This window comes from Streptomyces sp. TLI_185, from assembly GCF_003814765.1.
Taxonomy (GTDB): Bacteria; Actinomycetota; Actinomycetes; order Streptomycetales; family Streptomycetaceae; genus Streptomyces.
Genome location: NZ_RKRB01000001.1, coordinates 1,255,629 through 1,717,001, shown reverse-complemented (window position 1 = coordinate 1,717,001; position 461,373 = coordinate 1,255,629). Strand labels below are relative to the sequence as shown.

Sequence of the window (461,373 nt, the reverse complement as noted above, 5' to 3'; positions counted from 1 at the left end):
AGGGCGAGGACGGGGAGCCCGAGCCGTGGGCTCCCCCCGAGGAGGTGGTGCTCAGCACGATGCCGAGCAGCACGGCCGCCGCGGCACTGCCGGCCGCGAACCCCCACAGCCGCAGCTGCTTGGCGCCCCTGCCGGGGCGGGAGCCGTCCTTCCCGCGTGCGGACGGCAGGGGTGACTGTGGCATCCCCGACTCCGCCTGCGGGCTCTGCGCCCCCTCCGCCGCCCCCGCGAGCCGGGTGACGATCTGGGCGGCGGTGGGCCGCTGCGCTGGGTCCTTGCGCAGACAGTCGGCGATGACCGAACGGACCGGCTCCGGCACCGCCGCGAGATCCGCGTCGCGCTCGCACACGGCGACGAGCACCTCGTAGTCGCTCTCCCCCTCGAAGGGATGCCGCCCCGTGGCGGCGAAGTGCAACGTGCCGCCGAGGGAGAACACGTCGGTGGCGGCGCTGACCCTGAGCGACTTGACCTGCTCGGGCGACATGTACGCGGGCGAGCCGAGCACACTGCCCGGTGTGGTCAGCGCCGACTCGAGCAGCCGGTCGTCGCGGGCGATACCGAAGTCGATGATCCGCGGTCCGTCCGGGGAGAGCAGGATGTTGGACGGTTTGATGTCCCGGTGCACGACACCCACCCGGTGCACCTGCGCCAACGCGTGCGCGACGGCCAGCGCCACGGACTGCAGCCGCCCGGGGGCCAGCGGACCGCCCGCGGCCACATGCTGGAGGAGCGTGGGCCCCGGGACGAACTCGCTGACTATGTACGGATTCCGTCCGGACAGGTCGGCATCGAGGACCCGCGCCGTGGCCAGCTCGCCGACCCGGCTCGCCGCACCGAACTCCCGCCGTACGCGGGCGAGCGCGACCTCGTCGTACTCCTTGCCCGGCAGCAGGAACTTCACCACGACCTGCCGCCCCGCCCGGTCCCGGGCGAGCCACACCACCCCTTGCCCGCCCCGGCCCAGCTCGCGTTCGCAGACGTACCCGCCCACCGACAACTGCATCCGTGGATCCATGCCCCCGCCCCCAGCCCCGCCCCCGGTTCATGGCCGTTCTCCAGCGTATCGGCCCACTTGGGCTGCGACAGGGCTCTTGTCCGGGTTCCGTACCTCTAGCCCGAGCAGGGATCCACATGGATCTTGGGGCCGGGGCCGGCGCCGGGCGGGCGCTCGCCGGCGAGTACGGGGCCTGCCTCGTCGAGGGGCACGGTGGCGGCGACGAGTGGCCTCGGGTCGACCGAGCCGGTGGCGTAGGCGCGGATGGCGGCGTCGAGGCCGGGGGAGGCGGACAGGATGCCCACCGCGGTGACGTCCTTGAGGGCGAGGGTACGGGTGTCGATCCTGCTGGGTTCCCCGGCCAGCCCGATGTACACGACACGGCCGGACGGCTCGACCAACTCCAGTGCTCTGTCCGGCAGATGGGCGGCGTTGGAGGCGTCGACGACCGCGTCGAAGGGCAGGTCCGGCAGGGAGTCCTCCGCCCAGACGTGCTCGAAGCCCAGCTCGCGGGCGAAGGCGAGGGAGCTGTCGGTGTTGCCCATGAGGTGGACCTCCGCACCGGTCGTACGGAGGAACATCGCGGCCAGCAGCCCGATGGTCCCCGGTCCCAGGACCAGGGTCCGGTCCCCGGGGCGCGGGGCGGCGGCCTGTGCGGCGCGCAGGGCGTTGCCGCCCGGCTCCACCAGCGCGCCGAGCACGGCGTCGACGGAGTCGGGCAGGGCGTGCAACGAGGAGGCAGGGACGGCGAGTTGCTCGGCCAGGGCGCCGGGCCGGTCCCCGCGCACGCCGACCTCCTGCCGCTTCTCGCACACGTGCTGGTGGCCGCGCAGGCAACGGCGGCACGCACCGCAGCCGAGCATGGTGTCGCCCATGACGCGGCGTCCGAGCCAGCCGGGGTCGACACCGTCGCCGACAGCTGCCACACGCCCCGCCCACTCATGACCGAGCCGCATCGGGTAGGCGGCGTGGCCGTGGTGGAGATAGGCCATCGCGCCGGTGAAGAACTCCACGTCGGTGCCGCAGACGCCCACCCGCTCGACGTCGACGACGACTTCGCCGGGACCGGCCACCGGCGCCGCGACCTCCTGCACGGCGTACTTGCCCGGGCCGGTCAGGACGAAGGCGCGCATCAGGCGACGGCTCACCGGGGCCCGAGCACGTGCTGACGCTGTACGCCCAGTTGCTGGATGCCGAGTTCCATCACGTCGCCCGGCTGGAGATACACGGGCGGGGTGAGGCCCATGCCGACGCCGGGCGGGGTGCCGGTGTTGATCAGGTCGCCGGGCTCGAGGACGAGGAACTGGCTGAGGTAGTGCACGACGAAGTACGGGTCGAAGATCATCGTCTTGGTGTTGCCGGTCTGCCGGCGCACCCCGTTGACGTCCAGCCACATGTCGAGCGCGAGGACGTCCTCGATCTCGTCGGTGGTGGCAAGCCAGGGGCCCGCCGGGTTGAAGGTCTCCGCGGACTTGCCCTTGGCCCACTGCCCGCCCCGCTCCAGCTGGAAGGCGCGCTCGCTGACGTCGTTGACGACCACATAGCCGGCGATGGCCTCGCGCGCCTCTTCGACCGAGTCCAGGTAGCCGGTGCGCCGGCCGATGACGATGCCGAGCTCCACCTCCCAGTCGGTTTTGGCGGACCCGCGCGGGATCCGTACGTCGTCGTTGGGCCCGACCAGAGTGTTGGGCGACTTGGTGAACAGGATCGGTTCGTCGGGCACGGCCATGCCGCTCTCGGCCGCGTGGTCGCGGTAGTTGAGGCCGATGCACAGGATCTGGTGCGGGCGGGCGACGGGGGCGCCGATGCGCTCCCCGGCGAAGCGGGACACCTGCCCGGCCGCCGCCCGCTCCGTCACGACGGGGCGGACGCGGTCGAGGCCGCCGGTGCCGAAGAACGCCTCGTCGAAGTCCGTGACGACGTCCGACAGGTCCACGTAGGTCTCGTCGTCGATACGGGCGACGGGCTTTTCGGCGCCGACGGCGCCGATGCGCATGAGGTACACGAGCTCGGTCTCCAGGGTGGGTTCGGGGGCGTGAGAGAGAGGGGCGGTCCTGCGGGGTCTTCAGCGGTGGGGCTCGCCGAGGGGGCCGAGCAGCGCACGGATCTCGGCGGCCGCTTCGACCAGGGTGCTCAGCGGTGTCCGGTAGGTCAGCGCACTGACGCTGACGGCTCCGGACGGCGCCCTCGGTGAGGTCGCGTACACGGGCAGGGCGAGGCAGTTGACGCCCGGCTCGTTCTCCTGGTCGTCGAGGGAGTAGCCCCGCTCACGAATGGTCTGCAGCTCCCGGTGAAGGCCGTCGGCGGTGCACAGGGTTCGCGGGGTGCGGCGCTCCAGGGCAGAGCCGCCGATCCATGCCTCGACGTCCTCCTGGGTCTCCAAGTGGCGGGCCAGCAGCAGCTTTCCGACTCCGGTGGCGTGCGCGGGGTTGCGGCCGCCCACCGTCGAGGTGAGCCGGACGGCACCGCTGGGCGGATCGACCTTGGCGCGGTAGACGACCTCGCGGCCTTCGAGGACCGCGTAGTGCGCGGTCTCGCCGAACCGCTGCGCCAGCGCATCGAGGATCGGGCGGACGCGGACATGGTCGGGCCGGGCCTCGTGGTGGGCGAAGGCCATCCGCAGGAACTCGTCCCCGAGCGCGTAGTGGCCGCGGGTGTCCTGGCCGGCGAGACCCGCCCGGCGCAGGGCCGCGAGGGCCCGGTGCACGGTCGGCTTCGGACTGCCGATCACCTGGGTCAACTCCTCCAGACCCACGCCCTCGGGATACCGGGCAAGCTCCTTGAGTACGGCGAGCACCCGGTCCGACCCCACCAGCCGGCTGCTGTCGGCGCCGGTCGGGCCGTCCGTGCCGGGGTCTGTCGGAGCCTCGTACGTCTGCGTACGCTTCATGATGTTCCGGACTCTAGAGCGCCGTACCGACTATTGGAAGAGGCTCCATGGGGACGCTCCGCAGTGCGCAGTGGTACGAGGGCCAGGACCGCAACGCCTACATCCACCGGGCCTGGATGCGGCGGGGCGCTCCGGACGACGCCTTCACGGACCGCCCGCAGATCGCCATCGCCAACACGGCCTCCGATCTGACCCCCTGTAACGCCCATCTGAACGAGGTGGCGGCCTCCGTCCGAAACGGCGTGTACGAGGCCGGCGGGATCCCGCTGGACCTGCCCGTGGTGTCGCTGGGGGAGACCCAGGTGCGGCCCACCGCCATGCTCTGGCGCAACATGGCCGCGATGGCCACGGAGGAGATGCTCCGGGCCAACCCCATCGACGGTGTCGTCCTGCTGGGCGGCTGCGACAAGACGATCCCGTCGCTGCTGATGGCCGCCGCCTCGGTGGACCTGCCCGCCGTCGTCGTGCCAGGCGGACCCATGCTCACCGGAACCTTCCGTGGCACGCCCCTGGGCTGCGGCACCGATGTGTGGCGGCTGTCCGAGGAGGTCCGCGGCGGCACCCTCTCCCAGGACGAGTTCACCCGCTCCGAGTCGTCGATGATCCGCAGCCGGGGCCACTGCAACACCATGGGCACCGCCTCGACGATGGCGCTGGTGGCCGAGGCCCTGGGCACGGTCGTGCCGGGTACGGCCGGAACTCCCGCCCCCGACAGCCGCCTTCTGGAGGCCGCGCACCGCACCGGCCGACTGGCGGTGGACATGGTGGGCGCCGACCGGCGGCCCGGATCCTTCCTCACCAAGGCGTCCTTCCACAACGCGATCGTCGCGCTCGCCGCCGTCGGAGGCTCCACCAACGCGGTCGTCCACCTCCTCGCCATCGCGGGCCGCCTCGGCGTCGACCTGACCCTCGACGACTTCGACCGCATCGGCTCCCGCGTACCGGTCCTCGTCGACCTCCAGCCGGCCGGCCGCTTCCTCATGGAGGACTTCCACCGCGCCGGCGGCCTGCTCGCCGTCCTGCGCGAAGTCCGCGACCTGCTCGACCCGGACGCCCTGACCGTCACGGGCAGCCCCCTGGTCGACTTCCTCGACGACGCCCCGATCTGGGACGAGGAGGTCATCCGCCCCCGGGCCCAACCGCTCGTCGCCGAGGGCGGAATCGCCGTCCTGCGCGGCAACCTCGCCCCCGACGGCGCTCTCGTCAAACCGGCCGCCGCCTCCCCGCGCCTGCTGCGTCACCGCGGCCGGGCGGTCGTCTTCGACTCGATCGAGGACTTCCACGCCCGTATCGACGACCCGGACCTCGACGTCGACCCCGACAGCGTGCTGGTCCTGCGCGGCTGCGGCCCCAAGGGCTACCCCGGCATGCCCGAGGTCTCGAACATGCCGCTTCCGAAGAAGCTCCTCGAACAGGGTGTCCGGGACATGGTCCGCGTCTGCGACGGCCGTATGAGCGGCACCGCGTACGGCACCGTCGTCCTGCACGTGGCCCCGGAGGCCGCGGCCGGCGGCCCGCTCGCGCTGGTGCGCACCGGGGACGTCATCGCCCTCGACGTCGAAGCCCGCCGTATCGACGTCGAGGTACCCGCCGACGAACTCGCCCGCCGAACCCCCGACAAGGCCACCGTCACCGGTTTCGCCAGCCCCCGCCGCGGCTGGGAACGCCTCTACGTCGACCACGTCCTGCAAGCCGACACGGGCGCCGACCTGGACTTCCTCGTCGGCTCCAGCGGCTCGGAGGTGAGCCGCGAGTCGCACTGAGCAAGGCGCTCGTGATCGTGCGGGCGCGCGGATGACGCAGGAAGCCCGCACCGCCGGGATCAGAGCATCGGATGCTGCGGCGTGGGCCGCCTCGGTCCAGCCCCCCGAGTAGTGGTGCGAGGCGGTCGGCGCCCGACCGCTCGGTCTTGATCGCGCCTGGCGGGCACCGCGGCCCAGCATCGGGATCGGGCGGTGCCCGGTCGGGTCATGCTCGGGTGAGCACGATCTTCTTGCCGCCGGCCCGCCCGATGACCACCCGGGCGAACGCAGCCGGTCCCTCGCTCAGCGGCAGGGGTTCCGGTGCGAGTTTCAAGGTTCCCGCGGCTGCCTGCTCCGCCAGCCGGCCAAGCTGCGCGGCGTTGGGTTCGACGTAGAGGTCCCCACTCGTGATGCCTCGTTCCTCCGGAGGCGCGTCCGAGGTCAGGGAGCACAGTCGGCCGCCGTCCCGCACCAAAGGCAAGGCGGCGTCCGCCGTGCCGGTGGCGATGATGAGGGCGGCGTCGAACCCGCCGCGTACCTTGGCCGACCAGTTGGGGTCGTGGTAGTCGACGATTTCCGTCGCTCCCAGACCGAGCAGTCGCTCTGCTGCGACAGCAGAGGCGGTCGCGGTCACCTCGATGCCCTTGGCCGCGGCGAGCTGGAGGGCCAGGGCTCCGGTGGCCCCGCCTCCGTTGGTGATCAGGAGCCGCTGTCCTCGGCCGAGGTCCAGCTTCTCCAGGGCCTGCACCGCGGTGAGTCCGTTGACCGGCAGTGCCGCCGCGTGCACGGCGTCCAGCCCGGGTGGGCAGGCTGCCGTGTGATCCGCGTTGATCAGAACGCGTTCGGCCCAGAACCCGCTTCCCCCGGGCAGCGGGGCCTCGTGTGCGAGCACTCGGTCGCCTACATCAAACCCGGTGACACCCGCGCCGACGGCCAGCACCGTGCCCGCGCCCTCCACTCCCAGCGCCGCCGGTGGGCGCAACGCCACGTCCCAGCCGGCGCCGTTCAGCAGTTGGTCCCACGGGCCGACCCCGGCCGCCTCGACCGCCACCAGGATCTGACCGGGCCCGGGAGATGGCGGTTCGGGCAATTCCAGCAGGGCGACTTCCTGCCCGGCCCCGGACACTCCGCACGCCTTCACAGCAGATCTTTGTCCTCTCACTCAGCCCGGCCGACCGGGAGGTACGGGTCGGAAACCCAAAGCAGGCACCAGTGTCGACCTCGGGTTCCAGGTCCGCCACTGCGAGGAACCCCGCCGCCCGCGCCACTCCCTCGACCCCGACACCGCCCCGGACCAGCTCCCGACCTGCGTGTCCTGGGACCTGCTGCTCCGGTGTCCGGAGGCGTCGGCCGTGGCCCTCGACGATTCCCCGATCGCGGTCATCTGGCACTTCCAACTCGAAGGCACCGCGAAGAACTGAGCATCGATCCGCACAGGGCCGAGCAGCCGCGCCGGGAACAGCCGGCCCGGCCGGCACGGTTGCATGGACCGAGGGACCGGCACCGCACGGGCGGGGAACACGGAGACCACAAGGATGTCCGCCTCACCAGGATCCGGGCCCCAAGATCGCGGTACGCCCGCCGCACACTAGGACCAAGACGTATTTCTGCAGGAGGACTGCTTCATGACTGACCGGCCCTTGACGCTCATGGCCGTACACGCCCACCCCGACGACGAGGCCACCGGAACCGGAGGAGTCCTTGCGCGGTACGCGGCGGAAGGCATCCGCACGGTTCTCGTGACCTGTACCGACGGCAGTTGCGGTGACGGACCGGGGGGTGTCAAGCCGGGCGATCCCGGGCACGATCCGGCGGCGGTCGCCTCGATGCGCCGTCAAGAGCTCGAGGAGAGCTGTGACGTCCTGAAGGTCAGCGATCTGGAGATGCTGGCCTATGCCGACTCCGGAATGATGGGCTGGCCGAGCAACGACGCCCCCGGATCCTTCTGGCAGACCCCTGTGCAGGAAGGCGCGGCCCGACTCGCGGAACTCATGCGGCACTACCGACCTGATGTGGTCGTCACCTACGACGAGAACGGCTTCTACGGCCACCCCGACCACATCCAGGCCCACCGCATCACGATGGCGGCGCTGGAGATGACCGATCTGGCACCGAAGGTGTACTGGACCACGGTGCCCCGCTCGGGGATGCAGCGGTTCGGCGAGATCATGCGCGAGTTCCAGGAGGACATGCCGGAGCCCGATCCTGCCGAGACCGCCGCGTTGGCCGACATCGGCCTCCCCGACGACGAGATCACCACGTGGGTGGACACCACTGCGTTCAGCGGCCAGAAGTTCGACGCGCTGGCCGCGCACGCCAGTCAGGGCGAGAACATCTTCTTCCTCAAGATGGGCAAGGAGAGGTTCGGCGAGCTGATGGGCATGGAGACCTTCGTACGTGTCCAGGACACGACCGGCGCGGCCGTACCCGAGAACGATCTCTTCGCTGGACTGCGCTGATCCGCCCGTCCCAGGTCGGGCGATCCCGTCCGAGTCGGCGATTCCTGCGTGAAGCCCGGGCGGTCTCTGGGCCGGCGGCCCGCTGTTCAGGCTCGGTGGCCCGTTCGTAGTCCTTCGCCGACCCGGTGGGTCATGGCGCGGTGCTGGGTGGCGGCCTGGGGCACGCCCGCCGTCACGGGGACCGGGCGACGCGTGGCGAGCGCCCGGTCGAGGTCGGCCATCAGATCGTCGGCGTCCTCGAGCCCGATGGACAGCCTGACCAGGCCGGCGGCCGGGCGGGCCTCCGGGGCGACGGGCCGGTGCGTCAGCGATGCCGGGTGCTGGATCAGTGAGTCGACGCCGCCCAGGGACACCGCGTGGGTGAACAGGCTGACCGCCGAGGTGGCGTGCGCGGCCTGTTCGAAGCCACCGCGCAGGTCGATGGAGATCATCGCCCCGGTGCCCTTGAGCTGTCGGCCGAGCAGTCCCTGCGGGTCGCCCTCGATCCCGGGGTAGTGGACGCGGGCGACGCTCGGGTGGGTCGTCAGCCACGCGGCGATGCGCCGGGCGTTCGCCTGCTGGGCGCGTACCCGGACCGGAAGCGTGGCGAGTCCCCGGTGCAGGAGATAGGCGCCCAGCGGGTGCAGCAGACCGCCGGTGACCGCGCGGACCCGGCGCAGCGCGGCTGCCTGCTCCTGGCCGCAGGCGATGACACCGGCGATGACGTCACCGTGCCCGCCCAGGTACTTGGTCGCGCTGTGCAGGACCATCGCGGCACCGAGGTCGACGGGATTCTGCAGGACCGGCGTCGCGAACGTGTTGTCGACGAGAACCGGAACGCCCTGCGCGGCCTCGACGACGGCACGGATGTCGACCAGTTCGAGCGTCGGATTGGCGGGCGTCTCCAGCACGATCATCGCCGTGTCGGGACGGATGGCGGCGGCGACGTCCGGTGCGGAGCAGTAGGTCACCTCGGCGCCGAGGAGGCCCGAGGCCAGCAGATGGTCGGTACCGCCGTAGAGGGGGCGGACGGCGAGGACATGGCGGCGGCCGGTCTCCTTCATGGTCGCCAGGATTGCCGCGGTCATCGCCGCCATGCCCGAGGAGAACGCCACGGCGGCCCGGGCGTGTTCCATCTGGGCCAGCGCCGACTCGAACCGTGCCACGGTCGGGTTCCAGAGCCGCGCATAGACGGCTCCGCCGTCCGCGGTCGGCGTCCCTCCGCCCGCCATGGCCTCGTAGGACAGCCCGCCGGCGTCGATGTCCGGCAGCGGGTTGGTCGACGACAGGTCGATGGGAAGCGCGTGGACGCCGAGCTCTGTCAGGTCCTCACGGCCCGCGTGGACGGCCAGGGAGTCGAGTTGCAGATACGACGAGGTCATGCCCCAGAGAGTGAGGCGATCCACAACACTCTGCAAGAGTCATTGCGGAAGCCGTGGTCGATCACCGATATTGGTGCGGATTCAGCAAGAGGAGGGCTCATGGCGGACCAGCAGCTGAAGAAAACACAACCCGCTGCGGCGGGACTCGACGGCACCGATCTGGCCATCCTCGTCGCACTCGTGGAGGACGGCCGGATGACCAACGCGGCGCTCGCGGCCCGGGTGGGCGTCGCCGAGTCGACCTGCGCATACCGGGTCCGTGCGCTGCGGGAGTCCGGTGTCATCGCCGGCATCAACGCCCGGCTCGACCTCGGCGCACTCGGCCACCCGATCCACGCGATCATCAAGGTCCGCCTGGGCAGCCACAGCCGCGAACATGTCCGCAACCTCTACGACCGGCTGGTCAAGGTGCCGGGAGCCCTGACCGTTTGGCACGTGGGTGGCGACGACGACTTTCTCCTGCATGTCGCCGTGGCCAGCCCGGAAGAGCTGCGAGACCTCATCCTGGAGCACGTGACCGTCCACCCGATGGTGCGGCAGACCGAGACCCAGCTGGTGTTCGAGGTCCGCGAGGGCCGCGGCGTGCTGCCGGGGTGAACCGGGCTGCCGGGAGTCTTGTCCGTGTGAAGTGTTTCCTCATGAGCAAGCGACCGCTTAGTATGCGATGAACCCCGGTCAGACAGAGCAGTCCCTGGAGGCACCGCATGCAGGCATGGCAAGTGCACGAGAACGGCGAGCCGAGCGAGGTGATGCGGCTCGAGGAGGTGGAGCGGCCCACGCCCGGCGAGGGCCAGGTACTGCTGAAGGTGCGAGCCGCGAACATCAACTTCCCGGATGTGCTGATGTGCCGGGGCCACTACCAGGTGCGCCCGCCGCTGCCGTTCACGCCGGGCGTGGAGATCTGCGGCGAGACCGAGGACGGGCGGCGGGTCATCGCCAACCCCGCCCTGCCCCACGGCGGTTTCGCCGAGTACGCCGTCGCGGACGCCGCAGCCCTGCTGCCCGCGCCCGAGTCGCTGGACGACGCCGAGGCCGCCGCCCTGCACATCGGCTACCAGACCGGCTGGTTCGGTCTGCACCGTCGTGCTCACCTGGAAACAGGCGAGACGCTGCTCGTCCACGCTGCCGCAGGAGGGGTCGGCAGCGCGGCCGTGCAGCTCGGCAAGGCGGCCGGGGCCAGGGTCATCGGCGTCGTCGGCGGTGCCGACAAGGTGGCCGCGGCCACGGAGTCGGGATGCGACGTCGTCATCGACCGCAAGAGCGAGGACGTCATCGCTGCCGTCAAGGAGGCCACGGGCGGCCGGGGCGCCGACGTCATCTACGACCCGGTCGGCGGCGAGGCTTACGCCCAGTCGACCAAGGCCGTCGCCTTCGAGGGCCGGATCGTGGTCGTCGGCTTCGCCAGCGGGGTCATCCCCAGCCCGGGGCTCAACCACGCCCTGGTGAAGAACTACTCGATCCTCGGCCTGCACTGGGGCCTGTACGGCACCAAGAACCCGAAGCTGATCGCGCACTGCCACGAGCAGCTCACCGAACTGGCCGCCCGGGGCGCCATCAAGCCCCTGGTCAGCGAGCGGGTACCGCTGGCCGGTGCCGCGGCCGCCGTCCAGCGCGTCGCCGACGGCGTGACCACCGGCCGGGTGGCCGTCCTGCCGTCCCTGGAGAACGGAGCCGCCGCATGACCGACGCAGCCGAACTGCGCAGCCGCACGCAGGAGTTGCTGGCTGCCCACCCGCCCGCGACCACCGACCGCCTGGACTTCCTCAAGGCCCGTTTCGACGCGGGTCTGGCCTGGGTGCACTACCCGGAGGGTCTGGGCGGGCTCGGCGTGCCCCGCTCCCTCCAGGCCGTGGTGGATGCCGAGCTGGAGGCGGCCGGCGCTCCCGACAACGACTCGCGCCGCAACGGCATCGGGCTCGGCATGGCCGCCCCGACGATCCTCAAGTACGGCACCGAGGAGCAGAAGCAGCGCTATCTGCGGCCGCTGTGGATCGGCGAGGAGGTCTGGTGCCAGCTGTTCAGCGAGCCCGGCGCCGGCTCCGACCTGGCCGCGCTCGGTACCCGGGCCGTCCGGGAGGGCGACGACTGGGTGGTCAACGGGCAGAAGGTGTGGACGTCCGGTGCGCACAACGCCCGCTGGGCCATCCTCATCGCCCGCACCGACCCGAACGTGCCCAAGCACGCGGGCATCACGTACTTCATCTGCGACATGACCGACCCCGGTGTCGACGTGCGTCCGCTGCGGCAGATCACCGGTGAGGCCGAGTTCAACGAGGTGTTCCTCACCGACGTCCGCATCCCCGACTCCCGCCGCCTCGGCGAGATCGGCGACGGCTGGCGCGTCGCGCAGACCACCCTGAACAACGAACGCGTCGCGATCGGCGGCATGCGGCTGCCCCGCGAGGGCGGCATGATCGCCCCGGTCGTCAAGACCTGGCGTGAACGCCCCGAACTGCGCACCCACGACCTGCACCAGCGGCTGCTGAAGCTGTGGGTGGAGTCCGAGGTGGCCCGGCTCACCGCCGAGCGGCTGCGCCAGCAGCTCGTCGCCGGGCAGCCCGGCCCCGAGGGCGCCGGCATGAAGCTCGCCTTCGCCCGCCTCAACCAGGAGCTCAGCGGCCTGGAGGTCGAACTCCTCGGCGAGGAGGGCCTGTTGTACGACGACTGGACCATGCGCCGCCCCGAACTGGTGGACTTCACCGGCCGCGAGGCCGGCTACCGCTACCTCCGCTCCAAGGGCAACAGCATCGAGGGCGGGACCAGCGAGGTCCTGCTGAACATCGTCGCCGAACGCGTCCTGGGCCTCCCGTCCGAGCCGCGCACCGACAAGGACGTCGCCTGGAAGGACCTCGCCCGATGAGCGCACAGCCGGATCTTCTCTACTCCGAGGAGGAAGAGGCCCTGCGGTCCGCCGTACGGGACCTCCTCGCCGACCACTGCGACGCACCCGGCGTCATCGCACGCACCGAGTCCGACGCCCCGCACGACCTCGCGGCCTGGAAGGCCCTCGCCGACGGCATGGGCCTGGCGGGTCTGCTGGTGCCCGAGGCGCAGGGCGGCCAGGGCGCCACGCATCGCGAAGTCGCCGTCGTACTGGAGGAGCTGGGACGCGCGGTCGCCCCCGTGCCCTACCTCACGAGCGCCGTCGTCGCCACCGAGGCCCTGCTGGAGTGCGGGGACGAGGAGTTGCTCGGGCAGCTGGCCTCCGGGCGGGCCATCGGCGCGCTCGCGGTGGCGCTGCACCGCGCCCCCGGCACCGCCTTTCCCGCCGTACGACTGGAGAACGGCACCCTGCACGGGGAGCTGACCGGCATCGCGGACGCGGTGGCCGCGGACGTGCTGCTCGTACCGGCCGAGGACGGCGGGCTGTACGCGGTGAACGCGTCCGACGCCACCGTCACCCCGCAGGTCTCCCTCGACCTCACCCGGCCGCTCGCGACCGTCACCCTGAACGGGGCGCGGGCGCGCAGGCTCGGTGACGCCGAACCCGCCGTACGACGGGCCCTGCGGGCCGGAGCCGGGCTGCTCGCGTCCGAGCAGTTCGGGCTCGCCGACTGGGCGTTGACGGAGACCGTGCGCTATCTGAAGGAGCGCAAGCAGTTCAACCGGCCCGTCGGCGGTTTCCAGGCGCTCAAGCACCGTCTCGCCCAGCTGTGGCTGGAGGTCGTCAACCTCCGCGCCGCCGCCCGTAACGCGGCCGACGCGCTCGCCACCGGGGAGGACGTCGAGGTGGCGGTCGCCGTGGCGCAGGCCTACGCGGCGCCGGTCGCGGTGCACGCCGCCGAGGAGGCGCTCCAGCTGCACGCCGGCATCGGCATGACCTGGGAGCACCCGATCCATCTGAACCTCAAGCGGGCCAAGGCCGACTCGATCGCCTACGGCACGGCAGGCGCCCACCGGTCCGCCGTGGCCGAACTCGTCGACCTCCAGGCACCCTGACGCCCCCTGACGGTCACCCGGTGAAGCCCGCCCCACCTGGGGCGGGCTTTTCCATGCCGCCGTGCGGAAGGAGTGAACGGACAACGGCAGTCCGGCCAACTCCTGGCATGTGCAGGTCCATTGGGGCCCTTTCCGCCCGATACTCCCTGTGGTTCAGACCCGCCCCACAGGGAGGCAGAACATGGCCCTCGTCACCCGTCGCAGAGCCCTCACCGCGTTCGGCGCCACGCTCGCGGCAGTGCTCGCCCCGCCCGCCGGCAGCGCGTTCGCCGACGAACACAAGCACCGTGCCCCGTTGTGGCGCGCCCACGCCCACAACGACTACGAGCATCCGCGCCCCCTCTTCGACGCCCTCGACCACCGCTTCGGCAGCGTCGAGGCCGACATCTTCCTCGTCGGCGACCAGCTCCTCGTCGGCCACACCGAGAGCGACCTCGACCCGACGCGGACCCTGGAGTCCCTCTACCTCGACCCGCTGGCCGCCCTCGTCAAGGCCAACCACGGTTCCGTGTACCGCGGATACCGCAGGCCGCTCCAGCTGCTCATCGACATCAAGACCGAGGGCTCCTCGACGTACCTCGAACTCGACCGCCATCTCCAGCGCTACAAGCACCTGTTCACCACCTGCGCCCACGGCCGCGTGCACCCCGGCGCGGTCACCAACGTGATCTCCGGCGACCGTGCCGCCCGTACGCCCATGGAGGCCCAGACCGTACGGCGGGCCTTCTACGACGGCCGGCTCACCGACCTCGGCACCCCGGCGCCCGCCTCCTTCGTACCGCTGATCAGCGACAACTGGCAGCTCAACTTCACCTGGCTCGGCGAGGGCACGTTCCCCGACGCCGAGCGGCAGAAACTGCGCGGCATCATCGGCCAGGCGCATGCGCGCGGGCAGAAGGTGCGCTTCTGGAACACCCCCGACCTGGCCGGTCCCGCCCGGGACGCCCTGTGGACCGAACTGCTCGCCGCCGGCGTCGACTACTTCAACACCGACGACCTCGCCGGGCTGGAAGCATTCCTGGACGCCCACCGGTCGGCGTAGACACCACACGTTCGGCGGACAGGTCAGCCGCCCGGACGAACCCTCCGCTACGCCACACTTGCGGCCGAACGTCGCGAACCGGAAGTGGCGGCGCAGCGGAGGAGGTTGGCAATGGCGATTTCCATCTCAGTGGTGGTACTGCTGCTGGTCCTGGCGGTGATCTTCACCCGCAACGGCGGACTGAAGATCTCCCACGCCCTGGTGTGCACGCTGCTCGGCTTCTACCTGGCCGGCACGCACATCGCGCCCACCATTCACAGCGGCGTGACGGCGACGGCAGGCATCGTCAGCAGCCTCAGGCCCTGAGGTTCACGACGCCGTTCATGACGTCGAGAACACCCCGATGCCGTTCGGGACCGGCCGTTCCGCATCGCCGGACGGATGATTCCGTACGGAGACGGTGGCAGCCCCGGGCACGCGGGCGACCAGGGTGGTCGATCCGCCGCCGTCCAGACTGAAGGCGTCGGTCGAGCCCAACGCCCGCATGGTGTCGGCCACTTCGGCGATCGTCAGGCCCTTGCGGTAGGCGGGTGCACCGTCCAGCGCGAAGAGCAGCAGCCGCTTCCCGCCGCCCGCGATGCCGACGGCCGTGCGCACGGCCCCGGTCGCGTCGTCGAGGTCCGCGAGGGGCTGGCCGCCCTTGAGAACCGGGTAGCCGCCGAGCGCGAAGCTGTACGCCTTCCGGGAGGTGGCGGAGACCAGCCGGTGCGTCACCGTCACCGGCTCGCCCTTGAAGAACTTCCGTAGCCGCTGCGCGCCCGCCTCCCGGCCGACGAGCACCGTGGTCCCCGCGGCGATGGCGCCCTTGCCGGGCGCGTCGGACGTGGAGACGACGCGGCCCTTGCGGACCGTCACCTCGTAGGTGTCCGTGCTGCAGGCGGCCGCCCGGTCGGTGTCCGTGCCGCAGGTGGCACGGACCCGGGAGACGCTGCCCCAGTCGGAGGTGAAGGCGCCGACCGAATCCTCCGGCAGCGCGTACTGGTTGAGGCCGCCCAGCGGCACCCGTCCCGCCGGAGTGCGGACCGACCCGGCCAGCGTCAGACGGTCCAGCCGGGCCCTGCGGTCGACGCCCACGCCGAGCACGTCCCGGGTGGTGGTGCCCGGAGGCAGGGCCGGCCCGAAGCGCTGTCCGTCCGGCACCGACGCCTTGAGCACATGCCCGTTCGCGATCGCCGGCCCGTCGGTCGAACCCGTCACTTCCACACCCGGATGCTGGGTCTCGGAGATGTTGAAGAAGTCGCCGTTGATGCCCGCGACGGCCCCTTGTGCGTCGGCCATCCGGGAGACGGCCGCACGTGCGGCCACGGCTCCCGGATACAGCAGGCCGAGGCGTACGTGCTTGTTGCGCAGGTCGACGGTGAGCAGATGGGCGTGGGTCACGCCCTTGGCGCCCTGGACGTCGAACTGCTTGTAGGTGACTCCCGGCGCGAGCGCGGTGCCGCTCTCCACACCGCTGGCCGGTGCCGCCCCCACCAGGGCCGCACCGGCCAGCGCGCCGAATGCCGTGAGAAACGCCAGTGCCGATCTGACCGACGTCCGGACCGTTGCCTCGGATCTGCCTGCTGCGGAACGCCTTTGACGATGCGTCACAGTTCCCCCTGAGGGATCGTCAACTTTCTCAGGTCTCAGGGGAAGTGCATCAGATCGCGGTGGCCCGCGGCATGGCTATGCGCCGACTACGCGAGAACGGGTGAGAAAACGCACCCCCTCGGGTGCTTCCAGCGAGAAACCGCTGCCACGGCCTGCTACGACGTCCACGATCAGCCGGGTGTGGCTCCAGACCTCGTACTGGCTGCGCGACATCCAGAACGTCACCGGCTCCGGCACCCCGTCGACCTGCAGCTCCGCGAGCAGCACGTCCGAGCCGCCGGTGCGGAACTCGCCCTCCGGGTAGCACATGGGCGCGCTGCCGTCGCAGCAGCCGCCGGACTGGTGGAACATCAGCGGGCCGTGCGTGGCGCGCAGCCGACGCAGCAGGTCGGCGGCGGCGGGGGTGAGTTCGACGCGCGGGGTCTCCTCATACATGGGTTCAGGGCAGCACGGCGGAGGTTGCGAGAGGGTTGCAACGCCCCTCGGCCTCACGCGCGGCGTCGAGCCGCCACGAACACACTGAGCCGGTAGGTGGTCGGCTGCCTCAGCCGTCCGCAGAGCGTGTCTACGCGAGCCGTCGACCAGTCGATCCGCGGGTCTGTGGCCCGCAGCTGCCGCAGATGCGTCCGCCATTCGGCCTCGTCCTGAGTCTCGAAGACGACCTTCCAGTGGCCGGCCTCGGGAGCGAGACGTTCGGCGGCATGCCGCCGCTCTTCGCGTTGCCGGTGTTTTCGCTTTCGCTGCGCTGGCACCGGACCAGCATCGTGGGCGCACCTCACCGCAGCAAGGCGATTACGGCTGCCCGGGCGCCGCATAGCAACGCAGCGACACCACCTGCTCCGGTGCCCAGCGCTGCTCGACGACATCGAGCAACTCCCAGCCCAGGCGCTCGTACAGGGCCGTCGCCGCGGTATCGGAGTCGACGACGTCGAGCACGGGGTGCAGTCCCAGCGCCCGGGCCTCCTCGACGGCCCGTGCCATCAGCGCGGCGCCCAGCCCGTGCCCGCGTGCGGCCGGTGACACGAACAACCGGCCGACCACAGTGGTGACGTCGACGCCGGCTCCCGCGCGGGCAGCCCACACCCCGGGCGCGGCGTCCCCCTCGGCGGCCCGGGACAGGCCGAGATGGCCGACCACACGGCCGTCGAGTTCGGCCACCCACGCCGTCAGCAGAGAACGCGGGGTCAGCCAATCGGCCGGGCGGTCGGGCCAGTTGACCGGATAGCCGCTGTGTCGGTGCACGGCGGCGAGAACCTCGACGCAGGCGGCGAGGTCATGGTCGGTCCGCGGCCGGACGAGACCGGAGGGGCTTTTCTGCGGAAGGTACGGCTCGTTGGTCCTCATGATCAGCCAGTATCAGGTGTGGGCATGGGCAGGCTGCGGCGTCAGCCGCTGGTGCCCCTTGCGGTCGTAGTACCGCGTCATCGCGAAGCCGAAGAGCAGGCCCAGGGCCGCCCCGATCGCGATCATGATCCAGGAGCGGGTCAGGCCGGCGTCCCCGCGGGCCTCGAAGTAGAGGATGGCGCGGACACCGTCGCTGAGCTGGCGCATGGGCTCGAAGTGGGACAGGAAGCGGTAGAAGCCGGGGATGGCCTGGAGGGGGACGGTGGCGCCCGAGGAGGGCAGGCCCAGGACGATGAACACGAACATGGACACCAGTTGGCCGATGCCGCCGAAGGCCGCGTTGATGGCCTGCACGCCCAGGCCGACGGCGAGGGAGGCACAGTAGGAGTAGATCCACAGCAGCGGGATGTGGCTGGCGTCCATACCCAGGAGGCTGATGGTGGCGAGCATGACCAGGGAGACGCTGATGACGGTGATTCCGGCGGTCATGGCCATCTTCAGCAGCAGGGTCTGGGTGCGGTTGATCGGGACGGTGGGACGCCGGGTGTGCCAGGGGCCGATCTCGTTGTCGGCGTAGCCGAGGGCGGTGTCGACGGCGTTGCTGATGACGTTGCCGCCGAGGAAGCCGGCCAGGACGAGCAGCAGCGTGTAGTAGAAGGCGCTGAGCCCGAGGCCGCTGTGGCTGCCGATCGGGTGGCCGACCTGGGTGACGACGTTCACCGGGTCGGCCAGCAGCAGCTTGGTCGTGGAGTTCGCCCGGGTGTCCACGGCCGCCGTCAGTTGCCTGCCGATGGTCTGCGAGGCCTGGTGCGCCGCGGCCTGGGTGATCTGACTGGCGAGCGACGAACCCAGGCTGCCCTTGCCGGGGTTGGTGAGCACCGTCATCGTCGGCCGGGCGGTGGCGCCGGGCGTGGTCAGTGCGGTGATGGACGTGGTGAAGTCGGAGGGGATGACCAGGGCGCCGTAGACCTTCCCGGAGTCGAGGTCGTCCTGGGCCTGGGCGAGGCTGCGCGTGCGCCACTGGGCCTTGTTGTTCGACTTGTCGGCGGTGATGGCCGCGGCGATCTGCGTGCCCGCGTTCTGCTTCTGCCCGGCCGGTGGTTTGCCGGTGTCGGCGTTGACCAGGGCGATGGGCAGGTGGTGCAGATCGCGCTGCGGGTTGACGATGCCGCCCATGTAGAGCAGGGCCAGCAGGAAGGCGAGCAGTCCGGTCAGGACGGTGGGCATGAGCCACAGCTTGGGGCGGCCCAGCAGTGTGACGGCACGGGCCTGGGGGCTGGCGTCGGCCATGGTTCTCCGTAGGTCGGGTGTCGGAGCGTCCTAGCGGGGCGGGCAGCGCCCCGAGGGGCAGCAAGCAGAGCCTACGGAGGAGCGGGCGCGGAGGGAGCCAGGCCGCGCGCGACAGGCCGGAACTGGACAGCGGTGTGAGGGCTCTCAGGCAACCCACGGCCCAACTGGAACCTCATACCTGTTGACCCATCAGTCGGACGACCCGCGAGGAGTGTCTGTTGGAAGGCATCGAGTCCTCCGCCGCACCCACCGGCCCGGCCGGGGACGCAGGCGCCCCACGGCATGCGGTGTCCCGCCGCCGGTTCATGGTGTACTCCCTGTCCGCGGCCACGCTCACCATCGCCGCCCCGCTCGCATGCGACACCTCCCCGGCCCAGGGCTCCGAGCCCGCCCGCGCACCCTCCGACGTCCTGGTGACCGGCGCCGACGACGAGATGCTCGTCCTGGAGGTCACCCCCGCCAACAAGATCGTCGTACGGCTGCCGAGGGTCGAGGTCGGCCAGGGCATCACGACCGCCGTCGCCATGATGATCGCCGAGGAGCTGGACGCCCGCCTCGTCGACGTCGACATCCCCCTGGCAGACGCCCGGACCAAGGGCAACCAGTACACCGGCGGGTCGAACTCGGTCGTCTCCCTGTACGGACCGGCCCGCCAACTGGCCGCCACCGCACGGGCCAGACTGGTGACCGCCGCCGCCAGACGCTGGCATCTGCCGGCCTGGAGCCTGCGCACCGGGAACACGACGGTGATCGCACCGGACGGCCGTACCGCCACCTTCGGCTCGCTGAGCGCGAGCGCCGCCCGGATCCGCCGTACGTCCGTGTCCGCCAAGCCCAAACCGGCCTCCCGGCACAAGCTGATCGGCCGGCCCACGACCCGTATCGACGCCCGGGACATCGTCACCGGCAAGGCGAAGTACACCGGGGACCTGTCCGTGGCCGGGGCGAAGCCGACCGTGGTGGCCCGGCCGCCGACGCTCGGCGGAAAGCTCGTCTCCGTCGACGACCGTGCCGCCCGCGCCCTGCCCGGTGTGCACGCCGTCGTCAAGGTCCCCGGCGGGGTCGCCGTGGTGGCCGAGTCCTTCCACCACGCCTTCCAGGCCCGCGACGCCCTGAAGACCAAGTGGGCGCCGGGCCCGCTGGCCTCACTCTCCGACGCGCAGATCCGCTCCCGGCTCAAGGCCGCGGTCCCGCACCTGGGCTCCCCGCCGCGCGGATCGACGCAGGTCGAGGCCGAGTTCGAGTTCGCCTTCGTCAGCCACGCCCCGATGGAGGTGCTGACCGCGATCGCGGACGTACGCGCCCACAAGGCCGAGATCTGGTTCTCCTCCCAGACGCCCACGGACGCCCGGGACAGCATCGCCTCGGCGACCGGACTGCCGGCGTCTGCGGTCACCGTGCATGTGCTGCGCGGCGGCGGCTCCTTCGGACGGCGGCTGAACTTCGACGCGGCCATCGAGGCGGCCCTGATCTCGAAGGCGGCCCACCGGCCGGTCAAGCTGATGTGGAGTCGGGGCGACGACATCCGCCACGGCCGGATGCGCCCCGCCAGCCACCACCGCTTCCGCGTCAGCCACTCCGGCGGCAGAGTGGTCGCCTTCGCCCATGCGATGGCCGAGGTGGGCGAGTCGTCCGGCAAGAAGGGAACAGCGAACCAGGCGGCCTTCGTACGGCCTGGGCGCGCGCAGGCGGCCGGTCCGCTGCCCAAGCGCTCCGCTGGGAATGCGGTGTCACAGCTTGCGAGTGCGTCGTTGCAGGTCGCTCCCCCACTCTCGACTTCGCTCGAGCGGGGGGACCCCCATCGCGACGCAGCCGCAGATCGCTACAGCTCCGCGCCCCTTGAGGGCGCCGCCGGTCTGCCCAGCGACTCCGGGCTGTACAACTTCGGTCGCCTCTCCGGGGACTCCGGCGGCATCGGACTCGCGATGCCGCTCGGCGCCTGGCGGTCGGTGGACTCCGGGATGGTGCGCACCGCCGAGGAGATCGTCGTGGACGAGGTGGCCAGGAGCCTTAGCAAGGATCCCGTCGCCTTCCGCCGTACGGCGCTGCGGAGCAAGGCCGTCAAAGCGGTGCTCGACAAGGTGGCCGCCGCCGGGAGCTGGGGGCGGGCCATGCCGGACGGACATGCGCAGGGCGTGGCCGTCCACGAGGAGTACGGCTCCTGCGTCGCCTGTCTGGCCGAGATCGACGCCACCGATCCGAAGCACCCCCGGGTGACCAAGGTGGTCATGGCGGCCGACGTCGGCACCGCCGTCAACCCGCGGGGCCTTCAGGCCCAGCTCATGGGCACCGCCGTGGACGGGATCTCCACCGTGCTGCAGGCCGGCCTGCACATCGACCGCGGCGCCGTGCGCGAGGGCAGCTTCGCCGACTTCCGGTGGGCCCGCCAGCGGCACGCCCCGCTGCACTTCGAGGCGCACATCATGCCGTCCAAGGGGGAGCCCGGCGGCGCCGGCGAACTCGGTGTCCCGGCCGCCTCCGGAGCCGTCGCCAACGCCTACGCCCGGGCCACCGGCACCAAGCCCCGCCGCTTCCCGCTCAACTTCTGACCGTTGCCGGATCAGCCTTCGAGAAGGTACCGATGCCCTCCTACTCCTTCACCCTCAACGGCGAGAAGGTCACCGTCGAGGCCCCCGCCGACATGCCGCTGCTGTGGGTGCTGCGCGACCTGCTGCACGTCACCGGCCCCAAATACGGCTGCGGGGTCGGCGTCTGCCGCGCCTGCACCAGCCATCTCGACGGGGAGGAGATCCAGCCCTGTGTCGTCAAGGTCAAGGACTGCGTGGACCGCAAGGTCACCACCATCGAGGGTCTGGCCGACGGCGACACCCTGCACCCCGTGCAACAGGCCTGGATCGACTGCGACGTCTCGCAGTGCGGCTTCTGCCAGCCCGGTCAGATCATGGCCGCCGCGGCCCTGCTGAAGAGGACCCCCGAGCCGACCGACGCCGACATCGACGCCATCGAGAACGTCTGCCGCTGCGGCACCTACGCCCGTATCCGCGAGGCCGTCAAAAAGGCGGCAGCCGACCGGGGGAGTGCCTGAAGCTTCCTGACAGGTTCCCAGGTCTGCACGACGACACGCGGTGCGAGTGGCCCGGCTCACATGGCCAGAAGGGCATGTCACCGACACCATGGGGGACGTCATCCGCAGGCTGAAGGGAGCGGCGATGTTCCGCAAGGTGCTGGTAGCCAACCGTGGTGAGATCGCGATCAGGGCGTTCCGCGCAGGCTACGAGCTGGGCGCAAGGACCGTCGCCGTCTTCCCGCACGAGGACCGAAATTCGCTGCACCGGCTCAAGGCCGACGAAGCGTACGAGATCGGCCAGCCGGGTCACCCGGTCCGCGCGTACCTGTCCGTCGAGGAAATCGTGCGTGCGGCGCGGCAGGCGGGCGCCGACGCCGTCTACCCCGGCTACGGCTTCCTGTCCGAGAACCCCGAGCTGGCGAAGGCCTGCGAGGAGGCGGGCATCACCTTCGTCGGGCCGAGCGCGCAGACCCTCGAGCTGACCGGCAACAAGGCCCGCGCGGTGGCCGCCGCCCGCGCGGCCGGTGTCCCGGTGCTCGGCTCCTCCGCACCCTCGAACGACATCGACGAACTCGTCCGCGCGGCCGACGAGATCGGCTTCCCGGTGTTCGTGAAGGCGGTCGCGGGCGGCGGCGGGCGCGGTATGCGCCGCGTCGAGGACCCGGCCCAGCTGCGCGAGTCCATCGAGGCGGCGTCCCGCGAGGCGGCCTCCGCGTTCGGCGACTCCACCGTCTTCCTGGAGAAGGCCGTCGTCGACCCCCGCCACATCGAGGTGCAGATCCTCGCCGACGGCGAGGGCAACGTCATCCACCTCTTCGAGCGCGACTGTTCCGTCCAGCGCCGCCACCAGAAGGTCATCGAACTCGCCCCCGCACCCAACCTCGACCCGGACCTGCGCGACCGTATCTGCGCCGACGCGGTCCGCTTCGCCCGCGAGATCGGCTACCGCAACGCGGGCACCGTCGAGTTCCTGCTGGACCGCGACGACAACCACGTCTTCATCGAGATGAACCCGCGCATCCAGGTCGAGCACACGGTCACCGAGGAGGTCACCGACGTCGACCTCGTCCAGTCCCAGCTGCGCATCGCCTCCGGCGAGACCCTCGCCGACCTCGGCCTGTCCCAGGAGACGGTGAAGCTGCACGGCGCGGCCCTGCAGTGCCGTATCACCACCGAGGACCCGGCCAACGGCTTCCGCCCGGACACCGGCCGCATCAGCGCCTACCGCTCGCCCGGCGGCTCCGGCATCCGCCTCGACGGCGGAACCACCCACGCCGGTACGGAGATCAGCGCCCACTTCGACTCGATGCTGGTCAAGCTCACCTGCCGCGGCCGGGACTTCAGGGCCGCGATCGGCCGGGCCCGGCGCGCCGTGGCCGAGTTCCGCATCCGCGGTGTGGCCACCAACATTCCCTTCCTGCAGGCGGTCCTCGACGACCCGGACTTCCAGGCCGGGCGGGTGACGACGTCGTTCATCGAGCAGCGCCCGCACCTGCTCACCTCCCGCTCCTCCGCCGACCGCGGCACCAAGCTGCTCACCTACCTCGCCGACGTGACGGTGAACAAGCCGAACGGCGAGCGTCCCGAGCTGATCGAACCCGTCAGCAAGCTCCCGGCGCTGCCCGCCGGGGAGCCGCCCGCCGGCTCGCGTCAGCGGCTGGTCGAGCTCGGCCCGGAGGGATTCGCCCGCGCGCTGCGCGAGTCGCCGACCATCGGCGTCACCGACACCACCTTCCGCGACGCCCACCAGTCCCTGCTCGCCACCCGCGTCCGCACCAAGGACCTCCTCGCGGTCGCCCCGGTGGTCGCACGGACCCTGCCGGAACTGCTGTCCCTGGAGTGCTGGGGCGGAGCGACGTACGACGTCGCGCTGCGCTTCCTCGCCGAGGACCCGTGGGAGCGCCTCGCCGCCCTCCGGGAGGCCGTCCCCAACATCTGCCTGCAGATGCTGCTGCGCGGCCGCAACACCGTCGGCTACACCCCGTACCCGACCGAAGTGACCGACGCCTTCGTCCAGGAGGCCGCCGCCACCGGCATCGACATCTTCCGCATCTTCGACGCCCTCAACGACGTAGGCCAGATGCGCCCCGCCATCGACGCCGTACGCGAGACGGGCACGGCGATCGCCGAGGTGGCCCTCTGCTACACCTCGGACCTGTCCGACCCGAACGAGCGCCTGTACACCCTCGACTACTACCTCCGCCTGGCCGAGCAGATCGTCGAGGCGGGCGCGCACGTCCTGGCCGTCAAGGACATGGCGGGCCTGCTGCGCGCCCCGGCCGCCGCAAAGCTCGTCTCCGCGCTGCGCCGCGAATTCGACCTCCCGGTCCATCTGCACACCCACGACACGGCGGGCGGCCAGCTCGGCACCTACCTCGCGGCCATCCAGGCGGGCGCGGACGCGGTGGACGGCGCGGTGGCGTCGATGGCGGGCACGACGTCGCAGCCCTCCCTGTCGGCGATCGTCGCCGCCACGGACCACTCGAACCGCCCGACCGGCCTCGACCTCCAGGCGGTCGGCGACCTGGAGCCGTACTGGGAGAGCGTCCGCAGGGTCTACGCCCCCTTCGAGGCGGGCCTCGCCTCCCCGACGGGCCGCGTCTACCACCACGAGATCCCCGGCGGCCAGCTCTCCAACCTGCGCACCCAGGCCGTGGCGCTCGGCCTCGGCGACCGCTTCGAGGAGATCGAGGACCTCTACGCCTCCGCCGACCGGATGCTGGGCCGCCTGGTCAAGGTCACCCCGTCCTCCAAGGTGGTCGGCGACCTCGCCCTGCACCTGGTGGGCGCCGGGGTGGACCCGGCCGACTTCGAGGCGACCCCGAACCGGTACGACATCCCCGACTCCGTCATCGGCTTCCTGCGCGGCGAGCTGGGCACCCCGCCCGGCGGCTGGCCGGAGCCCTTCCGCACCAAGGCACTCGAGGGCCGCGCCGAACCCAGGCCCGTCCAGGAGCTCAGCACGGAGGACCGCGAGGGCCTGGCGAAGGACCCCCGCACCACCCTCAACCGTCTTCTCTTCCCCGGCCCGACCCGCGACTACGAGACCCACCGTCAGGCCTACGGCGACACCAGCGTGCTGGACAGCAAGGACTTCTTCTACGGGCTGCGCCCGGGCAAGGAGTACTCCGTCGACCTCGAACCCGGCGTCCGGCTGCTGATCGAGCTGGAGGCGGTCGGCGAGGCCGACGAGCGCGGCATGCGCACCGTGATGTCCACCCTGAACGGCCAGCTCCGTCCGATCCAGGTGCGTGACAAGGCGGCCGCCTCCGACGTCCCGGCGACCGAGAAGGCCGACCGCACCAACCCGGGCCACGTCGCTGCCCCGTTCGCCGGCGTGGTCACCCTCGCGGTCGCCGAGGGCGACGAGGTGGACGCCGGTGCGACCGTGGCCACCATCGAGGCGATGAAGATGGAGGCCGCGATCACCGCCCCCAAGGCGGGCACCGTCGGCCGGCTGGCCATCAACAAGATCCAGCAGGTGGAGGGCGGCGACCTGCTCGTCGAGATCGGCTGAGCCGGGTCACTCCGTGGCGCAGGGTGGGGTCAATGCCGTCGGCGTCGGCCCCACCCTGCTGCGTGATCGTGTCATTTGCCGGCGACGGCTGTGCTCACGCTGGACTGCGGATCGGGAGTGCACGCTGCTTCCTGGGCGGCCATGACCTCATCGCCGTACTCGAAGGCCCATGCGCCGACGGCATCGATGGGCGGACCCGAGTTCCCGATGTGTCTCGTTCGACAATGGGCCGGCGCCGCCGGGAAAATCGATTGTGAATCGCAGTCGCATATTGAGCGGGTCATCTGCTCGCCTCGATGCGGGCTTGTTGGATGGCTCTTCATGGGACTCCCGCATCCGTAGGGTTGTCGTCGAGTTATTTACTTTGGCGAATTTCGGGCGCCTATTTCCGCCTCTGACCCGTCCGGCGGGGCGGGTAAGATCTGTGGGATGCCGAGAGTCAAGGTCAGCGTCGTCGTGCCCGTGTACAACACCGGGAAGTACGTCGACGAGTGTGCGCCGTCGCTGCTGGGGCAGTCGCTGCCCGCCGACGAGTACGAGGTCATCTACGTCGACGACGGTTCGACGGACGACACCCTGGCCCGGCTGGAGAAGATCGCGGCGAAGCACCCGAACGTGCAGGTGCACACCCGCCCCAACTCGGGCTGGCCGGGCGCACCGCGCAACCTGGGCATGAGTCACGCCCGGGGCGAGTACATCCAGTTCGTCGACCACGACGACACCCTCGGCCCCGAGGCGCTGGAGCGGCTGTACGAGTTCGCCAGGCGCAACGACGCCGACGTGGTGCTCGGCAAGATGTCCAGCACCATGGTCCGGCCCCGGCGGCTGTTCCGGCACACGGTGGACGCCTGCACCATCGAGAACGACGAGCTCATGCAGAGCATGTCGCCGCACAAGATGTTCCGGCGCGCCTTCGTCGAGGAGCACGGCCTGCGCTTCCCCGAGGGCCCCTGGATCCTGGAGGACCTGCTCTTCGTCAGCGCCGCCTACCTCAAGGCGGAGCGGATCTCGATCCTCGCCGACTACCCCTGCTACTACTGGATGAAGCGGGACGACGGCGGCAACAACACCCAGCACCGGTTCAGCTCCCGGCACGGCTTCTGGCGCAACTGCCGCACCATCGTCCGCCAGATCAAGGACGGCACCGAGGCCTCCGACGACATCGACGCTCTGCAGAACCGCCTCCTGCACCGCCTCTACCACGTCGAGATCCTCTCCCGCACCCGCGAGCCCGAGATCCTCCGCGAGGACCCGGGCGAGCAGAAGCAGCGCTTCGAGGCCGCGCGCGAACTGGCGCTGACGGAGTTCCCGGCGGCCGTCCGCGAAGGCCTGCCCGCCGTGTCCCGGCTACGCGCCGAACTCCTCGAACGTGGCGACTTCGACGGCGCGCTGGTTCTCGCCGAGCGCGTCCGCGAGGTGACGGCCCGCAGCGAGGTCGGCGGAGTGCGCTGGGAGGACGGCCGGCTGGTGGCCGACGTCACCCTCGACCTGCTGCGCGGGGACGGCGAACCGCTGGCCCTCGTCGAGCGGGACGGCAAGCGCCTGCTGGACCCCGAGCTGCTGACCGGCGTGCCCGGTGTGGAGGACGGCTGGGAGGTCCGCGACCCGTTCCGGCTGGCGTACGCGGAAGTGGTGGTCAAGGACCGGGACCGTGAGGACTGGTGGTACCCCGAGGGCGACCTGGAGGTGCGCCTGGAGCCGCTCGGCGAGGGCCGCTCCCGGCTGGTTGCCTCCGGGCGGCTGATCCTGGATCCCGAGCGGCTGGCCGGCGGCCGTCCGCTGGAGCGCGGGGTGCACGACGTGTGGGCGTACGTCCAACTCCTCGGCGTGGACCGAATGGTCCGCGTCACCGGCCACGGCACCCCGGGCACCCCGGCCACGGACCCGGCGTTGACCGGCGGTCGCCTCGCGCTCCCGTACTGGACGGCCGGCCGCCAGCTCGCCCTCGACGTGGACCAGCGCCAGCGCAAACTCGGCCCCGACACGGCCGGTACCGCCGCGGCGAACACCGCACGCGGTGGACGTTCGCTCCCGCTGCCGTACATGGCGGCGGGGGCAGGCGGAGCACCGGCGCGCATCAAGGTCACGGTCTCTGCCCTGACACTGGACGCCGAACTGATCCCCGCCCCCGACGGCACAACGGTCCAACTGCACCTCCCGCCCCGTCTCAAACTCCCGGACGGCCGCCACCCGGTCACCTTCCCGAAGACGGACACCCCGGTCGCCCACGCCGTCGTCCGCGACGGCGCCCTGCTCCGCCTGGAGGGCCCGGCGTACGAGCCCGGCACCGGGCGCCGACTCCTCGACTCGGTCGCGGACAACGGGCAAGTACGGCGGATACGGCGGCGGTTGGGCCGCTAGACGCTCCCCGGCGCTGACCACGACCACGCCGGGCGGACGGACGAAGGGTGACACTGCGATCGGACGCCCGGCGAGGGCTCATGTCCATGCCGTTACGGGTCTCACCGGGCGCCCGGTTGGACGAGTCTGAAGAAGATCCGCGCCCCGGCCCGTTGGGCGGACTGGCGCAGGCGGAGGGCGGGGGACTGGGCCGCACCCGGGACCCGGGCGCCGCCCAGGCGGGGGAACAGGGCTTCGGCGTTGGTGCGGCTGACGGCCCTCAACGTGCCGGGATCGACGCCGGTGTCCAGGCCGCTGGCGAAGTACTGGCATGCCGCGGTGGGGGCGAAGGGCCAGTCGCTGCCGAAGAGGACGTGTCCGGGGCGGGCGAAGGCGAGCAGGGTGGGCAGGGCGGCGGGGCCGGAGGACAGCGCGGTGTCGAAGTAGAAGCTGCGCAGGTCGTCCAGGGTGTCCAGCGGGCTGCGTCCCGTGTCGCTGCGATCGCGACGGCCATCCGGTGCGAGGCGTACGGCACGAAGCCGCCCGCGTGGCTGAGGATGAGCTGGATCGACACCATCGGCATGCACCACGACCCGGTCTCCCGCGCCCTGATGTGCTTCCGCCTCGACGAGCAGGAGTGCCGCTTCCTGATCCAGCGCGGCCCGGCCGAGGACGTCGTGGCCACCGAGCCGGCCCAGCTGCGCGGTTACTGCACCACCGCCTTCGACGCCCGCCACACCGACTGCATCGACGAGAGCATCAGCGGAGTCGAGCTCAAGATCCGCTTCCTGCGGGTGAACGAACGCCATCACTCCCTCGCGATCGCCGCCGTCCGCGGCCTGCCGATCGACCCGGTCCGCACCCGCATCCAGCACCTCAACATCCAGACGGCCACTCTCGACGACGTCGCCCAGAGCTGCCGGCGCGTGTGCGAACTCGGCTTCGACATGGCCCAGTCGGTGGGACAGCACACCAACGACAAGGAGCTGTCCTACTACGCCCGCACCCCCTCGGGCTTCGAGCGGGAGGTCGGCTGGAACCCCGTCGTCATCGACGAGACCACCCGGCAGCCCACCACCCACCACGGCATCAGCATCTGGGGCCACACCCCCGTCGGCCGGACCGTCGTCGACAAACTCGACCAGTTCCGCCTCGGCGCCCGCTCCCTCACCCGGCCCGAGGACACGGTCCCGGCTCTCAGCGGCGCCGGCATCCCGGACGACTGACCCCGCGCGGTCGAGCCGGACTACCCGAGCCAGGCCTTGACCTTGTCGGGGTTCGCCTCGATCCACTTCTTCGCCGCCGCCGTCGGCGTCATCTTGTCCACGGCGATGTACTTGGCCACGGTGTTCTGGTCGGCGTTGGTCCACTTGAAGTTCTTCACCAGGTCATAGGCCGGGCTGCCGGACTTGGCGAACCTCGTGCTGACGATCTTGTCGAGGTCGAACACGGGGTAGTCGCAGGCGACCTTCGCCGGATCGGCGTCACAACCCGCCGTGTGCTCGGGCAGCTTGACGTGGACCAGCGGCACCTCCGAGAAGAACCACTGCGGCTCGTAGAAGTAGCCGATCACCCACTGCTTGTTCTTCTCGGCGGTGCGGAAGGCCTGGATGAGCGCGGTCTCGCTGCCCGCGTACACCACCTTGAAGTTCAGCTTCAGGTTCGTCACCAGCGCCGCGTCGTTGGTCTGGTACGAGGCGTCGCCGTCCAGCAGCTGGCCCTTGCCGCCCGACTCGGAGGTCTTGAAGTGGGCCGCGTACTTGTTGAGGTTCTTCCAGTCGACGATGTCCGGGTGCGCCCTGGCCAGCCATGGCGGGATGTACCAGCCGATGATGCCCTTGTTGCCGGTCGGGCCGAGGTCGACGGCGGTCTTCTGCTGGGTGATGTACTTCTTCTCCAGGTCCGGGTGACCCCAGTTCTCCAGGATGGCGTCGACCTCACCCGTCTCGAACCCCTGCCAGCCGATCTCCGCCTTGAGGTCCTTCTTCTCGACCTTGCAGCCCAGATTGTGCTCGGCCACATAGCCGACGACAGCCGCATCGGCCTCGTAGCCCACCCAGGGGTTGACCGCGAGGTTGAAGGTGCCGCACCTGCCCGAGCTGCTGCCCGCGCCGGCCGCGCTGTCACCGACCTTCGCGCCGCCGCAAGCAGTGAGGGTGAGGCCGAGTACTGCCATGCCCGCCGGGCCGGCGCGCCAGTGTCCTGTTCTCTTTGCCATGGTCCTGCTCCTTGTACGGCTTGTACGGCGATGCGCCGCGCCGTTGTCCGAGGGATGAAGTCGACGAGTGGTCAGGCCATGTCCAGAGCGCACCGGAAGCCCACGTTGCCGGTCGCCGAGTCCGGGGGAAGGCCCTGCCGCGCGGCGACGCGGTAGCGGCGGCAGTAGGAGGCGTGGCACAGATAGGAGCCGCCCTTGGTCACCCGCAGCTGTCCGTCGCGGGAGGGGGAGAACGGGTCCTCGCACCACTCCCATACGTTGCCCGTGGCGTTGTACAGGCCGAAGCCGTTGGGTTCGAAGGCGTTGACCGGGCAGCTGCCGTACCAGCCGTCGGCTGTCGGATGCCGCTCGGGAAAGGCGCCGTGCCAGACGTTCATCCGGGGGCGACCGCCCGGTTCGAGCTCGTCGCCCCAGGGGAACACCTTGCCGTGCAGGCCGCCCCGGGCGGCGCGCTCCCACTCCGCCTCGGTGGGCAGGCGCTTGCCGGCCCAGGTGCAGTAGGCGCGGGCGTCGTCCCAGTCGACGTGCACGACCGGATGATCCGCCCGGTCCTCCCAGGTGGAGTGCGGCCCGTCGGGATGCCGCCAGTCGGCACCCTCGACCTGCCGCCACCAGGGCGCGCCCACCACTGCCCGGGTCGGCGGGAAGACGTCGGGCAGCAGACCTGCGAACACGAAGGACCAGCCGATCCGCTCCGCGCCGGAGTGGTACCCGGTGTCGGCGGCGAAGCGCGCGAACTGCGCGTTCGACACCGTGCAGGCGTCCATCCGGAAGGCGTCGACGTGCACCGTGCGCACCGGGCCCTCGCCGTCGGCGGGGTAGGCGAGCGCGTCCTCGCTGCCCATGAGGAACTCGCCGGCGGGAACGGCCACCATGCCCTCGGTGCTCGCCAGGTGCAGGGCGGCCGGCCGGGGCGAGGGCCGGTCCGCCGCGCGGCCGCCGGACGGCGTACAGCAGCTCACTGGGCCCCCATGACCCGGCGGTGCAGCCCGCCGTCGTAGTCGGACGACTCGGCGGTGGCGCCGTCCAGGTCGATGCGGACGGTGTGGATGGTCCCGGTGAATTCGTTGTCCAGGGCGGGGTAGTCGTCTGTCACCGGTGTGCTGAGATCCACCCCGACATCCAGGGTCTCGTCGAAGGAGAAGTAGTACGGGATGGTGCGCTCGACCCGCCCGGTCGCCTGCTTCGCGCCGTCGACCATGAGGACGGCGGTGCCGCCCTTGCCGAGTCCTCCGCCGTCGTAGTCGAACTCGAGCCGGACCTCGTGCCGCCCCGGCGCCAGGGGCTCGGCGGCGCGCACGGTGTACACGCTCATCCCGAAGTAGTTGTAGGCGTACGCCGGCTTTCCGTCCGTGACGTACAGGGTCCAGCCACCGAACCGGCCGCCCTGTGCGACGAGCACGCCCTCGGCCGTCGTGTCGTCCGGTATGCCGACGTCCGCGGTGATGCTGTGCGAGCGGTTCTTGATGTTGGGGGTGGTCTCCTCGGTGAACCGGCGCATTCCGGCGCGGTAGGTGACGGACGTCCGGTGGCCGAGCAGATCGATGCGGCCGGCCACGGCGGGGTTCTCCCGCTCGGTGACCCGGTCGTCCAGCGGGAAGACCTGGTACTTCGCCGCTTCGATCAGGAACAGGTCCTGGAGCCGGCGCAGCTTGTCGGGGTGTTCGGCGGCGAGGTCGTGTGCCTGGCTCCAGTCGTGGTCGAGGTCGTAGAGCTCCCAGACGTCGTCGGCGAACCGCTTGCCCCCGTCCGGCACCATCTCCCAGGGGATGCCGTGCCGGGTGACCGCCATCCAGCCCTCGTGGTAGATGCCCCGGTTGCCGCACATCTCGAAGTACTGCGTACGGCGATGCTCCGGCGCCCGGGGATCGGCGAGCGTACGCCACATGCTCGTGCCCTCCATGGGCTGCTGTGGCACCCCGTCGACGCTGAAGGGCGCCGGAATCCCCGCGCAGTCCAGGATCGTCGGCAGCACGTCGATGACGTGCGAGAACTGGTGGCGCAGCCCGCCGCGTTCGGGGACCCCGCCGGGCCAGTGCAGGATCATGCCGTCGCGGGTGCCGCCGAAGTGCGAGGCGACCTGCTTGGTCCACTGGTAGGGGGTGTTGAGGGCCAGGGCCCAGCCCGCCGGGGCGATCGGATAGCTGCGGGGGCCGCCGATCTCGTCGAGGTGTTCGATCATCTCGTCCGGGTCGTCCACCACGCCGTGCCCGAGCCGGTGCTCGACGATGGTTCCCTCGATGCCGCCTTCGCCCGAGGCGCCGTTGTCCCCGAGGATGTAGAGGACAAGGGTGTTGTCCAGCTCGCCGAGTTCCTCCAGCGCGTCGATGAACCTGCCGACCTGTACGTCGGCGTGTTCGGTGAAGGCGGCGAACGTCTCCATGAACCGTGCCGCCAACCGGCGCTGGTTGGCGGTGAGTTCGTCCCAGTGGGGAACGCCCTCGGCCCAGGGGGCGAGCTCCGCGTCCTCCGGTACGACGCCGAGTTCCTTCTGCCGCCGCAGGGTCACTTCGCGCTGGTGGTCCCAACCGTGGTCGAAGTGCCCGCGGTATTTCTCCTGCCATTCCCGGCCGACGTGCAACGGAGCATGTGCGGCGCCGAGCGCGAGGTAGGTGAAGAACGGACGGTCCGGAGTGAGCGTGCGCTGGGTGCGGACCCAGTCGATGGCGTGGTCGACGAGGTCCTCGGAGAGGTGGTAGCCGTCCTCGGGGCGGCGCTCCGGCTCGACCGGGGTGGTGCCCTGGTACAGCAGCGGGTACCAGTGGTTCATCTCGGCGCCCATGAAGCCGTAGAAGGTGTCGAACCCTTCGCCGGTGGGCCAGCGGTCGAACGGGCCGACCGCGCTGATCTCCCGCGGCGGGGTCTGGTGCCACTTGCCGAACGCGGCCGTGCTGTACCCGTTGCGCTGCAGGATCTGGGCCATGGTCGCCGCGCTGCGCGGCCGGAAGCCGTTGTAGCCGGGGGCCGCGGTGGTCATCTCGGTGGTGCCGCCCATGCCGACCGAGTGATGGTTGCGTCCGGTCAGCAGGGCCTGCCGGGTCGGTGAGCACAGGGCCGTGACATGGAACCGGGTGTAGCGCAGCCCGCCGTCGGCGAGTCGTTCGGCGGCCGGCATCTCGCACGGTCCGCCGAAGGCGCTGGAGGTGCCGAAGCCGAGGTCGTCCACGAGCACGATCACCACGTTCGGTGCGCCCTGAGGTGGAGGGACCGGGCCGATGGGGGTGAAGGCGGTCTCCTGGTCGTGGACGTCCATCGCGGTCGTCAGGGGCCGGCGGGCGTCGGGCCGGGGGAGTATGTGCCGTCCGGCGTCGAACTCGGTCATGTATTTCTCCGTTGGGATACGCCGCGGAAATGTCACACGCTTTTTTCCTCGCCGAATTCTCGGCGTGATGGGGCTGGACTTCCGGCCGGTCTGCCAGCGGTGGAGTAAAAATGGCATTCGCCGTCGAAGCCGGTCAACAAAAGAGCGTGAATCCGGCTGGACCGGTTTTGAATGAAGGCGGTAGAAAGTTTCTATACCTGGAGCTTCGCTGCCTGCTCGGGTGGCGGGACGGGCGCGGATGCCAGGTCCACGAACGCCTGGGCCGCGGGCGACAGGGGGCCCGGGCGCCAGACCAGTCGGCCGTGGCGCAGCAGCCGCGGACGGTTGGAGAGCATCCGGGCCCCGCGGAGTGCTGCGTCCTGGGCCATGGAGGCGGGCAGCAGGGACGCGCCGACGCCGGAGAGGACGAGCGGCACGATCATCGCGCGGTGCGCGGTCTCCACCACGATCCGCGGCGCGACGCCGAGCGCGGTGCACACATCGTCCAGCGCCGCGCGGGTTTCGGTGCCCGGCGGGGTCACGATCAGGTCCAGCGCGGCGAGTTCGCGCGAGGTGATGGTGGGGCCGGCCGGATGCGGGTGGTCGGGGGGCAGGACGACATGCATCTCCTGCGCCGGCAGGTCGATGCTGCTCAGGTCCGCCGTGGGCACCGAGGCGTCCACCAGACCGAGCTCGCACTGGCCGGCCGCGACCATGTGCGCCACGGCGGCTCCCCGCTCCGGATCGACCACGCGCACGGAGACCTTGGGATGCGCGCGGTGAAAGCGTCCCAGCATGCCGGCGAGCGGATCGACCGACAGGGTCGTCTGCGAAACGATGTCGAGCCGGCCGCCGCTGAGTCCGAGGACCTCGCGGACCAGGGCGCCGGCCGTGGACAGATCCCGCAGCACTTGTTGGGCCGGTTGAACCAGTGCCTCACCCGCCGCGGTGAGTACGACGCCGTGCGGCAGCCGGTGAAACAGACTGCCGCCGAATTCGCGCTCCAGCGCCCGGATCGCATGCGACAGGGAGGGCTGTGCGACATGGAGTGCAATGGCCGCGGCTGTGAATCCGCCGTGCTCGGCAACGGCGATGAAGTATTCCAGCTGGCGTCGTTCCATCGGCTCTCCGTAAATTCCGGGCAACGCTATCACCGGTCGGGCGGCGACGACGCCGGTCGAACGGCGCATCCGAGACCTTGACCCCCGGTCGGCGCTCCACGATGCTGTGTTGCGGCACATGAGATGTGTGCCGCATTGAGCAACATCAGACTCAGGTCTCGTACCAGCCGAGGAGTGGCCATGACGCACCAGGTCCGTGGAGTCGTCGCGCGGGGCAAGGGCGCCCCCGTCAGCCTGGAGACGATCATCGTGCCCGACCCCGGACCGGGTGAGGCGCTGGTGAAGGTCGAGGCCTGCGGGGTCTGCCACACCGATCTGCACTACCGCGAGGGCGGCATCAACGACGACTTCCCCTTCCTGCTCGGCCACGAGGCCGCGGGTGTGGTGGAGGCGGTGGGGGAGGGCGTCACCGATGTCGCCCCCGGCGACTTCGTGATCCTCAACTGGCGTGCCGTGTGCGGGCAGTGCCGGGCCTGTCTGCGCGGACGGCCCTGGTACTGCTTCAACACCCACAACGCCAAGCAGAAGATGACCCTTGAGGACGGCACCGAGCTGTCCCCGGCGCTGGGCATCGGCGCGTTCGCGGAGAAGACGCTGGTCGCGGCGGGGCAGTGCACCAAGGTCGACCGCGCCGCCTCCGCGGCCGCCGCCGGTCTGCTGGGCTGCGGCGTGATGGCGGGCATCGGCGCCGCGATCAACACCGGCGACGTCGGCCGCGGCGACAGCGTGGCGGTCATCGGCTGCGGTGGCGTCGGCGACGCCGCGATCGTCGGGTCGAATCTGGCCGGCGCCGCGAAGATCATCGCGGTGGACCTGGACGACCGGAAGCTGGAGACCGCCCGCAAGCTGGGCGCGACCCACACCGTCAACTCCAAGGAGTCCGACCCCGTCGAGGCGATCCGCGAGCTGACCGGCGGCCACGGCGCCGACGTCGTCATCGAGGCGGTCGGCCGCCCGGAGACGTACAAGCAGGCCTTCTACGCCCGCGACCTCGCCGGCACGGTCGTCCTGGTGGGTGTGCCGACCCCGGAGATGAAGCTGGAGCTGCCGCTGCTGGACGTGTTCGGCCGTGGCGGCGCGCTCAAGTCGAGTTGGTACGGCGACTGCCTGCCCTCCCGCGACTTCCCGATGCTCATCGACCTCTATCTGCAGGGCCGCCTGAACCTGGACGCCTTCGTCACCGAGACCATCGCTCTCGACGAGGTGGAGAAGGCCTTCGAGCGGATGCACGGCGGCGACGTGCTGCGCTCGGTGGTGGTGCTCTGATGGCGGCACGCATCGAACACCTCGTCACCTCGGGCACGTTCTCGCTGGACGGCGGCACCTGGGACGTCGACAACAACGTGTGGATCATCGGCGACGACCACGAGGTGATCGTCATCGACGCGGCCCATGACGCCGAGGCCATCGCCGAGGCCGTCGGGGGCCGGACCCTGCGGGCGATCGTGTGCACCCACGCCCACAACGACCACATCGACGCCGCGCCCGGCCTCGCGGCGCGCACCGGCGGCCCGGTCCTCCTCCATCCGGACGACCTGCCGCTGTGGAAGCAGACCCACCCGGAGCGGGCGCCCGACGCCGAACTGGCCGACGGCCAGGCCCTGACGGTGGCGGGCGTCGAGCTGACCGTGCTGCACACGCCCGGCCACGCCCCCGGAGCGGTCTGTCTGTACGCGCCGGCGCTCGGCGCACTCTTCAGCGGTGACACGCTCTTCGCGGGCGGCCCAGGGGCCACGGGAAGGTCGTACAGCCACTTCCCGACCATCATCGAGTCCATCCGCGAGCGGCTGCTGGCCCTGCCCGGCGACACCGTCGTGCACACCGGTCACGGGGACACGACGACCATCGGCGCGGAGGCCCCGCACCTGCAGGACTGGATCGCACGCGGTCACTGACCTGCTGACCTGCTCGAAGGTACTGATCCCAGTGCCGACCCCTGCCCCAACGGTGTTGCTCATAGTGCGCCAAGTTGCATGAAGAGCAACAATCGGCAGGGGTCAACAGGGCCCCTGAACTCCTTGACAAGGGTTCAGGGCGACCTCAGACTGATGTTGCGCTTACCGCAATCCGTTTCGTTATACGCACCGAGGTGTCATGATGATTCCCGTGTGCCGTCTCGCGGATCTCCCGCGAGGTGAGGCCTTCCGGCTCGACATCGATCCGCCGGTCTCGGTGTTCCATACCGACGACGGCGAGGTCTTCGCCATCGACGACACCTGCACCCACCAGGACGCCTCGCTCGCCGACGGCTGGCTGGAGGGCTGCGAGGTGGAATGCCCGCTGCACGCTTCGAAGTTCGACCTGCGCACCGGCGCCGTCGACGCCCCGCCGGCCAAGCTGCCGGTGCGGACGCACGAGGTGGTCGTCGAGGACGGCATGATCTACGTCCAGGTGTCGACCGACGCTCCCAACCTGCCGCCCTGCATCGCCTCCCGTCTCGCCGGGGGTCCCGCGTGAGGACGGTCGCCGTGGTCGGCGCCTCGCTGGCCGGCCTGTCGGCGGCGCGCTCACTGCGCAAGCAGGGCTACGACGGACGGCTCGTCGTCATCGGCGACGAGACCCACCGCCCGTACGACAGGCCCCCGCTGTCCAAGGAGTTCCTGGCCGGCACGATCGGCGAAGCCGACCTCGTACTGGAGACGGACGACGAGGACCTGCGGGCCGAGTGGCTGCTCGGCGCCCGCGCCACCGGACTCGACCGGACAGAGCGCGCCCTACGGCTCGCCGACGGCAGCCGGCTCCGGGCGGACGGCATCGTCATCGCGACCGGTGCCGCCGCGCGCAGGCTGCCGGGCGCCGAGGGCCTTTCCGGAGTGCACACCCTGCGCACCCTGGACGACGCCCGCGCCCTGCGGGACGAACTGGCCCGCGGCGGACGACTGGTGGTGATCGGCGGCGGCTTCATCGGCGCCGAGGTCGCCTCCACCGCGTACGCCCTCGGGCTCGACGTGACGGTGATCGAGGCGGCCCCGACGCCGCTTGCGGGCCCGCTCGGCGAGACCATGGGCGCCGTCGTCTCCGGCCTCCACACCGACCATGGCGTACGGCTGTTGTGCGGTGTGGGCGTCAAGGGGCTGAGCGGGGAGCGGCAGGTGGATGCCGTCCTGCTCGAGGACGGCCGCAGCGTCCCCGCCGACATCGTCGTCGTCGGCGTGGGTGCCCGCCCGTGCGTCGAGTGGCTGGAAGGCTCCGGCGTCGCCCTCGACAACGGGGTGAAGTGCGGCGCGGACGGCCGCACCAGCCTCGCCGGCGTGGTCGCGGTCGGCGACTGTGCCAACTGGTACGACCCTCGTGCGGGCGCCCATCGCCGCGTCGAGCACTGGACCGGTGCGCGCGAGCGCCCCGACGCCGCCATTGCCACGCTGCTGGCGGGCGGCGCGGTGGAGCCGGGTGTGCCCCGGCCGCCGTACTTCTGGTCCGACCAGTACGGTGTGAAGATCCAGTTCGCCGGTCATGCGGCCGGCGCCGACAGTGTGACGGTCGAGGAGGGCGCCGCGGACGACCGCAACGTCCTGGCCGTCTACCGGCGTGCCGGACAGCCGGTCGCCGTGCTCGGGATGAACCAGCCGCGGCTGTTCACCCGCTGGCGCAAGCAGCTCAGCGCTCCGCTATGAGCACCGAAATGGGTTGTTGTTCTTCCGCGGCGCCGTTGTGGCTGGTCGCTCCCCCGCTCTCGACTTCGCTCGAGCGGGGGGACCCTCATCGCGGCGAAGCCGCATATCAATACAGCCCCGCGCCCCTACGGGGCGCTTCCCCAAGCCTGCTGCTCACGGCTGCGGCCCGCAGCGTAGCCCCTCTCCCACGTGTCCCGAGGAGTGCACCGTGACCTCGACCAGCCTGCCGGACAGCCTGATCGCCACCCTTCCCGGCTCCTCCTACACGGATCCGGCGATCTTCGCCCAGGAGCAGGAGCGCATATTCGAGACCATGTGGTTCTGCGCCGCACGCTCCTCCGAGCTGGCCAGGCCCGGCGCCTTCCGCACCGTCGACGTGGGCCGCGAGAGCATCCTCGTCACCCGCGCCCGGGACAACTCGATCCGCGCGTACTTCAACGTGTGCCGGCACCGCGGCGCCAAGCTCTGCACCGAGGAGACCGGCGAGGTCAAGCGGGCCTTCCAGTGTCCCTACCACGCCTGGACGTACGACCTGAACGGCAAGCTGGTCGCGGCGCCCAACCTCACCAAGATGCCCGACGTCGGCCGCACCGAGTACGGCCTGGTCAGCGTCGCCGTGCGCGAATGGCTCGGCTACGTCTGGGTGTGCCTGGCGGAGAACCCGCCCTCCTTCGAGGAGGACGTCATCGGTGAGGTCGTCGCACGCCTCGGTGACGTGGAGTCGATCGAGCACTACGACATCGACAACCTGTCCGTCGGCAAGCGGATCGTCTACGACGTCAAGGCGAACTGGAAGCTCATCATCGAGAACTTCATGGAGTGCTACCACTGCGCCACGATCCACCCCGAACTCACCGAGGTGCTCCCGGAGTTCGCCGACGGCTACGCCGCCCAGTACTACGTCGGACACGGCGCCGAGTTCGGTGAGGAGGTGCAGGGCTTCACCGTCGACGGCTCGGAGGGCCTGGACCGCATCCCGGGGGTCGCCGACGACCAGGACCGCCGCTACTACGCGATCACGGTCAAGCCGCAGGTCTTCATCAACCTCGTCCCCGACCACGTGATCTTCCACCGGATGTACCCGGTGGCCGTCGACCGCACGATCGTCGAGTGCGACTGGCTCTACCTCCCGCACGTCGTCGAGAGCGGCAAGGACGTCAGCCGGTCCGTGGAACTCTTCGACCGCGTCAACCGCCAGGACTTCGACGCGTGCGAGCGCACACAGCCCGGCATGAGCTCCCGGATGTACGCCAAGGGCGGCGTGCTGGTGCCCAGCGAGCACCACATCGGAGCCTTCCACGACTGGGTGAACGAGCGTTTGGGCGCGGCAGCGCCCTAAGGGGCGCGGGCGGGGAACTGCGCGACCAGCCACGACGGCGCCGCAGACGATTCGCAGCAGTGTGCGGCACCTCCTGCGGGCGGCTCAGCCCAAGTACCCCATCCGGTGACTGATCTCCTCCGCACCCTTGATCAGCACCGGGGCGAGCTCGCGCATCCGCTCCTCCGTGAAGCGGTACGAGGGCCCGGAAGCGGTGACCGCCGCGATGACCTCGCCGTCCCGGTCCAGAACCGGGGCGGCCATGGCGTGCAGACCGATCTCCAGCTCCTCCTTGGTCCAGGCGTAGCCGGCCTCCCGCACCTCGGCGAGATTCTTCTCGAGCTTCGCCTTCGAGGTGATGGTGTGCGGCGTGACCTTCTTCAGGCCGGACTCGGCCAGCAGCGCGGCGCGCTCCTTGGCGGGCAGAAATGCGAGCAGGACCTTGCCGCTCGACGTCGCGTGCAGCGGCGTCAGCTGACCGACCCAGTTGTGCGCGGTGACCGCTCCGGGGCCGCGCACCTGGTACAGGTTGATCGCGTAGTGCTCCTGCAGCACCGCGATGTTGACCGTCTCGCCGATCTCCTCGGCGAGCCGCTCGCAGACCGGGCGGCCCTGCTGCGTGATGTCGATGCGTCCCGTCACCGCGCCGGCCAGGCGTACGATGCCGAAGCCGAGCCGGTACTTGCCGCGCTCGCCCGCCTGCTCCACCAGACCGCGCGCCTCCAGGGCGCCGAGAAGTCGGAAGGCGGTGGACTTGTGAACATCGATCTCGGCGGCCACCTCGCTGACCCCTGCCTCGCCGCGCTGCGCGAGGATCTCGAGGACGCTGATGGCCCGGTCGACCGACTGCACTCCGCCGGCCTGCGAATTTGACGTTTCGGTGTCTTGGCTGTGGTTGCTCACTCCGAAACTATACGCGCAGTAAACAACGCCACTGCAAGTAACCGTGGCGAAATCAACAGCTCGTAAGTTGCGTGGCTCGCAACCTAGTGCGTATAGCGCTACTGGTACTAGCATGCCTCGCGTATCTACGGCGCGAGCGAGACGAGGCACCATGGCTCCCCAATACGACTTCGTCATCGTCGGCGGCGGTTCGGCCGGCAGTGCACTGGCGAACAGACTCTCAGCTGATCCGGCGAACAAGGTGCTGGTCCTGGAGGCAGGCCGCTCCGACTACCCCTGGGACGTCTTCATCCACATGCCCGCGGCACTGACGTACCCGATCGGCAGCCGCTTCTACGACTGGAAGTACGAGTCCGAGCCCGAGCCCCACATGGGCGGCCGGCGCATCTACCACGCGCGCGGCAAGGTGCTCGGCGGCTCCAGCAGCATCAACGGCATGATCTTCCAGCGCGGCAACCCCATGGACTACGAGCGCTGGGCGGCCGACCCCGGCATGGAGACCTGGGACTACGCGCACTGTCTGCCCTACTTCCGGCGGATGGAGAACTGCCTGGCCGCCGACCCGGCCGACGAGTTCCGCGGCCACGACGGCCCCCTCGTCCTGGAGCGCGGCCCGGCCGACAACCCTCTCTTCGGCGCCTTCCTCAAGGCCACCCAGGAGGCCGGCTACGCCCCGACGGACGACGTCAACGGCTACCGGCAGGAGGGCTTCGCCAAGTTCGACCGCAACGTCCACCGCGGACGCCGGCTGTCGGCCTCGAAGGCGTACCTCAAGCCCGCCAAAAAGCGGCCCAACCTCACCGTCACGACCCGTGCCCTGGTCACCCGCGTCCTCTTCGAGGGCAAGAAGGCCGTCGGTGTCGAGTACCAGCGCGGCAAGGGCGCCCTGAAGCAGGTCCGCGCCAAGGAAGTCATCCTGTGCGGCGGCGCGATCAACTCCCCGCAGCTGCTGCAGCTGTCCGGCGTCGGCAACGCGGAGGAGCTGCGCGCCCTCGGCATCGACGTCGTCCACGACCTGCCGGGCGTCGGCGAGAACATGCAGGACCACCTGGAGGTGTACATCCAGTACGCCTGCAAGCAGCCCGTCTCCATGCAGCCGTATCTGGCCAAGTGGCGGGCCCCCTTCATCGGCCTGCAGTGGCTGTTCCGGAAGGGCCCCGCGGCCACGAACCACTTCGAGGCCGGCGGCTTCGCCCGTAGCAACGACGACGTGGACTACCCCAACCTGATGTTCCACTTCCTGCCCATCGCGGTCCGCTACGACGGCTCCGTGCCCGCGGGCGGACACGGCTATCAGGTCCACGTGGGCCCCATGTACTCCGACGCCATCGGCTCCGTGAAGATCAAGAGCAAGGACCCGCGCGAGCACCCGGCGCTGCGCTTCAACTACCTCTCCACCGAGCAGGACCGGAGGGAGTGGGTCGAGGCGATCCGCGTCGCCCGCAAGCTCCTCAACCAGCCCGCGCTCGCCCCCTTCAACAACGGCGAGGTGTCGCCCGGCCCGTCCGTGGAGACGGACGAGGAGATCCTCGACTGGGTCGCCAAGGACGGCGAGACCGCCCTGCACCCGTCCTGCACCTGCAAGATGGGCACCGACGAGATGTCCGTCGTCGACCCCACCAGCATGCGCGTGCACGGCGTGGAGGGCCTGCGGGTCGTCGACGCGTCGGTGATGCCGTACGTCACCAACGGCAACATCTACGCGCCGGTGATGATGGTCGCCGAGAAGGCCGCCGACCTGATCCTCGGCAAGGAGCCCCTTGCACCGTCGAAGGCCGCGTACTACCGCCACCGCGACGCCCAGAAGCAGGCCGGGTAGGCCTTGGGTGCCGCCGGCCTGAGGGCGCTGCTGGACAGCGTCCGCTACGAGGTGCTGCCCGCCAGGGCCACCGAGGACAAGGTCCTCGCCCATGTCCCGCGCGACGTCGTGGTCACGGTCACGGCGTCGCCGGTCAAGGGCCTGGAGCCGACCCTCGAGCTGACGGGCCGGCTCGCCGCGCACGGCTACCGCGTCGTGCCGCACGTGCCGGCGCGGCTGCTGCGGGACGAGGTGCATCTGAAGGAGGTCGTCGAGCGGCTGCGCGAGGCGGGCGTGGACGACGTCTTCGTGCCGGCGGGCGACGCGGAACCGCCGGCCGGGGCCTACGACGGGGCCCTGCCGGTGCTGCGCAGGCTCACCGAGCTGGGCGACCCCTTCGCCCGCGTGGGCATCACGGGCTATCCCGAGAGCCACCCCCTCATCCACGACGACATCACCATCCAGGCGATGTGGGACAAGCGCGCGCACGCCACGTACATCGTCAGCAACCTCTGCTTCGATCCGCGCGTGCTGGGGGAGTGGATCGCCCGGATACGGCGGCGGGACGTCGACCTGCCCGTGTACGTGGGTGTCGCCGGGCCCGTGCAGCGGACCAAGCTGCTGGCGATGGCGACGAAGATCGGGGTGGGGGAGTCGACGCGCTTCCTGACGAAGCACGCGTCGTGGTTCCTGCGGTTCGCGGCCCCGGGGGGCTATTCACCGCAGCGGCTGCTGGAGCGCAGTGAGGGGGCCCTCACGGCGCCCTCGGCGGGGGTGGCCGGGCTGCACCTGTTCACCTTCAACCAGATCGCGGAGACCGAGGCGTGGCGCTGCGCTGTGCTTGAGCGGCTCGGCGGCTGAGGGCGGTGCAGCGGGCCTGCTGGGGGCTGCCGCCCCCAGGCCCCCGCTTTCGGCCTGAACGGCCTCGTCCTCAAACGCCGGACGGGCTGAGAGTGCTGACCGGCGGCTGTATACGACTGCGGGGCGGGTCCGGATTCGGACCCGCCCCGCAGTCGTTGTTCGCTCAGCGGAAGACCACCGTGCGGTTGCCGTCCACCATCACCCGGCTCTCGCTGTGCCACTTCACCGCGTGCGCCAGCACCTGGGCCTCCACGTCCCGGCCGACCGTGACCAGCTCGCCGGGGTCCAGGGAGTGGTCCACGCGGACCACGTCCTGCTCGATGATCTGGCCCTCGTCCAGGTCCGAGGTCACGTAGTGCGCCGTCGCGCCGACGAGCTTCACTCCTCGGTCATAGGCCTGGACGTACGGTCGCGCGCCCTTGAAGCTGGGCAGGAAGGAGTGGTGGATGTTGATGGCGCGGCCTTCCAGCTGCTTGCACAGGTCGTCGGAGAGGACCTGCATGTAGCGGGCGAGCACCACGAGGTCGACGTCCAGCTCGCGCACCAGCTCCAGCAGCCGCGCCTCGGCCTCCGGCTTGGTCTCCTTGGTCACCGGGACGTGGTGGAAGGGGATGCCGTAGGTCTCCGCCAGGCCCTCGAAGTCCCGGTGGTTGGAGACGATCGCGGGGATCTCGATGTTGAGGGCGCCGGTGCGGCGGCGGAAGAGCAGGTCGTTGAGGCAGTGGCCGAACTTGGACACCATGATCAGCGTCCGGGTCGGGGTCGAGGCGTCCCAGAGCTTCCAGGAGATGCGGTAGGCCTCGGCGACGGGACCGAACCGGTAACGCAGAGTTTCCAGATCCGCGTTTGGATCGGAAACGTCGAAGTGCACCCTCATGAAGAAGCGGCCCTGGAGTCGATCATCGAACTGCTGGCTCTCCAGGATGTTGCCGGAGTTCCTGACGAGGAAGCCGCTCACGGCGTGGACCAGTCCCGCGCTGTCGGGACACGAGAGGGTGAGGACGTACTCACGGCCAGGTTGCGGGCGAGGGGACATGTGCGGCCTCCGTCGGTGCGTATTGCACAACAAGGTGAGCGATACGCAACATGGTCGGGCCGGTGGGCCCCCCGGTCAAGAGAGGAAGGGGCATTGGGCCTCTTGCGAAATCGTCATCCGTCAACCCCTTGACGTCTGTCTGGACATTCGTCAGGGTGTTCCACCACAAGCAATTGAATGCACGATGCGCAACGAATTTCGCTTGAAAGGCTTGGCGCGTGGCAGATCTGTACGTGGACGGAGAGTGGCGCGAGCCGGTGGCCGGCGGGCGCCGCGAAATCCGCTGCCCCGCTGACGGCACCCTCTCGGCGACCGTGGCGGAAGGGACGCGTCCCGACACGGAGGCGGCGATCGCCGCGGCCCGCCGAGCCTTCGACGAGGGCCCCTGGCCCCGCACCCCCGAGCGCGAGCGCGGCGCCCTGCTGCTGCGCACCGCCGACATCCTCGAGCGCGACGCCAAGGAGTTCGCCCGCGCCGAGTCTCTCGACACCGGCAAGCGGCTGGTGGAGAGCGAGTACGACATCGCCGACGTCGTCTCCTGCTTCCGCTTCTACGGCGGGATCGGCGGCACCGACGCCGGACGGGTGATCGACACCGGCCGCGACGACGCCGTCAGCCGCGTCGTGTACGAGCCGGTCGGCGTGTGCGGACTGATCACCCCCTGGAACTACCCGCTGCTGCAGGCCAGTTGGAAGGTCGCCCCGGCGCTGCTCGCCGGCAACACGATCGTCCTGAAGCCCAGCGAGCTCACCCCCTCCACCTCCATCCTGCTGATGAAGGCACTGGAGGAGGCCGGACTCCCGGCCGGCGCCGCCAACCTCGTCCTGGGCACCGGCCCGGAGGTCGGCGCACCGCTGTCCGAGGACCCGCGCGTCGACATGGTCTCCTTCACCGGAGGCCTGGAGACCGGCAAGCGGATCATGGCCACCGCCTCCGCCACCGTGAAGAAGGTGGCGCTGGAACTCGGCGGCAAGAACCCCAACGTCGTCTTCGCCGACGCCGACTTCGAGACGGCCGTCGACTTCGCCCTCACCGCTGTCTTCCTGCACTCCGGGCAGGTCTGCTCGGCCGGTGCCCGGCTGATCGTCGAGGACTCGCTGCACGACCGCTTCGTCGACGAGGTCGTCCGCCGCGCCCGGCAGATCCGCCTGGGCGGGCCCTTCGACGCCGACGCCGAGACCGGAGCGCTGATCTCCGCCCAGCACCTGGCGAAGGTCGAGGCGTACGTCGCCGCGGGCATCGCCGAGGGCGCCGTACTGCGCTGCGGCGGGGAGCGACCCACCGACCCCGCCCTCGAAGGCGGCCACTACTACCCGCCGACCGTGCTCGACGCGTGCACGCAGGACATGCGGGTGGTGCACGAGGAGTCGTTCGGCCCCGTGCTGACCATCGAACGCTTCACCGACGAGGACGATGCCGTACGCATCGCCAACGACACCGAGTACGGCCTCGCCGGTGCCGTCTGGACGCAGGACGCCGGCAAGGCCCAGCGGGTCGCCCGGCGGCTGCGCCACGGCACGGTGTGGATCAACGACTACCACCCCTATGTGCCGCAAGCGGAATGGGGTGGCTTCGGGCACTCGGGCGTAGGTAGGGAGCTGGGACCGACCGGCCTGGACGAGTACCGAGAGCCCAAGCACATCTGGCAGAACATCCAACCCCGGCCGCAGCGCTGGTTCCGCGGCTGAACGCCGAAGAGAGGTCGATCGTGACCCCAACACAGACCGAGGTGGCGCAGCGGCGCGGCACCCCCCAGGACTCGGACGGCACGCCCGTCATATCCGTGCGTAATCTGTGGAAGGTGTTCGGGCCGAAGGCCGACCGGGTACCGGACTCCGAGGAGCTGTGCGGGCTGAGCCGTCGTGAGCTCATGGACCGCACCGGCTGCACTGCCGCCGTACGCGACGTGAACTTCGACGTCTCGCCGGGCGAGGTCTTCGTCGTCATGGGCCTGTCCGGCTCCGGCAAGTCCACCCTGGTGCGATGTCTGACCCGGCTGATCGAACCCACCGCAGGTGAGGTCGTCTTCGAGGGCGAGGACATCCGCGAGGCGGACGGGGCCCGGCTGCGCGACCTGCGCCGCCGCAAGTTCTCCATGGTCTTCCAGCACTTCGGGCTGCTGCCCCACCGCCGGGTCGTGGACAACGTGTCGTTCGGCCTGGAGATCCGCGGCATGAGCAGGGCGGAGCGCACCAAGCGGGCCATGGAAGTGGTCGAGCTGGTAGGCCTGGCCGGCTACGAGAACTCCTACCCCGACCAGCTCTCCGGCGGTATGCAGCAGCGCGTCGGCCTGGCCCGGGCGCTCGCCGGAGACCCGGACGTGCTCTTCTTCGACGAGCCCTTCTCCGCACTCGACCCGCTGATCCGCCGCGACATGCAGAACGAGGTCATCCGCCTGCACCACGAGGTCGGCAAGACCATGGTGTTCATCACCCACGACCTCTCCGAGGCGCTGAAGCTGGGCGACCGCATCCTGATCATGCGCGACGGCAAGATGGTCCAGTGCGGCACCGGCGACGAACTCGTGGGTGCCCCGGCCGACGACTACGTCCGCGAGTTCGTCAAGGACGTGCCCCGCGGCGACGTCCTCACCCTGCGCTGGATCATGCGGGCGCCGGAGGACGGCGACGAGCTGGACGGCCCCGAGTTGGGCCCGGACGTCGTGGTGAAGGAGGCCACCCGGGCGGTGCTCGCGGCCGACAAGCCGATCAAGGTCGTCGAGAACGGCAAGCTGCTCGGCATCGTCGGCGACGAGGAGATCCTCGCGGTGGTCGCCGGGCAGGAAGGCGGCGCGTGATGACCGTCGCCATAGAGAAACCCGAGAAAGAAACAGAGGCCGCAGAGCCTGTTGCGCCCGTCAAGGCGGCGCGCAGGATCAGCCGGCCCATGGTGCTCGCCGCGATCGTGGTCGTCTGGCTGGTGCTGTTCGCCGTACTGCGCGGAAAGCAGACGCTGTCGCTGGCGGCGGCCGACCTGACCGATCTGCACCGGTGGATCAACGACTTCAACGACTCCATCGGCGACAACCGCAACTCCAACCCGCTCTTCCTGTACTTCTTCAACGAGATCCGGCTGGTCATCGACAACCTGGTGACCTTCATCCAGCATCTGATCTCGCAGCCCTCCGGGGCCCGCCCGCTCCCGGAGATCGGCTGGCTCGGTGTCGTCGGCATCGCCGGCTACGTCTCCTGGGCCGTGGGCAACTGGCGGGTGGCGCTGCTGGCCGTGGCCGGGTTCACCTTCTTCGGGCTGCAGGGGCTGTGGCAGGAGAGCATGGACACCCTCTCCCTCACCCTCTCCGCGGTGTTCGTGGCGCTGCTGTTCGCGATCCCGCTCGGGGTGTGGGCCGGGCTGTCGGACCGGTTCAACCGGATCGCCACGCCCTTCCTGGACTTCATGCAGACGATGCCGACCTTCGTCTACCTGGCACCGCTGACCCTGTTCTTCCTCATCGGCGGTGCCTCCGCCACCATCGCCACCGTGATCTACGCGGCCCCGCCGACGATCCGCATCACCGCGCACGCCATCCGCAACGTCTCCAAGACGACGGTCGAGGCAGCCGACTCCCTCGGCGCCACCCGCCGCCAGTCGCTGCTGAAGGTCCTGCTGCCGATGTCCAAGCGGACCGTGGTGATGGGCGTCAACCAGACCATCATGGCCGCCCTGGCCATGGTGACCATCGCGGCCCTGATCAACGCGCCCGGGCTCGGCCCGGTCGTCCTCCAGTCGCTGCAGTCGCTCGACGTCGGCACGGCCTTCAACGCGGGCCTCGCCATCGTCGTCATGGCGATCGTCCTGGACCGGGTCACCACCGCGGCCGCCGCCCGCGAGGAGAACGCGCGCAACGCCAAGCACGACTTCGCGAAGTGGCGGCGGCCGCTGCTGGGCGCCGGTGCCGCCGTCACGGCGGTCCTGATCTATCTGTCGCACACCTATCTGTGGGCGGCCGAGTTCCCCGGTGACGGCACGGTCGGCAGCCACATCGCGAGTGCGGCGGACAGTGCGACCAACTGGGCGCAGGACAGCCTGTCGGGCCTGACCAACGCCATCCGTGACGTCATCACCAACGGCCTGCTCAATCCGTTCCAGACGCTGGTCACCGACTCCCCGTGGTGGCTCGTCGGCGCGGTGCTGGTCGCGCTGGGCGTGGTGCTCGGCGGCTGGAAGTCCGGGGCCACCACGGCCGTGTGCGTGGCCCTGCTGGTCGGCACCGGTCTGTGGTCGGACGCCATGACCACGCTGGCCTCGACGCTCGTCGCGACGGTGCTGGTGATGGTGCTCGGCATCGTCTTCGGGGTGTGGATGGGGCGCAGCATGATGGTGGACCGGCTGATCCGGCCCACCCTGGACGCCGCCCAGGTCATGCCGCCCTTCGTCTACCTCGTGCCGTTCCTCGCGCTGTTCGGCCCCACGCGCTTCACGGCCATCGTCGCCGCGATCGTCTACGGGGCCCCCGTCGCCATGAAGATCATCGCGGACGGGATCCGGGCCGTGCCCGAGACCACCGTGGAGGCGGCCACCTCCGCCGGGTGCAACACCTGGCAGATCATCACCAAGGTTCAACTGCCGATGTCACGCAGTGCCCTGACGCTTGCGACCAACCAGGGCCTGATCTACGTGCTGTCGATGGTTGTTGTGGGCGGCCTGGTAGGTGCGGGCGCCCTCGGCTACGACGTCGTGGCCGGATTCTCACGGGGGGAGCTGTACGGGAAGGGGCTTGCCGCGGGTCTGGCCATCGTCCTTCTCGGAGTCATGTTCGACCGGATCACTCAGGCCGCGGCGCGCCGCGCCAGCGCTTAAGGAGCACGACACCATGGCAAGACACTGGCGAGCCGGCGCGGCCGGCCTGGCCGTCCTCGGCCTCACCCTCACCGCGTGCGGCGGGGCGAAGGTCGGAGACAGCTCCTCCGCGGGCTCGGGAAGCTCGGGCAAGTGCGGCACCTTCAACCTGGCCGTCAACCCGTGGGTGGGCTACGAGGCGGACGCGGCGGTCGTCGCGTACGTCGCCCAGCACAACCTCGGCTGTACGGTCACCAAGAAGAACCTCAAGGAAGAGATCGCCTGGCAGGGCTTCGGCTCCGGCGAGGTCGACGCGGTCCTGGAGAACTGGGGCCACCCCGACCTGGTGAAGAAGTACATCGACCAGCAGAAGACCGCCGTGGACGCCGGCCCGACCGGCAACAAAGGCCTCATCGGCTGGTACGTGCCGCCGTGGCTGGCCAAGGCGCACCCCGACATCCTCGACTACAAGAACCTCAACAAGTACGCGTCGAAGTTCAAGACGTCCGAGTCGGGCGGCAAGGGCCAGCTCCTCGACGGCGACCCGTCGTACGTCACCCACGACGAGGCGCTGGTGAAGAACCTGAAGCTGGACTTCAAGGTGGTGTACGCGGGCAGTGAGACGGCGCTGATCCAGGCCTTCCGCACCGCCGAGAAGAACAAGCAGTGGGTGATCGGCTACTTCTACGAGCCGCAGTGGTTCCTGTCCGAGGTCCCGCTGAAGAAGGTCTCCCTGCCCGCCTACAAGACGGGCTGCGACACCGACGCGGCGAAGGTCGCCTGCGACTATCCCGTCTACAACCTCAACAAGATCGTCAGCGCGAAGTTCGCCAAGGCCGGCAGCCCCGCCTACAACCTGGTGAAGAACTTCACCTGGACGAACGACGACCAGAACGAGGTCGCCAAGTACATCGCCCAGGACAAGATGACGGACGACGCGGCGGCCAAGAAGTGGGTCGAGGCCAACAAGGACAAGGTGGACGCCTGGATCAAGTAGCCCGGCCCTGACAGCCGGACTCGGCGGACGGTCGAACATGCCCGGCGGGCGGCGTGCACTGGTGTGCGCCGCCCGCCGGGCATCGCCGTGTCCGGGGCGGTGTTCCGCCCCGTTTTCCGACGTCACGGACCCCTTGACACCCCCTTCCGGGAACAGGCACGCTGAGTTGCGCAACCTGAAGCACGTTGCGCAGAAAGCAACTCAACGGTTTTGAAATTTCGGAGGTGCGGCGATGGCGGGACCCCGAGTGGTGATCATCGGAGCGGGCGTCGTGGGAGCGGCCCTCGCTGACGAGATCTCCGCGCGAGGCTGGACCGAAGTGACCGTGGTCGACCAGGGCCCGCTGCCCGCCACGGGAGGCTCCACCTCACACGCGCCGGGCCTGGTCTTCCAGACCAACTCCTCCAAGACCATGACCGAGCTGGCCCGCTACACCGTCGAGAAGTTCTGCTCCCTCGACGTCGACGGCAAGCCCTGCTTCCTGCAGGTCGGCGGCCTCGAAGTGGCGACCACCCCGGAGCGCCTCGCGGAACTGCACCGCCGCCACGGCTGGATCACCGCCTGGGGCATCGAGGCGAAACTGCTGAGCGCCGACGAGTGCGTGGAGCAGCACCCGCTGGTCAACCGCGACAAGGTCCTCGGCGGCCTGCTGGTCCCCACCGACGGCCTCGCCAAGGCAGTCCTCGCCGTCGAGGCGCAGATCCGCCGCGCCACCGAGCGCGGCGTGACGTTCCTGGCCCGCCACGAGGTCCTGGACGTCCAGCAGGCCGACGGCCGCGTCACCGGCGTTCTCACCGACCAGGGCGAGATCGCGGCCGACATCGTCGTGTGCTGCGCCGGCATCTGGGGCCCCAAGATCGCCCGCATGGCCGGCATGAACCTCCCGCTGACCCCGCTCGCCCACCAGCTCGCCTGGACCGGCCCCGTTCCGGCGCTCGCCGGCCAGACCGAGGAGGCGGTCCGTCCGATCCTGCGCCACCAGGACGCCGACCTCTACTACCGCGACCGCTTCGACGGCATCGGCATCGGCTACTACGGCCACCGCCCGATGCCCATCACTGCCGACGAGATCCTCTCCGTCGACGAGGCCGCCGACATGCCGTCGGTCCTGAAGTTCACCGAGGAGGACTTCGAGCCCGCCTGGACCGAGACCCAGTCCCTGCTCCCCGCCACGCAGGAGGCCAAGGTCGAGGAGGGCATCAACGGCCTGTTCTCCTTCACCACCGACAACTTCCCGCTGCTCGGCGAGTCGACGGACGTCAAGGGCTTCTGGGTCGCCGAGGCCGTCTGGGTCACCCACTCCGCGGGCGTCGGCCGGGCCATGGCCGAATGGCTGGTCGACGGCTACTGCTCCTCCTTCGACCTGCACGAGTGCGACGTCAACCGCTTCGAGCCGCACCAGCTGTCCCCGGAGTACGTCCTGGCCCGCGACTGCCAGAACTTCGTCGAGGTCTACGACATCCTCCACCCCCTCCAGCCGTCCGGGAAGCCGCGCCCGATCCGTACCAGCCCCTTCCACGCCCGCCAGCAGGAGCACGGAGCCTTCTTCCTGGAGGCGAACGGCTGGGAGCGCCCGCAGTGGTACGAGGCCAACGCGTCCCTCGTCGAGGGCCGCAACATCCCGACCCCCAACGACTGGGCGGCGCAGTTCTGGTCGCCCATCGTCGGAGCCGAGGCGCAGGCCACCCGCGAGACCGTCGCGATGTACGACATGACGGCCCTCAAGCGCCTCGAGGTCAGCGGCCCCGGCGCCGCCGACTTCCTGGAGAAGCTGGTCACCGGCAAGGTCGCCAAGTCCGTCGGCTCGGTGACGTACACCCTCCTGCTCGACCACGACGGCGGCATCCGCAGCGACGTCACCGTCGCCCGCCTGGCCCGCGACCTGTTCCAGGTCGGCGCCAACGGCAACCTGGACCTGGACTGGTTCACCCGCCACCTCCCCGCCGACGGCACCGTCCAGGTCCGCGACACCACCCCCGGCACCTGCTGCATCGGCCTGTGGGGCCCGCTGGCCCGCAAGGTCCTGCAGCCGCTGACGGACGAGGACTTCTCCAACGACGGCCTCAAGTACTTCCGCGCCAAGCGCGCCTACATCGGCTCGGTGCCGGTGACCGCGATGCGCCTGTCGTACGTCGGTGAGCTCGGCTGGGAGCTGTACACCACCGCCGACCAGGGCCAGAAGCTGTGGGACACCCTGTGGCAGGCGGCCAAGCCGCTCGGCGGCGTCATCGCGGGCCGCGGCGCCTTCAACAGCCTCCGCCTGGAAAAGGGGTATCGGTCCTTCGGCACCGACATGACCTATGAGCACGACCCCTACGAGGCCGGCGTCGGGTTCGCCGTGAAGCTCGACAAGGGTGAGTTCATCGGCAAGGCGGCGCTTGAGCGGCGCAAGGCCGAGGTGCGGCGCAGGTTGACCTGCCTCACGATCGATGACCCGCAGTCGGTCGTCCTCGGCAAGGAGCCGGTGTACGACGGTGAGCGGGCCGTCGGGTACGTCACCAGTGCGGCGTATGGCTACACCGTCGGCAAGGGGATTGCTTACGCGTGGCTACCGGCCGAGGTTGCCGTGCCCGGCAACGCGCTGCACATCGGCTACTTCGATCAGCGCATCGAAGCGGTCGTCGCCGAGGAGCCGTTGTTCGACCCGACGATGTCCCGTCTCCGTGGGTGAGTCGTTCGTAGGGGGTGCCTCGATGGGTCGTCATTCGTCTGTAGGCGCGTCGTGGCTGGTCGCGCCCCGCGGCGGAGCCGCAAATGGACACAGCCCCGCGCCCCTACGGAAGCTGCAGTTCCCCTATGCGAAGGAGTGCCCTCGGTGACCGCAGAACTGCTCGACGGCAAAGCGACCGCTGCCGCCATCCGCCGCGAACTGGCCGAGCGTGTCGCCAAGTTGACCGCGACCGGTGGGCGGCCGCCGGGCCTTGGCACCGTCCTCGTCGGGGACGATCCCGGCAGTCATGCCTACGTCGGCGGGAAGCACCGGGACTGTGCGCAGGTCGGGATCGCCTCCATCCGCCGTGATCTGCCCGCGGACGCGACCCAGGAGCAGGTCGAGGACGTCATCGACGAACTCAACGCCGATCCGGCCTGCACCGGCTACATCGTCCAGCTCCCGCTGCCGGGGCACCTGGACGCCAACGCCGTGCTGGCCCGTATGGACCCGGCCAAGGACGCCGACGGACTGCATCCCGTCAACCTCGGCCGGCTCGTCCTGGGCACCGAGGCGCCGCTGCCCTGCACCCCGCGCGGCATCGTCGAACTGCTCCGCCGCTACGAGGTGCCCCTCGCGGGCGCCCGGGTGTGCGTGATCGGACGCGGGATCACGGTCGGACGGCCCATCGGCCTGCTCCTCACCCGCCGTTCCGAGAACGCCACCGTCACCCTTTGCCACACCGGCACCAAGGGCCTGTCCTGGCATGTGCGCGAGGCGGACATCGTCATCGCTGCGGCCGGGTCGCCCGGACTGATCACCAAGGACATGCTGCGCCCCGGCGCGGCCGTCCTGGACGTCGGCATCACCCGCACCGAGAACGGGCTGGTCGGCGACATCCACCCGGAGGCCGCCGAGGTCGCCGGCTGGCTCGCGCCGATGCCCGGGGGAGTGGGCCCCATGACCCGCGCGATGTTGCTGGCCAACGTCGTCGAGGCCGCCGAGAGGAACGCGAACGCCGTATGAACGCGCTGAACACCCCGCTGGCGGAGCTGGACCCCGAGGTCCACGAAGCCCTCGCCGCCGAACTGCACCGCCAGCAGTCCACCCTCGAGATGATCGCCTCCGAGAACTTCGCCCCCACCGCCGTGATGGAGGCCCAGGGCTCGGTCGCCACCAACAAGTACGCCGAGGGCTACCCCGGCCGCCGCTACTACGGCGGCTGCGAACACGTCGACGTCACCGAGCGGCTGGCGATCGAGCGGATCAAGTCCCTCTTCGGGGCCGGTTACGCCAACGTCCAGCCGCACTCCGGCGCCCAGGCCAACACCGCGGTGTTCTTCGCGCTGCTGCAGCCCGGCGACACGATCCTCGGCCTGGACCTCGCGCACGGCGGCCACCTCACGCACGGCATGCGCATCAACTACAGCGGCAAGATGCTGAACGTGGTGCCGTACCACGTGTCCGAGACCGACAACCTGATCGACATGGACGAGGTCGAGCAGCTCGCCAAGGAACACCGCCCCAAGATGATCATCGCGGGCTGGTCGGCCTACCCCAGGCAGCTGGACTTCGCGGCGTTCCGCCGGATCGCTGACGAGGTCGGCGCGCTGCTGATGGTCGACATGGCGCACTTCGCCGGACTGGTGGCGGCCGGACTGCACCCGAACCCGGTCCCGCACGCCCACGTCACCACCACGACCACCCACAAGACGCTCGGCGGCCCGCGCGGCGGAGTCATCCTCACCAACGAGGCCGACCTCGCCAAGAAGATCAACTCGGCGGTGTTCCCCGGCATGCAGGGCGGCCCCCTGGAGCACGTCATCGCCGCGAAGGCGGTGTCCTTCAAGGTTGCCGCGTCCCCGGAGTTCGCCGAACGCCAGGCCCGCACGCTGGCCGGCTCCCGCATCCTGGCCGAGCGTCTCACGCAGGCGGATGCGGCGGCAGCCGGGGTGAAGGTCCTGACGGGCGGCACGGACGTCCACCTGGTCCTGGTGGACCTGCGGGAATCGTCGCTGGACGGCCGCCAGGCGGAGGACCTCCTCCACGAGATCGGCATCACCGTCAACCGCAACGCCGTCCCCTTCGACCCCCGCCCGCCGATGGTCACCTCGGGCCTGCGCATCGGCACCCCGGCGCTGGCCACCCGCGGCTTCACGGAGGAGGACTTCACAGAGGTCGCCGACGTGATAGCCCTGGCCCTCCAGCCGGAGCCCGACATCGCGGCCCTGCGCGCCCGCACCGAGGCCCTGGCCGCCAAGCACCCGCTCTACCCGCACCTTTCCGGTACTTCAGGAGACGCCCGATGAGCCCCACCACCCCCGGCGCCGACCTCCCCGACCACCCGGACTTCCTCTGGCGCAACCCCGCGCCGAAGCCGTCGTACGACGTCGTGATCGTGGGCGGCGGCGGCCACGGCCTGGCCACCGCCCACTACCTGGCCAAGAACCACGGCATCACCAACGTCGCCGTGCTGGAGAAGGGCTGGCTGGCGGGCGGCAACATGGCCCGCAACACCACGATCATCCGCTCCAACTACCTGTGGGACGAGAGCGCCGGCATCTACGAGCACGCCCTCAAACTGTGGGAGGGCCTCGACGAGGAGCTGGACTACCCGATCCTCTTCTCCCAGCGCGGTGTCCTCAACCTCGCCCACAGCCTCCAGGACGTCCGCGACAGCGTCCGCCGCGTCGAGGCGAACCGCCTCAACGGCGTCGACGCGGAGTGGCTCGACGCCGAGCAGGTCAAAGAGGTCTGCCCGATCGTCAACATCTCACCCGAGGTGCGTTACCCGGTCCTCGGCGGCACCTACCAGCCTCGCGCCGGCATCGCCAAGCACGACTACGTGGCCTGGGGCTTCGCCCGCTCCGCGGACGCGGCCGGTATCGACATCATCCAGAACTGCGAGGTCACCGGCCTGGACGTGGTCGGCGGCCGAGTGGTCGGGGTCCAGACCAACCTGGGCCCGATCGCGGCCGGCAAGGTGGCCCTCTGCTCGGCGGGCCACACCTCGGTCCTCGCCGCCATGGCCGGCATCGACCTCCCGGTCCAGAGCCATCCACTCCAGGCTCTGGTCTCGGAGCTCCTGGAGCCGGTGCACCCCACCGTCGTCATGTCCAACGCCGTCCACGTGTACGTCAGCCAGGCGCACAAGGGCGAGCTGGTGATGGGCGCGGGCATCGACGCGTACAACTCCTACACCCAGCGCGGCGCCTTCCACATCATCGAGGACCAGATGGCGGCGGCCCTGGAGCTCTTCCCGGTCTTCGCCCGCGCCCACGTCCTGCGCACCTGGGGAGGCATCGTCGACGTCAGCCCCGACGCCTCGCCGATCGTCGGCCTCAGCCCCGTCGACAACCTTTACCTCAACTGCGGCTGGGGAACCGGCGGGTTCAAGGCCACCCCGGGCGTCGGCTGGGTCTACGCCCACACCATCGCCCACGACACGCCTCACCACCTCAACGCCCCCTTCTCGCTCGACCGTTTCACCACCGGCGCGCTCGTCGACGAGCACGGCGCTGCCGCGGTGGCCCACTAGGGAGCCCGAACCATGCTTTTGATCCCATGCCCGTGGTGCGGGCCCCGCGACGAGGCCGAGTTCCACTACGGCGGCCAGGCCCACGTCCCTTACCCGGAGGACCCGTCGTCCCTGACCGACGACGAGTGGGCCAAGTACCTCTTCTTCCGCGACAACCCCAAGGGCCCCTTCGCCGAACGCTGGAGCCACTCGGCGGGCTGCCGCCGCTGGTTCAACGCGGTCCGGGACACGTCGACGAACGAGATCCTGGCGGTGTACCGGGCGGGGGAGGAACGTCCGGCGACTGTCGAGCCCCGGCCGGCGCATCCAGCCCGTCCGGCGTTTGAGGACGAGGCCGTTCAGACCGAAGGGGGGCCTGGGGGCGCAGCCCCCAGCGGGGTCGAAGGGGCGGAGCCCCTTCAGGACGGGACGGGTAGGGGCGGCGGGGGCGAGACTCTCCCGTTCCGCCACCCCACCCGCGGCCGAATCGACCGCGACATCCCCCTCACCTTCACCTTCGACGGCATCGAATACCAGGGCCACCGAGGCGACACCCTCGCCTCCGCCCTCCTGGCCAACGGCGTGATCCAGGCGTCGACCAGCATCAAACTCGGCCGCCCCCGCGGCATCTTCTCGGCAGGCGTCGAAGAACCCAACGCCGTCATCCAGATCGAGGAGCCCTTCCCCGAGCCGATGCTCCCGGCCACCACCGTCGAGCTCTACGACGGCCTGGTAGCCACCAGCCTCCCCGGCCAGGGCCGCCTCGCCACCCAACCGGACCCCGCCCGCTACGACGCCGTACACACCCACTGCGACCTGCTGATCGTCGGCGCCGGCCCGGCCGGCCTCGCGGCGGCAGCGGCCGCGGCGAGAAGCGGCGCCCGCGTCATCCTCGCCGACGACCGGCCCGAGCTCGGCGGCAGCCTCCTCGGCACCGGCGAACTACTCGACTGGGCAGCCGAGTCGGGCGCCCAGCTGGAGGCCGCCCCCGAGGTCCGCGTGCTGCGCCGTACCACCGTCTTCGGGTACTACGACGACAACCACCTCCTCGCCGTGGAGCGCCGCACCAACCACCTCGGCGCCCAGGCCCCTCAGAACGTCTCCCGTGAGCGCGTCCACCGCATCCGCGCCCGCCGCGTCGTCCTCGCCACCGGCGCCCACGAGCGCTCGCTGGCCTTCGCGGACAACGACCGGCCCGGCATCATGCTGGCCACCTCGGCCCGCACCCACCTGCACCGCCACGGCGTCCTGCCCGGCCGTCACGCGGTCGTGTTCACCACCAACGACAGCGCCTACGCGGCCGCACTGGACCTCGCCGCGGCGGGCGTCCGGATCGCGGCGATCGTCGACACCCGCCCCGCACCGGGCGAGTGGGCGGACCGCGCCCGCGCGGCGGGCATCGAGGTGCTCGCCGGGTACGCGGTGACCGGCACGGAGGGCGAGGCGCGGCTGACCGCCGTGAGCGTGGCGCCGTTCGGAGAGACCGCGGCACGGCGGGAGTTCGCCGCCGACCTGCTGCTGGTCTCCGGCGGCTGGAACCCGGTGGCGCACCTGTTCAGCCAGGCGGGCGGCAAGCTCCGCTACGACGAGGCGCTGGGCACCTTCGTGCCCGACGTCGTCCGTCAGGCCGTCGAGGTCGCGGGCAGCGCGAACGGCATCTTCGACCTGGCCGCCGTGCTCGCCCAGGGTGCCGCCGCCGGTGCCCGCGCGATCGAGGCCGAGGGCTACACCCCGGACGTCCCGGAGCTCCCGGCCGTGCCCGCCCAGCCGCAGCCCACGCCTCCCATGCAGGTCTTCACCGTCCCCGGCCGCGAGGGCGCCCCCCGCTTCGTGGACCTCCAGCGGGACGTCACCATCGACGACCTGGCCCGCGCCACCGGCGCCGGTATGCACTCGGTCGAGCACACCAAGCGCTACACCACGGCCGGCACCGCCAACGACCAGGGCAAGACCTCCGGCGTCCTGGCCAGCGGCGTGGTCGCCGACCTGCTCGGTGTGGACATCTCCGCGCTCGGCACGACCACCTTCCGGCCGCCCTACACGCCCGTCTCCTTCGCGGCCCTCGCCGGCCGGGACCGGGGGGTGCTGAGCGACCCGGTCCGCACCACCGCCCTGCACGGATGGCACGTCGAACACGGCGCGCTGTTCGAGAACGTCGGCCAGTGGAAGCGCCCCTGGTACTACCCGCAGGACGGCGAGGACATGGAAGTGGCCGTGCTGCGCGAGTGCGCCGCCGCCCGCGAGAGCGTCGCCTTCATGGACGCCTCCACCCTCGGCAAGATCGACGTACAGGGCCCGGACGCCGGCGTCTTCCTCGACCTGCTCTACACCAACATGATGAGCACCCTGAAGGTCGGCATGATCCGCTACGGCGTGATGTGCAAGCCCGACGGCATGGTCTTCGACGACGGCACGGTCATCCGCCTCGCCCCCGACCGCTTCCTGGTCACCACGACCACGGGCAACGCGGCGACCGTACTGGACTGGATGGAGGAGTGGCTGCAGACCGAGTGGCCGGAGCTGAAGGTCCACTGCACGTCGGTCACCGAGCAGTGGGCCACGGTCGCCCTGGTCGGCCCGAAGTCGCGCGCGGTCCTCGGCTCGCTCGCTCCCCAACTGGCCGTCTCCAACGACGACTTCCCGTTCATGGCCTGGCGGGAGACGACCGTCGCGGGCATCGAGGCGCGCGTCTGCCGGATCAGCTTCTCCGGTGAACTCGCCTACGAGATCAATGTGTCGCCGTGGGAGGCGCTCGCTCTGTGGGAGGCGCTGTACGAGACCGGTGCCCCGTACGGCATCACCCCGTACGGCACCGAGACCATGCACGTCCTGCGCGCCGAGAAGGGCTACCCGATCATCGGCCAGGACACCGACGGCACGATCACTCCGCACGACCTCGGCATGAGCTGGGCGGTGTCGAAGAAGAAGCCGGACTTCATCGGCAAGCGCTCCTTCGCCCGCGCCGACACCGTCCGCCCCGACCGCAAGCACCTGGTCGGCCTGCTCCCGGAGGACCCCGGCACCTTCCTCCCGGAGGGCACCCAGCTGGTCGCCGACAGCGAACTGCCCGCGCCACCCGTCCCGATGCTCGGCCACGTCACCTCCAGCTACCGCAGCGCCGCCCTCGGCCGCACCTTCGCGCTGGCCCTGATCAAGGGCGGCCGGGAGCGCATCGGCGAGCGGCTGTACGCCCCCGTGGGCAACCGGCTGGTCCCGGTGACCGTCGCCGGCCCCGTCCTCTACGACCCCGAGGGAGCCCGCCGCGATGGCTGACACCGCAATCACCGCCCCGCCCCGCAGCCCCCTGGCGCAGTACGCCGATCGCCTGGCCGCCGCGACCCGCACCTCCCAGGGGGCGGTCCGGCTCGCCGAACTCCCCTTCCTGGCCCAGGTGAACGTCCGCCTCGACGCCAAGGGAGGCGCGGCCGACGCCGTCGGGCTCGCCCTGGGGGTGCAGCTGCCGCTCGAACCCAACACGGCCATTCACGCGGGCGAGTTGACCGCACTGTGGCTCGGCCCGGACGAATGGCTGGTGGTGGGCCCGCCGGGCAGCGAGCGGGACCTGGAGAGCCGGATCCGGGCGGCCGTCGGGGAGGAGCCCGTCTCCGTCACCGACGTCTCCGCCCAGCGCACCACCCTCCTCGTCTCCGGCCCCAGCGCCCGCGACCTGCTGGCCCACGGCTGCGCGCTGGACCTGCACCCGCGTGCCTTCGGCGCCGGCCGCTGCGCCCAGACGACGCTGGGCCGCACGCAGGTCGTCCTGGTCGCCAGGGACGAACCCGGGGCCGGATTCTGGGTACTGGTCCGTTCGTCCTTCGCCGGCTACCTGACGGACTGGCTGCTGGACGCGGCGACCGAATACATCTGAATACGCCGCAGGTGTTGACGGGCGCGGTGCGTCACCGCTCGCTCGATGTGGCCTCCGCCCTCCGCGGCGGAGGCCACGCCCGAGTGTCCTGCACCGGCCCCGAGGCAGGCCTCCCGCCGGGCGGCCTTCGGTGACATGACGACCCCGCCGGGGTCCAACGTCTGTACCAGCTGTGCGAGTTGATCGGGCTCGGTGTCCTTGAGCAGGAAGTCGGCCGCGCCGGTCCGCAGCGCGGTGACGATGTACTCGTCGGCGTCGAACGCGCGGGGCCTCCGGATGTCGAGCAGGACGACGCCCGGGCGCTCCCGCCGGGATGTGCTGCTCGGCTTCATCGTCGCCGTGACCGTGTTCGCGATGCTGTGGGCCCGGTTGTTCCGGCGCGGCCCGCTGGAGTGGCTGCTGGGCAAGGCGACCAGGGCCGCGGAACTCGTCCGCTGAGCGGGCGGTGCGGGGGCCGCGCCCCCGCACCGGGGCCCTTACCCGCTACACCCGCTGCCACAGGGCCGGAGTGCCCTCCGGCGACCAGGCACCCTGCGCCTGGTGGGTCTGCAGGCACTGGTAGCGCACGCCCGCAACGGTCACCGTGGCGCCGACCTCGTAGACCCGGCCGGCGGCCCATGCGGTCGCCGTGCCGGCGCCCTGCGGGGCGGGCGGACCGGTCTGCACGGACGCGGTCTTCAGGGTGAGGCCGAAGGTGCTGAGGATCGGGTTGACCGGCTGGTAGAAGGTGGTTCCGCCGGTCGTGCAGTCGCCGGAGCCGCCGGAGGTGACGCCCTGCGCCTGGGCGCCGGAGAGGAACGGGCCGCCGGAGTCACCCGGTTCGCTGCACACCGTGGTCCGGGTGAGGCCGTCGACGGTGCCCTGGGCGTAGTCGACCGACGTGTTGTGCTGCTGGATGGTGCCGCAGTGCCATCCGCTGGTGGAGCCGGAGCGGCAGACCGACGCCCCGACGAGCCCCTGGACCGACCCGGCGACCTGCGTGTTCCTGCCGCCCGACCCCTTGACCTCGGCCGTCGCGGTCCAGCTGCTGTTGACGGCCACCCAGGACATGTCCTTGCCCGGGAACGTGGACCCCTGGAACGTGCCCTGGTCTGCCTTGTTGTAGCCGGTGGTCTTGTCACCTGCCTTGCCGCAGTGGCCCGCGCTGACGAAGCCCTGCTGCTGGCTCTTGGTGATGGAGAAGCCGATGGAGCAGCGGGCGGCGTTGTTGATGTAGTAGGCCTCGCCGCCTACGAGGTCCGCCATCAGCCGAGGCCGGTCCTTCGTGATCCGGACCGCCACGCCCCGGTCCTCCACCCCGGCGGCCTTGAGGAAGGCGGCGGCCGCCGACTGCCTCGTCGCCTCGACGACGACCCGGTTCGCCGGCACGTCGACGTACCAGACCGGGGTGTCGTGCGTCTTCACGCGGACGGCGGCCGCGTCCAGCTTCGCCTTGACGGCCTCGAGGGCGCTGAGCGGCGCCTTGACGACCACGGCCTTGGCGCCCTGCGCCTTGATGGCGGGCACGTCCTCCGCATGGGTGGTCGCGACGGTGAGCTCGGCGGAGGTCTTCCCGCTCACCCAGGCTCCGGCGAAGTGCCCGCCGAGGGCGTTGTGCAGCCGGCCCGCACGGGTGCCCGCCTCCTCCTCGTTGACCAGCCGGGTGGCCGCCTGCGCCCGCGTCAGATGCAGGTCGCGCGCCATCGCGCTCAGGATCTGCGCGGACGGTTTGTCGGCGCCGAGGGTCCGGGCCGCGGAGGGCAGGGGCCCCGGCGCGGGCGGCGGGGCGGCCGCCGCGACCGCGGGGATCCCGGTGAGGACGAGGGTGCCGAGTGTGGCCAGGGCGGCGCGGTGCCTGCCCGCTGCATGTCTGCCGACCATGCGGTGTACCTCCTGCTGAGTACGGGGGAGACTGAGGCGAATCCGTAGGCGGCCTTGCCGCAATGGCCCGGAACGATGTCAAAGGCGAGGGTCTTTCGCGCTTTGGGGGACGCCTGGGGTGCCATGTGCAGTACGACGGGCATGGGTGAGCGCCGGTCGGCGTCAGTGCGAAAGCGACCGTCTCGGCAGGAACGCTTCGTGGCGGGCGGGCCCGTCGGCTACAGGCCGACGACGACCAGCGCCGTGTCGTCGGTGTTGCCCGTGGCGGGGAGAAGGTCGGCCAGCAGGGCGTCGGCCAGGGCCTCGGGAGCGGTCCGCCGGTGGCGGGCCAGGCAGTCGGCGAGGCGGCCCAGGCCGGTGTCGATGTCCTCGCTACGGCGCTCGATCAGACCGTCGGTGTACAGCACGAGGGTGTCGCCCGCCGCGAAGGCCACACGGGCTTGCGGCCGGGCGACGCGGCCGGGGCGCGCGTCGATCGGCGGGTCGGTGGCCTGGTCCAGGAAGGACACGGTGCCGTCGGGGTGCAGTACGGCGGGCGGCGGATGGCCGGCACAGCTGTAGGTGATGCTGCGCCCGCCCCAGTCGATGAAGGTCGTCGCCACCGTGGCGGACTCGGCTCCGTCGACGGAGCACGCGTACATGTCGAGGGCCTCCAGGGCCTGCGCCGGTCCGTCGGCGACCTGGGTGGCCGCGCTCAGCGCGCTGTGCAGCTGCCCCATGGCGCAGGCCGCCGCCAGACCGTGGCCGACGACATCGCCGACCGCGACCGCCATACGGTCGTCCGGCAGGTCCACCAGGTCGTACCAGTCGCCGCACACGTTCAGGTCACCGATGGCGGGCCGGTAGCGCACCGCCGCCCGATGAGGACCGAGATGTCTCGGGGTGGGCATCATCGCCGTCTGCAGGGCCAGAGCGACCTCACGCTCGTGGGCGTGGGCCCTGCGCAGCCGTTCGTTGACCTCCTGCAGCTCCCGGGCGCGGGTGTAGAGCTCGGCCTCCAGCACGCTTGCCCGGTCGCTGTCGGTCAGGCTGCCGCGGGCGCGCAGAAGTTCCGTGACCTCCTCCACCCGGTGCACGACCAGCACCACCTTCCCGTCCGGGCCGAGGACGGGCGCGTTGACCGGGCTCCAGAAGTGCTCCTGCCAGTGGCCGGGCCGCTGGGCGTCCTCGATGTCGTAGCGGAGCACCGCCATGGTGTCCCGCTCGCCCGTGGCCACCACGCGCAACATCGACTCCCGGGTCTCCCGCATGCCGGCCGCGGCCGGATCGTTCGGGTTCTCCGGAAAGACATCGAAGATGTAGCGGCCCAGCAGCTGCTCACGAGTGCGTCCGGCCAGCTGCGCGAAGTCGTCGTTGACGTCGACGTACACCAGCTCGGGCGTCAGCAGCGCCACCATGCCGGGCAGGGCCTGGAAGACCGCCGCGTAGTCGATCGGTTGCGGTTTCCTCATGTGCTGCCTGCCTTGGCGCCAACCATCAGTGTGTTCCCACGATAGAAGCGAATACGGCGGGCGGCCTGGGCTTGTGGTTCCTCGGACGTCAGTGCTGGTTCACAGCCGACCGTCAGCTGGGGGCTGTGTCCCGGTCTTCGTCCTCGCCGTCATGCGGGTCGCCGCGTCGTGGAGCAGCCGCGCGTGCAGCTCGAACATCGCCACCAGGTCGACGGCCTCACCGTTGATCTCCCGGTGCACGAACAGGTCGTCGGCGCCGGCGAGGGCGTAGCTGGTCAGGGTCTGTACGTCGGCCTCGGCCAGGTCCGGGAACAGTTCCCTGACCACATCGGCCGTCCTCTGCTGGGCGTCGCGGACCTGGAGGAACACCGTCCGGCCTCGTGGCTCCGTGGGGCGGCGCTCCAGGGCGAGCATCAGGCCGAGACGCAGGAAGTCGGGGACGTCGACCAGCGCCTTCGCGACGTTCGCCGCCATCGCAGTGACCCGCTCCAGCGTTTGGGCGGCACGTTCATCGGCCCGCTGGCGGGGAAGCTCGGGATCCGGCCCGCGACGCTGCGCAAGTGGGAGCATGCCGGGCTGGTGCGCCCGCGCCGCGACCCGCTGACCGGGTACCGCGTCTACGACGAGTCCGACGTGCGGGACGCCCGGCTGGCCCACCAGCTCAGACGGGGCGGCCATCTGCTGGAGCAGATCGCCCCGTTGATCGCCCAGGTGAGGGCGGCCGGCGGGCTGGAGCCACTGGAGGCCGCGCTGTCCGACTGGCGCAGCCGGCTGGCCGCCCGTGGGCGGGCGATGCTGACGGGTGCCGCCGAGTTGGAGGCGTACCTCCGCAAACGTGGCTGAGACTCCCGCGCCGCCGGGGGCACCGCTGGAATTGACGAGCGGTCGCCGCCAAGGTGGTGCCATGTGCTGGAGTGCGACAGCCGATCTCGTGGCGGGCGCCGGGATCACCTGCGTCGGTGTGGCCTGCGTGGCACGCGTGCACCGGACCGGCGATCTCCCTCTTGCGGCGCTGCCGTTGCTGCTCGGCGTCCATCAGCTGGTCGAGGCGCGGGTCTGGCAGGTGGGGGGCGGCACCGGACCGGCCACCGTCGCCTGGGCCGTGATCGCCCTGCCCCTGCTTGCGGTGTGGGTGCCGGCGGCCGTCCTGTGCGCCGTTCCGCGGGATGCCACAGCCCGGCTGTCGATTTCCGTGGCGTCCGGCGTCGCGACCGCGGGCGTGCTGGCGTACGCCATCGCCACCCGTCCCGTGCGGGCCGAGATCCGCGGGCACACCGTCGGCTACGTCATCGGGCTGCCGCATGCGGGCGTGCTCATCGCGGGCTATCTGCTGGCCACGGTCGGCGCGTTGCTGCTGTCCGGCGACCGCTGGCTGGTGGCGCTCGGCGTGCTGGCCGGGGTGGGCGCGCTGGTGTGCTGGGCGCTGTGGCGGCTGGAGTTCGTCTCGACCTGGTGCGCGTTCGCGGCGGCGTGCTCGGTGGTGGTGTTCGGGTGGGTGGGAGCCCGGCGGACGAAGTCTCGCGGCGCCGTTCGGCAGGCCTCCGACACGGTGTGAACCGCGCGCCGAGGGCGCTTCCGGGGCCGGGGAGACGCAGGTCACATTCGGCCATGTCACAGGGGTGGGGGCCGCCCCGTCTCAGAGGGTGTGGCCACTGACGACGGCAGAGGGGCACATCATGGACACGACATGGGAGCACGGGGGAAGGGGATCGGCGTGAGCAAGGTCGAGGAGTTCGAGGAGCTGCGGCCGCTGCTGTTCTCGATCGCCTACCGGATCCTGGGCAGCGTGAGTGAGGCCGAGGACGCGGTGCAGGAGGCATGGCTGCGGTTCGACGGCACGGCAACCCGGCCCGCGTCGACCAAGGCGTATCTGTCGGCCGTCGTGACCCGGATCTCGATCGATGTGCTGCGTTCCGCGCGGGTGCGGCGGGAGGAGTATGTCGGGCCGTGGTTTCCCGAGCCGCTGCTCAGCGATCCGTATCAGGATCCGGAGCGGTCGGTGGAGCTGGCCGACTCGGTGTCGATGGCGGCGCTGGTGCTGCTGGAGCGGCTGAGCCCGCTGGAGCGGGCGGTGTTCGTGCTGCGCGAGGTGTTCGCGTTCGGGTTCGACGACATCGCGGCGGCGGTGGGGCGTTCGGAGGCGGCATGCCGGCAGCTGCTGGTACGGGCGCGGCGGCACATGCAGGCCGGACGGCCCCGGTTCGCGGCGGACCGTGAGGACCGCGAGGAGCTGGCGACACGGTTCTTCGACGCGCTGAAGAACGGCGATGTCGGCGGGCTGCAGAACCTGCTGGCCGCCGACGTTCAGCTGGTCGGGGACGGCGGCGGCAAGGCCCCGCAGCTGGCCAGGGCGGTCATGGGCGCCGAGAACGTGGCCCGGCTGCTCGGCACGGTCTTCCCCTGGCTGATCCGGATCGACGTGACGTTCGAGCTGCACGAGGTCAACGGCCAGCCCGGCGCGATCTTCCGCGACCGGGACGGCAGGGTCCTGCAGACCATGGCCCTCGAGCTGCTCGACGGCCGGATCCAGACCATCCGCGCGGTGATCAACCCCGACAAGCTCGGCCACCTCGGCCCGGTCGGCGACGCCTGGGCCGTCGACCGCGAGGTGAAACAGGCCCGACGGCAGAGCAACTGACCTCGGCCGGGCGGCGCGTCGCTCCCGCTCGGCGGAGAGGCGGCCTGCCCGCTGATGACCTGGCCGTCTGCCGAAGCTGCGCCTGCCGGTGTCAGTGCCAGCCGAAGCGGCGGTCCACCAGGGCCGCGAACTCCTCCAGGGTCAGTACGGCGTCCCCGTTCTGGTCGGCGGCGTCGAAGAGGGCGGAGGAGGCGTCGGCGTCCCCCAGGGCCCAGAACGGCAGGTCTCCCGACGCGGCCAGGGTCGGACCCTTGGTCCGCAGGGCGATGATCACCTCATCGCGGGTCAGTGTTCCGCTGTGGTCGAGGTCGAGCGCCTCGAACAGCTTCCGTGCCTTGTCACTCATCTTGTCGCCCCCGTTCCTTTCACCCATGAGAACGCCTCTCCCGCCACCCGCGTTCCCCGCCGCGCCCGCCTAGAGGGCCCGGGCGACGAGCAGGGCGACGTCGTCGTGGTCGTCGGGGTGACGCAGGCCGTAGAGCAGGAGGTCGCAGGTTTCCTCCAGGGGGCGGTTGGGTTCGTCGAGGAAGCCGAGCAGGACGTCGAGACGGTCGTCGATGGAGTGGTGGCGGGTCTCGACGAGACCGTCGGTGTACAGGACCAGCAGGTCACCGGCGTCGAGCCGGGCGGTCGTTGTCTCGAAGGAGATGCCGCCGACGCCGAGCGGGGCGCCGGCGGGCAGGTGGAGCAGCTCGGGGGCGCGGCCGGGGCCGGCCAGGGCGGGCGGCATGTGGCCGGCGTTGGCGAACTGGCACTGCCGTGTGCGGGGGTCGTACACGGCGTAGAGACAGGTGACGATGTAGTGCTCCAGATCGCAGGTGATCTTGTCGAGGTGCTGGAGCACGGCGTCGGGGGCGAGGTCGAGGTCCGCGTAGGCGCAGGTGGCGGTGCGCAGCCGGCCCATGGTGGCGGCGGCGTCGATGCCGTTGCCCATGACGTCGCCGACGACCAGGGCGGTCCGGTCGTCGTCGAGGGGGATGACGTCGTACCAGTCGCCGCCGACCTCGCTGGTGGCCTGGGCCGGCTGGTAGCGGGAGGCGAGTTCGAGCCCCGCGTGCTCGGGCGGGTGGTCGGGCAGCAGGCTTCGCTGGAGGGTGAGCGCGGTGTTGCGCACGCTCTGGAACCAGCGCGCGTTGTCGATGGCCACGGCGGCGCGCCCGGCCAGCTCGCTCGCGAGGACGACGTCGTCCTCGTCGAAGGGGAGCGGGTTGGTGGTGCGCTTGAGGTCCAGGGCGCCGAGTATCTCGCCGTGCGCGATCAGCGGAACCGCGAGGTAGGAGTGGACGCCGGCCCGGGCCAGCAGCGAGCCGGCCTCGGCGTCCCGGGCGATGCGCGGTAGATCGCGGTCGCCGACGTGCCGCACCAGGACGGGCCGGCCGGTGTGCACGCACAGGGTGACCAGGCGGTCCCCCTCGTAGGCCGCGAGGCCGCCGGGCGGGTCGGCGGCGCGCAGCGCCACGGTCGGCTGGGCCGCCTTGAGCGCGAGGGCGCGGAAGAGCTCCGGGCCGTCGTCGGGTCTGCGTGAGCGGCGGCAGGCCAGCGCGGAGTCGAGGACGTCCACGGCGACCACGTCGGCGAGCTGCGGCACGGCGATCTCGGCCAGCTCGCGGGCGGTCTCCTCCACCTCCAGCGTGGTGCCCACGCGTACCGAGGCGTCGGCGATGAGGGCGAGGCGGCGCCGGGCCCGGTCGGCCTCGGCGGCCGCCCGGTGCCGTTCGGTGACGTCGACGACCGAGGCGGCCGCACCCAGCACCCGCCCGCCCGGGTCCTCCAGTCGGTAGAAGGACAGCGACCAGGCGTGTTCGTGGTCGGGGTCGGTCGGCGGGCGGCCGACGTGGTACTGGTCGAGCAGCGGGGTCCCGGTGGTGAGCACCTGCAGCAGCGCGCTCTCGATGGTGCCGACGTCGGGCAGCGGCATCGTCTCCCTCAGACGGCGGCCCACATGGTCCTCGGCGGGGATGCCGTCGATGCGCTCCAGCGCCGGGTTGACCAGGAGGTACCGCAGATCGGGGTCCAGCAGGGCGAGGCCGATCGGGGACTGGTTGATCAGCCGCTCGCACAGGGCCAGATCGGTCTCGACGCGCTGCAGCAGATTGTGGTCGGCGGCGATACCGAGGGCGTACACGTCCCCGAGATCGTCCTGGAGCCGCATGTTGCGGAACTCCATCACGCGGGTGCTGCCGTCCTTGTGCCGGATGGGGAAGGCACCCGCCCAGCTCCGGCCGGTCTCCAGCACCTCCGTGAACAGCTTGACCACCGACTTCAGATGCTCGGGGTGGATGAACAGCCGGGCCGCGTACTTGCCGAGCGCCTCCTGTGCGCTGTATCCGAACAGCTCCTCGGCCTGCGGGGTCCAGAACACGATGCGTCCGTCGGCGTCGACGACCGTCGCGGCCACGCTCAGGACATCCAGCAGTCCGGTCGGCGCGGGCGGCTCGAAATCGTGCGCAGCACTGTCGGACCGGAAGGATTCGGCTGTCATCCCGCAACCACCTCCACCGTTCGGCGGGATCCGCGGACCCCGGCCGGCATCACCGCCACCCGGGTTCCGACCAGCGGCACTTCCATGCTCCCTCCGGTCCGGGAAGGGCGGAAGCGCTGCGGGCAGGGCGGGGGCGCCCGCCAGGGCCGTGCACATCGGGCGGACTAGCAGGAACATGGTCCTGTAGAGGACGGCACCCGGATGGCACCCATGGATCCTGCGCGAGAAACATCCGAAGGGCCGGCGCCCTCGGGGCCGCGCGAACTCCTCGACGCGTCCACCGACGCGGCGGCGGTCGTGTCCGCGGCGGGCGTCGTGCTCGGCTGGACCCGGGGCGCCGAAGCACTGCTCGGCCACCCCGCGTCCGAGGTGGTCGGCGGCTCCGCCGCGCGCCTGGTGGCGATGCCCGCCGACCCGGTACGGGTGGCCCGTGTGGCGGAGCGGTGTCGTGGCGGTATGGGATGGAGCGGTCTCATCTCCGTACGCCACCGCGACGGCCGGACCCTCGATGCCGACCTGCGGGTCTCCGCGTCCTTCCGTATCGGCGAGGACGAGTGCTTCCTGATGTCGGCGCGGGAGCGGCGGGAGCAGTGGTCGATCGGCCAGTCCGTCCTCGACGGGTTCCTGACCCGTTCCCCGATCGGCATGGCGGTGATGGACCAGGAACTGCGCTATGTCTGGCTCAACGACACCCTGGAACGCTTCGGCGGAGTGCCCCGCGAGCAGCGGCTGGGACGCCGGCTGAGCGAACTGCTGCCCGGGCTGCAGGCGGCCGCCATCGAGGGGCTGATGCGCAAGGTCCTGGACACCGGAGTCCCGGTCACCGACTACGAGTACCTGGGCTGGAGCTGGGCCGACCCCCACCGCCAGCACGCCTACTCCACGTCCTTCTTCCCCCTGGTGGACGCCGACGACTCCGTCACCGGCGTCTGCTACATGGTCCAGGACGTCACCGAGCGGTGGACGGCCCGCCGGCTGCTGACGCTGGTCAACGAGGCAGGAACCTGCGTCGGCACGACGCTGGACGTGATGCGGACGGCTCAGGAGCTCGCCGACTTCGCCGTACCCCGCTTCGCGGACTTCGCCGTCGTGGACCTTCTGGAGCCCGTGCTCAGCACCGAAGGGCATGGCGCGTGGCTGACGGACGCCGGGCCGGCCTCCGTCGGACCGGTGATGCGCCGCGCCGGAATGAGCTCGGTGCGCGAGGGCTGCCCGGAGGCCGTGGCACGGGTCGGGGACAGGGCGGGCTTCCTGCCCCCCGCGCACGATGTGAACCTGCTCGTCGACGGCGAGCCGATCCTGGTGCCCGTCCTCGATCCGTCCGACGAGCGGTGGGTCGCCGAACAGCCCGAACGCGCGGAAAAGATAAGGGAGTTCGGGCTGCACTCCTTCATCGCCGTGCCGATGCGCGCACGGAACACCATCCTGGGCCTCACCACGTTCATGCGGTCGCTCAATCCCGTGCCGTTCCAGCCCGACGACGTGCTGCTGGCCCGGGAGCTGGTGGCGCGGGCGGCGCTGTGTGTCGACAACGCCCGCCGCTACACCCGGGAACACACCGCGGCGGTCACCCTGCAGCGCAGTCTGCTGCCGCAGGCCCTGACGGGCGGAACCGCGCTGGAGGTGGCCTCCGCCTATCTGCCGGCGGACCCGGCGGACGGCGTGGGCGGCGACTGGTTCGACGTGATCCAGCTGTCCGGGGGGCGGGTCGGCCTCGTGGTCGGCGACGTGGTGGGGCACGGCATCACCGCCGCGGCGACCATGGGACGGCTGCGCACCGCGGTGCAGACCCTCGCCGACATGGAACTGCCGCCCGACGAACTGCTCGCCCACCTCGACGACCTCGTGCTGCGGCTGAGCGCCGAGCGGACCGACGACGAGACGGCCCACCGCAGCAGCACCGCCTTCCTCGGGGCGACCTGCCTGTACGCCGTCTACGACCCGGTGACCCGGCGGTGCACGATGGCCCGCGCCGGGCACCCGCCGCCGGTTGTCGTGGCCCCCGACGGGCAGGTGTCCTTCCCGGAGCCGCCGGCCGGGCCGCCGCTCGGACTGGGCGGGATGGCGTTCGAAGCCGCCGAGATCGAACTCGCCGAGAACAGCCTGATCGGCCTCTACACCGACGGCCTCATCGAGGGCGCCGACGGCGACATGGAGCTGGGCATGTCCCGGCTCGGCGAGCTGCTGGCCCGCTCCGACACCGACCTCGACGTGCTGTGCACCTCCGCGGTACGGCGACTCGTGCCCGTGCCGCAGCCCGACGACATCGCCCTCCTCCTGGCGCGCACCCATGGCCTCGGCGCCGACCACGTCGTCTCGTGGCAGGTGCCGGTGGACCCGGCCGCCGTCGCCGACGTCCGCGCCAGCGCCACCCGCCAGGTGGCGGCCTGGGGGCTGGAGGACCTGGCCATGACGACGGAACTCGTCGTGAGCGAACTGGTCACCAACGCGATCCGCTACGCCGAACCCCCCATCCGGCTACGACTCATCCGTGACTCCCGCCTGACCTGTGAGGTCGCCGACGCCAGCAGCACGGCCCCCCGGCTGCGGCATGCCCGCAGCACGGACGAGGGCGGCCGCGGCCTCTTCCTGGTCGCCCAGCTGACCGATCGCTGGGGCGCCAGGTACACGCCCGACGGAAAGATCATCTGGGCCGAGCAGGAGATTTCCTGACGCGTGCGGCGGGACCTGCCGGCACGGGCGACTCCATGACAGCCGCGGGACGGCTCCTTGACGGCTGCCACCGGGCGACTCCTTGACAAGGGGTGAGGGCGACCCGAAACTGGCGTTGCGCGTCGCGCATCCAGTTTCGCAATACGCACCGAGGTGGTCATGAAGCTTCCCGCGTGCCGTCTCGCCGATCTGCCGCGAGGCGAGGCGTTCCGGCTCGAGTCCGACCCGGCGGTCGCCGTGTTCCACACCGAGGACGGCGAGCTCTACGCGATCGACGACACCTGCACCCACCAGGACGCCTCGCTCTCCGAGGGCTGGCTGGAGGGCTGCGAGGTGGAATGCCCGCTGCACGCCTCGAAGTTCGACCTGCGCACCGGCGCCGTCGACGCCCCACCGGCCCGGCTGCCCGTCCGCACCCACCAGGTCCTCGTCGAGGACGGCACGATCTACATCGAGCTGTCCGACGCTCCGCCGAATCTCCCACCCACGTGCGTCGCCGCCCGCCTCCGAGCGGCCGAGCCCGCGGGTGGGGCCGCGTGAGGACCGTGGCGACCGCCGTCGACGAGCCCTGTCGCTCCGGCGACAGGCGGCCGGACGTCGGGGCCGCCAAGCGCCCCGCGGGCTGGGCCGATGTGCGGCTCCGCCGCACGGCCGCGATCGGCCGTCGATCGTCCGCGGGACCGCGGCGGAGCCGCGTATCGACACAGCCCCGCGCCTTTGAGGGAGCTGTCGTATCGCTGTCGGCTTCGTTCGCTGTCGAGGAGTCCTGGCTGGCTGCGTCGGCGCGGTGGAGCCGCAGATCGATACAGGCCTGCGCCTTTCAGGGTGCTGCCGTAGCGCAGTCGGCGTTCCCGCGCCCGCGCGGGCCGGTGGCCGCCGAGGCGGCGCGGAAGGCCGGCTCCTCGTGACCGCCACGTTCCAGGCGACCGCCCCGCCGCGGCCGGGGACGCCGGAACTGCATCCGCAGGGGCTGCCGCGGCCCGGCCGGACGCTGGTCATGGGCGTTGTGAACGTCACCCCGGACTCGTTCTCCGACGGCGGGCTGTCGTTCGCCCCGGAGGCGGCCGTCGCGCACGGACTTGCGCTGCTCGATGAGGGGGCGGACATCGTCGACGTGGGCGGGGAGTCGACCCGTCCCGGCGCACAGCGGCCGACGCTCGAGGAGGAGCTGCGGCGCGTCCTGCCCGTCGTCGCAGAACTCGCCGCGGCGGGCGCCGTCGTCAGCGTCGACACCATGCGGGCCGAGGTCGCCGCCCGCGCGCTCGACGCGGGCGCACGGCTGATCAACGACGTCTCGGGCGGCCTGGCCGACCCCGCGATGCTGCCGACGATGGCCCGGGCCGACGCGCCGTACGTGCTGATGCACTGGCGCGGCCACGCCGCCGCAATGCAGGCGAACGCGGTCTACGGCGACGTCGTCACCGATGTGGTCGACGAACTGCGCCGGAGGATCCAGGCCGCACTGCAGGCGGGCATCCGGCCCGGCAGCCTGATAGTCGACCCCGGCCTGGGCTTCGCCAAGGAGGCGGAGCACAACTGGCAGCTGCTGGGCCGCCTCGGGGAAGTCCACGCGCTGGGGCACCCCGTCCTGGTGGGCGCATCACGCAAGTCGTTCCTGGGCCGTCTGCTGGCGGATCCGGCGACCGGTCAGCCCCGCCCGGCACAACTGCGCGACGCCGCAACCACCGCCGTGTCAGTACTCGCCGCCGCACAGGGCGCCTGGTGCCTACGGGTACACGACGTGACGTCGACACTCGACGCGGTAAGGGTGACGGCGCGCTGGGGCGCCGAGACGCCTGCCTTTTAGGGGCGCGGGGCCGTGTCGATTTGCGGCTCCGCTGCGTGGGCGCGACCAGTCACGACGATGCCGCAGACGACCGACGGCACTTCGCGGCACACCCGCGGAGCGAAGCCTCAGCCCAGGTACCCCATCCGATGGCTGATCTCCTCCGCCCCCTTGAGCAGTACCGGCGCCGACTCGTGCATGCGCTCCTCGGTGAACCGGTACGCAGGGCCGGAGGCGCTGAGCGCGGCGATGACCTCGCCGTCGCGGGAGCGGATCGGCGCCGCCATGGCGTGCAGTCCGATCTCGAGCTCCTCCAGCGTCACCGCGTATCCGCGCTCACGGGCCGCGGTGAGGTCCTTCTCCAGCTTCGCCCTCGCCGTCAGCGTGTGGGGCGTGAGCTTCTGCAGCCCGGATGTCGCGAGCACGTCGGCGCGCTCCTGAGGCGACAGATGGGCCAGCAGGATCTTGCCGCTGGACGTGGCGTGCACCGGGGTGAGCTGCCCGACCCAGTTGTGCGTGCCGACGGCGCCCGGCCCGCGGACCTGGTAGAGGTTGACGGCGTAATGCTCCTGCAGGACCGCGATGTTGACGGTCTCGCCGATCTCCTCGCTGAGCCGCTCGCACACCGGCCGGCCCTGCTGGGTGATGTCGAGCCGGCCGGTGACCGCGCCGGCCAGCCGCACGATCCCGAAGCCGAGCCGGTACTTGCCGCGCTCGGCCGTCTGCTCCACCAGACCGCGCGCCTCCAGCGCGCCGAGCAGGCGGAACGCGGTCGACTTGTGGACGTCGATCTCGCCGGCCACCTCGCTGACGCCCGCCTCGCCGCGCTGGGCGAGGATCTCCAGGACGCTGACGGCACGGTCGACGGACTGAACCCCGTTCACCGCTGGAGCTGCTGTTTCGCCGTCTGCCGTGAAGTTGCTCATGGCGCAACTATACGCATTTCGTGGCGGGCGTCAGCGGAAGACGACGGTGCAGTGCCCGTTGACCAGGACGCGGCTCTCGCTGTGCCACTGCACGGCCCGGGCGAGCACCTGCGCCTCGACGTCGCGGCCGATGGTGACGAGGTCGTCCGGGTCGCGCGAGTGGTCCACTCGGACCACGTCCTGCTCGATGATCGGGCCTTCGTCGAGGTCGGAGGTGACGTAGTGAGCCGTGGCCCCGACGAGCTTGACGCCCCGCCGGTACGCCTGGACGTAGGGTCGCGCGCCCTTGAAGCTCGGCAGGAAGGAGTGATGGATGTTGATGGCCCGTCCGTCGAGCTGCTTGCACAGGTCGTCGGAGAGGATCTGCATGTAGCGGGCGAGGACCACGAGGTCGATGTCGAGTTCGTCGACGAGGTGCAGCAGTTGTGCCTCCGCCTCCGCCTTGGTCTCCTTCGTCACCGGGATGTGGTGGAAGGGGATGCCGTAGCTCTGTGCCAGCGGCTCGAACTCGCGGTGGTTGGAGACGATCGCCGGGATCTCGATGTTGAGCGCGCCCGTGGACTTGCGGAAGAGCAGGTCGTTCAGGCAGTGGCCGAACTTCGACACCATGATCAGGGTGCGGGTCGGGGTGGCGGCGTCGTGCAGCTGCCAGCTGATCCGGTACGCCTCGGCGACCGGGCCGAAGCCGGCGCGCAGTACTTCCAGTGAGACGTCCGGGTCGGAGACGTCGAAGTGCACCCGCATGAAGAAGCGGTCCTGCAGCCGGTCGTCGAACTGCCGGCTCTCCAGGATGTTGCCGGAGTGGCTCACGAGAAACGTCGTCACGGCGTGGACCAGGCCGGCCTGGTCGGGGCAGGAGAGGGTGAGGACGAACTCGTGGCCGGGCTGCGGTCGAGGAGACATTGACATCCTCCGTTGGTGCATATTGCGCAACATGGTGAGTGATACGCAACATGGTCGGGTGGGGGTGGTGGGCTGGTCAAGACGTTGGTGTGTATGTGTGCGGCCCGGTTCTGGGGTCGCCGGGCGCCTGCGGGTCTCAGGACCGGCGCAGATGGCCGAGCCGGGCCGAGATCCGGTCGGCCGCGGCCCGGACCGTGGCGGCGATCTCCGGCAGCCGCTGCTCGGTCAGCCGGTAGGACGGTCCCGAGGCGCTGAGTGCGGCCACCACCTGTCCGTCGAAGGTGAAGACCGGCGCGGCCACCGCGTTCAGGCCCGTCTCCAGCTCCTCGATGCTGTAGGCGCAACCGTCCGAGCGGATGTCCCTCAACTGCGCCCGGAGAGCGCCGGGTTCGGTGACGGTGTGCGGGGTGTAGCTCTCCAGCGGCGCCCCCAGCCTGCGGTCGAGCTCGGGCCCGGTCAGATGCGCCAGCAGGACCTTGCCGCTGGAGGTGGCGTGCAACGGCGTACGCCGCCCCAGCCAGTTGTGCGTGGTAATGGCCGAAGGGCCCAGCACCTGGTCGACGTTGATGGCGGCGCCGCCGTCGAGGATGGCCAGATTGATGGTCTCCGCGACCTGCGCGGCCAGTTGCTCGCACACCGGGCGGCTCTGCTGGGAGAGGTCCAGCCGGACCGTGGCCGCGCCGGCCAGACGGACCAGGGCGAGACCGAGGCGGTACTTGCCCCGCTCCTCCGTGTGCTCGATGAGCCCGCGCAACTCCAGGGCGGTGGCCAGCCGTGACGCGGTCGACTTGTGCACCCCCAGCTCGGCGGCGATCTCCGTGACGCCCGCCTCTTCCTGGCGGCCCAGGAATTCGAGGATGCTCACGGCCCGGTCGACCGACTGCACCGGGGACTCCGGCTGGTGCGGGTACGGCGGCTGACAGGAGGAGTCCGTCATCGCGCGGCCTCCTGCATGGCTGTCCCCCGTGGATCCATGACTGCCCCCCGTGGATGGCTACTTGTAGATGACGAAGACCTTGCGCAGCGTCTCGTGGACGGTCCACGTGCCCTGCCAGCCGATCGGGAACACCGCGGTGGTTCCGGGGCCGACCTCGGTCTTCTCCCCGCCCTTCTCCTCGCAGGTCATACGCCCGGACAGCACGTGAATGACCTCCCCGCGATCGCAGAAGTCCCAGGCCGACTCGCCGGGTTCGCACTCCCAGGTCCCGCTGACGATCCTGTCGTCGTCCGAGGTGAAGATGCGCCGGCTGCGGGTCTGCATGGGATCGCCGAGCGGTGTGGCCGTGGGCGGGGCCAGGTCCTTCTTGTCCTCGAGCTCCTCGGAGGCCAGTGATCCGGCGTTGAGGCTGATGGTCACGGTCTTCCCCTTGCGCTGTCGCGAGACTGGCGTTGTCTCTCTATATAAAACACGCTTCGCTATGTGCAACATCTTGAGTGCGGACCGAGGTGCCGTCAAGAGTCGGCAAGAGCTTCTGCGACTTGTCTTGACGTCGACACGCTATCGATGTTCCGTTGCGTAGAAAGAAACGCGTTCTTGTGAGCGCAACAGCTGCGACAGTCCCCCGTCCCCGATTCCGGGAGTTCAGATGACCATCCGTGCCGTCGACGAGGCGCCACTGAACAAGTTCCATCGCAAACTCACCTGGGCCTGCGCCGGCGGCCCGTTCCTGGACGGCTATCTGCTCAGCATCATCGGTGTCGCGCTCGTCGGTATGAGCAGGGAGCTGAACCTGAGCACGGGAGACGAGAGCCTCATCGGCGCCGCCGCCCTGGTCGGCATCTTCGTCGGCGGCCTGTTCTTCGGCGCCGTCACCGACAAGCTCGGCCGCGAGGCCATGTACACCATCGACCTGGCGGTCCTGGTCGGCGGATCAATCCTGTCGGTGTTCGCCAACGAGACCTGGCAGTTGGTGGTCCTGCGCTTCGTGCTCGGCATGGCCATCGGCGCCGACTACCCGATCGCCACGTCCCTGCTGGCCGAATGGGTGCCGAACAAACACCGCGGCCGGCTGCTCGGCATCCTCATCCTCGCCTGGTACGTCGGCGCGGCGGCCGCCTATGTGATCGGCTATGCGATGGCCGAGATCGGCGGCACCGGCACCTGGCGGTGGATGCTCGCCTCGGGCGCCGTGCTCAGCGCCGTGATCCTGCTGCTGCGCATCGGTACACCGGAGTCGCCGCTGTGGCTGGTGAACAAGGGGCGTACCGCCGACGCGCAGAAGGCGATCAAGAAGGCCCTCGACCGCACCGTTTCGATCGACGACCTGCTCGCCGCCTCGGCCGACGAGCAGGCGGTGGAGCAGAGCGGGTTCCGTGACCTCTTCCAGGGTGCCTATCTGCGCCGCACGCTGTTCTGTGGCCTGTTCTACATGTGCCAGATCACGCCGATGTTCGCCCTGTACACCTTCGGCCCCACCATCCTGGGCTCGTTCGGCCTCGGCGAGGGCAACGCCGGCAACCTGGGCTCCGCGCTGATCAGCGTCGTGTTCGTGCTGGGCTGCATCCCCGCCCTGCGTCTCGTGGACCGGGTGGGGCGCCGCCCCGTCATCGTGTGGTCCTTCGCCCTGATGGTGGTGCCGCTCGCCGTGCTCGGCGGCGGCTCCGCGCTCCCCGTCGCCGTGGTGATCGCGTGCTTCTGCGCCTACGCCCTCTTCTCCGGCGGTCCCACGGTGCTGGAGTGGACGTACCCCAACGAGCTGTTCCCCACGAGCATCCGGGCCACCGCGGGTGGTGTGGCGACCTCGATCAGCCGCATCGGAGCCGCCGCGGGCACCTATCTGCTGCCCATCTCCCTGGACAGGCTGGGCATCGGCACGACCATGCTGATCGGTGCCGGCATCACCGTACTGGGCTGGCTGGTCTCCTTCGCCTGGGCCGAGGAGACGCGCGGACGCACGCTGGCGGAGACCAGTGCCCTGCCCGGCTCCGGGCGGTCCGTGGCGGCCGGCGGGGAGCGCAGCGCCGCCCTGCGCAAGAGCGGGCTCTGATCGTTCCGGCGGTGTGACGACGCCGAATCCGGCGACATGCGGCGGCCGGCCCCGGAGGGCCGGCCGCCGCATGTCGCCGCCCGTCGTCGGGTGTCCAAAGGCTGTCGAAATTGTGCGAAGTCCGCGCCTGGTGACCCCTTGACAGTGGTTGCCCGCGCGGAACACAGTTTCATCGTTGCTTATAGCGATGTCTGATGCGTAATACGCAACAGAGACCGAGGTCTCGGAGCCGTCGAGCACATCTCGCTCCGCGGGAGCGATCGACCCGGCCCCGCCCTACGAGCCCCGCCATCCAGAACACCCGGCCGAAGGCTGCATTCGGCCCTCCCCCTCACGAGGAGATCGACCGTGACACACGAGGTACGCGCCGTCGTCGCCCTGGAAAAGGGCGCCCCGGTCTCCGTGGAGACCGTCCTGGTGCCGGACCCCGGCCCGGGTGAGGTGCTGGTGCAGGTGCAGGCCTGCGGCGTCTGCCACACCGACCTGCACTACCGGGAGGGCGGGATCAGCGACGAGTTCCCCTTCCTGCTCGGCCACGAGGCCGCGGGCGTGGTCGAGGCGGTCGGCGAGGGCGTCACCGACGTCGCTCCCGGCGACTTCGTCGTCCTCAACTGGCGTGCGGTGTGCGGCACTTGCCGGGCCTGCAGCAAGGGCGAGCCGTGGTACTGCTTCGCCACCCACAACGCCACACAGCCGATGACCCTCGCCGACGGAACCCCACTCTCCGCGGCCCTGGGCGTCGGCGCCTTCGCCGAGAAGACCCTGGTCGCCGCCGGCCAGTGCACCAAGGTCGATCCGACCGCCCCGGCCACCGCGGCGGGCCTGCTCGGCTGTGGCGTGATGGCGGGCTTCGGTGCCGCGGTCAACACCGGCGGCGTCGGCCGCGGCGACTCGGTCGCGGTCATCGGCTGCGGCGGCGTCGGCATGGCCGCCGTCGCGGGCGCCAAGGTGGCCGGCGCGCGCCGCATCATCGCCGTCGACGTCGACGAGCGGAAGCTGAAGTGGGCCGAGCAGTTCGGCGCCACCGACACCGTCGACTCCTCCAGGACCGACGCGGTCGAGGCGATCCGCGCCCTCACCGGCGGCTTCGGCGCCGACGTCGTCGTGGACGCGGTGGGCCGCCCCGAGACCTTCAAGCAGGCCTTCTACGCCCGCGACCTGGCCGGCACCGCCGTCCTGGTGGGCGTCCCCACCCCAGGTCTCACCCTCGACCTGCCCCTGCTGGACGTCTTCGGCCGCGGCGGGGCCCTGAAGTCCTCCTGGTACGGCGACTGCCTGCCCTCCCGCGACTTCCCCGCCCTGATCGACCTCTACCTCCAGGGCCGCTTCGACCTCGGCGGATTCGTCAGCGAGGTGATCGCCCTGGACGAGGTCGAGGAGGCCTTCGCCAAGATGCACCACGGCGAGGTCCTGCGCTCGGTGGTGGCCCTGTGACCGCGCGGATCGAGCACCTGGTCACCTCCGGCACCTTCCGACTGGACGGCGGCAGCTGGGAGGTGGACAACAACGTCTGGCTGATCGGCGACGACCGCGAGGTCCTGGTCATCGACGCCGCGCACGATGCCGAGGCGATCGCGGCCGCCGTCGGCGACCGGCGCCTGGTCGCCATCGTCTGCACCCACGCCCACAACGACCACGTGGGCGCCGCCCCGGCCCTGGCCACCCGCACCGGCGCGCCCATCCTGCTCCACCCGGCCGACGAGGTGCTCTGGAAGGCGGCGCACGCCCCGCGGGTGCCCGGCTACTGGGAGCTCATCGACGGCGAGGAGCTGACCGTCGCCGGCATCCGGCTGCACGTGCTGCACACCCCCGGCCACTCGCCCGGCGCGGTCTGCCTGTACGCGCCCGAGCTGGACGCCTTGTTCTCCGGCGACACCCTCTTCCAGGGCGGTCCCGGAGCCACCGGGCGCTCCTACTCCGACTTCGACACCATCATCGGCTCCATCCGCACCCGGCTGCTGACCCTCCCCGCGGACACCACCGTGCACACCGGTCACGGCCCCACCACCTCGATCGGGGCGGAGGCGCTCCGCGATGGGCCGTCGTCCGTCTGCGGCGCCGTCGTGGCTGGTCGCTCCCCCTCTCTCGACTTCGCTCGAGCGGGGGGACCCCCATCGCGGCGGAGCCGCAGATCGATACAGCCCCGCGCCCCTTTGGGCGGCTGCTGAACCGCCGCGGATCCGCCCGCCCCGCATAGGCCTGGCAGGCCCCCAACCGCCGTCACAGCAAACGAATCTGGAGGAAGGCCATGGCGACACAGCCGAAGGTGGTCATCATCGGCGCCGGCATCGTCGGGTGCGCGCTCAGCGACGAACTGACCGCACGCGGCTGGACGGACGTCACCGTCCTGGAGCAGGGTCCGCTCTTCGCCACGGGCGGCTCCACCTCGCACGCCCCCGGTCTGGTCTTCCAGACCAACGGCTCCAAGACGATGACCGAGTTCGCCCGCTACACGGTCGAGAAGTACAACGCGCTGACCCTGGACGGACAGCGGTGCTTCAACCAGGTCGGCGGCCTGGAGGTCGCCACCAGCCCCGAGCGCCTCGCGGAGATCCAGCGCCGGCACGGCTGGCTGACCTCCTGGGGAGTGGACAGCCGCCTGCTGAGCCCCGAGGAGTCCGCCGCTCTGCACCCGCTGCTGGACGTCGAGAAGATCCTGGGCGGCTTCCACATCCCCAGCGACGGCCTGGCCAACGCACTGCGCGCCGGCGAGGCGCAGGCCCGTCGCGCGATCGCCCGCGGGGCCCGCTTCCACGCCCACCACACCGTCACCGGCATCGAGACGACCGGCGACCGGGTCAGCGCGGTCGTCACCGACCAGGGCACCTTCCGGGCGGACATCGTGGTCTCCTGCGCCGGCTTCTGGGGCCCGAGGATCGGCCGCATGGCCGGGCAGCCGGTGCCGCTCGTGCCCCTGGCCCACCAGTACGCCCGCACCACACCACTGCCCGTCCTCGCCGGGCGCAACGACGAGCACACCCAGGCATCCCTGCCGATCCTGCGCAACCAGGACGCCGGCCTCTACTACCGCGAACTCGTCGACCGGATCGGCATCGGCTCCTACGCCCACCGTCCCATGCCCGTCTCCCTGGACGACGTCGCACACCCGCGGGACGCCGTCATGCCGTCCTCGCTCCGCTTCACCGAGGCCGACTTCGAGGGCGCCTGGACCGACTCCGTCTCCCTGCTGCCGTCCCTGTCGGACGCGAAGGTCGAGGAGGGCTTCAACGGCATCTTCTCCTTCACCTCCGACGGCATGCCGCTGATGGGCGAGTCGGCGAAGGTGCAGGGCTTCTGGCTGGCCGAAGCCGTCTGGGTCACCCACTCCGCCGGCGTGGCCAGGGCCATGGCCGAATGGCTGGTGGACGGCAGGCCCGGCACCGACGTCCACGAGTGCGACATCAACCGCTTCGAGGAGGTCCAGCTCACCCCCTCGTACGTGCACGAGCGCAGCTGCCAGAACTTCGTCGAGGTCTACGACATCCTGCACCCCCTGCAGCCGGCCGAATCCCCGCGCCCGCTGCGCATCAGCCCCTTCCACTCCCGTCAGGAGGCGCTCGGCGCGGTCTTCCTGGAGGGCGGCGGCTGGGAGCGCCCGCACTGGTACGAGGCCAACGCCTCCCTGCCCGAGGTGGCTCGCATCCCCGGCCGCAACCCCTGGGCATCACGCTACTGGTCGCCGATCGCCGGAGCCGAAGCACTCGTCACCCGTGAGCGCGTGGCCCTGTACGACATGACCCCGCTCAAACGGCTGGAGGTCACCGGCCCCGAAGCACTCGCCTTCCTGCAGGAGTTGACGACCAATCAGCTCGACAAGCCGGTCGGGTCCGTCACCTACACCCTCCTGCTCGACAGCGCAGGCGGCGTCCGCAGCGACCTGACCATCGCCCGCCTGGAGGCCGAGCGCTTCCAGCTCGGCGCCAACGGCAACCTCGACCTGGACTGGCTGCGCCGGCGACTGCCCGGCGACGGCTCCGTGCAGGTGCGCGACATCACCGCCGGGACCTGCTGTCTGGGCGTGTGGGGCCCGCGCGCCCGCGACCTCGTGCAGCCGCTCACCGACACCGACTTCTCGCACAAGGGCTTCGGCTACTTCAAGGCCAGGCAGGCCCACCTCGGCGACGTCCCGGTCACCGCCATGCGGCTCAGTTACGTCGGCGAGCTCGGCTGGGAGATCTACACCACCGCCGACCTCGGCGCCCGGCTGTGGGACACCCTGTGGCAGGCCGGCCAGGAACTGGGCATCATCGCCGCCGGCCGCAGCGCCTTCAACAGCCTGCGCCTGGAGAAGGGCTACCGCTCCTGGGGCCATGACATGACCACCGAGCACAACCCCTACGAGGCGGGCCTCGGCTTCGCCGTACGCCCCGGCAAGCAGCACTTCACCGGCAAGTCCGCCATCGAGGGGATCAGCGAGGACACGGTTGCCCGCAAGCTCGTCCCCCTTGTCATCGAGGACCAGCAGGCCGTGGTGCTGGGCCACGAACCGGTCCATGTGAACGGCCGCCCCGTCGGCTACGTCACCAGCGCCGCCTACGGCTACACCATCGGCGCCCCGATCGCGTACGCCTGGCTGCCCGCCGAGCACACCGCCCCCGGGACCGGGGTGGAGATCGAGTACTTCGGCGCGAGGGTCGCGGCCGTCACTGCAACCGAGCCGCTGTTCGACCCGGAGATGTCCCGCATCCGCCGCTGAACGGGCCACCAGGCGGCACGAGCCGCGCCCTATGGGGGCGCGGGGCTGTATCGATTTGCGGCTCCGCCGCGTGGGCGCGACCAGCCCCACCAACCCGCACTTAGCCACCGACGCAACATCCCCAAGGAACTCCAGGAGATGGACACATGGCCCCTTCGTACGACGTGATCGTCGTAGGCCTGGGCGGAATGGGCAGCGCAGCGGCGTATCACCTCGCCAAACGCGGCCAACGAGTACTGGGCATCGAGCGCTTCGGCCCGGCCCACAACCTCGGCTCCAGCCACGGCGGTTCCCGTATCTACCGGCAGGCCTACTTCGAGGACCCGGCCTACGTTCCGCTGCTGCTGCGCGCCCACGAACTGTGGGAGAAGCTCGCCGCCGACTCCGGCCACGAGGTCTTCACCGAGACCGGCGGCCTGATGATCGGCCGTGAGGACAGCGAGGCCTTCGCCGGCACCCTGCGCAGTGCGCACGAGTGGGGCCTGGACCACGAGGTCCTGGGCGCCGCCGATATCCGGCGCCGCTTCCCCACCTTCAACCCGGCCGCCGAGGACGTCGCTTTCTACGAGCGCAGGGCCGGCATCGCCCGGCCGGAGGCGACCGTCACCGCCCATCTGGATCTCGCCCGGGCCCACGGCGCGGAGCTGCACTTCGCCGAGATGGTCCTCGGCTGGGAGGCCGACGGCCCGGGCGGCAAGGCCTGGGTGGTCACCGACCGCGGCGCCTACACCGCCGAACGGCTGGTCATCGCCCCCGGCGCCTGGGCGCCGAAGCTGCTCTCCGACCTCGGTGTGCGCGTGACGGTGGAGCGGCAGGTCATGTACTGGTTCCAGCCCGAGGGCGGCACCGGCCCCTTCACCGCCGACCGGCACCCCGTCTACATCTGGGAGGACCCGGACGGCACCCAGATCTACGGCTTCCCCTCCCTCGACGGCCCCGAGGGCGGCGCCAAGGTCGCCTTCTTCCGCAAGGGCGTCCCCAGCGACCCCGACACCCTCGACCGGCGGATCCACCCGGACGAGATCGAGGCCATGGCGGCCCATCTGCGCTCCCGCATCCCCACCCTGCCCGGCAGCTTCCTCAAGGCCGCGGCCTGCATGTACGCCAACACCCCGGACGAGCACTTCGTCCTCTCCCACCATCCCGACCATCCGCAGGTGACGGTGGCCTGCGGATTCTCCGGCCACGGGTTCAAGTTCGTGCCCGTGATCGGCGAGATCCTCGCCGACCTTGCCACCGAAGGCACCACCGAGCACCCCATCGCCCTGTTCGACCCTCGCCGCGTGCGCGTCTGACATCTCCGCGTCCGACAATTTCCGAAGGTGACCTGATGACCATGATGGACCTGCCCCCCAGCCTGATCTCCACGCTGCCCGGGGAGTACTACACCGACCCTGAGGTCTTCGCCCTGGAGCAGGAGCGCGTCTTCGAGGCCATGTGGTTCTGCGTGGCCCGCGCCCCGGAGCTGGCCAGGCCGGGCCAGTTCCGCACCCTCCAGGTGGGCCGGGAGAGCGTGCTGGTCTCGCGCTCCCGGGACGGCTCGGTCAAGGTGTTCCTGAACATCTGCCGCCACCGTGGCGCGAAGCTCTGCACGGAGGAGTCCGGCGAGGTCAAACGGGCCTTCCAGTGCCCCTACCACGCCTGGACCTACGGCCTGGACGGCAAGCTGGTGGCCGCGCCGAACCTGACGTCGATGCCGGACATCGACCGCACCGCGTACGGCCTGGTCAACGTCCATGTCCGGGAGTGGCTCGGGTATGTGTGGGTGTGCCTGGCCGAGACCCCTCCGTCCTTCGAACAGGACGTGATGGGTGCGGTCGTCGAGCGGCTCGGCGACGTCGAGTCGATCGAGCGCTACGGCATCGAGAACCTCCAGGTGGGCCGCCGAATCACCTACGACGTGAAGGCCAACTGGAAGCTCATCATCGAGAACTTCATGGAGTGCTACCACTGCGCGACCATCCACCCCGAACTCACCGAGGTGCTCCCGGAGTTCGCGGACGGATACGCGGCGCAGTACTACGTCGGCCACGGCGCGGAGTTCGGGGCGGAGGTCGAGGGCTTCACCGTCGACGGCTCCGCGGGCCTGGACCGTATCCCGGGTGTCGCCGAGGACCAGGACCGCCGCTACTACGCGATCACCGTACGGCCGCAGGTGTTCATCAACCTCGTCCCCGACCACGTGATCTTCCACCGGATGTACCCGATGTCGGCCGACCGCACGGTCGTGGAGTGCGACTGGCTGTATCTCCCGCACGTGGTGGAGAGCGGCAAGGACGTGGAGCGTTCCGTGGAGCTGTTCCACCGCGTGAACCAGCAGGACTTCGACGCGTGTGAGCGCACCCAGCCGGCGATGAGTTCGCGGGCGTACGCCAAGGGCGGCGTCCTGGTGCCCAGTGAGCACCACATCGGCGAGTTCCACACCTGGCTGCAGGGCAGGCTCGACGCCCGGCCCGCCGGCTGATTTCCGCCCCACCCCATACCGCCCGTCCACCTGCCGTTCGGCGGCCCCCTCCGGCAGGTGGACGGGCTATCCCTGTTGGACCGGGCCATCCCTGTTGGACAGGGGGCAGCGCAGCCGCAGCGACCAATACTTGGGGTATGGCCAAGTCCAGATCCCAGCGGTCCGCGACCCGGTTGCCCTCGGTGCTGAACGTGCACAGCGTCGCCGGCCAGGTCTTCGTCCTGCAGGTGGGCGTGGTCCTCCTGCTGGTCGTCGCCGCGCTGGTGGCGCTGGTGCTGCAGGCCCGCAGCGCGAGCCTGCAGGAGGCCAACGAGCGCTCGCTCGTCGGCGCCGAGACCTTCGCCCACGCCCCGGGCACGCTGGCCGCGATGAAGTCCGCCGATCCCAGCGCACTGCTGCAGCCGCGGGCCGAGGAGGCCCGCAAGGGATCCGGCGTCGCCTACGTCATCGCGTTCAGTCCGGCCGGCTTCCGCTGGACCCATCCCGACCCGAAGCTGATCGGCAAGCACGTCGTCGGCTCCTACTCCGACGCATTGGCCGGCAGGGTGCACCAGGCCACGTACGACACGCCCGGCATCGGCCGTGCCGTCGACTCGATGGTTCCGGTCTTCGACACCGACGGCAAGGTCGTCGGCCTGGTGTCCGTCGGGGTCACCGTCAAGGCCATCAACCACCGGGTGGCGGAGCAGCTGCCGCTGCTGTTCGGTTCCGCCGCCGTCGGGCTGGCACTGGTCACGGGCGGCTCGGCTTTGGTGAGCCGGCGGCTGCGGAGGCAGACGCACGGTCTGGAACCGGCCGAGATGACCCGGATGTACGAGCACCACGACGCGGTCCTGCACTCGGTGCGGGAAGGCGTGCTCGTCGTCAGCGACGAAGGGCGGCTGCTGCTCGCCAACGACGAGGCGTCCCGGCTCCTCGACCTGCCCGACGACGTGGTGGGCCGGCCCGTCACCGACCTCGGCCTCGCCCCGCGCACCGCCACCCTGCTGACCTCGGGCCGCACCGCCTCCGACGTGGTGCTGCTGGCGGGGGAGCGGCTGCTGGCGGTCAACGTACGGCCCACCGCCCCGCACGGCGGGTCCACCGGAAGCGTGGCGACCCTGCGCGACACCACCGAGCTGCGCGCCCTGGCGGGCCGGGCGCAGGTGGCGCGGGCCCGGCTGCAGCTGCTCTACGACGCCGGGGTGCGGATCGGCACCACCCTCGACGTGGTGCGCACCGCCGAGGAACTGGCCGAGATCGCGGTTCCGCGGTTCGCCGACTTCGTCACGGTCGAGCTGCTGGACGCGGTCCGGCGGGGCGAGGAACCCAACGGGGCGGGCCCGGCCATGCACCGGGTCGCCGTGCGCGGCATCCGGGACGACCACCCGCTTTACCCGGCGGACGAGGCGATCACCTTCCTGCCGACGACACCGCAGGCGCAGGGCCTGCACAGCGGTCACGGCGTGCTGGAGCCCGACCTGAGCGCCGCGCCGGGCTGGCAGGCGCAGGATCCCGAGCGGACCCGACGGGTCCTGGACTTCGGCATCCACTCCCTGATCACCGTGCCGCTGCAGGCCCGCGGCATGGTGCTGGGGCTGGTGGACTTCTGGCGCTCCGACCAGGACACCTTCACGGAGGAGGACCTGGCCTTCGCCGAGGAACTGGCCGCCCGCGCGGCCGTCGCGGTCGACAACGCGCGCCGCTTCACCCGCGAACACACCATGGCGGTCACCCTGCAGCGCAGCCTGCTGCCCCGCACCCTGCCCGAGCAGTCGGCCCTGGAGGTGGCCCACCGCTATCTGCCCGCCCAGGCCGGAGTGGGCGGGGACTGGTTCGACGTCATCCCGCTGCCCGGCACCCGCGTCGCCCTGGTCGTCGGCGACGTCGTCGGCCATGGCCTGCACGCCGCCGCGACCATGGGCCGGCTGCGCACCGTCGTCCACAACTTCTGCGCCCTCGACCTGGCCGCAGACGAACTCCTCGGCCATCTGGACGAGTTGGTCGCCCACATCGACGAGACCGAGACCGCCGACGAAGAGAGCGAAGGCATCACCGGCGCCACCTGCCTGTTCGCGATCTACGACCCGGTCTCCGGTCGGTGCAGCATCGCCCGGGCCGGCCATCCCGGCCCCGCCCTCGTCCACCCCGACGGCGTCGTCACCTTCCCCGAGGTCCCCGTCTCACCACCGCTGGGCCTGGGCTCCGGCCTGCCGGTCGAGACGGCCGAACTGCACCTGTCCGAGGGCTCCCGGCTCGCCCTGTACACCGATGGGCTCATCGAGGCCCGCGACCGCGACATCGACACCGGACTCGGGCTCCTGCGCACCGCCCTGGCGCACCCCGGCCAGACGCCGGAGCAGGCCTGCCAGGCGGTGCTCGACGCCCTGCTGCCCGACCGACCGGGCGACGACATCGCCCTCCTGGTGGCGCAGACCCGGCTGCTGGACCCGGACCGCGTCGCCTACTGGGACGTACCCGCCGATCCCGCCGCCCTCGGCCCCATCCGCGCCGCCTGCGCCCGCCGGCTGGAGACCTGGGGCCTGGACGAGATCGCCTTCAACACCGAACTCATCCTCAGCGAACTGGTCACCAACGCCATCCGCTACGGCAGCGATCCCATCCGGCTGCGGCTGCTGCACGACCGGGACAGCCTGATCTGCGAGGTCGCCGACGGCAGCAGCACCTCCCCGCACCTGCGCCGCGCGGCCACCACCGACGAGGGCGGCCGGGGCCTCTTCCTGGTCGCCCACTACGCCCGGCGCTGGGGCACCCGCTACACCCCGCGCGGCAAGGTCATCTGGAGCGAACAGTCCCTGGACGCCGCACCGGCAGAGCTCGACGCGACCATGGCCGACCTGCTGCTCGACCAGTGGGACGAGCCCATGCTGTAACCGTGTTCCAGCCCTCCTGATAGTTGCACATCGCGCAACCTTGTGCGCTATTGCGCACTGATGCCGTACGTCTCTTGACAAGCCCCCGACCTCACCCCAAGCATGTTGCGTATAGCGAGCTTTGTTGTGTAATTCGAGACACCCGGTCGGGCACCCGCAACCCGGAGGTTCCCCATGAGCATCACCGTCGTCGGCGCGTCGCTGGCAGGCCTCAGCACGGTCCGCGCGCTGCGCGCAGAGGGCTACGACGGCGAGATCGTCGTCGTGGGGGAGGAGCGCCACACCCCCTACGACCGGCCGCCGCTCTCCAAGGACTTCCTCAAGGGGGACATCGACGCCGAGGCGCTCGCGCTCGGCGACGCCGACGAGTACGAGGCCCTCCGGGCCACGTGGCTGCTCGGCGAGCGCGCCGTGCGGCTGGACCCCGCGGACCGGTCCGTCATCCTGGCCGGTGGACGGCGGCTGCGCAGCGACGGGGTCGTCGTCGCGACGGGCGCCGGCCCCCGGCTGCTGCCCGGCATGGACGGCTTGGCCGGTGTCCACACCCTGCGCACCCTCGACGACGCCGAGGCCCTGCGCGCCGAACTCCTCGACGGACTGCCCCGGGTCGTCATCATCGGCGCCGGCTTCATCGGCGCCGAGGTGGCCTCCACCGCGCACCGGCTCGGCCTGCACGTCACCGTCGTAGAGGCCGTCGACGTCCCGTTGGAACGCCAACTGGGCCGCGAGATGGGCCTGGTGGTCTCCTCGCTGCACACCGACCACGGGGTGCGCCTGCTGTGCGGAACCGGCGTGGCGGGACTCACCGGCGAGGACCGGGTCACCGGGGTACGGCTGGCGGACGGGCGCCTGCTGCCCGCCGACATCGTCGTGGTCGGAGTGGGCGTACGGCCCGCCACCGACTGGCTCGCCGGCTCCGGAGTACAGGTGGACGACGGCGTGGTGTGCGATGCGGGCGGCGCGAGCAGCGTCCCGGGTGTGGTCGCCGTCGGCGACGTCGCCCGCTGGCCCGACCCGTTCACCGGACGGCACGCCCGCATCGAGCACTGGAGCAACGCCACCGAGCAGGCGAAGACCGCCGCCCGCACGCTCCTCAGCGGTGAGTCCACCGCCCCCGCCCGGGTCACCGCACCGTACTTCTGGTCCGACCAGTACCAGGTGCGCATCCAGCTCGCCGGACACGTCGCGCCCGGCGACCGCCCCGAACTCGTCGAGGGCAGCCTCGACAGCCGCTCCTTCGTCTCCGTCTACCTGCGCGAGGGCGTCCCCGTCGCCGTGCTCTCCCTGAACCAGCCGAAGCTGTTCAACCGGCTCCGCCGCACCCTCGCCCCTGCCACCGCGGCCGCCGTGTCATGAGCCCAGCACCTCAACCGCCCCTGCGGGACGCGCAGCCGACCACGAGCATCCCGCGGCACCTGCGCTACACCTGGGACCACGAGTGGCTGGTCGTGGACGAGGGCAACGCCACCGTCGGCATCACCGCCTTCGCGGCCGAGGCCCTCGGCGACGTCGTCCACCTGCGGCTGCCTGAAGTCGGCAGCCGCGTCGAGGCGGGCGAGAGCTGCGGAGAGATCAGGTCACTGACGGCCGTCAGCGGCCTGTACGCCCCCGCATCGGGCGAGGTCCTGGAAGTCAACACCGCGCTGGCCGACGAGCCGGGCGTCGTCAACACCGCCCCCTACACCGTCGGCTGGCTGTTCCGGCTGCGGGTCGAGAACATCGCCGGCGCCCTGTCCGCCGACGCGTACGCAGCCCACTGCGCCCACACCCAAGGAGACCGCCGATGACCCTGTTCAACCAGTCGCTGCGCACGCTGGACCCGGACATCGCCGCCGCGGTCGACGCCGAGCTGCACCGTCAGCAGTCCACCCTCGAGATGATCGCCTCGGAGAACTTCGCCCCGGCCGCCGTCATGGAGGCGCAGGGCTCGGTGCTGACCAACAAGTACGCCGAGGGCTACCCGGGCCGGCGCTACTACGGCGGCTGCGAGCACGTCGATGTCGCCGAGCAGATCGCCATCGACCGGCTCAAGGAGCTGTTCGGCGCCGAGTACGCCAACGTGCAGCCGCACTCGGGTGCCTCCGCCAACCAGGCCGCGCTGTTCGCGCTGGCCCAGCCCGGCGACACCATCCTGGGCCTGGACCTGGCGCACGGCGGCCATCTCACCCACGGGATGCGGCTGAACTTCTCCGGCAAGCAGTTCAATGTGGTCGCCTACCACGTGGACGACTCCGGCCTGGTCGACATGGCCGAGCTGGAGCAGCTGGCCAAGGAGCACCGCCCCAAGGTGATCATCGCGGGCTGGTCGGCCTACCCCCGCCATCTCGACTTCGCCGCCTTCCGGCGGATCGCGGACGAGGTCGGCGCCTACCTGTGGGTCGACATGGCGCACTTCGCCGGGCTGGTCGCCGCCGGGCTGCACCCCAACCCGGTCGAGCACGCGGACGTGGTCACCTCCACCACCCACAAGACGCTCGGCGGTCCGCGCGGCGGCATCATCCTCGCCCGCAGCAAGGAGTTCGCCAAGAAGCTCAACTCCTCGGTCTTCCCCGGCTTCCAGGGCGGTCCGCTGGAGCATGTGATCGCGGCGAAGGCGGTCTCCTTCAAGGTCGCCGCCTCCGAGGAGTTCAAGGAGCGCCAGCGGCGTACGGTTCAGGGTGCGCGCATCCTCGCCGAGCGGCTGACCGCGGCCGACGCCCGCGAGGCCGGGGTGAACGTCCTGTCCGGCGGCACCGACGTGCACCTGATCCTGGTCGACCTGCGCCACTCCGAACTGGACGGGCAGCAGGCCGAGGACCGTCTCCACGAGGTCGGCATCACGGTCAACCGCAACGCCGTCCCCAACGACCCGCGTCCGCCCATGGTGACGTCGGGTCTGCGGATCGGCACCCCGGCCCTGGCCACCCGCGGCTTCACCGCCGAGGACTTCGCCGAGGTCGCGGACGTCATCGCCGAAGCACTCAAGCCGTCCTACGAGGCCGAGGCGCTGAAGACCCGGGTCAAGGCCCTCGCCGACAAGCACCCGCTGTACCCCGGTCTGTAACCGACAACCCTCCCGCAGGGGCGTGCCCGTGACCCGCGTCGGCACGCCCCGCCAATCCCCCGGAGTATGGCGTGGCAATCAGCGTCTTCGACCTGTTCTCCATCGGCATCGGCCCGTCCAGTTCGCACACCGTCGGCCCGATGCGCGCCGCCGCGATGTTCGCCGCCCGGCTCAAGCAGGACGGCCTGCTCGCCCAGACCACGGCGGTACGGGCGGAGCTGTTCGGCTCCCTCGGCGCGACGGGCCACGGCCACGGCACCCCCAAGGCGGTGCTGCTCGGCCTGGAGGGCAACGAGCCGCACACGGTCGACGTCGCCCAGGCCGACCTGGACGTCGAGCGCATCCGCGCCACCGGGCGCATCCGCCTCCTCGGCGCCCAGATCGGCCCGGCCCACGAGATCGGCTTCGACGTCTCGACCCAGCTGGTCCTGCACCGCCGTCGCTCGCTGCCGTACCACGCCAACGGCATGATCCTCTTCGCCTACGACGCCGACGGTGTGCCGCTGCTGGAGAAGACGTACTACTCGGTGGGCGGCGGCTTCGTCGTCGACGAGGACGCCGTGGGGGCCGACCGGATCAAGCTCGATGACACGGAGCTTGCACACCCCTTCAGCACGGGCGACGAACTGCTCCGGCTGGCGAGGGAGACCGGCCTGTCGATCTCCGCGCTGATGCTGGAGAACGAGAAGGCCTGGCGCACCGAGGAGGAGATCCGCACGGGCCTGCTGGAGATCTGGCGGGTCATGGAGGGCTGTGTGTCGCGCGGCCTGGCCTTGGAGGGCATCCTTCCCGGCGGTCTGAAGGTACGGCGCCGGGCCGCGGCCGCGGCCCGCCAACTGCGCAGCGAGGGCGACCCGTTGGCCCGTGCGATGGAGTGGGTCACGCTCTACGCGATGGCGGTGAACGAGGAGAACGCGGCGGGCGGCCGGGTCGTCACCGCCCCCACGAACGGTGCGGCGGGCATCATCCCGGCCGTTCTGCACTACTACCTCAACTTCGTGCCGGGCGCCGACGAGGACGGCATCGTCCGCTTCCTCCTCGCGGCGGGCGCCATCGGCATGCTCTTCAAGGAGAACGCCTCGATCTCCGGCGCCGAGGTCGGCTGCCAGGGCGAGGTCGGCTCGGCCTGCTCGATGGCGGCGGGCGGCCTCGCCGAGGTCCTGGGCGGCAGTCCCGAACAGGTGGAGAACGCCGCGGAGATCGGCATGGAGCACAACCTCGGCCTCACCTGCGACCCCGTCGGCGGCCTGGTCCAGATTCCGTGCATCGAGCGCAACGGCATGGCCGCGGTCAAGGCCGTGACCGCCGCCCGCATGGCGCTGCGCGGCGACGGCCGCCACCACGTCTCCCTCGACAAGGTCATCAAGACCATGAAGGAGACCGGCGCCGACATGAAGGTCAAGTACAAGGAGACCGCCCGCGGCGGCCTTGCCGTCAACGTCATCGAGTGCTGAGGAGGCGCCCCGAAGGGGCGCGGGGCTGTGTCGACTTGCGGCTCCGCCGCGATGGGGGGTCCCCCGCTCGAGCGAAGCCGAGAGTGGGGGAGCGACCAGCCACGACGCAGCCGCAGACGAAGGACGGCACATCGCGCCCCCGCGGAGCGCCCCGTACGGAACCAGGAGTTGAAGCCATGGGACGTGTCACCGAACGACGACGCGTACTGCGCATCCGCGACGCAGTGACCAGCACGCGCCCCGACACGCTGGTGGCGGAGGAACCGCTGGAGATCCGTCTCAACGGCAGACCCCTGGCGATCACCATGCGCACACCCGGTGACGACTTCGCACTGGCCGCGGGCTTCCTGGTGAGCGAGGGAGTCCTGACCCGGGCCGAGGAGGTCGCGAACATCGTCTACTGCGCGGGCGCCACCGCGGACGGCTCGAACACGTACAACGTCGTCGACGTACAGCTGGCCCCCGGCGTGCCCGTGCCCGACATCTCGCTCGAACGTAACGTCTACACCACGTCCTCCTGCGGGCTGTGCGGCAAGGCGAGCCTGGACGCCGTACGGACGACCGCGCGATGGCCGATCGCCGACACACTCTCCATCCGCGTCACGCCCGCCCTGCTGTCCGCTCTGCCCGACCAACTACGCGCCGCTCAACGGGTGTTCGACCGCACAGGCGGACTGCACGCCGCCGCACTGTTCTCGCCCGAGGGCGAACTGCTGGACCTGCGCGAGGACGTCGGCCGGCACAACGCCGTCGACAAGTTGATCGGCCGCGCACTCCAATCCGGCCGACTCCCGCTGTCCCAGAGCATTCTGCTGGTGTCCGGACGGGCCTCCTTCGAATTGGCGCAGAAGGCGGTCATGGCGGGCATCCCGCTGCTGGCGGCGGTCTCGGCACCGTCCTCCCTGGCGGTGGACCTGGCGGCGGAGACCGGGCTCACGCTCGTGGGCTTTCTGCGCGGCGCCTCCATGAACGTGTACACGGGCGAGCAGCGCATCGACCTCACCGCCGAGGCCGTCGCGTGACCCGGCGCGCCCCGCTGCACGGCGGCACCCTCCTCGCCCCGCCCCGGCAGCGACCGCCCGGCGCCCGCAGCCGCCCCCGCCGCGTCGCCATGCTCAGCGTGCACACCTCACCCCTGCACCAGCCCGGCACGGGCGACGCGGGCGGTATGAACGTCTACATCGTCGAGCTCGCCAAGCGCCTCGCCGCCATCGACATCGAGGTGGAGATCTTCACCCGGGCCACCTCCGCGGCCCTCCCGCCCAGCGTCGAACTCGCGCCCGGCGTCCTGGTGCGGCACGTGGCCGCCGGACCCTACGAGGGCCTGGCCAAGGAGGACCTGCCCGCGCAGCTGTGCGCCTTCACCCACGGAGTGACCCAGGCCTGGGCCGGCCAACACCCCGGCCACTACGACCTGGTCCACTCCCACTACTGGCTCTCCGGCCAGGTCGGCCGGCTCACCGCCGAGCGCTGGGGCGTCCCGCTCGTCCATGCCATGCACACCATGGCCAAGGTCAAGAACGCCTCCCTCGCAGACGGCGACACCCCCGAACCCGCGCACCGCGTGCTCGGCGAGACCCAAGTCGCCCGCGCCGCAGACCGGTTGATAGCGAACACCGACAAGGAGGCGGAGGAACTCCTCCACCACTACGACGCCGACACCGACCGTGTGTCGGTCGTCCACCCCGGCGTCAACCTGGAACGCTTCCGGCCCGAGGCGAACGGAGTGGAAGCCGGCCGGGCCGCGGCCCGCACCCGCCTCGGACTGCCGGCGCACGCCCTCATCCCCCTGTTCGCGGGCCGCATCCAGCCGCTGAAGGCGCCGGACGTCCTGCTGCGCGCGGTGGCCCGGCTGCTGGAGGAGCGGCCGCAGCTGCGGGAGCGGATCGTGGTGCCCGTCGTGGGAGGGCCGAGCGGCAGCGGCCTGGCCAAGCCGGAGGGTCTGCAGAAACTGGCAGCCGGCCTCGGCATCTCCGACGTCGTACTGTTCCGGCCACCGGTCGGCCAGGACCAGCTCGCCGACTGGTACCGGGCGGCATCCGTCCTGGTCATGCCCTCCCACAGCGAGTCCTTCGGCCTGGTCGCCGTCGAGGCACAGGCCTGCGGCACCCCGGTGATCGCCGCCGAGGTCGGCGGTCTGCCGGTGGCGGTACGGGACGGCGTGAGCGGCGTACTCGTACCCGGGCACGACCCGGCCGACTACGCGCAGGCGCTGCGCCGCTTCGCCGACGAACCTGCGCTCTCCGCCCGCATGGGCGAGGCCGCGGCCCGCCACGCCCGCTCCTTCGGCTGGGACACGGCCGCGGCGGCGACGGCGACGGTGTACACGGCGGCAATGCGCGAGGCGTGCCGCTGAGGTTGGTCATCACCTCGCCGGTTTGCTGCTCGGTCATCGCCGTGCACACTGCCGGACGGCACACAGGTCTTCGCCGCCGGTCCCGGCGCCCGCGTCCTCGCGCTCAGCACGGGCACCGCGCTGCGCCTGTGGGACACGGCGCGAGGCCACTGGACCGGAGCCCCCCCTGCCCCGCAAGACGTCCGAGATCGCCTTCGGCGGCAGCGGCCACAACTACCTGGCGGCCGACCTGACGCACGAGCGCGTCCAACTGCGCTCCGTGGCCGACGGACGGCTGCTGTACGAGACCCCGGCGTCCGACGAGCGCCGAGTCGTCCCAAGCGCCGACGACCGCCGGCTCGCCGTCTGCCACACCGGCAAGGCCCCGCAGGTGTGGGCGTGCGCGGCCACCGCAGCCTCCCCGGCGCCTGGCAGCACGCCGACGGCCTGTGCGCCCGCACGGTGCAAGCGAGGTGGCCGCTCTCCAGGACCCGGGGGTGACGTCCGCCGCATTCAGTGCGAACGGGCCGTTCCTGGCGACCGCCGACGGCACGGAGATCAAGGTGTGGCGGCTCGCGGCCCCCGACACCCCCGTCTTCCGCCGCCTCTCGACGAGCAGCAGTTCTACGGCACCCTGGCCTGGGACCCCGGCCACCCCACCCTCCGTTACTTGGAGGGCCGCACGGTCCACTCCTTCGACGCAACGACGGCCACTACGCCGGCCTGGCGCGCCCACGCCTTGTCGGGGCACTGCCGGCGGATACGACCCCCTTATGACGCGATCAACACGAACCGCACGCCTGTTGTGCGAAAACGTCGGTTAGTGTGCATGGCTAAGTGACGCAAAGGGGGCAGAGCAGGCGGAGGGCGAAGCTGTGTCGGACGAAGGGCGGCTCGTCGCCGGGCGCTACCGGCTGGTCGAGCGCATCGGTCGCGGCGGTATGGGCACCGTGTGGCGCGCCGAGGACGAGGAACTCACCCGGCACGTCGCACTCAAACGGCTCCACACACCGCCGCACCTGTCCGACGCCGAGATCGACACGCTGTACGAGCGCGTCCGCCGCGAGGCCCGCAGTGCCGCCCGGGTCGTGCACCCCAACGTGGTCGTCGTCCATGACGTCGTCGACGACGACGGGCAGCCGTGCATCGTCATGGAGTACGTCCCCGCCGGCACCCTCGCCGACGTCCTCGACGGCGGCCGGACGCTGCCGCCCGAGGAGGCGGCACGCATCGGCCTCGGCGTGATCTCCGCGGTACGGGCCGCGCACACGGCCGACGTGCTGCACCGCGACATCAAGCCCGGCAACGTCCTGCTCGGTCCCGGCGGCCGGGTCGTGCTGACCGACTTCGGTATCGCGCAGACCGCCGGGACCTCGACGCTCACCCAGACCGGGGAGATGATCGGCTCCATCGACTTCATGGCCCCCGAGCGGATCCGCGGCCACAAGCCCGGCCCGGCCTCGGACCTGTGGTCGCTGGGCGCGACGTTGTACCAGGCGGTGGAGGGGCGTCCGCCGTACCGCCGCGAGACCCCCATGGAGACCGCGTACGCCATCGCCGTGGACCCGCTGGAACCGATGCGCAAGGCCGGTTCGCTGGAACCGCTGATCGAGGCCCTGCTGTCGAAGGAGCCCGAGGACCGGCCCACGGCGGAGCAGACGGAACGGGCGCTGCGGGCCACCTGGTCCACCGGCCCGCCGACGGAGTGGTCCTCCGCCGTTCCGGTCGGCCCGGGGGACGACGACTCGACCACGCACCACAGCACCGCGGCGCCGTCGGCCCCACCGGCGCCGACGGGCAGGAGCGCACGCCGTCGTCGTCGCGGCCGGAGGCGCCGTGTGCTCGTGCCGGTCCTGGTCGTCCTGGTCGCGGCCGTCACCGCCGCCACGCTCTACGTCTCGTCCCACCGATCCGACCGGGGCGGAGCCGACCACCGGACCACGCCCACCCCCTCCGCGTCGCCCTCGCCCGTCCCCGACGGCTACCACCAGGTCCACGCCGACCGGCTCGGCGTCTCCTTCCCCGTGCCGGACGGCTGGAAGCCGAAGAAGCAGTCGAGCGACGACGAGGTCACCTACACCGACCCGACCGGCCTGGCCGGCATCACCATCGGCATGGTGGACCCCGCGGGTTCCCACCCCGTCGGCCACTTCAAGGACATCGAGGCGAACACCAAGGCCAACTACTCCGTGTACCGCAGGCTGCGCCTGCAGGAGACCACCTTCCGGGGCAAGCCGGCGGCGGTGTGGGAGTTCACCTTCCAGGGCCGGGCCCGCGCCTTCCGCGCCATCGACCTCGGCTACGGCACCGCGGGCGGCCGGGAGTACGACATCTATCTGTCGGCCCCGGAGACCGAGTGGAGCACCTACCGTCCGGTCTTCGACAACGTCAGGGACGGGTTCACCGAACAGCAGCGGTGAGCCCGATGGGCTGATGAGCCCTATGTGCTCGGGAACAGGGCGCGGTCGGGGTCCGGGGAGACGAAGACGGCGGCCAGGTCGCGCTGGACGGTCTTGCGGCCCTCCTCGGTCAGCGAACCGGACGGGACGGTGAGCCGGATCATCGGCATGACGAGATCCTCTCTGCTGCTCAGCACGTTCCATGACAGTCGTTATAAGCGAGGGTCACGCTAGACTATGGCGGGCGTTATAGCCAGTGAGGTTCGGAGAGGGAGCACGGCGTGGCCAAATCCAGCGCACCGTCGCGTGAGCGCATCGTGGCCGGTGCGGCCGACCTGATCAGCAGGCGCGGCCTGAACGCCGCCAGCATCCGCGAGCTGGCCAAACACGCCAAGGCGCCGCTCGGCTCGACGTACCACTTCTTCCCCGAGGGCAAGGGGCAGTTGGCCACCGAGGCGGTGCAGTACGCCGGGGGAGCGGTGTCACGCATCCTGCGCAAGGAACTGGACGAGGGCCCGATCGCCGGCCTCCGTGCGTTCCTGTCCCTGTGGCGCGGCATCGTCGTCGAGAGCGACTTCCGGGCCGGCTGCCCGGTGCTGGCCGTCTCCGTGGAGGAGCCGCCGGCCGGCGAGACGCCACCGGCCCTCACCGCCGCAGCCGAGGCGTTCGAGGACTGGGAACAACTCCTCGCCGAGGCCCTCCGCAAGCACGGCGCCGACAGCGAGCAGGCTCCGGGACTTGCGGCCCTCGTCGTGGCCTCCGTCGAGGGCGCCATCGCCATGTGCCGCGCCAAGCGAAGCATGCAGCCGCTGGACCAGGTGGCACAGCAGCTCGAGACGCTGATCGCGGGCGCGCTCGACGGCTAGCGCTCAGGCGCCCATGGCCGCGCGGATCGCCTTGGCCTTCTCCTCGGTGAACACGCCGCTCTCCAGGAGGGAGAGGATGGAGAGGACCGTCCCGCCGGAGCCCCAACTGCCCTCGTCGATGACCCGGAAGTTGACCCACCAGGTGGGCGACGGCTCCGGCAGGCCGCAGGCTTGCGCCAGTGCGGCGAGGATGCGCTCGATGACCTCGGCTCTGACCTCCCGGCGCCAGTCCCCGTCCATGGCGGCGACGTCGATCACCATCACGTCGAGCTCCTGACCGGCGTCCGCCAGCAGCCGGCCCCCGATGGCCATCATGTCCGGCGCGCGCTCCGCGAAGTGCACCTGGAATCCGACCCGGGCGGCCTGCGCGAAGCGGCCGACCTCGGGCACGAGCACCGCGTCCGTCAGTGTCTCGGCCGGCGTGCGGCGCTGTTCGAGGCTCAGGCGGCCCTGCGGGGCGTTCACGGTGATGACGGTCACTGCATACCTTCTATGACGATCGTTATAAGGCGAACTTACAGCAGGTCTATAACGGGCGTCATGGGGGTGAGTTTGGTCGTCGGCTCGCTTCAAAATACCCCCGGGGGTACTCGTGCTACTGTCGAATACATACCCCAGGGGGTATTTCTTCGGGATGGAAGGGAGTGCCTCGTGTTCTTCGTCGACACGATCGAAGTGGCCGGCCTCGGCAACCGGAGCTATCTGGCGGGTGGCAAGGTCACGGCCGTCGCGGTGGATCCGCCGCGCGACATCGACCAGGTGATCGCGGCGGCGGCGCGGCGGGGGGTGCGGATATCGCATGTGGTCGAGACCCACGTGCACAACGACTACGTCACCGGCGGCCTGGAGCTGGCCCGCCTCACGGGCGCCGCCTATCTCGTCCCGGCCGGCGCCACGGTCGCCTTCGAGCGGGTGCCCGTCGGCGACGGGGACCGCACGGACGTGGACACCGGCGACGGGCTGGCTCTGCGCGCGTTGGCGACGCCCGGCCACACCCCGCACCACACCTCCTACGTACTGGAGGAGGACGGCACCGCGGTCGCGGTGTTCACCGGCGGCTCGCTGCTCATCGGCACGGTCGGACGGCCCGACCTGGTCGAACCGCGGCTGACCGAGCGCCTCGCCCGCGCCCAGCACGCCTCAGCACGCCGCCTCGCGGCCGAACTGCCCGACGAGACCCCGGTGCTGCCCACCCACGGCTTCGGCAGCTTCTGCTCCTCGGCCCGGGCGGAGGGCGGGGACACGACCATCGGCAAGGAGAAGGCGTCCAACGAGGCGCTCACCCGGGATGTGGACACCTTCGTGGCCGACCTGCTGGCCGGCCTGGACGACGTCCCCGCCTACTACGTGCACATGGGCCCCGCCAATGCCGCGGGACCCGCGCCCCTCGACCTCACCCCGCCCGCCGTCGCCGACGCCGACGAGATCGCTGCCCGGCTCGCGGCGGGGGAGTGGGTGGTGGACCTGCGCAACCGAGTGGCCTTCGCCGAAGGGCATGTCGCCGGCTCCGTCAACTTCGAGGCCGAGGGACAGCTCGCCACCTATCTGGCCTGGCTGATCCCTTGGGGCAGGCCGCTGACCCTGCTGGCCGAGTCGGCTGGACAACTCCTCGCTGCACAGCGCGAGTTGGCCCGGGTGGGCATCGACCGCCCGGCCGCTGCGGCGACCGGTGATCCGTCGGGATGGGTGCGCGCGGACGAGGCCCCGGTGTCCTTCCCGCGCGCCAAGTTCGCCGACCTCGCGGACCGCCGGCGCGACGGGCACGGCCGCGTGGTGGTGCTCGACGTCCGGCGGGAGAGCGAACGCACCGGCGGCTCCGTGGAGGGAGCCGTCCACATCCCTGTCCATGCGCTGCACCGACGGCTCGGCGAGGTCCCCGACGGCCAGGTGTGGGTGCACTGCGCCGGCGGTATGCGCGCCGCCATCGCCGCATCCCTGCTGCATGCCGCCGGCCGGGACGTCGTCGCCGTCGACGACGCCTTCGACGCCGCAGCGAAGGCCGGACTGACCGTGAGGAGCGGACCGTGTCGTTGAGCCTGGTCAGGCGCGGACCCGGCAGGGTCGATGCGCGGCGGGCCGCGGAGTGCACCGGACACGTGGACGGTGTCCCGGCGGAGCGCGACGCCGTACTGCTGGACGTCCGTGAGTCGTACGAGTGGCAGGCGGGCCACGCCCCGGGCGCGGTTCACGTCCCCCTGTCCGCCCTGGCGGCGGGTGCGGCACTGCCCGAACGGGTGGCGGGCCGGCCCTTGGTGGTCATCTGCCGCTCGGGCAACCGGTCCCGGCAGGCGGCCGAACTCCTGGCCGCACGCGGCGCCGACGCCGTGGACGTCATCGGCGGGATGCTCGACTGGGCCGGGCTGGGGCTGCCCATGGTGGACCGGCGGGGCGAGAGCGGAACGGTGACGTGAGCGTTCTCGTACTCGCTCTGGTGTCCGGTGCCGTCATCGGTGTGGCGCTGGGCGCGCTCGGGGGAGGCGGCAGCGTCCTGGCCGTCCCCGCCCTGATCTACCTGCTCGGTTTCACCCCCGTCGAGGCCACCACCGCCAGCCTGGTCATCGTGGCCGTCACCACGGCCGCCGCGCTGCCCGCGCACGCCCGGGAAGGCCATGTCCGCTGGCGCACGGGACTGCTGTTCGCGGCCGCGGGCATCGGGCCCGCCATGCTCGGCGGGCTCGTGGCGGCGCGGTTGCCGGCAGCCGGTCTCACCGCGGCCTTCGCCCTGGTGGCGCTGGTCGCCGCGGTGCGCATGCTGCGCCCGCGGCCCGGCCCGCCCGATGCCGTCCGTGCGGTCCGGCCCGGCCGGGCGGCCGCGGCGGGGGCCGGGCTCGGGGCGGTCACCGGAGTCCTCGGGGTCGGCGGCGGCTTCCTCGCCGTACCGGCCCTGGTGGGTGTCCTCGGGCTGCGCATGCGGGCGGCGGTGGGGACGAGCCTGCTGGTCATCACCCTCAACTCGGTCGCCGCCCTCGCGCTGCGCGCGGGCACCGCCGACGGACTCGACTGGGCGGTCGTCGGACCGTTCGCCGGGGCCGCCGTTCTCGGCGCCTGGGACGGCAAACGCCTCGCAACGAAGCTGTCGGGGCAGGCGCTTCAGCGGATCTTCGCCCTGGTGCTGCTGGGGGTGGCCGGCTTCATGCTGATCGGCTCGGCCGTGTGACGGCCGCCGACGCGTGCGGCCTCCTCACGCCAGCGACAGGAACAGCTTCTCCAGGCGGGCACGCATCTGCTCGACGTCCTCGCCGTTCCTGCGGCCGGACTCGACGTCGGTCAGGCACTGCTGCAGGCCGGTGGCGATGATGGCGAAACCCGCACGGTCCAGGGCCCGGGAGGCCGCGGCGAGCTGGGTGATGACGTCCTCGCAGTCACGCCCCTCCTCGATCATCCGGATCACACCGGCGATCTGGCCCTGAGCGCGACGCAGCCGGTTCAGCACTGCCTTCAGTTCCGCACCCGCGAGCTCCATGTCCACGACGACTCCTCCGTCAACGTATACCCCTAGGGGTACTGTACGTCCCGGTTCGGGACGGCGTCGAACCCCGACGGAATCAGAGCGAATCACAAAGGATCACAACTGCCGTGACTGCTTCCCCTCTTCCCTCCGCCCTCGCCGCCGACCAGGTCCATGGCCTGCTCCACCAGCTGACGGTCATCGATGTGCGCACCCCCGGCGAGTACGCCTACGGGCACCTGCCCGGCGCACTCAACATTCCCCTGGACCAGATCCGCCGCGCCCTGACCGACATCCGCCACGCTGCCGAACGCGGCGACGTCCTGGTCGTGTGTGCCTCCGGGGCCCGCTCGCAGAACGCCTGCAAGCTCCTTGCCGAGCAGGGCATCCCGTCGGTGACGCTGACCGGCGGCACCGGCGCCTGGGCCGCCGCAGGACACGACCTGCACCGGCCGGCGGCCCACACGGGGCGGGCCGCCTGGGGCATGGAGCGCCAGGTGCGTCTCACCGCGGGCACGCTGGTACTCCTGGGGCTGGCACTCGGCCTTCTCGTGCACCCGGCCTTCCAGCTCGTCTCGGCGGCCATAGCGGGTGGCCTGGTCTTCTCCGCGCTCACCGACACCTGCGGCATGGCGGCTCTGCTCGGCAGGCTCCCGCACAACCGGCCCCGGCCGACGGACCTCGACGCCACGCTGACGGCGCTCCGCAGCGGCTGACATCCCCAGGGCGAGCCCACTCCCTCCGTGCTGCCGGTCTCCGGGCGCCAGGCCCCCGGAGATCGGGACCACTCCGCTAGGCTGACAGCGGAGGTGGTCAAGTGGCCGACAGCGCAAGGGAGTTGGCGGATTCTCCGGAATCCACGACCGTCGTCGTGATCGGCGCGGGACCGGCCGGTCTGACGGTCGCCAACCTGCTGCGACGCAGCGGCATCGACTGCATTGTCCTGGAACGCCGCAGCCGCGAGTACGTGGCGCAGCGCCAGCGGGCCGGCATCGTCGAAACCCGCGCCGTGCGGATGTTCGACTCCTGGGGGCTGGCCGACCGCGTCCTGGGCGGCATCCCGTACGACGGCATCCTGGAGCTCCGGGTGGACGGCGAGAGCCACCTGGTCTCCGACAACGACGGCTCCGAAGGCCCCCGGGCCCGCCTGTGCCCCCAGCAGGTGCTGGTCCAGAAGCTGACCGCCGCATACCTCGCCGACGGCGGCGATCTGCGCTTCGAGGCCGCCGACGTCTCCCTGCACGACCTGACCGGCGACCGCCCGGTCGTCCGCTACCGCACCGCCGACGGCACCCTCCGCACCATCACCTGCGCCTTCGTGGCCGGCTGCGACGGCGACCACGGCATCAGCCGCACCGCCGTCCCGGAAGGTGCCCTCACCGCGTACGCGATCGACCACGGCATCGGCTGGCTCACCGTCCTCGCCGACGCCCCGCCCCCGGCTCACCCGCTCCTCGCCGTCAGCCCGCAGGGCTTTGCCGCCCACTTCCCCCGCGGCCCGCACACCAGCCGCTACTACGTCCAGTGCCCGCCCGACGACCACCCCGACGCCTGGCCCGACACCCGCGTCTGGGAAGCCCTGCGCACCCGGCTCGCCGACCCCGGCCTCACCGCCGGCCCGATCACCGACCGCGAGACCTTCCGCCTCCGCAGCCTCGTCCACGACCCCATGCAGTACGGCCGCCTCCATCTCGTCGGCGACGCCGCCCACATCGTCTCGCCCATGGGCGGCAAGGGCATGAACCTCGCCCTCTACGACGCCGACGTCTTCGCCCGAGCCGTCCGGGACTCCGTCCGCGACCACGACGACACCGCCCTGCGCAGCTACTCCCAGCGCTGTCTGCGCCGCGTCTGGAACGACCAGGAATTCTCCCACTGGCTCACCCGCACCCTCCACGACGCCGGCGACGACACCGCCTCCGGCCCCTTCCACCGCAACCTGGCCCGCGCCCGCCTCGACCGCCTCCTCACCTCGCCCACGGCGGCCCGCGCCTTTGCGGAGCTGATGACGGGGCTGGACCTGGCTTAGGGCCGGCTCAGGGCCTGTCCGCCGGGTCAGGCCCTGCTCGCCAGGCACGCGGGCACCCGGACGTTCCATCCGCCCCACGCGGTGGGGTTCTGGCAGCGGCGCCGCGCTCTGGAGGCGCTCGTGCACCGGTTGGGTACCGAGCACGCGCTGGGGAGGGTGCGACTGCTCGGCCGGACCGGCAGGCCGGCCCGGCCCTCCTGGCCGGCACTTTGACGCCCTGAGCCGGCCCCGCGACCCGTCGGACAGGCCAGGCCCTGGTGAGCGCCGGCCTCGGGGGCCGCTCGGTAATGGATCGCGTCGGACGACTGCGAACTGGCACGCTGCTTCCCATGGATCACGCGGAGGTGCTGCTCATCGGAGGGCGGGCCGGAGTCGGCAAGACGACGGTCGGGTGGGAGGTGTCGGCGCTGCTGCGGGCCGCGGCGGTTGCCCACGCGATCATCGACGGTGACTTCATGGGGCAGGTGCACCCGGCCCCGGAAGGGGATCCGCATCGCGCCGAGATCACCGAGAGCAACCTGACCGCGGTATGGGCGAACTTCGCCCGGCGCGGCTATCGCCGGCTGATCTACACGAACACGATGAGTGTGCTCCCTGAGGCGGCGGGCATGTTCGAGCGCGCCATGGGGGCCGAGGTGCGGGCCGTACGGGTTCTCCTCACCGCCTCCGATACCACCGCCCGAGAGCGGCTGGTCCGCCGGGAACTCGGCTCGGAGCTGGAACAGGAGCTGGAGGGCAGCGCCCGCAAGGCCCGGATCCTGGACCGGCGGGCCCCGGCGGAGGCGGTGCGTGTCATGACGGACGGACGCGCCGTCGGGGACATCGCGCGCGAGGTCGTCGCCCTCACCGGCTGGGCGGGGCAACGGAGTTGAGTCCGCCCCCGGAGCGCCGACAGCCGTCGAGCCGCGCCGTAGGGTGGCGCACATGAGCATCGACGGTGTTGCGCTGCGTCCGGTGGCCGAGCCCGACCTGCCTGTCATGGAACGCTTCCTCATCGATCCGGACACCGTTGTGCCCTTCCAGTGGTGGGGCTGGTCGGACACCGGGCGCTGGCGGCGCCAGTGGGCGGAGAACGGTCTGCTCGGCGACGACGGAGGGCATCTGATGGTCGTGCGCGGCGCGCAGCCGCTCGGGTTCGTCGCCTGGCGGCAGGTCAGGCCCACCCGGACCACTACGTACTGGAACATGGGCATCAACCTGCTGCCGGAGGCTCGCGGACAGGGCATCGGAACCGAGGCGCAACGGCAGTTGGTCCACTACCTCTTCGCGAACACAACAGTCGTACGCATCGAGGCGGACACCGAAGCGGGCAACATCCCCGAACAACGCGCCCTGGAAAAGGTCGGGTTCACCCGCGAGGGCGTCCTGCGCAGCATCGCCTTCCGCGACGGACAGTGGCGCGACGGGGTGCGCTACAGCATCCTGCGCGGCGAACTGGCCTGAGACCTGGCTCAAGGAAGGCAGAAAAAACAAAGGCAAGGAGGTCACTCACTCCTTGCCACTCTCAACTTATAGCGCACTGGGGGGCTTGCGGCAAGGCCCCGGTCGTGCCGCACAATCGCACGCCGAGGCCACAAGCTGCGGAAATGGGAGTTTCACGAAGTGCATGTTCTGTCTGGTGACCTGACCCCCTCGACCACCCGTGCGTTCGACCTTCCCGACCGGCTCGCCCACAAGGCCGCCCCGACCCTGATCGCCGGCGACGAACAGCACTTCGCGGCGATCGCGGAGAGCCTCGAGCAGACGATCGCCGAACTGTCCGCCCGTATCGACGCCGAGCTCAAGGGACCCGGCGGCATCGGCCGGCAGGCGATGGACCGGGACATCGAGGTGCACCGGCTGACCGGTCGCCTGCGCGCCCTGCGCCGCTTCGGCCTGGACCTGTGTCTCGGACACATCGTCGCCGCGGACGACCCCGAGCCCGTCTACATCGGACGACTCGGCCTGACCGACAGCACAGGTCGTCGCCTGCTGCTCGACTGGCGCTCTCCCGCGGCCGAGCCGTTCTTCGCGGCAACCCACGCCAACCCGATGGGCCTGGCCAGCCGCCGCAGGTATCGCTGGACCCGCGGTCGTATCAGCGACTACTGGGACGAGGTGTTCACCGCCGACGGGCTCGAAGGGCGCGCCGCGCTCGACGACCAGTCCGCGTTCATCGCCAGCCTGGGCAGTAACCGTTCCTCCCGCATGCGGGACGTGCTCGCCACCATCCAGGCCGACCAGGACGCCATCATCCGGGCGGGATCCCGCGGCGCTCTCGTCGTCGACGGTGGTCCCGGTACGGGCAAGACCGTTGTCGCTCTGCACCGTTCCGCCCACCTCCTCTACTCCGACCCCCGCCTCGGTCACCGTCGGGGCGGTGTGCTGTTCGTCGGTCCGCACCGGCCCTACCTGGACTATGTCGCCGACGTCCTGCCGAGCCTCGGCGAGGAGGGCGTGCAGACCTGCATCCTGCGGGACCTCGTCGACGAGGGAGCCGACGCGAGCGTCGAGACCGACCCCGACGTGGCCCGTCTGAAGTCGTCCGCGGAGATGGTGAAGGCAGTCGAGAAAGCCGTCCGCTTCTACGAGGAGCCGCCCGCCGAAGGGATGACGGTCACCGTCGACTGGACCGACATCCGGCTGACCGCCGACGACTGGGCCGAGGCGTTCGACGCGCCGGAACCCGGCACCCCGCACAACGAGGCGCGTGATCAGATCTGGGAGAAGCTGGTCACGATTCTGGAGGACGGATACGACGGCGGCGACCTGCCGCCGGAGCAGTTCCGCAGGGCGCTGCGGCGGGACAAGGATCTGGTGGGCACCCTCAACCGGGCATGGCCGCTGCTCGAAGCGGCCGACCTGGTCGGAGACCTGTGGTCGGTGCCCGCCTATCTGCGGATGTGCGCGCCCTGGCTGAGTCGCGAGGACGTCCGCAAGCTGCAGCGGGCGGATGCCCAGGCCTGGACGGTGTCCGATCTGCCGCTCCTGGACGCCGCTCGGCAGCGGCTCGGCGATCCGGAGACGGCTCTGCGCAAGCGCCGGCATGCGGCCGTCATCGCCGCCCAGCGCGAGCGCATGGCGCAGGTCGTGGACAACCTCATCGACGCGGTGGCCGATTCCGGTGCCGACGGCGATGACGGCGAAGGCCTGGTGAGGATGTTGCGGGGCCAGGACGCCAAGGTCAGCCTGGTCGACGAAGCCGAACTGACCCCCGTCGAACCGGATCTGCTCGCCGGCCCGTTCGCGCACATCGTCGTGGACGAGGCCCAGGAACTGACCGACGCGGAATGGCAGATGCTGCTGCTGCGCTGCCCGTCCCGGAGCTTCACCATCGTCGGTGACCGCGCTCAGGCCAGGCACGGGTTCACGGAGTCGTGGCAGGAACGGCTCGGACGGATCGGTCTGGACCGGGTCAGTGTGGCCTCCCTGAGCATCAACTACCGCACGCCGGAAGAGGTCATGACGGAGGCCGAGCCGGTCATCCGGGCGGTACTCCCGGACGCCAACGTGCCGACCTCCATCCGCAGCAGTGGCATCCCTGTCGTACACGGCTCCGTCGCGGAGCTGGACTCCATCCTGGACACCTGGCTCGCCGCGCATGCCGAGGGGATCGCCTGCGTCATCGGCGATCCCGCCTTCCCGGCCACGTCCCGGGTCCGGTCGCTGACCCCGGCGCTGTCGAAGGGGCTCGAGTTCGACCTGGTCGTCCTCGTCGACCCCGAGGCCTTCGGCACGGACGTCGAAGGAGCGGTCGACCGATACGTCGCCATGACCCGGGCGACGCAGCAACTCGTCATCCTCACCAGCTGAAAACCTTTGACAGGCCGTCGGCGATCCATAGTAGGTTTCCTTTAGGAACTCAGTGCATATCGAGGGGGAACCTGCCGTGACTCAGCAGACCTGGACCGCCGTCGACGACTACTTCAACGGCCTGCTGGTCGAGGAGGACGAAGCGCTGCTCGCGGCCGCCGTGGGCAGCGAGGCGGCAGGGCTGCCGCCGCACCAGGTCGCCCCCAACCAGGGCAAGCTGCTGAACCTGCTGGCGACGATCCAGGGCGCCCGTTCGATCCTTGAGATCGGCACCCTCGGCGGCTACAGCACGATCTGGCTCGCCCGGGCTCTGCCGGCCGACGGACGCCTGGTCACTCTGGAGGCCGACGAGCACCATGCCGCCGTAGCCGCGGCCAACGTCTCCAGCGCAGGGCTCGACCACATCGTCGACCTACGCGTCGGCAAGGCCCTGGATGCTCTGCCCCGGCTGGCGGACGAGGGGGCAGGGCCGTTCGACCTGGTCTTCATCGACGCCGACAAGCCTTCCAATCCCGCCTACTTGGAGTGGGCGCTCAAGCTCACCCGGCCAGGCAGCGTCATCGTCGGCGACAACGTCGTCCGTGACGGCGCGGTCACCGACCCGGCCGACGCCGATCCGCGCGTCCAGGGCGTCCGCCGCTTCACAGAGCTGATTGCGCAGCACCCCCGGCTCACCGCCACCACCATCCAGACCGTCGGCGCCAAGGGCTACGACGGCTTCACTCTCGCCCTCGTCACCGCCTAGCAGAGCCGGAGGCAGCGGCGTGGCCCGCGTCGTCGAGTTGTCGTACTACCCCGTCAAAGGGTGTGCCGCGGTGTCGGCCCGCGAGGCGCTGCTGACGCCCGCCGGTCTCGCGCACGACCGGAGCTTTATGGTCGTCAGCGAAGCGGGCGTGTACCGCACGCAGCGCCGGGATCCCCGACTGGCCCTGATCCGCCCCACCATCAGTGACGACGGCGGACGGCTCGGGCTCCGCGCGCCGGACGCGGAGCCGCTGGACCTCCCGGTGGACACCTCGGGTGCGCGCCGGCCGGTGGACCTGTTCGGGACCGCCTATCAGGGCATCGACCAGGGCGACACCGTCGCCGAATGGCTCTCGGACGTACTGGGCACACGCAGCCGCCTGGTCCGTGTGCCGCCGGACCACCACCGGGTGACCGACGGCCGGACCCCGGGCACCTCCGGCTACGCCGACAGCTGTGCCCTGCACGTCCTCTCCCGCTCCACCCTCGACCTGCTCAACCAGAAGCTCGCCGAACGCGGTGCCGCACCGCTGCCGGTGAACCGTTTCCGCCCGAACATGGTGATCGACGGCTGGGACGAGCCACACACCGAGGACCGCGCCCGCGGCCTCAGCGTGGGCACGGCCGAGCTGGGCTATGCGAAGCTCGCCATCCGCTGCGCCGTCACCCTGGTCGAGCAGGAGTCGGCGAAGAGGGCCGGCCCCGAACCCCTGCGCACCCTCGCCGCCTACCGACGGGCCGCCGAGGGCGGAGTCGCCTTCGGCACGAAACTCTCCGTGCTGCGGCCCGGCAGAATCCGCGTCGACGACGAGGTGACCGTCACCGCCTGGGGCGAATCCGAACTCCGCACGCCGGACCGCCGGGCCCGGCACCCTGGGTGACATGACCACCATCGCCCCGACCACCGACGGCAGATGGCCGCTCACCTACGAGTACCGGGGCCGCGGAGCGAACGTCCGCCACCGGCTCACGGACGCCCCGCCTGAGTTCTACCCGACCAGCGTGACGGACCTTCCCGTCACCAGCCTGCCCGTGCCCTCCCGCGGCCGGACGCTGTCAGCGGTCGGCAGCCCGGTGTTCGATCCGCTGCCGGACGGACGCATCCCTACAACGCGGTCGGCAGCAGCAGCGCCTGGGTGAACTGGTCCGGAGCGCATCGTCACCGAGCCGCGGTGTCCCTGCACGCTCGCGGCCCTCGCCGGCCTCGTGCTGCCCCGTGCCGCTGCCACCCTTGGCGTAGCAGCTGAAACCAGGGCAAAATCGGGCGGGAGGTGCGAGGCTCCCAGTCGCTGGGGCCGCCGAGGCGCCTCACGGAACAGGCCCGTGGGAGACGTGGATGGAGTGGCTGGTCTCGCTGGTCGGCGTGGGACTGGTCCTGGCTGTCCTGCGGGATCTGTTCCACACGCTCTGGCACCCCACCCGCCACGGAGGCGTCAGCCGACTCGTCATGACGAGCATGTGGCGACTGGCCCGGCGCTCCCGGATCCGTCGCCGCGTGGCCGGTCTCGTCGGGCCGCTGGCCATGGTGACGGTGGTGGGACTCTGGGCCGTCATCATCATCCTGGGGTGGGCGATCATCTACTGGCCCCACATGCCGGGCGCGTTCACACTCACGCCTGGTTCCCGGGCGGCGCAGGAGCCCGCACTGCTCGACTCGGTCTACCTGTCCCTGGTCACCGTCGCCACCCTCGGGCTGGGGGACATCACGCCAGGCGAAGGCTGGCTCCGCCTGGTCTCGCCGTTGGAGGCCCTCGTCGGTTTCGCCCTCCTGACGGCCACGGTCTCCTGGGTGCTGGAGATCTACCCCGCGTTGACCCGTAGGCGGGTCTTGGCCATCCGGTTGGCGCTGCTGCACCGCTCGGCGCCGACGACCGAACACATCGACAGCGTGGCCGGAGCGGCACTGCTGGACAGCCTGGCCACCGAGGTCGTACGAGTGCGCATCGACTTCACCCAGTACGCCGAGGCCTACTACTTCCACGACGGCGAGGACCACTCCTCCCTGGCGGCCATCCTCGGCTACGCCGTCGCCCTTGCCCGGCGAGGGCAGGCAGCCCGACGGCCGGACGTGCGACTGACCGGGGACCTGCTCGCGGGCGCGCTGGACGACCTCGCCACCATTCTCGACCAGCGCTTTCTGCACACGGGCGGCACGACGACGGAGGTCTTCGCCGCGTACGCCGCCGACCACGACCGCAACGTGCCACAGTCCTGAGCACATCCCATGGCGAAGGCAGGACCGCGACGGCTACATTTGTATCGCTACAAGAAAGCGGTTGCCGTATGGCACTCGCCCCGATTTCCCCGGCACCGTTTGCGCCCCACCAGATCCCACCCACGTCATCGACTCGACCCAGGAGTATGTCCGTGTCCCACGCCACCGCGGTCATCAACCTCGACATCGAGGGCCCGAGGATCAGCCGTCACCTCTACGGTCACTTCGCCGAGCATCTCGGCCGCTGCATCTACGGCGGCTTCTGGGTCGGGGAGGACTCGCCGATACCCAACGAGGGCGGAATCCGCCTCGACGTCGTCCAGGCGCTGCGTGCCCTGGACATCCCCAATCTGCGCTGGCCGGGCGGCTGTTTCGCCGACGAGTACCACTGGCGTGACGGCATCGGCCCGCGCGAGCAGCGGCCGAGCATGGTCAACACGCACTGGGGCAACGTCGAGGAGAACAACCACTTCGGCACCCACGAGTTCATGGCGTTGTGCGAGCTGCTGGGCGCCGAGCCGTACATCAGCGGCAACGTCGGCTCCGGCACGGTGCGGGAGATGAGCGAGTGGGTCGAGTACCTCACCCGTGACGGCGACAGCCCGATGGTGCGGCTGCGCAAGGCCAACGGCCGCGAGGAGCCGTGGCGCGTGAAGTTCTGGGGCATCGGCAACGAGACCTGGGGCTGCGGCGGCAACATGCGCGCCGAGTACTCCGCCGACCTGGCCCGTCAGTACGCCACCTACTGCCGTGACCACGGTGACAACAAGCTCTACCGCATTGCCTCCGGCGCATCCGGCGACGACTACAAGTGGACCGAGACGCTGATGCAGCAGATCAGCTGCTTCGGCTGCGAGGCCACGCCGAAGAACTTCTTCCAGGGTCTGTCCGTCCACTACTACACGCTGGCCGGCCCCTGGGACGCGAAGGGCAGCGCGACCGTCTTCGACACCGCCGACCACTACCGCACGATGGTCGCGGCCCGCCGCCTCGACCGCATCCTGACCGGCCACTCCACCGTGATGGACGTCTACGACCCGGGCCGCACGGTCGGGCTGGTCCTGGACGAGTGGGGCACCTGGTGGGATGTCGAACCGGGCACCAACCCGGGCTTCCTGTTCCAGCAGAACACCCTGCGGGACGCGCTGGTGGCCTCCACCCACTTCGACATCTTCCACCGCCACGCGGCGCGCCTGTACATGGCCAACATCGCGCAGACCGTCAACGTCCTGCAGGCCATGCTCCTCACCGACGGCGACAGCCTGGTCCTGACCCCCACCTACCACGTCTTCGAGATGAACAAGGGCCACCAGGACGCCACTTCGCTCGCCGTCCATCTGCGCGGCGACGCCCTGCGGCGCACGGTCGGCGACACGGAGCTGGAGACTCTGTCCGCCTCCGCCAGCGTCAAGGACGGGGCGGTGCTGATCTCGCTGTCCAACCTGGATGCGGAGGAGCCCGCGCAGGTGACGCTCGACCTGCGCGGCCGCTCGGTCGGCGAGCCGAGCGCCCGCATCCTGACGGCCGACCGGCTGCAGGACCACAACACGCCCGGCACGCCGGAGACGGTCGCCCCGCGCCCCTTCGACGCCCTCAAGGCCACCGACCAGGGGCTCACGCTCACGCTGCCGCCGCACTCGTTCGTCACGGTGAGCGCTCCGCTCGTCTGACACGACCCGACCGCGAGTACGACCCCGCCGCACTCCGTCACCGCCCTGCGCACCCGGGGTGCGGCTTAGCATGCGAGTGGGTTCCGGGACGGCAGGCCAGGGGTGAGGGTGACAACGATCCAGGACGTGGCGAAGGCGGCCGGGGTCTCACCGATGACCGTCTCGAACGTCATCAACGACCATCCGAACGTCCGCCCCGCGACGCGCGAGAAGGTGCTCGAGGCCATGGCGCGGCTCGACTACCGGGTCAACGTCGCGGCCCGCAATCTGCGCAAGGGCCGTACCGGAACCATCGGCCTCGCCGTTCCGGAGGTGGACAGCGCCTACTACGGACTGCTGGCCGCCGCCATCATCGCCGCGGCCTCTCGACGCGGCCTCAGGGTGAGCATCGAGCAGACCGCCTCTCGGGACAACGAGCTGGACGCCCTGTCCCTGTCCCGCAACCGGCTCTACGACGGGCTCATCCTGAGCGCCGCGGGCATGGGGCAGGGCGATGCCGAGCGGCTCAGGGTGGACCACCCGGTGGTCATCCTCGGCGACCGGATCTTCGGCGCCCCCGTGGACCACGTCGCCATGCCCAACTTCGACGCGTCCCACGCTGCCACCCGGCATCTGATCGAGCGGGGCTGCCGGCGTATCGCGATCGTGTGCGGGGCGGTCGAGGAAGTGGACACCTCCAGCCTCCGCATCACGGGCTACCGGAAGGCCTTGGAGGACGCGGGCCTGTCCGCGGACCGCGCCCTGGTGCAGCAGGTGGACCGGCTCGGCATGCGCGAAGGTGCCGAACGGGCCCGGAAGATGGCGAAGAGCGGGCTCGACTTCGACGGTGTGTTCTGCGTGACCGACGCCCTCGCCATGGGCGTGCTTCGGGGCCTGGCCGACGTCGGGACGCGCGTACCCGACCAGGTGAAGGTGATCGGCTTCGACAACGTGTCGGAGAGCGAGTTCTTCATCCCGTCGCTCTCCAGCGTCGATCCGGACCACGACGGTATGGCAGAGCGGGCGGTCGACCTCCTGATCAGGCGCATCGAGCAGACCCAGCCGCCGGCCCGGCACCAGGACGTCGTCGGCGGCTTCTCCCTGGTGATCCGGGAGTCGACGGGCGGCTGAGACCCCTGCATGCCCGCACCCGGCGCCCCCTCTTCCGCGATCCCGTGTACGACGGCGCCGCCGACCCGGCCGCCGTCCGGAACCGGCAGGCTGCGGTGCGACCGCGACCAAACCCTCCAGTGGATCATGCTCTCCTCCAGCGCGGCGAGCGCCGGGGCGACCGAGGCCAGGCCGCCGCAGCGGTTGACGGCAGGCTTGTAGAACTCGGCGAGCGCGGCCGAGTACAGACCGCTGCCCGGGACGCTGCCGGAGAACCCGCTCGACCCGGCGTGGCGGTACTGGACCCGATGGGGACGGCCGTAGCACGGTTCAGCCGGCGTAGACCCTGCCCTGCTTCACGACATAGTGCGCCGGCTCGGAGCAGCCGATGGACGGGGTGATCGTCAGGCTGACGGCGACCGGCGCGGGCTCTGTGCTCGCGGTCGTGAACTCGCAGACGGCGTGGCTGCCGGTCAGCGGGTACCAGTACCATCCGTCGACATCGCCCACCGTGACCCGGTCGGACTCCTTCCACCTGCCGCTGTCGTGCGTGTAGACCTGCAGCCGCACCGAGGCGGCGTACTCGTCCTGAGCCGATCGCAGCGCAGTGAGCGTGATCTTGTAGTCGCTGCCCAGGACGGACGAGGCGATCTGCTGTGTCTGGGGCGCCGCGGTCTCGGCGTTGGAGGCCGAGGCTCCGGCGGTCCCGAGGACGCCCGCCATCACAAGGGTGACGGCCGCGGTTGCGGCGCGACGGCTACGGTGATTGCGGAGCAGGTTCATGTTCCCCCCGTTGGGTCGAGTGGTGCGGTTCGTGCGGTCGCCGCGGTGCTTAGCGGCCACGCCCCGCCGCCGATGTTCGCCCCTGCGCCGGGTGGGTGAGAAGCATTTCGAACCTGCTCGAATTACGGGCAGCTTGCGGACAGTTGCGCCGGTGGCGGCACCACTGTGCACGGCGGCTGTGCGGGAGCCGCCGCCACAGCCGCCACTCCCGCTACGGGGTGCCGCCGACGGTCTGCCCCATCTGCTGCAACTCTCCTTCCTCGCCGTCCAGGAGCCGGTGGCCCATGATCGTCACCGAGTGCCGCACGTACTGCCCCTCGCGCCGGCTTGCCACCAGCCCTCCGTCCCGGAGGACGGTGAGCTGGTAAGTCGCGCTGGGCAGGGCGATGCCGACAGCCGTCGCCACTTCGGAGGTGGTCCGGGGACCGCCGCGGGCCACCTCGGCGAGGACCGAGGCCCTGGTGCGGCCCAGCAGACGGTCGAGTCCGTTGTCGTTGAGGGTGATCGAGTCGAGCGGCCGTGCGGTGACCGGGTAGACGAGAACCGGGCCGAGGGCCGGATCGGCAAGAGCGGTGGGCCTGCGCCAGCAGAAGTAGGACGGGACCAGAAGCAGCCCGCGGCCCTCCAGATACAGGTCGCGGTGGGTCGGATACTCCACTTCCAGGACGGGCGCCCGCCACCGGGCGAGCGGACGCAGGCTCTCCAACAGAGCCAGGACACCGCCGTCGAGGAGGACACGAGAACGCAGGTCGACCTCGTCACGGATGGCTCTGCGGGCGTGGGCCCAGCGCGGTTCGAGCAACGTCGTGGCGGAGATTTCCAGGGCCTTCGCCAGAGACCGCAGGCCGCGGTCTCCCGGTCGGCCCAGCGCCGTGGTCCACCCGGGCAGGGGACGCGCGGCGGCGAGCCTGCCCAACTCGTGCCGCAGTCGGCCGGGAGGAGTGGCCTGTATCTCCTCCAGGGCCGCGGGCAGACCCCCTTCCAGGACGGTCGGGGTGAGGAAGTCGGGGATGTACCCGACGGGCGGGACGAGTGTCTGCAGCGTGTGCAGGGCACGGCCGGCCACCGGGTCCGTGGCGAGGCGTTCGCGGACGGAGCGACGCCATGCCCCGAACTCGAGCGGGCCCTGGTGTGTGACCAACCGGCAGGTGGCGCAGACGAGTTCCCACAGCGGGTCGGGCCGGCGTGAGATTCGGATGTTCTGTAAGTCGTGGGTGGTGAAATGGATACGGAGCATGCGGCCTCATTCGCGGACAGTGGGGGGTTGGCCGAGGGTGGAGAGCGGTGAGCGTCATCATGAGTGACGACTGACAAGCACGGTGGTTGGTTGCCGCGTTGAGACAGACGCCCGGGGCAGATCGGTTGGATGCCGCCGTATTCGGCCCGCTCGTCGCAGACGTCTGCTGCGGGGCGGGTGAGCACCAGGAGATGCCGGACCCTTCGGGTGGAGAAGCGGGCTTGCCCGCGGCCGGCCGCGTTCGGTCACCACGCCCGGTAGGACGAGCCGTTGGACGGCGGGGTGCATGGCGTCGCACCGTGAAGCGCCCGTGAAAACCCTGTGGAAGCGGTGTCAGTGGTGCCGTTTATGCTGCACCGGACGATCACGCGGGACCAGGGGAGGGTGCGGCATGTTGGGGAGGCTGTTCGGCAGGGGTGCGGAGAGACCGGCGGCGGATCCGCACGCCCTTCCCGTTCCGCGCCGGCTCAAGAACGGGATGTACACGCTGCACGCGCTGGGGGACGCGCGGGTGCTGGCGCTGGTGGAGGCTGCAAAGGCGGGTGACTGGGAGGCGGTCAAGGCGGCGCTGGCCCCCTTCGATCTCGGCCGTGACCACCAGGTCCTGGGCGAGCTCGCCGACTTGGACGGCGTGCAGGACTGGATCGGCCGGGCCGTCGAGCAGGACAAGGAGCACCGGGCGACGGCCCTGCTGATATCAGGAGCGCGCCACATCATCTGGGGCTGGGAGGCAAGAACCTCCGCCCGTGCCGTGAACGTGAGCCAGGAGCAGTGGCGGGTCTTCCACGAGCGGCTGCACATCGCCGAGGAACAGCTGCTGGAGGCCGCCGAGTTGAGGCCGGAATGGGTCACGCCGTGGCGCCGCCTGCTCACCTCCGGCCGTGGCATGTCACTGGGCCGTGCCGTCAACGAGACCCGGCTCGACGCCGCCCTGCGCCGCGCCCCTCTTGACCTGGAGACCCACATCGAGTGGGTGTCGCAGCTCCAGCCCCGGTGGAGCGGCGAGGCGGGCGAGGCACTCGCGTTCGCCCGTGAGGCGTTCGCCGGCGCGCCCGAGGGTCATCGCATCGGCTGTGTCATCGCGATGGCGCACATCGAGGACTGGGTCGAGTCCGACAACAAGAACTGCCTCGTCACTCCGGAGATCCAGGACGAGTTGCTGGAGGCGGCCGAGCACAGCATCCTCCATCCCGCCTACGAGCGACGCCCGGGCTGGCAGGAGGACTTCAACATCTTCGCCATGGCCTTGTCGCTCGCCTCCGAGCGCATCGCGCTGCCGCGCGTCTTCCACGAGCTGGGCGGCGCCTACACCTCATGGCCCTGGAAGTACATGGCGAAGCCGGAAGAGATGTACGCCCGCGCCCGGCGCAATGCCTGAACCCGCCACCCCAACCGTCGCCTGTCGCTCACCTCACCCCGGACTGCCCGATGACTCTGCCTGACACCACCGTCAACCCCGCCGGCGCCGACCGCACCTTCCAGGTGGACCTGCGCGGCCTCGTCGATCTCCTCTCCCATCACCTCTACTCCAGCCCTCGCGTCTACCTGCGCGAACTCCTGCAGAACGCGGTGGACGCGCTGACCGCGCGGCACGGCCTCGAACCGAGCACTCCCGCCGGCGCCTTCGGCATCCGCCTGTACGCGGACGGTTCGGTGGTACGGGTCGAGGACGACGGCGTCGGTCTCACCGAGGCCGACGTGCACACCTTCCTCGCCACGATCGGCCGCAGCAGCAAGCGCGCCGATCGGATCGCCGAGCAACGCGCTGATTTCATCGGCCAGTTCGGCATCGGCCTGCTCTCCTGCTTCCTGGTCGCGGACGAGATCCATGTCCTGAGCCGGTCCGCCCGCACCCCCGACGCGCCCGCCGTGGAGTGGCGGGGTCGCGGTGACGGCAGCTACACCGTCCGCACCCTGCCCGCCTCGGCCCGTCCCCGGCCCGGCACCACCGTCACACTGACGCCGCGCGCCGACGCGGGCGAGTGGACCCGCCCGGCCCAGGTGCACGCGCTGGCCCGGCACTTCGGCTCGCTGCTGCGCCACCCGGTGACCTTCGACGACGGCACGGGCGGCCCGGGCGCACCCGTCAACCCCGAGGCCGCACCCTGGTCGCGTACCTACCCCACACCGGGAGCCCGCTCGCGTGCGCTGGCCGCGTACGGCGAGGAGGTCTTCGGGTTCAAGCCGCTGGACACCATCGAGCTGGACCTGCCGGCCGTGGGGCTGAAGGGCATCGCGTGCATCCTGCCCGAGGCGGTGCCGGCCGGACGCCGCCACGGCCACCGCGTGCACGTCAAGGGGATGCTGCTGTCCGAGCAGGCCGAGGAGATCCTGCCCGAGTGGGCGTTCTTCGTCCGCTGCGTCGTCGACGCCGAGAGCCTGCGCCCGACGGCGTCCCGCGAGTCCCTGTACGAGGACGACACCCTCGCCGCGGTCCGAGACGCCCTCGCCGAGCGGCTGCGCGCGTGGATCGCACGGGCCGCCGCCAGCGACCCGGACCTGCTCGGCCGCTTCCTTCAGGCCCACCACCTGGCAGTGAAGTCGCTCGCTGTGCACGACGACGAGATCCTGCGGATGCTGCTGCTCTGGCTGCCGTTCGAAACCACCGACGGACACGCCACACTGGACGAGTTCGCGCGCAGCCACCGCACCGTGCTCGTGACGTCGAGCGTGGAGGAGTTCCGGCAGGTCGCGGCGATCGCCTCGGCCGCCGGGCTCGGCGTCGTCAACGGCGGCTACACCTACGACCGCGAACTGGTCCACCGGCTGCCGGAGATCAGGCCCGAGGTCAGCGTCGCCGACCTCGACCCGGCGACCCTGACCGCCCATCTCGACCCCGTCGACCGGGAGACCGAACTGGCCGCCGCGGCCTACCTCGCCCAGGCCCGCGACGCCCTCGCCGTCTTCGACTGCGACGTCGCGCTGCGCACCTTCCAGCCCGCCTCCGCGCCCGCCCTCCTCCTCGACAGCCGCGAGGCCCGTCACGAGCGCACCCGCTCCCAGCTCGCCCGCGAGCAGCAGGGCGGCGTGTGGGGCGACATCCTCGGCGCTCTGCGCCAGGAGGCACCGCGGGCCCAGCTGATCCTCAACCAGCTCAACCCGCTGGTGCGCACCGCTGTCACCATCGACGAGCCCGAGCTGGCCCGCACCAGCGCCGAAGCCCTCTACGGGCAGGCCGCGATGCTGTCCCGGCGCCCGCTCAGGCCCGCCGAGTCGAGCCTCATCAACCGCTCCTTCCTCGACCTTCTCGCCCACGCCCTCCGCAAGGACAGCTGACGATGCCGACCGCACCCCAGAACACCGACGAGCTGTACCAGGCGCTCCAGGAGAACGACCGGCGCCCCTACGGCCGCACCCGCACCGTCATCGCCGAGGAACTCGTCGACGCCGCCGAGCAGTTCGCGGAGCCCCTCCCGCTGGTCCACGCACTCCTCGAACTCCAGGAGGCGTACACCTACGGCGCCGAACCCCGGAAGTCGCCCGTAGTCTTCGCCCGCCTGCTCACCCTCTTCGACGAGCAGCCCGACGTCTTCGACGACCGCCTGCGCCACCAGCTGTTCTGGCGGTTCAAGTGGGTGGCCCACGCACTGCTTCAGCTGCCCGAGATACCGCTGGCCAGCCTGCGCCAGTGGCTGACGGAGATGCGCGACCGGTACGAGAAGGCCGACCTCGGCCTGCAGCCCTACTACGGCCAGGCCTACCAGCTCGCCGCCCACGTGGGCGAGGACACCACCCTCGCCTACGAGCTGTGGGCGGGCCGCACCCGCACCAGGCTCAGCGACTGCGAGGCCTGCGAGATCTGCGAGCGTGCGCTGTACCACCTCGATGCAGGCGACGACGAGCGGGCCCTGCGCACCTGGGAGCCGGTCCTGGCCGGGAAGGAATCCTGTCACGAGGAGCCGGCCCGCTCCATCTCGTACGCACTGCTGCCCCTGCTGCGCACCGGCCGCACCGACCAGGCCCGCGAACTGCACCTCGCCGGCTACCGCGGCTGCCGCCGCAACCCCTCCATGGCCCAGGAGGTCGCCCGGCACCTGGAGTTCTGCGCGCTGACCGGCAACGAGGCACGCGGCCTGGAACTGCTCGCCGAGAACCGCAGCCTGTTCGACGAGGTCGACTCGCCGCTGGACCAGCTCGGCTTCCTCACCGGCGTGGAAGTCCTCCTCCAGCGCGTCGAGCTCCTCGGCCACGGCGAACAGCCCGCCGCCGGCTACGCGGGCCGCACCTGGACGGTGGCCGGCCTGCGCGCCGAGGTGCGCGGCAGCGCCGACGACCTCGCCGCCCGCTTCGACGCCCGCAACGGCACCACGGCCCACGCCGACCGCCGCCGGGCCCGCCTCGACCGTGCCCCGCTCCTGGACGCACTGGAACTGACCCTGCGTCCCCGCAGCCTCGACGACATGGCCCCGGCCGCGCCGGTCGCCGCGCCCGCCGCCCGTACGGCCGCCGTCGTCCCCGACTCGCTGCCCGAACTCATCCTCCGGGCAAGGACCTTGGACGAGCAGGGACACCCCGACGCACACGCCTGCTGGGCGCGGCTGCGCACCCTCGTCGCCGGCCGCGACTACACCCACCCCGACGACCCGGCCGTGGGTCCGCTCGTACGACTGCGCGCCGACCTGCTGGCCGACGAGGCGAACCGGGCGGGCAACAAGGACGAGTTCGCCGTCGCCGCCGACCTCCACGAGGAGGCCGCGGCCTTGTACGACGCTGCCGGACAGCCGGGTGACGCGGCTCTCGCCCGTGCCTGCGCTCTGCTCGCCACGGCAGAGATCCCCGCGGAGAGCCCCACGGAAGGAGCCGACGAAGCCGAGGCGAAGGCTGCCGCTCTGACCGCCGCCCACACGTCCATGGTCCGTCTGCACGAGGAGACGCCCGGCCTCGCCCCGTACCAGGAGGCCCGCCTGCTGCGGCTGCGGGCGACCGCGCTCGCCCTGCGCCTGCAGACGTCGCGGAGCGACGAGGACGTCGCACCGGTCCTCGCCGAGGTGGACCTGCTGCACGCGTTCGCCAACCGGCACGACATCGCCGGGCAGATCTCCGGCGCCCTGCAGCTGCGGGCCAGCACCTACGCCATCTCCGGCGACCTGCCCGCCGCGGTCACCGAGACCGACGCGCTCCTCGACCGGCTGAAGGCTCACGGACCCGCCTGGCACCTGCCCCGCACACTCGGCCTGCGCGGCCGCCTCCACCTCGGCCTGCGGGACGCGAAGACCGCGCACGCGGACCTCACCGAGGGCCTGCGACTGGCGGCCGACTGGCCGGCCGACTCCGTCGACACCACCCGCCTCCACGGTGATCTGGCCGAGGCCTGCATGCACCTGGGCCGCCCCGACGAGGCCCTGCGGCATCTGACGCGCTCCGCGGAGCTGGACCTTCGCCACGGCAGCCGGACGGACGCCTACTGCACCTACAGCAACGCAGCCCGACTCAGCCTCGACCTGGACCGCGTCGAGGACTGCATCGCCCTGCTCGACTCCCTGCTGGCCGAACCGGACATCGCCGCCGGAGAGGTGGACGACCGGCTCGTCGCCCAGCTGCGCCTGACCCGCGCCCGCGCCCTGCACGCGGGGGAGGACCTCAAGGCCGCCACCGCGGAGTTCGTCGCCCTCGCGGCCGAGTCGGCCGACTGGGACGACGACCCGGGAAGCCATGCCATGATCGCCGCCGAGACGGCCGTACTCCTCGGCGAGGCCGGCGAGTTCGGCCGCGCCCGCGAGGCCGCGGACCAGGCCCTCGCCGCCCACGCCCGGGCCCCGCGCTACGAGCAGCTCAGCAACTGCCTGCGCGAACTCGCCCGCCTCCAGGCCCAACAGCAGGGCCCCGACGGCCTGGCCGACGCCCTCGCCTTCCTCGCCGACGCCGGCCGGATCGCCGACGAGGCCCGCACCGCCGGATACGAGGCGCACGGCCGCTCCCTGGACACCGCCCTTGCTTACGAGCACGGACGGGTCAACGCCTACGCCGGCGAGTACGAGGACGCCCTGGCCGCCCTGGACAAGGCCCTCGCACTGCTCGGCGAACCGGGAACGGACGACGGCCGCGCAGGCGAGTGGGCCGAGTGCATCCGCCTCGCGGGTGCCGTCGAGGGCCTCTACCTGGAACGCCCCGCCCCCGCCCTCACCCGCCTCGACGCGGCGATCTCCCACCTGACCGCCCTGGGCCACACCGAGGAGAGCGAGCCGCTGACCTCCCTGGCGGCCCGGCTGCGCGACGAGGAGTGACGCGACGGTGCCGGGGCGACGGCCTGCCCCGGCACCGGGGCCATTTCGGCTTGCGCGCAGAACTTCCTTTCAGAGCAGGGCCTTTGCCGTGCCGGCGTTGGCTGCACCCTCGTCCGTGCGCGGACCGTCAGCGCCCCGCAACAGGAGATCGGTCCTGGTTACGAGAGCGGTCCCAGGATCTCCTGGGACTCGATGAGCCCCTGGTCGCTGGGTGCCTTGCCGTCGTCGAAGACGCGCGCGGCCTGCCGGGCCCGGAATTCGAGGTGGGCTTCGGCGGGTTTGGCGTAGCCGTAGCGGGCGCGGGCCTCCGCGGGCGCCAGCACTTCCTCCTTGCGGGGAGGGATGCCGAGCTTGATCGGCGCGATCACCGGAACCGTGGAGGGCGAGAGCCGTGCCAGCAGGCGCAGTTCGGCCTTGGGGCTGAGGTGGGCGAGCGCGAAGGCCGTTTTCATGACGGGCACGATGAGCAGATCGAGGAGGCGTGACTGCCGGATCCCCGCCATCTCGCGCATCCAGCGCGGCATGGTGGCGATCGTGGCGATCCGCTGTGCCCTCGCGACAGCCAGGCTCGCCGGTTTCGCCCACCATGGTGTCGGCGGCAGTACGAGCTCACTCCGAAGCAGGTGGTGCATCGCCTGCCGGGCGATCGGGCTGGCGGACAGCCGCGGGCGCATGTGATCGAAGTACGCCCGGACGCCCTCCCGGCTGCGGGGGATGTCGTCGGGGGAGCAGGTCTGCAGTTCGGCGGCGACCGCGCACGCCTCCCAGTACTCCTTCTCCTCCTGCGCGGTGAGCTTCCCGGGGCCGTACTTCTCGTACGCGTAGAGGATCGAGTGCCAGCCGGTGAGCTGGATCCACAGCTGCGAGGCAGGGTCGTTGGCGTCGTAGGTCCCGCCGCCGTAGGGCAGTTCGCCGATCGCCTTGGAGTGGACCTTCACGAGGACGTCCGCGGCCTTGCACACCTCCCGGGAGCCGGCGAAGGCCACCATCGCGAAGTAGCGCAGGGTGCGGTCGTAGCGGGTGCGGGAGCGCCGGTAGATGCCCTGGGTCGCGTGGACGGCGGCCACCAGTGGTGGGTCGAGTTCCTCCACCACCACGGCCCGCTGAAAACCGACCGTCGGCGCCGTCGGATGGCTCCAGACCTTCCACACCACCGAACCCGGGCCGAAGAAGCCGTAGTCCTCGTGCGGTTCGACCTCACTCCGCTTCGACTTCGCCATGGAGCCGCTCCTCATGCGTCCGGGCGCATGCCGCCCTCGATTACGACACTACTGTCTTAAAATAAGACACGCATGTCGTAAGATGCCAAGGTGTCAGCACCCGCACCTTCGGAAGACAGGCCACGCAAGCGACGCCCCTACGCCCCGCGCGTCCCGATCGCGGAACGCCGAGAGCAGTTGCTCGACGCGGCCCTCGCCGTGATCGTGAGCGACGGCTACGACCGGGTCTCCATCGATGCCATCGCGAAGAGGGCCGATGTCGCCCGGTCTGTGGTCTACGGCGCCTTCGAGAACCTCGACGCCCTCCTGACCGCGCTGCTCGACCGGCAGCAGGCACGGGCCTTCGGACGCCTGCTTGAGACCATCCCCAGCGCGCATGATCTGCGCGACCCCGCTGCGTTCGTCTCCGAGGCCGTGCGTCGGATGTCCGCGATGCTCCGCGAGGACCCGGACACCTGGCGGCTGATCCTGCTGACTCCGGGCAACATGCCCACGGTCGTCCGCGACCGCATCGAGGCGGACCGAGAGCGGTTTCGGCTCCAGGTCGAGGAATGGATCTCCATCGTCCTGGCCGACAGGAGCGGCCCGGCGCTCGACCCGCAGGTCCTCGCCCACGCCCTCGTCGCCTGCGCAGAACACTTCGGCCGCATCGCACTCACCGATCCCGGCAGATTCGATCCGTCGCACCTGGTCGACCAAGTGCAGGTGATCCTCGGTGTCATCTGGCCGCCGACGCGTTGACGGCGCGTCGGCGACATCAAGCCGTCACGTGGAGAACAGCCCATCTGGTGGTCGTCTCGTAATGACGGAACATTCCGTGTCGGGTGGAGAGGGTCGTGACGATGCCTGTCCCGCGACCGTTTTCGTGGTGCTCGGCGATGTGGGGGCCGCCGGGCGACGGACGTCGTCGACGTACCGGCCCCGCGTCGGTCACCTCGATGCGGAGCCCGCGGCAGTTGCCGTCCTCCGGCATGGACAAGCGCAGCACTGCCGGCGGCAGCGCGTGGACGATCGCGTTGGTGGTCAACTCCGAGATCACCAGGAGGGCGTCGTCGGCCGTCGACGCGGGCACCCGCCATTGGGCGAGAACGGTGCGTGCCCGTCGGCGTACGGCGGAGACGGCCTCGGGGATGTGCGGCACCCGAAGATCCTCGACCCGCGAGGCCGGCTCTGTCTCGGCGTCGGGCATGTGCGTGGCCGGGGTGCTCACCTCGGTCACCTCCACTGGTCTCTGCTTCGCATGTCGCCGGCCGGCAGCCGGGTCCGTGCCGCTGGTGGCGGTCGGGTCACTCGGCGGCGGCGAGGATCTGGGCCAGTGTCGCGACGGCCTGTTCGGCGTCCGGGCCTTGGGCGCGGACGGTCACGGTGCTTCCGAGAGTGGCTCCCAGGCCCATGACGGCCAGCACACCGGTCGGATTGACCGTCCGGTCGCCGTACTCCAGCTGTATCGCACTGGTGAAGGTCGCTGCGGCCCGGGCGAGTTGACCCGCCGGGCGGGCATGGAGATCGGCGGGCAGGACGACAGCCCTCTCATGCCTGGACACGGTCGTCGCGGTCGTGGTGGTGGGCTCAGAGCTTGTGGACATGACGGGCCTCCTTGGCGGCGTCGGCGACGGTCTTCAGGTCGGCGCCGGATGCGGCGGTGACGACGGCTGCGACGGCCCCTTCGACGAAGGGCGCGTCGACGATCAGCGCGTCGGGGTGGGGATGGTCTTCCAGGACGGTGCGGGCGGTCAGGACGGAGCTGCCGAGGTCGGGCAGGACGACGACGCCCTGGCCGCGGTCGACGCTGCGGATGGCGGCGAGGACGAGGTCGTAACTGGTGCCGATCCGGCCGTCGTCGGTGCCTCCGGCCGTGGCGAGGGGGACCGCGTCGGAGCCGATCTGCTCCACCAGCAGGCGAAGGCCCGCGGCGAGCTCGGCACTGTGGGACACGAGTACGATGCCGACAGATGTGCTCATGAACAGCTAACGTAGATGTCGGAACAGCGTTCAGCAATAGTGAACCGAGGAGAAATTTTCGATGGTGCAGGCCGTGCAGCGAGCGGTGCAGATACTGCGGGAGCTCGCGTCCACCGGTCCGCGGCTCGGAGTGACCGAGCTGGCCGACCGCCTGGGCGTGGCCAAGCCGACCGTGCACGCGCTGCTGCGGACGCTGGAGGCCGAGGGGCTGGTGGTGCAGGACCGGGACAGCTCGAAGTACCAGCTCGGCCCGGAACTGGTGCAGCTGGGCAACGCCTACCTGGACACCCAGGAGCTGCGGACCCGCTCGTTGACCTGGGCGGACCAGCTCGCGAACCGGACGAACGAGGCGGTCTGGGTGGCCGTGCTCACCGGTGACCACGTCCTGGTGGTGCACCATGCCTTCCGGCCCGAGGGTGCCGTGCAGATCCTCGAGGTGGGCGCCAGTATTCCGTGGAGCACGTGTGCCCTGGGCAAGGCGATCGTGGCCTTCCTTCCGGCCGGCCAGCGTGAGCGGCTGCTCGCGGGTGAGCCGGCGGTGCTCACCGGCGCCAGCATCACCGCCCCGGAGGAGCTGGCCGGGCAGCTGAAGGAGGTCCTCAGGACGGGCTACGCGATCGAGGACCAGGAATCCGCCATCGGGGACGCCGGTATCGCCTCTCCCGTCTTCGACCGCTCCGGCGAGGTGGTCGGCTCTCTCGGCATCATCGGCCCCGTCGAGCGGATTCTGGCCGAATCCGCACGTCAGGAGCTTGCGGTCGCCGTCCGGGAGACCGCCCGCAACCTCTCCCGCGATCTGGGCGCCCCCCGCGGGGCGGCCGCGCGCACCACGTTGAGCTGACCCGCCGCGCAGTCGGTGGCTGCCGCCCTTTCCCGTTTGACCCAGGCCCCTCGGCACTCCGCCGTGGGGTCTTCTTCGTATCGGCTTGGTCGTCAACGGAACGCGAGGACTGCCGAACCTCTTGACAGGCCGGAAACGTGGGCTTAATTTCCGGAACAACGTTCATTCATAGTGAACAATCTGCAGCCGGACGCTTAAAGCCGCCCGGCTTCCCTCCCTTCACAGCCCGCTCCCCGCGGAGGAGGTGAGACGCCCTGGCCGCCGCTCGGCGCTGGGCGCCTTTCATGGAAGAAAACACCTACCCACAGAAGCTTCTGGCCGAGGTTCTGGGCACCGCGATGCTGGTGTTCATCGGCGTCGGTTCGGTTCCCGCGACTCTCATCGTCAACGGCAAGGCCCCGTTCACCTTCGCCGACCTGGGCATGATCTCGCTGGCGTTCGCCACGGTCGTCATTGCGATGATCTACGCGATCGGCCACATCTCCGGCTGTCAGATCAACCCGGCCATCACCCTCGCGCTCGCCGCGACGAGGAAGATGCCGTGGCGGGACGTCCCCGGTTACATAGGCGCACAGGTCGCCGGCGCCGTACTGGGAGCCCTCGCGATCATCGGGGTGCTCGGCCGCAAGGCCGTGACCGTCGGTCTGGGCATCGCCTCCTACGGCTCTCAAGTCAGTGCCGGCCAGGCCTTCTTCGCCGAAGCCGTCGGCACGGCCATACTCGCCTTCGTCGTCTTCGGCGCGATCGACCGCCGTTCGGCCGGCGGATTCGCCGGGCTGGCCATCGGCCTGGCCGTGTTCGCCGTCATCATGGTGGTCGGACCCGCCACCAGCTCCGCGATCAACCCCGCCCGTGTCGTCGGGCCCATGCTGGTCGGCCAGTTGTTCAACGGCACGGTCCACTGGAACCAGCTGCCGGTCTACCTGATCGGCGATGTCGTCGGCGCGGTCGCCGCCGGTTTCCTGTACGTCGCCCTGAACGCCCGCCGAGGTATCACCACCATTGCCGAGTCGACGCCCGAGCCCGTCGCGGCCGCTGAAGGAGCCCTGTCATGAAGAAGCTGATCAACGCCCCCGAAGCGGTACTGGCCGACGCGCTGTCAGGGATCGCCGCCGCCCATCCCGGCCTGAAGGTCGACGCGGAGAACAGGGTGATCGCCCGCGCCTCGGGTACCAGGCCGGGCAAGGTCGCCCTTGTCTCCGGTGGCGGTTCGGGACACGAACCCCTGCACGGCGGCTTCGTGGGACGGGGCATGCTGGACGCGGCCTGTGCCGGTGAGGTGTTCACCTCGCCCGTGCCCGGCCAGATGCTCACCGCGGCCCAGACCGTCGACGGCGGCGCGGGCGTGGTGTTCATCGTGAAGAACTACACCGGTGACGTCCTCAACTTCCAGATGGCCGCCGAACTCGCCGTCGAGGAAGGAATCACCGTGGAGACCGTCCTGGTCGACGACGACGTCGCGGTCCAGGACTCCACCTACACGGCCGGTCGCCGGGGCACGGGGGCCACCGTCTTCGTCGAGAAGATCGCCGGGGCCCTCGCCGAGCAGGGCGCCGACCTCGCCGCCGTCGCCGAGATGGCCAAGCGGGTCAACGCCTCCTCCCGGTCCTTCGCCGTGGCACTGACCGCGTGCACCACGCCCGCCTCCGGCAAGCCCGGCTTCGACCTGCCCGAGGACGAGATGGAGGTCGGCGTCGGCATCCACGGTGAACCCGGACGGCGCCGCGAGAAGCTCCGTCCGGCCAGGGAGATCGTGGCCTCCGCCCTGGACGCCGTCCTCGGCGACCAGCCTCTCGACACCGGTGACGAGACCATCGTCTTGGTCAACGGCCTCGGTGGCACCCCGCTCATCGAGTTGTACGTGGTCTTCAACGAGGTTGCCGCCGCACTTGCGGACAAGGGCGTGGTCATCGCCCGCAACCTCGTCGGCAACTACGTGACCAGCCTGGACATGGCGGGTGTTTCCCTCACCGTGTGCAAGGCCGATGCCGACATGCTGTCCCTGTGGGACGCACCCGTGAACACCCCGGCTCTGCGCTGGGGCATCTGAACCGAGCCGGGGGCGGGCCGCGCCGCACGCGAGGGCCGGGCGGGTGCCTTCCCGCTGCCATCCGCCCGGACCGCATCCCGCGCGCCGTCGCCCCCGCCCCCGGCTCACCACAACCGCCGGCCAACCCCGTACCGACCACGAACGGAGACCCCGTGGACACCGACCTCGCCCGCACCTGGGTGCAGGCCATCGCAGCCGCCGTGGACCAGCACAAGGACCACCTCACCCAACTCGACTCGGCCATCGGCGACGCCGACCACGGCACCAACATGCACCGCGGCTTCTCCGCCGCCGTCACGGCCCTGGCCGACTACGAGCCGGACACCGTCGGGGCCGTACTGGTCAAGACGGGCACCACCCTCATCTCCACCGTCGGCGGCGCCTCCGGACCGCTCTACGGCGGCGCCTTCCGCGCCATCGGCAAGGCCCTCGACGCCGCCACCGCCGATCCGCGGCAGTTCGCCGCCGCATTGGCCGCCGGCCTCGCGAGCATCGAGAAACTCGGAGCGGCCGCACCCGGCGACAAGACCATGATCGACGCCTACGCCCCCGCTCTGGCCGCCTTCCGGCAACAGGCCGACGCCGGAGCCGACTTGGGCGCCGCTGCCGCGGCCGCAGCCGACGCCGCCGAAGAGGGCATGCGCGCCACCAGCCCGATGCAGGCCCGCAAGGGCCGCGCCTCCTACCTCGGTGCCCGCAGCATCGGCCACCAGGACCCGGGGGCCACCTCCACCGCCTTGGTCTTCCGCGCCCTCGCCGAGACGCTGGAGGCCCGGTGACCGAGCGCCACACCTTCACCGGACAGGTCGCCGCACCCGGCACAGCCCTCGGCGTCGTCCACCGCACCGACCGGCCCTTCACGAGAACGGCGTTGCCCCAGCGTGCCGGCGGCGATCCCGCGCAACAGATCACGGACGCTTTCGACGCCGTCGCCGCCCGCCTGCTCGACCTGTCCACCTCGCTGCGCGAACAGGGCAAGGACGAACAGGCCGACATCATGGAGGTCAACAGCTACATCGCCCAGGACCAGGATCTGCGCGACCAGGCCGTCAAGGGGGCCAAGGACGGCCGGCCGGTACCCGTCGCCGTCCGGCAGGCCATCGACGCCTACGCCGGAACCATCGCTGCCCTGGACGACCCCACCCTCGCCGAACGCGCCGCAGACGTCCGGCAGGTCGGCCGCCGCGTCCTCGCACACCTCCACGGCGACACAGGCCCCGCCCCGGACCGGCCCCTCGTCCTGGTCGCCCACGAAGTCGGCGCCGCCGATCTGCTGGAACCCGGCCGGACGGTCACCGCCGCCATCTCCGTGACCGGCGGCCCGAACTCCCATGCCGCCATCGTCGCCCGCTCGCTGGGCGTCCCCTTCCTCCTGGCCGTGGACCCGCGGCTGCTCGAACTGCCGGACGGGCAGGAGATCCTGCTCGACGCCGCACAGGCCTGCGCTGTCGCCCACCCCGACGACGAGGAACGCACGAGGGCCCTGCGGGCGATGGACGCCGCCCAGACCCGCAGGCTCGCCCTCGCCGAAGAGCGTGACCTGCCCACCGAGACGATCGACGGTCACCGCATCGTGCTGCGGGCCAACGCGGCCACCCCGGCCGAGTGCCGCGCGGCCCTGACCGCGGGCGCCGAAGGTGTCGGTCTGCTCCGCACCGAGCTCCCCTTCCTCAACCATCCCGCCTGGCCCACCCGCGATCAGCACGCGGCCACCCTCGTGCCCGTCCTTCGCGCTCTCACCGGGCAGGTCGTCACGGCGCGCACGCTCGACTTCGCCGACGACAAGCTGCCGCCGTTCCTCGTCGAAAGCCGCGGGGACGGGCGGCTCGGGCGCGGCCTGCCCCTCATGCTCGCCCAACCGGACGCATTCGCCGACCAGTTCCGCAGCCTGCTCGGCGCCGGAGCCGACACCGACCTGCGCATCATGATCCCCATGGTCGCGAGCGTCGACGAACTACGCGCCTGCCGACGCCTCCTCGAGACCGCGGCGAACGAAGCGGGCGTCCCGATGCCACCCCTGGGCATCATGGTGGAACTGCCCGAAGCGGTCGCCGCCGCCGACGACCTTGCCCGCGAAGCCTCCTTCTTCTCCATCGGCAGCAACGACCTCACCTGCCAGATCCTGGGCCTGGACCGGCGCGACCCCGCCGCCACCCCCGCCATGGCGGCACACCCCGCCGTACTCGACGCCATCGCCCGCGTCGTCACCGCCGCCCAGCACCACGATCGCCAGGTCTCCGTCTGCGGCGACGCCGCCGCACACCCCCTGGTGATCCCCCTCCTCATCGGGCTCGGCTGCGACAGCCTCTCCGTCGGCCCCGCCGCCCTCGACGAGGTCCGGGCCCGCGTCCGCCGCCTGCGCCACGACACGTGCGCCTCCCTGGCCGCCGTCGCCCTCACCCGCGAGACCCCCGAAGAGGTCTGGCGACTCGTCGAGCAGTGCTGCGGGCCGTCGCTGCCCTGGGAAGAAGGCGCCTGAACCGTGAAGGGCCGCAACCCGTTCCTGCCCAGCTTCAACGGAGCCAAGCCCGGCCGCACTGGCCCGCCGGCACTGCGAGGGCCGGGTGTTCGTCCCGGGCAGACGGACGGTGGTGCTCCGCTGAAGGGGGGCGGCCGACACCGCCGGGAGAAGTGTCTTTGTTGTGAGACTGCTGTGGAGCAGTGTGGCGATGTTCTGGTTTGATGCCCCACGTGTCGCTGCACGAACTGCGCATGACGGTGCTCGGCGAGGTCGGCGCCGGATTCCGGGCCCGGCCGCTGGAGCTGGGCGGGCGGCGGCAGCGTGCCGTGCTCGCCGTGCTGATCGTCGCCCGGGGCTCGGTCGTCACCCGTGACCGGCTGGTCGAACGGGTCTGGGGTGGCACGCCGCCGCCCAGTGCCACCGCCTCGCTGCACGCCCACGTCTCCCATCTGAGGCGCTGCCTCGAACCGGAGCGGGAGGCGAGGGCGCGCGCCGGCGTCATCGCCAGCGAGGGGGCGGGTTACGCCTTGCGGCTGCCTGACGACGCGGTGGACGCCTGGCGGTTCGAGGCGGCGGTGCGTTCCGCCGCCGTCCACTCCGATCTGGGGCGGCCCTCGGAGGCGGTGTCCGTCCTGGAGGCGGGGCTGGCGCTGTGGCGGGGCCCCGCCTACGCGGAGTACGCCGCCGAGTCCTGGGCCCGCCCGGAGGCGGTGCGCCTCACCGAACTGCACGAAGTGGCCCGCGAGTGCCTGCTCGCCGCCCGTCTCGCCCGCGGCGAGGACGCCGTTCTCGTCCCCGAACTCGAATCCCTGGTCGCCGAGGACCCACTCCGTGAGGAACGCCGGCGTCTTCTCGCCCTCGCCCTCTACCGCTCCCACCGCCAGGCCGACGCCCTGGAGGCACTCTGCCGCGGGAGGAAGCTGCTGCCGGCAGGATCGTGTGCTCCAGGGACGGCACTGGGCGACCTGGAAGCCAGGATCCTGGCCCAGTCTCCTGAGCTGGATCCCCCTTCCCGGCAGATACCGGACACCGCCCCTGCTTCGGCCGGCACATCCGGTCCCCGTGGGCCGGGGTTCGCCCCTCGCCCCGCCCCGCGCACCGACGTACTCGTGGAGCGCGACCTCCACCTGGCCGAGCTGCGTGGCAGTCTGCGCGCGGCCCTGGACGGCAGACCCGGCGTCGTGCTCATCGAGGGCCCGGCCGGCATCGGCAAGAGCCGTCTGCTCGGCGAGGTCTCCGAACTGGCCACCGCGGAACGGGCCTTGACCCTGACCGCCAGGGGCAGCCAGCGGGAGAAGGACTACGGCTTCGGAGTCGTACGCCAGTTGTTCGAGCGGGTGGTGAGCAGCAGTGAGGAGTCCCTCCTTGCCGGGACAGCTGTCGCAGCGGGCGCGGTCTTCGGAGGGATGCGGGGGCAGCAGCCGCAGAGTTTCGCGGTGCTCAACGGCCTGTGCGAGCTGACGCGGAAGCTGGTGCAGGCCCGTGGGCCGCTCGTGCTGGCCGTGGACGACGTGCAGTGGTGCGACAGCGGTTCGCTGCGGTTCCTGGCGTATCTGGCGGGCCGGCTCGAAGGGCTGCCGGTGCTCATCGCCCTCACCCTGCGGACGGGGGAGCAGCAACAGGGCGAGGAACTGCCCGGGACGTTGACGACGCATCCCTCGGTGGTGCGGATCAGGCCCACACCGTTGACGGCGAGCGGGGTCGCAGGGCTCGTACGCCGGACGCTCGGCGCGGAGCCCCAGGAGGAGTTCACCGCGGCCTGCCATCGCGCCACGGCCGGAAACCCGCTGTTGCTGCGGCAGTTGCTACGGGCGCTGCACGCACGTGGAACACGGCCCGACGCCGCGCACAGCGCGGAGGTCGCCGAGACCGGGGCGCGGGCCGTGTCCGGGCTGGTGCTGGGCCGGATCGCGCGGCTGCCCCAAGGCGCACGGGCCGCCGCGCAGGCTGTCGCCGTTCTGGGAGACGGGGCGGCGACGCTCGCCGAGGTCGCGGCGCTCATGGAGCGGCCGGAGGTGGAGGCGGCACAGGCGATCGTGCCGCTCGTGCACGCGGAGATCCTGCGCGACGGTCAGCCCTACGCCTTTGTGCACCCCCTCGTCGGCGAGGCCGTCTACCGCGAACTGCCTCCCGGGGAGCGGCAGTTGCGCCATGAGCGGGCGGCCCGTGCGCTGTCCGCCGCGGGCGCACCGCCGGAGCGCACGGCGGCCCAGCTGCTGCTCGCCCCGCACCGGGGCGACCCGGGGGTGGTGGAGATCCTCTGCGTGGCGGCCCGTGAGGCCGTCGGCCGGGGCGCCCCCGACGCCGCCGCCACCTACCTCACCCGCGTTCTCGACGAACCGCCCGCCCCCGAACGCCGCCCCGAAGTCCTCCTCGAACTCGGGCGCGCCGAGATGCTCGGCAACGGCCCGGCCGCCGTGGACCATCTGCGTCAGGCCCACGACACCCTCGCCGACCCGGAACGCAGGGCGGTCGCCGCCCTACTGCTCGCCCGGATCCTGGTCTTCGCCGGCGGCCACGGCCAGGCCACCGAGTTCGCCCGCCGGGCGGCGGCGGAACTGCCCGCCGAACTGAGCGACGAACGGCAGGGGCTGCTGGCGCTCGAGCGCATCAGCGGGTTCATGCACGGCCTGGACCAGCGACTGTGGCGCACCGTCGAGGACCCCGTCGTCGAGGGCGAAGGCCCCGGCGCCCGGATGCTCGCCGCCAACCTCGCCCGGGAGGCGGCTTCGTGTGGCAGCAACCGGGCCCGGGCCGTCGAACTGGCCCGCTTCGCCGTCGCCGACGGAGTGCTCCAGGCCGCCGGGGAGGAGATGCTCTGGTACACCGCCGCCATCGTGCTGCACCTCGCCGACGAGGAAGTCGGCGAACTGTGGGACGCGGCCGTGGCCCGCGCCGTCGAGCGCGGCTCGCTGTTCTCCGTGCTCGCCACACACCTCTGGCGCGGCTTCACCCAGTGGCACCACGGGGATCTGGACGCGGCACGGCAGTCACTGGAGACCGCGGTCGGACAGTCGGAGATCTGGGGTCTCGCGCCGGGCGCCCCACAGGGCCGCACCTTCCTCACCGCCGTCCTGCTGGACCTCGGCGACACCGCGGGGGCCCGCGCCTGCCTGGAACGGATGCGCGGCTGGATCCGGGGAACGGAGGGGCAGCGGCTGCTGGGGGAGAGCGAGGCAGGCGTGCTGAACGCGGAGGGACGCCACGAGGAGGCCCTGGCCGCCCTCGACGGTGTGGGGCACCTCCAGCCCGCGCTGGCCAACCCGGCCTGGTGGCCCTGGTCGTTGCTGCGGGTACGCGCGCTCGCAGGCGTCGGCCGCCGGACCGAGGCGCTTGCGCTGGCCGAGGAGCAACTGACGGTCGCCCGCGGGTGGGGAGCCCCCAGCACGCTGGGGCGGGTGCTGCGGATCGTCGGACTGCTGCGCGGGCCCGCGGGCGAGCCCCAACTGCGTGAGGCAGTCGCCCTCCTGGCACAAGGCCCGGCACGCCTGGAGCACGCCCGCGCACTGTATGCACTCGCCGAGCACGCCCCCGAGGACGAGGCCGCCTCCTTGCTGAGCCGGGGGCGGAGCATCGCGCGGGAGTGCGGGGCCGTGGGCCTCGCGGAAGACGGCCTAACAGGCGTAGGCGAAGCTGGTCGAAGCGGTCACCCGGTCCGGCGACAGGACTTCGAGGGTGGCGGTGGCCTTCATGGTGCCGCGGCCGTCGAAGCTCCACCGCAGCACGACCTTTGAGCTTGTGACGTTCCTGCCGACCTCCTGGTGGAGGACGGCCGACTCCGTGCCGTCGCTGCGCTTCCAGCGGTAGTCGACGGTGCCGGAACCGCCGTCCGTCTTGAGGACTCCGGTGACGACGACCGTCTTCGCGCAGTGGCCGACCTCGGGTGCGGTGACCGTGGCGTCCAGCACGTTCAGTGGTGACCCGGCAGCCGTGCAGGAGCGCATGACCAGTACGACGGCCACGACGACGGCGACCACCACCAGCAGGAACCGCAGTTCGCGTCGCCACCACGGCCGGGGACGGCGGACGGTCACGCCGGACGGGACACCCGGTGTGACCGTGCCCCGCCAGATGCCCGTCGCGCGGTTGTCGGCCGTGCCCGGCGCACCGGGCACACCGGGCCCGAAACGGGTCTCTGCCTGGGCCGCTTCCGAGGGCGGAAGGTGAAGAGTGGCGGCGGGATCCGGCGGCGGGGGGGTGGCGGTGAGGTCGGGGTCGCCGGAGCGGGACGCCGGGTCGGTACGGGCGAACCGCAGTCGGGGGTCCTCGGAAGGTGTGCTCATCGGGGCGGGTCGCAATCGACGGGTGCCGCAGTGGACTGGAAGGAACCGTTGCCGGAGTCGGCCGCGGGATCGGTGGTGACCCTGACGCCGAGGTAGTCGTAGCGGGTCGGGACGGGGAAGGCGTGGGTGTAGCGGCCCGAGATCTGCGTCTTCCCCTTGGGTAGCGCGACCGGGTCGGTGGCGACGACGGTCCCCACGGCGCCGGCCGAGTCGCTGACGTACCAGCTGAGGTAGAGCGTGCCGTCGGCGGCACCGTCGGTCGTCACGCTCACCGACGCCACGATCGTGCAGGTGGCCGAGGTCGGCCCCACCGCGTTGATCTGCGCCGAGGTGACGTCGAGGGCGGGTGCGGGGGTGGAGGTGCCACCCCCGCTCGTGGAACCACCGCTCGTCGTCCCGCCGCCACTGGTGGAGGAACCACTCGTGGTCGTCCCGCCGCCGGAGGTGCTGCCGCCGGTGGACCCACCGCCGCCCGTGCTGCTCGTACCGCCGCCCGTCGTGGACGTCGTCCCACCTGTACCGGACGATCCTCCGCCCGTGCCACCGGACGTTCCGTCGGCACTGGGCGAGGCACCGTCCTTCCCGGACGCCGACGCGGAGGGCGAATCGCTCCCCGAGGGCGAAGCAGAGCCGCCCGATGCCGAGGGGCTCCCGTCCGGGGAGCCTGCCGAACCGCTCGGACCGGTCCCGTCGGCGGAGCCGCCCGGTTCCGCATCGGAGCCGGCACCGTGCCTCGTGCGGTGCCCACCGCCCCCACCCGTGGCGACCGCCGTCACCGCGACCCCGCCGACCACCAGTACGACCCCCGCCGCCAGTCCGGCCAGGACCTTCCCCCTCCTGCCGGGCAGCCGACGGGCCCCCGACCCGAGGGTGGTCGTGGCCAGGGCGGTCGTGCCCGAGGCCGTACCGTCCGCCAGCGGGAAGAGCAGGAGGAACAGAGCGGCCAGGGCGGCGAGTTCGCGGCGGCCGTTCTCCTCCCACTCCGCTCCGTACGCGACCGCCGCGACGGCCTCGAGCTCATCGACGAACGCCGCCGCGCTCTCCGGGCGCTCCTCGGGCGTCTTGGCCAGGCCCCTGCGGATCAGCGGGCGCACCGGCTCGGGAGCCAGGTCGTCCGGGATCGGTGCCTCGATGTGCTGGACGGCCAGCTCGGCCAGCGTCTGGCCCGGGTACGGCTTCATTCCGGTCAGGCACTCGAAGAAGGTCGCGGTCGCCGCGTACACGTCGGTTGCGGGCGCGGCCGCACCGCCGGTCCACTGCTCGGGCGCCATATAGGTCGGGGTGCCCGAGGCATTGGCGGCCACCCCGCTCGGCACGGCGATACCGAAGTCCACCAGTTTGGAGGAACCGTCGGCGGCGACCAGGACGTTGTCCGGCTTGTAATCGCGGTGCACGACCCCTTCCGCGTGGGCCGCCGCGAGGCCCAGCAGCGACCCCTTGAGTACGACGAGCGCGGCCTCGGGGGTCGTGGCGCCGTGCTCGCGCAGCAGCTTGCGCAGCGGCACGCCGTCCACGAGCTCCATGACGATGGCGGCACCGCGCGGACTCTCCACGTACTCGTACAGCGCCACGACATGGGGAGAGCGGAGCTCGCCCAGCAGCCGGGCCTCGGCGCGGAAGACCTCACGGAAGGCGGGGTCGTCACAGAGCTGTTCGGCGAGATACTTGATCGCCACGTGGGTGCCGGTGGTGTCGTGCGTGGCCAGGACCACCCGCCCGCTGGCCCCCGAGCCCAGCTCCTTGTTCTGTGTGTAGCCGGGGACCGCCCACGGGCCCCCGCCGCGTATCGCTTCGCTCATGTCCTTTGAATCCGGCCCGTCCCCCGGACCGCCCCCGTTCGTGCTCTGCGGTGCGTCTGCCTCGTGATGCTTCTGCTTCGTGACGCGTCTGCTTCGTCTGGGACATGGAGGATGCACCATCCGTCTTGCGAACCGCTTGCAAGCCGATCGCAAGTCGGGCGTCGGATTCTCCTGCCGACGGACTGTCGTACGCCGGTCAGACAGGGGGGAATCGGCGTACGACGCCGTCATCCGAGGTATCACCGCAGGTCACGGCATGCAGGGACTGCCGGGCTCGCACGTGCTCGAGACGGGCCGGGCCGTCGGTCGCAAGGGCGAGCGCCTCCCGGAGTTCGGCCGCGCCGTCGGGCCCACGCGCCTCACCGAGCAGCCGCAGCCCCCGGGCGACGGCGGCGGGCGCACCCCACCGCCGGGCCATCAACAGCTGCTCCCGTGCCAGCTGTTCGGCCCGGACCCGCTCACCCTGCCCGGTCAGCGCCCGTACCCGCAGCAGTTCCCCGTCCCACCACACCGGGTTCACCACCTCGGGCTGGAGATGCCGTACGCCGTCCAGCACCGCCAGCGCCTGCGCGTACCGGCCCTCCGCGATCAGCACGCGAGCCTCGCTCTCCCCGCGCAACCGCGCCCCCTCGGCACCCGCGCTCCGCTGCCGCATCCGCTCCAGACAGGCGCGGGCTGCGGCGATGTCCCCGAGGTCGAGCAGCACACCCGTCAGGAAGGCCCGGCACTGCGGCGCGCCGGGTGTGACGCCCCACGCGCCGAACTGTTCGAGCGCGGCATCGAGCGACCGGCGCGCCTGGTCCAACTCGCCGTGCCGCCACCGTGTGAACCCCTGCCACAGGTGCGCCGAGAGTGCCGCGATCAGCGACCCCCGCTGCCCGGCGTACGTCAGCGTCTCGTCCCACAGCCGCCGGACGTCCTCGCCGGACAGATGCAGCACAACGCCTGCCGTGCACCAGGAGAGGATCTCGCCGCTGTGCAGCAGTACCCGTTCGGTGAGGGCGAAACGGGCGGAGACGACGGCTGCGGCGCGGTCGAGTCCCCGGACGGTGGCCCCCCTCGCCGTCTCGGCGGCGAGCATACGGGCGCCGGGCCCGTCGCCGCGGGGAGGTGGGGGTTGACCGTCCGTGCCGTCGGCGCCCGCCGTGCAGAGGCCGTGCACGAAGGCGCCGAGCCGGGCCAGGGCCACCAACCCCTGCCACTCGTCGGCCGTATCGTCCGCGGCGTCCTGCCCGGCGGGCGGCAGTTGTGCCGCTGCCCGTGTCGCGAACTCTGCCGCCTCGCCGGGCCTGCCGGTGTAGATCAGCGTCTGCGCGAGCAGGCGCGCGGCGCCCGCGGCCGAAGGGGACGTCTCGTACGCCTCCCGCAGATGCCGGGCCGCCGCCGGTCCGTCGACGAGGGCTTCGGCCCGGCCGAGTTCCAGCAGCACTCCGGGCCGGACCTCCCGCGCGGGCGGTTCGAGCAGCGCCCGCGTGAGCAGGGTGGCGGCGGCGTCGTTGGCGCCGCGGGCACGCGCGCGTGCCGCTGCGGTGCGCAGGACGTCGACCGCCCAGGGGTCGCCCCGGTAGGGGACCAGGAGCAGATGCGCGGCGATCCGCTCCGGAGCCGCCCCGGCACGGTCGAGGAGCCGTGCCGCCCTTTCGTGCAGGCCGGGACGCTCCTGCTGGGACACCGTCCGCAGCACGGCCTCGCCGGTCAGGGGATGGACGAAGTCCAACGGGTACCGGTCACGGACCACTTCTGCCCGGACCAGCGCCGCCGTCGCGGTGGCCACGTCCTGCTCGGACAGTTCCGCGAAGGCGGCGACCGCCGGCAGCGTGGCCCCGCCGCCGAGGACCGCGATCGCCCGTACGACATCCGCGGTGGCGGACGGCAGCCGGGCGAGCAAGAGGTCGGTGACGGCACGGATGCCGGCCTCCTCCACGACGCGCGGGTCTGTCGCCTCTCCCGCCGTCTCCAGCGTCCCGAGTACGTGTGTCAGCAGCAGCGGCAGCCCCGTCGACACCCGGTGGCAGGCCTGGACGACGTCCTTGTGCACCAGGGCGCCCAGCCGTCGCCGTACGAGAAGATCGACACCTGCCGCGCCGAGCGGTTCCGGCCGGATGTGCACCACCGTCGGATCCTGCACGATGTCGGCCAGTACCTGCTCGTTCTCGGCCAGGGCGGAGAGTTCCCCGGTGCGCAGCGCGGTGACGACGAGAATCGGCAGCGTCTGGATGCGCGGCAGCAGATGGGCCAGGAAGCGCAGGGACGCCGTATCGCATGCCTGCAGGTCGTCCACGAGGAGGAGCAGGGGCCGCCGCGACGGGTCGTCGACGGTGACCAGGCGTTCGGTGAGTCGGTACAGCGCGTGCAGAGCATCGAAGCCGTCCGGTCCGTCGGTGGCCTGCCCCTCGGAAACCGGCGTCCCCGCGGCCGGCAGCAGACCGCCCTGCTCGGCGACTTCCGGGCCGAGCAACTGGCGTACGACGTCGTAGGGTTCACGCGGGCGGGTGGGCCAGGAAGCGTGCGCACCGTGTACCCGTACGCCCGACTCCCGGCCCAGACGGGCAGCCTCAGCCAGCAGTGCGGTTCGCCCGATTCCGGCGGGGCCCTGCACACACACCAGTCCGCCGCGGCCGGCGACCGCGTCCGACAAACACTCCTGCAGCTCGGCCAACTCGTGTTCCCGCTCGACGAGTTGCCCGAACGCGGAGGCGGGCGCCGGCACCGGCGGCGGTTCGGGCAAGGCGAGGCGCGGCGCATGGGACAGGACCTCGGCCTCGACGCCACGCAGAGCGGGACCGGGATCAATGCCCAACTGGTCGGCAAGAGTGCGGCGGGCGCGACGCAGTACGGCGAGGGCCTCGGTCCGGCCACGGGTTCGGTAGCAGGCGAGGGCCAGCAGGGACCAGCGCTCCTCGCGCAGGGGCTGTTCGGCGACGAGGTCCTCCGCCGCGTCGAGCAGAACCTTCCCATGCTCCCCGTGCTCCAGGCGGGCCGCCAAGAGCCGCTCCCGTACCACCTCCCGCAGCTCCGCAAGGCGCGCCGCCTCCGACCGTGCCCAGGGCGCGTCCTCGAACCCCGAGAAGGCCGGGCCCCTCCAGAGGGCGAGCGCCTCGGTGAGCAGGCCGACCTTCTCCGTAGCCGACGTCGCGGGCCGGCCGGCCTGTTCGAGCAGCGCTTGGAACCGCCAGGTGTCGACCTCGTCGGGGGCGAGACGGATCGCGTAACCGGCGCCCTCCCGCACGAGGACGCTGCTGCGGGAACCGGTCGTCCGGGCCGGTTCCAGCTCCCGCCGCAGCCGCGAGACGTACGCCTGCAGAGCACCGACCGCACTCGGCGGCGGCTCCTCGCCCCACATGGCGTCGACCAGCCGGTCGCAGGGGACCACAGCGCCCCGTGCCAGCACCAGCAGCACGAACAGCGCACGCGGCCGGGGTCCACCGAGACTCAGGGCCCGTCCGCCGTGCGTCACGGTCAACTCACCGAGAACACCGACCCGCAGCCCGGCTTCCCCACGGGACTCCGGCCCCGGGGCGCCCGGTCTCGGCCCCTCGCCTTCGGCGTGCTCCATACGCCCAATAGTGCCCGGCATGTGCCCGCCTGGAGGCGATGCCAGGACCTGTCCTGCCGCCGTCTCTTCACGAACCATCTGCCCGCTGGGACCACAAGGGCCAGTGCCGCTGCCGCGACCGCCCAATGCTGCCACCGCCAGAGCGGTGCGGGCGTGGCTTCTACCGGGATCGCGGCGCGGTCGTTGCCGGGCTCGGGGTCGTTCGGGCCGTACACGGTGATGGAGCCCTTGGCGCCGGGAATCCGCTTGTCGATGCGGATGTGGAAACCGACGGTGACCGAGGATCCGGCCGATGGGGCGGCCCGCTCCGAGAGGTCGCACAGGAAGTAGTAGTTGTCCTCGTCCTGCGGCGGCCGGCATGAGTATGTCCGATCGTCGTCGTCCCCCTCCCACGGAATGGACGTGATCGTGGTCCCGGGCGGCGGTACCACCGCGAAGGATCCAGGGCCTTGCCCATCGGGCGAACCGGGACCCAGGTTCGCCACACCGAGCCGGACCACGACGGTGTCCCCCACCCTGCCCTTGACCGCTGCGGTGACAGGGGCGTAGTCGGCCGACGGGGACGACTGGGGCTGCGCCCACACCTGTCCCGCGGTGGTCCCGAGCGCGGCCAGCGACATGAAGGCGACGCCGATCCGGCGTACGACAGCAAGCTCAGCCATGGGACCCGGGCCTTTCCAGTACTCAACATCGCGCTGCGGTGCCCTCGGTGTTCGACCGTCATTCCGACCTGCAGAGACGGGGTGCGGCGAGGAGAGTACATCCGCCCAGGACGAGGGCAAACCGGTGGCGTCCGGAGAGGAGATCGGGAAGGCTCGCGCCCATGGTCTCGGTGGTGCAGAACGTGGCGATCGACTGTGCGGATGCCTATGAGCTGGCCCGGTTCTGGAGCAGGGTGACCGGCCGTCCGTTGCATCCGGAGGACAAACCGGGTGATCCGGAGGTGCAGGTGTTGCTGGCGGAAGGCCCGGTGCTGCACTTCAACCAGGTGCCCGAGGCCAAGACGATCAAGAACCGGCTCCATCTGTGTCTGCGCCCGGAGACCTCGCGTGAGCAGGAGGTGGCACGGCTGCTGGCCCTCGGTGCCACCTTCGTCACCGATCACCGGAATCCTGATGGCTCCGGCTGGGCGGTCCTCGCTGATCCCGAAGGAAACGAATTCTGCGTTCTGCGCAGCGAGTCCGACCGGGCCGCCATGACTTCCTGACTCCCCTGAGGGGGATGGGCCCCGCACGAGCGGCGGGGCCCACATGGTCAGCAGGTCGAATTGGTCTGGGTGAGCAGGCCCAGCCGCCACGGCAGGCTGTTGTAGTCACCGCCGGCGTTGGGGTCCTTGCCCTGGTACAGGTACTGCAGCTTGCAGGACGGGATCGTGAGCGTCTGGTCGTAGCCCGCGCGGATCATCTCGCCGTGACTGATGTCCCGGGTCCAGGTGCCGGCGGGGAACGTCACGTTGCTCGCCCTGGCGAACGGGTTGCTCTCGGACGCGGCCAGGGGCGACCACGAGCCGGCGAGGCTGCTCGCGGTCCAGGAGCGGAAGTAGCGCCTCCCGTCCGAGCCGATGGCCTCGACGAGGAGGAGGTACTGGTTGCTGCCCTGCACCTTGTACACGTTGCTCGCTTCGAACAGGGCGTACTTGTTGGAGTCCCGGGCCGCGATGACGGTGTTGGTGAAGCCGTTCGGGAACTGGCCGACGGTCGTCTGCGAGCGGTAGAGGTGCCCGTTGTCGTCGGAGGAGAACAGGTAGCAGTTGGCGCTGTCGCAGATCACCCACATGTCGACCCAGTAGCCGCCTCCGATGTTCTGCCGGATGATGTCCGGCATCGACGAGTAGAAGTTGCGCGGGGCGCTCCACCCGTTGGGATTGCTGATGTCGGAGTTGGTGGAGTACGAGGCGTTGCCGGTCTGGTAGACGAGGTACCACAGGCGCTGCGGCGCGTAGTAGAAGACCTGGGGTGCGGCCCGGTATCCGGTGCCGATGGCGGTGCGGTCCAGATAGTGGTGCGTGGCCGAGCCTGCCTGGGACCAGTCACTGAAGTTCAGGTACACCAGGCTGTATCCGGAGGATCTGGCGACGCTGGCGAACACGTGGTACTTGCCGTTGTAGTGGACGACCGTCGGATCCTTGATCCCGGCGATGTTGTGGGTGGCGTCCGGTTTGGGTGCGATCAGCGGGCCGCCGGAGCTCCATGAGAAGCGGGAGGGCAGCGCGGCGGCGGACCGGGTCGACGGGGCGGTGGCCTTCTGCGCCGCGGGCGTGCCGCCCAGCGCCGACAGCGTCGCCTGGTAGGCCGATTTCTTGTTCCCGTTGCGGTCGAACAGCAGGGGGTTCTCCCCGCTGCGCCAGGAGTCGCTGTCGCGGATGCCCCAGACGGTGATGCCGTTGCACCGCGGCACGTTCATGCAGGCCCGCACCGTGTTCGCGTACGCCGTCGGCGAGGCCTGCGCGATGTCCAGCTCGGTGATCTGTACGTCCACGCCGAGCGCGGCGAAGTTCGACAGCGTCGTCTGGAAGCTGGCCGGTGGGCCGCCGGTGCCGAAGTGTGACTGGAAGCCGACGCAGTCGATGGGCACGCCCCGCGCCTTGAAGTCGCGCACCATGCGGTAGACGCCTTGGGTCTTGGCGTCGCTCCAGTTCTCGATGCTGTAGTCGTTGTAGCAGAGCTTGGCCGCCGGGTCGGCCGACCGTGCGGTGCGGAAGGCCTGCTCGATGAAGCCGTCGCCCAGCAGGTTCTGGAACACCGAGGAGCGGTGCTGGCCGCTGCCGCCGTCGGCGAAGGCCTCGTTGACGACGTCCCAGGCGTAGATCCTGCCCTTGTAGTGGTTCATGACGGAGGTGATGTGGTTGTTCATGGCGCTGCGCAGCGTGTTCGCGTCCCTGATGGAGCTGACCCAGCCGGGCAGTTGGGAGTGCCAGACCAGGGTGTGGCCGCGCATCCGCTGACCGTGCGCCGCGGCATGGCTGACGATCTGGTCGGCGGGGCCGAAGTTGAAGTTGCCGCGGGACGGCTCGGTCGTGTCCCACTTCATCTCGTTCTCGGGCGTGACCGCGTTGAACTCGCGGTCCAGGATCCGGCTGTACGTGCCGTCGCCGAGCCGTCCGGCGGCCACGGCGGTCCCGAAGTACCGTCCGGACTGTGCGGCTTGGGCACCCAGCGTGGATGCCTGGATCGTGGGGCCGGGCGCACCGGCGGCGGTCCCGGGTGTCACCAGGGCGGCCACGGCGAGCAGACCTAAGACCGAGGCTCGGCGACGGCCGAGCCGCTTCAGCGGGTTCATTCTTCTCCTCGTACGGTCGGGTGCGGGTGATCGTTGACGCGTGCATGACATTCGGAGGTGCGAGTTCTCGTGCGGGATGTCGAACATTAGTCGACTTGTCGAGCACCTCGGATGATAGGGACGCGGTAAAGCTCGTCAATACCTCTCGCATGATTCGTCAGTTGCTTCGAAACATTCGAAGGCCTCTGATCTCGGAACGATGCAGGCCAGTCGCCGGATGCTGCGGTTGGGCCGCTTCGGGTCGGCTTCGGTGGTTGCGACGCGAAGCTGCTCCGGTGGTGAGGTTTGAGATGTTCGTCCGCCTGTCTAATATCCGTGACGCTTGAGTTTCGGAACGACCAGCGAAAGTTCGGACCTCAAGACGGCTGGGCCGATACCGGCGGCGAAGGCACGGCACACCCGGTCGTCCGGGCGGCAGGGACGCACGTCATGATCGATCCCAGCGACCTGACAAGGAGAAGACGATGAGCGTTCTTGATGGGATTCTCGCGGGAGTTCGCGAAGATCTGGAGGAGCGTCAGCGCGCGACGCCGCTGGCGGAGCTGCGCTCCCGGGCTGCGGACGCGGCGCCCGCGCTCGACCCGCTGCCCGCCTTCCGGGCTCCGGGGGTGTCCATCATCGCCGAGGTGAAGCGAAAGAGCCCCAGCAAGGGGGCACTGGCAGACATCCCCGACCCTGCGTCCCTCGCGGCCCAGTACGCGGCCGGCGGTGCCGCAGCGATCAGCGTGCTGACCGAGCGCAGGCGTTTCGGCGGCTCCCTCGCCGATCTCGACGCCGTACGCGCCCGGGTCGATGTGCCCGTCCTGCGCAAGGACTTCATCGTCGACCCCTACCAGCTGTGGGAAGCCCGCGCACACGGCGCCGACCTTGCCCTCCTCATGGTCGTGTCGCTGGACGACGGCCAACTCGCCGATCTGATGGGTCTGTGCAAGGAGTTGGGTCTCACTCCGCTCGTGGAGGCGCACACGGCCGAGGAAGTGCGGCGTGCCGCGGCCGCAGGAGCCGAGCTCCTCGGCATCAACGCGCGGGACCTGACGACGCTGGACGTGGATCGCAAAGTGTTCGCCGACCTCGTGACGGCCATTCCGGAAGGCACGGTCAGGGTCGCGGAATCGGGAGTGACGGGCCCGGAGGACGTCGCGGAGTACCGCGGTTGGGGAGCCGACGTGGTCCTGGTCGGCGAGGCACTGGTCCGCTCGGGGAACCCGCGCACCGCCGTGCGCGAGTTCATCGAGGCGGCCGGGGCGTAACGGCGGCCGGCTCGGCCGCGGACGTGCCTGGAAAAGCCGAGCCGAGCCATCGACCGTGTGGCCGGGGCGATCAGTGCCGGGCGAACTGGACCTGGGTCGGTTGCACGACGTTCGGCCGCAGTGCGATCCCGCTGACGGTCAGCCGTTCCCCGTAGATGTCCGTGACTCTGATCGAGCCGCCGCACCCGCTGCCGTCGGCGGAAATGAAGTAGTTGTAGTCGGTGCGCGGCAACGGTCGCCAGCCGCCCGGGGTGCGGACCTCCAGCCGCGCCACCGGATTCCGGTGACCGATCACCTGGATGCCGCACCAGTAGGGGCTGGACCCGGTCTTGTACCTGATGGACATCGGGCCGGATGTGCTGGGGCTCAGCAGCTTCCAGGTGATCGGTATCCGTCCGACCTTGAGGTCGGCCAGTTTGGCGAAGGCCTGTTGGCTGAGGTCGAGTTGCCCGGGTGCGCAGGGCAGCGGACATTCGTTGGTGATCCGCACGGTGACGGATGCGCCGTTGGCCGCGCGCACGAGCACGTACGCGCCACACGCCCTGGACGTCTCGTAGTCGGTGGTGTTCATCGCCGCGATCATGAGGTTGTCGCTGGGGCCGAACAGGCAGGCCCCGTCTCCGTCGGCCGCCTCATAGGCGGTGGCGACGCCCGTGTAGGTGGTCCTGGGCCGAATCCGCCCTGACAGTGATGTCGTGGTGGACGCCGTTCCGGGGGAGCGCGGGCTGGCTTTGGCCGACGGACGAGCTGCAGGGGTGGTCGCAGCGGCCGTCGGCGTCGGCTTGCCGGTCGTGGCCGGGGACGCCGACGTGGTCGCGGCGCGCGACTCGGTCGAGGCGGCGGCCGTCACCTGGGTGGTGGTGGCGGGTGTGGCCGCGGCAGGCCCTGCATTCACCCCGCGGCCCGGGAACGCGCCCATGACCAGGTAGGCGAGAACGCCCGCGGCGGTCAGCGCCAACGTGGTGCCCAGCACGAGTCGCCGTCTCTGCCTGCGCTGCCGCGCGGCCTGTCTCGCTGTCTTCATACCCGTCCGTTCGGAAGATGGAGCCGATGGTGCACTGCTCAGTGGCCGCGGGCAGCGAAAAGGTTGCCGACGTTTTTCTCGGCGTGTCGGTCGCGCGGGTCTCCCCGGCTGAACGCGGCTGCGGCAGCGCACCAGAAGTACGCCGCCGCAGCCGCTCACACGTCCCGAGGATCAGAGCGCGGTGAAGGTCCACAGCAGGTTGGTGCTGCTTCCGTAGGTCCACTGCTTGGTGACGGAGCCCGAGGCGACGTTGCCGCCGCCGTCGAGAACCAGGCCGGTGGTGCGGTTGGCGATCGAGTAGCTGTTGCCGCCCCGGGGCGTGATCGTCCACTGCTGGTTGGGGCCGCCGTTCCACGCCGCCTGCCGGGCGGCGGAGCCGTCGGCGGTGGCGCCCCAGCCGTCGGCGACCATGCCGTTGGTGCGGTTGACCAGCTTGTAGTAGCCGCCGCCCACATCGACCGCCTGCCACTGGAGGTTGGGGCTGCCGTCCCAGGACCACTGCTTGAGGTTCGATCCGGAGGCGACGTTGCCGCCGCTGTCCAGGGCGAGACCGTCGGTGACGTTGGTCAGCCGGAAGTAGGTCGACGGGTTGAACTGGACCCTCAGCGAGGCGATCTGGTCGTTGTTGCCGGTGACCCTGAGGTCGGAGTTGTCGGCGGTGAACGTCCAGGCGGTGCCGGTGAAGTTGTCTGCTGAGTAGCCGATCACCTGGTAGCCGGGGGCCGGACGGAGGGAGGAGATGTTGCGCGGGCCCACTCCCGCCGCGGTCAGGTCGGCCGCGGTGTGGTCGCCGAGGGCGAACGTGGCGGAGCTGCCGGTGTAGTTGACGTCCGCGAAGGCGGCGGCTCCGGCGAGCGGCACCATGGCCGGGATGGTGCCGGAGAAAGAGAGCTTCAGGACGTAGGCGCCCGCACTGTACGGCGCGGAGGAGGGCAGGGTGACCGTGAGGCCGGAGGAGTTCTGGGCCGGCGTGGGCAGGTCGATGTAGGTGCCGGCGGTGGAGCCGAGGAGCTTCACCGAGGTCAGCGACGACAGGTTGATGCGGCCCGAGTCGAGGGTCTTGATCGTCAGCGAGCTGCCCGGCCAGCCCAGGACGGTGGCGTACAGGACGTTGTTGTCCTTGTTGCGGGTGAAGCGGATGTCCTGCGCCGTGCCGGCCGTCGGATTGGTGAAGGCGCCGCCGCCCATCTTCGTCGGGCCCTCTCCGTACACGCTCCAGGCGCGGGTCGAGTAGATCGACTCGCCGAAGCGCTTCAGATGGTCGCCGATGCCGAGCAGGACGTCCTTCTGTGCCTGGGGGATGGTGCCGTCGGCCATCGGCGCTATGTTCAGCAGCATGTTGCCGTTCTTGCTGACCCGGTCGATGAACGAGTGCAGCATCTGCTGGATGCTGTAGTAACCGATGCCCTGGGTGTAGCACCAGCTGCTGCTGGAGATGCTGTCGTCGGTCAGCCAGTACGGCGTGGTGATGTCGGCCGGGCCGCCGCGCTCGTAGTCGAAGACCTCGCCCTTGTCGTCGAACCCGTCCTTGTAGGTGGCGACGACCTCACGGCCCCAGCTGTTGGCCTGGTTGTAGTAGTACGACAGGAAGTTCAGGCGCTGCGTCTCGTCGACGGCGTCCAGCTTGAAGTCCTGCCACAGGATGTCGGGCTGGGCACGGTCGACGACCTCCTTGAGCTTGTCGTACCAGAGCTGGTTCTCCGCGGCCGAGCCCAGCTGCCCGTAAAGCTTCTTGAGGCTCGGGTCCGTCTGGGCCGGGGCGTACTCGTAGAAGCCGTTGAAGTGGTACGCGTGGTGCATGGCCACCAGCAGCTTGAGGCCCTTGGCACGGATGGCCGTGGAGAAGAGCTGCAGCAGGTTCAGTCCCGGGCCCTTGTTCACCGAGTTCCACTCGTTGACCTGGCTGTCCCACATCGAGAAGCCGTCGTGGTGCTCGGCGACCGGGCCGGCGAACCTGGCGCCCGCGTCGACGAACAGCTGCGCCCACTCGTTGGGATCGAAGTTCCCGCCTGCCGACTTCAGCTTCGGCGCGAACTTCACGAAGTTGCCCGCCAGGTCCCGCGCTCCGTCGATGAAGTTGTGGTACGGCCATGCCGAGGGCTGACCGTAGGTCGCGACGTGGTGCTGGTTGGCGTTGCTGCCCGCCTGGTACATGTTGCGCGGGTACCACTCGCTGTCGTACGCGGGGACGCTGAAGACGCCCCAGTGGAAGTAGATCCCGAACTTCGCGTCCTGGAACCACTCCGGGGCCGGCGGGTGCTGGTCGACCGAGTTCCAGTCCGGTGTGTACGTGCTGGGCGCCGCCTGGGCTGTGCCGGCACCGAACACACCTCCGGCGACAGCGGCAGCGGCCACGCAGGTGGCGCCGGCCAGGAAGTGGCGTCTGCTGAGCGAACTTGACATGGAACATCCCTGGTGCAGAAGGGGACAGGGGAATGTGGAGCGGCGCTTGTTACGCATGAAGGTCGGCCATGTCTCCTTGGGATGTCAACATGCGTGCAGGGATGAAAGACGCTGTTCTGCAGGGCAGTTCGTCACACTTGTGTGTCTTGTGAGGCGATTTGGGGCCGCCCAAACATGGCATGTCTGTCAGAGCCTTCGTGGTTGACCCAAGCATTCAACCGGAACGATTGATGGGATGGATCTCGTCTCCGGGTCATAGCTCGTGTTCCTGGAGAGCCGCCTCTGAGCTGGTACTTCTTAATGGCTTGAGCAAGGGGCTGGACAACGCGTCGGAGCCGAGCCTATAAACATCCCATCTCTATCGCGCGGCGATACACAGATGTCGTCGAGGCGAAACATCTCCCGCCCAGGGACGAGCGCGAGGAAGCATCGATGAGACTCAGAACCGCCCTCTGTTCAGCCGTCTCCGCGCTGTCCGCACTGGCTCTGCTCAGTGCGTGCAGCAGCGGCTCCACCACCTCGGCGTCGTCGGGCGACAAGCCGCTGGTCGGCGTCGACTACCCGCGCTCCGACACCGACTTCTGGAACTCCTACATCAAGTACACGCCCCAGTACGGCAAGCAGCTGGGCCTGGACCTGAAGACCACCAACTCGCAGAACGACGTCGCCAAGCTCACCGCCAACGCGCAGACGTTCATCAGCCAGGGCGTCAAGGGCATCGCGATGGCCCCGCAGGACACCGCCGCCATCGCGCCCACCCTCGCGCAGTTGGAGGCGAAGAAGATCCCCGTCGTCACCGTCGACACCCGCCCCGACACCGGCAAGGTGTTCATGGTGGTGCGTGCAGACAACCGCGCCTACGGCGAGAAGGCCTGCCAGTACCTCGGCACCAAGCTCGGCGGCAAGGGCAAGGTCGTCATGCTGGAGGGCGGCCTGGACTCCATCAACGGCCGTGACCGCACCGAGGCGTTCAACGACTGCATGAAGAAGAACTACCCCGGCATCAAGGTGCTCGGCGAGGCCACCAACTGGGACGGCGCGGTCGCCGCGCAGAAGCTCCAGACCGACCTGACCGCCAACCCGGACATCAAGGGTGTCTACATGGAGTCCAGCTTCGCCCTGTCCGGCACGCTCCAGCTGCTCAAGCAGAAGGGCCTGTTGGTGGATCCGAAGGACAAGAAACACGTCTTCATCGTGTCCAACGACGGCATCCCCGAGGAGCTCAAGTCCATCGCCGCCGGGAAGATCGACGCCACGGTCTCCCAGCCCGCCGACCTCTACGCCAAGTACGCCCTGTACTACCTCAAGGCCGCCATCGACGGAAAGACGTTCAAGCCCGGCAAGACCGACCACGACAGCACCATCATCCAGGTCCGTGAGGGCGTGCTGGAGGACCAGCTCTCCGCCCCGCTCGTCACCGCCGACGGCGCCACCTACGGCGGCGTGCCCAGCGTCAAGAGCGACGAGAAATCGCTGTGGGGCAACAACCTCGGCTGATCCCCCTCCGAACACAACGGCCCACGAGTACAAGGCGGTTGAGATGAGCGACGGGGAGCGAGCAGTCACCCCCGCGCCCGCCCCGGCGGACGACGGGCGGGCCCCGGCAGCCCCGCCCGTCGTCGAGGCGACGGGCATGGTCAAACGATTCGGTCCGACGGTGGCCCTGAACGGCGCCCGGATCACCATCAGGCCCGGCGAGACCCACGCGCTCGTCGGCCGCAACGGAGCCGGCAAATCGACGCTGGTGTCCGTCCTCACCGGCCTTCAGGCCCCCGACGAGGGAACGGTGACCTTCGGCGGCGAGCCGGCCCCCCGGCTCGGCGACCGCGACGCCTGGCGCCGGCGCGTGGCCTGCGTCTACCAGAAGTCGACGATCATCCCCACGCTGACCGTCGCCGAGAACCTCTTCCTGAACCGGCACGACCACGGATCGAGCCGTCTCATCAGCTGGCGGGCCACCCGCCGCCGCGCACAGGACCTGCTGTCGGCCTGGTCGGTGAACGTCGACCCGCAGACTCCCGCAAGTGAACTGAGCGTCGAGCAGCGGCAGTTCGTCGAGATCGCCCGCGCGTTGTCCTTCGGTGCCCGGTTCATCATCCTCGACGAGCCGACCGCCCAGCTCGACGGGGCGGCCATCAACCGCCTCTTCGACCGCATCCGCGACCTGCAACGCCAGGGCGTCACCTTCCTGTTCATCAGCCACCACCTGCAGGAGGTCTACGAGATCTGCGACATGGTGACCGTGTTCCGCGACGCCCGGCACATCGTCACCGCCCCGGTCGCGGACCTCCCCCGCGCCGAACTCGTCGCCGCCATGACCGGCGAGGCAGCGGCCGACCGGCGCGAGGAACGGGCCGCCACCCTCGACCCCGGCGCCACCGCCGCACTGAACATCCGCGCGCTGCAGGGCGAGGGGTACGACGACGTCAGCTTCCAGATCGGCGCCGGCGAGATCGTCGGCCTCGCGGGGGCCGCCGGCAGCGGCCGCACCGAGGTCGCCGAAACCGTCGTGGGGCTGCGGGCGGCAGCGGCGGGGGAGGTGGAGATCGCCGGGCGTCGGCCCCGGCCGGGCAGTGTGCCCGCCGCGCTCGCCGCAGGCGCCGGGTTCGTCCCGCAGGACCGGCACCACCAGGGCTTCGTACCCGACATGTCGATCGCCGACAACGCCACACTGTCCGTGCCGAAGCGGATCGGTGCGAACGGCTTCCTCAGCCGCACCCGCCGGGACCGGCTCGCCGAGGGCATGATCGAGAACCTGGCCATCAAGACCCCCGGCCCCGACCTGCCCGTCTCCTCTCTCTCCGGAGGCAACCAGCAGAAGGTCGTCATGGCCCGCGCCCTCGCGAACGACCCCCGGCTGCTGGTCCTGATCAACCCGACCGCGGGCGTGGACGTGCGCTCCAAGGAGTTCCTCCTCGGCAAGGTCGAGGAGACCGCGCAGACCGGCACCGGAGTGCTCATCGCCTCCGACGAACTGGACGACCTGCGCATGTGCGACCGGGTCCTGGTGATGTTCCAGGGCCGTGTGACCTCAGAGATCGCCCGCGGCTGGCACGACCACGACCTCGTGGCCGCGATGGAAGGAGTGGACCTCCATGCCTGAAACCGTCCTCGTGGACACCGCCGCGGCGGGCGCCCCGGAGCCCGAGGCGAAGCGGACCGCGCTGCTCGGCGGCCGCATCCCCCTGGCCCGGCTGCGCGACCTCGCGCTCGTCCCGGCCATCGTGGTCATCGCGATCGTCGGACAGATCGTCAACCCGGTGTTCCTGCAGGCCGACAACCTCATCAACGTCCTGCAGACCATGTCCGAGATGGCCCTGCTGGTCCTCGCCCAGACGATGATCCTGATCGTCAAGAAGATGGACCTCTCCCTGGAGTCCACGATGGGCCTGGCGCCCGGTGTCGCGGCCTGGCTGGTCGTCCCGGCCGGCGCCGGACACGGACTCGGGCTGCTCCCCGGCGCCTGGGCCATCCCCGTCACCCTCGCCGTGGGCGCGCTCGTCGGCGTCGTCAACTCGCTGCTGATCATCCGCTTCGGCCTCAACGGCTTCATCGTCACCCTCGGCATGCTGATCGTGCTGCGCGGTGTCCTCACCGGTATCTCCGGCGGCCAGACCTTCTTCCAGCTGCCGCAGTCGATGCTCTACCCCGGCACCGCCGAATGGTTCGGGATGCCCGCCTCCATCTGGATCTGCCTGGCGCTGTTCGCGATTGCGATCGTAGTGCTCGGCTGGACCAGCTTCGGCCGCTCGCTGTACGCCATCGGCGGCAACGTCGACGCCGCGAAGGCCGCCGGCATCCGTACCGACCGGGTGCTGTGGATCGTCATCGTCACCGGCAGCCTGCTCGCCGCCCTCGCCGGGCTGATGCTCTCCGGACGCCTGGCCTCGGTCGCCTCCGCACAGGGCAACGGTTACATCTTCACCGTCTTCGCCGCCGCAGTCATCGGCGGCATCAGCCTCAACGGCGGCAAGGGCACCATGTTCGGGGCCTTCTGCGGCATCCTGCTGCTCTTCATGATCCAGAACGTGCTCACGCTGGCGGGCGTCCCCGCGCAGTGGATCGGCGCTCTCAACGGCCTGATCATCCTGGTCGCCCTCGCCATCTCACGCATCACGGGCGGCAAGGTCCAGGAGTGAACCGGGCGGCCCGCCCGGCCGCCCGGCACCCCCGCCGCACCGCCATCTCGTCGCAAGGGGCCGTATCGCCCCTGCCGTCACAGGAGTTGCCGCCATGTCATCCGCCCTGTCCGCTTCACCGGCCTCTGCCCGCATCACCGCCCTGGACGTACTGGACGTGCGTTTCCCGACGTCCGAGCACCTGGACGGGTCGGACGCGATGAACCCCGAACCCGACTACTCCGCCGCCTACGTCGTCCTGCGCACCGACGCCTCCGACGGACTGGAGGGCCACGCCCTGGCCTTCACCACCGGCCGCGGCAACGACGTGCAGGCCGCCGCCATCGCCGCACTCGCCCCGCACGTGGTCGGCCTCTCGGTCGAAGAGGTCTGCGCCGACCTCGGCGCCTTCTCCCGCTCCCTCGTCCACGACCCGCAACTGCGCTGGCTGGGCCCGGAGAAGGGCGCCATCCACATGGCCACGGGCGCGGTCGTCAACGCCGCCTGGGACCTCGCGGCCAAGCGTGCGGGCAAGCCGGTGTGGCGCTTCCTCGGCGAGATGTCGCCCGAGGAACTGGTCGCGCAGGTCGACTTCCGCTGGCTCTCCGACGCCCTCACCCCCGAGGAGGCCCTGGAGATCCTGCGCCGTGCCGAGCCCGGCCGCGAGGAGCGCATCGCCCACCTGCTCGACCGGGGCTACCCCGCCTACACCACCACCCCCGGCTGGCTCGGCTACTCCGACGAGAAGCTGGCCCGCCTGGCCCGCGAGGCCGTCGCCGACGGCTTCACCCAGATCAAGCTGAAGGTCGGCGCGGACCTGCAGGACGACGTACGGCGCATGCGCACCGCCCGCGAGACGGTCGGCCCGGACATCCGCATCGCCGTCGACGCCAACCAGAGATGGGACGTGCAGCCCGCCATCGACTGGATGCGGGCCCTGGCCCCGTACGACCCGTACTGGATCGAGGAACCCACCTCCCCGGACGACATCCTCGGCCATGCCGCGGTCCGGAAGGCGGTCACCCCCATCAAGGTCGCCACGGGCGAGCACATCGCCAACCGGGTCGTCTTCAAACAGCTCCTGCAGGCCGGCGCGGTCGACATCGTGCAGATCGACTCCGCACGGGTCGGCGGCGTGGGCGAGAACATCGCGATCCTGCTGCTCGCCGCCAAGTTCGGCGTCCCGGTCTGCCCGCACGCCGGCGGCGTGGGCCTGTGCGAGATGGTGCAGCACCTGTCGATGTTCGACTACGTCGCCGTCTCCGGCACCACCGAGGACCGCGTCATCGAGTACGTCGACCACCTGCACGAACACTTCGTCGACCCGGTGCGCATCGCCCGCGGCCACTACCTGCCGCCGACGCTGCCGGGCCTGAGCGCGCAGATGCACGCCGAGTCCCTCAAGGAGTACGCCTACCCCGACGGCCCCGTCTGGACCGCCCGTGTCTGACACCCCGGCCCTCGTCGACGCCCACCACCATGTGTGGGACCTGGACCTCAGGCCGCAGCCCTGGCTGGACGAGCCCGGTCACGAGCCGATCCGCCGCAACTTCAGCTCACACGCCCTGCGCTCGGCCGCGACCCGGCCGATCGCCGGACGGCGACTGACGAGCACAGTGGTCGTGCAGTGCATCGCCTCCGTGCCCGAGACCCGTGACCTGCTCGCCCTGGCCGAAAGCGATCCGCTGATCGGCGCCGTGGTCGGCTGGGCGGACCTGACGTCCCCCGAGATCGGCGACGTACTCGACGGCCTGCTTGCCGGGCCCGCAGGCCGGTACCTGCGGGCCGTACGGCACGTCGTGGAGGGCGAGTCCGATCCGCGGTGGCTCCAACGCCCGGACGTCGAACGGGGGTTGCGGGCGGTCGCGGAACGCGGTCTCGGATACGACCTGCTGGTCCGCACCCACCAGCTCCCGCAGGCGATCCGCCTCGCGGAACGGCTGCCGGAGCTGCCGCTCGTCCTGGACCATGCGGGCAAGCCCTCCGTCGCACGGCGGGAACTGGCCGACTGGGAACGGCAGTTGCGGCAACTGGCCGGGCATCCCCAGGTCCACTGCAAGGTGTCGGGTCTGGCCACGGAGGCCGACCACGAGAAGTGGACCTCCGACGACATCCGCCCGGTGTGGGACGTCCTGCTCTCCGCCTTCGGTCCCGACCGGCTGATGTTCGGCTCCGACTGGCCCGTCTGCGTCCTCGCCGGCGGCTGGAACCGCTGGGCCGCCACCGTCGAGGAACTCCTGGACGACTGCTCCGACACGGAGACCCAGGCGGTGCTCGCCGGCACCGCGACCGCCTTCTACCACCTGACCCCCGCCCCGACGAAGAAGGCGACGCCGTGCTCCTGACCGAACTGCTGCACCCCGGCATCCTCGCATCCCTGGCCGGAGCCGGCCACGGCGCCCGTGTCCTGCTCGCCGACGGCCACTACCCCGCCAGCACCGCCACCGGCGAGCGCGCCAGAACCGTCCACCTCAACCTCGCCCCCGGCCTGCTCGACGTCACCACCGTGCTCGACGTCCTGCTGCGCGCCCTGCCCGTCGAGGCGGCGCACGTGATGGTGCCGCCCGAGGGCGAACCGGAGCCGCCCGCCATCGCCGAGTACCGCTCGATGCTGGCGCCCCTCCCGGTCGACACGCTCGGCCGCTTCGAGTTCTACGACGCCGCCCGCTCGCCCGACCTGGCCCTGGCGATCGTCACCGCCGACACCCGCACCTACGCCAACCTGCTGCTGACCATCGGCGTCCGCGCTGAAGGGACCCTGACGACACGATGACACTCGCCGTCCGCTACACGTCCGCCCGCACCCTGGACACCGCTCCCGCACGCACTGCGCCGCCCGGCCCCGGCGAGGTGGAACTCGCCCCCGCCTTCGTCGGCATCTGCGGCACCGACCTGCACATCTTCCACGGCGACATGGACGCCCGGGTGGCCGCGCCCGCCGTGCTGGGACACGAGATGTCCGGCCGTGTCGTACGCGTCGGCCCGGACGTCGAGGGCTGGCGGCCCGGCGACTCGGTCACCGTGATGCCGCTGCGCTGGGACGACACCTGCCCGGCTTGCCGTGCCGGCCACCAACACGTCTGCCAGCACCTCGACTTCATCGGCATCGACTCCCCGGGCGCGATGCAGCAGCGCTGGACCGTCCCCGCCTCCACCCTGATACGACTGCCCGACACCCTGCCCCTGGACCGGGCCGCACTCGTCGAACCGACGGCGGTCGCCGTGCACGACGTGGGCCGGGCCGCCGTGCAGGACGGCGAGAAGGCGGTCGTGGTCGGCGGCGGCCCCGTGGGCGTCCTCATCGCACTGGTCGCGCGGTCCGCGGGCGCCGACGTGCGCATCGTGGAGCTGAACGCCCACCGCCGGCTGCTCGCCGAGGAGTTGGGACTGACGTCCTGGAACCCGGCCGACGACGACGTGCCGGAGCTGGTGCGGGAGTGGACCGGGGACGCGGGCGCGGACGTCGCCTTCGAGGTGTCCGGCGCGGCGGGCGGCGTGGACACGGCGGTCGACGTACTGGGAGTGCGGGGCCGGCTCTGCCTCGTCGCCATCCACCCCCGCCCCCGCGAGGTCAACCTGCACCGTTTCTTCTGGCGCGAACTCACCCTCGTCGGCGCCCGGTTGTACGACCGCGGTGACTTCGAGCGCGCAGTGGAACTCGTGGCCGAGGGCACGATCCCGGCTGAGCGGCTGATCAGCAAGGTCGTGCCGCTCACCCAGGCGCCCGCCGCCTTCGAGGCGCTGGAGGGCGGCGGCGACGTGATGAAGATCCTCGTGGACTGCACCGACGACACCCAGGGAGCCGCCGTATGACCGCCTTCGACCTCAGCGGAAAGCTCGCGGTCGTCACCGGCGCCCGGCGCGGCATCGGCCGGGCCATGGCCCGCGCACTCGCCGAGGCCGGCGCGGACGTCATCGGCGTCAGCGCGTCACTGGAGGAGTCCGGCAGCGCGGTGGAGAAGGACGTCCACGCCGCGGGCCGTACCTTCGAGGCGATCCGGACCGACTTCGCCGACGCCGAGGCCGTGCGGGCCCTGGGCGCGGACCTGGCCGGGCGTGAACGGCCGGTGGACATCCTGGTCAACAACGCGGGCACGATCCGCCGCGCTCCGGCTGCCGAACACGCCGACGAGGACTGGGAGTTGGTGCTCCAGGTCAACCTCAACGCGCAGTTCACGCTGACCCGTGCGGTCGGCACGACCATGGTGACCCGCGGCCAGGGAAAGATCATTTTCACCGCCTCGCTGCTCAGCTTCCAGGGCGGCATCACCGTCCCCGGCTACACCGCCGCCAAGCACGGCATCGCCGGCCTGACCAAGGCCCTGGCCAACGAGTGGGCCCCGCACGGCGTCAACGTCAACGCCATCGCGCCGGGCTACATCGCCACCGACAACACCCAGGCGCTGCAGGACGACCCGGTGCGCAGCCGAGCGATCCTGGACCGCATCCCGGCCGGACGCTGGGGGGACGCCGACGACCTGGCGGGCGCCACGGTGTTCCTCGCCTCCGAGGCCGCCGCCTACGTCCACGGCGTCGTCCTGCCCGTGGACGGCGGATGGCTGGGCCGATGAGCGGCACCGACCTGGCTTCCGTACTGGACGGAGCCCGCCTCCTGCCGGTGCTGACCGTGCCGTCCACCGTGACCGCCGGCCCGCTGGCCGACGCGCTCGCGGCGGGCGGCGCCCGGTGCGCCGAGGTCACCTTCCGCACCCCCGGCGCCGAGCAGGTACTCAAGACGATGGCCGCCCACGGTGGCCTCGTCGTCGGCGCCGGCACGGTGCTCACCCCCGAGCAGGCGGAGCGGGCCGTGACGGCCGGGGCCCGCTTCGTGGTCTCGCCCGGCTTCGACGAGGAGGTCGTCGCGAAGTGTCGCGAGCTGGGGGTACCCGTGGTGCCCGGCATCGCCACCGCCACCGAGCTGATGCGCGCACTGAAGTCGGGCCTCGACACCGTCAAGCTCTTCCCCGCCGAGCCGCTCGGCGGCCTGCGCACGCTGCGAGCGCTCGCGGCCCCCTTCCCCCGGGTGTGCTTCGTCCCGACGGGCGGGATCGACGCGTACCGCATGGCCGCCTACCTCGCCGATCCGGCGGTGCTCGCCGTCGGCGGCAGCTGGATGGCCACCGCCGACCACCTGGAGCGCGGCGACTACGAGGAGATCCGCCGGCTGACCGCCGACGCCGTGGAAAGGAGCATGAGGTGACCGACGTGCTGGCCCTCGGCGAGGTCATGCTGCGCTTCGACCCGGGCGAGGGACGCATCCGCACCGCCCGCACCTTCCAGGTCTGGGAAGGCGGCGGCGAGTACAACGTCGTCCGCGGACTGCGCCGCTGCTTCGGCCTGCGCACCGCCGTCGTGACCGCCCTCGCCGACAACGCCGTTGGCCGGCTCGTCGAGGACCTGATCCTCCAAGGCGGTGTCGACACCTCGCTGATCCGCTGGGTGCGCGACGACGGCATCGGCCGTACCGCCCGCAACGGCCTGAACTTCGTCGAACGCGGCTACGGCATCCGCGGTGCGCTGGGCGTCAGCGACCGCGCGCACACCGCCGTCTCCCAGCTGCGCAAAGGGGACGTGGACTGGGAGTCGGTGTTCTCGGCCGGGGTGCGCTGGTTCCACACGGGCGGCATCTTCGCGGGCCTGTCCGACACCACGGCGGACGTCGCGGACGAGGCCATGGCGGCGGCCCGCCGTCACGGGGTCACCGTCTCCTACGACCCCAACCACCGCCCCAGCCTCTGGGCCGGCCGGGGCGGCGCCGAACGGGCACGCGAGGTCGACCTGCGGCTCTCCCGGCAGGCCGACGTCGTGGTGGGCGCCCTCGGCCTGGCCGGCACCTGCCCGGGCCAGAAGCGCCTCGGAGCCGACGAGGTGGCGGACGCGCTCGCGGAGGTGGCCGGCCTGCTGCCCGCGGCGAAAGTACTGGCGACCACCCTGCGCGAGGTTCCCTCGGCCGGAGTCAACGACTGGTCCTCGGCCGCCTGGTCCGCCGAAACGGGCTTCGTCACCGGCCCGCGGATGCTCGGCCTGCATGTCCTGGACCGCATCGGCTCCGGCGACGCCTTCGCCGCCGGTCTGATCCACGGACTGCTGGGCGGCACCAACCTGGAACGGGCCCTGGCCTACGGCACCGCCCATGGTGCGCTCACCATGACCACGCCCGGAGACGTGTCCATGGCCTCGCTCGCCGAGGTCGAGGCGCTCGTCGCGGGCGGCTCGGCCCACGTCAGACGCTGACCCGCGCCCCACCACCCGTCACTCCAGGAGCACGTCTTGCACCAAGGGATGATCCAGAACACGTCCGTCGCGCTCACCGATCTCGGCTTCGGGGCCTCCGTGATCGGCAACCTGTACCGCGTCACCCCTATGGAGGAGGCGACGGCCGCCGTCGACGCGGCCTGGGAGGCAGGCATACGGTACTTCGACACCGCACCGCACTACGGCCTCGGCCTCTCCGAGCGCCGCCTGGGCGCGGCTCTGCGAGGGCGCCCGAGGGACGAGTACGTCGTCTCCTCCAAGGTGGGCCGGTTGCTCGTGCCCAACGAGGAACCGGGCGGAGTCGACACGGAGGGCTTCGTCGTACGGGACGACCTGCGCCGGCAGTGGGACTTCAGCCGGGACGGCGTCCTGCGCTCCATCGAGGACACGCTGGAGCGCACCGGCCTGGACCGCCTCGACATCGTCTACCTGCACGACCCCGACGACCACTGGCGGCAGGCCGCCGAGGAGGCCATGCCCACCCTCGCGGAACTGCGCGACCAGGGCGTGATCGGCGCGATCGGCGCAGGCATGAACCAGTCGGCGATGCTCGCCCGCCTCCTGCGCGAGACCGCCGCCGACGTGGTGATGCTGGCCGGGCGCTACACGCTCCTGGACCAGTCGGCGCTGGACGACGTCCTGCCCGCCGCGCGGGAACTGGGCAAGAGCGTGGTGGCGGTGGGTGTCTTCAACTCGGGACTGCTCTCCCGCGACCGGCCCGCCGAGGGCATGAAGTACGACTACCAGGACGCCCCGCCCGCTCTGGTCGCCCGCGCCCGGACGATCGCCGACGTCTGCGAGGCGCACGGGACCACCCTGCCCGCCGCCGCGATCGCCTTCCCGCACACGCATCCCAGTATCATCAACGTCACCCTCGGCATGCGGACTGCGGAACAGGTCGGACGAAACGTGGAACTCCATGATCAGCGCGTCCCGGACGCCCTCTGGGACGATCTCCGCACTCAGGGGCTGATCAGGTCGGACGCGCTCGTGGGGCGCGGTGGCGGGAGGGACGCGCGGTGTCTCTGACGGACAAGGCAATCGAGCAGATCCGGGAGTTGATCCGCACCGGCGCGCTGCCGCCGGGCTCGAAGCTCCCGCCGGAGCCGGACCTGGCCGCACAGTTGGGGCTGTCCCGCAACCTCGCCCGCGAAGCGGTCAAGGCCCTGGCCGTCGCCCGCGTCCTGGAGGTCCGGCGCGGCGACGGCACGTATGTGACCAGCCTGCAGCCGAGCCTGCTCCTGGAGGGGCTCGGCGGCGCGGTGGAACTGCTGCAGGGCGACTCGGTCGCCCTGCAGGACCTCATGGAGGTACGGCGGCTCCTCGAACCGCTCGCCACGGCCCTTGCCGCCACCCGGATCTCGGATGCCCAACTGGCCGAAGTGAAGCGGCACTTGGACGCGATGCGCGAGGCCCGCGACGACGTCGAACAGCTCAACGCCCACGACGCGGCCTTCCACCGTGCCGTCGTCTCGGCCACGGGCAACGAGACCCTCCTCACCCTCCTGGAAGGGATCTCCGGCCGCACCCTGCGCGCCCGCATCTGGCGCGGTCTGGTCGACGACAAGGCCGCGGGCCGCACCCTCGCCGAGCACGAGGCGATCTTCAACGCCCTGTCCACCCGTGACGCCGCCCTCAGCCAGGCCGCCGCCCTGCTGCACGTCAGCAACACCGAGCAGTGGCTGCGGGAACACCTGCGCTCGGGTGAACCCCTGCCCTTCGGGACGGCGCGGAAGTGACGGACTGACTGCCCGCCCCCGCCGATCCCTCAGCGCGAGTGATCGGCGAGGGAGAGCGGGAGGTGCGCGGTCTCCGGCTGCAGATCGGAAGTCTCGCGCGCGTCGACGCCGACGAAGCGGTGATCGAGGTCGTCCATGGGGTACGTGTTGCCGGTGCCCTGCATGCGGCTGCCGGACACGGGGGCGGGCGCGGTCCCGATGGCCGCAGGGCCGATGCCGGCCCGTTTCTTCGCCCGCAGGTGCCAGAAGCCCGCGGTCGTGCTGGGAGTAGGCGGCGACCACCGGCCCCGCACAAAGGCGCCTTCCATTGGACGGCTTCGCAGAGGAAGCGGCAGCCGAAGGAGTGGCCGATCACGTGGAGGTACCGGCCGTCTCGATTGGCGAGCACCACGGCCGCGGCCGGGTCCGGACGGCTGCCGTCGAGGTGGCCGGGCGTCCAAAAGGCCCAGGGAAGGGCCGGCGGGTTCGGCTGTCGTTCCTCGGCTGAGCGGCGCGGCCACGGGAGGCCCGGGCGGCATACTCTGTGCTAGCGTTGCGCGTTTGCAGCGTCACTGTGTCGGTGCACCCTTCGGTGTCCCTGACCGGTGGCCGCGTCCTCGCCGCGCCTTCCTCGGTACGGTCCCTTTGGAGGAAGGCTTTCTGTGAGCGAATCAGCACGTGCCGATGCCCGGCAGCAGGACGATGTGTCCGAGGCGTCGGGCGCCACTTCGGCGCTGCCCACGGCGTCGTCCTTCGCTCAGCTGGGGCTGCCGGCCGAGGTTCTGCGGGTGCTCGACGAGCGCGGTGTGACGGTGCCCTTCCCCATCCAGGCGGCGGCGCTGCCGAACGCCCTCGCGGGACGGGACGTCCTGGGCCGGGGCCGTACAGGATCCGGCAAGACGCTCGCCTTCGGCCTGGGGATGCTCGCGCGGACGGCCGGGCGGCGCGCGCAGCCCAAGGAGCCGCTGGCCCTCGTGCTGGTGCCCACCAGGGAGCTGGCGCAGCAGGTCGGTGAGGCGCTCACGCCTTACGCCGAGGCGCTGCGGCTGCGGCTCGCGACCGTGGTGGGCGGAGTGTCCATCGGACGGCAGGCCGCCGCGCTGCGGGACGGCGCCGAGATAGTCGTCGCCACGCCCGGTCGGCTGCACGACCTCATCGAGCGCAAGGGCTGCCGACTGGGACGGGTGCGCATCACGGTCCTGGACGAGGCCGACCAGATGTGTGACATGGGGTTCCTTCCGCAGGTCACCGAGATCCTGGACCAGGTGCATCCGGACGGGCAGCGGATGTTGTTCTCCGCCACCCTCGACCGCGACGTCGACCAGCTGGTGCAGCGCTATCTGCGTGACCCCGCCGTCCACTCCGTGGACCCCTCGTCCAGCGCGGTTTCCGCGATCGAGCACCACGTCTTCGTCGTGCACGGCCCGGACCGGTACGCCGTGACGACGGAGATCGCCGCACGGGACGGCCGCGTCCTGCTGTTCCTGGACACCAAGCACGGCGTCGACCTGCTCACCCGGCATCTGCGGGCCAGCGGCGTGGCCGCCGCCGCCCTGCACAGCGGGAAGTCCCAGCCGCAGCGCACCCGGACCCTGGCCCAGTTCAAGAACGGGCAGGTCACCGCGCTGGTGGCGACGAACGTCGCGGCACGCGGCCTGCACGTCGACGACCTCGAGCTCGTGGTCAACGTCGACCCCGCCACCGACCCGAAGGACTATCTCCACCGCGCGGGCCGCACGGCCCGGGCCGGCCGCTCCGGCACCGTCGTGACACTCGTCCTGTCGGGACAGCGCCGCGAGACGAGCCAGGTCATGGCGGATGCCGACGTCGCCGCCAAGGTCACCACCGTGCGGTCCGGCGAGGCGGAGCTGAGCCGGATCACCGGCGCCAAGGTCCCCTCCGGAAAGCCGCTCGACACAGAGCCGTCCGCAGCGCGCCCCAAGAACCACAACGCCCCGTTCCGCGGCCTGGGCAGCACCAAGGACGCGAAGAGCGGCTCAGGCGGCAGGCCGTCCCGAAAGAGCAGCGAGGCCCGCAAGCTCGCGGAGGCGCGCAAGGCGGCCCGGGTGCGGCGCGGCGGCTGAGCCCGGCTTCCGGGACTGCCGGGTCGTGTCTTCGTCTACGCTGCTGGGCGGATACGCGGGAGCGAAGATCGGCCGGGGTGCACCGGCCTGCGTCGCGCACGGGTGACCGTGCGCAGGGGGAGGCGTGCAAGCGATGGAGAACGACGCGGACCTGCCGCGGCGGATCGGTGTCTACACCGTCGAGCGAGAGCTGGGCGCGGGCGGTATGGGGACGGTCTACCTTGCCCGGTCACGGGGCGGTCGGGCCGTCGCGGTGAAGGTGGCCCGCCCGGAGCTTGCGGCCGACCCGCACTTCCGCGACCGGTTCCGCGCAGAGGTCGAGGCCGCCCGCAGAGTCGGCGGTTTCCACACGGCTCCGGTCGTGGACGCCGATCCCGATGCGGAGGCACCCTGGCTGGCGACCGCGTACATCCCCGGACCGACGCTCGCAGAGCTGATCAGACGTCAAGATCCCATGGGCGAAGGGGAGTTGAGGTCCCTCGGGGCAGCGCTCGCCGAGGCGCTCCAAGCGGTCCACGCCTGCGGGCTCGTACACCGGGATCTGAAGCCGGGCAACATCATCATGGCCGACGACGGCCCACGCGTCCTCGACTTCGGCATCGCGCGGGCCGTGGAGTCCACCCGGCTGACCGCCACCGGAGCGGCCTTCGGCACTCCCGGATACCTCGCTCCCGAGCAGGCGCAGGGCGACGAAGTCGACGGTGCCGCCGATGTGTTCGCGCTCGGGGCCGTGCTCGTCGCGGCGGCCGGAGGCAGCGCCTTCGGCACCGGCACGCCCATGGGGCTGATGTACCGGTCGGTGCACGAGCCCGCGGATCTCTCCGCGCTGCCGGAGCAGTTGCGGTCGCTGGTCGCCGCCTGCCTGTCCAAGGATCCGGCCGGCCGTCCCACGCCCGAGGCGCTCCTGGCCTCGCTCAGTGCGGACCCGAGCCCGGAGCCGACCACGCTCGCGCTCGCCACGCCTGATCGGCCGCGTGTCGAGCCGCCCGTTCCGGTCGTGCCTCTCGCCGCTCCCGGCCGCGTCGACGAGCCTCCGCGGCCCGCCCCGGCCGGACGCTCCCGCACGCGCCGCGTGGTCACCCTGCTGATCGTGGCCGCGGCCGTGACGAGCGCGCTGGTGGGCGGCCTCCTCGCCCTCTCCCGGCAAGGGGACGACAACAAGGGCGGCGGACCCTCCGTAACCGCTTCGGACACCCGGCGGTCCACATCGCAGGCTTCCGCTCCGCCGTCCACGCCGGGATCGTCCCGGGTGAGCGCAGCCCCGAAGGACCGGGTCACCGTCGGGGTGACCGCCAAAAGCGGTCAGAGCTGGATCTCGGCGAAGGACCACAACGGCCGAGTGCTGTTCGACGGACTGCTGCACAACGGCGAGACCAAGAACTTCACGGACAAGGACCGGATCACCCTGGTCCTTGGCGATGCCTCCGCCGTCCGGCTTGTGGTCAACGGCAAGGAGGTCCCGGACGACTTCGAGGCCGGCCAGGTCCAACGTCTCACCTACGGCAGAGACGACTAGGCGGAGGTGACCTGCCACTGGAGCGCCTGGCCGGTGACTGCGGCGAGGCGTTCGAAGTCCCGGTCCCGGCCGGGGGAAGGGGCAGTCCCCGCAGCTTGGCCTGCTGCCGTGGGACTGCCCCTCTTCCGGTCGGTCATCTGCCTGCGCGGCAGGGGTGGCGGGTTACGGGAGCGCGGTCCACTTCTGGTTGTTCTGGCCGCTGCAGGTCCACAGAATGAGCGGGGTTCCGTTGGCGGTACCTGCTTGCTGGGCGTCCAGGCACAGCCCGGCGTGGACGTTGCGGATCGATCCGTCGGCCTGCATGGTCCACTTCTGGTTGTCCTGGCCGTTGCAGGGCCAGATGATGACCGGCGTGCCGTTGCTGGTGCCCTGGTTGGAGGCGTCGAGGCACTTGTCGCCGTAGACGCGGATCTCGCCGCCGGCCCACGTGGTCCACAGCTGGTTGGCGGCAGTGTGGCAGTCCCAGAGCAGCGTCGTCGTCCCGGCCGCGGTGGAGGCGCGATCCACGTCCAGACAGCGGCCGGAGCCGGTACCGCGCAGGCGTGCTGTGGTGGAGGCCAGCGGGCTGCCACCCGTCACCTTGAACACGGCGACACCGTGCGCCGGGACGCTCGCCGATATCTGGCCGGAGGTGCTCGACGTACCGCCGGTCCACAGGTCGGTGAGGGTGAACGGCCCGCCCGACAGGCCGACTTGGGCGGCCGTGGTGGTGATGGTCGCCGTGCCGCCTCCCCGGTTGAACAGGCCGACCGCGACCGAGCCGTCGGACAGGGGCTTGGCGAACACCTCGGTGTCGCCGTCGTCGCGCACCCGGCGTCCGCCCGCGCCCAGCCGGTCCTGGTTCACCGCCAGCAGGCGGGGGTTGCGCAGGATCGCGCTCACGTCGGCGGACATGGTGCGGATGTCGTTGCCCGCGATGAGGGGGGCCGAGAGCAGCGACCACAGGGCGAAGTGGGAGCGGGACTCGGTCAGTGACAGGCCGGGGCGGCCGACGACCAGCATGTCGGGGTCGTTCCAGTGGCCCGGACCCGACTGAGCGGCCAGCGGCGCGTCGATGTCGAGGACGTTGCCGACGCCCATCGGGTAACTGTTGGTGTTGCCGTTCTGCCAGATGTCGAGCAGGTCCTCGGTCGTCCGCCACTGGTCGGCGACCTGGCCCCAGTTGTAGGTGGCACCGGTGATGGCGTGGAAGCTGTTGGGGTTGATGCTGTAGACGATCGGGCGGCCGGTCGCGCGCAGCGCGTCGCGCATGAGTGTGAACTGGGCGACCTGCTGGTCCAGGGTGCCGCTGGAGGAGCACCAGTCGTACTTGAGGTAGTCCACGCCCCAGGAGGCGAACGTGGTGGCGTCCTGGGTCTCGTGGCCCTTGCTGCCGGTGGAGCCGGGGTAGGTGCCCACGCCCTGTGCACACGTGCGCTCGTTGGGCGCCTCGTAGATGCCGAACTTCAGGCCCTTGCTGTGGATGTAGTCCCCGAGCGCCTTCATCCCGCTGGGGAACTTGGCCGGGTCGGCCCGGAGGTTGCCCGCACTGTCACGCTGCGGGTCGAACCAGCAGTCGTCGACGACGACGTACTGGTAGCCGGCGTCCTTCATACCCGAGGACACCATCGCGTCGGCGGCCTGGCGGACCTGTGTCTCGTTGACACCGCATCCGAAGCTGTTCCAGCTGTTCCAGCCCAGCGGCGGGGTCAGTGCGGGGCTGCCCGGCGCGGCCTCGGCGGTCGTGCCGGCGGAGGCGGTGACGCAGGCGGTGAGCGTCAGCGCGGTGGCCGCGACGAGACGCAGCAGTCGTCTGTGTATGGGAACCACGGAAGGTTCCTTCCTGGGAGATGGAGCGGAAGCCGCTTGTGACCGTGCCTGTCAGGCACGGTCACAAGCTTGTGTGTGCGGGTCAGCGCTGCAGGGTGAGGAGGCCGGGCCGGTACGGCAGTTTCTCGTAGGCAGTGCCGTCCGAGCTGGGGGACCTGCCCTGGTAGAGGAGCTGCAGGTTGCAGGGGTCGACGGTCATGGTCTGGTCGGGGTTGTTGCGGACCAGGTCGCCGTGGCTGATGTCGTTGGTCCAGGTGGCACCGCTGTTGGCCTTGCCCGCGAAGGGGTTGGACTCGGTGGCGGCCTGGGCGGTCCACGGGCCGTTCAGGCTGGAGGCGGTGAAGGAGCGGAAGAAGCGCTGCTCGGTCGCGCCCCGCGCCTCGACGATCATGAGGTACTGGTTCTGGCCCTGGACCTTGTAGACCTGCGGTGCCTCGAACAGGTTCTTGACCGTGTCGCTCATGACCGTGGTGTACGACGAGCCGAAGCTGCCCGGGAAGTTCCCGATCGGCAGGGTCGACTTGAAGATGCTGCCGTTGTCATTGGCGAAGAACAGGTACATGTTCTGGTCGTCGGCGATCAGGGTCGGGTCGATCGGGCCGCCGGTGGGGGTGCTGCCGGTGAACAGCGGCTGCGGTGCGGACCAGCCGTTGGGGTTGGTGGGGTCGCTGGACGTGCGGTAGGTGAAGGGCCACTGAGTACCCCACCCCAGAGAGGCCAGCACCCAGATGTTCTTGGGTGCGAAGTAGAACAGCTGGGGCGCCACCGCGGACGAGCTCATCGCGGTCTGGCCGGCCGAGCCCATGTCCGACCAGTTCGTGAAGGGGCTGAAGCCCATCGAGTGCCAGTTTCCGTCGGAGTACGTCGCGTAGACCAGGTGCTTGCCGTTGTACGTGGTGGTGGTGAAGTCCTTCAGCGAGTACCACCCGTTGGCCGGCTGCGCCAGCGGACCGGTCGAGCTCCACCGGTACGTCGACGGAAGAGCACACGAGTTGGTCGTGCCGGACAGGCCGGTCCACTTCTGGTTGCCCGCGCCGGTGCAGTTCCACAGCTGCACCGCCGTGCCGTTGGCCGTGCCGGCGCCCGAGACGTCCAGGCACAGCCCGGACTCCACGCCGACGACCGTGCCGTCGGCGTTGACCCGCCACTGCTGGTTCGCACCGCCGTTGCAGGACCAGATCTCCACCTTGGTCCCGGCCGTGGTGGCGTGGCCCGGGACGTCCAGGCACTTGCTGCCGTACACGGTCAGCTGGTTGCTGTCCGTCAGCGTCCACTGCTGGTTGCTGGCGCCGTTGCAGTCCCAGATCTGCAGGAACGTGCCGTCGCTCTGGCCGGCGCCCGGCACATCGAGACACCGGCCGGAACCGACACCGCGCAGTGTGCCGCTGGTGGCCGCCTGAGCCGGGACGGCGACGAGCAGCGCCGCCAACGAGACCAGGACCGCAACCGCGGCGGCGAGCACCACAGACATCCGTCTGCGGCTGAAACTACGTCTGCGCATGGGGACCTCGTATTCCTTGAGTAGCGTTCGGCATCCCGAACGATGGTCGAAGCGTCGAGCAAGCTGGAGGGCCGAGAACGGCCAAGTTCCGCAAGAGACCTAGTTCGACAAGATGCGCCACCGGTTGTCGGCGGTGCCGTTGTCCGAGTCCTGGACCGCGAACGCGCCTACGGCGGTGGAGTTGTCCGCGATGGCGAGCAGCTTGCCGCTGTTCTCGTTGCGGATCTTGTAGGTGCCGTCTCCCTGGTCGAGGAGCGTCCATCTGTGGTCGGCGGTGCCGTTGTCCGACCACTGCAGGACGGTCGCGCCGTCCGTCGTGGCCATGTTCAGGACGCCGAGCACCTTGCCGCTGTGGGCATTGCGGAAGCGGACCGCGGTTCCGTCGGTAATCATTTGCCAGTTGTGGTCGGCGGTGCCCGAGTCGGTCCACTGCAGGGCGCGGCCACCGTCGGCCGTGGACATGTTCTGGATGCCCAGCACGAGACCGCTGCCCACGTTGCCGAGACGGACGGTATTACCGGCTGTGTTCCAGTAGACGGTGTAGTTGTAGCCGTGCGCGTCGTGGAACGGGCCCAGGTTGACGGTGGAGCCGTTGGCGGTGGCGGTGAAGGCGAGCGAACTGCTGCTGGTCCGTTTGATCGACGACGTGTTCAGTGTCGGGAGGGAACTGAGCGAGGAGTCACCGTAGTTGCCGGACAGAACCACGGGACCGTAGGTGATCGCGGCGACGTTCGCGTCGTCGTTGGCCGCTCGCATGACGATCCGCATGGGCAGGCGGACGGTGACGGTGTCGCCGGAGGTCCAGGAGCGGCTCAGGGTGGCGTAACTGCCGGGCGTGGTGGTGATGTTCTGCGCGACGCCGTTGACGCTGACGGTGGCCCCGGTGGTCCAGCCCGGGATACGGATGCGCATCGCCCAGGTTCCGCCGACGCTGCCGGTGACCTGCAGGGTCGTGGTGTCGCTGACGGGGTACGACGTGGTCTGGGTGACCGTGATGCCGCGCTCCGACCAGCTGAGCACCGAGGGCACGAACAGGTTCACGATCAGCGTGTCGTCACTGTGGAAGTAGACGGAGTCCATGAGCCTGGTGTGCATCTCCAGGCCCGTGCCCTGGCAGCACCAGAAGGTGCCGTAGTCGGTGCTCCAGGTGCCACCGCCCCACGCCGGGCCCACACCACGTCGGCCTCCCGGGTTGAGCGGGGTGAAGTAGGTGACGTGACCGTGGTCGTCGGCCGGGTTCTGCTGGCCGATCATCTGGTTCAGCCACGCCCGCTCGTAGAAGTCGAACAGCGCGGCCCGGTTCGGGTCCAGCGCGAACAACTCCCGTGTCAGGGTGAGCATGTTGACGGTGTTGCAGCTTTCGCAGGTGTCCTTGTTCAGGTAGCCGGAGATGGCGTTCGGGGCACGGAAGTGCTCCGCCTGGCTGTTGCCGCCGATGGCGTAGGTGTGCGAGGTGACGCAGATGTTCCAGGCGTTGGTGGCGATGTCCCGGTAGCGGGTCGTGCCGGTGGCCTTGTACTCCCGGGCGGCCCCGATCCACTTGGGTACCTGGGTGTTGGCGTGCAGACCGCTGAGCTGGTCCTGGTTGGATGCCAGAGGGTCGAAGACCGCGGCGTGGTCGAACCGCCGGGCGACGGTGAGCCATCGCGCGTCGCCTGTCTGCTGGTAGAGATCGGTCAGCACGGTGTTCATGCCGCCGAACTCGGTTTGCAGCAGGGCCTGCATCTGCTGGCTGCTCAGCCGGCCGGTGCGCCAGTCGACCCATCCCGCCAGGGCGAGCAGCACGTCCCGGGCCTGTGTGCTGCCGATGTGGCGCCATACGTCCAGCAGGCCGGCGAGGGTCTTGTGGATGGTGTAGTACGGCACGTTGCCGTTGGTCAGGGTCCGCTGCTCGAGAGCGGTGAAGTCGGACTCGGGGTAGCCGGACAGGTATCCGGCGTTGAAACCGGCGGCGCTGTTGTTGGCCTGGCATTTGGCCAACTCCGCAACCATGTAGGTGGCCTTGTCCCGGCAAGTGGTGTCCCCGGTCACGGCGTACAGCTGTGACCATGCCGTGAGGAAGTGCCCTTGGACATGAGTGCGGAAGGGAAACGTCGGCCCGTCCCAGCCGCCGGTCGCGGCCGCGCCGTTGGTGGACAGCTTGTGGTTGGCGCGGAAGTTGTACAGCAGCCGGTCTACATCGACGAACCGCAGGTAGTTCTGCGTACGGTTCTGGTTGTCCAGCCACCGGCTCGCGGTGAGCCGGACCTGGTCGAGTGCGAAGGGGTGCGCGGAGACCCCGATGTCGGCCCTTGCGGGAGGTATGGCCGCGTGGGCGGGAGATGCGCCTATGAAGGATCCGGTGGCTGAGGCGGCGGCGGTGGCCCCCGCAACCTGCAGGAGGCGCCGTCTGCTGACGGACGAAGACATCTTGCACCTTTCGGTGACGGCATCACGATTGCTTGGTCGTGATGGGGCGGCTCGCATGTCCGGCGATCTGGTGCAGCACGTCACGGGCTTGTCTGCTGCCGATGCGGCGCCATACCGCCACCAGGCCGGACTGATCCCTTGAGACTGAACCGGACGGTGGTTCGTCCTGTTCGATCGTCGGAACCCGCCCGGAGTCGGCGACCGTGGGCAAGGCGGCAACGCGGCTCGGCATGGAGGCCCGGGGGCCGTAGAGGTCTCGGACCCCTCGGTCCTCTCCAGTGACACATGGGATGGATTAACGGATATGAAGGTGTCCGGTGTCTAGTCTTGCGACACAAAATCCGTGCCTGACTCGCCTACTCGTCAGGGGAGTGTCCGACCGGCGCCCCTGACGCCGGGCCAAACATTGGATGTACCATGCGGCTGTGCGAGGAGTGCGAGTGCCGGACAAGGTCGGCTCGAGCTGTTGACGGTTCCCACCCTGCCTGCGCTTCGGTGCCGTTGCTGCTGTCGAAGCGGACCCGCAAGCGCGTCGGCAAGGGCGCCTGACGGGCATCTGCCCGGGTCAGGCGCCCTTTTTCGTCTCTGGGGTCGCGGTAGCGGACGCCGTAGGAAGGGTCCACCTTCCACATGGCGTCCTTCATCTTCTCCAGGCCCAGTTCGTGCTGGGTGCCGAAAATCAGGTAGAGCTTCCTGTTGCCCTCGTCGTTCACTTCGAAGTACAGCGTGTGTGTGAAGCCGGCTGGCGTAGCGTCGCTCGGTATTGCTCGCGTAGGGACGTGAACTTGTGCGGGGAAAGCTGCTGGAATACGGCTTGCCACTGCTGGCTGCCGAAGGCGGCGTCGCCGAGTTGGCGGTGGCCGTCGTGGTTCTCGGCGAACCGTGTGAGGAAGGCGGGCTCGAAGGTCACCATCACTTCGGTCCTGGGGTGATGCCCCAACTCCTGCAGAAGTGAGAAAGGGATGTCAGGTCCACCGAAGCTGTCGAGTAGGACGAACCGAGGTTTGCCCAACGCGCCGGTGTTTCGCAGTTTCTGCGGGAGCGCCGGGTGGAAGTCTCCGTGGCGTATGTCCACGGTCATTCGCTGGGGGATGCTGTCCGTCTGCCGGGAGCGGACGAGCTCCATCTGATGCTGTAATTCCTTGACGCGCCGAGCGTCCTCTTCCACGAGGGTCACGCGCATACGTTTCGGAAGCCTGTGCGGAGCGTCGGCGAAGACCTCGTAGGCGATGACGGGGGAGCCGGGCTCACCCCGTTTGTAGACGCCAGCCCCTGCGAAGCCTTCCGCATAGCTGATCACGTCGTGCCGTGACATCAGAATCGGCGCCCATGCCTTCAAGTACTGCTGCAGTAAGTTATGTTTGGCCGCCGTGTGCGGATCACGTTCCCACACGGCTGGCGGATCAGGGGCTGGCGGAGTCGATCACGGGCCCACTTGCAGCGCGCCAGGTCTTGGCGGGGTGCCTCGAAGAGGCTTACGTCGTGAAAATGCCGGAGCCATGGCCTCTTACCGCACTCCGGGTCGGTTCGGACGGCCACGTCTTCTTCCAGCACGCCGTCACGGGCGTGCCCGATGATCAATGTGTTGTCACCCAGGCAGCCGGATTCCCCAGGGAGCGGGCCTGCGTGATGATGGGGAAGGAGCTGCGGCCCCAGCTCGCCGAGGCCCTGAAGCCAGGCGCCCATGCCTTCCCGAAGCCAGCTCCCCAGGGGCCGCTGCCGCATCCTGGCCGTTGCTGGCCGGCGGACACGCCCGCGCTGGTGACGATGTCGCCGGCGTCGACATAGCGTTCGGCCGCGCGCAAGTAAGGGTTGCGTCGATTCGGATGGTCGCAATCGGTTGGTGCGTCGCTGGATCCACTGCAGTGGCGGTGTGCGTGGCCTTGTGCGGGTCGATTCCCAGTGTGATCACCAGAAGCCTCCTCATCGGCGGGACGACGGGGGAATCCACGGTCGACACGCCGACTTCCGGAACTGAGAAAGCCCGGATCACGGCTCTGTTGAGTCAGGCCGCGGACGGGCACCGGACGGAGAACACACCCCGGGAGAGCCAGACTTCGACAAGCGGTTCACGAGCCACTCCGGCGGCACCCTGCAGCACGCTACGGGCAGCAAACCGGACCACGCGCCACTACAGCCAGTACAAGTCAGCGGTTCAACCCCATGTCCGGGGACACGGACTTCGGCCTCCTGACCACCTGCTGACCATGTGGACAGACAGCCTGCAGGGGCAGTGCGCCGGAGCGCTCTGGGCACCGTCCCTTCGATTCCCCTCGCTGTCTGATTCAACATCATTTTCCTTGCACTGCAGGTTAGTTGAGCCCATGCTGTGTTGCGTCTGTGAACTCCTGATTCATGGAGGAACACCCGTGCCATCCAACCCCCCACTGTCGCCGCGTGCTAAAACGCGCAGACGACTGGCTGTCGGAGCGCTCGCCACCGCGCTGCTCGGCCAGTTGCTCGCCGGGACGGCCGCGGCCGCACCGTCCGTGCAGACGTCACCCGGGCGCATAGCCTGGACGCCCTGCGAACCGCCCTCCGGCAAGAGCGATTCGGCCACGTTCGAGTGCGCCACCATCAAGGTGCCCGTCAACTGGAAGCGGCCCCACGGCGCAACCATCGACCTAGCCCTGACCCGCCACCTCGCCACCGACCCCGAGCATCGGATCGGCTCGCTGCTGATCAACCCCGGCGGCCCGGGTGGCTCCGGTGTGGACTTCGCGTTCCAGGCGCCTGCCGCCTTCTCTCCCGAACTGCGGGCGCGTTTCGACATCGTGGGCTTCGACCCACGTGGCGTCGGCCGCAGCAACCCCGTGACGTGCGACCAGGATCTCCTGAACGCCCAGCGGAACGCGATCCATCCGGACAGTGCCTCCTCCTTCGCTGCATTGCGCAAGGCGAACCACGCTCTCGGCGAAGACTGCCGACGCCTCACGGGACCGCTGGTCGGCCACATGGACACCGCGAGCGTCGTCCGCGACATGGACGCGATCCGCTCTGGCCTCGGCGAACAGCGAATCAGCTACTACGGCGTCTCCTACGGCACGTTGATCGGCCAGCAGTACGCCGAGCTCTACCCGAGCCGCATCCGCGCGATGACCCTCGACTCCAACATGGACCACAGCCTGGGCCCGTGGTCCTACCAGAAGACCGAGACGGTCGCGGCAGAGGAGTCGTACGGCCAGTTCGCCGACTGGTGCGCCCGCACGCCGTCCTGCGCGATCCACGACCGGGACGCTCGCGCACTGTTCGACTCGCTCTACAAGCGCGCGGAGGCCGGTGAACTGGTCCTGCCGGGCGACCCGCCCCAGAAGGCCACCACCGTGGACCTCCAGGAACTCGTGGTCGGGAACATGTACACCCCGTCCTCCTGGTTCGATTTCGCTCAGAGGCTCAAGGACATCGACGCGGCTTCTCCCGCAGCGGCACGGGCCGTCGGGAAGCACGGCGATCCGACCCCGTTCGCCTACTACCCGGTGTTGTGCCAGGACTACGACTTCAACCTCCCGTCCTACGCCACCCTGGCCCGCCATGAACGCGCTCTGGCCCGCCTGGCCCCCGTCACCCGTCTCAGCTCCATCGGCTGGGATGACGTGGTCGGCTGCCAGAACTGGCCGACGAAGGTGACCAACCCGCAGCGCGGGCTCCAGGTCGAGGGCACCCCGAAGCTCCTGGTGACCAACAGTCGCTACGACGTGGCCACACCGTACCCCTGGGGCGTCAACGTGGCCCGCCAACTCGGCCGCGAGGCCGCGTTCCTCACCTACGACGGTGTCGGACACGGTGACTACTGGCGGAGCCCGTGCGCACGGGACGCCATCGACACCTACCTCGTCACTCTGCAGACCCCCCGCACCGGCACGCACTGCCCCGCGGTCTGGCCGACCGAACCCACGGCCAAGCGGAAGTCGCTGACCGGCGACCTCGTCGATCCGCTCCCCGGCCTGCTGGGCACGGGGACACACCGGTGAAGCGCATGGCGCGGACTCCCCGGATCCGGACCTGAGCCAGGGGCGCGGCCCAACCGAACTCCGGCCGGGCCGCGCCTACGGGCCACAGTCCTCGTTACCCACGAACTCGCAGCCTCCGTCGCTGCTTCCGCGGCATCACCGACACCTTGGAGGAGGACAACCACCTACGAGATCGACGAGCTCGGTCTGCTCGTCGACGTACCGGCGCGCGCCGGCGTCGGTACCGACACAAACGATCCGGCCCGCGCGGATCGCGACGGTCTTCCGGATCCTGTCGCGGGCGTCCACGGTCCAGACATGACGGTTGAGCAGGACGGTGTCAGCAGGCAGCACGTCAGGCGGGCTGCGGCGTGTCCCACCCACCGCCGGCACCGGACCGACGCCCTCGTCAGGCGAGCGCCGAGGTCGAGGTCGAGGCCGAGACCCCCAGGAAGTCCCGGCGCAACGGCATGCCGGACCGGCCGTCACCGCCGGTCCTGACCGCCAGCACCTGGTTGACGCCCATCGTGTTGGTCTCGAACCCGACCGCCGACGCCGCCATATACAGGCGCCATACCCGCGCCCGCCCGGGCGAGGTCAGCTTGACCGCCTCGTCCCAGTGCGCTTCGAGGTTGGCCGCCCACTCACGTAGCGTGAGGGCATAGTGCTCGCGCAGGGACTCGACGTCGCGCACCTCGAAGCCCGCTTCCTCCAGCAGCGACACGGTGGAGCCCATGGGAGCCAGCTCGCCGTCGGGGAAGACGTACCGGTCGATGAAGGGGTCCATCCGGTACTTCCCTTCGTCCCGCACAGGACGCCGCGATATCTGGTGGTTGAGCAATCTCCCGCCGGGCTTCAGCAGTTGATGCAGGATGTCCGCGTACTCTCGGTACCGCTTCCCGCCCACGTGCTCGGCCATACCGATCGAGGAGATCGCGTCGAAGGGGGAGTCGTCGATCTGGCGGTAGTCCTGCACCCTGATCTCCACCAGGTGCTCAAGCCCCGCCGTGGCAACACGCTCGCGAGCCAGTGCCGCCTGCTCGTCCGAGATGGTGACCCCTACGACCTGTACGCCGTAGCGTTCGGCCGCGTGCATGGCCATCGAGCCCCAGCCGCAGCCCACGTCCAGCAGCCGCTGCCCTTTGCGCAGAGCGAGCTTGCGGCAGACCAGGTCCAGTTTGGCCGCCTGGGCCTGCTCCAGAGTGTTGTCGGAGCCGGAGGACGGGTCGCCCTGCCAGTAGGCACAGGAGTAGACGAGCGAGGGGCCCAGGACCAGGGCGTAGAAGTCGTTGCCCACGTCGTAGTGGTGGCTGACGGCCGCCTTGTCACGGCGCATGCTGTGCGCGGGACCGCGACGGCGCACCACCTCCTCGGCGGGCGGTGCCGGCGGGAGCCCGACCCCCGCGAGGCCGAGCGTCCGGCTCACGGCACCCAGGCTGCCGGGTGTGGTCAGCACGCTCAGCGCTCCGCGGAGCGCCGCCGTGCGGCGGCCGGACTCCTCCCGTTCCCACAGCAACGTCGAGATGCGCTTCAGCAACTCGTACAGGTCACCGTCGACTTCGAGGTCTCCGGCCACCCAGGCGCGGGCAAGCCCCAGTTCGCCGGGCCGCCACAGCAGACGCCGCAGGGCTTGGCGGTTGTGCAGGACGAAGGCCGGCCCGTCCTGGGGACCGGCCGTGCTGCCGTCCCAGAGGCGGATTCCCACGGGCAGGGGGAGACCCAGCGCCTGTTCACTGAAGCGGGCCAGAACTGCTGCGGCTGGTTCGGTCATGTGAAACCTCTCAGTTGAAAACGCCGGCCTTCTTCGCCGGCCCCACATTGGTCAGCAGCTGGTGGGCGTAGGAGCGGGGGATGGAGAACACCCTTGTGTGACCGTGCCCATCGCGCTGTGCCTTGCGCAGCAGGGCCGGCCCCGCCCTCCGGGCTGCCCGGTCGTCCGTAGCCGGGCAGCAGGCCGCCCGCGACATCGCGGGCGGCCTGCTGCCGTCCGGGATCTACTGACTGGCTGTCAGCTCTCGTTGGTCGTACGGCGCCTGCGCGCGAAGTAGACCGCGGCGCTGCCGGCCGCCACGACGGCGAGACCGGCACCCGCGAGGACGGGGGTGCTGCTCGACGCGCCGGTTTCGGCGAGGTCTCCGTTCGTGGTCGGCTGGTTCGCCCCCGTGTCGCTGCCCGTGCTGGTGCCGGGCTCGGGCGTGGCCGAGTCGTCAGGGGTGGGGGTCGGGGACGGACTCGCACCGGGCACGTCGTTGTCGGCGAGCTGCGCCGCGAAGGCGCCGGCGATCAGCTTGTGGCCGTCGGCGTTGGGGTGGGGGTCCTTCTTCGTGCACGCCCAGGTCAGCTGGCAGATCTTGGCCACGTTGGCCGGCACCTCGCCCGCGCCGGGCATGTTGACCTGGGTGGTGAAGTCGTCCGAGGAGAAGGCCCCGGCCACGTCCGCCACCTTGAAGCCGGTGGACTTGTACACCTGGGTGATGCCCGTGTTGGTGGCCTCGACCAGGGGCGCCGACTCCTTGGCGGCCTGCTGACCGGAGGCGCCGAGCAGCCAGGTCGACAGGAACGGGTTGTAGTACGTCGAGCCCACGAACTGGGTGTTCTTCGTGCCCGCCTTGCGGAGTGTGCCCGCGATCTGGGCGAGGTTCTTCGCCATGGTCTGGCTCCGGCTGTTCAGGCACGCCCCGTCGAGGGTGCCGGCCGGGCCGACGCAGTTGAGGAGGATGTCGTTCGCGCCCACGCTGAGGGTCACGTAGGCGACCTTGCCGCGGTGCTGGGCCAAGGCCTGCAGGGCGGCGTCCAGTTGGGACTTGGCGTTCGGGTAGTCGCACTTGCCGCCCTTGATCAGAGACTCGGTGGTCTCAGCGGTGCAGCCGAGGCGTATGTGCTTCAGTCCGGGGGTGCGCTGCTTGAGCTGCGCGTAGAGCTGGTCGGTGTAGGCGAGGTCGGTGTCCTTGTCGACGTCCGGCTGGTAGCCCGTGGTCAGGGAGTCGCCGAGCGAGATGTAGTACGTGGCGTCCTTGCCGTTGGTCGCCTCGTCGGCGATGGCCGGTCCGGGCGTGCTCAACGCGATCGCCGCAGCAGAGATGGCCAGTCCGGGGCCGAAACGCTGGAGGAATCTCATCACTTGGTGCACTTTCAGTTGTTTGGGGGGTCCGAAATGCCGAACAGCATGGGGTGAGACATGGTGGGAAGCAGCGCAACTCAGCCGCCACGGTTCCCGGGCACCCGAAGAAGGCCTTTCTGAAAGGCCTAGATGGGATGTATGCCGCCGATGAGATTGCGGGTTCCGCCCGGTTCATTTCGGGTGCGGGCGTCAATCTAGGGGGCTGGCCACCGGCTTGGCTGCGGGAAGGCCGACAAAGTGATGGGTCCCTTGACACATGTAACTGCCAAAATGATCCCATCAATTCGCTGTCGTGGGTGCGGCTGGGCGGGCGGCCTATATCAGGCGGCCCCCGCTCATCGACGATGTGCACGGGCCAGGCTGGTGAGCGGGCGAGTCATCGTGTAGAGGGTCCGACCCCAGCTGATGCCGGAGGACGTCGTCCTCGGTCACGATCTCGGTGAGCAAGGCGCGGCGGTCCCGGGATCGCCGCGCAGTGTGGCCGCGTCGGGTGTATGGCTCAATGGCAGGGATGACTCCCCGCCTGGGGCAACAACTCTGCTCGTCACTTTGGCCGTTGTCAGCCGGAGAAGTCCTGGGTCATCCAGACCGCGCCCCCCGGCGCGGCTCGTGGAATGCCATGCCCCGCAGTTGCTCGACGCGGTGGGGATCGGTCCGGACACGGCGGTCACGTTGCTGATCACGGTGGGGGACAACCCGGAACGGCTGGACAGTGAGGCGCCCTTCGCCGCGCTGTGCGGGGTCAGTCCCGTCGAGCGTTCCTCGGGACGCCGGCAGTTCCGTCGTCTCAACCGTGCGCCACCCGTGAATCCGCCGGACTCGTCCTCGGCACCGACACCACCCCGCAAGAACTTGCGGTCGATGACTGCTACTTCCGCATGCTCTCCCCGCGCGAGCACCTGCGCGCCCAGCGCTTCACCGACGACTACACCGTCCTTGGCCGTGGAGGCGAGCAAACCAAACAGGCAGGCAACGCTGTCCCCGCCAACGTCGCCCAGTGGATCGCCACCGCCCTCCTGGAGGTCCTCTGATGACCACCGCCCCCGAGCGTCCCGAGGTGTGTGCCCTGACCCTGTGGCAACCGTGGGCGTCCTGCATCGCCTACGGCACCAAGCGGATCGAAAACCGCCGCTGGGCCACCGACTACCGCGGCTGGCTCCTCATCCACGCCGGCGCCATCCTTGGCTGGGCCCGCCTGGACGACTGCCACCAAGACGACGGCATGTGCACCCTGTGGTCCGCCCCCGGGCAGTGGCACTGGCACCTCGCCGACGTCCACCGCCTCGCCCGCCCCGTCTCCTGCCCCGGCGCCCGCGGCCTGTGGACCCCCACCCCCGCCCTCCTCGACCTGGTGCGGGAGGCGGCCCGTGCCTGACCTGCTCACCGCCCCGATCGCCCTCCGCGACCTGCTGCGGGTGGCCTCCGCCCCCGACTTCGACCGCTGGCAACACCAGATCCACCGCACCGGCGGCTGCGCCGACTCCATCCACCTGACCGGCTGGAACACCCGCGTCGACAAGACCACCGGCGAAACCTGCACCACTACACCACCCACGGAGAGCCGGGTGGACGTCTCCGTATCGCGTGCGGCAATCGCCGCGCCTCCCGCTGCCCGTCCTGCGCCTGGACCTACGCGGGCGACACCTACCACCTCATCCGCGCCGGACTCGCCGGTGACGACCGCCGCGACATCCCCGCCGCCGTCCGGGATCACCCCCGGGTCTTCGCCACCCTCACCGCCTCCTCGTTCGGCCCGGTCCACAACCGGCCCGACCACGGAGCCTGCCGCTGCGGACGCCGCCACCGCGAGGACGATCCCGCCCTCGGCACCTCCCCCGACCCGGACAGCTACGACTACGCCGGCGCCGTGCTGTTCAACAACCACGCCGGCGACCTGTGGCAGCGCTTCACCAACCGACCGAGCCGAGAGATCGCCGCCCGCGCCGGCCTCACCCAACACGCACTCAAAGAGGCCTGCCGCCTCTCCTACGGCAAGGTCGCCGAGTTCCAGAAACGCGGCGCCATCCACTTCCACGCCGTAATTCGCCTCGACGGACCCGACGGATCCGACTCCCCGCCGCCCTCCTGGGCGAACATCGACCTGCTCACCGACGCCATCCTGGCCGCGGTCCGGCACTCCTACACCAGCGTCCGCCTTCCCGCGGCCGGCGACCAACCCGCCCGAACCCTCCGCTGGGGCCGCGAACTCGACATCCGTCCCGTCAAGGCCTTCGGCGATGCCTCCGACCTCACCGAACAGGCCGCCGCCTCCTACGTCGCCAAGTACGCCACCAAAGCCGCCGAGAACACCGGCACCCTCGACCGCCGCATCGGCGAACTCGCCGAACTCGACCGCCACCACGTCCCCGACCACGCCCGCCGCCTGATCTCCGCATGCCGCGACCTCGACCCGCTCTACCCCGACCGGCGGCTGTGGGCCTGGGCCCACATGCTCGGCTTCCGCGGCCACTTCTCCACCAAGTCACGCCGCTACTCCACCACTCTTGCCGTCAGGGCCGGTCTCGGTCCTGCGTGGGCATTCAACAAGAACGCCTGGTCCCAAGAGCCGACGGAGGAGTGGCGGAAGGCTCTCGACTGGATGAAGCGGAACTCCCTACCGGTCAGCGCTCTTGCGGAAGCCGATGTGCTGCGACGGGCACTGGACGCACTGTGTCGCAAGCTGGATGGCAAGGCTGCTGCGGCCAAGACGGCACGGCGCAAGAGGGCTGCGTTCAACGAGGTGCTCAACACGGCAGTGGAGAGAGGATTCTTCACGGAGAACCCGCTCAACGGGCTCAGGTGGAACGCTCCGCCGGTCAACGAGGAGGTAGACCCGGCTTCCGTTCCCAACCCAGCCCAGATGGCCCGGCTGCTCGCGGCGGTTGCTCAGCACCCTGGGCGAGGCCCTCACCTTGAGGCGTTCTTCGGCTGCATGTACTACGCGGCGATGCGGCTGGCAGAGGTCATTCACCTCCGCCTCGAACAGTGCCATCTGCCGGAGACTGGGTGGGGGATGCTCAATCTGTCGGGCGGTGTGGTCACCGCGGGCAAGGGATGGACGGACGACGGCGCTGTACACGAGGTGCACTCGCTCAAGCGCCGTGCGGCTACGGCCACCCGGCCAGTGCCCATCCCACCCCAGTTCGTGCGGACCCTCCGTGCACACATCGAACGGTTCGGCGTGGCACCTGACGGCCGCCTGTTCCGGAATCAGGCCGGCAACTACGTGGACGCAGCTGCGTACGGTACGACGTGGTCGCGGGCACGGAAGTACGTGCTGACCCGCAGCGAACTCGCCTCCGGATTGGCCCAGCGTCCATACGATCTGCGGCACGCCGGGATCTCCTTCTGGTTGTACTCCGGTGTGGAGCCGGCCGAATGCGCTCGCCGCGCGGGCCAGAGCATCGAGGTTCTCTTCCGCCACTACGCCAAGTTCCTGGATGGAGTCCGGGGGCAGGCCAATCGCCTCATCGAGCAGTCCCTGCAGGAGTGGGACAGCGTCACCGAGGACGTGGCACCTGCTGGGTAACTGGGGGTTTGGTCCGTGACTGGTCCGGAAGCGCTGGTCAGTAGCGGGATACGGGCGGGAGGAACTGGGAGTTACGGTGTAAACCGGGCCTCGTTCTGAGTGATGCGAGCGAAAGGCGCCTGACGAGAAAAGCTCCAGGTCAGGCGCCTTTTCTTGGGTCTCTAGAAGAAGCCCAGCTTCCTCGGCGAGTACGACACCAGGAGGTTCTTCGTCTGCTGGTAGTGCTCCAGCATCATCTTGTGCGTCTCGCGACCGATGCCGGACTGCTTGTAGCCGCCGAACGCCGCGTGCGCGGGATAGGCGTGGTAGCAGTTGGTCCAGACGCGGCCCGCCTGGATCGCCCGGCCCGCCCGGTACGCCGTGTTGATGTCCCGCGTCCACACGCCCGCACCGAGGCCGTACAGCGTGTCGTTGGCGACCTTGATGGCGTCGTCGAAGTCGTCGAAGGATGTCACGGAGACCACCGGGCCGAAGATCTCCTCCTGGAAGATCCGCATGCGGTTGTCACCCTCGAAGATGGTGGGCTGGACGTAGTAGCCGCCCTTCAACTCGCCGTCGTACTCGATGCGTTCGCCGCCGGTGAGGACCCGGGCGCCTTCCTGACGGCCGATGTCGAGGTAGGAGAGGATCTTCTCCAGCTGGTCGTTGGAGGCCTGGGCGCCGATCATCGTGTCGGTGTCCAGCGGGTGGCCCGGCTTGATCAGCTCGGTGCGGGCGACCGCCGCCTCGATGAACTCGGCGTAGTTGCCACGCTGCACGAGCGCCCGGGACGGGCATGTGCACACCTCGCCCTGGTTGAGCGCGAACATGGTGAAGCCCTCCAGGGCCTTGTCGCGGAAGTCGTCGTTCTGCGCCCAGACGTCGTCGAAGAAGATGTTGGGCGACTTGCCGCCCAGTTCCAGGGTGACCGGTTTGATGTTCTCCGAGGCGTACTGCATGATCAGCCGCCCTGTCGTGGTCTCACCGGTGAACGCCACCTTCGCCACCCGCGGGCTGGACGCGAGCGGTTTACCCGCCTCCACGCCGAAACCGTTGACGATGTTCACCACGCCCGGCGGCAGCAGGTCCGCGATCAGGCTCATCCAGTAGTGGATGGAGGCCGGGGTCTGTTCGGCGGGCTTGATGACGACGGCGTTGCCCGCGGCGAGGGCGGGGGCGAGCTTCCACACCGCCATCAGGATCGGGAAGTTCCAGGGGATGATCTGCGCGACGACGCCGAGCGGCTCGTGGAAGTGGTACGCCACGGTGTCGTCGTCGACCTCGCCGAGCGAGCCCTCCTGCGCACGGATCGCGCCCGCGAAGTAGCGGAAGTGGTCGATGGCGAGGGGGATGTCGGCGGCCAGCGTCTCCCGCACCGGCTTGCCGTTCTCCCAGCTCTCGGCGACCGCCAGCTTCTCGAGGTTCGCCGCCATCCGGTCGGCGATCTTCAGCAGGATGTCCGAGCGCTCGGTGACCGACGTGCGGCCCCACCCGGGGGCGGCCGCGTGCGCCGCGTCCAGCGCCCGCTCCACGTCCTCCGCCGTGCCACGCGCGATCTCGGTGAACGGCTGGCCGTTCACCGGCGACGGGTTCTCGAAGTACTGTCCGCGGGCCGGCGCTACGTACTCGCCGCCGATGAAGTGGTCGTAGCGCGCCTGGTAGGAGACGATCGCGCCCTCGGTGCCGGGCGCCGCGTAACGGGTCATGCTGGTCTGCCTCCCTCGAAGCGCTGCCCGCCGTTGGGCAGCTCCGGTCGGGAGGCTAGGGACGGCGACGTTGCAACTACGTTGCCGCGAGCGCCGGGGACCGGCACGCGGGCGCTACGACGGTATGCCTCCCCGGCGAACTGCGGCGCCGGGCCAGTCGGCCGGTGCCCCCAACTCGACCTCCAGCGCCGCCAGTCGGGCCCGGACCGTCGCCGTTGGACGCACCATTGCGAGAGCCCGCCACACGTCGAGGTCGTCCTCGCCCCACGGCGCGTGCGCCCAGTCGGCCAGCAGATCGGGGTCGCGGCGGGCGATCAGCGCCGTACGCAGGGCTTCGGCAAGGCGGTGCCTGAGCCGCACCACTGCCGGGGCCTGCGAGCCGGGCAGCAGCGGCCCCGCGTACGCCGTCGCGGCCGCCGTGACCGCACCGGTCTCCAGCCGCCGTTCGACGACGGCCACGTCGCACTCGACGGGTACGGTCAGCCGGTACGGCCGCGAGGCCAGCAGCCCCGGGCCCAGCACCCTGCGCAGCCGGGCGAGTTCGGCGCGCAGCGTCACCGGCGTCACCGACTCGTCCTCGTACAGCGCGCACAGCAACTCGTCCCCGGTCAACCCCTCCGGGTGACGGGCCAGCAGGACGAGGATCTCGCTGTGCCGGCGGCTGAGCCTGATCCTGCGCCCGCCGGTGAGAAGGTGTGCCTCGTCCCGGCCCAGCACCGACAGCTCGGGCGTGTCGGCGCCGGGCCGCTCCGGGGTGAGCAGCGCCAGCTGGGACTCGGCGGCGCGCGCGACCGCCTGTACGAAGCCCAGGCTGTGCGGATGCGCGAGACCGTCACCGCCGGTGATGTCCACGGCGCCGAGCACCCGCCCGGTCCGGGGATCGTGCACCGGAGCCGCCGCGCAGGTCCAGGGCTGCACCCGGCGGATGAAGTGCTCGGCCGCGAAGACCTGCACCGGCCGGTCGACGGCGACCGCGGTCCCCGGAGCGTTGGTGCCCATCGCGGTCTCCGCCCAGCGGGCACCCGGCACGAAGTTCATCCGCCCCGCATCCCGGCGGGTGGCCGGATGCCCCTCGACCCACAGCAGCCTGCCGTTGGCGTCGCACACCGCGAGCAGATGTTCCCCATCGGCCGCGAACGTCCCCATCAGCTCACGGAACAGCGGCATCACCCGCGCCAGCGGATGCTCGGCCCGGTAGGCGCCGAGATCGCCGTCCACCAGCTCCACGCTCGCCGTGCCGTCGGGCCCCACCCCGGCCCGGGCGGAGCGCCGCCACGACTCGGCCACCACCGAACGCACCGGACGCGTCACCGTGCCCGCCTCGGTGAACGTCTCGTGCGCGCGACGCAGCATCCGCGCGTGCTCGGCAGGGTCGGCCCCCGGCTCCAGGGCCACCCACGGATCGGTCAACTCGGCCTCCCCGAAAGGTGATGCGGCTGAGGACATCGTCACTCCCGGTGCGCGCCCCGACAACCGTTTCGACCAGGTCACCCGAATGACGGCCTGCCCACCCGGCCAGCGGTCTTCTCGCCGGGGCCAATGATCTCCCGCCGCGGTCAGGCGAGGTCGACGAGCTTTATGTAGTGCGTCCAGTCCCAGTGGGGTCCGGGGTCGGTGTGGTCCGTCCCCGGCACCTCGTAGTGCCCGATGATGTGGTCCCGGTCCTTCGGGATGCCGTACTTCGCACAGATCGCCGCCGTGAGTCCGGCCGACTGTTCGTACAGGGCGTCGGTGAAGTATTCGGGCCGGTCCACCCAGCCCTCGTGTTCGATGCCGATGCTGCGCGTGTTGTAGTCCCAGTCGCCCGCGTGCCAGGCGATGTCGGCCTCCCGAACGCACTGCGCCACGTGCCCGTCCGCCGAACGCACCAGGTAGTGCGCGGTCACCTTCTTCTCGGGGTTCTGGAAGATGGCGAGCGTCTTGGCGTACGTCTCCTGCGTGACATGGATGATCACGCAGTCGAGGGGATAGGACGTGGGGCGGTCCGATGCCGTGTAGTTGGACCTGTTCGCCGGCTGCCACTCGGCGCCCGGGTAGTCGACGGCCTGGTCCTGCGCCCCGGCCCGCGCGTCGGGAAGCAACGCGTACGGGACGGCGGCCAGGGCAGCGCCCTTCAGGAACCGCCGTCTGGATGTGCTGGGTCCTGCCCGTTCCATGAAGCCGTGCCTTTCGGTCAGCGGGGGAGGCTCAGCCCCGCAAACTCGTCGCGATCTCGCGCAGCTGCGCGTGCACGCCGCGATGAGTCTCGCGCGCGGGCAGCCACTCCTTGCGGATCTTGGCCACGCAGGTGTAGTTGGTGTCGCACACATTGGCCAGCGGTGACTCCACCGCCTGGGTGGCGAACTGGTAGGCGTCCAGCTCACTGAAGCCGTAGTCGCGCACCAGCCACTGCACCAGGTCGAGCTGCGATATCCGGAACGCATCCTCCAGTGGGCGGGCCGACCCCGTCGAGATGATGTGCGTGTCCGACTCGATGCGCGGCCAGGGCGTGGCGATCCCCTTGAGCAGTTCCACGATCACCACCGTGTTCATCGCGCACTCGACCGCGACCCCGCAGGTCTCGCCCTCACCCTGCCGAGCGTGCCCGTCGCCGAGGCTGAGCAGCGCGCCCTCCACATTCACGCCGAGGTAGCAGGTGACGCCGGTCCGCATCTCGGGCGTGTCCATGTTGCCGCCGTGCGCGTCGGGCACCAGGGCCGAACGCACCTCGAGGTTGGCGGGGGCCACGCCCACGGTGCCGTGCATCGGGTCCATGGGCAGCTCGATCTCGATGTCGCTGTCATGCGCCCGGAACAGCGTCGTGCGGCGGCTGCGGTCGAGCTGCCAGATCCACACCGTCTCCGGCAGCGGCGGCTGGAGCGTGGCCGTGGTGTGCGTCGAGGTGAGCGCGCCGAACAGCGGGACCGTGGTCGAGGCGGCCCAGTCGCGGGCCGGTTCGACGGACACGAAGTGCACGGCGACCGTGTCACCCGGTTGGGCGCCCTCGATGTGGAACGGTCCGGTCTGCGGATTGAGGAAGGGGAACTCGCACACCTCGGACACCAGGTCCTTCTCGGACCGCACCCGTCCGGCGAAGCAGTCCTCGGTGTACAGGTCGAGGACCGTGCCGGGCGCGATACGCGCCACGGGCGGCGCGCCGCCGAACGTCCAGGCGTACTCGCCCGGCTCCGGCCGGATGGTCAGGATGTGGGGATCGCTCATGGGTGTGCTGCTCCGTTCTGCACAGGGCCGGTGGGAGAGGGGTCGTCGAGGTGGACGCGGGCGGTCTCGGATATCCGCTCGGGATGCCGCCGCATGAGCACCAGCAGCACCACGACGCCGACGGCCATCCACACGGCGACGACCGGTCCCGCGTAGGAGACGGGCGCGGTCAGCTCGGTGACGAAGTCGAAGACGGGCAGGCCCGCCGCGGTCAGCAGCGCGGGCACGAACGCGACGATGCCCAGCAGCGGCAGCAGCAGATGCCGTACCGGTTTGAGCAACTCCCGCCTGCGGCGCAGGAAATAGCCGGCGCAGGCGAGGTTGACGACGATGTACACGCCGATCACGACGGTGACGATCACCGTGGCGAGCAGCAGGAAGGCCGTCACCGGGTCGTAGCCGAAGCCGAGCCCCAGCACCGCACCGACCGCCACCACGGTCTGCACGGCGATTCCGGCGACGGGGGAGCGGTATCCGGGGTGGAGCGTGGCGAAGAGGCCAGGCAGGACGCGGATGCGGGCCAGGGCGAAGGCCGTCCGGGTGGAGACGTTGGCGCATGCGTTGGCGTTGGCGATCGTCGAGTTCACCACGGCCAGGAACACCAGCACCCAGAACAGGCCGAACGACGCCCGTGCCACACCCTCCCAGGACGCGGCGCCGGAGGCCCCGAACTTCGCGAACCGGTCCGGCCCGACGTACACCGTCATGGCGTAGGTGGTGACCACGTAGAACAGGCCGATCCCGAGCGCCGCGCCGAGCACCGCCCGGTGCATCGTGCGGCGCGGGTTGCGCGTCTCCTCGGCGAGCGGCGCCGCGGCCTCGAACCCGGCGAAGGCCAGCACCGTGTACACCGACCCGGCGAATACCCCGCTGATCCCTTGGTAGCCCTCGGCCGTGTGCGACGTGCCGAACACCGAAAGGGTGTTGTCCGCTCCCGCCTTGCCGATCAGCCAGACGGCGAACACCAGGAAGACAAGGACCTCGAAGACGCCCAGGACGGTGCCGAAGCGGGCCGAGGCACGCACCCCGAAGTACCCTGCGGCTGCGATGATCGCCGCACCCGCGAGTGCCCAGGGCCACCACAGGTCCGCCGGATACGAGGACCACTCCTGGTGCAGCGTGCCGGCCGTGGTGAAGCCGAGCTGCAGAAGCAGCAGCGGCGGCACCAGCGCCTCCACGAACACATAGCCCCAGCCGACGAGGAAGCCGACCGCCGGATGCAGTCCCTGCGCCGCATACGTCGACACCGAGCCAGCCGCCGGGAGCTCACGCGCCAGCTCGGCCACGCAGGACGCGGTGAACAGGCAGGCCACCAGCGCGATCAGCACGGCCAGCGGCAGACTTCCGCCGGCGAAGGCCGCGCCCGACGGAATGGACGCGGCGACGGCTGCGGCCGGTGCCATGGCCGTGATGCTCTGGAACAGCACCTCGCGCAGCCCGATCGCGTCGCGCCTGAGACCTACGTCCGCTGTCACATCCCCCGACATGTGAATCCCCCTCACACCACGCCGACTTGCCCGACGCCGCCCGACCCGGCGGGAGTGCCTCGCGTGAATCACGGTACGGCGCTTGCGAGTTGGGCAGAAGGGTGCAGCGTGCTTCGGTGGACGACGGTGCGATTGTGGAAAACCCGGCCACCCGTACGGGTGAAGCCGACGGCTGGGCGCGATCTACTGCGTACGCCGCAGGCTTGCCGAGAGATGGTGCTGCAACGGCCGGCCGACCGCCGCGAGGTCGAAGGCGAAGGTGAGGGTGTCGTCGTCGGCGAGGGTGTAGCGGCGGCGGGTGGCGGTGACCTCCTTCGCGGTGGGGGTGAGCGCCACGTCGTGGGTGGAGAGGTCCACCGTGCCCTCGCCCGCCTGGCCGACGGCGATCTCCGCAATCCCGGTGGGCTGGGTGATCAGTGCCTCCACCCGGCCCTCGGGCTGAAGCCGCCACCAGCCGCTCTCCCGGGCCGCCGGACGCAGCGGTGCGCCGCCGGCATCGAGCAGCCATGCCCGGGCCTCGTAGTGGAGGAAGGGGCGCCCGTCATGGCTGAAGACGACCTCCTGCCCGTACGCGAAGTCCCCGTCGAGCGTCGGGTAGCCGCCCTCGCCGCGGCCCTGCCATGCACCCAGGAGGCCGAGCACGGGCGCGAGCAGCGGGTGTGGTGCGGGCGGTGCGTCCGGCCGCCGGCTGTCGGGGTACGGGTGCTCAGCTGCTGGGTCGAACACGGTTGCGCTCCTCGGGTCGTGCCGGTGCCGGGGAAAGCCTAAGGCGGGGGCAGGGTGCTGATCCGGAACCGCGGCGCGGGTGCCGGGGTCAGGCTCGTTCGGCCACCGCCGCGGGGTCGTCCAGCACCGCCCGCACCACCGAGTTCGCCGCGCCCAGCAGGGGCCCTTCCGGGCCCAGCCGCGACACGGACACCGGACAGGCGGGACCCGCGGTGCGCCGGTCCAACTCGGCCTCCAGCGACGGCAGCAGCCACGGCGCGAGCCCGGCCAGCGCGCCGCCCAGCACCACGCTCTCGGGATCCAGCAGGTTGACCGCCCCGGTCAGCGCGATGCCGAGCGCCTTCCCTGCGTCGCGCAGCGCACCCCGTACGTCCTCGTCGCCCTCGGCGGCCCGGCCCGCGAGCAGCCCTACACGGTCCTCGCCCGGCTCCAGACCCGCCGCACGCAGCACCGCCTCCTCACCGGCGTACTGCTCCAGACAGCCGCGCCCGCCACACGGGCACACAGGCCCCTCCGGCTGCACCGGCACATGCCCCAGCTCGCCCGCGAAACCACGCGTCCCGCGCAGCAGCCCCCCGGCCACGACGACCGCCGCGCCAATACCGATCTCGGCCGACACGTGCAGGAAGTCGTGCGGGGTGTCCTCGCCGAGCCAGAGCTCGGCGAGGGCACCGAAGTTGGCCTCGTTGTCAACGGTCAGCGGGATGTCGGTGGGCAGCAGCGCCCCGATGTCGGTGTCGTGCCAGTCGAGGTTCGGGGCGCGTACGACGGTGCGGGCGTCGCGCGCCACCAGGCCCGGCACGGCCACCGCGAGCCCCGCGGGCCACAGCCCCTCGCGCTCCGCCTCGGCGACCACCCGGCGCACCAGATCGGTGAGTTCCTCGATCACCGGCTCGGGCAAGCGGCCGCGGTTGGCGCCGTGTCGCACGGCACGCGCGCGTACCTGTCCGCGCAGGTCGACCGCGCAGACCGCGAGGTGGTCCACGCCGATCTCGGCGCCGATGCCGGCGGGGCCGTGCCCGCTGACGGCGAGCGCCGAGCCGGGACGGCCCACCCTTCCGGGCCGCTCGGGACCGAGCTCCTCGAGCAGCCCCGTGCGTATGAGCTCGTCGACGAGGGTCGACACGGCCGCCCGGGTCAGCCCGATGCGGGAGGCGACGGCGGCCCGGGAGAGCGGTCCCTCGGCGCTGACGGTGTGCATCACCCGGGCGAGATTGCGGCGGCGCATGCCCTGCTGGGTGTCGGGCAGCGCCCGCCCCGGGCCGGCCGGGTGGGCCTCGTGCAGCGGTGCGGTCATGCCCCCGTCCTCAGCTGTCGGTGCTCCGCTCCAGCAGCGGGGCCGCGTCGGAGAGTACCCCGGCGATCCTCGCCAGCGTCGCCTCGTCCCGCTGCACGGCCTCCAGCACCGGGCCCGCGGCGGTGTTCCAGCGCCGGGCGACCGAGGCCGGATCCTCCCCGGTCAGCAGGCCCGCCGCCTGCGCCGCGGCGCCCAGCGCGACCAGTTCCTTGGCCTGGGGCACCTGGACCGGACGGCCCGACAGGCGGCGTACGGTCTGCTGCCAGGCCGTGCCCCGGGCGCCGCCACCGATCAGCAGCAGCGGCGTCGAGCGGTCCGCGTCCTCGTCGAGGACCAGGTCGAGCGCGCCGAGCAGCGAGTGCACGGCGCCGTCGTAGGCGGCCTGCAGGAGCTGGCCGCCGGTGGTGTCGTGGCGCAGTCCGTGCAGCAGACCGGAGGCACCGGGCAGATTGGGGGTGCGCTCGCCGTCCAGGTAGGGCAGCAGGGTGATGCCGGTGGCCGGTTCGACGGCCTCGCGGTCCAGGCCCAGCAGCGTGGCGACGCGGTCGACGGCGAGCGTGCAGTTCAGGGTGCAGGCCAGCGGCAGCCAGTCGCCGTGGGCGTCGGCGAAGCCCGCCACCGTGCCGGTCGGGTCGGCCGGGCGCCGCTTGGAGACCGCGTACACCGTGCCCGACGTGCCCAGGCTGAGCACCGGGGTACCGGGACGCAGCCCGAGGCCGAGCGCCGCAGCGGCGTTGTCACCCGTGCCCGGAGCGACCAGGGTGCCCTTGGAGAACGGCAGGTCGTGGCTGTCGCGCACGGTGCCCGCCACCTCACCGGGCCGGACCACCCGGGGCAGCAGCGCAGGGTCGAGCCCCACGTGCGCGAGGGTCTCCTCGTCGTAGGACTCCGTCCCCGAAGCCCACCACCCCGTACCGGAGACGTCGCCGCGGTCGGTGGTGCCCTGTCCGGTCAGCCGCTCGGTGAGGTAGTCGTGGGGCAGGCGCACCGCCCTGGTGGCGCGGACCGCCTCCGGCTCGTTCTCGGCCAGCCAGGCCCACTTGGTGACGGTGAAGGAGGGGCCGGGCACGCTTCCGGTGCGCTCCGCCCAGGCCTTCGGGCCGCCCAGCTCCTCGACCAGGCGGCGGGCCTGCGGCGCCGAGCGCACGTCGTTCCACAGCAGCGCCGGGCGCACCGGCTCGCCCCGCTCGTCCAGAGTGACCAGGCCGTGCTGCTGCCCGCCGATCGAGACCGCGGCGGCCTCGTGTGCCGCGTCACCGCACTGGTCAAGCGCCTCGCACAGGGCCTCCCACCACTGGCGCGGGTCGCTCTCGCGGCCGGCCCCGGAGGAGACGGTGTGCGGTGCCTGGCCGCTCGCGACGACCTGACCGGTGGCCGCGTCGACGACGAGCGCCTTGGTGGACTGGGTGGACGTGTCCACGCCGACGACGAGCGGACCCTCGGCTGCTGACATCGGGCTCTCCCTTTTTCCGCGGCTCTGCGGGCTCTGACCTGCTGGTTCGAGGGTTCCCGGGCCATGGCGACCCGGAACCTCACCCCTTCGGGGACATCTTGTCCCTTCCCAGGGATGCGTCCGCATACTAATTTGTAAACCGCCATGACGAAATAGTCGTAAGGCAACCGTCGCAAACAAGCAAGGAGCCGCGGCATGAGCTACCAGCCCACCCCCGAGGACAGGTTCACCTTCGGCCTGTGGACCGTCGGCTGGCAGGGAAGGGACCCGTTCGGCGACGCCACGCGGCGTGCCCTCGACCCGGTCGAGACGGTGCAGCGCCTGAGCGAGCTCGGCGCCTACGGCGTCACCTTCCACGACGACGACCTGATCCCCTTCGGATCCTCCGACACCGAGCGCGAGTCGCACATCAAGCGCTTCCGCCAGGCCCTCGACACGACCGGCATGACCGTGCCGATGGCCACCACCAACCTGTTCACCCACCCCGTCTTCAAGGACGGCGCGTTCACCGCGAACGACCGCGAGGTGCGCCGCTACGCCCTGCGCAAGACCATCCGCAACATCGACCTCGCGGCCGAGCTCGGCGCGAAGACCTACGTCGCCTGGGGCGGCCGTGAGGGCGCCGAGTCCGGCGCCGCCAAGGACGTACGTGTCGCCCTCGACCGCATGAAGGAGGCCTTCGACCTCCTCGGCGAGTACGTCACCTCCCAGGGCTACGACCTCAAGTTCGCGATCGAGCCCAAGCCGAACGAGCCCCGCGGTGACATCCTGCTGCCCACCGTCGGCCACGCCCTCGCCTTCATCGAGCGCCTGGAGCGCCCGGAGCTGTACGGCGTCAACCCCGAGGTCGGCCACGAACAGATGGCCGGGCTGAACTTCCCGCACGGCATCGCGCAGGCCCTGTGGGCGGGCAAGCTCTTCCACATCGACCTCAACGGCCAGTCCGGCATCAAGTACGACCAGGACCTGCGCTTCGGCGCCGGCGACCTGCGCGCCGCGTTCTGGCTGGTCGACCTCCTGGAGAGCGCCGGCTACGACGGCCCGCGCCACTTCGACTTCAAGCCGCCGCGGACCGAGGACCTCGACGGCGTGTGGGCCTCGGCCGCCGGCTGCATGCGCAACTACCTCATCCTCAAGGAGCGCGCGGCCGCCTTCCGCGCCGACCCGGAGGTCCAGGAGGCCCTGCGCGCCTCGCGCCTGGACCAGCTCGCCCAGCCGACCGCCGGCGACGGCCTTGAGGCCCTGCTCGCCGACCGCAGCGCCTTCGAGGAGTTCGACGTCGAGGCGACCGCCGCGCGCGGGATGGCCTTCGAGCACCTCGACCAGCTGGCCATGGATCATCTGCTGGGGGCTCGCGGCTGAACGGCACGCGTACACGTGCGCGTGCGTGCTTGATCCGTATGCGCACGCGCGCGTGCCTGGGCGACGCCCGCGCGGAATGCCCCGGAACCGTACGGTCCATGGCATGGGGCCGTATCAACTTCCGTGCGGGGGTCGCCGCCTGGCCGATCTGCGGCGACTCTGGACGGTATGGCCACACCGCCGGTACCGCCTCGACCGCCCGGCCCGCCGGGTGACACACCGCCGGCGGGCGGCGGGTTCGGACCACCTCCCACCTACGGCGACTGGCAGCCGCCCCCTCCACCGCCCAGGCGACGGCGCAGCCCGCTCTTCGTCCTCCTGGTCGCCCTCGCGGCGGTCGCCGCGGTGGTCGTCGTCGTCCTGATGGCCTCCGACCACGACGACTCGCCCGACAAGAAGACACCCAACGACACCAGTGCGAGCTCCGGCCGCACTTCGTCGCCGTCCCTGAGCATCCCGACGGAACTGCCGAGCAAGCTGCCCAGCAGACTGCCGTCGAGGCTGCCCAGCGGATTGCCGAGCAGTGTCCCGAGCGACCTCGAATCGCTGATTCCTTCCCTGGGGGACGTCGACCTGCCCTGACGCGAGGTCAGGCACCGTGAGGAGACAACCGCCCCGGGCTGTGACCAGGCCAACCAGGCGATCGCGAGCGACAATGAAACCTTCGACAAGGCGTCCGCGGCCTCATTGAGCTCCCTCGCGTCGAACCTCGACGCGGCCGCGGACGCCGCGGACGACCCCGATGTGAACTCCACGATCCGCGCTCTCGCCAATGACAGCCGGTCCATGAGCGACAGCGCCGCCGGGGCGCAAGCTGCGATCGACCGGAACGACGCTGCCCAGGGCCAGGTCTCCACGGACGCGTTCAGTGCCGGCGTGAAGCAGTGGGAGAAGGACGCACCGACGAGACCACTCGGCGGGACGCCACCCGAGAATCGCCCCGCGCGCAGGCCGCTATTGACGGTCTGCGCCTTCGGTGGCCTGTGGGGCCCTGCGCAGTGGGTTCGATCGCTTCCTCCACGGAGGCCGGGAGAGCTGGCAGGGGCCGGCTCCGACTGTTCGCCATTTCGTCGGCGGGTCGGTGGGTCGGTGGCGATATCTGATCGGTGAGTGCGCGGCGCGGTTGCGGTGCCCGGCCCCCGCAACCGCCCTGCTCGTTGCACTTGCGCCGTCCATGCCAAGGCTCTATAACGTCTCCTGCAGGTATCGGCGGGGATGGCCGGAAATGGCAGTTGCCGCCGACCAGGGGGGATCCTCGGCTCCGTCGCGATCGGCATCAGTGCCCCCAGAGCGACGGAGACCGGACCATGACCAACGACGCATATCGTGCTGCCCTGACCCGCCTGGCCGTCGACCCGGCCTTCCGTGCCGAACTCGACGGCGACACCGGTGAGGTTGCGCGAAGACTCGGCCTGTCGCCCGCCCAGGTCGCCGAACTCCGCTCCCTCCGCGTCGAGTCCGCCACCGACGGGGGACCGGCCGCTCTCGACCCACGGCTGTCCAAGTCGTCCCTGTTCTTCGGAAGCGCGGCGCACGTGTTGGCGCATCACGACATCACCGCTGACCACACCGTCCCGGTCGAGCACCAGGCCGAGGTGACGCACGAGGCCTCCACGACCCACGCCGTCCCGGCTGAGCAGGTCTCCGGCGACCACGATGCCGGTGCCCCGGCCTCCGCCGAGCAGGGCTACGACCTGTCAGGTCCCGCCGGAGGCCAGGAGGGCGCCGCCGGCCTGGACACGGCAGCCACCGGTACCCACAGCCTGCTCGGCGGCCCCCTGCTGGACCGGTCCCCGGCCGAAGTGGCCGGCGAGCTGGGCCAGGGCGGCAACTTCGCTGACTTCGGTGACTTCGGAGGGCTCGGGGAGCATCTCGGCGGTGGCGCCGAGGGGGGCTTCGGTGACTTCGGCGCCGGGGGTGACGGCGGGTTCGGTGGCGTCGAAGGGGACTTCGGCGGGTTCGGCGGCGGTGCCGATGGCGGGTTCGGCGCTGCCGGCGGCGAGTTCGGCGATGGCGGCCTTGGCACCGGCGGCTTCGGTGACGGTGGCTTTGCCGACGGCGGTGTCGGCTCCGGCGGCTTCGGTGACGGCGGCGCGGGTTCCGGTGGGTTCGGCGACCTCGGGGGCCATGGCGGCTTCGGAGGTGCCGGTGGGGAAGGCGGCGGGGACGCCGGTCACTTCGGCCACGGTGGCATCTACGACCGTGACGGCGGCGAAGGCGGCGGCGGCGAGAGTGGCGGCGGCGAGGGCGGCGGCGACTCGGAGAACAGCAATCGTCCCAGCGGCGGTGGTGGCCATGGCGGCGGTGGTGAGGGTGGTGGCGGTGGCGGTGAGGGTGGTGGTGACCCCGAGAACACCAACCGTCCCAGCGGTGGTGGTGGCCATGGCGGCGGTGGTGAGGGTGGTGGCGGCGGTGGTGAGGGTGGTGGTGACCCCGAGAACACCAACCGTCCCAGCGGTGGTGGTCATGGCGGCGGTGGTGAGGGTGGTGGCGGTGGCGGTGAGGGTGGTGGTGACCCCGAGAACACCAACCGTCCCAGCGGTGGTGGTCATGGCGGCGGTGGTGAGGGTGGTGGCGGTGGCGGTGAGGGTGGTGGTGACCCCGAGAACACCAACCGTCCCAGCGGTGGTGGTCATGGCGGCGGTGACAGTGGCGGCGACGGAAACGGCGGAGGCAGCCACGAGAACATCGGACGGCGGCCCGGCGGTGTCGGTGAGCCCGGCGGTGGTAACCGCATCATCGTCCAGGGGGGTCTGCCCGCCTCGGGCGAGAGTGACAGCGGTGATCACATCATCGTCCAGGGTGGCCTACCCGCCTCCGGCCTCGGAAACGCCGCCACGCACCTGCCGGACTCCGGCCCCGCCGCGGAAGGCGAAGCAGGCTTCAGCGGCGGTACGTTCCGCAGCGGTTCCGGCGCAGGCTGAGCCACCGCATGCTCTGCCGTGTCTGCCGCGTCCACGTGCGGCGCGACTTCCCGTACTGCTTGCACTGCGGTACCCCGCGCCGGGGTGCCGCACCGACCTCGTTCGCCGCACCCCGGTTGCGCGGCCTCGACGAACCCACGCTGCTCGTCTCGCTGACCGGCCCGGTCACCACGCTGGGCCGGGGCGAGGACAACGACGTGGTCCTGTCCGACACCAGCGTCTCGCGCCGCCACGCCCGCATCGTCCGCACCGCTGAGGGCTTCCGGATCGAGGACCTGGACTCCTTCAACGGCACCGCCGTCGGCGGCGTCGACCTGCACGGCGGCGCGGCCGGCCTCGCCGACGGCACCGAGCTGTCCGTCGGCGACGTACGCCTGGTGTTCGAGCAGCCCCGCGACACCCGGATCGGCTCGCGCACGATGGTCGTCGGCACCGAGTTGACGCAACTGCCCAACGCCGGACAGGCCGGGCAGGAGGAGGCTCCCGAGGCGAACGGCCCGCTCACCGCGCGCCCCCGCCGCCGTTCCGGATGGGCCCTCAAGCAGATTCCCACCGAACGCGGCGCACCCCGCTGGGTGCTCAGCAGCACCCGAACCGGCCGCTATCTGGAACTGGACGAGCGCCAGGTCTTCCTGTGGCATGCCGTGGACGGCGAGAACTCCGTACGGGACCTGCTGTTCGCCTACGCCGACCGCTACGGCGAACTCGCCCTGCCCCGCATCGAGTCCGCGCTGGCCGCGTTCGCGGACGCCGGGCTGCTGCGCGGCCTGCCCGGGCGGCCGGCGGAGGAGCGGCCGACGGGCTGGCGGCGGGCGGCGGGTGCCGTGTACGGGGCGCTGATGAAGCTGGAGGTGTCCGTCCCCGGCCTCGACCGGCTGGTGACCCGGCTCTACCAGGCTTCCGGCTGGCGTCTGTTCAGCCGGACCGGGGTGCTGCTCGCCTGGCTGTCGGTGGCGGGCGGTCTCGTCGCGTTCTTCGCCGCACAGGGGCGGCACCATCTGCTGGACTTCGGCGGGGCGGGCGTGTGGGGCCCGGTCCTGCTGGCCGCCGGATATGTGAGCGCGCTGTTCGTCCACGAGCTCACCCATGCGCTGGCCGTGAAGTCGTACGGCCGCAAGGTCAGGCGCGGCGGGTTCCTGCTGATGATGGGCATGCCGTTCGCGTTCGTGGACACCAGCGACATGTGGTTCGGCTCCCGCTGGTCACGGGTCGTGGTGGCCCTCTCCGGGCCGCTGTCCACGGCGGCGCTGGCCGGCTGGTGCGCCACGGGCGCGGCCCTGCTGCCCGCCGGACCCGCCTCGGCCGTCCTCTACCACCTGGCCTTCGGCCTCTACCTGAACACGCTCTACAACTTCAACCCGCTGATGCCGCTGGACGGTTACCAGGCGCTGACCGACGCCCTGCGCGTGCCGCGGCTGCGCGAGGAGGCGAGCGCCTACTTCCGCACGGGCCTGTGGCGGGACCTGCGCGCGGGCAACCGGCCCGGCCCCCGTCAGGCCGGCCTGGCCGCCTACGGCCTCGCGGTCGTCGTGGGCACCTACGGCTTCCTCGGCCTCGCCCTGCTGGCCTGGCGCTCCCGCATCGGCGACCTGCTGGACGGCCGGCTGGCCGAGCCGTGGCCCACGCTGATCGAGGCGGCCGTGGTCGCCCTGGTCGCCTTCCCGGTGTGGTCCGCGCCCGCGCGCTGGCTGCTGCGCCGGGTACGGCGCCGACGGGACGCGAAGGACGTACGGCAGCAGGGCGCCGGGCTCCCCGCGCCTGTGGAGGGGACCGCATGATCCAGGACACGCCCGCCGAGGGCGGCTGGGCCGTACCCGGCTACGCGGCCGTCCGGACGCTGGGAGAGGGAGCCGGCGGCCGGGTCGTCCTCGCCCGGCACACCGCGACCGGCGTCCCCGTCGCCGTCAAGTACCTGAGTGAACGCCTCCGCGCGGACCGGGAGTTCCTGGCCCGCTTCCGCGCCGAGGCCCGGCTGCTCGGCGAGCTCCGGCACCCGTGCGTGGTGCGGCTCTACGAGTACGTCGAGGCACGCGCCGGCGCCGCGATCGTGATGGAGGCCGTGGACGGCGTCAGCCTGCGCCACCTGCTGCGCCGGCACGGGGCTACCGGCCCCGAGGCCGCGCTCGTCCTGCTCAAGGGCTCCCTGCTGGGGCTGGGAGCGGCCCACACGGCCGGGGTGGTGCACCGCGACTACAAACCGGAGAACGTCCTGGTCCGCGCCGACGGCACCAGCGCGCTCGCCGACTTCGGCATCGCGGTGCGCAGCGGGCGGGAGACCGACGTCGCGGGCACGCCCGCCTATATGGCCCCCGAGCAGTGGAACGGCGAGCCCGCCGGCCCGGCGGCCGACATCTACGCGGCCTCCGTGGTGTTCTTCGAGTGCCTGACCGGCCGGCGGCCGTTCCCCGGCGACGACATGACCGCGCTGCGCCTGCAGCACCTGCGCGCACCGGCCCCGCTGGACGACGTACCCGCGCCGGTGCGCGGACTGCTGCGCGCGGGCCTGGCGAAGGACTCGGCGGACCGGCCCGGCGTCGAGACGTTCCTCGCCGACCTGGAACGGTCCGCCACCGAGGGCTACGGCGCCGGCTGGGAGGAGCGCGGCCGCCGCCGACTGGCCGAACTCGCCGCGCTGCTCGCCCTGTTGTTCCCGTTCACCGCGACCGCGACCCTGGAAGGGCCGGCCACCGCGCTCACCCTGCTGGGCCGGCTGAAGCGCGGGGGATGGAAGGTGGCGACCGGTGGGGTGGCCGCGCTGGTGGTCGTCGCGGGCGGAGCGACGTACGCGACGGGCCGCCCGCACGAGACGTCGACGACGGTGGCGAGTTCGACCCCCGCACCGGTCAACTCGCCGACGGTACCGGTCACTTCACCCTCCCCGTCCAGTTCGGTGAGCAGTGCCCCGCCCACGGCCGACACCTCGCCCACCACCACTCGCTCGGAAAGCCCGTCGTCCTCGCCCACGCCGTCCACGGAGACGACCGCACCGGCCGGGACGCCGACGGCCGAGTCCCCCGGCCCGGCCACCCCCGGCACCGTCACCCTCACCATCGGCTCCTGGCAGCGTGGACAGAAACCCGGCACGCTCATCGCGGCGGTGACCGTCGAGACGACGGGCACCGGTCCGCTGACCGTCACCGCGAACTACTACGTCGACACACCCGCCGACCCGTACGGCTCCCAGGCCCAGTCCCTGTCCGGGAGCACGCGGTACGACCTGACCTTCGAGGCCGATTTCTCCAACCACCCGTGCCGAGGGACCTGGAAGGTCTCGCTCAGCAGCGACCCGGCGGCAGCGAACGGTCCCCAGACGGCCTCCCTGGACGCACCGCCGTGCTGACCACGCTCCCGAGGAATCCGAGAGCCACTCCCCGCCGCGACGAGAACGGATCGACATGACGACAGCCACCACAGTGGCCGGCCGGCCCCTGTCCGGCTGGTCACGGCACACGCGCCACGGCACCTGGTACGCCCTGCTCCCCGCCCGGTCAGGCGAGCGGACCCTCGGCGCGCTGCGCATCGACCGCGCCCTGCTGGCGCCCGACGGCACGCGCGAGCGCCTGGCAGCCGTGGTGCTCGCCACGGCGAAGCTCCGGCTGCCCGGACTGCTCGGCACGGTCGACCTCGTGGCCGAGGCAGGTGAGGTGTGGCTGCTCACGGCCCGGCCGCCGGCCCCCACCCTGGCCGACGTCCTGTCGTCGGCAGGCGGCCCCCGCCCGGACGCGGGCAGCGCGGCCAGCGTTCTCAACGAGACCGCGCAGACCATCCTCGCCCTGCGCACGGCAGGCCTGCCCCACGGCCCACTCGGCCCCGACACCGTCGTCATCGCCCCGGACGGTGTCGCCCTGCTGGCCGAGGCGGAACCGGGCGCGGTGCTGGGCGACGCGGCCGCCGTACCGGTGTCGGGCGACGAGGCCGTCGTACCGATGTCGGGCGACGCGCCGTACGCCGACCGCCGGGCAGCAGTCGCCACCGCTGCCTGGGCCGCCCTGGCCCGCTCCCTCGGAGACGCCTGGGCGCAGCCCGAAACCCCCGCGGCGGACCTGTTCGCTCGCTGCTCCGCCATCGCCGAGTCGCAGGGGCTGGCGGCGGCCCGGGCCGAGCTGGTCGCAGGACGCGCAGCGCTCCCGGCGGACTTCCTGCGCCGCACGGCGCTCCGCGCGGCGGCGGCCGCGTCGACCCCGGACTTCGCGCCGCCGAAGGCACCGGCACCGTCCGTCACAGTGACTCCTGGTCGCCCGGCTCAGCGGACGGACCCTCACCCGGCGCCGAACGCAACCGACTCCGACCCACGCCCCACCGTCCCCGAAAATCCTGCTGCCGCACCCGACCGTTCTTCCCGCCCCTCAGCCGCCGTCGCCCAACCCGCCACGGCGGACCACGCCCACACCGCCGCAGTCCCGGACCCGCGAGCCTCCCTGGCCGCCCCCGGACCGCACCCTTCAGCCGTCGCCGACCCGCCCACCACGGTCGGCCGCGCTCACCGTCCCCATGCCGCGGACCCCCAGGTGACCGTCCTCGGCAAGCGCAACCGTGTCGCCATGCCTCCGGTGGACGCAGGGGAGGGCTCCGACGGGATCCTGCTCCGGTTCGGGCCTGGGGTCCCGGTGGAGGAACAGGACGTCCTGCGTGCCCGATGGCGGACCGAGGCAGCGGTTCCCGCCTCCCCGCGCTCGCGCCGCAAACGCCGGGGCTGGATCGTCACCACCGCCGTCGTCGCGATCGCAGCCGTCCTGCTCTGGTTGCTGCTTCGCCCGGCCCCCGCTCCCGCGATCGTCGCTGTCCGGGTCCAGGCCCCCGCCGGGCCGTTGCACTGCGGTCAGACGGCCGACCTCGTCGGTGTCGTCACCACTGACGGGCACGGGGGCCCCGTCAGTTACCGGTGGCTGCGCGCGGACGGTCAGGATTCTGGCGAGCTCGTCCGCACCGCCCACAGTGGTGAGCGCAGGGTCAGGGTGCACCTGCGCTGGACGGTCCGCGGTTCCGGTCGCTTCCGGGGGACCGCCCGCCTGAGGATCGCGCACCAGTCGGCCCCGATGGAGGCGAAGGCGAGCTTCACCTACGTCTGTCCTTGAGGCGCCTCTCCTCGGGCATGTTGCCGGCGTGAGCCACGTCGCATCGGAGCGGGCGAGGCTTGCTATGCAACGAGTTGCATAGAAGGATCGACGGCATGGCGCTCGAACACGCGATCTTGGTGTCGCTTCTGGAGAAGCCAGGTTCCGGCTACGAGCTGGCCCGGCGCTTCGAGCGGTCCATCGGCTACTTCTGGACCGCGACCCACCAACAGATCTACCGCGTGCTCAAGCGCATGGAGAACGACGGTTGGGTCGACGTGCGGGACGTCGCGCAGCAGGGCCGGCCGGACAAGAAGGAATACTCCGTCGCCGACCTCGGCCGGGCTGCGCTGTCCTCCTGGTTGCAGGATCCGATCGAGCCGGAGAGCGTCCGCCACGACCTGGCCGTGAAGATCCGCGGCGCCGCCTTCGACGACCCGGCCGCCCTGATCCGCGAGGTGGAGCGGCACCGCCAGGCGCACCGGGACCGGCTGGCGCGCTATCTCGCAGGAGAGGCGCGCGACTTCACGCCCGAAGCAAGCACGCCCGAAGCAAGCACGGCCGGTACTGCTGCGCCGCTCGACGCGGAGCGAGAGCTCCAGCATGTCGTCCTGCGCGGAGGCATCGCGTACGAGCGGATGATGATCGACTGGCTGGACGACGTGCTCGCCACGCTGGCCCGGTTCGGTCCCGGCCGCTGATCGCCGCCGTTCCCCCGCCGCTCCTCCCGATCCCCCGTCCGGCCCGTCCGGCCCGTCCGGCCCTTCCCGCCGTCTGATCTTCCGTTTCCCACCCGTCCACCAGCCGAAAGGCGTCATCCCATGGCCGACCAGTTGCTGTTCAACCCGCGCACCTACGACCCCGCGCACTTCGACCCCGAGACGCGCCGCTTGCTGCGTGCCACCGTCGACTGGTTCGAGGAGCGCGGGAAGAGGCGGCTGATCGAGGACTACCGGACCCGCGCCTGGCTCGGCGACTTCCTCGCCTTCGCAGCGAAAGAGAACCTTTTCGCCACCTTCCTGACGCCGTCGTCCGCCGCGGGGGAGGGGGAACCGGACAAGCGGTGGGACACCGGCCGGATCGCCGCGCTCAACGAGATCCTGGGCTTTTACGGCCTCGACTACTGGTACGCCTGGCAGGTCACGATCCTCGGCCTCGGCCCGGTCTGGCAGAGCGACAACGCCGCCGCCCGCGCCCGCGCCGCCGAACTCCTCGCCCAGGGTGAGGTGTTCGCGTTCGGCTTGTCCGAGAAGGCCCACGGCGCCGACATCTACTCCACCGACATGCTGCTCGAGCCCGACGGCAACGGCGGCTTCCGTGCCACCGGCTCCAAGTACTACATCGGCAACGGCAACGCCGCAGGACTCGTCTCGGTCTTCGGCCGCCGTACCGACGTCGAGGGCCCCGACGGCTACGTCTTCTTCGCCGCCGACAGCCGTCACCCGGCCTATCACCTGGTCAAGAACGTCGTCGACTCCTCGAAGTTCGTCAGCGAGTTCCGGCTGGAGGACTACCCCGTAGCGGGCGAGGACGTCCTGCACACCGGCCGCGCCGCCTTCGACGCCGCGCTCAACACCGTCAACGTCGGCAAGTTCAACCTGTGCACCGCCTCGATCGGCATCTGCGAGCACGCGATGTACGAGGCCGTCACCCACGCCCACAACCGCATCCTCTACGGCCGCCCCGTCACCGCCTTCCCGCATGTGCGGCGTGAGCTGACCGACGCGTACGTCAGGCTCGTCGGCATGAAGCTGTTCAGCGACCGCGCCGTCGACTACTTCCGCTCCGCCGGCCCGGACGACCGCCGCTACCTCCTCTTCAACCCGATGACGAAGATGAAGGTGACCACCGAGGGCGAGAAGGTCATCGACCTGATGTGGGACGTCATCGCGGCCAAGGGCTTCGAGAAGGACAACTACTTCGCCCAGGCTGCCGTGGAGATCCGCGGCCTTCCGAAGCTGGAGGGCACGGTCCACGTCAACCTGGCGCTGATCCTGAAGTTCCTGCGCAGCCACCTCCTCGACCCGGTCGACTACCCCGCCGTACCCACCCGCCTCGACGCGGCCGACGACGACTTCCTGTTCCGGCAGGGCCCGGCCCGCGGCCTCGGCTCGGTGCGCTTCCACGACTGGCGGCCCGCCTTCGACACGTACGCGCATCTGCCGAATGTGTCCCGTTTCCGCGAACAGGCCGACGCACTGTGCGAGTTCGTCGCCACGGCCGCGCCCGACGCGGAGCAGAGCCGGGACCTCGACCTCCTCCTCGCGGTCGGTCAACTCTTCGCCCTCGTCGTGCACGGACAGCTCGTCCTGGAGCAGGCCGCCCTGACCGGCCTCGACGAGGACGTGCTCGACGAACTCTTCGCCGTCCTCGTACGGGACTTCTCCGCGCACGCCGTCGAACTGCACGGCAAGGACTCGGCGACCGAACAGCAGCAGGAGTGGGCGCTCGGTTCGATCCGGCGGCCGGTCGTCGACGAGGCACGCACGGAGCGGGTCTGGCAGCGGGTCGAGGCGCTGTCCGGCGCGTACGAGATGGCCCCGTAGGCGCGCCCTGCGCATCAGCAACGGGTGGCCGGGCCGCGCGGGCCCGGCCACCGTCGGGAAGTGTTCAGCCCCGCCGCAGGTCACATGCCAGGCTGAAGCCGGCGCAGCCGCACATACGTCACCGTCGTCTCGATGCCGCTGTCCACCAGCCGCCCCTGCGCGTCGAAAGCGCCCGCGCCGTCCGTCATGCCGAAGTCGTTGTCGTTGATCAGGGCGAGCGTGTCGTGATCCACGCGCGCGATGCCCTCGATCTTCCCGGGCACCCCGGCGACCGTACCGAGGTCGACGACCAGCCGCTTGTCGAGCACCGGGACGCCGGAGGCCGCCGGGTCGTCGAGCTGCTCCAGGGACGGAGACGTCGTGTCGTCGTCGTAGGGACCACCCAGGATGTTCGCGCCTCGCTCCAGCTTCACCAGCTGCAGCCGCGCGGCCTTGTCGGTGCGCTCCTCCACCAGCAGCCGATTGCCGCCCACGGCGACCACCGACGAGATCTTCAGCTCGGAGGTGTCGTCCTCGCTCGGGTCCACCACGTTCACCGGATCGAAGCGGTACGCGTACTCGGCGGTGACGGCCTTCTTCTTCGGCGAGAAACGCAGCAGACGCGTGGTGCGCGACGCTGCACCCGCATCCGTGTCGGGCAGGGACAGCGGGCTCTGCACGGTCATCACCAGGTCGCCGCCGGGCAGTTGGGCCAACCCCTCGAAACCGCGGTTGAGTTTCCGGTGCAGCAGGATCGCGGGCAGCGCCTCCACCACCGGGTACTCGGTGCCGGTGAGGTTCAGCCCCTTCGGCACGTAGCGCGTGAGCACCCTCCCGCGCGCGGAGACATGGACAAGGCTCGGGCCGTATTCGTCGACGAGCCAGAAACTCCCGTCCTCGGCCCGCACGATGCCCTCCGTGTCCAGCCCGCTCGGGTTGTACGACAGCGCAGACCTGGCGTCGTAGGAGTACGGCACCTCGTCGCGCCCCGCCTGGTTCGGCAGCCCCGTGACGGCCTTCCCGGAAGCGGTGGTGATCGGAATCGCGTCCAGCACCTTCACGGTGTCGCCGACCACCCGGATCTTCACGATCGCCGGATCGAAGCCCGGCACCGGGAAGGTGCGGCGCTTCGTACCGGCCACCTTGATCTGGCCGTTGGGCCCGCGGTCGGTGACCGTCCAGAACTCACCCTTGCGGCCCGCCGGGTAGATGTCGCTGCCGATCCCGCCGAGGTCGATGCCCCGGTCTTCGTCCACCGTCCCGGGCAACAGGCTGTTGCTGAAGCCGCCCAGCGGAATGTCCCCGAGCGTCGCCGTACGGACGACATGCGCATCCTCGTCCGACGCACTCGCGTCCGGACCGGCCGCCACCAGGGCCGCGATCACGACCAGCGGAACGCTCACTGCGACGGAGCGCCGGACGCGGAGCCGGCCGGTGGCGTGCGGGAACATCGGGCCTCCTGTGTGACAAGTTCGTTGACAGCGGCAAGATTTGGGCACTGCAGCGAACGCGTCGCGACCGCCGGGTGAACACGGGGCGTCGGGTTGCGGCGCAGTGGACGCGACCCGGTTGATGCCTGCCTGAGAGGTGGCGGCTCTGCTCGGCACGCAGCCTGACCGGCCCTGAGTACCGCAGGACTCAGAGCACGACCGTTCGCGCGATCGTCGCTTGGCCGCCGACCCGGATTCGGTGCTCCACGCCGTCGTGGTGAACGGTTGCTGTGATGGTCGACGGGCAGCCGAGGTGGTCGCCCATGTCGACGATGAGGCGGTCCGTACCGGATCCGGCCGCGTGCGCGGCCAGGCAGGCCGTGCTGTTGGCGTTGGCGATGTCCTCGGGGACTCCGATCGACGGCGCGAACATCCGGGCTGCCGCCCGGCCGTGCCGGTCCGGGAGCGAGTAGGCGTAGCAGCCCAGCAGACCGTGGCGGTCGCAGGCTGCGCGCAGCAGGGCGAAGTCCGGGGTGAGCTCGGCCAGCACGGCGCGGGACCGGAGGGGCAGCAGAAGCCTCGGCCGCCCGTTCGACGCCACGCAGGCGTCCCCGGCGACTGCGTCCTCGGGCAGACCGAGGCCGTGTGCGATCGCCTCCAGTTCGGGCCCTTGGGCGTCGCTCAGGCTGACCGGGCCTGGATCGAACGATGCTGTCAGGCTGTCACCGTTTCGGGTGGCCCGGCCGTCGAAGCTGCGGTGGGCCGTCCGCAGGACGGCGCGGTAGTCGTCGCTGCCTTCACGTTCGGCGAGCAGCGCGAGGGCGGCGACGGTGCCGTGGCCGCAGGCGGGCAGTTCGCCTGCGGCGGTGAAGAACCGGAGGGTGTACGGCGGATGGGCGCGCTCGGTTCCGGTCGGGCGGAGGAAGACGGCGTGCGACGTTCCCAACTCCGTGGTAACACGGCATCGTTCCTCGTCGGTCAGCGGCGCGTCGTCCAGAACGGCGGTCGGGCTGCCACCCCTGCGCTGTCGCTGACACGCGTCGACGATCGCTACCTCGGGCATGGCACCGGGCCGGTGGTCAGCAGCATCGTCAGGTCGAGTGCGGGTGCGCTGTGTGTCAACGCTCCGACCGAGATCAGGTCGACGCCCGTTTCGGCGATGGCGCGGACACTGTCCAGGCGGACGGTACCCGAGGCCTCCAGCAGGATCCGGGGAGCGTCGGCCCGTCCGGCCCGGATCTTCACCACCTGCTCGATGTCGGCCAACGGCATGTTGTCGAGCATGATCCAGCGGGCCCCGGCATCGAGCGCCTCAGCAGCTTCTGCCACGGTCTGCACTTCGACATCGACCTCCACCGTCTGCCCGGTACGCGCCATCCCGCGGCGGACTGCCTCGATCGCTGCGGTGACCCCGCCCGCCGCGGCGATGTGGTTCTCCTTGAGCAGGACCATCGCCGCGAGGTCGAGCCGGTGGTTGTGGCCACCGCCGACGGTCACCGCGTACTTGTCGAGGGCACGCAGGCCCGGTGCCGTCTTGCGGGTGTCCAGAATGCGGGTCCTGGTCGCGGCCACGGCCTGGACGTAGCGGTCGGTCAGTGTCGCGATGCCGCACAGGCGCTGCAGGAAGTTCAGCGCCGTGCGCTCGCCGGTGATCAGGCTGCGCGCCGGACCGGACAGGCGCAACAGGACGTCGCCGTCGGTCAGCCGGGCGCCGTCGGCGACGCTCGCCTCGATCTCGACCTCGGGATCGACCTGCGCGAAGACCTCGGCGACCACGGGGAGGCCGGCGGCAATGCCGCTCTGCCGGGTGCGGACTTCGGCCGTGGCCGCCAGGTCTTCGGGAACACTCCACGCGGTGGTGATGTCGTTCCCCGAGGCGTCCTCGGCCAGGGCGGCGGCGACGGCGGCCCGTCCCGCAGCCGAGGGAAACTGTGTCGTGGTCATCTGGTCTCCGTCTCCGGGTGGGCGTTGAGCCTGGCGGTCACCACCACTGACGCAGCTGCAGCGCAGGTAGTGCTCCCAGGCGGTGATCGTGGGATTCGGAAGCGGACGGTGCGGGGCGACGCGGGTGGGTGGTTGCCACGACGGACCCCTTCGTTTCGTTTTCCGAAGCGATCGCCGATGGTAGCGTTTCGGAATCCGAAGCATCAACCTTGGAGGCTGGACTCCACGCCATGCCAACCCCAAAACCCGGCAAGCCAGTTCGTGGTTCGACCACCGGTCGCCCCCTCATGGCCGCACTCGACCTGTTCGGACGGCGGTGGAGCCTGCGCATCCTTTGGGAGCTGCGCGAGGGCCCCCTTGGGTTCCGCCCCCTGCAGAAGCAGTGCGACGACATGTCCTCCAGCGTGATGCGGCAGCGCCTGACCGAACTGCTGGATGCCCACGTGGTCCACCAACTGCCCGACAGTCGGTACGAGCTCACTCCGCTGGGGCGGGATGCCTGCCTCGCACTCAACCCCCTTGCCCAGTGGTCGGAGCGCTGGGCGGCGATGCTCGACCCGCAACCGGCGCACCGCGACAGCGAGCGGCCCGCCGACGGCACCTCGCATCCCGACGCCGTGGGCGACGGGACGCCCGAGAGGGGTTCTGCCGGCTGACGCCCGCGCGGCCTGGGTTGACGGCGCGCTCGGAACCTCCGCAGGCCCTAGGTCCTTGCCAAGCTGGGTGAGGTGATAGGCGTCGCCGTGCAGAGTGGGCACGCGGGCGCCGGTCAGCTCGCCCAGCCGGGTGCTGAGCATGCTCGATGGCATGCGTTCACAACGGCGCTGCAACTCCCGGAAGCCTGCCGGGGCTTGGTTCAGTTCCCACAGGATGCGCAGCGTCCAGCGCCGCCCGAGCAGATCGAGTGCAGCCATGGCCGGGCGCCCTGAATCGGGCCCTCGTACCGGTGAAGCCGGCCGAGGCGTTCTGGCTTCCATGCCTACTCCTTGCGCTTCGGGTTTCGAAGCGCCATAGTGATTCGAAAACCGAAGCAGGAGGTGCCCATGCCGCGCATCGAACCGCTCACCCCGCCATATCCCGCGCCCATCGACCAGGCACTGCGCCGATGGATGCCTCCCGGCGTGACACACGAGCCGCTCACACTGTTCCGGGTACTGCACCGCAACCCGGAACTGGCCTCACGCATGTTCGCCCTGGGGGCCGGCCTGCTGGGCCACGGACTTCTTCCCGCCATCGACCGCGAGATCATCATCGCCCGAGTAACCGCACGCACCGGCTGCGCCTACGAATGGGGGGCACACGCCGCGACCCTCGCACAGCAGGCCGGACTGAGCCAGGAACAGCTCCAGGCCACCACCGACATCGACGTCGCAGCCAACACCGCGTGGCTGCCTCGTCATGCGGCACTGCTCAACGCCGTCGACGAACTGCACGACACAGCACAACTCTCACAACCCGCCTGGGATTCGCTGGGCGTCCACTACGAAGACGCCCAACTCCTGGAGTTCCTCGTGCTGGCCGGCTGGTACCGAACCATCAGCTACCTGGCCAACGGGCTCCTCCTGGAGGAAGAGCCCTGGGGTGCCCCGTTCCCGGCGCAGTGAGCCCTTTCCAACTTCACGCTGAGCCGGCCAGATGTAGAGCGAGGACGGCTTGGGCGGGACATCGTTCACGACTTCATCCAGACAGGGATGCCTGGTGAATTGAGCGATTGGTACGAGTTGCAGGCAGGGCTCCATCGCCAACTGAGACATCGTCTTGTCTCAACAGCACACCACAATCAGCCAGTTCCTTGCGAACCGCCCTCTGAATGCCCGGTGATCCGTCGCCGGGGCCGATCAATCTGAGTGTCGACTCGAAGCCTGGCACGCTTGTCCGAACACAGGAGGTTTCCATGGCCAAGGGTTACTGGGTCAGCGTCTACCGCACCATTTCCGACCCCGAGAAACTGGCCGCCTACAACAAGCTGGCTGGTCCGGCCGTCCAGGCCGGGGGCGGGCGGAGGCTCGCCGTCGGCGGTCGAGTCGTCGCCCACGATGACGGAATCGCCGAGCGCACCGTCCTGATCGAGTTCGACACCTTTGAACAGGCGGTCGCGGCACGTGAGAGCGCGGCATACCAGGAGGCGCTGGTCACCCTTTCCGACGCCGTCGAGCGCGACTTCCGCATCGTCGAAGGCGTCGACTGACCGGCGCACTGACGTTCAGGCCGGCCTGGCGGCCCCGCTGGCCTCGTCGGCAGAACTCACGCTCGCCCGAAGCGAACCGCGAACCGGTACTCATGCGACAGATCGGTCCAGCGGGCAAACGGATCTGATGACCAGCGGCACGTCCAGCATCCATCTGCTGTGTGACCCGTCTGGGCTGCTGTCATGAAAGGCCCGTGACCAGCAGGAATGCCGGTCGCGGGCCTTTTCGCGATCTCCAGTATGCACGCGAGTGTGCACGAGTGCCCGAGAAAACCTGACTCACACTCCTGTCCAACGTTGCCTCTCGTTGGACGACGCACGCCGGAAGGCAGGACATCAGGCTGAGCAGGGAGGCCAGGGCTGCACCAGTGCGCACGTTGACGGCGCGTTGGGGCACTTGTGCGCCCGCGGCGACCACGCGGGCGCCGCGCCGTCATGCGGGCTGGGTGGTGATGGTGCACAGGCGCTTGGTGGCCCGGGTCAGGGCCACGTACAGGTCCCTCTCCCCGCCGGGGCGGGCCGTGATGATCTCCTCGGGGTTCAGGACGACGACCCCGTCGAACTCGAGGCCACGTGTTTCGGACGCGGGCACGATGCGTGCGCGGTCGGCGATGCCGTGAGCCGTCAACTGGCTCACCCGGGTGTCCGCGCAGATCACTCCCAGGAGTTCGTCCGGCTGCGCGGTGCTCTGGGCGCGCAGTTCCTCCACGAGGGCGGTGACCAACCCGTCCCCATGTGCGGTCACGGTGCGCGGGCTCTCACCGCTGCGCAGTGACCGTGTGGGCCGCTGGTCCGGAGCGATCCGCGCGAGCATGTCCCGGACGTTCTCCAGGATTTCCTGCGTGGTGCGGTAACTGACCGTCAGGTCGTGCAGTCTGAACCGTGTCCCGACATGCGGGCTCAGGGCTTCCTTCCAGTCGCGTGCCGTCGTGGCCGGGCCCGACTGGGCGAAGTCACCCACCAGCGTCATCGCCCTCGCCGGGCAGCGGCGGACGATCATCCGCCACTGCATGGCGGTCAGTTCCTGCGCCTCGTCGACGACGACGTGCCCGTACGTCCGCTCGGGCGGGCCGTCGACCAGGCTCGCCGCCTCGTCCAGCAACGGCACGTCCGCATCGGTCCACGGGGCGTCCGGGGCACGCAGGAGCAGGGACCGCTCCTGCGGGGTCAAGGTCGGCAGGCGCTCGGCCAGGGCGTCGGCATCCGTCAGCAGTGCCTTCACGAGGTCGCCGGGTACCAGCCTCGGCCACAGCGCATCGACCGCCCGGTCGACACCGGCGTCGTCGAGGAGATCGGCCCCGATGGCTTCCAGGTCCAGCTCGTGGACCGGACCCGGGTCGGCGGCGCCCTCGGCACGGCGCTGGGCGACCCCCGTGAACCGGTCGAGGTTCAGGCCCGTCATCTGCTCGGCATCGGCGTCGATCTGCTCCAGGAGATCGCCCATGTCCCGTTGCATCGCGTCGGTGACGGCGTCGACCAGGAGTTCCTTGAACGTCTGGCGCGCGGGGTTGTGGCCGGATGCGGCCGCCAGGGCGGCGGCGCGTGCAGTGGCGACCTCCTTCTCGGACAGGCGGACCAGTTCCTGCCCGACCCGGACGGTGAAGTCACCGGCGGGGGCCTGGTGGTCTCGCAGCAGGCCGGCCAGGGCGTCGGCGAGGTCCAATCCGCCCTTGAGGCGCGCCGTGTCGAACGGGTCCACCGCGTCCGGGGACACTCCGGCCAGTTCCTGACAGGTCGCCAGATCGACGTCGTTCTCCCCGAGCGAGGGAAGGACCTGGGAGATGTAGTCGAGGAAACGGGCGTTTGGGCCCACCACGAGGACGCCTTCCTCCGCGGCGCGCGGGAACGCGTACAGGACGTAGGCCGCCCGGTGCAGGGCGACCACCGTCTTGCCGGTGCCGGGCCCGCCCTGCACCACGGTCACTCCGCGGTGGGCGGAGCGGACGATCTCGTCCTGCTCGGCCTGCAGCGTCGCGACGGCCGCGTGCATCCTGCCCGTACGCCGTGCCGACAGGGCCTCGGTCAACGGGCCGTCCCCCACGACGTCCTCGTCGGTCGGAGCGGACCCGTCCAGCAGTTCGTCGCTCACTGAGACGACCGTGCGCTCCTCGAGGCGCAGGTGCCGGCGCCGCCGCAGATCCATCGGGTGGACCGGTGTCGCCTCGTAGAAGGGCCGCGCGGCGTTCGCGCGCCAGTCCACGAGCAGCGGCAGTTCGTCCTCCTCCGTGTGCAGTCCGATCCGCCCGATGCGCAGGGCCGTCCCGTCCGTCCAGTCGATGCGCCCGAAGACCAGCCCGTTTTTGGCGCCTTCCAGCCGGCCGATCTCCTTGGTCAGACGGTCGGCGGCGATCTCTCTCTCGTACGCTGCCCCGGCGCCGTCCGCCGGGGCCTTCAGTACACTCGCCCGGTTCGCTCGCGCCTCGGAAAGCCGCTCGGTGAGCAGCTCATACAATGAGGACACGTAACCTTGCTCCGATTCAACCGCACGCACGGCAGAATCATTTATCTTTGACAACAAGGGACTCCTTCGATTCGAGCCGCACCATACGGACAAAGTTCCCTGAAGGTAAGTCTTGAATTACTTGTCGCGGCTATGTCCTTACGGCTGACCGCACTTCGTGTCATGCATTCCGTCGTTTTCCTTGAATGCCGGTGTTGCTTTCCCGTGCATGGGAAAGGCAGTGAATCCACGGGAAAGGTTCGTGGTCGCGTCGCAGGCCGGGACGGGGCTGGCCTGCATTCCCAATGCGGACACCGGCGGCCGCCGTGATCCGGTTGTGCGACGCGGCACATGCTGACTTGACAGGGAGGATCAGAGTGATCGTCTTGCCGAGTTCCATGTCGTCGGCCAGACAGCAGCCCAGGCCCAGGGGCGTCATCCGGGCCAGCCAACTCAGGCCCTGGCGCTGGTAGTCCCGCAAGGTGGCCGCGAGAGCCCTGGGCTGCGCGACCGGCTCCTGCGACTCCGGGGCCGCGAGCCGCTCCCGCAGGGCCGCCAGCCACCCCGTGGGATGTACGTCGACCCGGCGACCGTCGACCTCCGTCGAGCCCGTCAGTGCGGCTCCGATCGCGTCGATGGGTGTGATCTTGCGGTCCTGCTGGGCGCGGCGCGCCTCCCGGGGGTCGACGAGGAGTTGCAGGGCGAGCACCGCAGCCGAGCCCCAGAAGGCGACCCGGCCGGTGCGGGCCGGGTCACCGGGCACGAAAACGGACCAGGAGTTGGCCAGTTCGGAGATCTCTGACGGTGTTGCCGTGGGGATCCTCTGCACTGCGAAGCCGCATTCCTCAAATTTGACTACTGGGGTCGGGGTCGCCGAGGGTACAGCATTCGGCGGGCAACCGGGATACGGCCGAGTCGCCACCCGGCCGTCTCGCTTCGGAGGTGTCGTAAGCCCCCCGGCGCACCACCGGCTGCCCCCCGCCCGTACACGGGTGGTGGCGTCATGGTCGCAACAGGTCATCGTTTCGTACGTTTCCTCAGGTCAGCCTGTTGCCCCAGAGAGCCGGAGACCGGACATGCCCGAGCCCACCACAGCGGTCGCCGAACCCCTTTGGGGAACGCGCGACGCACCGCCCGCCGGAAGCGAGTTCGCGCCCCTCCTGCGCACGGTCCGCGGCCAGGGACTGCTGGAACGGCGCCGCACCTGGTACGCGCTCGGCATCGCCGGCAACGCACTCGCCCTGGCGGGCATCGTCACCGGCATCGTCCTGACCGGCGATTCCTGGTGGTCCCTGCTCCTGGCGCCGCTGCTCGCCGTGTTCGGTGCCCGCACGGCCTTCATCGGCCACGACGCGGGCCACTCCCAGATATCCGCCGGAAAGTCGGCGGCCCGCATCATCGGCCTGATCCACGGCAACCTGCTCCTGGGCATGAGCTACGCCTGGTGGAACGACAAGCACAACCGCCACCACGCCAACCCCAACCACATCGACAAGGACCCGGACGTCGTCGCCGACGTCCTCGTCTTCACCGGCGCGCAGGCCAAGGACCGGTCGGGATTCCGGCGCTGGCTGACCCGCAACCAGGCCTGGCTCTTCTTCCCCCTCACCCTCCTCGAAGGCGTCGCCCTGAAGATCCACGGCTTCCAGGACCTGCGCCGGCAGTCACCCCGGGAGCGCGCGGTGGAGGGCCTGCTGCTGGTGACCCACGTCGCCGCCTACGCGACGCTGCTGCTCACCTCGCTCTCCCCGGGCAAGGCCCTCGCGTTCGCCGCCTTCCACCAGGCGCTGTTCGGCCTGCACCTGGGGCTGGCCTTCGCCCCCAACCACAAGGGCATGGAGATGCCCGACCCGAACGGCGAGCGCTGGGGACATCTGCACCGGCAGGTGCTCACCTCGCGCAACATCCGCGGCGGCATCCTGACCGACTGGTTCCTCGGCGGCCTCAACTACCAGATCGAGCACCATGTCTTCCCCAGCATGCCCCGCCCCCATCTCCGGCTCGCCCAGCCCCTGGTGCGCGCACACTGCCGGGAGTTGGGTATTCCCTATGCGGAGACCGGACTCGTCGACTCCTACCGGCAGGCCCTGCGTCACCTGCATGCAGTGGGGGAGCCCCTCAGGGCGGAATGACGGACAGTGTTCTCAGGGACGAGTCGGGGTCGTACCTCAGGGACGTCTCAGGGTCGTGGTCCGGAACCGCGGGAGGCGCGGGCCCGTTTTCAGGACAGAGAGCGGCACAGGCCGCGAAGGAGGCGACGTACATGTCGAACAACGCGAAGATCGCCATAGGAGGTGTGGCGCTCGGGCTCTTCCTGTGGATCTGGCTGCCCTTCTGGGCGGTGGTCCTGATCGTCCTCGGAGTCCCGACCGCCGCATACCTCACGCTGGACCCCTCGCAGCGGCGCAGGCTGCGCCGCATCACCCGCAAGGAGCTCGGCCGCTGAAGCACTACCTCAAGGGATCGGCCCGGTCGGCCAGCGCGCAGGAGTCGACCACATCGCCGTCCGCGGGCCGTGCGACGGTATGGTCCGCGGGCGGCTGCGCGCCCGTCTCCACCCAGGAGACCAGCGCGTCGAACGCCGAGCGGTAGCAGGGCAGGATCGGCCGCAGCCGGGCCGGATAGGTGTCGTACAACCCGTCGACGTGCGTGCCGCCCTGGATCGTGTAGTAGCGGTGCAGTGCACCCCGTCCGCTCGCGGCCACCATGCGCGCGTACACGTCCGAGTCGGCGGCCTTGGGCAACAGTGCGTCCAGGTCGCCGTGCAGCGTGATCAGCGGTCGGCCGATGCGCCCCGTGAGCGCCACGCGGGCCACCGCGCGATGGACGGATGCTGGCCGCGACGCATAGTCGTACACCGCGTCGGCGGGGCACGGCGACAGGATCTGCTCCGCGGTGCTGCCGGCGGACGGGCCGGGGCAGCCGGGGTCGTACGTCGGGTCGAACTCGGCGCGGTAGATCTTCTGTGTGACGCCCCAGTACGCCTTCTCGTGGTACGGCCACAGAAACTCCGAGCCACGCGCGAAGCCCACCGCGTACAGGTCCTCGTCCCGCGCCGAGCCCAGCATCCGCGCCACCGCCGTCGGCAGCGAGGTGAGCAGGCTCGGGCCGTCCGCGGTCCACAGCGCGCCCTCCCAGTCCACGCCGCCGTCGTACAGCTCCGGGTGGTTCTCCAACTGCCAGCGGGTGAGATAACCGCTGTTGGAGATACCGGTCATGAACGTGCGGCGCGGTGCGTGCCCGTACCGCTGCGCCACCGCGCGTTTGGCCGCCCGGGTCAGCTGAGTGGTCCGCACGTTCCACTCGGCGACCGCATCACCGGGCCGCGATCCGTCACGGTAGAAGTCGGCACCGCTGTTGCCCTTGTCGGTCGCCGCGTACGCATACCCGTGGGCGATCACCTCGTCGGAGATCGCCGTGTCCGTCGCGTACTGCCTGCGCGTACCTGGGGCACCGGTGACCACCAGGCCGCCGTTCCAGTGGTCGGGCAGCCGGATCACGAACTGCGCGTCGTGCCGCAGGCCATGGGTGGTGTTGAAGTGCGAGGAGTCCGGGAAATAGCCGTCGATCTGCAACCCAGGAACCCCGGAGGGGGTGCGGGTCGCCTTGGCCGTCAGTCCGGCCTGATCGGCCATGTCGGTGTAAGGCGTACCGGCGAGCCCGGTCGTGGTCAGGTCGGGCAGACAGGCGCTCTGCTGGAAGGCGGCGCCCGGCACGTGCACCCGCTCCTGGTGGACACAGTGATCCCCGCCGACTGCCGTGGCCTGGGCGGGAGCCGGCCAGGTGATGGCCGCCGCCACCAGGGCGGCGGCAGCGAGCGGAACACCACGGGACGGACGCATGACGGACCTCCAGGGCAGGACGGCAGAGAACGACGCCCGCGGGGGAGCTGGCGCCGACGGCTGCCCCATCGTGCGGTCCGGCCTCCACGGCATCCATGGGCCGGGACCACATGGCACGCGCCCGCCGCATGGCGTCTCAGAACAGGGGCCGCGGGTGAAGTGCCGTGCGAGGGAAGGAGATCGACGCAAGCACTCCGGCGCAAGCTTCGCCGCTGTTGCCGACGCGCTATTGCCGACGATCGTGCCGTGCCGTCGCAGAGCCTGTCCCGACAGCCTCACGACCGCCCGATGCCGCGGACTCGTCCGTACGCCTGGGGGTCCTGGTTGTTGCCCTGCCCGGCACGCACGTCAACGTGCCCGTCAGCACCCTGGTGTACAGGACAGCGCCCCGCCGCGGCAGCGCGTGCGGGGCGCGGGTCCTGCGCTCACTCAGCTGGGCCGCACGGCCATCTTGTCGAGCGCCTCGAGCAGACCCGGCAGCTCCGGTCCGCGGCCGACGGGCAGCACCTCGCCGGGCTCCGCGTCGAGCAGCACGAACGCGATGTCGTCGGTACGGGCGACGAGCGACCAGCCCGGACCGTCGGCACGCAGGGTCCGCGCGTCGCCCGGGGCGAAGGACGACCGGACGCGGCCGAGAGGCGGCGGAGTGTCCACGTACGCGCGCGCCTCGGCGAGCACCCGCCGGACTCCGCCGTGCCGCGGCTGCCCGTCCGCACGCCCGTCCACCTGCTCGCCCGCCGCGGCCTGAGCGTCCTCCTGCTCGGCGTCCTCCGCAGCCTTTTCTGCGTCCTCCGAGGCCCCGTCAGGAGTCGAAAAAGCGGCGTCGTCGATCTGCTCCCGCCACACTGCCCACTGCAGCGCGATCTCGTCAGCGCCCAGCCGCCGCTGAGCCGGCCCCCACCTGCTGGTGTCCGGCGGCGCCAGCGGCGGACCGTCCGCGACCTCGGGGCCGGGATCGTGCGGCTCGGGCACGCCGGGAGCCGCCACCGCGACCGCCAGGGGCCAGCCCGGCAGCGCGGCCACGACCGAGCGCTCGTCCGGCGACAGGTCGTACTCCATCCCGCAGTCCCAGGACGCGATCGCGACGGCGACCAGAGAGACGTCGTCGACCACGACCGTCCACCGGGCGCCGTCGCCGTCCTGGCCGAGCACCAGGCCGTATCCGTCGGCGAGCGGCGCGAGGCCGAGCGCCGCGCAGGCTTCCGGATAGTCGTCGCCCAGCACGCTCGGGAACTTCGCCGGCGTCAGAAGTACCGCCGTGAGCACATAAAGCGCATCGTCCGCGGCGGCGACGGCGTCCTCGTCCGTCCCGGCCATCCCAGCCTCCCCATCGATTCATCCGATCGCGCGCACCCTAGTGCGAGCGGAAGCAGCTTGTCACGACTCACAAGCACACCCGGAGCTGCAGTTTTCCGGCTGGACGGGGCGAATCGACCGCACCTGATCCGACGCGTCAGGCCGCCGGGAGCCCCAGAAGCGCGCGGGCCACCGTCCCCGGTGACTCGTCGCGCTCCCGCGCGAGCGCAATGACCGCACGGCACGCCAGCTCGTTGACCCCGAAAGACAGCGCCTCCGGCGACACCCAGCCCGCCGCCTCCTCGATCCGGTCCTGGTCGTCCTCCGCGCACGCCGAGACGTATGCGGCCGCGGCTTCGAAAAGATTGTGTGTACGTTTGTCCCCGCGGTCGCTGATGTCCGCGCGAACGGCGTTGAGGAATCTCGCACAGGACTTGCGCACCCTGCCCAACATGCTGACCACCTTCCCCCTGCGTGGTTGCCCTGGCCGATCGTTCATCTCCTGCTATTCAACGTAGAGTTGGACCTCCGGCGACAGAAGGGGGACGTCGGGGTGAAGCGCGTCCAGCGGCTCGTACGCCGTACCCGGCATCGGGCGGATGCTCGCCGAGACGGCGGAACTCACCGGTGGTGGATCGACGCCTACAGGCGCTCCGGCCGTCGCCCCACGAGACCGTCGCCGCCGCCGTCCACTACCGCAGCCTGGGCCGGCACATGGGCATCAAGAGCTGTCCGAACGGCTACGAGCTGAACGAACTGGGCACCCGTCCGGTTCCCGGGGTGCAAGGCTGCCCCGTGCGGCGCGTGAACGGATCAGCCGTCGAGTGACCCGATCGTCTCCCGCAGCCAGGCGAGTTCGGCCCGGGACGTGGCCCGCGCGATGGTCAGCAGCCCACGGCGGAAGGGATCATCCAGTTCCTCGGCGCGCAGCGGCCGGTCACCGTCGTAGAAGAAGCTCGCCGGTTCCTCCAGGAAGGCCAGCCTGCGCCGGAGCACGGCCGCCTGTGCTGCCGGGTCGTCGAGGTGGCGCAGGAAGGCGAGGACCGTGAACCACCGGTTCTCGTCGGTGATGTCGCGCAGGTTGGGCTCGGCGAGCCGCCGCCGCAACTCACCTCTGCCCTTCTCGGTGAGCGTCAGGACGTGACGCGGGGCGGCCACGGCCCCGGGTTCCGTGGCGCGTGCCAGCAGGCCCGCATTCTCCAGGCGCTTGATCGCCGGGTACAGGGTGCTCTCGGCGACCGGCTTCACATGACCCGTCAGCGCGGTGATGCGCTTGCGCAGCTCGTAGCCGTGCAGTGGGGCGTCATACAGGAATCCGAGGATGGCCAGCTCCAGCATGCCCGCATTCTCCCTCACGAGCGCTGTACATCGCCAGTCTTGTATATCGACTTCGCTATACCTCGGTGGCGATGTATCTTCCTGGCGAGTCGAGAGTGACCGTCGTGCACCAGGGAGGACGCCATGAAGCAGGCCGAGTTCGACGGCAGGGGAAGCTGCATCCGCTGGACGGAGACGCCCGGCGAGGAACCCGCACGCGTGTACGTGCACGGACTGGGCTCGATGTCGGCCGTGTACCACGCGCACATCGCGGCCCGCCCCGAACTCGCGGGCCGACGCAGCCTGTTCGTCGATCTGCCCGGGCACGGCACCAGTGATCGCCCCCACCACTTCGGCTACACCCTCCAGGAGCACGCTGAAGCCCTGGCCGCCGCCCTGGACGCGGCGGGCCTGACGGAAGCGGAGCTGGTGGCGCACAGCATGGGCGGAGCCGTCGCCATCGTGCTCGCCCACCGGCGGCCCGACCTGGTCTCCCGGCTGGTCCTCACGGAGGCCAACCTCGACGCCTCCCCGCCGCCCACCGCAGGCAGCAGCGGCATCGCCGCCCACGAGGAGGACGCGTTCGTCGACGGCGGCCACGCGCGCGTGCTGGAGAGTGTCGGCCCTCTGTGGGCGGCGACCATGCGGCTGGCAGATCCGCGCGCCCTGCACCGCTCGGCCGTCGGCCTGCGGCGCGGCTCGGAGCCCGTCATGCGCAGCATCCTCGAACGGCTGCCGATCGAGCGCGTCTATCTGCAGGGCGAGCTGAGCGGTGAACTCGCGGGCAGGCAGGCCCTGGAGGCGGCGGGTGTGCGCGTGGTGACGGTGGCCGGCGCGGGCCACAACGTCATGTTCGACCACCCCGACGTCTTCGCGGCGGCAGTCGCCGGCCGCTGCTGAGCCGTCAGTCTTCCCGCGCGGCCAGCGCCAGGAAGCGGGCGTCCTCGTCGACGTACGAGGTCATCCGCCAGCCCGAAACGGCCAGCAGCGGACGGAGGTTGGGCTCCGCGCGCAGGTCGTCCGGAGTGATCCGGCGGCCCTGCCGTGCCGCCAGTGCCGCCCGGCCGATGGGGTGGAACAGCGCCAGTGTGCCGCCGGGGCGGACGACGCGGGCCAACTCCCGTAGATTCTCCGCCGGTTGGGGAAGATGAGCGATCAGCCCGGCGGCGAACACCGCGTCCAGCGCCTCGGACCGCAGCGGCAGCGCGGCGACGTCGGCGAGCAGCAGCTGCCCGTCGTGGCCTCTGCCGGCCAGTACGGCGGCCTGGAGCATCGCGGGGGTCAGATCGGCCCCGACGACCACTCCCGAGGGGCCTACGGCGGCGCGCAGCGGCGTCAGGGCCCGGCCGGTGCCACAGCCCGCGTCGAGCACCCGGTCGCCCTCGCGCAGCCCGAGCTCGGCGACCGCGGCGGCGTAGGCGGGACCGTCGTCGGGGAACCGGCTGTCCCAGTCGGCGGCTCGGGCGCCGAAGAATTCCTGGACATGTGTGTGGTCGTCGCTCATGTTCCGCATGATCCCTCACCGACACGGATGACGCTGCGGCGCACATGTTCGAGCGGGGTGCGATCGTTCAGGTGCATCTCTGCGTCATATTCCAACACCTTTCGAAATGCGCGCCCTTTGTGCGCCCCTGCCAGGACTAGCGTCCCGGGGCCATGGGACACCTGGACCACGCCACCTTCGGCTGGCTTACCCCCGTGCTGTCGTATGTGATGGCCTGCATCGGCGCCGCACTGGGACTGCGCTGCACGGTCCGTGCGCTGGGCGCCACCGGGCGCTCGCGCCGCAACTGGCTCATCACCGCGGCCTCCGCGATCGGCACCGGCATCTGGACCATGCACTTCGTGGCCATGCTCGGCTTCGGCGTCAGCGGCACCGACATCCGCTACGACGTGCCGCTCACCATCGTGAGCCTGCTCGTCGCCATGATCGTGGTCTGTGCCGGCGTCTTCGCCGTCGGCTACAGCCGTGACCGCACCCGCGCGCTCTTCCTCGGCGGACTCACCACCGGCGTCGGCGTCGCGAGCATGCACTATCTCGGCATGGCCGCGGTGCGGCTGCACGGCCACGTCAGCTACGACCCGGCGCTCGTCGCACTCTCCGTCCTGATCGCCGTCGTAGCGGCGACGGCGGCCCTGTGGGCGGGGCTCAACATCAAGTCGCCCATTGCCGTCACCGTCGCCTCCCTGATCATGGGCGCCGCGGTGACCAGCATGCACTACACCGCGATGTTCGCGGTGAGCGTCCGCGTCACACCCTCCGGCCACGCCCTGCCCGGGGCCACGGCGATGCAGTTCATCTTCCCCCTCGCCGTCGGCCTCGGCTCCTATCTGTTCCTGACCTCGGCCTTCGTCGCGCTGTCGCCGACGACCGGGGAGCGCGAGGCATCCGCCTCGGCCCAGCGGCCGGTCGAGAGCGCCGTCGCCCGCTAGCGACGGCCCGCCCCGCCCCGCCCCGTACCACTCCCGAGCGAGGAGGCCATGCGTACACCCCGTAGGACCCCCAGCCCCGGCGCCGAGGCGCCGCCTTCGCCTCCCGTGCGCGGCCGTCGCGCCCACGCCGGCCCGCCCGCCGACGAGGTCCCGGACGAGACCGCGGGCGCGGCGTCGGCTGACGCACCCGCGCCCGGGGGCCGCTGGCGGATACGACCGCGTACCGTCCGCGCCAAGATCGTGTGCCTGCTGATGGTTCCGGTGGTCTCGCTGCTGGCCCTGTGGGCGTACGCCACCGTCAGCACCGCCCAGGACGTGGCCCGGCTACGGCAGTTGCAGCGCGTCGACTCCCAGATCCGCACCCCGGTGGCCACGGCCGTCGCCGCACTGCAGGCCGAGCGCTCGGCCGCGGTGCGCTCTGCGACCGCACCCTCGGCCGATCGTAGCGACGACTACAGGAAACTCGCGGACCGCACCGACCAGGCCGTGGCAGGGCTGCGGCTCGGGGGCGACCACACCGTCGCCGACAGTGAGGAACTGCCCTCCGGAGTGGCCCAGCGGCTCAAGGCCTTCGTCGCCGGGGCCGAACAACTGCGTTCCCTGCGCGCCGCGGTGCTCGACCGCCGCGCGAACTGGGACACGACGTACGGGCAGTACACCAGGACCATCAACAGCGCCTTCGCGGTGGGCGGCGCGCTCACCGGCATCCAGGACGCCGATCTGGGCTCCGACGCGCGCGTGCTGCTCGAATTCTCCCGTGCGGGCGAGGCGTTGGCCCAGGAGGACTCGGTGCTCTCGGGTGCCCGCCTGACCCGTGGGCTCAGCGGTGAGCGGCTGCGGTTGTTCACCGGAGCCGTCGACACTCGCCGCACGCTCACCGAGGCCGCCGTCGCCGACCTGAGCGGCCCCGAGGGCACCGCCTGGCGCACCCTCGCCGACGGCAACGCCTACGCCACCCTGGGCCGTACGGAGGACCGGATCCTCGCCGCCGCCCCGGGCGGGCGCGCGATCGCCGCGGCACCCGAAGCCACCTGGAACCCGGCGCACGCGCGCGTGCAGGACGGGATGCGGACGATCGAGCAGGACGCCGGGCGCGGCGTCGCACACCGCGCCGACCCGTTCACCCGCGGACTGCTCACCCCGGCCGGCGCCGCGGTGCTCCTCGGCCTTGCCGCGGTGGCCGCCTCGCTCGTCATCTCGGTCCGCATCGGACGCGGCCTCGTCGTCGAACTGGTCAGCCTGCGCAACAGCGCCCTGGAGATCGCCCGCCGCAACCTCCCCGAGGCCATGCGGAAGCTGCGCGCCGGCGAGGAGATCGACATCCAGGCCGAGGCCCCGCCGGGACCACCCGCCGAGGACGAGACCGGACAGGTCGCCGAGGCCCTCAGCACGGTCCACCGCGCCGCCCTGCGCGCCGCCGTCGAACGCGCCGAACTCGCCAGCGGCATTTCCGGGGTGTTCGTCAACCTCGCCCGCCGCAGCCAGGTTCTCGTCCACCGCCAACTGAGCCTCCTCGACAGCATGGAACGCCGCTCCGACGACCCGAACGAGCTCAGCGACCTCTTCCGGCTCGACCACCTCACCACCCGCATGCGACGCCACGCCGAGAGCCTGATCATCCTCTCCGGAGCGGCACCCGGCCGGGCCTGGCGCATGCCGGTCTCGCTGACCAACGTGGTGCGCGCGGCCGTGTCCGAAGTCGAGGACTACGCGCGCGTGGAGGTGCGACAGCTCCCCGAGGCAGCCGTCGTCGGCTCGGCCGTCGCCGACCTCACCCACCTCCTGGCCGAGGTCGTCGAGAACGCGGCCCAGTTCTCGCCGCCTCACACGCGCGTGCGCATCACCGGCGAACCCGTCGGCAACGGCTATGTGATCGAGGTCGAGGACCGCGGCCTGGGCATGGGCACGGAGACCCTCACCGAGGCCAACCGCCGCATCGAACAGTCCGAGGCCCTCGACCTCTTCGACAGCGACCGGCTCGGCCTCTTCGTGGTCAGCAGGCTCGCGGCCCGCCACGGCATCAAGGTGCACCTGCGCACCTCCCCCTACGGCGGCACCACCGCGGTCGTCCTGCTGCCCACCGCCCTGCTGCACGGCGGCGCGGCGGAACGTTCCCCCGGCAAGGCCGCGGACCAGCAACGGCCGGCGGAACGCGAGTACGCGCGCGTGCCCGGCGCCGTCCCCCACCAGGACTCCGTCCCGGCGACGACCGAGCGGCCCGCCCTGGTGGCCCACGCACCGGCCGCGGTGGACACGACGTCCGACACCCCACCCCCCGGAGTCACCACCTTGCGCCTGCACCGTCCCCCGGAGGACACCGAAGAGTCCGACGACCTGCCCCGCCGCGTACGCCAGGCAAGTCTCGCCCCCCAACTGCGCGAACAGCGCTCCGAGGAGCCCGCCCAACCGCCGGCCTCCGCCCGCGACGACCGGCGCACCCCCGAGGTCGTGCGGGACCGCATGGCTGCCTACCGCGACGGCTGGACGCGCGGCGGCGGCAGGCAACCCGGCCGCGGCGTGGGACCGGATCCCACACCGCGCAGCGACAGCAGCGAAGGAGACCGCGCATGATCCAGGACCCGAGCACGAGGACCGACCGGCGTTCCGGCGAACTCGATTGGCTGCTGGACGACTTGGTGCTGCGCGTGAGCGAGGTTCGGCACGCCGTGGTGTTGTCCAACGACGGGCTCGCGGTGGGCGCCTCGAGCGACCTGCGTCGCGAGGACGCCGAACACCTCGCCGCCGTGGCCTCCGGCTTCCACAGCCTGGCCAAGGGCGCGGGACGGCACTTCGGCGCCGGCGGGGTCCGCCAGACCATGGTGGAGATGGACGACGGCTTCCTGTTCGTGGCCGCCGCGGGCGACGGCTCCTGCCTCGCCGTACTCACCGCCGTCACCGCCGACATCGGCCTGGTGGCCTACGAGATGGCACGACTGGTCAAACGCGTCGGCGAGCACCTGTACACGCCGACCCGTGTCACAGCGCGGCCGCCGGCCGCCCGATGAGACACAAGGGTGGCGCGCGCACATGAACGCCGACAGCACCGGCACCCCGCTCGAGCCGGGCAGCCAGTGGTACGACGGCGAGGCCGGCCCCCTCGTCCGCCCGTACGCCATGACGGGCGGACGCACCAGGCCCGGCCCCACCGGGGTTCGCTTCGACCTGATCGCCCTGGTCACCCTGGACACGGGCGCGCCCGGCGTCGACGACGACACCGGGCTCGGGCCGGAACACCGGGCCCTGATCGACCTGTGCCGCACCGAGACGCAGTCGGTCGCCGAACTCGCCGCGGGCGCCGACCTGCCCGTAGGCGTGGTCCGGGTGCTCCTGGGCGACCTGCTGGAACTCGGCTGCGTCACCGTCAGCCGTCCCGTACCGCCCGCACAGCTTCCTGACGAACGGATTCTGCGTGAGGTGATCGAAGGGCTACGGGCGTTGTAGATGACAGTTCACCACCACCCGGTCCCGTACGGGGCAACCCGGCACTCCCGAGAGAAGTGATCGATGGTCTCCGAGCACTCCGACGAGCAGGGCGGCGAGACGGCCGCACTGGCGTTGAAGATCCTGGTCGCCGGCGGATTCGGCGTGGGCAAGACTACCCTGGTGGGCGCGGTCAGCGAGATCAGGCCGCTGCGCACCGAGGAACTACTCAGCGAGGCAGGCCAGTTGGTGGACGATACCGACGGCGTGGACCAGAAGGTCACCACGACCGTCGCCATGGACTTCGGACGCATCACCATCAGGTCCGGCCTCTCCCTGTACCTCTTCGGCACACCGGGCCAGGACCGCTTCTGGTTCCTGTGGGACGAACTGTCGCAAGGAGCCCTGGGTGCCGTGGTCCTCGCCGACACCCGGCGCCTGGAGGACTGCTTCCCGGCGGTGGACTACTTCGAGCACCGGCACATCCCGTTCGTGGTCGCCGTCAACTGCTTCACGGGCGCCCGCACCTACGGCGCCCAGGACGTCTCCCGCGCCCTCGACCTCGACCGGGGAACACCGGTGGTGCTGTGCGACGCCCGTGACCGCGACTCGGGGAAGGAAGTGCTGATCCGGCTCGTCGAGTACGCCGGGCGGATGCACACCGCCCGGCTGCTCGACTCGGTCGGCTGACGGGCACTCCCGGTGGGGGCCCTGCTCAGCTCGCGACGGCCTTCTCCGCCAGCACCTTGTCGATCGTGACCCGGACGAGGAGTTCCCCCGGCACGCCGTTGCGGGCCCCGAACTCCTCGGCACGCTCCTCGCCCATGTAGCGCGCCCCGATGCGGGCGGCCCACTGCCTGAGCTCGTCGAGATCCTCCGAAATCCGGGCACGGCCCTGCAGGACGACGAAGTCGAAGGGCGGCCGGTCGTCGTCCACGCACAGCGCGACCCGGCCGTCACGCACGACATTGCGCCCCTTCACGCTCGTGCTCGCGGTGTTGAACACCACGTCGTCTCCGTCGAGCACGAACCAGATCGGGGTCACGTGCGGACTGCCGTCGGCCCGGACGGTCGCCAGCTTTCCGGTGCGGGTGCCGTGCGAGACGAAGTCCCGCCATTCCTTGTCGGTCATCTTCTGCGCCATGCCCCTATCCTCCTTGCCCGGGCCGCGGTCGTGGTGAAGGCTGGCGTGGAGATCCTCCGGCCAGGGGGAGTCATCACGCGGGGAGACCGGATCATGGTGCAGAACCAGGGACTTGGCTGGCTGTTGGACGACCTGACCGAGCGCGTCGAACATGTGCGGCACGCACTGGTCCTGTCCAACGACGGCCTTGTGACGGGAGCGAGTACGGGACTGCGGCGCGAGGACGCCGAACATCTTGCCGCCGTCTCGTCCGGACTGCACAGCCTGGCCAAGGGCTCGGGACGCCACTTCGGCGCGGGCAGAGTGCGCCAGACGATGGTCGAGTTCGACGACGCGGTGCTGTTCGTGACCGCCGCCGGCAACAGCAGCTGTCTGTGCGTGCTCAGCGGTGCCGAGGCCGACATCGGCCAGATCGCCTACGAGATGACCCTGCTCGTCAACCGAGTCGGCGAACACCTCGGCGTGGAGGCCAGGCAGCCCGAGCGAACACCGACCACAGAGATCTGACCTGCAGGTTTGCCGTCTCCCGTGGAGTTATCCACAGGCTCGCCACGAGATCCGCCGCAGCGGCTACGGTTTTTCCCGAGGCCGCGCGAACGGCGCGAGCCACAGACTCCACGGGGGAGACCGGCCATGTCAGGCAACACTGTCACACAACCGCACAGCACCTCCTGCACGCCGAGCCGCGCGGCACGCGAACTGGGGCTCAGGCGAGGCGAGTTCGACCTCGCCGTGGACCTCGGATGCATCCGCACCCTGCCCGACGAAGGGGGCGGGGGCCGGCGGGTCACCCGCACGGAGATCGACCGGCTGCACGCCGAGGACGGCTTCCCCGAGGCGCTGAAACGACGGGTCGAAACCGTGGGCACGAAGGAGGCAGCGGCCCTTCTGCAGGTGACGCCCGGCAAGTTCACTCGGCTGGCCCGGCTCGGCGTGGTCAGGCCCGTCAAGTTCTATCTCAACCGGTACCGGGCCGTGGTCTGGCTCTATCTGGCAGAAGAGCTAAGGCAGTTCGCAGCCGACGAGAACAACGCCCCGCTGCTGATGGGCCGAACGCCCTCCGGTGCGCGGGAGCAGCTCGTGGCGGGGCTCGACCTGCGGCCCCGTAACTGGCGCTCGCGGCACCTCGGATTCCTGCTGCGGCGGGCCGACAACCATCCGTGGGCGTGCGCCGCGGCCGTGGCCTCCCTCCTCGACGCCGTCCAGGTCGCGGAAATCGTCCAGGACCCCTACGAGAGGGTCCACTTGAACCGGTTCCGTCCCAGGCCGCAGGGCCACGGCGCACCGGGTTCGCCCGCCGCGCACCTGGCCGAGAGTCTCACCATGGCGGAGGACCCGGACGAGATCGACTGGCTGCGAGCCGATCTCGCACAGGCAGTCAGCCATGCGCGCGCACTCCAGCCCGCGCCCCGCCCGACCGCCAGGCCCAGGCCGGCGGAAGCACGGGATCAGGAACGCCCCGCACCGCCGACGGCTGCGGCACACAACCCGCCTGTGCCGTCGACGGCTGTGGCAAACGACTCGCCCGTGCCGTGCACGGCGGTGGCACAGCCCTCACCCGCACCGTCGGCGGGTGCGGCACACAACGCGCCCATGCCCTCCATGGCCGCGGCACAGGACCCACCCGTGCCCTCGACGGCCGCGGCGCAGGCCCCGCCCATGCCTTTCACGGCCGTGGAAAAAGCCCCGCCCGTCCCCGAGGAACCGGGACGCTCACACGGCCTGCTGGGCTGGCTACGCCGCAGAACTCCGTGAGCTACAGCGCCCGGAACAGACCTTCCTGGACCACCGACACCAGCAGCCGGCCCTCGACGTCGTAGATCCGCCCGCGGGCCAGGCCCCGGCCGCCCGTTGCGACAGGCGACTCCTGGTCGTAGAGGAACCACTCGTCCGCGCGAAACGGGCGGTGGAACCACATGGCGTGGTCCAGCGAGGCGATGTCGAAGCTCCGTGGGCCCCACAGGGGTTCGACCGGGATGCGGACGGCGTCCAGGAGGGTCATGTCGCTGGCGTAGGTCAGCGCGCAGGTGTGCACGACCGGGTCGTCGCCCAGCGGCCCGACCGCGCGCATCCAGACGGCGCTGCGCGGCTCGGCGTCCTTGGCCTCCTCCACGGTCCAGCGCAGCCGGTCCACGTAGCGGATGTCGAAGGGCTGACGGCGCGCCATCCGCTCGTACTGCTCGGGCAGTGCACCCAGATGCTCCCGGATCTCCTCGGTGACCGTCGGCAGGGACTCCGGGGCCGGGACCTTACGGGCCGGCGGGAGCTGGTGCTCGAAGGAACCTTCCTCAGGCTTGTGAAAGGAGGCGGTGAGATTGAAGATCGTGCGGCCCTGCTGCACGGCGGTGACCCGGCGGGTGGTGAACGACCTGCCGTCCCGCACCCGTTCGACCTGGTACACGATCGGCACACCCGGGCGGCCCGGGCGCAGGAAGTACGCGTGCAGCGAGTGCACCGGACGCTCGCCGTCCGTGGTGCGGGCGGCGGCCACCAGTGCCTGGCCCGCGACCTGGCCGCCGAAGACCCGCTGCAGGGACTCCTGCGGGCTCAGGCCGCGGAAGATGTTGACCTCGATCTGCTCCAGGTCGAGCAGGTCGACCAGTCTCTCGGCCGGGTTCGTCATGCGGGGGATTCTCCTTGACTCGCGACTCGGCTCACAGCTGGCCGACGTCGGTGACGCGGACGACCGCACGGCCCTCGGTGTCGGAGGCCGCGAGGTCGACCTCCGCGCTGATGCCCCAGTCATGATCGCCGTTCGGGTCGGCGAAGATCTGGCGAACGCGCCACAGGCCGTGCTCCGGCTCCTCCTCGATGAGCAGCAGCTTGGGGCCGCGGGCATCCGGGCCGGTGCCCAGGTCCTCGTACTCGTCCCAGTACTTGTCCATCGCCTCGCCCCATGCGTCGGCGTCCCAGCCCGAGTCGGCATCCAACTCGCCCAGTTCCTCGACCTGGTCGAGGGCGGCGAGCTCCACGCGGCGGAACATGGCGTTGCGGACCAGGACCCGGAAGGCGCGGGCGTTGGAGGTGACCGGCTTGACCTCGTCGGCCTTCTCCTGGGCCTCCTCGGCGGTCATCTCCTCCGGGTTGGCGAGCTGCTCCCACTCGTCCAGCAGGCTGGAGTCGACCTGGCGGACCATCTCACCGAGCCACTCGATGAGGTCCTGCAGATCTTCGGACTTGAGGTCGTCGGGGATGTTGTGGTCGAGGGTCTTGTAGGCGCTGGCGAGGTAGCGCAGGACGATGCCCTCGGTGCGGGCCAGCTCGTAGAAGGACACCAACTCCGTGAAGGACATGGCCCGTTCGTACATGTCCCGGATGACGGACTTCGGCGACAGCGGATGGTCGCCCACCCACGGGTGGCTCTTGCGGTACGTGTTGTAGGCGTGGAAGAGCAGCTCCTCCAGGGGCTTGGGGTAGCTGATGTCCTGGAGGCGCTCCATGCGCTCCTCGTACTCGACGCCGTCCGCCTTCATCGCGGCCACGGCCTCGCCCTTGGCCTTGTTCTGCTGGGCGACGAGGATCTGCCGCGGATCGTCCAGTGTCGACTCGACGACGGACACCATGTCCAGGGCGTAGGACGGCGATTCGGGTTCGAGGAGTTCGAACGCGGCGAGCGCGAACGTGGACAGCGGCTGGTTGAGCGCGAAGTCCTGCTGCAGATCAACAGTGAGGCGGACGATGCGGCCGGTGGCGTCCGGCTCGTCGAGCTTCTCGACGATGCCGCCGTCCAGCAGCGAGCGGTAGATGGCGATCGCCCGCCGGATGTGCCGCAGTTGCTGCTTGCGCGGCTCGTGGTTGTCCTCCAGCAGATGGCGCATCGCCTCGAAGGCGTTGCCCGGGCGGGCGATCACCGACAGCAGCATCGTGTGCGTCACCCGGAAGCGGGAGGTCAGCGGCTCCGGATCGGAGGCGATGAGCTTCTCGAAGGTGTTCTCCGTCCACCCGACGAAGCCCTCCGGAGCCTTCTTGCGGACGACCTTGCGGCGCTTCTTCGGGTCGTCGCCCGCCTTGGCGAGCGCCTTCTCGTTCTCCACGACATGCTCGGGGGCCTGGGCGACGACAAAGCCGGCCGTGTCGAAACCGGCCCGCCCGGCACGGCCGGCGATCTGGTGGAACTCACGGGCGCGCAGCGTGCGCACACGGCTGCCGTCGTACTTGGTCAGCGCCGTGAACAGCACCGTGCGGATGGGCACGTTGACGCCCACACCGAGCGTGTCCGTTCCGCAGATCACCTTCAGCAGACCGGCCTGCGCCAGCTTCTCCACCAGGCGCCGGTACTTGGGCAGCATCCCGGCGTGGTGGACGCCGATGCCGTGCCGCACGTAGCGGGAGAGGTTGCGGCCGAACTTGGTGGTGAAGCGGAAGTTGCCGATCAGCTCGGCGATCTGGTCCTTCTCCTCGCGCGTGCACATGTTGATGCTCATCAGGGCCTGCGCCCGCTCCACGGCCTGCGCCTGCGTGAAGTGCACGATGTAGACCGGAGCCTGCCGGGTCTCCAGCAGCTCGGTCAGCGTCTCCGTGAGCGGGGTGAGCCGGTATTCGTAGGAGAGCGGGACCGGGCGGGTCGCCGAGCGGACCACCGACGTGGGGCGGCCGGTGCGCCGGGTGAGGTCCTTCTCGAACATCGCGACGTCGCCGAGCGTGGCCGACATCAGGACGAACTGCGCCTGGGGCAGCTCCAGGATGGGGATCTGCCAGGCCCAGCCGCGGTCCCCCTCCGCGTAGAAGTGGAACTCGTCCATGACGACCTGGCCGACGTCCGCGTCCTTGCCGTCGCGCAGCGCGATCGAGGCGAGGACCTCGGCGGTGCAGCAGATGACGGGCGCGTCCGAGTTGACGGATGCGTCGCCGGTGAGCATGCCGACGTTCTCGGTTCCGAAGATCTTGCACAGTTCGAAGAACTTCTCCGAGACGAGCGCCTTGATCGGAGCGGTGTAGAAGGTGACCTCGTCCCGGGCCAGGGCGGCGAAGTGCGCACCGGCAGCGATCATGCTCTTGCCGGAGCCGGTGGGCGTCGACACGATCACGTTCGCACCGGAGACCACCTCGATCAGCGCCTCCTCCTGATGGGGATAGAGGGTGAGACCTCGCTCCTGGGCCCACGACTCGAAGGCTTCGTAGAGGGCGTCGGGGTCGGCGGTCGGCGGCAGCTGATCGATGAGGGTCACGCACCCATCTTGCCTGGCGTCCTCCCCCATAGGGGAATCGGTTGTCGGCAGGAAGATCACGACCAGTACGCTGTGACGCCGACGGAGCGTCAGCGCACCCGGTCAACTGGACAGCGGCACAAGAGGAATGGGGCGGGGAACGGCCATGATGGGACCAGCACACTCACTGTCGGGCGCTGCCGCCTGGCTCGGCGTCGGTGCGGCGGCCGCGGCGGCCGGGCACCCGATGCCCTGGCCGGTCATCCTGGTCGGCGCTCTGATCTGCGCCGGAGCCGCTCTCGCCCCGGACCTGGACCACAAGGCGGCCACCATCTCCAGGGCCTTCGGCCCCCTTTCGCGCGGGCTGTGCGAGATCGTCGACAAGCTCTCCTACGCCGTCTACAAGGCGACGAGGAAGCAGGGCGACCCGCGCCGCTCCGGCGGCCACCGCACGCTCACCCACACCTGGCTTTGGGCGGTCCTGATCGGTGCGGGTACGTCGGTCGCGGCCATCACCGGTGGCCGCTGGGCGGTGCTGGCCATCCTCTTCGTCCACATGGTGCTGGCCATCGAGGGCCTGTTGTGGCGGGCGGCCCGCGGCTCCAGCAGCGACGTGCTGGTGTGGCTGCTGGCCGCGACCAGCGCCTGGATCCTCGCCGGCATCCTGGACAAGCCGGGCAACGGCTCGGACTGGCTGTTCACCCAGCCCGGCCAGCAGTACCTGTGGCTGGGGCTGCCGATCGTGCTGGGTGCGATAGTCCACGACATCGGGGACGCGCTGACGGTCTCCGGCTGCCCGATCCTGTGGCCGATACCGGTGGGCCGCAAGCGCTGGTACCCGATCGGCCCGCCGAAGGTCATGCGGTTCCGGGCCGGCAGCTGGGTCGAGCTCAAGGTGCTGATGCCGGTGTTCATGCTGCTGGGCGGGGTGGGCTGCGCGGCCGCGCTGAACTTCATCTGAGGCAACCGGCCCGCAGGAGTGGGGCGCGCCTGCCGTCGCCCCACTCCTCGAAGCGCTTGGAGTCAGTTCCTCCACTGCTGCGCGGGGGAGACACCCGGCAGCGGCCTGCCGATCACGGCGAGCGGGATGAAGAAGCAGACCTGGCCGATGGCGATCGTCAATGTGGTGAGCGCCGTCTCGTCATAGTGCTTGGCCGCCTCGGCATACAGGTCGTCCGAGACGCGCTCACCGTGCGGATTCGGGGTGAGCACGGCCTCCACCAGCGCCAGCGCAACCCGCTCGGCGTCGGTGAAATAGGGGGCGTCCTGCCAGGTCGCCACCCCCGTGATCCGCTCCTCGGACTCACCGGCCTTGCGCAGGTTGCCGCTGTGCATCACGGTCAGATAGGTGTTGCCGACCAGCTGGCCGGCCCGCAGCTGCACCAGGCTGATGGTGCCCTGCGGAACGGAGCCGTTGCCGGTGGCCTTGAACAGCGCTCCGGTGACCGGACCGAACTCGGGGACGAGCTTGACGGGGTTGGACAGGCGCGGCTGCGTGGTCATGACGTTTCCTTCCGGAATCTTCGGGATGCTTCCGTCGCACTGACGGATCCCGGAGGGCGGATGTGACCGCCCGGCGTCATGGATGTCCGCGCGGACCTCAGGCGTCCTTCCCGCCCCCGTAGCGCCGCTCGAACTGGGCGATACGCCCCTCCGTGTCCACGGTCCGTGCCTTGCCGGTGTAGAACGGGTGGCTCTCGGACGAGATCTCCACGTCCACCACCGGATATGTCTCGCCGTCGTCCCACTCGATGGTCTGGTCGCTGGTCGCGGTGGACCGGGTCAGGAAGGCGTAGCCTGCGGCGCGGTCGCGGAAGACGACCTGGTGGTAGTCGGGGTGCTTGTGCTGCTGCATACGGTGCTCCTTGGCTGGTCGGCGGCTGGTCAGCCGGACAGGGCGTCCTCGTCGACGATGTGCATGGCCGCCTCCTCGGCGGAGGCCGCAGCGCCGTCGATGCCGACATCCCGGGCGACCAGGGCGCTCTCCTCGTCCTCGTGCGCGCCCTCGTCCGGTGCCACCAGACGGCCGGAGCGGGCGGCGCCGACCTCGTTGTCCAGGAGTTCGCCGTCGGTGCCCTCGCAGTCGCCGATGCCGTCGGTGTCGGGCATCACGACGTCCGGCAGTTCCTCGGCGAGCCGCTGGTCGAGGGTCTCCCCGTGCTGCCGCTCCGCCGCCGTCACATCGGCGCGCTCCACCGCCCATGGTCGGTCCGGAGGGGACCAGCCCCGGTCGAGGGGGTCGTCGACACCGTCGTTGACCAGAGTGTCCTCCACGTCGAGCAGCCCGGAGTCCTCCTGGATCTCTGATCCGTCGGGCTGGTAGACGTCGTCTCCCCATCCGTCGGCGCTGTTCACGGGTACCTCCAGGTGGTGGGGACGGGCCCGTTTCTCACCGCGCGGGGCTTCGGTGCGCCGTGACGCGGAGCACAGGCTGCGCCCGGGGGGAACCGTCGGTCCCAGGGCGCTCCCCGAGCCGGTGCCGATATCCAGCCTTCCACCCCTTTTCGGGACTGCGCAACGGCACGGCACCAGGGAGGTACGCAGCGCAGGCGGAAGCGGCTCCGTGGGGCATGCCCGAGAGTCGCGGGGCGCGGCCGACGTCAGCTGCGCAGCACGGCCGATGCCCAGACGTGGCCGCCGTCCCTCACCAGATCGACGCGGTCGATCGCGCCGGACGACCCGTACGCGATCCAGGTGGCCCGGCCGGACGCCGGCATCCACCACTGGCCGGCGGTACGGGAGGAGCCGTCCTTGAGGAGGAGCCGGCAGGTGTAGTGGGTGCCGGGCCGGCCGGCCGTGATCTGCATGACCAAGACGTGCTCGTGCCCGGCCCGGCTCGGTTCGACGGTGCCCACCCGCGCCCCGAGCCGGTGAGCAGCAGACCTCCGTGGTCGCTCGCGGTCACCTGGACCGGGGCCGACTCGTGGTGCAGGAGTGCGGTGCCGGCCGTGCCCAGGCACAGCCCGGCCGCGGCGGCAGCGGCGACCACCAGCGGGGTCCGGCGGCGGAGGCGGGCGGGGGAGGGGCGGCGCAGTTCCAGGTGGTCGAGGACCCGGGCGTCGAAGCCGGGCGGGGCCGCGACCGCAGGAGCCGCGGGCAGCACCGCGTCGACGGCCGCCGACAGGTCGTCGTAGGCCGTGCGGCAGGTGGCGCAGACCGTGAGGTGGCGCAGCAGCTCCGCCGGTACGCCGGGGAGGGTGCCGAGGGCCAGGGCGGTCAGTTCGTCCTCGTCAGGGTGTTCCATCGCGGCTTCCCTCCTTCAGTGCGTCGCGCAGCCTGCGCAGGCCGGTGCGGATGCGGGTCTTGGCGGTGCCCAGGGGGATGTGCTCGTGCCGGGCCACCTCGGCGGCGGTGCAGCCGCCGAGCACGGCGAACGCCACCGCCCGGGCCTGCTCGACCGGCAGGGCCCGCAGCCGGTCGAGGGCCCGCTCGCTCTCCAGGGTGATCAGGGCCAGCCGCTCCGTGCCGGCGGAGTCGTTCTCGGCCCGCAGGGTCACATCCAGGAGTCGCTCCATGGTCTCGGCCAGGACGGGAGTGGAGCGCCGCGCCCGCACGGCGTCGATCGCGGCAGCGGGGGAGGGTGATGGTCAGCAGCCAGGTGAGCGCCGAGCCCCGCCGGGGGTCGTAGTTCCCCGCGGCCCGCCAGGCCCGTACGAACACCTCCTGGCTCACGTCCTCGGCGAGGACCGGATCATGGGTCACCGACAGCGCCAGCCCGAAGACCGCGTCCTGGAAGCGGCACACGAAGGCGACCGCAGCCTGCTCGTCGCCCAGCGCGAATCCGGCGACGAGCGCGGCGTCGTCGACCCGGTCGGCACGCGGGAACAGCTCCACGTTCATATGTACGCACGGGAGCACCGAAAGGATTGACCGCAATCCACCCCATCCGTCCACATCACTCGCCCGTACAACCTCCGTCAGAAGGGACGGAGAGACCATGAGGCGAAGCAGGATCACCGTGGCGGGGATTGCACTTGCAGGTCTGGCGCTCGCCGGCTGCGGCGGCGGTGGTTACGGGTACTGACCCGGTCGCAGGCCGCTGGGCGGCAGCCTCCGACCGGGCCGGGAACGCTCACCCGTGCCACGACCGCCACAGCGCCGCATACGCGCCCTGCGCCGCGACCAGCTCGTCGTGGCTGCCGAGCTCGCTGATACGGCCGTTCTCGACGACGGCGATCACATCGGCGTCATGGGCGGTGTGCAGCCGGTGGGCGATGGCGACCACCGTGCGGCCGTCGAGGACGCGGGCCAGGGAGCGCTCCAGGTGGCGTGCCGCGCGCGGGTCAAGCAGCGAGGTCGCCTCGTCCAGGACCAGCGTGTGCGGGTCCGCCAGCACCAGGCGGGCCAGCGCGATCTGCTGGGCCTGGGCCGGGGTGAGCGCCAGCCCGCCCGAGCCGACCTCCGTGTCCAGACCGTCGTCCAGGGCACGTGCCCACCCGTCGGCGTCGACCGCGCCCAGCGCCGCCCACAGCTCGGCATCCCCGGCACTCGTCCGGGCCAGCAGGAGATTGTCGCGCAGGGACCCCACGAAGACGTGGTGCTCCTGGTTGACGAGGGCCACATGGGAGCGGACGCGCTCGGCGGGCATCCGGGACAGCTCGGCGCCGCCGAGGGTGATGCGGCCCTGTCGCGGTGCGTAGATCCCGGCGAGCAGCCTGCCCAGCGTGGACTTGCCCGCTCCCGAGGGGCCGACCAGCGCCAGCCGGGTGCCGGGGGCGACCTGCAGAGACACCTTCCGGAGCACGTCCACGCCCTCGCGGTAGCCGAAGTGCACCTGGTCGGCGTGCACGTCGCGCCCGTCCGGAGCCAGCGACTCCTCGCCGGCGTCCGGCTCGATGTCCCGCACGCCGACCAGCCGGGCCAGCGACACCTGAGCCACCTGCAGCTCGTCGTACCAGCGCAGGATCAGGTTCACCGGGTCGACGAGCATCTGCGCGATCAGCGCGCCCGTCGTCAGCTGGCCCACCCCGATCCAGCCCTGCAGGACGAACACGCCGCCGATCATCAACACCGAGGCGAGCACGGTCACATGGGTGAGGTTGATGACGGGGAAGAGCACGGATCGCAGCCAGAGCGTGTAGTTCTCCCAGGCGGTCCATTCCTTCACTCGGCGCTCGGACAGTTCGATGCGGCGCTCGCCGAGGCGGTGGGCCTCCACGGTGCGCCCGGCGTCGACCGTCTCGGCGAGAGCGGCGGCCACGGCCGCGTACCCGGCGGCCTCCGAGCGGTAGCCGGACGGTGCCCGCTTGAAGTACCAGCGGCAGCCGGCCACCAGCAGCGGCACGGCGACCAGCACGGCGGGTGCCAGCGGTGGCACCGTCACGACGAGACCGCCGAGCAGCAGCACCGCCCACACCACGCCGATCGCCAGCTGCGGCACCGCCTCGCGCATGGCGTTGGCGAGCCGGTCGATGTCCGTCGTGATCCGGGACAGCAGGTCGCCCGTGCCGGCCCGCTCCAGGACGCCCGGGGGGAGTCCGACCGACCGTACGAGGAAGTCCTCGCGCAGATCGGCCAGCATCCGCTCGCCGAGCATCGCCCCCCGCAGCCGCACCTGTCGCACGAAGGCGGCCTGGACGAGCAGCGCGAGGACGAACAGCGAGACGGTGAGCGGCAGATGAAGCTCCCGTGCGTTGTCCGACACCCGCTCGACCAGGTCGCCCAGCAGCCATGGGCCCGCCATCGAGGCGAGCACGGCTGCCGTGTTGACGGCGATCAGGGCCAGGAAGGCACGGCGGTGCCGGCGGAACAGCTCGGCCACATAGGCGCGTACGGTCGCGGGGGCGCCGACGGGCAGGGTGTGCGCTGTCGTCGGGGCCGCCGGATCGTACGCCGGTGGCGCCACGCCGATCATGCTGTCTCCTCGATCTCTTCCAGTTCTCTGAGAACGTCGTCGTCTTCGAGTACGTCGCTCCGGGCGGCCTCTTCCTCGGTCTCCCGGGTCACCACGGCCCGGTAGCGGGGCTCGGTGTGCGCCAGTTCGCGGTGCACGCCTACCGCGGCGACCTCGCCCTCGTGGACCAGGACGACCCGGTCCGCGTGGTCCAGGAGCAGCGGAGAGGAGGTGAACACCACCGTCGTGCGCCCCTCCCGAAGCGCGTGCACCCCCTCCGCGATCCGCGCCTCGGTGTGCGAGTCGACGGCCGAGGTCGGCTCGTCCAGGACGAGCACCTCCGGGTCGGTGATCAGGGACCGGGCCAGCGCGAGCCGCTGTCGCTGCCCGCCGGACAGCGAGCGTCCGCGTTCGGTGATCCGCGTGTCCATCGGGTCCGTGGCGTCCAGCGACCCCTGGGCGAGCGCCTCCAGGACGTCCTCGCACTGCGCGGCCGCCAGCGCGTCGGCGGCGGCGACGTGGCCCGAAGCGGGCACGTCGAGCAGCTCGCGCAGCGAACCGGACAGCAGCACCGGGTCCTTGTCCTGGACGAGCACCGCCTCGCGGGCCGTGTCCAGCGGCAGCTCGTCGAGGGGTACGCCGCCCAGCAGGACGGAGGTGCCCTGCTCGGCGGGGTGTCCGCCCAGCCGTTCGGCGAGCAGGCCCGCCGCGTCCGGGTCGCCGCACACCACCGCGGTCAGCCGGCCCGCGGGGGCGAGCAGACCGGTCGCCGGGTCGTACAGGTCCCCGGAGGGGACGTCGGCGGTGCGTGAGCCCTCGGTGTCCGTGGCCCGTTCCAGCGACAGCACCCGCGCCGCCCGCTTGGCGGAGGGCCGCGAGAAGGAATACGCCATGGCGATCTCCTCGAAGTGCCGCAAGGGATACGTCAGGACCATCACCGAGCTGTAGACGGTGACCAGTTCGCCGACGGTGATGCGGCCCTGGCGGGCCAGGTGGACGCCGTACCAGACGACCGCGACCATCAGCAGGCCCGGCAGGAGCACCTGGATCGCGGAGATCAGGGCCCACATGCGGGCGCTGCGTACGGCCGCGTGGCGGACCTCCTGGGAGGCACGGCGGTAGCGGTCGAGGAACAGCTCCTCGCCGCCGATGCCGCGCAGCACACGCAGTCCGGCGACGGTGTCCGAGGCCAGTTCGGTGGCCCGGCCCGCCTTCTCGCGCTGGACGTCGGCCCGTCGGGTCGCCCGGGGCAGGAGCGGCAGCACCGCGATCGCCAGCAGGGGCAGGCCCGCGGCGACGACCACGCCGAGTGCCGGCTGGTAGACGAGCAGGGCGACGCAGACCAGCACGACGGTGAGGGCCGCCGCGGTGAACCGGGAGACGGCCTCCACGAACCAGCCGATCTTCTCGACGTCACCGGTGGAGACGGCCACGACCTCGCCGGCCGCGACGCGCCGCGTCAGCGCCGAACCCAGCACCGAGGCCTTGCGCGCGAGCAGCTGCTGGACGCGGGCGGCGGCCGTGATCCAGTTGGTGACCGCGGCACGGTGCAGGAACGTGTCACCGAGTGCGGTGCCGAAGCCGGCCAGCGCCAACAGGGCGCCCGCGAGGGCCAGTCGGGTACCCGAGCGGTCGACGACGGCCTGGATGGCCGTGCCGACGCAGAAGGGCAGCGCCGAGACCGACGCGAAGTGCAGCAGGCCCCAGGCCAGCGACTTGAACTGACCGCCCAGTTGGTTACGGCCCAGCCACCACAGGAATCGGGGACCGGAGCGTGCGTCCGGCACGCCCGGGTCGGGATACGGAAGGTCTTGAATCTGCATGACGACTGACGTCCCAGTGGCTCGTGTCAGGGGGTGTGGGGGGAGCCGCGAACGGCGGCAGCAAACCGTGACAGGTTCGCGTCGCAGCGTGGTCGGAAGCAAACGGTTTTCCGTGGAGCCGTACAGAATGGCGCGATGCGAAAGATCGGTGCACCGCGTGCGGCGGCCGCGGCGGCGGCCCTGGGAACCCTTCTGACGGCCTTGACCGCGTGCGGTGGAGTTCAGGGCAACAGCACCGCAGAGGCAGGAGCCGCCGGCAATACGGTCGCCACGCGCGCGCGTACCGCCGAGGGCACCCGTGTCCCCGGCATCGGCGACCGCCTGCGACAGCGGATTCCCGCGAACTCGCGTCAGGTCGTGACGGTCTACGGCGCGGGCAGAGACTCTGCGGACTCCACGGTCGTGCTGTACACGAAGCACGGCTCGAGCTGGGAGCGGACCCGCAGCTGGCCGGCGCACAACGGCAAGCAGGGCTGGACGACCGACCATCACGAGGGCGACCGGCGCAGCCCCGTCGGCGTGTTCACCCTCACCGACGCGGGCGGCGTCCTGCCCGACCCCGGCGCGCGGCTCCCGTACACGCGCGACGCGTCCTTCGCGGCCCCGCGCCGGTGGGCCGCATCGCACTGGCACGACTTCGACTACGTCATCGCCATCGACTACAACCGCGTCAAGGGCACCGCGCCCAACGACCCGACCCGCCCCGAGGGTGACGCGAAGGGCGGCAGCATCTGGCTGCACATGGACCACGGCAGCGGTACGTCGGCCTGCGTCAGCCTGTCCAAGGCGGCGATGGAGTACCTGCTGCGCACACTCGACCCGGACCGGCATCCCGTGGTGGTGATGGGGGACAGGGGGGACCTGGGGGTCTGAGTAGATCGGGCAAATTCCCCTGCGGTTCGGCCGCGCCCAAAGGGGCTCGGGGAGCGCCCTGAAGGGAAACGGGGCTGCGTCGAACATGCGGCTACCGCCGCGTGGGCGCGACAAGCCACGACGGACCGGCAGACGACCGACGGCCAATGGCGGCACAGCCCGCGGAGCGCTGCGTACTTCTGACGGAGGCCTCATTGCCACGAGGTGCCAACCCCCCGTAGAACATCGGCCATGAAGAGACGGATCGTCATGTCCATGCTCGCCGGAGCGGCCCTCCTGGCGAGCACCCTCCTCGGGGCGGGGCCGGCTCGGGCCGCCGATGTGCCCGCCGAGTTCGGCACCGACTGGCACGACCCGGTGACGGCGGCTCCGCATGTCGACAGACCGATCGGCAAGTCCTGCCAAGTCACGCTCGCCGAGGCGCAGTTCAAGGACTTCACCCCCTACAGGGGAACGTACACACCCCCCGAGGGCTGCGGCGACCGCTGGAGCAAGGTGGTGCTGCGCCTCGACGGCAAGGTCAAGGGGCGGCAGTTCGACCGGCTCGGCTATCTGCACGTCGGCGGAGTCGAGATCCTCCGCACCTCCACCCCCGAGCCCTCGCCCGACGGCATCGCGTGGTCCGTCGAGAAGGACGTCACCCGCTACAGCGACACCTTCCGCAGCGGCCAGGACGTCGAGATGCTCATCGGGAACGTCGTCGACGACACCTACACCGGCGTGCTCGACGTCAAGGTCACGCTGACCTTCTACCCGGGCAAGCCGGCCGCAGCGCCCGCGGACAAAGTCCTCACCCTCGGCGACGGCAACACCCTCACCGCCCCGCGCAACAGCGAACGCATCCTCGCCGAGGTGTACGCCACCGGATCGGGCGGCGGCTGCGAGGAGTTCTGGTATCTGGCGGTGCCCGACAAGGCGCCGTACTCCTGCCAGGCCGACGGCGGACCGTACCGCGAGGTGCAGATCAAGGTCGACGGCCAACTGGCCGGAATCGCCGCGCCGTTCCCGCACGTGTGGACCGGCGGCTGGTCCAATCCGTTCCTCTGGTACGTCGTTCCGGCACCGCGCGCCTTCGACGTCAAGCCGATCGAATACGACCTGACACCCTTCGCGGGGCTGCTCAACGACGGTCGCCCGCACAAGGTCGACGTCTCGGTCGTGGGTGTGCCCGAGGGGCAGAGCGGCTGGAGCGCACCGGTCGATGTGCTGGTGTGGCAGGACGCCGGGCGGGCGCACGTGCCCGGGAAGCTCACCGTGGACCGGGCGGGCGACCTCGCGAACTCCTCGACGTATACGGCCGGTTCACCGGAGCGGGTGGACACCGAGGCCGGTCACCGGCTGACCGTCTCCGGATACGTCGACACCTCGCACGGGCGGGTGACCACCACGGTCGGCCGTACGCTCGCCAACACCTCCACCCACCGGTGGACCGACGGCGAGAACGTGGACGGGCTCGACGCCACATGGACCGACGACGAGTCGGTCACCGTCGACGGGCGGGGACCGGCCCGCACGACGCTCACCCACCGCACGTACACGATGAACGGCTCGACCACGATCGGTGACGACGCCCGGCTGCGCACCGTGCTGACGCTCGGCGACCGTGCCGCCGTCGTCGAGACGCGCGGTGGCCGGCGCACGGGCTGGTCGCGGCTGGACGACACGGTCACCGGCGACGCCACGTACACGACGGGCGTCCCGCGCGACCAGCGGCATGCGGTCGGCACGACGAGCGAGCGCTACCGGCTGTACGGCTCGGCGGGCTGCTACGACCACTCCCTGACGACCGTTCAGGGCGTGCTCTCGGGGGATCGGGACGGCTGCTGAGGCCAGTTGTGTGTGATGCGTCACACGGGGCGTGATTTACATGTCCGCAACACAGAGGTTGCGGGAGGGATCACCCGGAGCGCGAAAGTGATCGTCACGGAAACCGCTTTCCGTATCGCAGAAGTCCCCACGGCTTCTGTGAGGTTGACGTCCCCACTAGGAGTGCCCGTGCCGCCGTCCGTCCCGTCCGCCCCGCGACGTGTCGCACGCATACTGCGTACCTCTCTCTTCGTGCAGGTCCTCTGCGCGCTCGTACTCGGAATCGTCGTCGGGAAGGTGTGGCCCGGCTTCGCCGCGGATCTCCAGCCGCTCGGCGACGGTTTCACCCGGCTCATCAAGACGATCATCTCGCCGCTGGTGTTCTGCGTGGTCGTCGTCGGCATCGCCAAGGCCGGTGACCTCAAGGCCTTCGGCCGCATCGGGCTCAAGGCCCTGATCTGGTTCGAGGTCGCCAGCACCGCCGCGCTGATCATCGGCCTGGTCGCCGCCAACGTGGTCCAGCCCGGCTCGGGCATGCATGTCGACCCCTCCACGCTGAGTGCCAAGGCGGTCGACGCGAAGACGGGCGGCGGCGCGCTGCCCTCGACGACCGAGTTCATCGTCAACGCGCTGCCCACCAGTTTCATCGGCGCCTTCGCAGAGAACTCCCTGCTCCAGGTGCTCATCCTGGCCTGCCTGGTGGGCGCCGCGCTGCTGCACCTCGGCCACACCAAGGTGCCCCAGGTGCTGCCCGCGATCGAGCAGGCCCAGGAGATCATCTTTGCGATCGTCGGCTTCGTAATGCGACTGGCCCCGATCGCGGTGTTCGGCGCGATGGCCGTCCTGATCGGCCAGTACGGGCTCGGAGTGATCGAGACCTACGCCAAGCTGATCATCCTGTGCTACGTCGCCGCCGCGCTGTTCATCGCCCTGCTCGCCGTCGCCCTGCGCATGGTCACCGGGCTGAGTCTGTGGAAGTTCCTGCGCTACATCCGTGAGGAGATGCTCCTCGCCCTCGGCACCGCGTCCACCGAGTCGGTCATGCCGCGGGTGATGCAGAAGCTGCGCAAGGCCGGCGCCCGCGACGACGCGGTGGGCCTCGTGCTGCCCACCGGCTACTCCTTCAACCTCGACGGAGCCTCGCTCTACCTCTCCATCGGCACACTGTTCATCGCCCAGGCCGTCGGCGTCGACCTCAGCCTGGGCCAGCAGATCACCGTCGTCCTGGTGCTGATGCTCACCAGCAAGGGCATGGCGGGCATCCCCGGCTCCGCCTTCCTCGCCCTGTCCGCGACCGCCTCCTCGCTGGGGGCCATCCCGGCCGGAGCGGTGGCGCTGCTGCTGGGCGTGGACCGGATCATGGACTCGATGCGGGTGGTGACGAACCTGCTCGGCAACTGTGTCGCCGTGTTCGCGGTGTCCCGCTGGGAGCGGGCACTGGACGTGGAGCGGGCGAAGCAGGTGCTGAGCGGCGAGGCTGCCGAGGAGGCGCCGGTTTCCGAGGAACCGGTGCCTGTCGCCCAATAGCTCGGAGCGTTCTGTATCGCGGGCGGCTGCGGGTGATTCGTGGCTGGTCGCGCAGTTCCCCGCGCCCCTTCAGGGGCGCGGGGCTGCATCTATGTGCGGCTCCGCCGCGTGGGCGCGAGCGACCCCCACATACCCGCAGCCGCCCGCCTACCGTTTTGGCCCCCTACCGCAGTGCCTCTCAGGCGCCCCGTCCACCAGCGTGTCCAGCAGTCCGCCCAGGACAACACGCTGATCATCGCTCAGCGGAGCAAGGATCTCCGCCGCCGCGGACCTGCGCGCTCCCCGCAATTCGCGAAGCGCCTTGCGGCCGTCGTCCGTGAGCTCGATCCGGATCACCCGACGGTTGGTCGGATCCGGCACCCGCCGCACCTTGCCGCTCGCCTCCAGTCCGTCGACCAGTGTGGTCACGGCCCGGGGGACCACCTCCAGGCGCTCGGCCAGATCGGCCATGCGCGGCGGTGAGCTCCAGTGCGCCAGTGTGCGCAGCAGCCGGGACTGGGCCGGGGTGATGCCCAGGCCGCACTGCTCGATGTGCCGCTTCTGGATGCGGTGCACACGGCGGGTGAACCGCAGCAGTTGCTCGGCGAGCAGGCTGTCGGAATCGGGGGTGGCCATGCGGGAACAATATCAGGACCTAATTCATTGTGAGCGTAGGTAACAATGAGCTAAGCTCCGCCAGTCTTCGCCACCTCACTCCCTAGGAGTCCATTGCATCCCGATCGAGAACCCCGCTGGACACCGCCGGCCGATGCCAAGGAGCAACCCCGGCAGGTGCGCCGCATCCTGAGACTCTTCCGCCCCTACCGCGCCCGTCTCGCCGTCGTCGGCCTGCTGGTCGGCGCCGCCTCGCTGGTCTCCGTCGCCACCCCCTTCCTGCTGAAGGCGACCCTCGACGTCGCGATCCCCCAGGGCCGCACCGGCCTGCTCAGCCTGCTCGCGCTCGGGATGATCCTCAGCGCCGTCCTCACCAGCGTCTTCGGTGTGCTGCAGACCCTGATCTCCACGACGGTCGGCCAGCGCGTCATGCACGATCTGCGCACCGCCGTCTACGGCCGTCTGCAGCGCATGTCGCTCGCGTTCTTCACGCGCACGCGCACCGGCGAGGTCCAGTCCCGCATAGCCAACGACATCGGCGGCATGCAGGCCACCGTCACCTCCACCGCCACCTCCCTGGTCTCCAACCTGACCAGCGTGGTCGCCACGATCGTCGCGATGATCGCCCTCGACTGGCGCCTGACCGTCGTCTCGCTGCTCCTGCTCCCGGTCTTCGTGTGGATCAGCCGCCGCGTCGGCAGGGAACGCAAGAAGATCACCACCGAGCGCCAGAAGCAGATGGCCGCCATGGCCGCCACGGTCACCGAGTCTCTCTCCGTCAGCGGCATCCTGCTGGGCCGCACCATGGGCCGCTCCGACTCGCTGACGAAGTCCTTCGCCGAGGAGTCCGAGGACCTGGTCGAGCTCGAAGTGCGGTCGAACATGTCCGGCCGGTGGCGCATGGCCGTCATCACGATCGTCATGGCCGCCATGCCGGCCGTCATCTACTGGACCGCGGGCATCGCCCTGCAGGCGGGCGGCCCCGACATCTCCATCGGCACCATCGTCGCCTTCGTCTCGCTCCAGCAGGGCCTGTTCCGTCCGGCGGTCAGCCTGCTGTCGACCGGCGTGCAGATCCAGAGCTCGCTCGCGCTCTTCCAGCGCATCTTCGAATACCTCGACCTGCCCATCGACATCACCGAGCGGGAGAACCCGGTCCACCTCGACCGGATCAAGGGCGAGGTCCGCTTCGAGGACGTCGAGTTCCGCTACGACGAGAAGAGCGCCCCCACCCTCGACGGCATCGACGTCACCGTCCCCGCGGGCAGCAGCCTCGCGGTCGTCGGCCCCACCGGCGCCGGCAAGTCGACGCTCGGCTATCTGGTCCCCCGGCTCTACGACATCACCGGCGGCCGGGTCACCCTCGACGGCGTCGACGTCCGCGACCTCGACTTCGACACCCTCGCCCGCGCGGTCGGCGTCGTCTCCCAGGAGACGTACCTCTTCCACGCCTCGGTGGCCGAGAATCTGCGCTTCGCCAAGCCGGACGCCACCGACGAAGAGCTCCACGCGGCGGCCAGGGCGGCCCAGATCCACGACCACATCGCGTCGCTGCCCGACGGGTACGACACGATCGTCGGCGAGCGCGGCCACCGCTTCTCCGGCGGCGAGAAGCAGCGCCTGGCGATAGCCCGCACGATCCTGCGCGACCCGCCGGTGCTGATCCTCGACGAGGCGACCAGCGCCCTGGACAACCGCACCGAAGCGGCCGTACAGGAGGCCATCGATGCCCTGTCGGCCAACCGCACCACGCTCACCATCGCGCACCGCCTCTCGACCGTCCGCGGCGCCGACCAGATCGTGGTCCTCGACTCCGGCCGCGTCGCCGAACGGGGCACGCACGAAGAACTGCTGGATCAGGACGGGCGGTATGCGGCCCTCGTACGCCGGGATGCCCAACTGGAACCGACAGGCTGAAGATCTGTCGGGTTTATGGTGATATGCGGGTTACCGTGCCCGCATGCATCAGAACACTCCGCCACGGGGCACGATTCGACTGACGCGCCGGGGCAGACTCGTCCTCATCCTCCTCGCGACCGGAGCCGTGGTGGCCGGCGCCGCCGTGGTCGTGCCGCTGCTGACCGTGCGGCACGGCGTGGAGGAGGCCAAGCCCGCCTCCCTGGTGATCCCGGAGGGCTGGCGCGCGAGTCAGGTCTACGGCGCCGTCGACAAGGCCCTCGCCCTGCCCACCGGCAGCACCGAGAAGGCCCTGGCGAAGGCCCGCCTGAAGCTGCCGAGGGACGCGGCGGGCAACCCGGAGGGCTACCTCTTCCCCGCGACCTATCCCCTCACGAAGAAGACGACGCCCGAGTCGCTGCTGTCGTTCATGGTGAACACCGCCAACAAGAAGTTCAACGGCGCGCCGGTCGCGGCCGGCGCGCAGCGCAACGCGATGAACGTCTACCAGGCGGTCACGGTCGCGAGCATCGTGCAGGCCGAGGCCGCCTCGAAGGCCGACATGGGCAAGGTGGCGCGGGTCGTCTTCAACCGGCTCGAGCGCGGGATGCCGCTGCAGATGGATTCCACCCTCAACTACGCCCTCAAGCGCGCCACCCTGAAGACCAGCGCCGACGACACGAAGCTCGCCAGCCCCTACAACTCCTACCAGCGGATGGGCCTGCCCCCGACGCCGATCGACAACCCGGGCGAGGAGGCGATGCGCGCCACGATCAACCCACCCGCGGGCGACTGGCTGTACTTCGTCACGGTCAGGCCGGGCGACACCCGCTTCACCGCAGACTTCGCCGAGCACCAGCGCAATGTGGCCGAGTTCAACGCCCTGCAGAACAGCCCCGCTCAGCAGCAAAGCCCAGCTCAGCAGCAAAGCCCGGCCCAGCAGAACGCCCCCGCCCAGCAGAACAGCCCGGCCCAGCAGAAAAGCCCCGCTCAGCAGCAAAGCCCGGCCCAGCAGAACGCCCCCGCTCCGCAGGCCACGAAGTAGCCCGCGGGGCGGTCGTCAGGCGGCGACGGGCTCGGTCGGCTGCCCGGCCAGAAGCCGCCGAATGTCCCGTACGGCTGCCCGGCCCGCACGGTTGGCGCCGATGGTGCTGGCCGAGGGGCCATAGCCGACGAGATGGACCCGCGGATCGGCGACCGCACGCGTGCCCTCGACGCGGATCCCGCCGCCCGGCTCTCGCAGCCGCAGCGGCCGCAGATGGTCGATCGCCGCCCGGAACCCGGTGGCCCACAGGATGACGTCGGCCTCCACCCGCCGCCCGTCGTTCCACTCCACCCCGTCCGGTGTGATCCGGTCGAACATGGGCCGACGGTCGAGGACCCCGTCCGCGATGCCCTGCCGGATCGCGTCGTTGAGCGGCAGCCCGGTGACCGAGACGACACTCTTCGGCGGCAGCCCCTGCCGCACGCGCTCCTCGACGAGCGCCACGGCCGCCCGCCCCACGTCCTCGCTGAAGGGGCCCTCACGGAAGACCGGCGGCCGCCTGGTCACCCACGTGGTGGCAGCCGCATACGGGGCGATCTCCAGCAGATGCTGCGTACCCGAGGCACCCCCGCCCACCACGACCACCCGCTGCCCGGCGAACGCCTCGGGCCCGGGATACTGTGCCGTGTGCAACTGCCGCCCCCGGAAGCTCTCCTGACCGGGATAGCGCGGCCAGAACGGACGGTCCCAGGTACCGGTCGCGTTGATCAGCGCCCGCGTCGACCAGTCGCCGTCCGAGGTCTCGACGAGCAACCGCCCGCCCGCGCCCTCCCGCACGGCACGCACATCGACGGGCCGCCGGACCCGCAGGTCGAAGGTGCGCTCGTACGAGGCGAAGTACTCGGCGATCACCTCGGACGAGGCCCGCGCCGGATCGGCGTCGGTCAGCTCCATGCCCGGCAGCGCATGCATGCCGTGCACCTTGCCGTACGTCAGCGACGGCCACCGGAACTGCCAGGCGCCGCCCGGTCCGCGGGAGTGGTCCAGCACCACGAAGTCGCGCCCCGGCTCGAAACCGGTGCGCCGCAGGTGATAGGCGCTGGACAGACCCGCCTGACCAGCGCCCACGACGACTACCTCGACCTCGCGCGCATCGTTCACGCTTCCACCAACCGCGCGGAAGCCGTGGATCTTCCCGCGGCGGGTCCGTGGTGTGCCGAATCACCGCCCGCCCGCGACGAGGGGTCAGGGCCCGGGAGAGTGTGAGGCGCTCAGCCCTCGGACGCCCGGGCTGGCGTGGTCGAGGCAGGCAGCTCGCCGTTGTAGCGGGTGTCCACGAAGTCGGCGAAGTCGACCTTCTTCGGGATGAGCTTCAAGTCGGTGAAGGCATCGGCGATCTGCTGCTCGGAGGCGATGAGCGGCTTGTCGACGGCGACCGAGATCCGGGTGGCGTTGGTGCGCCGCACCGAGGCCAGCGCCACCTCGTACGGCAGACCGGTGTCCTTCGCCCAGACCTTCGCCCACTCCTCCTGGTGGCCGTAGACCCACGCCGTGGCCCGCCGCAGCCGCTCCAGATAGTCCTTGATGGCGGCGGCCTTCTTCTTGTCCTGCAGCGCACTCGGCGCCGCCACCTGGAAGGTCAGGCCGTTGGTGATGCCATCGCCGGTGGTGAGGACACGCCCCTGCTTGGCCTGCAGGATCTGCGAGGTGTACGGGTCCCACACCGCCCAGGCGTCCACCTTGCCGGAGGTGAACGCGGCCAGCGCGTCGGCCGGCTGCAGATACTTGACCTTGACGTCGCTCAGGCTCAGCCCGGCCGCCTTGAGGGAGGCGACCAGCTGGTAGTTGGCGGACGAACCCTGCGCCACGGCGACCGACTTGCCCCTGAGGTCCTGGGGCTTGGACAGCTTGGAGCTGTTGGGTACGAGGATGGCGTCGCCCTTGGAGGTGCCGTGGAAGGCGGCCACGACCGTGATCTTCGAGCCTGCGCCGGCGGCGAAGACCGGGGGGGTGTTGCCGACGCCGCCGATGTCGACGGCCTTGGCGTTGACGGCCTCCAGCAGCGGCGGTCCGGAGGTGAAGGTGGACCACTTGATCTTGTAGTCGAGGTTCTTGAGCTCTCCGGCGGCCCGCAGGATGGCCTCGGAACCGCCCTTCTGATCCCCGACGTTGAGGGTGAGAGAGCCCTTGCCGTCGGTGTCGGTCCCCGTGCTCGCGGACGAGTTCCCGCCGCAGGCGGTGAGCAGGAGAGCGAAGGGGAGGAGCAGAGCGGCAGGGGCGAGACGTCGTCGCATGGGTGGATCCGTTCTGTGCAACTGAGTTTGGAGGAGGAGGAGGAGTTCAGGCGGCTTCGGCGGCAGTGTCGACGCCGAGCCGTTCCAGCAGCCCGGCGCGCAGCTCGGCGAACCGGGGGTCGGTGATGTCGCGCGGCCGGTCGAGAGCGATCTCCTGCTCGTGCGCGATGACGCCGTCGTCCATCACCAGGACGCGGTCGGCGAGCAGGACGGCCTCCTCGACGTCGTGTGTGACCAGCAGTACCGCGCAGCCCCGGCGCTGCCACAACTCGCCCACCAGGCGCTGCGCCTTGATGCGGGTGAGCGCGTCGAGCGCGCCGAACGGCTCGTCGAGCAGCAGCAGATCGGGTTCGCGGACCAACGCCCGTGCGAGGGAGGCGCGCTGGGCCTCGCCGCCGGAGAGGGTTTTGGGCCAGGCGTCGGAGCGGTGGCTCAGGCCGACCTCGTCCAGGGCCTGTTCGGCGACGGCGCGTGCGGGTTTGCCGGGCAGTCCGAGCAGGACGTTGCGCCACACCTTCTTCCAGGGCATCAGCCGTGGCGCCTGGAAGGCGACGGCCTTGCGGCGCGGCACCAGAACGGTGCCCTCGATGTCGCGGTCGAGGCCCGCCAGGATGCGCAGCAGGGTGGACTTGCCGCAGCCGCTGCGGCCGAGCAGGGCCACGAACTCGCCCGGACGCACGTCGAGTTGAAGGTTGTCGATGACGGTACGACCGTCGAAGGAGCGGGTCAGCCCCTCGACCCGTACCGCGGTCTGCGGGGTCACCGGCCGGTGAACGTCGGTCGCCATTGCAGCAGCAGCCTTTCGAGGGAGCGGACGACGAAGTCGGCCAGCAGGCCGAGGAAGGCGTAGACGATCAGGCAGACCACGATGACGTCGGTTTGCAGGAAGTCGCGCGCCTGCACCATCAGGAAGCCGATGCCGGAGTCGGCGTTGACCTGCTCGGCGAAGACCAACGCCAGCCAGGCGATGCCGAGCGAGTAGCGCAGCCCGGTCAGCGCGCCGGGCAGCGCCCCCGGCAGCACGACATGCCGCACGAGCCCCCAGCGGGACAGGCCCAGGGACTCCCCGGCCTCGATCAACTGGGCGTCCACGCCGCGGATTCCGGCGTACACGTTGAGGTAGAGCGGGAAGGTCACGCCGAGCGTGATGATGGCGACCTTAGGGGCCTCGCCGATGCCGAACCAGATGATGAACAGCGGGATCAGACCCACGAACGGCACAGTCCGGAGCATCTGCACCGGCGCATCCACCAGATCCTCGCCGATCCTGAACAGGCCCGAGACCAGGGCGAGTCCGGTTCCGACGACGGTGCCCAGCAGCAGCCCGAACGCCACGCGCTGCAGCGAGGTGCCCATGGCGGAGGCCAGCGAACCGTCGCCGATCAGATCCCCGGCGACCTGCGCGATCCGGCCGGGCGAGGCGAGGACGTCCGACGCCAACACACCGGTGGAGCTGAGGAGTTGCCACAGGGCGAGTAGCAGGAGCGGTCCTGCGGTGCGGCGCAGCCAGCGCGGGACGCGGGTGTGGCGGGAGGATGCGGGGACGATGGGGATGAGGTCCAGGGATGCCGGGTCGGGGATGCCGACATCGGCTCCCTTCGGTGCGGATATGGAGGAAATATCGGGTTCGGAGGAGCCAGGCGGGGCATGGCTGATGCTCATGGGTGCTCCATGGGGAGGAGAGCGTCCGGTGAGGGAGGGGGTACGCGCCTCAGCGCCGCCACGTCACGCGGAGCGTGCGGGTACGGCGCAGTACAGGCAAGGGGGAGTGTGAAAGGTGGGGAAGGCGTCAGCAGCCGCGGCGACACGCGGCGGAGGCCACCCGCAGCAGGTCGATGTGACCGCGCGTGGTGAGCATGGCTGAACGCAACATGCGGCGAAAGTAGCCAGGTCGTCCGTGCACGGTCAATGGCGTCTCGCGGACTGGACCACCCATATCGGCAGGCGAACCGCCGTTGACCTGCGAAACCCGGCGTATGGGTCAGGATGGGGTGCATGTCAGATGCCTTCACCACCCGAGTCCTGAACGTCGCCACCGGCTCCACGGAGCAGGTCGTCGACCTGACGCGCGACTGCGAGGCCTTCCTGCGGGAGGCGGCCGCAGGCCGCGACGGCCTCCTGAACGTCTTCGTCCCTCACGCCACGGCCGGAATCGCGATCCTCGAAACGGGTTCCGGCAGCGACGACGACCTCCTTGCCACCCTCCACACCCTTCTCCCCGCCGACGACCGCTGGCAGCACCGCCACGGCAGCCCCGGCCACGGCCGCGACCACGTCCTCCCGGCGCTCGTACCGCCGCATGCGACGCTGCCCGTGGTGGGTGGCCGGCTGGAGTTGGGGACTTGGCAGTCGGTGTGTCTGGTGGATACGAACAGGGATAATGCGGAGCGCAAGGTGCGTTTCTCGTTTCTTGCGGGCGCCTGACTGCAACCTCGGTCTCCGGGCGACTCATTTCCTCGGTACCGGAGCCCAGGTTTAACCCTGAACACCTGCACCGCGGTGCACGTGCGCCGGGATGGGGGACCCGGCGCGGTGGCGGACGGAACCTGCACAACCCCTCCCTGCGGGCACACCTCTCCAAGAGCACCCGTGAATGTGCGAAGCTGGTTTTCCGATCACGAGGACGGTGCTTCTCCGTGTCACGGCGTCAGCCGGGCGCACACCCCGTAAGCCCGATCCGTGCCGCGTCCGGTGACGTCCTGCCGTCGGAGCCGTTCCAGCCTGGGAGCGGTGAGTACAGATGAGTCCGAGTTCCGCCGATGCCGCGAATCCCGCGCCGACCGGCGTCGGCAACGGGCCCGCCGTCTCCCGTCGGGAGTTCGACGCACTCTTCGAGGCGGTTCGCACGTGGGGTCGCTGGTCCCCGGCCGACCGCGGTGCCTGGAACCGCGTCACCGCGGACCACGTGCGGCGGGCCGCAGCGCGCGTGCGGACCGGGACGGTCGTCCCGCTGGCGCTGCCGTGGAACACCCGGCCCGGCCCCGGCAACCGCAAGCCCGCCCTGCACCACATGACCGACCTCGGCGACGTGGAGGCGCCGGAACCCTCCACCCACAAGGACTTCATCGCCGCCGACTACCACGGCAAGGGCATCACCCATCTCGACGCGCTGTGCCACATCGCCTATCGGGGGCAGCTCTACGACGGCCGCACGGCACACGAGGTCGTCGATGCCGCAGGCGCCCGCTTCGGCGCGGTGTCGACGCTCGGGTCCCTCGTCACGAGGGGAGTGCTCCTCGACCTGCCCGCCGTCCTCGGGATCCACTGGCTGGAGCCGGGGCGAGCGGTGCACGCCAAGGACATCGTCGTTGTGGAGAAGGCGCTCGATGTGACGATCGGCGATGGCGACGCGGTACTGCTGCGCTCCGGACACGTCCGGCGCCGCGAGGAACTCGGCGCCTGGGACCCCGACACGGCCAGCGCGGGCTTTCATGTGGACGCCCTGCCGCTGCTGGCCGAGCGTGGCATCGCGCTGCTCGGCGGAGACGGCGACAGTGACGTACGGCCCTCACCTGTGGACGGCGTGCACTCGCCGGTCCACGCCCTGGCTGTGGCCGCGATGGGGCTGCCACTGCTGGACAACCTCGATCTGGAAGCGCTGTCCGCCGCGACCGCGACGGCGGGGCGGTACGACTTCATGCTCGTCGTGGCGCCGCTGAACGTCCCGGGCGGGACGGGCTCGCCCGTCAACCCGGTCGCTGTCCTGTGACACCGATCCGGTCCGGTCACCGTGTGTGAGGGGCCTTGTGAACGGTGACTCGCGCCTCCAATACCCGTATCCTCGTCCATATCAGACATTTCGGAAGGGTTGACTGTCGAAGGCGCGAGTGAGGCGGAGCGTGGTTCGGGCCGGCGAAGATCCGATACCGACGGGGCGTGCGCCAGGCGGCACGGGGCCCGCCAGTTTCCGTGAGCGGTTCCTGCAGGGTGAGCCGGTCGAGACGGGTGTGCGCACGTCGATCCTGAATTCCTGGCGGCGCTGCCGGACCCTGGGGCTGTCGCCGGACCAGTCCGACCTTCCCTTCCGGGAGGACTTCGAACCGGACGGACGTATCGTCCGCGCGGCCGTTCCGGTGCTCGACCGGCTGCAGGCCATGTTCGCCGGCAGCGCGATGAACATCTCCGTCGCCGACGCGAGCGGGACGGTACTCCTGCGCCGTTTCGGAGAAGCGTCGCTGGCCAGAATTCTCCCGGCCATCCAGAGTGTCCCCGGGTTCGTGTTCGCCGAGAAGGTCGCAGGTACCAACGGCATCGGTCTCGCCCTGGCCGAGCGCCAACCCATCCGGGTCTACGGTGCCGAGCACTTCGCCGAGCGCTCCCAGGGCAGTGCCTGCCGCGCGCTTCCCGTCCGCGACCCGCTCAGCGGCCGCATCGAGGGCGTCCTGTGCTTCGGCTATCCGCGCAGCGCCGAGGACCCGGCGCTGGACACCGTGATACGCAAGGCGGCCGAGGCCATCGAGCGGCGGCTGCTGGGGCAGAGTTCCTCGCGTGAGCGCGCTCTGCTGCGGGCGTACCTGGACAGCGGAGCCGAGGCCGCCGCAGGTTTTCGGCACCGCACAGGGGTGCGGGAACTGGCAGTGGAGATGAGCCCCCGCGACCGGGCGATCCTCATGGAGAAGGCCGCCGAGCTGATCGCCTGCGCGCAGCGGGCCTGTGTCGACGTTCCCCTGTCCGACGGCCGTCGGGTCACGCTCGTGAGCCGGCCGATGACGAGTGCCTCCGGAGTGGAGGGCTTCGCCATCGAGGCCGTTGTCCCCGGTCCCTCACCGCGCGAGCCCCTCGCCTTCCCGCATCAGGTCCACGAGCCGCTGGGCCTCCCTGCCGAGCTTGCCGTCGCCACCTCCCTCACGTTCTCCGGGGGCGTTCCCGACGTGGCGCCCGGGCAGCTCCACGTCACCCCGCCGTCGGAGTATCTTCCCGGCACGGAGCACGGCCCTGTCGCCGTGGGCGTCGAGCGCGTCACGGCCGGCGACGGCACGACGGACGAGCACTCCGACTCCCCACCCCCGGCGAGAGGGCTCGTGATGGTGGGGGAGCCGCACGTGGGGACCTACGCCCTCGCCGCGCGCCGCCGCCTGGAATTGTTGTCCGAGGCCGGCGTCCGCATAGGCACCACCCTGGATGTGCGCAGTACCGCCCGGGAACTCGCCGAGTCGGCGGTGCCGCAACTGGCCGACTTCGTCACCATCGACCTGCCGGAAGCCGTGCTCCGCGGCGAGGAGTCCGCCGATCCCCGCAGTGACCTACGCCGTACGGTGGTCCACGGCATCCATGACGACTGTCCCTTCCACCCGGTCGGCAAGCAGGTCGACTACGGTCCGACGATGCCGCAGTCGCGGTGTCTGACGAGCGGCCGGGCAGTGCTGGAACCGGACCTGAAGGCTGCCGCGGGCTGGTTCGGGCAGGACCCTGAGCACTCCGCACAGCTGCTGAGCCACGTCCGCTCCCTCATCGCGGTGCCCCTGATCGCCCGCGGCGCAGTCCTGGGCGTGGCCGGCTTCTACCGCGCGCAGGACTCGCCACCGTTCGGGGACGACGACCGGTCGCTGGCCCAGGAACTGGCCGCCCGTGCCGCACTGTCCATCGACAACGCCCGGCGCTACACGCGCGAACGCGCCATGGTCCTGGCCCTGCAGCGCAGCCTGCTCCCGCACGGTGTGCCGGACCAGGACGCCGTCGAGGTCGCCCATCGCTACCTGCCCGCCGAATCCGACGTCGGAGGGGACTGGTACGACGTCATACCCCTGTCCGGCACCCGCATCGGGCTCTTCGTCGGCGACGTCGTCGGCCACGGCATGCTCTCCGCCGCCACCATGGGGCGGCTGCGCACGGCCGCCCGCAGTTTCGCCGAACTCGACTTCCCCCCGGACGAGGTCCTCACCCACCTCGACAAACTCGTGGGACGCCTGGACCGGGAGGACCCCGGCGCCGTGGACGCAGGCATCATCGGCGCGACCTGTCTCTACGCCATCTACGACCCGACCACACAGCAGTGCACCATGGCCCGCGCCGGCCATCCCCCGCCCGCTCTGGTCCGCCCCGACGGCACCGTGTCGTTCCCCGACCTGCCCGCCGGACCCCCGCTCGGCCTCGGCGGTCTGCCGTTCGAATCCGCCGAGCTCGACCTCCCTGAGAACAGCCGGCTGGTCCTCTACACCGACGGGCTCATCGAGGACCGTCACCGCGACGTCGACGTGGTCCTCGATCAGCTGCGCGCCACGCTGGCCCAAGCGAACGGCACGCCCGACGAGACCTGCGAGGCGGTACTCGACACGGTGGCTCCCGCCCACCCCTGCGACGACATCGCCCTGCTCGTCGCCCGCACCCACGCCCTGGCCCCCCAGCGGATAGCCACCTGGGACCTGCCCGCGGATCCGGCCCTGGTCAGCGAGGTCCGCGCCTCCGCCACCCGGCAACTGACCGACTGGGGGCTCGACGAGGCCGCGTTCGCCGCCGAACTGGTGCTCAGCGAGCTGGTCACGAACGCCATCCGCCACGGCGCAGGGCCCGTCCGGGTACGGCTGCTCCACGATCGCACCCTGATCTGCGAGGTCTCCGACACCAGCAACACCGCCCCGCACCTGCGCCGAGCGGCCAGCACCGACGAGGGCGGCCGCGGCCTGTTCCTCGTCGCGCAGCTGACGCAGAGCTGGGGCACGCGCTACACCCAGCAGGGCAAGGTCATCTGGGCCGAATGCGGGCTCGAGGGGACCTGAGGCGCCGACCCCGGCGATTCGCTGCTCCGTTGGGGTCAGAGAGAGCGGCCAGATGTCAGAAAATGTGCGACATGTGCCGCTAATGTCACTGATGTACATCGGGAAGAACACGGCAGGTCCAACTCCGGAGAGGTCGGTGCACGAGGCCCACGACACCTCTGCGCATGCGGTCCCGCCCTTCGGGGCGGAACCTCTGGTCCGTGTCCGCGGACTTGCCAAGCGCTTCGGGGGAACCCTCGCGCTCGCCGGGGTCGACCTCGATGTCCACGCCGGCAGCGTCCTCGCCCTCCTCGGTCCCAACGGAGCCGGGAAGTCCACGCTCATCAAGGTGCTCGCCGGCGTCCACCACGCAGACTCGGGGCAGGTCACCGTGGCCGGGCACCCGCTCGGGAGTCACGCCGCTTCCCGGCACATGTCCTTCATCCATCAGGATCTCGGCCTGGTGGAGTGGATGACGGTAGCCGAGAACATCGCTCTGAGCACCGGGTATCCACGCCGCGCCGGACTGATCTCCTGGCGGCTCACCCGAGAACACTGCACCGAGGCCCTGCGGGTCGTCGCCGGACATCTCGACCCCGACACGCCGATCTCCCGCCTCGCCCCGGCCGAGCGTTCGCTTGTCGCCGTCGCACGAGCCCTGGCGGCACGGGCGAGACTCATCGTCCTCGACGAGCCGACCGCCCGCCTGCCCGCCGCGGACTGCACCCGGCTGTTCCGGGTGCTGCACTCCCTGCGCGACCGGGGGCACGGCATCCTCTACGTCAGCCATCGCCTGGACGAGGTGTACGAGGTCGCCGACACCTTCGCCGTGCTGCGCGACGGCCGCCTGGTCAGCCACGGCTCGTTGGCGGGCCACACTCCTGCCCGCCTGGTGCGCGCCATCACCGGCGAGGGGCCGACCGATCACCGCCCCGCCACCACCCCGGCCGACGGCCCGGCCGTCCTGACCCTGGACGGGGTGCGCACCCCCGACGCGGGACCGGTGAGTCTGGAGCTCAGGCGGGGCGAAGTCCTCGGCCTGGTCGGCCTCACGGGCGCCGGGCACATGGGCCTCGCCCGAGCCCTCGCGGGCGCCCGGCCCCTCCTCGGCGGACGGGCCCTTCTCGGCGGTCGCCCGTACCATCCCCGTACGGTCGCGGAAGCCGTCGGACGGGGTGTCGCCCTCGTACCCGGTGACAGACAGCGGGAGGGGTGCCTCGCCGAGCTGACCGTACGGGAGAACCTCCTGGCCAACCCCCGGGCGGGAGGCATGTCGGCGCTGTGCTGGCTCAGCCCCCGCCGCGAACGCGCCGAGGCCGGCACCCTGATCGAACGGTTCTCGGTGCGTCCCCACGACAGCGAGGCCGCCATCGTCACCCTGTCCGGGGGGAACCAGCAGAAGGTCATGATCGGCCGGTGGCTGCGGCTGGCCCTGCGCCTGCTGATCCTCGAGGATCCGACGGCGAGCGTGGACATCGGTGCCAAAGCCGCGATCCACCGCCTGCTCGACGAGGCGCTCGCTGCCGGCCTCGCGGTCCTCCTCGTCTCCAGCGACTTCGAGGAGGTCGCGGGCGTGTGCCGGCGCGCCCTGGTCTTCGTCCGCGGATCCGTGACGGCCGAGCTGACCGGCCCGGCCCTCACGGTCACCGAGCTCACGCGGGCGGCTTCGGCCCTGCCCTCCTCCGGAACCGCGGCGAATCCGTGACCGGCTCCCCCTCTCCGGCTGCGCCCCCGCCACGGCCGCGTCGCCCGGGCTCACCGAGGCGACTCGCCCGACCGCACGGCCGGAGCGGGCAACTCATCGGCGCCTACGGCCTCCTGACCCTCACCGCCCTGCTCTTCCTGATCTTCTCCCTCACCCTGCCGCGTACCTTTCCCACCCGGGACACCGTCGACTCGATCCTGTCCAACCAGTCGATCCCGGCCGTCCTCGCGCTCGCCGCGATGGTCCCCATCGTGACCGGCGCGTTCGACCTCTCCATCGGCTACGGTCTCGGCCTGGCGCACGTCATGGTGATGCAGCTCGTCGTGGCCGACGGGTGGCCCTGGCCGCTTGCCTGCCTCACGGTGATCGCCGGAGGGGGCGTCGTGGGCGTCCTCAACGGTGTCGTCGTCGAATTCGGACGGATCGACTCGTTCATCGCCACGCTCGGAACCGGCAGCATGATGTACGCGGTGACCGGATGGGTCACCGGCGGCGGCCGGATCGTCCCCGGCCCGCAAGGCCTCCCGGCCGCCTTCACCGACATCTACGACTCGACGTTCCTCGGCCTGCCGGTTCCCGCCTTTTACGTGCTCGCGCTCACGGTCGCCCTCTGGGTGGTTCTGGAGCGGCTGCCGCTCGGCAGGTACCTGCACGTCGTCGGGTCGAACCCGCGCGCCGCCGACCTGGTCGGCATCCCGACCCGCAAGTACACCGTCTACGCCTTCGCCGCGTCGGGACTGATCGTCGGCTTCGACGGAGTGCTGCTCGCGGCCCAGCAGCAGATCGGCAATCCCAGTGTCGGCCTCGACTACCTGCTGCCCGCGTTCGTCGGGGCCCTCCTCGGCTCCACCGCCATCAAACCCGGGCGCCCCAACGCCCTGGGCACCCTCGTCGCCGTCGCCGTCCTCGCCGTCGGCCTCACCGGCATCGCCCAGATGGGCGGCGATTTCTGGACGGTCCCGTTGTTCTACGGCGGCACCCTGCTCCTCGCCGTCGGACTGGCCGGCTACTCCGCTCGTCGCCGACTGCGCACCGGCGCGGTCGTCGCCCGCGATTCGCCCGCCGTGACACAGGACGACGGCACGCCGGGCAGCCCTCCATGACCCACGCCGCGGGCACCGCCGGAGTGCCCGGGCGGCATCCTCCGCAAGGAGCTTCCGTGCACCGCAACCGCAACACCCCCACCGTCCGCAACGCGCGGTCGACTGCCACCGCCCTGGTGGTCGCGGTCTTCGTGCTGGCCGGCTGTGAACGCGGCTCGTCGAGCGGCCCGGCGCACTCCACCTCGGGTCCGAGCGGCTGCCCCGCGGCCCAGACCAGGGCCCAGGCCGCCGTCAGCCGGGCTGAGCGGACCGACATCCCCTGGAACGGACCGACCAGCGGTCCCACCGCGGTGGCCGGCAAGACCATCGTCTACGTCGCCCAGACCATGACCAATCCCGGAGTCGCGGGCGCCGCGGACAGCGTGCGGAAAGCCGCGCGCGTCATCGGCTGGCACGTCCGGGTGATCGACGGTGGCGGCACCCCCGCCGGCATCCAGGCGGCGATGAGCGAGGCCGTGGACGTCAGACCCTCGGGCATCGTCATCGGGGGCTTCGACCCGGGCTCGACCTCGCAGCAGGTGGCGCGTGCGAACGCGGCAGGCATCCCGCTCATCGGCTGGCACGCGGTCGCTTCCCCCGGCCCCAGCCGGCGCCCCAGGCTCTTCACCAACGTCACCACCAAAGTCGAGGACGTGGCCAGAGCCAGTGCGCAGTGGGTCATCTCGAGCTCCGACGGCACAGCCGGGGCCGTGGTCTTCACCGATGCCTCGATCCCCTTCGCCAAGTACAAGTCCGACCTGATCAGGAAGGAGCTGGCCACCTGCGCGGGAGTGAAGCTGCTGGCGTACGAGAACATCCCGATCCCGGATGCCGGCAGCCGCACGCCCCGGGAGATCTCCTCACTGCTCTCCCGCTTCCAGGGGAGGTGGACCCACTCCGTCGCCATCAACGACCTGTACTTCGCCGATGCCGCCCCGGCGTTCCGCGCGGCCGGCAAGAAGGGTTCCGGCCCGCCCTTCAACATCGGCGCCGGCGACGGCGACCCCTCCGCCTTCCAGCGCATCAACAGCAAGCAGTACCAGGCGGCCACCGTGCCAGAGCCGCTGTCCCTGCAGGGCTGGCAGATCGTCGACGAGTTCAACCGCGCCTTCTCCGGCCGCCCGGCCAGCGGTTATGTGGCCCCCGTCCACATCAGCACGGCCGACAACAGCCACGGCGCCACGACCTGGGATCCGGCGGGATACCGGGAGGCGTACCGGAAGATCTGGGGCACGTGACACTGGCGGCGGGGACCGGTCAACGTGGCGGCGCGTACTCGGTGAGCAGGAGCGCGATGTCGTCCGCCCTGTCGGGGGAAGCGTGGCAGGCATCCCGCAGCAGCCCGTCGGCCAGATCGTCCAGGCCGCCCCCGCCGAGCCGGGCCAGCGCCCCCCGGAGTCGCTCGACGTCGGAGCCGATGTCCGAGTCGCGCCTCTCGATCAACCCGTCCGTATAGAGGGCCAGGACCGACCCGGGAGCGAGACGCAGCTCCGACTCCGGAAAGCGTGCCGTCGCGTCGATGCCGAGCAGCGGGCCGCCGGGCACATCCAGGATCTTGGTGTGCCCGTCGGGCAGGCGCAGCAGGGGCGGGAGATGGCCCGCGCGGACGATGCGCACGATCCCCGAGCGGGGATGGAACTGGGCGTAGCAGCAGCTGGCGAGGAGCACCGGGTCGAGGTCCATGTGGAGCCGGTTGGTGCCGGCGGCGACGTCGCTCGGTCGGTGGCCGGCGGCGACGAATGCCCGCATGGCGCTGCGCAGTTGGCCCATGGCGGCCGCGGCGGGGACGTTGTGCCCCTCGACGTCCCCGACGATCAGTGCGACTTCGTCGCCGGTGGGGATGACGTCGTACCAGTCGCCGCCGATGTCCATCCCCCTGGTGCCCGGAAGGTAACGCCCGGTGACGTGCAGCCCCGGCACAGTGGGCAGCCGGTGCGGCAGCAGCGCGTCCTGCAGGCCGCGGGCGAGGGCGAATTCGGTGTCGTAGAGTCTGGCGCGTTCCAGCGCCTGGCCGATCAGGCCGCCCAGCGCGGTGAGGACTCCGCGCTCCTCGTCGGGGAACCGGTGGATGTCGTCGAAGCCGAGGATGCAGGCGCCGACCGGCTGGTTCGAGGCGATCAGCGGCAGGAACGCCCAGGAGTTGGTGTGACCCACCATGAGCCCGGGGTAGCTCTCGAGGAGCTGCTCCCGGGACTCGAAGAAGAGCGGGACCCCGGAGGTCAGCGCGTCCGTCACGGGCAGCCGGGCGTGCAGCGGGGTGCCTTCGAACCGGGCGAGAAAGCGTTTCGAGTAGCCGCGCTGAGCGAGCAGGTGCAGGCGCCGTTCCTCCACCACGGCGATCGCGAGCTTCTGGCCGCCGAACGCCGGCAGCAACTGGTCGGCGACGGCATCGAACACCTCGTCCGCGGTGGCCGCCTCGGTGAGGGCGCTGCCCAGCGTGAGCACCCGGTAGAGGGAACCCACGCGGGGGGCCGCGGGCGGAGGCGCCGAGGAGATGGGCGGCCCCTCCCCGGTGACCGGTGCACCGGGTACGGTGCCGGCCGGTACGGGCTGCCGCACTCGTGAGACCCATCCCGTCATGCCCTGAGCGCCCGGGTGGAGGGAGAAGACCAGCCACTCGTCCGGCGGGCGGCGGACCAGGAAGGAGACCGGCTGCTGGGAGACGGCGGCGGCCCGGTAGCGGTCCTCGTACACGGGATCGGCCAGCCAAGGCAGGATGTCCCAGGGGCGCCGGCCGAGCAGTTCGTCCTGGCGGACCCGGAGCAGATCCTCCAGGCTGTGGTTGGCGTAGGCGAGGCGTCCGTCGGGAGAGAGCGCGAAGAAACCGTCCGCGAGCCGCTCGATCGCCGCCACGGCGGCCATGCCGCTCCCGGAGTCCAGCACGGCGCCGACCAGGTGACAAGAGGCCTCCGAGTCGTCGGGGCTCTCCGGTACCCGGCCCCACAGCTCGACGACGCGGTGTCCACCACGGCCGTCCAGGATGCGTAGGCGGTGCGCCAGTAGGTGTCCCTCCTCGACCGCGGCGCGGGCGGCGGACCCGAAACCGGGCAGATCCGCCGGCTCGATGTAGGCCGCCAGTGTGGCCGCGCGACCGTCGAACGCGCGGGGCGCAATCCCGAAGATCGCGCACAGCTCGTCGTCGGCAGTGAGGGCTCCGGTGTCGAGGTTCCAGTCGAACAGGCCCACCCGGATCGCCGGAGCGGACGGCAGCGGGACCAGTACCGGAGCCGTCCGCTCGTCGTACTCACCGAGCGTGCCGCGGGCCCGCAGTCCGGCGAGGGCGGTGCCCAGCCGGTCGGCGGCGGAGCGCAACTGCCCGCGCTGCGCCCTCGACAGTCCGGTCCCGTCCGGCCTGGGCGTCCACACCACGGCGATGGCGCCGAAGGTCCGCTCGCCCGCCCGTACGGGGACCGAGGCAGAGCCGAACGGGTAGGGCAGGGCGATCGAGAGTTGGGGGAAGCGCCGCATCGTCTCCTCCGCGCCGGCCAGGTGGACCATGCGCCCGGAGCGGCACGCCTCCGCCACTGGCATCCGGCTGTTGACCGGGATCCGACGCCACCCGCTGAGCAGGGAGGGCGGTGTCCCGCAGGACGCGGCCACGACAAGCGAGCGATGGTCGCCGGAGAGCAGGAACACGCTTCCGGTATGTGCTCCGGTGACCTCCACGGCATGGACCACGGCCCTCACCAACGCGTCGTCGCGCTCGGGCGCTTCGCCGACACCCGCGGCGCTGAGCGGGTATGAGCTCGATGCCATACCGTTGGCCGACACGCTGCCCTCGATCATCCATGGAGTGCTTTTCCCAGTTTAGGGTTATTCGCACCTCTCTGTGGATGGATGTCGGGCCGGTATGGGTGAGCCGATTTTGTCCCCACCTCCTCTCACCACCTGTGCGGGCGTGCTCGCACGGTTGGGGCGGCCGGCACCTCGGGGGCGGGCGTTGGCTGCGTGTCCTGACGGAGTGCTGGATGCGGCCCGTAGTGCAAAAACCGAGCCGTGTGTGCTCGCCCTCAGGGGTCGAGCAGAACCTCCTGGAAACGCTGGACGTAGTCCTCTCCTGACCCACCCGGTGCCGGGTCGGCGGGCCGTCCGGAGCCTGCCTGGCGTGTGTCTCAACCGTTGTCTTCGCGAAGGGCCTTGTCGATCTCGCCCAGTGCTCCGGTCAGCTGCGTGTAGTCGTCGGCTGTCAGCGGTTTGACGAAGTACTTCTCCACCACCTGCGCGTGGACGGCCGCCGCCCGTACGAACGCCGTACGTCCTTCGGGGGTCGGTTCCACCAGGGCCACCCGCCGGTCCTCGGCGGACGGCACGCGACGGACCAGGCCGGCGTCCTCCATGCGGTCGATCAGGCGGGTGGTGCCGCTGCTGGTGAGGGTGAGGTCGTCGGCCAGCTGCCGCTGGGAGACCTCCTCGCCGGGCCGGCGGCAGAGACGGATCAGCACCTCAAGCATGGTGTGGCTGATCCCGCACTCCTGCCGCAGCGCGCTGTCGATGCGCTGTTCCAGGCGCGTGGCGGACTTGATCAGCAGGCCGAAGTCGCGCACAAGCCGGCTGTTGGCGGCACGGGCTGCGACTTCGTCGCTGGGTGGCGGCGTCGGGTTCATCACCGTCGATTTTACTGCCTCCTCACCTACTGCTGTCTCAATCACTGACTAGTCAATTGCTGACTGCTCAGCTAAATTCTCAGAGTGAGCTCAACACCGCGAGCGAGAGGGAGATCCACGTGGACCTGCAGCACTGGCTCGGCCGAGCCACTCACGCGATACAGGACTGGACCGAAGCCTTCGGTCCCTACCAGCGCCACCCGTCCCTGCAGGTGGACGACGACCGCTTCGCGTCGGTCTTCGCAGGGTTCACCGAGAGGCTGAAGGACAACTACCCCTTCTTCCACCCGCACTACGCGGGCCAGATGCTCAAGCCCCCGCACCCCGCGGCGGTGGTCGGCTACCTCACCGCCATGCTGATCAACCCCAACAACCACGCCCTGGACGGCGGCCCCGCCACCGCCGCGATGGAACGGGAGGTCGTCGCGCAGCTCGCCGCGATGTTCGGTTACGACACCCACCTCGGCCACCTCACCACCAGCGGCACGATCGCCAACCTCGAAGCCCTCTTCGTCGCCCGCGAACTGCACCCCGGCCGCGGCATCGCCCACAGCGCCGACGCCCACTACACCCACGGCCGCATGTGTCACGTCCTGGGCATGACGAGCCACCCCGTCCGCACCGACAGCCAGGGACGGATGGACCTCGAAGCGCTGGAGGGCGTACTGCGCACCGGTCAGGTGGGCACCGTCGTCGTCACCACCGGCACCACCGGACTGGGCGCCGTCGACCCCGTTCACGACATCCTGCCCCTGGCCGAGCGGTACGGCGTCCGCGTCCACGTCGATGCCGCGTACGGCGGCTTCTTCACGCTCCTGGCCGGAGCGGGCGGCATCGAGGGGCTGCCGCCCGAGCCCTGGCGGGCCATCGCACGCGCCGACTCGGTCGTCGTCGACCCCCACAAGCACGGCCTGCAGCCCTACGGCTGCGGAGCCGTCCTCTTCCGCGACCCCGAGGTGGGCCGCTTCTACCTCCATGACTCGCCGTACACCTACTTCACCTCCGCCGAGCTGCACCTCGGCGAGATCAGCCTGGAATGCTCCCGCGCCGGCGCCTCCGCGGCCGCCCTGTGGCTCACCTTCCAGCTCCTGCCGCCCACTCCCGACGGCCTCGGCCGGGTCCTGGCGGCCGGCCGCCGAGCAGCCCTGAAGTGGGCGGACCTGATCGAGACATCAGACCTTCTGGAGCTCTACCAGCAGCCCCAGTTGGACATCGTCACCTACTTCCCCGCCGTCGATCCCGCGACCCTCAGCGGCATCGACGCGACGTCCGCGCGCATCCTGGCGGACGGCATGACGGCCCCCGATCCCGTGTACGTCAGCACCTTCAAAGCCGGCCGCGAGGCGTTCACCGCCCGCCATCCCAAGATCACAGCCGACGCCGACGCCGCCAGGATCCTCCGCAGCGTCCTGATGAAGCCGGAGTCCGAAGACCACGTCGAGCACCTGCACAACCGGGTCGAGCAGCTGACCCGGTCCCGCTGACCACCGCGCCGGATCCCTGACCGCACCCGCCCGTGGCCAGCCGGTTGACTCTTTGTCAAATGCCGTTATTGGAAAGGAAGTTGACGGTCGCATTCGGACGTGAAAGGGCGTACACATTACCTTCACACCGTGTAGCTTCTACCCGTCAGTAGAGGCTTGAGCAAGGGTGGATGTGTGGTTGCCTCTCCGCATGCCGAAAAGTTCGCCGCCTGCCTTCGGATGCTGAAGGACCGCAGCGGTCGGGGCTACGACCGCCTCGGCAAGGAGGCCGGCGTCAGTGGTTCCAGTCTGCATCGGTACTGCTCCGGCCTCAGCGTCCCCACGGACTACCGGGTGGTGCACGCCTTCGCCAAGGTGTGCGGCGCCAGTGCGGAGGAGCTCCGCGAACTGCACCGGCTGTGGGCGCTGGCGGACACCGAGCGGGACGTGCCGGCTGCGACCGCCGAGGAGAACAGCCCGCCGGAGATCACCCCCGACGGGACCGACGAGCCGCGACGGTCCCGGATGCCCGAGAAGCTGTCCTCCCGTGTGGCGGTACTGGCCGCCGTCGCCGCGGTGGTACTGGTGGCCGGCTTCGTGTGGCTGCCCGGCAGTGGCCCGGCCGGTGAGCCGGCGGCCAAGGACAAGGTGCTGGAGTCCCCGGCGTGCGCAACGGTGAGCATGGGGGAGCACGACGAGTGCGTGCGCGAGGTCCAGAACCTGTTGGTGCGGGCCAAGGGCAGACTCGCCGTCGACGGGGACTTCGGGCCGGAGACCCTGCGCAGAGTGACCGCGTTCCAGGTGCTGGCAGGGGTGACGGCCCGAGGCGTGGTCGACGAGGACACCAAGAAGGCGCTCTATGCGCAGAAGGTGAGCATGACGACCTGGTCGCCGGCCGAGGTGACGAAGCGGATCCGGGAGGTGTTCGTCGAGGATCCCGACACCGCCGTGGCCATCGCCCGCTGTGCGTCGTTCCTCGACCCGCTGTGGGTGCTGCCCAACACCAACGGCAGCCGCAACTGGGGCGTGTTCCAGATCTCCGACGCCCGCCTGCGGGACCTCGACGGCACACCGCGCCGGGCGTTCGACCCGGACTGGAACATCAAGGCGGCTCACCGGCTGTGGAGTGTCCGGCACGACTTCCACGACTGGCCCTCCTGCCAGGCGGCGTTGAAGGACACACCGAAGAGCTGAACGCCGGGGTCCTCGGATACTCCTCCGCGGTACCCGAGGACCCCGGATCCCGCGGCGGCGTCAGATCGTGCCGCTCTCCCACCACCAGTCGCGCCCGAGATCGGCCCGGCTGTCGACGTGCTGGTGGTCGACGGTGTACCTCTCCAGCCCGGAGAACCCGCAGGTCTCCGCCTTCTGATAGACGGTCTTGTTGGCCACGCCGGGCACGTCGAGGTCGGCGGCGGTGCCGTACAGGTGCATGCTGTCGGTGGCCCCGCCGATGTCGGCGTTGTGCGCGATGCTGCGGAAGCCGGAGTTGACCGTGATCGGCTTGTCGCCCAGCTTCTTGCGCAGCGCCTCCAGCTTGTACATACAGCGGCGGACGTTCTCCTTCACCTGTGACGCGCTCAGTTTGCCGCCGTCGAAGGTGCCGCTCGACTGGTCCACGAACTCGCTCCAGTTGAAGTGGAGCGTGGAGCCGTCCGTCTGCTCCAGCGCGTTGAGCTTCGCCTGGGTGTTGGGTCCTGCGCTGGCGTCGGCGCTGAGGCCGTACGCCGTCTGGAACCGCCGTACGGCCGCCGCCGTGCCGGGGCCGAAGTCCCCGTCGATGCCGACCCGGCTGTGGCCGGCGCTGTCCGCCGCCCACCCCGCGATTCTGATCTGCAGCTCGGTCACGTCGGCGCCGCTGTCGCCCTGTGTCAGGGTGCGCGACCACGCATAGGCCTGTGCGGTGCCCGAGAACAGCAGCTGCCCGAACGCGACGCCGGCACCGGCGGCCAGCGTGCCACGCAGCATGGCGCGGCGGTTGAGGGGCCGGAAGGAGGAAGCCATGATTGCCCTTTCGGGGAACGGTGGTGCGGGAGAGGTCAGTAGGCGATCTGGAACGTGACGTTCTGCGCGTCGGTGTCATAGGCGTGCACGCGCAGAACGAAGTGGGTGCCGTCCTTGACGTCGGTCGCGACGGTCCCCCACTCGGTTCCGTGTGTGGTGTACGCGTCGTCGTTGTTGCACTTGCTGGTGTGGTCGACGAACACCACACAGGCGTCCAGGTACACCCCCGGCTCGTCCGTGATGAGCCGGATGTTGATGTCGTTGCACCGCGAGGACGCGGTGTAGGTGCCGTACTCCTTGGCGGCCGCCTGGTAGTGGTACGTCAGCGTCCTGGCGCCGCCGTAGCAGCTGACGGCGGCGGCCGAGGGCTGGGCCGAGGCCGGCGCGGCGCCCGCTCCCAGCAGTGCGGCCGCGGTGAACAGCGCAGAGGCGAACACCCTTTTGCGGGCCATGGTGGTCTCCGGTGGTGAGGGGGGGGCAGAAAGCGGTCGGGCTCTCCTGTTTCCGGCGGATCAGCGGTTGGCCAGACGGTCCAGATCGTCCTGGGTGCCGTTGAACACGTCCGCGGTCGCCGGTGCTTTGATGCCCGGGAACAGCGCGGCGTCGGTGTACTGCCACATCGCCCAGGTCGTCGAGCCGTTCGGCAGCGGCGGCTGGCTGATCGACTGGCGGTAGTCCGCGAGTTGCAGCGGATAGCGGGCGAAGGCGGTGGTCGACCCCAGGCAGTCGTCCAGGAAGGACTTCTGGGTGTAGATGATCGGCGTGCGGCCGAAGGCAGCTTCGACCTTGTCGAGCCATGCCTTGGTGTCGTCCACCGTGCCGTAGGTGGGACAGCGGCCACTGCCGTCGTCCATGCGTTCCAGGTCGAAGACCGGCGGCAGGTCACCGGCACGCTGCCCGGTGTAGCCGGTCGCCCGCACCGCGGCGATGAACCGGTCGGCCTGCGCGGCACCCGTGTCGGGTGAGGTGCCCGTGTAGAAGTGGTAGGGCGCGACGGCCAGCCCCGCCGTCCTGGCCGCCTCGAGGTCGGTGGCGAGGTATTCGTCGGTGACGTTCGTGCCCCTGGTGGCCTTGACGGTCGCGAACTCGACACCCGAGGCCCGGACGGCCTTCCAGTCGATCGGCGCGCCGCCGGGGTGCTGGTACTTGGCCGTGTCCAGGCCGTCGATCGGATAGCCGGCGGGCCGCGGGGGCGTGCAGTACGTGTTGCGGCTGGACCAATCCACCAGTCTGGCCCAGGTGTTGGGGCCCACGACGCCGTCGGCACTGAGGCCGGCGCAGTTCTGGAGCTCGATGACCCGGGCCTCGGTTCCGCCGCCGAAGTCACCGTCGATGGTCAGCGGCGGGTAGTGGAACGGTTCCATGGCCAGGTTCAGCCGGCACTGAACTTCCTTGACCTCGCTGCCCGTCGCCCCTCGACGCAGCGTCGGACGTGTGCCGGTGTGGCCGCACACGGTCGACTGCGCCGTACCCGACGTGCCCTGGGTGGCGCACGTGTGCGGTTGGGCGGCCCAGGTGTTCAGCGCAGCCCAGGTCTGCGGGCCGAGCACGCCGTCCACGCCCAGCCCGGCGCACCGCTGGAACTCCTTGACCCGTGTCTCCGTCGCCGGCCCGAACGAGCCGTCCGCCGCGATCGGTGTGTAGCGGCTCGGCTTCGTCGCCAGGTTGAGTTCGCACTGTGCCTCGACCGCCGAGCTCCCCGTCGATCCCCGCTGCAGCGTGGGCTGTGCGCTCGTGTGCCCGCAGACCGCGACCGCGGTGACGGCGGACTCCGCCGCCTGCACCGCCGTTGGCCCGTACAAAGGCAGGACCGCTGCTGCGGCGAGGGTCAGTCCCCGCAGAAGCGTCGTCCTCTGTCCCATCTGGTGTTCCCCCTCTTGCTGGTGAGTGACCGGAACCCCCGGCGCAGATCATGCTGGCAGCGGTGGTTCGAAGGCCGGATCCCCCTGTCCCGCATTGGGACGCGGGGACAGCCACGCGCCCGTGACCTGCGGTGACGGAATACGGCTGGGATGAACTTGGGACACGGGCGCCGGAGGGAGAGCGATGGGGGAGGCGGTGTGCCGACCGGTACCTTCGCGGACCTCTGAACGGTCGGCGTCTCCGATGGGTACAGGTCGGAAACATTCGCTGGACCGATGATGCGCGGCATCGGACTCTGATCGTCTGTCCGACAACCATTCCTCCCCTCGCATGCTGCCGTGGTTCGGGCGTCTCGCTGTGTCTGCTCGCGGTGCTCACCGGCCGGGGACCGGAGAAGCGCCGTACGGCATTGGGACTTGGGCCGGCCTCGGTCGTCGTACCGCTGAGCACCGAGGGAACAGCCGCGAACCCGCACTCCGAGCACTGGCCGACAGCCCGCTGACCCATTCCGTGGCCGCGCTCGGTGTCCGTGGGCCGCTGATCGTCATACTCGCCCGGCCCAGCCCCGGCGCCGGTGACCCGACGACGTGCGCTCGCGGCCGGCACCGCGGACGCGCGCTGCTCACCGACTGGAGGGCAGCCGCCCGGGCCTGACACTGACCACGCGCCGGATGGCAACGACGCCCTACGTTCCCTTCGACGAGGGCGTGCAGAAGGTCGTTGCGCAGGCAGCCGACGACCACGGCCTGGAACACATCTCCCTGCTCTCCGGCGCCGGACACGACGCCCAGGAGATTGCCGCGCTCTGCCCCACCGCCATGATCTTCGTGCGGGGCGAGTACTCCTTGATGCCGCGGATCGAGAGCTCCCTGCTCCCTCCCTTTGCATCGAGGTTGCACACCGGACCCAGCCGTCTCAGTACTAGTCTGATCTTCGGATGCACTTGAACAGCTTTTCGAAGCACGGCACATGGGAAAGGTGACCCGCGATGTCGCTGAGCCTCGGCGATCCGGAGTCCATAGGCGGCTACGCGCTGGTCGACCGGCTCGGTAGTGGCGGCATGGGGATCGTCTATCTGGGGCGCTCGGACTCGGGTCGGCAGGTCGCGGTCAAGGTCGTGCACGCGCCGTACGCGCAGGACGAGGAGTTCCGGACGCGCTTCCGGCAGGAGGTCGCGGCGGCCCGCCGGGTGAGCGGCGCGTTCACCGCACCGGTCGTGGACGCCGATCCGGACGCGGAACAGCCGTGGATGGCGACGCTGTACGTCCCGGGCCGCACGCTGTCGAACACCGTGGCCAAGGACGGCCCGCTGCGGGGACGGGCCTTGCGGGTGCTCGCGCTGGGGCTGGTCGAGGCGTTGCGGGACATTCACCGGGTGGGCATGGTGCACCGCGATCTGAAGCCGAGCAACGTCCTGATGGCCGAGGACGGGCCCCGCGTCATCGACTTCGGTATCTCGTACGCCGTCGACAACGAGGCCCTCACCATGACCGGCCGGTTGATCGGCACCCCGCCCTTCATGTCTCCGGAGCAGTTCGCCGCCCCGCGCGAGGTCACCGGGGCCTCGGACGTCTTCTCGTTGGGGTCCGTGCTGGTGTACGCGGCCACCGGAAACCGTCCGTTCGACGGCAGCAGCCCGTACTTGACGGGCTATCAGGTGATGCACGAGGCCCCGGACCTGAACGGTGTCGCCGAACCGCTCCGGAGCATCGCCGAGCGGTGCCTGGACAAGAACCCGGCCGCGCGGCCCGGCCTCGACGAACTGCGCCGTATGCTCCAGGAGTTGCCGGATTCCGATGTGCCGGCCGTCGTCTCGGTCGTGCCGGTCGCACCGGGAGTGTCCGACTCCGCGGAAGCCGACCGTCGTACCTCCCTCACCCACCCCGTCGTGCCGGGCCCTGCCGCCGTCGAGGGAAGGACGGAAGCGGCCGGGACCCGGACCGGTCACGGACGCCGGCGGCGGCGCGTCCTCATCGGCCTCGCCGCTGCCCTGGCGGTCACCGGGGTGAGCATCGCCGCGGTGGGACTCGGGCCGCACCACGACGACGCCTCCCCGTCCCCGGATACCTCCGCGTCCGCCTCGCCCTCGACCGGTCCCGCCGCCACGGTGACCCTGCCGCCGAAGCATGTGCAGTGGGACTACCAGATCGGCGGCGCCTACCCCCTGGCGGCCGGTGCGCGAGTCGTGAGCCGCGACCACGACAGCGAGCCCGCGCCGGGCGTCTACAACATCTGCAACATCAACGCCTTCCAGGCGCAGAAGGGCGAGGAGCACGACTGGGCCTCCGACCTGCTGCTGCGCGACGCCAAGGGAGACGTCGTCCATGACAAGGAGTGGGGCGAGGCGATCCTGGACATCCGCACGGCCGCCAAGCGGCAGCGCATCGCCGCCAAGCTGAACGGCTGGATCGACGAGTGTGCGGCCAGGGGGTACAAGGCCGTGGAGCCCGACAACTACGACGCCTTCACGCGCTTCCCGACCTACCTCAAGCCCGGCCAGGCCGAGGCGTTGATGAAGCTGCTGTCGGTCCACGCCCACGACAAGGGCCTGGCCATCGCCCAGAAGAACACCGCTGAGCTCCTGTCCGACCGTGCGTCCGTGGGCCTCGACTTCGCCGTGGCCGAGGAGTGCGCCGAGTGGAACGAGTGCGGAGAGTTCGCCGAGGCGTTCGGCGGCAACGTGCTCGTCGTCGAGTACACGGCGAAGGGCATGGCGAAAGCGTGCACCAGTTGGGGCGGCACACTGAGCATCGTGCGGCGTGACGAGTCGGTCATGCCCAAGGGGGCCGACGGCTACGTCCGTCAGACCTGCTGACGCCCGGTCCGTCCCACGTGAACCGGGCGTCGGTTTTGGGGAATTGTGGTTCGTGCTTTGCCTGTGCTTGCGTTGCCCGCTTCGCCGCCCGGACCTAGCCTCACCTGCGAAACCGTGGGAAGGGCAGGCATGCTGAAGACCGTCCGCGAGCAGGCATCGGGTCTCACGAAAGATCAGCGCAACGCATTTGTCGCCGCCTACCTGGGCTGGGCGATGGACGCCTTCGACTACTTCCTGGTGGTCCTCGTCTACAGCGAGATCGCCGACGACTTCCATGTCTCCCTCACCGACATGGCCTTCCTCACCACCGCCACCCTGGTGATGCGCCCGGTGGGTGCCCTGCTCTTCGGCATGTGGGCGGACCGCAAGGGCCGACGGCTCCCGCTGATGGTCGACGTCTGCTTCTACTCGGTCGTCGGGTTCGCCTGCGCCTTCGCGCCCAACTACGCCGTGCTGCTGGTGCTGCGCCTGCTGTACGGCATCGGCATGGGCGGCGAGTGGGGCCTGGGTGCGGCGCTGGCCATGGAGAAGATCCCGGCCGAGCGGCGCGGTTTCTGGTCGGGGCTGCTGCAGAGCGGTTACTCACTGGGATACCTGCTCGCCGCCGTGGCCTTCTTCGGTATCGAACCCGCCTTCGGCTGGAGGGGGTTGTTCGCCTTCAGTCTGGTGCCCGCCCTGGTCGCTCTGTGGGTGCGTACCCGGGTGGAGGAGAGCGAGGTGTGGGAGAAGAGCGTGGCGCTCAACCGCACCCCCGCCTACCAGGTGTTCAAGAACCCGGCGGTGCTCAAGCGCTTCGTCTATCTGGTCGCGCTGATGACCGCCTTCAACTGGATGTCGCACGGCACCCAGGACGTCTACCCGACCTTCGTCAAGAAGGGCCTCGGTCTGTCCCCGGACACCGCGATCGCCATCGCCGTGGTCTACAACATCGGCGCCATCATCGGAGGCATGGTGCTCGGCGCCTACTCCGAGAGGCTGGGCCGCCGTCGCACGATCATGGTCGCGGCTGCCGCGGGTCTGGCCGTGGTGCCCTTCTTCGTGCTGTCCACCGCCGTGGGCTGGCTGATGCTCTCCTCCTTCCTGATGCAGGTGTGCGTACAGGGCGCCTGGGGTGTCATCCCCGCGCACCTGACGGAGATGAGCCCGGATGCGATCCGGGGCTTCTACCCGGGCGTCACCTACCAGTTGGGCAATCTGATCGCCGCCCTCAACCTGCCGATCCAGGAGGCCATCGCCGAGCGGCACGGCTATCCGGCGGCGATGTCGTGGACCGTGGTGCCCGCCCTTGCGGTGGTGATCGTCCTGAGCGCCGTCGGCAAGGAGGCCAAGGGCATCCGGTTCGGCAGCACCGGTACGCACGTCCCGAGCACCGCAACGGCCGATACCGCCTAGCGGAAGGTCGACCGGCGCTGCGGTGGGCCGCGCCGCCGTCGCGGAGCGACGATCGGTGCCATGACCGCGGCGGCCAGGCGGTCGCCCTCAACGACATCGGCCGACACCTCGCCGAACTCGGCGAGCTGTGCCAGGCGCTCGACCACTGCCGACGAGCGCAGGCGCTCGTCCAGGCGACGGGCGACCTCAGCGGCCGGGCCCACACCTGGGACTGCCTCGGCCACATCCACCGGCACCTGGGCCGGAACGCCACCGCCGTGGAGTGCTACGACCGGCCTTCGCCCTCTTCCGGTCCCGCTCTCTCCGCCCGGCGGCGCGCGCCGGACCTGTGCAACGGACTCGACCGCCCCGCTGGGAGCCTGTAGCGCTCACGACGGCGGGTCGCCCGTTCGGGCCATCGCTCATCGGCCCGATCCGGCGTGTTGTCCTTGCCGGATCGCCGCTCGTCCTACTCACTCCCCGCCTTCCCCGCCCTTTGGCCTGCCCACCGGGTGACAGGGGGGTGAAGCCTGCGGTGCCGTCCGCTTCCCGGGGCATGCATGAGGATCCCGGCCGGACGGCGGGGCACCATGCGCGGGAGGCGAGCGTGACGTACGAACGAGCCGATCAGGCCGGCCAGCACACCCACAGGGTCCCGGTGCTCATCGTCGGGGGCTCTCTGGTCGGCCTGTCGACCTCGTTGTTCCTCGGGCGGCTCGGAGTGCGCCACCTGCTGGTGGAGCGTCACACCGGCACCTCCATCCACCCCCGCGGCCGCGGCAACAACATCCGCACGATGGAACTGTTCCGTGTCGCGGGCGTCGAGCCGGCGATCCATGAGGCCGCCGCCATCCTGGCCGACAACCACGGCATCCTGCAGACACCCACTTTGGTGGGCGACGCGGGCGAGTGGCTGTTCCGGGAGATCGACCCCGGCGGCGGACTGGCCCGCTTCAGCCCCGGCGCCTGGTGTCTGTGCAGCCAGAACGACCTGGAGCCGGTTCTGCTCGAGCAGGCCGCGGCGCTCGGCGGCGACCTGCGCTTCGCCACCGAACTGATGTCGTTCGAGAGCGACCCGACCGGTGTCACCGCGGTGGTCAAGAGCCGGGAGACGGGTGAGCACAGCACCGTCCGCGCGGACTACCTCGTCGCCGCCGACGGTCCCCGCAGCCCCGTCCGCGAGCAGCTCGGCATCGGCCACAGCGGGCCCGGCGACCTGTTCCACAACGTCAGCGTCACCTTCCGCTCCCGCCGCCTCGCGGACGTCGTCGGCGACCGCCGCTTCATCGTCTGCTACCTCACCGACCCGGCCGCCGACGGCGCGCTGCTCCCGGTGGACAACCGTGAGAACTGGGTCTTCCACGCCCCCTGGCACCCCGAACACGGAGAGACGCTGGAGGAGTTCACCGACCAGCGGTGCATCGAGCACATCCGCCGCGCGGTCGGCGTGCCGGACCTCGACGTGGAGATCACCGGCCGGGCCCCCTGGCACGCCGCCCAGCGCGTCGCCCGCGGCTACCGGTCCGGACGGGTCTTCCTGGCCGGGGACTCGGCCCACGAGATGTCACCCACCGGGGCCTTCGGCTCCAACACGGGAATCCAGGACGCGCACAACCTCGCCTGGAAGCTGGCCGCGGTGCTCGGCGGCTGGGCCGGGGAGGGCCTGCTGGACTCCTACGACGCCGAACGCCGCCCCGTGGCGGAGGCGACCAGCGCCCGGGCCGCCGACCGGTCGGCCGAGCACAGCCACCCCGGATTCACCCCGCCGCCCGACGCCGGCGCCGGCGGCCCCCGGCGCGGCATCCTCAACGTCGCCCTCGGCTACCGCTACCGGCAGGGCGCCGTCGTCGGCACCGACCCCGCGGCCGCGGTCGTTCCGGAGAACCTCGAACTGACCGGCGAGCCCGGCAGCAGGGCGCCCCACCTGTGGGTGCGGCACGGGGCCGAACGGATCTCCACCCTCGACCTCTACGAACGGTCCCTGGTCCTGCTCAGCGACGCCCGCGACCCGAGCGGATGGCACCGGGCGGCCGGCCGCCTCGCCGTGGAGCTGTCGGTGCCGATCCGGTCGTACCGAGTGGGCAGCGGACCCGGGGCCGAACTGGTGCCGGAAGGGGAGGCGCAGTGGACCGAGCGGCACGGCATCACAGTGGGGGGCGCCGTGCTCGTGCGGCCCGACGGGTTCGTCGCATGGCGGTCGCCCGGCCCGGACCCGGACGCCGAATCGGTGCTGCGGCAGGTCCTGAAGACCGTGCTCGCACTGGCTTGATCACCGGCGGCGGCACCCCTGCCCGAGCCCCTGGGCCCGTCACCCAGGTGATCGTCCCGACTGGTGGTGAGGTGACGACTGACTGACGGTGGTTCACGTCGGGGTCCGGTCAAGTCAGCTGATGAAGTACCAGCTGCCGGGCCTTGGCGGAAGGACGTTCCTATGCGTTCTGCTCGCATTTTTCTGGCCACAGCGGCGGCTTCCGCCGTCCTCGCCATCGGTGCGCCCGGTGCGTTCGCAAGCGGTGGCGACTGGGATCACGACGGTTCTTCGCACGGCAAGGAGCACGGGAAGGAGCACGGGAAAGAGCACGGCAAGGAGCACGGAAAGGAACACGGCAAGGAGTCCAGGCACGAGGAACCGCGCGGTGGCGTGCACACCGGTGGTGGTGCGCTGACCGCGGTGAACGACGACGGCGACTGGGGCGGCCCGCGGGACTCGAAGACGGATCCGGACACCTACCGGGACGACTCGTGGGGCAGTGACCACGACCACGAGGGCCGTGACGACGAGGGCGGCGGCCGGGGCAAGGACTCCTGGGGCGGCGGCGACCACGAGAAGCCCAGGGGCGGCATGCACACCGGCGGCGGGGCGCTTGCCGCGCCGACCGCGACCGCGGGAGGGCTGGCGGTGCTGGGGGTCGTTGCCACTGGGCTGTACGCGGTGCGGCGCAAGAAGCCGGCCGTGGGCACGGCCTGACCCGTGCCCGATGCAATAGCGCAGCCGCGGCCGTCACCCGAGCCCCGTGCGGCGGCCGCGGCTCGCGCGCCGCCCGCCCCGTCAGCTCTGCCGCCGTGCCTGAATGAGGTGCTCTCCGATGGCAGTTTCTCCTCCCTCCGACGACCAAGCCTCGCCCGCCGAACCGGGAGTCCCCCGCTCGGGGGTGATGATGATGTGCGCCGCCGCCTGCCTGGTGCTGGCAGCGAGCATGATCAGCGGCCACGACACCTCCGCCGACGCCTCCCGCGCGCAGCCCGCGGCGTCGGCGCCGCAGCAGGCTGCGTCCGTCCCGCACTCCGCCGCGCAGCCGGTGGGCAAGCACCTGCCCCGGTCGAGGCCCGTGCGCCTGCGCATCCCGAAGATCTGGGTCGACGCCCCCTTCACGGGCCTCTCCCTCGGCCCCAACGGTCAGCTGCAGCCTCCCCCCGGCGACGACACCAACCTCGTCGGCTGGCACACCAAGGGGGCCGCCCCCGGAGAGACGGGGACGGCGGTCATCGCCGGGCACGTCGACACCAAGACGTCCGCGGCCGTCTTCGCCAACCTCGGCCAGCTGGCCAAGGGCGATGTCTTCTACGTCCTGCGCGCCGACGGGCGCACGGCGACCTTCCGGGTCGACAGCGTGGAGACCTTCGAGAAGGACGACTTCCCCAGCGACCGCGTGTACGACGACACGCCCCAGGCCCAGGTGCGGCTCATCACCTGCGCGGGCAACTACGACCGGTCGGTCATGGACTACACGGACAACCTGGTGGTCTTCGCCCACCTCGTCTGAGCATCACCCGCGTAGGCCATACGAGTCGCGCGCTTCGGGCCACGGGCACACGATCGAGGAATGTCGACGCCGCCGAATGCGGCCGACGTCGCTTCCGCCCCGCGAAGGAGATGTGCGCAGGATGACCACCACGTCCGAACGTGTTTCCGGTCCGCCGGCCCGACAGGTGTCGCCCCGGGTCTCCCAGTCCGTGTTCGACGGCTCCAGACTCCGCGTCGTCCTGCTGGTGGACGTCTACGACGGAGCCCAGCAGCAGTTCCTGGAGGCGTACGAGCTCCTGTGCAACCAGGTCGCATCCGTCCCCGGACACGTCAGCGACCAGCTGTGCCAGTCCATCGAGAACCCCTCGCAATGGCTCATCACCAGCGAGTGGGAGAGCGCCCCGCCCTTCCTCGCCTGGGTCAACAGCGAGGAGCACGTGCGGATGGTGGAGCCGCTGCACAGCTGCGTCCGGGACACCAGGTCGCTGCGCTTCCACATCGTCCGCGAGACGGGCAGCCCGGCCCCCGACGCGGAGAGCAAGCGCCGGCTCCAGGCGTCGCCCAGGATCGGCGACGGCCTGATCCGGCACGCCCTCACCTTCACCGTCAAGCCGGGCAGCGAGGAGAAGGTCGCGAAGATCCTCGCCGACTACGCCTCGCCCGAGCCGAAGGTCGACGACTCCACCCGGCTGTGCCGCACCTCGCTGTTCATGCACGGCAACCGGGTGGTCCGGGCCATCGAGGTGCGCGGTGACCTGCTCGCCGCACTGCGCCATGTCGCCCGGCAGCCCGAGGTGCGCGCCGTCGAGGAGGCCATCAACCCGTATCTGGAGCAGGACCGGGACCTCGACGACCCCGAATCCGCCCGCGTCTTCTTCACCCGGGCCGCACTGCCCGCCGTCCACCACGTGACGCTGGAGCAGCAGGACCCGCAGGAGGAGCGGCATGCCCTGTCCTATCCGGTCCGGCCCGGCCGCGGCATGCGCCTGGCCGAGGCGCTGGCCCGGCAGGACGAGACCGCCGCGGACGACCCGCGCAGCCCGATCCTGCGCAGCACGATCTTCCAGCGCGACGACGTCGTCGTACGGCTGATCGACGTACGCGGCGGACTGGCGGCCGCCGACCCCGCCCTTGCCCTCGGCCTTCAGGACCCTGGCCAGTTGGCCGAGCTGACGACCTTCCGCATCGACGCGTCCGCGCCCCGGCACGGCGAGTTCGCACGCTGCATCGAGCGCGCCCGGATGGACCTCGTCACCGACCGCCGCTCGCCCGAGGCCTGAGCTGCCATCAGCCGGCCGTGGCGGGCCACAGCCCCCACGTCGATGCAGGACCTGATCGGAGGAACGCCGTGATCACATCCCGTCCCAGAATCGTGGATCTCAGCGAGGTCGAGCCCAACCGTCGGCGCGGCGGCGACCTGCGTGCCATGCTCACCCCCGCCACGGTCGGCTCCACCAGCGGATTCATGGGCGTCGCCATCGTGCAGCCCGGCGAGCGCATCGGAGAGCACTACCACCCGTACTCCGAGGAGTTCGTGTACGTCGTGTGCGGGGACCTGGAGGTGGACCTCGACGGCGTCCCCCAGCCGCTGCGGCCCGAACAGGGGCTGATGATCCCCATGCACATGCGGCACCGCTTCCGCAACGTCGGCAACGTCGAGGCCCGCATCGTCTTCCACCTCGGCCCGCTCGCCCCGAGCCCGCCGCTCGGCCACGTCGACACCGAGGAGAGCGACGCCGTCGAAGAGGTCCGGTCATGACACGCCGGGTGGCGGTCACCGGCATAGGCGTCGTCGCACCCGGCGGCATCGGCGTACCGGCGTTCTGGGATCTCCTGGCCGCCGGGCGAACGGCGACGCGGGGCATCACCTTCTTCGACCCGGCCGGCCTGCGTTCCCGCATCGCGGCCGAGTGCGACTTCGACCCGGCGGCTCACGGGCTGGACGCGGAGCAGACCGCACGGTGCGACCGCTACATACAGTTCGCCCTGGCCTCCGCGGCCGAGGCGATACGCGACGCCGGCCTCGAGCCCGAGCGGGAGAACCCCTGGCGGGTCGGGGTCTCGCTGGGCACCGCGGTCGGCGGCACCACACGGCTGGAGCACGACTATGTGCTGGTCAGCCATCACGGGCAGCGCTGGGACGTGGACCCCGAGGAGGCCGGCCCGCATCTGCACCGTGCGTTCGCACCCAGCACCCTCGCCTCCACGGTGGCGGAGCGGTTCGGGGCGCGCGGCCCGGTGCAGACCGTCTCCACTGGCTGCACCTCGGGGCTGGACGCCGTCGGATACGCCTTCCACACCGTCGAGGAGGGTCGCGCCGACGTGTGCATCGCCGGCGCCTCGGACTCGCCGATCTCCCCGATCACCATGGCCTGCTTCGACGCGATCAAGGCCACGTCGGCGAACAACGACGACCCCGCGCACGCCTCGCGCCCCTTCGACGCCGACCGCGACGGGTTCGTCATGGGCGAAGGCGGCGCGGTGCTCGTCCTGGAGGAGTTGGAGCACGCCCGGGCCCGCGGCGCGCACGTGTACTGCGAACTCGCCGGCTACGCCACCTTCGGCAACGCCTACCACATGACCGGACTCACCCGTGAGGGCGTCGAGATGGCCAAGGCCATCGAGGCCGCCCTCGACCACGCCCGGCTGGACGGGACTGCGATCGACTACGTCAACGCGCACGGATCGGGCACCCAGCAGAACGACCGCCACGAGACCGCCGCGGTGAAGCGGGCCCTGGGCCCGCACGCCTACGACACCCCGATGAGCTCCATCAAGTCCATGGTGGGCCACTCCCTCGGCGCGATCGGCGCCATCGAACTCGTCGCCTGTGTACTGGCGTTGGCGCACCAGGTCGTCCCGCCGACCGCCAACTACGAGACCCCGGATCCCGAGTGCGACCTGGACTACGTCCCGCGCGTCGCACGCGAGCGGAAACTGGACAGTGTGCTCTCGGTGGGCAGCGGGTTCGGCGGCTTCCAGTCCGCGGTGGTCCTGACCCGGCCGAGGGAGAAGACACGATGAGCGAACCGCATCCACGGCGGGCGGCCATCACCGGAATCGGCGTGGTCGCACCCAACGGATCCAGCACGGAAACCTTCTGGAAGTCGGTCAAGGAGGGCATCAGCGTCCTCGACCGGGTCACCCGCGAGGGCTGCACCCATCTGCCGCTGCGGGTGGCGGGCGAGGTCCGCGCCTTCGACCCGTCCACCGCCGTCGAGGAGCGCTTCCTCGTCCAGACCGACCGGTTCACGCACTTCGCGATGGTCGCGGCCGACCTCGCGCTGGACGACGCCCGGCTCGGCCGGCCCGCAACCGACGGCTCCCCGTTCTCCGTGGGTGTGGTCACCGCGGCCGGGTCCGGCGGCGGCGAGTTCGGACAGCGGGAACTGCAGCAACTGTGGGGAAAGGGCAGCCGGTTCGTCGGCCCCTACCAGTCCATCGCCTGGTTCTACGCCGCCAGCACCGGCCAGATATCCATCCGCCGCGGCTTCAAGGGCCCCTGCTCGGTCGTCGCCAGCGACGAGGCCGGCGGCCTGGATGCCCTTGCGCACGCGGCGCGGGCCGTGCGGCGCGGTACCGACGTGATCGTGACCGGCTCGACCGAGGCGCCGCTCGCTCCCTACTCCGTCGTCTGCCAACTCGGTTACGCGGAGCTCAGCACGGAGGCCGACCCGACCCGCGCCTACCGCCCGTTCACCTCCGCGGCCTGCGGATTCGTACCCGCCGAGGGCGGTGCCATGTTCGTCGTGGAGGACGAGGGGACGGCCCTGGCACGGGGTGCGCGCGTGCAGGCGGTCCTCGCCGGACACGCGGCCACCTTCACCGGCGCCTCCCGCTGGGAACAGTCCCGGGAGGGCCTCGCTCACGCCGTCCGGGGCGCCCTGGCCGAAGCCGGCTGCGCCCCCGAGGAGATCGACGTCGTCTTCGCCGACGCCCTCGGCGTGCCGGAGGCCGATCGCGCCGAGGCCCTCGCGATCGCCGACGCGCTCGGTGCGCACGGCACCCGTGTGCCCGTCACCGCACCGAAGACCGGCATCGGCCGCGGCTACGGCGCGGCGGCGGTGCTCGACGCCGCGGCGGCGGTGCTCGCCATGGAGCACGGCCTGATCCCGCCCACCCCCAACGTCTACGACATCTGCCACGAACTCGACCTCGTGACCGGCCGGGCCCGCGTCGCCGAGGCGCGCACGGCGCTGGTCCTCAGCCGGGGCCTCATGGGGTCGAACTCGGCGCTGGTGCTGCGGCACGGCGCCACCGGCGCCTCGTCCTGAGGCGCCGCAAGCAGTAGAGGAGAAGCGCATGTCCGACCGAATAACCGTCGAAGAGCTGGCCGAACTCATGAAGAAGTCCGCCGGTGTCACCGTCAGTCCCGAGGAACTCGGGCTGCACAACCCCGGCTTCGACACCCTGGGCGTCGACTCGCTCGGCCTGCTGGGCATCGTGGGCGAACTGGAGAACCGCTACGGCACAGCGATGCCGCCCGACGCCGAACGCTCCAAGACCCCCCGGCAGTTCCTCGACCTCGTCAACAGTGCCCTCATGACAGGAGCGTGAGATGACCGGACACACGCAGAACGAGATCACCATCGCGGCGCCGCTGGACCTGGTCTGGGAGATGACCAACGACCTGGAGAACTGGCCGCGGCTGTTCACCGAGTACGCCTCCGTCGAAGTCCTGGCCCGGGAGGGGCAGAAGACCACCTTCCGGCTGACCATGCACCCCGACGAGAACGGCACGGTGTGGAGCTGGGTCTCCGAACGCGAGCCGGACCGCGACGCGCTCACCGTCAGGGCCCGCCGGGTGGAGACGGGGCCCTTCGCCCACATGAACATCCACTGGCAGTACGAGGAAGTGCCGGGCGGCACCCGCATGGTGTGGACGCAGGACTTCGCGATGAAGCCGGAAGCGCCGGTCGACGACGCCTGGATGACCGACAACATCAATCGGAACTCCAAGGTCCAGATGGGGCTGATCCGGGACCGCATCGAGAAGGTTGCCGCCGAGCGCGGCGCCACCCCGGGTCTGACCGACTGAGCCGGACGGAGAACAAGCCCCCATGCACCAAGCACTGATCGTCGCCCGCATGGCCCCGGGGTCGGCGCCCGACATCGCCAAGGTGTTCGCGGAGTCCGACCGGGGAGAACTGCCGCACCTCGTCGGGGTGGTCCGGCGCAGCCTCTTCCAGTTCGGCGACGTGTACATGCACCTCATCGAGTCCGAGCGGGAACCCGGCCCGGCCATCGCCGAGGTCACCCGGCACCCCGAGTTCCGGGACGTCAGCGAGCGGCTGTCCGCGTACGTCAGCGCGTACGACCCCGAGACCTGGCGTTCCCCGAAGGACGCCATGGCGCAGCGCTTCTATCTCTGGGAGCGCGACCCGGCCCGCTGACCCTGCCGCGCCTCACCGCTCGCCGGACCCGCAGCGTCGCGGGCCCGGCGACCGGTGGTCCTCGGGGGTCCGATCAGGCCGGGACGTGGCAGTCGAACGCGTGCAGATAGGGGTTGACCGGACGGATGTCGTCGATGACCAGCCCCGCGTCGGTCAGTCGGCCGACCATGCTCTCGGTGGTGTGCTTCGCCCCGCCGACGTTGAGGAGCAGCAGCAGGTCCATGGCGGTGCTGAACCGCATCGAGGGCGAGTCGTCGACGAGGTTCTCGATGACCACGACCCGGGCCTTCGGGCCCCCCGCCGCACGGACGTTGCGCAGCGTACGCGCGGTGCTGTCGTCGTCCCACTCCAGGATGTTCTTGATGACGTAGACGTCCGCCGCGACGGGGACGGAGACCCGGACGTCGCCGGGCACGACGCACGCGCGGTCCGCGAGGTCGCCGCCCGGCCGCAGCCTCGGCAGCGCGTTCTCCACCACTCGCGGAAGGTCGAGCAGACTGCCGTGCAGCGAGGGGTACTTGTCCAGCAGGCTCACCAGCACATGCCCCTGGCCGCCGCCGAGGTCGGCGACCGAGGAACTCCCCGACAGGTCGAGGAAGTCGGCGACGTCCCGCGCCGACTGCACACTGGACGTCGTCATGGCCCGGTTGAAGACGTCGGCCGATTCCGGGGCGTCCTCGTTCAGGTAGGGGAAGAACTCCTTGCCGTACAGGTCCTCGACGACATTGCGCCCGGTGCGCACCGCCTCGTCGAGCCTCGGCCAGGCGTCCCAGGTCCATGGCTCGGTGCACCACAGCGAGATGGCGCGCAGGCTGTTCGGGTCGTCCTCGCGCAGCAGCCGGGAGACGTCGGTGTGGGCGAAGGTCCCGTCCGGCAGCTCGGCGAAGACGCCGTAGCAGGACAGGGTGCGCAGCAGCCGTCGTAGCGGCCGGGCCTCGGCCTTCACCGCGGCGGCCAGGTCCTCCGCGGTCATGGGGTCGTCACCCAGGGCGTCGGGGACTCCCAGCCGGGCGGCCGCCCGGAGGGCGGCGGCACATGCCGCCGCGAACGCGAGCTCCCTCAGCCGCATGGACGGCGGTGGGGCTGTCTGTGCGGTCGTCATGTGCCGCTTCCTTCCTACTGGGCCCGCGGACGGGCCGTGACCTGTGGGTCAGCACAGTCCTGCGGGCTGGGAGGACCGGCAGGAGTTGCGTTCGAAGGTGTTGCCCGTGCCGTGGTCGGTGTTGACGAGGTCCGCAGGGGAGTTGCCCTCGACCACGTTGTCGCTGATCCGGTTGCGGTCGCTGGTGACGGCCACAAAGCTCTTGAACAGGACGATGCCGCCCGACAGCGGCGAGTTGCCGACGTTGTCCCTGACGATGTTCCGGGTCACCAGGGTGTCCTCGGCGCCGGTCAGGACGATGCCGGAGCCCTGCAGGGCGTCCAGCCGTGCTGTCTTCGGGCACGACTTGTTGTTGCGGACGACGAGGTTGTCGCGCACGGTCAGGGCGCCTGCCTTCGGCTTGTTCTCGTCACCGACGACGAACACGGCCGCGCAGTTGGCGGTGAGGCGGTTGCGCGCGACGGTGAGGTTCCGCAGCCGCCGGACGGTCAGGCCGACCCGGTTGCCCTCCAGCCGGTTGTGGTCGATCAGCGTGCCCCCGGTGTCCGTGGCGCCCGCCTCCTCCTTGATGGTGTTGGCGAGGAAGACACCCGCGTCACCGTTGTTCACGGCGCTGTTGTCCTGGATCAGCGAGCGGACCGAGCGTTCCAGGGCGATGCCCCACACGCCGTTGCCCGCCGCGGTCACGTTCTGCACGACCAGCCGGTCGGTCGCCATGGCGAACACCCCGGTCCTGGCGAAGCCGGTGACGGTCAGCGAGGCAACGGTGACGCCCTCGAGGTTACGGTCCTTCGTGCCCACGACGCAGATGCCGTTGCCGCCCTCGGCGCAGCTGTTCGCGGCCTTCTTCACGCTCGGTTCGATCACTGTGCTGCGCCCCATGCCGCGCAGGGTCAGCCCGGGCGTGGTCACCTTGATGCTCTCGTGGAACGTGCCGGGGGCCACGAGAACGGTGTCCCCGGGCTGGGAGGCGTCCACCGCCTTCTGGATCGACTGGCCCGGCATGACCACATGGAACGCATGACGGGCGGCCGGCGGAGCGGCACCCAGCCCGGTCCCGACCACCACGGCGGTGCACATCATGTACGCAATGCGGTATTTCTCCATACCGCGAACGCTATGACCTGATAGACCGTTTACCTGCCGGATGGGCCATTCGGCGGCGTGTCCTGCGTGTGCGCTGCCTCTGTCGCTTGCTCGGGGCGGGGCGGCATCCGTCAAATAGGGCGATAACCGGAGATACTTCGTACGGCGTCGTCGGAGTGTCCGGGGCGTGTCGCGGGAGCAGGCCGCTGCGGGCCGGGCGGGAGCGATGTTGATCCGTGTTCTTCTCGTCGAGGAGACCGATCTGGTGCGCGGGGCACTGGCTGCCCTGCTGACACGTGAGGAGGACATCGAGGTGGTCGCAGCGGCACCGGGGTGCGGGCAGGCCCTCACACGGGCGCTGTCGTACCGGCCCGACGTCGTCGTCATCGACTGTGACGGCGATGCCGTCGAGGACGGGGCGCTCGGCACCTCGCAGGAGCTGAGCGAGCGGCTGCCGGAGTGCCGGATCCTGCTGGTGGCCGGCACGTCGACGCCCGAGTATCTGCGCCAGGCGCTGGCCCAGCCCGTCGCGGGACTCATCGGCAGGAACAGCCCCAGCAACTTCCTGACGGAGGGCGTGCGCAAGCTGGCAGCGGGCGAGCGGTTCATCGACCCGGAGCTGGCACTGCGGGCGCTTTCCTCGACCACGAGCCCGCTGACCCCCAGGGAGCGCGAGGTGCTGCGGCTGGCTGCGGACGGCACACCGACGCGGGAGATCGCCGACCGGCTGTCCCTGTCGGTCGGAACGGTCCGCAACCATCTGAACGCTGTCTCCAGGAAGACCGGTGCACGCAACCGCATCGACGCGATCCGGATCGCCCGGCAGTCGGGATGGCTCTAGCCGGGGCCGCGGCCGGCAGGCTCACATCCCTTTGGGGTGGGCGAGTTCGCCGCCCGCGGCCGGTCGCGCCGCATCCGTCGGCCCGTCCCAGTGGCCGATCAGGTCGCGGTAGAGGGCGCAGTCGGCCATCAGCCGGTCGTGCGTGCCGAGGCGGCAGCGCGAGCCGTCCATGACGAGGACGAGGTCGGCGCGCAGCGCGGAACTGATCCGGTGGGCGCAGACGATCAGGGTGGCCGGGCGGCAGGCGAAGGCCCGTTCCGCGACCGCCTCCGCCGCCGGGTCGAGGTGGCAGGTCGCCTCGTCCAGCAGGACCAGCCGGGCCGGCGGCAGCAGGGCCCGGACCAGGGCGATCAGCTGCCGCTCACCCGCCGAGAGCACGGCCGGATCCACGGTCGCGGCATAGCCGCCGAGGCGTCGGACGAGGGCCTGCGCACCGATGGCGCGGACCGCCGCGTCCAGCTCGGGCTCGGTGGCCGCGGGCTGAAGGTAGGCGAGGTTCTCGCGCAGGGTGCCGGTGAACACGTAGGCCTCCTGCGGGATCAGCACACGGGCCCGGGACAACCGGCCCCGATCCAGCTCCCGCACCGGTACACCCCCCAGCCGGATACGTCCGGCCCGCGGTTCCAGCACCCCCGCGACGAGCGCGGCAAGCGTCGACTTGCCTGCCCCGCTGGGACCCACCACCGCCAGGTGCGTGCCCGGCGCGAGAACGAGGTCGAGATCCCGGACGACCGGCTCGGCGGAACGGGCATAGCCAAAGGTGACCCCGCACAACTCCACACTCCCGTCGCGGGGCTGCGGTGCGACGGGGGAGGGGGCGGGTGCCCCCGAGCCCGTGGCGGGACGATCGTCCGGTTCGGGGCTGCCGTCCGGCGGCAGCACGCCTCCGGGCGGACCCGCGGCTTGGGGCCGCGGCCCGACGGGCCGGAATGCTCCCGGACCGGAGGCGGCAGACGGGGCGTCGTCCGGCTTGCTGCCCCTCTCTTGGGGGTGCGGCCCTGAGGGCCCATCCGTCACCGTCCTGGGAATGAGACCGGCGGCCCTGCGTCTTGCCGCTGCGGCAGCAGCAGACCAGGCCTCGCCCGGCTCGGTGCGCCTCTCATGGGATTGTGGCCGGCTCGACCCGCCCGAAATCGCCCTGGGGAACAGGGCGGCAGCCCTGCGCTTTCCCGCCGGGGCGGTGGGCTGGGCGCCTTGCTCCAGGGACGGTGGTCTCCTGGGCCTGCCTGTCACCGTTTTGGGGAAGAGGCCGGCGGCCTTGTGTTTTTCCGGAGCGGGGGCGGTGGGTGGGGCGTTGTCCGGCTCCGCGCTCTTCTCCAGGGATTGTGACCCGCCGGACCTGCCTCTCACTGTCCTGAGGAAGAGGCCGGCAGCCCTGCGTCTGCCCGCGGGGTCAGCGGGTGGGGCCTTGGCAGGCTTGCTGCCCGGCTCCAGGGATTGCGACCCCTGCTGCCCGCCCGTCACCGTTCCTGGGGAGCGGTCGGTGGCCCTGTGGCTTCCCGCGGTGCCGAGGGCGGGCGGGGGGTTGTACGGCCCGGTGTCGGCAGGTCGGGGTGAGGGGCCTGTTGGCGTCGGGGCGGAGGCTTCCAGGATTCGGGTGAGGGTGACCAGGAGCCACAGGCCGCTGCCGCCGAGACCCTGGACGAAGCCCCGTAGGGCCGGCTGCAGGGACTGGGAGACGTAGGTCAGGGCGCCCAGGATGGCGCCGGTCGTCATGCCGCCGTGGACCAGCCAGGGGGTTCCGGCGAGGATCAGCACGATCGGGAGCCAGCCGCCGACGCCCAGTGCGGCGGTCCGTACGGCGGTGAGCCGGGCCAGGGCGCGGGCCGCGCCGGCTGCCGCGTCGATGCGGGCGCCGACCCGAGCGCGTACGACGTCCTCGGCGCCGCAGGCCGTGACGTCCCGCAGCCCGTCGGCCACCGCGCCCACCTGCTCGGCGATGGCCTCGTCGGCGAGCACGACGGCCCGTTGTCGTGCGGCCATCGCGCGCAGGGCCAGCAGGAAGAGGGCGAGCCCGGCCGCGAGGGGCGGCAGCACGAACAGCAGGAGGGCGGGATCGAGCACGACCAGCCCGAACAGCACGCTCACCGCGGTGACCGAGAAGGTCTGCACGAACATCACGATCGCCCCGTAGGACTCACGGGCGATCTCGACCTGTTCGGTCAGCCGTGCCACGCCCGCCGTGTCGGCCGGCCCGGCGAGGCGGGCGGAGCGCTGCAGCGTGCCCGTGGTGACGAGGGTGACCAGGTCGTCGCGGAACGGTTCGACGACGTCGGCGAGTTGGAGTGTGGCCTGCCGGGTGCCCCAGGCTCCGAGCAGGACGGTGCAGGCCAGCAGCCCCAGCCAGCCGAGACCCTCGGTACTGCGGCCGGCGAGGAAGCCGTCGTCGACGGCGCGGGCGACCAGCCAGCCGCTCAGCAGCGCAGGCACCGCCTGGACCAGCGACCAGCCGGTGAGCCGTGCGAACTCCCGGCGCCGGGCGCGGAGAGTGGAGCGAAGCAGGCCGTGCGCCGCCCGGTTCATCGCGTCCCCCCGCCGGGTGGCGGCTCCGGACGGAGGACGGCGCGGGCGGCCAGCCAGCCGCTCAGCAGCGCAGGCATCGCCTGGGCCGGTGACCAGCCGGTGAGTCGTGTGAACTTCCGGCGCCCAGCGCGGAGGGTGGAGCGAAGCAGGCTGTGGGCCGCCGGGTTCATGGTGTGCCCCTGCCGGGTGGTGGCTCCGGGCGGAAGACGGCCCGGTACGCCGGGTCCGCCCAGAGCGCGCGGTGTGTGCCCTGGGCGCGGACACGGCCCGTGTCGAGCCAGACGACGTGGTCCGCGCGGGCCGCGGTCGACGCCCGGTGGGTCACCACGAGCCGGGTACGGCGGGCGAGCCGCCCGGATCCGGTGAGCACCTTGCCGATGTGGTGCTCGGTGACGGTGTCGAGGCCGGCCGTCACGTCGTCGAGCACCAGGAGACGGCCGGCCGGGCCGGCCTGGACGAACGCGCGTGCAAGGCCCACCCGTTGGGTCTCCCCGCCGGACAGCGGTGCGGTGGCCGGCCGGGTGCCGTACCCCTCGGGCAGGGTCTGGAGGAACGTGTCGGCGCGCGCGGCGGTCGCACCCGCCAGCACCTCCGCGTGCGCAGGGGCGCGTGTCCCGAAGGCGATCGCGTCGGCGTACGTCTCGCCCAGCAGCACCGGCCGGTCGAAGCCGTACGCCACGGCCCGCCGCAGCGCCGCGCGGTCCACGTCGCGCAGTGGCACGCCGTCGAGCAGGACCTCGCCCTCGTCCGGGTCGGTCAGCCGCCCGGCCAGCGCGGCGAGCAGCGACTTGCCGGATCCCGAACGCCCCACGACGGCCGTCAGCATGCCGGGGGGCGGGGCCAGGTCGACTCCGTCCAGCACCGTGCCGCCCTCCGGCGTGCGGACGGTGACCCGGCGGAACTCCAGCCGGCCGCCACCCCCGTCCGGCAGTGGCGTATCGCCGTACGCCACCGCGGGTTCGGCCAGCACCTCGGCGACCCGCCCCGCGGTGGCGCGCGCGAAGGCGAGCCGGTGCGCGGAGGCGACCAGCGAACTCACGCCCGTGGCCAGCAGCACGTACTCGCTCGCGGCGAGCGTCTGACCCGGTGTGATGCGGCCCCGGGCGAGTTCCAGACCGGCCACCGCCAGCACGGCGACCTCCAGCAGGGGGACGACCGCCGCGTCCCGCGCCGAGACCCGGGCGTACGCCCGCCACATCCCCATGCCGTGGCGGTGCAGCTCCGGCAGCGGCTGCAGGATCCGCTCGGCCTCCCGGGCCGTGGTCCCCGCGGCCGCGATGGAGCGGATGCCGGTGAGGGCGTCGACGAGCCGGGCGGCGATGCGGCCCTGCGTGGCGAAGTAGCGGTCGTTGACGTCGGCGACGTCACGGACGAAGGCGCGCACCACCAGGACGACCAGCGGCAGTCCGGCGAGGAACGTCAGGCACAGCCAGGGGTCGATGAGGGCCAGGGCCACCACCGCCCCGACCGGGGGAAGTACTTCGGTCACCGCCCACACCAGGCCCGAGGGGGCGCTGCCGGTCCTGGCGGTGTTGCTCACCAGGCGTGTCACCAGATCGCCGGGAGTGTGGCGGCGGGTGGCACGGCTGCCCATGTCGAGGAGGTGCCCGAGCAGGGTGTGCCGCAGCCATGCCGTGGAGCGGGAGTTGGCGACGGCGCCCGCGTAGTCGTCCGCCGCGTCGCACACCACGAGGAGCGTGACGGCGACGGCGGACAGGGTCAGCCACAGGGTGGCGTCACCGCGTCCCAGCACGGCGTCGACCGTGCGGCCCATGACGGCGGGCAGGACGACGTAGACCCCGGCGAGCACCAGGGAGGTGGCGGCCAGGAAGCCGCCCCAGGTGCCGCCCCGCCGGACCGCCGTCAGCAGCAGTCGGTCCGCCGCACGTCGGTCCACGGGCCGCTCCCGTCTGCCGTCGTCGGATGGTTTCAGCGGAAAGGGGCGGGGACACCGGAGGTGTCCCCGCCGTTGGGGTGAGAACTAGCAGAGCAGCAGGCTCAGGCGGCTGCCTCCGCAGCCCTTGCTCGCGCGGCTGCCCGGCGGCGGAGCGTGCCCGGTTTCGGTCTCGATGGTGAGACCTTGCAGTTCGAGGAGCGACATGTGTCCTCACCTCCTCTCTCGTACTCGCGTGGGGACGGGGAAGTCATGAGCGGGCAGGTCAGGCGTAAGGAACGGCAGTCCGGCCGGCCGGGAGTGGAAGGCGGCACCCAGGGCGAGCAGGACACCCGCGCCGCCGGTGGCCAGGTCCATGGAAAGCCGCAGCAACTGCTCGCCGGGGAAGGCCAGTTGACCGTCCATGAGACAGGCGTGACGGGCCAGGCGGCGTACATGGTCGGCGATCAGCGGGTCCCGCGCTGCGGCCGTGCCGGGCGGGTGCGGGCGGCTGAGGTGGAGGATCATCCCGGCGAGACCGTCGAAGAGGCCGGGCTCGATGTAGAAGGACGCCCTCGCCGCCTTGCGGATCGCCGCGGCGGCATCCAGGAACTCCTCGTCGGCGCGGTGGGCCAGGTAGTCCTCGAGCACCATGCCGATGCCCACGCTGCCGTCGGCGAGATACGGCATGGTGCGCCAGCCCTCGTTCACCTCCATCGACCCCTCCTCGCGCACCACGCAGCGGCGCAGGTCCTGGCGCAGCGCCGTGGCGGCCAGGTCGAGCAGGGCCGGGTCCTTGCTGCGCTCGTACAGGCGCAGGAACAGCAGCGCGGGTCCGGACGACCCGAACATCAGCCCCGCCCGGGGGTGGGCGCCGCCGCTGGTCTCCGGTACGGCGTCGGCCGGGCCCAGGCGGTCGGCGACGACCTCCGCCACCCGGCAGGCGGTGTCACGGCAGGTGGCGTCGCCGGTGGTGATCGCGAAGTGCAGCAGGTTGAGGCCGATGCCGGACAGGCCGCCCTTGAGGTCGAGGGGCAGCGGCTCCCACCGTTCGCCCAGGCACATGTCGAGGACCTTGGCGGCCTCCTCGTGGTGTCCGAGGTGCTCAAGGACGTGGGCGACGCCGTGCAGGCCGTCGTAGAAGCCGAGGCGGGTGCCCGGTGCCGGGTCGAGTGCGTGCCGGATCAGCCAGTCCTCGTGGTCGGGATGACGTCCCGCGCCCGTCACGTCCAGCGCGTACAGCACGCCTGCCGCGCCGTGGGCCAGGCCGAGGCCGCCTCCCGGGAGCAGGAACTGCTCGATGTCGCCCGGGAAGAGCCGGTCGTCGCGCTCCGGCGCGGCGGCGGCGAGGACGGCGGAGGCGATCGAGTCCCGGGCGCGCAACCAGCCCGCCGGGTCGGGGTCCAGCCGGGGCGCGTCGCCCGCCCCGGCATCGATGCCGCCGTCGCCGGTGATGGTCCGTACGGCCTCGTCGAGGAAGGCGCGGGGGACCGGGAACAGCCGGGCGGCCTCCCTGGCGAGCTGCCCCGCCTTGCCGACGTCCAGTTCGATCAGGCCGGTCAGCGGCAGGAACAGGAACAGCCGCAGACTGGCCAGCGCGTAGCGGTCGATGTCGAAGCCGGTGGCGCCGCGCGGGGCGATGAAGCCCGGTGCCGCGAGGACCTGGCGCCGCGCCTGCGTCACGTCGGCGGCGCCCTCGAAGTCGACCAGCACCACCCTGCCGTCCGGGCGGACCAGGATGTTGTCCGTGTGCACGTCCCCGATCACGATGCCCCGCTCGTGGACCGCCGCGACGGCCTCCTCCACCTGCCGGTGGATGTCGAGAGCCCAGTCGGTGTAGTCGGCGAAAGAGGCGGAGTCAGGGGCCAGTGCGGCGAGCGGATAGCGCTTGACGAACTCGTTGTACAGAGCCGTGGCCTCGACGAGCTCCTCGACGAGGAAGTGGTGGCCGCCCAGCTCGAAGTGGTCGCGGACCGCGGGCACGAAGGGCAGTCCGGCCAGCCGTTCCAGGGCCTCCCGCTCGCGCCGGAGCCGGGTGACGGCGTCCGCGCCGTCCGGGGTGAGCCCCGCGTACGGGCGCCCCTCCTTGAGGACGACGCGCTCCTGCGTCCGGGTGTCCACTCCGGCGTACAGTCCGCCGGCGTTGGAGAAGTGCAACGCCTTCTCGATCCGGTAGGGCAGATCGGCGACGGTGGTGCGCCTGCTCTCGGCGAGGTGCGGTTCGAGGAAGCCGGGCAGCTGCACCCACTCGGGCACCTGGAAGGTGGGGCCGCGCACGTCGGGCACCAGACGGCCGGAGGGGTCCTCCACCGCCTGCTCCAGCTCGCCGTCGTCCGACACGCAGTACCGGTCGGCGAAGGCCCCGTACCTGACGTAGAGCGGACCGTCCCCCCAGCGCAGGTCGCTGAGAATGTACGGGCCGTCCCGGCCGTCGAGCAGGCCGCCCAGCTCGGTGAGGATGCGCTCGCACTCGGACTCGTCCACGGGGTAGACGGTCACGAACTTGCCGCTGGAGCCGCGGTGTGCGTACTTCGCATTGGCGAGGAACAGGGCGTCCATGCCGGGCAGGAACTTGAAGGCGATGCGGCGCGGGACGCAGTAGTCCCACACCTCGTCCAGGATCGACTGCGCGTTGTCCGGACAGGCCGAGACATGAATCTTCCAGCCCTGCCGGGGAAAGACGGTGCCGGTGGGACGGCACACCACCCAGTCGCCGAGCTCCTCTCGCGCCCACGAATCGGGCAGCGGAAGGCCGGTCTGCCGGAAGCTGCCACGCGTCCGGCCGTGATGCGGTGCGTCGTAGAAATGGGGGTCGGTGAGGGAGTAGACCTCGTACCGCTTGTCCACGGGAGTCTCCAAGGGTTCAGTCCGCCTCCCTGGTGCCTCTCACCTCCCACGATGGCAGAAGGCGCAGACGAGGACATCGTGCGTCTGTCACCTGACGGGCGTGGGAATCACCCGGGGCCCCTGTGACGAACGCACACCCGGGGGCGGGGATAATCACGACCACAGCCGTATTCGAACTTCCGGAGAGGCGTGTGTTTCCCGCCATGCGCAACGGTCCCGCACGATGAGCGTCACCGACTCCTTCCCGCTCGGTGCCGCCACCACGCTCGACGAACTCGCCCGGGATCCGCATCCACGACTGGCGCAGCTGCGGGCACAGGAGCCCGTGTCCTGGCTGCCCGAGCTGGGCGGCTGGCTGGTGACCCGCCGCGACCTCGCGCTGCAGGTGATGCGCGACGCCGCGACCTTCACCGTCGACGATCCCCGCTTCTCCACCGCGCAGGTCGTCGGGCCGAGCATGCTGTCACTGGACGGAGAGCAGCACACCCGCCACCGCGAGCCGTTCAACGCCCCCTTCCGCCCGCGGCAGGTGCGGGACGGTTTCGCCTCGTTCATCGAGCAGGAGACCGGCCGGCTCATCACCGCACTCGAGTCGGCCGGCGCCGCCGAACTGAGACGCGGCTTCGCCGGACCGCTCGCGGTCGCCGTCGTGACCGAGGCGCTCGGGCTGTCCGGTGCCGGCACGGACACGGTGCTTTCCTGGTACGACTCCATCGTGCGGTCGGTCTCGGACATCACCGCCGGCCACGAGGCGGGACCCGCCGGAGCCGCCGCGTACGCGGAGCTACGGGCCGCCGTGGAGAACACCGTTGCCGACCGGGGCAGTTCCTCGCTGCTGGTCTCCGCCGCCGAGCGGCTGGCGCTGCCCGAGGTGGCGTCCAATGCCGCGGTCCTGATGTTCGGGGGCATCGAGACCACCGAGGCGATGATCACCAATGCGCTGCTGCATCTGCTGCGCCATCCCGACCAACTCGCCCTCGTACTCGGCGACTTCGAACTGCTGGACGGTGCGATCGAGGAGTCGCTGCGCCTGGAACCCGGCGCGGCCGTCGTGGACCGGTACGCGGTATGTGACACGGCACTGGGCCCGGCCGGCGTCCGCCGGGGCGATCTGGTCACCGTCTCCCTGGCCGGCGCCAACCGCGACCCCGCCGTCTTCCCCGACCCCGACCGTTTCGACGTCCGCCGCGAGAACGCGCGCCTCCAACTGGCCTTCGCCCACGGCCCGCACCACTGCATCGCCGCCCACCTGGCCCGCCTGGAGACCCGCATCGCCCTCCAACGCCTGCTCGAACGCCTCCCCGCCCTGCGCCTCGACCCGGACCGCCCCGCTGCCCCGCACGGCCTGGTCTTCCGCAAGCCGGCCGCCCTGCATGTGCAATGGGACAGCCTCCGCTGAGCGGCCGACGCAACGTCGTGGTCCGGAAGTGACACGCCCGGGACGAGGGTTCCGGGCTCGGGCCCACGGCTCGTAGGTTCTCCATGTGAACAGCGACAGCCGAGAACGAGCGGAACAATTCGTCCAGTTGCACAAGCAGGGCTGCTTCCTGCTCCCCAATGCGTGGGACGTGGGCAGCGCCCGGATCCTGGAGGCGGCCGGATTCCCCGCGGTGGCGACCACCAGCGCGGGAGTCGCTTTCTCCCTGGGACGCCCGGACCACGACTTCTTCGCCGATCAGCCGGCGGGCCGCATCGACCGCGAGACGATGCTGCGCCGCATCCGCGAGATCGCCGGCGAAGTGAGGGTGCCGCTGAGCGCCGACCTCGAGGACGGATACGGCAAGGCGCCCGAGACCGTGGCGACCACGATCTCCATGGCGCTCGCGGCCGGCGCGGCGGGCGGCAACATCGAGGACTTCACCGGCGACCGCAAGGCGCCGCTCTACGACCCGGCCCTCGCGGCCGACCGCATCCGTGCCGCGCGCGCCGCCGTGGACGCGGGCGGCGAGCCCTTCGTCCTGGTCGGCAGGACCGACGTGCTGCTCGTCGGGGGCACGCTCGACGAGTGCGTCCGGCGGGCCAACGCATACCTGGCGGCCGGGGCGGACTGTGCGTTCGTGCCGGGTGCCGCCGATGCCGAGACCATCGGCACACTGGTACGCGAACTCGACGGCCCGCTCAACGTGGTGATGGGCCTGACGGGCGGCACGCTGTCACTGGACGACCTGCGCGAACTCGGCGTACGACGGGTCACGGTCGGCGGCAGCATCGCCCGCGCGATGTACCGCCACCTGCTGAGCGCCGCGCGGGAACTGGCCGACCGGGGCACCTTCTCCTACGCCGACGACCAGATCCCGCAGTCGGACCTCAACGACCTTTTCCAGGCGCGTCCTTGACGCTCAGACGGCACAGCCGAGGCCGTCGACGACGTGCCGCAGGAAGGCGGCCGCGGTGCCACCGTCGCAGACGCGATGGTCGAAGGTCAGGGACACGTTGACGACCTTGCGCACCTCGACGCGGCCGTCCGTCACCCAGGGGCGGTCCGTGATGCGGCCCACCCCGATCATCGCCGCCTGAGGGTGGTTGAGGATCGGCGTGGCGCCGTCGACGTCGAAGCCGCCGTAGTTGTTCAGGGTGAACGTGCCGCCGGTGAGGTGCTCGGCCGGCAGCGCACCGCGGCGGGCGAGGTCGGTCAGCCGCCGTAGTTCGGCGGCCAGGCCGTCGAGCGGGAGGCGGTCGGCGTCCCGCACCACGGGGACGACCAGGCCGTGGTCGGTCTGCGCGGCGAAGCCCAGATGCACCTGCGGCAGGCGGACGAGCTCCCGGCGGTCGGCGTCCACACGGGAGTTGAGCTCCGGGAAGGCGGCCAGCGCGTCGAGGCAGGCCCGGGCCAGCAGCGGCATCAGGCCCGTACCGAGGGTGGTGCGGGCGGCGAGCAGGCTGCCGGCGTCGGCGTCCGCCCAGATGGTCACCGCAGGAGTGTCACGGTGCCCGCGGACGAACTTGTCGGCGGAGGGGCCCAGCGGGATCCGGGTGGCGGACGCCGTCACACGGGCCGGATCGTTCGACTCGTGCACGGCGTCGGCCGCCCCCGTCGTGGTCGCCGGGAGGGCCGACGGCTGACGACCGGATCGGCCCGACGTCCCATAACCGGTCAGGACGGCGCCCGAACCGGATGCCTCTGCCGACTCCTCCACGGTCAGCAGCGGCGCCCCCACCTCGACGACCTGACCCGCCTCGCAGTGCAGGGCCGTGACGGTCCCCGCGAACGGACTCGGCAGCGTCACCGCGGACTTGGCCGTCTCGACCTCCGCCACGACCTGATCGTGCTCGACGGGATCGCCCACGGCGACCTTCCACTCCAGCACCTCCGCCTCGGCCAGCCCCTCACCCAGGTCGGGCAGGAGGAACGTACGGCCGGGCGCGGGGGCGCAGGCGGCGGGGAGGGTGCGTGGGGCCCGGCGCGCGGAGGCGGGCAGCAGGCGGTACAGGCCGTCGAGCACCCGGCGCACGCCGGGCAGATGGGTGTCCTCCAGCAACGGCGGCGGATACGGGATGTCGAACCCGGTGACCCGCAGCACCGGCGCCCGCAGCGCGTCGAAGCACCGCTCCTGCACCCGCGCCGCGATCTCGGCGCCGACCCCGGCGAACCCCTGCGCCTCGTGCACCACCAGGCACCGGCCGGTCCGCCGCACCGACGCGGTCAGCGCGTCGTCGTCGAGGGGCACGAGGGTGCGCAGGTCCAGCACCTCGACGTCCAGGCCTTCCGCGGCGGCCAGGTCGGCCGTTTCCAGGGCTACGGCGACCGAGGGGCCGTAGGCGACGAGCGTGACGTCGGCCCCGGCCCGGCGTACGGCGGCGGTGCCGAACGACCCGGTCCGGACAGGGAGTTGGAGGGGCTCCTTGGTCCAGTAGCGGCGCTTCGGCTCGAGGAAGATCACGGGGTCCGGGTCGTCGATCGCCTCGCGCAGCAGGGAGTACGCATCTGCCGCCGTCGCCGGGGTCACGACCTTCAGGCCCGCCGTGTGCGCGTAGTACGCCTCGCTGGAGTCGCTGTGGTGCTCGACGCCGCCGATGCCGCCGCCGTAGGGGATCCGGACGACCAGGGGCAGCGCGAGGGCGCCGCGGGTGCGGTTGCGCATCTTGGCCATGTGGGAGGTGATCTGCTCGAACGCCGGGTAGGCGAACGCGTCGAACTGCATCTCCACCACCGGCCGCCAGCCGGCCATCGCCATGCCGACCGCGAGGCCCGCGATGCCGGCCTCACTGACCGGCGTGTCGAAGCAGCGGCCGTCGCCGAAGGCAGCCCGCAGCCCTTCGGTGACCCGGAAGACGCCGCCGAGGCGCCCGACGTCCTCGCCGAAGACGACGACCCGTTCGTCCGCGCCCAGCGCATCCCGCAGGGCGGCGTTGAGCGCCTGGGCCATTCCCGTGTCGACCGTGGTCATGTCAGCGTTCCTCCGACTCGGTCAACTCGGCCTGCAGAATGGCTTGTTGATCGGCGATGTGTGGGGTCGGCGAAGAGAAGACGTGGTCGAAGAGAGCCGCGGGGTCCAACTCCGGGCCCGCGCCGAGCCGTTCGCGTACGTCGGTGGCGTACGCCTCCGCCTCGGCGGCGGCGCTCTTGACCTCCTCGTCGGTCAGCAGGCCCCGCGCGCGCAGCGCCGACTCCAGCCGGGCGATCGGGTCACGCTCCCGCCAGCCGTCGGCCTCCGCGGCCGTGCGGTACCGGGAGGGATCGTCGGCGCTGGTGTGGGGGCCCATCCGGTAGGTGTGCGCCTCGACCAGCCACGGCCCACCGCCCGCCCGGGCGTCCTCGACCGCCGTGGTCAGCACGGTGAGTACGGCCGCGGCGTCGTTGCCGTCCACCTGTTCCGACCGGATGCCGTAGCCGACCCCCTTGTACGCCAGGCTCGGTGCAGCGCACTGCTCGGACAGCGGGACGGAGATGGCGTACCCGTTGTTCTGCACCAGGAACACCACCGGAGCCTTCAGCACACCCGCCAGATTGAGGGCTTCATGGAAGTCGCCCTCACTGGTGGCGCCGTCGCCCACCAGCGCCAGGGCGACCGTGTCCGCGCCCTTGAGGCGCTCGCCGTGGGCCAGTCCCGCGGCGTGCGCGGCGTGGGTGGCCAGCGGGGTGCACTGCGGTGCCGTGCGGTGCCGTACCGGGTCGTAGCCGCAGTGCGCGTCCCCGCGCAGCAGCGTCAGCGCCTCGACGGGATCGATCCCGCGGCTGACCAGCGCGACACAGTCCCGGTAGGTGGGGAACAGCCAGTCGCCGGCGCGCAGGGCGAGCGCGGCGCCCACCTGGCAGGCCTCCTGGCCGAGGCTGGAGGGATGGACGGCGAGCCTGCCCTGCCGGGCGAGCGCCGTCGCCTGCTCGTCGAAGCGGCGCCCGACGACCATCTTCCGGTACGCCGTCAGCAGCGACTCGGCCGGAGGCTCGGAGTACGTCCTGCTCACCGTCCCGCCATCCGGCGAGAGAAGGGAAACCGGAACCGGGGAGGGGAGCCAGGGCGAGGGCTCCGTCTCATTCCCCGCTTTCGTCCCCGTCGGCTTGTTGCCCATGTATCCGCCACCCTTTCCGAACGGCTTTCGCGCTTCGGATGATCTCCACGGGCATGCGCTTTCTCAACTGTCAGGCAGCTAAGGGCGGATGAAGCGGAACTGAACAGTCCGTCGTTCCGCGTAAGAAGGGGGTAAGCGCTTCCTGTCCGTCAACCAGGCGTCGTCAAAAGGTAATTCGTGCGTCGCCCGCCCGTCCTGAAGCACCGGTTCCAATTGATCAGCGAAACGCGGCACTGCGGAAGGCAAGCGAAGATGTCCGGAGTAGGCCCGGGAACACGTCACTACACCGTTGTCTGTTCCTCCTGCGGAACCCGTTACGAGGACGACGGTCTCCTCCTCGACTGCTCCCGTCGGCACGAACCGGCATTCCTGCGCACCGAGTACAACAGCGAGCAGAACACAACCGGAACCCGCGTCGGTGAAAGCACCGGCCTGTTCCGGCATGCCCCGCTGCTGCCGGTGGCGCGCTCCTTCCCCGACGTTCCGGGCCCGGTCGTTTACCGCGCCGAGCGGCTCGGGCGCCGTATCGGTCTCGACCGGCTGTGGGTCGCCTTCAACGGGTACTGGCCCGAACGCAGGGCGGCCCTGCCGACCTGTACGTTCAAGGACCTGGAGGCATACACGGTGCTCGGCCGGCTGCCCGCCGGGCCGCCCGTGCTCGTGATTCCCTCCGCAGGCAACACCGCCGCCGCCTTCGCCTGGGCCGCCACCCGCCACCAGGTGCCCTGCCTGCTCGTGGTGCCCGCACCGGCCCTGGAACGGATGCGCTTCCCCGCACCGCTCGAGCCCTGCGTCCGGCTCGTCGTCCTCGACGGCACCGCCACCTACAGCGACGCCATCGCCTGCGCCGACCTGCTGTCCGCCCTGCCCGGCCACCATGCCGAGGGCGGCGCGCGCAACGTCGGCCGGCGCGACGGCCTGGGTACCGTCATGCTGGCCGCAGCGGATGCCCTGGGGCGGCTGCCGGAGACCTATGTGCAGGCCGTCGGCAGCGGCACCGGAGCCATCGGCGCCCACGAGGCGGCCCGCAGGCTGCGCGCCGACGGCGAGAGACTGCCCCGCCTGCTGATGTGCCAGAACGCGCCCTTCGCGCCGCTGTACGACGCCTGGCGATGTACCGGCGCGGCTCCGGCTCACCAGGACCGGGACAGCGACAGTGATCGCGAGCTGGAGCCGCTGGCACGCGAACTGACCAACCGGCGCCCGCCGTTCGCCGTCCGCGGCGGTGTGCGCGACGTGCTCACCGAGAGCGGCGGGGACGTCCTGTGCACCGACAACGTTGCGGCCCTCGCCGCCATGGCCCTCTTCGAGGAGGTCGAGGGCATCGATATCGAGCCGGGTGCCGGAGTGGCACTGGCCGCCCTGGCCGAGGCGGCACGGGGCGGCCACGTCCGCCGCGACGAACTCGTCCTCCTCAACATCACCGGAGGCGGCCGGGCCCGACAGGCCCGCGACCTGCCGCTGATCCCCGCCGAGCCCTGGCTGCGCGTGCCCTGGCCCGGCCGCGACGAGGGCCCGCGGGTCGTGGCCGAGCTCGTGGCCCGGCAGCTGACCGGCCCCGCGGCGGTCACGGAGGCCGCCCGATGACGCTCCCGCACGCTCTGGACGTGTCCGCCGCCCAGCGCTCGATGTGGTTCGGGCAGCGGCTCGATCCCGCCGGGCCCGCCTACAACGTGGGCGAATACACCGAGATCCACGGCCCCGTCGACCCCGTCCGCTTCCGGACGGCCGTCCGGCAGGTGGTGACGGCCACCGAGACACTGCGGGTCCGGTTCACGGCCGAGGACGACACCGTCCGCCAACTCGTCGACACCGACCCCGCCTGGGACCTGCCCGTCGTCGACCTCACGGGCGAAGCCGACCCCCGGTCGGCCGCCGAGGCCTGGATGGCCGCCGACTTCACCACACCGTTCGACGCCGAACGGTCACCGCTCTTCCGGTACGCCCTGCTGCACCTCACGGCCACCCACTGGATCTGGTACCAGCGCTACCACCACATCGCCGTCGACGGCTACAGCTGCTCCCTCCTCGCGCGCCGGGTCGCCGACGCCTACAGCGCCCTCGTCGCGGGCACGCCGCACACCCCGCCGCCCGCGCCCCTCGCCCCGCTGGTCGCCGCGGACGAGGCCTACCGCGCCGGCCAACGGCACGCGTCGGACCGGGAGTTCTGGACGTCCGCGCTCGCCGACCGCCCCGACCCGGTGAGCCTGTCCGCCCGTCCGCCGCATGTCGCCGGGAGTTTCCTGCGCCGTACCGGTCATCTCCCTCAGGCAGCAGGGAACTTGGTGCACGCCGCCGCCGAACAGGCCGGTACCCGCTGGTCGCGCGTCCTGCTCGCGGCGACCGCCGCCTATCTGCACCGGCTCACCGGAGCCCGGGACATCGTTCTGGGCCTCGCCGTCACCGCCCGCGAGAGCGAGACGGAACTCGCCACGCCGGGCATGGCGTCCAACGTGCTTCCGCTGCGGCTGTCCGTACGGCCCGACACCACGGCCCGCGACCTCGTACGCCGGACGGCGTCCGCCACCCGCGACCTGCTGGCGCACCAGCGGTACCGCGGCGAGGACCTGCGCCGGGACCGGGACCGGCCGCAGGACGGGCCGCGCTTCTTCGGGCCCGTCGTCAACATCATGGCGTTCGGCCCGGAGCTGCGGTTCGCCGGGCATGCCACCACCCGCCACAACCTGTCCACGGGACCCGTCGAGGACCTCGCCGTCAACGTGTACGACCGTGCCGACGGCGACGGCATCCGCATCGACCTCGACGCGGGTCCCGACCACTACACGGAAGCCGAACTGGCCGCCCATCACCGGCGCTTCGCCCGTTTCGTGGAGCACTTCGCCCAAGCCGTCGTCGCCACCGGCACCCCGGTCGGCCGGGTCGAGGTGGCATTGCCGGAGGAGCGTGCGGATGCCCGGCTCGTCGGCTCCGGCGCGCCCGCGGGAGCAGCGACGACCGTGCCGGAACTCTTCGCGGCGCGGGCCGCGGCCACCCCCGATGCCACGGCGCTCATCCAGGGCGAACGCACCACCACCTACCGGCAGTTGAATGCCCGCGCCAACCGGCTCGCGCACCGGCTGATCACCCTCGGCGTCCGCCCGGAGGACCGCGTGGCGGTCCTGCTGGACCGCTCCGACGGACTCCTCGCCGTGCTCCTGGCCGTACTCAAGGCGGGCGCCGCATACGTCGGCCTCGACCCGCGCGCACCGGCTGCCCGCACCCGGCAGATCCTGGCCGAGACCGGCGCGAGCGTCCTGCTGACCGACACCGAGCCGACCGAGCCGTACGACGGGGTGACCACGGTCGGTCCCGGGGCCCCGGGGCTCGCCGCCGAACCGGACACGGACCCCCCGGTGCTCATGCACCCCGCCCAGCTCGCCTACGTCAGCTACACCTCCGGATCCACCGGCACCCCCAAGGGCGTCGCCGTCACCCATCGCGACGTCACCGCCCTGGCCGCCGACTCGGCGTTCGCAGACGGCGCGCACGCGCGCGTGCTGGTGCACTCGCCGACGGCGTTCGACGCCTCCACCTACGAGATGTGGGTGCCGCTGCTGAACGGCGGCACCGCCGTGGTCGCCGGGCCGGAGGAGGACGTGGACGCGGCCGCGGTCGCTCGCCTGACGGAGCGGCACGGGCTGACGGCTCTGTGGCTCACCGCCGGGCTGTTCCGCCTCGCCGCCGAGGAGGACCCGGGCTGCTTCGCGGGGCTGCGCCAGGTGTGGACCGGCGGAGAGGCCGTGCCCGCGCCGGCGGTCCGCCGGGTCCTGGCAGCCTGCCCCGGGCTGACCGTCACCGACGGCTACGGACCCACCGAGACGACCACCTTCGCCACCTCCCGCCCCTGCACGGCGGACGCGCCCGTGCCCGACCCGCTGCCGATCGGCCGCCCTCTGGACGGCATGCGCGCCTACGTCCTCGACGGCGCCCTGCAGCCACTCCCACCGGGGACCGTGGGGGAGTTGTACATTGCCGGACCCGGTGTGGCCCGCGGCTACCTCGGCCGCCCCGGCACCACCGCCGAACGCTTCACCGCCGACCCGTACGGCCCGCCCGGCGCCCGCATGTACCGCACCGGCGACCACGCGCGCGTGACGGCCGACGGCGAGCTGGAGTTCCACGGCCGCACCGACGGCCAGGTCAAACTCCGCGGCTTCCGCATCGAACTGGGCGAGATCGAGACGGCACTCGCCGCCCACCCCGAGGTCACCCAGGCGGTGGTTGTCGTCCGCGAGGACAGGCCGGGCGCTCGCCGACTGGTCGCGTACGCGGTCTGTACCGAGGGCAAGGCCACGACGACGGGTGAACCGCGGGCCCCCGGCACTGCAGCTGCAACGTCGACCTCGGACGTCCCCTCGGCAGAGGATGCGGCATCCGCGCCGGAGACCCGGCGAGCTGAAGGTGCCTCGTCGGTGTGGGCGGCCGGCCGCATCGAGGATGCGGGGCTGGTGACAGAGGCCGGGCATGCGGCGGATCCGGCGCCGGAGCAGGCGGGCGGGAGCGCCGGGTCGGCTTCGGACGTCCCGTTCGCCGAAGGTCCCGCGGCTGCGTCGCAAGCCGGGTTTGCAGGAAATGCGCGGTCCGCGGTCGTGATCCTGCGGGCCGCGGGGGCGGCGGGGTCGGGGGCCGAGAGGACCGTCGGCGCCAGGTCGACCTTGGACGTCCCGTCCGCCAAAGCTGCCGAGTCCGACCCGGAGCTTCAGCGCGCCGATGGCGCCGTATCAACGCCGGAGCCCCGCCGGGCCGAGGACGCCGGATCGAACCCGGACGCCCCGGCCCTCGACGCCACCGCGCCCACCCTCGGTGCTTCGCCCGCCGACGATCCGGCTTCTGTCCCTGGTGCGTTGGCGGCTGGCCGTCCGGCTCCTGCCTCCGGTGTTGTGGCGACCGAGCACCCCGCTCCCACCCTCCGCGCCCAGCCCGCCCACCGTGCCGCCCCCACCCCCGAAACCCTGCGCGACCACCTCGCCGCCTGCCTGCCCGACTTCATGATCCCCTCGGCCGTCGTCGTCCTCGACCGGCTGCCGCTGACCCCCAACGGCAAGCTCGACCGGGCCGCGCTGCCCGCCCCGCCCACCGCTGCCGCCCCGCAGGCCCACGCGCCGCGCACGCCCCACGAAGACGTCCTGTGCGCCCTCTTCGCCGACCTGCTCGGCCTCCCGGACGTCGGCCCCCGCGACAGCTTCTTCGCGCTCGGCGGACATTCGCTGCTCGCCCTTCGTCTCCTCGGACGCATCCGTACCACCCTGGGCGTCGAACTGACCCTGCGTGACGTCTTCCAGGCGCCCACTCCGACCGGCCTCGCCCGGTTGTCACCGGGCGCCGGGGCGGCCGTACGCCCCGCCCTGCGGCCGGCTCCGCGCACCGCTCTCGGCGAGACCCCGCTGTCGTCCGCCCAGCGGCGGCTGTGGTTCCTGCACCGGCTGGAGGGCCCGAGCGCGGCCTACAACATCCCCGTCGCCGTACGGCTGACCGGCGCCGGCCTCGACGTGGACGCCCTGCGCGCGGCCCTCGCCGACCTCGTCGCCCGGCACGAGATCCTGCGCACCGTCTACCCGGATGCCGACGGTCTGCCGTGCCAGCGGCTGCTGCAGTCCTGTCTGCCGGATCTGCAAGCCGATCACGTGACCGAGGCCGAACTGCCTCAGCGGCTGGCCCAGTTGGCGGGGGAGGGGTTCGAGCTCTCTGCGGGTGTCCCGTTCCGCGCGCACCTCCTTGCCCTCGGCCCCGAGGACCACGTCCTCCTCCTCGTCCTGCACCACATCGCCGCCGACGGCTGGTCCCTCGACCCGCTGCTGCTCGACCTGGCGACCGCCTATCGGGCCCGGCTGGAGGGCCGGGAGCCGGACCGGGTGCCCCTGCCCGTCCAGTACGCCGACTACTGCGTCTGGCAGCGCGAGGTGCTCGGCGACGACCAGGAGCGTCAACTCGACCACTGGCGCCGGGCGCTCGCCGGACTTCCCGACGAACTCCCGCTCCCCGCCGACCGCCCCCGCCCGGTCCGCGCCACCCACCGGGGCGGCGACATCCCCGTCCGGCTGGACGCGGACCTGCACCGACGGCTGCGGACCCTGGCCGACGAGACCGGCACGACGGTGTTCATGGTGGTGCAGGCCGGCCTTGCCGCCCTGCTGACCCGGCTGGGGGCGGGCAGCGACATCCCGCTGGGCACGCCGGTCGCCGGCCGCGCCGACGAGGCGCTTGACGACCTCGTCGGCTGCTTCGTCAACACCCTCGTGCTGCGTACCGACACCTCGGGCGACCCCAGCTTCCGGGAACTGCTCGCCAGGGTCCGGGAGACCGACCTGGCGGCCTACGCCCACCAGGAGCTGCCCTTCGAGTACCTGGTGGAGGCCCTCAATCCGCCCCGCTCACTCGCCCGGCACCCGCTCTTCCAGGTGATGCTCGCCTTCCGCCCCACCGCAGGACCCCGCCTCGACCTCCCCGGACTGCACGCCCGGACGCTGCCCGTGGAGACCGGCGCCACCAAGATCGACCTGACCTTCAACCTGGGCGAGCAGCGAGCCCCCGACGGCTCCCCGGACGGGATCGAAGGCATCCTCCAGTACAGCGCCGACCTCTTCGACCGGCGCACGGCCGAGGACCTGGCCGCCCGTCTGGAGCGGCTGCTGCGGACCGCGGTCGACCATCCCGACCGCGCCATCGGCACCCATGACATCCTCGCCGACCGCGAGCGCCACCGGCTTCTGACCGAGTTCAACGACACGGCACGCGACGTGCCGGACACCACCTTCCCCCGCCTCTTCGAGGCGCGCGCCGCCGAGGCGCCGGACACCGTCGCCGTCGAGGACGGCACCAACGCGCTGACGTATCGTCAACTGAGCGAGCGAGCCGGTCGTTTGGCGCGCGTCCTCATCTCGCACGGTGCCGGTCCGGGGCGGATCGTCGCGTTCTCGCTGCCCCGGTCGGTCGATCTCGCGGTCGCCGTGCTCGCCGTTCTCAAGGCCGGCGCCGCGTATCTGCCGCTGGACCCGGAACATCCTGCCGAGCGCACCGCCTATCTGCTCGCGGACGCAGATCCGGTGTGTCTGATCGCCCGGGACCGGCTTCCCGCCGACTGCCGCGTCGGCTGTGCCGTCGTGGATCCCGACGCGGCCCCGGACGGTCCGGATGCGCCTCTTCCCGAGGCCCGACCCTCCGACCCCGCCTATCTGATCTACACCTCCGGCACCACCGGCCGCCCGAAGGGCGTCGTCGTCGAGCACCGCAACCTCACCACCTACGTGGCCCGTTGCGTCGAGGCGTACCCGAGTCTGCGTGGCACCTCGCTGCTGCACGCGACGATGTCCTTCGACGCCACCGTGACCACCCTGCACGGGGCGCTCGCCGCCGGCGGCCGGGTGCACGTCGCCGGCTTCCACGACGCGGGTGCGACGCCGGCGAACGGCGGATACACCTTCCTCAAGGCGACCCCCAGCCACCTCCCGTTGCTGCCCGCCCTGCCGCACGACCTCTCGCCCACCGAGGAGTTCATGCTCGGTGGCGAGGCACTGGTCGGCGAGGCCCTGCGCACCTGGCGAGGCGACCACCCCGCCGTACGCCTGATCAACCACTACGGCCCGACCGAGCTCACCGTCGGCTGCACCGACCACCGCATCGAGCCCGGCGAAGAACTGCCGACCGGGCCGGTGCCCATCGGCCGCCCCATGTGGAACACCCGGGCATATGTGCTCGACGCCCGGCTGAACCCGGTACCGGTCGGTGTCGAGGGCGAGTTGTACGTATCCGGCGATCACGTGGCCCGCGGCTACTGGAGGCGGCCCGGTCTGACCGCCGAGCGGTTCGTCGCCGACCCCTTCGATCCGTCCGGCGGGCGCATGTACCGGACCGGTGACCTGGCCGTGTGGCGGGCCGACGGCACCTTGGAGCTGCGCGGGCGGGCCGACGGCCAGCTCAAGCTCCGCGGACTGCGGATCGAGCCCGGCGAGGTCGAGGGCGTGCTCACCGCCCATCCGGCCGTCGCCCAGGCGGCGGTAGTGGTGCGCGAGGACCGGGCCGGCGTCCGGCGCCTGGTCGGATACGTCGTCGGAGCCGCCGAGGCCGACTGCCCAGCCGTCCTCGCGTACACCGCCCGTCGGCTGCCCGCCCACATGGTCCCCGAGGCGCTCGTGGCGCTCGACGCGCTGCCGATGACCCCCAATGGCAAGCTGGACCGAGCCGCCCTGCCCGCACCGGCCGCCACCCGGGAGACGACGACGGGACGGGCCCCGCGCACCCCGCAGGAGGCGGCCCTCCGGGACGTGTTCGCCGAGGTCCTCGGGGTCCCTGCCGACGCCGTCGGTGTCGACGAGGGCTTCTTCGACCTGGGTGGCGACAGCATCACCTCCATCCACCTGGTGAGCCGCGCGCTCGCCGAAGGGCTGCGGCTGACCCCGCGAGACGTGTTCGAGCGCCGTACGGTCGCCGGTCTCGCCACCGTGGCGGCCGATCGGCCGACTCCCGGTTCGGTCCCGGAACAGGACTCACCGATCGGCACCCTGCCCCTCACCCCGGCCATGCACCGGCTGCGTGAACGCGGCGGTCCGATCGGTGCGTTCAGCCAGTCGGTGCTGCTCGTCACCCCGGCGGGCGCGGACGAGAAGCGCCTGACCGCGGCGCTGCAGGCTGTGCTCGACCACCACGACGTCCTGCGGATGCGTCTGACACCCGACGGACGGGTGGCCGAGATTCCGCCTCCCGGGACCGTCGACGCGGCCACGGTGCTGGACTGCATCGCCGGACCGGTCGACTTCGCACAGGTACTGAACAAGTCGGCGTCACAACTCGGGCCGGGCCTGGGCCAGTTGCTGCGCGCAGTGTGGTGCGATGCCGGTCCCGGCCGCCCCGGACGGCTGCTGCTGACCATCCATCACCTCGCCGTGGACGGCGTGTCCTGGCGCATCCTGTGCTCCGACCTGGCCGCGGCCTGGCGCGAGGAGGACCTGCCCGAGCGGGGCACCTCCTTCCGGCACTGGGCCCGCCTGCTGGAGCGGGAGGCCCGCGCCCCGGCACGGACAGCCGAAGTGGACGCCTGGCGCCGCGTGTTGGAGGACCCCGGTCCGCTGCTGGGCGCGCGTCGACCCGACCCTCGGCGAGACGTCGTCGGCGGGATGCGCCATCTCACCCGGCAGCTCCCGGCCGAGGCCACCAACCATCTGCTCACCACCGTGCCCGCCGCCTTCCACGCCGGACCCGAGGACGTCCTGCTGGCCGCGCTGGCCGCCGCATTCGTGTACTGGCGGCGCTCCAAGGACGGCCGTCCGGCCCTGCTGCTGGACGTCGAGCGGCACGGCCGCGAGGAGCTCGCCGACGGACTGGACCTGTCGCGGACGGTTGGCTGGTTCACCAGCGTCGTGCCCGCCCGGCTCGACCTCACCGGAGTCGACCCCGCAGATCCGGCCCAGGTCCTCAAGGCCGTGAAGGAACAGCTGCGGTCCGTCCCGGACCACGGCATCGGATTCGGCCTGCTGCGCCATCTCGACCCGTCGAAGGGGCCGCTCCTCGCCGCACTCCCGACGCCAGAGGTCGGCTTCAACTACCTGGGCAGGACGGCCCGTTCGGCCGACGGCGACTGGTCCCTCGCGCCGGAGTCGCTGCGCAACCTGGGCGCCGTGCACGACCCCGCCATGCCCGTGGCCCACGGCCTGGAGATCACCGCCGTGACCACCGAGGACGGCCGGCTCGACACCACCTGGTCCTGGGCCCCCGGCATCTGGTCCGAGGACGACGTACGCGCCCTCGCGGACCGGTGGATGGCGGAGCTGACCGCGCAGGCCGAGGGCGGCACCGGCGCGACGGGCGGGCACACCCCGTCCGACCTGCCCCTTGTGTCGCTGTCCCAAGCAGAGATCGACGAACTCGAAGCCGAGTTCGGCAATGAGTGGAGGTAACCCAGGTGACTCGGTCCGGTTCCGGAATCGCCGACATCCTGCCCCTGTCACCGCTGCAGGAGGGCCTGCTCTTCCACGCCCTGTACGACGACGAGCAGTCCCCCGACCTCTACGCGACCCAGCAGATCCTCGATCTGGAAGGTCCCGTCGACCCCGCGGCCGTACGCGCCACCGGACAGGCCCTGCTCGACCGGCACCCCAACCTGCGCGCCTGCTTCCGCCGCCGCGACACCGGACGGCCCCTGCAGATCGTGCCCACGGACGTCGAACTCCCCTGGGCAGAAGTCGACTTGACGGCCCTCGGGGAGAGCGAGCGCGCCAAGGAGTGGACACGGCTGCTGGATGAGGAACGCGCCCGCCGCTTCGACCTCGCCAAGCCGCCGCTTCTGCGGTACCTGCTGGTCAGGTGGTCCCAGGACCGCTACCGCCTGCTCGTCACCAACCACCACATCCTGCTGGACGGCTGGTCGAAGCAGCTGCTGGTACGGGAGTTCACCGCGCTGCACGCCGGCGAGCACCCCACCGCCCTGCCGCCGGCGCCCGCCTACCGCGACTACCTCGCCTGGCTGGAACGGCAGGACCGCACCGCCGCCGAGGCCGCCTGGCGCGACGCCCTGTCGGATGCGGACGAGCCCACCCTGCTCGCCCCCGGCCCCGCCACCACCGCCCTGCCCCGCGAACTCGTCCTCGAACTCCCCGAACAGCTGAGCAGCGCGGGCGAGACCACCGCGCGCTCCCTCGGCATCACCCTCAACACACTCGTCCAGGGCGCCTGGGGTGTACTGCTGGGCCGTCTGACCGACCGCACCGACATGGTGTTCGGCCAGACGGTGACCGTGCGCCCGCCCGAACTGCCCAACATCGCCTCCATGGTCGGCTTCTGCATCAACACCGTTCCCACCCGGGTCCGGTGGGACGAGGACGGCAGCGTCACGGACCTCCTCACCACGCTGCACCAGCGGCAGGCGGTCCTGCTCCCGCACCAGCACCTGGGACTCGCTGACATCCGGCGCTCCGCGGGAAGCAGCGGCGAACTCTTCGACACCCTCCTGGCCTTCGAGAACCACCCGGCCACGACCGGCCCCGGGGCCTCCCGGGTCACCCAGCTCACCGGCCGCGACGCCACCCACTACCCGCTCACCCTCGCCGTCCTGCCCGCCCGCCGCCTCGCCCTGCGCCTGTCGTACCGGCCCGACCTGTACGACGAAGCCGGCGCCCGGCAGCTCCTCGACCGGTTCGCCGCCGTACTGGAGGCCTTCGTGGCCGATCCGGCGCGGCGCGTGCGCGAGGTCGAGATCCTGCTGCCGGGGGAGCGGCAGCGGCTGCTGGGCGGGACCGCCCCTACGGCCGTACCATCGTCGGCCACCCTGCCCGAGCTGTTCGCGGACCAGGCGGCCCGCACCCCCGACGCCACCGCAGTCGTGCACGAGGGCACCCGCCTCAGCTATGCGGAACTGGACGCGCGGGCCAACCGCCTGGCACACCTGCTGGCGGCACGCGGTGCGGGCCCGGAGCGGCTGGTGGCTCTCGCGCTGCCGCGTTCCCCGGAGCTGGTGGTGGCCGTCCTGGCGGTCCTGAAGACCGGCGCCGCGTATGTCCCGATGGACCCGGAGTACCCGTCGGACCGACTGGAGTTCATGCTGGCCGACGCCGATCCGGTGCTGCTGCTCACGACGCCGGACGTGGCAGCGGGCCTGCCCCCGTGCGAGGTCCCCGTGGTCACCCCGGACGAGTCGCAGGCGTATCCCGGCACGGCACCCGAGGCGCCGTTCCTGACCGGCGGCCACCTCGCCTACGTCATCTACACCTCGGGCTCGACCGGCCGCCCGAAGGGCGTCGCGGTCCCGCACCGCAACGTCGTACGGCTCTTCTCGGCCACCCGGCACTGGTTCGACTTCGGCCCGGACGACGTGTGGACGCTGTTCCACTCCTACGCGTTCGACTTCTCGGTGTGGGAGCTGTGGGGCGCGCTGCTGCACGGCGGCACGCTCGTGGTCGTCCCGCACGCGGTGAGCCGGGACCCCGAGGAGTTCCTGCGGCTGCTGGCACGCGAGCGCGTCACCGTGCTGAACCAGACGCCCTCGGCCTTCGGTGAACTCTTGCGCGCGGACGCCGCACTGCCGGAGCTCGGGCGCGAACTGGCCTTGCGGTACGTGGTCTTCGGCGGTGAGGCACTCGACTTCACACGGGTCGCCGAGTGGTACACCCGGCACCCGCAGGACGCGCCCGTACTGGTCAACATGTACGGCATCACGGAGACGACGGTCCATGTCACGGGCCTGCCGCTGACCGAGGCCGCGGTGGGCGACCGGCCGCAGGCCGGCGGCATCGGACAGACCATCCCCGACCTGCGCGCTTACGTCCTGGACGCGGGCCTGCGACTGGTGCCGCCGGGCGCGACCGGCGAGCTGTACGTGGCGGGATCGGGCCTGGCGCGCGGGTACCTGGGGCGGCCGGGGCTGACAGCGGGCCGTTTCGTCGCCGACCCGTTCGCCGCCCTTTCCGGCGAACGCATGTACCGCACGGGCGACTTGGTGCGGCGGTCGGCCGACGGGGGGCTGGAGTACCTGGGCCGGGCGGACGACCAGGTCAAGATCCGGGGCTTCCGCATCGAGCTCGGCGAGGTGGAGGCGGCGCTCGCCGACCACCCCGCCGTGGCGCAGGCCGTCGTCCTCGTACGGGACGGACGGCTGGTCGGCTACGCCGTCGGACGAGCCCTCGACGCGGACGCCCTGCGCCGCCACGCGGCGCGGACGCTGCCGGACCACATGGTCCCCTCCACCGTGGTCGTCCTCGACCGGCTGCCACTGACCGCCAACGGCAAGCTGGACCGAGCCGCCCTGCCGGCACCCTCCGTGCACAGCGGCGGCCGCGCCCCGCGCACCCCGCAGGAGGAGATCCTGTGCGGGCTCTTCGCCGACGTCCTCGGCCTGGATCCCCATCTGGTGGGCGCGGACGACGGGTTCTTCGACCGCGGCGGCGACTCCCTGCTCGCCATGCGACTCACGGACCGCATCAGGGGCGCCCTGGGCATCGCGCTGCCCGTACGGGCCGTGTTCGAGGCGGCGACGCCCGCCGCGCTGGCCCTGAGGATCGGCGAAGGCGAGGGCGGCGCCCGGCGCCCCGAACTCACGGCGCGGGAACGCGGGCACGATCCGATTCCGCTCTCCTACGCCCAGCAGCGGCTGTGGTTCCTGAGCCGTCTCGACGGCGCCAACACCTACACCGTCCCCTGGGCCCTGCGCCTCACCGGGCCCCTCGACCGTGAGGCGCTGGAGGCGGCGCTCGCCGATGTCGTGACCCGTCACGAACCGCTGCGCACCCTCCACCCCGACTTCCAGGGCATCCCGTACCAGCGGATCCTGGACCCGGAGGCGGGACGTCCGAAGCTCACCGTCGTACCGGTCGCCGAGGCGGAACTGCCCGCGCTGCTCACCAAGGCCGCAGGGCACCGCTTCGACCTGTCCGCCGAAACACCGCTGCGCGCCACCCTGTTCACCCTCGGCCACGACACGCACGTCCTGCTGCTGCTCTCCCACCACATCGCCGTCGACGGCTGGTCCATGGCGCCGCTGATGCGCGACCTGGAGACCGCGTACACGGCCCGGACCACCGGATGTGCCCCACAGTGGCGGCCACTGCCCGTCCAGTACGCCGACTTCACCCACTGGCAGCGCGAACTGCTCGGGGCGACCGCAGGCGACACACCGGGTCTGCTGGAACCTCAGATCGCCTTCTGGCGCGAGGCGTTGGCCGACGCCCCGGAGGAGCTGCCGCTCCCTGCCGACCGTCCCAGGCCGGCCGAGCCCAGCGGACGCGGCGACCGGGCCGGCCTCACCGTCGACGCGGAGCTGCACGCCGCACTCGCCGACCTCGCCTCAGCCTCCCGGGTCACCCTGTTCATGGTGCTCCAGGCGGGCCTCGCCGCGACGCTGACCAGGCTCGGTTCGGGCACCGACATCACCATGGGCACGCCGGTCGCCGGACGCGCCGACGGCACGCTGGACGACCTGGTCGGTTTCTTCGTCAACAGCCTCACGCTGCGCACCGACACCTCGGGCAACCCCACCTTCCGAGAACTCCTGGACCGTGTCCGGGACTTCGACCTCGCCGCCTACGCCCACCAGGACGTGCCCTTCGACCTGCTCGTGGACGCCCTCAGCCCGCGGCGCACCCTCGCCCGCCATCCGCTGTTCCAGGTGATGCTGGCCTTCACCGGTCACGCCTCGGACGTCGCCCTGTCCCTGCCCGGCCTGGGCGTCGTGCGCGAGCCCGTCGAGACCGGCGCGGCCCGCTTCGACCTCTGTCTCTACCTGAGCGAGCGCCGCCACGACAACGGCACCCCGGCCGGCATCGACGGCATCGCCGAGTACAGCACCGACCTGTTCGACCCGGCCACGGTCGAGTGGCTCACCCGGCGGCTCCTCCGCTTCCTGACCGCTGTCGCCGCCGACCCCGACCTGCGCGTCGAGGACGTGGACCTCCCGGAGGACGACGAACGGCGGCGGCGCGGTCAGTCGAGCGCGGCCTCCGAAGAAGTCCCCGAGGCACCGCCCGCGCCCGGTACCGCGGGGGGACAGGCACCCGCCACCCCGGCCGAGCGCATCCTCGCCGGGCTCTTCCGCGAGCTGCTGGGGCTGCCCGAAGTCCCACTCGACGAGGACTTCTTCGCCCTCGGCGGCGACAGCATCACCTCGATCCGGCTGGTGAGCCGCGCAGCCGAGGCCGGAGTCGTGATCAGCGCCCGGGACGTCTTCAAGCACCAGACGGTGAAGGAACTCGCGGCGGTGGCCCGTGGGCCGGTCGGCGGCACTGCCGACGGTGCGTCCGGTGTCCACGCGACCGACGGAGTGGGCCCGGTCCCGCTCACCCCCATCATGCGGTGGCTGCTCGAACGCGGCGGCCCGATCGGGCGGTTCAGCCAGTCCGTCCTGTTGACGGTCCCGGCGGACGCCGGTCTGTCGCGGCTGACCAAGGCCCTGCAGGCGCTGCTCGACCACCACGACATGCTGCGCTCCCGGCTCACCCCTGCCCCGGAACTCGACGTCAGCCCGGTCGGCCGCGTCCGTGCCGCGGACCTGCTCGACCGACGGGATGTCTCCGGCGTATCCGGCGCGGACGACCTCCACGCGTGCGTGGCCGAGGAGTTCGACCGGGCTGTGGCACTGCTCGATCCGGGGGCCGGCGCGATGATCCGGGCGGTGTGGCTCGACGCCGGACCGGATCACGCCGGGCGGCTGCTGCTGGTCGTCCACCACCTGGCCGTGGACGGCGTGTCCTGGCGCATCCTCGTGCCCGATCTGAAAGCCGCCTGGGAGGCCGTCGCGGCCGGACGAAGCCCCCAACTGCCGCCTGTCGGCACATCGTTCCGGCACTGGTCCCTGGCGCTGGGCCGGCATGCGCGTACGCCGTCGCGGGTCGCCGAGGCCGAGCTGTGGCGCCGCATCGGCGACGCCCCGCGCGCCCCGCTGGGCCGACGTCCGCTCGACTCCGACCGGGACACCGCCGCCACCACGTGCTCACTGCGGCTCACCCTGCCGGCCGAGACCACGGGACCGCTGCTCACCGCCGTCCCGGCCGCCCTCCACCTCGGTGTCCAGGACGTCCTGCTCACCGGCCTCGCGCTGGCCGTCGCCGACCGGCAGGGCTCCCCGCACGTCGTGCTCGACGTCGAGGGGCACGGCCGCGAGGAGCTGGCGGCCGGGCTCGAACTGTCGGGCACGGTCGGCTGGTTCACCTCGCTCTACCCGGTCCACCTGGATCTGCAGGGCGTGGACGTGAGCGACGCCCTGGCTGCCGGACCCGCTGCCGACCTCGCCGCCACCCGGGTCGCGGAGCGGCTGCGTGAATTGCCCGACCACGGCGTAGGCCACGGTCTGCTGCGCCACCTCAACCCGGACACGGCACCCGAGTTGGCCAAGGCGCCCGCACCGGCGATCGGCTTCAACTACCTCGGCCGGTTCACCGCCCCCGCCGCCACCGGCACCGAGCCGTGGGCCTTCGCCCCCGAGTCGTCTGCACTCGGTACCGGCTGCGACCCCGGCCTCGCCGCCGCCCATGCCCTCGCCATCAACGCGGTCGTCCACGACACGCTCACCGGACCACGGCTGGTGGCCGACTGGGTGTGGCCCGAGGACGTGCTGACCGAGCCGGAGGTACGGGCGCTGGCCGAGTCGTGGTTCACGGCGCTCACCGCACTCGTGTCCCGGGCCGGCAAGGCATCCGGTCCGTCGGTCGCGGGCCTGTCCCGGGACGAGCTGGACGAGCTGACCGCGGGCCTTGAGTAGCGCTCCGCGGGCCCTGTCGATGTGCGGCTCCGCCGCGGGGCCGCGATATGCCGTTCGATCGTCTGAGGCGCCATTGCGGCTGGTCGCGCCCACGCGGCGGAGCCGCATATCGACACAGCCCGGCGCCCCTTCGGGGCGCGACCCAGTAGCCCAGCAGCCACAGAACACAGCGAGACGAGGCGACATGACGCAGCCCGGGCCGGTCGACGTACTGCCCCTGACACCGCTCCAGGAGGGCCTGCTCTTCCATGCTCTGTACGAGCACGAACGAGACGCCCCCGATGTGTACGTCGTGCAGCTGGTCTTCGAACTCGACGGTCCGGTGGACGCCGGCCGCCTCCGCGCGGCCGCTCAGGCACTGCTGGACCGCCATCCGAACCTGCGGGCGGCCTTCCGGCGGCGCCGCGGCGGCCAGCCGGTGCAGGTCGTCCCGCAGCGGGCGACGCTGCCCTGGGCGGAGGCCGATTTGACCGGGCGAGCCATCGACACCGAGAAGGCGTGGACCGTACTGCTAGACGAGGACCGGGGCCTCGGGTTCGACCCCGCCACTCCTCCCCTCCTGCGCTGCACCCTGGTCCGCACCGGCGAGCACCGCCATCGGCTGCTCGTCACCCACCACCACATCCTGCTCGACGGCTGGTCGGTCTCCGTGCTCCTGCGGGAACTACTCGCCCTGTACGCAACCGACGGCGACCCGGCCGTGCTCGCACCCGCCCCGCCGTACCGCACCTTCCTGGAGTGGCTGAACCGCAGGGACCGTATCGCCGCCGAGGCCGCCTGGCGTCGCGCGCTGGCCGACGTGACGGAACCGACCCGACTCGCCCCGGCCGCCACGCCGGGCGCCACCGAGCCCGCACAGGCCCGGACCGAGCTGTCGGCGGACACCGGAGCCGCCCTCACGGCATGCGCCAGGAGCCTCGGCGTGACCGTGAACACCCTCGTCCAGAGCGCCTGGGCGATCCTGCTCGGCCGCCTGACGGGCCGCGACGACGTCGTCTTCGGTGCCACCGTCTCCGGCCGCCCGCCCGAACTCCCCGGTGTCGAGTCGATGGTCGGCCTGTTCATCAACACCATCCCGACGCGGGTCCGGCTGCGGCCCGAGGAGAGCCTGGGCGCCCTGCTCCGCCAGGTCCAGGACGGTTACGTCCGCCTCCTCGACCACCACCATCTCGGCCTGGCCGACATCCAGCGGGCCGTGGGCGTCCCGGAGCTCTTCGACAGCCTCGTCATCTTCGAGAACTATCCGGTGGATCCGGAGGCGAAGGGCGACGGACGTGACGGCGACGGGCTCCGCGTCGTCGGCTCCGGCGGCCGCGACGCCACCCATTACCCCGTGACCCTCGTGGCGCTCCCCGGCCCCCGGCCCCGCTTCCGGCTCGCCTACCACCCGGGACTGTTCGACGCAGGCTGGGCCGACGCCACGCTCGCCCGCCTCGTGCGGATCATCGAGGCAATGGCGGCCGACCCGGAGCTCCCGCAGGGCCGTCTCGGGCTCCTGGCGCCCCGGGAACTCCCGCAGCGGGCCCGGCTCACGCCGCCGGCGACCCGCACCCTCACCGGCCTCTGGTCGGCGCAGGTCGCGGCCACCCCGGACGCCGACGCCGTCCTGGACCGCGGCACCCGTCTCACCTACCGCGAAGTGGACGCCCGGGCCGAGCAGTTGGCCGTTCGCCTGGCCGCCCTCGGAGCAGGCCCGGAGCGGGTCGTGGGCATCGCACTGCCGCGTACGGCGGAGCTGGTCGTCGCCGTGCTTGCTGTACTGAAGTCGGGTGCCCCCTATCTGCCACTCGACCCCGCCTACCCGGCCGACCGGCTGGCGTACATCGTCGCCGACGCCCGCCCGGTCGTCGTCCTCGCGACCGCTGAGACGGCGGAGGCACTACCGCCGGGCACACCGCTGCTCAAGCCCGGGACCAAGGTGACGAGCCCTCAAAACCCGTCCGCCTCACGCACCTTGACACAGGACAATCTCGCCTACATCACATACACCTCCGGCTCCACCGGCCGCCCCAAGGGTGTGCTGGCCACGCACCGCAACGCCGTCGAGTTCGTCGAGTGGACCCATGCGGAGTTCGGTCCCGAGCGGCTGGCCGAGGTGCTGTTCTCGACCTCGCTCAACTTTGACGTGTCGGTGTTCGAGATCTTCTCGCCGCTGCTGTGCGGCGGCCGTATCGAGATCGTCGAGAATCTCCTCGCACTCACCGACGGCATCCCACGGGACGCCGGCCTGATCAGCGGCGTACCCACGGTCATGGCCGGCGTGCTCGCCGAGCGACCGACCGTCTCACCGAACACGGTGGCCCTCGGCGGCGAACCGATCCCCGAACAGCTCAGGGCCGGCATCGAGGCCGCCTTCCCCGGGGCACGGCTCGTCAACTTCTACGGGCCCACCGAGGCGACCATCTATGCCACCGCCTGGCAGTCCGACGCCGAACCGGACGACAAGGGCGCGCCGCCCATCGGCCGCCCCCTCGCCCGCAACCTCGTCCACCTCCTCGACCATGCGCTGCATCCCGTGCCCGACGGGGCCGTCGGCGAGGTGTACGTGGCGGGCGGAGGCCCCGCCCGCGGCTACCTCGGCAGGCCGGGTCTGACGGCCGAACGGTTCGTCGCCGACCCGTTCGGCGGACCGGGGGAGCGGATGTACCGCACGGGCGACCTGGCCGTGCGCGGCTCCGACGGGCAACTGCGCTTCCTGGGCCGGGCCGACCAGCAGGTGAAACTCCGCGGCTTCCGGATCGAACTGGGCGAGATCGAAGCCGTACTCGCCGCACATCCGGCCGTCGCCGAGGCGGCGGCCACGGTGCGGGAGGGCCGGCGCGGCGAGAAACAACTGGTCGCCTACGTCGTACCCGCCGAGGGGGCGGCACCGGCAGCAGATGCCGACGGTCTCCGCGACCACCTCGCCCGCACCCTCCCCGCCCACATGATCCCCTCGGCGTTCGTCGCGCTCGAGGCACTCCCGCACACCGCCAGCGGCAAGCTGGACCGCAAGGCCCTGCCCGCCCCCGACGCGCCGCTCGCCGCGAAGACGGCCCCGCGTACCGAGCGGGAGGAGACCCTGCGTGGAATCTTCGCCGAGGTCCTCGGCCTCGCCCCGGCCCAGGTCGGCGTCCACGACAGCTTCCTCGACCTCGGCGGTCACTCCCTGCTGGCACCCCGCCTGACCGCACGCATCCGCGCCGAACTCGGCGTCGAACTGCCCCTGCGCGCCCTCTTCCACACACCGACCGTGGCGGCGCTGGCCCGGCATCCGGCCGCAGACGACCAGCCCGCAGAGCTGGACCGTCCCGAAGGGCACGGCCAATCCCGCGGCTCGGGTACGGCCCCCGTGGGGCCCCTGCTCCCGCTGCGCACCCGAGGCGACCACGAGCCCCTTTTCTGCCTTCCTCCGGCCTCCGGGCTGTCCTGGGGCTTCGCGGGGCTGGCCCGCCACCTCAACGCCGGCCGCCCGCTGTACGGCCTGCAGTCCCGTGGCCTGATCCCAGGTCAGGAGCGGGCCGGAAGCCTGGCCGAGGTGGTCGCCGAGCACACCGCCCTCATCCGCGAAGTACAGCCGCACGGCCCCTACCACCTGCTCGGCTACTCCATGGGCGGCCTCGTCGCCTTCGACGTCGCCGTCGGCCTCCAGGAGGCCGGAGAGCAGGTCGCACTCCTCGCGCTGCTCGACTCCTTCCCCGGGGCCTGGATCCGGCAGGGCCCCGCCGTGTCCGACCGTCCGGCGCTGTTGCGCAGCCTCCTCACCATTCTCGGCCGGCAGGTGCCCGAGGACGACACGGAACCGTTGACCGAGAGCCGGTTCGCGGAGCTGGTCCGCCGAGTGCCCGACATGCCCGGCAGCCTCGACGACGCCGAACTGGCGGCCCTGGTCGACGTGACGGCGAACAACCGCCGTCTGCTGGGCGAGTTCGCCCCCAGGCCCTACCACGGGGACCTGCTCTTCTTCACCGCCGCACAGGATCCGGACGCGGTCCCGGGCCGGCACCGCTCCTGGCAGCGGTACGTCGAGGGCCGCATCGACAACCACGACATCCCCTGCACGCACGGAGAGATGACCCGGCCCACGTCACTGGACCGCATCGGCCCCGTCCTGGACAGCCGGCTCCGAACACAAACCTCCTCACCCCTTGGCCGCAACCGCGCACCACAGAAGGAACCGTCATGACAACCAGCCCCTTCGACGACGACAGCATCGAGCACCTGGTCCTGGTGAACGACGAGGGCCAGCACTCCCTGTGGCCCGCCTTCGCCGAGGTCCCGGCCGGCTGGACCGTCGTCCACGGCCGTGCGAGCCGTCAGTCCTGCGTGGACCACGTCAACGAGCACTGGACCGACATGCGTCCCAAGAGTCTGATCAAGGCCATGGGGGAGGCGACCAAGCTGGTGTGCCTTCCCTACGCCGGCGCGGGTGCCTCGTTCTACCGTCCCTGGGCCGACCTGGCCGGGGACGCGCTGGAGATCGTGCCGCTCCAACTGCCCGGCCGTGAACGGCTGATCGACGAGGAGCCCCACCGGGACGTGCACAAGGCCGTCGACGGACTCCTTCTCCAGCTGCGGGAACGGCTCGGCGCCGGCGACCACAAGGTGGCCCTCTTCGGGCACAGCCTCGGCGCCGTACTCGCCTACGAACTCGCACACCGCCTGGTGGCCGAGCCCGGCATCGAGCTCGTCCGCGTGTTCGTCAGCGGCTCGCCGCACCCCGGCCAGGGCCGTGCACAGCGGGCCACCGGCCTGTCCGACGACGACTTCCTCGCCCGCGTCGGCGAGTTCGCGGGCTACAGCCATCCCGCCCTCGACGACCCGGAGATGCGCGAGATGCTCCTGCCCACCCTGCGCGCGGACGTCGAGATGCACGAGACCTACGTACCGAGCACCCCCCTTCCGCTGGACGCGCCCCTCACGGTGGTCCGGGGCGAGGACGACGCATTGGTCGGCCACGAGGACGCCGCGTCCTGGAACAAGGCGACCGGCCGCGACTTCGAGCACGTGGAGGTCCCCGGCGGCCACATGTACCTGACCGAGTCCGCACCCGACCTGGTCCGCCTGATCGTCTCGAAGTTGCCCTAGCCGTCCCCTTCGCCCCCCTTGCCCCTTCACGACCTCCAGGGAGTACCCGATGCGCCTGCACGGCAAGTCGGTCCTCGTCACCGGCGCGGCCCGCGGACTCGGCAGAGCAGCCGCGGTCGCCTGTGCGACCGAGGGCGCCGACCTCACCCTGCTGGACATCTGCGCCGACCTGCCTGGAGTGCCCTACCCATTGGGCACCCCAGGGCAGTTGGAGCACACCGCCGCACTGTGCCGGGACGCGGGCGCGGCCGTCCTCACCGCAGTGGCCGACATCCGCGACACCCATGGCATACGGGAGGCGGTGACCCTCTCCGAGGACCGGTTCGGCCGGATCGACGTCGCCGTCAACAACGCGGGCATCGCCGCCCCCTCGGGCAGACCGGTGCACGAGATCGAGGAGGACGAGTGGTCCCTGATGATCGACGTGGACCTCTCCGGGGCCTGGCGGGTGATCCGTGAGGTCGGCGGGGCGATGAGCGCCCGGCGCGCCGGCAGCATCGTGAACGTCGCCTCCACCGCCGGGCTCGTCGGCTACCGCCATTTCGCCGGTTATGTCGCAGCCAAGCACGCCGTCGTCGGCCTCACCAAAGCCGCCGCGCTCGACTTTGCGCCGACGAAGGTGCGCGTGAACGCGGTCTGCCCGGGGTCCGTGCGTGACGACGCCTGGGCCGAGGGCAGGATGCTCGCCGAGATCGCCAGGGCGTTGGAGGTGCCCGTCCACGAGCACGAGAAGACGTTCGTCGAGGCACAGCCCATGAACGCGCTGATCGAACCCGAGGACGTCGCCGCCGCGATCGTCTTCCTGGCCTCGGACGAGTCCCGGCAGATCACCGGATCGGTCCTGACCGTCGACGGCGGGTTCAGCGTCCGCTGAGACCCCTGCCCAGGCCGACGGAAACAACAAGAACAACACGGAAACAACAAGAACAACAAGGAGTACGGCCCGTGTCCGCGTTGCTGCCCGATCCCCACCCCCACGCGACCCACTGCCATGCGCTGCGCGTGCGGTCGGGCCACTCCTCGGACCCCGCCCGCCGGCCGGGGCTGTGGATCGAGGACCTCTCCGTCCCGGCGACGGACCCCCTTGCCGAGCGCCGACGCGCCACCGAACTCGCCCGCCCCGGCCGCGATCCGCGCAGCGTCCTCCTGCGCTACGCCGACGGCCTGTCCGACCTGGTCGTCGTCGCCCCGCGCGGGCGCTGGGACCGTACGGCCCTCAACCGGCTGGCAGCCGGGGAGCCCGTGGCACCGAACGACGCATGCCCGGCTCCCGAGGCCGCCCCGGCCGCGCCCGCTCCCGCCTGGGGGCTGGGCGGCGACGGCCCAGGTACGTCCCATGTCGTCGCCCTGGACCAAGGCGGCGACGAGGCGAGCTGGCTCACGGCACTCGCCGTCACCCTGCGTCGCTACGACCCCGACACGCCACCGGTCGTCGGCACCGACCACGGCAGCTTCACCGTCGAACCGGCCGCCACGCTCGGCGAGTCGAAGCCCTCCTCCGCGACCGGGCCCGCACTCACGGGACTGCTCTTCTCCGACAACACCGCCCTTCCCGGTGCGGGCGAGACCGAGTACGTACCCTGCCTCGCGCCCCCGTTCCCGCTCACCGTCTCGATCCTGCGGGACTCGGGCGGGCTGCGGCTGCGCTGCGACCACCTGAGCAGTCACTTCTCCGCGGACATCGCGGCCCAGTTCGTACGGCACCTCGTGCACGTACACCAGCAGGTTCTGCACCGCCCGCAGACTCCGTCGGACGACGTCGAGCTTCTCGACGAGGCGGAGCGCGCCCGCACGGCGGCGCTCGGCCGCCCGCCCCGTTCCCTGACCACCAGGCCGGTGAGCCTCCCCGCGGCGCTCGCCCAGGTGGTGGCGGCGGCGCCGGAACGCATCGCCGTCACCGACGGGGACACCGGTCTGACCTACCGCGAACTCGACGAGCGGGCCACCCGGTTGGCGTACGGCCTGCGCGCACGCGGAGTCTGCGCCGGCGATCGGGTGGGGGTGTGTCTGCAGCGCTCCGCCGAACTCGTCGTCACGCTGCTCGCCGTGCTGATGGCCGGCGCGACGTACGTGCCCATCGACCCCGCCTACCCGGCGGAACGGCTCGCCCACACGGCACGGGACGCCGGTCTCGGCCTGGTGATTACCCGGCTCCCGGAGTTCCCGGCCGTGGCGGACTGCCTGGAGGTGACTCCGGACGAACTGGCGAAGGAGCCGGCAGGCGGATGGCCGGCGCCGAAGGAGAACACGAGCCCTCCGCCCCCCTCGTCCGATGACGCCGCCTACGTCATCTACACCTCGGGCTCCACCGGTCGGCCCAAGGGCGTCGTCGTACCGCACCGCAACGTGATCGCCCTGATCGACGCGACCCGCGACGAGTACGGGCTCTCAGCAGCGGACGTCTGGACCTGGTTCCACTCCAGTGCCTTCGACTTCTCCGTGTGGGAGATCTGGGGCTGCCTGCTGACCGGAGGGCGGCTGGTGGTGGTGCCGTACTTCGTCTCCCGTGAACCGGACCACTTCCGTGACCTGCTCGTCGCCGAGAAGGTCACCGTACTCAGCCAGACCCCGTCGGCCTTCGCCCAGCTCCTCGACGTCGACCACACCGACGTGTCCGTCCGGCTCGTCGTCTTCGGCGGTGAGCCGCTGGACACGCGGATGCTGCTGCCCTGGTTCGACCGGCACCCCGAGCGGTCCTGCCGGGTGGTGAACATGTTCGGCATCACGGAGACCACCGTCCATGTCACCGAGCAGACCCTCACCCGGAAACTGGCGCTCGCCGCCACCCGCTCCGTCGGGCGCGCCCTGCCCGGCTGGCACCTGTACGTGGTGGACCCGGCCGGACGGCTGCTGCCGCCGGGGGTGGCGGGCGAGATATGCGTCGGTGGTGCCGGCGTGGCGCTCGGCTATCTGGGTCAGGAGGAGCTGACCGGCCGGCGGTTCGTACCGGACCCGTACAGCGGCGGCACGATGTACCGCAGCGGCGACCTCGGACGACTGCGCCCCGACGGGCGGCTCGAACACCTCGGACGGATCGACAGCCAGGTGAAGATCCGCGGCTTCCGGATCGAGCTCGACGAGATCCGCTCCGTACTGCTGGAGGACCCCGACGTGCGCACCGCGGCCGTCCTGGTCCACCGCGATGATCCGGCTGGCGCCGCCACGGCCAGGATCGACGCCTATGTGACCCTTGCGCCCGGGGTCGACCCCGCAGGGGTCCGCGAGCGGGCCGCCGGCATCCTGCCCGAGTACATGCTCCCCGCCACCGTCACCGCGCTGGACACGCTCCCGCTGACGGCCAACGGCAAGCTCGACGCGGCGAGGCTCCCCGCTCCGGCCGTGCTGCGCCCGCCGAAGCGGGACACGGCTCCGGTCGTTCCCGCCCACGACGACCTCACCGCAAGCCTGACGGAGATCTGGAGCGACGTGCTGGGCGTGCCCGTGGGCCCGGACGACGACTTCTTCGAACTCGGCGGCAACTCCCTGTTCGCCGTCCGCATCGGTGCCGCCCTGCGCGCCCGCGGTCTGCCGTCCCCGCGGCTGCGGGAGCTGTACCGCCACCCGACCGTACGGGGAACGGTGGTGAGTCTCAGGGCCGTGGACGAGGACGTGCGGAAGTGATGGGCCGCAGGGTCAGTGAGCAGGGTCCACCCATGTGAGCCCGTCCTCCGAAGCCACCAGCCCGCCGGGCCGCACCGGCGTCTCCTCCTCCAACGGGCCGCCGAACACGCCGCGTTCCTGCAGGACCGCACCCTCCTGGAACACCTGACGGATGGAGGCGGACTCGAAGAGCGGGTTGCGCAGGCCGTCGGAGTCCGGCAGCCGGCCCACCGCGGTGCCGAGCTCCGAGGAGGCCGCCGTCAGCCGGGCGCCCGCCTCCCCGAGCCCGCCGAAGGTCGCGTCGCCGGAGGCGAGACCGCCCACCAGTTCCACGAACGCCTCCAGTTCCGTCGCGCCCACGTTGGTGACCTTGCGGGCCTTCCAGAAGTACGAACGCTCGTCCTGATGCATGTCGTAGAAGGAGACCAGGAACTCGTAGAACAGGCTGTACTCGTGCCGGTAGCGGGCCTCGAACTCGTCGAACAGGCGACTCTCGTCCAGCGTCCCGGCCAGGCTGCTGTTGATGGAGCGGGCCGCGAGCAGGGCGCCGTACGTGGCGAGGTGCACGCCCGAGGAGAGAACCGGGTCGACGAAGCACGCCGCGTCGCCGGCCAGGACCATGCCGGGCCGCCACAGCCGGGACTTCCAGTACGACCAGTCCTTGCGTACGCGGACCTGGTCGTAGGGCATCTCGGTGGCCTGTGGAACCCCCTGGAGGAGGTCGCGGACCTCGGGGCACGAGTCGATCAGGCGGCGCCAGGCCGCCACCGGGTCCCGCTGTATCGCAGCGGCGCTCTCCCGGCTCACCACCGCCCCCACACTGGTGAGGTCGTCGCGGAGCGGGATGTACCAGATCCAGCCCTCGTCGAAGGCGGCGCAGAAGATGTTGCCGTCGTTGGGCCTGGGCAGCCGCCTGCCCCCGGCGAAGTAGCCGAACACCGCGATGTTGCGGAAGAAGTCGGAGTACGTCCGGCTGCCGCCGACCTCGGTGTGGATGCGGCTGCCGTTCCCGGAGGCGTCCACGACATGGCGGGCCCGGGCCTCGCGGAACTCGCCGCCGGGTCCGCTCCAGCTGACTCCCCGCACCCGCTCCTCGTCGGCGAGCACGCCCTTGACGCGGCAGTTCTCCCGCACGTCGACGCCGACCCGGCGGGCGTTGTCCAGCAGGATCGCGTCGAACCGGGACCGCTCGACCTGGTAGGCGAACGAGGTCGGGTCGGCCAGCCGGGGAGAGAGGGCGAAGGAGAACTGCCACGGATCCCGGTTGCGGCCCCACCGGAACGTCCCGCCGCGCTTCAGCTTGAAGCCCGCCCGCGCGACCTCGTCCTCGACGCCCAGGATGCGGCACACCCCGTGCACGGTGGAGGGCAGCAGCGACTCGCCGATCTGGTAGCGGGGAAACGTCTGCTGTTCCAGGAGCAGGACGCGGTGGCCGCGCAGCGCGACGGCGGTGGCGGCGGTGGACCCGGCCGGGCCACCGCCCACGACGATGACGTCGAACTCCTCAACTGCCGAGTGCTCACTGGCGGGTTGTGCAACGGTCACGATGCTTCTCCTAGGGAGTCGATCCACGCGCGGACGGCCGCCACGGTGGTCCGGGCGTGCTCCTGCATGAACGAGAAGTGGTCGCCCGGGACGTCGACCCGGGTGTGCGGCAGCGGCCAGGACGTCCGCCACTCGTCCGGGCCCGCGCTCGCCGCCATCTCGGCGGTGGGCCGGTTCGCCCTCACGAGCAGGGTCGGGCTGTCGACCGGTTCGGGGTTCCAGCCCAGGAACATGCGGGTGTACGCCCCCAGCGCCGCAACCCCGGCGTCCTCGTCCGCGGCGAACTCGGTGCCGCCCAGCCGCGGCGCGATGACCGCGGGCAGCGACAGCAGCCAGTCCTTGTCGCTGTTGCCGTCGTTGACGAGGTACGTGTCCAGCAGCACCTGCCCCACCGGGGCGGCCCCCAGCGCTTCGAGCCGCCGGGTCACGGCGTGTGCCACGGCGCCCCCGGTGCTGACGCCGACGACCACGAAGGGCCGGCCGCCCACGTGCCGCAGCACCGACTCGGCATGGGTGAGGGCCAGGGTCTCCCGGTCGGCCGGCACCGCGCTGCCCGCACCGATACCCGGGTGCGGGAATTCGAGAACGTCCAACTCCCCCTGAAAGCAACCGTGGAAGCGAGCGAACTCCCCGCCCGGCGCGCCGAACGTCGGGTGGGTACCGGTGAAGAACACGAGCACCGGCCCGCCGTCCCCGGCACCGGTGGCGCGCCGCACCGGCGGGATCGCGTGCCGACGACTTTCACCCGCGTCGAACGTGGGAACCGCCCAGGACGCCGTGACCAGCATCTGCATCGCGGCGACCACCTGACCGGCCTCGCAGACCCGCCGGTAGAGCGAGGACAGGCTCTGCGCGGGCCGCGGGCCCGCTGTCCCCTTGGCGTCGGGTGCCGCCGACGGCAGGTCGTCCTCCAGCAGACCGAGGATGTGACGGGCCAGCCCCTGAGCCGTCGGATGCTCGAACACCACGGCGGCCGAAAGCCGCAGCCGCAGCGCCATGCTCAGCCGGTTGCGGACCTGCACCGCCATCAGCGAGTCGAAGCCCAGCTCCGCGAAGGACCTGCCGGCCGGGAGCGCGTCGGCGTCCGGGTATCCGAGCACCGCCGCGACGTCGGCGCTCATCAACTCCGCAAGCCTGCCCTCTCGTTGATCGGCGGGAAGCTCGGCCAGGACCTCGCGCCATGCTCCCGGCTCCCACGGCTGCTCCGGGCCCGACCGGGCCTTCTCGACAGCGGGCGTACCAGGGCGCACCAGTCCGCGCAGGAGCGGCGGCAGCGGTCCTTGGGCGGAACGGAGGCCAGCCCGGTCCAGCAGAACGGGCGCCAGCACGGACCCGCCGTCGCGGAGCGCCGCGTCGAACAGGGCCAGCCCCTGCGCCGTGGACAGCGGCCGGACTACGTCACCTTTCCGCTGCTGTGCCCCTGCCATACCCCCTGAGGCCTCCCACGGCCCCCACGCCAGGGACACGGCCGGCAGCCCGAGGCGGGTGCGATGGCAGGCCAGGGCGTCCAGGAAGGAGTTCGCCGCCGCGTAGTTGCCCTGGCCCGCGCGACCCAACAGACCGGACGCCGAGGAGAACAGGACGAACGCCGACAGGTCCAGGTCGCGCGTCAGCTCGTGCAGATGCCAGGCCGCGTCCGCTTTAGGCCGCAGCACCGCCGCCATCCGCTCCGGGGTCAGCGCTGTCAGGACCCCGTCGTCCAGCACCCCGGCGGCATGCACCACGGCGGTCAGCGCGGGCACACAGCTGTCGATCACCGCGGCGAGCGCGGCACGGTCGGCCGCGTCGCAGGCCACGATCCGCACCTCGGCACCCAACTCCTCCAGCGCGGCGCGCAGTTCCCCGGCGCCCGGCGCCTGCGCACCCCGGCGCCCGGTGAGCAGCAGGTGTCGTACGCCGTACGAGGTGACGAGATGGCGGGCGAGCTCCGCACCCAGAGCGCCGGTACCGCCGGTGATCAGTACCGTGCCGGTCCAGAGAGGGGTGTCTGCAGATGCGGTGCCGGTGGCACGGACCAGTCGCGGAACGCTCAACTGCCCGGATCGGATGGACAATTGAGGGTGACCTGTGGCCACGGCCGCCGGCAGGAGCCGTAGCGACTCGGGCCGTCCGTCCACGTCTACGAGCGTGACACGCCCGGGTACCTCGGACTGGGCCGTGCGCACCAGCCCCCACACCGCGGCACCGGCCAGGTCCGGGTCCGGTGCGGTTGCGTTCCGCGTCAGCACGACCAGGCGCGAGCCCGCCGTGCGCGGGTCGTCCTGCCAGTCCTGCAGCGTGCGCAGTACCCGGGCCGTCCGCGCGTGTACGGCGGGCACCGGGTCGGGATCAGTTGCCGGGCCGACCGCCGTGACGACGACAGTGTCCGGTTCGTGTACGGCGGTGTCCACGACATCCGGGAGCAGCGCACACAGGTCCAACTCGTCCGGACCCAGAACCGCCCAGCGTGCTGTGATGTCCCGTTCGCCGTCGGACGGTTCCACGGGGGACCAGTCGGGGCGCCACAAGGCCTGCCGCACCACGTCGAGTTCGGCCGTCGGGACGGGGAGTTCCCGGGTGACGAGGGAGTCCACGCGTGCCACCGGGCGACCCGCCCGGTCGGCGAGCGTCACCGAGAGGGCGTCCGCTCCGGTCGGGGCGACCCGTACGCGTACCTCCGACGCCCCCACCGCGTACAGCCGCACGCCGGTCCACGCGAACGGCACCCGCAGAGCCTCCGCCCCGGCCGCGGAGCCCGTCAGCAGCGGTGCGTGCAGTGCCGCGTCCAGCAGTGCCGGATGGATGCCGAAGCGGTCGGCGTCGGTCAACTCTCCTTCGGGCAGCCGCACTTCCGCGAACAGAACGTCCCCGCGCCGCCACGCCGACCGTACGCCCCGAAAGGCCGGCCCGTAGGCGAGGCCGCTCTCAGCGAGACCGTCGTAGGCGTCCGTGAGATCGACCTCGACGGCACCGTCCGGGGGCCATGCCGTGAGTTCCGGGTCCGGCGGCGGAGTCTTTGCGGGGTCCGGGCCGAGCAGGCCGGTGGCGTGCCGGGTCCAGGCGGGCTCCGCGTCCACGTCGGGGCGGGCGTAGACGTCGAACGGCCGTCGGCCGGACTCGTCCGGCTTGCCCACGACGAGTTGGACGCGCCCCCCGGTGTCCGGCGCGAGGGTGAGCGGGGCCACGACGACGAGTTCGTCGAGGGTGCCGCACCCGGTCTCATGGCCCGCCTGTACGGCCAGTTCCACGAACGCCGTCGCGGGGACGAGGACCGCCCCGGCGATCACGTGGTCGGTGAGCCATGGGTGCGTGGTGGGCGAGAGTCGTCCGGAGAACACCGTGCGGTCGGTGTCCGGCACGGTGAACGCCGGGCCCAGCAATGGGTGTTCGTGGGCGGCCGCCACAGGGGCCGGGATCTGCGGCGCGTCCAGCCAGTAGCGGCGGCGCTGGAAGGCGTACGTCGGCAGGTCCACCCGCCGGGCCCGGCTTTCCGTGAACACCGCGGGCCAGTCGACCCGCGCCCCGCGCACATGGAGACGGGCCACGGCGGTCAGGAGGGTCTGCGGCTCGTGTTCGCCGCCGCGGGTGGCGGTGATGCACAACGGCCCGTCGCCGTCCGGGCCGGTCAGACATTCCTCGGCCGCCGCCGTGAGCGCGGGGCCGGGGCCGATCTCCAGGAACGCCGAGACGCCGTTGTCCCCGAGCCAGTGCAGGGCGTCGGCGAACCGCACCGGCCGGCGGACGTGCCGCACCCAGTACTCCGGGGAACACAGCTCCGCGGCCTCCGCCGGGCGGCCTGTCACCGCCGAGACCACGGGTATCCGTGGCGGCCGGAAGGCCAGCCCCTCGGCAACCTGGCGGAAGTCGTCGAGCATCGGCTCCACCAGCGGTGAGTGGAAGGCGTGGGCGACCCGCAGGCGTACGGTCCTGCGGCCGCGCGCCTCGAACCCGGCCGCGACGGCGAGCACCGTCTCCCGTACGCCGGAGATCACCACCGAGCGCGGCCCGTTGAGGGAGGCGATCGCCACCCGGTCGCCCGCGTTCTCGAGCGCCGAGAGGACTTCCTCCTCGGTCGCGTGCAGGGCCATCATCGCCCCGTCGGCGGGCAGGGCCTGCATCAACCGGCCGCGTGCCGCGACCAGTTGCGCCGCGTCGGGCAGCTCCAGCACTCCGGCGACATGGGCCGCCGCCAGTTCTCCCACGGAGTGGCCGGTCAGGAAGTCGGCCCGCACGCCCCAGGACTCCAGCAACCGGAACAGCGCCACCTCGAAGGCGAACAGACCGGCCTGCGTGAAGTCCGTACGGTCGAGCAGCGCGGCCTCGGGCGAACCCCGCTCCGCGGACAGCACCTGGCCCAGCGGCAGTTCGAGACGGGCGTCGAGCTCCCGGCAGACATCGTCGAAAGCGGTGGCGAAGACGGGGAACACGGTGCGCAACTCCGCGCCCATCCGCACGCGTTGGGCTCCCTGCCCGGTGAACAGGAAGGCCGTGCGCAGGCCCGGGCTGGCGACAGCACGCATCGAGCCGATGCCGTCACCGCCCTCGGCGAGTGCCTCCAGGGCTGTCAGCATGCGCGCTCGGTCGTCGGCCGGCACCAGCGCCCGGTGGGCGAGCGCCGACCTGGACACGGCCAGGGAGAAGCCGATGTCGGCTGCGGAGAGGTCGGGGCGGGCCTCCAGGCGGTCGGCGAGTCGGCGGGCCTGGGCCCCCAGGGCCGTCTCGTCGGCACCGGAGAGCAGCCAGGGCGCTGCCGCTGAGAGGTCCGCGGGAGGTGCGGTGATGTGCCCTCTTTCGTCTGCGGCGTCATCGTGGCTGGTAGCGCCCCGCGGCGGAGCCGCATATCGATACAGCCCCGCGCCCCTTTGGGGCACTGTCGTTGCCCCCGGCTCCTCAAGGATCACGTGCGCGTTGGTGCCGCCGATGCCGAAGGCCGACACACCGGCCCGGCGCGGCCCGGCGTCCGTCGTCGGCCACGGGCGGGCCTCGGTCAGCAGCTGCACCCGGCCTGCGGACCAGTCGACGTGTGGTGTGGGGGTCTGCGCGTACAGGGTCCGGGGGAGTTCCTCGTGGTGCAGGGCCTGAACCATCTTGATGACTCCGGCGACGCCGGCGGCCGCCTGGGTGTGTCCGAGGTTCGACTTGACCGAGCCGAGCCACAGCGGCGGCCGGCCCTCGGGCCGCCCCTGGCCGTAGGTGGCCAGCAGGGCCCGCGCCTCCAGGGGGTCGCCGAGCGTGGTGCCCGTGCCGTGCGCCTCCACCGCGTCCACGTCCTGCGGGCGAAGTCCCGCGTCGGCCAACGCCCGTATGATCAGCCGTTGTTGAGCCTGGCCGTTGGGGGCCGTCAGCCCGTTGGACGCGCCGTCGGAGTTGACCGCGGAGCCGCGCAGCACGGCCAGCACCGGGTGGCCGTGGCGGCGGGCGTCGGACAGCCGCTCCAGCAGCACCAGGCCCGCGCCCTCGGCCCACGCGGTGCCGTCCGCCGCGGCCGAGAACGACTTGCAGCGGCCGTCGGGCGCGAGACCGCGCTGACGGCTGAACGCCGTGAACGGCTTGGGCGTCGCCATCACCGTGACCCCGCCCGCCAGCGCAAGGGAACACTCCCCGGAGCGCAGTGCCTTCGCCGCCCAGTGCAGCGCCACCAGCGAGGAGGAGCAGGCGGTGTCGACGGTGATGGAGGGCCCGCGCAGGCCGTAGACGTACGAGATGCGGCCCGAGGCCACGCTGCCTGACGAGCCCAGGCCCAGATGGGCCTCCAGTTCGTGGGTGGTGAAGCGGGCGGAGTAGTCGCCGTGCATCACGCCCACGAACACGCCGGTGTCGCTCTCGCGGATCGTGGCCGGGTCGATGCCCGCCCGCTCCCAGACCTCCCACGAGGTCTCCAGCAGCAGCCGCTGCTGCGGATCCATCGCCAGTGCCTCGCGCGGCGAGATCCCGAAGAGACCCGCGTCGAACTCCGCGGCCCGGTGCAGGAATCCGCCCCTCCGCGTGTACGAGGTGCCGATCCGGTCCGGGTCGGGATCGTAGAGGGCGGCCAGGTCCCAGCCCCGGTCGGTGGGGAAGTCCGAGGTGGCGTCCCTGCCCTCCGACACCAGCCGCCACAGGTCCTCGGGGGAGTCGACGTCGCCGGGCAGGCGGCAGCCCATGGCGACGATCACCACCGGATCGTCTGTGCCCGCCTCTGCGGCGGAGGGCGGGACGGACGCGGTGCCGGGGGTGAAGAGGGTGTGGTGCAGGTGCCGGGCCAGCGCGGCCGGTGTGGGGTGGTCGAAGACCAGCGTCGAGGGCAGCCGCAGCCCCGTCGCCTCGCCGAGTCGGTCGCCGAGCGTGACGGCGCCGACGGAGGTCAGGCCGAGGTCGGTGAACGGGCCGTCGGCGTCGAGCCGTTCGTACGGTCCGCTGTCGCAGACCGCGGCCGTCTCAGCGAGCACCGCCTCGCGCAGCGCCCGCTCCCGCCCTTCCGGCGGCAGGGACAGCAGCCGCTGCCGCAGGGCTCCCGCGGCGGCCGTGGGGGAGGACGGGGTCGGCCGGACCGCTCCCGTCACGACGGCGTGGCGGGCGATCTTGCCGGACGCCGTGCGCGGTACGGCCGCGATCTCGCGGATCTCGACGGGCAGTTTGTACGCGGCCAGCCGAGTACGGCACGCGTCCAGGACCTGCCGTGGGTCGAACCCTTCCGGTCCCGGGACGACGTAGGCCACCGGGACCTCGCCGAGGACGTCGTGCGGGGCGCCCACCACGACCGAGTCCCGCACGCCGGGGCAGCGCAGCAGGGCCTGTTCGATCTCCGTGGGGTGGATGTTCTCCCCGCCGCGGATGATCAGCTCGCTGACCCGGCCGGTGAGGGTGAGATGGCCGTGTGCGCCGCGTCGGCCGAGGTCCCCGGTGCGGTACCAGCCGTCCCGCAGCGCGGCCTCGGTCTCCTCGGGCCGGTTGTGGTAGCCGGTCATCAGGCTCGGGCCGCGCACCCAGATCTCGCCCTCGCCGCCGTCCGCGACATCGTTGCCGGAGCCGGGATCGACGACGCGCACCTCCATGCCCGGCACCGGCGGGCCGCAGGAACCGTCGACCCGCGGCCCGTCCGGACGGTTCACCGCGATCATGCCGCAGGTCTCGGTGCTGCCGTATGCGTCGAGCAGCGGAGCCCCCAGCAGGTCCTCCACCTGCCGGCGCAGGGCGGCTGCGCTCGGGGCGCCCGCCACGATGCAGGTCCGCAGTCCTGGCAGGGTCGGGGACGGCTCCTCCTGGGCGGACGCCAGCAGTTGGTGGTAGGTGGCGGGAACCCCGGCCAGGACGGTGTAGGGACCGCCCAGGTCTTCGCGCGGTGTCCGCAGCTCCTGCAACAGGCCGTCGGGCGGGAGGAGCTCGGCGGTGATCCTGGCGCTCGCGCCGACCGCGGTGACCCCCAGGACGGCAAGAGAGTGCCCGAAGCTGTGGAACAGCGGCAGCGGCCACAGCAGGCGGTCCGCGGAGGAGAGCCCGAAGAGCGGGGCGTAACAGGCTGCCGCCGACCACAGGGCGGCGCGCTGCGTGGACAGCACGCCCTTGGGCCGGTGGGTGGTGCCGGAGGTGTAGAGCATCCAAGCGGGCTCATCGAGGCCGAGATCGTCCCGGGGCGGCCCGGTGGGCGAGGGATCGGCGGCTATGGCGTCGAAGAGGACGGCGCCGTCCGGGGCGTCCTCGGGGAGCGGGCCAGGGCCGGCCAGCAGGATGCGCGGACGGTCCTGTCCGGGACCCAGGCGGTGCAGCCGGGCCAGGTGCGCGGGGTCGGTGACGAGGACCGAGGCGCCGCTGTCCTCGAGGAAATGGGCGAGTTCGGCATCGGAGGACCGGGGATTGAGCGGTACGCCGACCGCTCCCGCCCTGACGACGGCCAGCACACTCTCCACCGTCTCGACACAGTTGCCCAGGCAGATCGCGACCCGCTCGCCCCGCCGCAGGCCGGTCCGGGCGAGGTACGCGGCAAGTCGACCGGTGCGCCGCTCCAACTCCTCGTAGGTGACGGCGCGCACGTCGTCGGCGAACGCCACACGTGACGGTGCCTCCCACGCGTGCGCCTTCAGCAGCTCCGGCAGCGGCCGGATCAGCCCGTCGTGCGTCATGTTCCTGCCCCTCCGGCGCGTGCTCGGCACGGCAGCCGTCAATCCCCTTGCAGGTCAATGACGTTGAGCCTACGGGGACGAGGGCCCGGTGATCGAACATTCCGGCGGGGTGGCGCAAAGGAGGAGCCCCTCCCTTACCGGCGGGGCTCCCCTCTCATCGGGGGCCGAAGTCCGAGGGATCCCAGTCATTGCTGCTCGGCGCCTGCGGGGCCTGGTCCTGCATCTGCTCCGCGGCCACACGGGCTTCCGCCACGACGTCACCGCGCTCACGCAGCAGGCTTTCGTACACCGGCAGGTGATCGTTTCCGGTCGGGTTGGGTATCACAGTCTGGTCCTTCTCCGTCATGAGCTGGTCGGTCACGGATCCCGTGACCGACCAGCCAATAAATCAGGACAGGCAGACCGAATTGAGGAGAAGGCGAACGCCTTCGGTGTCCATGGTGAAAATGTCCTGTGCGCTCAGGACTACGCGGCCGCTACGGCGGTGGCGGTCACCGTGTTGTCGCACTCCGCGAAGACGCCGTCGTCCAGGGCGACCTGGTGTGCCCCGGAGCCCGGCAGGCCGACCACCAGCGTCGGGTAGGCGACCGGCTTGGCGCCGGACTTGCAGTAGCCGTCTCCCTCGCCCTGGACCTGGACGAAGGTCAGCTTCACCGAGGCCTTGGCGCCCGGGGCCAGCTTGACCGGCGCGGCGGAGCCGGAGGGCGTCACCTTCAGCGGGGCGTTGTGGTCCGGGGAACCGTTGCCCGCGCCGGCCACCGTGGGGTGGCCCTGCAGGGTGCACGGCTTGGCGGAGACGTTGGTGAACTCGATCACCGCCGCTCCGGTTCCGGTGCCCGCCGGGCGGTCGGCGGCCTCGTGCGCCGTCACCTTCAGGGCGGTCGCCGCGCATGCCTTCACGGCCGTACCCGTGGAACCGGAGCCGGATATGGGGGATGCCGTCGCGGTCGGGGCCTTCGAGGTGGGGGCGTGGGAGGGGTCCGGGGTCGTCGTGCCCGGTGTGGTGGAAGCGGACGGCGCGCTGCTCGGCGCCTTCGACGCCGTTTCGGCCGCCGCTTTGGAGCCGTCGGCCTGACACGCGGTCACCGACAGGGCGGCCGAGAGTGCGGCGATCGCCAGCGCGGCCTTGCGGATGCCGTTCACGTACTGCATGGAGTCCCCCGAGTTCGGATGGTGCGGGGCCGGTCCTTCGCCGACGCCCGACCATGGAGACATGACTGCCTCGCCGGGGGTTTCTCCTGTGGGCCAGCTGTGACACGTGTGGATCTTCTGTGACAGTGCGGTGACGATCGCTCCGCGGGTTGTGCCGCGATGGTCGTCCATTGTCTGCCGGCCGGTTGTGGCTGGTCGCGCAGTTCCCCGCGCCCCTTTGGGGCGCGGTCGAACCGCAGCAGACTTCGCCGCACCGTCTCTTACGTGGGTCTCATGGGCCGTCAGGCAACCGCCGGCTCCTCCTCCGCGATGCCCACCGTCGCGTCCTTGTCGCCCTTCCCGCGCAGCGCGATCACGCTGAGGAGGCAGCAGGCCAGGGCCGAGAGGCCGCAGATCACGTAGCCGATGGCGTACCCGTTGCCGAGGGCTTCCAGAGCGAGGGGAACGGCGCCTCCCGGCGGGGAGGACGGCGGTACGGAGTTGGAGGCGAGCGGGCCGCCCTCTGCGGCCACCTGCCCTGCGGCCGCCTTGACCTCGGCGGACAGGTGGGAGGTGGCCAGCTTCGAGGTGAACTCGTTCGCCGCGTGGCTCAGCGCGATCGCGCCGATGACCGCCGGACCGAGTGTGAAGCCGAAGTCGCGCAACAGGCTCGTCGATGCGCTGGCCATACCCGCGTAGTGGACCTCCACCGTGTTGACGGCCGTCGCCGTGATCGAGGAGACCGTCAGCGCGAAGCCGATGCCGACCAGGCCGATGGGGAGGATGAGAGAGGTCAGGGCGCGGTCGTGGACTGAGAGGGTGGCGGCGATGAAGTCTCCCGTCGCCATCAGCCCGAGTCCGACGCCGAGCACCCAGCGCGGGCTGACCTTCTCCAGCAGCCGGGAGATCAGCGGCATGAGCAGCAGCGTCCAGGCGTTGAGCAGGATGAACGCGAACGAGCCGCGCAGTGGACTCTGGTGCTGGATCGGGCCGAGCCGGATGCTGGTCGCGTAGGCGGTGCCGAGGTAGCTGAACATGCCGACCACTGCGACGAAGGACGCCACCGCGAAGGCCCGGTTCTTGAACAGATCGAGGCGCAACAGCGGGGAGGCGGCTCGGCGTTCGGCCACGATGAACAGGCCGATGAACACCACGGCGACCACGTACGCGATCACCACCGGCGTCGCGGTCCAGCCGTCCGCCGGGCCCTGGATCACCGCGTAGAGCAGGGCGAACATGCCGATGCCGATGGTGATCTGTCCGGCCAGGTCGAGTGAACGGCCTTCCGGGGCACTGGAGTTGTGCGCCAGCAGCTGGCTGAGCACGGTGCTGATCAGGGCCAGGCCCGTGACGACGATGAATGCCCACCGCCAGGAGCCGTAGTTGCCGGTGATGCCGCCGAGGACGGGGGCGACGAAACCGCCGCTGGACAGGGCCGCCGCCCAGATCGTGATGGTGCGGGCGCGGTCCTTGGCCGAGTGGGTGCCCGCGGCGATCATCGCGAGCGACGTCGGGAACAGCGCCGCCGCGCCCAGACCGGCGATGGCCTGGCCCACCCAGAGCATGTGGATGCCGGTGCTGGCGGCGGCCAGCGCCTCGCCGGCCACCAGCAGGGCACCGCCGCCGACCAGCAGCCGCTTGCGGCCGAAGAGGTCACCGAGGACGCCGAAGGTCAGCTCCAGCACGGAGACGGGCAGCAGGAACGCATCCGAGATCCAGGTCAGCTGCGAACCGACGGGGTGCAGGTCCTCCTGGAAGAGCCCGTTCAGCGTGGCCGGCATGGCCAGGGCGATCTGTGCCAGACAGACCGCGAAACAGCCGGCGATCAGAGTGCCGACGGGCAGGCCGCCGGATGGTTGCGAGGCGGCGGTGGCGCCGGTTTGGGTGCGCGTTTCGGTGGACACGTGTGCTCCCCTTTGAGCGGCTGGGCGGCTTCGAGCGATGTGGGGACGCCGAGAACGCGACGAATGTAGGGCAGTTTTTCGACGGCGGTCAATAGATTGCCCAGTAACGATGGACATGGCTGTGCCCGGGGGTGCCACCGGATGTCCGGGCGGTACTACGGGACGGCCACCGCGATCACGTCCAGTGCGCTCGCGGCCTCCTGACGGGCCGGCTCCTCGCAGCGGCGCGCCAGCTCGTGGAACCGCTCCTCGGCGCGGGCCGCCGGCCAGTCCTCGGGGAGGTGCTCGGCGGGCAGATGGGGATCCTGGCGGACCTGGTCCAGCCAGTCGGTGTGCAGCAGCAGCTGCCGTACGAGTGCGTTCGCCGGCTCGTCGGCGTCCGTGCTCCAGCGGGCCAGGAAGGCCTCGTACCCCTTGGCGACGGACTCCACGTCGAACGCCGTGTGCAGGATCGTCCGGGCGTCGGTCGGGGCGACGGCCGTGGCTCCCTGGAAGACCCGCAGATACGGGTCGAGGTCCAGCCCGGCGACGATCCCGGGCACGTCCACCGTGCCCGGCGCCACCCACAGGCCGTTCTGCAGCGGGCCGAAACCGCTCCACAGCAGCCGGGAACGCAGATCGTGCCGCTCACGGCGCCACGCTTCCGGGAGGGAGAACCCGACCAGGGTCCAGGTGCCGTCCCAGGTGCGGTTGACCGCGCCGGTGTGCCAGACCCGGTCGTATCCGTCCTGCAGGACGCGAGTGGCGCGGGGCGTCGGGCCGAAGTACGTCTTACGGCCGCGCCGGTGCCGTTCCAGCAGACCGCGCTTGACCATGCGGGTCAGCGTCGACCGCACGGCGTCCTCGGTGATCCCGGCCTGCCCGAACACGTCGATCAGACTGCTCGCCGACAGAGCGACGTCCCGGCCCAGGGCGTGGATGCCGAAGAAGCTCAGCATCAGCGACTGCGGCCGGGGTGCACTGCCCGCCTGGTCCGGCGGATCGAAGCTGGTCACCGGGCAAGGGTAGATCCGGTCCTTCTCACCTCGACGGACAGGTCGTTGTCCACCGTGTAATAGGGGCGCACCACGGCGTCTGCGACGGTGACCGGCGGATAGACGAAGACCTCCTTGCGGTCCGCCACGTCGTCGAGAAGACGGGCGGCCCGGATGAGAGGTGCCTCCGGCGCAGGCTGTACGAAGACGTCCCAGACACCGCCGCCGGTGTCCGTCGCGGCGGCCAACTCCGCGTGGTCCACCGTGAAGGAGAAGGTCCGGCCGTCGCTTGCGACCTGTGGATCCAGCGGGTGTACGGCTCCGTCGCGCCCGCGCAGGCGCAGCCGTACGGCCGCTCCTGCCCCGAGGGATGCGCCGTGCAGGCGGGCGCCGACCGTGATCGACCGGTCCGTGACATCGATGCCGTCGACCTCGGCATGCGCGGGGCGCAGCCAGGCCCGTACCGCGAGATGGCCGTCCTTGGTGACATAGGGGATCCGCACGGCCAACGGCGACGGCCGGTCCCGTAGACGGCCGTCGACCAGGGCCCGCAGATCGCGCAGGCCGGGGCGCAGACGCTGCCGTTCGCCTCCCGGCCCGTGCAGCAGGTACACGTCCCAGCGGCCCTCCTCGAGCAGGGGTTGCATACTCAGGACGGCGCGACTGCGGCCGTCCTCGACGGGCTCAAGGTCCAGGACGTGTAGGGACTGCTCGGGCCGGCCCTTCGCCGGACGCAGCCGCAGCAGCAACTGCCGACCGTCCGCCGACGTCGTGGGCAGGTCGAAGGTGATCCGTCCGTCCGTGTCGACCGCGCAGCCCACGCGTGGTTCCGCACTCACCGCTGCCCCCTCCGTACCGCGCGCCGCACGGTGCCGGCCGCGGTCAGTGCGGCGTCGCGGGCCGCGAAGCCCTGGCCGGCCAGCACGTGGTGCACACGGGCGCGTCCTCGTGCCACCCGGCGGCCCGTCCTCCTCGCCGAGACCGCCTCGGTCAGCAGTTCCTCGGCCTGTTCGACCACCGGGCCGGGAGCGAACCGCCGCGCGTTCTCGATGGCCGCCCGGCCGGTACGGCGGCGCCGCTCGTCGTCCCGCACCAGCTCCAGCAGGGCGGCGCCCAGCGCGGCACTGTCACCGACGGGCACCAGCCGGCCGTCGACCCCGTCCTCGATGATCTCGCCGGGGCCGTGCGGGCAGTCGGTGCTCACCACGGGCAGGCCGCAGCGCATCGCCTCGACGATCGTCATGCCGAACGGCTCGAAGTCTGAGGAGGCCGCACCGATCGAACCCTTGACCCACTCCGCCTCCATCGGGGCCGCCGCACCCATCAGGAACACGTTGTTGCACAGGCCGAGTTCCGCGATGAGCCGGCGCAGCCGGTCGTGCTCCTCGCCCTTGCCGTAGATGCGCAATAGCCAGTCCGGGTGTGCGGCGGCGACCACGGTGAAGGCCTCGATCAGCAGGTCGTAGCGCTTCACCGGGACCAGCCGGCCGGCCGCGACGACCACCTTCGCGCTGCCGTCCGCGGCCGGCAGCGCGGGGTCCGGCACGCTGTTCGGCAGCGCCTGCACCCGTACGCCCGGCAGCCGCATCTTGCGCCGGTAGGCGCTGGCGTCCGCCTCGGTGACCGTGGTGACCACGTCGAGCCGGCGGTAGGCCCGACGCAGCGCGCAGCGCAATCGCGGCGAGTGGTTGTCGAGGGTGAGGTGTTCCTGCCCGATCCGCGCGACATGCCGGGGAGCCTCGAGCGCGAGGTGCACATTGAGCCCGGGCCGGGTGCCGATCACCACGTCGGCGTCGGTCGTGGCAAGGCACTCGCCTATGCGCCGGTCGGTCAGCTCGCTGTACTGCCCGTACCGGTACTCGGCGCGGGGGAAGACCCTCGCCGGTCTCAGATGTGACGCGTGCTCCCTCTCGTGCCTGAGATCCACCAGCGGGCGCAGCGTCACTCTCGGGTCCAGGGCGAGGTTCGGGTGCTCCCGGTGCCGCAGCACGGAGACGATCTCCACCTCGTGCCGCTCTGCCAGTGCCTGGGCCAGGTTGAACGTGGTGGTGATCGTGCCTCCGATCCCGTAGGCGTTGTGCAGCAGGAAAGAGATCCTCATGGTGGGCTGGACCCGTGCAACTCCCATACGGTTGCTGTCTGTTACCACTTCGTAGTGCCCGCCGGGCCTCGGTCGCCTACCCGATGTCGACCACCCGGGCCCAGGCGGGCGGCGCATCGGGCACATAGTCGGGATCCTCCTCGTCCCAGCTCGCGCCCTGCCGGGGGAACAGACCCACCACCGTCCGGCAGGCCGGTCGCGAGTCCGGCCAGGGCGTCTGACCGTCGGTCAGCACCACCACGACATCGGGGCGCGGGCGCGTGCGCAGCGCCTTGGCGAAGCCCGTGCGCAGATCCGTGCCACCGCCGCCCATCAGCGGGATGCCCTCGGCCCGGCACAGCGGGTGGGCGATCCGTGCCGCAGCGTCGCACGGCACCACGGTCACCAGGTCGCGGCGGCCGCCCACGGCACGCGAGATCGCGGCGACCTCCAGGAGCGCGCTGCCCAGTTCGGTGTCACTGACCGACCCGGACGTGTCGATGATCACCGAGACCCGGGGCGGTCTGCGCCGCAGGCTCGGCAGTACGACGCCGGGCAGGCCCGCCGAGCGCCGCGCGGGCCGGCCGTAGCTGTAGTCCTCGCCCGCGCCCGACCCGGAGGCGGCGGAACGGACCGCCGCGCCCAGCAACTCCCGCCACGGCTGCGGCGGATGGAACGCCTTCTCCGCCCACCGCCGCCACCCCTCCGGAGCGTTCCCAGGGCGGCCCTTGAGCCCCTGTGCCACCCGGAACCGCACAGCGTCCTGTTCCTGTGCGCTCAGGCCGTGCGCGCCGTCCGGCCCGAGCTCCCACTCCCGCGCCAGCCCGTCGGCGCCGCTGCCGCAGTCCAGCCAGGCCATGCTCTGCGTTCGCGCGCCGAGCGTGAACTGGCGCAGGTAGTCCTCCATCAGCTGCCCCTCGGACAGCCCCAGGGCCGTCGGCCGCACCGCACCCCGGGGCCGGACCAGCCCGTCGCCGTAGATGTCGTCGTTGATCTCGCAGTCCGCGGCGATGTTCATCCGCAGTCGTTCGCCGGGGCCGGTCAGCCCGCGCTCCCGGGCGACCCGGTCGCTGCGCCCGTGGTGGTCGCGCAGCAGGTGCGACACCTCGTGCACCCAGACGGCCGCCAGATCCTCCACCGGCATACGGTCCACGAATCCCGGCGAGACATAGCAGCGCCAGTACCGGTCGACGCCCATCGTCGGCACCTGTCGTGACTCCACGGTGTGCAGGGCGAACAGCGCGGTCGCCAGGTACGGGCGGGCCCGGGCGGCCTGCAGCCGGGCGGCGAAGAGCTTGTCGAGGTCCAGGGCCCCGGGTTCGTCGGCGCTCATCGGCCGGCCTTCGCGGTGAGGGCGGTGCGGGCCGCCGCCTGGTCCGCCCGCCGGGACACGGACACCGCTCCGGCGAGCTTCTCGATCGCCGCCGGGACGTCCCAGTCCTCGCGGCGCAGTGTGGCGAGCGTCGTCGCGGGCACCACCACCAGGTCCGGCGCTCCGGTCTCCAGCGCGCGGACCAGGAGCGCCCAGGCCGCGTCCCAGCGGGACTTCTCGGGGCGGCCGCGGACCGCCGCCACCACACCGTCGAGCACGGCCTGGCGCAGATCGCCCCGCTCGGGCAGCTCGGCGTTCGCAGGGTCGGCCAAAAGCACCTCGGGGTCCGGCAGGTCCAACCGGTCCAGACCGGCCAGCAGTTCAAGGCCCGGACCGTCGCCCACCGTGCCCCGCACCAGCAGCGAGAGCACGTCCCGGGAGGAGCCGGCCGCGGTAGCGAAGGCGATCAGGTGCAGCGTCATCTCCCAGCTTCGGGGCGACGGCCAGGCGCCGCCCCGCCGCATCTCGTTGCTGGGCAGCTGGTGCACGAGTTTGGGACGCGCGGTGAGCAGCCCGCACACCGCGCGGCGGGCGAAGTCCACCGCCTCCGACAGCTTTTCCGGGGACAGCCGCGGCAGCGTGGCCCGCGGCCAGATGCCGCCGAGTCCGCGTACGACGACCTCGTGGTCGTGGGTCCACTGAAGGTGCACGAAACGGTTGGCCAGCGGCGGGCTCAGCTCCCAGCCGTCGGCCGCCGAGGACCGCGGATTGGCGGCGGCCACGATCCGTACCCCGGGCGGCAGCCGGAGGGCCCCGATGCGTCGCTCCAGCACAAGGCGCAGCAGCGCGGCCTGGACCGCGGGCGGCGCGGTGGACAGCTCGTCCAGGAACAGCAGCCCCCGCCCGGCCCGCACCAGGCGAACCGCCCAGTCCGGCGGGGCCATCGGGACCCCCTGCTCGGCGGGATCGTCCCCGACGACGGGCAGCCCGGAGAAGTCGGACGGCTCGTGCACGCTGGCGATCACGGTGGTCAGCGGAAGGTCCAGGGCCTCGGCGAGCTGAGTCAGGGCCGCGGTCTTGCCGATCCCCGGCTCACCCCACAGCAGCACGGGCAGATCGGCGGCCACGGCCAGCGTCAGCGCCTCGAGCTGGGCGTCGGGGCGGGGTTCGGTTGTGGCGTCGCGCAGCAGGGTCAACAGCTCGTCGGCGACTTCGAGTTGGGAGGAAGAGGCCTCGGCGGAGGCGGGGACGGTGGTAGCGAACGGGGTGTGTGCAGGCATGTTTGGTCACCTTTTCGTCGGGGTGAGCCGAGTGAGACGGGTGTACGGGGGTGAGGTCAGCGGAAGTTCGCGTGGCGCGGGCGCGAACGCCGGTTGGGGGTGCGGACGAGGTCCCCGGGGCGGTGGCGGTAGCGCGCAGGCCCGCGGTCGAGCCCGGTCAGCCCCGCCCTGAACAGGCCGTAGGTGATCCGCCGCTCCGCGGCCGCCTCCAGCTCGTCCCGCAGCGGTCCGTCGCGCAGCACCGCATCGGGACCGAGCAGGCCCTCCACGACGGCCAGTGCCCCGGCGATGTCGCCGTGGTCCAGGCGTTCGCGGACACCCGGGAGACAGTCCGGACGACGGTGCGCCTCGTCGATCGCCTGAAGGCAGGGCAGCGGAGTCCCGGTCAGCGCGACCAGCAGCTCCTCCCGTCGGATCTCGGCCGGGTCATGGTCCAGCGGGGCCAGTACGCCATCCACCAGACCGATCCGGTGCCGAGCTCCACGGCACTCCACGAGACGCGGCTGCCCTGCCGGTTCCGGAGCAGGGGGCGGGCGGGCCGGCGAGTGGTCCGGTACGAGGGCGGAAGCGACCAGCGGGTGCAGCCGCTCGGGCGTGATCGAACCGGTGCGCAGGAGCTCCAGGTCGGGCGGGACCCAGGTCGCCGCATCGGGCAGGACCGGCAGCGCGGAGCAGTCGCCGCACCCTGCCCCCTCGGCGAGTCGCACCGAGGGCGGCCCGACGTCATCGCTGCCCGCGGTCAGGTCCAGGACCAGCCGGTGCCTGCCCCCGAGCCGTACGAGAACGCAGACGCCGACCTCGCGCCGCCCTTCGGCGCCGAGCAGAATCCCCGCCTCGGCCGCCCACCGGTCGACGGCACAGTACTGACCTTCCGGCACCGACACGGGCAACTCCCGTGCCATTGCAGGGCTGTTGTCTTCGCTCCGCCGATCGGCCCCGGACCGTATGCGCAGCTCATGGGCTCTGCTCGCATCCCACAGATGCCGGTGCAGGTCGAGCCGGAAGCGCCGGCTGGGACGGGGATGCGGATGACGCCGGGCGGCGGCCTCGGGACGGGATCCGTCCCACAGCGCCAGGCTGATCCGCTGCCCGGCATCCGCCCAGGCCGGCGGGGTCCGCACCACCAGGTGCAGCGGACCCGGCCCGTCCCGCCCGGCAGCGTCGTACCGGGCCAGGGCGATCGTCAGCCCCGGGCGCAGCAAACCGTCGGGAGCGATCCTCGGCAGGTGCCAGCGCACCAGGTCGGGAGCCAAGCGGCGCAGATCGGCCCGGACTTGGGCCGCAAGCTCCCGCCCATGGCTGCGCGCCACGGAGCGCAGGTTGAGATCGACATCGAGGCCTGCGGCGGCACAAGCCCCCGCCCAGTCGCCGACGAGGCGGCGGGCGGTCGCAGTCTCGATCATGGAGGGCGGCACGGCGAACTCGCGCACGCGCTGCCAGAAGGAAAGTCGCCAGAGGGAATGGCGGGAGTCTCCGTTTGCGGTCCGAGTGAGCATCAGCACTCACCTGGCGCGGACGGGACCCCCAATCTGTCAACAGAATGAGTCGTCATCGCGAGGGATCGTAGCGTTCCCCCGTCGCGCTCGGCCAGGAGTTTTCCGATCAGGGAATTCAGGACGATGTCTCCGCGCGGGCGAGCAGATCCAGCGTGATGTCGGCCTCCACCCTGGGCTGCAGCAGCCGCCCGCCGGCCGCCTCGCCGGCGTCGGGCACGGCCATGTCCGCGAACAGCGCGCCGAAGTCCGGCTGGTCCACGCCCAGTTGGGCCTGCACGGCGGGAGAGGTCAGGCCGGTCTTGCGGCCGACGATCCGTCGTCCGGCGTCCAGTCCGCGCCGCACGTTGAGCTGCTGCACGGCGTAGGCGGCCGCGATGTCGCCGGCAGGTGGAGCAGGCGGCATGCGATGCCTCCAGGGGAGCGGTGGGACGACTCCGGTACAGACAGCGTCGGCGCGGAGCGCCGAACTCTGTTCCGTGAAACGGAACAGCAACGGCGGCAGCATGCTGGAGAAGGCGGCAGTCATCCTCGAATGCTTCAGCCCCAGCGGTGGTCCGTTCCGTCTCTCGGAACTTTCCGAGCGGGCGGGGCTGCCCAAGCCCACCGTGCACCGGCTGGCCGCCGACCTCGTCCGGCTGGGCCGGCTGGAGCGGACGGGCCCGCACTACCGGCTCGGCGCGAAGCTCTTCGAGCTGGGCTCGCTGGTCCCGCACCGGCTGGACCTGCGCGAGACGGCCCTGCCCTTCCTCCAGGACCTGTTCGAGGCCACCCGCGAGACCGTCCATCTCGGCGTGCGCCAGGGCATGGACGTCGTCTACCTCGAACGCATCCACGGCCACGAGGCCCTCCAGCTGCCCTCCCGCATCGACGGCAGCCTGCCGCTGAGCTGCACCGCGGTCGGCAAGGCCCTGCTCGCCTTCTCCGGCCCAGAACTCACCGAGGAGGTGCTCTCCCGCCCCCTGCCCAGCCTCACACCCCACTCGATCACCGACCCGGCCCGCCTGCGCCTGGCCCTGGAGAAGATCCAGGTGTCCGGCCTCGCCTACGAGGAGCAGGAGGCCGCCGCAGGAGTGAGCTGCATCGCCGCCCCCGTTTTCGCCGGCGGCAGCACGGTCGCCGCCCTCTCGGTGGCCGTGCCCCGCACCCGCTTCAGCCCCGCCCAGCTCGCCCCCGCCGTACGGACGGCGGCACTGGGTCTGTCCCGCGTCCTGCGCACAGGTGGCTGACACGGGGTTGTTGCCACGCCCGCCTGCGATCGCGGAGGATCTTTGCCCCGGCCCGGCACTCACAGGAGCTCTCTCGTGACGTACGACATCACCGCCATCCGCTCCGAATTCCCGGCCCTGGCCGCCGGAACGGCGCACTTCGACGGCCCGGGCGGCACCCAGACCCCGCAGCCCGTCATCCGGGCCGTCGCCGCCGCACTGTCCAACCCCCTGTCGAACCGGGGCCAGGTGGCCGAGGGGGAGCGCAACGCCGACACCATCGTCACCGGGGCCCGCCGGGCCATGGCCGACCTGCTCGGCGCGGATCCTGCGGGAATCGTCTTCGGCCGCAGCGCCACCCAGCTCACCTACGAGTTCTCCCGCACCCTCGCCAAGACCTGGCAGCCCGGCGACGAGGTGGTCGTCACCCGCCTCGACCACGACGCCAACATCCGCCCCTGGGTCCAGGCCGCCGCCCGGGCCGGCGTCACCGTACGCTGGGCCGACTTCGACCCCGCCACCGGGGAGTTGACCCTCGACGACATCCGCGCCGTCCTCACCGAACGCACCCGGCTGGTCGCCGTCACCGCCGCCTCCAACCTGATCGGCACACGTCCCGCGATCGCCGCGATCTCCGACCTGGCGCACGAGGCGGGGGCGCTCAGTTACGTCGACGGCGTCCACTACGCCGCCCACGCGCTGGTCGACCTGGAGGCGCTCGGCGCGGACTTCTTCGTCTGCTCCCCGTACAAGTTCCTGGGCCCGCACCACGGAGTCCTCGCCGCCCGGCCGGAGTTGCTGGAGACCCTGCGGCCGGACAAGCTCCTGCCCTCCACCGACGCGGTGCCCGAACGCTTCGAACTGGGCACGCTGCCCTATGAGTTCCTTGCGGGCACCACCGCCGCGGTCGACTTCCTCACCCGCCTCGACCCGAGCGCCACGGGAACCCGCCGACAGTGCCTGACCGCCGCCTTCGCGGCCCTTGAAGCACACGAACACACCCTGCGCACACAGATCGACAAGGGACTGTCCTCGCTCGAAGGCATCACCGTCCACTCCAGGGCGGCCGACCGCACGCCCACCCTCTTGCTGACGTTCGAGGGCCGCTCCACCACGGAGGCCTACCGCTTCCTCGCCGAGCGCCGCGTCCACGCCCCGTCGGGATCCTTCTATGCCATCGAGGCCTCCCGCCGGCTCGGCCTCGGCGACACCGGCGGCCTCCGCATCGGCCTCGCGCCCTACAACAACGCGGAGGACGTCGACCGGCTGCTGACCGGACTGTCCGAGTTCCTCAGGCTCTGAGCAGCGGCCGGACACCTGAAAGTAGCGTGCGAGCCGCTGGAGACGCGCTGACTGGGGCGGGGCCAGGACTGTAAGGGAGTCCCGGCCCCGTCGTTGTGTCCGGCACCGGGTGTATGTTTGAAGAGTCAAACGTATTGGTTCTTGGCTCCCGGATCGAGGCCGGTTCTCATGCACGTCGTCATCAGTGGTTCCTCAGGGTTGATCGGCGGCGCGCTCGCTGCGTCGCTGCTGGCCGACGGTGACCGTGTGACCCGGTTGGTCCGGCGCGAGCCGCAGACCCGGGCCGACGGAAGCGTCGAGGCGCGGTGGGACCCGCGGGCGGACGCAGGAGCGGTCGATCCGGCGGTGCTCGACGGCGCGGACGCGGTGGTCGGGCTGGCCGGGGCCGGGGTAGGCGACCGCCGGTGGACAGCCGCGTACAAGAAGGAGATCCGCGAGAGCCGGGTGCGCGGCACCGGCGCCCTCGCCGAGGCGATCGGTGGCTGCGAGAAGCCGCCGCCGGTGTTCGTGTCGGGGTCCGCCGTCGGCTACTACGGTGAGACCGGGCAGGCCGTCGTGGACGAGTCCGGCGGGCCCGGCCAGGACTTCCTGGCCGGGGTGTGCCAGGAGTGGGAAGCCGCCGCCCACCGCGCCCGGACGGCCGGAACGCGGGTCGTCACCACCCGCTTCGGGATCGTCGTGTCGGGCGCGGGCGGGGCGATGGGCCGCCTGCTCCCCCTGGCCCGGGCGGGGCTCGGCGGGCGGCTGGGCAGCGGCCGCCAGTACTGGAGCTACATCTCCCTGCCCGACACGGTCCGCGCCCTGCGTCACCTCATCGACACCGACTCGGTCGGCGGACCGGTCAACATGACCACCCCGCACCCCGCCACCAACCGGGACATCACCGCCGCAATCGGCAGGGCCCTGCACCGCCCCACGGTGCTGCCCGTGCCTGGCTTCGCCCTGCGGCTGGTGCTCGGGGAGTTCGCCGACGGCATCCTGATGAGCCAACGGGTGGTGCCTGGACGCCTCCTCGACTCGGGCTTCACCTTCGAGCACCCGACCTTCGAGGCCGCCCTGGGCTCGGCGGTCCGCTGACGGTGCCCTCAGGTGCCCGCCGCGCGTCGCCGGCCCAGGACGGGCTCGGCCAGCACTCTCGCCGCCCGGCAGAGGGTCTGGCCGTGCCGGGCGAAGAGTTCGTCGCGCGAGTCGAAGTGGCCCAGGTCCGCCAGGACGTACGCCGAGAGGTCGCACGCGGCACCGTCGGCCGGGCAGAGCGTCACCCCGTCCCAGTCGATCGCCGTCCTGGACAGCGCCTCGAACAGCGTCTCCGTACCGGCGTTGGTGAAGCCGCCACCCCGGCCGTCGCTCAACTCGTCGAGACTGCCGAAGAGTTCCGAGACGGTCAGCCAGGAGTCGGCGGCGTGGGCGGTCGGCGACAGTACGTCGAGGCGGAACTCCGGCCAGGCCAGGAGAACCTGGTCCGGGACGATCCGGCGCAGCCGAGGAAAGCGCGGATACCAGAAAGTCCCGTCGACCAGCAGGCCGCGCACCCGCGTGGCCACCCCGGATGCCCGCGCCACGGCCTCCAGCACGGCCAGCCGCTGGCTGCACGAACCCCGGCCGCGGCGCAGCACCTCGGACACGGGCCGCTCGTCCTGCACCGAGTACACCGGCCGCACAGCTGCGGCAATGACCCGGTGGGCCCGGCGCAGGTCCGCCGTCCTGCGGTCGAGCGCCGCGGCCGTCCCCGCGTCCGCTGTCGTGTCGATCTGCTGAAGCAGGGAAGTGACCTGCGGGTGCCGCCAGTCGAGGATCCGCGTCGGGGCCGTGCTCCCCACCGCCGTTCCCCCAGCCGTCGCGTGGGCGCGAGAACGGCCTCGTGGCGTGAGAAGCGAGCTCGTCATGGCGGTGGTCCTCTCTCCGGCGCCCCGATGGCCACACGTATCATCACCGATTAATTGAACATGTTCAACTCTCCTGTGGTTGAAGAAAATGCGTGGTGATACCCCTCACCGGCCTCTAACCTTTCCGCGCGTGGACGACAACGGGCGGGAAGCAGTGGCGGCGGCGAGTGAAAGGGTGCCTTGCCGGCGCGGGAGGAAGATCGCCCTCGCCCCTCTGGAGGTCGACGACGTCGAGATGCTGCAGCGGTGGCGGTCCGACCCGGTGGCCGCGCACGAGATCGGCGTCTGGCCCCGGTCCCAGTCCTGGCTCCGCGAGCGTGTGGAGCGCGACCTCGACGACTCGGACCGCGATGACTTCCTCGTGCTGCTCCCCGACGGGACGCCGATCGGTTGCACCGCCCTCGTCGACCAGGACCTGGCCGACGGTACGGCGGAGGTCGTCATGCTGCTGGCTCCCGAGCACCGCGGGCAAGGGCACGGCGCGGACGCCCTCGACACCATGGTCGACCTGGCCTTCGGTGAACTGCCCCTGCACCGCCTCCAGGCAGTCACCCACGCCGAGAACACCGCTGCCCTCAAGGTCCTCGCCAAGTCCGGGTTCGTACGGGAGGGCGTGCGCCGCTCGGCGTGTCTGCACCGGGGGCGCCGCCACGACGTTGCGGTGCTGTCGCTGCTGCGCCCCGAGTGGGAGACGCTGTGGCGCCCAAGGACATGGGACCTGTGAGGAGCCGTCAGCCCAGGTAGGCGGGGGCGACGGCCGAGGTCATCAGCCGGCGGGCCGCTCCGGAGCCGTCGGCCCGGACGGTCCACAGGTCCGAGCCGTAGTCGCCGGGGAGGGCGTAGACGAGGGTGGAGTCGTCGCCCCACAGGGCCTGGTCGTCGATGTTGCGCTGCTCCGCGGTCGCGGTCTCCTTCATGGTGCGCAGGTTGAGGACGTACAGCCGCCAAGGGGCGTCGGGGGAGGCTCCCTTGACGCGCTTCTTGTAGGCGATGCGGGTGCCGTCGGGTGAGAGGGAGGGGCATTCGACGTTGCGGTGCAGGGTGGTGAGGGTGCGTGCCCCGACGTCTCCTTGTACGAGGTAGGTCTTGCCGCCGGACGCCAGCGTGGCGTAGAAGCGGTGGTCGTCGGCGAAGGTGACGCCCCAGATGTTGGTGTCGGCGGCGCGGTAGGTCCGGCCGTCCCTGATGATGCGGAAGGTCTCCAGGTTGTCGTCGATCTTCCAGGTGCGGGTGTCGACGATGGCGGTGCGGGTGGAGAACTTGGTTCCTGCGTAGGAGTCTCCGCTGACGAAGACCGTCCAGGCCATCAGGTGGCCGGAGGGTGAGACGCGGGCCCGGGTGGGGATGCCCGCGGCCGGGAAGCGGTGCCGCTCGTGCAGGTGCGCGTCGAGGACCACCGCCCGGTAGGTGTCCCTGAGCGTGCCGTGCACGGCCTGCAGGCAGATGCCGGTTCCGGCGGCCGCGTGGAAGCGCAGGCATTTGACGCCCGAGGCGGTGCGCGGCCCCTGCGGATCGTCGGCGGGCACGGTGGCGATCTCGTCGCGGTGCGGGCCCCAGGCCAGGTTGCGCACCAGTAGCCGGCGGTCGGACGTCGGCCGGAGTGAGACGGTGCCGGTGCGCACGGTCGGGCCGTTCGCCTGCTGCTCGTCCCGCATTCCCGACCGGTGGGCGGCGTACAGGACCGCCCCGGTGCCGACGCCCCCGAGCAGCAGGACGGCGGCCAGCAGGATCACCAGGCGGGTGGTTCGGGTCATGCGGACACCTCGGCGGGGGACACGTCGTCGGTGGGACGAAGGACGAACGCGGCCACGACGGCGCTGACGGCCAGCGCGGCGGCGGTGACGGCCAGCGCGGTGTACCCGCCCCACAGGCTCCAGGCCGCGCCGAAGGCGAGCGAGCAGGCGAACCGGGCCAGTGCCTGGCCGGTGCCCACCAGTGCCTGCCCGGCACCCTGGTGCTGTGCCGGCACGGCTGAGGCGGTGGCGGCCGCGAGGACTCCGTCGGTGGCCGCGTAGAAGGTGCCGTGCAGTACGAGGACGGCGACCACGGCGGGAATGCCGTGCCAGGGGGAGAGCACCAGTCCGTAGCCGAGCAGCAGGACGCCGTGGCCGGCCAGGAACAGCCGGCGGCGGTCGAGACGGTCGGCGAGTGCGCCGAGCGGGACGGCGAGCAGCAGGAAGACCGCGGCGGTGCCCAGGGGCAGCAGCGGGAACAGGTCGGCGGACAGGTCCCCCTCCCGCTGGAGCAGCAGGTACAGGAAGGAGTCGCTGACGGTGGTGAGACCCAGCAGGGCCGCGCAGAGGGTGAGCCGGCGCAGCTCCGGGCGGCGCAGCAGGCCCAGCGAGTCGCGCAGGGCGGGCCGGACCGGCTCGGGCAGCTGCACGGGACCGGCAGGCGCGATACGGCCGGGCACGAACAGCACCAGCACCAGGACGCCGAGCACCGCGATGCAGCCGCTGACCGCGAAGACCGCGTCGTAGCCGTCGACGGTGGCCCGCAGCACGGCGAACGCGACCAGCGGGCCGAGCAGTGCGCCGGTGGTGTCCATGGCGCGGTGCACCCCGAACGCCCGTCCCCGGTGCGCGGGTTCGGTGGCCAGCGAGATCATCGCGTCCCGTGGGGCGGTGCGCAGCCCCTTGCCGGTGCGGTCGGCCGCGAGCACGGCGCTGATGACGGGGAGCGTGTGGGCGAGCAACAGCAGCGGCTTGCACAGCGCCGACAGGCCGTAGCCGAGGCCCGCCACGACCTTGTGCCGGCGGCCGCCGTGGTCGGCGAGGTGACCGCCGGCCAGCCGGACCAGCGCCCCCACGCCGTTGTTGATGCCGTCGAGGAGACCGAAGCCGAGCGGGGACAGGCCGAGGCCGGCGACCACGTAGAGCGGCAGCACGGCGGTGACCATCTCCGAGGAGACGTCGGTGATCAGGCTGACCGCACCCAGGGCCAGCACGGTGCCGGGCACAGCGGCCGGCCGCCGCCCCGGACGGGTGTCCGGGGCGACGGCGGCCTTGGTGCTGCGGGAGTCCGCGAGATACACGGGCGTCAGTTCCAGATGCCGGTGATGTCTGACGCCGACGCGGCGTTGCCCGCGTGGCTGGTCAGACCGGCCAGGTCCTCCACCGTGCGCAGGACGTTGTAGTGGTTGTAGGTGGTGGAGCTGGAGCTGCCGGCGGCGACGTGCTGCCCGTAGAGGACGGTCGGGATGCGGTTGCCGGACAGCTTGTTGTCCTCGTCGAAGGTGACGGCGAGGATGCTGTTGTGCGTCTGGGCCCAAGTGGCGTACGCGCCCAGGTTGTTCTTGATCCAGGTGTCGCCCGTGGAGACCGAGCAGTCGTGCATGTCGCTGCACAGGTTCGGCACGACGAAGGAGACCTTCGGCAGGGTCGTGTAGTCGGTCGGGAACTGCGCGAAGGTCATCGCGGTGTTCGTCGGCACGTTGGAGAAGCCGAACCACGGGTTGTGCTTCTGCGCGTAGTTGCCGCTGCTGCAGGTCGTCGAACCCTGGCTGGGCAGCGACTCGTTGTAGCTCTTCCAGGTCTTGCCGGCGGCGATCAGCTCGGAGGCCAGGTTCGGTGCGGAGATGGACCCGACGCTCACACAACTGTCGTCGGTGCGGCCCTGGTTGGAGCCCGAGAAGAGCATGTAGTAGTTGGGCTCACTGGGGTGGGTGAGGCCGTAGGACTGGGTGAGGTTGGCGCCACCCGCCTTGAGGGTGTTGTTGATGTACGGGGCGCTGGAGCTTCCGATCACCTGCGAGTAGGCGTGGTTCTCCATCACCACGACCACCACGTGGTCGGGGGTGGGGAGAGCGGCGGCCTGAGCGGCTGACGTGGTTGCGGCCCACACACCGATCGACGTTGCGGTCAGGGCGACGGCCCCGGCGAGTGCGGTGAGGGGGCGTCGGGTGCGCTGGGAAGCCTTTACGGCGGTCATGACTGTCCTCCGGACAGAAGTGACGGGCACGTGCGGGGGGAGGCGGCGCCGCAACCATAGGAGCCTCAGACCGGTACTGCGTGAAGCCCAGACGAACGCCGGACCCCGATGGGCAAACATCGCACGACATGCTGGTCATGTACAGGTCATGCGTGGTGGGGGTCGTGATCGCCGCGACCTACGACCCACCTGCCCCGATCTCCGCGAACCGGACAACCGCGCAGGTCAGGCCTGCAGCTGCGCGGAAGTCATGGACTGCAGATGGCCGAGGAACGCGAGCGTGGCCGGGTGCGTGGGAGTGCGCGGCCAGGCCATGCGGACCGTTACGGGCGGTACGTCCGCCAGGGCCAGATAGCGGACCCCGGGGTGCGGATGGCTCTGCTTCGTGGCCTCCGCGGTGACGCCGACCGCCTCCCCCGTGGCGATCACGGTGAGCCATTCGTCGACGTTGGCCACCTCGAACGTGCGGGGCCGCCGCCCCTCGGGCCACAGCTCGGCGGTGGTCGCGGCGGTGGCGCACAGCACCACCGGCCGGTCGGCGAGATCCGTCAGCCGCACCGACGGGCGGGTCGCCAGCGGGTCGCTGTCGGGTACGGCGGCCATGCGCCGCTCCCGGTACAGCGAGCGGACCTCCAGCCCGGCGCCGGGCGCGGGTGCGGTGCGCACCAGTGCCGCGTCGATCTCCCCGCGGCGCAGCGCCACCTCCGGATCGTCGCGCCGGTACACCTGCACCGGGGTCCCGGGGTGCGCCTCCCGCCAGGTGCGCAGCAGCGGCACGGTCAGGTCGCCGAGCGCCGCCCAGGCGAAACCGATCCGCAGGGGGCGCACCCCCGCCGCGGCCTCCGTCAGTGCGTCGTCCAGCTGACGGAGGATCAAATGGGACCTCTCGTGCAGCCGTTGACCGGCATCCGTGAGGGAAAGGGTGCGGGTCGTACGGTCCACCAGCCGCACGCCGACCCGGCTCTCCAGCTGTTCCAGGGTGCGCGAGAGGGCGGGCTGGCTGATGTGGAGCACGGCCGCCGCGCCGGTGATGGTGCCCTCGTCGCCGATCGCGGCGAGCGCCCGTAGATGCCGTAGCTCCACATTCATAACTTGGAAGCATAAGTGCTCCCCAGAAGGTATTTCCCTCCCGCCGGGGGCCGGGCCTAGCGTCGCAGTCATGAAGATTCTGCTCATCGGCGCCACCGGCACGCTCGGCGCGGCCCTCCACAAGACACTCGACACCCGCGGCCACGAGGTCCTCGGCGTGGGACGCAGCGGCGGCGACCTGCACTACGACATCACCGACCCCGCGCAGGTCACCGAACTCTACGACCGCGCCGGGCGGGTGGACGCCGTGGTCAGCGCCGCCGGCCACGTGCCGTACAAATCGGTCACCGAGCTGACCCCCGAGGACTATCTGGCTGCCTTCCACGGCAAGGTGCTCAGCCAGATCGACCTGGTGCGCCAGGGCATCCCGCGGATCGCCGAGCGCGGCTCCTTCACCCTCATCACCGGTGTGCTCGCCCGCGAGCCGATCCCCACGGGCAGTGCGGCCTCCATGGCCAACGGCGCGCTGGAGGCGTTCGTCCGGGCCGCCGCCATCGAGATCGCCCCGCAGCGCATCAACGCGGTCAGCCCCACGGTCTTCACCGAGAGCCTCGCCAAGTACGGGGACTACTTCCCGGGCATGCCGCCGGTCGATCTCGCCGACGTCACGCAGGCGTACGTCCGGTCCGTCGAGGGCGCGCAGACCGGGCAGGTCTATGCCCTGTAGCCGGCTGAGCCCTGTCCGGGGCAGGCGGCCCTTGCTCCGCCTCGCCGTGCGGGCGCGCTCCTCGGTCAGGGTGCGGCCCGCGGCATGCGGGGTGACGTCCCCGGTGACCGTGGCGGCCCGCAGCCTCGTCGAGATCGTCTCGAAGCCCGGCGAGGCCGCCCCGGGCCCGCCGTCGCCGCGTCGGGGCCGTCGGCGCTCCGGACCGTCGCCGTCATGCCCGCCCCGCCTCGAAGTGGGCCGCGGCGACCACCAGGTCCTGCCAGGCCATGCCCACGCTCTTGAACAACCGCGGGCGCTCAGAAGGTGGTTGGGACCGGCCCCGCACGAGATCGGCGAGGCCGACCAGGGTGCCGGGATCGAGGGCCCCTGCCTGCACGGCCAGCACGATGTCGCCCGCTTCACGCAGCGCCGCCGAAACCGCCTCCACCACCACTGTCGAACGCCCGACAGCCGTGTCGTCGACCTCCCTGGCGTCCGGCTCGTGCGATCCGACGGCCACCACGGTCGCATGCGCGGGCAGCAGCGAGCCGTCGAACAACGGTGTGCGCGCCGTGGTGCAGCAGGCCACGACGTCCGCGTCCGCCACCTCGTCCGCACTGCCGACTCGCGCCTCGACGTCATCGGCGAACGCACGGGTGTGCTCGGCGTTCCGGCCGACGACCACGACGTCCCGGATCGGCCGGACGCACCGCAGGGCCTCGACATGCGACCGTGCCTGCGGTCCCGTCCCGAACAGCACCAGTCGGCTCGCGTCCGGTTCGGCGAGCGCGTCGACAGCCACGGCCGACACCGCCGCGGTACGTACGCGGGTGAGCGCGATCCCGTCCAGCAGGGCCAGCGGGGTGAGGGTTTCGCCGTCCAGCAGCAGGTAGTTGCCCTGGATCCGCGGCAGTTCCCGCGCCGGGTTGTCCGGCGCCACGGTCACCACCTTGACCCCGGCGTAGGAGCCCCAGTGGGCGGGCATGAGCAGGAGCTGCCCCCGTGGCACCGGGACCGCCGAACGCGGCGGACCGGCCTCCGGGTCGAGCCCGCCGAGCAGGCTCGCACGCAGCGCGCCGATGGCCGCCTCCATGGGCGGCGCGCCCTCCAGAACGGTGATCACAGCGGAAATCCCTCCTTGCTCACCGGTCATCTCCCGACCGGTTCCACTTCTTACGGTCCGGCAGCGCCGCAGCCGACCGACGGCACAACGCGGCGCTACCCGCGGGGCGCCCGGGCTCCGGTCACCGCCCGCAGAACGTCCACCAGCGCCCGCACCGTCGGCCGGTGCTCCGCAGACGAGCGGAACACGACCACGATGTGCCGCTCGACAACCTCCCGCAGCCGCACCACGTCGAAGCGGGAGGCGCGCAGCCTGAGCATCAGCTCCGTCACCGTGCTGATGCCGATGCCGGCCTCGACCAGCGCCAGCGTGGCCGCGGTGTCGGTCACCTCGTGCCGGACGTCGGGTTCGATGCCGGCCCGCCGGCAGGCGGTGCGCACGGCGCGGCCGTAGTAGCTGTGGGGGGAGGGCAGGATCCAGCCCAGGTTCTGCGTGTCGGCCAGGGCGACCTCCTCGCGGCCCTCCAGCCACCCGGTGGGCACGGCGAGGGAGAACCGCTCCCGGTCCAGCTGCATCACCCGCAGCGCCGGATCACGCGGGATGGGCACGTCGGGGTAGTCCAGGCCGAGCGCCAGGTCCACCGCGCCGGAGGCGACGGCGTCGTACACCTCGTCCACGTCCATGTCGCGGCTGTGCACGGCGAGCCCGGGATGCGTCTCGCGCACCCGCTGCAGGGCCGGCGGCAGGATCTCGGCGGCCGCCGTGGCGAACAGCCCCACCACCAGCACCCCGGAGACCTCGCCCCGGCTGCGCTCCAGCGCCTCGACCGCCTCGGCCTCCGTGGACAGGATCCGCTCGGCGTGCCGCGCCAGCGTCATCCCTGCGTCCGTCAGCTCCACCCGTCGGCCCACGCGCTGCAGCAGCTCCATGCCCGTCGCCTTCTCCAGCGCGGCGATCTGCTGAGAGACCCCGCCGGGTGTGTACCCCAGTGCCTGCGCCACCGCGGTGATGGTTCCGCGCCTGGTCAGCTCCACGAGGGAACGAAGCTGGGAGCTCGTCCAGTCCATATAGGAACACTAATAGATCGGGCGCAGTAACTGTTCATGGACGTCAAAGGTCGGGTTGCGTCACGATGACGGGCAGACAGCTGATCAGCGTCTTGCCCCCCGGCCGGGCGCCGGCCTCCGGAAGGGACGGCCCCTTGTCCTCCACATCCGCCTTCCGCTCCGTTCCGCCGACCGCAGACGTCGTGATCATCGGCGGGGGCGTGATGGGCGCCAGTGCCGCGTTCCACCTCGCCGAAGCGGGGGTGACCGACATCGTCGTCGTCGAGCGCGGCGACCTGGCCTGCGGCAGCTCGGGCAAACCGATCGGCGGCGTACGCGCCCAGTTCTCCGACCCCCTCAACATCGAGCTGGGCAGCCGGAGCCTGCGCGCCTACGAGAACTTCCCGCACCGCCCCGGCGCCGACATCCGCCTGGACACCGTCGGCTACCTCTTCCTGCTCACCACCGACCGGCAGGCCGCGGAATTCGAGGCAAGCGCCAGGACCCAGAACGCCCTCGGCGTCCCCACTCGCATGATCGCCCCGGAGGAGGCCAGTCGCCTCTGTCCCTACGTCAGCACCGACGGACTCGTGGCCGCCGCCTACTCGCCCACCGACGGCCATGCCCGGCCCGGCCTGGTCGTGAACGGATACGCCGACGCGGCCGCCCGCGCCGGAGCCACCTTCGCCACCCACACCACCGTGACCGGCATCGACACCGCAGGCGACCAGGTCACCGCCATCCATACGGACCACGGACGCATCGACTGCAACACCGTCATCTGTACGGCGGGCGCGTGGTCGGGCCTGATCGGCGAGATGGTCGGCATCGACCTCCCGGTCAGGCCGGTACGCCGCCAACTCGCCTTCACCGAACCGCTCGTGCCCCCGGCGCCCCGTATCCCCTTCACCATCGACTTCGCCTCGTCGGCCTACTTCCACAACAGCGACGACGGCCTGCTGTTCGGCCTCGCCGACCCCCGCCAGCCCGACGGCTTCGACACCACCTGGACCCCCCAGTGGCTCGAACTGTTCCGGGACGCCGTACGCAGGCGGGCCCCCGAACTCGCCGACATGAGGACCGTCGGCGGCTGGGCCGGCCTCTACGAGGTCACCCCCGACCACAACGCCCTCATCGGCCGCTCCGGAGAACTGGTCAACTTCCTCTACGCCACCGGCTTTTCGGGCCACGGCTTCCTGCAGGCCCCTGCCGTCGGCGAGATCCTGCGCGACCTCCACCTGGACCGCGCACCCTTCACCGACATCTCCCCCCTCAGCGCCGACCGCTTCCGCTCCGGAGCCGAGATCCGTCCCGAAGCGCACGTGGTGTGAATCCCCCGAAGTCCATGCGGCGTGAACCCCCCGATCGAAAGGCTTGGATGATCAGCCAGTGGCAGCTGCGCGACGCCTTCGCCGCCCGGCTCTCCGGCATGTACGGCCGGGAGGCCCCCGCCTGCACCACGCTCGTGGACGTCTCGCGCAAGGCCACCGAGGAGGTCCTGCGCGCACAGGGCGCCGACGCCGAACGCCTGGACTCCCACAGCCGCGTGACCGCCGAACGCCACGGTGCCATCTGCATCGTCCCCCCGAACTGCACCAGGTCGCCCGTGTCTTCGGCGCCCGGGACATGCACCCGGTGGGCTTCCACGACCTGCGCGAAGCCGCCTCCAGCGCGGTCCCCGTCGTATCGACCGCGAAGTCCCCGCCCCCTCGCCCAGGTCGCCCGGAAGCTGCAACTCGACGGCCCGCTCGGCTGACCGCCCTTTCCCACTCACCGAACCCCGAGGATGCATCATGACGAGCACCGCCCTGCCCAGCACCGAGGACCTGCGCGCCCGCGCCCGTACGAGCCTGGAGCGCATCGGCGTCATCGTCCCCGAAGGCGCCGACTTCCAGGCACGTACGCCGATCACCGGCGAGGACCTCCTCGGCCTCACGGCCGCCACCGCCGCCGACACCGAGGAGGCCGTCACGGCCACCCGCGAGGCCTTCCTCACCTGGCGCACCACACCGGCCCCGCGCCGCGGTGAACTCGTGCGCCGACTGGGCGAGTTGCTGCGGGACCACAAGAGCGACCTGGCGGACCTCATCACCATCGAAGCGGGCAAGATCCGCTCGGAGGCGCTCGGCGAGGTCCAGGAGATGATCGACATCTGCGACTTCGCGGTCGGCCTGTCCCGTCAGCTCTACGGCCGCACCATCGCCTCCGAGCGCCCCGGCCACCGCCTGGCCGAGACCTGGCACCCGCTGGGCGTGGTCGGCGTGATCTCCGCGTTCAACTTCCCGGCCGCCGTGTGGTCCTGGAACACCGCCGTGGCCCTGGCCTGCGGCGACACCGTGATCTGGAAGCCGTCCGAGCTCACCCCGCTGATCTCTCTCGCCTGCGACCGGCTGCTGGTGCAGGCCGCCGAGGAGACCGGCGCACCGCGGGACGTACACCGCCTCCTGCTCGGCGACCGCACCGTCGGCGAGAAGCTCGTGGACGACCCGCGCGTCGCCCTCGTCAGCGCCACCGGCTCCACCCGCATGGGCCGCGAGGTCGGCCCCCGCGTCGCGGCACGGTTCGGCCGCAGCCTGCTGGAGCTCGGCGGCAACAACGCCGCCGTCGTGGCGCCCTCGGCCGACCTCGACCTCGCCGTGCAGGGCATCGTCTTCGCCGCGGCCGGCACGGCCGGGCAGCGCTGTACGACCCTGCGTCGCCTCATCGTGCACCGCGACATCGCGGACACGCTCGTCGCACGGCTCACGGCCGCGTACGCCAAGCTCCCCATCGGCGACCCCTTCGACGAGAACACCCTCGTCGGACCGCTCATCTCCACCAAGGCCCTCGACGACATGCAGGACGCCGTCACCCGCGTCCAGGCGCAGGGCGGCAAGCTCCTGGTCGGCGGTGCGCGCCGACTGGCCGACGCCGCACCCCGCGCCGCCTACGCCGAACCGGCCGTCGTCCGCGTCGACGAACAGACCGACGTCGTACGGGAGGAGACCTTCGCGCCGATCCTCTACGTCCTGACCTACGACACGCTGGAGGAGGCCATCGCCCTGCACAACGACGTCCCGCAGGGCCTGTCCTCCAGCATCTTCACCCGCGACCAGCAGGAAGCAGAGCTCTTCCTCTCCGCCGAGGGCTCCGACTGCGGCATCGCCAACGTCAACATCGGCACCTCCGGCGCGGAGATCGGAGGTGCCTTCGGCGGGGAGAAGGAGACGGGCGGCGGCCGCGAGTCGGGCTCCGACGCCTGGCGCGCGTACATGCGGTCGGCCACCAACACCATCAATTACTCCGGCCGACTCGCCCTGGCACAGAACGTCAGCTTCCTCTAGAAGGTCACCCGCGCCGCGCGAGCATGCTCAGACAGCTGGCGGCCACGATGGCGCCGATGCTCGCCCACTGCGTCCAGCCCAGGTTCTGACCGAGGCCGATCCACCCGACGACGGGGTTGACGCTCATGAACAGACCGAACGCCTGAGCCGGCACCCGGCGCAGAGTGAACAGGTCCGCGAGATACGGCACCGCAGAGGAGAGCACCCCGGCCGCCACGGCGCACCCCACCGCCGCAGCGGCCGGCGGATGCCGCAGCACGAGGGCGCCACCGATCGGCAGGAACACCCCGCTGCCCGTGAGCGCGGTCAGCGGCGTCGATGGCGTGCGGTGACGTCCGCGAGATAGCCGCGCAGCATGACCTTGGCCTCGTCGAGGAGTGCCACGTCGCCCTCGGCGTCCCGCCGGAATGCCTCCTGCGCCAGCGCGTCGGCCGCGAGGACCGCCGCGTGGCAGGCGGCGGCGAGGGTCTCGTGGTCGTGCGCCATGTCGAGGGCGAGCAGGACGCGGCGGATTCCGTCGGCCATACGGCGCTTGTGCGCGCGGTCCGCGGCGCGGGTCCGCTCGGTCAGGCCGCTGCCGAACCAGAGGGCACGGAAGCCGTGTTCGCTGCGGTAGATCCCGGCGAACGCGTCGACCAGCACGCCCACCGGGTCCTCCCAGCGCTCCGCCGTGGCGGCCTGGACGAGGCCGTCCATGGCGGCCTCGAGTTTCGTGAAGTAGCCGGCCGCCAGGGCGTCGATGATCGCGTCGCGGTCGGGCAGGTACTGGTACAGCGAGCCGACCGACACCTTGGCCTCCGCGGCGACCCGGGTGGTGGTCAGAGCCTCGACCCCCTCACCGATCGTCACGCGCTCGGCGGCCTCCAGGACCCGCGCCAAGCGCGCCTTGCTGCGCGCCTGTTGGGGGGTGCGGCGCAGGGGAGCGGCCCCGCTGACCTCCGCGGTCGGCTCTCCCACGAACAACCTCCGAACCTGAACGTGACTTTGTTTCACGTTTAGGTTACGGTCCCGCACATGACCGACTCAAGCACGGCGCTCGGGCGGGAGCGGGCGGCCGTGGCGGACGCCTGCCGCCGGCTGGGGGCCGAGGGCCTGCTCATCGGTACGGCAGGGAACGTGAGCGTGCGGGTGGGGGAGCGGGTTGCGATCACCGCGACCGGGGCGGTGCTCGCCGAACTCACCGCGGACCAGGTGACGGTGGTCGACCTCGACGGGAAGATCGTGGCCGGAACCCTGGAGCCGACCTCGGAGCTGGACCTGCACCTCGGCGTCTACCGGCGCTACGGCACCGGCGCGGTCGTCCACACCCACGCCCCGATGGCCACGGCGCTCTCCTTGGTCCTCGACGAACTGCCGTGCGTCCACTACCAGTTGCTCACTCTCGGCGGCACCGTCCGGGTCGCGCCGTACGCCACCTTCGGCACCCCCGAACTCGCCGAGTCGGTGCTCGCCGCACTGGAGGGCCGCAGCGCCGCACTGATGGCCAATCACGGCGCACTCACCCACGCGCCGACCCTCGACAAGGCGGTCGAGCACGCCCTGCTGCTGGAGTGGGCCTGCGGTGTCTACCAGCACGCGGCCGCGCTCGGAGCGCCCCGCGTCCTGGACGAACAGCAGCAACTCGCGGTCATCGAGGCCGCGATCGCCCGCAACTACGGCACCACCCACCCCGTACCATCCGCGCAGGAGGAACAGCGATGAAGGTCGTCACGATGGGCGTGCACGTGCTGGACGTACTGGTACGGCCGGTGGAGGAGATACCCGAGGGCCAGGGCGCGACCCTCGTCGACGACATCCGGATGACCGCCGCCGGGACGGCCGGCGGCACCGCCCTCACCCTCGCCAAGCTGGGCGCCTCGGTGCGCACCGCCGGTGCGATCGGCACCGACCCGACCGGCGACATGCTCGTCCAGCTCCTCAACAGGGCAGGCATCGACACCGGGCTGCTCGTCCGCCGTATCGACACCTCGACCTCCGCGAGCGTCCTGCCCATCCGCCCGAACGGCGACCGCCCCTCGCTCCACCTCCTCGGCGCCAACATCACCTACGGCCTCGACGACGTGGCCTGGGACGCAGTGGCCGAGGCCGGCCACCTCCACCTGGGTGGCCCCGAGCTGATCGGCGCCGATGTCGCCGCACGCATCCTGGCGCACGCCAAGGAACACGACGTCGTCACCTCCGTGGACCTCCTCGCCCCCGGCGAGCTGGGTACCTTCGACCAGATCGAACCGCTGCTCCCGCACGTCGACTATCTGCTCCCCAACGACGACCAGGTCCTCGGCTTCAGCGAGGAGCAGGATCTCGTGACCGGCGCGAAGAAGCTCCTTGCCGCCGGGGCGGGCCTCGTCGCCGTCACCTGCGGGGGCGACGGCGCGCTCCTGGTGACCGCAGAGGGCACGGAAACGGTGCCCGCCTTCGAGGTCGACGTCGTCGACACCACCGGCTGCGGCGACGCGTTCTCGGCAGGTTTCATACGCGGCATCAGCCTCGGCCGTACCCCGCGCGAGGCCGCCGTACTGGGCAGTGCCGCGGCCGCACTGGTGGCGCAGGGGCTGGGCAGCGACCACGGGGAGTTCGACCTGCCGGAGGCCGACGAGTTCGCCATGACCCACAAGACCCGCTCCTGAGCCGCCGCTCGACTCGCGGTAAACCGGTGTAAACCGTCACCGAGTCAATCAAGTGGTGACGGTCACGACAGGGGCGTACGGTCGAACGGTAGACGCCACGGTGGACGGAACCGTTCACTGACGCCGAGTGCGACATGCCATGAGCAGCAGCCCGCAGCCGACCTCCGCATCACAGGCCGCCACCCGCGAACCGGGCGGCGGCGGAAACGGCATGGCGCTGCTGGTCATCGCCTCGTGCCAGCTGATGGTGGTCCTGGACATCACCATCGTGAACATCGCGCTGCCGCACATCCAGAGCGCCCTGGACTTTTCCACCACCAGCCTGTCCTGGGTGGTCAACGCCTACACCCTCACCTTCGGCGGCCTGCTGCTGCTCGGCGGCCGTACCGGCGACATCCTCGGCAGGCGGCGGATGTTCGTCTTCGGGGTGCTGCTGTTCGCGCTCGCCTCGCTGCTGGGCGGGCTCGCCCAGAACTCCGGTGAACTCCTCGCCGCCCGCGCCCTCCAGGGAGTCGGCGGCGCCATCGCCTCCCCGACCTCCCTCGCCCTGATCAGCACGACCTTCCGCGAAGGCCCCGAACGCAACCGGGCCTTCGGCGTCTTCGCCGCGGTCTCCTCGGGCGGCGGCGCCATCGGGCTGCTCGCCGGCGGGATGATCGTCGAGTGGCTGAACTGGCGCTGGGTGCTGTTCGTGAACGTCCCGATCGGCCTGCTCATCGCCCTCGCCGCACCACGCTGGATCAAGGAGTCCGAACGCCATCCGGGGCACTTCGACATCGCCGGTGCCCTGACCTCCACCGTGGGCATGGTGCTGCTGGTCTACGGGTTCATCAGAGCCGCCCAGGAGGGCTGGCGCGACCCCCTCACGTTGGCCTCGTTCGCCGCGGCGATCGTGGTCCTGGCGGTGTTCATCCTGGTAGAGCGGGGATCCCGGCAGCCCATCACCCCGCTGCACATGTTCGCCGACCGCAACCGCGCGGGCACGTACGGCATCATGCTGAGCCTGGCCGCCGCGATCTTCGGCATGTTCTTCTTCCTCACGCTCTTCGTGCAGGACGTCCTGGACTTCAGCCCGCTGCAGGCCGGGCTCGCCTTCCTGCCGGTCAGCGGGGTCATCGCGGTCGGTGCGGCGCTCGCCTCGCGGTTCCTGCCGAAGTTCGGACCCAAACCCTTCATGGTGGTCGGCGCCGTTCTCTCCGCCGCCGGGCTGGCCTGGCTGACGCTGACCGACGTCCACTCCACCTACGCGGGCAGCATCCTCGGCCCGATCTGTGTCTTCGGCCTGGGCATGGGCATGGAGTTCGTCTCGCTGACCCTCATGGCGCTGTCCAACGTCCCCGTCCAGGAGACCGGCGCGGCCTCCGGACTCCTCAACGCCACCCAGCAGGTGGGCGGTTCACTCGGCCTGTCCATCCTGGTCACCATGTTCGGCACGGCCAGCACCAACGAGGCCCACAAGCAGATACCACGCTTCCTGGCCCAGGCCACCCCGGCCGAACGCCTGCGCTTCAAGCACACCGGACAGCTCCCGAGCCCCTGGTCCGACCACGTGCTCACGTCCGGGATCTCGGCGGCCTTCATCATGGCAGCGATCTTCACCGTCCTCGCCGCCCTGATCGCCCTGATCGTCATCCAGGTCCGCCCCTCCGACCTGGAACGCCTCAAGGGCGGGATGGGGCCGGGGCCGGGCTGACGCTCCTCAGCCGGGCCGGGGTCCTCAGCCGGCCGAGACCGTCTGCCCGCCCCACTCCTCCGGCGCAATGTCCGCGAGCGTCTCCGAGAACGTCCACTGATGGCCCGCGAGGTCCTCGGCCGTGTACTGGCGTTCCCCGTACGCGAAGTCGGTCGGTTCCATGACGATGCGTGCGCCGTGCGCCCGGGCCTGCTCGCAGTGGGCGCGGACGTCGTCGACGCGCACCGTCACCGAGTGCGTGACCTCGGCGGGGCGCGGGGGACGGCGGTCCTTGCGTGTGTCCCCGACGATCACGGCGCCGTCACCGAAGCTGAGCTGTGCGCGGTGGTTCTCGCCGATCCGTACCCGTTCGACGAACCCGAAGGCCGCACCGAGCCATGCGACCGCCGCGCGTACGTCGGGGTAGATCAGGACCGGGATGACGGTCGAGGAGGGGATGGAGCGGTTCGGCTTCATGGCCGACTCCCTGTCATCGGGAACCTGTCGCCGCAATACCTGCCCTCGGAAAAGGAGAGGCGGGGGGTGCGCCGGTTGTGCCAGGCTAGCCGGTCGGTTCATGCCTGCGCCGTGCGTCCACGAGTCCGCCATTGGAGTGTCGGTGACCGCGTCTCGCCTGGCTCCGTTGCTGGAGCAGTTCGACTTCGCCTGCGGGCGTCTGGCCGCCCGCCTGACCGGGCCGGTGATGGACAGCGGCGACGGTTCGGACACCGAGGTCGGGCCCATGACCGATGAGGAGTATCTGTGGGAGCCGGTGCCGGACGGCTGGTCGGTGCGGCGGCGGACGGACGGGCCGGGGCCGCGCGCCACCCTGCTGGCCGGCGCCGCGGAAGGGGACTGGGGACGTGACGCGGCGTCGTATCCGCATCCCTGGCCGCCGCCTTTCACCACCATCGCGTGGCGGCTGAGCCATCTGAGCGAGATGCTGACCCTCCGCGCCGACCACACAGCAGGCGGCCACAGCCTCACCCGGGACGACTACCTCGTCGGCGGGGACGCGGCAGCGGCCGTCGCCGCCTTCGACGCCGGTGCCACGGCCTGGCGCAAGGCACTGCTGACCAGCGGCGACGCGGCGCTCGACACGGTCGGCCACTGCACGTATCCGCACGGCAGCGACCCGGAAGAGCCTTTCGTCGACATCGTGTGGTGGGTCAACCAGGAAGTACTGCACCACGGGGCCGAGATCGCACTGCTGCGCGACCTGTACCGCGCGCGACAGCCCTGACCGCGCCGCCGCGGGTCACGGCGTGGGGACCAGCCCCAGCTGTTGGGCCCGCAGGACCGTGCTGATGCGGTCACGGGTGCCGAGCTTGCGGTAGATCTTCTCCACGTGCTTGTGGACCGTACGGTCCGAGATGCCGAGCCGCCGGCCGATCGCGGCCGCGGTCAGGGCGTCCGTGAGCAGGAGCAGGACGGTCATCTCCCGGGGAGTGAGAGGGCAGTCCACTGCCGGTCGACCGGCGGATTCCGGGGCGGCCGTCCGCTTCCAGCGCTCCAGGAGCTGCCGTTGCTGCTCCACCGCCGCCAGCAGCGGCTGCAGCTGCCGGGCCACGCGGACGTGGTCGTCGGTGAAGTCCCTACCGGAGCGGTAGACCATGCATCCGGTGATCGGCGTGGTCGTCTCGGGCAGCGGAATCGCCAGCACGTGGTCCGCGTCCATGATGTCGCCGACCAGCCGCGCGGTCGGGCTCGTGGACCATGCGGCGCCGGCCGCCCCGCGCGCCGTGAGGGGAGTCCTGTCCCGCCCGCCCGCGTAGTGGTCCGCGAACGGAAAACCCGCGCGCAGGAGTCCGAGGTCCTCCTCCCCGAGCCTGTCGAACTCGACGGCGACCTCGGACGGTATGCCTACGGTGCCCTCGGCCTCGTTCCAGTCGTCGAGCTTGTAGATCAGGGTCTCGCCGCCGCACAGGCCGGGCAGGGCGCTCGCCAGCAGCGGCCACAGCCGCTCCGGATCGCGCTCGTTGAGGGCGGCGACGGCCACCGACAGCATGCGTTCGTGGGCCCCGCCCGGCACCTGTGCCACGTTCTTCTCCGCTCATCCGCCGCGTACGCAGTTGTACCCATACCGGCGACGCCGTCCGCTGCTCCAGACTGCATTCGAGCACCCTCGAGCAACAACGACGTTCTTGGATGTACTCCAGCACATCGGCGCCACGGCAGCCGCAGCGGGGGAGTCCCGGCGCCTGGGGAGGACGCCGTGATCCCCACACCGTGCGGAGCCGCCGGCGCGGGGGACCGGCGGCCCCGCACGGCTCAGTCCGACGCGGGCGGATCCGTACGCATCGCATCCGAGATCGACTTGACGCCACCGTGCGCCGTGAGGCCCCCGTCCACCGGAATCTCCGCACCGGTGATGAACGACGACTCGTCGGACAGCAGGAAGACGACGAGCGGTGCGATGTCGTCGACGCTTCCGCTGCGGCCGAGCGGGGTCTCGCGGATGGTCGTCTCCCGGAAGGCGGGCGTGGCGGCGGCCGTCATCTCGGTCTCGATGTAACCGGGGTGGACGGTGTTCACGCGGATGCCCCGCGGCCCCAGCTCCATGGCGGCGATCTTCGACACCCCGCGCAGCGCCCACTTGCTGGCCGTGTACGCCACCGGGTAGTAGCCGGTGAGCGCCGCGGACGAGCCGACGTTGACGATCGACGAACCGGGCGGCATCAGCGGGGCGAGGTGCTGGATGCCGAGCAGGGGGCCGGTCGTGTTCACCGCCTGGACCTGCGCGAAGTCCTCGGGACGCACCTCGCCCAGCCGCTCGCGCCGGATGACGCCCGCATTGTTCACGAGTCCGTGGATCTCGCCGTACGACTGCTTCAACTCGGCGGCCAGCGCCGCCCAGTCGCTCTCGCTGCTGACGTCCAGCCGGCGCACGTCGCCCTCGGGACGCACATCGGTGGCGACCACCCGGGCGCCGGCCCGGGTCAGCGCCTCCGCCTCGGCGGCGCCCTGGCCCCCGGCGGCCCCGGTGACGACCACGACCTTCCCGGCCAGCCGCTGTGTGTTCTCGTTGCTCACGCGGCCATCCTTCACCACCGAGGCAGCCTGAGCTCGTACTCCGGGTGGATCCGCCGCATGTATCCGGTGTCGTCGCGGCTGCGCACCCCCGACTCCACGTACAGCCGGTGCAGCCGGTCGAGGGCTTCGTGATCCAGCTCCACGCCCAGGCCAGGTCCGGCCGGGACCGCCACCTCGCCGTCACGGAACTCCAGCACCCCGGGGACGATCACGTCGTCGGCCGAGTTCCACGGATAGTGCGTGTCGCAGGAGTGGTCGAGGTTGGGGACGGCCGCCGCGACATGGGTCATGGCGGCCAGGCTGATGCCCAGATGCGAGTTGGAGTGCATCGACAGGGCCAGCCCGAACGCCTCGCAGACGGCGGCCAGTTCACGGGTTCGGCGCAGTCCGCCCCAGTAGTGGTGGTCGGTGAGGAGCACCTGGATCGCGTTCTGCTCGATCGCGGGCTTCAGATGCTCCCAGGCGATCACGCACATGTTGGTGGCCAGAGGGAGCGGTGACTCCTGCGCGACCGCGGCCATGCCCTCGATGCTCCGGGTCGGGTCCTCCAAGTACTCCAGCACACCGTCCAGTTCGCGTGCGACGTACCTCGACGTCTCCACCGTCCAGGCGGTGTTGGGGTCCAGCCGCAGCGGCTGCCCGGGGAACGCCTCCGCCAGCGCCCTGATCGCGGCGATCTCCTCGTCCGGCGGGAAGACACCCGCCTTGAGCTTGAACGACCGGAACCCGTACCGCTGTTGCATCAGCCGGGCCTGCTCGACGATCCCCGCGGGATCCAGTGCCGCACCCCAGTCGTCACCGATCGCCACCCTGCCGTCGAGCGCCGGATGTTCCGCCCACTTGTAGAAGAGGTACGCAGCGAACGGCACGGAGTCACGGACCCTGCCGCCGAGCAGATCGCTGACCGGCCGCCCCAGCAGCTTGCCCTGCGCGTCGAGGCAGGCCACCTCCACCGCCGAGGTGGTCCACCCCTCTCGTGGGAGCTGGGCACGGCCGGCAGCAGGGCGGCGTCGATCGCGGCGGCCACAGCCGTCGTGTCGAAGACGTCCATGCCCACGACGACCTTGGCGGCGGCCTCGAGTCGCTCCAGACGGGCGGTTCCGCCCGGGGACTCGCCGAGGCCCACCGTGCCGTCCTCCAGGACGAGTTGGAGGATGATCCGCAGGGCCAGGGGTTCGTGGACGCCGTTGGAGTTGAGCAGGGGCGGGTCACGGAAGGCGATCGGGGTGACGATCAGTTCGCGAATCCTCGTGCCACCGGTGGAGCTCACGCGCCCACCACCTCCAGACCGTGGTCGATCAGTTTCGCCAGCCGTGCCGTGTGTTCCGGCGTGGGGTCGAGCAGGGCGCCCGTACGCCACCGACGTCCAGGCCGCGGTGGGTCACCCCGGCCTTGATCAGCGACACGGCGTATCCGGGGACCTCGTCGCGGAGTCGGACGAGGGGGCCGTAGAACTCGTCGAGGAGCGTTTCCGTGAGTTCCTTGTCGTCCTCCGCGAGCGCCCGGTGGAAGGCCAGGGCGATCTCGGGGGCGAAGGCGAACACCGCGGAGGAGTACAGCTCGACGCCGATGCCGCGGTAGGCGGGCGCCGTCATCTCGGCGGTGGGCAGGCCGTTGAAGAACTGGAAGTCCTCGGCTCCCGGTACAGCACGTACGGCCCGGACGATGCGGTGCATGCGCTCGATGTCGCCGAGGCCGTCCTTGAGGCCGACCACCTTGTGCAGCGCCGCGATCTCGGCAGCCGTCTTCTCTGTCAGCCGGGCGGTGCCGCGCTGGTAGAAGATCACCGGCAGGTCGCTCGCGCCGGTGACCTCCTCGACGTAGCGGACCAGGCCCTGCTGCGGGGCGCTGACCAGGTACGGCGGCAGCAGCAGGATGCCGTCGGCGCCCGCGCGTTCGATGCGGGCGGCCTGGTCGCGGGCGACCGGCAAAGGGCCGCCTCGGCGGCCAGCACCGGCACCCGGCCGCCGACGACCCCGACCGCGACGCGCGTTGCGTGTTCGATCTCCTCGGGCGTCAGCGCATGGAACTCGCCCGTGCCGCAGGCGACGAACACGCCGCCCGCGCCGGCCGCGACGCCGGAGGCGATGTGCTGCGCAAGCCGTTCCTCGTCCAGTGAGCCGTCCGACGCGAACGGTGTGACCGGGAAGAACAGCACTCCTTGGAACTTCATGTCTCCCTCGAACGTGGGGGGTTGTCAGCCCTTGGTGGCCCCGGCGGCGATGCCGGTGACCAGCGAGCGCTGGAGGAGCAGATAGACGATCAGGCTGGGGATCAGGGCGATGACCGCACCGGCGAGGACCACCCCGGAGCCGACCTCGGGGTCGGTGCGCAGGATGGACAGGGCGACGGTGACCGTGTAGTCGGTGGGGTCCTTGGCGGCGATCAGCGGCAGCAGGTACTGGTCCCAGATCATGATGAAGCCGAGCACGCCGGCCACGCCGAGCGCCGGTTTGCACAGCGGCAGGACGACCTGCCACAGCAGCCGGAACTCGCCCACGCCGTCCATGCGGGCCGCCTCCTCGATCTCGGTGGGGATGTCCTTCATGAACTCGGTCAGCAGCATGATCGAGAAACCCCAGGCGCCGAGCGGCAGGATCACCGCCCACATGGTGCCCTTCAGGTCCAGCCCCACGACCGGGACATCACCGAGGACCAGGGACAGCGGGATCGCGATGACCTCCTCGGGGAGCATCATCGTCAGCATGAACAGGGTCAGCACCAGGGCCTGGCCGCGGAAGCGGTGCCGGGCCGGCGCGTAGGCGGCCGGCACCGCTTCCGCGAGCTGCAGCAGCAGTCCGCCGCCCGCGATGACCAGCGAGTTGGTGAAGTAGTCCCAGATGCCGCGCTCGCCCGCCACCCTGATCTTCAGCAGGGTGGGATGGTGCGGGAGGAAGGACAGCGAGGAGCCGCTCGGGTATGTCAAGACATAGCTGAAACATCTCACCGAGCCCGTGCATGCGTCACTGGATGCCGTGATGTAGGCGGGCGGCGCGCAGGGCCCGTGACCGGGACCGAGATGAGAAGGGTGCCCGCAACGAACAACGAGGAGGCCGCCGACTTCCGTCGGCGGCCTCGCAGTTCATCGAGCTGTTGGTGTCACGCCTCGACCGGCGTCCCTGATCTCACGCGGGACGTACGGCGATTCGGACCGCGGCTTCGCCGGCGTAGTGGACCGAGTCCTCGCGGATGACCGCGCCCGGGCCGGGCGCGTGAATCATCAAGCCGTTGCCGGTGCAGATGCCGACGTGGCTGAAGTTGTCGTTGAAGAAGATCAGGTCTCCGGGGCGGCTCTCCGCGAGCGGAATCACCGTGCCGGCGCTCGCCTGCTCGTACGTGGTGCGTGGCAGGGTGACCCCGGCGGCCCGCCAGGCGGCCTGGGTGAGCCCGGCGTTGTCGTACGACTCCGGCCCGACCGCACCCCACAGGCACGGCCTGCCGATCTGTGCACGGGCGAAGTCGATCGCCCTGTCCGCCTTGGTGACGGCGGAGGTGCCGACGGCGGGCACACCCGTGTCCAGGGTGGACGGCTGCATGGTCCATCCCCCGGCCTGGGGTATGCCGGTGTCGAGGGCGGATGGCTGCGTACGCCAATCCCCGGCCGGGGTTACGCCCGTGTCGAGCACGGACGGCTGCATGAACTGCTCCCCGACCGCGGGTATGCCGGTGTCGAGGACGGATGGCTGGGTGCGCCATTCCTCGGCCGCGGTTGTGCCGGTGTCGAGGGCGGATGGCTGCGTACGCCAATCCCCGGCCGGGGTTTCGCCCGTGTTGAGCACGGACGGTTGCATGCGCCACTCCTCGACCGCGGGTACCCCGGTGTCGAGCACGGACGGCTGCATGAACTGCTCCCCGACTGCGGGTATGCCGGTGTCGAGGACGGACGGCTGCATGCGCTGCTCCCCGGCCGGGGGCGCGCCCATGTCGAGGACCGTCGGCTGCTGCAGCCGCCAGGCCTCCTCGTTCGCCCGGCGGGTCTGTTCCGCCTGGTCCTGCCAGGGAAGCTGGGCCGGCATGGCCTCAACAGCCGGGCGCGGTGCGGAGGTCTGCCGCGCGGTGTACCGGTACAGCAGCTCGCTGGCCGCCGCGATCTTGCGCTGGCTCTGCTCCTTGGACCTGCGCAGGGAGGTCTGCTTCGACTCGGGGGCCGCCGTGGGCAGCGCGGGGGCGGCCTCCTGGCGGGGCTGCGGGACGGCGGGGAGCGGGGCCGTGGGTCCGGCGGTCAATTCGGCCACCGGACGGCGGGACTCCGCGGAGGGCAGCTCCGCCACGGGCCGGACGGTCGCCTCCAGCTCAAGGGCGGGGGTACGGCTGTCCGCCGGGCGCGGGGGCCGCGGCTCGGCCTGGCGGGCCGGCGTACGGTCGGCCGGCAGTACCGCAGGCACCGTCGGACCCAGCGAGGCACGCACTCCGTCGAACCACCGCCGGGACACCGAGTCGAGTGCCGGGTCCGAGCGGCCACGCTCGCGGGCCGGCGCCGCGGGCGGCCGCGTCCCCATCAACTGGGCCCGGGTGAAGTTGAAGTTGCCGGTATCGGACTCGGCCTGGTCGTAGAGGCTGCTCACCCGCTGCCGGACGGCTTCCCGGCTCGGGCCCTCGTCCCCCGTCGTCGGTGCGGCGTCGGCGGTCTGCGAGAACAGGGCCACCGAGGTGAGGGCGGCCGTCGCGAGAGCGGAATTGCGCATACCGGGCAGGCCGAAGCCTCCGGCGCGCGATGGTCGATCCGGCGCCATGGGAGCCGTACTCCTTCCGTACTCCGCCTACCGAGTTAGCTGTCGGGTTCGGGCGGTCGGTTCCGGAAGGCATGCCCTACGGCCCCTGCCCGGGCGGGCAGTTGGGCCGATTCACCCCGTCGTTCGGTTGGGTCCCCGGCTCCGGCTGCCACGAGGGCGCACCGGATTCGGCGGAGGCCACGCGTCCCGGCGGGGTTCGCCGGAGGAACTCGTGCGGCCTGACGCCACGCTAGCCAACTTGTGCGGCTCGTGTGAAGGTTGATGGCCGTAATGTCCGATACGCTTTTGTGACCTTCGTCGTGACGCACCGTCAGATCCGTGTGTCGTGCACGCTGCGGATCCGGACGGCGACCGACCGTCGCGAGCAGGGCGCGTCAGGGACGCGGGCCGTCGCTGCGAGCCTCGCGCTCGGCGTTGCGCTTCTTGATGCGCGCCGCCTCCTTGCGGACCTCGGCCTGCGTGGCGCGTTCCTTCTGCAGCCACTCGGGCTCTTCCTGCTTCAGGGCCTCGATCTGCTCGGTGGTGAGCGCCTCGGTGATCCCGCCGCGGGCGAGACCCGCGATGGAGACGCCCAGCTTCGCCGCGACCACCGGACGGGGGTGCGGACCGTTCGCCCGCAGCTCGCGCAGCCACTCGGGCGGCTCGGCCTGGAGCTGGTCGAGCTCGGCTCGCGAGACGACACCCTCCCGGAACTCGGCGGGGGTGGCCTCGAGGTACACACCCAGTTTCTTCGCCGCGGTCGCGGGCTTCATCGTCTGGGTGCTCTGGTGCGACTTCATGCCGTCCAGGGTATCGAGCATGTTCGAGACCTCTGACCACGGCCGGTAGCCTGGCCTGGTGACAGGCTCGGAAGAATCCCAGGCGTTCCGGCTCGCGTACGTCCCGGGGGTGACGCCCGCCAAGTGGGTGCGGATCTGGAACGAGCGCCAGCCCGGCATCCCGCTGAACCTCCTCGCCGTACCGGCCGCCGAGGCATCCGACGTGTTGCGCGCGGGTGAGGCCGACGCGGGACTCGTACGGCTGCCGGTCGACCGTACGTTCTTCAGCGCGATCCCCCTCTACACCGAGACGACGGTCGTCGTCGTCCCCAAGGATCACGTGATCACGGCGGCGGACGAGGTGACCGTTCAGGACCTTGCGGACGAGGTCGTCTTCCACCCCCTCGACGACGTCTTCGACTGGGACCGGCCGCCGGGCGAGCCCGCCTTCGAGCGGCCCGCCACCACCGAGGACGCCGTGGAACTCGTCGCGGCGGGCGTCGGCCTCGTGGTCGTCCCCCAGTCGCTGGCCCGTCTGTACCACCGCAAGGACCTCACGTATCGCTCGCTGGTGGACGCCCCCGAGTCGAGCGTCGCCCTGGCGTGGCCCGAGGACGCGACCACGGATCTGGTCGAGGACTTCATCGGAATCGTCCGCGGCCGCACGGTCAACAGCTCCCGCGGCCGCAAGGCGCAGACGCCCGAACCGAAGGGCAAGGCGGGCGGCAGGACCGGCGACGCGGCCGGCGCACGGCGCAAGCCGGCGGCGGGGAAGGCGACCGGGAAGACGGCAGGGAAGCCGGCGGCGCGCAACCCGCGGGCCGGATCCGACGTCTCCAAGGGCGCCAAGCGCAGGAAACCCCGCCGCCGGGCATAGCCTCCCTCGGGGCGGCCTCGCCCCGTTCCGATCCATCCGGTGGGGTGATGGACGGAAGGCGGGGAGTTTTGCTTCGCAAGGGCGTGCGGTGCGCAGGCGGCGCCGCGGACCGGCTGCGTGCCCACAAGCTGTGGGGCGATCTGGCTGGTCAGGGGAACGGGCGGCCGCGCGGCGCACTGTGGCGGGTGGCGGCGTTCGTCGGGCGCACGCTGCGGGGCGAGTGGCAGGGCATCGTGGTCGATCCGGTGCGGCAACTCAGACGTCGTGGGCTGCCCGCACTGTTCCTGGCGTTCCTGGCCGCCTTCGGTGTCATCTTCTTCCATGCGCTGGCGCAGCGGCCGGCCGGCGCGGTGGCGGTACGGGTTCTCGGTGGCGTCAAGGGCGACCTGCCGTTGTGGCTGGCCCTGCTGCGCACGCCGGTGTCGCTGTACGTCCCCGCCCTGGATCTGCCCGTGTGGGGAGGGATCACATCGTTGTCCCTCGCCTTCGCACTGGCCGAGCTCATCCTCGGCCGGGCCAGGACACTCGTCGTCTCGTACGCGACCACACTCGCCGGCACCCTCATGGTGCGCGTGATGATCGCGCTCGGGCCGGGCTGGGGCGGGCTGGGTCTGCCCCGTGAGGTCGGGCAGGTGCTGGACACCGGGCCGTCCGCCGCCGTCGTAGGCCTCTTCACCTATCTCGCCGTCGTACAGCGTGCGCCCATCGTGTTCGCGCTCACCGGCGGGTCGATGGTGTGGGAGTCGATTGCCGTACCCAATCTGGCCGGCCGCGAGCACCTGATAGCGGTCGGCACCGCGATCGTCCTGGCCCTGGTCCACGAACGCGGCCGCAAGCGGGCATCGGTCCGGCCCCTCCTCCCCGTACGCCGGGCGGAGCCGGGGGCGAGGGCCGGGCGCCCCTGCCCGGACGATCACGTCCCGGTCGGGTGAGCGCGGTCGGTGCGCGTCCGGCGCAGTTCACGTCTGCGGGGTGGCGCCCATCTCCGCCGCGAAGGCCGTCGGGTCGCTGTCGAACCCCCGCACCATCTCGTGGAACTCCCAGGCGCCGGAGGCATCCCGGGTGAACTCGGCGACCGTCGCCGCGGTGGCGTCGGCGACCTGTCCGAAGTCGTCCCTGAGCAGCTCCGTGTACCCGTCGACGACCAGCACGCCCGTGTTCGATATGTCACCGAAGGACTTGGGGCCGCCGCTCTGATGGATCGCCACACCGACGACCACCCGCGCGAAGGAGGGCGCCAGGCGATCGAGCTCCAGGACCATCACCTCGACGAACCCGAGGCCCAGGCCGGTCTCGCTGTGCCTGCTCATGCTGATGGTGCCGTCCGGCGAGCGGCTCTCGGTGTGCACGACGTACACCGGGCGTCCGTACGGGGCATCCGCCGAGAAGGTCGTCGCCATGATGTCCAGATGGTGAGGCGGCCGGTTCCAGGGGCTGGGATCCCACTTGAGCCGCACTTCGATCTTTCCCTGTATCTTGCCGCCGCCGCTCACCCGGACGCCGCCCCTCTCGATCAGCCACCGCGGGACAGTCCCCCCCCCGCAAGGTCAAGTATGTTCCCGGTCCCGTTCATTCATCCGCCTCCGGCGGCGTGTGCGCACCGTGAGGGGAGTGATCCTGGCTTATCTTCGCCACGAAATCTGACATCCGGAGTAAATATGAATAAAACGGATGAGCTGGTTGGTGTGGCGGAAGAAGTGGCGCTCGTCGCCCCGGCCGGTCATCAGGAGCGCCGCGTCACCGGACGGCCCCTGCCCGTCGTCATCGTCACCACAGTCGGCTCGGTGGCAGTCCTCTCTCTCACCGGCGTCGGATGGCTGAACCAGCCCGCCGTCGCGGCCTGGCGCACGGTCTGTCTGGCCATCACCCTCCAGGCGCTGCCCTTCCTCCTTCTGGGCACGGTCCTGTCGGGGGCGATCAACGCCTTCGTGCCGGCCGACCTGTTCACCCGGATCCTGCCCCGCAGGCCCGCACTCGCCGTCCCGGTGGCCGGCGTCGCGGGGGTCGTCCTGCCGGGCTGCGAGTGCGCCTCGGTGCCGGTCGCGAACAGCCTGATCCGCCGCGGTGTCACTCCGTCCGCCGCGTTCGCCTTCCTCCTCTCCGCGCCCGCGATCAACCCGATCGTGCTCACCGCCACGGCCGTCGCCTTCCCCGGAAACCCCGCCATGGTCGCCGCCCGGCTGCTGGCCTCCCTCGTCACCGCGGCCGCGATGGGCTGGTTGTGGCTGTGGCTGGGACGTGAGGAGTGGCTGCGGCCGTCCGTCCGCCACACCGGCCACCGGTCGGGACACAGCCGCCGACGGGAGTTCCGCCTCGGCTTCCAGCACGACTTCCTGCACGCCGGCGGCTTCCTGGTGCTGGGCGCCATGGCCGCGGCCACCTTCAACGTGGCCGTGCCGCGCTCGGTACTCGACACCTTCTCCGGCTCGCCCTTGCTGTCGGTGCTCTTCCTGGCCGCGCTCGCCGTCCTGCTCGCCGTCTGCTCGGAGGCCGACGCGTTCGTCGCCGCCTCGCTCACCGGCTTCTCGCCCACCGCGCGGCTGGTGTTCATGGTGGTCGGCCCCATGGTCGACCTGAAGCTGATCGCCCTTCAGGCGGGGACGTTCGGCCGGTCCTTCGCAGTCCGCTTCTCCACCGCGACGACGCTGGTGGCCGTGGCCGCCGGCGTCCTGATCGGAGGCGCACTGCTGTGAAGCGCCACGCCCAAGTCCTCCTGCTGGTCCTGACCGGCCTGGGCCTGCTGCACGCCGCCCTGTTCAGCGACCTCTGTCTGCGCTACGTCAAGGAAGGCCTGCGCCCCCTGCTGATCGCCTCCGGGGTGCTGCTCCTGCTGCTGGGCCTGGCAGGAGCAGCGCTGGACCGCGCAGCCCCCGAAGCCGACGCACACGCACACGGTCACGACCACTCCACCGCACCCCGCATCGCCTGGCTGCTGTTCCTGCCCGCGCTCAGCCTGCTCCTCTACGCCCCGCCCGCCCTCGGCGCGTACACGGCCTCGCACGCGAACAACAAGGCCGTGCCGAAGGCGCAGCGGTTCGATCCGCTGCCCGCGACCGTCCCGCTGCCGATGACCCTCACCGACTTCACCGCCCGGGTCCAGCAGGACGGCGAGCAGGCCATCAAAGGCCGCAGCATCCGCATGACCGGATTCGTCACCCCGGCCGGGCAGGGCGGCGGCTGGTATCTGACCCGGATCATCTTCACCTGCTGCGCGGCGGACTCCCAGTCGGTCAAGGTCCGCATGTACGGGACGTCCGTACTGCCGGCCAACACCTGGGTGGCCGTCACCGGTACCTGGCACCCCAAAGGCACGCTCGGCACGAAGTCCGCGACGGCCGCCCTCGACGTCCACCGCACCGAGCGCATCTCCCCGCCCGTCAACGCATACACGGACGACCTGCCGATCACGCCCTCGTGACGCAACATCGGCATCAGGGCGTGTACGTGGCCTTCTCCGCCGTGCCCACGACCTGCCGCCCGTCCGCCTCGGTGAGCAGCCACCCGGACAGGCGGCTCAGGATCGCCGAACGGCGGACCCCGGCCCCTGCGCAGGGTCGACGACGGCGGCAGCGAGCCTCAACTGCTTGACCTGTTGGACGAGATCTGGTGTGCGCTCGAAGTCCCCGTAGGACGACTTCGGGTCGGCGTCGCGGGCGCGCAGATACGCACTGGTCAGGGCCCCGGCTTCGGCCCGGTCGACACCGTGCAGCTCTGCCGTCACGTCGTCGACGAGCCCTGCCACGGCCGCACCGGCGGGCGAGACGTGCTTGAAGGAAGCGGCCGCCGGCCGGCCGAGGGACCAGCTCGCCTCCCGCACCAGCTGCCAGCCGTTGAGGGCGTCGAGCAGGCTGATGTACGACGGGCTTCCATGCACCACACGGCCTGGCCGCACCGGCGTTGCATCCGCCACCTGCTGCGGGTTCATTCCGTACCGCGGATCCACGTCATGGCCTCCTCAGCGAGAATCACTGACGGAGGCGCCCAGGCGGTCGACGCTCACGCAGAACCTCGGCCGCTCCCCGGTGGCCGTCCACCCTGGGGCGGGTCGGTCAGTGCACCTGCGTGGTGCGCACGAACTCCCGGATGATCCGCGCCAGTTCCGCCGGCCGGTCCAGGGGGAGCAGCGTGTAGCCGTCGTCCACCTCGACCAGCCGTCCCTGCGGCAGCAGCGCGGCAAGACGACGGCCGTGCTCGGGCGGCATCACCCGGTCCTCGCGCGCCCAGACCACCAGGGCGGGCCGGTCGAAGAGCGGCAGACGTTCGGCCGTGGCCTCGAGCAGGCGGCGGGTGGCCCGGTTCGCGCTGCGGAGGAGGCGTACGGCGTCACGGCGGATGGCCGGCTGCCGCAGGACCGGCCGCATCCAGCGCGCGGTGGCCGCATCGCCGCGCTTGGTCAGCCGGCCGAACGCGATCGGCAGCCGGCGCACCGCCCGCACCCGCATCTGCTGCATGAACAGCCCGAACAGACGAGGCGAGAGCCGACCGGAGAGAACCAGGGTCCGGCCCGTCAGCCCCGGTGGGAAGTTGTCGAACGCATCGCAGGACACCAGCACCGCCCGCCCCACCCGCTCCTCCCCGTCGGCCATCAGGAACTGCACGAGGACCCCGCCCGTGTCGTTGCCGACCAGGGTGACCTCCCTCAGATCCAGCCGCTCCAGGAGCTCCGCAACGAGCTGCGCCACCCCGGGCAGAGACAGATCCGCGTCCGCGCGCATGGGGTGGCGGTGCGCGCCGAGGGGCAGCGTCGGGGCGATGCACCGGTGGTCGGCGGCCAGGTCGGCCGACGGCCCCTCCCACAGCGAGGCGTCCATCATCAGGCCGTGCAGCAGCACGAGTACGGGACCGTCGCCGCCGCTGTCCTGGTACGCGACCGTGCCCGCGGACAGCTCGATCTCGTACGTGTCCGCAGTGCGGGCAGTGGTGTTCATGAGGCCCTCCCGTGCGTCTCCGCCATGTGTCCGCACTCAAGAGGGCCGAGCGGCCCGGAGTGTGACATCTGACCGGCAGGACACCTCATCCCGCCCCGCCCCGGTGGCAGAATCGGCGGCGTGGACCGGGGGATCCTCGAGCGCGAGCCCGAGCTGGCACAGCTGGCCACGGCCGCACGGGAGGCGGCGGACGGGGCCGGCTCGGTGGTGCTCGTCTTCGGGGAGGCCGGAATCGGCAAGTCGAGCCTGGTCAGGGCCATGCCCGAGCACCTTCCCGGGCAGGCCCGCGTGCTCGTCGGACAGTGCGACGACCTCGCCACCAGGCGACCCCTCGGCCCGTTCCGCGACCTCGTCGGCAGCGTCGGCGCCGCACTCGCCCGCGCCGTCACCGAGGGTGGAGACCGCCACCGCGTCTACGAGGCCCTGCACGGCGAGCTGGCCGTGACCCCGCATCCTGCGGTACTCGTCGTCGAGGACGTGCACTGGGCCGACGAGGCATCCCTGGACGCCCTGCGTTTCCTCGTCCGGCGCATGGAGCGGCTGCCCGCCCTCCTCGTCCTCACCTACCGCGACGACGAGCTGAGCCGCGGACACCCCCTGCGCCACCTCCTCGGCCAGGTCTCCCGGGCACCCCGAGTGCACCGCCTGCCCCTGGCCAGGCTGTCACTCGACGCCGTCCGCACGCTCAGCGCGGCCGGCCGGCTCGACCCCGCTCAGGTCTACGAAGTCACGTCCGGGAACCCCTTCTTCGTCGCCGAGGTCCTCGCGGCCGGCGGCACCGGGGGAGTGCCCCCGACCGTCGTCGACGCCGTGCTCGCCCGGCTGCGCGGACTCGAACCGGCCACCGTCGACGCACTGGAGCAGCTCGCCGTCGTCCCCTCGGCGGTCGAACGCCCGCTGGTCGACGCGCTGCTGGGCGGCGGGGTGACCGTCCTCGCGGCGGCCGAGCAGCGCGGGCTGCTGACCGTGGCCCCGGAACGGGTGGCCTTCCGGCACGAGCTGATCCGGCGGGCGGTCGCCGACTCCGTGCCCACCGCCCGGCGCATCGACCTCAACCGCACCGTCCTCGCGGCCCTCGTCGCCCGGCCCGGCTCGGACGCGGCCCGCATCGTCCACCACGCCGCCCAGGCCGGCGACCAGGACGCCATCGCCCGCTACGGGCCCGACGCGGCCCGCGACGCAGCCTCCGCAGGCGCCCACCGCGAGGCCGCCGCCCAGCTGCGGCTCGTCCTGCAGCAACGGCACCGCTACGCCCCGGCAGACCTCGCCGACCTGCTCGAACGCTACGCCGTGGAGAGCTACACCATCGCCGAGTCGGCCGCCGCCGTCACCGCCCAGCGCGAGGCGGTCGCCCTGCGCCGCTCCCTCGGCGACACCCTCGCCCTCGGCGCCGACCTGCGCTGGCTCTCCCGTATCCACTGGTGGGCCGGGGACGCCGACGAGGCGCAGGACGCCGCCCGCGAGGCCGTCTCCGTCCTGGAACACGCGGGCGACGACCGGCTGCTGGCTCTTGCCGTCAGCAACATCGCCCAGCTGCGGATGCTGTCCGACCGCTACCCCGAAGCCGTCGAACACGCCGAACGGGCCATCGTGCTCGCTCAGAAGACGCAGGACGCGGCGATCCTCTCGCACGCCCTCAACAACATGGGCACGGCCCGCTGGCGCGGCGGAGACCCCGGCGGGCGGCACCAGTTGGAGGAGAGCCTCGAGGTCGCCCTGGACGCCGGTGAGGTCGAGCACGCCTGCCGCGCCTACGCCAACCTCATCTGGACCCTCCTCGACCATCTGCAGTACGCGGAGGCCGACCGTTTCCTGCTCCCGGCCATGGACCTGGCCGACCGCGCCGAACATCTCGGCTTCCTCACCTACCTCCATGTCGAGCTGGCCATACGCCGGCTCGCCGCCGCCGACTGGGACGAGGCCGAGCGGCACGCCGAGTTCGGCATCCACGACTTCCTGCCGGCGCGCTGCCCGGCCCTGACCGTCCTCGCCCGCATCCGCACCCGCTGCGGCCGTCCGGGCGCCGACGCACTTCTCGCCGAGGCCCGGGAGATCGCCGTACGGACCCGGGAACTCCAGCGCACCGGCCCCGTCGCCGCCGCGCTCGCGGAGGCTGCCTGGCTGCGGGGCGACCACGCCGCCGTCGTCGAGGCCGTCGCCCCGGTGCACGCCCAGGCCCGCCATCTGGCCGGCGTCCCCTACCGCGCCGAACTCGGCTACTGGCTCACCAAGGCCGGACACGCGATCCCGGCGGACGACTCGGGACATCCGTACGCACTGCAGGCCCGCGGGCAGTGGCGGCGGGCCGCGGCCCTGTGGCACACGGCGGGCTGCCCCTACGAACACGCCGCCGCCCTCGCCGAGAGCCCGGAGCCCGCCGACAAACTCACCGCCCTCGCCCGGCTCGACGCGCTGGGCGCCGAACCGCTGGCCCGGCTGGTCCGCGCCGAACTGCGCGGGCTCGGCGTGCGCCGCATCCCGCGCGGTCCGCTCCCCGCCACCCGCGGCAACCCGGCCGGCCTCACCGAACGCCAGCTGCAGGTCATACGGCTGCTCGCCGAGGGCCTGACCAACTCCGAGATCGCCGCCCGGCTCGTCGTCTCCGTCCGCACCGTCGACAACCACGTCCGCGCGGTCCTCGACAAGCTGGAGGCACCCACCCGGCGCCACGCCGCCGTCCGCGCCGCGGAGCTCGGACTGCTCGCCGAGGGCGAAACGTAGGTACCCCGCGCGCCCGAGCTAGGTGACACCCACGGATACCCGGGCCCGCGCAACCCGAGTAGAACGGACGGATCGACCCGACTCCGAAAAAACGGGGGAAATCCGTATGTCCAGCACACCCGCCCAGGCGGCACGCAGGGAACTGGCCGACTTCACCGGGGAGTTGATCGGACCCGAGGACTCCGGCTACGAACAGGCCCGCACCGTCTACAACGCGATGATCGACCGGCGCCCGGCACTCGTCGCACGCTGCGCCGACGCGGACGCCGTGGCCCGCGTGATCGGCTTCGCCCGAGCGCATGACCTGCCCCTCGCCGTCCGCGGCGGCGGCCACCACGGGGCCGGACTCGGCACCGTCGACGGCGGTGTGGTGGCCGACCTGTCGCCCCTCAAGGACATCCACGTCGACCCCGTGGGCCGCTCCGTCCGCGTCGGCGGCGGCTGTGTCTGGGGCGAGGTGGACCGCGCGACCAACCCGCACGGCCTCGCCACCCCCAGCGGCATCGTCTCCACCACCGGAGTCGGCGGCCTCACCCTCGGCGGCGGGCTCGGCCACCTGACCCGCAAGTGCGGACTGACCATCGACAACCTCCTCGCCGCCGACATCGTCCTGGCCGACGGCCGGCAGGTGCGCGCGAGCGCCGACGAGAACACCGACCTGTTCTGGGCCATCCGCGGAGGCGGCGGCAACTTCGGGGTCGTCACCTCCTTCCTGTTCCGGCTGCACGAGGTCGGCACCGTCGTGGGCGGCCCGACCTTCTGGCCCGTCGAGATCAGCCCCGAAGTCCTCAGCGCCTACCGGGACTTCCTCCCGAACGCACCGCGCGAACTCAACGCCTTCTTCCTGTTCGGCACCGTCCCACCCGCCCCGCCGTTCCCCGAGGACATCCACCTGCGCAAGACGGCCGGAGTCGTCTGGTGCTACGCGGGCGAGGACCCCGAGGCCGCCGCCCGCGAGATGGCCCCGCTGCTCGACGCCCTGCCGACACCGATGCTGCACGCCGTCGGACCGATGCCACACCCCGCCCTGCAGTCCATGTTCGACGGGCTCTACCCGCCCGGCCACCAGTGGTACTGGCGCGCCGACTTCGTCAACGAGATCCCCGACGAGGCCGTCGAACTCCACGCCAAGTTCGGCGCCGAGGTGCCGACCGTCCAGTCGACCATGCACCTGTACCCGATCGACGGCGCAGCCCACGACGTCGGTCCCGACGACACACCCTGGGCCTACCGAGGCGCCCAGTGGTCCACCGTCTACGCCGGAGTCGACCCCGACCCCGCGGGCGCGGAACTCGTCAAGCGCTGGACCGTCGACTACTTCGACGCCCTGCACCCGTACTCGGCGGGCGGCGCCTACGTGAACATGATGATGGACGAGGGCCAGGACCGCGTCCGGGCCAGCTACCGCGGCAACTACGACCGTCTGGCCCGCGTCAAGGCCGACCGCGACCCGGACAACGTGTTCCGCCTCAACCAGAACATCCGGCCCAGCTGAACCAGGCGCCGATGAACGGTCGGTGCCCCGGGCGGGGGACGGGACACCGCCGGGCCTTGGTTCACCAGGTGTCGACGAACGGGCGGTGTCCCGCCTCCGGCACGGGGCACCGTTCCAGCGCCGCAAGAATCCAGGCCCGCGACCCGGCCGGGTCGATCACCGCGTCGATCTCCAGCGCGGCCGCCGCGTTGACCGCCTTCCCGCGTTCGTACAACTCGGCGACCCGCTCCGCGAAGACACGCGCACGCTCGGCCGGGTCCGTGATCGCCGCCAGCTCCCTGCGGTAGCCGAGCCGCACCGCACCCTCAAGACCCATCCCGCCGAACTCGCCGCTCGGCCAGGCCGCCGTGGCCAGCGGAGCCCGCGTCGAGCCGCCCATCATGGCCATCGCCCCCAGCCCGTACGCCTTGCGCAGCACCAGACTCACCAGCGGCACCCGCAGATTGGCGCCCGTCACGAACAGCCGCGCGAAGTGCCGTACGGTGGCGGTCCGTTCGGCGTCCGGGCCGACCATGAACCCCGGGGTGTCGCACAGCGAGACCACCGGCAGCCCGAACGCGTCGCACAACTGCAGGAACCGCGCCGCCTTGTCGGCCGCATCCCGGTCGATCGCCCCGCCCAGATGCGCCGGGTTGCTGGCCAGCAGCCCCATCGGCCGTCCCTCGATCCGTACGAGACAGGTCAGCACGCCCACGCCGAACTCCGGCCGCAGCTCCAGCACCGAGTCCGTGTCCGCGAGCCCGGTGACCGCCGCCCGCACGTCGTAGGCCCGCCGCCGGTTCTCCGGCACCACCTGCCGCAGCAGCCGCCGATCCGGCGCCTCCCAACTGCCTTGCGCCCCTTGGAAGTACGACAGATACCGGCGCGCGACCCGCACGGCCTCCGCCTCGTCGGCGACCGCGAGGTCCACCACCCCGTTGGGCACCTGCACCGACAGCGGCCCCACCTCCTCCGGCCGGAACACCCCGAGGCCACCGCCCTCGATCATCGCGGGCCCTCCCATCCCGATCGTGGCGTCGGGCGTGGCGATCACGACGTCGCAGCAGCCCAGCAGCGCCGCGTTACCGGCGAAACACCGCCCCGAGGCGATGCCGACCAGCGGGACCAGCCCGCTGAGCCGCCCCATCCGCCGGAAGGTGGTCACGTCGAGGCCCGCCACGGCCGTGGTGTCGGTGTCCCCGGGCCGCCCGCCGCCGCCCTCCGCGAACAGCACCACAGGCAGCCGCCGCTCCTCGGCGATCTCCAGCATCCGGTCGGTCTTGCGGTGGTTCTGCAGTCCCTGGGTACCGGCGAGAACCGTGTAGTCGTACGACATCGCCACGCACGGCCGGCCGTTGATCTGCCCGGTGCCGGTGACCATGCCGTCGGCCGGCGTCGACCGGATCAGGTCGTCCAGCGAGCGGCGGCTGCGCTGGGCGGCGATCGCGAGGGCGCCGAACTCGGTGAAGGTGCCCGTGTCGCACAGGTCCTCGATGTTCTCGCGGGCGGTGCGCCTGCCGAGGGCGTGCCGCCGCGCGACGGCCTCCGGCCGGTTCTCGTCGAGACCGAAGGAGTGCCGCCGTACGACTTCGGCGAGGTCCGCGCGCACGGCATCCGGATCGACCGGCTCCGCCGCGGGCCCCTCGCCCTGTGCACCGCCGAGGTCGTCCAGGGTGGCCAGCGGGGAGCCCTCACCGACCGTTTCGCCCACGCGTGCGTGCAGCAGCCGTACCACTGCGGAACCGGGAGCCCGCACCACGTGCTCCATCTTCATCGCCTCCAGCACCAGCAACTGCTGGCCGGGCCGCACCGGTTCACCGGGGGAGACGTCGACGGAGACGACAGTGCCGCTCAGCGGTGCGACGACCGTGCCGTCACCGGCCGCCTCCTGCGGAACGACGTGGGCCTGCGCCAGTTCCGCCACCACACCCGTGTGCTCCCAGAAACGCGGCCGCGCCAGCACCTCCCGCAGCAGCGGAATCCCCGTTCGCACCCCCTCCACCGCGAACTCCCCCAACGCCCGCCGCGCCCGCGCACAAGCCGCCTCCGCATCGCCCGCCGGGACGTGCGCGACCACCTTGGCGAGCAACGGGTCGTACCGGACACCGACCTCGGCCCCCGCCCGGATCGCCGTGTCGACCCGCACACCGGGCCCCGACGGCAGGTCGAACCGAGTGATCCGTCCCGCCCCCTCGGCAGTGACCCGCGCCTGCACGGCGAACCCGCGCGGTGCAGCCGGTGGCCCCGGCAACCCCACGTCAGCGAGCGTGGCCCCGGCCGCCAGGCGCAGTTGGACGGCGACCAGGTCGACCCCGGTCACCTCCTCGGTGACCGTGTGCTCCACCTGAAGCCGCGGATTGGCCTCGATGAACCAGAACTCCTCGCCCCGGAGCATGAATTCGAAGGTGACCAGGCTGGAACAGCGGGCGGCACGGGCCATCCGCAGTGCGGCGCCCAGGATCCGCTCCCGGGTGCCATCGGAGAGTTCGGGGGCGGGCGCGATCTCGATCACCTTCTGGTGGCGGCGCTGCGCGCTGCAGTCCCGGTCCCACAGATGCGTGACGGCTCCGGTTGTGTCCCCGACGACCTGGAGCTCGATGTGCCGGGCGCCCTCCAGCAGCCGTTCCGCATACAACCCGCCCCGACCGAAGCCCTGTTGAGCCTCCGAGGCGCATCGCTCCCACGCCTCGGCCAGCTCCTCGGCCCGCCGCACGACCCGCATCCCGCGTCCGCCGCCCCCGCCCACCGCTTTGATCATCACGGGTCCGGCGACCAGCAGTTCCCGCGCGCCGTCCGGGCCGTCGGCCCCGGCGAGCACGGGAACCCCCGCCTCGACGGCGAACTCACGCGCCCGCGCCTTGTCCCCGAAGACCGCGAGCACCTCGGGCGTGGGCCCGACGAAGGTGATCCCGGCCGCGGCGCAGCGACGCGCGAAGTCCGAGTCCTCGCTCAGAAAGCCGTACCCGGGGTGCAGGAAGTCGCAGCCGGTGCCGCGCGCGGCGGCGAGCAGTCCGCCGCCGTCGAGATAGTCGTCCAACGGCACGGCCTCGTCGGCCAGTCGGGCGTGCGCGTCGTCGCCCTCGGCGTACACCGCCACCGAGCGCAGCCCGGCCTCCGAGGCGGCCCGCAGGACGCGCACGGCGATCTCCCCGCGGTTGGCGACGAGCACGGCGGCACTACCCATGGGAGCCCTCCAGGACACGGACCTCAGCGGACCTCATCGACCGGCCCCGCCATGCTCATTGACATTGACGTCAACGTCAATACGCTCACCGTGTGGCACGCACACACAAGGCCTGGGCGGTCCGCACCGCCCGCGACCGCACCGAGGCCCCGGCCCGCGCCCGGCTCCTGGACGCAGCCGAGGCCGTCTTCGCGCAGCTCGGCCTCGGCCCCGCCACCGTCGCCGACATCACCACGGAGGCGGAGGTCTCCCGGGCGGGCTTCTACGTGTACTTCGCCTCCAAGGAGGAGATCTTCCGCGTCCTGGCGGTACGCGTACGGGACGCGTTCCTCGCCGCGCAGGAGGTGCCGGGCGTCGACACGGACGACCCGCACGCCGTCGCCGAGGCGTCCATCGGGGCCTTCATCGCCGCCTACGCCCGACACCGGCCGCTGCTGGGCCTGTTGGAGCAGCAGGCCCGCACCGACCCCGCCATGGCCCAGCTGTGGGACGAGATCCGCGAACGGCCCGTCCACCGCCACGCCCGCTACATCCGCCGCCTCACCGACCGCGGCCTGGCCGCCCCGGCCGCCGAACCCCTTGCACTGGCCCGCGCGGTGGGCGGCATGTGCGTCGAGTTCGCCCGCCGCGTCGCCGCGCGCCCCGACACGTACGAGGACGCAGTACGCGACGTCACCAGCATGTATCTGCACCTGCTCGGAGCCGCACGAACACGTCAGGAGTAGCCACACCATGACGGCAACGCCACGCACCGACGCATACCTCGCCGATCTGCGGGCCCGCTGGGCGAAGTCGAGGCGGGGCAGGCAGCCCGACACCACGACCCACCGTGCCGGCGAGCGGACGGTGCCGGGGTATGTACGGCACTGGGCGCGCGAGAAGCCCGACCGGCCCGCGTTCGTCGCCCACGGACAGGCGCTCACCTACCGCGAACTCGACGACGCCACCGACCGCTTGGCCGGGTGGCTGGAGAGCCGGGGTGTGCGCCCCGGTGACCGGGTGGCCGTCCAGCTGCCCAACAGCGTGTTCTTCGCGGTTGCGTTTCTCGCGATCCTTCGGCTCGGAGCGGTCCACGTTCCGGTCAACCCCATGTTCAAGGCCGTGGAGACACGGCACGAGATCGACGACTCCGGCGCCGAACTGGTGCTGTCCTTCGAGTCGTTGCGGGACGTGCTCGCCGAGGCGCTCGACGGCACGGCCGCACGCGCGGTCCTGCTCGAGGACGAGTGGCCCGCCATCATGGAGCACCCGCCCCTGGCCGCGACGGCCGAGGACCTCGACGCGCCGGCCGCCCTCAACTACACGGGCGGTACGACCGGACTGCCCAAGGGCGTCGAGCACACCCAGCGCCACATGGTCTACACGGCCACCGCCATCCAGAACGGTATGCCCGGCGCCGAGGACGGCATCGTCTCCCTGTGCTACCTGCCCGTCTTCTGGATCGCGGGCGAGAACCTCGGCATCCTCGCCCCGCTGGTCTCCGGCGGCACCAGCGTGCTGCTCACCCGCTGGGACCCGGCCGCCGTGCTCGACGCGGTCCAGACGCACCGGGTGACCACCATGGCCGGAACCGTCGAGAACTACCTCGAACTCCTCGACCACCCGGACTTCCCGCACCGCGACCTCAGCAGCCTCAGCGCCCCGCTCGCCATCTCCTTCATCCGCAAACTCACCCCCGAAGTGCGCGCACGCTGGCGGCAGGCAACCTGCGGCATCCTGCGCGAGGCCTCGTACGGCATGACCGAGACCCACACCAGCGACACCAACACCCTCGGCTTCCAGGACGGCGACCACGACCTGCTCGGCGACCCCGTGTTCTGCGGACTGCCCGTGCCCGGCACCGAGTTCATGGTCGTCGACTTCACCAGCGGTGAGCCGCTGCCACTGGGCGAACCCGGCGAGATCGTCGTCCGCGGCCCCTCGGTCCTCACCCGCTACTGGCGCGCACCCGAGGCCACCGCCCGCGCGCTGCGCGACGGCTGGCTGCACACCGGGGACATCGGCAGCCTCGACGAGGACGGATGTCTGCGCTACCTCGGCCGGAACAAGGACATGATCAAGGTGAAGGGGATGAGCGTGTTCCCGACCGAGGTCGAGACCCTGCTCGGACGGCATCCCGAAGTGCTCGCGGCAGCCGTCGTCGCCGTCGAGGACGAGCACAGCGGACAACTGCCGTATGCCTTCGTACGGACCGCACCCGGTTCGGCGCTGACCGCCGACGAGCTGCGTACCTGGGCGAAGAAGGCGATGGCGACGTACAAGGTGCCGCTGGTCGAGATCGTGCCCGAACTGCCCCTCACCCCGACCGGAAAGATCAGGAAGACGGAGCTGAGCGCACGAGCCAGTCGTACGCGCCCCGCGCCGTGAACTCCCCCTGACCGCCGCGCAGCAGCAGGTCCGCGGTGGCGAACTCCGGGGCGTCGGCCTGGGCGGCGACGTACGGGATCGCGATGCAGCGCATACCGGCGGCGTGCGCTGCGGCGGCGCCGGGGGCGGCGTCCTCCAGGACCACACAGTCGGCCGGGGCCGCCCCGAGACGGCGGGCCGCCTCCAGGAAGACGTCCGGGGCCGGCTTGCCGCGGGGCACCTCGTCGGCCGACACGACGGTGCGCAGATACGCGTCCAGGCCGGTGCCGGCCAGGATCGCCTCGATCGCCTCCGGTGAGGACCCCGAGGCCACGGCCATCGGTACGCCCTCGGTCGCGAGGAGCTCCACGAACTTCCGCATCTCCGGGTACGCGCGGGTGGCGGCGCGGGCCAGCGCCAGATAGCGGCGGTTGGTGTCGGCGAGGAGCTCGTCCACGGGGGCCGCGAGCACGTACTCCTGCTTCCACAAGGCGGCCGTCTCCTGGGTGCTGACACCGACGTACCGCTCGTGCTCGGTCCAGGTGAAGTCCGGGACGCCGTGCTCGGCGAGGGTCTGGCGGCCCGCCTCGTAGTAGTTCGGCTCGCTGTCCACGAGCGTTCCGTCGAGATCGAAGATGACCGAAGTGGCGCCGAGCCTGCTCATGGCTCCAGCATGGCAGCGCACCATGGCAAGTTCATTTGCGGGCCGCACGGCCGATCGACTCGACCAGCGGCAGCAGCCGCTGCGGCACGCGCTCGCGCAGGGCCACCTCGGTGCGGGTGCGGACGACGCCGGGCAGGCTGATCAGCTTCTGGATCACGTCCTCCAGATGCGCGTTGTCGCGCGCCACGACCCGGGTGAGCAGATCGCCGCCGCCCGTGATCGAGAAGGCCTCGACGATCTCCGGCACGGAGGCCAGCGCCTCACCCACGTCGTCCAGATGTCCCTGGGTGACCTCGATGTGCACGAACGCGAGCACCGGGTGGCCGAGCGCGGCGGGGGAGAGCGTCGGGCCCGTGCCGGTGATCACGCCGTCGCGTTCCAGCCGGTCGAGGCGGGCCTGCAGGGTGCCGCGGGCGACGCCCAGGATCCGGGCGTACTCGCGCACGCTCGTGCGCGGCTGCTCCATCAGCAGCCGCAGGATGCGGGTGTCGAGCTCGTCGACGGCCATGGTGCCCGGCCTCCTCGTACGTGGTCCGTTGGCTCGCTCATGGCTGCCTACGGACAGATATCTCTGTGCCAATGGCCCAGTATATTGGAGGCGACTTGAGCCAGGCGACGCCTTGATGCTGCAATGTTCGCGTCGATGGCGCTGCGGACCCCGCGGCGCCTTTTTCATGCCGGTGATGTCGAGGGGTGGGAAGCAGTGCTGAAGAGGGTGTTCGTGGCGCCGGATCCGGGGCGGATACGGCTGCGCTTCGCCGCGCGGGCGGTCCTCGGCATCGGGCTCGCGGTCGTCGTCTGCTCTCTGGCCGGACTCTCCCTCGTCGGCGCCGTCACCGGCGGGCTGGCCGCCCTGCTCGCCCTGTTCACCGTCACGGACGCCACGGTCCGCGGGCAGGCCGTCACCACCGCGCTGCTGCCCGCCGTCGGGTTGCCGGTGCTCGCCGCCGCGGCCGAGCTGCACGACCACCCCGTGGCCCGCGACCTCACCTTCCTGGCCGTCATCGGCGCGGGCGTGTACGCGCGCCGCTTCGGGCCGCGCGGGCACAGCCTCGGTGTGTTCGCGTTCATGACCTTCTTCGTGGCGCAGTTCCTGCACGCGACCACGGACCGGCTGCCCGAGCTGTACGCCGCCGTCCTCCTGTCCGTGCTCAGCGCCTCAGCGGTCCGCTTCGTCCTGTGGTGCTACGAGGACCGGCTGCCCCCGGCGCCCGTGCCCGCCCCACCGGCCGGCACCGGCCTGGCCCGCGTCACCACACGCCAGGCCGTGCAGGCCACCGCGGGCGCGGGCTTCGCGCTCGTCGTGGGCCAGCTGGTGTCCGGGCAGCGCTGGTACTGGGCCGTCGGCGCCACCTGGTGGATCTTCGTCAACACCGCCTCGCGCGGCGAGACCCTGGTCCGCGGCTTCCGCCGGGTCCTCGGCACGGTGATCGGCATCGGCCTCGGCCTGCTGATCGCCGTCCCCGTGCACGGAGCGCCCGTCCCCACGGCCGTACTCCTCGCCGTCTGCGTCTTCGGCATCTTCTACACGGCCGCGGTGTCGTACACCTGGATGATGCTGTGGGTCACCCTTCTCGCCGAACTCCTCTACGGCCTCCTGGGCGTGCTGCACCCGGGCCTGCTCGCCCTGCGCCTCGCGGAGACCGGCGTCGGCGCGCTCGGCGCCGTACTCGCGGTGCTCTTCGTTCTGCCCGTCACCACGCACACCATCACCGACGCCTGGATCCAGCGCGCCCTGCGCTGCGTCCATGCGTGCACGGCTGAGGCCGCCGCGCGCCTCGCGGGCTCCACGGCCGCCGACCCGGCGCGACGGATCGCAGAACTGGAGCAACTCCTCGGCCGCGTACGGCTGTCCGTCGCACCCCTCGTGCACCCGCTCAACCCGATGCTGGGCCGCAAGCGGCGCGCCCGCCGGGTGCTGGCCCTGCTCGACGACTGCGCCCGCGAGACCCGCGGCCTGGTCGCCGTCGCCGCCGACCCGGAGGCCTCCCACGACGCCCGGCTGGCAGCCGCCTGCTGGCGCGTGGAGGCGGCGGTCGAGGCGCTCACCGGCGGCGACCGCGCCCATGTCACGGCCGCCGCCGTCGAGGCACCGGCCACGGAACCCGCCCTGGCCCACCTGCACGGCCTGGAACGGGCCCTCGCGGAGCTGGCCACACCCCTGCGGACGCCGTCGGGGTCTCCGCTCGTGGGGGCGTGAGCCCCCAAGGCACTTTTATCGGCCATGTAGAGGGTGGATCAGGCCACCCCTTGGGTAACTCCGCCGCTATCGGACGCCCGATCCCCGCGTGCCGTGCGGGAGCGGCGCGCGGGTGATCCTCCTGGGGGTGCACCATGCGGAACTTCCCGCTGAGCAACGGACATCGCACATGTGTGGGTGAGGACGTGGGCCGCTGCCCGCCACCGTACGAACTCCTGCGCGCCGCCGCCGAGTTCCTCACCCTGCACCACACCGAGGAACGGCTCGGTGACCCCGCCCGCCGTATCGCCGCCGCTCACTCCGAGATCGCGGCCACCGGCAGCTACCGCCACACCACGCAGGAGCTCGTCTTCGGGGCCCGGGTGGCCTGGCGCAACGCCAACCGGTGCATAGGGCGTCTGTACTGGCGCTCCCTGCGGGTGCGTGACCTGCGTGATGTGCGCGGTGCGGACGACGTGGCCGAGGCGTCCGCCGGGCATCTGCGGGAGGCCACCCGCGACGGCCGGATCCGCGCCCTCATCTCGGTCTTCGCGCCCGACGAACCCGGCCGCCCCGGACCTCGCATCTGGAACGAACAGCTCGTCCGCTACGCCGGCTACACGCGCCCCGACGGCACGGTCACCGGAGACCCGCGCAACGCCGGCATCACCGCTCTCGCCCTCCGCCTCGGCTGGCCCGGCGGCCCCGGCACCCCCTTCGACGTCCTGCCGCTGATCGTCCAGGGCGCCGGCGACGACCGGCCCGACTGGTTCGACATTCCGGACGGCGCCGTCCTCGAAGTCGCCCTCACCCACCCCGAATACCAGTGGTGGCAGGAGCTCGGTCTGCGCTGGCACGCGGTGCCCGCGCTCGCCAACATGTGCCTGGAGATCGGCGGGATCTGCTATCCGGCGGCGCCCTTCAACGGCTGGTACATGGGCACCGAGATCGGCGCCCGCAACCTCGCCGACGCCGACCGCTACGACCTCCTGCCGCACATCGCGGGCCGTCTCGGCCTGGACACCCGCTCCGACCGCACACTCTGGAAGGACCGCGCGCTCGTCGAGCTGAACCGCTCGGTGCTGCACTCCTTCGACCGTGCGGGCGTCACCGTCACCGACCACCACACCGAGTCCCGGCGCTTCCTCGACCACCTCGGCCGCGAGGAGCGCAAGGGCCGCCGGGTGGGCGCCGACTGGTCGTGGATCGTGCCGCCGATCTCGGGCAGCACCACCCCCGTCTTCCACCGCACCTACGACACCGTCGAGCACCGCCCCGCCTACGTTCACCACCCCGAAGCTCTCGCCCGGGCCCGCGGAGAAACAGGCGCCTGGGTTGCGGCCCGGTGAAATACCCCGCGTATGGTCTAGACCGCTGGTGATCGACTGCTAACGTCGCCCCGACGGCACAGGACCGAGAGGGGACAGCGGTGACAGACGGCGGCGGGCGGCGACGGCGGGCCTTCATCGGGTCGTTCACGGCAGCGGGAGGCCCCGGGATCGTGACCGCGGCCGTCGCCCCAAACAGCGGGGCGCTGACCGCGCTGAGCAGCGTGGACGGCGTGCCCGACCCCTCCTACCTGGCACCGGCACCCGACGGGCGGACCCTCTACGCGGTCAGCGAGACCGCCGAGGGCGCGGTGGCCGCGTACCGGGTGACGGGCGACCGGCCGGAGAAGGCCGGCGCGCCGGTCCCGGTCGGCGGGAACAGCCCCACGCACCTCAGCGTGTTCGGCGGCCACGTCCTGACCGCCAACTACGGCTCCGGCAGCGTCACCGCCGTGCCCGTCCGCTCCGACGGCACCCTCGCAGGCGCCGCGTCCGACGTCCTCCAGCACAAGGGCTCGGGCCCGCACACCCTGCGCCAGCAGGGGCCGCACGCCCACCAGGTGCAGCCCGACCCGAGCGGGCGGTGGGTCGTCAGCGTCGACCTCGGCACGGACTCGGTCCGGGTGTGCACGCTGACCGGCGGTCGCCTCGAACTGCACCGGGAGATCGCCCTGCGGCCGGGCTGCGGACCGCGCCATCTGGCCTTCCACCCGGACGGCACGCGTGCGTACGTCCTCAACGAACTGACCCCGACCGTCACCGTCTGCCACTGGGACCCAGGCGAGGGCTCCCTGGTGCCGCTGACCGAGCGGCATGTCCTGCCCGACGCCCCGGCCGGCGACGCCTACCCCTCGGGCATCGTCACCTCCCCCGACGGCCGCTTCGTGTGGACCGCCACCCGCGGCGAGGACGTCCTGTCCACCTTCGCCGTCGAGGGAGACGAACTGCGGCTGATCGGCACGGTGCCCTGCGGCGGCCACTGGCCCCGCGCGATCGCCGAGTCGGGAGGATTCCTCTACGTCGCCAACGAGCGCTCGGGCGACGTGACCTGGTTCGCACTCGACCCGACCACGGGCCTGCCGCGCCATGAGGGTTCTCTGGCGGTCCCTGCGGCGTCCTGCGTGGTCTTCGGCTGAGCGCAAGGTCGGCGGTCGGGGAGCGCCCCAAAGGGGCGCGGGGCTGTATCGATCTGCGGCTCCGCCGCGCGGGCGCGACCAGCCACGGCGCTGCCGCAGACGATCGACGGCATATCGCGACCCCGCGGCGGAGCCGCAGATCGGCCCACCCGCCGGAGAGCCCCGGCCGCGAGGAGTACGGCGAAGGGCCCGCTCCAGTGCGTGGAGCGGGCCCTTCGCCGTACGTGAACGTTGAGCAGCGGTGCTGCCGCGTGCCTCAGCGCACCGGCGTGCCCTGCGGCTGCGGCGGGGCGATGCCCAGGGCCGTCGTGTACTTGGCCAGCGCGAGCTTGCCGATCGCCGGGTAGGGGCCGAGGGCCTCGGCGGCAGAGCAGCCCGCCTCCTTGGCCGCCTCATCGATCAGGCCCGGGTCGATCTCCGGCCCTATCAGGTACGGCGCGAGCGCCAGCTGCTGCGAGCCCGAGCCGCGCAGCTGCTCGGCGACAGCAGCGATCGAGCCGTCCTGGTCCAGAGCCGCCGCCATCACCGGCACGGCGAGCCGCGCGGCGAGCAGCATGCCGGTGATCCCGGCCGCCTGAACGGCCTCGTCACCGCCCACCGAGGCCAGGATGATGCCGTCCGCCGCGGTCGCCACGGTGAACAGGCGGGCACGGTCGGCGCGGGCCAGCCCGGCCTCCGACAGGCGCACGTGCAGCGCCTCGGCGAGCAGCGGGTGCGGGCCCAGCACGTCCGTCAGATCGGCAGCGACGCGGCTGTCCATCACGGCCTGCCGGATACGGCGCAGCAGCGCGCCGTCGGGGCCGGCCAGCAGCGGCACGACGACCGCGACGGGGCCGTCCGGCTCCTTGACGTCCAGGCCGGCAGCGCGCGCGTGCTCGAAGCGGGCCGCGCGCTCCTCGGCGGCGTGCGCGAGCACAGCCTGCAGCGAGGGGAACTCCGCCTCGTCCCCGTCCAGGTACCCGATCCGCGCATCGAGGCCGGGCAGCTCGGAGCGGGCGATGCTCACGACCTCCTCGGCGAGGCTGCGCGTGGGGGCGCCGGGAGTGCCCGGCACCGCGAGGACGAGCGCGGGCGCGCCCTCAGGAGCCGCCAGCGGCTCGGGTCGGCGGTGCCGCCCGGGCTGGCGAGGTCGCGGCATTCGTACTGGCAGGCCGGACGCGGGCCCAGTGGGGGAGCTCATGGCGACGCATGTTACTGGCTTCCTGGGCTCCCCTGTTCGGGGAGGGTGCAGGTGAGCGGTTTCTGTCCCATTTTGTCTGATGAGTTACATACGGATCAGAAGCTTGCGACGTAAGAGGATCAGCCCCCTGTGCCGGTCATGACGCTCAGCATCGCTTCATCACTCGGGAGAGTGAGCGTTCCCGCGGCGAGATCGTCGGCGATACGCACCGAGCCCGCCAGCGGATCGCCGGCGGCCGGCACCAGCGGCGCGTGCGGCAGCCGCTGCGACAGCTCTTCCGCCAGCGGGACGAGCAGCGGGTCCCCCATCTTGAACAGGCCGCCCGTGAGGGCCACTTGGGACCCTCCCGCGGTCGGGCAGACCGCGGCCGCGGACTCCGCCATGTGCCGGGCCGCCGCGCGCAGAATGTCCGCGGCAACGGGGTCACCGTCGGCGCAGGCGGCCACCTGGGGTGCGAAGGAGGCGAGCACGGCGGGCCGGTCCTGGCGGGGGTAGAGCCTGCCCGGCAGCCCCGGCATCGGACCGAACATCTCCTCGGCGCGAGCCAGCAGTCCGGCCGAACCGCCGGGTCTTCCGTCGTACGCGCGCAGGGCCCTCTCCAGCCCGGCCCGCCCGATCCAGGCGCCGCTGCCACAGTCGCCCAGCAGATGCCCCCAGCCGTCCGCGCGGCGCCAGCGCGTCAGGTCGGTACCGATGGCGATCAGGCCTGTCCCGGCCGCGACCACGGCACCGGGGCGTGGCCCGAGGGCACCGACATAAGCGGCGACGGCGTCAGCGACGAGGGCGACGGAGCGGATGCCGAACTCCCGCCCCAGGGCACCGGGGAGTTCGGCCCGCAGGGCATCGCCGAGGGAGGCGAGCCCGGCGGCACCCACCACCGCCGCGGTCAGCGCGGAGACACCGGCCTCGGCCGTCAACTCCCGCATCATCGGCACGAGTTGAGCCATGAGATGCCCCGGATCGATCCCCCGGGCTCCGGTGCGCACCGGCTCCCGGGACTCCCGCTGGGCCGGCGGACCGCCGTCCGTGCGCTTGACGACGACCCGCAGACCCGAGCCCCCCGAGTCGACCGCGAGGATCCCGGTCGTGCCCGCCCGCGCCCCGTGCCCCGCCGTGTCCGTCCCAGACCCGTCCCCCGCACCGCTCACGGCAGGCGCCAGTCCACCGGCTGTCCGCCCTGTCTGATCAGCAGGTCGTTGGCCCGGCTGAAGGGACGCGAGCCGAAGAAGCCGCGGTCGGCCGACATCGGGGACGGGTGGGCGGACTCCACCGACGGCAGAGTGCCGAGCAGCGGGCGCAGATTGCGGGCGTCCCGGCCCCAGAGAATGGACACCAGTGGCTTGCCGCGTCCGGCCAGGGCGCGGATGGCCTGCTCGGTGACCTCCTCCCAGCCCTTGCCGCGGTGCGCACCCGGCTTGCGCGGGGCGGTGGTGAGCGCCCTGTTGAGCAACAGCACGCCCTGCTGTGTCCACGGCGTCAGATCCCCGTTGGACGGCTGGGGCAGGCCCAGGTCGGTGTTCAACTCCCGGTAGATGTTGATGAGACTGCCCGGCAGCGGACGCACCTCGGGCGCCACCGAGAAGGACAGCCCCACGGCGTGCCCCGGCGTGGGATAGGGATCCTGCCCGACGATCAGGACGCGTACGTCGTCGAAGGGTTGCTGGAAGGCCCGCAGAACATTCGGTCCGGCCGGAAGATAGGTGCGTCCCGCGGTGATCTCCGCGCGCAGGAAGTCCCCCATCCCGGCGATCCGTCCGGCCACCGGTTCCAGGGCCTTCGCCCAGCCCGCTTCGACGATTTCATGCAACGGTCGTGGTGCCACGCGCGTCACCCTACTGCCGTACGGGCAGCGGAGATCAACCGGTGGCCAAGGCCGTGCGATCCCCCCGCAGCGCTCATCCGATCACCGCGGCCCGCACGCACAGCACATCCGGCAGATGCGAGGCCAACTGCCGCCAGTTGTCGCCGTCGTCGGCCGATGCATACACCTCGCCGTTGCGGTTGCCGAAGTACACCCCCGCAGGGTCCGCGCCGTCGGTGCACAGCGCGTCGCGCAGCACCGTGCCGTAGTGGTCCTCCTGCGGCAGGCCCGCCGACAGCGGCTCCCAGCTCTTGCCCGCGTCGGCCGTGCGGAAGACCCGGCAGCGGTGGCCGGCGGGCACCCGGTCCGCGTCCGCGTTGATCGGGAACACGTACGCCGTGTCGCCGCGGTGCGGGTGGGTGGCCGCGGCGAAGCCGAAGGTGGACGGCAGCCCTTCGCCGATGTCGTTCCAGTGGGCGCCCGCGTCGTCGCTGCGGTACACGCCCCAGTGGTTCTGCAGATACAGGCGGTCCGGGTTGGCCGCGTCCCGCGCGACCTTGTGCACGCACTGCCCGAACTCCGGGTTCGGATCGGGCAGGAACACTGCCGAGACACCGGAGTTGGACGGGGCCCAACTCGCACCGCCGTCAGTGGTCTTGAACACCCCGGCCGTGGACACTGCGACCGTCACGGCCTGCGGGTCGCGCTTGTCGGTGAGCACGGTGTGCAGGCCCTCACCGCCGCCTCCCGGCACCCACTTCGAGCGGGTGGGATGCTCCCACAGGGGGCGCACCAGCTCGAAGGTCTCCCCGCGGTCCTCGGAGCGGTACAGCGCGGCCGGCTCCGTGCCCGCGTACACCACGTCCTGTTCCGCGGCCGCCGGGTGCAGCTGCCACACCCGCTCCAGCGAGGCCCCCGTGTCCTTCGGGAACTTGACGGCCGGCCGGGCCGGTTCCGTCCAGGTGCGGCCCAGGTCGTCGGAGTGGAACACGGACGGGCCCCAGTGGGCGCTGTCGCCGCCGGCCAGCAGCCGCGGACGGTCGCCCCGGGTGTCGACCGCGACCGAGTACACGGCCTGCGCGTTGAAGTAAGGAGTCTCGTCGAACTCCCATGTGCCACCGCGCCGACGCCCGATGAACAGGCCTTTGCGCGTGCCCACGGCGAGCAGTACCTCGGTCATGCCGAATCACCTCCGCTGTGCCTGTGACGGCTCTGTCCCAGACACCGGCCAGTCTGCACCCCGCCACTGACAGTCACCTCTGGAATCGTCATCGCCGCAGGTCAGAGAGGTGTCGTCGGCTCGAGGGGCGATAACCGGCCCCGTTTTGCGAAGACGCCTGCGCGGTCGGGGTGACGCATGCGACCGTCGAGTCGGTGGAGTCGACCTGAGCATCCGGCGGCCTTCGCCCGTATGGGAGGGAGGTTCCGGATGATCGTGCGCTCATGAGGAGGATGCCTTCGATGGCGTTCCGTGGTCCGAAGGTGTGGCTGTGGCGCTGGCGGCGCAACCCGCTCAGGCGTCGCGCCGACGCGGTGGAGGCGTGGGTCGTGCTCGGTGCCTGGCTGGTCACCGTCCTGGCCGGCGTGCTCGCCGGTCTGACGGCCACCAGGTCCGTCGAGGACGGCCTGGCCCGCGAGCGCGTCGAGTGGCGGCAGGTCGCGGCGCGGCTGACGGAGAAGGCGCCCGGAACGACCTCCGACCACCCCTCCACCTCCAGCGGTGACAAGGTGTGGGGAAACGTGCGCTGGACCGCCCCGGACGGCACCACGCACACCGGGCAGGTCCGGGTCGGCCCGGGCAGCAGCGCCGGCACGGCGGTCACCATCTGGACCGACCCGCAGGGCCACCTGGTCTCCAGGCCCGCCACCGCCGCCCAGGCCCAGCTGCGGTCCTCGCTGATCGGCGCCCTGGTGGGCATGAGCGCCGCAGCGGTCCCCTTCATCGGCGGCCGCGTCCTGTGCGGCCGCCTCGAACGCCGCCGTATGTCCCAGTGGGACACGGAGTGGGCCCGCTTCGGGCCCCTGTGGGGGCGCAAGACGAGCTGACGAGGACGCCTGCCGACGGGCCCGCGGCAAGGCGCCGCGCTGCGGGCTCAGGGCCCCTGTGCCATCGTCGTAGGTGACGCCCTCGAGGCGGCGCATGCAGGCGTTGCCTCAGGGCAGAAGTGGTGGCGGTTACTCCAGTTGATGCTGGGCCCCTGGACGCCTCGCGTCGGACAACTACCCTCGCGGACACAACCATTTCTGGCGGAAGGCGGTGCCTCATGGCGGAGCACACTTCCAGAAGGGAACTGGTCGGCGAACTGTCGGCGGAGTTCCTGGGCACGATGATCCTGATCCTCTTCGGCTGCGGTGTGGTCGCCCAGGTCGTGGCCGCCGGGATCGGCGACCACGACAGCATCGCCTGGGCCTGGGGCCTCGGCGTCACGATGGGCGTGTACGTCGCTGCCCGGCTCAGCGGCGCCCACATCAACCCGGCAGTCACCGTGGCCTTGGCCTGCTTCAAGGGCTTCGAGTGGAAGAAGGTCGGGCCCTACATCGTGGCGCAGACCGCGGGCGCATTCGTCGCCGCGCTGCTGGTGCGCTGGAACTACACCGAGGTCCTCGCCAAGACCGACCCCGGCCACACCATCAAGACACAGGGTGTCTTCTCCACCCTTCCGGGCAACGGCGCCCTGCCGGTGAGCGAACTCGGCGCCCTGCGCGACCAGGTGATCGGCACCGCCATCCTGGTCCTGGTCATCTTCGCCGTCACCGACCTGCTCAACACCCCGCCCGGCGCCAACCTGGCCCCGCTCATCATCGGTTTGCTGGTCGTGGCGATCGGCATGGCCTGGGGCACCGACGCCGGCTACGCCATCAACCCGGCCCGCGACTTCGGACCGCGGCTCGCCAGCTACATCACCGGGTACGGGACCGCCTGGCGGGACCAGTACGGCAACATCTACTTCTGGGTGCCGATCGTCGGGCCCCTGGTCGGCGGCGTGATCGGTGCCGCCGTCTACAAGGTGTTCATCTCGCCGTATCTGACCGGCGAGGAGGAACAGGAGCCGGGCCGGATCCCGACTCCGGACGGCGAACACACGGACTAGTGGGGACAGCCTTACCGAGCCGGGCGGGCGCCCGCGTCCAGCAGTAGCGCCCGCCGCCCGTCCGGCCGCTGTCGTCCCGAATGGAGCAGTTACCGTCGTACGCAGCGGGGTGCGCCCGTTCGCGCAGGGCGACGAAGTGCCGCACGCCGGGCGAGGAGCGCCACGGGCATGCGCGGGACGGGCGACAGAGCCACGCCGAAGGCCGCGGCGGCCCGGCCGGGGATGCGGCCGTGGCGGTTCGTCGGCATGTTCGGCACCGTCAGCCTGCTGGCCGACTTCGTCTACGAGGGCGCCCGTTCCGTCACCGGCCCCCTGCTCGCCTCGCTCGGTGCGTCCGCCCTGGTCGTCGGCGTGGTCACCGGCGTCGGCGAGGCCGCCGCGCTGGTGCTGCGGCTGGCCTCCGGGCCGCTCACCGACCGCACCCGCCGCTTCTGGGCGTGGACGATCGCCGGCTACACGCTCACGGTGGTCTCCGTGCCGGTGCTCGGTCTGACCGGAGTGCTGTGGGTGGCGAGCGCGCTGGTGATCGCCGAACGCGTGGGCAAGGCGGTGCGCTCGCCGGCCAAGGACACGCTCCTGTCGCACGCCACCGCCGCCACCGGGCGCGGCCGCGGTTTCGCCGTCCACGAGGCGATGGACCAGGTCGGAGCGCTGATCGGCCCACTGGTGGTGGCCGGGGTGCTGGCCGCGACGGCCGACGACTACGCGCCCGCGCTGGGCGTCCTGGCCGCCCCGGGAGTCGCCGTACTGGCCCTGCTGGTGTGGCTGCGTCACCGGGTGCCGGATCCCGCCGCCTACGAACCGGAGCCGGAAGCCACGGCCGCCGTGGGGCAGGTCGGACGGGCGCGGCTGCCGCGCACCTTCTGGGTGTATGCCGCCTTCACGGCCGCGACACTGGCCGGGTTCGCGACCTTCGGCGTGCTCTCCTACCACCTGGTCGAGCGGCATCTGCTGCCCACCGCCGCGGTGCCGGTGCTGTACGCCGCAGCCATGGGCGTCGACGCGCTCGCCGCGCTGGCCACCGGCTGGGCCTACGACCGGTACGGCGCCCGCACCCTGGCCGTACTGCCCGTCCTCGCCGTCGGCGTGCCCCTGCTCGCCTTCACCGACACGGTCGCCCTGACCGTTGCGGGCACACTGCTGTGGGGCGCCGCCATGGGCGTACAGGAGTCGACCCTGCGGGCCACCGTCGCCGACCTCGTGCCGCCCGGGCGCCGCGCCACCGCGTACGGCCTGTTCGCCGCCGTGATGGGCGCTGCCACGCTGCTCGGCGGCATCCTCGCGGGAGCCTTGTACGCCCGCTCGATCCCGGCACTGATCGTCGTCACCGTGGCCATCCAGGCCCTGGCGCTCGTTCTGCTCGCCGTCACCCGCCCGGGGCGTCCGTCCTGAAATGCGCGGACGGTCCGCGGGCCAGTGCCCGCGGACCGTCCGGTGCAGACCTCTAGAGGGCGGCGTGCCCGATGCGCCGCTTGCGGCGGTGCAGGGCGAACGCGGTGCCGGTGGCACCGGCGGTGAGCAGACCCGCGGCGACGGCTATAGGCAGCGTCGGGGAGGCCGAGCCGGTGTCGGCGACGTTCTGCGCCTTGAGGTCCTGGACGTAGGGCGGGTAGGCGCCCAATGCGGAGGCGGGGGTGACCGTCCCGCTGTGGTGCGGGATGCCCTGCACGGACTTGACCGAGCCGTCCGAGTTCAGCAGCACCTGCTTGTTGTTGGGGTGCTTGAAGTCGAACAGACCGCTCAGGGAGCCGGAGCGCCGGTCGAAGGAGGCGTCACCGATGCGGCCGGTGTGCCAGTTGTTCTCGATGAACCTGGTGATCGACGCCTGCTCGGTGGCGGTGTGGTCGACCGAGTTGACTTTGCTGTAGGGGGAGATGACCAGCAGCGGCTGCCGGGTGCCGGGGCCGCAGCGGTCCGCGTAGCCGCCGGCCGCGGCCGGGCCGGACTGGCAGGCGGGGCTGTCCACGGCCTTGCCGTTGGAGCCGACGGTGGAGTCCTTGGAGCCGTTGAGCACCTTGGCGGCCACGTGGTCGTACCAGCCGTCGGAGTCGTCGTAGGCGAGAACGACCGCGGTGGACTTCCACTGCGGCGACTGCTGCAGCGCGTTGATCTCCTTGATCAGGAAGTGCTGCTCGTCCATCGGGTCCGAGTAGCCGGCGTGGCCGTCCTGGTACTCGGCCGCCTTCAGGAAGCTCACCGCGGGCAGGTGGCCGGCCTTGAGGGCGGCATCGAAGTCCGTCAGGTCGTAGTTGTGGTTGGCCCGGCCGCCGTGACCGATCTCGGCGACGCTCCTGGGGGCCAGATGGTGCGGGTTGGATGTCGACTTGTAGTACTCGAACGGCGAGTGGTGCGGGCTGTAGTCCTCCGAGGCCGCGCCGCCGACGTTGGCGTGGGTGGTGCCGCCGCACTTGGCGTAGTCGCCCTGCTTGCCGTCCCAGGCGGTGCTGGGCCGGAAGCCGCCCTGGAACCAACCCCAGCTCACGCCCTTGGAGTTGAGCAGGTCACCGATGTTCTTGCCCTGCATGGCCGCCAGGGCGTTGGTCGACGTGTGGTCCTTGTCCGAGCAGTCGTCGTAGGCGGGGTCCGGGTCGTTGATCAGCGTGCCGACGCCCTCGGCGTTCGGGGAGACCACCGCGTACGGGTCCGGGGTCGAGGTCTGCTTCGGGTTCTCCGTGCCCGAGGCCGGGTCGACGGAGATCACGCCGTGGGTCTGGCCGGAGACCAGGTTGAGCGCGCCCGGGGTGGAAGGGCCGTAGACCGAGCTGAACGACTTGTCGTTGAGCGCGTAGTGCTGGGCGTAGTTCCACAGCGCCGTGACGGTGTTGCCGTCGTAGTAGTCCATCACCAGGCCGGGCTCGCCGAAGAGCCCGCTGCACTTGTTGACCTCGGTGTTCTCGACGTACTTGTCGGCCTTGCCCCCGTCGGCCGCGTACTGCTCGGGGCCGTAGGAGTGGTTCTGGTCGCAGGTCATGGCCTGCGAACTGGCCAGCCGCTTGGGCTTGTAGAGGTTCGGGTTGTTCTTCAGGAGCCCGGCGTTGAGGAGGTTGTCCGCCTTCGGGGTGTGCGCCGCCGCCTTGAACTTGGTGCCGTCGGTGTTCGCGGCCTTCGGATACGTGGCGAAGTAGTGGTCGAACGAGATGTTCTCGTCGTAGATCACCACCAGGTGCTTGATCGGTGTGGCGGTGTGCGCGCCGGAGTGGGCCTGAGCGCCGGAGGCCGCCGAGGCGGGGACGGCACCGCCCGCGCTCGCCAGGGCCGCCGCGCCGAGCAGGGCGCCTATGCGCGTCAACTGCCGCCGCACCCTTGGGGTCCTACCTGTGCCGATCATGCTGTCTCGCCTTCCGGGAGCACCGAGTTCCACTGCATTCCACCGAATCCCTGCCACGGGATCGGTGGCCATGACATCTACGGCTGGATCCTGGGCAATGGTGGCGGCGGGGCGGGGGAGTGGCAATGACGCGTCAGCGAATGTTGGGTCAGGAAATCCTCATTGTCTTTTGGCGTGCCCTTGACCGGAATCGCAGGGGCGGGGTCAGACCAGCAGCGTGCGCCCCAGCCAGTCGGAGCCGTCCCGGACACCGGGCAGGGCGAAGAAGTAGCCGCCGCCGAACGGGGTGATGTAGTCGACCAGCGGCTCGCCGGCCAGCCGCTTCTGCACCGTCTCGAACTGGCGGGCAAGGTCCTGCTGGTAGCAGCAGAACAGCAGGCCCATGTCGAGGTTGCCGTTGCTGTCCGTGCCGCGGTCGTAGTTGTAGCCGCGCCGCAGGATGCGCTGGTCCTCGGTGGCGCCGGTGCGCGGATTGGCCCGCCGGATGTGGCTGTCCAGGGGGATCACGTCGCCCTGGGGGTCCTGCGGGTAGTTGGGGGCGTCGGTCTCGTGGCGTCCGTCCAGGGGTGCGCCGGTGTCGCGGGCGCGGCCGAACATCCGCTCCTGCTCGGTGATCGAGACCCGGTCCCAGAACTCCACGAGCATGCGGATCAGCCGTACGACCTGATAGCTCCCACCCACGGCCCAGTCGGGCTCGCCCGTGCCGCTGCCCACCCACACCAGGCGGTCCATGGCCCGGGCGTCGCGCCGGTCGGGGTTGGCGATGCCGTCCTTGAACCCCATGTGATTGCGGGGCGTGCCCGAAGGCCGGGGCGGACTGACGAAGCCGTCCATGCGCCAGCGCACCTGCATGCCAGCGCGGGTGTGCCGGGTGAGGTCGCGCAGGGCGTGCAGCACCGTGTCCTGGTTGGCCGCACACAGTTGCACGCTCAGATCGCCGTGGCACCAGGCGGTATCAAGGTCGTCATCGGGGAACGACGGCATGGCGGTGAGCCGGTGAGGTCTGCGGGAGCCCAGGCCGTAACGGTCGTCGAAGAGTGAGGCGCCGACGCCCACGGTGACGGTCAGGGCGTCCGTGGGGACGTCCGGGCCGAGGGTGCCGGAGTCGGCGGGCGGGCCGGTGATGCCCAACTCCTCCGGGCTGCCGCCGGAGGTGAGGAACCGGGCCCGGTCCGTCAACGTGCGCAACAGATCCGCCAGTTCGCCCCGGTTCTCCGCGGTCGCGTCGAAGGCCACGAACGCCGTGGCCCGCTGCGCGGGAGTGATGATGCCCGCCTGGTGCCGACCGTGAAAGGCCACCCGCGCACCCTCGCCGGGCGGCGCGGAGGCGGCCTGGTGGTCGGCGCCCACGAGCCCGGCCCCGGCCACGGCGGCCGCACCGGCCAGGAGGCCGCGGCGTGCGATGTCGGGCGGCGGGGTCACGCGGTTCTCCGTATGTCGGTGGGGGCGGCCATGGCGGAGGCGGCTTGGTGGTCTGTGGACGGGAGGCCGCGGCGTGCGATGTCGGGCGGCGGGGTCACGCTGTCCTCCGTACGTCGGTGAGGGCGGCAACGTCGGCGAGCTGCTCGACCAGTTCGCCCAGGTCTGCGTCGGTCTTCTCCCGCTGCGCGCGGGGGAGGCGGTCCAGGGGTGTCCAGTGGCCGTCGTGCTCGCCGCCGTCGAGTGTGCGCCGGGCCCGGGCCATCCAGGAGTCCAGGCCGGACAGGCCCTTGTCGCGGGTCTTCAGCAGCGGACGCAGACAGCCGAGCAGCACGCGGGTGCCGTCGAGGTTGGCGCGGGCGGTGGCCAGATTGGTGCCGCTGCCGTAGTCGGTACGGCCGGTCAGCTCGAACTGCACGGTGTTCTCCAGGATCTCGTGCGCGCGCAGACCGACGTCGGCCGGATCCATCCGCTGGTCGGGCCAGCTGTCACGCAAGGCGTGCACGGCCTTGGCGAGCCGGCCCGCCGGCCCGCGCAGGCTGCCGGCCGACTCGCCGTGCCACAGCCCGTACTCGACCCGGTGGAACCCCGTGAAGCCCGGGTCGTGCACCCCGCCGGACAGTCCCGCCGTGGTCCCGTTGATCGCCGAGTCCGCGTCACCGAAGGTGCCGTAGGCCGCGCCCATGCGCTCGTACACGAGGTGCGCGGGAAGCCAGGCGGCGCGGGCGGCCGAGAGGTCCCCGCGGTCGATCGCGTCGCGCAGCATGTCGGTCTTGTGCGACAGCTCCACCGTGCGGGCCTGGATCCACTTCTGGTAGGCCAGCGTGGGCGGGATGAGCTGCTGCTGGGTCACCGGGACGGCGGCCGGACCGCTGTGCACATGACCGCCGGTGATGTGCACGGTGGGGCCGGTGACGGCGTCGGCGTCGTCCGGCAGGCACTTGAAGGCGTACGAGCCCTTGCCGAGCGTCACCCGTATCGGGCGCTCGGTCCCCGGGGCCAGCCCTTCGACCTCGCCGTAGACCGCGTCCGTCCTCGCGTCGGTCAGATAGACCTCGGCCGCTGTGCCGGAGGTGTTGCGCAGCTCGAAGACCTGACGGCCGGCTTCGGGATGGGTCCAGCCGCGGCCGCAGTAGGCGGAGGTGACCTCGACGGCGGTGTGCCGCAGCCCGTCGGCCGGCCTCGCCTGCTGACGCCCGCCGCCGGAACCACCGGCAGCCACCACCCCGGCCGTCACCGCAGCCACTGCCGCCAGGGCACCACCTGCGAGCAGCGCGGTGCGCCGCCGGGCCCGGGGAGCGGGTGGACCGGATGCGGTTTCGGGCATGCCGGCCCTCCTGGAAGTCGTACGAACGAGTCGGCGCCGAATGATCCTAAGCAGGCCGGAGGACCGCGACAGCGTTCCTGACCGGTTCCTGACCGGGGGAAGGGCCAGAATTCGGCGAGGGTTCACCTGCTCGTCCTGCAGCGTGGCGGCGTCTCACCTGCGAAGAACCCGGGCTCACGACGCCTCAGTCCCGCCGCCGCCTCCTACGTCGGCTCAGCTCCCGCCCGGCAGTGCCCTGTTCATCACGGCGTCCAGATCGGCGGAGTCCGGCAGGGTGCCGAAGGCGTGTCCCCAGTCGCCACCCAGCCGGGTCGCGCAGAAGGCGTCGGCGACGGCGGGCGGGGCGTGCCGGACCAGGAGGGAGGCCTGCAGGGTCAGCGCCATCAGCTCCACCAGGCGTCGGGCGCCGGACTCGGACCCCGTGGCGAGCAGGCCCTCGAGCCGGGTCACGGCGGCATCCAGACGGGCGTCCGCCCCCTGCGCCAGGGCGAGCTCGTCGAAGAGGGCCTGTGCGGTGCCGGGCTCACGCCGGAGCGCCCGTAGGACATCAAGGGCGTTGACGTTCCCGGAACCCTCCCAGATCGACAGCAGCGGAGCCTCGCGGTAGTGGCGGGGCATGCCCGACTCCTCCACATAACCGTTGCCGCCGAGGCACTCCAGGGCCTCCGCGGTGAAGGCCGGGCCCCGCTTGGTGACCCAGTACTTGCCGACGGCGGTCGCGATCCGCCGGAACGCCGCCTCGCCCGCGTCCCCGCGCACCGCCCGGTCCGCGGAGCCCGCCAGCCGCAGGGTGAGCGTCGTGGCGGCCTCCGACTCCAGCGCGAGGTCCGCCAGCACGTTGCGCATCAGCGGCTGGTCGACCAGCCGCGCCCCGAACGCGCTGCGGTGCCGCACATGGTGCCCCGCCTCGACGAGCGTCTTGCGCATCAGGGTGGCCGACATCATCACGCAGTCGAGCCGGGTGCAGTTGACCATCTCGATGATCGTCTTGACGCCACGGCCCTCCGGCCCGACCAGCCAGGCCACCGTCCCGTCGAACTCGGGTTCCGAGGAGGCGTTGGACCGGTTGCCCAGCTTGTCCTTGAGCCGCTGGATGCGGAAGGTGTTACGGCTCCCGTCGGGCAGGATCCGCGGCACCAGGAAGCACGACAGACCCTCCGGGGCCTGCGCCAGCACCAGGAAGACGTCGCACATCGGCGCCGACGTGAACCATTTGTGCCCGCGCAGCTGGTACACGCCCGGCTCGGCGGTGGGCCACGCCGTGGTCGTGTTCGTACGGACGTCGGAGCCGCCCTGCTTCTCGGTCATCCCCATGCCGGCGAGCAGGCCGCGCTTCTCGGTCGGCACCTGCAGGCCCGGCTCGTACACCCGGCTGGTCAGCAGGGGTTCGTAGATCTTCGCGAGCTCGGGCTGGGCACGCAGGGCGGGTACGGCCGCGTACGTCATCGAGGTGGGGCAGCCGTGTCCCGCCTCGGTGTGTCCCCACACCAGCCCGCCCGCGGTACGGGCGACATGGGCGCCGGGCCGGTCCTCCGCCCATGGTGTGGCGGCCAGGCCCTCGGCGACCGCGGCCCGCATCAGATGGTGCCAGCTGGGGTGGAAGTCGACCTCGTCGATCCGGTTGCCGTAGCGGTCGTGCGTGCGCAGCACCGGCTCGTGGACGTTGGCCTGCTCGGCCCACTCCTGCGCCTCGGCACTGCCGGCCCGCAGCCCGAGCCGCCGGACGTCCTCTTCGGCCCATCCGGCGCCCTCCCGGCGCAGCCCCTCCAGCAGGGCCGTGTCCTCGGAGGCGTCGTACGGCGTCAGGGCGGGCGGCTGGTTGGTGACGTCGTGCGTGTCGTACTGCCGGCGGGGCTGCGCGGGCGCGGGTGTCGAGACCATACGGCCATGTTGCACCTTTCCTGCGGCCGTAGCAATGTTGCAACAAGAGGCTCGCACGTAAAGTACCTGCCCATGCGGATGAACATGGCGGCGCAGCCCGGTGAGGTCGATCTGCCGCCGCTGTCCGCGCGGTCGGTCGTGCTGAGTCTGCTGCTGGGCACGCATCCTCCGGAGCTTCCGGTGAAGGAGCTCGTCCGCGCGGTGGAGCCCTTCGGTGTCGGCGGTTCCACGCTGCGTGCCGCGCTCAGCCGGATGGTGGCCGCCGGTGACCTGCGGCGCACCGATGCCGTCTACCGGCTCAGCGACCGCCTACTCGCGCGCCAGCGCCGCCAGGACGAGGCGGTGGAGGCCCGCACGCGCGCGTGGGACGGCGACTGGGAGATGGTGGTGATCACGGCGACGGGCCGCGGCCCCGCCGAACGCGCCGACCTGCGCACCCGGTTGACCGCCCTGCGCCTGGCCGAACTGCGCGAGGGTGTCTGGCTGCGACCCGCCAACCTCAGCCGTCCTTTGCCGGACCACCTGGAGCAGGTGGGCCAGTCCTACACCGCCCGCCCCGACCGGCCCGCGCGTGAACTGGCCGCGCAGCTGTGGCCGTTGGACACCTGGGCCGCCACCGCCCGGTCCCTGCTCGCTCATGTGGCCGAGGCGCACCGCCCGGCCGACCGCTTCGCCGCCTTCGCCGCGGTCGTCCGCCACCTGCTCGCCGATCCCGTGCTGCCGCCCGAGCTCCTGCCCGAGGGCTGGCCGGGCGCGCGGCTGCGTGCCGCGTACGCGACGTACCAGGGGGAGATCACCCGGTCGATCGGGCACTGAATCGATTGACGCCGACACGGCGGCGGCCGTACGAAGCGCCGTGCGGGTGCGCTTCGTACGGCCGGGTTCACCGTGGGGGGCTTACTTGTAGGTGATGTCCGAGCTCGCGTACTTGCAGTACGTGCCGTCGGGGCCCGAGCCGTTCTTGGGCGGTTCGGCGCCCGTGTTGTTCCCGATGTACTTCTGGCAGGGCACGATCTTCTTGCTGCTGTCCCCGACGATGGTGATCTTCTTCAGGGTCGCGCTGTCGCCGTAGTTGGTGTTGATCCCGACCAGCGCGCTGCCCTTGTAGGTCGCCTCGATGGTGTTGAGGTTGATGGTCCGCTTGTACTGCGTCTTGCAGTTGCCGCAACTGCGGACCAGCTTGCCGAAGTTCTGCACCGCGAAGTTGGAGACGTTCAGCGTGCCGGCGCCGTTGAACTGGAACACCTTGTCGCCGGCTTCCTTCGCGCCGCCGCCGGAGACGGTGTACACGTTGGACGAAGAGGAGCCCCGGAAGGTCGCCGCGTCCTCGCCGACGTCCTCCCACCACACGTTCTGCAGCGTGCAGCTGCCCTCGCAGTGGATGCCGTCCGCGGCGGGAGCGCCGATGATGACGTTCTTCAGGACGGTCCCGGCCGCCAGGTCCAGGATCGGGTCCTGGTCCTCGTTCTGGCCTCCGGTGCCCAGGTCTCCGCTGCCGTAGAGGCGCTTCATCCCGTAGTCCTTGGTGCCGGAGAGCTTGATGGTGGCGGTGACGGCCTGGCTGCCGTTCGCCGTGGGCCAGGTGGCGGCGCTCGCGGGCGAAGTGCCGCCTGCCATGATCATGCCAACCGAGAGGCCGAGTGCGGCCAGGCCTCCGGCGAGTGCGCGTCGGCGGGCGCGCGGAAGTGCTGGTGAAGTCATGTCCCGATGCCTTCCTCCGGTGGGGGTGGTGGTCAGAGCCTTCCGGCGCCCGCGCCGCCGGTCACCGAGGCGACCACGGACGAGGCGGGCTCGGCGCTGTAGCTGTAGGGCGGGCTGGTGAAGGTGCCGACCCGCGAGATCTCGGTCGCGGCCGCGCCGAGGTCGTTCCCGCTCAGGTTGGCGTAGCCGTCCTCGTCACTGTCGCGGTTGGTGGTGACGGCGACCTGGGTGTCGCGGAAGACGTTGTTCTGCACGAACATCTGGGCGCCCATGCGCGAGTGCACGGCGGTCTCGGCGCCCACGACGTAGTTGTTGTAGAAGTGCCCGGTCCCGAACCGCAGGCTGGGGATGCGGGAGTTGACGTTGTTGAACCAGTTGTGGTGGTACGTCACCCGCAGATGCCCGGTGTCCTCGCTCGCGTTGTTGTGGCTGTGCCCGACGAGCGAGCCCTTGTAGTGGTCCTTGAAGGTGTTCCAGGACACGGTCACGTAGTCGGAGGCGTGCGTGATGTCGACCAGGCCGTCGTAGTAGTCCTTGCCGTGGTCGCGGTCGGACGACAGCGAGTTGTGGTCGATCCACACCTTCGTCGAGGCCTGGACGGTGATCGCGTCCGTCTTGACCGCCTTGCTGAGGTTCAGGTTGCGGATGACGACATTGGACACCTTCTTCAGACGCAGTCCGCCGCCGGTGAACCCGGAGGACGAACCGACGCCCAGCACCGTGGTGTTGGAGCCGATGTCGACCTGACCGCTCAGCGAGAGCAGGCCGCTCACCTTGACGACTTTCGCGGTGCTGCCGGAGACCGCCGACTTGAAGGCGCTCGGCGTCGAGACGGTCACCGCCGTGGCGCTGCCGCCGCCGGTCGTCCCGGCGCCGAACCCGACCGGCGAGGATTCGGCCGCCCCGGCCGGCTGGGGGAGCGTCAGGGCGGACACCGTCGCGAGGGCGGCCGCCGCGGCCACCACCAGGGCGGACCTTTGCGCGTGTGTACGTGGGGGGTGAGTACGCATGCGGGTGCGTCCCTTCAGGAGGACTTGCTCGATCGTGTACGTGAACGACGTACGCCGTGCTGAACTCCTCGCGCGAGCAGAGCGGCCAGGCGGGCCTGCAGGGAGCGCCTGTCGGTCACACTGCTGAACGGAACGTAGGGGGCAAGCGCTTTCTAGTCAACGCTTTGCGCAGAAGACATCAGGGAAGGCCCGGTGAGCTGCAAGGGCTGTCTCGAACCGTGCGGGCGAGCCATGGAGAGTCGCGTGGGAGCGCTTCCACGACAGTCGTGTCCATGCCACCATGCGGGGCGGATCCTGTCTGAGAACGCCCCCTGCCTCAGAACGCCCCTGCCCACACCTTCTGCCGAGAAAGGGACCCGACGTGCCCACCCCCACCCCCACCCGCACCTCCACCGGGAGACTCCTGCGGACGGCGCTTCTGACGCTGATCGCCGTGCTGGTGCCGTTACTCGCCGCGGTGACCCTCACCGCGCCACCGGCCGCCGCACGCACCGCCGTCCCCACCGCGACCCTCACCGAGGTCACCGACTTCGGCACCAACCCCAGCAACCTGCAGATGTACCTGTACGTGCCGGCCGGCGTCACCGCGCACCCCGCGGTCGTGGTCACCGTGCACTACTGCACCGGCTCCGGACCGGCCATGTACAACGGCACCGAATGGGCCCAACTCGCCGACACCCACGGCTTCGTGGTGATCTACCCGTCAGTCACCCGCGCCAGCAAGTGCTTCGACGTCTCCTCGCCCCAGGCCCTCAAACGCAACGGCGGCAGCGACCCCGTCGGCATCAAGTCGATGATCGACTGGGTCACCCGCACCTACAACGCGGACCAGAGCAAGATCTACGCCACCGGCATCTCCTCCGGCGCGATGATGACGAACGTCCTGCTGGGCGACTACCCCGACGTGTTCGCGGCCGGCGCCGCCTTCTCCGGCGTGCCGTTCGGCTGCTTCGCCACCACCGACGGCTCCGAGTGGAACAGCGCGTGCGCGAACGGCACCGTCACCCACACCCCGCAGGAGTGGGGCGACCTGGCCCGCGGCGCCTACCCCGGCTACACCGGCCACCGCCCCCGTATGCAGCTGTGGCACGGCACCGAGGACGCGACGCTGCGCTATCCCAACTTCGGAGAGGAGATCAAGCAGTGGACCAACGTCCTGGGCGTCGGCCAGACCCCGGCCGCCACGGACTCGCCCGCCTCCGGCTGGACCCGCACGCGCTACGGCTCCACCGGTGACCAGGCTCCCGTCGAGGCCATCAGCCTCCAGGGCGTCGGCCACAACCTCTACAGCTACGGCATGGCCTCCCGCGCACTGGCCTTCTTCGGCCTCGACACGGCCGGACCCGCACCTCAACCCCAGCCCGGCGCCTGCAAGGTGACCGCCACCACCAACGCCTGGGACACGGGTCTGACCGCCTCTGTGACGATCACCAACACCGGCACGACGACGATCAACGGCTGGCGGCTCGGCTTCACCCTGCCCGCCGGTCAGGCCATCACCAACGGCTGGGGCGCCACCTACACACCCGCGACCGGCGCGGTGACGGCCACGAACGCCTCGTACGACGGCGCACTCGCCCCGGGCGCGGGCGTCACCATCGGCTACCAGGCCGGCCACACGGGCAACAGCGCGGCCCCGGCCGCCTTCACGCTCAACGGGACAGCCTGCACGAGCAGTTGAGGTCCGGCACCGACGACGGCCGGGGCGCCCGGCTCCGGCCGCCGTGAACTTCGGGCCCGGCATGGATCCGGAGTGATCAGCCTCTTCTCGCGGCCGGCAGGAATGTCATGTCGGTCCGCCCGAGGGCGGGTGACGTCGCATTTCGCGGGAACTCGGTCCGCACACGAAAGGCCACGTCATACGAGGTGAAGAGAGCTATGGACACGCAGCAAGCATCGACGAGTCTGCTCGAGCCGCTGCGGACCGCGGCCTCGGCGCTGCGCAGGGTGCCCGGTACGGGGGCCGTGAGCAGGGCCACCGAAGGAGCGCTGGACCGGATCGGAGCCGTCTCGCCGCAAGGGCGCCGGATAGCCGTGTACACCGGGGCCGGGGTGCTCGGCGTCGCCGGTGTGGTCGAGTGGCCGGTCGCCCTCACCGGAGCAGCCGTGGCCTGGCTGACCCAGCCGAAGCCGCACGACAAGCCGAGCTCGTCCGCCGGGAGCGGGCGCACCACGTCCGGCACCCGCGGCAGGACAGCCGCGACACAGACCAAGAAGTCCACGGCACCAGCCAAGAAGGCCACGGCCTCGGCCGGGAAATCCACGGGCCGGAGCACGAAATCCACCGGTCCGGCAAGCAGGTCCACCGCTCAGAAGAGGACGACCTCCGGTCCCGGCAAGTCCACCGCGCGCAGCGGCTCGACGGGCCGCCGCAGCAGCGCAACCGGCTGAGGGTGAGCGATGGTTCTGGAACTGCTCACGCGCCCCGTGAGCGCCGCCGCCGGGATCGTGTCGGCCGGCCCGCGGCTGCTCGCGAGAGGCGCCGCTCCCGCGGTGGGTGTCGCCGCCGGGGCGGCGGCCGGCACGGCACGGGCCGGGGTCCGGAGCGCGGACGCCGCCGTACGTGTCGTACGGGTCGCCCGCAACGCGGTGCCGCTCACCCCGCATCCCTGGCGGGCCGGATCCCGGGCGCACCTCGCCCTGCGGCCCGCCGCACCGGACCGGGTACGGCGGGCGGGCGGCATGGAGCGTGCGGCGCGTCGGGTCGCCAAGGCCCTGGCCGAGCAGCCGGACGTGGCCCTCGCGTACTGGGACGGCGGACTGCGACGGCTCGTGGTGACCGCGAGCGAGGAGGCGTTGACCGACCGGGTCGTGGAGAAGGCGACGGAACTCGCGGCCCGGCACGGTCTGGCGCAGACCGACGAGGGGGTCGACGACCTCCCGCACCCGGCCGATCCCGCCGGGGTGCGGGCCGCGGCGACGGCGCTCGCGGTCGACGGGGCGGGCATCGCGGCCGCACTGGTCGGCTACGGTCTGCGGCTGCCGGTCTCGCCGCGGGTGGTGACCGCGCTGGTCACCATGGTGCGGGAGAACCCGCGCTTCCGCGGCTGGCTGCGGTCCCGGATCGGCCGTTCCCGCATGGACCTGGCGCTGGCCGTCGCGAACGCGGCAGCCCATGGCGCGGGCCGGACCCCGACGGCGCTGGTCCTCGACGGCGCGTTGCGTGGCCTTCAGCTCGCGGAGACCGTGGCCCGCACGGCTGCGTTCGACGCGGTCCATGACCAGGTCTGCGTGCCGGAGCGGGACAGCATCGCCACGGACCACTGTCCGCGCCCGCCGCTGCGGACCTCCCCGGCCCAGGAGTACGCCGAGAAGGCGGAGACCGGCAGCGTGCTCGGCGCCGCTGCCATGCTGCTGGTCAAGCACGACGGCACAGAGGCCGCGGAGGCGCTGCTGGCGGGCTCTCCCAAGGCAGCGCGCTACGGGCCCGCCGCCTTCCACGCCGTCCTGAGCGGCGCGCTGTCCCGCGCGGGCGTGCTGGTGCGGGACCCGGAACGGCTGCGGCAGCTGGAGATGGCCGACACGGTCGTCCTGCATCCGAGCGCGCTGCGGGACCCGGAAGCGGGCGCCGACCCATGGGCCGAGGCCGTACTTGACGCGGCACGACGGGCCCGGCTGCGGGTCGTGATGGTGGACGACCCGGCCCTGGCCGACTTCACGAGCCTCGTCGACCAGGTGGCGAGCGCCGAGCGGCCGCTCGCCGAGGTGGTGAACACGCTGCACGACGAGGGCGCCGTCGTCGTCACGGTCGCCCGGCCGACGGCGTCCGCCGAGGACGTCCTGACCGGGCTGCTCGCCGGAGACCTGGCCCTTTCTGTCAGCGACGGCGACAGTGCCGTCCTGTGGGGCGCGGACGTGCTGGCCCTGCACGGCCTCGTCGACGTGTGGCGGCTGCTGACCGCGGTCCCGGCCGCACGCGCGGTGGGCCGCAGGTCGCAGACACTCGCACGGTCCGGCGCCACGCTGTCCGGGCTTCTCGTGGCCATCGGCGAATCCCGGCGCGGACGCCCCACCCCCTGGCCGGGCCTGCGGCACACACCGGTCGACGCGAGCGCGGCCTGGGCCCTGCTGAGCGGAGCGCGAGCGGCCCTCGGTGTGGCAGCGGCCCGCGCGCCGCACCCCCGGCCGCGCGTGGCCTGGCACGAACTGCGGCCGGCCGAGGTGCGCGACCGGCTGGAGCAGGAGACGGACCCGGAGCCGACCTTCGCCGAGCAGCTCACGGACCGGGCCCGCACCGCGATCCGTACTCTGGGCCGGCAGCCCGTGCTGGCGCCGGTCCGCGGGCCCCTGCAGCTCGCCCGGGCCGTGCGCCGCGAACTCGACGATCCGCTGACTCCGGTGCTGGCGGTCGGCTCGGCCGCCGAGGCCATCCTCGGCTCCGTCGTGGACGCCCTGCTGGTGGTCGGCGCGCTCGATCTGAACGCCCTCGTCGGCGGCGTCCAGCGGTTGCGGGCCGAGCGGGCCCTGTCCAAGCTGCTGGCCGAGCAGAAACCGAAGGCACGCGTCACGGAGGAGGAGACGCCGGCCGAACCGCACCTCGTCGACGCCGCCAAGCTCACGCCCGGTGACGTGATCGAGCTCCGGGCCGACGACGTCGTACCCGCCGATGCCCGCCTCCTGTGGGCGGACGGCCTGGAGGTGGACGAGTCCGCTCTCACAGGAGAGTCACTGCCGACCGACAAGGGCACCGATCCGACACCGCACGCCGCCGTGCCGGACCGGCACTGCATGGTGTTCGAGGGCACCACCCTGGTGGCCGGACGGGCCCGGGCCGTCGTGGTGGACACCGGCGACCGGACCGAGGCCGCCCGTGCCGTCCACCTCGCCGCCCGTACGCCGCCGGCCGGCGGGATGCAGGCCAGGCTGCGGGAACTCACCGGCAAGGAGCTGCCGTTGACGCTGGCGGGCGGGGCTGCGGTGACCGGACTCTCGCTGCTGCGCGGCACGCCCATCCGCCGTGCGGTGAGCGGCGGCGTGGCGGTGGCCGTGGCAGCGGTCCCCGAAGGGCTGCCGCTGGTCGCGACCGTGGCGCAGATGGCTGCCGCCCGCCGGCTGAGCAGCCGCGGGGTTCTCGTCCGCACTCCGCGGACCCTGGAGGCACTGGGCCGGATGGACACCGTCTGTTTCGACAAGACGGGCACCCTCACCGAGAACCGACTGCGCCTGGTGCGGGTGAGCGACGCGGGTGGCACGGTCCATGCGCCGGACGACCAGGCGGCCGACACCACGCTGCGGACCGCGGCCCGCGCGTGTCCCCGGCTGAACGGCGGCACCGAACGGCCCGTGCACGCCACCGACGAGGCCGTCCTGGACGCGGCCGCCCCGGACCCGCAGTGGACCCAGACAGCGGGGCTGCCCTTCGAGGCCGGCCGCGGATATGCCGCCGCCGTCGGCCGGGCGGAGGACGGCGCCCCCCAGCTCGTCGTCAAGGGTGCCCCCGAGACCGTGCTCCTCGCCTGCCCCGGCCTGTCCCCGGAGGCGTCGGAGGCGGCGCAGGCCCTGGCCCGCGACGGACTGCGCGTACTGGCGGTGGCCCGGCGCCCCCTGGACAGCGCGGACAAGGCGCCGGAGATCATCGAACGGCCCCTTCAGGACCTGGAGTTCACCGGGCTGCTCGCGTTCGCCGACGTACCGCGCGACACCTCCACCGCCCTTGTCCAGGGCTTGCGGGCGGCAGGCGTACGCCCCATCGTGCTGACCGGCGACCACCCGCAGACCGCCCGGGCCATCGCCGCCGACCTGGGCTGGCCGGCGGACACCGGCGTGGTCACGGGCGACGAACTCGCGTCCGCGGACCGGGAGGCGCGCGCCCGGATGCTGCGCGACATGGGGGTCGTGGCCCGGGTCGCGCCCGAACAGAAGCTCCAGGTCGTCGAGGCGCTGCGGGACGCGGGCCGGGTGGTCGGGATGGTCGGCGACGGCGCCAACGACGCCGCGGCCATCCGCGCCGCCGACATCGGCGTGGGCATCAGCGCCCGCGGCTCGGCGGCCGCCCGCAACGCGGCCGACCTCGTCCTCACCGTCGACGACCTCACGGTTCTGATCGAGGCGGTCGCCGAAGGACGGGCCCTGTGGCACAGCGTCGCCGACGCCACCACCATCCTGATCGGCGGCAACGCGGGCGAGGTGGGCTTCGGCATCCTGGGCACCCTCCTGTCGGGCGCGGCACCCCTGTCCACCCGTCAGATGCTGCTGGTGAACCTGCTCACGGACCTGTTCCCGGCGATGGCGGTGTCGGTGACACCGCAAGCGGCGGGGGACCAGCAGCCCGACTCGCCGGACGGCGCGAACGGCGCCGAAGGGACCGAGCCGCTGGGCACCTCACTCCTCGGCGCCCCCCTGATGCGCAAGATCCGCCACCGTGCCCTCACCACCACCCTGGGCGCGACCACGGCCTGGCTGTTCGGCCGCTTCACACCGGGCACGGCCCGCCGCTCCGCCACGATGGCGCTGTGCGCCCTCGTCGGCACCCAGCTCGCCCAGACACTGGCCGACCGCCGCAACAGCCCGCTGGTGGCCGCCACCGCTCTCGGCTCGGCGGCCGCCCTGTTCGCCGTGGTGGAGACCCCGGGCCTCAGCCGGCTCTTCGGCTGCACCCCGCTCGGGCCGCTCGCCTGGACCGGTGTCGCCGCGGCGATCGCGGTCGCGGTGGCCGGACAGCGGGCGGTGCCGCACGTGGAGCGGGCCGTGCTCCGCCATGTGCCTCCCGGGATGCGGTGAGGGCGTTCAGACGGACCGGTGGTACTGGTCGGGCACGTGCACTTCACCGCCGAGCTCCCGCGCGGCGGCCCGTGCCCAGGACGGATTGCGCAGCAGTTCGCGCCCGAGCAGCACCGCGTCCGCCTCCCCGTTGGCGAGGATCTTCTCCGCCTGCTCGGCATCGGTGATGAGCCCGACAGCGGCGACCGGCATCGTCGTCTCGGCCTTCACCCGGGCGGCGAAGGGAACCTGGTAGCCGGGGCCGACCGGAATGCGGACGCCCGACGCGTTGCCGCCGGTGGACACGTCGACGAGGTCGATGCCGTGGGCGTGGAGGTCGGCGGCGAAGCGGACGGTGTCGTCGGCCGTCCAGCCCCCGTCCTCCAGCCAGTCGGTGGCCGAGATGCGGAAGAACAGCGGCTTGTCCTCCGGCCACACCTGCCGTACGGCGTCCACGACTTCGAGGGCGAAGCGGGTGCGGTTCTCGTAGGGACCGCCGTAGGCGTCGGTGCGGTGGTTGGAGTGCGGGGAGAGGAACTCGTTGATCAGGTAGCCGTGGGCGCCGTGGATCTCGGCGACCTCGAAACCGGCGGCCAGGGCCCGGCGTGCGGCGTCCGCGAACTGGCCCACGACCTCCTGGATCTGATCAGCGGTCAGCTCGGTCGGCACCAGGTGCTTGTCGTCGAAGGCGATCGCGCTCGGCGCGAGCGCCTGCCACCCGTGGGCGTCCGGGCCGACCGGCGCGCCGCCCTTCCAGGGCCGGTCGGTCGAGGCCTTGCGGCCGGCGTGTGCGAGCTGGATTCCCGGCACCGTGCCCTGCGAGACGAGGAAGCGCGTGATGCGGCGGAAGGCCTCGACCTGGGTGTCGTTCCAGATGCCGAGGTCGTACGGCGAGATACGGCCCTCGGGCGAGACGCCGGTGGCCTCGACGATGATCAGCCCGGTGCCGCCGGCCGCGCGGGCCGCGTAGTGCGCGAAGTGCCAGTCGTTCGGTGCGCCGGTCTCCGGGCCCTGAGGAGCGGCCGAGTACTGGCACATCGGGGGCATCCAGACCCGGTTCGGGATGGTCACCTCACGCAGGGTGAAGGGCTGGAAGAGGGCGCTCATGGGGAGCTGCTCCGTTCTCGCGGGACCGAAGGACGGTTCGTACGATAGGCATCGTAGTACGGCAGGTGTCAAACTACGATGCCTCTCGTACAATGACGGCGTGAGTACCCCCGCCCCTGCTGCCGCCGGCCGTGATCTGCCGCACCCCTCGCGTGCCGAGATCCGGCTGGAGGCCGTGCTGCACGCGCTCGCCGACCCGATGCGGCTGCAGATCGTGCGAGAGCTCGCCGCCGACGGCGACGAGCTCTCGTGTTCGCAGTTCGAGCTGCCGGTCACCAAGTCCACGTCCACGCACCACTTCCGCGTGCTGCGCGAGGCGGGGGTGGTCCGGCAGTGCTACCGGGGCACGGCCAAGATGAACGGCCTGCGCCGGGAGGACCTAGATGATCTCTTCCCGGGGCTGCTCGACAGCCTGCTCGCCGCCGCCGCTCGGCAGGCCGTCCGCCTCGGCGGCTGAAGTCGCCTTCGAGGGAAGGTGGTTGAAGAGCAGGTTCAGCGCGATCGCCGTCAGACAGCCCGCGCTGATGCCGCTGTTCATCACCGTCTGGAACCAGTCCGGGAACTTCGCGTAGACCGTCGGCACGCCGACCGGCAGCATGCCCACGGCCACCGACACCGCCACGACCGTGAGGTTGTGGTTGTCCTTGAAGTCCACCCGGGCGAGGGTCCTCAGGCCACTCGCGGCCACCGTCCCGAACATCACCAGTCCCGCCCCGCCCAGCACCGGCGCGGGTATCGCCGCTACCACGGCGCCCAGCTTGGGCAGCAGACCGAGCAGGACGAGGATGCCGCCCGCGGTGGCCACCACCCAGCGGCTGCGCACCCGGGTCATTCCGACGAGGCCCACGTTCTGCGCGTACGCCGTGTACGGGAAGGTGTTGAACACGCCACCGAGGACGGTCGACAGACCGTCGGCGCGCAGACCGTCCGCCAGCGAGTGCGGCTCGACCTTCCGTCCGGTCATCTCACCGACCGCGATCAGGTCACCGGTCGTCTCGGTCATCGTCACCAGCGCCACCACCAGCATCGAGATGATCGCCGACGCCTCGAACGTCGGCGCCCCGAAGTGGAACGGCGTGCTGATGCCCACCCAGTCGGCGTCCCCGACCCCGCCGAAGTCCGTGAACCCGAAGGGAACCGCCACCGCCAGCCCCACCGCGATGCCGATCAGCACCGCGATCCGGCTCAGGAACGCCGGCGCGAACCGCTGCACACCCAGCACCACCGCCAGTACGAATCCGGCCAGGGCCAGGTTCTTCGGCTCCCCGAAGTCCTTCGCACCGACGCCGCCCGCGGCCCAGTTGCCCGCGACCGGCAGCAACGACACCCCGATGATCAGGATGACGGTTCCGGTGACCAGCGGCGGGAAGAAACGCAACAGCCTGCCGAAGACCGGAGCGAGCAGCACGATCGCGAGCCCCGCGACGATCACCGAGCCGTAGATCGCAGGCAGTCCGCCGCCCGTCGTCCCGATGAGCACCATCGGTGACACGGCCGCGAACGTACAGCCCTGCATGATCGGCAGCCGCGCCCCGAAGCGCCAGAAGCCCACGCACTGGATGAGCGTCGCGATGCCGCACACCAGCAGATCGGCGGTGATCAGATACGCCAGGTCCGCGGGCGACAGCTTCATCGCACCGCCCACGATCAGCGGCACCGCCACCGCGCCCGCATACATCGCGAGCACGTGCTGCAGCCCGAAGGCGGCCAACTGCCGTACGGGCGGGACCTCGTCGACGGGATGGACGGGGGTGGTCGTGGCCATGGGCACTCCAGAGCGGCGGCGGGGGAGGGGGACATCCGAACAGGACGAGACCGTAGGCGACTTGAACAGTTTGTTGATTGCCGGGTTGTTGCCGATGTGTGTCCTGCCCACCCGACGCCGTTCGACTCTGCTACGACGCCTGCTGCGAGCCCGCCGCCCGTGCCGCCGCCAGCAGCGACTCCCAGTCCGCCAGCTTGACGACACTGCGCCCGAGGGAGGCCCCGAGGGCGGCCTCGGCCTGCTCGATGGCCTGCCAACCCGCCCACGACACCGGTTCGATCCCCTCCGCGCGCAGCGCCGCCACCGGATCCTCCGGAACCTCCTTGCGTACGAGCACGGGGGCGTCCTCGAGCAGCGACAGCACCGTCTCCTTGGCGCACGGACGGTTGGTGCCGATGACGCCCGTCGGGCCGCGCTTGATCCAGCCGGCCACGTACTCGCCCGGCGCGACCACGCCCGCGCGCAGAACGCGTCCGGCCAGATGCGGCACGGTGCCGCTCGCCGCGTCGAACGGCAGCCCCTCCAGTGGCACCCCGCGATAGCCCACCGAACGCAGCACCAGCTGCGCCTCGATGTCCTCATGGCGTCCCGTGCCCGTCACGCCGCCCTGCCCGTCGGGCTCCGTCCGCTCGAAGCGCACCGCCCCCACACGCCCGCCGTCGGCGAGCAGTTCGACCGGGCGCAGGAAGAAGCGCAGCCGGATGCGGCGCGGGGCGTCCTGGGGCGGCGCCTGGGCCCAGTCGCGCAGCACGTCCACGTTGCGGCGCTGGACCGCCGGCAGCGCGGCGGGATCCGCGTAACCCGGATCCAGCTCCAACTCCGCAGGATCCACGGAGAGTTCGGTGTCCGGGAGGCTGCCCAGCTCGCGCAGTTCCTTGGTCGTGAAGCGGGCCTGGGAGGGGCCGCGGCGGCCCACCATGTGGATGTCGCTCACCCGGCTGGCGGCCAGCGAGCTGAGCGCCGCCTGCGGCATGTCGGTCGGGCTCAGCTCTGCCGGACCCCGGGCCAGCATCCGCGTGACGTCCACTGCGACGTTTCCCAGGCCGATGACCACGGCCGACCGGGCGTCGCGTACGAAACCGTCGTCGGCGGAGTCCGGATGGGCGCTGTACCAGGACACGAACTCCGTCGCCGACCAGCTGCCCGGCAGGTCCTCGCCCGGGATGCCCAGATGGCGGTCGGTGGCGGCACCCACGCAGAACACGACCGCGTGGTACAGCTCGCGCAGCCGGGCGGCGGGCAGCCCGCCGGGGCCGACCTGGATGCCGCCGAGGAACCGCACCCGCTCGTGCTCCAGCACGGTCCGCAGGTTGTTCTGCAGCGACTTGATCTTCTCGTGGTCCGGTGCGACGCCGTAGCGCACCAGGCCGTAGGGGCACGGCAGCCTGTCCAGGACGTCGACGAGCACCCCGGAGTCCAGCTGGACGAGGTTCTGGGCGGTGTAGACCCCGCTCGGCCCGGAACCGACGACGGCGACACGCAACACGGCGGAGCTCCTTACGAGAGGAGATCGCTGACGGCTCCAGCATCGCACCGCCGGTGCTCCGCTGACAGGGTGCAGGCGCGGTACCGACGTGCGTGTCCACCCTCGCTGAATGTGATCAAGTGGTTACGTTCCGCGTGTGCTAGACGCATCCTTTCTTAATCTTTCTGATCGTTGTCCGACGGACGGCACGGTGTCCGTATGGCCCGCGTGGGAAGTGCGGGAGGACGAGCGCGCCACCTCGTGGTTCACCGTCCGGCTTGCGTTCACCGACGGTGCCCGGATCGACGCGCTCGCCATGGTCTGCGAGGGCTGTGCCTCGCTGGAGGAGGTCCGCTCCCAGCCGGCCCTGTCCCTTCACGACCTCGCGGAACTCGCCGAGTGGATCGAGGAGCCGCTCTTCGAGGCGTGCGGCCCCGGGGTGGATCCGGCCGCCGGGGGCGACGGACCCGTGGTCCCCCGGCGGGCCCGCCCCGCCTGGCCCCCGGGCGTCGAGGGCCGCTGGCTCGTCGCCAAGGAGTACCGCGCGGCACAGGAAGGGGGCTTCGACCCCGTTCTTGCGGTGATGTGCGCGACCGGCCACAGTCGCCGCAAGTCACTCAGACTGATCTCGCAGGCGCGCGACTCGGGATTTCTGTCTCCTCGTCACGCGCGCCGCTGACCGGACTGGGCCCCGGGCTCCTCACCGGTCGCGAAGAACCGCGAAAGATCCTTCTCGTACGTCGCGCCGGAGGCCGCCCCGGCATCCGGCGGCACGCCCATCTCCCAGTCGAGCCGGTAGCGCTGGAACAGCTCGGCCCGCAGGGGCGTGATCGGCATCGGCACGTTCGGCAGCACCATCGCGTAGACGGCACCCATCAGCTGGGATCGCAGCATGGGGTAGTCCACGTCGACGTCCTGCGACCCGTTCCGGGCGACGACGTCCCGCAGCACTTCGGCGAGGCGCTGCTGCTCCGGGCACTGCACGAAGCCCTCAGCCTGCAGCAGCCCGGCCATGTGCTGGCGCATCAGCACGGGCCGGTCCCGGGCCAGACGCAGAATCGCGTCGATGGCCCGCGCCATCCGCTCCCGGCCGTCCTCGGTGTGCGGCTCGCGCTCCACCGCCTCCTCCAGCGTGCGATGCATCAGCCGGTGCACCGCGGACTGCACGAGCTGGCGTTTTCCCGGGAAGTAGTACGACACGAGGCCGCGCGCGGACCCCGCTCTGTCGGCGATGTCGCCCAGCGTCGTCGCCTCGTAGCCGTGCTCGCCGACGAGTTCGACGGCCGCCTGCAGGAGCCGCTCCCGGGAACGTCTCCGCAACTCTTCATTGACCGAGGCGCTGCGCGGGGACATGCTGTAACTCCTGCGTTGACTGGCTGCCAGCCAACTATACTCAGAACGTCCTGATCGGAGCTCCATAGGGGCTGGTCAGGGCTGCCGTCTGCTTCGGGCGACGCGGGGGATCGTCCGAGGCGGGCGGCCTCCTCGCCCTGAAGGTGTCCTCAGGCTACTTTCCGGGCCGGCGCGCGTGTACTGGAGGTCCGGGACATGGGACAGGACCGGCTGATCCTGGCCAGGATCACGCAGATGGTCGAGGACGAGCGCAGGCTCCGCGAGTCCCTCGCGTCCGGCGAGATCGACAGCGTGACGGAACACGAGCGACTCGGCGTGCTGGAACGCGAACTGGACCAGTGCTGGGACCTGTTGCGGCAGCGTCGCGCGAAGGCCGAGTTCGGGGAGAATCCGGACGACGCGCAGGTGCGTCCGTCCTCGCAGGTGGAGGGTTATCAGGGCTGACCGGGCGGCCCGGCGTTCAGCCTGCCAGCTCCAGTACCGGCCGCAGCCCGTCCGGCCGCTCGGCCGCCGGCAGATGGTCCACCAGGTGCACCCGGCAGCCCAGAGCCGCCGCGCCGCCGTCCGCCCGCCGGTCGTCGCCGACCATCAGGGTCTCGCGCGGATCGGCCTCCAGCGCCTCGCAGGCCACCGCGAACAGCCGTGGGTCGGGCTTCTGGATGCCGTGCTCGTACGACAGGACGTAGGTGTCCACGTACCGGTCGAGACCGTGCTCGCGGAAGACCGGACGCAGATCCCAGCCGATGTTGCTGACCACACCGATGCCGATCCCGCGCTCGCACAGCGCGCGCAGCACCTCGGCTGCGTCGGGGTACGGGGTCCACGCGGCCGGCGTCTTGTGCCGGTCGTACAGCGCGTCGTGCAAACCCGGGTCGGGGAGCGGTACTTGGCGGGAGAGCCCGGTGTAGGCGGCCCGGTGCAGTTCGGCGCTCTGGTCCCGGATCCGCCACACCTCGGCGAGTTCCTCGGGCAGTTGCGCCGGATTCGCACCGCCGGGCAGGGCCCCCGCCAGGTGCAGCGCCTTTGCCGCCTGCGTCAACTCCGGCTCCGGCAGCGTGATTTCGGCGTCGTCCAGCACGGCACGCAGCCAGGACGCGGTGGACTCGATGCGGAAGAGGGTGCCGGAGAAGTCGAACAGGACAGCCGTCATGAGTGGATCTTACGTTGGTGGACCACCACGGCCAGCGCCACCAGCATCGCCCCCAGGAGCCAGCCGCCCACCACGTCGGAGGGCCAGTGCACGCCCAGCCATATGCGCGTGAGGCCCACCCCGAGCACGGAGACCACCCCCACGGCCAGCGCCGTACGCCACACGGCGCGGCCGGGGCCGTAGCGGTGCAGGAGCCACAGCAGGAGGCCGCAGACGACTGTTGCGGTCATCGCATGACCCGAGGGGAAGGCCGCGTAACGCGCCGAGTCGACGGGGTCGTGCCAGACGGGGCGCGGACGGTCGACCGTGGCCTTGAGGGTCTGCTGCAGCAGGCCGGCCAGTGCGCAGGTGGCCGCCAGCCACAGTGCCGTCCACCATGCCGAGCGCCGCCACACCAGCCACACCACGGCGGCCGCGCACACCAGACGCATCGTCAAGGGGTCCCAGGCCCAGTCCGTCAGGATGCGGAAGGCGTGGGTGAGGCCGGATTCGTCGACGGCCCAGCGGTGGGTGGTGCGGGCGATGTCGCCGTCGACCGTGATCAACGGGTGCCACTTGACGGCGACCAGGGTGAGCAGCAGCGCGGAGCACAGAGTGAGCGCGGCCGCGGCGCGGGGGGCGGTGCGGTGGTCCGGCGGGCGGGGCGGGGAGTCGACGGGCGGGCGGTGCATGCATTGATCCTCGCCGACCGGCGGGGTGCAAGGCCAATGCCCCGGTCGATGCCGATGTTCCCCGGCGGAGTACGTGCCCCGCGTCAGAGCGTGATCAGCATCGCCACCATCGCGATCCCCATCGACAGCCGGCACGCCCGCGCCAGCTCCGGACGGTCGCCCCAGCCCACCGACCCGCCGCCGGCCGTGGCCACGACGGGCATCAGCCGGACGCCTGCCAGCAGCACGAATCCCGTGAAGTAGAGCAGCAGCACCCCTGTCACCAGCGGGACTCCGCCCGAACCCGCGTGCCCGGCATGGTGTCCCGGGGTGGCCGCCATCACGACCGCCATGTAGACCATGGCCGAGGTGCCCACCAGGTGGTGCAGGTGGTGCGCGTTCGTCCGCGCCGCCCACAGGGCGCGCAGCGCGGCGGCGCCGAAGACGGCCGCGTAGCCGGGCCAGGCCCATGCCGGCGGGCTGAATGCCGCTGCCGGCACGGCCATGGCGGCCATGCCGAAGCCCATGAGCGCCTCGCCGCCCGCGGACCGGCGCTGCTCCTCGACCGCGCTGCGCATCCGCAGCAGGCAGTAGGCCCCGGTCGCCGCGCACAGCGCGACCAGCAGCCAGCCGGGCGAAGCCGGTCCGTGCACGCGCACCTCCCCGCTCGACGGTGTCGACAGTCGGTGGTTGCCCGCAGCACGCGGCGCGCACGCAAGCGCAAGGATGTACACGGGGAGCATTCGAGGGAGCACGGCAGGTGAGCGGGTGTCGCGGTAATCTTTTACGGGTAAAACACCTGCTAAGCTCATACACCATGAACCGTGCGACCCCCGCCTCCGCCACCCCACGTGTCCGCCGTCTCCCGCTGGCGGGCGTGCTGCGTGTGGGCCGCCCCGCGGACATCTGGTTCAAGCCCGCGCTGAGCGTGGTCGCCTCGGTCGCCCCGCCCAATCTGGTGCTGCTGGCGCTCGGCAGGCTCGACCTGGCGATGTACACGATGGCCGGGTCGCTGTGCGCGCTGTATGCCCACAACCGCCCCTACGCCGCCCGGGCCCGCGCCCTGGCCTGGGTCGTCCTCGGCATGGTCGGCGGTCTCGCCGTCTCCCTGGTCGCTGCCTCGCTCACGGGCAGTGCCGTCCTGCTGGTCACGATCGGCGCGCTGCTGGCCGCCCTGCAGAAGGCGCTGTGCGACGCGACCCGCATCGGCCCGCCCGGCAACGTCGTCCTGACCTTCATCACCTCCGCGTCCCTCTTCGCCCCGCAGACCCTCGGCGAGGTCCCCGCCCACCTCGCGCTGGCGCTCGCCGCGGGCGGCTGGGCCTGGGTGGTCGGCATGGCCCCCGGGCTGCTGCGCCCGCACGGACCGGAGCGCCGGGCCACGGCGGCTGCCCTGAGGGCCGCGGCCGCATACGCCGTCACCCGCGGGACCGGCGACGGTCACGCCCGGGCCCGTGCCGCGGCGGCCGCCGCCGTCCAGGCCGCCTGGCAGCCGCTTCTGGCCGTCGGCGACGCCCGCACCCGGCGTGCCCTCGAACGCCTTGTCGTCCGCGCCGAAGTCGCCCTCGCCGTCCCCGCGGACACCGACCCCGAGCAGCTGAGCACCTGGGCCCGCGAGCTGACCGGGACCGGACCTGTCCCGCAGGTCCACGACCCGGCAGCCGCCGCCGAACTGCTCGGCGTGGACGCCGAACTCGCCGCTTCGCCCCGCCCGTTGTGGCATCGACTCGGCCCGCTCGCCCCCATCGCCGTACGCACCGCCCTGGGCTGCGCCCTCGCCGGCTACGCCTCTCTCGCCCTCGGCATCGGCCGCCCCTACTGGGCGCTGGTCACCGCCGCCTCCCTCTACCAGGCCAACCTCGCCCTCACCTGGAGCCGGGGCGTCCAGCGCGTCGTCGGCAACCTCGTCGGCGTCCTGCTCTTCGCCGCCGTCGTTCCGCTCGCCCACCTCGGCCCGGCGGCCCTCGTGCTGTGCTGCCTCGCCTTCAACTTCGGCGCCGAGGCCCTGATGGGCCGCAACTACTGGCTCGGCAGCGTCTGTGTGACCCCGATGGCCCTGCTCATCACCGAGTTCACCCGATTCCAGGAGCCGGGGCAGCTGATCACCGAGCGCGTCGTGGACACCCTCGTCGGCGCCCTGGTCGGCTTCCTCGCCGCTGTCGCCGTCACGAACCGCCGCGCAGGCAGCCGCGTCGAGCACGCCCTGGCCGCCGCCGAGCGCGCCCGCGAGCACACCGCCCGCCTGCTGGCCGAGCCCGCCCCCGCACCCGCCGACCTGGAGGCCGCCCGCCGCTCCCTCGCCGCTTCCCTGGCCGACCTGCGCGCCACCGTCGACGCCACGTCCGGCGAGTGGTGGCAGCGCGCCCTGCCCCAGGAGCGGGTCGTGCGCGCCGAGCAGGCCGGACACCGTACGCTCGCGGCGACGGCAAGAGTCTGTGGCTGACCCCCGGCCGGATCAGCGCACGTCGTCTGGCGCGTGCGATCGCAAGGCGCCGGAAGGCCCTCGTAGCGGAGCTACCAGGGCCTTCCGGCAACGCGGCGAGCGTGCGTGCCAGGCGGCGGGCGCCCGGCCGGGGGTCAGCCACAGGCTCTGAGAGACCAGGGACTGCACCGGAGCGCGAGAGCGGAGGGCGTACGGCCATGACGGCAGCGAACGGACGGCAGGCGGGGGCGACCAGGGGCGAGGACACCGTCTCCGCGGTCGTCCGGCAGTGGCAGGCCGTCCACCCCGACCTCGACACCGGCCCCATGGAGATCATCGGCCGCATCAACCGCTGCGCCGCCCTCCTCCAGCAGGCCGAGGACGCCCCGCTGCGCCGGGCCGGCCTCAGCCGCCCCGAGTTCGACCTGCTCGGCGCGCTGCGCCGCACCGGCCACGAGCTGACCCCCGGCGAACTGGCCCGCGAGACCTTCTCCTCGGGTGCCGCCGTCACCAAGCGCCTCAAGCAGCTCACCGAGCGCGGCCTGGTCGAGCGCCGCGGCGACACCCGCGACCGCCGCGTCGCCCACCTCCGCCTCACGGACGCCGGCCGCGAGCTCGTCGACGGCATCCTCCCCGAACAGCTGGCCTACGAGACCTCCGTACTGGCCGTCCTCGATCCACAGGGACAGGGTGAACTGGCCGGGCTGCTGGGCGAGCTGCTCGGCCGACTCGAGGGCCGCCTCGGCGCGCTGCGCGTCTGAACGGGCGCCTCCGGAACTTTCGGAGGCCGTGAGCCCGTTGACGTGATCGACACCGACTCCCTACGTTCGACCAGGCCGGTTCGGATCGGCGACTGGCGTACGACATGTCGAACGAAGGGCGATGCCGTGACAGCCGAAACGCTCACTGTCGACCTGGGCACGGAGACCGGCCCCTTCCACGGCGGCGCGAGCGGCACGCTCTACGGCCTGTACGGCGACGGCGTGCCCAGCCGTGCCGTCGTCGAGGGCATGTACGTCCGCACGGTCACCACCAAGGCGCAGGACGGCATCCAGCACCCCGGGGCCGACGCCCTGGAGATCCTGCCGTCCTTCGTCGCGGCGGGCGGCAAGGACGTCTACGTCTACCTGACCGACATCCACCGCGGCTTCCCCTACGAGTGGCCGGGCGCCACCGGCGAGGAACGGCTCACCGCCTACCTGGCGAGCATCCGCCGCCAGGTCGCCCAGGTGCAGACGTTGGGCGCCCTCAAGTCCCATGTCGTGTACGTGCCGTTCAACGAGCCCGAGGGCAACATGTTCGGCACGGGGGAGTGGAGCTACGACCAGGTCTCCTGGCGCACCGAGCCCGGCCCCTACTTCGCGGCCTGGCAGCAGGCGTACGACCTCATCAAGGGCCTGGACCCCGAGGCACGCATCGCCGGCCCGAACACCTGCATCCTCTACCCGGAGGTGCGCGGCTTCCTGGAGTTCGCGCGCGAGCACGGCGTGCTCCCCGACGTGATCACCTGGCACGAGCTGTCCTCGCCGGACGAGGTCCGCAGGAACGTCGCCAAGTACCGCGAGCTGGAGCGGGAGTTGGGCATCGGCCCGCTGCCGGTCAACCTCAACGAGTACGCGCACAACTACCATCTGTCCGTCCCCGGGCAGATGATCCAGTGGATCGCCGCGATCGAGGAGTCCAAGGTCGACGCCGACATGGCGTACTGGAACATCGCAGGCAACCTCAACGACTCGGCGGTCGAGGCCAACAAGGGCAACGGCCAGTGGTGGCTGTTCAACGCCTACGGGCAGCTGTCCGGCAACACCGTCCGCGTCATCGCACCGCACCCGAACGTCCAGTACACGCTGCAGGGCGTCGCCACCCTCGACCGGCTCAAACGCCAGGCCCGCGTGCTGTTCGGCGGCGCGGGCGGCGCCGCGGACCTCGTCATCGAAGGCATCGACCCGGACGTATTCGGTACGGCCGCCCATGTACGCCTCCAGGAGATCCCCTGGAGCGGTCAGGTCGGCGCGAGTGCCCAGCCGCTGCGGCTGCTCGACGCCGAACTGCCCGTCACGGACGGCCGGGTGACACTGCCCCTGACCGACCTCGACGAGATGTCCGCCTACCAGCTGATCCTGGCCCCCGGTGGCCACGGCGCCACGCTGCTGCCGCCCGCGGCGGGCCGGCGGCTGACCTACGAGGCCGAGGACGCCACGTACACGGGCGGCGGCTACGTCAAGCACGGACCCGAGGGATCCCCTTCCGACGTCGACAAGTTCGCGACCTCCGGCGGCCACCACATCGGCGGCCTGCGCACCGGCTCCGACGGCGTGCTCGCCTTCGACGTCGAGGCCCCGCAGGACGGCACGTACGACCTGCGGGTCTTTGCCAATTCCCACAACCTGGCCGACCTGGTGCGCGAGCACGGCCCCACCAACGTCTTCCTGCGCATCGACGGCAAGGACGCGCGCGAACTGCGGCTGCCGCTCGGCTACAAGTGGGCGGTGTGGGGCCACACCGACACCGAGGTCGAGCTGAGCGCCGGCCCGCACCGGATCACCCTCGCCGCGCAGGACCCCGACCTCGGCACGACCAAGGGGGACGCGGTCGTCGACAAGCTGGACCTCGTCCTGCGCGACGACCAGGAGGCCCTGTACGACGCCGAGTTCGCCACCCTCGACGCGGGCGCACGGGTCGGCTACGCCCACCTCGGCGCCTCCGGACCCGGCGCCGTCGTCCTCCCCCGAGGCGGCACCGTCACCTTCTGGGTGCACGCCGCCGACGACGGCGAGGCGACGGTCACCGTCGACCTGCTGGGCCCCGGCGAGGGCCTGCTCACGGTCAACGGCGAGGAGCTCGGACCCGTGCAGCGAGCCGCCGTCCCGCTCTTCCTGGCCGGCGGCATAAACAAGGTCACGGTCACCGGGACTTCGGACCGCCTGGTCGTGGACCGGCTGTGCGTCGCCCCCTCCCGTGGACTGCTGCCCACATGCGTAGCCGCAGCCGAGGAAGGCATCCTGACCGGCACCGCAAGGGTGACGGGACGCTCGTATGCCACCGGCGGCAAGGCGGTCGACGGCATCGGTGCCGGCCCCGGCAACGCGCTCACCCTGACGGTGACGGCCGAATGCGCCGGACGCCACGCGCTCACCATCCGCTACTCCAACGGCGAGCAGGCGCCCGCCACCCACTACAACCCCGACCCGGTCTGCCGCCACGCGGACATCTCCGTCAACGGCGCCGCCCCGCAGCGCGTCCTGTTCCCCACCACCTTCCACTTCAACAACTTCTGGAACCTCTCCGTCCCCGTCACCCTCGGCCAAGGCGCCAACACGCTCACCTTCTCCGCCGACGAACTCCCCGACTTCGACGGCCACACCAAAAACGCATACGGCCAGCGCTCGGCGTACGCCCCGGTCATCGACCAGGTGACGGTGACACCGCTGGCCCGGGGGGACCTATCGTGACGGTCACGAGGAAGGGGCCCGATGCTGGAGTTCACGTTCGCCGGCCGGGTGATCGAGTGGCGCGGCCCGGCGCCCTACTACTACCTGCCCGTGCCCGAAGAGGAGTCCGCGGAGATCCGTGAGGTCGCGGCGATGGCCAGCTACGGCTGGGGCGTCATCCCCGTGGTCGCGCGGATCGGCGAGGTCGACTTCGAGACGTCGCTGTTCCCCAAGGACGGCGGCTATCTGCTGCCGCTGAAGGCCGCCGTCCGCAGGCCCCGGCAGATCACCGTCGGCGACGAGATCAGCGTCGAGATGACCGTACGGCTCCCGCACTGATCAGTGCTCGTCGCCCGCCCGGTACACCCCGAACATCGCCGCCTGCGGATCCCGCAGCACCGCGATCCGCGGGCCGTCCGGCACCGAGGTGGGCTCCATGAGGACGGTGCCGCCGGCCTCTGTCGCCGTGGCGTCCACGTCGGCCACCGCGAAATACGGCAGCCAGTGCGGCGGCACCTCGGGCGGGAACTTCTCGTTCATGCGCACCATGCCGCCGAAGTCCGCGCCGTCGATGCCCCATTGCGTGTAGTGCTCCGAAGCGCTGACGCTCCAGCCGAACACGGTCGTATAGAAGCTCTCGGCCCGTTCGGGCGCGCGGGTCAGCAGCTCCACCCACCCCGGTGAGCCGGGCGCGTTGAACAGCCCGGCACCAGGGAAGGCCCGCGCCTGCCACAACTGGAAAGCAGCACCCGCCGGATCGAGCGCCACCGCGAAACGGCCCACGTCGAACACGTCCATCGGACCCAGCAGAACCGTCCCGCCGGCCGCGGTCACCTGCGCGGCTGCGGCATCCGCGTCCGCCACCGCGAGCGACACGTTCCATGCGACGGGCTGCGACTCCTGGTACAGCGGGGTCAGCGCGGCGACCGCGGCGATCCCCAGGTGCGCGGCCGTGTATCCGCCCGCCTCCTGACCCCTCCAGCACGCTGAGCCCGGCCCGCCCTCCGGCCATCCGGCCGAACCCCTCGCGCTCGGCACCGCCCCGACGTACCCTCGCCCACGTACCGCACCGCATGGCGGCCTCCAGCCCACGTCTCCGCTTCCCGGAGGTTCCGCATGCCCGCGCCCACCGTGCGCCCCTTCCGCCGCGACGACCGCGACCAGCTCACCGACCTGATCAACGCACACGTCGCCGCCGTCGTCCCCGGCGTCTCCGTCTCGGTCAACACCGTCCTCAGCGACCTGGAGCGACAGCCCGGCGAGTTCATCACCGACCCCTGGGTCGCCGAGCGCGTCACCCTCGTCGCCGAGCAGCGCCGCCATGTCGTGGCCGCCGCACACCTGCTGCGCTACCGCTCCGGCGCCGAGGTCGGCGAGCACTACCGGGACGCCGGTGAGATCGACTGGTTCGTGTACCGGCCGCCGGCCTCCTTCTGGCCCGACGCCGAGGAAGCCGCGGACCAGCTGATGGCCGCGTGCCTGGCCCAGTTCGCCCGCTGGGACGTACGCGTCCGCTACGCCGACGGCGCCGTCCCGGCCCCGATCGTCTACGGCCTGCCCCGCAACTGGCCGCACATCCGCGCCGTCTACGAACGCTCGGGCTTCCGCCACATCGGAGACACCGAGGTGGTCCTGATCGCGCGGGTGGCCGACCTGCCGGCCCTCGAACCCCGTCCGGGCGTGCGGTTCGAGCGGTCGCTGGGGGAGTGCGGCACCCGTTTCACGGCCTACGTCGACCCCACACGCGCCGCGGGCTTCATCGAGGTCGACACCGCCCTGACCCGCCCCGAACGCCATGCCCGCGCGGCAGGCCTCGCCGACATCGGCAACCTGCACATCGATCCGGCCTCCCACAGCGAGGGCCTGGAGCGACAGCTGCTCGCCCAGGCCGCCGACTGGCTGGGCCTGTGCGGCACGGACCGTCTCTTCGCCTACGAGCAGGCCGACGACAAGGCAGCCGTCGACCTCCTGCTCGCCGCGGGTTTCCGGGAACTGACCCGCACCGACCGCCGCTGGGAACACCGCCCGCACTGAACCCGTCGGGCGACGAGACCACCGAACTGAAATTCCGGACACAAGGGTCGATAATTTCTTCCAGGTCTGCGGAGGGTGGAGCGACATTGATTCGCGTGCTTCTCGTCGAGAACACCCGCCTGGTGCGGGGAGCCTTCGCCGCCCTTCTCTCCGGCGAGGACGACATCGAGGTGGTCGCGGAGGCCGCAGGCGACGGCGAGGTGCTCGCACGGGCGCTGATGTGCCGCCCCGATGTGGCCGTGATCGACGTCGACTCCAAGGAGGGCGAGGAACTCGCCGCGCGGGGCGAGCTGAAGCGGCGGCTGCCCGACTGCCGAGTGATGCTGATGATGGCCTCGACCACACCGGCGCGCCTGCGGCGGATGCTCGATCTGCGCGCTGCCGGGGTGATCAGTACGAACGCTCCGGCGGACCGGCTGATCCACGGCATCCGCAAGCTGGTCAGGGGACAGCGGTTCATCGACCCCGAGTTCGCGCTGGCCGCGCTCGACGCGGGAGCGAACCCGCTGACCCCGCGGGACGTGGAGATCCTGCGGCTGACCGCCGACGGCATCCCCACGCGGGAGGTCGCCGAGCGGTTGTCCTTGTCCGTGGCCACGGTCCGCAACCACCTGTCGGCGATCACCAGGAAGATCGGGGGACGGACCCGGATCGATGCCATTCGGATCGCCAGGGAGTCGGGCTGGGTGTGACCATCGCCCCGAGCGGTGCCGGGGACGGCGGCGCCACGCCCCAGTGGCCGACCAGGTCCCGGTAGAGCGCAGACCCGGTCAGCAGCTCCTGGTGTGTGCCGAGGCCGACCCGTGTGCCGTCCATCACCAGGACCCGGTCGGCCCGTAGCGCCGAGCTGATGCGGTGGGCGACGACGACCAGGGTGCCGGGGCGGCGGGCGAAGGCCTCCTCGGCGATCGCCTCGGCGACCGGATCGAGAGGGCAGGTGGCCTCGTCCAGCAGGGTCAGCCAGGGCGCCGGAAGCAGGGCGCGGGCCAAGGCGAGGAGCTGTCGCTCGCCGGCCGAGAGGTCCCCGGGGGTCACGGGCGGGTCGACGAGGCGCCCGGCCAGCGCGGCCAGCAGCGACTTACCGGCCCCGGAGCGTCCCACGACGGCGACGAGAGCACCGCCGGGGACGACCAGACTCAAGTCCCGGAGCAGGGGACCGTCCGTCCCCAGCACGGTCACCTGCTGGAACTCCAGCCTTCCGGGGCCTTCGGGGAGGCACTCGTGGCCGTAGGCCACGGAGGTTCGGCCAGTACTTCGGCGATCCGCCCCGCCGTCGTACGGGCCTGGGCCAGCTGGTTCACCGACCACAACACGCCGCCGATCCCGACCGCCATGGCGGCGTACTCGCTCGCCGCGAGCACTTCTCCCGGCGTCCACGGGCTTGCTCCTGCGGTTCGTAGAGCAATCTGGCGTTGTGGGGGAACGTTCACCCGGGATCACTCACGAGCATTCCAGAGTCGGCTGCCGTGGCATACCACTGTTCATCATGCGTACGGCGTGAAGTTGTCTCTCCGGACCGTGAACCCCTCCCTGCGGACCGGGAGAAACGGCGGTCCCGGCAGGTTCGTTCCGGGCCGTCAGATGCCCGGCCGGTAGCGGATCGGATGGTCCGCCGGCACCTCCACCAGCACGATCCGTGTCCCGTCCGGATCCGCGATCCACATCTCGACCAGCCCCCACGGCTCCTTCACCGGCGCCCGCACGATCTCGACGCCCTTGGCCCGCAGTTCCTCGTGCGCCGCGGCCGCGTCCTCGACCTGCAGCCACAACTGGACGGCGGGGGAGGACGGAGTCTCGGAGCGGCCCGAGACCTCCAGGAAGCCGCCACCCAGGAAGTAGACGGTGCCGCGCTGCGGCCCCGTGCCGAACTCGCGGTAGACGGCGAGGCCCAACTGCTCGCCGTAGAACGTGCGGGAGCGCTCGGGATCGCTCGGGTGGAGAAGGGTCCGGCTGCTGAGAACGTGCACCATGCATCCGGAGCCTAGGGCCTGTCCGGCGGATCAGATCGGCTGCAAGGTGCGGCGCGTCTTGGCCGACCCGAGCGGGCGCCGGTACGTGCAGCTGCAAGGCGGAGGAGACTGTGACATCAGCCGCTGCCGCGGCGGGCGAGGCGGAGCGTCGGCAACCGACGGCGACGCCGCTGGGGGCCCGGCCCCACGCCTTGAGGCAGTGGGGGAGTGCGTGCCCGGGCCCGCGACGCCGAGCTGATCCATCGGACAGGTCCCAGCGACAGGGTTACCCTCGTCCCTGCCCGTGCCGAGCCAGAAACCGGAGTGCCGCCCATGGAGACCACCGCCGCCGGACTGACCTTCCGCGACGCCACCGACGCCGACGTCGACCTGCTGGTCGCGCTGATCGAGTCGGCGTACCGCGGGGACTCCAGCCGGGCCGGATGGACCACCGAGGCGGACATCCTGCAAGGGCAGCGCACCGACCCGGAGGGCGTGCTCGCCGTCATCAAGTCGCCCGACAGCCGCCTGCTGACGGTCGAGCGGGACGGCGCGGTCGTTGCCTGCTGCCAGCTCGAACACCGCGGTGAACACGCCTACTTCGGGATGTTCGCCGTCAGCCCGCAACTGCAGGGCGCGGGCCTCGGCAAGCTGATCATCACGGAGGCGGAGCGCACGGTGCGCGAGAGCTGGGGCGTGCGCGAGATGCACATGACCGTGATCTCCGTCCGCAACGACCTCATCGCCTGGTACGAGCGCCGCGGCTACCGCCGTACGGGCCGGATGACCCCGTTCCCGTACGGCGACGAGCGCTTCGGCATCCCGCAGCGCGCAGACCTGCAGTTCGAGCTGCTGGTCAAGGAGCTGGTCTGAGGCTCAGGCCGTGAAGCGGCCGGTGCGCTTGATCTCCGGGTAGTCGGTGGTCGCGCCGTCCAGCTGCAGCGCCCGGACGAGCCGCAGATGGTCCTGCGTGTTCACCACCCAGCCGATGATCCGCAGGTCGGCCTTGCGGGCCTGCTCCACGACCTCCAGGGTGAGGCGGCGGATGTTGAGGCAGACGGTCGCGGCACCGGCTTCCACGGCGCGTTCCACGATGTCGGTGCCGTAGCGGCTGCCGATCAGAGCGGTCCGTACGCCCGGCACCAGGCGGGTGACCTCGGCGATCGCCTCGTCGTGGAACGAGGACACCTCGACCCGGGCGACCAGGTCCCGTTTGAGCATGACCTCGGCCAGCGCGCGTGCCGCCGCGATGTCCTTGATCTCGGCCTGCAGCGGTGCCCGCACGGCTTCGAGGACCTCCTCGAAGACCGGGACGCGCTCCCCGCGGCCCGCGTCCAGGGCGCGCAGCTCGGCGAGGGTCTTCTCGGCGATCGGGCCGGTGCCGTCGGTCGTGCGGTCCACGTCGGTGTCGTGCATGACGACGAGGGCGCCGTCCTTGCTCAGATGCAGATCGAGTTCGATCATGTCGAGCCCGGCGTGCTGGGCGGCGACGAAGGAACGGAGGGTGTTCTCGGGTTCGGTACCCATGACTCCGCGATGACCGATGGTAAGGAAGTTCAAGGTTCAACTCGCTTCCGTCGACGGCGGCTCGGCTCCGCGCGCGGACCGGAGCGGACGGCCGCGCGGGCAGAGCCGCAGCCTAACGGCCCGGCCCGGCGATGAACCCGCGCGTACACAGGGGATTGGGGTGCCGCCTGGGGCAGGCCTGGCCTGTACCCGTCGGACGATCACCCTGGCGTGGGCGAGTCCTTCCGGGATTGACCGGTGGCCGGTTTCGGCGCTCCGGCGCCGGGTAGCCGCGCGATACCCAAATGTCTGCCGGATCGGTTTCCGGCAGGAAAAAGTTCGGTGACCATGGAGAGGCGCAGGATAATCTCCCGAGACACCTCTTGCTGAGAGGAAGTCCGTATGTATACGGTCTCCATACGTGAGCTTCTCCCGTGGAGGATGGGACATGACGGAAATTCTTGTGCAGGCGGCTTCGGGGGAGCAGGTTCCTCCCGTGACCAGGGTGGTGGAGCACCCGGCCTGGGCCGTGCTCAAGGATGCCGTGGAGCAGATCCGGCCATGGCAGGCCAAGGACGGATCGATCGACCTGGCGGCCGAAGGCGCGCCCGGGCGCGCGGACGCCGAGGCGGCCGTACGGCGTGTCGTGGAGGCCGTGGAGGAGCTCTCCCCGCTGCTCCCGCACGACGCCGACTACCACGAGGCGCTGGCCAAGGACCTGCTGCGGTGGGCCGAGGGCGGCTTCGAGGTGCCCGACTTCCTCGACTCGCTGCTGGCCTTCCAGCCCGCCGCGAACCGCGCGGACGACCTGCAGCACCTGGTCGTCTTCCCGATGTACACGCAGAACGGCAATCCGGACCGCAACCTGGAGGCGGTCGTGCTGCGCATGGTCTGGCCGGACTGGCTGGCCGAGCTGGAGCGCAGCCGCTACGACAACCCGCTGTTCTGCGGCATCAAGTTCGAGGACTTCACGGCCGGCTACGACACCAACTCGGCCGTCCTCTTCCCGGAGACCATAGCCGTGCGCGAGGCGCCGGAACGTTTCACCTGGGGTGGCATCTTCTGCGACCGTGAGGCCGCCCGCTTCCGCCGGGTCACCGACGCCGCCGTCGACATCCTGGGCCTCGAACTGCCCGAGGACATCGCCGCGATGGTCCACGACCAGAAGCGCTGCGAGGAGGCCTTCGTGCTGTGGGACATGGTCCACGACCGCACCCACAGCCATGGTGACCTGCCCTTCGACCCGTTCATGATCAAGCAGCGGCAGCCGTTCTGGATGTACGGCCTCGAAGAGCTGCGCTGCGACCTCACCGCCTTCAAGGAGGCCGTGAAGCTGCAGGAGGACGGCGTTCCGCAGGCGCGTGACGTGCAGTACGCGGTCCTGTTCGACCGCATGTTCCGCTTCCCGGTCACCGGCGAGCGCGTGCGCAACTACGACGGTCTCGGCGGCCAGCTCCTCTTCGCCTACCTGCACAAGCACGACGTCGTCCGCTGGACCGACAACAAGCTGCACATCGACTGGCAGCGCGCGCCGCAGGTCACCAACCAGCTGTGCGCCGAGATCGAGGACCTCTACCGGGCCGGCATCGACCGCCCGAAGCTGGTCCACTGGTTCGCCGCGTACGACCTGGTGTCGCAGTACCTCGCCCCGCACCCCGGCTCCCGCTGGGCCAAGGGCCCCGACGCCCTTGACCTGAGCCGGCCGCCGCGGAAGCTCGTCGATGACGTGCTTCCGGACGAGTTTCCCCTGAGCATGTTCTATGAGGCCCTCTCCAAGAAGCTGAAGAACGTGATCGCCTCCACCAAGGGCATCACGGCCGAGAGCGCCGAGCGAGTCGCCGCGTGAGCGACCGCAACACCACAACCACTGCTCAGGAGGCGAAGACCATGGCGGGGAACGGAGCTCTCAGCGGTGCGGTGATCGCGGTGGCCGGCGCGGGCGGACCCGCCGGGCGCGCGGCACTGGTCCGGCTCGCGGAGGCGGGTGCGACCGTCGTCGCCGCGGACAACGATCCCGAGCGGCTCGCGGAGGCCGTGGACGCGGCCCGTTACGCGTCCGGGGGCGCCACCGTGACCGGCGAGCCCGTCGACCTGCTGGACCTGGAGTCCACGCGGGAGTGGGCCATGCACATCGAGAAGGAGTTCGGCCGCGTCGACGGCCTGGTCCACCTCGTCGGTGGCTGGCGCGGCAGCGAGACCTTCATCAAGACCAGCCTCGACGACTGGGACTTTCTGGAGCTGCTGCTCATCCGCACCGTGCAGCACACCTCCCTCGCCTTCTCCGAGGCGCTGCAGCGCAGCGAGCGCGGCCGCTACGTCCTGATCAGCGCGGCGGGCGCGACCAGGCCCACCGCGGGCAACGCCGCGTACGCCGCCGCCAAGGCCGCCGCCGAGGCGTGGACCCTGGCCATGGCCGACTTCTTCCGCAAGGCGGGAGGCGCCGAGGGGCCCACGTCGGCGGCTGCGATCCTGGTGGTGAAGGCGTTGGTGCACGAGGCGATGCGCGCCGAGCGACCCAATGCGAAGTTCGCGGGCTTCACGGACGTCAAGGAGCTGGCCGAGGCCATCGCCGACGTCTGGAGCAAGCCCGCCGCCGAAGTGAACGGAAAGCGTCTGTGGCTGACCGAGAAGCCGTGAACCCCGCGAGGACCGACGCGCGTCGCCATCACGACCCGGAGGTCCGCGGCTTCGCCAGCGACAACTACGCCGGGGCCCACCCGGAGGTGCTCGCCGCCCTGGCCCTGGCCAACGGCGGGCACCAGGTCGCGTACGGCGAGGACGACTACACCGACAACCTCCAGGGCATCATCCGCAGCCACTTCGGGGCCACGGCCGAGGCCTTCCCGGTCTTCAACGGCACCGGCGCGAACGTCGTCGCGCTCCAGGCCGTCACCGACCGCTGGGGCGCGGTGATCTGCGCCGAGAGCGCGCACATCAACGTCGACGAAGGCGGCGCACCGGAGCGCATGGGCGGCCTCAAGCTGCTGACGGTGCCGACTCCGGACGGCAAGCTCACCCCCGAACTGATCGACAGGCAGGCGTACGGCTGGGACGACGAGCACCGGGCGATGCCGCAGGTCGTCTCGATCACCCAGAGCACGGAGCTCGGCACGCTCTACACGCCCGACGAGATCCGCGCGATCTGCGAGCACGCCCATGCGCACGGCATGAAGGTGCACCTGGACGGCTCCCGCATAGCCAATGCGGCCGCGTCCCTGGACGTCCCGATGCGGACGTTCACCAACGCGGTCGGCGTCGACATCCTCTCCCTGGGCGGGACGAAGAACGGCGCACTGTTCGGCGAGGCGGTCGTCGTCATCAACCAGGACGCCGTCAGCCACATGAAGCACCTGCGCAAGCTGTCCATGCAGCTCGCCTCCAAGATGCGTTTCGTCTCGGTGCAGTTGGAGGCCCTGCTCGCCAAGGACCTGTGGCTGCGCAACGCCCGCCACTCCAACGAGATGGCCCAGCGCCTGGCCGAGGGCGTGCGCGCCGTGCACGGCGTGGAGATCCTCTACCCGGTTCAGGCCAACGGGGTGTTCGCCAAGCTCCCGCACGACGTGAGCGAGCGGCTGCAGAAGCGGTTCCGCTTCTACTTCTGGGACGAGGCCGCGGGCGTCGTGCGCTGGATGTGCGCCTTCGACACCACCGAGGACGACGTGGACGCGTTCGTGGCGGCGCTCAAGGAGGAGATGGCGCGTTAGGTCTCCGTCAAGCCTCCGCGGCGGCAGTATCGGTGCAGAACGACCGGCGGTATGCCATGAGGCATGGACGCGACCATCCGCAACCCGTGGACGAACGGGCTGAGGTGCGCCGGGCTCCTGATGCTCGGCGCAGTGGTCCTCAGCCTCGTCACGGAGGCTCCGGAACCTTTCGGGCTCTTTCTCTGCCCTGTGCCGGCGGTGGCTGTGACATGGCTGGCCTGGCGCGCCCTCTCCAGTCGGCTGCGGGTGTCCCGCGACGGCATCCGCAGCCGTGGACTGGGGCGGACCCGGTTCGTGGCGTGGGACGACCTGGTGGTGGTCGAGAGCGGGATCGACTGGTGGACGAACGGCGCCCTGTGGGAGTGCCCGGTGGCGATCCTCTTCGACGGGAGCGTCGTGACCCTCACGGGCGTGCACGGCTTGCGCAGCGAGGGCGAGTCACGAGTCGATCGGATCGCGAAGGACCTGAACAGGATGTGCGACGAGAGGTGAGCGGCGAGTGGTGAGCAATGCATGAATATGCATTGCTCCGTAAATTGATTGACTGGTGGGTGATCGTATTTCTATGCTCTGCGGGCATGGAGCTGATCCAGAAAACCCCTGACCTGTCCGCCTACTTGTCTGCTGACGAGGTCATCGATCATGGCCATCCAGTGGTACGGGAGACGGCTGCCCGTCTGGCCCGGGGCGTACCGGACTCGTATGCCTATGCGCGGGCTGCCTTCGAGTACGTACGTGACGCCATCCCGCACTCCCAGGACTCGGGCGATCTGCGCGTCACCTGGCGGGCCTCCGACGTGCTGCGGCTGGGTACCGGCATCTGTTACGCCAAGGCCCACGCCCTCGCCGCCCTGCTGCGGGCCGAGGACATCCCCACGGCGCTCTGCTACCAGAGGCTGGCGCACGACGACGGCGGCGGCCATGCCGTGCACGGTCTGATCGCCGTCCGCTTCAACGGCGCCTGGCACCGGCAGGATCCGCGCGGCAATAAACCGGGTGTCGATGCCCAGTTCTCCCTCGATGGTGAGCGGCTGGCCTGGATCCCCGATCCGGAGTCCAATGAGGTGGACTATCCAGTCCTGTACGCTGAACCGCATCCGGCGGTCATCGAGGCCCTCACGGCCGCCCCCGACAGGCCCCATCTCTGGAAGACGCTCCCCACCGCACTCTGAGGCAGACCATGACGCTCTCCCTGACCGTGTCCGAAGAGGTACGCGCCCTCGCCCCCGGATTCACCCATGTCGCCGTCGAGGCGCACGGCCTCGTCAACGGGCCCAGCACCGAGGAGAGTTCGGCCCTCCTGGACGAGGCGGCCGCCCGCCTCACCGCCCGCCTGGACGGGCGCGCCCCGCACGAGGACCCGCACATGGCGGCCTGGCGCGAGATCTACACGGCGTTCGGCTCCAAGCCCTCGCGCACCCGCAATTCGGCCGAGGCGCTGGCGAAAAGGGCTCTGTCGGACGCCGGACTGCCTCGCATCAATCTGCTCGTCGACCTCTACAACGCCATCAGCGTCGCCCACCTGATCCCCGTCGGAGGCGAGGACACCGACCGCATCCAGGGCGGCATGAGGCTCGTACGGGCCACCGGCGACGAGGACTTCGTGACCGTGGCCGGTGGCGAGGAGGTCGTTGAACACCCCGACGCGGGCGAGGTGGTGTGGCGCGACGAGGCGGGCGTGACCTGCCGCCGCTGGAACTGGCGCCAGGGCCCGCGCACCCGCCTCACCGAAGACACCGTCGCGGGCATCTTCCTGCTGGAGAGCCTGGCCCCGATGCCGGTCGCCGAGGTCGAGAGGGCAGGTGCGGAACTCGCCGAACTGCTGGAGAAGTTCAGCCCCGGGGCACGGATCACCGTCCGCGCTCCGGCGTGACGATTGCGTGGGCTTTGGCCGCCTGGCCCGTTCGGGGTGGGTGTCGTTCCGGTGTGACGGTCCGGCATCGACCCAATGTCGTCCGCAGCCTGAGGGCTTGGGGTGCCCTGGTGTGACGGGGTCAGTGGGGCGTGTGGAACTGGCGGAATCTGTCGGCGACGTTTCAGCCCGGGGCGCGGATCACCGTCCGTGCCCCGGCGTGACGATTCAGCGGGCCTCGGCCGCCTTCACCTCTTCGGGGGTCGGCGCCGTGCCGCCGAGATGGGCGGGCATCCACCACGTGTCGTCCGGGCCCTTGGGCCGTACGGGATAGGCGCGCTGCGCCGCCTCCAGGAGCTCCTGGACGCGCTCGCGCAGCCGCCGGGTGATGGCGCCCGCGTACTGGTCCTGGGGGGCCTCCACCGGCTCGCCCACCCGGATGGTGATCGGCGTGTGGCTGCGCTTGAAGTTGCGCGGGTGGCCCTTGGTCCACAGCCGCTGGGTGCCCCACAGTGCCACCGGGATGAGCGGGACGCCGGCTTCCTGGGCCATGCGCGCGGCACCCGACTTGAAGCTCTTCAGGGTGAAGGACTGCGAGATGGTCGCCTCGGGGAAGACGCCCACGATCTCGCCGGAACGCAGCGACTGCAGCGCGTGCTGGTACGCCGCCTCGCCGTTCTTGCGGTCCACCGGGATGTGCTTCATGCCGCGCATCAGCGGACCGGAGATCTTGTGCCGGAACACCGATTCCTTCGCCATGAAACGCACCAGGCGCTTCTGCGGCAGCGCGGCCAGACCGTCGAAGATGAAGTCCAGATAGCTGATGTGATTGCTCACCAGCACGGCGCCGCCCGACCGCGGAATGTTCTCCGATCCCCTGCAGTCGATCTTGAGGTCCCAGGCCTTGAACAACGTTTGGGCGAGACCGACGACGGGACGGTAGACAAGCTCAGCCATGGACGGGGTGGACCCTTCTCTCTGCCTGGATGGGTTCTCCCGGCGGGAAGTTACGCAGCCGTAGGTTTACGGCATTGCGCAGATCGTGCCCCAAGAACGAACGGGTGGCCAGTCCTGGCGCCGCAGAACGGCGAGATCCTCGTCACGTCCGACAATTGATCCACCTCGGACTTTTAAGCCGCCTTTACTCCGTACGGACCGTCACCCGCCGTACGAGCAGGTACATCTCGCAGCCCAGGCAGTACCCGAACGCGGCATTGAGGAAGGCGGCAGCGAGCGCGGCGGCGGTCGCCGCGAGCCCCAGCCAGGCCGGACCCACCGCGAAACCGACCAGCCCCACGCCGGCGAAGACCAGCCCCACCGCCTGCGCGAACCGCGGCGGCTCCGGCGACTCGAACTCGCTCGGCGGCCCGAGCCGCGGACGTACCACCTTCCGGAACAGCCAGCCGTACGGCGAACGGCCCACCCCGCCCGCCGCGCCCAGCGCGAACGCCAGCGTCTGCCAGGCCAGCAGCCAGGCGCTCCCGGTGATCAGCACGACCGCCAGCACGACGGTCGTCACGGCCGCCCCGAAGCGGGGCCCCCTCACGTCAATGTCCATGAAGCAAGCATTCCGCATGGGAAAAGATCCGGGGAGGCGGGAATCTTTGCAGTCTCGTGAATGCTTGTGCAGGTGATGACCGGACTTGTGGTGTGCGCAGTGGTGCTCGTGGCGGCGAGCGCCTACGGAGTGATTCATCGGCAGCGGAGCGGGAGGGTACGCGTGCGTGGGCGCGACGGCGGGAAGCGGCTCGGCGCGGCCGAGTTGGGTGAGGAACTCGGTGAACGCGCCACGCTCGTGCAGTTCTCCAGCGCCTTCTGTGCGCCCTGCCGGGCCACCCGACGCGTCCTCGGCGAGGTGGCCGGCATGGTCCCGGGCGTGACCCACGTCGAGATCGACGCCGAGGAACACCTGGGCCTGGTGCGCGAACTCGACATCCTGAAGACCCCCACCGTGCTGGTCCTGGACGCCGACGGCCGGGTTGTAAGGCGCGCCACCGGCCTGCCGCGCAAGGCCGACGTCATCGCCGCACTGGGGGAGGCGGTCTGACGGCTGTGACGCGGACGGTGAGGCATCTCCCAGATGCCGGAACGTACTTGACTGTGCGCACCACCTATCGTCAGCCTGACCGTATGCCTACGGAACTCCTTCTCTACGGGCGGGTGCACGTCGACCTCGCCCGCACTGCGAGCGCGCGCTGTCCGAGCTGTTGAGCAGCCACGACATCGCTCGCCCCTCCTCGTAGAAGGACAACTCCATGACGGCCACGCCCGACCTCGGCACCCGTACCCCTCAGCTCGCCTCTCCCGACCTGCTGCGCTCCGTCTTCCGGCGGCACGCGGCAGGAGTCGCCGTGATCACCGCGCGGGGCGACGCCGGCCCGGTCGGCTTCACCGCCACCTCGCTCACCTCCGTCTCCGCCGAACCGCCGCTGCTGTCCTTCGGCATCAGCACCGGTGCCTCCAGCTGGCCGGCGATATCGGCGACCGACCACATCGGCGTCCACATACTCGGCGAGCATCAGCAGGACCTGGCGGCCACCTTCGCCAGGAGCGGCGCCGACCGCTTCGGCGCGTCCACCGCCTGGCGTACGGGCCCCGAAGGCGTTCCGGTGCTCGACGACGTCCTCGCCTGGCTGGTGTGCCGGATCGTCGGCCGGGTCCCCGCCGGGGACCACCGCATCGTGCTGGCCGAGGTCGTGCTCGGTGACCCCACGGGCCCCGGCCGCCCGCTCGTCTACCACCAGGGGCGTTTCAACGGCCTGCGGGACTGACCGCCTGGCCGCTCCGCCTGCGAAGCGGTCGAGTTCCGATTACGCTGCGTTGCAAAGGTCACAGTTCAAAGCGCTTGCTTAGCGGGAATGAACTGGGTGTACTGACGAGTAATATTTCGCTCGGAGCGCGGGTCGCCCCGATCGGGATCGGCCGCTTGAGGCGCCTATGCTGCCTGAAAGTAGGCAGCACCGAAATGACGATTGCAGTAGGAGAGCCGGCGTGAGCTTGAGGATCGTTGTCACTGTGAAGTACGTGCCCGACGCCACTGGCGACCGGCACTTCGCCGATGACCTGACCGTCGACCGGGACGACGTGGACGGTCTGCTCTCCGAGCTGGACGAGTACGCGGTCGAGCAGGCGCTGCAGATCTCCGAGAACTCCGACGACGACGTGGAGATCACCGTCCTGACCGTCGGGCCCGAGGACGCGAAGGACGCGCTGCGCAAGGCGCTGTCCATGGGCGCCGACAAGGCCATCCACGTCGAGGACGACGACCTGCACGGCACGGATGCGATCGGCACCTCGCTGGTGCTGGCGAAGGCGATCGAGAAGGCCGGCTACGACCTGGTGGTGTCCGGGATGGCCTCCACCGACGGCACCGCCGGCATCGTGCCCGCGCTGCTGGCCGAGCGGCTGGGTGTCCCGCAGGTGACCCTGCTGTCCGAGGTGAGCGTCGAGGACGGCACGGTCAAGGGCCGCCGCGACGGGGATGCCGCGTCCGAGCAGCTGGAGGCGCAGCTTCCGGCGGTCGTGTCGGTGACCGACCAGTCGGGTGAGGCGCGCTACCCGTCCTTCAAGGGCATCATGGCGGCCAAGAAGAAGCCGGTCGAGTCGTGGGACCTGTCCGACCTGGAGATCGACGCCGAAGAGGTCGGTCTGGCGGGTGCCTGGACGAAGGTCGAGTCGGCGGCCGAGCGCCCGGCCCGCACCGCGGGCACGATCGTCAAGGACGAGGGCGAGGGCGGCAAGCAGCTCGCCGAGTTCCTCGCGAGCCAGAAGTTCATCTAAGGGCCCTTGGCCCCTTCGAGGCTCAACTCCCTTACCGCCCCTCAGACTTCGTATCCCGCAGGAGAGCAATCCCATGGCTGAAGTTCTCGTCTACGTCGACCACGTGGACGGTGCCGTCCGCAAGCCCACCCTGGAGCTGCTGACCCTCGCTCGTCGCATCGGCGAGCCGGTCGCCGTCGCGCTCGGCAACGGCGCCGGTGACACCGCCGCCGCGCTCGCCGAGCACGGCGCCGTCAAGGTCCTCACGCACGAGGCCGCCGAGTACGCCGACTACCTGGTCGTCCCCAAGGTCGACGCGCTGCAGGCCGCCTACGAGGCCGTCTCCCCGGCCGCCGTCCTGGTCCCCTCGTCCGCGGAGGGCAAGGAGATCGCCGCGCGGCTCGCGCTGCGCATCGGCTCCGGCATCATCACCGACGCCGTCGACCTGGAAGCCTCGGATGAGGGCCCGGTCGCCACCCAGTCGGTGTTCGCCGCCTCCTTCACCACCAAGTCCCGTATCAGCAAGGGCACGCCGGTCATCACGGTCAAGCCCAACTCCGCCGCGGTGGAGGCCGCCCCGGCCGCCGGCGCGGTCGAGGCGCTCGCGGTCACCTTCTCGGAGAAGGCGACCGGCACCAAGGTCACCGCCCGCACCCCGCGGGAGTCGACCGGGCGTCCGGAGCTGACCGAGGCCGCGATCGTGGTCTCCGGCGGCCGTGGCGTCAACGGCGCCGAGAACTTCCCGATCATCGAGGCCCTGGCCGACTCGCTCGGCGCGGCCGTCGGTGCCTCGCGTGCGGCGGTGGACGCGGGCTGGTACCCGCACACCAACCAGGTCGGCCAGACCGGCAAGTCCGTCTCCCCGCAGCTGTACATCGCCAACGGCATCTCCGGCGCGATCCAGCACCGGGCCGGCATGCAGACCTCGAAGACGATCGTGGCGGTCAACAAGGACGCCGAGGCCCCGATCTTCGACCTGGTCGACTACGGCGTGGTCGGCGACCTCTTCGACGTCGTCCCGCAGCTGACCGAGGAGATCAACGCCCGCAAGGGCTGATCACCCGAAGGCCGGCCGAGGCCCCCGCGACTGCACGAACAGTCGCGGGGGCCTCGGCTCATTCGAGACTGAGCGAGGCCTGCACGGGCAGATGGTCGCTCGGGAACTGGCCGTCGGCGGAGAAGGTGTCGACCGACGCTCGGTGCGTCGTCACCCAGGGCGTGGTGAGGATCCAGTCGATGCGGTCGCCGTCCGGAGTGAGCCCCTTGTAGCCGTGGAAGGTCCCGTACGGTGCACTGCGGTGCGCCGCCGCGTCCCAGGTGTCGAGGAGCCCCGAGCCCACCAGCGTGTCGTAGACCGGGTTCCGGTGCGCGGCGACGTTGAAGTCGCCGGTCACCACGGCCGGAAGCGAGCGGTCGAGCTGGGCGATCCGCTGGATCATCAGGGTGGCGCTGCGCTCGCGTGCGTACTGGCTCGCGTGGTCGAAGTGGGTGTTGAGGACATAGAACTCCCGTCCGCCGTCGGCGAGATCGCGGAAGCGGACCCAGGTGACGATGCGGGGGAAGGCGGCGCCCCAGGTGTTCGAGCGGATGACTTCCGGGGTGTCGGAGAGCCAGAAGGTGTAGTGCTCGACGGGGGCCAGGCGCCGGGTGTCGTAGAAGATCGCCGTGGACTCGTCGCGGCTGCCGCCCTCGCGGCCGGTGCCGATCCAGTCGTAGGACGGGCCGAGGTCGGAGTCGATGTCCCGCAGCTGCTGGTAGAGGCCCTCCTGCGTGCCGATGACGTGGGGGTGCGCGCGACGCAGCAGGTCACGCATCACCGGTCTGCGGTCGCTCCAGCTGTTGGGTTCCTTCGTGCTCGCGAAACGTAAGTTGAAGGTCATGACCTCGAGACGGGGCGCCCGGTGCGCCTCGGTCGAGGAGGGCGGCGCGGGCGCGACGGACGCCGACGAGGCGGAGATCGCGGCGCTGGAGAGCGGCACGGTGACCGCCGCGGCCAAGACGGCCTTGAGGCCCAGACGGCGGGTGACTCGGCGATGGTTCGGCACGGAGGCTCCTTCGGTGGCGGCAGCCGGACGTGTCGTGCGAGGGGCGAGTCGTGCGTAGGGAAGTGTCATACCCGGGGGTGAGATGGGCGTGAACATGCCGAGATCGCGGCGTTGCTCCCCGTGGACATGGTGTTGACCACCGGAAGGCGCCCAGATAACTTCATTCTACGGATTGTTGATTCCGCACAGTGGAAAACAGGAGGGTATGGGATGGGTCAGGGTCAGCAGGAGAAGGTGGCGACGAGCCTCGCAGGCGCGATCAGCGAGGAGATCAGCGCCTCCCTCGCCCCGGTCGACGCCGAACTGGAGCGCCGCTACCCGGGGGACCCCGGCACCCGCCAGCCCGTCCACACCGTCTACGTCCCCGGTGACGTCTTCGCCGCCGACACCATCCGTTCCTGGGGCGACCAGGCCCTTGCGGCCCTCGACGAACACGCCCCGGACGCCGCCTCCTTCGCCGCCGTCCTCGGCCTGTCCGACGAGCTCGCCGAGCCCGTCTACGCGCGCGTGCGCGCCAAGCTGGAGCGTGAGCCCATCGAGGACCTGCGCGTCGACTTCGAGGACGGCTACGGCCCCCGCCCGGACGCCGAGGAGGACGAGGCGGCGGCCCGCGCGGCCCGGCTGATCGCGGAGGCGTACGCGAAGGGGACTGCGGCCCCGTACATGGGCATCCGCATGAAGTGCATGGAGGCACCGGTACGCGACCGGGGCATCCGCACCCTCGACATCTTCCTCAGCGGCCTGATGGAGGCCGGCGGGCTGCCCGAGGGACTGGTGCTGACGCTGCCCAAGGTGACGTACGCCGAACAGGTCACCGCCATGGTGCGGCTGCTGGAGGCCTTCGAGAAGGCGCGCGGGCTCGAGCCCGGCCGGATCGGCTTCGAGATCCAGATCGAGACCAGCCAGTCCATCCTCGCGACCGACGGCACCGCGACCGTCGCGCGCATGATCCAGGCCGGCGAGGGCCGCGCCACCGGACTGCACTACGGCACCTTCGACTACAGCGCCTGCCTCGGCGTCTCGGCCGCCTACCAGGCCAGCGACCACCCGGCCGCCGACCACGCCAAGGCGATCATGCAGGTCGCGGCCGCGGGGACGGGCGTCCGGGTGTCGGACGGCTCGACCAACGTGCTGCCCGTGGGCCCTACGGCCAAGGTCCACGACGCCTGGCGCCTGCACTACGGCCTCACCCGCCGCGCGCTCGCCCGCGCCTACTACCAGGGCTGGGACATGCACCCCGGCCACATCCCCACCCGGTACGCGGCCGTCTTCGCCTTCTACCGCGAGGGCTTCGAGCAGGCCGCCGCCCGCCTCGCGCGGTACGCGAACCGGGCCGGCGGCGACGTCATGGACGAGCCCGCCACCGCCAAGGCCCTCAGCGGCTATCTGCTGCGGGGTCTGGACTGCGGCGCGCTGGACATCGCCGAGGTCGCCCGCCTGACCGGTCTGACTCGCACCGATCTGGAGGGCTTTGCGGCACCCCGGCGCGGCGACCTGACCGCGTCCGCCAAGTAGCAGACCCGTCACAGCAGTCACCACCGGCAGGCGTTGTCACACCCGCCCCGTAGTCTGTACCGCACGCATTGACGGGTCACAGGAACGGGGCGGGCGGTGTCTTCGGGGGAGACCTCAGGCGGAAACAACAAGGGCGACGGGACCGGTCGCGTGCTGGCGGGGCGCTATCGCGTCGTGGCCCAACTCGGGCGCGGCGGCATGGGCGTCGTCTGGAGAGCCGTCGACGAGGTACTGGGCCGTGAGGTCGCGGTCAAGGAGCTGCGCACCTACACCGACGCCGACGGGCCCGAACTCGCCGACCTGCGGCTGCGGATGCAGCGCGAGGCGCGCGCGGCGGCCCGGGTGCGGCACCCCGGAGTCGTCGCCGTTCACGACGTGACCGAGGTCGACGGCCGTCCGCTCATCGTCATGGAGCTCGTCGACGGGCCGTCCCTGGAACAGGTGTTGCGCGAGCGCGGCTCCCTCGACCCGGTCGAGGCCGCCGGCATCGGTGCCAAGGTGATGGACGCGCTGGCGGCCGCCCACCGGGCCGGCGTCCTGCACCGTGACGTGAAGCCCGGAAACATTCTGCTCGAGGGGTCAGGCCGCGTCGTCCTGACGGACTTCGGCATCGCGGCCATGGACGAGCCGGGCGACGGCGCGGCCACCCGCCTGACCCGCAGCGGTGCGCTCGTCGGCTCCCTGGACTACCTCGCGCCCGAGCGGGCCCAGGGCGCCGAGGCGAGCCCGGCCTCCGACGTCTGGGCCCTGGGAGCCACGTTGTACGCGGCCGTCGAGGGTTCCTCGCCCTTCCGCCGTACCTCGACGTACTCCACGCTCACCGCGATCGTCAGCGAGCCCCTTCCGGAGCCGGAGCGCGCGGGCCTGCTCACCCCCGTACTCCAGCAGCTGCTGGACAAGCGGCCCGAGACCCGTCCGGAGGCCGAGCAGGGGCGCGCTCTGCTGCAGGCGGTGGCGGACGCGGGCGGCACGGACACGCCGACGACCACCCTGCGCGATCACACGGCGCCGAGGGCGGAGACGGAGCCCGACGTCCCTTCGCTGCCTCCCGGGTTCTTCATGCCGGGGGCCGCGCAGGGACCGGCGCCGGCGGCGCAGGATTCCGCTCCCACCGAGCAGCGCGGGCCGGTGACGCCCGGCTCCGCCCCGGCCGGACAGCACGACCAGGCGGCGCCCGGCCTCAACCCGACGCCGTACGCCGCACCCGCGATGCCGGGCTTCGGCCCGCCCGCTTCCCAAAACCGGGCACCGGACCTGGCGACGGCCCCCACCGGGCCCATACCTCCCTCGACCTCCCCGCGCCACAAGGGCCGCGCCCTGCTCGCCGCCGTGGCCGTCACCGTCGTCCTCGCGGCGGCCGGAGGAACCGTCGCCCTGCTGAACTCGCGGAACACGGCAGCGAACGCGCACCCCACCTCGTCCTCCACGGAGGCCCAGGCGTCCGCATCCGTCTCCGACCGCACCGACGCCGACCACTCGGACGGCCCCAAGCCGACGGAACAGGGCGACAAGAAGAGCCCGACGCCAACCAAGGCCGACGGTCAGAAGAGCGAGGCCACGCCCACGAGCCGGGCCTCGTCCTCGTCCACGGCGAAGTCCCCGGGCGGCGGCACCACCGGGGGTGGTACCACGGGCGGCACGTCGTCAGGCGGCACCACCGGAGGCGGCAGCGGCGGTACGACGGGCGGAGGGGGCGAGACCACCCCGGCACCGGCCTGCACCTCCATAGGCGGCGGCAAGTACAACTGCACGGTCTGGCGCACCGCCAAGTCCTACACCGCCTCCGGCACCGAGGTCGGTGTCCTCGGCGCGGGCACCAACTACTTCTACTGCCAGCAGAACCTGGGCCGGCGCGAGACGTACGGCCAGTGGACCAACGTCTGGTGGGCGAAGACGGACGACGACAGCGGCAACACGAACGTCTACATCAGCGACGTCTACATCAAGGGTGGCGACAACGACCAGCCGATCCCCGGCCTCCCGGTGTGCTGACGCCCGTCACGCTCACCTGTCCGCCACGTACCGTTCCAGCCCCGACACCGTCACCAGTTTCTCCTCGGCGAACACCCGGGTGCCCCGCTCGCACAGCTCGGCGTCGGCACGCGCCCGCGTGCAGAACTCCTCGGGTGTGACACCGAACAGCTCCCGCAACCGGGCCGAACCGACAAGGAGTTCGGTGATCAGCGCCCGCTGACCGGGATGCCCGCGAGGCGCCCCCGAACCGTTGCGCAGGACCCCGCGGCGGTTGACGTAGATGTACGCACCGGGCAGCGGCGTCCCGTCCTCCAACTCGATCCGCACCTCGGGCTCCTGCAGCCAGGCGCGCCGGAAGTTGCCGTAGCGCAGCGGCACGCCCTCGCTCGCGTCGATCACCGCGAGCTGCGCGGCGTCCAGCCAAGTCACGAACAACTCCCGTGCGGCTCCCGGCGCCTCGACCGGTGACGCGGACACATAGCCCAGGCGGCTGACGTGCGCGGAGACGCCCACGTCGATCCCGGTGACCCGGACGCGCACCATCGGGATGGGCGAGGCGATCCCCGACTCGTCCATTTTGCGGCGCAGTTGGCCCGGGCAGGCGTTGGAGCCGACCGCCACCACGGGGACGCGGTCCTCGTGCACCAGGAGGTCGAGGGGCAGGAACCGGTCGCCCTCGAGGAGCCCGGACCGCGCGGGCCAGGCCCCCGGGTAGAGCAGCGGGTGGTCACGCGGGGCCACCGCGAGGCCCAGCGCTTCGAGGCTGTGATCCGCTTCAGCGTCCACGGGCGGCTCAGTCCGCCGGCGGCAGCTCGCCCGAGCCACGGGTGATCAGCCGGGTCGGCAGCTCGATGCGCTCCGGGGTGAGCAGGGTGCCGTCCAGCTGGCGGAAGAGGCGGTCGGCGGCGGTGCGGCCGAGGGCCGCCGCGTCCTGGGCGACGACGGTGACACCCGGCTGCAGCAGATCGGCGAGCTCGAAGTCGTCGAAGCCGACCAGGGCGATCCGGCGGGGCTGCTCGGCGAGGACACGGACCACGGTGACCGTCACGCGGTTGTTGCCCGCGAAGACAGCGGTTACCGGAGCGGGGCCGGAGAGCATCTCCTCGGCGGCCCGGCGCACCCGCTGCGGGTCCGTGACGCCAAGGGACATCCAGGAGTCCTCGACCGGGATGCCCGCGTCCTCCATGGCGGCCCGGTAGCCCCGCAGCCGCTCGGCGGCCGTGTGGATACGGGGCATGTCGCCGATGAAACCGATCCGGCGGTGGCCGTGGGCGATGAGGTGGGCGACGCCGTCGCGGGCGCCGCCGTAGCTGTCGGACAGGACGACATCGGCGTCGATCTTCCCGGCGGGCCGGTCGACGAACACCGTGGCGACGCCCGCCCTGATCTCCGGCTCGAGATAGCGGTGGTCGTCACCGGCCGGAATGATCACCAGGCCGTCCACCCGTCGCGCACACAGGGCCAGCGCCAGCTCCTGCTCGCGATCGGGGTCTTCCGCGCTGGAGCCGTTGATCAGCAGGGCGCCGTGCGCGCGGGCCACCTCCTCGACGGCCCGGCTGAGGGGGCCGTAGAACGGGTCGGCGAGGTCTTCGAGGACCAGGCCGATGCTGGCGGTGCGGCCCTTGCGCAGCACGCGCGCGCTGTCGTTGCGGCGGAAGCCGAGCGCGTCGATGGCCTCCTGGACGCGGCGCTCGGTCTCGGGGGTGACGCCGGGCTCGCCGTTGACCACACGGGAGACGGTCTTCAGGCCGACTCCGGCGCGCGCCGCCACGTCCTTCATGGTGGGACGGTTGCCGTAACGCGTTGCGGAGAGGGGGGTTGTTCGGCGAGCGGTCTCGGGCACGATGCGCTGTCCTGTCCTGTCTCGTCCACGGGTCTCGTCCACGGGGATGCGTCAGACCATGAGTTTGTATGAGGATGTGGCGTCGAGCATAGAGCCTGGACAACGTTGTCATATGCACGAGAGACTGTCCATCGCAATCTCCGGCCTGCGCCCCCACCGCCAGACCGGCCCGCCCGTCTCCGTAGTTGAAGGGGGAACTTTCCCCTGGTCGACGGGGATCCGACTGTTTTCGGGGAGATCCGACACTGATGCACACCGACCTCGTGGCAGCGCTCGACATCGGCGGTACCAAGATCGCCGGGGCGCTGGTGGACGGCCACGGCCAGATCGTGGTGCGCGCTCAGCGTGCGACACCCGCGCAGCAGGACGGCGAGACCGTGATGGGTGCCGTGCAGGACGTCCTCGGCGAGCTGACCGCCGCGCCCCTGTGGGGCCGCGCCACGGCCCTCGGTATCGGGAGCGCCGGCCCGGTGGACGCCTCCGCGGGCACGGTGAGCCCGGTGAACGTGCCGGGCTGGCGCGACTACCCCCTTGTCCGGCGGGTCCAGGACGCGGCCGGAGGACTGCCGGTCGAACTGATCGGTGACGGCGTGGCGATCACGGCGGCCGAGCACTGGCAGGGCGCCGCCCGCGGTCACGACAACGCGCTGTGCATGGTGGTCTCCACGGGCGTCGGCGGCGGCCTGGTCCTCAACGGTCAGCTGCACCCCGGCCCCACCGGCAACGCGGGCCACATCGGCCACATCAGCGTCGATCTCGACGGCGACGCCTGCCCGTGCGGATCACGCGGGTGCGTGGAGCGCATTGCGAGCGGCCCCAACATCGCCCGCCGCGCCCTGGAGCACGGCTGGCAGCCCGGCCCCGACGGCGACACCTCCGCGGCCGCGGTGGCCGCCGCCGCCCGCGCCGGAGACCCGGTCGCTCTCGCTTCCTTCGAGCGCGCAGCCCAGGCACTGGCCGCCGGCATCGCCGCCACCGCCACGCTCGTCGAGATCGACATCGCGGTGATCGGCGGGGGCGTGGGCAAGGCGGGTGACGTGCTGTTCACGCCGCTGCGCAAGGCCCTCAGCGACTACGCGACGCTGTCCTTCGTACGGCGCCTGGAGATCACGCCGGCCCAGATGGGCACGGACGCCGGGCTGGTCGGGGCGGCCGCGGCCGCGCTCGCCAAGCGGGCGGACGCGGCCGCGGTCTGAGGGGCGTGCACAGCAGGAACGTTCACGTGCGCTGCTGGGCTCTCCGAAGCGGGCTCAGCAGGTCAGCTGTGCGTTCGCCCAGTCCGCATGGTCCGAGTCGATGCCGTCGCCGCCGTCGGTGACGACGAGGCGGACCACCTGGGCGCCGGTCACATCAGCGGTGAGCGGCTGGGCGGGCATCGTATTGGTCAGGACGCCGGTCGAGGCGACCTTGGTGCCGTCGGCCCAGACCTCGAAGGCGACGGTGCCGTTTGCGCCCTTCTCGTCGTCGACGCCGACGTCCGCGGTGACCGTTGTGCAGGCTTTGCCGGTGTAGTACTCGACGGCGCTCTCGGCGTGGACCCCGAGTCCCATGTCATATACCACTGTGCCGATGGTGATCGGATGGCCGTCGCCCGCGGCGCTCTCCCCGTTGCTGGTGTTGCGCTCGACCGGACCGTATCCGTTGGTGGCCGACAGCCAAGGCAGGTCGCCCAGCCTGGACGTCCCCGACGGCGGTGGCACGACGACGGACGCGGTCAGCGGAACCGTGCTGTCGACGCGGATACCGGTCGTCGAGCGGTAACTCGCCCTGAGCGTCAGGTCGTACGACCCCGTCGGCGTCCCCGCCGGGGCGGTGACCGACCACTTGGTGCGCAGGGAGCGGCCGGTCGGCAGGGAGGCGGCCGTGGTCCGTGAGGTCGCCTGGATCGCCCAGCCCCGGGGCCCGGTCAGCGAGACGGACACGCGCTCGGCAGGCGTACGGCCCAGGTCGGTGACGGTCGACGTCAGCCCGGCCGCCTTGCCGGCCTCGACCAACGGGCCGCCGTCCAGGCCGAGTTCGACGGCGGGCGGGTGCACGGCCCACTTGGGGTCGGCGGAGACGCGTACCAGGACCGTGCCGTGCGCCGGTACGGTCGCCGAGATGGTGCCGGCGGTGTTGTAGCTCCTGTGCTGCCACAGGTCGCGCAGGGTGTAGGCGTCGGCGGCGGGCAGGCCCACGGCCTTCGCGGTCGTGCTGATGTGCTGGGCGGTTCCGGACTCGTTGAAGAGGGCCACTGCACGGCTGCCGTCCTTCATCTCCTTGGCGACGACCCAGCGCCCGCCCTGGGAGGAGACGACCGTGCCCTGCTTGCCCAATGGGTCCTGGTCGACGGCGACGACCTCCTTGTTGTCGAGGATGTCGAAGGTCGCCTGGGAGGCCTTGCGCAGGTCAGAGCCGATCAGGAGCGGCGCGGCCATGATCGACCACATCGAGAAGTGCGAGCGGTACTCGGTGTCCGTCATGCCGCCGTTGCCGACCTCCAGCATGTCGGGGTCGTTCCAGTGCCCGGGGCCCGCGTACGGGGCGAGCGGAAGGTTCTTCTTCAGGATGGACAGCATCGAACCCCAGTTGTCGCTGATGTCACCCGTCGTGCGCCACAGGTGGCCCACGTCGGCCGCCCATTCCCAGGGTTTGTTCTCGCCCCATTCGCAGATGCTGTAGACGATCGGGCGACCGGTCGCCTTGAGGGCGTCGCGCATGGTCGTGTAGCGCACCTTGGCGTCCACGCCTTGGTTATTGCAGTTGTCGTACTTGACGTAGTCCACGCCCCAGTCCGCGAACTGCCGGGCGTCGCTGTACTCGTGACCGAGCGCGCCCGGGAATCCTGCGCTGTTGCAGGTCTTCGTGCCCGCGCTGGTGTAGATGCCGAGTTTGAGCCCCTTGGCGTGGACGTAGTCGGCGACCGCCTTGATCCCGTTCGGGAAGCGGACCGGATCCGGTACGAGTTTGCCGTCCGCGTTCCGGGCCGGCAGGGCCCAGCAGTCGTCGAGGTTGACGTACTGGTATCCGGCGTCCTTGAGGCCTTTCTCGACGAAGATGTCCGCGATTCCCTTGACCATGGACTCGTTGAACTCGGCACGGCAGTGCGTGGAGTTCCAGTTGTTGAAGCCCATCGGAGGGGTGAGGGCGAGGCCGTCGGCCAGGGTGGGGGCGGCAGGCGCGGTGGTGGGCGCCGCCAGGGCGGGCGCGGCGAGTCCCGCCGCGCCCAGCAGTCCTGCGGCGAGCGCTCCGACCACTCTTCGGCGGGTTGTGCGGGTGGGAAGGTGACGCATCGTTACGTTCCTCCGAGCACACGAGAGGTGGGATGACGTCATGTCCGCGTCATCGCTGCGCGTTTACGGTAGGACGTGTCGGACTGTGTTGGAAGAGAGTGCGTAGCAGTTGTTCGATATCCCGTCAGGTCCCGGTGGTGTGATGCGCACCGGGATGAGATCCAAGCCGTGCGTTTGGTTGTGTTGGGTGGCACTCCCTGCGCGGGGTGTATGGCTCGGCCGCCCTTCGGTTCATTGGCCCAGTCCAAGATGCGGAAAGTCGTCGGATGTCCCAGCAGGATCTCTTGCGTCAGCGGGCAAGACGTTTTGAACGTGTTCAAGTTTCTGGTTTAGGCTTCCCGTCATACGAAGGGGGAAGCCTGATGAAGATCGTCATTCCCGGTGGGACGGGGCAGGTCGGCGCGATCCTGAGGCGCGCGCTGACGGCCGCCGGTCACGAGGTCGTGATCCTCACCCGGCGGCCGCTGCGCGCGGGCGAGGTGTGCTGGGACGGCGAGAACCTGGGCCCCTGGGCCGAAGAGATCAACGGCAGTGACGTCGTGATCAACCTGGCGGGGCGCAGCGTCAGCTGCCGGTACACCCCGGCCAACCTGAAAGCCATGATGGACTCCCGGGTGAACTCCGCCCGGGTCGTCGGCGAGGCGATCGCGTCCGCCGCGCAGCCGCCCCGCGTCTGGCTCCAGATGAGTACCGCCACGGTGTACGCGCATCGCTTCGACGCGCCCAACGACGAGACGGCCGGCGTGATCGGCGGCAGCGAGCCCGGCGTCCCCGGCTACTGGGCCTACAGCGTGGAGATCGCCAAGAACTGGGAACGGGCGCAGGAGGACGCCGACACGCCCCGCACCCGCAAGGTCGCCCTGCGCTCCGCCATGGTGATGAGCCCCGATCGCGGCGGAGTCCTCGACGTGCTGCTGCGGTTGGCGCGGCTCGGCCTGGGTGGCCCGGTCGCGGGCGGTGCGCAGTACGTGTCCTGGATCCACGAGCGCGACTTCGTCCGCGCGGTGGAGTTCCTCGTCGACCGGGACGACCTCGCCGGGCCGGTGAACCTCGCCGCTCCCGGACCGCTGCCGCACCGCGCCTTCATGCGGGCCCTGCGCACCGCCTGGGGCATGCCGGTCGGGCTGCCCGCCACGCGCTGGATGGCGGAGCTCGGCGCGTTCGCCCTGCGCTCGGACACCGAACTGCTGCTGAAGAGCCGCCGGGTCGTCCCCGGCCGTCTGCTCGAAGCGGAGTTCGCCTTCGAGTACGCCCGGTGGCCCGAGGCGGCCGCCGATCTGGTGCGCCAAGTACGAGACGGACGAGGGCGTGACCCGCGGGCGGTTTCCCAGTTGAACCGGGCATGAAGAAGCGCAGCATGCTCGCCATCGCCTCCCTCGCCACCGGGTTCGTCGTCGCCGCCATCACCCCCTCGCAACACGCCGACCACCAGGTGGTCGGTGATCACCAGACGCTCGGCGACCTGGGCGTCGAGGACACCGTCGGCACGGTCACCCACACGACCGGCGACGAGGGCCTCGCCGGCCCCGGCAAGACCCTCGGCCGGTAACACCGACGCGTTCGAGGCCGGATCGTGGCGCCGGTGCCCCTGCAGCAGGGGCACCGGCGCCCCCTTTTGTGCGTCCTCAACTGGAGCTGGTTTCCGTGGCAGGGTGGAGCGGGCAAGCCTCAGGGGGCCAATAGAAGAGGGGGACCTGTGACCGTCGTCTGGATCAACGGCGCGTTCGGTGCGGGGAAGACCACCACCGCACGGGAACTGATCGAGCTGATCCCGAACAGCACGCTCTTCGACCCCGAGGTGATCGGCGCTGCGCTCACGCACCTTCTGCCGCCCAAACACCTCGCCGAGGTCGGCGACTACCAGGACCTGCCGATCTGGCGACGTCTCGTGATCGACACGGCGGCCGCAATGCTCGCCGAACTGGGCGGAACCCTGGTGGTTCCGATGACCCTGCTGCGCCAGGAGTACCGCGACGAGATCTTCGGCGGCCTCGCAGCACGCCGTATCTCCGTCCGGCATGTCCTCCTCGCCCCGGCGGAAACGATCCTGCGGGAGCGAATAGCCGGCCGCGAGGTGCCGTCCGACCTGGCGGACGGCGAGATACGGGTACGGCAGTGGTCGTACGACCACATCGAGCCCTACCGTGCCGCCCTCGCGTCCTGGCTCACTGCCGATGCCTATCCCGTCGACACGGGGGCCCTCACTCCGTATGAGAGTGCGCTCCGTATTGCTGAGGCCGTCAGCGCGGGAGAGGTGGTGGTATGTGACATAGTACAAACTCCCGAACCCACCGCCGAGACGCTCGCCGCAGGCGTCCTCCTCTTCGACGAGCAGGACCGCGTTCTCCTCGTGGACCCCACCTACAAGGCCGGCTGGGAGTTTCCCGGCGGTGTCGTCGAACCCGGCGAGGCCCCCGCCCGGGCCGGCATGCGCGAGGTCGCCGAGGAGACCGGCATCCACCTCGACGAGGTTCCCCGCCTTCTGGTCGTCGACTGGGAGGCCCCGGCACCGCCCGGCTACGGCGGACTGCGCCTCCTCTTCGACGGCGGCCGCCTCGACGCCACCGAAGCCGCACGGCTCCTGCTGCCCGGACCCGAGCTGCGCGACTGGCGGTTCGCCACCGAGGAGGAGGCCGCGGACCTGCTGCCGCCGGTGCGCTACGAGCGCTTGCGCTGGGCCCTGCGGGCGCGCGAGCGCGGGGCGGCGCTGTATCTGGAAGCGGGCGTCCCGGTCGGCTGACCTCGGCCGAACCCCCGCGATGCCGACGTGACTTCTGTGGCTTCTGAGTGGTTGTCAGGCGACTTTGCCCTGCGTGATCTGAAAGAGGTACACACGAGTTCTACCGTCAGTGCGCAGCTCAGCTCTCTCGCGGCCGCTCGGCCGCCTCGACAAGGCCGCGGAGCCTCCGTCGGCCGGAGGAGGGACATGCCGCAACTGTCTGCCCTCACAAGGGGACTTGCTCTTGCCGCCGGGCTCGTGCTGGCTCTGGCCGCCTGCAGCGGCGGCTGTTCGCGAACCGGCTGACGGAGAGCGAGCGCGAGACCTACATCGAGGAGGTGCCCGCGCTGATCGACCGGGGCTGCGGGAACCCGGTCGCCTGCCACTACGCGGAGAGCGTCGAGCTGTTGTAGGCGAGACGCAGCTCTTCGTACGGGTAGGGGGTCTGCCGGCTCTCCGTGCGCAGTCGGCCGAGGAAGCCGTTGAGGACGGCGGCCAGCGGCGCATCACGGGCGATGATCGCGGCGGCGGTCCGGGGGATGCCGTCGGGGTGCGCGCCGATCGCGCAGGCGCGCACGAACGCCTCCCGCTCGCGCCGGTCGTACCCGTACAGGGCGGTGACGAGCCAGTTGACCAAGTGGGCGCGGGAGTAGACGAGGTCGTAGTCGCGGTGACGGTCGTAGAAGGCGCGCTCCGGCCGGGACAGCCGGAACCGGGAGCTGAACGCGAGCCCGTAGTCGGTCAGGAAGAACTGCTCGCCGTCGGTGAGGACGTTCTGGAAGTGGGCGTCGAAGTGCAGGAGTTGGCGTTCGCGGAGGAAGCCGGTCAGCGCGCCCAGCCACTCGTCCACCTGCCTGCAGATCCGATCCGAGTCGTCGGCGCGCACCTGGGTGTCGAGCCAGTCGTGGAGGGTGTGCGGGAAGTACTCCAGGAACAGGGCCAGGCTCGCGGACGATGTCCGCAGGGCCTCGAGGCGCTCACGGACCGGTGGGGAGCCACCGCAGTAGGCCACCGTCCCTTCCACGTCGGCCAGTTCCTCGGGAAGTGGCTGGACGGTGTCCGGCAGCACCCGCCAGTGGTGCATCAGGGGGAAGCCGGTGAAGCGGTCGGAGAGCACCCAGTTCGTCGTCATCGTGTGTGCGGCCAGCTCGCGCCAGGCGCCGAAGCCTGGGCTGCGGCCTGTGCCGTAATGGCAGAAGGGCGGCAGCTCGAACAGATTCGCCGTGGACCGCGCGTTCTCGGGCAGCAACTCGATGTCCGTGAGCGGCATCCGCTTCACGAAGACCCGTCTGCCGTCCACCTCGACCAGCACGTAACGCCCGCCGATGCCGACGCCCGCAGGGGTTCCCGAGGCCAGGAGGCCCGCCAGCTCGTGGTCGCTGAGCAGGCCCAGGGAGGTGGCGATGTCGGTGTGGGCGGCGCGGCGCGCGGCGGAGGACATGACCTCCATGGTCAGGGTGACGACGGGTGCGTGTCTGCCGATCGGCGAAGTGCCGTCCTCGCGTGTGCGATCAGTGGGTCGCGAGCAGGAGGCATCAGGGGGCACGGACGCGTGTCGTTGCCGACGTGTCGGACCACCGGTTCCTGGTCGCCGCGCCTGCGATCGCCGTGATCACCCAGGGCACCTCGGTCGCGACCGCCGCCCGTCGGACGGGGGTTGAGCGAGTGTCAGGTCCATCATGCCTGGTCGGAGACGCTTTCGGTAGGACGCAGCGCACGCTCGTTCGACCTTGTGGCGGACGGTGCCGTACCCGCAGACTCGTCGTCATCCACTCTCCGGCCCACGTGCCGGCAACCGTCATCGGCTGCCGGCACGTTCGCTGTGCTGTCTCGCCGTGTGACACGCACCAGTCGGGGAGGGACGGGACGAAGGGGATCGATGGACCGGGACATGATCGTGCTGGCAAAGGTCCGGCTGCTCAGTGCCAACCGGCGGGTGGTGCGGGGCGCCGAGGGACTGTGGATCTACCGACTGCTGACGCAGGTCGAGCCGGCGGTGTACGGATCGAAGCTGGTGTACGTCCTGGTGGAGGAGAGCGGCTCACCCCTGGTGCGGGAGTTGCCCGAGCGACGGCTGGCCCTGCTGAACGAGGCCGTGGACGTGGCGAAGGCCCTCAGCACGGCGAACCCCTACCGGGAGAAGATGCTGGCGAGGGCACTGGCCGCCAGGCAGCGCGAACTTGAGGCTGGTGCGGCGAAGCCGCGAGAACTCGAATGACCCGGTAGGTGACAGGCGTCGCCTTGAACGTGGGGTCCTGGCCGAGGCCGGGGCCCCACGCGCCCGGTGCCTGGCGCCGGTGCCCAAGGGGCGCTCCTTGGACCTGCCTATCCTGGTGCGGGCCAGGTGATCAGCGCAGACGTGCCCGCCGCGCGTGGCCGCCGACGCGGCTCTTGGACGAAGAGGAGTGTGAGATGACGGTGCGCGTGCTGAGAGCGGACGAGCGCCCGGCCGTGCCGTGGAAGAACGGGGGCGGACTGACCCGCGAGGTCGCCTCTTCTCCCAGCCAGGCAGGGATGTCGGACTTTGTGTGGCGGGTGAGTCTCGCCGACGTGGCCGAGCCGGGTCCTTTCTCCCGCTTCGAAGGTGTCGACCGGATCATCACCCTGGTCGACGGGCCAGGCATGGTGCTGACCGTCGATGGCACCTCGCACACCGTGGCCGAGCGGTACGTCCCCTTCCCCTTCCCCGGGGAGGCAGTCACCGACTGCCGGCTGCTCGGCGGTCCGCTCGTCGATTTCAACGTGATGGTCCGGCGCGGACGGGCCACCGCGCAGGTCGCGATCGTACGGGACCGGGTGGCGCTCTCCGCTCTCGCTGAGACGACGCTGCTCGTGGTCGTACTGGACGGCTCCGCAGTTTTCGAGGCGTCCGGCCTGGTCCTCGACCGCTTCGACGGGGCCCTGATCACCGACGCCCGCGAGGAGGCCCTCAAGGTGACCGGCATCGCAGCGCTCGTCACCCTCACCGGCACAGCCGCAGAGGGATAGTTCAGGTCGGGTACGACCCGGCGGCCGGGGGAGCCGGGGGAAGGCCGGTCCTCGACCAGGGCAAGGACGGTCTGGGTTCGAGGAGCGCGGGTTCACGCCGACGGCTCCGGGCGGGCTGCGCCCAAGGCGGCGGACGCAGAAGGGCCCCCGTCCGTGGACGAGGACCCTTTCCGCGTTGCAGAGCCGTCAGTTCGCGGCGTAGTTCTGCAGGAACAGCGCCTCCGCCACCGACAGCCGTTCCAGTTCCTCGGGCGAGACGCTCTCGTTCACCGCGTGGATCTGGGCCTCCGGCTCGCTCAGGCCGATCAGGAGGATCTCCGCCTGCGGGTAGAGGGCGGCGAGGGTGTTGCACAGGGGGATCGAGCCGCCCTGACCGGCGTACTGCATCTCCTGGCCGGGGTAGGCGACCGCCATCGCCTCGGCCATCGCCGCATACGCCGGGCTGGTGGTGTCGGCACTGAACGGCTGGCCCTGACCGACCTGTTCGGTGCGCACCCGGGCGCCCCACGGGGTGTGCGCCTTCAGGTGGGCCTGCAGCAGCTTGGTGGCCTCGGCCGCGTCGACGCCCGGGGGCACCCGCAGGCTGACCAGGGCGCGGGCACCCGCCTGCACCGACGGGGTGGCGCCGACGACGGGCGGGCAGTCGATACCGAGGACCGTGACGGCCGGGCGTGCCCAGATACGGTCGGCGACCGAGCCGGAGCCGATCAGCTGCACGCCGTCCAGCACCTTGGCGTCCTGGCGGAACTGCTCCTCGTCGTACTGCAGGCCCTCCCAGCGGGTTTCGGGGGTGAGCCCGTCGACGGTGGTCGAACCGTCCTCCGCGCGCAGCGAGTCCAGTACGCGGATGAGCGCGGCCAGGGCGTCGGGGGCGGCGCCGCCGAACTGGCCGGAGTGGAGGTTGCCGCGGAGGGTGTCGATCTGGATGCGGACCAGGGTCATGCCGCGCAGCGTGGAGGTGACCGTCGGCAGACCCACGCGGAAGTTGCCCGCGTCGCCGATGACGATGGTGTCGGCCGCCAGGAGGTCGGGGTGGGCCTCGGCGTAGCGCTCCAGACCACCCGTGCCCATCTCCTCCGAGCCCTCGGCGATGACCTTGATGTGCACGGGCACGCCGCCGTTGGCCTTCAGGGCGCGCAGCGCGAGCAGATGCATGATCACGCCGCCCTTGCAGTCGGCGGCGCCGCGCCCGTACCAGCGGCCGTCGCGTTCTGTCAGCTCGAAGGGCGGGGTCGTCCAGGCGGCCTCGTCCAGCGGCGGCTGGACGTCGTAGTGGGCGTAGAGCAGGACGGTCCTGGCGCCCTCGGGGCCGGGCAGGTAGCCGTACACGGACTGCGTGCCGTCGGGGGTGTCGAGGAGGGCGACGTCCTGGAATCCCTCGGCGGTCAGCGCGTCGGCGACCCAGTTCGCGGCGCCCTCGCTCTCGCTCCTGGGGAACTGGTCGAAGTCCGCCACTGACTTGAACGCCACCAGTTCGGCGAGCTCCGTCTGCGCCCTCGGTATCAGCGAGGCGACGGTCTCGGCGACCGGATTCGACGACATGGGCACGCTCCTTGTGGGTGCGACGTTGTACGTGTGGATATCGGGATCCTCCCACAGCGGCCTGCGGTGATGTCCGCCGTAGGATGCGGGGGACAGGTGCGGCAGCGGCTTGATCGGGAGCAGTAGACCATCGTGAGCAGCGAGAACTCTTCGGCGGACGACGTGCAGCGGGTGTGGGACGTCGTCGTGGTGGGGGCGGGGCCCGCGGGGGCCTCGGCCGCCTACGCGGCGGCGGTCGCGGGACGCAGCGTGCTGCTGCTGGAGAAGGCGGAGCTGCCGCGCTACAAGACGTGCGGCGGCGGGATCATCGGCCCCTCGCGTGATGCTCTGCCGCCGGGCTTCGAGCTGCCGCTGCAGGACCGGGTGCACGCGGTGACGTTCTCGAACAACGGGCGCTTCACTCGCACCCGGCGCTCCAGGCAGATGCTGTTCGGGCTGATCAACCGGCCCGAGTTCGACCAGCAGCTCGTCGAGCACGCGCAGAAGGCCGGAGCCGAGCTGCGCACCGGCGTCACCGTGCAGCGCGTGGAGCAGCACGGCTCGGCGGTGCCGGACCGGCGTACGGTCGCCGTGTTCCTGCAGGGCGGCGAGACACTGCTCGCGCGGGCGGTGGTGGGCGCGGACGGCAGCGCCAGCCGGATAGGGGCGCACGTCGGGGTGAAGCTCGACCAGGTGGACCTCGGCCTGGAGGCGGAGATCCCGGTGCCGCAGACCGTCGCCGAGGACTGGAAGGGGCGGGTGCTCATCGACTGGGGCCCGATCCCCGGCAGTTACGGATGGGTGTTCCCCAAGGGGGACACGCTCACGGTCGGGGTGATCTCGGCACGCGGTGAAGGCGCGGCCACCAAGCGGTACTTGGAGGAGTTCGTCGGACGGCTCGGTCTCGCCGGGTTCGAGCCGAGCGTCTCCTCCGGCCACCTGACCCGGTGCCGGGCCGATGACTCGCCGCTGTCCCGGGGACGGGTGCTGGTGTGCGGGGACGCGGCGGGGCTGCTGGAGCCGTGGACCCGCGAGGGCATCTCGTTCGCGCTGCGCTCGGGGCGGCTCGCGGGGGAGTGGGCGGTGCGGATCGCCGAGGCGCACGACGCGGTGGACGCCCGGCGCCAGGCCCTGAACTACGCGTTCGCGATCAAGGCCGGACTCGGCATCGAGATGAGCGTCGGCAAGCGTCTGATGACGGCGTTCGAGCGCCGGCCGGGCCTGTTCCACGCGGCGCTGACCGGGTTCAGGCCCGCGTGGAACGCGTTCAGGGACATCACGCGCGGCTCGACGTCCCTCGCCGAGATCGTGCGCACCCATCCGATGGCCCAGCGGGCGCTGACCGCGCTCGACCGGCGCCCGGTGGCCGGCGGCGAGGTCAGCTCCTGACCGTGATCAGGAAGACCGGGTGGTCCGGGGCGATGCGGCGCAGCTCGGCATCGGGGGAGTCGGGGCCCACCCCGTTGAAGAAGACCCCGACCTCGGCCTTCCAGCGCTTGAGGTAGGCGCGCAGCAGCGGGACCTTGTCGTCGTCGGCGACCTCGGTCGCGGTGAACACGTCGACGCTCTTGCCGAGGCGCAGCTCGCCGCCGCCCGCCGCCCGCATGTTGTGCGTCCACTGGACGTGACCGCGCGGGGCGAGCAGATACTGCTGCCCCTCCACCGTCAACAGGTTCACGGGGGTGGTGCGCCACTCGCCGCTCTTGCGTCCACGAACCGCCAGGACCCGTGAGCCCCAGACGCTGATGCCGCGGCGCGTCATCCACGCCACGGCGCGGTTGAAGACGTTGACGGTGAACCAGCCGGGCTTCTTGACGTGTGTGGACATGGGGACCCCCATCGGTGAGTGAAAGAGCGCCGCTCGCTTTTGTGAGCGCTGCTCTCGCTTGATGAAGAGTCTGCACTGGATCGGCGATCGAAAGCAAGAGCGCTGCTCTCCTTTTTGTTCGCTGCTCTCTGTTGTGTGCACTGCTCTCGTTTCGTGGGAGACTGCTTCCCATGAGCACCGCACACGGCGCCCGCGCCCGAGCCAGGATCGAGGTCACCGCTGCCATCAAGGAAGAGGCGCGCAGACAGCTCGCGGCCGAGGGTGCCGCCAAGCTCTCGCTGCGCGCCGTGGCACGCGAGCTCGGCATGGCCTCCTCCGCGCTCTACCGCTACTTCCCGAGCCGCGACGACCTGCTGACCGCCCTCATCATCGACGCGTACGACTCCGTGGGCGAGGCGGCCGAGGCGGCGCACACCGCCGCGGCCGAGGCCGGACCCGTGCAGCGCTGGACCACCGTCTGCGAGGCCGTACGCGAGTGGGCCCTCGCGCATCCCCACGAGTACGCGCTGATCTACGGCTCCCCGGTGCCCGGCTACAAGGCGCCCGACACCACCGTCCCGGCCGCCGCCCGCGTCGCTCTCGTCCTGATCGGCATCGTCCGCGACGCCCGGCTGGGCCCCGGCCTCGCCCTGCCCGTTCTCCCCGCCGAACTGGTTCCCGAGGCCGAGCGGATGGCAGCCGACTTCGCCTCCGACCTGCCGCCCGCCGTCGCCCCGGCCCTCGTCGCGGCCTGGGCCCAGCTCTTCGGGCTGATCGGGTTCGAGCTGTTCGGCCAGTTCCACCGGGTCGTGGAGGACCGGGCGGCGTTCTTCCGGCATGCGGCGGAGCAGCTCGCCCTCGGCGTCGGGCTGACGTGAGCCGAGGCGCGGGGTGGTACTTCCCCGGGAGTACAGCTGATCACCACGCCCGGCGGACGCCGTGCGTGCCCGGCCACGTCTAGCGTGGCGGTCATGGACGAGCAGCGTGTGCACGGGGGCGGGCCGCCCCAGTGGTGGCGGCACGGGCCGCCGTGGATGAACCGCTGGGGCGACGAGCACCAGCAGGCCCGGTGGCCGTGGCGTTCCACCGCGCTGCTCACCGTCTTCGTGCTCGCCGGCTCCCATTACGCGGCGCATCAGCAGGAGGGCAGGCGGGCTGCCCTCGACATCTTCGCGCGCGTGCTGCTGCTGGTGGGCTCGGGACTGCTGCTGTGGCGGCAGCGCCATCCGGTGCTCGTCGTGTACGGCACCGCTGCCGCCGCGATGGTCTACCTGGGGGCCGGATACGCGTACGGGCCGGTCTTCTTCACCGTGGTGGTGGCCTGCTTCAGCGCAATCGTCTCGGGACATCGGCGGGCCGCCTGGGGTGCGGTGGCGATGCTGTGGGCCGGGCACATGCTGGTGGCCCACTGGCTCTACCGCTGGCTGCCGCCGTCGCGGGACCCGGCGGCCCCCTGGGCGCAGGAGGCCGTGATCGCCGCATGGGTCGCGGCGATCGTGGCGGTGGCGGAGCTGGCCCGGATCCGGCGCGAGCAGTGGGCCAAAGAGCGGGCCGAGCGGGCACAGGCGGCGCGGCGGCGGGCCGACGAGGAGCGGCTGCGGATCGCCCGGGAGCTGCACGACGTCCTCGCCCACAGCATCTCGGTGATCAATGTGCAGGCGGGCGTCGGCCTCGCCCTCCTCGACACCGACCCCGAACAGGCGCGCACCGCGCTCACCACCATCAAGGCCGCCAGCAAGGAGGCGCTCGGCGAGGTCCGCCAGGTCCTCGACACGCTCCGCACGCCGGGAGACGCCCCGCGCGCTCCGGCACCCGGCCTCGACCGGCTGCCCGAGCTGGTGGAACAGGCGGCAAGCGCGGGCCTCACGGTGGACGTCGAAGGCGAACCTCCCCTCCTGCCGCCCGGCACCGACCTCGCCGCCTTCCGTATCGTCCAGGAGGCCCTCACCAACGTCGTACGGCACTCGGGCTCACGCCACGCGCGCGTGCACGTCGACCACGACGAGCAGACGCTACGGCTGCGCATCGACGACGACGGGCCCGCGACCGGCGCCGACGCGGGCGGCAGCGGCAACGGTCTGGCCGGAATGCGGGAGCGTGCCGCGGCGCTGGGTGGCACGATCGAGGCGGGTCCGCGCACGGACGGCGGCTTCCGGGTGCTCGCCGTACTGCCGCTCAAGGTCAAGGCCAAGGAGGACGACCGGTGATCCGTGTACTGCTCGCCGACGACCAGTCACTGGTGCGGGCCGGCTTCAAGGCGCTGCTCGACGCGCAGCCGGACATCAAGGTGGCCGGGGAGGCGGCCGACGGTGAGGAGGCGGTGCGCAAGGTGCGCGAACTGCGCCCGGACGTCGTGCTGATGGACATCCGCATGCCACTGCTGGACGGCCTGGCGGCGACCCGCCGGATCACCGACGACGAGGCCCTGCGGGGCGTCAAGGTGGTCATGCTCACCACCTTCGAGCTCGACGAGTACGTCTTCGAGGCGATCCGTTCCGGCGCTTCGGGCTTCCTGGTCAAGGACACCGAACCGGACGAACTCCTCCGCGCCGTCAGGGCGGTGGTCGAGGGCGACGCACTGCTCTCACCCGGCGTGACCCGCCGTCTGATCGCCGAGTTCGCCGCCCGCTCCAAGGAGCCCGCGGCCGCCGACGCCCTCGCCGAACTCACCGAGCGGGAACGGGAGGTGATGGCCCTGGTCGGCATCGGCCTGTCCAACGAGGAGATCGCCCGCCGTCTGGTCGTCAGCCCCCTCACCGCGAAGACCCACGTCAGCCGCACCATGGTCAAGCTGGGCGCCCGGGACCGGGCCCAACTGGTCGTCCTGGCCTACGAGTCGGGGTTGGTGCGGCCGGGCTGGCTGGGCTGAGCTCCCCGCCGGAAGCGCACCACGACGCTCACGGCCCGCACGACGAACACGATCGGGGCGAGCGTCAGGCCCGCCCGCAGCAGCAGCCTCGACAGCAGGTCCGGCAGGTCGAAGAGCAACGCCGGTCCGGCGACGGCCCCGAACACGACTCCGGCCGCGAACACCGCACTGACCACCGCGTAACCGATCTCGACAGTCATCGCGTCCTGTTCGGCCTTGCGGCCCCGTCCCCCGTACCCGTCCATGCCCC

At 71.3% G+C, this 461,373-nt stretch carries 372 protein-coding genes, 17 pseudogenes and 1 riboswitch (1 of these 390 cut by a window edge); of the genes and pseudogenes, 219 read left to right on the top strand and 170 right to left on the bottom strand.

Translation table 11 applies throughout. The features are described from left to right. From EDD92_RS07680 to EDD92_RS07665, 4 genes are all read right to left on the bottom strand, one after another. On the bottom strand, positions 1–1,003 hold the 5' portion of the coding sequence (locus EDD92_RS07680; RefSeq protein ID WP_185123957.1) for a serine/threonine-protein kinase. 644 nt of this gene lie to the left of the window's left edge; only the first 1,003 of its 1,647 coding nucleotides appear in the window; it begins with the start codon at positions 1,001–1,003; its stop codon lies beyond the left edge, outside the window. A 107-nt stretch (positions 1,004–1,110) separates the two neighbouring features. Next, positions 1,111–2,127 carry a zinc-binding dehydrogenase gene (locus EDD92_RS07675; protein WP_123963607.1) on the bottom strand — a complete coding sequence of 339 codons (1,017 nt, stop codon included), beginning with the start codon at positions 2,125–2,127 and terminating at the stop codon, positions 1,111–1,113. Positions 2,128–2,138: 11 nt separating this feature from the next. Further along, positions 2,139–2,999 carry a fumarylacetoacetate hydrolase family protein gene (locus EDD92_RS07670; RefSeq protein ID WP_123963606.1) on the bottom strand — a complete coding sequence of 287 codons (861 nt, stop codon included), beginning with the start codon at positions 2,997–2,999 and terminating at the stop codon, positions 2,139–2,141. Positions 3,000–3,059: 60 nt separating this feature from the next. After that, the gene (locus EDD92_RS07665) at positions 3,060–3,884 is read right to left on the bottom strand and encodes an IclR family transcriptional regulator (RefSeq protein WP_123963605.1); all 825 of its coding nucleotides are present in this window, start codon (positions 3,882–3,884) and stop codon (positions 3,060–3,062) included. 47 nt (positions 3,885–3,931) lie between these two features. Here EDD92_RS07665 and EDD92_RS07660 point away from each other — a divergent pair, with 47 nt between their 5' ends. Next, on the top strand, positions 3,932–5,647 hold the full coding sequence (locus EDD92_RS07660; protein WP_123963604.1) for an IlvD/Edd family dehydratase: 1,716 nt from the start codon (positions 3,932–3,934) through the stop codon (positions 5,645–5,647). 205 nt (positions 5,648–5,852) lie between these two features. Here the strand turns inward: EDD92_RS07660 and EDD92_RS07655 are convergent, their stop codons facing one another. Then, positions 5,853–6,752, bottom strand: a complete 900-nt coding sequence (locus EDD92_RS07655; RefSeq protein ID WP_185123956.1) for an NADP-dependent oxidoreductase — start codon at positions 6,750–6,752, stop codon at positions 5,853–5,855. Between the two features lie 499 nt (positions 6,753–7,251). Between EDD92_RS07655 and EDD92_RS07650 the strand changes: the two genes are divergently transcribed. Further along, the gene (locus EDD92_RS07650) at positions 7,252–8,085 is read left to right on the top strand and encodes a PIG-L family deacetylase (protein WP_123963602.1); all 834 of its coding nucleotides are present in this window, start codon (positions 7,252–7,254) and stop codon (positions 8,083–8,085) included. A gap of 86 nt (positions 8,086–8,171) precedes the next feature. Here EDD92_RS07650 and EDD92_RS07645 read toward each other — a convergent pair whose 3' ends face one another. Further along, positions 8,172–9,446: a PLP-dependent aspartate aminotransferase family protein gene (locus tag EDD92_RS07645; RefSeq protein ID WP_123963601.1), complete on the bottom strand. Its 1,275-nt coding sequence runs from the start codon at positions 9,444–9,446 to the stop codon at positions 8,172–8,174. A gap of 99 nt (positions 9,447–9,545) precedes the next feature. On the opposite strand from EDD92_RS07645, the gene EDD92_RS07640 reads away from it, so the two are divergent. The 6 genes from EDD92_RS07640 to EDD92_RS07615 all read left to right on the top strand — a co-directional run bounded on the left by EDD92_RS07640 (position 9,546) and on the right by EDD92_RS07615 (position 14,733). Then, a complete protein-coding gene (locus EDD92_RS07640; protein WP_123963600.1) occupies positions 9,546–10,043 on the top strand; it encodes an Lrp/AsnC family transcriptional regulator in 498 nt (165 codons plus the stop codon). Between the two features lie 107 nt (positions 10,044–10,150). After that, positions 10,151–11,128, top strand: a complete 978-nt coding sequence (locus EDD92_RS07635; RefSeq protein WP_123963599.1) for an NADPH:quinone oxidoreductase family protein — start codon at positions 10,151–10,153, stop codon at positions 11,126–11,128. Then, positions 11,125–12,306, top strand: coding sequence for an acyl-CoA dehydrogenase family protein (locus EDD92_RS07630; RefSeq protein ID WP_123963598.1), 1,182 nt, complete (start codon positions 11,125–11,127; stop codon positions 12,304–12,306). Before EDD92_RS07635 ends, EDD92_RS07630 begins: the two co-directional genes overlap by 4 nt. Further along, the gene (locus EDD92_RS07625; RefSeq protein ID WP_123963597.1) at positions 12,303–13,385 is read left to right on the top strand and encodes an acyl-CoA dehydrogenase family protein; all 1,083 of its coding nucleotides are present in this window, start codon (positions 12,303–12,305) and stop codon (positions 13,383–13,385) included. The genes EDD92_RS07630 and EDD92_RS07625 overlap by 4 nt, the downstream gene beginning before the upstream one ends. Before the next feature lie 181 nt (positions 13,386–13,566). Further along, positions 13,567–14,427 carry a phosphatidylinositol-specific phospholipase C/glycerophosphodiester phosphodiesterase family protein gene (locus tag EDD92_RS07620; protein ID WP_123963596.1) on the top strand — a complete coding sequence of 287 codons (861 nt, stop codon included), beginning with the start codon at positions 13,567–13,569 and terminating at the stop codon, positions 14,425–14,427. A 111-nt stretch (positions 14,428–14,538) separates the two neighbouring features. Continuing rightward, on the top strand, positions 14,539–14,733 hold the full coding sequence (locus EDD92_RS07615) for a hypothetical protein (RefSeq protein WP_030928390.1): 195 nt from the start codon (positions 14,539–14,541) through the stop codon (positions 14,731–14,733). Between the two features lie 15 nt (positions 14,734–14,748). Here EDD92_RS07615 and EDD92_RS07610 read toward each other — a convergent pair whose 3' ends face one another. From EDD92_RS07610 to EDD92_RS07590, 5 genes are all read right to left on the bottom strand, one after another. Beyond that, on the bottom strand, positions 14,749–15,900 hold the full coding sequence (locus EDD92_RS07610; RefSeq protein WP_123963595.1) for a phosphodiester glycosidase family protein: 1,152 nt from the start codon (positions 15,898–15,900) through the stop codon (positions 14,749–14,751). 192 nt (positions 15,901–16,092) lie between these two features. After that, on the bottom strand, positions 16,093–16,452 hold the full coding sequence (locus tag EDD92_RS07605) for a DUF779 domain-containing protein (RefSeq protein WP_123963594.1): 360 nt from the start codon (positions 16,450–16,452) through the stop codon (positions 16,093–16,095). 53 nt (positions 16,453–16,505) lie between these two features. Further along, positions 16,506–16,769 (bottom strand): hypothetical protein, encoded by a 264-nt coding sequence (locus EDD92_RS07600; RefSeq protein ID WP_123963593.1) that lies wholly within the window; start codon positions 16,767–16,769, stop codon positions 16,506–16,508. 40 nt (positions 16,770–16,809) lie between these two features. After that, the gene (locus tag EDD92_RS07595) at positions 16,810–17,361 is read right to left on the bottom strand and encodes a GNAT family N-acetyltransferase (RefSeq protein WP_123963592.1); all 552 of its coding nucleotides are present in this window, start codon (positions 17,359–17,361) and stop codon (positions 16,810–16,812) included. A 12-nt stretch (positions 17,362–17,373) separates the two neighbouring features. After that, the gene (locus EDD92_RS07590; RefSeq protein WP_123963591.1) at positions 17,374–18,651 is read right to left on the bottom strand and encodes a YhgE/Pip domain-containing protein; all 1,278 of its coding nucleotides are present in this window, start codon (positions 18,649–18,651) and stop codon (positions 17,374–17,376) included. A gap of 305 nt (positions 18,652–18,956) precedes the next feature. Here EDD92_RS07590 and EDD92_RS07585 point away from each other — a divergent pair, with 305 nt between their 5' ends. The 4 genes from EDD92_RS07585 (at position 18,957) to EDD92_RS07560 (ending at position 27,557) form a co-directional block, all read left to right on the top strand. Beyond that, positions 18,957–21,200, top strand: coding sequence for a xanthine dehydrogenase family protein molybdopterin-binding subunit (locus EDD92_RS07585; RefSeq protein WP_260327289.1), 2,244 nt, complete (start codon positions 18,957–18,959; stop codon positions 21,198–21,200). Between the two features lie 32 nt (positions 21,201–21,232). Beyond that, positions 21,233–21,697, top strand: a complete 465-nt coding sequence (locus tag EDD92_RS07575; RefSeq protein WP_123963590.1) for a (2Fe-2S)-binding protein — start codon at positions 21,233–21,235, stop codon at positions 21,695–21,697. Positions 21,698–21,821: 124 nt separating this feature from the next. Further along, positions 21,822–25,196: a pyruvate carboxylase gene (locus tag EDD92_RS07570; protein ID WP_123970312.1), complete on the top strand. Its 3,375-nt coding sequence runs from the start codon at positions 21,822–21,824 to the stop codon at positions 25,194–25,196. A 429-nt stretch (positions 25,197–25,625) separates the two neighbouring features. Beyond that, the gene (locus tag EDD92_RS07560) at positions 25,626–27,557 is read left to right on the top strand and encodes a glycosyltransferase family A protein (RefSeq protein ID WP_123963588.1); all 1,932 of its coding nucleotides are present in this window, start codon (positions 25,626–25,628) and stop codon (positions 27,555–27,557) included. 101 nt (positions 27,558–27,658) lie between these two features. Here the strand turns inward: EDD92_RS07560 and EDD92_RS07555 are convergent. Continuing rightward, a pseudogene (locus tag EDD92_RS07555) lies at positions 27,659–28,104 on the bottom strand (amidohydrolase family protein); the annotation flags it as partial. On the opposite strand from EDD92_RS07555, the pseudogene EDD92_RS07550 reads away from it, so the two are divergent. Continuing rightward, positions 28,085–28,762: pseudogene (locus EDD92_RS07550) on the top strand (hypothetical protein); the annotation flags it as partial. The pseudogenes EDD92_RS07555 and EDD92_RS07550 sit on opposite strands and share 20 nt — an antisense overlap. Before the next feature lie 20 nt (positions 28,763–28,782). On the opposite strand, the gene EDD92_RS07545 reads toward EDD92_RS07550, so the two are convergent. The 4 genes from EDD92_RS07545 to EDD92_RS07530 form a co-directional block, all read right to left on the bottom strand. Beyond that, on the bottom strand, positions 28,783–29,754 hold the full coding sequence (locus EDD92_RS07545; protein WP_123963586.1) for an ABC transporter substrate-binding protein: 972 nt from the start codon (positions 29,752–29,754) through the stop codon (positions 28,783–28,785). 71 nt (positions 29,755–29,825) lie between these two features. Beyond that, on the bottom strand, positions 29,826–30,629 hold the full coding sequence (locus EDD92_RS07540; RefSeq protein ID WP_123970311.1) for a formylglycine-generating enzyme family protein: 804 nt from the start codon (positions 30,627–30,629) through the stop codon (positions 29,826–29,828). An 83-nt stretch (positions 30,630–30,712) separates the two neighbouring features. Then, complete coding sequence (locus EDD92_RS07535) at positions 30,713–33,076, bottom strand: arylsulfatase (RefSeq protein WP_123963585.1); 2,364 nt, start codon at positions 33,074–33,076, stop codon at positions 30,713–30,715. 191 nt (positions 33,077–33,267) lie between these two features. Continuing rightward, on the bottom strand, positions 33,268–34,176 hold the full coding sequence (locus EDD92_RS07530; protein WP_123963584.1) for a LysR family transcriptional regulator: 909 nt from the start codon (positions 34,174–34,176) through the stop codon (positions 33,268–33,270). Positions 34,177–34,356: 180 nt separating this feature from the next. Between EDD92_RS07530 and EDD92_RS07525 the strand changes: the two genes are divergently transcribed. The 5 genes from EDD92_RS07525 (at position 34,357) to EDD92_RS07500 (ending at position 39,129) form a co-directional block, all read left to right on the top strand. Continuing rightward, positions 34,357–35,442, top strand: coding sequence for an S-(hydroxymethyl)mycothiol dehydrogenase (locus EDD92_RS07525; RefSeq protein WP_123963583.1), 1,086 nt, complete (start codon positions 34,357–34,359; stop codon positions 35,440–35,442). Beyond that, entirely contained in the window at positions 35,442–36,071 is a 630-nt protein-coding gene (locus EDD92_RS07520) for an MBL fold metallo-hydrolase (protein ID WP_123963582.1), read from the top strand. The genes EDD92_RS07525 and EDD92_RS07520 overlap by 1 nt, the downstream gene beginning before the upstream one ends. 199 nt (positions 36,072–36,270) lie before the next feature. Next, on the top strand, positions 36,271–36,633 hold the full coding sequence (locus EDD92_RS07515; protein WP_030928447.1) for a bifunctional 3-phenylpropionate/cinnamic acid dioxygenase ferredoxin subunit: 363 nt from the start codon (positions 36,271–36,273) through the stop codon (positions 36,631–36,633). Further along, positions 36,630–37,790 (top strand): NAD(P)/FAD-dependent oxidoreductase, encoded by a 1,161-nt coding sequence (locus EDD92_RS07510; protein WP_123963581.1) that lies wholly within the window; start codon positions 36,630–36,632, stop codon positions 37,788–37,790. Before EDD92_RS07515 ends, EDD92_RS07510 begins: the two co-directional genes overlap by 4 nt. 208 nt (positions 37,791–37,998) lie before the next feature. After that, complete coding sequence (locus EDD92_RS07500) at positions 37,999–39,129, top strand: aromatic ring-hydroxylating dioxygenase subunit alpha (protein WP_123963579.1); 1,131 nt, start codon at positions 37,999–38,001, stop codon at positions 39,127–39,129. A gap of 84 nt (positions 39,130–39,213) precedes the next feature. Here EDD92_RS07500 and EDD92_RS07495 read toward each other — a convergent pair whose 3' ends face one another. Beyond that, positions 39,214–39,960: an IclR family transcriptional regulator gene (locus EDD92_RS07495; RefSeq protein WP_123970310.1), complete on the bottom strand. Its 747-nt coding sequence runs from the start codon at positions 39,958–39,960 to the stop codon at positions 39,214–39,216. Positions 39,961–40,162: 202 nt separating this feature from the next. Here EDD92_RS07495 and betA point away from each other — a divergent pair, with 202 nt between their 5' ends. Further along, a complete protein-coding gene (gene betA / locus EDD92_RS07490) occupies positions 40,163–41,830 on the top strand; it encodes a choline dehydrogenase (RefSeq protein ID WP_123963578.1) in 1,668 nt (555 codons plus the stop codon). A gap of 3 nt (positions 41,831–41,833) precedes the next feature. Then, positions 41,834–42,670 (top strand): methylenetetrahydrofolate reductase, encoded by an 837-nt coding sequence (locus EDD92_RS07485; RefSeq protein ID WP_123963577.1) that lies wholly within the window; start codon positions 41,834–41,836, stop codon positions 42,668–42,670. Between the two features lie 163 nt (positions 42,671–42,833). Here the strand turns inward: EDD92_RS07485 and purU (EDD92_RS07480) are convergent, their stop codons facing one another. Continuing rightward, a complete protein-coding gene (gene purU, locus EDD92_RS07480; RefSeq protein ID WP_123963576.1) occupies positions 42,834–43,706 on the bottom strand; it encodes a formyltetrahydrofolate deformylase in 873 nt (290 codons plus the stop codon). A gap of 218 nt (positions 43,707–43,924) precedes the next feature. Here purU (EDD92_RS07480) and EDD92_RS07475 point away from each other — a divergent pair, with 218 nt between their 5' ends. The 10 genes from EDD92_RS07475 to EDD92_RS07430 all read left to right on the top strand — a co-directional run bounded on the left by EDD92_RS07475 (position 43,925) and on the right by EDD92_RS07430 (position 59,517). Then, positions 43,925–45,394, top strand: coding sequence for an aldehyde dehydrogenase family protein (locus EDD92_RS07475; RefSeq protein WP_123963575.1), 1,470 nt, complete (start codon positions 43,925–43,927; stop codon positions 45,392–45,394). Positions 45,395–45,414: 20 nt separating this feature from the next. Further along, positions 45,415–46,503 carry a glycine betaine/L-proline ABC transporter ATP-binding protein gene (locus tag EDD92_RS07470; protein ID WP_123963574.1) on the top strand — a complete coding sequence of 363 codons (1,089 nt, stop codon included), beginning with the start codon at positions 45,415–45,417 and terminating at the stop codon, positions 46,501–46,503. Further along, positions 46,503–48,506, top strand: a complete 2,004-nt coding sequence (locus tag EDD92_RS07465; RefSeq protein WP_123963573.1) for a proline/glycine betaine ABC transporter permease — start codon at positions 46,503–46,505, stop codon at positions 48,504–48,506. The genes EDD92_RS07470 and EDD92_RS07465 overlap by 1 nt, the downstream gene beginning before the upstream one ends. Before the next feature lie 13 nt (positions 48,507–48,519). Continuing rightward, entirely contained in the window at positions 48,520–49,482 is a 963-nt protein-coding gene (locus EDD92_RS07460) for an ABC transporter substrate-binding protein (protein WP_123963572.1), read from the top strand. A 232-nt stretch (positions 49,483–49,714) separates the two neighbouring features. Further along, positions 49,715–52,153, top strand: a complete 2,439-nt coding sequence (locus EDD92_RS07455; protein WP_123963571.1) for an FAD-dependent oxidoreductase — start codon at positions 49,715–49,717, stop codon at positions 52,151–52,153. 144 nt (positions 52,154–52,297) lie between these two features. Next, a complete protein-coding gene (locus EDD92_RS07450; RefSeq protein WP_123963570.1) occupies positions 52,298–53,158 on the top strand; it encodes a bifunctional methylenetetrahydrofolate dehydrogenase/methenyltetrahydrofolate cyclohydrolase in 861 nt (286 codons plus the stop codon). Then, entirely contained in the window at positions 53,155–54,441 is a 1,287-nt protein-coding gene (gene glyA / locus EDD92_RS07445) for a serine hydroxymethyltransferase (RefSeq protein ID WP_123963569.1), read from the top strand. The genes EDD92_RS07450 and glyA (EDD92_RS07445) overlap by 4 nt, the downstream gene beginning before the upstream one ends. Next, positions 54,438–55,670: a sarcosine oxidase subunit beta family protein gene (locus EDD92_RS07440; protein ID WP_123963568.1), complete on the top strand. Its 1,233-nt coding sequence runs from the start codon at positions 54,438–54,440 to the stop codon at positions 55,668–55,670. The genes glyA (EDD92_RS07445) and EDD92_RS07440 overlap by 4 nt, the downstream gene beginning before the upstream one ends. 12 nt (positions 55,671–55,682) lie before the next feature. Then, positions 55,683–58,922 carry a sarcosine oxidase subunit alpha family protein gene (locus tag EDD92_RS07435; protein WP_123963567.1) on the top strand — a complete coding sequence of 1,080 codons (3,240 nt, stop codon included), beginning with the start codon at positions 55,683–55,685 and terminating at the stop codon, positions 58,920–58,922. Further along, positions 58,915–59,517, top strand: a complete 603-nt coding sequence (locus EDD92_RS07430) for a sarcosine oxidase subunit gamma (protein WP_123963566.1) — start codon at positions 58,915–58,917, stop codon at positions 59,515–59,517. Before EDD92_RS07435 ends, EDD92_RS07430 begins: the two co-directional genes overlap by 8 nt. Positions 59,518–59,603: 86 nt before the next feature. Here EDD92_RS07430 and EDD92_RS07425 read toward each other — a convergent pair. Next, a pseudogene (locus EDD92_RS07425) lies at positions 59,604–59,849 on the bottom strand (DNA-binding response regulator); the annotation flags it as partial. A gap of 7 nt (positions 59,850–59,856) precedes the next feature. Here EDD92_RS07425 and EDD92_RS07420 point away from each other — a divergent pair. Continuing rightward, positions 59,857–59,955 carry a DUF418 domain-containing protein gene (locus EDD92_RS07420; protein WP_311736760.1) on the top strand — a complete coding sequence of 33 codons (99 nt, stop codon included), beginning with the start codon at positions 59,857–59,859 and terminating at the stop codon, positions 59,953–59,955. Between the two features lie 45 nt (positions 59,956–60,000). On the opposite strand, the gene EDD92_RS07415 is transcribed toward EDD92_RS07420, so the two are convergent. The 3 genes from EDD92_RS07415 to EDD92_RS07405 form a co-directional block, all read right to left on the bottom strand. Beyond that, the gene (locus EDD92_RS07415; protein ID WP_123963565.1) at positions 60,001–61,377 is read right to left on the bottom strand and encodes an alpha-lytic protease prodomain-containing protein; all 1,377 of its coding nucleotides are present in this window, start codon (positions 61,375–61,377) and stop codon (positions 60,001–60,003) included. A 218-nt stretch (positions 61,378–61,595) separates the two neighbouring features. Next, positions 61,596–62,828, bottom strand: a complete 1,233-nt coding sequence (locus EDD92_RS07410) for a PP2C family protein-serine/threonine phosphatase (RefSeq protein WP_123963564.1) — start codon at positions 62,826–62,828, stop codon at positions 61,596–61,598. A gap of 99 nt (positions 62,829–62,927) precedes the next feature. Further along, on the bottom strand, positions 62,928–63,302 hold the full coding sequence (locus EDD92_RS07405) for a hypothetical protein (RefSeq protein ID WP_399182168.1): 375 nt from the start codon (positions 63,300–63,302) through the stop codon (positions 62,928–62,930). A 24-nt stretch (positions 63,303–63,326) separates the two neighbouring features. On the opposite strand from EDD92_RS07405, the pseudogene EDD92_RS07400 reads away from it, so the two are divergent. The 3 genes and pseudogenes from EDD92_RS07400 to EDD92_RS07390 form a co-directional block, all read left to right on the top strand. Further along, positions 63,327–63,671: pseudogene (locus tag EDD92_RS07400) on the top strand (MerR family transcriptional regulator); the annotation flags it as partial. 61 nt (positions 63,672–63,732) lie between these two features. Further along, complete coding sequence (locus EDD92_RS07395; protein WP_123963563.1) at positions 63,733–64,383, top strand: DUF6629 family protein; 651 nt, start codon at positions 63,733–63,735, stop codon at positions 64,381–64,383. A gap of 159 nt (positions 64,384–64,542) precedes the next feature. After that, entirely contained in the window at positions 64,543–65,466 is a 924-nt protein-coding gene (locus EDD92_RS07390) for an RNA polymerase sigma-70 factor (protein ID WP_123963562.1), read from the top strand. 91 nt (positions 65,467–65,557) lie between these two features. Here EDD92_RS07390 and EDD92_RS07385 read toward each other — a convergent pair whose 3' ends face one another. Beyond that, positions 65,558–65,812 carry an EF-hand domain-containing protein gene (locus tag EDD92_RS07385; RefSeq protein ID WP_123963561.1) on the bottom strand — a complete coding sequence of 85 codons (255 nt, stop codon included), beginning with the start codon at positions 65,810–65,812 and terminating at the stop codon, positions 65,558–65,560. Between the two features lie 69 nt (positions 65,813–65,881). Beyond that, positions 65,882–67,948 (bottom strand): SpoIIE family protein phosphatase, encoded by a 2,067-nt coding sequence (locus EDD92_RS07380; protein WP_123963560.1) that lies wholly within the window; start codon positions 67,946–67,948, stop codon positions 65,882–65,884. 201 nt (positions 67,949–68,149) lie between these two features. Here EDD92_RS07380 and EDD92_RS07375 point away from each other — a divergent pair, with 201 nt between their 5' ends. From EDD92_RS07375 to folP, 3 genes are all read left to right on the top strand, one after another. Then, on the top strand, positions 68,150–70,621 hold the full coding sequence (locus tag EDD92_RS07375) for a SpoIIE family protein phosphatase (RefSeq protein ID WP_399182164.1): 2,472 nt from the start codon (positions 68,150–68,152) through the stop codon (positions 70,619–70,621). 159 nt (positions 70,622–70,780) lie between these two features. Continuing rightward, a complete protein-coding gene (locus EDD92_RS07370; RefSeq protein ID WP_123963558.1) occupies positions 70,781–71,161 on the top strand; it encodes a bifunctional 3-phenylpropionate/cinnamic acid dioxygenase ferredoxin subunit in 381 nt (126 codons plus the stop codon). A gap of 364 nt (positions 71,162–71,525) precedes the next feature. Then, the gene (folP, locus tag EDD92_RS07365; RefSeq protein WP_399182160.1) at positions 71,526–72,428 is read left to right on the top strand and encodes a dihydropteroate synthase; all 903 of its coding nucleotides are present in this window, start codon (positions 71,526–71,528) and stop codon (positions 72,426–72,428) included. Between the two features lie 107 nt (positions 72,429–72,535). On the opposite strand, the gene EDD92_RS07360 is transcribed toward folP, so the two are convergent. The 4 genes from EDD92_RS07360 to EDD92_RS07345 all read right to left on the bottom strand — a co-directional run bounded on the left by EDD92_RS07360 (position 72,536) and on the right by EDD92_RS07345 (position 75,593). After that, complete coding sequence (locus EDD92_RS07360; RefSeq protein WP_123963557.1) at positions 72,536–73,333, bottom strand: IclR family transcriptional regulator; 798 nt, start codon at positions 73,331–73,333, stop codon at positions 72,536–72,538. 30 nt (positions 73,334–73,363) lie between these two features. Continuing rightward, on the bottom strand, positions 73,364–74,236 hold the full coding sequence (gene purU, locus EDD92_RS07355) for a formyltetrahydrofolate deformylase (protein ID WP_123963556.1): 873 nt from the start codon (positions 74,234–74,236) through the stop codon (positions 73,364–73,366). Positions 74,237–74,372: 136 nt separating this feature from the next. Then, positions 74,373–75,173: an IclR family transcriptional regulator gene (locus EDD92_RS07350; protein ID WP_123963555.1), complete on the bottom strand. Its 801-nt coding sequence runs from the start codon at positions 75,171–75,173 to the stop codon at positions 74,373–74,375. A 57-nt stretch (positions 75,174–75,230) separates the two neighbouring features. Continuing rightward, on the bottom strand, positions 75,231–75,593 hold the full coding sequence (locus EDD92_RS07345) for a cupin domain-containing protein (protein ID WP_221268099.1): 363 nt from the start codon (positions 75,591–75,593) through the stop codon (positions 75,231–75,233). A 229-nt stretch (positions 75,594–75,822) separates the two neighbouring features. Between EDD92_RS07345 and EDD92_RS07340 the strand changes: the two genes are divergently transcribed. From EDD92_RS07340 to EDD92_RS07270, 14 genes and pseudogenes are all read left to right on the top strand, one after another. Further along, positions 75,823–77,223 (top strand): MFS transporter, encoded by a 1,401-nt coding sequence (locus EDD92_RS07340; protein ID WP_123963553.1) that lies wholly within the window; start codon positions 75,823–75,825, stop codon positions 77,221–77,223. 348 nt (positions 77,224–77,571) lie between these two features. Continuing rightward, a complete protein-coding gene (locus EDD92_RS07335) occupies positions 77,572–78,657 on the top strand; it encodes an S-(hydroxymethyl)mycothiol dehydrogenase (RefSeq protein WP_123963552.1) in 1,086 nt (361 codons plus the stop codon). Beyond that, positions 78,654–79,250, top strand: a pseudogene (locus EDD92_RS07330) (MBL fold metallo-hydrolase); the annotation flags it as partial. The gene EDD92_RS07335 and the pseudogene EDD92_RS07330, both read left to right, overlap by 4 nt. Positions 79,251–79,471: 221 nt before the next feature. Beyond that, positions 79,472–81,919, top strand: a complete 2,448-nt coding sequence (locus EDD92_RS07325; RefSeq protein ID WP_123963551.1) for an FAD-dependent oxidoreductase — start codon at positions 79,472–79,474, stop codon at positions 81,917–81,919. Between the two features lie 146 nt (positions 81,920–82,065). Then, a complete protein-coding gene (gene solA / locus EDD92_RS07320) occupies positions 82,066–83,214 on the top strand; it encodes an N-methyl-L-tryptophan oxidase (RefSeq protein WP_123963550.1) in 1,149 nt (382 codons plus the stop codon). 35 nt (positions 83,215–83,249) lie between these two features. Then, positions 83,250–84,383, top strand: a complete 1,134-nt coding sequence (locus tag EDD92_RS07315) for an aromatic ring-hydroxylating dioxygenase subunit alpha (RefSeq protein WP_123963549.1) — start codon at positions 83,250–83,252, stop codon at positions 84,381–84,383. Between the two features lie 137 nt (positions 84,384–84,520). Then, entirely contained in the window at positions 84,521–87,256 is a 2,736-nt protein-coding gene (locus tag EDD92_RS07310; protein ID WP_123963548.1) for a SpoIIE family protein phosphatase/ATP-binding protein, read from the top strand. Between the two features lie 174 nt (positions 87,257–87,430). Continuing rightward, positions 87,431–88,612, top strand: coding sequence for an NAD(P)/FAD-dependent oxidoreductase (locus EDD92_RS07305; protein WP_123963547.1), 1,182 nt, complete (start codon positions 87,431–87,433; stop codon positions 88,610–88,612). Then, positions 88,609–89,043 carry a glycine cleavage system protein GcvH gene (gene gcvH, locus EDD92_RS07300; RefSeq protein ID WP_123963546.1) on the top strand — a complete coding sequence of 145 codons (435 nt, stop codon included), beginning with the start codon at positions 88,609–88,611 and terminating at the stop codon, positions 89,041–89,043. Before EDD92_RS07305 ends, gcvH begins: the two co-directional genes overlap by 4 nt. Next, positions 89,040–90,299, top strand: a complete 1,260-nt coding sequence (glyA, locus tag EDD92_RS07295) for a serine hydroxymethyltransferase (protein ID WP_123963545.1) — start codon at positions 89,040–89,042, stop codon at positions 90,297–90,299. The genes gcvH and glyA (EDD92_RS07295) overlap by 4 nt, the downstream gene beginning before the upstream one ends. Before the next feature lie 71 nt (positions 90,300–90,370). Further along, a complete protein-coding gene (locus tag EDD92_RS07290) occupies positions 90,371–91,753 on the top strand; it encodes an L-serine ammonia-lyase (RefSeq protein WP_030948587.1) in 1,383 nt (460 codons plus the stop codon). A 176-nt stretch (positions 91,754–91,929) separates the two neighbouring features. After that, on the top strand, positions 91,930–92,775 hold the full coding sequence (gene fdhD, locus EDD92_RS07280) for a formate dehydrogenase accessory sulfurtransferase FdhD (RefSeq protein WP_123963543.1): 846 nt from the start codon (positions 91,930–91,932) through the stop codon (positions 92,773–92,775). Then, the gene (mshA, locus tag EDD92_RS07275) at positions 92,772–94,109 is read left to right on the top strand and encodes a D-inositol-3-phosphate glycosyltransferase (protein WP_399182150.1); all 1,338 of its coding nucleotides are present in this window, start codon (positions 92,772–92,774) and stop codon (positions 94,107–94,109) included. Before fdhD ends, mshA begins: the two co-directional genes overlap by 4 nt. 854 nt (positions 94,110–94,963) lie before the next feature. Beyond that, a complete protein-coding gene (locus EDD92_RS07270) occupies positions 94,964–96,508 on the top strand; it encodes a serine/threonine-protein kinase (RefSeq protein WP_123963542.1) in 1,545 nt (514 codons plus the stop codon). A 20-nt stretch (positions 96,509–96,528) separates the two neighbouring features. Here EDD92_RS07270 and EDD92_RS52395 read toward each other — a convergent pair whose 3' ends face one another. Beyond that, on the bottom strand, positions 96,529–96,684 hold the full coding sequence (locus EDD92_RS52395) for a hypothetical protein (protein ID WP_399182147.1): 156 nt from the start codon (positions 96,682–96,684) through the stop codon (positions 96,529–96,531). 84 nt (positions 96,685–96,768) lie between these two features. On the opposite strand from EDD92_RS52395, the gene EDD92_RS07260 reads away from it, so the two are divergent. Further along, on the top strand, positions 96,769–97,353 hold the full coding sequence (locus tag EDD92_RS07260) for a TetR/AcrR family transcriptional regulator (RefSeq protein ID WP_123963541.1): 585 nt from the start codon (positions 96,769–96,771) through the stop codon (positions 97,351–97,353). Positions 97,354–97,356: 3 nt separating this feature from the next. On the opposite strand, the gene EDD92_RS07255 is transcribed toward EDD92_RS07260, so the two are convergent. Next, on the bottom strand, positions 97,357–97,833 hold the full coding sequence (locus tag EDD92_RS07255; protein ID WP_123963540.1) for a tautomerase enzyme: 477 nt from the start codon (positions 97,831–97,833) through the stop codon (positions 97,357–97,359). A gap of 171 nt (positions 97,834–98,004) precedes the next feature. Here EDD92_RS07255 and EDD92_RS07250 point away from each other — a divergent pair, with 171 nt between their 5' ends. Genes EDD92_RS07250 through EDD92_RS07240 form a run of 3 tightly spaced genes read left to right on the top strand, consistent with a single transcriptional unit; the run spans position 98,005 to position 100,510 of the window. Beyond that, entirely contained in the window at positions 98,005–99,387 is a 1,383-nt protein-coding gene (locus tag EDD92_RS07250; RefSeq protein ID WP_123963539.1) for a rhodanese-like domain-containing protein, read from the top strand. After that, positions 99,384–99,764 carry a rhodanese-like domain-containing protein gene (locus EDD92_RS07245; RefSeq protein WP_123970307.1) on the top strand — a complete coding sequence of 127 codons (381 nt, stop codon included), beginning with the start codon at positions 99,384–99,386 and terminating at the stop codon, positions 99,762–99,764. Before EDD92_RS07250 ends, EDD92_RS07245 begins: the two co-directional genes overlap by 4 nt. Beyond that, complete coding sequence (locus EDD92_RS07240; RefSeq protein WP_123963538.1) at positions 99,761–100,510, top strand: sulfite exporter TauE/SafE family protein; 750 nt, start codon at positions 99,761–99,763, stop codon at positions 100,508–100,510. Before EDD92_RS07245 ends, EDD92_RS07240 begins: the two co-directional genes overlap by 4 nt. 24 nt (positions 100,511–100,534) lie before the next feature. Here the strand turns inward: EDD92_RS07240 and EDD92_RS07235 are convergent, their stop codons facing one another. Continuing rightward, positions 100,535–100,822 (bottom strand): metal-sensitive transcriptional regulator, encoded by a 288-nt coding sequence (locus EDD92_RS07235; protein ID WP_099927088.1) that lies wholly within the window; start codon positions 100,820–100,822, stop codon positions 100,535–100,537. 107 nt (positions 100,823–100,929) lie between these two features. Here EDD92_RS07235 and EDD92_RS07230 point away from each other — a divergent pair, with 107 nt between their 5' ends. From EDD92_RS07230 to EDD92_RS07175, 11 genes are all read left to right on the top strand, one after another. Beyond that, complete coding sequence (locus tag EDD92_RS07230; RefSeq protein WP_260326387.1) at positions 100,930–101,517, top strand: rhodanese-like domain-containing protein; 588 nt, start codon at positions 100,930–100,932, stop codon at positions 101,515–101,517. Positions 101,518–101,618: 101 nt separating this feature from the next. Further along, positions 101,619–102,830, top strand: coding sequence for a 4-hydroxybenzoate 3-monooxygenase (locus EDD92_RS07225; RefSeq protein ID WP_123963536.1), 1,212 nt, complete (start codon positions 101,619–101,621; stop codon positions 102,828–102,830). Between the two features lie 329 nt (positions 102,831–103,159). Further along, the gene (locus tag EDD92_RS07215) at positions 103,160–103,702 is read left to right on the top strand and encodes an AAA family ATPase (RefSeq protein ID WP_185123955.1); all 543 of its coding nucleotides are present in this window, start codon (positions 103,160–103,162) and stop codon (positions 103,700–103,702) included. A 52-nt stretch (positions 103,703–103,754) separates the two neighbouring features. Further along, positions 103,755–104,273, top strand: a complete 519-nt coding sequence (locus tag EDD92_RS07210) for a GNAT family N-acetyltransferase (RefSeq protein WP_123963535.1) — start codon at positions 103,755–103,757, stop codon at positions 104,271–104,273. Between the two features lie 180 nt (positions 104,274–104,453). Beyond that, on the top strand, positions 104,454–106,622 hold the full coding sequence (helR, locus tag EDD92_RS07205) for an RNA polymerase recycling motor ATPase HelR (protein WP_123970305.1): 2,169 nt from the start codon (positions 104,454–104,456) through the stop codon (positions 106,620–106,622). A 76-nt stretch (positions 106,623–106,698) separates the two neighbouring features. Then, the gene (locus EDD92_RS07200; RefSeq protein ID WP_123963534.1) at positions 106,699–107,367 is read left to right on the top strand and encodes an O-methyltransferase; all 669 of its coding nucleotides are present in this window, start codon (positions 106,699–106,701) and stop codon (positions 107,365–107,367) included. A 19-nt stretch (positions 107,368–107,386) separates the two neighbouring features. Beyond that, on the top strand, positions 107,387–108,247 hold the full coding sequence (locus tag EDD92_RS07195; RefSeq protein WP_123963533.1) for an MOSC domain-containing protein: 861 nt from the start codon (positions 107,387–107,389) through the stop codon (positions 108,245–108,247). 1 nt (position 108,248) lies between these two features. After that, positions 108,249–108,506, top strand: a complete 258-nt coding sequence (locus EDD92_RS07190) for a hypothetical protein (protein WP_123963532.1) — start codon at positions 108,249–108,251, stop codon at positions 108,504–108,506. Between the two features lie 196 nt (positions 108,507–108,702). Next, on the top strand, positions 108,703–109,581 hold the full coding sequence (locus tag EDD92_RS07185; protein ID WP_123963531.1) for a potassium channel family protein: 879 nt from the start codon (positions 108,703–108,705) through the stop codon (positions 109,579–109,581). 152 nt (positions 109,582–109,733) lie between these two features. Next, the gene (locus EDD92_RS07180; protein WP_399182138.1) at positions 109,734–111,251 is read left to right on the top strand and encodes an alpha-N-arabinofuranosidase; all 1,518 of its coding nucleotides are present in this window, start codon (positions 109,734–109,736) and stop codon (positions 111,249–111,251) included. A 108-nt stretch (positions 111,252–111,359) separates the two neighbouring features. After that, entirely contained in the window at positions 111,360–112,361 is a 1,002-nt protein-coding gene (locus EDD92_RS07175) for a LacI family DNA-binding transcriptional regulator (RefSeq protein WP_123963529.1), read from the top strand. A 309-nt stretch (positions 112,362–112,670) separates the two neighbouring features. On the opposite strand, the gene EDD92_RS07170 is transcribed toward EDD92_RS07175, so the two are convergent. Both EDD92_RS07170 and EDD92_RS07165 read right to left on the bottom strand, forming a co-directional pair. Beyond that, positions 112,671–113,123, bottom strand: a complete 453-nt coding sequence (locus EDD92_RS07170) for a hypothetical protein (RefSeq protein WP_123963528.1) — start codon at positions 113,121–113,123, stop codon at positions 112,671–112,673. Positions 113,124–113,334: 211 nt separating this feature from the next. After that, positions 113,335–114,360: a helix-turn-helix transcriptional regulator gene (locus EDD92_RS07165; protein WP_123963527.1), complete on the bottom strand. Its 1,026-nt coding sequence runs from the start codon at positions 114,358–114,360 to the stop codon at positions 113,335–113,337. Between the two features lie 391 nt (positions 114,361–114,751). On the opposite strand from EDD92_RS07165, the gene EDD92_RS07160 reads away from it, so the two are divergent. From EDD92_RS07160 to EDD92_RS07150, 3 genes are read left to right on the top strand one after another with little or no spacing between them, the layout of a single operon-like run. Beyond that, on the top strand, positions 114,752–115,738 hold the full coding sequence (locus EDD92_RS07160) for a hypothetical protein (protein ID WP_123963526.1): 987 nt from the start codon (positions 114,752–114,754) through the stop codon (positions 115,736–115,738). Between the two features lie 50 nt (positions 115,739–115,788). After that, the gene (locus EDD92_RS07155) at positions 115,789–117,636 is read left to right on the top strand and encodes an HSP90 family protein (protein ID WP_123963525.1); all 1,848 of its coding nucleotides are present in this window, start codon (positions 115,789–115,791) and stop codon (positions 117,634–117,636) included. A gap of 2 nt (positions 117,637–117,638) precedes the next feature. Further along, the gene (locus EDD92_RS07150) at positions 117,639–120,584 is read left to right on the top strand and encodes a hypothetical protein (protein WP_123963524.1); all 2,946 of its coding nucleotides are present in this window, start codon (positions 117,639–117,641) and stop codon (positions 120,582–120,584) included. 158 nt (positions 120,585–120,742) lie between these two features. Here the strand turns inward: EDD92_RS07150 and EDD92_RS07145 are convergent, their stop codons facing one another. Beyond that, entirely contained in the window at positions 120,743–121,804 is a 1,062-nt protein-coding gene (locus EDD92_RS07145; protein ID WP_123963523.1) for an oxygenase MpaB family protein, read from the bottom strand. A gap of 90 nt (positions 121,805–121,894) precedes the next feature. Here EDD92_RS07145 and EDD92_RS07140 point away from each other — a divergent pair, with 90 nt between their 5' ends. After that, complete coding sequence (locus tag EDD92_RS07140) at positions 121,895–122,545, top strand: TetR/AcrR family transcriptional regulator (RefSeq protein WP_123963522.1); 651 nt, start codon at positions 121,895–121,897, stop codon at positions 122,543–122,545. A 16-nt stretch (positions 122,546–122,561) separates the two neighbouring features. Here EDD92_RS07140 and EDD92_RS07135 read toward each other — a convergent pair whose 3' ends face one another. The 3 genes from EDD92_RS07135 to dhaM all read right to left on the bottom strand — a co-directional run bounded on the left by EDD92_RS07135 (position 122,562) and on the right by dhaM (position 123,766). Further along, positions 122,562–123,014: an ATP-binding protein gene (locus EDD92_RS07135; protein WP_311736759.1), complete on the bottom strand. Its 453-nt coding sequence runs from the start codon at positions 123,012–123,014 to the stop codon at positions 122,562–122,564. 76 nt (positions 123,015–123,090) lie between these two features. Continuing rightward, the gene (locus EDD92_RS07130) at positions 123,091–123,390 is read right to left on the bottom strand and encodes an HPr family phosphocarrier protein (RefSeq protein ID WP_123963521.1); all 300 of its coding nucleotides are present in this window, start codon (positions 123,388–123,390) and stop codon (positions 123,091–123,093) included. Continuing rightward, on the bottom strand, positions 123,374–123,766 hold the full coding sequence (gene dhaM / locus EDD92_RS07125) for a dihydroxyacetone kinase phosphoryl donor subunit DhaM (RefSeq protein ID WP_123963520.1): 393 nt from the start codon (positions 123,764–123,766) through the stop codon (positions 123,374–123,376). Before dhaM ends, EDD92_RS07130 begins: the two co-directional genes overlap by 17 nt. A gap of 61 nt (positions 123,767–123,827) precedes the next feature. Between dhaM and EDD92_RS07120 the strand changes: the two genes are divergently transcribed. From EDD92_RS07120 to EDD92_RS07095, 6 genes are all read left to right on the top strand, one after another. After that, complete coding sequence (locus tag EDD92_RS07120) at positions 123,828–124,607, top strand: IclR family transcriptional regulator (RefSeq protein WP_123963519.1); 780 nt, start codon at positions 123,828–123,830, stop codon at positions 124,605–124,607. Positions 124,608–124,891: 284 nt separating this feature from the next. After that, complete coding sequence (locus tag EDD92_RS07115) at positions 124,892–125,662, top strand: MIP/aquaporin family protein (RefSeq protein ID WP_123963518.1); 771 nt, start codon at positions 124,892–124,894, stop codon at positions 125,660–125,662. Continuing rightward, positions 125,659–126,657, top strand: a complete 999-nt coding sequence (gene dhaK / locus EDD92_RS07110; RefSeq protein WP_123963517.1) for a dihydroxyacetone kinase subunit DhaK — start codon at positions 125,659–125,661, stop codon at positions 126,655–126,657. Before EDD92_RS07115 ends, dhaK begins: the two co-directional genes overlap by 4 nt. Positions 126,658–126,809: 152 nt before the next feature. Further along, positions 126,810–127,436, top strand: coding sequence for a dihydroxyacetone kinase subunit DhaL (gene dhaL / locus EDD92_RS07105; protein WP_123963516.1), 627 nt, complete (start codon positions 126,810–126,812; stop codon positions 127,434–127,436). Beyond that, positions 127,433–129,136 (top strand): phosphoenolpyruvate--protein phosphotransferase, encoded by a 1,704-nt coding sequence (locus EDD92_RS07100; RefSeq protein ID WP_123963515.1) that lies wholly within the window; start codon positions 127,433–127,435, stop codon positions 129,134–129,136. Before dhaL ends, EDD92_RS07100 begins: the two co-directional genes overlap by 4 nt. A 203-nt stretch (positions 129,137–129,339) precedes the next feature. After that, the gene (locus EDD92_RS07095) at positions 129,340–132,852 is read left to right on the top strand and encodes a BTAD domain-containing putative transcriptional regulator (protein WP_221268096.1); all 3,513 of its coding nucleotides are present in this window, start codon (positions 129,340–129,342) and stop codon (positions 132,850–132,852) included. On the opposite strand, the gene EDD92_RS07090 is transcribed toward EDD92_RS07095, so the two are convergent. The 4 genes from EDD92_RS07090 to EDD92_RS49790 form a co-directional block, all read right to left on the bottom strand. Further along, on the bottom strand, positions 132,733–133,401 hold the full coding sequence (locus tag EDD92_RS07090) for a hypothetical protein (RefSeq protein ID WP_123963514.1): 669 nt from the start codon (positions 133,399–133,401) through the stop codon (positions 132,733–132,735). The two genes, EDD92_RS07095 and EDD92_RS07090, sit on opposite strands and share 120 nt — an antisense overlap. Continuing rightward, positions 133,398–135,200 (bottom strand): serine/threonine-protein kinase, encoded by a 1,803-nt coding sequence (locus EDD92_RS07085; protein WP_123963513.1) that lies wholly within the window; start codon positions 135,198–135,200, stop codon positions 133,398–133,400. The genes EDD92_RS07090 and EDD92_RS07085 overlap by 4 nt, the downstream gene beginning before the upstream one ends. A 196-nt stretch (positions 135,201–135,396) precedes the next feature. After that, positions 135,397–138,756 (bottom strand): BTAD domain-containing putative transcriptional regulator, encoded by a 3,360-nt coding sequence (locus EDD92_RS07080; protein ID WP_185123954.1) that lies wholly within the window; start codon positions 138,754–138,756, stop codon positions 135,397–135,399. Next, positions 138,660–139,418: a hypothetical protein gene (locus EDD92_RS49790; protein WP_185123953.1), complete on the bottom strand. Its 759-nt coding sequence runs from the start codon at positions 139,416–139,418 to the stop codon at positions 138,660–138,662. Before EDD92_RS49790 ends, EDD92_RS07080 begins: the two co-directional genes overlap by 97 nt. Before the next feature lie 161 nt (positions 139,419–139,579). Here EDD92_RS49790 and EDD92_RS07075 point away from each other — a divergent pair, with 161 nt between their 5' ends. Then, on the top strand, positions 139,580–139,963 hold the full coding sequence (locus EDD92_RS07075) for a VOC family protein (protein WP_123963511.1): 384 nt from the start codon (positions 139,580–139,582) through the stop codon (positions 139,961–139,963). Positions 139,964–140,010: 47 nt separating this feature from the next. Here EDD92_RS07075 and EDD92_RS07070 read toward each other — a convergent pair whose 3' ends face one another. Then, positions 140,011–142,035 (bottom strand): non-reducing end alpha-L-arabinofuranosidase family hydrolase, encoded by a 2,025-nt coding sequence (locus tag EDD92_RS07070; protein ID WP_123963510.1) that lies wholly within the window; start codon positions 142,033–142,035, stop codon positions 140,011–140,013. 464 nt (positions 142,036–142,499) lie between these two features. Between EDD92_RS07070 and trpC the strand changes: the two genes are divergently transcribed. Further along, on the top strand, positions 142,500–143,285 hold the full coding sequence (gene trpC, locus EDD92_RS07065) for an indole-3-glycerol phosphate synthase TrpC (RefSeq protein WP_123963509.1): 786 nt from the start codon (positions 142,500–142,502) through the stop codon (positions 143,283–143,285). Positions 143,286–143,355: 70 nt separating this feature from the next. On the opposite strand, the gene EDD92_RS07060 is transcribed toward trpC, so the two are convergent. Next, complete coding sequence (locus tag EDD92_RS07060; protein WP_123963508.1) at positions 143,356–144,309, bottom strand: expansin EXLX1 family cellulose-binding protein; 954 nt, start codon at positions 144,307–144,309, stop codon at positions 143,356–143,358. 171 nt (positions 144,310–144,480) lie between these two features. Then, entirely contained in the window at positions 144,481–146,712 is a 2,232-nt protein-coding gene (locus EDD92_RS07055) for an alpha-L-fucosidase (RefSeq protein WP_123963507.1), read from the bottom strand. Between the two features lie 432 nt (positions 146,713–147,144). On the opposite strand from EDD92_RS07055, the gene EDD92_RS07050 reads away from it, so the two are divergent. From EDD92_RS07050 to EDD92_RS06995, 12 genes are all read left to right on the top strand, one after another. Continuing rightward, on the top strand, positions 147,145–148,209 hold the full coding sequence (locus tag EDD92_RS07050; RefSeq protein ID WP_123963506.1) for a sugar ABC transporter substrate-binding protein: 1,065 nt from the start codon (positions 147,145–147,147) through the stop codon (positions 148,207–148,209). Between the two features lie 43 nt (positions 148,210–148,252). Next, the gene (locus tag EDD92_RS07045) at positions 148,253–149,815 is read left to right on the top strand and encodes a sugar ABC transporter ATP-binding protein (protein WP_123963505.1); all 1,563 of its coding nucleotides are present in this window, start codon (positions 148,253–148,255) and stop codon (positions 149,813–149,815) included. Continuing rightward, positions 149,808–150,851 (top strand): ABC transporter permease, encoded by a 1,044-nt coding sequence (locus EDD92_RS07040; protein WP_123963504.1) that lies wholly within the window; start codon positions 149,808–149,810, stop codon positions 150,849–150,851. Before EDD92_RS07045 ends, EDD92_RS07040 begins: the two co-directional genes overlap by 8 nt. A gap of 94 nt (positions 150,852–150,945) precedes the next feature. After that, positions 150,946–152,280: an L-fuconate dehydratase gene (locus EDD92_RS07035; RefSeq protein WP_123963503.1), complete on the top strand. Its 1,335-nt coding sequence runs from the start codon at positions 150,946–150,948 to the stop codon at positions 152,278–152,280. Then, positions 152,273–153,175: an amidohydrolase gene (locus tag EDD92_RS07030; protein WP_123963502.1), complete on the top strand. Its 903-nt coding sequence runs from the start codon at positions 152,273–152,275 to the stop codon at positions 153,173–153,175. The genes EDD92_RS07035 and EDD92_RS07030 overlap by 8 nt, the downstream gene beginning before the upstream one ends. Further along, complete coding sequence (locus EDD92_RS07025; protein ID WP_123963501.1) at positions 153,166–153,603, top strand: RbsD/FucU domain-containing protein; 438 nt, start codon at positions 153,166–153,168, stop codon at positions 153,601–153,603. The genes EDD92_RS07030 and EDD92_RS07025 overlap by 10 nt, the downstream gene beginning before the upstream one ends. Continuing rightward, a complete protein-coding gene (locus EDD92_RS07020; RefSeq protein WP_123963500.1) occupies positions 153,600–154,643 on the top strand; it encodes a zinc-binding dehydrogenase in 1,044 nt (347 codons plus the stop codon). The genes EDD92_RS07025 and EDD92_RS07020 overlap by 4 nt, the downstream gene beginning before the upstream one ends. Continuing rightward, a complete protein-coding gene (locus EDD92_RS07015; RefSeq protein WP_123963499.1) occupies positions 154,640–155,401 on the top strand; it encodes an SDR family NAD(P)-dependent oxidoreductase in 762 nt (253 codons plus the stop codon). Before EDD92_RS07020 ends, EDD92_RS07015 begins: the two co-directional genes overlap by 4 nt. After that, the gene (locus tag EDD92_RS07010) at positions 155,398–156,030 is read left to right on the top strand and encodes a bifunctional 4-hydroxy-2-oxoglutarate aldolase/2-dehydro-3-deoxy-phosphogluconate aldolase (RefSeq protein ID WP_123963498.1); all 633 of its coding nucleotides are present in this window, start codon (positions 155,398–155,400) and stop codon (positions 156,028–156,030) included. The genes EDD92_RS07015 and EDD92_RS07010 overlap by 4 nt, the downstream gene beginning before the upstream one ends. Beyond that, complete coding sequence (locus tag EDD92_RS07005) at positions 156,027–157,064, top strand: sugar kinase (protein WP_123963497.1); 1,038 nt, start codon at positions 156,027–156,029, stop codon at positions 157,062–157,064. Before EDD92_RS07010 ends, EDD92_RS07005 begins: the two co-directional genes overlap by 4 nt. Positions 157,065–157,112: 48 nt before the next feature. After that, positions 157,113–158,114 carry an aldo/keto reductase gene (locus EDD92_RS07000; protein WP_123970303.1) on the top strand — a complete coding sequence of 334 codons (1,002 nt, stop codon included), beginning with the start codon at positions 157,113–157,115 and terminating at the stop codon, positions 158,112–158,114. Then, on the top strand, positions 158,105–158,824 hold the full coding sequence (locus EDD92_RS06995; RefSeq protein ID WP_123963496.1) for a FadR/GntR family transcriptional regulator: 720 nt from the start codon (positions 158,105–158,107) through the stop codon (positions 158,822–158,824). Before EDD92_RS07000 ends, EDD92_RS06995 begins: the two co-directional genes overlap by 10 nt. A 29-nt stretch (positions 158,825–158,853) precedes the next feature. Here EDD92_RS06995 and EDD92_RS06990 read toward each other — a convergent pair whose 3' ends face one another. Then, positions 158,854–159,132 (bottom strand): hypothetical protein, encoded by a 279-nt coding sequence (locus tag EDD92_RS06990; RefSeq protein WP_185123952.1) that lies wholly within the window; start codon positions 159,130–159,132, stop codon positions 158,854–158,856. A 375-nt stretch (positions 159,133–159,507) separates the two neighbouring features. On the opposite strand from EDD92_RS06990, the gene EDD92_RS06985 reads away from it, so the two are divergent. Both EDD92_RS06985 and EDD92_RS06980 read left to right on the top strand, forming a co-directional pair. After that, entirely contained in the window at positions 159,508–160,887 is a 1,380-nt protein-coding gene (locus EDD92_RS06985; protein WP_260327287.1) for a DEAD/DEAH box helicase, read from the top strand. A 133-nt stretch (positions 160,888–161,020) separates the two neighbouring features. Then, positions 161,021–162,403, top strand: a complete 1,383-nt coding sequence (locus EDD92_RS06980; RefSeq protein WP_123963494.1) for a RodZ domain-containing protein — start codon at positions 161,021–161,023, stop codon at positions 162,401–162,403. Between the two features lie 162 nt (positions 162,404–162,565). Here the strand turns inward: EDD92_RS06980 and EDD92_RS06975 are convergent, their stop codons facing one another. The 5 genes from EDD92_RS06975 to tcmP all read right to left on the bottom strand — a co-directional run bounded on the left by EDD92_RS06975 (position 162,566) and on the right by tcmP (position 169,515). Beyond that, positions 162,566–164,212: an RICIN domain-containing protein gene (locus EDD92_RS06975; protein ID WP_123963493.1), complete on the bottom strand. Its 1,647-nt coding sequence runs from the start codon at positions 164,210–164,212 to the stop codon at positions 162,566–162,568. An 82-nt stretch (positions 164,213–164,294) separates the two neighbouring features. Next, entirely contained in the window at positions 164,295–165,713 is a 1,419-nt protein-coding gene (locus EDD92_RS06970; RefSeq protein WP_123963492.1) for a non-reducing end alpha-L-arabinofuranosidase family hydrolase, read from the bottom strand. 99 nt (positions 165,714–165,812) lie between these two features. Further along, positions 165,813–168,122, bottom strand: a complete 2,310-nt coding sequence (locus EDD92_RS06965) for a beta-L-arabinofuranosidase domain-containing protein (RefSeq protein ID WP_123963491.1) — start codon at positions 168,120–168,122, stop codon at positions 165,813–165,815. A 356-nt stretch (positions 168,123–168,478) separates the two neighbouring features. Beyond that, a complete protein-coding gene (locus tag EDD92_RS50975) occupies positions 168,479–168,835 on the bottom strand; it encodes a hypothetical protein (RefSeq protein WP_260326384.1) in 357 nt (118 codons plus the stop codon). Continuing rightward, entirely contained in the window at positions 168,832–169,515 is a 684-nt protein-coding gene (gene tcmP, locus EDD92_RS06960; protein WP_260326383.1) for a three-Cys-motif partner protein TcmP, read from the bottom strand. The genes EDD92_RS50975 and tcmP overlap by 4 nt, the downstream gene beginning before the upstream one ends. A 976-nt stretch (positions 169,516–170,491) precedes the next feature. Here tcmP and EDD92_RS06950 point away from each other — a divergent pair. Beyond that, positions 170,492–172,093, top strand: a complete 1,602-nt coding sequence (locus EDD92_RS06950; protein WP_260326382.1) for an alpha/beta hydrolase — start codon at positions 170,492–170,494, stop codon at positions 172,091–172,093. Positions 172,094–172,481: 388 nt separating this feature from the next. On the opposite strand, the gene EDD92_RS06945 is transcribed toward EDD92_RS06950, so the two are convergent. Both EDD92_RS06945 and EDD92_RS06940 read right to left on the bottom strand, forming a co-directional pair. Next, positions 172,482–173,843 carry a cyclopropane-fatty-acyl-phospholipid synthase family protein gene (locus EDD92_RS06945; protein WP_123963489.1) on the bottom strand — a complete coding sequence of 454 codons (1,362 nt, stop codon included), beginning with the start codon at positions 173,841–173,843 and terminating at the stop codon, positions 172,482–172,484. Between the two features lie 237 nt (positions 173,844–174,080). Further along, the gene (locus EDD92_RS06940) at positions 174,081–175,190 is read right to left on the bottom strand and encodes an SGNH/GDSL hydrolase family protein (protein WP_123963488.1); all 1,110 of its coding nucleotides are present in this window, start codon (positions 175,188–175,190) and stop codon (positions 174,081–174,083) included. Positions 175,191–175,799: 609 nt separating this feature from the next. Here EDD92_RS06940 and EDD92_RS06935 point away from each other — a divergent pair. The 4 genes and pseudogenes from EDD92_RS06935 to repSA all read left to right on the top strand — a co-directional run. Next, positions 175,800–175,988, top strand: a pseudogene (locus tag EDD92_RS06935) (transposase); the annotation flags it as partial. After that, complete coding sequence (locus EDD92_RS50970) at positions 175,928–176,224, top strand: DNA cytosine methyltransferase (RefSeq protein WP_260326381.1); 297 nt, start codon at positions 175,928–175,930, stop codon at positions 176,222–176,224. The pseudogene EDD92_RS06935 and the gene EDD92_RS50970, both read left to right, overlap by 61 nt. Continuing rightward, the gene (locus tag EDD92_RS06925) at positions 176,224–176,568 is read left to right on the top strand and encodes an ASCH domain-containing protein (protein ID WP_123963486.1); all 345 of its coding nucleotides are present in this window, start codon (positions 176,224–176,226) and stop codon (positions 176,566–176,568) included. Before EDD92_RS50970 ends, EDD92_RS06925 begins: the two co-directional genes overlap by 1 nt. Continuing rightward, positions 176,561–177,699, top strand: a pseudogene (repSA, locus tag EDD92_RS06920) (replication initiator protein RepSA); the annotation flags it as partial. The gene EDD92_RS06925 and the pseudogene repSA, both read left to right, overlap by 8 nt. Positions 177,700–178,883: 1,184 nt before the next feature. Here repSA and EDD92_RS06910 read toward each other — a convergent pair. From EDD92_RS06910 to xylB, 8 genes are all read right to left on the bottom strand, one after another. Further along, positions 178,884–180,407, bottom strand: a complete 1,524-nt coding sequence (locus EDD92_RS06910) for an aldehyde dehydrogenase family protein (RefSeq protein WP_123963485.1) — start codon at positions 180,405–180,407, stop codon at positions 178,884–178,886. 114 nt (positions 180,408–180,521) lie between these two features. Then, positions 180,522–181,853: a GAF domain-containing protein gene (locus tag EDD92_RS06905; protein WP_260326380.1), complete on the bottom strand. Its 1,332-nt coding sequence runs from the start codon at positions 181,851–181,853 to the stop codon at positions 180,522–180,524. A gap of 110 nt (positions 181,854–181,963) precedes the next feature. Further along, complete coding sequence (locus EDD92_RS06900) at positions 181,964–182,563, bottom strand: N-acetylmuramoyl-L-alanine amidase (RefSeq protein ID WP_123963484.1); 600 nt, start codon at positions 182,561–182,563, stop codon at positions 181,964–181,966. Between the two features lie 31 nt (positions 182,564–182,594). Next, a complete protein-coding gene (locus tag EDD92_RS06895; RefSeq protein ID WP_123963483.1) occupies positions 182,595–183,608 on the bottom strand; it encodes an acetamidase/formamidase family protein in 1,014 nt (337 codons plus the stop codon). Next, positions 183,605–185,095 carry an APC family permease gene (locus EDD92_RS06890; protein WP_123963482.1) on the bottom strand — a complete coding sequence of 497 codons (1,491 nt, stop codon included), beginning with the start codon at positions 185,093–185,095 and terminating at the stop codon, positions 183,605–183,607. The genes EDD92_RS06895 and EDD92_RS06890 overlap by 4 nt, the downstream gene beginning before the upstream one ends. 183 nt (positions 185,096–185,278) lie before the next feature. Next, positions 185,279–185,821 carry an FABP family protein gene (locus tag EDD92_RS06885; protein ID WP_123963481.1) on the bottom strand — a complete coding sequence of 181 codons (543 nt, stop codon included), beginning with the start codon at positions 185,819–185,821 and terminating at the stop codon, positions 185,279–185,281. 88 nt (positions 185,822–185,909) lie between these two features. After that, on the bottom strand, positions 185,910–187,118 hold the full coding sequence (locus tag EDD92_RS06880; RefSeq protein WP_123963480.1) for an ROK family transcriptional regulator: 1,209 nt from the start codon (positions 187,116–187,118) through the stop codon (positions 185,910–185,912). Between the two features lie 10 nt (positions 187,119–187,128). Then, on the bottom strand, positions 187,129–188,571 hold the full coding sequence (gene xylB / locus EDD92_RS06875; protein WP_123963479.1) for a xylulokinase: 1,443 nt from the start codon (positions 188,569–188,571) through the stop codon (positions 187,129–187,131). A 195-nt stretch (positions 188,572–188,766) separates the two neighbouring features. Between xylB and xylA the strand changes: the two genes are divergently transcribed. Then, entirely contained in the window at positions 188,767–189,933 is a 1,167-nt protein-coding gene (gene xylA / locus EDD92_RS06870; protein ID WP_123963478.1) for a xylose isomerase, read from the top strand. A 168-nt stretch (positions 189,934–190,101) separates the two neighbouring features. Continuing rightward, positions 190,102–190,515, top strand: a complete 414-nt coding sequence (locus EDD92_RS50965; protein ID WP_260326377.1) for a hypothetical protein — start codon at positions 190,102–190,104, stop codon at positions 190,513–190,515. 1,115 nt (positions 190,516–191,630) lie between these two features. Here the strand turns inward: EDD92_RS50965 and EDD92_RS50960 are convergent. Further along, positions 191,631–192,614, bottom strand: coding sequence for a hypothetical protein (locus EDD92_RS50960; RefSeq protein ID WP_185124509.1), 984 nt, complete (start codon positions 192,612–192,614; stop codon positions 191,631–191,633). A gap of 251 nt (positions 192,615–192,865) precedes the next feature. On the opposite strand from EDD92_RS50960, the gene EDD92_RS06850 reads away from it, so the two are divergent. The 5 genes from EDD92_RS06850 to EDD92_RS06830 all read left to right on the top strand — a co-directional run bounded on the left by EDD92_RS06850 (position 192,866) and on the right by EDD92_RS06830 (position 200,457). Next, the gene (locus tag EDD92_RS06850) at positions 192,866–194,635 is read left to right on the top strand and encodes a PqqD family peptide modification chaperone (protein ID WP_123963477.1); all 1,770 of its coding nucleotides are present in this window, start codon (positions 192,866–192,868) and stop codon (positions 194,633–194,635) included. Further along, entirely contained in the window at positions 194,632–196,197 is a 1,566-nt protein-coding gene (locus EDD92_RS06845; RefSeq protein ID WP_123963476.1) for a serine/threonine-protein kinase, read from the top strand. Before EDD92_RS06850 ends, EDD92_RS06845 begins: the two co-directional genes overlap by 4 nt. A 55-nt stretch (positions 196,198–196,252) precedes the next feature. Next, on the top strand, positions 196,253–197,932 hold the full coding sequence (locus tag EDD92_RS06840) for a hypothetical protein (RefSeq protein WP_123963475.1): 1,680 nt from the start codon (positions 196,253–196,255) through the stop codon (positions 197,930–197,932). A gap of 95 nt (positions 197,933–198,027) precedes the next feature. After that, entirely contained in the window at positions 198,028–198,612 is a 585-nt protein-coding gene (locus EDD92_RS06835; protein WP_123963474.1) for a PadR family transcriptional regulator, read from the top strand. A gap of 120 nt (positions 198,613–198,732) precedes the next feature. Next, the gene (locus EDD92_RS06830) at positions 198,733–200,457 is read left to right on the top strand and encodes an acyl-CoA dehydrogenase family protein (protein WP_123963473.1); all 1,725 of its coding nucleotides are present in this window, start codon (positions 198,733–198,735) and stop codon (positions 200,455–200,457) included. A gap of 80 nt (positions 200,458–200,537) precedes the next feature. Here EDD92_RS06830 and EDD92_RS06825 read toward each other — a convergent pair whose 3' ends face one another. The 3 genes from EDD92_RS06825 to nadC form a co-directional block, all read right to left on the bottom strand. After that, positions 200,538–201,887, bottom strand: coding sequence for an esterase-like activity of phytase family protein (locus EDD92_RS06825; RefSeq protein ID WP_123963472.1), 1,350 nt, complete (start codon positions 201,885–201,887; stop codon positions 200,538–200,540). Between the two features lie 187 nt (positions 201,888–202,074). Next, complete coding sequence (locus tag EDD92_RS06820) at positions 202,075–202,929, bottom strand: PhzF family phenazine biosynthesis protein (RefSeq protein WP_123963471.1); 855 nt, start codon at positions 202,927–202,929, stop codon at positions 202,075–202,077. Beyond that, complete coding sequence (gene nadC / locus EDD92_RS06815) at positions 202,917–203,810, bottom strand: carboxylating nicotinate-nucleotide diphosphorylase (RefSeq protein WP_123963470.1); 894 nt, start codon at positions 203,808–203,810, stop codon at positions 202,917–202,919. The genes EDD92_RS06820 and nadC overlap by 13 nt, the downstream gene beginning before the upstream one ends. Before the next feature lie 287 nt (positions 203,811–204,097). On the opposite strand from nadC, the gene EDD92_RS06810 reads away from it, so the two are divergent. Further along, the gene (locus tag EDD92_RS06810) at positions 204,098–204,466 is read left to right on the top strand and encodes a helix-turn-helix domain-containing protein (RefSeq protein WP_123963469.1); all 369 of its coding nucleotides are present in this window, start codon (positions 204,098–204,100) and stop codon (positions 204,464–204,466) included. A gap of 111 nt (positions 204,467–204,577) precedes the next feature. On the opposite strand, the pseudogene EDD92_RS52390 reads toward EDD92_RS06810, so the two are convergent. Continuing rightward, positions 204,578–204,724, bottom strand: a pseudogene (locus tag EDD92_RS52390) (winged helix-turn-helix transcriptional regulator); the annotation flags it as partial. 129 nt (positions 204,725–204,853) lie between these two features. Between EDD92_RS52390 and EDD92_RS06800 the strand changes: the two are divergent. Together EDD92_RS06800 and EDD92_RS06795 are read left to right on the top strand one after the other, a co-directional pair. After that, on the top strand, positions 204,854–205,414 hold the full coding sequence (locus EDD92_RS06800; protein ID WP_123963468.1) for a carboxymuconolactone decarboxylase family protein: 561 nt from the start codon (positions 204,854–204,856) through the stop codon (positions 205,412–205,414). A gap of 290 nt (positions 205,415–205,704) precedes the next feature. Beyond that, positions 205,705–205,998 (top strand): DUF1330 domain-containing protein, encoded by a 294-nt coding sequence (locus tag EDD92_RS06795; protein WP_123963467.1) that lies wholly within the window; start codon positions 205,705–205,707, stop codon positions 205,996–205,998. 433 nt (positions 205,999–206,431) lie between these two features. Here EDD92_RS06795 and EDD92_RS06790 read toward each other — a convergent pair whose 3' ends face one another. Then, a complete protein-coding gene (locus EDD92_RS06790; RefSeq protein WP_123963466.1) occupies positions 206,432–208,459 on the bottom strand; it encodes an AAA family ATPase in 2,028 nt (675 codons plus the stop codon). A 349-nt stretch (positions 208,460–208,808) separates the two neighbouring features. Then, positions 208,809–209,132, bottom strand: a pseudogene (locus tag EDD92_RS06785) (SNF2-related protein); the annotation flags it as partial. A gap of 382 nt (positions 209,133–209,514) precedes the next feature. Here EDD92_RS06785 and EDD92_RS06780 point away from each other — a divergent pair. Next, entirely contained in the window at positions 209,515–210,570 is a 1,056-nt protein-coding gene (locus tag EDD92_RS06780) for an acyl-CoA desaturase (protein WP_123963465.1), read from the top strand. A 131-nt stretch (positions 210,571–210,701) separates the two neighbouring features. Continuing rightward, the gene (locus tag EDD92_RS06775; RefSeq protein WP_123963464.1) at positions 210,702–210,884 is read left to right on the top strand and encodes a hypothetical protein; all 183 of its coding nucleotides are present in this window, start codon (positions 210,702–210,704) and stop codon (positions 210,882–210,884) included. A 4-nt stretch (positions 210,885–210,888) separates the two neighbouring features. Here EDD92_RS06775 and EDD92_RS06770 read toward each other — a convergent pair whose 3' ends face one another. The 3 genes from EDD92_RS06770 to EDD92_RS06760 form a co-directional block, all read right to left on the bottom strand. Then, positions 210,889–212,280 (bottom strand): tannase/feruloyl esterase family alpha/beta hydrolase, encoded by a 1,392-nt coding sequence (locus EDD92_RS06770; protein ID WP_123963463.1) that lies wholly within the window; start codon positions 212,278–212,280, stop codon positions 210,889–210,891. 429 nt (positions 212,281–212,709) lie between these two features. Beyond that, positions 212,710–213,597: a hypothetical protein gene (locus EDD92_RS06765; protein WP_123963462.1), complete on the bottom strand. Its 888-nt coding sequence runs from the start codon at positions 213,595–213,597 to the stop codon at positions 212,710–212,712. 136 nt (positions 213,598–213,733) lie between these two features. Next, complete coding sequence (locus EDD92_RS06760; protein ID WP_123963461.1) at positions 213,734–214,030, bottom strand: hypothetical protein; 297 nt, start codon at positions 214,028–214,030, stop codon at positions 213,734–213,736. Positions 214,031–214,207: 177 nt separating this feature from the next. On the opposite strand from EDD92_RS06760, the pseudogene EDD92_RS52095 reads away from it, so the two are divergent. Then, positions 214,208–214,404: pseudogene (locus EDD92_RS52095) on the top strand (hypothetical protein); the annotation flags it as partial. On the opposite strand, the gene EDD92_RS06750 reads toward EDD92_RS52095, so the two are convergent. Beyond that, entirely contained in the window at positions 214,390–214,914 is a 525-nt protein-coding gene (locus EDD92_RS06750; RefSeq protein WP_123963459.1) for a PadR family transcriptional regulator, read from the bottom strand. The pseudogene EDD92_RS52095 and the gene EDD92_RS06750 overlap by 15 nt on opposite strands. Before the next feature lie 123 nt (positions 214,915–215,037). Between EDD92_RS06750 and EDD92_RS06745 the strand changes: the two genes are divergently transcribed. Then, complete coding sequence (locus EDD92_RS06745) at positions 215,038–215,793, top strand: alpha/beta fold hydrolase (RefSeq protein ID WP_123963458.1); 756 nt, start codon at positions 215,038–215,040, stop codon at positions 215,791–215,793. Positions 215,794–215,797: 4 nt separating this feature from the next. Here EDD92_RS06745 and EDD92_RS06740 read toward each other — a convergent pair whose 3' ends face one another. Then, a complete protein-coding gene (locus EDD92_RS06740) occupies positions 215,798–216,397 on the bottom strand; it encodes a class I SAM-dependent methyltransferase (RefSeq protein ID WP_123963457.1) in 600 nt (199 codons plus the stop codon). 152 nt (positions 216,398–216,549) lie between these two features. Here EDD92_RS06740 and EDD92_RS06735 point away from each other — a divergent pair, with 152 nt between their 5' ends. From EDD92_RS06735 to EDD92_RS06715, 5 genes are all read left to right on the top strand, one after another. Continuing rightward, complete coding sequence (locus tag EDD92_RS06735; RefSeq protein WP_030931534.1) at positions 216,550–217,326, top strand: MHYT domain-containing protein; 777 nt, start codon at positions 216,550–216,552, stop codon at positions 217,324–217,326. A gap of 48 nt (positions 217,327–217,374) precedes the next feature. Next, complete coding sequence (locus tag EDD92_RS06730) at positions 217,375–219,897, top strand: nitrate- and nitrite sensing domain-containing protein (protein WP_123963456.1); 2,523 nt, start codon at positions 217,375–217,377, stop codon at positions 219,895–219,897. Further along, entirely contained in the window at positions 219,894–220,331 is a 438-nt protein-coding gene (locus EDD92_RS06725) for a roadblock/LC7 domain-containing protein (protein WP_123963455.1), read from the top strand. Before EDD92_RS06730 ends, EDD92_RS06725 begins: the two co-directional genes overlap by 4 nt. 22 nt (positions 220,332–220,353) lie before the next feature. Continuing rightward, a complete protein-coding gene (locus tag EDD92_RS06720) occupies positions 220,354–220,767 on the top strand; it encodes a DUF742 domain-containing protein (RefSeq protein WP_123963454.1) in 414 nt (137 codons plus the stop codon). Positions 220,768–220,830: 63 nt separating this feature from the next. Then, positions 220,831–221,436 carry an ATP/GTP-binding protein gene (locus tag EDD92_RS06715; RefSeq protein ID WP_030931526.1) on the top strand — a complete coding sequence of 202 codons (606 nt, stop codon included), beginning with the start codon at positions 220,831–220,833 and terminating at the stop codon, positions 221,434–221,436. Between the two features lie 25 nt (positions 221,437–221,461). Here EDD92_RS06715 and EDD92_RS06710 read toward each other — a convergent pair whose 3' ends face one another. Then, a complete protein-coding gene (locus tag EDD92_RS06710) occupies positions 221,462–221,890 on the bottom strand; it encodes a PPOX class F420-dependent oxidoreductase (protein WP_123963453.1) in 429 nt (142 codons plus the stop codon). Positions 221,891–221,983: 93 nt separating this feature from the next. Here EDD92_RS06710 and EDD92_RS06705 point away from each other — a divergent pair, with 93 nt between their 5' ends. Together EDD92_RS06705 and EDD92_RS06700 are read left to right on the top strand one after the other, a co-directional pair. Beyond that, positions 221,984–222,397, top strand: coding sequence for a roadblock/LC7 domain-containing protein (locus EDD92_RS06705; protein WP_030931522.1), 414 nt, complete (start codon positions 221,984–221,986; stop codon positions 222,395–222,397). A 126-nt stretch (positions 222,398–222,523) separates the two neighbouring features. Continuing rightward, the gene (locus EDD92_RS06700; RefSeq protein ID WP_123963452.1) at positions 222,524–223,645 is read left to right on the top strand and encodes a DUF6397 family protein; all 1,122 of its coding nucleotides are present in this window, start codon (positions 222,524–222,526) and stop codon (positions 223,643–223,645) included. Between the two features lies 1 nt (position 223,646). Here EDD92_RS06700 and EDD92_RS06695 read toward each other — a convergent pair whose 3' ends face one another. Together EDD92_RS06695 and EDD92_RS06690 are read right to left on the bottom strand one after the other, a co-directional pair. Next, positions 223,647–224,513: an acyl-CoA thioesterase II gene (locus tag EDD92_RS06695; protein ID WP_123963451.1), complete on the bottom strand. Its 867-nt coding sequence runs from the start codon at positions 224,511–224,513 to the stop codon at positions 223,647–223,649. Between the two features lie 31 nt (positions 224,514–224,544). After that, a complete protein-coding gene (locus EDD92_RS06690) occupies positions 224,545–227,058 on the bottom strand; it encodes a DEAD/DEAH box helicase (protein ID WP_123963450.1) in 2,514 nt (837 codons plus the stop codon). A gap of 145 nt (positions 227,059–227,203) precedes the next feature. Here EDD92_RS06690 and EDD92_RS06685 point away from each other — a divergent pair, with 145 nt between their 5' ends. Next, entirely contained in the window at positions 227,204–227,998 is a 795-nt protein-coding gene (locus EDD92_RS06685; protein ID WP_123963449.1) for a metal-dependent hydrolase, read from the top strand. A gap of 62 nt (positions 227,999–228,060) precedes the next feature. On the opposite strand, the gene EDD92_RS06680 is transcribed toward EDD92_RS06685, so the two are convergent. The 6 genes and pseudogenes from EDD92_RS06680 to EDD92_RS52085 form a co-directional block, all read right to left on the bottom strand. Then, positions 228,061–228,540 (bottom strand): carboxymuconolactone decarboxylase family protein, encoded by a 480-nt coding sequence (locus EDD92_RS06680; protein ID WP_123963448.1) that lies wholly within the window; start codon positions 228,538–228,540, stop codon positions 228,061–228,063. A 97-nt stretch (positions 228,541–228,637) separates the two neighbouring features. Then, a complete protein-coding gene (locus tag EDD92_RS06675; protein ID WP_123963447.1) occupies positions 228,638–228,892 on the bottom strand; it encodes a type B 50S ribosomal protein L31 in 255 nt (84 codons plus the stop codon). Positions 228,893–228,921: 29 nt separating this feature from the next. Beyond that, entirely contained in the window at positions 228,922–229,392 is a 471-nt protein-coding gene (locus EDD92_RS06670; protein WP_123963446.1) for a DUF5709 domain-containing protein, read from the bottom strand. A 289-nt stretch (positions 229,393–229,681) separates the two neighbouring features. Next, entirely contained in the window at positions 229,682–230,281 is a 600-nt protein-coding gene (locus EDD92_RS06665) for a hypothetical protein (RefSeq protein WP_123963445.1), read from the bottom strand. Continuing rightward, positions 230,268–230,591 (bottom strand): sigma factor-like helix-turn-helix DNA-binding protein, encoded by a 324-nt coding sequence (locus EDD92_RS52090; protein WP_311736758.1) that lies wholly within the window; start codon positions 230,589–230,591, stop codon positions 230,268–230,270. The genes EDD92_RS06665 and EDD92_RS52090 overlap by 14 nt, the downstream gene beginning before the upstream one ends. A 55-nt stretch (positions 230,592–230,646) precedes the next feature. Next, positions 230,647–230,739 (bottom strand): annotated as a pseudogene (locus EDD92_RS52085) (sigma factor); the annotation flags it as partial. On the opposite strand from EDD92_RS52085, the gene EDD92_RS50950 reads away from it, so the two are divergent. After that, positions 230,731–230,907 (top strand): hypothetical protein, encoded by a 177-nt coding sequence (locus EDD92_RS50950; protein ID WP_260327398.1) that lies wholly within the window; start codon positions 230,731–230,733, stop codon positions 230,905–230,907. The pseudogene EDD92_RS52085 and the gene EDD92_RS50950 overlap by 9 nt on opposite strands. Before the next feature lie 202 nt (positions 230,908–231,109). On the opposite strand, the gene EDD92_RS06655 is transcribed toward EDD92_RS50950, so the two are convergent. Then, positions 231,110–232,891, bottom strand: coding sequence for an ABC transporter ATP-binding protein (locus EDD92_RS06655; RefSeq protein ID WP_123963444.1), 1,782 nt, complete (start codon positions 232,889–232,891; stop codon positions 231,110–231,112). Then, positions 232,888–234,693 (bottom strand): ABC transporter ATP-binding protein, encoded by a 1,806-nt coding sequence (locus tag EDD92_RS06650; RefSeq protein ID WP_123963443.1) that lies wholly within the window; start codon positions 234,691–234,693, stop codon positions 232,888–232,890. Before EDD92_RS06650 ends, EDD92_RS06655 begins: the two co-directional genes overlap by 4 nt. Before the next feature lie 135 nt (positions 234,694–234,828). Here EDD92_RS06650 and EDD92_RS06645 point away from each other — a divergent pair, with 135 nt between their 5' ends. The 3 genes from EDD92_RS06645 (at position 234,829) to EDD92_RS06635 (ending at position 238,899) form a co-directional block, all read left to right on the top strand. Next, positions 234,829–235,566, top strand: a complete 738-nt coding sequence (locus EDD92_RS06645; RefSeq protein ID WP_123963442.1) for a L,D-transpeptidase family protein — start codon at positions 234,829–234,831, stop codon at positions 235,564–235,566. A gap of 231 nt (positions 235,567–235,797) precedes the next feature. Further along, on the top strand, positions 235,798–237,393 hold the full coding sequence (locus EDD92_RS06640) for a peptide-N4-asparagine amidase (protein ID WP_260326374.1): 1,596 nt from the start codon (positions 235,798–235,800) through the stop codon (positions 237,391–237,393). 168 nt (positions 237,394–237,561) lie between these two features. Continuing rightward, entirely contained in the window at positions 237,562–238,899 is a 1,338-nt protein-coding gene (locus EDD92_RS06635; RefSeq protein ID WP_123963441.1) for a cation:dicarboxylate symporter family transporter, read from the top strand. A gap of 147 nt (positions 238,900–239,046) precedes the next feature. Here the strand turns inward: EDD92_RS06635 and EDD92_RS06630 are convergent, their stop codons facing one another. Next, positions 239,047–239,514: a MarR family winged helix-turn-helix transcriptional regulator gene (locus tag EDD92_RS06630; protein ID WP_123963440.1), complete on the bottom strand. Its 468-nt coding sequence runs from the start codon at positions 239,512–239,514 to the stop codon at positions 239,047–239,049. A gap of 93 nt (positions 239,515–239,607) precedes the next feature. On the opposite strand from EDD92_RS06630, the gene EDD92_RS06625 reads away from it, so the two are divergent. Both EDD92_RS06625 and mltG read left to right on the top strand, forming a co-directional pair. Then, the gene (locus EDD92_RS06625; RefSeq protein ID WP_123963439.1) at positions 239,608–241,410 is read left to right on the top strand and encodes an ABC transporter ATP-binding protein; all 1,803 of its coding nucleotides are present in this window, start codon (positions 239,608–239,610) and stop codon (positions 241,408–241,410) included. A 43-nt stretch (positions 241,411–241,453) separates the two neighbouring features. Next, positions 241,454–242,434, top strand: a complete 981-nt coding sequence (gene mltG, locus EDD92_RS06620) for an endolytic transglycosylase MltG (protein WP_123963438.1) — start codon at positions 241,454–241,456, stop codon at positions 242,432–242,434. A 15-nt stretch (positions 242,435–242,449) separates the two neighbouring features. Here mltG and EDD92_RS06615 read toward each other — a convergent pair whose 3' ends face one another. The 5 genes from EDD92_RS06615 to EDD92_RS52385 form a co-directional block, all read right to left on the bottom strand. Continuing rightward, positions 242,450–243,535 carry an NAD(P)-binding domain-containing protein gene (locus EDD92_RS06615; protein WP_123963437.1) on the bottom strand — a complete coding sequence of 362 codons (1,086 nt, stop codon included), beginning with the start codon at positions 243,533–243,535 and terminating at the stop codon, positions 242,450–242,452. Positions 243,536–243,645: 110 nt separating this feature from the next. Continuing rightward, positions 243,646–244,668, bottom strand: a complete 1,023-nt coding sequence (locus EDD92_RS06610; protein ID WP_123963436.1) for an ABC transporter substrate-binding protein — start codon at positions 244,666–244,668, stop codon at positions 243,646–243,648. A 46-nt stretch (positions 244,669–244,714) separates the two neighbouring features. Further along, positions 244,715–245,455: an ABC transporter ATP-binding protein gene (locus EDD92_RS06605; protein WP_123963435.1), complete on the bottom strand. Its 741-nt coding sequence runs from the start codon at positions 245,453–245,455 to the stop codon at positions 244,715–244,717. Then, positions 245,428–246,330 carry an ABC transporter permease gene (locus EDD92_RS06600; RefSeq protein ID WP_123963434.1) on the bottom strand — a complete coding sequence of 301 codons (903 nt, stop codon included), beginning with the start codon at positions 246,328–246,330 and terminating at the stop codon, positions 245,428–245,430. Before EDD92_RS06600 ends, EDD92_RS06605 begins: the two co-directional genes overlap by 28 nt. Positions 246,331–246,457: 127 nt before the next feature. After that, on the bottom strand, positions 246,458–246,526 hold the full coding sequence (locus EDD92_RS52385) for a putative leader peptide (RefSeq protein WP_351286961.1): 69 nt from the start codon (positions 246,524–246,526) through the stop codon (positions 246,458–246,460). A 137-nt stretch (positions 246,527–246,663) separates the two neighbouring features. Here EDD92_RS52385 and EDD92_RS06595 point away from each other — a divergent pair, with 137 nt between their 5' ends. The 6 genes from EDD92_RS06595 (at position 246,664) to EDD92_RS06570 (ending at position 255,388) form a co-directional block, all read left to right on the top strand. Beyond that, positions 246,664–247,092, top strand: a complete 429-nt coding sequence (locus tag EDD92_RS06595) for a secondary thiamine-phosphate synthase enzyme YjbQ (RefSeq protein WP_123963433.1) — start codon at positions 246,664–246,666, stop codon at positions 247,090–247,092. A 316-nt stretch (positions 247,093–247,408) separates the two neighbouring features. Beyond that, entirely contained in the window at positions 247,409–248,377 is a 969-nt protein-coding gene (locus tag EDD92_RS06590; RefSeq protein ID WP_123963432.1) for a cyclase family protein, read from the top strand. 130 nt (positions 248,378–248,507) lie between these two features. Next, positions 248,508–251,384, top strand: a complete 2,877-nt coding sequence (locus tag EDD92_RS06585) for a SpoIIE family protein phosphatase (RefSeq protein ID WP_123963431.1) — start codon at positions 248,508–248,510, stop codon at positions 251,382–251,384. 136 nt (positions 251,385–251,520) lie between these two features. After that, positions 251,521–253,068: a sugar ABC transporter ATP-binding protein gene (locus tag EDD92_RS06580; RefSeq protein WP_123963430.1), complete on the top strand. Its 1,548-nt coding sequence runs from the start codon at positions 251,521–251,523 to the stop codon at positions 253,066–253,068. After that, entirely contained in the window at positions 253,065–254,171 is a 1,107-nt protein-coding gene (locus EDD92_RS06575; protein ID WP_123963429.1) for an ABC transporter permease, read from the top strand. The genes EDD92_RS06580 and EDD92_RS06575 overlap by 4 nt, the downstream gene beginning before the upstream one ends. A gap of 56 nt (positions 254,172–254,227) precedes the next feature. Beyond that, positions 254,228–255,388: a substrate-binding domain-containing protein gene (locus tag EDD92_RS06570; RefSeq protein WP_123963428.1), complete on the top strand. Its 1,161-nt coding sequence runs from the start codon at positions 254,228–254,230 to the stop codon at positions 255,386–255,388. 19 nt (positions 255,389–255,407) lie between these two features. Here EDD92_RS06570 and EDD92_RS06565 read toward each other — a convergent pair whose 3' ends face one another. Both EDD92_RS06565 and EDD92_RS06560 read right to left on the bottom strand, forming a co-directional pair. Then, on the bottom strand, positions 255,408–257,906 hold the full coding sequence (locus tag EDD92_RS06565) for a SpoIIE family protein phosphatase (RefSeq protein WP_260326372.1): 2,499 nt from the start codon (positions 257,904–257,906) through the stop codon (positions 255,408–255,410). Between the two features lie 356 nt (positions 257,907–258,262). After that, entirely contained in the window at positions 258,263–258,754 is a 492-nt protein-coding gene (locus EDD92_RS06560; RefSeq protein WP_123963426.1) for a MarR family winged helix-turn-helix transcriptional regulator, read from the bottom strand. Between the two features lie 119 nt (positions 258,755–258,873). Here EDD92_RS06560 and EDD92_RS06555 point away from each other — a divergent pair, with 119 nt between their 5' ends. Together EDD92_RS06555 and EDD92_RS06550 are read left to right on the top strand one after the other, a co-directional pair. After that, positions 258,874–260,238: an aminotransferase class I/II-fold pyridoxal phosphate-dependent enzyme gene (locus EDD92_RS06555; RefSeq protein WP_123963425.1), complete on the top strand. Its 1,365-nt coding sequence runs from the start codon at positions 258,874–258,876 to the stop codon at positions 260,236–260,238. Positions 260,239–260,412: 174 nt separating this feature from the next. Then, complete coding sequence (locus EDD92_RS06550) at positions 260,413–261,411, top strand: helix-turn-helix domain-containing protein (protein WP_123963424.1); 999 nt, start codon at positions 260,413–260,415, stop codon at positions 261,409–261,411. 60 nt (positions 261,412–261,471) lie between these two features. Here EDD92_RS06550 and EDD92_RS06545 read toward each other — a convergent pair whose 3' ends face one another. Genes EDD92_RS06545 through EDD92_RS06535 form a run of 3 tightly spaced genes read right to left on the bottom strand, consistent with a single transcriptional unit; the run spans position 261,472 to position 264,083 of the window. Next, a complete protein-coding gene (locus EDD92_RS06545; RefSeq protein WP_123963423.1) occupies positions 261,472–262,221 on the bottom strand; it encodes a D-Ala-D-Ala carboxypeptidase family metallohydrolase in 750 nt (249 codons plus the stop codon). 35 nt (positions 262,222–262,256) lie between these two features. Beyond that, the gene (locus EDD92_RS06540) at positions 262,257–262,673 is read right to left on the bottom strand and encodes a hypothetical protein (protein ID WP_123963422.1); all 417 of its coding nucleotides are present in this window, start codon (positions 262,671–262,673) and stop codon (positions 262,257–262,259) included. A gap of 60 nt (positions 262,674–262,733) precedes the next feature. Next, positions 262,734–264,083: a GH25 family lysozyme gene (locus tag EDD92_RS06535; protein WP_123963421.1), complete on the bottom strand. Its 1,350-nt coding sequence runs from the start codon at positions 264,081–264,083 to the stop codon at positions 262,734–262,736. A gap of 672 nt (positions 264,084–264,755) precedes the next feature. Between EDD92_RS06535 and EDD92_RS49780 the strand changes: the two genes are divergently transcribed. From EDD92_RS49780 to EDD92_RS06515, 3 genes are all read left to right on the top strand, one after another. Continuing rightward, the gene (locus tag EDD92_RS49780) at positions 264,756–265,031 is read left to right on the top strand and encodes a hypothetical protein (RefSeq protein ID WP_185123951.1); all 276 of its coding nucleotides are present in this window, start codon (positions 264,756–264,758) and stop codon (positions 265,029–265,031) included. 41 nt (positions 265,032–265,072) lie between these two features. Further along, entirely contained in the window at positions 265,073–266,899 is a 1,827-nt protein-coding gene (locus tag EDD92_RS06520; RefSeq protein WP_123963419.1) for an endo alpha-1,4 polygalactosaminidase, read from the top strand. A gap of 129 nt (positions 266,900–267,028) precedes the next feature. Next, entirely contained in the window at positions 267,029–268,291 is a 1,263-nt protein-coding gene (locus tag EDD92_RS06515; protein ID WP_123963418.1) for an MFS transporter, read from the top strand. Here the strand turns inward: EDD92_RS06515 and EDD92_RS06510 are convergent. Continuing rightward, on the bottom strand, positions 268,288–268,515 hold the full coding sequence (locus EDD92_RS06510) for a hypothetical protein (RefSeq protein WP_123963417.1): 228 nt from the start codon (positions 268,513–268,515) through the stop codon (positions 268,288–268,290). The genes EDD92_RS06515 and EDD92_RS06510 overlap by 4 nt on opposite strands. 311 nt (positions 268,516–268,826) lie before the next feature. Here EDD92_RS06510 and EDD92_RS06505 point away from each other — a divergent pair, with 311 nt between their 5' ends. From EDD92_RS06505 to EDD92_RS06460, 10 genes are all read left to right on the top strand, one after another. Next, positions 268,827–270,539: an FAD-dependent monooxygenase gene (locus tag EDD92_RS06505; protein ID WP_123963416.1), complete on the top strand. Its 1,713-nt coding sequence runs from the start codon at positions 268,827–268,829 to the stop codon at positions 270,537–270,539. A gap of 162 nt (positions 270,540–270,701) precedes the next feature. Next, positions 270,702–271,238 (top strand): hypothetical protein, encoded by a 537-nt coding sequence (locus tag EDD92_RS06500; RefSeq protein WP_123963415.1) that lies wholly within the window; start codon positions 270,702–270,704, stop codon positions 271,236–271,238. Positions 271,239–271,356: 118 nt separating this feature from the next. Next, a complete protein-coding gene (locus tag EDD92_RS06495; RefSeq protein WP_260326367.1) occupies positions 271,357–272,034 on the top strand; it encodes a class F sortase in 678 nt (225 codons plus the stop codon). Between the two features lie 121 nt (positions 272,035–272,155). Next, positions 272,156–273,295, top strand: coding sequence for a SchA/CurD-like domain-containing protein (locus tag EDD92_RS06490; RefSeq protein WP_123963414.1), 1,140 nt, complete (start codon positions 272,156–272,158; stop codon positions 273,293–273,295). Positions 273,296–273,363: 68 nt separating this feature from the next. Next, positions 273,364–273,774 carry a cupin domain-containing protein gene (locus EDD92_RS06485; protein ID WP_260326364.1) on the top strand — a complete coding sequence of 137 codons (411 nt, stop codon included), beginning with the start codon at positions 273,364–273,366 and terminating at the stop codon, positions 273,772–273,774. After that, positions 273,771–275,039 carry a beta-ketoacyl synthase gene (locus EDD92_RS06480; protein WP_123963413.1) on the top strand — a complete coding sequence of 423 codons (1,269 nt, stop codon included), beginning with the start codon at positions 273,771–273,773 and terminating at the stop codon, positions 275,037–275,039. The genes EDD92_RS06485 and EDD92_RS06480 overlap by 4 nt, the downstream gene beginning before the upstream one ends. After that, positions 275,036–276,289 (top strand): ketosynthase chain-length factor, encoded by a 1,254-nt coding sequence (locus EDD92_RS06475; protein ID WP_123963412.1) that lies wholly within the window; start codon positions 275,036–275,038, stop codon positions 276,287–276,289. The genes EDD92_RS06480 and EDD92_RS06475 overlap by 4 nt, the downstream gene beginning before the upstream one ends. A gap of 28 nt (positions 276,290–276,317) precedes the next feature. After that, a complete protein-coding gene (locus EDD92_RS06470; RefSeq protein WP_030931337.1) occupies positions 276,318–276,572 on the top strand; it encodes an acyl carrier protein in 255 nt (84 codons plus the stop codon). Between the two features lies 1 nt (position 276,573). Next, entirely contained in the window at positions 276,574–277,053 is a 480-nt protein-coding gene (locus EDD92_RS06465) for an SRPBCC family protein (RefSeq protein WP_123963411.1), read from the top strand. A gap of 22 nt (positions 277,054–277,075) precedes the next feature. After that, a complete protein-coding gene (locus EDD92_RS06460) occupies positions 277,076–277,408 on the top strand; it encodes a TcmI family type II polyketide cyclase (protein ID WP_123963410.1) in 333 nt (110 codons plus the stop codon). Between the two features lie 73 nt (positions 277,409–277,481). On the opposite strand, the gene EDD92_RS06455 is transcribed toward EDD92_RS06460, so the two are convergent. Further along, a complete protein-coding gene (locus tag EDD92_RS06455) occupies positions 277,482–278,510 on the bottom strand; it encodes a methyltransferase (RefSeq protein ID WP_123963409.1) in 1,029 nt (342 codons plus the stop codon). A gap of 48 nt (positions 278,511–278,558) precedes the next feature. Then, positions 278,559–279,617 (bottom strand): nitrous oxide reductase family maturation protein NosD, encoded by a 1,059-nt coding sequence (locus tag EDD92_RS06450; RefSeq protein ID WP_123963408.1) that lies wholly within the window; start codon positions 279,615–279,617, stop codon positions 278,559–278,561. Positions 279,618–279,822: 205 nt separating this feature from the next. Here EDD92_RS06450 and EDD92_RS06445 point away from each other — a divergent pair, with 205 nt between their 5' ends. Beyond that, positions 279,823–280,437, top strand: a complete 615-nt coding sequence (locus EDD92_RS06445) for a response regulator transcription factor (protein ID WP_123963407.1) — start codon at positions 279,823–279,825, stop codon at positions 280,435–280,437. Positions 280,438–280,458: 21 nt separating this feature from the next. Here the strand turns inward: EDD92_RS06445 and EDD92_RS50945 are convergent, their stop codons facing one another. From EDD92_RS50945 to lanKC, 4 genes are all read right to left on the bottom strand, one after another. Next, positions 280,459–282,960: an ABC transporter ATP-binding protein gene (locus EDD92_RS50945; protein ID WP_260326362.1), complete on the bottom strand. Its 2,502-nt coding sequence runs from the start codon at positions 282,958–282,960 to the stop codon at positions 280,459–280,461. 166 nt (positions 282,961–283,126) lie between these two features. Continuing rightward, positions 283,127–284,857: an ABC transporter ATP-binding protein gene (locus EDD92_RS06430; protein ID WP_123963406.1), complete on the bottom strand. Its 1,731-nt coding sequence runs from the start codon at positions 284,855–284,857 to the stop codon at positions 283,127–283,129. 84 nt (positions 284,858–284,941) lie between these two features. Beyond that, positions 284,942–285,061: a SapB/AmfS family lanthipeptide gene (locus EDD92_RS06425; protein WP_099926849.1), complete on the bottom strand. Its 120-nt coding sequence runs from the start codon at positions 285,059–285,061 to the stop codon at positions 284,942–284,944. A gap of 6 nt (positions 285,062–285,067) precedes the next feature. Beyond that, positions 285,068–287,680 carry a class III lanthionine synthetase LanKC gene (lanKC, locus tag EDD92_RS06420; RefSeq protein WP_123970297.1) on the bottom strand — a complete coding sequence of 871 codons (2,613 nt, stop codon included), beginning with the start codon at positions 287,678–287,680 and terminating at the stop codon, positions 285,068–285,070. Positions 287,681–287,903: 223 nt separating this feature from the next. Between lanKC and EDD92_RS06415 the strand changes: the two genes are divergently transcribed. Continuing rightward, complete coding sequence (locus EDD92_RS06415; protein ID WP_123963405.1) at positions 287,904–289,079, top strand: cytochrome P450; 1,176 nt, start codon at positions 287,904–287,906, stop codon at positions 289,077–289,079. Positions 289,080–289,164: 85 nt separating this feature from the next. Next, complete coding sequence (locus EDD92_RS06410) at positions 289,165–290,016, top strand: isocitrate lyase/phosphoenolpyruvate mutase family protein (RefSeq protein ID WP_123963404.1); 852 nt, start codon at positions 289,165–289,167, stop codon at positions 290,014–290,016. Between the two features lie 3 nt (positions 290,017–290,019). Here the strand turns inward: EDD92_RS06410 and EDD92_RS52080 are convergent, their stop codons facing one another. Further along, complete coding sequence (locus tag EDD92_RS52080; RefSeq protein WP_123963403.1) at positions 290,020–292,068, bottom strand: 2-oxo acid dehydrogenase subunit E2; 2,049 nt, start codon at positions 292,066–292,068, stop codon at positions 290,020–290,022. A 1-nt stretch (position 292,069) separates the two neighbouring features. Next, positions 292,070–293,191 carry a pyruvate dehydrogenase (acetyl-transferring) E1 component subunit alpha gene (pdhA, locus tag EDD92_RS06400; protein WP_123963402.1) on the bottom strand — a complete coding sequence of 374 codons (1,122 nt, stop codon included), beginning with the start codon at positions 293,189–293,191 and terminating at the stop codon, positions 292,070–292,072. Between the two features lie 252 nt (positions 293,192–293,443). On the opposite strand from pdhA, the gene EDD92_RS06395 reads away from it, so the two are divergent. The 8 genes and pseudogenes from EDD92_RS06395 to EDD92_RS06360 all read left to right on the top strand — a co-directional run bounded on the left by EDD92_RS06395 (position 293,444) and on the right by EDD92_RS06360 (position 318,056). Further along, on the top strand, positions 293,444–294,778 hold the full coding sequence (locus EDD92_RS06395) for a cysteate synthase (RefSeq protein WP_123963401.1): 1,335 nt from the start codon (positions 293,444–293,446) through the stop codon (positions 294,776–294,778). Beyond that, positions 294,775–303,081: a non-ribosomal peptide synthetase gene (locus tag EDD92_RS52075; RefSeq protein ID WP_311736756.1), complete on the top strand. Its 8,307-nt coding sequence runs from the start codon at positions 294,775–294,777 to the stop codon at positions 303,079–303,081. The genes EDD92_RS06395 and EDD92_RS52075 overlap by 4 nt, the downstream gene beginning before the upstream one ends. A gap of 5 nt (positions 303,082–303,086) precedes the next feature. Continuing rightward, positions 303,087–309,368, top strand: a complete 6,282-nt coding sequence (locus EDD92_RS06380; protein WP_123963400.1) for a non-ribosomal peptide synthetase — start codon at positions 303,087–303,089, stop codon at positions 309,366–309,368. 184 nt (positions 309,369–309,552) lie between these two features. Next, positions 309,553–313,533 (top strand): non-ribosomal peptide synthetase, encoded by a 3,981-nt coding sequence (locus EDD92_RS06375; RefSeq protein WP_123963399.1) that lies wholly within the window; start codon positions 309,553–309,555, stop codon positions 313,531–313,533. After that, a pseudogene (locus tag EDD92_RS49775) lies at positions 313,530–313,679 on the top strand (MbtH family protein); the annotation flags it as partial. The gene EDD92_RS06375 and the pseudogene EDD92_RS49775, both read left to right, overlap by 4 nt. Positions 313,680–313,730: 51 nt before the next feature. Next, the gene (locus tag EDD92_RS06370; protein WP_185124399.1) at positions 313,731–314,435 is read left to right on the top strand and encodes a thioesterase II family protein; all 705 of its coding nucleotides are present in this window, start codon (positions 313,731–313,733) and stop codon (positions 314,433–314,435) included. 49 nt (positions 314,436–314,484) lie between these two features. After that, positions 314,485–315,309: an SDR family oxidoreductase gene (locus EDD92_RS06365; protein WP_123963397.1), complete on the top strand. Its 825-nt coding sequence runs from the start codon at positions 314,485–314,487 to the stop codon at positions 315,307–315,309. Positions 315,310–315,380: 71 nt separating this feature from the next. Then, positions 315,381–318,056, top strand: coding sequence for an amino acid adenylation domain-containing protein (locus EDD92_RS06360; RefSeq protein ID WP_399182055.1), 2,676 nt, complete (start codon positions 315,381–315,383; stop codon positions 318,054–318,056). A gap of 12 nt (positions 318,057–318,068) precedes the next feature. On the opposite strand, the gene EDD92_RS06355 is transcribed toward EDD92_RS06360, so the two are convergent. The 12 genes and pseudogenes from EDD92_RS06355 to EDD92_RS50915 form a co-directional block, all read right to left on the bottom strand. Further along, positions 318,069–319,580 (bottom strand): tryptophan 7-halogenase, encoded by a 1,512-nt coding sequence (locus EDD92_RS06355; protein WP_123963396.1) that lies wholly within the window; start codon positions 319,578–319,580, stop codon positions 318,069–318,071. Then, positions 319,577–327,658 carry a type I polyketide synthase gene (locus EDD92_RS06350; RefSeq protein WP_123963395.1) on the bottom strand — a complete coding sequence of 2,694 codons (8,082 nt, stop codon included), beginning with the start codon at positions 327,656–327,658 and terminating at the stop codon, positions 319,577–319,579. Before EDD92_RS06350 ends, EDD92_RS06355 begins: the two co-directional genes overlap by 4 nt. 154 nt (positions 327,659–327,812) lie before the next feature. Continuing rightward, positions 327,813–328,019, bottom strand: coding sequence for a hypothetical protein (locus EDD92_RS06345; RefSeq protein ID WP_260326358.1), 207 nt, complete (start codon positions 328,017–328,019; stop codon positions 327,813–327,815). A 104-nt stretch (positions 328,020–328,123) separates the two neighbouring features. After that, positions 328,124–328,810, bottom strand: coding sequence for a DUF4232 domain-containing protein (locus EDD92_RS06340; protein ID WP_123963394.1), 687 nt, complete (start codon positions 328,808–328,810; stop codon positions 328,124–328,126). 281 nt (positions 328,811–329,091) lie between these two features. Continuing rightward, entirely contained in the window at positions 329,092–330,693 is a 1,602-nt protein-coding gene (locus tag EDD92_RS06335; RefSeq protein WP_260326357.1) for an MFS transporter, read from the bottom strand. A 155-nt stretch (positions 330,694–330,848) separates the two neighbouring features. Then, positions 330,849–331,688 carry a PaaX family transcriptional regulator C-terminal domain-containing protein gene (locus EDD92_RS06330; protein WP_260326356.1) on the bottom strand — a complete coding sequence of 280 codons (840 nt, stop codon included), beginning with the start codon at positions 331,686–331,688 and terminating at the stop codon, positions 330,849–330,851. Then, the gene (locus EDD92_RS06325; RefSeq protein ID WP_123963392.1) at positions 331,685–332,506 is read right to left on the bottom strand and encodes a hypothetical protein; all 822 of its coding nucleotides are present in this window, start codon (positions 332,504–332,506) and stop codon (positions 331,685–331,687) included. The genes EDD92_RS06330 and EDD92_RS06325 overlap by 4 nt, the downstream gene beginning before the upstream one ends. Beyond that, complete coding sequence (locus EDD92_RS06320; RefSeq protein ID WP_123963391.1) at positions 332,503–333,768, bottom strand: glycosyltransferase family 4 protein; 1,266 nt, start codon at positions 333,766–333,768, stop codon at positions 332,503–332,505. Before EDD92_RS06320 ends, EDD92_RS06325 begins: the two co-directional genes overlap by 4 nt. A gap of 76 nt (positions 333,769–333,844) precedes the next feature. Next, entirely contained in the window at positions 333,845–335,080 is a 1,236-nt protein-coding gene (locus EDD92_RS06315) for a DUF2201 family putative metallopeptidase (RefSeq protein WP_123963390.1), read from the bottom strand. Further along, positions 335,077–336,339, bottom strand: coding sequence for a MoxR family ATPase (locus EDD92_RS06310; RefSeq protein ID WP_123963389.1), 1,263 nt, complete (start codon positions 336,337–336,339; stop codon positions 335,077–335,079). The genes EDD92_RS06315 and EDD92_RS06310 overlap by 4 nt, the downstream gene beginning before the upstream one ends. A gap of 56 nt (positions 336,340–336,395) precedes the next feature. Further along, positions 336,396–337,835, bottom strand: a complete 1,440-nt coding sequence (locus tag EDD92_RS06305) for a hypothetical protein (RefSeq protein ID WP_123963388.1) — start codon at positions 337,833–337,835, stop codon at positions 336,396–336,398. A 142-nt stretch (positions 337,836–337,977) separates the two neighbouring features. Then, a pseudogene (locus EDD92_RS50915) lies at positions 337,978–338,340 on the bottom strand (hypothetical protein); the annotation flags it as partial. Between EDD92_RS50915 and EDD92_RS06295 the strand changes: the two are divergent. The 3 genes from EDD92_RS06295 to EDD92_RS06285 all read left to right on the top strand — a co-directional run bounded on the left by EDD92_RS06295 (position 338,339) and on the right by EDD92_RS06285 (position 341,419). Then, complete coding sequence (locus tag EDD92_RS06295; protein ID WP_123970292.1) at positions 338,339–339,061, top strand: IclR family transcriptional regulator; 723 nt, start codon at positions 338,339–338,341, stop codon at positions 339,059–339,061. The pseudogene EDD92_RS50915 and the gene EDD92_RS06295 overlap by 2 nt on opposite strands. Positions 339,062–339,136: 75 nt before the next feature. Further along, positions 339,137–340,342 carry a cysteine desulfurase-like protein gene (locus EDD92_RS06290; protein WP_123963387.1) on the top strand — a complete coding sequence of 402 codons (1,206 nt, stop codon included), beginning with the start codon at positions 339,137–339,139 and terminating at the stop codon, positions 340,340–340,342. Positions 340,343–340,510: 168 nt separating this feature from the next. Next, entirely contained in the window at positions 340,511–341,419 is a 909-nt protein-coding gene (locus tag EDD92_RS06285) for a TIGR01777 family oxidoreductase (RefSeq protein ID WP_123963386.1), read from the top strand. 8 nt (positions 341,420–341,427) lie between these two features. Here EDD92_RS06285 and EDD92_RS06280 read toward each other — a convergent pair whose 3' ends face one another. After that, a complete protein-coding gene (locus EDD92_RS06280; RefSeq protein WP_123963385.1) occupies positions 341,428–342,228 on the bottom strand; it encodes a transglutaminase domain-containing protein in 801 nt (266 codons plus the stop codon). A 130-nt stretch (positions 342,229–342,358) separates the two neighbouring features. Here EDD92_RS06280 and EDD92_RS06275 point away from each other — a divergent pair, with 130 nt between their 5' ends. Next, positions 342,359–342,952, top strand: coding sequence for a GNAT family N-acetyltransferase (locus EDD92_RS06275; RefSeq protein WP_260326355.1), 594 nt, complete (start codon positions 342,359–342,361; stop codon positions 342,950–342,952). Positions 342,953–342,959: 7 nt separating this feature from the next. On the opposite strand, the gene EDD92_RS06270 is transcribed toward EDD92_RS06275, so the two are convergent. From EDD92_RS06270 to EDD92_RS06255, 4 genes are all read right to left on the bottom strand, one after another. Next, positions 342,960–343,982 (bottom strand): TolB-like translocation protein, encoded by a 1,023-nt coding sequence (locus EDD92_RS06270; RefSeq protein WP_123963383.1) that lies wholly within the window; start codon positions 343,980–343,982, stop codon positions 342,960–342,962. Beyond that, a complete protein-coding gene (locus tag EDD92_RS06265) occupies positions 343,979–345,262 on the bottom strand; it encodes an MFS transporter (protein WP_123963382.1) in 1,284 nt (427 codons plus the stop codon). The genes EDD92_RS06270 and EDD92_RS06265 overlap by 4 nt, the downstream gene beginning before the upstream one ends. A gap of 5 nt (positions 345,263–345,267) precedes the next feature. Beyond that, positions 345,268–346,158 carry an alkaline phosphatase family protein gene (locus EDD92_RS06260; protein ID WP_123963381.1) on the bottom strand — a complete coding sequence of 297 codons (891 nt, stop codon included), beginning with the start codon at positions 346,156–346,158 and terminating at the stop codon, positions 345,268–345,270. 225 nt (positions 346,159–346,383) lie between these two features. Then, positions 346,384–347,247, bottom strand: coding sequence for a LysR family transcriptional regulator (locus tag EDD92_RS06255; RefSeq protein WP_123963380.1), 864 nt, complete (start codon positions 347,245–347,247; stop codon positions 346,384–346,386). A gap of 70 nt (positions 347,248–347,317) precedes the next feature. On the opposite strand from EDD92_RS06255, the gene EDD92_RS06250 reads away from it, so the two are divergent. Further along, on the top strand, positions 347,318–347,914 hold the full coding sequence (locus tag EDD92_RS06250) for a short chain dehydrogenase (RefSeq protein ID WP_123963379.1): 597 nt from the start codon (positions 347,318–347,320) through the stop codon (positions 347,912–347,914). A 211-nt stretch (positions 347,915–348,125) separates the two neighbouring features. Here the strand turns inward: EDD92_RS06250 and EDD92_RS06240 are convergent, their stop codons facing one another. Both EDD92_RS06240 and EDD92_RS06235 read right to left on the bottom strand, forming a co-directional pair. Next, positions 348,126–349,016: an ornithine cyclodeaminase family protein gene (locus EDD92_RS06240; protein ID WP_123963378.1), complete on the bottom strand. Its 891-nt coding sequence runs from the start codon at positions 349,014–349,016 to the stop codon at positions 348,126–348,128. 95 nt (positions 349,017–349,111) lie between these two features. Continuing rightward, the gene (locus EDD92_RS06235) at positions 349,112–350,023 is read right to left on the bottom strand and encodes a LysR family transcriptional regulator (protein WP_123963377.1); all 912 of its coding nucleotides are present in this window, start codon (positions 350,021–350,023) and stop codon (positions 349,112–349,114) included. 134 nt (positions 350,024–350,157) lie between these two features. On the opposite strand from EDD92_RS06235, the gene EDD92_RS06230 reads away from it, so the two are divergent. The 3 genes and pseudogenes from EDD92_RS06230 (at position 350,158) to EDD92_RS06220 (ending at position 353,325) form a co-directional block, all read left to right on the top strand. Further along, positions 350,158–351,333 carry an FAD-binding oxidoreductase gene (locus EDD92_RS06230; protein ID WP_260326353.1) on the top strand — a complete coding sequence of 392 codons (1,176 nt, stop codon included), beginning with the start codon at positions 350,158–350,160 and terminating at the stop codon, positions 351,331–351,333. A 47-nt stretch (positions 351,334–351,380) separates the two neighbouring features. After that, positions 351,381–351,757, top strand: a pseudogene (locus EDD92_RS06225) (2-oxoadipate dioxygenase/decarboxylase family protein); the annotation flags it as partial. Between the two features lie 38 nt (positions 351,758–351,795). Next, entirely contained in the window at positions 351,796–353,325 is a 1,530-nt protein-coding gene (locus EDD92_RS06220; RefSeq protein ID WP_123963375.1) for an aldehyde dehydrogenase family protein, read from the top strand. A 4-nt stretch (positions 353,326–353,329) separates the two neighbouring features. Here EDD92_RS06220 and EDD92_RS06215 read toward each other — a convergent pair. Continuing rightward, positions 353,330–353,611: pseudogene (locus EDD92_RS06215) on the bottom strand (EamA family transporter); the annotation flags it as partial. 20 nt (positions 353,612–353,631) lie between these two features. After that, positions 353,632–354,282, bottom strand: coding sequence for a TetR/AcrR family transcriptional regulator (locus EDD92_RS06210; RefSeq protein ID WP_123963374.1), 651 nt, complete (start codon positions 354,280–354,282; stop codon positions 353,632–353,634). A gap of 57 nt (positions 354,283–354,339) precedes the next feature. On the opposite strand from EDD92_RS06210, the gene EDD92_RS06205 reads away from it, so the two are divergent. The 3 genes from EDD92_RS06205 (at position 354,340) to EDD92_RS06195 (ending at position 357,645) form a co-directional block, all read left to right on the top strand. Next, positions 354,340–355,026, top strand: a complete 687-nt coding sequence (locus EDD92_RS06205) for a class II aldolase/adducin family protein (RefSeq protein WP_123963373.1) — start codon at positions 354,340–354,342, stop codon at positions 355,024–355,026. Continuing rightward, positions 355,023–355,952: a carbohydrate kinase family protein gene (locus EDD92_RS06200; protein ID WP_123963372.1), complete on the top strand. Its 930-nt coding sequence runs from the start codon at positions 355,023–355,025 to the stop codon at positions 355,950–355,952. The genes EDD92_RS06205 and EDD92_RS06200 overlap by 4 nt, the downstream gene beginning before the upstream one ends. Positions 355,953–356,091: 139 nt before the next feature. Beyond that, positions 356,092–357,645 carry an MFS transporter gene (locus EDD92_RS06195; RefSeq protein ID WP_123963371.1) on the top strand — a complete coding sequence of 518 codons (1,554 nt, stop codon included), beginning with the start codon at positions 356,092–356,094 and terminating at the stop codon, positions 357,643–357,645. Between the two features lie 24 nt (positions 357,646–357,669). Here EDD92_RS06195 and EDD92_RS06190 read toward each other — a convergent pair whose 3' ends face one another. Further along, entirely contained in the window at positions 357,670–358,101 is a 432-nt protein-coding gene (locus EDD92_RS06190) for a VOC family protein (RefSeq protein ID WP_123963370.1), read from the bottom strand. A 100-nt stretch (positions 358,102–358,201) separates the two neighbouring features. Here EDD92_RS06190 and EDD92_RS06185 point away from each other — a divergent pair, with 100 nt between their 5' ends. Then, positions 358,202–358,867: a DinB family protein gene (locus EDD92_RS06185; RefSeq protein ID WP_185123949.1), complete on the top strand. Its 666-nt coding sequence runs from the start codon at positions 358,202–358,204 to the stop codon at positions 358,865–358,867. 15 nt (positions 358,868–358,882) lie between these two features. Here the strand turns inward: EDD92_RS06185 and EDD92_RS06180 are convergent, their stop codons facing one another. The 7 genes and pseudogenes from EDD92_RS06180 to EDD92_RS06150 all read right to left on the bottom strand — a co-directional run bounded on the left by EDD92_RS06180 (position 358,883) and on the right by EDD92_RS06150 (position 366,169). Next, positions 358,883–359,665, bottom strand: a complete 783-nt coding sequence (locus EDD92_RS06180) for a LuxR C-terminal-related transcriptional regulator (protein ID WP_260326350.1) — start codon at positions 359,663–359,665, stop codon at positions 358,883–358,885. A gap of 230 nt (positions 359,666–359,895) precedes the next feature. Beyond that, a complete protein-coding gene (locus EDD92_RS06175; protein ID WP_123963369.1) occupies positions 359,896–360,657 on the bottom strand; it encodes an SDR family NAD(P)-dependent oxidoreductase in 762 nt (253 codons plus the stop codon). An 11-nt stretch (positions 360,658–360,668) separates the two neighbouring features. Next, a pseudogene (locus tag EDD92_RS06170) lies at positions 360,669–361,927 on the bottom strand (glucarate dehydratase family protein). Next, positions 361,924–362,830, bottom strand: a pseudogene (locus tag EDD92_RS06165) (5-dehydro-4-deoxyglucarate dehydratase). Before EDD92_RS06165 ends, EDD92_RS06170 begins: the two co-directional pseudogenes overlap by 4 nt. A gap of 24 nt (positions 362,831–362,854) precedes the next feature. Then, the gene (locus tag EDD92_RS06160; protein WP_260326349.1) at positions 362,855–363,583 is read right to left on the bottom strand and encodes a carbohydrate ABC transporter permease; all 729 of its coding nucleotides are present in this window, start codon (positions 363,581–363,583) and stop codon (positions 362,855–362,857) included. A 199-nt stretch (positions 363,584–363,782) separates the two neighbouring features. Further along, positions 363,783–365,390 (bottom strand): C40 family peptidase, encoded by a 1,608-nt coding sequence (locus EDD92_RS50910; protein WP_260326347.1) that lies wholly within the window; start codon positions 365,388–365,390, stop codon positions 363,783–363,785. Between the two features lie 8 nt (positions 365,391–365,398). Continuing rightward, a riboswitch (cyclic di-AMP (ydaO/yuaA leader) is annotated at positions 365,399–365,573 on the bottom strand. Between the two features lie 191 nt (positions 365,574–365,764). Further along, positions 365,765–366,169 (bottom strand): DUF5997 family protein, encoded by a 405-nt coding sequence (locus tag EDD92_RS06150; RefSeq protein ID WP_123970288.1) that lies wholly within the window; start codon positions 366,167–366,169, stop codon positions 365,765–365,767. A gap of 58 nt (positions 366,170–366,227) precedes the next feature. Between EDD92_RS06150 and EDD92_RS06145 the strand changes: the two genes are divergently transcribed. Together EDD92_RS06145 and EDD92_RS06140 are read left to right on the top strand one after the other, a co-directional pair. After that, a complete protein-coding gene (locus tag EDD92_RS06145) occupies positions 366,228–367,025 on the top strand; it encodes a LysR family transcriptional regulator substrate-binding protein (protein WP_123963368.1) in 798 nt (265 codons plus the stop codon). A 68-nt stretch (positions 367,026–367,093) separates the two neighbouring features. Beyond that, positions 367,094–367,957 (top strand): hypothetical protein, encoded by an 864-nt coding sequence (locus tag EDD92_RS06140; protein WP_399182031.1) that lies wholly within the window; start codon positions 367,094–367,096, stop codon positions 367,955–367,957. Between the two features lie 27 nt (positions 367,958–367,984). Here the strand turns inward: EDD92_RS06140 and EDD92_RS06135 are convergent, their stop codons facing one another. After that, positions 367,985–368,518, bottom strand: a complete 534-nt coding sequence (locus EDD92_RS06135; protein ID WP_123963367.1) for a TerD family protein — start codon at positions 368,516–368,518, stop codon at positions 367,985–367,987. Positions 368,519–368,683: 165 nt separating this feature from the next. On the opposite strand from EDD92_RS06135, the gene EDD92_RS06130 reads away from it, so the two are divergent. Both EDD92_RS06130 and EDD92_RS06125 read left to right on the top strand, forming a co-directional pair. Next, the gene (locus EDD92_RS06130; RefSeq protein WP_123963366.1) at positions 368,684–369,718 is read left to right on the top strand and encodes a permease; all 1,035 of its coding nucleotides are present in this window, start codon (positions 368,684–368,686) and stop codon (positions 369,716–369,718) included. Continuing rightward, on the top strand, positions 369,715–370,443 hold the full coding sequence (locus EDD92_RS06125) for a TIGR03943 family putative permease subunit (RefSeq protein ID WP_030931210.1): 729 nt from the start codon (positions 369,715–369,717) through the stop codon (positions 370,441–370,443). The genes EDD92_RS06130 and EDD92_RS06125 overlap by 4 nt, the downstream gene beginning before the upstream one ends. 96 nt (positions 370,444–370,539) lie before the next feature. Here the strand turns inward: EDD92_RS06125 and EDD92_RS06120 are convergent, their stop codons facing one another. Together EDD92_RS06120 and EDD92_RS06115 are read right to left on the bottom strand one after the other, a co-directional pair. Then, positions 370,540–370,968, bottom strand: a complete 429-nt coding sequence (locus EDD92_RS06120) for a hypothetical protein (protein ID WP_123963365.1) — start codon at positions 370,966–370,968, stop codon at positions 370,540–370,542. A gap of 106 nt (positions 370,969–371,074) precedes the next feature. Continuing rightward, positions 371,075–371,953: an alpha/beta fold hydrolase gene (locus tag EDD92_RS06115; protein ID WP_123963364.1), complete on the bottom strand. Its 879-nt coding sequence runs from the start codon at positions 371,951–371,953 to the stop codon at positions 371,075–371,077. A 120-nt stretch (positions 371,954–372,073) separates the two neighbouring features. Here EDD92_RS06115 and EDD92_RS06110 point away from each other — a divergent pair, with 120 nt between their 5' ends. Together EDD92_RS06110 and EDD92_RS06105 are read left to right on the top strand one after the other, a co-directional pair. After that, on the top strand, positions 372,074–374,674 hold the full coding sequence (locus EDD92_RS06110; protein WP_123963363.1) for an AAA family ATPase: 2,601 nt from the start codon (positions 372,074–372,076) through the stop codon (positions 374,672–374,674). A 106-nt stretch (positions 374,675–374,780) separates the two neighbouring features. Further along, positions 374,781–376,169, top strand: coding sequence for an FAD-binding oxidoreductase (locus EDD92_RS06105; protein WP_123963362.1), 1,389 nt, complete (start codon positions 374,781–374,783; stop codon positions 376,167–376,169). Between the two features lie 61 nt (positions 376,170–376,230). On the opposite strand, the gene EDD92_RS06100 is transcribed toward EDD92_RS06105, so the two are convergent. Then, positions 376,231–379,332: a carboxyl transferase domain-containing protein gene (locus EDD92_RS06100; protein ID WP_123963361.1), complete on the bottom strand. Its 3,102-nt coding sequence runs from the start codon at positions 379,330–379,332 to the stop codon at positions 376,231–376,233. A gap of 92 nt (positions 379,333–379,424) precedes the next feature. Between EDD92_RS06100 and EDD92_RS06095 the strand changes: the two genes are divergently transcribed. Both EDD92_RS06095 and EDD92_RS06090 read left to right on the top strand, forming a co-directional pair. After that, on the top strand, positions 379,425–380,057 hold the full coding sequence (locus tag EDD92_RS06095; protein ID WP_123963360.1) for a TetR/AcrR family transcriptional regulator: 633 nt from the start codon (positions 379,425–379,427) through the stop codon (positions 380,055–380,057). Between the two features lie 7 nt (positions 380,058–380,064). Continuing rightward, positions 380,065–381,699, top strand: a complete 1,635-nt coding sequence (locus EDD92_RS06090) for an AMP-binding protein (RefSeq protein WP_123963359.1) — start codon at positions 380,065–380,067, stop codon at positions 381,697–381,699. Here the strand turns inward: EDD92_RS06090 and EDD92_RS06085 are convergent. Together EDD92_RS06085 and EDD92_RS06080 are read right to left on the bottom strand one after the other, a co-directional pair. Further along, positions 381,647–382,342 carry an HAD family phosphatase gene (locus tag EDD92_RS06085; protein WP_123963358.1) on the bottom strand — a complete coding sequence of 232 codons (696 nt, stop codon included), beginning with the start codon at positions 382,340–382,342 and terminating at the stop codon, positions 381,647–381,649. The two genes, EDD92_RS06090 and EDD92_RS06085, sit on opposite strands and share 53 nt — an antisense overlap. Before the next feature lie 31 nt (positions 382,343–382,373). Beyond that, positions 382,374–382,850: an Lrp/AsnC family transcriptional regulator gene (locus EDD92_RS06080; RefSeq protein WP_030931193.1), complete on the bottom strand. Its 477-nt coding sequence runs from the start codon at positions 382,848–382,850 to the stop codon at positions 382,374–382,376. 195 nt (positions 382,851–383,045) lie between these two features. On the opposite strand from EDD92_RS06080, the gene EDD92_RS06075 reads away from it, so the two are divergent. From EDD92_RS06075 to EDD92_RS06065, 3 genes are all read left to right on the top strand, one after another. Continuing rightward, on the top strand, positions 383,046–384,542 hold the full coding sequence (locus EDD92_RS06075; RefSeq protein ID WP_123963357.1) for an FUSC family protein: 1,497 nt from the start codon (positions 383,046–383,048) through the stop codon (positions 384,540–384,542). Between the two features lie 173 nt (positions 384,543–384,715). Next, on the top strand, positions 384,716–385,870 hold the full coding sequence (locus EDD92_RS06070) for a nitric oxide synthase oxygenase (RefSeq protein WP_260326343.1): 1,155 nt from the start codon (positions 384,716–384,718) through the stop codon (positions 385,868–385,870). A gap of 80 nt (positions 385,871–385,950) precedes the next feature. Then, a complete protein-coding gene (locus EDD92_RS06065; RefSeq protein ID WP_123963355.1) occupies positions 385,951–386,985 on the top strand; it encodes a lactonase family protein in 1,035 nt (344 codons plus the stop codon). Positions 386,986–387,241: 256 nt separating this feature from the next. Here EDD92_RS06065 and EDD92_RS06060 read toward each other — a convergent pair whose 3' ends face one another. From EDD92_RS06060 to EDD92_RS06045, 4 genes are all read right to left on the bottom strand, one after another. Beyond that, entirely contained in the window at positions 387,242–388,165 is a 924-nt protein-coding gene (locus EDD92_RS06060) for a sirohydrochlorin chelatase (protein ID WP_123963354.1), read from the bottom strand. A gap of 119 nt (positions 388,166–388,284) precedes the next feature. Continuing rightward, positions 388,285–389,244: an N-acetylglucosamine kinase gene (locus EDD92_RS06055; RefSeq protein ID WP_260327283.1), complete on the bottom strand. Its 960-nt coding sequence runs from the start codon at positions 389,242–389,244 to the stop codon at positions 388,285–388,287. 65 nt (positions 389,245–389,309) lie between these two features. Continuing rightward, the gene (locus tag EDD92_RS06050) at positions 389,310–389,987 is read right to left on the bottom strand and encodes a uracil-DNA glycosylase (protein WP_123963352.1); all 678 of its coding nucleotides are present in this window, start codon (positions 389,985–389,987) and stop codon (positions 389,310–389,312) included. Positions 389,988–390,060: 73 nt separating this feature from the next. After that, positions 390,061–391,146 (bottom strand): sialidase family protein, encoded by a 1,086-nt coding sequence (locus tag EDD92_RS06045; protein WP_123963351.1) that lies wholly within the window; start codon positions 391,144–391,146, stop codon positions 390,061–390,063. Between the two features lie 281 nt (positions 391,147–391,427). Between EDD92_RS06045 and EDD92_RS06040 the strand changes: the two genes are divergently transcribed. The 3 genes from EDD92_RS06040 to EDD92_RS06030 all read left to right on the top strand — a co-directional run bounded on the left by EDD92_RS06040 (position 391,428) and on the right by EDD92_RS06030 (position 394,450). Next, positions 391,428–392,012 (top strand): hypothetical protein, encoded by a 585-nt coding sequence (locus EDD92_RS06040; protein ID WP_123963350.1) that lies wholly within the window; start codon positions 391,428–391,430, stop codon positions 392,010–392,012. A 218-nt stretch (positions 392,013–392,230) separates the two neighbouring features. Beyond that, positions 392,231–393,058, top strand: coding sequence for an MIP/aquaporin family protein (locus EDD92_RS06035; protein ID WP_123963349.1), 828 nt, complete (start codon positions 392,231–392,233; stop codon positions 393,056–393,058). Between the two features lie 168 nt (positions 393,059–393,226). Continuing rightward, positions 393,227–394,450 (top strand): MFS transporter, encoded by a 1,224-nt coding sequence (locus EDD92_RS06030; protein ID WP_123963348.1) that lies wholly within the window; start codon positions 393,227–393,229, stop codon positions 394,448–394,450. A gap of 52 nt (positions 394,451–394,502) precedes the next feature. Here EDD92_RS06030 and EDD92_RS06025 read toward each other — a convergent pair whose 3' ends face one another. From EDD92_RS06025 to EDD92_RS06010, 4 genes are all read right to left on the bottom strand, one after another. After that, entirely contained in the window at positions 394,503–396,386 is a 1,884-nt protein-coding gene (locus EDD92_RS06025) for a phospholipase C (RefSeq protein ID WP_123963347.1), read from the bottom strand. A 204-nt stretch (positions 396,387–396,590) separates the two neighbouring features. Beyond that, a complete protein-coding gene (gene efeB / locus EDD92_RS06020) occupies positions 396,591–397,808 on the bottom strand; it encodes an iron uptake transporter deferrochelatase/peroxidase subunit (protein ID WP_123963346.1) in 1,218 nt (405 codons plus the stop codon). A gap of 94 nt (positions 397,809–397,902) precedes the next feature. After that, positions 397,903–399,132, bottom strand: coding sequence for an EfeM/EfeO family lipoprotein (locus tag EDD92_RS06015; protein WP_123963345.1), 1,230 nt, complete (start codon positions 399,130–399,132; stop codon positions 397,903–397,905). A 213-nt stretch (positions 399,133–399,345) separates the two neighbouring features. Next, complete coding sequence (locus tag EDD92_RS06010; protein WP_123963344.1) at positions 399,346–401,013, bottom strand: DNA alkylation response protein; 1,668 nt, start codon at positions 401,011–401,013, stop codon at positions 399,346–399,348. 72 nt (positions 401,014–401,085) lie between these two features. Between EDD92_RS06010 and EDD92_RS06005 the strand changes: the two genes are divergently transcribed. Continuing rightward, positions 401,086–401,829, top strand: a complete 744-nt coding sequence (locus EDD92_RS06005; protein ID WP_123963343.1) for a PaaX family transcriptional regulator C-terminal domain-containing protein — start codon at positions 401,086–401,088, stop codon at positions 401,827–401,829. 81 nt (positions 401,830–401,910) lie between these two features. Here the strand turns inward: EDD92_RS06005 and EDD92_RS06000 are convergent, their stop codons facing one another. Beyond that, positions 401,911–402,714 (bottom strand): pectate lyase, encoded by an 804-nt coding sequence (locus tag EDD92_RS06000; RefSeq protein ID WP_123963342.1) that lies wholly within the window; start codon positions 402,712–402,714, stop codon positions 401,911–401,913. A 32-nt stretch (positions 402,715–402,746) separates the two neighbouring features. Continuing rightward, positions 402,747–403,724 (bottom strand): polysaccharide lyase family 1 protein, encoded by a 978-nt coding sequence (locus EDD92_RS05995; RefSeq protein WP_123963341.1) that lies wholly within the window; start codon positions 403,722–403,724, stop codon positions 402,747–402,749. 424 nt (positions 403,725–404,148) lie between these two features. On the opposite strand from EDD92_RS05995, the gene EDD92_RS05990 reads away from it, so the two are divergent. The 3 genes from EDD92_RS05990 (at position 404,149) to EDD92_RS05980 (ending at position 410,444) form a co-directional block, all read left to right on the top strand. Next, positions 404,149–405,405, top strand: a complete 1,257-nt coding sequence (locus EDD92_RS05990) for a PHB depolymerase family esterase (protein ID WP_260327282.1) — start codon at positions 404,149–404,151, stop codon at positions 405,403–405,405. Between the two features lie 197 nt (positions 405,406–405,602). Then, positions 405,603–406,115: a hypothetical protein gene (locus EDD92_RS49770; protein ID WP_185123948.1), complete on the top strand. Its 513-nt coding sequence runs from the start codon at positions 405,603–405,605 to the stop codon at positions 406,113–406,115. Positions 406,116–406,124: 9 nt separating this feature from the next. Beyond that, entirely contained in the window at positions 406,125–410,444 is a 4,320-nt protein-coding gene (locus EDD92_RS05980; RefSeq protein WP_123963338.1) for a cation-translocating P-type ATPase, read from the top strand. 6 nt (positions 410,445–410,450) lie between these two features. Here the strand turns inward: EDD92_RS05980 and EDD92_RS05975 are convergent, their stop codons facing one another. Beyond that, positions 410,451–411,530, bottom strand: coding sequence for an NADH:flavin oxidoreductase/NADH oxidase (locus EDD92_RS05975; protein WP_123963337.1), 1,080 nt, complete (start codon positions 411,528–411,530; stop codon positions 410,451–410,453). 100 nt (positions 411,531–411,630) lie between these two features. On the opposite strand from EDD92_RS05975, the gene EDD92_RS05970 reads away from it, so the two are divergent. Beyond that, positions 411,631–411,987, top strand: a complete 357-nt coding sequence (locus EDD92_RS05970; protein ID WP_260326341.1) for a helix-turn-helix transcriptional regulator — start codon at positions 411,631–411,633, stop codon at positions 411,985–411,987. Here the strand turns inward: EDD92_RS05970 and EDD92_RS05965 are convergent. Then, complete coding sequence (locus EDD92_RS05965) at positions 411,910–413,295, bottom strand: nucleobase:cation symporter-2 family protein (protein WP_123963335.1); 1,386 nt, start codon at positions 413,293–413,295, stop codon at positions 411,910–411,912. The genes EDD92_RS05970 and EDD92_RS05965 overlap by 78 nt on opposite strands. 130 nt (positions 413,296–413,425) lie before the next feature. Beyond that, entirely contained in the window at positions 413,426–414,781 is a 1,356-nt protein-coding gene (locus EDD92_RS05960; RefSeq protein ID WP_123963334.1) for an FAD-dependent oxidoreductase, read from the bottom strand. Between the two features lie 190 nt (positions 414,782–414,971). On the opposite strand from EDD92_RS05960, the gene EDD92_RS05955 reads away from it, so the two are divergent. Beyond that, complete coding sequence (locus tag EDD92_RS05955) at positions 414,972–415,439, top strand: DUF6214 family protein (protein WP_123963333.1); 468 nt, start codon at positions 414,972–414,974, stop codon at positions 415,437–415,439. On the opposite strand, the gene EDD92_RS05950 is transcribed toward EDD92_RS05955, so the two are convergent. Further along, on the bottom strand, positions 415,424–416,113 hold the full coding sequence (locus EDD92_RS05950; RefSeq protein ID WP_123963332.1) for a TetR/AcrR family transcriptional regulator: 690 nt from the start codon (positions 416,111–416,113) through the stop codon (positions 415,424–415,426). The genes EDD92_RS05955 and EDD92_RS05950 overlap by 16 nt on opposite strands. Positions 416,114–416,308: 195 nt before the next feature. Here EDD92_RS05950 and EDD92_RS05945 point away from each other — a divergent pair, with 195 nt between their 5' ends. Next, positions 416,309–416,557 carry a DUF2630 family protein gene (locus EDD92_RS05945; protein WP_123963331.1) on the top strand — a complete coding sequence of 83 codons (249 nt, stop codon included), beginning with the start codon at positions 416,309–416,311 and terminating at the stop codon, positions 416,555–416,557. A gap of 16 nt (positions 416,558–416,573) precedes the next feature. Here EDD92_RS05945 and EDD92_RS05940 read toward each other — a convergent pair whose 3' ends face one another. From EDD92_RS05940 to EDD92_RS05930, 3 genes are all read right to left on the bottom strand, one after another. Then, on the bottom strand, positions 416,574–417,263 hold the full coding sequence (locus EDD92_RS05940; protein ID WP_123963330.1) for an HAD family hydrolase: 690 nt from the start codon (positions 417,261–417,263) through the stop codon (positions 416,574–416,576). Continuing rightward, entirely contained in the window at positions 417,260–417,934 is a 675-nt protein-coding gene (locus tag EDD92_RS05935) for a phosphatase PAP2 family protein (protein ID WP_123963329.1), read from the bottom strand. The genes EDD92_RS05940 and EDD92_RS05935 overlap by 4 nt, the downstream gene beginning before the upstream one ends. Before the next feature lie 83 nt (positions 417,935–418,017). Beyond that, the gene (locus EDD92_RS05930) at positions 418,018–418,566 is read right to left on the bottom strand and encodes a DUF5134 domain-containing protein (RefSeq protein WP_123963328.1); all 549 of its coding nucleotides are present in this window, start codon (positions 418,564–418,566) and stop codon (positions 418,018–418,020) included. Positions 418,567–418,730: 164 nt separating this feature from the next. Between EDD92_RS05930 and EDD92_RS05925 the strand changes: the two genes are divergently transcribed. The 4 genes from EDD92_RS05925 (at position 418,731) to EDD92_RS05910 (ending at position 424,105) form a co-directional block, all read left to right on the top strand. After that, a complete protein-coding gene (locus EDD92_RS05925) occupies positions 418,731–420,356 on the top strand; it encodes an FUSC family protein (RefSeq protein ID WP_123963327.1) in 1,626 nt (541 codons plus the stop codon). 197 nt (positions 420,357–420,553) lie between these two features. After that, complete coding sequence (locus EDD92_RS05920; protein ID WP_030931107.1) at positions 420,554–421,096, top strand: MarR family winged helix-turn-helix transcriptional regulator; 543 nt, start codon at positions 420,554–420,556, stop codon at positions 421,094–421,096. Between the two features lie 84 nt (positions 421,097–421,180). After that, positions 421,181–423,787 (top strand): cellulosome protein, encoded by a 2,607-nt coding sequence (locus tag EDD92_RS05915; RefSeq protein ID WP_399185381.1) that lies wholly within the window; start codon positions 421,181–421,183, stop codon positions 423,785–423,787. A 24-nt stretch (positions 423,788–423,811) separates the two neighbouring features. After that, positions 423,812–424,105: a DUF1905 domain-containing protein gene (locus tag EDD92_RS05910; RefSeq protein ID WP_123970286.1), complete on the top strand. Its 294-nt coding sequence runs from the start codon at positions 423,812–423,814 to the stop codon at positions 424,103–424,105. Here the strand turns inward: EDD92_RS05910 and EDD92_RS05905 are convergent, their stop codons facing one another. Next, positions 424,106–424,804 carry a VOC family protein gene (locus EDD92_RS05905; protein WP_260326338.1) on the bottom strand — a complete coding sequence of 233 codons (699 nt, stop codon included), beginning with the start codon at positions 424,802–424,804 and terminating at the stop codon, positions 424,106–424,108. It lies immediately after the preceding gene. A 78-nt stretch (positions 424,805–424,882) separates the two neighbouring features. On the opposite strand from EDD92_RS05905, the gene EDD92_RS05900 reads away from it, so the two are divergent. Both EDD92_RS05900 and EDD92_RS05895 read left to right on the top strand, forming a co-directional pair. Further along, positions 424,883–425,800, top strand: coding sequence for a GNAT family N-acetyltransferase (locus EDD92_RS05900; RefSeq protein ID WP_123963325.1), 918 nt, complete (start codon positions 424,883–424,885; stop codon positions 425,798–425,800). A 95-nt stretch (positions 425,801–425,895) separates the two neighbouring features. Then, a complete protein-coding gene (locus EDD92_RS05895; protein ID WP_234341283.1) occupies positions 425,896–426,492 on the top strand; it encodes a response regulator transcription factor in 597 nt (198 codons plus the stop codon). Here the strand turns inward: EDD92_RS05895 and EDD92_RS49765 are convergent. The 3 genes from EDD92_RS49765 to EDD92_RS05885 all read right to left on the bottom strand — a co-directional run bounded on the left by EDD92_RS49765 (position 426,422) and on the right by EDD92_RS05885 (position 427,770). Continuing rightward, positions 426,422–426,979 (bottom strand): hypothetical protein, encoded by a 558-nt coding sequence (locus EDD92_RS49765; RefSeq protein ID WP_399182003.1) that lies wholly within the window; start codon positions 426,977–426,979, stop codon positions 426,422–426,424. The two genes, EDD92_RS05895 and EDD92_RS49765, sit on opposite strands and share 71 nt — an antisense overlap. After that, positions 426,976–427,161 (bottom strand): hypothetical protein, encoded by a 186-nt coding sequence (locus tag EDD92_RS49760; RefSeq protein ID WP_185123946.1) that lies wholly within the window; start codon positions 427,159–427,161, stop codon positions 426,976–426,978. The genes EDD92_RS49765 and EDD92_RS49760 overlap by 4 nt, the downstream gene beginning before the upstream one ends. 216 nt (positions 427,162–427,377) lie before the next feature. Next, on the bottom strand, positions 427,378–427,770 hold the full coding sequence (locus EDD92_RS05885; protein WP_123963323.1) for a VOC family protein: 393 nt from the start codon (positions 427,768–427,770) through the stop codon (positions 427,378–427,380). 312 nt (positions 427,771–428,082) lie between these two features. Here EDD92_RS05885 and EDD92_RS05880 point away from each other — a divergent pair, with 312 nt between their 5' ends. Further along, entirely contained in the window at positions 428,083–428,622 is a 540-nt protein-coding gene (locus EDD92_RS05880) for a GNAT family N-acetyltransferase (RefSeq protein ID WP_123963322.1), read from the top strand. 3 nt (positions 428,623–428,625) lie between these two features. Here the strand turns inward: EDD92_RS05880 and EDD92_RS05875 are convergent, their stop codons facing one another. Next, on the bottom strand, positions 428,626–429,309 hold the full coding sequence (locus tag EDD92_RS05875) for a glycerophosphodiester phosphodiesterase family protein (protein WP_030931069.1): 684 nt from the start codon (positions 429,307–429,309) through the stop codon (positions 428,626–428,628). Between the two features lie 394 nt (positions 429,310–429,703). Between EDD92_RS05875 and EDD92_RS05870 the strand changes: the two genes are divergently transcribed. The 6 genes from EDD92_RS05870 (at position 429,704) to EDD92_RS05845 (ending at position 434,832) form a co-directional block, all read left to right on the top strand. Next, entirely contained in the window at positions 429,704–431,101 is a 1,398-nt protein-coding gene (locus EDD92_RS05870) for a DUF6421 family protein (protein WP_123963321.1), read from the top strand. 41 nt (positions 431,102–431,142) lie between these two features. Then, on the top strand, positions 431,143–431,892 hold the full coding sequence (locus EDD92_RS05865; RefSeq protein WP_123970285.1) for an SDR family oxidoreductase: 750 nt from the start codon (positions 431,143–431,145) through the stop codon (positions 431,890–431,892). Further along, positions 431,889–432,959, top strand: coding sequence for a low specificity L-threonine aldolase (locus EDD92_RS05860; protein ID WP_123963320.1), 1,071 nt, complete (start codon positions 431,889–431,891; stop codon positions 432,957–432,959). Before EDD92_RS05865 ends, EDD92_RS05860 begins: the two co-directional genes overlap by 4 nt. Before the next feature lie 63 nt (positions 432,960–433,022). After that, positions 433,023–433,451: a PH domain-containing protein gene (locus EDD92_RS05855; RefSeq protein WP_123963319.1), complete on the top strand. Its 429-nt coding sequence runs from the start codon at positions 433,023–433,025 to the stop codon at positions 433,449–433,451. A gap of 86 nt (positions 433,452–433,537) precedes the next feature. Continuing rightward, positions 433,538–434,131 carry a transglutaminase family protein gene (locus EDD92_RS05850; RefSeq protein ID WP_123963318.1) on the top strand — a complete coding sequence of 198 codons (594 nt, stop codon included), beginning with the start codon at positions 433,538–433,540 and terminating at the stop codon, positions 434,129–434,131. A gap of 8 nt (positions 434,132–434,139) precedes the next feature. Continuing rightward, positions 434,140–434,832, top strand: coding sequence for a B3/4 domain-containing protein (locus EDD92_RS05845; protein ID WP_123963317.1), 693 nt, complete (start codon positions 434,140–434,142; stop codon positions 434,830–434,832). Positions 434,833–435,039: 207 nt separating this feature from the next. Here the strand turns inward: EDD92_RS05845 and EDD92_RS05840 are convergent, their stop codons facing one another. Together EDD92_RS05840 and EDD92_RS05835 are read right to left on the bottom strand one after the other, a co-directional pair. After that, the gene (locus EDD92_RS05840) at positions 435,040–435,768 is read right to left on the bottom strand and encodes a 1-acyl-sn-glycerol-3-phosphate acyltransferase (protein WP_123963316.1); all 729 of its coding nucleotides are present in this window, start codon (positions 435,766–435,768) and stop codon (positions 435,040–435,042) included. Positions 435,769–435,952: 184 nt separating this feature from the next. Then, a complete protein-coding gene (locus EDD92_RS05835) occupies positions 435,953–436,369 on the bottom strand; it encodes a DUF4395 domain-containing protein (protein ID WP_123963315.1) in 417 nt (138 codons plus the stop codon). Between the two features lie 75 nt (positions 436,370–436,444). On the opposite strand from EDD92_RS05835, the gene EDD92_RS05830 reads away from it, so the two are divergent. From EDD92_RS05830 to EDD92_RS05815, 4 genes are all read left to right on the top strand, one after another. After that, positions 436,445–436,858, top strand: a complete 414-nt coding sequence (locus EDD92_RS05830; RefSeq protein WP_123963314.1) for a thioredoxin family protein — start codon at positions 436,445–436,447, stop codon at positions 436,856–436,858. A gap of 208 nt (positions 436,859–437,066) precedes the next feature. Beyond that, on the top strand, positions 437,067–437,582 hold the full coding sequence (locus tag EDD92_RS05825) for a flavin reductase family protein (RefSeq protein WP_123963313.1): 516 nt from the start codon (positions 437,067–437,069) through the stop codon (positions 437,580–437,582). 220 nt (positions 437,583–437,802) lie between these two features. Beyond that, entirely contained in the window at positions 437,803–438,591 is a 789-nt protein-coding gene (locus tag EDD92_RS05820; RefSeq protein ID WP_123963312.1) for an electron transfer flavoprotein subunit beta/FixA family protein, read from the top strand. 73 nt (positions 438,592–438,664) lie between these two features. After that, positions 438,665–439,627, top strand: coding sequence for an electron transfer flavoprotein subunit alpha/FixB family protein (locus EDD92_RS05815; protein WP_123963311.1), 963 nt, complete (start codon positions 438,665–438,667; stop codon positions 439,625–439,627). A gap of 58 nt (positions 439,628–439,685) precedes the next feature. Here EDD92_RS05815 and EDD92_RS05810 read toward each other — a convergent pair whose 3' ends face one another. Continuing rightward, on the bottom strand, positions 439,686–440,615 hold the full coding sequence (locus tag EDD92_RS05810; protein WP_123963310.1) for an endonuclease/exonuclease/phosphatase family protein: 930 nt from the start codon (positions 440,613–440,615) through the stop codon (positions 439,686–439,688). A gap of 210 nt (positions 440,616–440,825) precedes the next feature. Here EDD92_RS05810 and EDD92_RS05805 point away from each other — a divergent pair, with 210 nt between their 5' ends. Beyond that, positions 440,826–442,130, top strand: coding sequence for a DUF6986 family protein (locus EDD92_RS05805; RefSeq protein WP_123963309.1), 1,305 nt, complete (start codon positions 440,826–440,828; stop codon positions 442,128–442,130). Positions 442,131–442,226: 96 nt separating this feature from the next. Further along, on the top strand, positions 442,227–444,122 hold the full coding sequence (locus tag EDD92_RS05800) for a serine/threonine-protein kinase (protein WP_123963308.1): 1,896 nt from the start codon (positions 442,227–442,229) through the stop codon (positions 444,120–444,122). 12 nt (positions 444,123–444,134) lie between these two features. On the opposite strand, the gene EDD92_RS05795 is transcribed toward EDD92_RS05800, so the two are convergent. Beyond that, positions 444,135–444,890 (bottom strand): hypothetical protein, encoded by a 756-nt coding sequence (locus EDD92_RS05795; RefSeq protein WP_399181991.1) that lies wholly within the window; start codon positions 444,888–444,890, stop codon positions 444,135–444,137. A gap of 7 nt (positions 444,891–444,897) precedes the next feature. Then, positions 444,898–445,947, bottom strand: coding sequence for a LacI family DNA-binding transcriptional regulator (locus EDD92_RS05790; protein WP_185123945.1), 1,050 nt, complete (start codon positions 445,945–445,947; stop codon positions 444,898–444,900). A 248-nt stretch (positions 445,948–446,195) separates the two neighbouring features. Here EDD92_RS05790 and EDD92_RS05785 point away from each other — a divergent pair, with 248 nt between their 5' ends. Next, a complete protein-coding gene (locus tag EDD92_RS05785; RefSeq protein ID WP_123963305.1) occupies positions 446,196–447,143 on the top strand; it encodes an ROK family protein in 948 nt (315 codons plus the stop codon). A 54-nt stretch (positions 447,144–447,197) separates the two neighbouring features. Here EDD92_RS05785 and EDD92_RS05780 read toward each other — a convergent pair whose 3' ends face one another. Next, positions 447,198–449,219, bottom strand: coding sequence for an NPCBM/NEW2 domain-containing protein (locus EDD92_RS05780; protein ID WP_185123944.1), 2,022 nt, complete (start codon positions 449,217–449,219; stop codon positions 447,198–447,200). Between the two features lie 362 nt (positions 449,220–449,581). Between EDD92_RS05780 and EDD92_RS05775 the strand changes: the two genes are divergently transcribed. From EDD92_RS05775 to EDD92_RS05765, 3 genes are all read left to right on the top strand, one after another. Further along, positions 449,582–450,565, top strand: coding sequence for a TIGR01777 family oxidoreductase (locus EDD92_RS05775; RefSeq protein ID WP_123963304.1), 984 nt, complete (start codon positions 449,582–449,584; stop codon positions 450,563–450,565). Beyond that, positions 450,562–450,768, top strand: a complete 207-nt coding sequence (locus tag EDD92_RS05770; protein ID WP_123963303.1) for a hypothetical protein — start codon at positions 450,562–450,564, stop codon at positions 450,766–450,768. Before EDD92_RS05775 ends, EDD92_RS05770 begins: the two co-directional genes overlap by 4 nt. A 147-nt stretch (positions 450,769–450,915) precedes the next feature. Next, the gene (locus EDD92_RS05765; protein WP_123963302.1) at positions 450,916–451,959 is read left to right on the top strand and encodes an NUDIX hydrolase; all 1,044 of its coding nucleotides are present in this window, start codon (positions 450,916–450,918) and stop codon (positions 451,957–451,959) included. Between the two features lie 364 nt (positions 451,960–452,323). Here the strand turns inward: EDD92_RS05765 and EDD92_RS05755 are convergent, their stop codons facing one another. Then, on the bottom strand, positions 452,324–453,379 hold the full coding sequence (locus tag EDD92_RS05755) for a protein kinase family protein (RefSeq protein ID WP_123963301.1): 1,056 nt from the start codon (positions 453,377–453,379) through the stop codon (positions 452,324–452,326). Positions 453,380–453,829: 450 nt separating this feature from the next. Here EDD92_RS05755 and EDD92_RS05750 point away from each other — a divergent pair, with 450 nt between their 5' ends. Beyond that, positions 453,830–454,156: a hypothetical protein gene (locus EDD92_RS05750; protein WP_260326337.1), complete on the top strand. Its 327-nt coding sequence runs from the start codon at positions 453,830–453,832 to the stop codon at positions 454,154–454,156. Positions 454,157–454,350: 194 nt separating this feature from the next. Further along, positions 454,351–454,926 (top strand): HutD family protein, encoded by a 576-nt coding sequence (locus EDD92_RS05745; protein ID WP_123963299.1) that lies wholly within the window; start codon positions 454,351–454,353, stop codon positions 454,924–454,926. A gap of 186 nt (positions 454,927–455,112) precedes the next feature. Here the strand turns inward: EDD92_RS05745 and EDD92_RS05740 are convergent, their stop codons facing one another. After that, entirely contained in the window at positions 455,113–456,468 is a 1,356-nt protein-coding gene (locus EDD92_RS05740) for a dipeptidase (protein ID WP_123963298.1), read from the bottom strand. Positions 456,469–456,600: 132 nt separating this feature from the next. Here EDD92_RS05740 and EDD92_RS05735 point away from each other — a divergent pair, with 132 nt between their 5' ends. Continuing rightward, on the top strand, positions 456,601–457,836 hold the full coding sequence (locus tag EDD92_RS05735) for a geranylgeranyl reductase family protein (RefSeq protein ID WP_123963297.1): 1,236 nt from the start codon (positions 456,601–456,603) through the stop codon (positions 457,834–457,836). Here the strand turns inward: EDD92_RS05735 and EDD92_RS05730 are convergent. Next, complete coding sequence (locus tag EDD92_RS05730) at positions 457,826–458,275, bottom strand: nitroreductase family deazaflavin-dependent oxidoreductase (RefSeq protein WP_123963296.1); 450 nt, start codon at positions 458,273–458,275, stop codon at positions 457,826–457,828. The two genes, EDD92_RS05735 and EDD92_RS05730, sit on opposite strands and share 11 nt — an antisense overlap. A 170-nt stretch (positions 458,276–458,445) precedes the next feature. Here EDD92_RS05730 and EDD92_RS05725 point away from each other — a divergent pair, with 170 nt between their 5' ends. The 3 genes from EDD92_RS05725 (at position 458,446) to EDD92_RS05715 (ending at position 461,123) form a co-directional block, all read left to right on the top strand. Next, entirely contained in the window at positions 458,446–459,132 is a 687-nt protein-coding gene (locus EDD92_RS05725; RefSeq protein WP_123963295.1) for a TetR/AcrR family transcriptional regulator, read from the top strand. Between the two features lie 93 nt (positions 459,133–459,225). Next, a complete protein-coding gene (locus tag EDD92_RS05720; RefSeq protein WP_123963294.1) occupies positions 459,226–460,461 on the top strand; it encodes a sensor histidine kinase in 1,236 nt (411 codons plus the stop codon). Next, positions 460,458–461,123: a response regulator transcription factor gene (locus EDD92_RS05715; RefSeq protein WP_123963293.1), complete on the top strand. Its 666-nt coding sequence runs from the start codon at positions 460,458–460,460 to the stop codon at positions 461,121–461,123. Before EDD92_RS05720 ends, EDD92_RS05715 begins: the two co-directional genes overlap by 4 nt. On the opposite strand, the gene EDD92_RS05710 is transcribed toward EDD92_RS05715, so the two are convergent. Beyond that, a complete protein-coding gene (locus EDD92_RS05710; protein WP_123963292.1) occupies positions 461,084–461,368 on the bottom strand; it encodes a DUF6332 family protein in 285 nt (94 codons plus the stop codon). The two genes, EDD92_RS05715 and EDD92_RS05710, sit on opposite strands and share 40 nt — an antisense overlap. Positions 461,369–461,373: the final 5 nt, after the last annotated feature.

Coding starts and splice junctions, on each gene's coding strand:
- EDD92_RS05950 (WP_123963332.1), bottom strand. CDS start 416,113: ATGTCCCCGCGCAGCGCCTCGGTCAATGAAGAGTTGCGGAGACGTTCC.
- EDD92_RS06910 (WP_123963485.1), bottom strand. CDS start 180,407: ATGACCCGTTACGCGGCGCCCGGCACCGAGGGCGCGATCGTCTCCTAC.
- EDD92_RS05750 (WP_260326337.1), top strand. CDS start 453,830: ATGATCGTGCTGGCAAAGGTCCGGCTGCTCAGTGCCAACCGGCGGGTG.
- xylA (WP_123963478.1), top strand. CDS start 188,767: ATGAGCTACCAGCCCACCCCCGAGGACAGGTTCACCTTCGGCCTGTGG.
- purU (WP_123963576.1), bottom strand. CDS start 43,706: ATGTCCCCTCGCCCGCAACCTGGCCGTGAGTACGTCCTCACCCTCTCG.
- EDD92_RS05840 (WP_123963316.1), bottom strand. CDS start 435,768: ATGGCTGAGCTTGTCTACCGTCCCGTCGTCGGTCTCGCCCAAACGTTG.
- EDD92_RS06840 (WP_123963475.1), top strand. CDS start 196,253: ATGACGACAGCCACCACAGTGGCCGGCCGGCCCCTGTCCGGCTGGTCA.
- EDD92_RS06695 (WP_123963451.1), bottom strand. CDS start 224,513: ATGACGAACCCGGCCGAGAGACTGGTCGACCTGCTCGACCTGGAGCAG.
- EDD92_RS07315 (WP_123963549.1), top strand. CDS start 83,250: ATGACCATGATGGACCTGCCCCCCAGCCTGATCTCCACGCTGCCCGGG.
- EDD92_RS05945 (WP_123963331.1), top strand. CDS start 416,309: ATGGGACAGGACCGGCTGATCCTGGCCAGGATCACGCAGATGGTCGAG.
- EDD92_RS07665 (WP_123963605.1), bottom strand. CDS start 3,884: ATGAAGCGTACGCAGACGTACGAGGCTCCGACAGACCCCGGCACGGAC.
- EDD92_RS06720 (WP_123963454.1), top strand. CDS start 220,354: ATGAACGCCGACAGCACCGGCACCCCGCTCGAGCCGGGCAGCCAGTGG.
- EDD92_RS05805 (WP_123963309.1), top strand. CDS start 440,826: ATGGGTCAGGGTCAGCAGGAGAAGGTGGCGACGAGCCTCGCAGGCGCG.
- EDD92_RS05780 (WP_185123944.1), bottom strand. CDS start 449,219: ATGCGTCACCTTCCCACCCGCACAACCCGCCGAAGAGTGGTCGGAGCG.
- EDD92_RS07660 (WP_123963604.1), top strand. CDS start 3,932: ATGGGGACGCTCCGCAGTGCGCAGTGGTACGAGGGCCAGGACCGCAAC.
- EDD92_RS06880 (WP_123963480.1), bottom strand. CDS start 187,118: ATGACCGCACCGCTGCACGAGGCCCACCCGGCCGGCCCGGGGCGGGCG.
- EDD92_RS07645 (WP_123963601.1), bottom strand. CDS start 9,446: ATGACCTCGTCGTATCTGCAACTCGACTCCCTGGCCGTCCACGCGGGC.
- EDD92_RS05730 (WP_123963296.1), bottom strand. CDS start 458,275: ATGTCCACACACGTCAAGAAGCCCGGCTGGTTCACCGTCAACGTCTTC.
- EDD92_RS06980 (WP_123963494.1), top strand. CDS start 161,021: ATGGAGAACGACGCGGACCTGCCGCGGCGGATCGGTGTCTACACCGTC.
- EDD92_RS06030 (WP_123963348.1), top strand. CDS start 393,227: ATGCGCGGGACGGGCGACAGAGCCACGCCGAAGGCCGCGGCGGCCCGG.
- EDD92_RS07325 (WP_123963551.1), top strand. CDS start 79,472: ATGGCGACACAGCCGAAGGTGGTCATCATCGGCGCCGGCATCGTCGGG.
- EDD92_RS05785 (WP_123963305.1), top strand. CDS start 446,196: ATGCACACCGACCTCGTGGCAGCGCTCGACATCGGCGGTACCAAGATC.
- EDD92_RS07370 (WP_123963558.1), top strand. CDS start 70,781: ATGAAGCTTCCCGCGTGCCGTCTCGCCGATCTGCCGCGAGGCGAGGCG.
- EDD92_RS07440 (WP_123963568.1), top strand. CDS start 54,438: ATGAGCCCCACCACCCCCGGCGCCGACCTCCCCGACCACCCGGACTTC.
- EDD92_RS05940 (WP_123963330.1), bottom strand. CDS start 417,263: ATGACGGCTGTCCTGTTCGACTTCTCCGGCACCCTCTTCCGCATCGAG.
- glyA (WP_123963569.1), top strand. CDS start 53,155: ATGAACGCGCTGAACACCCCGCTGGCGGAGCTGGACCCCGAGGTCCAC.
- EDD92_RS06890 (WP_123963482.1), bottom strand. CDS start 185,095: ATGTCGGGGGATGTGACAGCGGACGTAGGTCTCAGGCGCGACGCGATC.
- EDD92_RS49770 (WP_185123948.1), top strand. CDS start 405,603: ATGGACACGCAGCAAGCATCGACGAGTCTGCTCGAGCCGCTGCGGACC.
- EDD92_RS07115 (WP_123963518.1), top strand. CDS start 124,892: ATGGAAGAAAACACCTACCCACAGAAGCTTCTGGCCGAGGTTCTGGGC.
- EDD92_RS06305 (WP_123963388.1), bottom strand. CDS start 337,835: ATGCTCACTCGGACCGCAAACGGAGACTCCCGCCATTCCCTCTGGCGA.
- EDD92_RS06100 (WP_123963361.1), bottom strand. CDS start 379,332: ATGGGTAGTGCCGCCGTGCTCGTCGCCAACCGCGGGGAGATCGCCGTG.
- gcvH (WP_123963546.1), top strand. CDS start 88,609: ATGAGCCCAGCACCTCAACCGCCCCTGCGGGACGCGCAGCCGACCACG.
- EDD92_RS06010 (WP_123963344.1), bottom strand. CDS start 401,013: ATGGTCTCGACACCCGCGCCCGCGCAGCCCCGCCGGCAGTACGACACG.
- EDD92_RS07385 (WP_123963561.1), bottom strand. CDS start 65,812: ATGAGTGACAAGGCACGGAAGCTGTTCGAGGCGCTCGACCTCGACCAC.
- EDD92_RS06730 (WP_123963456.1), top strand. CDS start 217,375: ATGCGTACACCCCGTAGGACCCCCAGCCCCGGCGCCGAGGCGCCGCCT.
- EDD92_RS06825 (WP_123963472.1), bottom strand. CDS start 201,887: ATGTTCCCGCACGCCACCGGCCGGCTCCGCGTCCGGCGCTCCGTCGCA.
- EDD92_RS07305 (WP_123963547.1), top strand. CDS start 87,431: ATGAGCATCACCGTCGTCGGCGCGTCGCTGGCAGGCCTCAGCACGGTC.
- EDD92_RS07160 (WP_123963526.1), top strand. CDS start 114,752: ATGTTGGGGAGGCTGTTCGGCAGGGGTGCGGAGAGACCGGCGGCGGAT.
- EDD92_RS06905 (WP_260326380.1), bottom strand. CDS start 181,853: ATGTCCTCAGCCGCATCACCTTTCGGGGAGGCCGAGTTGACCGATCCG.
- EDD92_RS05880 (WP_123963322.1), top strand. CDS start 428,083: ATGGAGACCACCGCCGCCGGACTGACCTTCCGCGACGCCACCGACGCC.
- EDD92_RS07190 (WP_123963532.1), top strand. CDS start 108,249: ATGACCACCATCGCCCCGACCACCGACGGCAGATGGCCGCTCACCTAC.
- EDD92_RS07095 (WP_221268096.1), top strand. CDS start 129,340: ATGCCCCACGTGTCGCTGCACGAACTGCGCATGACGGTGCTCGGCGAG.
- EDD92_RS07055 (WP_123963507.1), bottom strand. CDS start 146,712: ATGTCAAGTTCGCTCAGCAGACGCCACTTCCTGGCCGGCGCCACCTGC.
- EDD92_RS05850 (WP_123963318.1), top strand. CDS start 433,538: ATGGAGCTGATCCAGAAAACCCCTGACCTGTCCGCCTACTTGTCTGCT.
- EDD92_RS06045 (WP_123963351.1), bottom strand. CDS start 391,146: ATGACCGAGGTACTGCTCGCCGTGGGCACGCGCAAAGGCCTGTTCATC.
- EDD92_RS07080 (WP_185123954.1), bottom strand. CDS start 138,756: ATGGAGCACGCCGAAGGCGAGGGGCCGAGACCGGGCGCCCCGGGGCCG.
- EDD92_RS06080 (WP_030931193.1), bottom strand. CDS start 382,850: ATGGCCGTCGACGAGCTCGACACCCGCATCCTGCGGCTGCTGATGGAG.
- EDD92_RS06060 (WP_123963354.1), bottom strand. CDS start 388,165: ATGAGCTCCCCCACTGGGCCCGCGTCCGGCCTGCCAGTACGAATGCCG.
- EDD92_RS06280 (WP_123963385.1), bottom strand. CDS start 342,228: ATGACGAGCTCGCTTCTCACGCCACGAGGCCGTTCTCGCGCCCACGCG.
- EDD92_RS06565 (WP_260326372.1), bottom strand. CDS start 257,906: ATGGCATCGAGCTCATACCCGCTCAGCGCCGCGGGTGTCGGCGAAGCG.
- EDD92_RS06710 (WP_123963453.1), bottom strand. CDS start 221,890: ATGGCGCAGAAGATGACCGACAAGGAATGGCGGGACTTCGTCTCGCAC.
- EDD92_RS50910 (WP_260326347.1), bottom strand. CDS start 365,390: ATGGCGCCGGATCGACCATCGCGCGCCGGAGGCTTCGGCCTGCCCGGT.
- EDD92_RS07130 (WP_123963521.1), bottom strand. CDS start 123,390: ATGTCCACAAGCTCTGAGCCCACCACCACGACCGCGACGACCGTGTCC.
- EDD92_RS06470 (WP_030931337.1), top strand. CDS start 276,318: ATGTCCGACCGAATAACCGTCGAAGAGCTGGCCGAACTCATGAAGAAG.
- EDD92_RS49780 (WP_185123951.1), top strand. CDS start 264,756: ATGGCAACGACGCCCTACGTTCCCTTCGACGAGGGCGTGCAGAAGGTC.
- EDD92_RS06800 (WP_123963468.1), top strand. CDS start 204,854: ATGCCGCGCATCGAACCGCTCACCCCGCCATATCCCGCGCCCATCGAC.
- EDD92_RS06760 (WP_123963461.1), bottom strand. CDS start 214,030: ATGTTGGGCAGGGTGCGCAAGTCCTGTGCGAGATTCCTCAACGCCGTT.
- EDD92_RS06285 (WP_123963386.1), top strand. CDS start 340,511: ATGCACGTCGTCATCAGTGGTTCCTCAGGGTTGATCGGCGGCGCGCTC.
- EDD92_RS07375 (WP_399182164.1), top strand. CDS start 68,150: ATGGCACCCATGGATCCTGCGCGAGAAACATCCGAAGGGCCGGCGCCC.
- EDD92_RS05755 (WP_123963301.1), bottom strand. CDS start 453,379: ATGTCCTCCGCCGCGCGCCGCGCCGCCCACACCGACATCGCCACCTCC.
- EDD92_RS05830 (WP_123963314.1), top strand. CDS start 436,445: ATGACCGGACTTGTGGTGTGCGCAGTGGTGCTCGTGGCGGCGAGCGCC.
- EDD92_RS05900 (WP_123963325.1), top strand. CDS start 424,883: ATGCCCGCGCCCACCGTGCGCCCCTTCCGCCGCGACGACCGCGACCAG.
- EDD92_RS07405 (WP_399182168.1), bottom strand. CDS start 63,302: ATGGCGGCGAACGTCGCGAAGGCGCTGGTCGACGTCCCCGACTTCCTG.
- nadC (WP_123963470.1), bottom strand. CDS start 203,810: ATGACCACGACACAGTTTCCCTCGGCTGCGGGACGGGCCGCCGTCGCC.
- EDD92_RS06375 (WP_123963399.1), top strand. CDS start 309,553: ATGACGCAGCCCGGGCCGGTCGACGTACTGCCCCTGACACCGCTCCAG.
- EDD92_RS06925 (WP_123963486.1), top strand. CDS start 176,224: ATGACCACCGCCCCCGAGCGTCCCGAGGTGTGTGCCCTGACCCTGTGG.
- EDD92_RS06725 (WP_123963455.1), top strand. CDS start 219,894: ATGATCCAGGACCCGAGCACGAGGACCGACCGGCGTTCCGGCGAACTC.
- EDD92_RS06015 (WP_123963345.1), bottom strand. CDS start 399,132: ATGCCCGAAACCGCATCCGGTCCACCCGCTCCCCGGGCCCGGCGGCGC.
- EDD92_RS06590 (WP_123963432.1), top strand. CDS start 247,409: ATGAGTCCGAGTTCCGCCGATGCCGCGAATCCCGCGCCGACCGGCGTC.
- EDD92_RS06085 (WP_123963358.1), bottom strand. CDS start 382,342: ATGAGCAGGCTCGGCGCCACTTCGGTCATCTTCGATCTCGACGGAACG.
- EDD92_RS49790 (WP_185123953.1), bottom strand. CDS start 139,418: ATGGCTGAGCTTGCTGTCGTACGCCGGATCGGCGTCGCCTTCATGTCG.
- EDD92_RS06780 (WP_123963465.1), top strand. CDS start 209,515: ATGCCCGAGCCCACCACAGCGGTCGCCGAACCCCTTTGGGGAACGCGC.
- xylB (WP_123963479.1), bottom strand. CDS start 188,571: ATGTCAGCAGCCGAGGGTCCGCTCGTCGTCGGCGTGGACACGTCCACC.
- EDD92_RS06685 (WP_123963449.1), top strand. CDS start 227,204: ATGATGGGACCAGCACACTCACTGTCGGGCGCTGCCGCCTGGCTCGGC.
- EDD92_RS05885 (WP_123963323.1), bottom strand. CDS start 427,770: ATGGTGCACGTTCTCAGCAGCCGGACCCTTCTCCACCCGAGCGATCCC.
- EDD92_RS05835 (WP_123963315.1), bottom strand. CDS start 436,369: ATGGACATTGACGTGAGGGGGCCCCGCTTCGGGGCGGCCGTGACGACC.
- EDD92_RS06495 (WP_260326367.1), top strand. CDS start 271,357: ATGGCAGTTTCTCCTCCCTCCGACGACCAAGCCTCGCCCGCCGAACCG.
- EDD92_RS06220 (WP_123963375.1), top strand. CDS start 351,796: ATGACGAGCACCGCCCTGCCCAGCACCGAGGACCTGCGCGCCCGCGCC.
- EDD92_RS07070 (WP_123963510.1), bottom strand. CDS start 142,035: ATGAACCCGCTGAAGCGGCTCGGCCGTCGCCGAGCCTCGGTCTTAGGT.
- EDD92_RS06560 (WP_123963426.1), bottom strand. CDS start 258,754: ATGAACCCGACGCCGCCACCCAGCGACGAAGTCGCAGCCCGTGCCGCC.
- dhaK (WP_123963517.1), top strand. CDS start 125,659: ATGAAGAAGCTGATCAACGCCCCCGAAGCGGTACTGGCCGACGCGCTG.
- EDD92_RS06795 (WP_123963467.1), top strand. CDS start 205,705: ATGGCCAAGGGTTACTGGGTCAGCGTCTACCGCACCATTTCCGACCCC.
- EDD92_RS06965 (WP_123963491.1), bottom strand. CDS start 168,122: ATGTCTTCGTCCGTCAGCAGACGGCGCCTCCTGCAGGTTGCGGGGGCC.
- EDD92_RS07620 (WP_123963596.1), top strand. CDS start 13,567: ATGGCCCTCGTCACCCGTCGCAGAGCCCTCACCGCGTTCGGCGCCACG.
- EDD92_RS05995 (WP_123963341.1), bottom strand. CDS start 403,724: ATGCGTACTCACCCCCCACGTACACACGCGCAAAGGTCCGCCCTGGTG.
- EDD92_RS07090 (WP_123963514.1), bottom strand. CDS start 133,401: ATGAGCACACCTTCCGAGGACCCCCGACTGCGGTTCGCCCGTACCGAC.
- EDD92_RS06835 (WP_123963474.1), top strand. CDS start 198,028: ATGGCGCTCGAACACGCGATCTTGGTGTCGCTTCTGGAGAAGCCAGGT.
- EDD92_RS06765 (WP_123963462.1), bottom strand. CDS start 213,597: ATGGCCGGGACGGACGAGGACGCCGTCGCCGCCGCGGACGATGCGCTT.
- dhaM (WP_123963520.1), bottom strand. CDS start 123,766: ATGAGCACATCTGTCGGCATCGTACTCGTGTCCCACAGTGCCGAGCTC.
- EDD92_RS06270 (WP_123963383.1), bottom strand. CDS start 343,982: ATGACCCGAACCACCCGCCTGGTGATCCTGCTGGCCGCCGTCCTGCTG.
- EDD92_RS06535 (WP_123963421.1), bottom strand. CDS start 264,083: ATGGGACAGAGGACGACGCTTCTGCGGGGACTGACCCTCGCCGCAGCA.
- EDD92_RS06540 (WP_123963422.1), bottom strand. CDS start 262,673: ATGGCCCGCAAAAGGGTGTTCGCCTCTGCGCTGTTCACCGCGGCCGCA.
- EDD92_RS05815 (WP_123963311.1), top strand. CDS start 438,665: ATGGCTGAAGTTCTCGTCTACGTCGACCACGTGGACGGTGCCGTCCGC.
- EDD92_RS06645 (WP_123963442.1), top strand. CDS start 234,829: ATGCGAAAGATCGGTGCACCGCGTGCGGCGGCCGCGGCGGCGGCCCTG.
- EDD92_RS06750 (WP_123963459.1), bottom strand. CDS start 214,914: ATGCTGGAGCTGGCCATCCTCGGATTCCTGTATGACGCCCCACTGCAC.
- EDD92_RS07380 (WP_123963560.1), bottom strand. CDS start 67,948: ATGACAGCCGAATCCTTCCGGTCCGACAGTGCTGCGCACGATTTCGAG.
- EDD92_RS06545 (WP_123963423.1), bottom strand. CDS start 262,221: ATGGCTTCCTCCTTCCGGCCCCTCAACCGCCGCGCCATGCTGCGTGGC.
- EDD92_RS07170 (WP_123963528.1), bottom strand. CDS start 113,123: ATGAACCTGCTCCGCAATCACCGTAGCCGTCGCGCCGCAACCGCGGCC.
- solA (WP_123963550.1), top strand. CDS start 82,066: ATGGCCCCTTCGTACGACGTGATCGTCGTAGGCCTGGGCGGAATGGGC.
- EDD92_RS07575 (WP_123963590.1), top strand. CDS start 21,233: ATGCCCTCCTACTCCTTCACCCTCAACGGCGAGAAGGTCACCGTCGAG.
- EDD92_RS05870 (WP_123963321.1), top strand. CDS start 429,704: ATGACGGAAATTCTTGTGCAGGCGGCTTCGGGGGAGCAGGTTCCTCCC.
- EDD92_RS06320 (WP_123963391.1), bottom strand. CDS start 333,768: ATGAGGATCTCTTTCCTGCTGCACAACGCCTACGGGATCGGAGGCACG.
- EDD92_RS07075 (WP_123963511.1), top strand. CDS start 139,580: ATGGTCTCGGTGGTGCAGAACGTGGCGATCGACTGTGCGGATGCCTAT.
- EDD92_RS06460 (WP_123963410.1), top strand. CDS start 277,076: ATGCACCAAGCACTGATCGTCGCCCGCATGGCCCCGGGGTCGGCGCCC.
- EDD92_RS06600 (WP_123963434.1), bottom strand. CDS start 246,330: ATGAGCATCAGCCATGCCCCGCCTGGCTCCTCCGAACCCGATATTTCC.
- EDD92_RS06450 (WP_123963408.1), bottom strand. CDS start 279,617: ATGGAGAAATACCGCATTGCGTACATGATGTGCACCGCCGTGGTGGTC.
- EDD92_RS06415 (WP_123963405.1), top strand. CDS start 287,904: ATGAGCGTCACCGACTCCTTCCCGCTCGGTGCCGCCACCACGCTCGAC.
- EDD92_RS06650 (WP_123963443.1), bottom strand. CDS start 234,693: ATGCAGATTCAAGACCTTCCGTATCCCGACCCGGGCGTGCCGGACGCA.
- EDD92_RS07165 (WP_123963527.1), bottom strand. CDS start 114,360: ATGCTCCGTATCCATTTCACCACCCACGACTTACAGAACATCCGAATC.
- EDD92_RS06035 (WP_123963349.1), top strand. CDS start 392,231: ATGGCGGAGCACACTTCCAGAAGGGAACTGGTCGGCGAACTGTCGGCG.
- EDD92_RS07435 (WP_123963567.1), top strand. CDS start 55,683: ATGCTTTTGATCCCATGCCCGTGGTGCGGGCCCCGCGACGAGGCCGAG.
- EDD92_RS07605 (WP_123963594.1), bottom strand. CDS start 16,452: ATGTATGAGGAGACCCCGCGCGTCGAACTCACCCCCGCCGCCGCCGAC.
- EDD92_RS06260 (WP_123963381.1), bottom strand. CDS start 346,158: ATGACCGCCGTAAAGGCTTCCCAGCGCACCCGACGCCCCCTCACCGCA.
- EDD92_RS06465 (WP_123963411.1), top strand. CDS start 276,574: ATGACCGGACACACGCAGAACGAGATCACCATCGCGGCGCCGCTGGAC.
- EDD92_RS07210 (WP_123963535.1), top strand. CDS start 103,755: ATGAGCATCGACGGTGTTGCGCTGCGTCCGGTGGCCGAGCCCGACCTG.
- EDD92_RS06490 (WP_123963414.1), top strand. CDS start 272,156: ATGACCACCACGTCCGAACGTGTTTCCGGTCCGCCGGCCCGACAGGTG.
- EDD92_RS06745 (WP_123963458.1), top strand. CDS start 215,038: ATGAAGCAGGCCGAGTTCGACGGCAGGGGAAGCTGCATCCGCTGGACG.
- EDD92_RS07675 (WP_123963607.1), bottom strand. CDS start 2,127: ATGCGCGCCTTCGTCCTGACCGGCCCGGGCAAGTACGCCGTGCAGGAG.
- EDD92_RS06475 (WP_123963412.1), top strand. CDS start 275,036: ATGAGCGAACCGCATCCACGGCGGGCGGCCATCACCGGAATCGGCGTG.
- EDD92_RS07590 (WP_123963591.1), bottom strand. CDS start 18,651: ATGGCCGACGCCAGCCCCCAGGCCCGTGCCGTCACACTGCTGGGCCGC.
- EDD92_RS07185 (WP_123963531.1), top strand. CDS start 108,703: ATGGAGTGGCTGGTCTCGCTGGTCGGCGTGGGACTGGTCCTGGCTGTC.
- EDD92_RS06640 (WP_260326374.1), top strand. CDS start 235,798: ATGAAGAGACGGATCGTCATGTCCATGCTCGCCGGAGCGGCCCTCCTG.
- EDD92_RS06655 (WP_123963444.1), bottom strand. CDS start 232,891: ATGATCGGCGTGGCGCCACCGGCGTACGATCCGGCGGCCCCGACGACA.
- EDD92_RS07000 (WP_123970303.1), top strand. CDS start 157,113: ATGATCCAGAACACGTCCGTCGCGCTCACCGATCTCGGCTTCGGGGCC.
- glyA (WP_123963545.1), top strand. CDS start 89,040: ATGACCCTGTTCAACCAGTCGCTGCGCACGCTGGACCCGGACATCGCC.
- EDD92_RS06850 (WP_123963477.1), top strand. CDS start 192,866: ATGCTCTGCCGTGTCTGCCGCGTCCACGTGCGGCGCGACTTCCCGTAC.
- EDD92_RS07625 (WP_123963597.1), top strand. CDS start 12,303: ATGAGCGCACAGCCGGATCTTCTCTACTCCGAGGAGGAAGAGGCCCTG.
- EDD92_RS06480 (WP_123963413.1), top strand. CDS start 273,771: ATGACACGCCGGGTGGCGGTCACCGGCATAGGCGTCGTCGCACCCGGC.
- EDD92_RS07340 (WP_123963553.1), top strand. CDS start 75,823: ATGACCATCCGTGCCGTCGACGAGGCGCCACTGAACAAGTTCCATCGC.
- betA (WP_123963578.1), top strand. CDS start 40,163: ATGGCTCCCCAATACGACTTCGTCATCGTCGGCGGCGGTTCGGCCGGC.
- EDD92_RS07040 (WP_123963504.1), top strand. CDS start 149,808: ATGCCTGAAACCGTCCTCGTGGACACCGCCGCGGCGGGCGCCCCGGAG.
- EDD92_RS07520 (WP_123963582.1), top strand. CDS start 35,442: ATGGCGGCACGCATCGAACACCTCGTCACCTCGGGCACGTTCTCGCTG.
- EDD92_RS07155 (WP_123963525.1), top strand. CDS start 115,789: ATGACTCTGCCTGACACCACCGTCAACCCCGCCGGCGCCGACCGCACC.
- EDD92_RS06680 (WP_123963448.1), bottom strand. CDS start 228,540: ATGACCACGCAGCCGCGCCTGTCCAACCCCGTCAAGCTCGTCCCCGAG.
- EDD92_RS06515 (WP_123963418.1), top strand. CDS start 267,029: ATGCTGAAGACCGTCCGCGAGCAGGCATCGGGTCTCACGAAAGATCAG.
- EDD92_RS07570 (WP_123970312.1), top strand. CDS start 21,822: ATGTTCCGCAAGGTGCTGGTAGCCAACCGTGGTGAGATCGCGATCAGG.
- EDD92_RS07635 (WP_123963599.1), top strand. CDS start 10,151: ATGCAGGCATGGCAAGTGCACGAGAACGGCGAGCCGAGCGAGGTGATG.
- EDD92_RS05925 (WP_123963327.1), top strand. CDS start 418,731: ATGAACCGTGCGACCCCCGCCTCCGCCACCCCACGTGTCCGCCGTCTC.
- EDD92_RS07350 (WP_123963555.1), bottom strand. CDS start 75,173: ATGACGGACTCCTCCTGTCAGCCGCCGTACCCGCACCAGCCGGAGTCC.
- EDD92_RS05720 (WP_123963294.1), top strand. CDS start 459,226: ATGGACGAGCAGCGTGTGCACGGGGGCGGGCCGCCCCAGTGGTGGCGG.
- EDD92_RS06740 (WP_123963457.1), bottom strand. CDS start 216,397: ATGAGCGACGACCACACACATGTCCAGGAATTCTTCGGCGCCCGAGCC.
- EDD92_RS07545 (WP_123963586.1), bottom strand. CDS start 29,754: ATGGCAAAGAGAACAGGACACTGGCGCGCCGGCCCGGCGGGCATGGCA.
- EDD92_RS07615 (WP_030928390.1), top strand. CDS start 14,539: ATGGCGATTTCCATCTCAGTGGTGGTACTGCTGCTGGTCCTGGCGGTG.
- EDD92_RS06945 (WP_123963489.1), bottom strand. CDS start 173,843: ATGACCGAACCAGCCGCAGCAGTTCTGGCCCGCTTCAGTGAACAGGCG.
- EDD92_RS06610 (WP_123963436.1), bottom strand. CDS start 244,668: ATGCGACGACGTCTCGCCCCTGCCGCTCTGCTCCTCCCCTTCGCTCTC.
- EDD92_RS06845 (WP_123963476.1), top strand. CDS start 194,632: ATGATCCAGGACACGCCCGCCGAGGGCGGCTGGGCCGTACCCGGCTAC.
- EDD92_RS06715 (WP_030931526.1), top strand. CDS start 220,831: ATGGTCTCCGAGCACTCCGACGAGCAGGGCGGCGAGACGGCCGCACTG.
- EDD92_RS52075 (WP_311736756.1), top strand. CDS start 294,775: ATGACGCTCCCGCACGCTCTGGACGTGTCCGCCGCCCAGCGCTCGATG.
- EDD92_RS07530 (WP_123963584.1), bottom strand. CDS start 34,176: ATGGAACGACGCCAGCTGGAATACTTCATCGCCGTTGCCGAGCACGGC.
- EDD92_RS06370 (WP_185124399.1), top strand. CDS start 313,731: ATGGGGGAGGCGACCAAGCTGGTGTGCCTTCCCTACGCCGGCGCGGGT.
- EDD92_RS07540 (WP_123970311.1), bottom strand. CDS start 30,629: ATGGTGGCCGTTCCCGCCGGCGAGTTCCTCATGGGCAGCGAGGACGCG.
- EDD92_RS06705 (WP_030931522.1), top strand. CDS start 221,984: ATGGTGCAGAACCAGGGACTTGGCTGGCTGTTGGACGACCTGACCGAG.
- EDD92_RS05725 (WP_123963295.1), top strand. CDS start 458,446: ATGAGCACCGCACACGGCGCCCGCGCCCGAGCCAGGATCGAGGTCACC.
- EDD92_RS07630 (WP_123963598.1), top strand. CDS start 11,125: ATGACCGACGCAGCCGAACTGCGCAGCCGCACGCAGGAGTTGCTGGCT.
- EDD92_RS05745 (WP_123963299.1), top strand. CDS start 454,351: ATGACGGTGCGCGTGCTGAGAGCGGACGAGCGCCCGGCCGTGCCGTGG.
- EDD92_RS06445 (WP_123963407.1), top strand. CDS start 279,823: ATGTTGATCCGTGTTCTTCTCGTCGAGGAGACCGATCTGGTGCGCGGG.
- EDD92_RS06130 (WP_123963366.1), top strand. CDS start 368,684: ATGAATAAAACGGATGAGCTGGTTGGTGTGGCGGAAGAAGTGGCGCTC.
- fdhD (WP_123963543.1), top strand. CDS start 91,930: ATGGGACGTGTCACCGAACGACGACGCGTACTGCGCATCCGCGACGCA.
- EDD92_RS06000 (WP_123963342.1), bottom strand. CDS start 402,714: ATGACTTCACCAGCACTTCCGCGCGCCCGCCGACGCGCACTCGCCGGA.
- EDD92_RS07015 (WP_123963499.1), top strand. CDS start 154,640: ATGACCGCCTTCGACCTCAGCGGAAAGCTCGCGGTCGTCACCGGCGCC.
- EDD92_RS06970 (WP_123963492.1), bottom strand. CDS start 165,713: ATGCGCAGACGTAGTTTCAGCCGCAGACGGATGTCTGTGGTGCTCGCC.
- EDD92_RS05825 (WP_123963313.1), top strand. CDS start 437,067: ATGACGGCCACGCCCGACCTCGGCACCCGTACCCCTCAGCTCGCCTCT.
- EDD92_RS05770 (WP_123963303.1), top strand. CDS start 450,562: ATGAAGAAGCGCAGCATGCTCGCCATCGCCTCCCTCGCCACCGGGTTC.
- EDD92_RS07045 (WP_123963505.1), top strand. CDS start 148,253: ATGAGCGACGGGGAGCGAGCAGTCACCCCCGCGCCCGCCCCGGCGGAC.
- EDD92_RS06195 (WP_123963371.1), top strand. CDS start 356,092: ATGAGCAGCAGCCCGCAGCCGACCTCCGCATCACAGGCCGCCACCCGC.
- EDD92_RS06675 (WP_123963447.1), bottom strand. CDS start 228,892: ATGCAGCAGCACAAGCACCCCGACTACCACCAGGTCGTCTTCCGCGAC.
- EDD92_RS50965 (WP_260326377.1), top strand. CDS start 190,102: ATGGCCACACCGCCGGTACCGCCTCGACCGCCCGGCCCGCCGGGTGAC.
- EDD92_RS06820 (WP_123963471.1), bottom strand. CDS start 202,929: ATGCCCGAGGTAGCGATCGTCGACGCGTGTCAGCGACAGCGCAGGGGT.
- EDD92_RS06830 (WP_123963473.1), top strand. CDS start 198,733: ATGGCCGACCAGTTGCTGTTCAACCCGCGCACCTACGACCCCGCGCAC.
- EDD92_RS07010 (WP_123963498.1), top strand. CDS start 155,398: ATGAGCGGCACCGACCTGGCTTCCGTACTGGACGGAGCCCGCCTCCTG.
- EDD92_RS06605 (WP_123963435.1), bottom strand. CDS start 245,455: ATGGCGACCGACGTTCACCGGCCGGTGACCCCGCAGACCGCGGTACGG.
- EDD92_RS06895 (WP_123963483.1), bottom strand. CDS start 183,608: ATGAGCGATCCCCACATCCTGACCATCCGGCCGGAGCCGGGCGAGTAC.
- EDD92_RS07120 (WP_123963519.1), top strand. CDS start 123,828: ATGGTGCAGGCCGTGCAGCGAGCGGTGCAGATACTGCGGGAGCTCGCG.
- EDD92_RS06200 (WP_123963372.1), top strand. CDS start 355,023: ATGAAGGTCGTCACGATGGGCGTGCACGTGCTGGACGTACTGGTACGG.
- EDD92_RS05965 (WP_123963335.1), bottom strand. CDS start 413,295: ATGGCCACGACCACCCCCGTCCATCCCGTCGACGAGGTCCCGCCCGTA.
- EDD92_RS07410 (WP_123963564.1), bottom strand. CDS start 62,828: ATGAGGAAACCGCAACCGATCGACTACGCGGCGGTCTTCCAGGCCCTG.
- EDD92_RS06595 (WP_123963433.1), top strand. CDS start 246,664: ATGTCAGATGCCTTCACCACCCGAGTCCTGAACGTCGCCACCGGCTCC.
- EDD92_RS06295 (WP_123970292.1), top strand. CDS start 338,339: ATGCTGGAGAAGGCGGCAGTCATCCTCGAATGCTTCAGCCCCAGCGGT.
- EDD92_RS05865 (WP_123970285.1), top strand. CDS start 431,143: ATGGCGGGGAACGGAGCTCTCAGCGGTGCGGTGATCGCGGTGGCCGGC.
- EDD92_RS07020 (WP_123963500.1), top strand. CDS start 153,600: ATGACACTCGCCGTCCGCTACACGTCCGCCCGCACCCTGGACACCGCT.
- EDD92_RS06425 (WP_099926849.1), bottom strand. CDS start 285,061: ATGTCGCTCCTCGAACTGCAAGGTCTCACCATCGAGACCGAAACCGGG.
- EDD92_RS06005 (WP_123963343.1), top strand. CDS start 401,086: ATGCGGATGAACATGGCGGCGCAGCCCGGTGAGGTCGATCTGCCGCCG.
- EDD92_RS05975 (WP_123963337.1), bottom strand. CDS start 411,530: ATGAGCGCCCTCTTCCAGCCCTTCACCCTGCGTGAGGTGACCATCCCG.
- trpC (WP_123963509.1), top strand. CDS start 142,500: ATGAGCGTTCTTGATGGGATTCTCGCGGGAGTTCGCGAAGATCTGGAG.
- EDD92_RS07535 (WP_123963585.1), bottom strand. CDS start 33,076: ATGACCGAGTTCGACGCCGGACGGCACATACTCCCCCGGCCCGACGCC.
- EDD92_RS05710 (WP_123963292.1), bottom strand. CDS start 461,368: ATGGACGGGTACGGGGGACGGGGCCGCAAGGCCGAACAGGACGCGATG.
- EDD92_RS07515 (WP_030928447.1), top strand. CDS start 36,271: ATGATGATTCCCGTGTGCCGTCTCGCGGATCTCCCGCGAGGTGAGGCC.
- EDD92_RS07150 (WP_123963524.1), top strand. CDS start 117,639: ATGCCGACCGCACCCCAGAACACCGACGAGCTGTACCAGGCGCTCCAG.
- EDD92_RS06700 (WP_123963452.1), top strand. CDS start 222,524: ATGTCAGGCAACACTGTCACACAACCGCACAGCACCTCCTGCACGCCG.
- EDD92_RS07085 (WP_123963513.1), bottom strand. CDS start 135,200: ATGAGCGAAGCGATACGCGGCGGGGGCCCGTGGGCGGTCCCCGGCTAC.
- EDD92_RS52080 (WP_123963403.1), bottom strand. CDS start 292,068: ATGACCACGGTCGACACGGGAATGGCCCAGGCGCTCAACGCCGCCCTG.
- EDD92_RS06455 (WP_123963409.1), bottom strand. CDS start 278,510: ATGACGACCGCACAGACAGCCCCACCGCCGTCCATGCGGCTGAGGGAG.
- EDD92_RS06315 (WP_123963390.1), bottom strand. CDS start 335,080: ATGAGCGCCGACGAACCCGGGGCCCTGGACCTCGACAAGCTCTTCGCC.
- EDD92_RS07035 (WP_123963503.1), top strand. CDS start 150,946: ATGTCATCCGCCCTGTCCGCTTCACCGGCCTCTGCCCGCATCACCGCC.
- EDD92_RS07595 (WP_123963592.1), bottom strand. CDS start 17,361: ATGAGGACCAACGAGCCGTACCTTCCGCAGAAAAGCCCCTCCGGTCTC.
- EDD92_RS06350 (WP_123963395.1), bottom strand. CDS start 327,658: ATGACGCACGACGGGCTGATCCGGCCGCTGCCGGAGCTGCTGAAGGCG.
- EDD92_RS06190 (WP_123963370.1), bottom strand. CDS start 358,101: ATGAAGCCGAACCGCTCCATCCCCTCCTCGACCGTCATCCCGGTCCTG.
- EDD92_RS06940 (WP_123963488.1), bottom strand. CDS start 175,190: ATGAGATTCCTCCAGCGTTTCGGCCCCGGACTGGCCATCTCTGCTGCG.
- EDD92_RS07430 (WP_123963566.1), top strand. CDS start 58,915: ATGGCTGACACCGCAATCACCGCCCCGCCCCGCAGCCCCCTGGCGCAG.
- EDD92_RS06365 (WP_123963397.1), top strand. CDS start 314,485: ATGCGCCTGCACGGCAAGTCGGTCCTCGTCACCGGCGCGGCCCGCGGA.
- EDD92_RS06735 (WP_030931534.1), top strand. CDS start 216,550: ATGGGACACCTGGACCACGCCACCTTCGGCTGGCTTACCCCCGTGCTG.
- EDD92_RS06185 (WP_185123949.1), top strand. CDS start 358,202: ATGCCTGCGCCGTGCGTCCACGAGTCCGCCATTGGAGTGTCGGTGACC.
- EDD92_RS07455 (WP_123963571.1), top strand. CDS start 49,715: ATGGCGGGACCCCGAGTGGTGATCATCGGAGCGGGCGTCGTGGGAGCG.
- EDD92_RS05980 (WP_123963338.1), top strand. CDS start 406,125: ATGGTTCTGGAACTGCTCACGCGCCCCGTGAGCGCCGCCGCCGGGATC.
- EDD92_RS07560 (WP_123963588.1), top strand. CDS start 25,626: ATGCCGAGAGTCAAGGTCAGCGTCGTCGTGCCCGTGTACAACACCGGG.
- EDD92_RS06255 (WP_123963380.1), bottom strand. CDS start 347,247: ATGAATGTGGAGCTACGGCATCTACGGGCGCTCGCCGCGATCGGCGAC.
- EDD92_RS05935 (WP_123963329.1), bottom strand. CDS start 417,934: ATGCACCGCCCGCCCGTCGACTCCCCGCCCCGCCCGCCGGACCACCGC.
- EDD92_RS07145 (WP_123963523.1), bottom strand. CDS start 121,804: ATGGCGAAGTCGAAGCGGAGTGAGGTCGAACCGCACGAGGACTACGGC.
- EDD92_RS07395 (WP_123963563.1), top strand. CDS start 63,733: ATGTGCTGGAGTGCGACAGCCGATCTCGTGGCGGGCGCCGGGATCACC.
- EDD92_RS06090 (WP_123963359.1), top strand. CDS start 380,065: ATGACGGCAACGCCACGCACCGACGCATACCTCGCCGATCTGCGGGCC.
- EDD92_RS06810 (WP_123963469.1), top strand. CDS start 204,098: ATGGCCGCACTCGACCTGTTCGGACGGCGGTGGAGCCTGCGCATCCTT.
- EDD92_RS06990 (WP_185123952.1), bottom strand. CDS start 159,132: ATGGAAGGCGCCTTTGTGCGGGGCCGGTGGTCGCCGCCTACTCCCAGC.
- EDD92_RS07585 (WP_260327289.1), top strand. CDS start 18,957: ATGGTGTACTCCCTGTCCGCGGCCACGCTCACCATCGCCGCCCCGCTC.
- EDD92_RS06250 (WP_123963379.1), top strand. CDS start 347,318: ATGAAGATTCTGCTCATCGGCGCCACCGGCACGCTCGGCGCGGCCCTC.
- EDD92_RS07640 (WP_123963600.1), top strand. CDS start 9,546: ATGGCGGACCAGCAGCTGAAGAAAACACAACCCGCTGCGGCGGGACTC.
- EDD92_RS05845 (WP_123963317.1), top strand. CDS start 434,140: ATGACGCTCTCCCTGACCGTGTCCGAAGAGGTACGCGCCCTCGCCCCC.
- EDD92_RS06630 (WP_123963440.1), bottom strand. CDS start 239,514: ATGGCCACCCCCGATTCCGACAGCCTGCTCGCCGAGCAACTGCTGCGG.
- EDD92_RS07360 (WP_123963557.1), bottom strand. CDS start 73,333: ATGAGCAACTTCACGGCAGACGGCGAAACAGCAGCTCCAGCGGTGAAC.
- EDD92_RS06025 (WP_123963347.1), bottom strand. CDS start 396,386: ATGATCGGCACAGGTAGGACCCCAAGGGTGCGGCGGCAGTTGACGCGC.
- EDD92_RS06105 (WP_123963362.1), top strand. CDS start 374,781: ATGTCCAGCACACCCGCCCAGGCGGCACGCAGGGAACTGGCCGACTTC.
- EDD92_RS07650 (WP_123963602.1), top strand. CDS start 7,252: ATGACTGACCGGCCCTTGACGCTCATGGCCGTACACGCCCACCCCGAC.
- EDD92_RS06665 (WP_123963445.1), bottom strand. CDS start 230,281: ATGGAACACCCTGACGAGGACGAACTGACCGCCCTGGCCCTCGGCACC.
- EDD92_RS05920 (WP_030931107.1), top strand. CDS start 420,554: ATGACGGCAGCGAACGGACGGCAGGCGGGGGCGACCAGGGGCGAGGAC.
- EDD92_RS05775 (WP_123963304.1), top strand. CDS start 449,582: ATGAAGATCGTCATTCCCGGTGGGACGGGGCAGGTCGGCGCGATCCTG.
- EDD92_RS06310 (WP_123963389.1), bottom strand. CDS start 336,339: ATGCCTGCACACACCCCGTTCGCTACCACCGTCCCCGCCTCCGCCGAG.
- EDD92_RS07460 (WP_123963572.1), top strand. CDS start 48,520: ATGGCAAGACACTGGCGAGCCGGCGCGGCCGGCCTGGCCGTCCTCGGC.
- mltG (WP_123963438.1), top strand. CDS start 241,454: ATGCATCAGAACACTCCGCCACGGGGCACGATTCGACTGACGCGCCGG.
- pdhA (WP_123963402.1), bottom strand. CDS start 293,191: ATGGGCAACAAGCCGACGGGGACGAAAGCGGGGAATGAGACGGAGCCC.
- EDD92_RS07215 (WP_185123955.1), top strand. CDS start 103,160: ATGGATCACGCGGAGGTGCTGCTCATCGGAGGGCGGGCCGGAGTCGGC.
- purU (WP_123963556.1), bottom strand. CDS start 74,236: ATGTCTCCTCGACCGCAGCCCGGCCACGAGTTCGTCCTCACCCTCTCC.
- EDD92_RS50945 (WP_260326362.1), bottom strand. CDS start 282,960: ATGAACCGGGCGGCGCACGGCCTGCTTCGCTCCACTCTCCGCGCCCGG.
- EDD92_RS05740 (WP_123963298.1), bottom strand. CDS start 456,468: ATGTCGTCGAATCCGGTCGCCGAGACCGTCGCCTCGCTGATACCGAGG.
- EDD92_RS50950 (WP_260327398.1), top strand. CDS start 230,731: ATGGGTCACCGACAGCGCCAGCCCGAAGACCGCGTCCTGGAAGCGGCA.
- EDD92_RS06500 (WP_123963415.1), top strand. CDS start 270,702: ATGCGTTCTGCTCGCATTTTTCTGGCCACAGCGGCGGCTTCCGCCGTC.
- EDD92_RS06900 (WP_123963484.1), bottom strand. CDS start 182,563: ATGGAACGGGCAGGACCCAGCACATCCAGACGGCGGTTCCTGAAGGGC.
- EDD92_RS06520 (WP_123963419.1), top strand. CDS start 265,073: ATGTCGCTGAGCCTCGGCGATCCGGAGTCCATAGGCGGCTACGCGCTG.
- EDD92_RS06115 (WP_123963364.1), bottom strand. CDS start 371,953: ATGAACACCACTGCCCGCACTGCGGACACGTACGAGATCGAGCTGTCC.
- EDD92_RS06395 (WP_123963401.1), top strand. CDS start 293,444: ATGTCCGGAGTAGGCCCGGGAACACGTCACTACACCGTTGTCTGTTCC.
- EDD92_RS06235 (WP_123963377.1), bottom strand. CDS start 350,023: ATGGACTGGACGAGCTCCCAGCTTCGTTCCCTCGTGGAGCTGACCAGG.
- EDD92_RS06150 (WP_123970288.1), bottom strand. CDS start 366,169: ATGAAGTCGCACCAGAGCACCCAGACGATGAAGCCCGCGACCGCGGCG.
- EDD92_RS07310 (WP_123963548.1), top strand. CDS start 84,521: ATGGCCAAGTCCAGATCCCAGCGGTCCGCGACCCGGTTGCCCTCGGTG.
- EDD92_RS07465 (WP_123963573.1), top strand. CDS start 46,503: ATGACCGTCGCCATAGAGAAACCCGAGAAAGAAACAGAGGCCGCAGAG.
- EDD92_RS06775 (WP_123963464.1), top strand. CDS start 210,702: ATGTCGAACAACGCGAAGATCGCCATAGGAGGTGTGGCGCTCGGGCTC.
- EDD92_RS06770 (WP_123963463.1), bottom strand. CDS start 212,280: ATGCGTCCGTCCCGTGGTGTTCCGCTCGCTGCCGCCGCCCTGGTGGCG.
- EDD92_RS06205 (WP_123963373.1), top strand. CDS start 354,340: ATGACCGACTCAAGCACGGCGCTCGGGCGGGAGCGGGCGGCCGTGGCG.
- EDD92_RS07060 (WP_123963508.1), bottom strand. CDS start 144,309: ATGAAGACAGCGAGACAGGCCGCGCGGCAGCGCAGGCAGAGACGGCGA.
- EDD92_RS07415 (WP_123963565.1), bottom strand. CDS start 61,377: ATGGTCGGCAGACATGCAGCGGGCAGGCACCGCGCCGCCCTGGCCACA.
- EDD92_RS07050 (WP_123963506.1), top strand. CDS start 147,145: ATGAGACTCAGAACCGCCCTCTGTTCAGCCGTCTCCGCGCTGTCCGCA.
- EDD92_RS05855 (WP_123963319.1), top strand. CDS start 433,023: ATGGACGCGACCATCCGCAACCCGTGGACGAACGGGCTGAGGTGCGCC.
- EDD92_RS06505 (WP_123963416.1), top strand. CDS start 268,827: ATGCATGAGGATCCCGGCCGGACGGCGGGGCACCATGCGCGGGAGGCG.
- EDD92_RS06040 (WP_123963350.1), top strand. CDS start 391,428: ATGGCGTTCCGTGGTCCGAAGGTGTGGCTGTGGCGCTGGCGGCGCAAC.
- EDD92_RS07525 (WP_123963583.1), top strand. CDS start 34,357: ATGACGCACCAGGTCCGTGGAGTCGTCGCGCGGGGCAAGGGCGCCCCC.
- EDD92_RS06340 (WP_123963394.1), bottom strand. CDS start 328,810: ATGCAGTACGTGAACGGCATCCGCAAGGCCGCGCTGGCGATCGCCGCA.